This window comes from Lachnoclostridium phytofermentans (assembly GCF_000733755.1).
Classification (GTDB): Bacteria; Bacillota; Clostridia; order Lachnospirales; family Lachnospiraceae; genus Lachnoclostridium; species Lachnoclostridium phytofermentans_A.
In genome coordinates this window covers 173,014-584,958 of record NZ_JPOF01000006.1, presented here as the reverse complement: position 1 = coordinate 584,958, position 411,945 = coordinate 173,014, and the positions used below count along the sequence as shown (strand labels likewise).

Sequence of the window (411,945 nt, the reverse complement as noted above, 5' to 3'; positions counted from 1 at the left end):
AAAAATGCCTAACTTACTTAACTTTATGAGTGCATGTGCATATTATAAGGATATGCCTTATTTTAATAATATACAGGGGATGGATAGAGTACATAAGAGATTATCAGCCAATATTGAGACAGGAGATTTTTCATCGGGAGAATATGATTGGCAGTTAGAAAAAGATTTTGAAAATTTATGTGTGTATGATAATTTAATTAAATTGGATGTAAAAGAATATTACGGTAGAATATATACTCATAAAATTGATTTTCAAGGTTTGGAAGAAAGATATATTTCCAATATGAATTTAGGTGCTACTAATGGATTGATTATGGGAAATTATCTATCTTTATATTTTGCTGAAAGATATTTAGCATGCATTAGTAAAGATATTGAAGTTGAACTAAACAAAGCAAATATTGATTGTGACTATACATATTTTTCGGATGACTTTTACTTTTTCTGTAATGTAAAGGACAATGAGAAAATCATACATATATTTGACAAAGTTTTGGAAAAGTATGAATTAGAAAGAAGTGAAAGAAAAAAAGAAGTTTGGACTTATGAGAGTTTTAATAATCATAATTTAGTGGCGAGATATTGGAAAAAACTTATCGCGCATTGTAATATCAGATTTAAAAGTGACAGAGATGATAATAAACTATATTTTATAAATCAAATAGTATATAGAATGTCAAAATTAGATGATGAGAAAATGAAAAAGGTATTTATCAATAATATTTTTAAAACAAAATATTTTAGAGAACTACCATTGGAAAAATATCAGGTCAAGGAATACGACTATCATCAATTATGTTTCATTATGAAATATTCTCCGGAATCAATGTTATATCTTGCAGATAGATTTTCTATTATGAAGAAATTTGATAATCAAAAAATGCATAAATTTTTTAAGGTTAGATACCATGAATCACTAAGGAGTAGTTTTAATGATGAACAATTGTATTATTTTTACGCAATAAAGTTGTTTGGATTTGAAGATATTATAGGTGGTGAAAAAGAAATGGTACTTAAATCAAATAATCAAATTTTGATTTCATATTATTTAAAAGATAACATTTTTACTAAAGATGATTTGAATTATTTAAAATCTCTTGAAGATGAGAAGTATTGGTTTCAGAATTATCATATGATTATGTATGATATGGATATGCTAGTAGATTTAGAAGATAATATTGAGAAATATCTTATTCCTAAAAAAGTATTGCAAAGCTTATGTAACAAACCCAGTAAGGTTGCTAAAAGAGAATCTTATATGAATTTTTATATGAAAAATTTATCTACTGGAAAGGCTATAATAAGAGATATAGAAGATGTTAAAACTGAAATAATTAATTATTTAGAATTGAAAATAGCGGAAAGCGAAGAAGTATTTGAAGAGGGATAACCCAATATTAGATGACATTCTAATTTAAATAGGGTTATTATTTATGGAAAACTATTTGCTTAAAGAAGTTTTTTCAGTATGAAAAAAATGGATATCAACAAAACAATAATATGTCATATAAACAGAATGAAATAAAAAATCATTAATAATGAAGAAATAAGCTTTTATTTTTGTATAGTATGGAGGAAAATATGCAAGGTGAACGCAATAAAGTTCTAGGTATTTTAGATGTAATGGGTAAGGACAATTTGTTTCAAGAATTTAAGTACTTAAATCAATTTACCCAAAAATGGAAAGAACTGCTTGAAAAGGTTGATGAAAATATTATGTATGCTATGTCTAACGAGGAGGAAAAGGACCAGATATATATTTTTTCGTTACCTATAAAAAACGATATAATGGAATTTGGTTTTTCAATTAAATACATAAAAGATTTTTATAAATTATATCCTAACTATAAAATAAAAATTACTTTTGATAATATTAAAGGCAGATTGTTTAATGCAGAAAATGAATGTTATTACACTCATTTTAATAATTATGATTTGAGTAATACATACGATAATATGGAAGAAATCTTTGTTGTTCCTTTTTCGCAAGCAAATTATAATTTTATGTTAATAGATGGGAATCATAGAGTTAATTGGTTAATTAACCACAATGAAAAACAAATTGATATGCTTTATGTAAATTATATGTTAGCCGCCAAATCATTAGTAACTCCTATCCAGATATGTGCATATTGCCTTATGGAAGATTATAGTAAGATTAGATATAATATAAATAAAGTTGAACACGAAAGACTATATAAGCTAACTAATATTTTTGATAAGAGTAAAACGTTGAACACAATAGGAAAAAAACGGTATAGATAAATTATAATTACATTGTATGTAAAACATGGTATAATATTATGAAAAAATAGCGAGGTGATTGAATGGCTTTTGCATTAGAAAAAGAGATGACACCTAAAATGAAGGATAATGTAAAAGAATTTTTGTTTAAGGCTATTTCTTATCAGGATGATTTTATTATTGCAGAAGAATTACCTGTGTATTATCGCATGATTGATTTAGTAGTTGCAATAATACAAGATGATGAAATATCTAGTTTATTGGATAGTGAGTATGAAAAAGAATTTAAGTATTTAGATAATAATACTTTAGACATTTTAGCATTATTTTCAATATTTGATGAAGTTACTGTAAATAAAGTACAGAAACATATTTTTATGGATAGGGATAAGATAGTTAATTGTTTTGAAGTATTAGAAAAGAAGAATCTAATATTAAAAATTTCTAGAATGAAGTATACAGCTACCAATTGGAGAGAATTAGTACCAAAAGAAATTATTGCTTTAGAATTAAAATTACAAAAATGGCAAGAAGCTTTAGAACAAGCCATTTTTAATAAAAGTTTTTCTGATTATTCATTTGTGGTATTGGATAAAGAGCGAGTTACTAAAAACAATAATATGAAAGAAGAATATAAAAGGAATAATATAGGACTAATATTGTTGGATGAGACAGGAGGATTTGAAATCATAAATATTCCTAAAAAAAATAGAGGTATTCAACCAAATGTTTACTCATATGAAAAAACGAGAATTTTAAAAGATGTTGTGAATGGATACAAATGGAAAAAGATAGGAGGTAGATGTTGAACTCTACCTCTTATCTTTTTACAAATTATGATTTGATAAAAATTCTGAAAAGCTATTGCTCCAAACAGCTAAATGAACTCCAATTTCTGAGAGAGGAGCAGCTTTTAATTTGCTATTGATATAGGTCATTGAAGCTTCCGCATTCTGTATCCAAGCTAGAGTGTATTCTACTCTTTCAGGAAAAGTAAGAGTCAGTACGTGATTACAATAGTTATTTATAACTTCGATACGATGATTGCTTGCAGCTGTTATATTATTTGGACTTTCACGCCATTCTGGTATAGATTGAATTGGTATTTTCTGTTCAAGGGCTTGTTTTAATGATGACGAAAAAGGAGTAAAGTCATTTTCTAAATATCGAAGTAATCGAGTATCCCTAAATTTACTTAAATCTCTGTTAGGGAAAAAATCACATGCAAGTGAATATGAAAAAAAGTGTGGCAAGGCAGGGCCGCCACCAGATTTATCAATATAGTCATTAAATGATAAACGTTTTTCTTTAGTTGTTGTTCCAGATGAAAAACCAGTTGCACCAGCGCCTAGGCATATAAAACCGAAAATATCTGTAAAATTAATAATAAATTCTTTAGAGAGTTTATGCCCTAAGTAGTAGGACATTTCTAAGATGGCTATTGCTAAATTACTATTTTTAATATATGTATCACCACTTGTTCGTTCAATTACTAAATAATAACCAGATAGTTCATCAAGAACAGATAAATTATCAATTACAGTTTGCAGAACGCGATTTTCAGCAAATTTTTGGTTTAAAATAATGTCTTCAGAAAGCGCAATAGTCGCATATAAAGGTAAAGTATAATCATTTTTTAGTTCAATAGCTTTATTAATCCATTGTAATTGTATTGAGAATTCGTCTTCGTAGTTAGTGGCTAATGGTGTTGGAATTATTAAAGCATTGACACCTAAATTTGATTGGAAATCAAAACAAGATTTAATTCGATTGATAATTTGTGGCGCATCTGTAGGAATATTTAATGAAGAAAGAATTGAAGCATCTTCTTTATATTGTTTTTTAAAATCACTAATTTTATATTCACTACTAGAGTAAACAGGGGGAGTATTATTGTACCAAGGGTAAGATGCTAATTTCTTATATGTTTTTTTTCGTTCAGCTATAAAATTATTGTCTGTATTTATGGGAAAATACATTTGTGGGTCAAGTAGAAAAGGGGTAGTAGGAAGTTTTCTACGTAATAGTTCAAACGAATTAATTCCTGACGATAAAATAATTATATTAATGGGGTTTATACTATTTAAGCCCCATTTATAACCACGATTTAACCAAAACATATTCATTCTCCTTTCAAAAGTCTGCATATTTCTTCGTAGTTCATAGGTCTATCAATTGGATTCAACGATGTCATTTGAATAATTGTATTTTTTAAGGCATGTGTTGTTGCTATATTAGGTGGAAAAGGGGGCAACGGTTGTGTAAACATTGCATTCTGATTGAAATTGTATGGATGATATCCTACTAACATTTGATATGCTACAATTCCTAAGGAATAGAAATCTGCCCGTAAGGTTAAATTTTTTCGTCCCTTTAATTGCTCAGGCGCAAAATATCCTCTAGTTCCCATTATTACTCCATAAGCAGTTAATGTAGCGGAATCAAGATGTTTGGCAACTCCTAAATCAATTAAAACATAGCTAGAGTTATTGTTTAAAATATTATCTGGTTTAATATCACAATGAACAACGCGTTGTTTCCAAAGAGATGAAATTGCCGACGAAATATCTAATATAAGCGTGGTTGTTTCAGAATAATTCAAAGTTTGCTTTGTTTCATATATATGATTTAAGTCCTTGCCTATAATAAATGGAGTTTCAGTATAATAGCAATTTTTACCACGTACAAGAACATCGCCATAAGATATACATTTTATTAAATGTGGATTATCTATTTGGGATAATTTTTTTATCTCTAATTCTGTACGCTTTTGCATATGGTCTGAACTATAAACCTTAATGGCAACATCTAAGTCCAATAAATTATTATATGCTTTAAATACGGTTCCTTCTCCGCCAGATTTTATGATTTTGATAGATGTAAGATTAGGAAATGCATCGTACAATTCATTTTCTTGAAGTGGTGGGTCAAAGGGTAATGGCATAAGATACCTCCTTCAATATTTATAGAATATTTAATGTGCTTAATTTTATAACTTCAAACATACCTATTAGGTTTCTGACTCAAATATATCGATACTTAATTAAAAAAATAATTTATGGCGTATCTACTATAACTTTTATTGTAACTAATATAATCTATGAATGCAATTAAAAAATTGAAATAATTGGTAGAAAAGACATACAATATGTAATAAAATGAAAAATTGTATAGGTAATAAATTATATAAATTTTTTCTGAACAACCTGGTATATTTATAAGAAACTAAGTTCTAGTTTGTAACCCCACCCCTTCTCAATAAGGGTAAAGTAAAACGCTGTACCCTAATAGATAGGGATACTCGTCGAAAACTAACGATGCAGTATGGTAGAAAAATAAGCGACCATGTTGTGGAAAATAGTAAAAGGCAAGCTAAAAGGAATGAGACCTGTTCCATACAGAACTCATTCCTTTTAGCTTGCCTAGTGATTATCTGTGTTATACACAAAGGTAAAATCACTTCCTTTTTAGAGTGCCTTGAATAAAAAAAATTACTGCTGGAATAATAAATCTTAAATTTGTTGGGAAAGTGAGAATTAGCGTTTCAAGAATTGCTGCAATTTAACAACTGCAGTAAAACTAACCTTATTTTTATTAATGGTTTTATGTTGTATGTATTAATAGTCTTCTCTTTTTCCGAATTCTGCTGATTCTACCCATTCATCAGGTCTTGAAACTAATTTTACGAGTTCCTCTAATATCACACAGTGCTTATCTTCTTGGTTAATTAAATATTGGAATACTGTCTTTGACTGTTCTTCAGATGCAACAGCATATAAATCTTGATAAAACTTTAAACTTTCTTGCTCTTTTTCTAAAGCCATTCTGTAAGTATCCAACTGTTTTGGAAAGTTCTGTTTACCCGAGGTAAAATCATCCATATTTTTGAAAATTGATTGTACATCAAGAAGAATATTACTGTCCTCTAAAGGCAAGGTGAGTTTATCTGCTTTAGTCATTAAAATATTTGCATGATTTTTTTCTTCTTTTGCGAGCATCGTAAACACAACATTTAAACTATTCTCTTTGTTCAGATCTGCTTGCTCTTTGTAAAACTTCTCTAAATCAAGTTCCATTGAAAGTGCTAATTCTAATAATTCCATAGTAAGCTCTCCTTTTCTTATAAAAATGTGAAATAAGCCATTTGCTTAGTTTAATTATAGCGGTTATGTTGGGGAGTTGCAAGATGATTTGGAAATCGTAAGTTTTAATCAGTAGTAATCACCATTTTACATTTAAACATAACGGAAAAATTCCTTCGAACCATATAGATGAAAAGTATGAGATTTAACCAGATTCTATGCAAATTATAAATCTGATTTGGCGTCCCGAAATCCGTTTGGGGTCATTCTAGTATATTTTTTAAACACTGTGGCTTCCAATCCTAGGTTTCATGGTAAGTACATCGTATATAATATTCTAAATATTAAAACATAAATAAAAATATAAAAGAAAGGTAGCATTGTTATAATAATTGATCTCTCTATATAAAGTTTAGTATACGATTGATTTATAGCTTTCTGAGCAAGATATAAATTCAGAAATTCTCTAAAGAGTAAAATCCCAATGAGAATTATGAATATTAGTAAATCAATTATGAAGATATCGGATAAATTTGTAAATGACATTGTTTTAATTATAATCATTTCGAATAACTCCTTTAAGATCCTAGTAAAAAATGAGAGGACATATCAGGTAAACAGTTATATTTATTATTCCATGAGCCAATGATATACCTACAATAGATTCCTTCCATATAAAGATCCGGCAAAATAATATTGATATAAAAAATGTAGAGATCATATTTAATAATGATTTTGAGGAAATAGCCAGAGCTGTATATAGTAGGCTTGTAAAAAACATCGCTTTATTGTTACCCAGTAATGTATTAGCAACATGGAATAATATCCCTCGAAATAAAAACTCCTCTAACAGGCCTACACAGATTAATAAGGCAATAACCCATATTAAGATTTCTTCCGGTGCTGCTGGTTTATTTTTGATGTCAGGCTGTATAATGTAAAACTGAATAAATCCGAGTGGCAGTCCCAATAGAGCAATGAGCAGTTGTTTGTGTAGTTTGGCAAATCTAAAACCCATTACCGAAGGTTTTATCCCAACAATATTTGCAACGATAACACCTGCTATGAATAATGGTATGCTAACAGCCACAATTCCAAAAACTTCAGGTATACCTGTCAGTGGAAGAGAAACACTAATGATCCTAATCAGTGGGATAAGGGTCAGAGCTGAATAGAGTGGATGGTAGGGCTCTCGATTCTTCATTAGAACTGCTATTAAAAGTGATATTAGTATAGTCAGGTAGAGGATAACACCAATCGATATGCTTACAAAGGTAAAAATAGTCTCGGTTAAAGCGATGAAGAATACAAATAACCAACAAATGAAGTCATTGGCTTTTATAAGCAATTCGAATAAAGCTTTAATATTAAACCCCCCTTTATGTAATAATTTTATATTCATGACAAGGAAAAGTTCGCGAAGCGTGCTTTTTCTTGTTGCAATTATTAATCCAAATGTGGCAATATTTCTACCCAGAGCCTAAGCTGCCTGTAAGGTTTTATATCTTGACCATCCAGGTATAATAAGAATTCAATCTTTACCAAATCTTCCGGTTCTTCTACTTTAAAAAGCACAGTTATTTCCTGTTTTTCCTGATTTTCTATGTCTATTGGTGATATGGTTTGAATGATATTACCATTCATCAATATTTCCATCTTGTATCTCGTTTTCTGTTGTTCATTGTTAATGATGACTGCTTTTACCGTCCCGTTCTCTCCGACTTTAAGTTGTTCAGGGTAGCCTGTCGTTACATCATCCAGGCCTGTAATATAAAATTCTGTAAAGATTTTACCCGTTTTAGGAGAGGATATCATAAATACTGAAGTAAAAATTAACAAAAAACTGGTTATCAGTAATGCTGCGTGTATCACTTTTGTTCCTTTCGTTTTATTTGACCATTTTAGTAAATCAATCGTAAGCGTTAATGTAAAGCGCTTCTCCTCGGGTAAATTATTTCGCCTAAACCAGCCAAGGAATAATAAAAAAATGTCAAAAAATATAAGCGAAAGCATCATCGGCAAAAGTCTGATACCTGATGACAGGTAATTTAGCAGCAGTCCGATTAGGGGAACGATGATGATACTTAATCCTATACTTAAAGCGATACGAGCTGAACCATCAAATTCATCTTTTTCGGGGAACAAGACTGCCATCAGCAAATACCCGGGAAGGAATAGAGCAAAAGGCAACCCGAGAATAATTCTTAGGAAATCACTAAAAAAAACAATTACCAGTAACAAGCCGGTTATTATTACATACTCTTTTTTAAAATTGATCTTCAATCCGGATCACCTCCCTATTTCGCTTCTTTTATTCATGATAAGTGAAGCGATTTATCGTTTCACCTTATTTGTAACCACGTATAGCTCCAGAATCATAAATCATATTACAGCTTTCTAAAGTATCCCATAAAGGTAAATCATTCTTATAGTAATCCATGTTATCTCCAATTGTAGGAGTAAATAAAAACTCACCATTTGTTGAAGTAAACAACTGAAGAGGCCGTTTAACTAATTCAGTACTTCTTATTAATATAATGTCGTTTCCGCTGCTTCTAAGGAATTCCTGTTGCAGCTGATTGACTTCAAGTACATTGACTTTATCCGCGAATTCGGAATTTTCCAAATACCGGCAGGAAATATAATCGGACATAACAATTCCGTCAGTAATTTGGGCTGCAGTGTTTAGTGATTTACACTCTTCCTCGCTTAAGTAAAAGGTATAAAACAGCCTTTTAACAATTGGGTTATCTGAAGCTGTAAAATCGTTGGACACAGCCAGGAAAGCCATAGCAAAAAATAAAATAACAGCGAATAATTTAGTTTTTAGTTTGTAAGAGACAAAGGAAAGGCCTGCTGCACCTGCAATACAGAAAAAAAGAAAAGAATATTCTCCAAATCGACCCAGGTTAAAATTACCAGCTAGTTTGTTTAGGAGCAGTGCCGGTCCTGGCATAGAGACAGGAACAAGCAATAAACTTAGGATTAGAATTATTTTAGCGGAGCCTTTAAGTTCTGGTGAACGCAACCCCCAAAGTACCCCTAATATAATAAACAGAAGCAGTGGGCTATACTGAAGGTAATTAAATAATTCTTGCTGCGGTACAACAACAATTGATTTGGTTAAAACGCCGGTAGGGGCCTTTTGTAGCAAACTTTTAGCAATTGAATTGAAGACATCTGTTCCGCTATATATTAAATAGGTTACTGCTGATACGAAATACAAAAGTATAAAATTCAAATTCACAAAGCGTTCCGATTTGGCAACGCGATAAACGGACTGCAAAATATATAGAAGAACTAATATCAGTAAGATAAAAGGCATAGATGCAGTATGATACATTATGAGGCCTACCAATATAAGTAAGTATAAGGCAGACTTTAAATAGATTTTCTTTTGTGCCATTAACAAGATCAATAGTCCTTCAAGGAAAAAAACTACACTTCTGGGGATGGAGTACATTCCATAGAAAATAACATCGGTATTAAAGCACATAAAAAGAGCAGATAATAACGCAGTTTTTATATTAAAAAATTTTTTAGCAATTAAATAGATAACGATGACCAGACACCCATAAATCAGGCCGTTTGTAATGAACATAACTTGAGCAGGAGTGACCTGCAGGTTCATAATTTGATATATAAATGAACACAAAATATGCCATAAAGGAAAGGCCTGATAGTTTTCAAATGTCTGATCGATATAGCCTTTTTGTAAGAGATTTTCAAGTGCAAAGGAGTGGAAAAGTCCGTCGGTTCTGCCGATAAAAAAATAATATTTTAATGTAACTCCCCAGATAATATTTAAAAAAAGCAAAATAATTTGCATTAAGATTAACTTAATTTGTACGCTGTTAAACACTTCTGAATATAATATCTGTGTTAGAATCATTACGCCCATAACAGCAATCAATAAATAATACCATATTATTCTAACGGGGAAGCTATACAAAATGACAATTGAAATAAAGCAGCATATTAAAAAAACTAGCATGAAAAACTTATTCAAATTATTGCTTACTCTGAGAATAACATTATTCCTGCTTCTAAATCTCAGCCATATGATAGGAGCTGCCAGCATTGGTATAACCATATAAATACCCAATAAAGATAAATTATATTGTTTTAACAATATAGGCACAACAGATCCTAATACTGCAAAAATACTGATTAAGATTATGAGCGTTTTTTGAGTAAAAACATATGGATCAGTACTGTGTTTTGATTTTGACCGGTTCACCCACCATGAACGAATCATTTTTGTTTTTTTAATGTAATCTGTTTTGAATCGGCTTACTATTTTCATAATGGCTGTTTTGAAAAAAGCTTCAGACATAATAAGTGTTAAGACTACGTGAGTGAATAGCCAGGCATAACCGACACCGATGATATGATATCTAGGTATTAAGTAGAAACTGGATCCAATTAAAAGAATAAAACGAATCAGATTAAATTTTATGTTTCTTTCAACCCTCATTTTGATATTCTGCACAGCGATAAACACGATATAGATTACGGCAAATAAACTTGCGATGATTACTAATAATAGTAAATCATAAGCAGCAGTATATTCATTGTTGACAAACGAAAGAATATTTTTACCCCACAAGCTTATAATGACTGTTATTGGAATTAAGAACAGATATGCAGTAGTAATAACTTTCGTAATAATACGTTTCAGCGGTTTACCGTGACTGCCTTCTATAAATAAAGAGGTACTTAGCGCATTAGGCACAATTAAAGAAAAATTACCAATAGCCATTGCCACGTAATATATTGCGGCTTCTTCCTGACCAATTAAATTTAGCACTATTATCGGCAGGAGTAACATCGGGGCTTCCTCTAATAGATTCGAAATATAACTTCCAATTGAAAATTTGAGAGATTTTTTTACAAACGACCTGTCTATATCAAGAATATTTATCTTAACCTCTTTGCGTAATATCCATAAAGAGAAAGCAGCGGAGAGTACATAACAGATACCAAGTGATAAAAAAATCCCGAAATTCTTTGAATACGCCAGGGGAATTAAAAGAAACATCCTAAGTGAAATAAGTATGGTTTGAATAAAATAGTATTGTCCTTTTCGTAGCGCCAGTAACATATTACCTGAAATCAAAGTAATAGAATTACATAAAGCAATTACGATAAAGAGTATTGCATTTGTAAAATTCATGGCAAAGGTCGACTGAAAAAAAATAGATATCAAACTGATCACGGCTGAAGCAACAGTGGTTATTATAAGGCTCGTATTAAACACTTTGTTTTTATCTGCAATCTCAATATATCGAATGATAGAAAGATCAAAGCCAAATCGCGAAAACAGCATAACTAAACCGAGGGAAGAAATTAAAACTGTAGCCATACCAACTTCAGTAACGGAATATAGTTTGGCTGCAATTACCCAGAAAAGAATACCTACTGAAGCATTAAGGATTCTGCTCATAACCAAAAATATTGAATTTCTGTAAAGGTGATCTTTTAAGACTTCAGGTAATTTAATCAAAATTCGAGACATATATTCACTCCCTATGTGCTGACCTTAAGTTTTTCTTTACGAAATTAAAATAGAATGTTTCAGCCGATTTTCCCAATAAATCCTTTTTAGAAATTGTAAAATATAATTCCAGTTGCGGATTGAATTTTGATCTGTAACTGCATAAACTCTGTTTGTTGGCGCCGCATATTTCAAACTTCTCAAACCCCAGCGACTTAGCCTCTTGCATTAACTGCCAAATCATAAATTCATTCGCGTTTTTATATTTACTATCCTGTGATTTAGGTAAACCCATCCATCCTAAATATCTGTTATACGCCTGATTCAAAGTAGACCCAATGAGTTTCTCATTATCATATAAGCAATTTAAGTTTAAGTTTTTAGGATAGGTATTAATAACTTCATTAAGAAAAGCCGGATTCACGGCATGATTTAAGCCTTGCTCATGATACCTTTCTGTTAACATATCCGTTAGAATTGAAGTATCGTCACATCTTTCTAATCGACATTTCAATTCTTCGCCTTTCCGTATATTCTGCCTGCATACAGAAGAAAATCCATCCCAGATATCTTTTAGTTCGGGTTTTAAATCTATTATATAAGTATATTTTTGATCCACCTGATAGTTCAGCCATTGAAAAGTCCTTATATCAAGAAAGCCCGGTACCAGTACAACCGAAAAATAATTGGGAGCTATTTTTTTAATTTTATTATCAATTTCCTGTCCGATTAAATTAAGGTAGGATTCTTTCTTGTCTTGTTTCATACTCTCGAACTTCTTCTCCAAAACCGGACCCAGGTAGGGAATTCCTGTTTGTGGAGGAGGAGAGAATAGGAGCTTTACACCTGCAATTTTTTTGTAAAAAAGGGGGCAAACACATATTAAGTGCTCTCCTTTGCATATCCCCAAGGGTAATAATTCATAGCCTGTATATTTTTCTACTAGTTTAAGGAAATCCCACTTATGATAAAGCAGACCATGGGTACTAGCATCAATAAAGCTATCCCACTGGATCTGATCGGTTATATAACAAATAGCCATTTTCACACCACCATTCATAAATTTCTTCTCCAGACGTCATCCATGCGTCTCTAGAAATACCATACTGTAAAATCTTTTCATATATTTTGGCCCAGTGGTCCCTGAAAGGACAGCTGAAAACATTGTTATGCCAAAGCACAGTTATGACTCCATTGTTTAATTCCACTTTTTCAAGAAGTTGTTTGATAAGTTCCCACGCCTCATCGGGTTTTGTAAAGTCAAACATAGCACTCTCCATCACATGTAAGGGGATTTCATAGATATCCATCCATTGCTGGCGCTGCAAATGATAAGGTCTGAAGGGGTGGCACATCCCATTACGAAATCCCACCATGTTGGTATAGCCATACGTTGTATCATATTTAAAGCCACATTTTTCGAGGATTTCCCATGTACTTGGAATCTGAAATCTTAAGTAATGATTTCTATATCCGATAACTTCTCTTCCTAAAACATTTTCTAACCTTCTTTTCTCTCGTTTGATTGCGTCAATATCATGAAAGGAATAATAGCCTCCATGTAGTCCTACTTCCCAACCGCTATCGACTATCAATTTAACCTCATCTGCAATATCTTCGATGTTATATCGAAACCTTCTAGGATCCCGTTCCGCTGTCATGAAATAGAATGATGATTTGGCGTTATATTTCTTTTCTAGCTCCATAATCTTATGAAAATTTATATAGGGACTCGCTTGATTTCCCTTCTTATTCCAAAATAAGTGTTTTTTTAACGCACTCCAATCCTTTTTTTTGAGACTAGTTAAGCCTGACAAAACCCGATGAGATAAAGGCGGATAGATGTCATCTACATCGTGGGTCAAACAGATGGCGAATTTTTTATTACCTGGATAGCAGATGTGGTATCCCTGTTTCATAAGATGCTCCGAAACAACCGGAGTCATAACCTTTGACAGGTCAGAGCCGATATATTTGGAGTCTGTACCCGGGTGTTCTTTTTCATTCACATACGTCTCCCAAAGCTCCGGATGTTGTTTTAAGCTATTAAATTGATCCATATTTATATTTATTAGTACTCACCACCTTTTAGAATTTGTGATTCTAGACAGAATGTAATAAAAGATTGGGCCTTTTCAATACTTTGGGGATAGTGCTCAACAAACCACACCATAAATAAAGTTACATCGATTTTATCTTGCAAAAGATATTGGCGCTTTTGTTCCCATTCGATTTTAATGTCAGGAATTTGTGCCAATTCAATTGCTTTTTTTAAAGCCTGATTGGAGTCTTTATAGTTAAATATTAAGCCGTATTTATTCTCCAGTTCTTTAAATATACCTAGGTTTTGCTGCCCAATAAAACTATTGCATCTAACAACAGGTATGCCCATTACCGCAGCTTCCGTTGTCATCGAACCAGAATCCGTTACCAGTAGATTAGCTTCCGATATAAGTAAGTGCATTTCTTCTGGTTTAATGTTTAATTTATAGCTTTCCAGATCAGCGGGTAGGGGGGCTTCAGAAGAAATATATACGGTAGAATATTTACTGAGCTCCTGAACTAATCTTCTTTTAAAATCTAAATCAAATCCATCCTTGCCAACGTCATGAAAGGCTTTGGAAATAAAACGTAAAATAGTAACCGGGCCTTTGGTCTGGTTTGTATGGTCTGGCGAAAACCTCTGGGGATGAAGATACGCGAGTTCCTTATAGCCAGGGATATTAATTATTTTCTTGCCTGCTTTTTCAAATCCCGAAAACGCACAAATTGTGTCAGCGAACCACTTGTAGTAGTGGAATGTGAAATTATCACCGTCAAAAATTATACTGGGCTTCCCCAAGAACCAAGCAACATGAGCTGCTCTGACAGAACCGAAGGCTATAAATATATCAGGCTTCATTGCTCTTACGGCTTTGTACATTTTGATATCCATGATTGGTACATTCAAAATCTTTTCAGGCAAGGACTTACCGTAATTGCCCAAACTTGTATATTCAAAATCATAGGCTAGTAGCAAATCAGTAGCGATGTCTTTTTCACTAACGGTAATAAGTACCTGATGACCTTTTTTCTCCATTTCTTTAATAAAGTTTTTAAAAAAATGGACTTGAGAGGGATGACCGATATCAACGACAATTCTCATGGCTCTCTTCCTTACATATAATATTTAACGAAGCAATATGGTACAGATTTTTGAAGGGATTCCTCCCTTATTCCAAGCGTTTCTATAGGTGGCAAAAGCGGATTCCATCAACCAATTTCCTCTTGTTATTTCCATATATGGCTTCTGTACTGCGCCAAAACCTCGAAATACCGATTCAATATTTTCGTACATGGAACCCTCGAAATCAAAACTATGAGATACCTGAGCGGCAAATTTGATTGCTTCCCATAACGCTAAAAAGTGGGCACCGCTCGTATTTAAAGCAGGGTCCGCGCCTCCCATCAGATAGTAGGCTGCCTTTTGGTTATAAACGATATATACGGCTGCATGGATTTGACCAGCCATGTCGACTGCAAAAAACATTTTTCTAGCGTTATTTTTCACGCAGGCCTCATCAATTCGATAAACATGCTCTCTGGAATAAGGAACATTGAGATTTTGTTTTTTGAAAGTAAGCTCATTAAGATCAAGTAGTTTATCCAAACTCAGGTCTGTTACGATCTTTATGTTGTTCTTCAAAGCAAGATTAATCTTTCGCTTCGTGCTATGCCGTATATTCTCCCAGACTCGGTTCAAATCAGATAAATCTTCTATTACATAAGTATAACGAGTTGATTGTTTGAACTGAGCCCAACTAAGAGGCAGCCAATTAGTAAATTCAACGGAAAAACGTTGATAAAACAATGCGTGTTTCGGTAGAAGAGTGGTAAGTTCTGATATTAAACTCATCTCATCGGATAGTATTTCAGCATACTTTATTTTTCGTGAGGGAGCAAACATGATTCCTAATCGTGGCAAAAGAGGAGGTGGCATGATCAGATTTAGTCCTACTATTTTTTTAAAAGTCAGTGGCCAGGCGGCCAAAATCTCATCGTTCCTCTTAATAGATAATATTTGATAATTGTTTTGCGCGATAGCGTCGAGCCACCATGATTTATGAAATAGAGAACCCTGAGGGCTTAAATCTACGAACTTATCATATTGCCTAATCTCGTTATTCATTTTCTTGTCACCTTAACTTTTAAAATGGGAGAGGATATATTTCCTAGTAATCCTCCAGAAGAAGTTTCTCAAAAGCAGCAAAGACACTTTTCTTATATAATTTCCATACTTTATTTTTGATTTTTCTTCACCGTAGCGAGCTGGAATCTGAACGTCCTTTACTTTGGCACCTAGCACATTTAGTTTGGCTAGCAGGTCGTTGCAGTAGCCGTACCTAGGATAGATTTTAGTTAGATCAAGATGGGTGAGCGTTTCTTTATTGATTGCGGTATAACCGTTTTGTGGATCTTGAAGTGTCCAATAACCGGAAGAGATGCGTGTCAGCCTGGTAAGTATTACATTTCCTGATCTTCGCCACCTGCTCATTCCTTTTGTAAGCTCAGATATAGACAACCTGTCTCCCTTACAATAATCGGCGGTTCCTTCAACAAGCGGATCGAGTAATCTAGGTAGCTGTAACGGGTCCATCTGATGATCACCAGCCATAACTGCGACTATATTAATGTCATCCTTTAAAGCCTGCCGATATCCAGTTGCAATGGCTGCGCCAACGCCTTTATTATTTTGATGGTGTATCAGCTTAAGTCGTGAATCTCTAAGATAATCTGAGGCCACATCAAAAGTACGATCAGTTGAACAATCATCTATTACGTAAATCCTATCAACATAATCAGGCATCGTTTGAATTACTTTGTTGATAAGAAGCTCCTCATTATAAGCGGGAACAACAACGCCAATCGATCTACCTCTGTACATAATTAGCCCTCCTGTTTTACACATAACAGCGACTCTTATAAAAAATATGCATTCGCTGTAAACTCATTCTCTCAATTTGTCTGAAATTTTTAAGGTAGCTTTGATTAAACTATTTTTCTTTAGTAGGAGATTTAAGAGCTTTTTTCCGAGGTAGGAGGGGTAATCGATATCTCCGTATTTTAAAATAAGCTTATGATATTTGGGTTTATTTAAAAAACGTATCACCATATCAATGTCTTCGTCACTGAAATTCAAGTAGCTTTCTCGAAGCTTCATGGCACTAGCACTTTCTTCATCCATTTCTTTTTCCCAGAGTTTCTGGTACGACGACATCTTAGCCTCTGTCAGATTATCCTCTCTTAAGGCTTCTATTGCTGTCTGCGCGCAAACAAAAGCTCCGCGGAGGCCCAAGTAGATACCACCGCCAGATACAGGCTTGATCTGGCAGGCAGCATCTCCGACCAACATGGCATTTGCAGAGTATATTTTCGGCATTTTGCCTAATGGAACAATGCCGCTGGTATAACGTATAATTTTCAGATCTTTGAAAATCTGAGGATTTTGATCTACAAGTTCCTGAAAATAATGTTGGAGAGAGTACGCAGGCTGGACAAGTGCATAGCCGGTTCCTAACCTGCAAGTTTTCTCATCCAGGGGTATCATCCAGCCAAACCACCCCGGAGCAAGATTTTGACCCAAAAATATGCTAATTGAATCCGTATCCGCGCATTGCAGCTGGGCGTCGACAGCAAACATCACTGCTTTAAGATTATGACGACTTAGCCCGAGCCATTTGGAAACACTGGAATTAACACCATCAGCGCCAATCAGAAGTTTCGTGCTTATGGTTTTGCTGCTATCTGCTAGCGTAAGTCGAAACCCGCCTTCTATACGCGTGGCTGCTTTTACCTTTACGCCTTTCATAAGTATCGCTCCTGCATCTTCAGCATTTGCGGCTAACTCCTGATCAAATTTAGCGCGGTCGATGGCAAGTGCAAGGTCATGGCTACTTTCAACGCTAAATTGAGCCCCTAGTGGCGAATGTACACGCAAACCTGTCAGATTATTTAACACCGTACTTTTATCCACCCCTGCTAGTTCTACTGCGCGCGGTGAAATAAGACCGGCACATTGCACCGGATAACCGATTTCCTGATGCTCTTCAAGTATTAGAACTTTGAAACCAGATAATGCAATTTGCTTTGCTGTGAAGCATCCCGCTGGACCGGCTCCGACTACAACAACATCCCATTCCATGTTTTTCCTCTTCCCAATTTTATTAAACTAGAAACTGTAGTTTCTAAGTGTGACAATACTTATAACGATTCGGTTCCTCCGAGAAAAAAGCATAAAATATCCTTAAAACATGCGTTTTATGTATGCTTTGTGCGTACATAGGCGTATGAAGATTAATGCGCAGATTCGTTAGAACTGAATATTCTCTAATACTATATATATGAATTTAGATCCGAATTTGGTACTTATCCATCCGCAGCATTTTTAACCCCAAAGTTATGATACTGTAACATGACATCAGATTAAGTTGCAAAGAGCAAGGGATTGATGCGTTGCAATAATATCACCTAGACGGAGCTTTTGCTGGGCTGTTGAATGGCTATCGGAACCTATACTTAGAGGAATATTTTGAACAATTAGTTGATTTAAAAACGCTTGTATCGGCACCTTGTATTTTACATTTACTTCAAAAACCTTCCCGGATAGTTTACCTAAATGGCACAATAGCTTTATTGTCTCTTCCTCAAGAGGTATCTTATATTGTATTAGCTCCGCAGCAGGATGGGCAACAATGTCTACCATATCGTTTCTAAGTAGCCCTTGTATTGTTGACAGCCAATCTTCATATACTTTACTCTTATCGAGAGATTGATCGTGTTTGCTGTAGAATTGATTTGATCCCGAAGGAATTCTGTGGATGGAGCCTAGAATATAGTCTACTTTTTCTCTCCACTTATCGTTAAGATCAAGCTCACCGGCACATGTTAAGGCTTTTGCCTCAAGTCCGGTTACAATTTGAATCACGCCTTCGTATTTTTCCTTTAATCTGTTCGTGGAGTCGATAAAACTAGGCACCCATTCACTTCTACGCCATACATGATCCACAAGTCCAACTCGTTGCAGACCTAAAGCTATTGCCTGTTCAATTAGTTCCTCACAAGTATTGATTCCATCAGAAAATAAACTGTGATTATGCAAATCAGATAGCATTAATAAAAAAACTCCTTCCAGTAGCGAATCATTTTACAGTTCCAACCAACAGATACGCTTGGTACATCTTCCCGAAGCGCAAGCTTTACAGCATAATAAGGAAGGTTAACCCCGGCTCCGGTACAGTGTACAATGCTTCCCTGTATGCGGGGATTTATTTCCAGTATAAGAGGTGTGTTATTCCGGTCCCGCCTTACTTGAATACCGATATTTCCATGTAGTTTTAAACTTTGTACGATTTCGTTGCAGTAATTGATCACATCATCTTCTTTGACAATCTCCCCCTTAATGGTGATTCCGGCACTCATTGCATCGCGCCTGCGGGGAATGGTGTACAGAGTTCTTCCATGGTCTACCAATAGATCGACGCTATACTCATTACCGGGAAGGTATTCCATAAGGATCAATTGGAGGAAAATCTCTGACTCATCAAAAATTGACATAATTTCATCAAAGGTAATATAAGTTGACATCGGCTTCATTTCAAACAAAAGCTTATACCTGCTTATTGTTGGATCAATAATTCTAAAACCTCTACTTCCGTTTGAAACCAGGGGCTTTAAGCAAATCGCCTTATCAGGATAACCCAGTTCATAAGCCGCTTTTACAAATTCTTCTTTTGAATTTACTATGGTGAAATGAGGTACCGAAAGACCTCTCTCTTTCATATAGGATAATAGATTACCTTTGTTGTTTGCTATCTTTAATTGATCAATATCAGATATTGAAACGATGATGCCTTCATTCTTAAATTTATCTTTATTAAGAGAAAGTCTTTCAAGTTCCCTTGTAACCATAGGTAAAATTACATCTACTTTTTCCTCCTTGGTGATTTTAAGCAGAGTGTCAATAAAGTCTGGTGCTTCAGCCATAGGGAGTTTACATCTTGCATCAGCTAATTTAAAACCAACTGCCTCGCTTGAAGCATCAGCACCAATCACGCGAATGGATCGTTCGCCATTGTCTCGAAGGCTTTTTATCACCCCGGGAGCGCCGGGAGCACCGGATCCGGTTATCATGACAGTTACAGGTTCCATAATAATCCTCCATGCTGCCTTTTCAAGGTAGCTCAAAACTCTAAGCGAAATTTATTTCGCTTTGTGAAGAGGCTCTTTTCTTCACACTTCCTCCTTACTCAATTATCCACCGAATAATCTCAAAGGCTTCAGCATACGGTACTCCTATCTGTGTTCCGCGGGTAATTGCTAATGATCTGATGAAGCTTTCATTGGCATACACCCGATTAGACTGAGATTCATAGCACCTCAGAGCCTCTATTTTTTTGTTCAAATGTTCTTCTTTCAAAAAAACAAAGGATTGGGTATGGAAGCTTAGATTGTTCCATGGCAGTTCATAACCTAGGATTGATGTCTGTTTAAAAGCCCGAATACCTTCTAACCCAATGGTACTATGATCCTGATGAATATCATGCTGGGAAGGCATTAATACCAAATCTGGCCTGGTTTCAGTCTTTAGCTTTACCAAATCATCGAGTATTTGCTGTCTGAAGTTTTGAAAAGTCCGAACTCCGTAATGAAATATTATTAAGTTTTCATTTCTGATACCCAAGACGCTTGTTGCATTTTTCACTTCAGTTTCCAGGATGTTTTTAGGAAGATGAGATGGAATAGATAATTCACAGACGGAAAATGCCGCATAAAATACCTCCGCCTGTTCGGCTATCAGCTTTGCAATTGTTCCGCCACATCCAAACTCTCCATCATCTGTATGAGGGGCTAAAATCAAAACTCGTTTTTTCATAATAAACTCTTTCCTTTGGAACCTGACCTAACGAGCTTTAGAACTTTCTTGCCGTAATTGAATAAATAATCCCGCAGTAAAGCTTTGAACCATCCAAGTAGGCCGGTTCCCCATCTTTCCGGATGGCAGTTGAGATATATGCTGCTTACTTTTTCGCTGTTTAGATATCGAATCACATCTATGGTGTTTTTAAAGTTCCTATTATCGATTTCTGCCTTCAATTTATCTTTAAAATTATGATTACCATTCCAATTTCTACCCGTATCCGTCAGATATATGGAAATATCACTGCATGACAGGAATGCTTCTCCAAGTAACCCAAATTCCCTAAAGTCATATAAACTCCAGATATCCCTTCCGTCCCATTTGGTTAACGGATTGCCATGCATGCATACTGTCTTTACAGGAAAAAACTTACGAAAAAGTTCTAATTCCTTTTGAAATAAGGAAATTGCCTTACGGCTGTCACCTCTGGCTTTATCCAATATCTCATAATGGTATCCTATCTCATGACCTAAGCTATAAATTTGCTTCATCACTTTTATATTAAATGTGTTCGGGTATCTAAAGTAATATGTTGACTGAATACCATGCTCATGCTCGAGCTTAGCCATGGCCAAGGCATTTTTAATGCTTCTGTCAACATCATGTCGCAATACGATGCATGGTGATATAGGCACATTCGATAGATAGTTTTGTACAGTAACAACATTATGTGATTGGAGAGCTTTGCAGATTTCGGCATACATGTCAAGAGAAAAATCCCTTATTCTCATAGTGACGTCCTCTGGGTTTCCTCTATTATTTTTCTTAGCTCTGTCGCTACAAAAGTTTGTTGTTCATCAGACATTTCCGGAAACAGTGGGATAGCAAAAGTCTCTTTGGAAGCAGCCTCAACAAATGGTAAGGAAATATCAGAATATAGCTGCTTGTAGGCTTCCTGCTGATGTAGAGGAACGGGATAATAAATACCGCATCCTATTTGCCTACTTTCCAATCCTTTAATAATTTCTGCTCTTTTAGGATGACCTAAAATATAAAGGTGGTAGACGTGTACAGCTTCGCTGTCAGCTTCCGGAAATTTAAACCCTAGACCCTGAAGAAGATTTTTATATCGTTCTGCTTTTGTTCTTCTTGCTTCATTAAAACTGTCAAGGTGTTTTAACTTTACTCGTAAAATCGCAGCCTGAATTTCATCTAGTCTACTGTTATAACCTATCTCACTATTGTAGTATTTTTTGCTGCTTCCATGTGCTCGCAGCATCCGTATACGTCCAGCAAGTTCTTCATTATTGGTGGTGATCATGCCGCCATCGCCGTAACCGCCGAGATTCTTGGTAGGGAAGAAGCTAAAGCAAGCCGCATGACCTAAAGCACCGGTCTTACGCCCCCTATATGACGCTCCTATCGCTTGGCATGCATCCTCGATTACGATTAGATTGTAACGATTGGCAAGTTCCATGATATTATCCATGGGAGCCGGCTGTCCAAAGAGATGCACCGGTATAATTGCTTTGGTACGTTTGGTAATGTTACTCTCAATTTTTTTGTAGTCAATGTTATAGCTCGCTTCATCAATGTCTACGAAAATCGGAATTGCTCCAACTCTGGAAATGGCTTCTGCAGTAGCAAAAAAACTATAGGGACTAGTTATTACCTCATCACCTGGTCCAATACCATAGGCATCTAGGCATAGGACTAGTGCATCCGTTCCATTGGCTACGCTAACAGCAAACTTAGTGCCGCAGTACTGCGCAATCTCTTTTTCAAGTGCCTGCACATTAGGTCCCAATATATAATTGCCGCTAGATAAAACGCTTGTAACCGAGGTATCTATTTCATCCTTCAAAGACAAATACCCGGCCTTTAAATCAATCAAGGGAATCTTCATTTTTCTTCCTCCTTTAGCATTTCTTTTTCCGGCACAGGTCTAAATTCTCGTGCGGGAACACCTTTATAAACCTTTCCTGGTAGTGCATCTTTCGTCATTACAGAACCTGCAGCTATGAAACTTTCCTCACCTATTACAACCCCCGGAAGAAGAATTACGCCGCCGCCCACTCTGGCTCCATTCTGGATGACAGCTCCTTTTATCAATTTGAAACGTTCCTCAGTACGGCCCATAAAATTATCATTCGTAGTAGTAACCATTGGAGCAATAAAGCAATTTTTGCCAATGCTAGTGTAAGCCGTAATATATGATCCGCTTTGAATCTTGGTCCTTTGTCCGATATCAACAGTGTTTTCTACGATGCAACCCGTACCGACTATGACGTAGTCGTCAATAGTACAACGCTCCCTGACGACTGCCGCATCACCGATCAGACAGCAAGACCCAAGAACCGTTCCGGCATACAAAACAGCCCCTGCTCCAATCGTCGTTCCAGATCCTATCTCTAGTGGCGCAAGCGGTTCAGTCATTTTTATAGTACTAGTTTTAGCCGGGCGCGGTTGTCTTCCGATAACCGCATTGGATTCGATATTTACATTGTTCCCGATCTTTGTTCCTGGATATATGGTTACATTGTTGCCAATGGTAACATCAGAGCCTATCGTCACCTCGTCACCGATTACTGAATAAAAGCCAATACTAACATTTTGCATAATTTTTGCGGTTTGACTGACAGAATTCACATGATCACACTCCAATCTGAAGTTATCTTTACTGGCTGGTTTGTTTTAGTGGATTGATAAATTGCTTTTATTAAATATAGTACCTTCATGGCTTCCTCGCCGGAAACAAGAGGCTCCTGATTCCGTGTAATAGCCTTTATAAAATCTTCGATTATTTCTTTATGACCCGTTTGATCTGACTCATTATTCAGCTGATCAGCCTGAATTTTTGCTTCAGCATCTGAAAACCTTGCAAACTTCCATTCCTGGATCTTTGATAAAGACTTGCCACCTATCACGGCTGTACCTTGAGTGCCGAAAATAGAGATACTTTCCTCTAGGTTTTCCGGATACAGAGTTATTGCGGCTTCTATTGTTCCCAACGCGCCGCTTTTAAACTTAAGGGAACAGACGCATACATCCTCGTATTCTATGTTATGCAGCTGAGTAGCACCATAGGCAAATACCTCATCAACAGGTCCAAGCAGCCAGTTTAAGAGATCAATGTTATGAATGGCCTGATTAAACAAAATCCCTCCATCCAGTTCTATAGTCCCCCTCCATGACGCCGAATTAAAATATTCAGGGGACCGATTCCATCTCACCACAGCGCTGGCGTGAGTAATTTTACCAAACCAACCCTCGTTTACGGCTTCACTAAGAGCCCTAACCACAGTTTTTACCCGGTTGGGATGAACAACGCCAAGCTTAACCCCTTTGGATTTGCACAACTCCACCAAGCTTTTACCCTGGCTGGTATCGAGCACAAAAGGTTTTTCCAGTAAGATATGCTTACCGGCATTTGCTGCTTTTTCTCCAATTGCTGCATGCGAACCGCTAGGGGTGCAGATGATAACAGCTTCAAGCTCTGGATCTTTGAGGAATTCATCATAATTTTCATAGGAAGAAACACCATATTTTTCTGAAAATGAAGCCCTACGCTTTTGATCACTGTCGCAAACAGCCACCAGCCTGGCATTTGCGATTTGATCTAACGCATTAACATGCTTCCCAGCAATATGCCCACACCCTACAATACCAAAATTAACCATAAAAACAGCCTCCATTTATTGTTCAGTTAAATCAAAATGATTTTATTTCTTTCCGACATTACATTTTTCGTAGCGTTTCTTGTATCTACAACAATGTTTGATTCTTTAACTACCATCTCGTAATCAATATTAGAGTGATCGGTGATTATTAGTACTAGGTCACTTTTCCTGAGCTCTTCCTTAGATAGCTCTACCCAGTCTGCTTCAATTGCCTTTCCATCCGAACCTGGCATTGACTTAATATAAGGATCATAAAATACCAGTTCAGCTCCCTCTTCTTTTAGCGTCTGCATTATTTTAAGGGCAGGAGACTCTCTGTAGTCGTTTATATCCTTCTTATAAGCAATCCCAAGCACGAATACTATGGAGCCTTTTACCGGTTTTCTGGACTTATTTAAAGCTTTTATAACCTTATCCACCACATAATAATTAACTTGAATGTTAATTTCACCAGCTAATTCGATAAACCGGGTGGAATAATCAAATTGACGTGCTTTCCAACTTAAATAAAAAGGATCTATGGGTATGCAATGCCCACCGACACCCGGACCGGGATAAAAAGTTTGTATACCAAAAGGTTTTGTGGCAGCAGCATCAACTACTTCCCAAACGCTTATATTCATTTTATTGCATAGCATCATTAATTCGTTTACCAGTGCTATATTTACGGCCCGGTAAGTGTTTTCAAAAACCTTTGTCATCTCTGCAACGCTAGCAGAGGATACTGGAACTACATTTACAATGGTCTGGGTATATAAAAGTTGTGCGATCTCCAAACACAGAGGCGTAACTCCTCCAACAACTTTTGTTGTATTTTTTGTTGAATACCTTTTATTCCCTGGATCGACTCTTTCAGGTGAGAATGCAAGAAAAAAATCTTTTCCCACTTTAAGTCCTGTTGATTCCAGCGAAGGAAGTATAAATTCCTGCGTCGTACCTGGAAAAGACGTGCTCTCAAGTATGATCATCTGGCCTATTCGAAGCTTACTACTAATTTCCTTGGTTACACTTTCAATATAAGATAAATCAGGCTCGTGATAGTCATTGAGAGGTGTTGGAACGCAAATAATAATGATATCCTGCTCGGGCAATACAGAGAAGTCATTAACAGCTGACAATGACTTCTTCTCAACTAATTTCCGCAATTCGTCATCGTTAACATCCTGAATGTAGTTCAAACCCGAATTCAGCATACTAACCCTACTGGCATTTTGATCAATGCCCAAAACTTTGAAACCAACTTTAGCCTTCTCAACAGCGAGTGGTAAACCAACGTAACCAAGTCCGATTACACATATTTTGGCTGTTTTATCTTTAATTGCATTTTTTAAATGCTGTTCTAAATTTTACTTGTTATTAATTTTTCATCATCCATTTGGGGATATCCTTTCTTAAGCTTATGTATTTTTATAATTCATTAGTAGAATATGGCGTAATTTGTAAATTGTGACCGTCCAAAGGTAATTATTTGTTCTTCTGTATCGATTGCAGTCATTCATTGAAAGGGAGCCGTATCGATGAGCTTGAAAAGTCATTGTGTAATTGACGTTTCTAAAGGTTAAAGTCTACGCCAGAACGCGTAAGTTCTTTTCTATTTTTATTGTTGAAATATTGTATTCATATTTCTGACCATTTATATCAATATAATTTTTGGGACATAGCATAGATTTTTATTTTATGGAAATAGACACGCCTGATAATCAAGATTATTTAGGGAAAATTGCAATGGAAGAGCGAATGACAATGTGTATACTCACAGATCATAAAAATAACAGCAGCACCATGTTCCGTATCAAACCATAACTTCCATATAACTACAAGTTAGTATTTTTATTGACAAATTATCTTATTCGTGCATATAATATTTTAATTCATATAAAACATATATGAATAGTCTATATTAAACAGGAGGTTATTTTTATGAAAAGTAAATTTAAATCAAAGCAAAAAAATCACAATAAGGATAGTTTCATGTGTTGCTCCTGTTGCTGTTGTTGTAATTCTTAAACCATATAAAATATTAAATTAAGAAGGAGACAAATATGAATATAGATTTTTTAGCATTAGGTGCATTAGGAGCAGCCATTATTTTCATTGGCGCATTAGTATTTTTAAGAAAAAAGAATATAGATTTTGGACTTAGAACCATGATAGCTTTAATTTTTGGATTAGGATTAGGAATAGTCTTTGCAGGTCATACCAGTTATGTGCAGCTTATTGGAGCTGTATATGCAAATATAATATCTGCATTTGTTGTACCACTTTTATTTTTTAGTGTTATTTCTAGTGTTTCACAGTTGGAGAATATACACCAACTAAAAAAGATAGGTGTTAAAAGCATTGGATTACTAACATCAACCACATTGATTGCCTCAACCATAACTATTATAGTTTCATTAGCTATAGGTGTTGGGAAAAATGCATTAATTACGCTTCCAACCGATTATCAAGCGAAGGAAGTGCCAGCAATTACACAGGTAATCACTGATTTATTCCCAAAGAACTTTTTTGCGCAAGCATCGACGAATACAATTGTACCAGTTATATTATTTTCACTACTTATTGGTATAGCTGTAGTTTCGCTTTCCACGAAAGATCCAGAGGGTGTTAAACCTTTTAAAGCTTTTGTTGATTCCGCATCCAAAGTTATTAATACAGTGATAACATTTATTATTGAATTTACCCCTTACGCTGTATTAGCCTTAGTAGCAAATGCAGTTTCTAAGAATGGAGCAGATAAATTATTACCTCTATTGCCGGTATTAGTGATAGCTTATCTTTTGTGCTTTATTCAAACCTTTGGCGTAAATAGTATTCTTATTAGCGTCGTGGCTAAATTAAACCCTATCCATTTTTTTAAACACATTTGGCCTGCACAGGTTGTTGCGTTCACTACCCAAAGCAGTGTGGGTACAATACCAGTGACAGAGAAATGCCTGAGAAATGCTGGTGTATCAGATAGTATTTCTACTTTTGTTGTTCCATTAGGAGCTAATGTTGGAATGCCTGGATGTGCAGGAATTTGGCCTACTTTATTAGCAGTCTTTGCAATACACGGATTAAATATTGAGTATTCCATCGGACAGTATGTCATTCTTATTCTGATAGCAACTTTAATCAGTATTGGTACAGTTGGTGTTCCAGGAACGGCGACGATTACCGCAACTGCAGTATTTGCTGCTGCAGGACTCCCAATTGAAATTATTGTGTTGTTAACACCAATCAGCTCTATTGTAGATATGGCTCGAACCGCAACCAATATAAGTGCAGCAGCTACAAGTGCATTAATTGTTGCAAAAAGTGAAAATGAAATAGATTTAGAAAAATATAATAATTCTTAGTTGTAAAATGAAAAACCGCAATCCTTTGAAAAAGGACTGCGGTTTTTACTCGCTGTTTGGCATTAAGGTTATAAAATCAGTGGCTAAAGCTACTTCCAATTAGAAAGCCAAGTTTTATCATTTGCAATTGCGGATACTACCTCTTCCCCAGAATTGAAATTATCAAAGGTTCCTTTGTTAATTTCGTCGACAGCTTTACTTAGCAGTTTTTCGTAGTAAGCTTCTGGTGTTAGATCGGTTGTGGATTGGATAAAATTCTGTCGGGATTCATAAGAGGCTATTTTTGCATACTCGTCTTTCACTTGGTCTATGAGATTATCACGATTCATATAATTTACTCCTTTTCAAAAAAGTTTTTTACGTTACCAGGTTTGTGGTGACTGCAGGACTGCTTCTTAGTATTTCGTCAACTCTATCTAATGCGCTCTAAACCATGGTAGACTATGATTCGTTTTTCTCAACGAATCTTTTTTTGGTCACTCTACCATAATTATTCCTAAATATTGATAGAGTTATTATTTGCTGGTAAAAGAATATTATTCAGATTTGTATCGAACTTAATGAATCAAGAGATAAAAATTCCTTAGTATATAGGAAATGCTAAGCTTGAATTTAATAGAAACATTGCTGAATGCAAAATGCTAGTTTGATTTATAGAAATATTACTAAATACAAAATTTATAGAGGATGCTCTTTAATCGTCTTAACCAATAGTAGCAATTCAGACTTAAAAATGTTTGACAATATTTAATAATAAGTGTAAAATAATTCCATGTCACAGTAGTGACATGGGAAAATGCGACAACAGTATGTTCAATAAGTTAAACAGGTATTGACAGTAGTAATATGAGGTTACCGTATTTGATTTATTTCAACCGTATTTAGCTTATTTCATAGGAAGGGAATGAATTGACGATTAGCACAAGTGTTCACAGGGAGCAGGAAAGACTGGAGCAAAAAGAAAAAAGAAAGAATGAAATTCTTAATGTTGCAAGGGAACTTTTTATAACAAAAGGACTATCAGAAAATACTATGGATAATATCGCCTCCGAAATAAAAATTACTAGAAGGACCTTGTATCGATATTATAAAACAAAAGAAGAACTGGCTTTTGAGATAGAGATTATGTTGTTTGAAGAACTGTACTATTTTCAAACCAAAATCTATAAAACATTGGTAGGTAACGGTCTGAAAAAGATAGAGCTTTTTTTGAATGAAATTGCAAGTTACGTAGAAGCAAAACCCAGTATAATAAGGTTTTCGGGAGTATTTGATTTTTATTTTACGGGAGAATATCCTTATTTAGAATTAACTAATCGTTTTAAAAATATGATCTCAAGCAATGATTATATTCTGGAGCAGTTGATTAGGGATGGTATAGAGGATGGCTCCATACGACTGGACATCGACCCGGTAATAACTGGATTGACAATAAGTAATGTATTGCTAAGCTTATCACAGAGAGTACTAATTAGAGAAAAACATCTTGATGAAGAGCAGGGTGTAGCTTCAAGAGAAATGATAAGGCATCAGTTTAAACTTTTTATCTATTCATTGGAGAGAAAGTGAGTCATGGTTGAATTATAAAGCAGTTATCCTTAATTTCCTAGAATTTCTACATACATATAAGGCAAGTATCTAATATTAATAGCAGTCATGAGTGAAAGAACATATTAATTTAGAAAGGTTGTCACAATGTGGCATGCAATGGGTGTAAAACATGAAAAGAAAGGTTGATATTAATTTTGACTGGATGTATTCTCCAAACTTTAATGAGTCTTATATTTCCCCAACGTTTGATGTTTCATCCTATGAGGATTCGTTATTTGAAGAAGTAAATCTTCCACATACCAATATAGAAGTACCTTACAATAACTTCGATGAAGGGATGTACCAGTTTGAAAGCTGTTACAGAAAAGAAATATGGATTGACAAATTGGAGCAGGGTGAACAGGTATATGTTAAGTTTAACGGTGTTATGGCATATGCGAAAGTCTATCTGAATGGTATCTATGTAGGAGAACATAAGGGGGGATATACACCTTTTAAAATAGACTTAACCGTTGCTGCCAATCAGGGTGAGAATAACCTATTAACAGTTTATGTGGATTCAAGTGAGAGAAATGATATACCACCATTTGGTTTTGTTGTTGATTACCTGACTTATGGTGGTATCTATCGTGAAGTATCATTGGAGTATTGTAATAATGTAAGATTTGATGCTGTATGTGTTAAAACAAAGGATGTTTTAACAAAAAGGCCATTTCTTGATATTGACTTATATACATATAATAATTCCGAGGACCCGTATGAACTAATTTGTAAGTTTGATTTCATATATCAAAAAGAGTGTATAAAAACATTTAATAAGGTAATTAACATTACGAACCAGAGGAAGGAAAGAATTAATGTAAAAGAGGAAGTTTGTGGAATCAACTTGTGGAGTATTGATGAACCAAACCTATATTATATTAATGTACAGTTAATCAAAGATGAGAGTATTATAGACACACATAATATAAGATTTGGTTTCAGAGAAGCTCAGTTTACAGAAGAAGGTTTTTATCTGAATGGAAAGAAAGTTAAAATTCAAGGCCTGAATCGTCATCAATCCTTTCCTTATGTCGGTTATGCAATGCCAGGAAGTGCCCAATATAAAGATGCAGAAATACTCAAATATGAGTTAGGTGTAAACACGGTGAGATTATCACACTATCCCCAGAGTGATTACTTTTTGGATCGGTGTGATGAACTGGGGCTTCTGGTATTTGATGAGATGCCAGGATGGCAGCATATAGGAGATGAAGCCTGGCAGGATTTAGCTGTAACGCATGTGGAAGAAATGATCCTGAAAGACTTTAATCACCCTAGTGTTATTATCTGGGGAGTGCGAATAAATGAATCTAGTGATCATGATGAATTATATAAAAGAACCAATGCATTAGCAAAAGCTTTAGATGATTCAAGAAGTACGGGTGGTGTTCGCTGCATAACCAAGAGTCATTTGCTGGAGGATGTTTATACATATAATGATTTTATTCATAATGGTGATAACCGGGGACTGCAAAAAAAGAAAAAAGTAACCCGATCGAATAAACCATATCTGATAACTGAATATAACGGACATATGTATCCAACTAAGAAGTTTGATGATGAAGCTCACAGGGTAGAACATGCAATAAGGCATTTGAATGTTTTAGAGGCAATGCATAAGGAGAACAAGATATCTGGGGCTATCGGTTGGTGTATGTTTGATTACAATACCCATAAGGATTTCGGAAGTGGTGACAGAATTTGTTATCATGGTGTCATGGATATGTTTCGAATTCCTAAACATGCTGCCTATGTGTATGCTTCGCAACAAGAGAACAACCCTGTGATGCATGTTGCTAGTCCACTTTGCATAGGTGAGTTTGAAGGGTCGATGTTACATGATGTCTATGTTTTTACAAACTGTGATTATGTAAAACTGTATAAGAATGGCGATTATGTTGGAACATTTTATCCAAGAAAGGATCTATATCCTCATGTAAAACATCCACCGATGATTATTGATGACTTTTTAGGTGATGCCATTAAGGAAAATGAGAGCTTTTCTCCAAGGGATGCTCAGTTAATAAAGAAATTGCTCATGAAAGTTAGTAAATCAAATGGTGTTTTAGGGCTTATGGATACGTTAAAAATGGGATGGATTTTCCTCAAATATAAAATGAATATGCTAGATGCAGAAAATTTGTATACCAAGTACTTAGGTGGTTGGGGAGGAAAGGCTACCGACTATGCATTCGAAGGTTATATTGGTGAAACATGTGTTACAAAAACGAATAGAAGTCAGGTTTTTAAACCTCTTTTAAAAGTAGAAGTGGATAATAAAAATTTAGTAGAGGAGAAAACCTACGACACCACCCGTATCGTATTAAAATTATTAGATGATAATGGTAATGACATTGTCTACGCACATGATTCAGTAATGATTGAAACGAAAGGTCCTATAGAAGTAATTGGTCCTAAAATAATCTCATTGATTGGCGGCTCGGTAGGTTTTTGGATAAAGTCAGTAGGTAGGGCAGGTGAAGGACAGATTATAATCCATTCAGAACGCTTTGGAGTCACCACGGAAACTATTCATGTTACCAAATAAATAATAGAAGCAACGAGGATTTTGCATTTTGAAGTGTAAGCTAGTGTTATACTTATTACTTCTTTAATTCATAACCTCCATTTGCGAATGCCATATGAAAAATAATTTTACGGTTATCTTATTAGGAGGAATTAACCATTGGTTGAACTATATTCGTTTAATATCAACTCAGACTTAGCAAAGGAACAATATAATTATTACAAGAAATTAGTCAGTGCTGATAAGTTATTACAGATAGAGCGTTTTCGCTTTGAAGAGGATAGAAGGCGATCTCTTTATGGTGAAATTATGGTAAGAAGATTAATCCGTGATAAATTTGGGATTGATAATTCTTTAATTGTATTTAAAAGCAATGAATATGGAAAACCATATCTAAACGGATATCCACAAATTCACTTCAATATTAGTCATTCGGGTACCTGGGTAATAGCAGGGATTGGATGTCATGAGCTTGGTGTTGATATTGAACAAATAGGAGAAAATAATGAAGATATCGCAAAAAGGTTCTTTACAGAAAAGGAATACTATAATTTATGTAATAAGTGTGAAAAGGATAGAGCAGAATATTTTTGTGAATTGTGGACGTTAAAAGAAAGCTATATTAAGTGCATTGGGAAAGGATTATCAATACCATTGAATTCTTTTGGTTTTGAAATTGAGAAGAATGAAATATCTTTTTTTCCTTCCAATCATAATTATTACTTTAAAATACACGATTCTCTTTCTGGTTATAAAGTTGCTGTGTGTTCAGAAGAAGAGATTGATAACAGATTGCAGGATTTTTCATTAGATCTTTAGGCTATGAGTTTCCGGATGATTAGTTACTTTATCAGCTAATCATCCAGAGATACATAGTCTTTTTAAATATCTTTGTTGTTACTGCTCCAGATACTTATCAACAAGTGATAATATGGAAGATAAGGTAGGTAATTTTTTGAAATCTAAATATTGATCTTCGAATTCAATATGAAACTCCATTTCTGTTGAGACAATCAATTTTACAAAGGCTACAGAGTCTATACCTATGGTTGTAAGTGGTTCATTCAACATTATATGAAAGGCCTTCGTTCTATTTGGCACAATTTCAGACACAACTTTTCTGAGTCTTGATTCCTGTGTAACTAACGAACCGCTTTGACTAGGATTGTAGCTCATTAGCTCGCTTTCTGATGCTATTTCAAGCTGAAGCAATGCTTTTTTATCTACTTTTCCATTAAAACTTAATGGAACCTTATCAATTTTTATATAGTTAGTTGGTATCATGTAATGTGGTAGAAATTTTTCTAAATATTCGTTCACATCACTATCGAAAGAGGTCGAATCTGAAACTATAAAAGCACATAATATATTATCTTTTACTACTACAACTGCTTCTTTTATCTTGTTATATTTTAGTAAATGGTATTCGATTTCTCCTAATTCGATTCTCTTACCGTTTAGTTTGACTTGACCATCCATTCGTCCTAACACTTCAAGTATCCCGTTAGGGAGCATTCTAGCTAAATCTCCGGTTCTATATAATTTTTCTCCTTTAAGGTACTTGTTAACAATGAACTTTTCATTTGTTAGCTCTGGTCGATTTAAGTAGCCTCTTGCCAGTCCATCCCCAGATATACATAATTCTCCTTCTTCTCCGATAGGACAAAGCTCACCTTGATGATTAAGAATTAGAATTTGAGTATTTTGAATTGGTGCTCCCACAGTAACGATATTGCTTGAGGTTAAATCACCGACAGTCGACCAGACTGTTGTTTCGGTCGGACCATATAGGTTATATATTTTAGCCCTAGTGTGTTCTTTTAGTTTCTCTAATAATGCCTTTGGAAATGGTTCTGCTCCAACCATAATCTCAGTTAAGACAGTTAGAAAATCAATACTTTTTCCATAATTGAACATGAGCTGAAGTCTTGAAGGCGTAATTTGCATCATAGTAACCTGATTTTTTATGATACAATCATTTAGGTATTTTGGATTATTTTTCTGTTCCTCTGTGGCGATTACGATTTTCATACCTTTTGCTAAAGGTAAAAGAATCTCTGGTATTGACATATCAAAGGCAAAAGAAGCAAGTGATAGTATAGTTTTATCTTCCTTATAGTCAATGATAGAGGATAATCCTGAGATAAGATTAATTATAGATTTATGCTCTATCAGGGTGCCCTTTGGTAATCCTGTTGACCCTGAAGTATAGATAACATAGATAAGGCTATGTAGGGTAGTAAGGTTTTCTAGATTATTGCTATCACCTTGATATAATTGATTACGATCAAGATAAAGTGTTTTTCCTTGAAACGAGATGAAATCTTTTAAATGCTCCATGGTCAAAAGAACATTAATATTACAATCGTCAAGCATATAATGAATTCGCTCTATTGGATATTCTGGATCGATTGGAAGATAAGCACCACCAGCCTTTATAATGGCTAATATACCGATAAACATTTCCATAGAACGATTTGCTAGGATACCAACGATATCATTTGGTTTTACAAAATTATCTCGTAACATTCTAGCAAGTTGATTTGATTTCTGGTTCAGTTCCTTATACGACATTGTTTGATCTCCGAAAACCAAAGCAATCTTATCTGGTTTATCTTTTGCATTCTGTTCAAATAATTCAAAGACAGTCTTTTCCGTGTTATAATCCAGTTCCTGAATATTTTGAAGTAAGGAAAGTTCCTTATGAATCATCATATTTTCATTCCTTTCTTTACATAGGGTAACATTAGATACTATCTTCGCTTACACATTCAACAAGTATATACGATATGTGAATATTTGTCAGTAGACATAATGTTAAAAAATTCCTTAATAATTGGAAATAATTTGTATGAAACGCTGAAATTTACAATTCAGAAAATATGAATTTTCGTTGATAAAACCAGTATATATAAGCTGTTAGAGAAAGTTTCGTAGAAAATTTAACAATCAGAAATTACATAATTTGGATTGACTTTTAAAAGATAACGTTATAAAGTGTGAAAATAAATCTTCGTACACACAACTTTCAAAATAAAGCGACAAGGAGGTTTCAAATGTCTATATTGTTAGAAAACAGAAAAATAGATTTAGATCCTATTCATTTTGAGCATAATGATTGTCTAGAAGATCAATTAATTTCTGTAATTGGATGGTTTAGAAAAGATATACCAATCGACCACTTGATTTGGCATCTATGTGAGGTTTGGAATTTTACATTCAAAGAATCAAAAAATCAAAAAACTTCTCTTGGCAGAGCCCTTGTTTCAGATGCATTTACTGAATATGAGGTTTATAAAAAATACTATGGTGTTGCAGTGAATTTACATACCATTGAAACCCTTGATGATTTTATTGAGGTAGCAAAGAAAGAGTTATCAATGGACAGACCTGTTGTCATTATTCAAAAATCTTATTGGATACCTTGGGATCCAAATTTTAAGATAAACAAAGAATATACCCATGCTTACATTGTATTAGATATTGATCTGGAACAAAAAAGAATGATTGCAGCGGATGGTTTATACATGCAGAAAAATGTTTCAATTCCTTTCGAAAATGTAAGAAAAGGTTTTACAGGAGAATATTATACTTTTCATTTAGAGGATAATGCAGTAACGCTAAAAGAAGGATCAGAGACCTGGAGAAATTCTCTTAAACCTATGCTTGAAAAAGTACATGTGGAAAACAATCAAGACAGTATGTTTCATCATATGAATGAATTTGCAGATAGGGTTGAATTATTGAATGAGTTGAGTTTAGAAAACCAAGCAGGTAGTACAGATTTTGTGACTTCTGATTTGTATAATGCATTATCCACTATAATCAATAGTCGTAAAAAGATAGCAAGATTCATGAAATACCTAGAAGGTAGAAACAATATAAAAAGGTTTTCAGACTTTGTTGTTTTGTTTGATCTGGCAGCTACAAAATGGTATGACATACAACATAAATTCTTAAAAGCAAGTTTTTTACCAGACTTTTCTGTGATGAGAAATAGAATCGCAATGAGTATTAGGGAGGTAGCAGAATTAGAAAAAAATATTGCGCTTGACTTACAGAATTTTATCTTACTATATGATCAGAATGTATCCAATCAGAGAGCAATTAGTAATGCTATGAAAGAACCTGAGAAATATAAGAAAATATCTTTGGTCAATTTAGAAAATTGTTTTAATAATAAGGGATTTGGAGAGATTGGGCATGATGGAGCTTCTTTTGCCGCAGGTGGACAGTTTTTCTCTACGAAGCATTTACCAGAGAAAGCTATATGGGATGTGAAAGGAATCAAATTTCATGTACCAAACATTACTAAGATATCTTTAGATAACCTTACTTGTAATGGGCAGATAATTTCTGTGGAAAAGGATCAATATAACTGCTTCATGCTTCTAGGATGTTCGGAACAGAACAGTTTTACTGACGAAGTAGAAATTTATTACAGTGATGGAAGTAATGAAAAAGTAATTATCTCATTATCCGATTGGTATTTACCTCCACAATTTGAAGATTGTATTGCGTGGCAGGGAAATATTGTAGAAAAGGTTGATGGTTCCTCTATTTTATCTACACATCTGTATCAAATCTTTGCAAGCAAGTACAGAATGAATCTGGATAACAAGCACATTATTTCTATAAAACTACCAGAGTGCCTGAATATGCATCTATTTGCAATTTCTTTAGGAATTAGCTAATCAATAAATATGGGGAGTGATATTAAAATGCTAGATTATAGGACATTAAAAGACATATTAGAAAATGAAAAAAACAATGAGAAGAAGGGAATTATTTTCATCAATGAACAACAGGATGAAAAATATGTTACATACAAAGAGGTTTATAACAAATCATTGTCAGTACTAGGTTTTATACAAGACAATGGAGTGAAACCAGGGGATGAATTATTATTACAGATAAAAGAGAATGAATTATTTATTTATACTATATGGGCTTGTATCCTCGGAGGATTTATAGCCGTGCCGGTGCCAGTCGCAGAAAAGGAAGAACATAAGCTAAGAGTTCATAATATCTTCCGAATTTTAAAGAATCCATACATCATTACTTCACAGAATAACATAGGCGATTTACATATGGATTCTGGAAGAAATGAAGTTTATGAATCTAGTTTAGAAAATATGGTTGAACGAAGCATTTTATTGAGTAAAGCATTCGACTACAATACAAAAGCAGGAACAACCACCAATGGAACCCCTTCGGATACTGTTTTTGTCATGTTTTCATCGGGCTCTACTGGTGAACCCAAAGGTGTAATGTTAACAAATGAAACTATATTAACTCAGATACGTACTACGAATCAATACTTTGAAGTAAATGAAGAGGATAAATTCTTAAGTTGGATGCCACTTACACATACTATAGGACTTAACATGTTTCATCTATTACCACTTGCCTCCTCAGTTAGTCACTATATCATTTCAATGAATTTATTTATTGGGAACCCTTGCACATGGTTTGAGTTAGCAAGTAAGCATAGAGCTACTATTCTTTGTTCTCCAAATTTTGGATATAAGCATCTTTTGGATGAATTTTCTGTATCTAAAAAGTATGAATGGGATTTATCTTGTATTAAAGTACTGATGAATGCAGCGGAGCCAATCTCTAAAAATTTATTAGATGATTTTTATACTAAAATGAAGCCGTATGAATTGGATAAAAAGGCAATCAGTCCTTCCTATGGAATGACAGAGACATGTATGAATATGTCTTCCAAAATGGTAGGCAAGGAATACAAATGGTATTCACTAAATCGTACATCGGTAAGTGTAGGCGATGAAATGAAGGAAGTTGATGAAGAAGATCTAAACAGTATGCTTTTTGTAAGTGTGGGTAATGTGGTAGATTGCTGTGAAATTAGAATCTGTGGGGACGATGGTGAGAGATTTAAAGGTGGTATCATCGGGAATATAGAGGTAATAGGAAAATGTGTTACTTCTGGTTATTATAATAACCAACAATGCAGTGAAAAAGCATTTACAAAGGATGGATGGCTTATAACTGGTGATTTGGGATTTGTAAAAGATGGAGAACTAGTAATTACAGGAAGAGCGAAAGATATTATTATATCGAATGGCCAAAATTTTTATGCTTATGATATAGAAAGAGTAGCGCAAGAAATCAATGGAGTAGAAGTTGCCGCAGCATGCAGTGTCTTCGATGAGGTTAGTAAGAAAGAAGCTGTAGTACTATTCCCACAATACCTAGGTGACTTGGAAGGTTTTGTTGGCCTATCAAATAAGATTAAGAAGCATGTTAGTGCAAAAACGGGATTAAAATTAAAATATGTACTGCCATTAGATGAAATACCAAAGACCGGAAGTGGCAAGATACAGAGATTCAAATTGAAAGAAATGTTTTTGAATGGAGAATTTGATAAAGTAAAATCACAGCTAGAACAAATAAGATTAAGTAATGTAGTCGAAAATATTACGATACCTCAAAATGAATTAGAACAAAAATTAGTAGATATTTTCAGTCATGTGTTAGGTGTAGAAACGGTAGGGCTTGATGATGATTTTTTGGAGTATGGAGGTAACTCACTAAATGTTTTATATGTTTTAACCAAGTTAAATGCCGAGGGAATTCATATTAATACAAAATATTTTCTCGAGCATCCAACGATAAGAGAGTTAAGTAAAGTAGCAAAAATCGAGAAGGAAAATGGTAGAGAAGAGGAAGTTATAACAGGTGAATTACCACTATTACCAAACCATGCGCTTCTTGATATTCGTAATCTGTATGGTGATGTCAATCATTGGAATATTGGAATTATGGTGGAAGCAGATCCTATCCCTAGGAAAGAACAGATCGAACATGTAATTGCTTATCTATTAAGTTATCACGATGGATTAAGACTTCGAATCTATAAGGAGGGAATGGAATGGAAACAGCATATGGAAGGGATGCCAAATCAATTACCAATAACTTATTATGATTATTCAGGTATGAAAGAGGATAAGCAAAAAGAAGAAATAGAAAGAACCGCGGAAGAATTGCAGCATGCAACTAGTTTATCTAAGATGCCAGTAAGATTCGCTGTATTTTATATGGGGGAAATGAAACCGACTCGTATACTAACGTTGATACATCATGGGATAGCAGATGGTTATGCCATGTCAATCTTTGGACAAGATATGTGTACTGCCTTTTCTATGGAAATGCGAGGAGAAAAAATATGCTTGCCACAGAAAACGACTTCACTAAAAAGGTGGTCAGAATTCTTAAAAGAGTATGCTCAGACGGATGAGATGCGTAAAGAAATTGATTACTGGACAGTAGCTGCACAAAATGAGGTTAAGAGTATTCCGGTTGACTACCCGGATCAGTTAAATAATAACTTGTTCCGATATGAGCGGGTACTCGGTAAATATTTGTTATCCAAAGAGAAAACAGACATTCTATTTAAGAAAATAATAGGACGTGGGATAGAATTAAATGATATTGTATTAACAGCAATACTTAGGGGACTTGAAAGATGGACTGGTTATAAGAGCTTACTGATTGACTATGTTTTTAATGGAAGATATCCGTTTCATGATTCCATCAATCTGTCAAGAACGGTTGGCTGGATTAATTACTTTGTTCCACTTTACCTAGATCTTTCTGATAAGGAAAATGGAATTCAAGCATTTGACTATGTCAAAGATAAGTTGCACCATATCCCAAACCACGGGTTAGGGTATGGAGGTCTGCGTTATTTATGTGATGATAAAGAAATATTAGAGCAGATGGGTAAAATCCCTTATCCTGAGATTACGTATAACTATTTTAATGCAGAGACAATCTATGATAGTTTTACAGAGAAAAAATGGGGGTACATAAAACCAGCAAAAGAATCTGCTGGGGAGAATGAAGGGGAATATATTAATCGAGGTCGACTTATTGATTTTGTTATTGCAAACAAAGAGGAAGGACTTTTCTGTAAATTGCAATATAGCTGTAACATTCATAAGGAAGAGACAATGAGTAAACTTTTTTATTATGTAAAAGAAGAATTGGAGTGTTTGTTCCAGGAACTACAAAGCGACCTATATAATAAGAAAAAAAGTATGTAATAAAGTCTATCTAGTATACATGTAGAAATTGAGCTAGGCGACCGAGCTTCTTTATGTAAAGGATTATGGAACCGGTCAGTGTATGGGTACTCAATTGCAGTAAAACCGCTGGCTATGAAGAATCCTTTACTTTTCCTTAGAGAAGTAAGGGATTTTTATGTTTACTAGGTAACATATGACCATCGGATATATTAACATAAGCGTTTGAACAATTTATCCCATACAGTAATCAATCAATAAAAGGGTATGACGGAGAAGAGATTAATAGAAAAAATGGATGATAAAATATGTTGTAATTAATTGATAAGGTATTATAATTAGATTAATTAATTTTCAGTTAGATAGGAAAATAGAAAGAAGGATATCGAATGATTGATGAAATTCTAGAGTTTAATAAAACCTTTGTTGAAAATAAAGGTTATGAAAAATATATCACCAATAAATTTCCACAGAAAAAAATCGCAATTGTATCCTGTATGGATACTAGGTTAACAGAATTATTACCAGCCTCCTTAGGACTTAAAAATGGAGATGCAAAAATCATAAAAAATGCAGGTGGAGTTATATCACACCCATTTGGTAGTGTAATGCGAAGCTTATTAATAGCCATATATGAATTAAATGTTAGAGAAATACTAGTGATAGGTCATACGGATTGCGGTGCTAGATATACGGACAGTCAAAAAATGATAAAAATAATGAAAGAACACGGAATAACACAAAATAATATAGATATGATCAAGTATTGCGGAATTGACTTTGATTCATGGCTGGGTGGTTTTGTAGATTTAGATGATTCAATAAAGAAGTCAGTTGAACTGATACGTAATCACCCATTAATCCCAGAGATGGTAATGGTACATGGATTAGTAATCGATTCTGAAACTGGGGAGCTTACTAAAATTGTTTAATCATTAGGGATACATAACCAAGTGTATTGGTATAGTTGCCCGTAACATAGTTGATACCACTTAGTGGGTTTCATAGTAGTCATTAAGTTAACATTAATCAGCCAAGAAAGAAAAGGAATTTGAATGAAACAAATCATACTAATACCGCAAGATGTAGATGATTCAGGAAAAGATTATTTGATAGAAAAAGGATATGAACTACGAATTCTTCATGACAGTTCAATAGAAACTATCTGTAATAATATTAGCGATTGTAGTGGCCTTTTACTTCGTACTGCTCCATGCACAGAAGAGGTTTTTGATGCAGCACCTAATTTAAGAGTAATAGGAAGACACGGGGTTGGCTATGATAATATTGATCTCGCAGCTGCAACAGCTCGTAGGATACAGGTTTGTTATACACCATTGGCAAATGCAAACTCAGTTGCAGAGCATACCATAATGTTATTATTAGCTTGTGCGAAGAATCTTGTTATAAAAGACAAAGAACTACGGCAGGGAAATTATGAAATCAGAAATCTAATGCCAGGAAGAGATGTTTTTGGTAAGACCTTAGGTATTATAGGATTTGGAAGAATTGGAAATAGTGTTGCTAAAAAAGCGGCGTTAGGTTTAGAAATGAATATCCTTGCATATGGACATCGACTGAAGATAGATAATGTTCCAGATTATGTAACAATAATGGAGGAAGTTGACGAGCTTATACGACAATCTGATTTCATTTCGTTACATATTCCATACAGTGAAGAGACGAAAGGTTTCATTGATTCTAAAAAGTTGTCGTTAATGAATCCAGATGCAGTTTTAATCAATACTGCAAGAGGAGGAATCGTAAACGAAGATGATTTGTATCAAGCTCTTAAAGAACATAAGATATTGGGAGCAGGTCTGGATGTTTTTGAGGAGGAACCATTTAAGGAGACGTTATCAAACATATTCCAGTTAGATAATGTAATAGTAACACCTCACAGTGCAGCGTTAACAAAAGAAGCAATGGCGAGAATGAGCTTGGATGCAGCAATTGGTATCGATGAAGTTCTTAGTGGAAGAAAGCTATCGTGGCCGGTGAATCAAATAGATGAAAGAAACCACGGTATTTAGTTATATGTATTCCTGTATTAGCAGGTAATAGGAATATAGATATCAGCTTCACAATAATCTTCCTTGCAGATATGCTGATTAATACATTCAAAATGATACTGTCTGGTTGGTTTCAAGCTTGTTGTGGGAATCCATAGAGTTTCAATCACTTCATAAATTTCGTGTAATAATCTCATCGTAAGTTCTTCTGGTGAGTGAAATCCAACATAGCGAAATACGGCATAATCAGAACGTTCGATGGTTTGACAGGTAAATACGGGATTAGAATCAAATGGTTCGGAAATTTCTATACTAGGCATATAATAATCTGCGGTATTATAGTCGTAATAGGTTACCAATCCATAATATAGATGTTCGTTGACAGCATTTTTAATAAGTGAACGTTGATGATAATAAAAATCCATTGCACTGGAATTCGCCGTTGCAGTATGGTAATTCTCTATATGGTTAATTAAAGTTTTAATACCAGCAAGATGGAATTTTGGCTTAGTGCAAAACCAGGGTGTAATAACAATGCCTTTTGAGATATCATTTAGCAGGCTAGTATCAATTCTAGGTACAATTGTTAATACGCAGTTTTTCTGGCGAAAGGCTGAAGGACTAAGACCGAATAACTGTTTAAAAGCTCGTTCATAACTTTGTTCATATTCAAAATGATACTCATTAGCGATATCAATAATCTTAAGGTTATCGTCTTGTAATTCTTTCAGGCTGCTGGTAAGCTTTCTACCACGTACATAAGAAATGAGAGTGGTACCAGTAATGGTTTTAAATAGTCTATGAAAATGAAACTTTGAAATACATAACTGTTTTGCAATTTCATCTAGAGATAGACTTGTCTTCAAATTATTTTCAATCAGAGTTACGGCATCCTCAATCAGCCTTCGATTAGCAATATTCATAATAGCCTCCCTAAAAAACTAATATAGCAAGAATTGTTCATTCAGTTCTTAAGGATAATGATATACTATTGATAGCAATCTGTCAAAATATAGAAATTATGGAAGGGGTAGATAAATGAAACGGATTTTGAAGACTATTTTTCTATTTGTTATTGTAATCTTTGGTCTGACAGGATGTAAGAATGATTCACAGTCCCCTGAGGAGGAAGTATCTAGTGGAATACTAGATACCATGGAGAATCAAGAGTCAAAAGAGAATCAGGAAACAAAAGAAAAGCAAGAAGCAAAAGAGAATCAGGAAACAAAAGAGAATCAGGAAACAGTAGAAAATCAGCAAACGAAAGACAGTCAAGAAACCAGTCAGGAAACGGAGCAAGAAGCATTTATATTAAAAGAAGGAACTATAGAAACCGTAGCTTATAACTCCAAAGCAATTGCAGAGAACTTGATTGAGGAAAATACGGAAAAAAAGATTTATATATATCTACCTCCGTCTTATCAGGAAAGTGAAAAAGAATATCCAGTAATTTATTTTTTACATGGATTTGGTGAATCAGCTGCTGCATTTGTCAATTATGCAAAAAAAGGACTTAATGTAACCTTTTCTAAAGATTCTTCCAAAGAATTTATTTTGGTAGCAGTGGAAGGAGGAAACTCGGCAGGAGGGTCCTATTTTGTGAATTCACCTATCATAGGTAACTGGGCAGATTATACGACGAAAGAAGTAGTAACTTATATTGATGACAACTACAGAACAATTGCAAAGGCTGAATCCAGAGGAATTTGTGGCTTTTCTATGGGCGGGTTTGGAGCACTAAATCTAGCTTTTCTTTATCCAGATATTTATGGAGCGGTTTATTCAATGTCTCCTGGTGTCATAGCTTTCGGTAAAATAGATGGAGCACTTGACTCATGGAAAAACGATAGTAGATTTTTAAAGGCATATTCCTATGCATTTGCATATAATACAACACCTCCATATGAAGCGATACCACTTAGAGATGGTTCGGAGGCAGACAACAAATTAATAGAGCGGTGGGAATCTGGATTTGGTGATTGGAAGGAAAAATTAGATGCTTATTTGGCATTAGAGAAACCGCTAAGAGCAATTGGATTATGTTATGGAGTGAATGACTATTACAGTTGGATACCAGAAGGGACAAAATATTTATCGGAACTTCTGAAGGAGAAGGATATTGTACATACTCTATTTTCTTTTTCTGGAGGACATAACGTCCCGGGAAATGTAGTGGAAGATCATTTGGTTCCATTTTTCAATGAAGCTTTACTATGGGAATAAAGTAGTGTAAATATAATAAAAGTATAAGAAGTAGTGCAGTTATTTACTTGCACTACTTCTTTGATAGTTCCAGTTAAGGAAAAGTCCTCGTATTCCAGTTTATTCTTAAGTTCAATACAACATCGCTTTCGGTGGCTAAAAGCTAAACCAAGCTTCCTATTTTGTGTTTTTTACAATGTAATGTATATAGCGTATTAACACATAGAAAACGATGCAAACAGCGATGATTTCTTCAACTTTTTCCAAAACGGATAAAAAACGGATGGTATGACCCTGTGATATAAGAAAAGCATTGCTCGATTTTAAAGCGATGGCGGAAATTACGAGTGGAAACGTAAACCCAGAATAGCTAGGATAAAACTTTAACTTTAGTAACTGAGTTAATTTGATGATCGCTAGAAAATATATAACTTGGGATAGTATTAATAAAAACCCTAAAAGAAACATATGTTTCGCTACAAAAGAATTTATGTAACCAGCCAAACACAAGGAACCAGGAGCTGAGAAGATAATAAGGGTTGGCAGTGCTGGTTCTGGAATTTTCTTTACTACCAAAATTCGTTTTCCTACAATAGGAAGTAAAATCAAATAACTAAGAAGAGCAAAATAAAAGGTCCACTGTCCAATCGTAGGATGAAAGGCTTTACCAGTAACGGCAGCTACTGCTATTCCAACATATACAATAAACCAGCTTGGGAATACCTCCATAATATTGAAGTTCTTAACAAACTTTTTTGTAAAGTAAAGGATAAGAATAATATGGAGCACTATGGCAGCAATCCAAATGGAAAACGCTACGCTTTGATGATATGGTTTTACGTAAGTTGCTAGGAGCATGATACCCATAGAATAGGTAGGAAAAACGGAAGCTCCAATTGGTGTGGATAACTCTTTTTTTAAACCTGGAAAATCACAAGCAAACTTTAACGTAACAAAAATAAAGATTATAGCGGACAATGCACCCAATATCGTTCTATAAATATCTCCATAAGATTGGATTAAGTTCCCCAGAGCAGCAAGACTAAGCATAAGTCCTACAATTGGCATAGGAATTTTCTTTAGAAAGTGATTCATGTTCTTCCTCCGGCGTTATTCTTCCACGTTAATTATACCAGCTTCTACAAATTGCGTAGCTACCCACTGCGCAACCTTACCGGTAATAGCGACACAATGTTGCTTTCTCTCAGGAGACTGGAAGTTATCGCCGTTCCATTGACGGGTAATCACACGGCAACATAAAGAGTTGTATTCTTCTTTGATATAGTCATGAAGTGCTTTGGCTATTTCAAGCATTTTTGGATTCATTGGCTCTCCATGAATCCTGCCGTATACCATGCCAAGTGCCATCTCGCCACCGGATACTGCACCGCATAGGCACTGTGCTTTACCAAGTCCGATAGGAAAACCGGAAGCTAATTTTACTACTTCATCTGGATATGGTTTCCCTAATGCATCATTGATTGTTTTAACAACCGCTTCGGAACAAAAAAATTCTCCTTTACTAAAATAATCTTCTGCTGTTTTTCTAATGGTTTCTACATATTGTTCTTGTTTTGTATTCATTTTATTAACCTCTATTCCTTTGTTAGTTAGTCAATTTTACCAGCTTATTTTCTATGCATACGTAATTGATTTTATTGTTTTGTAGATATGACGAAAAAATCAAACTATCGATACTTAAATATTATCAACGTACCTGAATTCTAGCATAGTTATGAGAACCGGTAAAATTCATAATCTTTATGTGATTGATTTATTTATAGAAAAAATCTATAAATAAATTGATTAAAGAGTGCGGGTATGATATATTGGTGGTGTCGATTATTGACTGAAAGCAGGTATATTGTATGGAATTAAAGCAATTAGAAGCATTTGTTAATGTTGTGGAATTGCAAAGTTTTTCTAAGGCAGCACAAAAATTATATCTTACTCAGCCAACCATAAGTTCCCATATTGTTTCCTTGGAAAAGGAGTTTAATACTAAATTTCTGGAACGTACAACTAAAAATGTGCAAACAACAGTAGATGGAGAAAGATTATATGAATATGCCAAAGAAATAATGGCGATCAAGGAAGAGCTCTATCAAGGATTTGGTAAAGAGAGAGAGGAAGAACAAAGAATTCAAATAGCAGGTTCTACTATTCCCTCCCAATACATACTACCTGAGTTGATTCAAGCTTTTCAAAAACAACATGATAAAGTTTGTTTTACAATTAATCAAGGCGACAGTGAACATGTAGTAGGAGAAATCTTAAAGCATAGAGCAGTGATTGGGTTTGTGGGAATAAAAAGTAAGGATGACAGACTACGCTATATACCTTTTTATGAGGATAAATTGGTCTTGGTCACACCGAATGAAAAACATTATCAAGAGTTATTAAACAGAAATTGTTCCTTTGATGATTTGATAAAAGAACCGATCATCTTACGAGAGAATGGATCTGGAACTAAAAAAACCGCTGAAAAATTCTTGGAATCAAAAAAAGTCGATATACAGAAATTAAATGTAGTAGCATATATTAACGATCAGGAAATTATAAAAAAATCTGTGAGTAGAGGCATGGGAATTACTATTATGTCTAAAAAAGCGGCGCAAGATTATGTCGAGGACGGAAAAATACTGATGTATGAGCCAGACGAGGAAGAAGTAACGAGAAAGCTTTATATTGTATATGCAAAACGTAAGAAATTAGATAGACTGGCAAAAAAGTTTATTGAGTTTTGCTGCCAATTTTATGCTTAGAAGTACTCGCTGCAATGACATACATTCTACTTTCAGAAAAATTCACATAATTTTAAGAAGCTAGAATAAGTAAAATTTGAATGTTTTTAAGGATACAAAGCAATATACATCGTATTCATAATTGAATGGTATCAATAAAAATAGATGAATAAAAAAATATCAATTGGAAGTTTTGTGCCATCGTAATCATTGGCACAAACTTTTTATGTACAAATTTCGTGTGCTGAAATGGAGGCAAACTATATGAAATTAATAAAGACAGAAAATGCAGTGGGACATGTACTATGTCACGATATGACTCAAATTATAAAAGGGGTAACTAAGGATGCTATCTTTCGCAAAGGACATGTTGTAACCAAGGAGGATATACCGGTCTTATTATCGATTGGCAAAGATCATCTGTATGTGTGGGAAAAAGAAGAAGGAATGCTTCATGAGAATGAAGGAGCAGAGATACTATGTTCTATCTGTAAAGGGAACCATATTGAAAGAAGCGGTGTAAAAGAAGGCAAAATTGACCTCTACGCAGAGTGTGATGGAATTTTAAAAGTTAATACGGAGCTGTTAAATAAGATTAATTTCTATGGAGAGATGATGATCGCCACCAGACATGGGAATTTCCCAGTGAAACGTGGGGATAAACTTGCAGGTACCAGAATTATTCCTCTTATTATTGAAGAAGAAAAAATGGAGAAGGTTAAAGCAATCGCAGGAGATAAAAAAATCCTTGAAGTGAAGCCTTTCTTACATAAAAAGGTTGGAATCATTACCACTGGAAATGAAGTATTTTATGGAAGAATTAAAGACGAATTTACTCCAGTTATTTTAAATAAATTAAAGGAATATAGTACAGAACTAGTAGAGCACGTAATTTTAAATGATGATCATAAAAAAATAACAGATGCTATCTTAAACTTAATTAATAAGGGAGCAGATTTTGTTATCTGTACCGGCGGAATGAGTGTTGATCCGGATGATAAAACACCCCTAGCTATTAAGAATACCGGAGCGGAAATCATTACTTACGGTGCACCAGTATTACCAGGTGCTATGTTCTTGTTATCTTACTATAAGGGAGATATTCCTGTGATTGGACTACCTGGCTGTGTTATGTATTCCAAACGAACCATTTTTGATTTGATGCTGCCAAGACTGATGTCAGGGGAGAGAATTACCTATGAGGAAATCACAAAATTAGGGCATGGTGGCCTTTGTTTGTCTTGTGATATCTGTACTTTCCCAAATTGTGGATACGGTAAGGGAATGTAGAAATCGAGAAAAGTTATTAAAATAATGTCTTTATTATAAGAGGATAGATAGGAGAATAGAATGGACTTTACTCATTTTGATCAGAATGGTAATGCAGTAATGGTTGATGTAAGTGATAAACAGATCACAGAACGCGAAGCCATTGCCATAGGAAGAATTAAAGTTAGCAAAGATTGCTTCAATGCTGTGAAAGAGGGGACTGCTAAAAAAGGAGATGTTCTTTTGGTAGCTAGAATTGCAGGAATTATGGGAGCAAAAAAGACTTCGGAACTAATTCCATTATGTCACATATTAAATCTCACAAAAGTCTCCATTGATTTTCATATGTTTGAGGATAGCTTTGAGATTGAAGCTGTCTGTACCGTAAAGGTATCAGGAAAAACCGGTGTTGAAATGGAGGCTATGACAGGCGTAAGTGTTGCCTTATTAACGATTTATGATATGTGCAAAGCCATTGATAAAACGATGGAGATTGGCTCCATCTATCTTGCTGAAAAAACGGGAGGGAAAAGTGGATACTTTAACAACCGTAAAGAAAAATAAAGTAATCAGCTAGAAATCTGTGATATTCCACAAAGCTGCCTAGCATTATAAAAGCGCGTGAAAACGTAAGAATAGAGGCTAAAATGATTGACCAATATAAAAGACAAATTGATTACATGAGAATTTCAATTACTGACCGATGTAATTTAAGATGCACCTATTGTATGCCGGTAGATATTGAAAGACTGGAGCATGAATCAATATTAACCTATGAAGAAATCCTTAGGATTTGTCGGAGTGCTTCCGAACTTGGAATCCGTAAAATTAAAATTACGGGTGGCGAACCTTTGGTACGCAAAGATGCCATAAATTTAATAAAAGAGATAAAAGCAACTCCTGGTATCGATTTTGTTACGTTAACAACCAATGGAGTACTTTTGGAAGAACATACCGAAGCGTTAGCGAAAATTCCACTAGATGGAGTCAATGTAAGTCTTGATACATTAAATCCAAATACTTTTAAGAAAATTACCGGAAGGGATGAGTTTGTTACCGTATGGAGTGGCTTGCAGAAGTTAATAAAATCGGGTATTCCAACCAAGATAAATTGTGTTCCTCAAAAGGGTGTAAATGAAGTTGAATTAATGGACATTGCAGAATTAGCAGTTAAATTGCCTGTGGATGTGCGTTTTATAGAAATGATGCCAATTGGTTATGGGAAAGAATATGAGCCAATCAAGGGTGAGGAAATCAAGAGTAGAATTAAGGAAAAGTATCCGAATATAGCCAGTCAAAAAAAGATAAGAGGGTTTGGGCCAGCAGAGTATATAACTTCTGAGGAATGGATGGGAAACATTGGATTTATCAATGCAATCAGTCATAAATTTTGCGCTTCGTGTAATCGGATTCGTTTAACTTCCAGAGGTTTTTTAAAACCATGTTTATGTTATGGTGACGGGATTGATTTAATGACTGCCATGCGAAGTGGTGTTTCTGATATGGAATTAAAGAATTTAATATCAAGGGCAATCGAAAAAAAACCATTAGAACACAATTTTGATAGACAAGAAGACTCTTTTCATCCTGACTCAATTAGTCAGGAACTGAAACGAAACAATATGGAAAAGAGAGAAATGTTTAAAATAGGAGGCTGACACAAATGGGAAAAGTTAGAGCGATTTGCATAAGCGAACGTCGTGGTACACAGAAGCATTGTATAGAAAAAGCAGATTTTACAACAGACTGGGGTATTGTTGGTGATGCCCATGGTGGAAAGTGGCATCGTCAAATCAGTTTATTGTCCTTTGATAGAATTGAAGAATTTCGAAAGAAAGGTGCAGAAATAGATTTTGGAGCTTTTGGTGAGAATCTGGTAGTAGAAGGTTTTGATTTTAGGAATCTTCCAGTAGGAACGAGATTTCAGTGTAATGATGTTGTCCTTGAAATGACCCAGATAGGGAAGGAGTGTCATACACATTGTCAGATTTATCATAAAATGGGTGATTGCATTATGCCACGAGAAGGGGTTTTTGCTAAAGTTATAGTAGAAGGAACGATCTGTGCAGGTGACGAAATGATAATGTTAGAGCCAAGAGAAGACAGACCATTTCAAGCGGCTGTAATTACATTGAGTGACAAAGGATTTAAGGGAGAGAGAGAAGATAAAAGTGGACCGCTTCTTGCATCGATATTGGAAGAACAGGGCTTTGAGGTGGTGGAATCCCTTCTTCTTCCGGATGAACAGTCTCGTATCGAGAAGGAATTAATAAGATTATCCGATGGAAGACAAGTTGATCTGATTTTAACCACAGGCGGAACTGGATTATCCATGAGGGATGTTACTCCAGAAGCTACATTAGCAGTTGCCACAAGAAATGTACCAGGGATTTCAGAAGCTATTCGTGCGTATTCTATGGGGATTACCAAGAGAGCAATGTTAAGTCGTGGTGCTTCTGTTCTACGTAATCGTACTTTAATTATCAACCTACCTGGTAGTCCAAAGGCAGTGAAAGAGAGTATGGATGTTATTTCCTCTGAATTAGGTCATGGACTTAAGATACTAAAAGGCTCTGTATCGGAATGTGCTAGATAGTTGGAGTAATCCATTTATATACTAATGTGTAAGAGAAAAGGGAGAGAACAATGAGAAAAAGAATATTAAGCATGCTATTAGTAATTAGTATGATGATTTTAGCTATGGGATGTGCTAAAAAGTCCGATGGCACCCCAGAGGGACAATATGGTAATACAAATAATACCAATCAATCGGATAATCAAGGAGATATAGGTACGATTGAGATAAATCAGGAACCAGTAACAATTTTGGTAGCAGCTGCTGCTAGTATGCAGCCATCCTTAGAGGAATTAAAGTCTTTATTTCAGGACAAGTATCCATGGATTACGGTAGAGGGAACTTATGATAGTTCGGGGAAGCTTCAAACTCAGATTGAAGAAGGATTAGAGGCAGATGTTTTCCTATCCGCGGCTATGAAACAAATGAATGCCTTAAAAGAGAAAAGTATGGTGGATGAAGAGACAATCATACAGCTATTAGAGAATAAAGTTGTACTTATCGTTCCGAAAAACATGGAATCCAAAGTAACAAGTTTTAATGATATTCTAAATGCAGAAAAAATTGCAATCGGTGATCCAGCCAGCGTACCAGCTGGTCAATATGCAAAGGAAATTCTTGATAACTTAGGAATCTTTGATAAGGTAGAAGAAAAAGCTAGTCTTGGTACGAATGTCACAGAAGTATTAAATTGGGTTGCAGAAGGAAGTGCGGATGCTGGTGTTGTATATGCCACGGATGCAGCAACTACAGATAAAGTAGTTGTGGTAGCAAATGCACCAGAGGGAACATTAAAAAATCCGGTTATTTATCCGATTGGTATTGTCAGTGCTTCACAGAAGAAAGAAGCTGCAAAACTTTATGTTGAATTCCTTCAAAGTGAGGATGCAAAAGAGATATTTAAAAAATATGGATTTTTAGCTAGGTAAGGAGATTAATATGGATTTTTCGCCTATTTTGATTTCTCTTAAAACAGCATCTCTTAGTATTGTAATAACTTTTTTTCTTGGACTAGCCGCCGGAAGAATGGTTTATGCTATGAGAAACGAAAGAATAAAGATTATCATGGATGGAATATTTACGCTTCCTATGGTGTTACCTCCTACCGTAGCAGGATTTTTTCTTCTCTATATGTTTGGTGTGAAACGCCCGATTGGTGAATTCTTACTGAACCAATTTGCTCTTAAAATCACTTTCACCTGGTGGGCTACCGTTTTAGCAGCGGTAATCATCTCCTTTCCATTAATGTATCGATCTGCCAGAGGTGCTTTGGAACAAGTTGATATTAACTTGGTTTATGCTGGCAGAACACTTGGAATGTCAGAATGGAAGATATTTCGTAGAATAATATTACCGAATGCTTTACCAGGAATTCTATCCGGTGCTGTCTTATCTTTTGCAAGAGGACTTGGAGAGTTCGGTGCGACTGCTATGATAGCGGGAAATATTGCGGGAAAAACACGAACGCTACCGATGGCAGTATATTCAGCGGTGGCAGCAGGTGACATGAATCTTGCTTTTCGTTATGTCATAATATTAGTGTTAATATCGTTTCTTATTATTGCATTTATGAATTATTTATCGTTAAATAAGAGTAGAAATAGAAAGAATAATTAGAAAGAAAAAATAGATAGAATGATTAGAATGAAATAATAGAAAGTAGAAATAGAAAGTATAATTAGTATTTTATCTTGAAGATATGAATGAGATTAATAGAAACATCAAATTGTAAAAATGTAACGAGTAAGAGAATTCTGGTTGAAAAGATTATCTTTTCAGCCAGTTATTTATACTTTCCTACATTTTTAATATCAAATAAGGTGCAGATATCCAGATTAAAAGCTAAGTTGTTCCAGACTAAAAGTTAAGTTGAAGGAAAGAACTAATTTTATCAACAACATGAGTTATATACGTTTAAGGCAAGCAGATGGGAGTAAAGATGAGTTTAATTGTTCACATAGAGAAAAAATTAAAAAATTTCACTTTAAAGGTTGATTTTGAAACAAGAGAATCTTGTTTGGGAATTCTCGGAGCTTCTGGTTGCGGTAAAAGTATGACGTTAAAATGTATTGCTGGTATCATTACCCCGGAAAAAGGTTTTATTGAGTTAAATGGAAAAGTTCTATTTGATTCCGATAAGAAGATTAATCTAACCCCGCAACAGAGGAAGGTAGGATATTTGTTTCAAAATTATGCACTATTTCCTAATATGACGGTATACGAGAACATTGGAATAGGAATGAAAGTGCCAAATAAGAAAAAGGATGCCATAATTTTAAGACTGATTGAGAATTTCAAACTTAAGGGACTCGAAGATCAATATCCAAGTAAGCTCTCCGGCGGTCAACAACAAAGAGTAGCACTGGCACGAATGCTTGCTTACAAGCCGGATGTATTATTATTTGATGAACCATTTTCAGCGATGGACAGCTATCTTAAGGAAGAACTACAGATTCAAATGCAGGATTTGTTACAGGAGTACCATGGTGATTCTATTATGGTTACGCACAGCCGAGATGAGGTATACCGTTTTTGCAGGGATACCATAGTACTTGACAAGGGGAAGATAATAGAAGTTGGCGAAACGAAAAAAATTTTTGCATCTCCTAAAAAGGTTCAGACCGCAAGGCTTACCGGATGTAAAAATATATCCAGTGCGGTTAGAGTATCCAAAAATCAAGTAAAGGCTACAGATTGGGGATGTATTCTAACTGTTAATACACAAGTTCCGGAAGGGTTAACCCATATTGGAATAAGAGCACATGATTTTAAACCATGTTATGAGCCGAAAGAACAGTTAAATGTGTTACCTTGCCAGATTCACAAAATTGCGGAAGCTCCTTTCGAGTGGAATGTATTGATGCAAATAGAAGACATTAAGAACGACGATAAAAATGACCTAAAAGAGCCTGTCATCTGGTGGAAAATCAGTAAAAGCCAATTAAGTAGTGGCTTTCATGAAAGTACTCCTACTTTTCTGACAGTAGCACCAGAAGATATTCTATTACTAGAATGATTTGTTATCATTCGCGGAACGGAGGAGAAAAAATGTGTAGGAACATTTATACTGAGATTTTAAATAGTATTCAAAACGGAAAGAAAGTCTGCATGGTTTCTAATATCCTTGGAGAAGAAGGGAAGATTGGAACTGATCTAAGAAAACAATTAGTTTTGGATTCGAATTCTGATTTGTTCATACGAGAATCCTTAGAGGAAGGAATTCCACAATTCTTAAAACAAGGAAACGAGCATTTAATCGCAGAGCCATATTATCCTGAGGAACGTCTTATCATTCTTGGGGGAGGACACATAGCTATTCCTCTTGTAGAGTTTGCAGCAAAAACAGGTTTCCAAGTAATTCTTGTAGATGATAGACTTACCTTTGCAAATACTCAAAGGTTTCCATTGGCAAAACAGGTAATTTGTGATAATTTTGAACATGCAATCAAGGAATTAAAGATTAAAAAATCAGATTATGTTGTAATTATCACGAGAGGTCATCGATATGATAGCACTTGTTTAGAATGCATATGTCAGGGAGAAGAACCAGTTTATGTCGGTATGATAGGATCTAGAAGACGAACTGCCATTGTGAAAGAGATGTTAGAGACCAACGGTTGTAATCGTGACCGATTAGATAGAGTTCACACTCCGATTGGCTTACCAATTGGAGCGATAACTCCAGAGGAAATATCGATTTCTATATTAGCAGAGTTAATTTCTCATAAGCGATTAGGCAGTGTGGATAATAAAAAGAGAAATTGTTCTGATATGGATTATGAAGTGTTACAAGTATTAGCAGAGGAAAGTGATGTTCCAAAAGCAATTATTACAGTTGTTCATACGAAAGGCTCCGTACCAAGGGGAGCTGGTGCAAAAATGATTGTTTACAGAGATGGCATGATTCTTGGAAGCATAGGAGGAGGCTGTAGCGAAGCCGCAGTGATTGGACAGGCAAGAGAATTGATTGGTTCTAGTACTTATAAGTTAGTTGATATTGATTTAACCGGTGATGCAGCGGAAGAAGAAGGTATGGTTTGCGGAGGTATTATGACTGTACTAATTGAAGATTATGTCACAAATAACTACCATAAAGATAATTAGGAGCTAAAGAATGGGGAAAGAAATTGTATTTTGTAAAGGCGGTGGTTGTACCGCTAAATTAGGTCCTGAAGTTTTAAAGCATGTACTTGATAAACTACCAAAGGTAAAAGATCCGAATCTGTTGGTCGGGTTTGAAGGATCCGATGATGCAGCTGTATATCGGATTTCAGATGATTTAGCGATTGTTCAGACGTTAGATTTTTTCCCTCCTATGGTAGAAGATCCTTATGTGTTTGGTCAAATCGCAGCAGCAAATGCGTTAAGTGATATCTATGCCATGGGTGGAGAGGTAAAAACAGCTTTAAATATTGTATGCTTTCCTGAAAAGATGGATTTGAATATTTTAGGTAAGATTTTAACTGGTGGCAATGAAAAAGTAATGGAGGCAGGTGGAATCCTTGCAGGAGGTCATTCGATAGCGGATGCAGATGTTAAATATGGGCTGTCGGTTACTGGCACCATAAATCCTGCTAAAATATTTAAAAATTCAGGCGTGAAACCGAAGGACAAACTTATACTTACAAAGCCACTTGGAGTTGGGATTATAGCGACTGCTAATAGAGTAGGAGAAGCATCTAATGAGGCAATGGAAAAAGCAATAAAATCGATGACCACCTTAAATAAATACGCCTCTGAAATTATTAGAAAATACGAGATTCATGCCTGCACCGATGTAACAGGATTCGGTCTCTTAGGGCATCTACATGAAATGCTTCAAAATGAGTATACTGCTGTTCTCCAAAGTAAATCAGTTCCATATATCAAAGAAGCATATGACTATGCCAATGAATTTCTACTAACAGCAGCTGGTCAAAGAAACCGTAATTTTGTTGAAAACTATATTGATTTTGAAACGGATGATTTTGCTATTCAAGAGATTTTGTTTGATCCTCAGACCTCAGGTGGGCTTCTATTTAGCATTAATCCAGAGGATGCAAGTAAGATACTAAAAGAGCTTGAAAGTTTAGAGATGCCTTGCGCAATCATTGGAGAGATTACGAAATTACAAGAAAAAGAAATTATCATAAAGTAAACATTATTTCAGATATCATTTGACGATATCTGAAGTTTTTAATATAGTGAAAGATAGGAAAAACACTTACAGAAAGGGTGAACATCATGAAAAAAACGATTGATGCCAGAGGAATGCAATGTCCTCTTCCGGTGATAGAAACGAAAAAAGTACTAAAAGACCTTACGGATGGTATGGTTGAAGTATTTGTTGACAATGAGATTGCTGTTCAAAACCTTACAAAAATGGCAAAACAAATGAAGCTTAAGTATCTTTCAGAAAAAATTACACAGGATCACTATATTGTAAGAATAGAATTAGCGCCTAAAGCCCTTGAAGATGTTGATAAAGAAAGTAACGCAAATCAAGAGGCTAAGTTAGCATCTGAAACAGATCAATGTTGCCCGGATATCAGAGAGGAGTCTACGGTTGTTGTATTGCCTTCGGATCATATGGGAGAAGGAAATGAGCAACTTGGCAAAGCCTTAATGAAAGGATTTATCTATGCGCTTACAGAATTAGAAAAGCTTCCAAAGACGATTCTTTTATATAATGGCGGAGCAAAATTATCAGTGGAAGGTTCAGACTCTTTGGAAGATTTAAAACTTCTTGAATCTCAAGGAGTTGAGATATTAACCTGTGGAACCTGTCTAAACTTCTATGAAATATCGGATAAATTATCTGTTGGTTCCGTTACCAATATGTATGCGATTGCGGAAATAATGAGGAAGGCGTCAAAGATAATAAAGCCTTAGTTTAGGTGAGGATGCACCAGAAGGAAGTAAGAGAATGAAAAATATAATTATTGTCCGAGGGGGCGGTGATATTGCAACAGGAACCATTCATAAATTATATCGAAGTGGATTTCCTGTTGTGGTATTAGAGACCCAAAATCCTTCTACGATTCGTAGGAAAGTTGCATTTTCAGAAGCGATGTATGAGAAAGAAACAATCGTTGAGGGAGTAATCTGTAAAAGAGCAGAACATTTTAATCAAATTAATGAAATTTTATCAGAAGGTAAGATTCCAATCATCCAAGATGAGAATTGCGATATTTTACAATATATAAAACCAATGGCGTTGGTGGATGGAATCTTGGCTAAGAAAAATTTAGGTACTAAGAAAGAGATGGCACCAATAACAGTTGCTTTAGGACCGGGATTTAAAGCAGGTGTTGACGTGGATGCCGTAATAGAAACCCAAAGGGGACATGATTTAGGTAGAATTCTTTGGGAAGGGGATGCAGCAAAGAATACGGGAATTCCGGGTATCATAGGTGGATATGGAAAAGAAAGAGTGATTCATAGTCCTGCAACTGGGATGATTAATGCGATAAGTCATATCAGTGATACTGTAACAAAGGGACAAGCGATTGCTTTCATTGGAGAAACTAAGGTAGAAGCTAGTATTGATGGTATCTTAAGGGGTATGATAAAAGATGGATATCCAGTAGTTAAGGGACTAAAAATAGCTGATATTGACCCTAGAATCGAAGAGAAGAAAAATTGTTTCACCATTTCAGACAAAGCCCGTTGCATTGCTGGAAGTGTTTTAGAATCCATCCTGTATTTACGTAGGGTTAAGAACCTTTCATAAGAACGCTGCAAAACTTATTATATGAGGAGAAATGCAATGATATATTTTGATAACGCTGCAACCAGCTTACAAAAACCAGATTCAGTAGCAGATGCGGTTTATGCTGCTATCAAAAGTATGGGGAATTGCGGAAGAGGCTCTCACTCAGCTTCCTTAGAGGCTTCGAGGATTATTTATGCTACCAGAGAGATACTTGCAAAATTATTTCATATAAAGGATGCAAGCCGAATAGCTTTTACTCTAAATGCAACAGAAAGTCTTAATATTGCGATCAAAGGATTATTGCATAAAGGTGATCATGTGATTACAACAGAGTTAGAGCATAATAGTGTTTTGCGGCCTTTATATGAATTAGTATTAGAAGGGGTAGAGTTATCTATTATAAAAAGCGACTTCTCTGGTAATATCAAAATCGAAGATATTAAACAGAGTATAAAGCAGAATACTAAGATGGTGATTTGTGGTCATAGTTCTAATTTGACCGGTAACCTGCTTGACATTCAAAGAATAGGAGAGCTTTGCAAGGAAGCTAATGTATTATTTGTCGTTGATGCTGCACAAACTGCAGGAGTATTCTCAATCGATGTTAAGGAGCAAAAGATCGATGTTCTTTGCTTTACAGGACATAAAGGACTTCTTGGACCACAGGGTACAGGAGGTATTTATGTGCGAGAAGGGCTTGTCATATCTCCGTTAAAAACTGGTGGCAGTGGTTTCTTATCCTATTCAAAAACTCATCCTGACAAAATGCCAGAAAGTTTAGAGGCTGGTACTTTAAATGGACATGGTATTGCTGGGCTATATGCTGGAGTTTCCTATATTCTGGAGAAAGGGATGGAAGAGATAAGAAAGAAAGAGCAGAATTTAATGTGGCAGTTTTATGAAGGAATAAAAGAGATTCCTAATATTAAAGTTTATGGTGACTTTTCTACAAATGAGCGGGCTCCAATTGTCACGTTTAATATTGCAGACTATGATTCAGGAGATGTGAGTGATCAGTTAGCAGAAGAATATGGTATCTATACAAGATCAGGAGGACATTGTGCTCCCTTACTTCATGAGGCACTTGGAACGAAAGAACAAGGGGCGGTTCGTTTTAGTTTTTCTCATTTTAATACCGAAGAAGAAGTTGATGTTGCAGTGAATGCAGTGAAAAAGCTTGCAATGGAGTCATAGGAGGCTAAGGATGAGAAAAAAAGAACTAAGAGCAGTTATTACCTTTCAGAATACTACAAGTGCTATGGCAATGGAGAAAATTTGTAAGGAAAATGGACGAAGAGGCAGATTAATACCAGTTCCCAGGTGTATTACAGCAGGCTGTGGATTAGCCTGGAGCGCGAATCCACAAGCGAGGCTAGAATTGGAACAATTTATGAAAGAAAATGCGATCTGTTATGATCAGATATATGAGATTGAAATCTAATGGCTGGTAGTTTTAATCTTCAAGATTTTCTCATAAGTGAATTAACAAGCACTTCACTATGCCAATAGGATGCCGAGTCAAGATTTGCGGATGATTGTAGAAGGGAGGAATTTTGTGGAATTTTATATGTCAAATGGTTCCGAAGAGCTTATCAATAAAGATAGCATATATAACGCTATTGGTTTAAATCAATCTCAGGGAAAGGTTATTTCTTTTGTGGGAGCAGGCGGTAAAACAACCTCAATTCATCATCTAGCAAACGAATTGGTTTCACTTGGAAAACGAGTAATAATTACTACTACAACTCATATGTTTTTGCCTACTGAGTATGGCGTACTCAAAGAAGACAAAGAGATGCTGTTCGCTATGCGTAACGAAAAAAGTATCGCAGTAGTTGGAAATCCATGTGGGGATGGAAAGATGACAAAAGTATCAGATTCATTTTATGAATGGATGAAGACAGTAACGGATTATATGCTGGTTGAAGCAGATGGGTCTAAGCGCCTTCCGATAAAGGTACCTGACAAGCATGAACCGGTATTACCAAGTGATACAGATCTTGTAATAATTTTAGCAGGATTAACCTGTTTATCTCAGCCAATAATGGAATGCTGCCACCGATGGAAGCTTGCAATGGAGATTTTAAGTTGTAGGCCAACACATAAAGTTAAGCCTTTAGATGTAGCGAAGTTAATTACAGTAGGGTATTGTAATCAGCTCAATATTCCTTTTAAGATACTCTTAAACCAGTGTGATAGTGTGGAAACAAAGAAAGCTGCATTAGAAACCATAAACATATTAAAGGAGTTTAATATAGACGCGAAAGATGTAGTAGCGCTAAATTTTATTAGGTCTCATGCAATGGGTATGGACTAAAACGAAGCGCGACATATTGCTTTTTTGAGTAGCATTTTATATAATAATTAGTGAAATTTTTCATATAGATTGGAGATTACTCAGTAGAATTTGTGCTCAGCAATCACTAACGTAGAATATGTATGAGACAGAGCAGAAATGGGGGAGCTATGCAAAGTGGAAAAATTAAATTAACTGCCACAGACCGAATTATATTAAATTCTTATCGAAGCTTTTTAGATGGGATGGCAGATTATTTAGGTACAGGGTTTGAGTTTGTATTACATAGTCTGGAAGATTACGAAAACTCTGTCATCAAAATTATTAATGGACACCATACAGGGAGAAAGTTAGGGGCACCTATTACAGACTTAGCACTTAATATGCTAAATAAAATTCAAGATGAAAATCTGGATGGTTATATTTCGTACGAATCTAAAAATAAAAAAGGGAATCTTCTATATTCCACTACAATTAGTGTATATGGTGAACATCATCGTATTATCGGATTAATCTGTATTAATTATCATGTAGATACTCCTTTTTCTGAAACATTTCCAGTGTTTAAAATGCTTGATAAGTCTACCAGTGCTATGATAAATGAAAACTTTGCAGTGGATGTAGATGCACTGATCGAGCAAGCTTATACCGAAGTATCTCAACAGGTAATGTCTGATGATAGCATATCGGCTAATTGTAAGAATAAAGAAATCGTTAACCTCTTATATAACCAAGGCATATTCAGAATGAAGGATGCAGTAGTTAAAGTTGCAAAAGTTATGGGTGTTAGTAAGAATACGGTTTATATGCATTTAAGAGGAATGAAGGAACATATGAAATAGATAGTAACTAAGAGATAAATTAAGATGATCTCGTCTATTTACAAAGAAATGGATCTAAGTGATTCATTTCTTTTTTTGCGTTTTCGATGCTTTTATTAAATTAATGTAACGTAATAGAGTGAAATAAAATAATAAAAAAATACGATTGACTGAAATAAATTTTAGTGCTATAATTTTCTTGTAGATAAAATGACGAAAAAAGACTTAGAAAAGAGGATGTAATTATGCAAAAAATCAATACAACAAAAGCTCCAGCTGCAATCGGCCCTTATAGCCAAGCCTTAATAGTGAACGGCGTGCTTTATTCTTCAGGCCAAATACCACTAGACCCAGCGACTGGTACTGTAGTAGAGGGTGGTATTAAAGAACAGACTCTTCAAGTTATGAAAAACTTAAAGGCTGTTTTAGAAGCAGCAAATACAACATTTGAAAATGTTTTTAAAACAACTTGCTTTTTAGCTGACATGGGAGATTTTGCAGCATTTAATGAAGTTTATGGTGAATATTTTACTGGTAAGCCAGCGCGTTCTTGTGTAGCTGTTAAGGAACTTCCAAAGGGTGTTTTAGTAGAAGTAGAAGTTATTGCAGTAACAAAGTAATATAATTCGTTTCCTACTTACTAAGAATATGATAGGAATATCGTTAGTAAGTAGGAGGCTACCTAATAGAGGGTAGCGGTTAAATCGTGAAACATAATGGAAGCTGCTATATTTTACATAAGAAAAGAAAATAGGTTCTATGAGCGTAGCAATTCTTATAATGAAGGAAAACAATTCACCTAGCAATTTGTGTCGGAGCACAAAGATACCATCTGAATTATTAGGGCAAAAACGCCAGAATTGAGGTTATGATGTATTTAATAGGAAATGGTAAATTATTTACCAGAGATGCCAAGAATCCATATATAGAACTTGGCGGAATTATAGTTGAAGACAACTTAATCAAAGAAGTAGGTAATTTTACAGACTTAAAAAGCAAATATCCGAATGCAGAAATTATTGATGCAAACAATCAGGTTATTATGCCTGCATTCATTAATGTTCATAATCATATATATTCCTCTTTGGCAAGAGGATTAAGTATAAAAAATCATAATCCTAAGAATTTTTTAGATATATTAGAAGGATTATGGTGGAATTTAGATAATCACTTGACCTTGGAAAATGATAAAGTTAGTGCAAAAGTAACTTATTTAAACTGTATAGAAAACGGCGTAACTACCGTATTTGACCATCATGCAAGTTATAAGAATACGGAAAAGAGTTTAATAGAACTGGCAAAAGTGGCAAAAGAATATAAGCTTCGTACCTGCTTATGTTATGAAGTAAGTGATCGTAACGGGGAAGTAGAGATGAAGAAAGCGGTCAAAGAAAATGTAGACTTCATTCACTATGCAAATAACGACACGACTGACATGATAAAAGGGACGATGGGACTTCATGCAAGTTTTACCCTCAGTGATGATACTCTTCGATATGTGGTGGAGCAAAATCCAGAAGGTGCAGGATATCATGTCCATATCGCAGAAGGTATGGCTGATTTAGAGGACAGTCTATCAAAATATGGTGTTCGTACTGTGGAACGTCTACATGGAATGGGAATTCTTGGTCCTAAGACTGTAGCAGGACATTGTATTTATATTGATGATAAAGAAATGGATTTATTAAAAGCCACGGATACCATGGTCGTTCATAATCCAGAAAGTAATATGGGAAATGCAGTTGGTGCCCCCGATGTCTTAAAGATATTTCATAAAGGTATTCTAATTGGTTTGGGTACGGATGGATACACCAATGACATGCTAGAAAGTTATAAAGTAGCAAATATTTTACAAAAGCATATGCATAAAGATCCAAGTTGCGCTTGGGGGGAAATTCCAACAATGTTATTTGAGCACAATGCCCAGATTGCAAATCGTTTCTTCCAGGTGCCATTAGGAAAAATAAAAGTTGGATATGCGGCAGACATTATATTTGTTGACTATGATCCACTTACACCAATGGATGAAAATAATGTAAACTCTCATATTTTATTTGGCATGAATGGTTCTAACGTAACAACTACCATCTGTAATGGAGAGGTTCTAATGAGAGACCGTAAATTACTTCACATAAACAAAGAAGAAGTAATGGAAGAAAGCAGAAGGCAAGCAGCTGATTTATGGCAAAGGATTAATGCAAACCGTTAAGGAGTTAGAAGGATTGTACCATATCTTCAAACAGATTTGGTATAACAATGAATTAGGCAAGGTCTTATACGTGCTAATTTATAGGTTTGTAGCAGAATGGAGGATTAATATGAGTGATATTATGGTGCAAATACCTTTTCACAAAATAATGGAAAGGGTGATGTTTGAGAAAGAAAACTATAATACGGTATATGGAGTAAGCAATCTATACACACATGATGGGAAGAAAGATCTAAGCTTATTTGAACATAGTTTAGAAAATCCATTTGGACCAGCAGCAGGTCCTCATACACAACTTGCACAAAACTTAATTGCAGCTTATGTAGGAGGAAGCCGTTTCTTTGAATTGAAAACCGTTCAAATCGTAGACGGACATGACCTTCACGTAGAGAAACCTTGTATTCGAGCAGATGATGAATGTTACAATGTGGAATGGTCTACAGAACTTTATGTACCACAGGCATTAGAAGAGTATATCAAAGGCTGGTATGCAATTAAATTAATTGCGAAAGAGTATGGCTTTGGTGACCCTGATAAATTTATCTTTAATATGTCGGTAGGATATAACTTAGAGGGTATTCAATCTAAAAAAATTGATGATTTTATCGAGGGGTTAAAGGATGCTTCTAACACAGAAACTTGGAAGGAATGCGAAAACTGGGCACTAGAGCATGTAGAAGAATTTAAAAACGTTGATGAAGCTTATATTAAATCCATTTCACCACAGATTTGTAATTCCATTACATTATCTACTATGCATGGATGTCCAAGCGATGAAATTGAAGGTATTATTACACATCTATTGACCAACAAAAAAATCAATACTTATTTAAAGTGTAATCCAACTCTTTTGGGTTATGAGTTTGTCAGAAAGACCATGGATGATATGGGATATGATTATATGTCCTTTGATACACATGGATTCGATAGTGATTTACAATTTGAAGATGCTGTAATCTTAATAAGAAAGATGCAGGAGTTAGCGAAAGAAAATGATTTGGTTTTTGGTGTTAAATTATCAAATACCTTCCATGTAAAAATTAATAACAGTGAATTACCTGGTCAAGATATGTACATGTCAGGAAAAGCATTATATCCTCTTACGATCAATGTAGCTGCAAAGCTAGCAAAAGAGTTTGATGGCAAATTACCGATGTCCTTCTCTGGCGGAGCAGATGCGAATAACATAAAAGATATTTTTAGCACTGGTATCTGGCCAATCACAGTCGCAACAATTTTATTAAAGCCAACCGGATATCAGGTCATTAAAAAGCTTGCAACCCTTTTGGATGAATGTGAATTCCCAGCAGATCAGACAGTGAATGTTTCTCTTTTAGAAGAATTAGCTAAAAATTCGATTGAAGATAAAAACTATAGAAAATCGGAAGTAGCACGTAAAAAACCACTTCTTACTTTTGGTGAGAATGTTAATGTCAGAGTGGAGTGTAAGGTTACTTGTGGAAGTTGTGTTAATGTCTGCCCAAATCGTGCCAATACAACGCTAATGGTTGATGGTGTGAAACGTATGCTTCATGTTGATGACTATTGCAATGAATGCGGTAACTGTTATATTTTCTGTCCAGACAAATGTACACCGTATAAGGATAGACTTACCTTATTCGCTGGTAGAAAAGAATTAGAAAATAGTACAAACCAAGGATTTGCTGTAGTAGGAGATAGCTTGGTATATCGAATGGATGGAGAGATAAAAGAATCAGCTTTTAGAGATACTCCGGAGACGATACAAAGTTTTGTAGAAGCACTAAGAGAACAACAGCCGTATTTACTGTAGTTTATGAAAAGTCATAATTGGCAGACTGAGAGAAAAAGAGTGAAAGAAATTTAGTCTTTCATTCACCAAGTTTGTACCATTACAAACTTGAGCCATTAGCTGCTCCTATAAACAGTCGTAGCATGGAGGCTAAATATGAAGATTATAAAGAATGGTAGACTAATAAGCTCTGAAAAGATGCGAAAAGCGGATATTGCAATTCATAATAACAAAATCAGTGAGATTTCTGAGAATATCAGTCCAAAGGATGAGGATGAAGTCTATGACGCCTCAGGTTGCTTTGTTTTCCCAGGATTTATCGATGGTCATACACACTTTGACATGGATACCGGGACTGCACATACCGCAGATGATTTTGTCAGCGGTACAAAAGCAGCAGTGATTGGTGGAACAACCACGATAGTAGATTTTGCCACTCAGGAAAAGGGCCAATCACTAAAGGAAGCTTATGATATCTGGATGAAAAAAGCAAAGGATAAGAGCTCTTGTAATTATCGCTTTCATATGGCGATTACCGATTGGAATGATAGGGTAAAAGAGGAGATAAGTAAGATGCCAGAACTTGGAGTTACTTCCTTTAAGATGTACATGGCATATGATAATTTAATCTCCAACGATGCTGAAATTCTTGCTTGTTTACAAAAGATAAAAGAAATTGATGGTGTTTTAGGGGTCCATTGTGAAAATGGTACGTTAATCAATGAGTTAACGAAAGAAAAGATTGCTGCTGGTGAGACTTCACCTAGTGCTCATCCCGCATCAAGACCCGATTATGTGGAGGCAGAAGCGATTAATCGCTTAGCATATATCAGCACGTTAGCCGGACATCCGGTTAATATTGTTCATCTTAGCTCATTTGCAGGGTTAAATGAAATTAGAAATGCAAGAAAAAGAAATCAGACCATCACAGTAGAAACATGTCCGCAGTATTTATTATTAGACGATCACTATTATGATTTAAATCATTTTGAAGGTGCTAAATATGTGATATCCCCTCCGTTAAGAAAAGTAGAGGATAACAAGGCGTTGATTCAGGCAATTGTAGATAGGGAAATTGATACGATAGCAACCGATCACTGCAGTTTTAATTTTAAGAAGGATAAGGAATTGGGAAAAGAAGATTTTCGGAAAATTCCAAATGGTGCGCCAGGAGTAGAACATAGACCTCAACTGATCTATACCTATTTGGTAGAAGAAGGCTATATCGATGTGATGAGAATGTGTGAACTTATGGCAACAAATCCAGCAAAGCGCTATGGGATGTATCCGGACAAAGGAATATTAGAAGTGGGTTCTGATGCAGATATCGTTATTTTTTCTCCTGATTATGAAGGTGTGATTACATGGAGTAAACAAATACAAAATGTTGATTATACACCATATGAGGGATTTAAAATAAAAGGTCAGGCAAAAACCGTGTTTGTTAATGGCGAATGTGTTGTGCAGGATGGAACTATTGTTAAAGAAAATCAAGGAACCTATGTATTGGGACCAAGATGAGTGTGAAAAGAAATTCTATTTCTGCAAAGTACGCAGACTAAAAATTCCTAAACTTCACACGGGAATGTGCATAAGAATGGAGGTAATTATGTATCAGGTGAAAATTAATGGCTCGATTTATGAAAGCCAGGAAGATAAGAAGCTTTTAGATTTCCTTCGTTATGATTTGGGATTTACATCAGCAAAGGATGGATGTAGTGAAGGTGCTTGCGGTACTTGTACTGTTTTAGTGGATGGTAAGAAAGCGAGAGCTTGTATTTTTACTCTTTCTAAGTTAGTTGGAAAGTCAGTCATCACGGTAGAAGGATTGAGCGAGCGTGAAAAAGAAGTATATGTATATGCTTTTGGAAACACGGGAGCAGTTCAATGTGGATTTTGTATTCCTGGTATGGTAATCTCAGCAAAATCATTACTGGATAATAACCTAGAACCTACAAGAGAAGATGTTAAGAAAGCAATTATGGGTAACATCTGTCGCTGTACCGGTTATGTAAAGATAGAAGATGCTATTTTATTAGCTGCAAAGATGTTCCGTGAAAACTTACCCGTTCCTAAGGATACTGGAAATGGTAAAGTCGGAGAGCATTTTAAGAGAATTGATGCAGAGGAAAAGGTACTTGGTACGGGGGAATACGTAGATGATATTACCATAGAAGGTATGATCTACGCTAAGGCATTACGAAGTAAATATCCAAGAGCAATTGTAAAAGATATTCGTTTAGAAAAAGCATTAGCACATCCGGACTGCGTGAGAATCCTTACTGCAGAAGATGTTCCGTTTAATAAAACAGGTCATATTGTTCCGGATTGGGATGTACTCATCGCCAAGGGTGATACCACCAGATATATTGGTGATGCGATTGTTTTAGTCGCTTCTACTAAAAAAGAAACGTTAGATGAGATTTTAAACCTTGTAGAAGTTGATTACGAAGAATTAACACCTCTAACAAAACCAGAAGAAGCAATGAAAGAAGGGGCACCGAAGTTACATACAAAGGGAAATATTTTAACAAGAGAAAGCATTTCCAGAGGAAATGTAGACGAAGCAATTAAAAATTCCAAATATATTGTAACAAACCATTACTCTGTACCTATGACGGATCATGCTTTCATGGAGCCGGAATGTGCAATCGGTATCCCGGATGGGGAAGGTTTACTAATGTATACTGCTTCTCAATCCGTGTATGATGAGCAACATGAAATTTCCAGAATGTTAAATATCGACCCTTCTCTGGTTCGTTGCCAGACAAAATTAGTAGGTGGCGGATTTGGTGGTAAGGAAGATATGAGTGTTCAGCACCATGCTGCATTAATGGCTTATATTACAAAGAAACCAGTAAAGGTTAAATTTTCAAGACAAGAAAGTTTAAATATCCATACGAAACGTCATGCTATGGAAATCGATATTACTACTGCATGTGATGAAAATGGTATCTTAACTGCAACGAAAGCCACCATTATTTCTGACTGTGGAGCTTATGCAAGTCTTGGTGGCCCAGTATTACAAAGAGCATGTACTCATGCCGGCGGCCCATATAATTATCAGAATCTTCAAGTGACAGGATATTGTGTGTATACCAACAATGTACCAGGCGGAGCTTTCCGAGGATTTGGTGTAACTCAAAGCTGTTTTGCTCAGGAGCAAAACCTGAATGAACTTGCTGAAATGGTTGGTATCTCTCCATGGGAATTCCGTTATAAAAATGCAATTCGTCCTGGAAATGAATTACCGAATGGTCAGATTGCATCGGAAGATACCGCATATGTGGAATGTTTAGAGGCAGTAAAAGAGGCTTTCGAATCTAGTCCATATGCAGGTATTGCAGGATGCATGAAAAACTCAGGAATCGGCGTTGGTCTACCAGACATCGGACGTAGTAATTTAAAAGTGGTAGATGGTAAAGTGCATATCTTAACTTCTGCAGCATGTATTGGTCAGGGAATTGGAAATGTTATGCTAAGTATGGTATGTGAAACCACAGGCTTGGAGCCATCCAGTATTGTATATGAACGTGCAGATACTGCAACAACACCAAACTCAGGAACAACAACTGCATCACGTCAAACCTTATTTGCAGGAGAAGCAACAAGATGTGCTGCCGAAAAACTAAAAGATGCTCTTAAGACAAAGACTTTAGATGAATTAGAAGGCGAAGTTTTTGAGGGCGTCTATAGCGGTGTAACAGACAAGATGGGAGCAGATAAGAAAAACCCAGTCAGCCACGTGGCTTATGGTTATGGTGTTCAAGTCGTTATTATGGATGAGACAAAGAAGGTAACCAAAGTAGTTGCTGCCCATGATGTCGGTCGTGTTGTGAATCCAAAGGCTTGTTCCGGCCAAATTGAAGGTGGAGTTGTGATGGGGCTTGGGTATGGATTAACAGAAGATTTTGTGATGGAAGATGGATATGTGAAAACAAAATACGGTACCCTTGGGTTATTTAGAGCAACGCAAGCACCTGAAATCGAAGTTATTATGGTAGAAAAGAATGATCCGAATGGGCTAGCTTATGGTGCAAAAGGAATTGGGGAAATCTGTACCGTACCGACTGCACCAGCTGCTGCACATGCTGCATATCGTGTAGACGGTAATCGAAGGTTTTCCCTACCAATAACAGGGACAGCATACAGAAAATAAATTTACATTGTCATTTACTAGTTAATAGATTTGCAAAAACAATAAAGTTTACGGGGTAAGGATATGGCAAAAGATAATAGAAAGTTAGGTGCTGGTGAAGTTGTTCCTTTGGCTTTACAGCATGTAGTAGCCATGGTAGTCGGCTGTGTAACGGTTCCAACCATTCTTGGAACGGCTGGAGGGATTGCTAGCGATGATTTGGTTATTATGATGCAAGCTTCACTACTATGTGCGGCGATTGCTATTTTGATTCATGCTTTTGGTAAATTCGGAATTGGTTGTAATCTTCCAGTAATTATTGGTAGTGGGTTTGCATTCATACCTACCCTTACCAGTATTGTTAAGACAGATGGTATGTCTGGTGTATTAGGTGCACAGTTAATAGGGGCTTTGGTTGGTATTGTAGTTGGTCTTGGGTTTAAAAAGATAAGATTTTTATTCCCACCAATTGTTACAGCTTCCGTAGTATTAACCGTGGGGATCTCCCTTTATGGAACTGCTGTTAAGTATATGGCAGGTGGAGAAAATAGTTCCATCTTTGGAACTCCAAAAGCTTGGATTGTAGCACTGATTACCTTGGGTTCCGTATTATTCTTTTCACAGTTTTGTAAGGGTATCTTAAAAGTATCCGCGACTTTGTTAGGTCTTATGATAGGGTATGTAGTAGCTGCGTTTTTTGGAATGGTAGACTTTACAAGGGTTGCAGATGCAGCAGTAGTTTCACTTCCAAAACCGTTCCATTTCGGCCTTAGTTTTTCTGTGGGTGGAATTGTATCTATGATAATTATTTTTGTGATTAATTCTATACAAGATATTGGACAGTTTGAAGCAACTACAGCAGGAGCATTTAACCGAAAAGCAACCGATAAAGAATTATCCGGTGGTATAATTGGAAATAACATCACAAGTGCAATTGGAGCAATCTTAGGTGGTACTCCGAATGCTACTTGCGGACAGAATGTAGGGATTGTAGTAACTACGAGTGTAACGGATCGAATTGTATTTGTTGTGGCAGCTTTGATTATTATGGTAACTGCGTTGATGCCAAAGCTTGCCGAAGTTTTTCTAACAATTCCGCTTCCGGTACTTGGAGGTGCAACTATTACAGTATTCGGAAGTATTGCAATGACAGGTGTTAGAATGTTATCTGGTGCTGGTTTGACTCCAAGGAATTTGTCCATTGCAGGTCTTTCTGTTGCATTGGCTGTAGGTTTATCAAGAACTCCTGGTGCATTTGCTGGTTGTCCTGAAGTGGTTCGTATGATTTTTGGTGGAAGTGAAATCGTTATTGTAGCATTAATTGCTATTGTTTTGAATTTGATTTTGCCAAAGGAAAAACAGTCCTAGTTCACATTCCTTTATCGACTTAAGTAGAGTTTTCACATTCTTAAATCATTGGTTTTGCCATAATACGGCATCCCATATATTTGTGTATTATGTCATTATTTTAAACTGTAATAGGAAAAAACACAGTTATAAAACAAGCGTTAAAACGCTAGAATTGAGGTTAGGTATTATGAAAGAGACATTTAAAAGTGTATTTTATCCAAGAAATAATAATGAAAAATCAAACATTGAGTTTTTAAATTACGAGGAAGCAAGCAAAGCTCATGCATTTCATGCTAGCTTTCCAGTATATAGCGAAACTCCTTTAGTAGAGTTAAAGAACTTAGCAAAAGAAATTGGCGTGAAAGATATCCATGTAAAAGATGAGTCCTTCCGTTTCGGTCTAAATGCATTTAAAGTATTAGGTGGTTCTTATGCGATTGGACGCTTAATTGCAGATAAAATCGGAGAGGATATCAAGAATTTAACAGCAACTAAAATGGTATCAAAAGAAGTAAAAGAGAAAACTGGAGATATGGTTTTTGTTACAGCTACGGATGGTAACCATGGACGTGGTGTAGCTTGGACAGCAAATCAGCTAAACCAAAAATCAGTAGTTTATATGCCAAAGGGCTCTGCAATTGAAAGATTAAATAACATCTTAGCAGAGGGTTCCGATGCTTCCATTACTGATATGAATTACGATGAAGCAGTACGTCTTGCAGATAAGAATGCGAAAGAAAAAGGCTGGATTGTAATTCAGGATACTGCATGGGAAGGCTATGAGGATATTCCTACATGGATTATGCAAGGTTACATGACACTTGGGTATGAGATTGTAAAGCAATTAGAAGAAACAAAAGCAGAAGCTCCAACCCATATCTTCTTACAGGCAGGAGTTGGATCCTTAGCAGGTGCTATCTGTGGATTCTTTGCTAATTACTATAAAGGAAATCAGCCTAAGATTGTAATTGTTGAGCCAAACAAAGCAGACTGTATTTATCGCACTGCGGAGGCAAACGATGGAAAACTTCACTTTGTAACAGGTGACTTAAATACAATTATGGCAGGTTTAGCTTGTGGAGAGCCAAATAGCATTGGATGGAATGTATTAAGAGATTATGCAGATGCATTTATTTCTTGTCCAGATTATGTTGCAGCAGATGGTATGCGTGTTATGGCTAGTCCACTTGATAGTGATAAAAAGGTGGTATCTGGAGAAAGTGGAGCTGCTACCCTTGGATGTGCTTACAACATCTTAACTGATGATTCTCTTGTAGATTTAAAGGGTAAATTAGGTCTTAACGAGGATTCAAGATTATTATTCATCTCAACAGAAGGTGATACAGACAAAGAAAATTATCGTAATGTGGTATGGAATGGGAAAGACTCACGTTACGACGGAGAATAACATAAGCAGTTATCATTCGTAGGACGAGTGATTATGCACAGGATAATGTGAAGTAAAAAAGATTTCACATTTCTCATTTAAGTTGTATACAATCTGAAAACAGCTTGTATACACACGGGTACAAGAAAGGAGATAGCACAATGCTTAACGGAAACAGAGAACAAGAATTAATTAAATTAACACAGAAAATGATACAGGCAAAAAGCTATTCAGGAGAAGAAAAACAAGCTGCCCAGACAATAGGGGAGTTCTGTAAGGCAAATGGTTTTGATGATGTTACTTATGATAGATATGGTAACGTAATTGGAGTAATCAAGGGAAATCGTCCAGGACCAAAGGTTTTATTTGATGGACATATTGATACAGTACCTGTATCGGATGAAAGCAAGTGGACGCAGAAGCCATTTGCTGGTGAAATTGTAGACGGTAAGTTATATGGCCGTGGTACCTCTGATATGAAGGGTGCAGTATCTGCATTTACCGCAGCTGCAAAATACTTTGCAGAGGATACGAAGCGTGATTTTGCCGGTGAAATCCTAATTGCTGGTGTTGTTCATGAAGAGTGTTTTGAAGGTGTAGCAGCGCGCGAAATCTCCAAAAACTTTAAGCCAGATTATGTAATCATTGGGGAAGCAAGTCAGTTAAATGTTAAAATCGGTCAACGTGGTCGAGGGGAAATCGTAGTAGAAACCTTTGGTAAACCAGCTCACTCTGCAAATCCTGAGAAGGGAATTAATGCTGTTTATAAGATGAGCAAGGTAATTAATGCAATTAGAGACTTAGTTCCAACAGAGCACCCTGTATTAGGAAAGGGTATCTTAGAGTTAACTGATATCAAGTCTGCACCATATCCTGGAGCTTCTGTTGTTCCTGAATATTGCCGTGCAACTTATGATCGCCGTTTATTAGTTGGTGAGACAAAGGAATCTGTAATTGCTCCAATTAGAGAGTTATTAGAGAAATTAATGGCAGAAGACCCTGAATTAAAAGCGAAGGTTTCCTATGCGGTAGGCGAAGAAATGTGCTATACCGGAAACAAAATCGAAGGAGAAAGATTCTTCCCTGGCTGGTTATATGATAAAGACGAACCATGGGTTCAAGCTGTTGTAGGGGAACTTAATAATGCAGGATTTAACCCAGAGATTACACAGTATAATTTCTGTACCAATGGTTCTCATTATGCAGGAGAAGCAGGCATTAAGACATTAGGTATTGGACCTTCTCGTGAGAATTTAGCTCATACGGTAGATGAATATATTGAAGTAGAGCAACTTACTAAGGTCTGTGAATGTTACTACGGTGTAATGAAAGCGTTATTAGTATAACTATAGCAATATTAATTTAAAATCATTTGATATTCTTCTGATTGATTTTGAGGTTATATAAACAATGGAAGGCGCGTTTTGTGAACTTTTCATTGTCATTAATATTTGCTTTTCATAGCAGACAATGTTTGATATGTAAATCAATACCATACCACATCTGCAAGCAGATGTGGTTTTGACATAAGTGTAAGAGTATACAGATTGGAGTGCTGCAATTAGGTACTATCGAGCATGCTCAAGAAGAAAGAATCTAATAACATAGCATCTAATAACTTAGCATATTGAATGCGCTTGCTGATTTGATACTGTCTTAAATAGTAAGTTTGAAAAGATTTCAAACTTAACTGTAACTCTTTTGAAAGGAAGTGTGACTTATAAAAACTTTAATTAAAAATGCTACAATTGTTGATGGAAGCGGAGAGCCAGCCTATCAGGCTGACCTATTAATTCAAGAGGAAAGAATAGAAAAAATAGGACAGATTAGTGACACAGGTGTTGATAAGGTAATTGATGCCAAAGGTCTTATAGTTGCACCTGGTTTTATCGATACTCATTCCCACAGTGATTTGGATGTTTTATTGCGTCCTCAGGTAATGCCAAAGGTAATGCAGGGTATTACGACAGAAGTTTTAGGTCAGGATGGTGTTTCTATGGCACCTCTTCCTTTGGAATATATCTCAGATTGGCGTAAAAATATCGCTGGGCTGGATGGAGTTAGTGATGAAATTGATTGGACTTATCAAACAACCGATAATTATTTAAAGATGATTGAAAAGGTTGGTCCTGGTATTAATGAATGCTATCTGGTTCCGCATGGTAATATCCGTATGGAGGCCATGGGACTTGGCAATCGTCAGCCAACAGATGAAGAAATTGAGAAGATGAAAGAGATTACCCGTAGAGAAATGGAAGCAGGAGCTTTTGGTTTATCTACAGGATTAATCTATATTCCTTGTGCATATTCAGAAAGCAAAGAAATCATTGAAATGTGTAAGGTGGTTGCTGAGTTTGATGGTGTATTTGTTATTCATCAGCGAAGCGAAGCAGACACGATTGTTGATTCTATGAATGAAGTAATTGAAATAGGCAGAAAATCAGGAGTTAGAGTTCACTGGTCTCACTTTAAAGTTGCTGGTAAGAAAAACTGGGATAAAATCGATACAGTACTTTCTCAATTAGAACAAGCAAAAGCAGAAGGTATCAGGGTAAGCTTTGATCAGTATCCTTATGTTGCCGGCAGTACGATGATGGGAGCAATTCTTCCACCTTGGGTTCATGATGGCGGAACGAATAAAGTAATCGAACGATTAAGAGATCCAGAAATGCGTAAGAAGATGCGCTATGACATGGAGCATGGAATTCATGGCTGGGATAACTTTGTTGACTTTGCTGGATTTGAAAATATTTATGTAACCAGTGTAGTGACAGAGAAAAACAAAGATGCTGTTGGCTTAAGTATTACTCAGCTAGCAGAGCTTCGAAATCTAGATCCATTTACCGCTGCCTTTGACCTTCTAATGGAGGAAGAAAATGCAGTTGGTATGGTAGACTTCTATGGAGTAGAAGACCATGTGAAATTATTTATGGCTCGTCCTGAGATGAATGCTTGTACGGATGGCTTATTAGCTCCTGGAAAACCGCATCCAAGACTTTATGGAAGCTTCCCAAGAATTCTTGGAAAGTATGTACGTGAAGAGAAGATAATGACAATCGAAGAAGCAGTGAAGAAGTTGACGTCTAAGGCTGCGGAGGCTATGAGCATTAAGAATAGAGGACTGTTAAAAGAAGGTTACTTTGCAGATATCACAATATTTGATCCTAACACAATTGAAGACAAAGGTACCTTTGTTGAACCAATCCAATATCCAGCAGGTATTGAATATGTTATTGTAAATGGTAAGGTTGTGGTGGAACATGGGAAACATACCGGGGTTTTAAATGGTAGGGTAATTAGAAACAAGAGATAAACATAGGAGAAAATATATAAGAATAAACATATAAGAAGAAAGCCAGACGGTTAGATATTCATAACTGTCTGGCTTTCTTGGCAATTTGTTTAGCTACGAGCTCATAATTAATGCACCTAGTATCACCCCATAAAGTGTTGAATTCAACGGCTTTGAAGTAATAGGGCAAGAGCCGGAAGCACACCCTACCTTTTTATAATAAAGATGTCCTAAAAATCCTCCAACAACTGCTCCAAGTAATATTTTTATAACCGCCATAGATACCTCCAATTTAAAAAGTCATGCTGTTTTTACTTTTTGGTTTCTGAGTTCCTTTATAATTGCAGTTCCAGCTTTAGCTCCATCGTATACCGCTTTGGATATTTGTAATAATCCACCAGTACAATCACCTGCTGCATAGAGTCCAGGAATATTCGTGGACATGTTCTCATCGACTAAGATTCTATTATTTTCTGTAGCAGCACCAATTTTTTTCGCTAGATCGGTACTACCAGCTACTCCAACTGCAACAAATAACCCAGATACAGATAAGTTACTTCCATCTTGAAAGAAAACGGATTCTAGTACTTCGTCTCCATCAAGTGCTTCAATAGGAGTTGTAATTACCTTAATGGTTTCTGGAATAACAATGTTTGGTGTTTTGCCGTTGGTAAGAATAGTAACTGAATTTGAAGTTTGTAATAATTCTAAGGCTTCATGAAGTGCATATTCTCCATCACCTAGCACTGCAACATCCTTTCCTCTATAAAAGAAAGCATCACAGACGGCACAGTAACTAACACCGCGGCCTTCTAATTCTTTCAATCTCTTAATCTTAGGAGTATTACGGGAAGTTCCAGTAGCGATAACAACACTTGTAGCAGAGTAATCCTCATTCTTTGTTTTCACCACAAATTGATCTGTAAAATTAAGTCCCAATACTTCATCAGAGATAAAGTGTACTCCAAGTCTTTTTGCTCCTTCTACCCCTTCTTGTACTAAATATTTACCAGAAATAGGTTGACTAAAGCCATAATAGTTTTCTATCTCAGATGCTTTTCCTAATGCACCGAAATCTTTTCCGATAACCGTTGTTTCTATTCCTGCTCTAATTGTATATAAAGCGGTAGAAATACCTGCTGGACCGTTTCCGATGATAATTACATTTGCCATAACTATGACCACCCTTCTTTTGTTATTTCCTATTATGATGAGTGATTATAACAGAGTCATTGTGCGTACTTCTGTGACAAAATCACAAATGATGATTTATGACTGGAAAAGTTTGTGTAACACGCTTTTATTTATGGAAGGGTTTATCATCCACTTAAATTTTGAATGAATGAAATTACTTTTTTAGATTGAGAAAATGAAGGAACGAAGATTTTTTGCATAAAAAATTATTGTCAAATAGTATACTATTCTTGTAAAATGTTATTACTATAAATTGATAACATGAGGAGGTTACTTTTTGGAGTTAAACAAAGTAGATGAGAAAGACATTGGTCGTATCAGAAAACTAGGCTTATTATCTGTACTACCTATAGTATTTTTAATCGTAGGAATTATCTACGGTATTTATAATGGAAGTTTTCACTCGGTTATTAACGGATTTATCAATATTGTACTTACGCCAACCATCTTAGTTACAGATTTTATTGAGGTTGGTGGGATTGAAGCAGCATTTATTAATGTTGGTTTAGTGGGTCTCTTAAATATCTATATTATGCACCATTATCGACTTAAGTTGAATGGTATTTTAATTGCAGCATTCTTTACGGTTATCGGCTTTTCCTTCTTTGGTAAAAATCTATATAATATTATTCCAATTTATTTAGGTGGTTATTTTTATACTATATACAAGAAAATATCTTTTAAGGATATTATCATTGCGTTAATGTTTGGCACTGCATTAGCACCGCTGGTCAGTGAAATTAGTTTTTCTGGTTTGCTACGACCATTTTGGGCTATTGTTGTTGCAGTATGCGTTGGTATTTTTATTGGATTTATCCTGGTACCTCTATCCTCACATATGCTAAAATTTCATGATGGATATAATTTATATAATATTGGTTTTACTTCTGGAATAGTAGGTACCGTGTTAACAAGTGTACTGAGAAGCTTTGGTATCACGGTTGAACCAGTGAATATTATCTCGGAAAAAAATCATCCGGTTATTATCATAATATTACTATGCTTATTTCTTGGCTTTTTCTTTACTGGTATTTATATCAATCGTCGTGCTATAATGGACTTTGGAAAAATACTACAATATAAGGGAAGACTGATCACTGATTTTACACACCTGGTAGGTTTTGGAGTAACGTTTCTAAATATGGCGTTACTTGGATTTTTAAGCCTGTTTTATGTAATGCTGATTGGGGGTGTCGTAAATGGTCCGGTCTTAGCAGGAATTTTCACAGTAGTTGGATTTGGTGCATTTGGTAAGCATATCAAGAATTGTCTACCAGTTATGCTTGGTGTTATAGTAACGGCTTTATTCTTTGGAAATGACCTATCAACAACAGGCATCATTATATCAGTTTTATTTTCAACTACACTAGCACCAATCGCTGGTACATACGGACCAGTCATTGGATTCCTAGCAGGTGCTCTCCATATGGCTGTCGTGACTAATGTAGGAGTGATACATGGAGGTGTGAACCTATATAACAATGGATTCTCAGGTGGATTAGTTGCAGGAGTTATGATTCCAATACTAGATGCTTTTCATAAGGAGAGAAATAGATGAGACACGAGGCAAAAAAAATAGCTCAGATTGTGAGTGAAATACTAACTTTGTTCCTATTAAACGGTGCAGAGAACATTGATATAAAAGTAAATACGAAGGTTTCCCCAAATGAGCAGAATACAGAAATTATCATAATACAATATGAGTGTGAATATGAAGAAGAATTTATTCAAAAAATGAAATATAACTTAAATACTCAGCGTCAATATGAAATTGAAGGTTATTATTGGCAATTAGTTGGAGAGGACGACTCGGGTGATGAGCTTCATTTGGTTGGAGCTATGGTGGATAAAGCAAATGTTACGAAAATAGGAAAAGAGTTGCATATTCAACTCTTTAGAAAAGCGTAGCATGGAGGCTAATTATGCAAGGATATAATTGTATTATGATATTTCGTCAAAACGGTGATTTACTGTTTTGCAAGAGAAAAAAAGAACCTTATCTAGGACTCTACAATCTTGTGGGCGGTAAAATTGAAGAAGGAGAAGATGGATTTGACTCTGCATATCGTGAGTTATATGAAGAAACCGGGATTTCTCAGGATAATGTCAATCTTCATCATATGATGGATTTTACTTACTATAATCAGGATTGTTATGTTGAGGTATATGTTGGATATTTGGAAGGTGAGGTTCTTTTACAAGAGGAAGATCATCCTTTGGTATGGTTTGATATGACGGAGGATTTCTTTGATCGCAGTAAATTTGCTGGAGAGGGAAATATCGGACATATGGTGGAACAGGTTAGACAATACGGCATTGGTGAATCTAAAATTTATTGAACTAGCGGCGAATGATTTTAAATGTAATATGGATGAGATTATAGATACTATTTGTCTAGCATTCTCCGCTAATTTCATCTTTCAAGGAGGATATACTATGATACCAAAAATCCCGATGCTTGATGAGACAGGATTGATTATGCAGATGGTAGTGCCAAAGATCAAATAAAACTATAAAGCATAATAAAGTGAGGGTATTCATGGTACAAATTTTTCGATGTAATAGCGAAGAAAAGGATTTTATTAATCTAGCAAAAAGGTTAGATGAAGATTTGGAAAAAGGAAATGGAGATAAACAAAGTTTCTATCAGAAATTCAATAAGATATTAAACATTGATACTGTTATCTTATTAAAAGACGGAGAAGTGGCAGTAGGATGTGGCTGTTTCAAAGAATATGATGAAATCTCCGTTGAAATAAAACGAATGTATCTTTTGCCTGCGTATCGAGGAAAAGGATATGCGAAAATGTTATTAGGAGAACTCAAGAATTATGGGCAATATGCTAATGTTGAGACTAGTGTATGTTTTGAGAAGCTTTTATAAATATTAATGCAAGTCTTGCAATTTACTTTAAAACAACAATTATGGAGATTGGTTTGGTTATCGTTTCTAGATTTTAATATTAAGAATTTCAACTAAGGTTTTACTAACTTTTTTTGATAATGCAAAACTTATAAAAAAACGACTAGATGAGAATAATGATATGAAATTACTTAATCAAATATATTAGGAGAACTTAAATTGGAGGAAGAAAATCTACAAATTAAAATACTAGATACTATTGTTTTTTCAAAGCAGCCAAAAGAATTCTTAGAAAGAGCTAAAGCATATCAGGAAATTATATGTATCATTGTGCGATTAAGGAGATTGTCACTAAAGTTGAAATATTAAATGTAGAATTAAAAACGAAATCGAACCGTAGTCCTATTGAAATAATTAAATCTAGAATAAAAGATTCAGAGAGTATCATAGGAAAGTTAATAAGAAAAGGATTCGAAGTGAATTTAGATTCTATGATAGAACTGGAAGATATTGCTGGTGTGCGTATCATTTGTTCCTTTTTAGATGATATTTACGAAGTTGCAAATATGATTATGAAACAGGATGATATTACAGTGGTTAGGGTAAAGGACTATATTAAAGAACCAAAAGAAAGTGGATATCGGAGTCTACATATTATAATTGAGATTCCGGTCTTTTTCTCAGATAAAAAGCAACCATTGAAAGTTGAAGTTCAAATACGGACAATCGCCATGGATTTTTGGGCAAGTTTAGAGCATCAATTAAGATATAAGAGAAATTATGGAAATGAGAATGCTTTAGAGGATAGTTTAAGGGAATGCGCAGATGTGATTTCAGATACTGATCGAAAAATGCAAGAAATTAAAAGAAAAATAGATGAAATATGATATATCTGTTTTGACTTACCATTGCATTATATTGAGGAGTGTTGGAACATAAGCACGATTAACGAAAAATATTTATGAAAAGAAGAAAAATAAGTTTGTCTTTATTTGATGAAGGAAAGCTGATAGAAATATATGCTTTCCTAAGACTGTAGAAAAGAAACTTTATAAATATAGCAATGAATAAACAACCATATATATTCATTGCTATATTTTTATACCGATTTATGACATACTCTATTAAAATTGAAATTGTAACAAAGATTATTTATATAGTATGGTGTAGGAAAGGATAGCAATAATTGGTATTGCAATGAATGACGGGTCAACTTTGTTGGAAATACAACAGAACATTTTTAATTTTTGTTATATAACTATAACAGACATAAAAATTCTGATTTATTGAAATTCTATGTTAGGAGTGACCTTTTTCTAGAATTTTATTATGTCTTATAGGATATGTTTGCTATTATAAAAAAAAGAAATAGTTATTAAATAATCACAATAAGAGGATATACAAAAAATTAGAAGTTATATGTAAGAATGAAATTATAAAATGGATAGTCAAGGAAGTAGTTCATCATAGAAAAGAGGAATATTGGTGAACGCTATCATTTTGAATATTTTAATCTAGGATTGAATTTCAGTTAGTAAACGAGATAAAAGTTATATTATTATAAAATACCAAAACCAAGGATTCAATCAAATTAGGGATGTAAAGAAAGGAGCGTACTATGAGTGCATTTTTAGGACCTATCCACTATTGGTTATATCATAAAATTATGCTTCAAGAAAAAATCGTGGAGGAAATACTTTCACTAAATGAGGAGGAAGGATTTGTTCAAGGGCTTGATGACTCAACTGTAATTCATTGCGGAATCATAGAGAATCAACCATTGGAAAATATGATTGATTCAGGCAATATCCATGGATGGTTACAAGAAAAAGTCGATATCGTAGAAAATAGATTAAGCTATGTGGTAACTGCAATAACAAAAGAGTATGACGATAGAATGGAACAAATTTTAGAACGAGTTTATCAGTTAGGTGTAGATGTCATAGAATCGTTAGATCAGAAAGAGCAATGGACAAGTGCGGAGCAAATCTATAAATCACTAAATGATTTGCTACTTGATGGTATGCCTTGTGATCGTGTAAATATGGTTGTTTCTACTTCATCTGATGAAGTGATATATAAAAGAACAAGATGTATTCATGAAACTTATTGGTTGGAACAGGGTGGTTTCGTGTTGAATTATTACGAAATTCGTACAGAATTCGTAAAAGGTTTACTAGCAAATACAGCATTTGAATATGTTGCAGATGAGGAAGGAAATTATCATATCAGGAGGAAATAAGTGATGTTTGGAGTAGATATTTTAGTAAAAGAACATGAAAATATCAAAAGAATGGCAAAAGTAATGAGAGCTGCAAGCTTACAAGTTCTTAGCGGAGGAGAATTAATAACAAAAGATTTTTATCAAATGCTTGAATTTGTTCGTAATTATGCAGATAAGCATCATCATAAAAAAGAAGAAGATATTCTGTTTGACTATATGAAAAAAGAGCTTGGTAAGTTAGCACAGAATCTAATCACCAATGGAATGTTAGTGGAACATGATTTGGGAAGACTTCATATGAGAGAACTTGAAGCTGCATTACAATCGTATGATGTTAAGAATAATGAAGATGCAAAGCTAGACATTGTAGTGAATGCAACTGCCTATACTTATCTAATCAATCGTCATATTGAAAAGGAAAACGAAGTAGTTTTTACTTTTGGTGAGAAGAATCTGACAGAAGAAAGTAGAACTATAGTTGATCAAAGAACAAAAGAAATGGAAGATAGTGCAACGAAAGAGGGATTGCAAGAAAAGTATTTAAAGATTTTAGATGAATTAGAAAAGAAGTACAAGGTAAGCTAATTGCTATCTTCTTGGCGGATGAAGATAACAAGTGTAAGTTTACGCGGATTCTTTATCCTTTTATAAAGTATCTTTGGTAAGTAAAAGTAGCAGGTAAAGTTCGACTTCTAATAGGTAACGTACATTATTAGAAAGAGGTTATAATTAAATATAAATTGTATTAATAATGGGCAGATAGACAAATGGATTATTGTTAGATAAATCCAATTGTGTTACAATGATTGAAAAGTTTAGGAATCTATTCTTAAATTCATATTCAAACTAGAGTTTGAGTACTATCATGTTTTGTAACGAGCCATGTTGTGAATACAGGTATCTAAAGTCACATCAGATTGGTGTGACTTTTATGGTTTTATAAAGTTAAAATGGGAGGTATTATGAAGGAAGGCATAGTTATCATAACTGGTGCAAATTCAGGTATAGGGAAAGCGGCAGCAATAAAATTCGCAAAAGAAGGATTTACGGTAGTTATGGCTTGCCGTAATCTTGATAGAAGCAGTGTAGTTCAACAGGAAATCATCGAGTCAACTAACAATAATTCAATCGATTTATTTCCACTGGATGTGTCTTCTTTTCAATCCATCAGTGAATTTTGTAGAGAGATTCAATCGAAATATGGAAAACTGGATATTTTAATACATAATGCTGGATATTTTATGCATGGTGAAAAGGATTATCAATTAAGTAAGGATGGTATCGAGCTTTCTTTTGCTACGAATGTATTTGGACCATTTCTTATGACGAAGTTGTTAGCAAACCTACTGAAAAAATCGGAGGATGGTAGAGTACTCACTGCATGCAGTACAAATATCAGGCATTTTTTTAATCCAAAGAGAAAGATAGATTATGATAATTTATTAGGAGAATTCAAGGATAGTCTTCCTTATAATAGCTATAAGATGTATGGAGATTCCAAAATGGCATTGTTATTAGTGACAAATCAGTTGGCAGAATATTATAAAAATGATGGAATAAAAATGAATGCAGTCCAAATTCCTGCAATTAAAATGTCAAAAGAAACAATTAAGAATTTTAAGTCTTTATGGAAAGTTGCCGCAAGGATTCAAAATGCGTTCAGCTCCACCACTGAGTCTATGGCAGATATCTATTATCGCATCTGTGCATCTCATGATTACAAAGATATTACCGGAAAATTAATTGATGACAAAGGACAAATAGTACAAGCCTCGCATTATTCAAAGCGATTAACACAGGAAATAAAGCAACTGTTAGATAAGAAAGTTTATCCAAGCTACGCAGCAGATCAAAAAAATGTAGAACTTATGTGGAACTTAGCAAATCAATTGACAAGACCTTGGATTTCAACGTAGACAGGTTAATGGAAAGATGAGGTGTTTGGGGAATTAAGCCATACAAACATTGAATGAAAAATAATAATAAAATATAAACGAGGTTAAAAGGTGGAATTAATAGTAATTGAACAAGAATTCACAGTATGTAAAATTGATGACGTTAACAAAATTAATTTCTCGGATGAGTATTGTTTTCTTGGAAAAACAAAAGAGGAAATATCTTTAGTATGTAGCACTTCTTATGCACCGACAGAAGTAATAGAACGTAGTGATGGATGGAGAGCATTTCGTATTCACGGCATATTGGATTTTTCCTTAATAGGTATATTATCTAAAATTACTACGATTTTAGCAGAAAATCATATAGGAGTCTTTGCCGTGTCTACTTATAATACAGATTACATATTGACAAAAACGGTTGATTTTGAGAAAGCATTGGATGCGCTTGAACAGCAAGGATATCGTATCAATAGAAGATAAAGAAAATCGTAAGTAAAACTTGTTTCATAAATTTTACAATAAATATTCTTTTTTATCCATAACAAAATTTTCTTTACAGTGATTGCTACTGTGCTATAATGGAAAGAAAACCTTTTGGTGATTAAAAGTCATAGGGTATGAGATTATGAGTGAATAAAGAGGTCAAAATTGCGAGAATTAAAAAGTGTTGAAGAAAAAATATTAGATAGAACATTATATTTAATCGGCAAGGACGGTTCCTGTAATATATCGATAAGAGCTATTGCAAAGGAAGCAAATGTCAATGTAAGTGCCATAAATTATTATTTCCGTACAAAGGAGGAAATGCTAAGGCAGGCAAAAGAACTATATATTGTAAATACACAATCGATTACTGCAATTCTTTCGGAAGAGTTAGAGGAGGAAGAAAAGCTGATAACTGCATGCAATGAAGTTATGGAATATATTATTCGATATCCAGGTATCACTGTGTTGTTAAAAGATGCCAAAGAGAAAGAAGATGATACGTCACAGAAGATATTAAAGGTTTCAGACGAGATGTCTCATGGTATCAATCAACTGTTAAGCAAGGTTTTAAAAGAAGATAATCTGAATCATTATAAGCGAATGATATTCTGGTCGGCTATTAATTATCCTGTTGAGAACAATGGGATAAATCAATTTAGTACTTCAATAATAGAGGACAGAGAAGACAGAATTTCTTATATCAAGCATTTATTGTGGATGTTAAAGGATAAAAAATAGTAATCTTTCCAGTGGGTTATACTCTTGTAGTAACTAAAAAGCGTATGCTCTGGCGAAGAGACAACTGTAAAGGTAGGAGTAGGATGAGTATGGAGATGAGAATTACACAGGAAATTAACGCACAGGATGAAAATGCTATTTACCAAGGATTATTCCAATATAATCTTTCTAAAATTGAAAGTAAAGCACCAAAGGATTTGGGAATATATTTGTATAACGAAGCAGAACAAATAACCGCAGGGTTAATAGGCAATACGCGTGGCAATTGGCTTTCCGTAAAATATCTTTGGGTAAGTGAAGAACTGCGGGGACAGGGTATTGGAAAACAAATTTTATTAAAGGCAGAAGAAACAGCGAAAGAACGTGGATGTAAGTATGTGTTTTTAGATACGTTTAGTTTTCAAGCACCAGAGTTTTATAAGAAGTTTGGGTACTGTGAAGTGTTTGTACTAGAAAACTATCCAATAACCGGAAAGAGACATTATTTTACAAAAGAACTATGAGGTATGTCATGAACGAAGACTCTTTATGTGGTCGTTTTCTTTGACAAACGCGCAGTTGTGAATCTTGATGGAACATTAGCGTAAGAAGGTAAGTGTATATGTAAGGATTATAGTATTTACTGCCTTACTAATCAATAAATATAAAAAGATCTGTGTTTAGTATAATACCTCAACACAGATCTTTTTATATACTTCGCATACTTGAGTAAATAAACTCACCATTTCATTCTTTTACATACATGATGTTATGTAATATAAAAAAGATAATCCTGTTAAAAATAAAACAAATTGTTTTAAACATATTGATTTAATTTTAACAAAGAGATATAATGCAGATATCATCATAGTAAAGTTATCTTAAGTTGTGGCATTCGATGACGTTTAGAACTCTCTCAGAGAAAAAATAAGTTGGAGGATAGGAATATGGCTTACGAAAAATTATTCAGCCCAATTAAAATTAGAGGATTGGAGCTAAAGAACCGAATTATGTTTCCTGCAATGGGAACGAAGATGCCTACAGAAGATAAATTTGTGAATCAACAAATAATCGATTATCAAGTTGCTAGAGTTAAGGGAGGTTGCGGATTAAACTTTACTGAAGTATGCTCCGTGTATCGGTTAGCTGCTCCAAAAAAATTCTTAGCAATTAGTGAAGATAAATATATTCCTGGATTAAAAAAATTGACCGATGCAATCCATGAAGCAGGTGGAAAAGCAGGTGTACAGTTGTGGCTTGGAGGTTTGGCTGTGAGAAGTGATCCTGATCAAATGCTTATCATACCAAGTCCGATTTCTGTACCTGGTACAGAGTATAGCTTGCCTGGAGCGAGTCTTGAGACGATAAGGGAGGCTGTGGAAGCCTTTGGCGATGCTGCGAAAAGGGCAGTTTCTGCAGGATTTGATACGATTGAATTCCATGCAGGGCATAATTATACCCCTCACTCATTTCTTAGCCCATATTTTAATAAGAGAACAGACGAATATGGAGGAAGTCTACCTAATCGTGCAAGATTCTTAATTGAATGTATCGAAGCAATTCGAAAGAATATTCCTGAGGATATGCCTTTATTTATGAGAATCGACGCTCACGATGATTATCTAGAGGGCGGACTTACGATGGAGGAAGTCATTGAGTTTTGTAAGATGGCGAAGGTTGCTGGAGTTGATGTACTGGATGTTTCCAGAGGTAATTTCTCAAGCGCAGCGATTAAATATGAGGTTCCACCGATTGACTTACCAAGAGGATTTAATGTTGAAAATGCAGCAAGAATTCGAAGAGAAACGGGCATGATCACAGTGGCAGTCGGTAGAATTAATGATCCGTTACAGGCAGAGACAATATTATCAGAGGATAAAGCGGATATGGTAGTAATAGGACGTGCTCAATTAGCAGATCCTGAATTTTGTAATAAGGCAAAGGACGGCAAGGAAAGTAGTATTGTGCGCTGTGTAGGTTGTAATCAAGGATGTTATGATGGATTTGTATCAACAGAGATGCCATTTATCACCTGCTTAAGAAATCCAGCCCTTGGAAGAGAGGCGGAATATCAACTTACCTTAACAACGAATCCAAAAAAGGTATTAATAATTGGCGGTGGTATCGCAGGACTTGAAGCTGCTCTTCAGCTAAAAAGACGTGGCCATCAACCTATTCTATGTGAAGCATCCGATTCTCTTGGAGGACAATTTGCATTGGCAGGAGAAGCTCCAAGAAAAGAAGAGATGAAACTAGCAGCACTTGCGATGGGAGAACAAGTGAAACAAGAAGGTGTTGAAGTAAGACTAAATACAATTGTTACTACAGAACTGATTCACCAAATACAGCCAGAGGAAGTGATTATAGCAGTAGGCTCTGAACCAATCGAACTAAACATTCCAGGAGCGAAACTTTCGAATGTCATGAATTCTCATGAAGTATTAGCTGGTAAAAAAGAGGTGTCTGGTAGAGTTGTTGTAATCGGTGGTGGACTTGTTGGCTTAGAGGTTGCTGAATATATCCATGAGATGACAGAACATATTATCGTGGTAGAGATGCTAGATAAGGTAGCGAAGGATCTTGGACAGTTACGAAATATTTGCGTAATGGAAAGCCTTTATGCTGCCGGTGTAGAAACATTAACGGATACAAAGTGTATTGAAATTAAAGAAAATGCAGTAGTTGTGGAAAGAATGGGGAATCTGGAAGAAATTCCTTGTGAATATGTTATCTTAGCGATAGGTGCAAAGTCACGTAAATTTGATAATATTATCACATACTGTAAGGAGAATAAGATACCAGCTCATGTTATTGGTGATGCGGTTCGTGCGAGAAGGGCTTTGAATGCAGTTGTTGAGGCAAATGAAGTAGCGAGAGCAATTTAAGATAATAGCAAAAGGCAAACTGATATTCCGTTTTTTAATGGGTGATCAGTTTGCCTTTTATGTTAGCTTTTCACAGTCGGTAAACTGCTTAGATTATTGTTTTCTGTGCCATCAGGTAAGGATTTCAGATATTCGGTATCTTTACGGTGTGCCACACCAACTCCACGGATTTCACCCGCTTTCGCAAGCGAAACGCCTTCTTCCTTTGATATGATTGCACCATCTGATAGTTGATACCCTGTGATTGTTCCGCTTTCTTTTACTAACCCTGTAATATGCTTTGCATTTTCTTTTGGTTGTGGGATATCATCTAATACTGCCATAGCAAGAGAGGAGCCATCGATTTTATTATTTTCCATCATTGACCTCAATTCTGCGCTGCATTTATCGGATTTTCAGTTTATAGTTGCAGCGCTGACATAAACCTTTTGAGAGAAGATTAATCTATCACCCTAATTTTTTCACGATAATGTAAGATTAGTATTGCTACAGTGATAGGAATTAATTCATAAAGATACGATATGGAAGAGAAACTATGCTCTTACACTTTGACAAAGCTATCTTCCCATGCTAGAATATCAAAGGATTTGTTATGCATTATAATAAGAAAGTATTCAGTAATAATATGGAGTTATTTCTATTCATTTAGAGATTTTAGCAATTGTGATAAGAAAAGATCTTGTTAGTATGCTTAAATTAAAAATCAATTAGGCAGTGGAAAGTGGAAATCAATTGGCGCATGAAAAGAAGGAAAAAATTGGATTATGAAAAGTAGAAAATTTGCTAATGATAAGTACAAATTTAAATAGGCAATAATTTGATGCTCCAATCAAAACAGGATTTTTTATCCGATTAGATATCTGATTGATTATATTTGATTTAAGATATTTTATATGAAATTAAATTAAGGGAGGATATACGTGTTAACAATTAACCAGTATGTAAAAGCAGAGAGTTTACAGCAAGCCTATGAATTAAACCAAAAGAAAAATAACGTGATTCTGGGCGGTATGCTTTGGCTTAAGATGCAAAAGAAAAGTGTAGGCACAGCCATTGATTTATCGGACTTAGGGTTAGATAAAATAGAAGAGACAGAGGATAGCTACCTGTTAGGTGCAATGGTGACACTTCGTTCCTTGGAGTTACATAAAGGGCTCAATTCTATGACAAATAACGCAGTAGCGGAAAGTTTAAAACATATTGTAGGAATTCAATTTCGAAATCTTGCAACTGTCGGTGGAAGCATCTTTGGACGATATGGTTTTTCTGATGTACTTACGTTACTAATGGCTTTGAATGCACAGGTGGAATTATATCAAAAGGGTATTGTTTCTATTGAGGAATTCTCAAAAATGCCATATGATAACGATCTTTTAGTACGTGTAATAATCAAAAAACAAGAGATGAAAGTGGCGTACCTTTCACAGAGAAATACAAAAACGGACTTTCCTGTCTTGACCTGTGCGATAAGCAATATGGAAGGAACATATCGATGCGTCATTGGTGCTAGACCAAAGCGCGCAGTCTGTCTGTATGATAATAATGATATATTAAAGGATGGAATCACACCAGAGAGTGCAGAAAAGTTTGGTGAATATATTAAAAGTCAGATTATAACTGGAAGTAATATGCGAGCAAGTGAGGAATATCGTAAGGTACTTTCTGGTGTACTAACGAAGCGAGCGTTATTAAAGTTAAAGGATTGTGAGGTAACGTCTTATGCAGATTAAGTTATGGATTAATGGTAAAATGGTGACGGAAGACGTTGCAGCAGATACATTATTAATAGATTTTTTACGTGCTCATGGTTGCCTTAGTGTGAAAAGAGGCTGTGAGACATCAAATTGCGGTTTGTGTACAGTTTTTGTGGAAGACAAGCCAGTGCTATCTTGCAGTATGCTAGTGGCAAGAGTGAATGGTAAGAAAGTAACGACATTAGAAGGGTTACAAGAAGAAGCAGAAGATTTTGGAGCATTTATTGCAGATCAAGGAGCAGAACAATGTGGATTTTGTAATCCTGGATTTATCATGAATGCAATTGCGATGTTTCGTGAAAATCCAGATCCTTCCGATGAGGAAATTAAACAGTATCTAGCAGGAAATCTATGTCGATGTTCAGGATATGAAGGACAACTTCGTGGAATTAAAGCATACCTTAGTTTTAAGAAAGAAAATGGAGGTGTGTGCTAATGGCAGATTTTAAAGTTGTAAATAAACCAATTCGTAAAAAAGATGCTATGGCATTGGTTACTGGAAAACCTGTCTATACGGATGACGTAACCCCAACTGATTGTTTAGTTGTTAAAGTACTGCATAGCCCTTATGCCCATGCAATGATTAAAGAAATTGATGTTGAGTTAGCAAAAAAAGTACCTGGGATTGAAGCTATATTTACTTATAAGGATGTACCTGGGAAGCGTTTTACAATGGCTGGTCAGACGTATCCAGAACCAAGCCCATACGACCGCTTAATTTTAGACCAAAGACTTCGTTATGTTGGTGATGGAGTAGCTATTGTAGCCGGAGAAACTGAAAAAGCGGTGGACAAGGCACTAAAGCTGATTAAAGTAAACTATGAAGTTCTTGAACCTGTTCTGGACTTTAGAACAGCAAAAGATAATAAAGTATTAGTTCATCCAGAAGAAAACTGGGAAGCACTATGTCCAGTTGGTGCAGATAATAAGAGAAATTTGTGTGCAACCGACACTAGTGAATATGGCGATGTTGATCGTGTGATGGCAGAGTGTGATGTCATTGTGGAAAATACCTATCATACCAAAGCGAATCAACAAGCAATGATGGAAACATTTAGAACCTATACTACGCTTGATCCGTATGGCAGATTGCATGTGATTGGCTCTACTCAGATTATCTTTCACGTGAGACGTATTTTAGCAAATGCATTAGATATTCCAAAATCAAAAATTAGGGTAACAAAGCCTAGAATCGGTGGTGGCTTTGGTGCAAAGCAAACTTGTGTAACGGAAATTTTTCCTGCTTTTGTTACATGGAAAACAGGTAAGGCTGCAAAACTAATCTATACTAGAGAAGAGAGTCAAATTGCGTCCACCCCAAGACATGAGATGGAAATCAAAGTACGTGTTGGAGCAATGAAAGATGGTACCATCCGTGCAATGGATGTCTATACCTTATCAAATACTGGAGCATATGGAGAGCATGGACCAACTACCGTAGGACTTTCTGGGCAAAAATCAATTTCCTTATATAACAATAATTTAGAGGCTTATCGTTTTGGATATGATGTCGTATATACGAATGTCCAATCCGCTGGTGCTTACCGTGGATATGGTGCTACACAAGGAATCTTTGCGATGGAATCAGCAATCAATGAGTTAGCTTCGAAACTTAGCATGGACCCTGTAAAAATCCGTGAGAAGAACATGGTAAAAGAAGGTCAGATTATGCCTTCTTATCATGATGAGCCAAATAGTTCCTGTGCCTTAGATCGTTGTATGACCCGTGCGAAAGAGATGTTTGATTGGGATAACAAGCCTTTGGCAGTTGACTTAGGGAATGGAAAGATTAGAAGTATTGGTGTAGCTATGGCAATGCAAAGCTCAGGAATATCAGGAGTCGATGTAGGCTCAGCCACAATCAAGTTAAATGATGAAGGATTTTATGCACTTTCCATAGCTGCAGCTGATATGGGAACTGGCTGTGATACCATCTTAGCTCAGATGGCAGCAGAATGTCTGGAATGTGATATCGATGATATCATCGTATATGGAGCTGACTCCGATAGTTCTCCATACGATTCTGGTTCCTATGCATCTAGTACTACTTATGTGACAGGAAAAGCAGTCGAGAGAGCTTGTCTTCAATTAAAGGAAAAGATGTGTAAGATTGGAGCAGAGATGTTGTCTTGTTCTGTTGAAGATTTGGTATTTCAGGGGAAGAAGATTAGTAAGGCTGATGGCAGCGAAGAAATCACATTAATGGACATCGCTACGAAGTCTATGTGTGGTAATACGGAAGCTACACAGGTAACTGCTTCTCATTCTTCTACGGTATCACCTCCTCCATTTATGGTTGGTATGGTTGAGATTGAGGTAGATAAAGAGACTGGAGCCGTAGAACTTTTAGATTATGTAGCGGTTGTTGATTGTGGTACTGTAATTAATACTAATTTAGCACGTGTTCAAACAGAAGGTGGTTTGGCACAAGGCATCGGAATGGCATTGTATGAGGATGTGACCTATAATTCTGTAGGTAAGATTTATGAAAATTCTTTTATGCAATATAAGATTCCTACACGCCTTGATGTAGGAAAGATGAGAGTAGAATTTGAAAGTAGCTATGAGCGTACTGGCCCTTTTGGAGCAAAATCAATTGGAGAAATCGTTATCAATACTCCTTCCCCTGCAATTGCGCATGCAATTTATAATGCAACAGGAGTATGGCATCGCGAATTACCAATAACTCCTGAGAAAGTTGTGATGGGGATTCTTAAAGGTTAAAAGATGAGTAATCTAAGCGATTATTTAAGTTCACTCAAGGGGAAAAGGGGGACAATATGAAAACTAGACTTATATTACTGGCGGCTGGAAACAGCCGTCGTTTTGGAAGTAATAAACTATTATATTTTATTGATGAAAAGCCGATGTTTATGTATGGGTTACAGGTCATGAAGGAATTGCTTTTAGAGGATTTAGATAGGGAGCTCTATGTTGTTACCCGTTTTGAACCGATAATAGAAGCAGTGGAAGAAATGAAAGCTGACCCATTTTTACATAATAGAACCCATCTTGTACTTTCGCCAGAAAGTGCACTTGGAATCTCGTATACGATACGGGCTGGTCTGGTTGATGGAGAGATACAACCGGATTACTATCTGTTCATGGTTGCAGATCAACCCTTTATAAAGACAGAGACCGTGGAACGACTGATAAAGGAAACATTGAACCAAAGGAAAATAGCCGGATGTGTTACCTGGGAAGGGGTGCCTGGAAATCCGGTGATTTTCTCGAAGCAACTAAAAAAAGAGTTATCAGAATTGCAAGAAGATCAAGGTGGGAAAAGAGTACTAAAGAAGTACATGAATGAGATTTGCAAAATATCAGCGTCATGTGAAGAAGAATTGATAGATAAGGATACTAAAGATTAATTCGATAAGGATATCAAGGATTAATTCGGTAATAAGGATTAGTTTGATAAAGATACTAAAGATTAAATCGATATGGATACCGAAGATTAATTCAATAAGGATACCAAGAACGATTCTATATGGATGAATTGCAAGGAGGTTGGAAAGAAGATAGAACAGTAAATATATCAATGATTAGGGGAAGAGATCATTAATAAACTATAGGTGTATTCGGGTAAGAAACCTTTGAAACATGAAAAAGTTCATAATTGTACTGAATAATGTTTCGTGAACATGATAGCTAAAATCACAGGAGATTTATATGACCATTGAAAAGAAAGAAGCAAGAAGTACGAAGAGTAAGAGAAGTATAAAATCAAAACTTATTTTAATGATCGCCCCGCTAGTTGTTCTAGCAATTGGTACACTACTAATGATTATCTATACAAGTTCGAAAAAAATTATCGTGGATTATGCAAACCAACTAGTAGAGTCATCAACTAGGTCAAATGCAAATGAGTTAGAAACTTGGTCACAAGAAATAATATCCTCATTAAATCAGGTTCAGAATACTCTGAATAATATTGAGCTTGACAATAATACTTTGATGAAGTATTTAAAAACAACAATGAACCAGAATGAAAGCTTTGCGAATGGAGTTTATGTTGGTACAGATAAACAAGAACTTATAGTTCCATTCGATTTTCAAATGCCAGATGGTTATATTATTGCTGACAGGGATTGGTTCATAGAAGGGTTAAATAATGAACAATTCCGATACGGAACCGCATACTTAGATGCGGATACTGGGGAATATGTAGTAAGTGCTTCCGTGAAACTTAAGTCAGCGAATGGTGTGAACAAAGTTGCTGCAGCAGATATATCATTAAAAGGTATATCCCAAATAATCAGTTCTAAAAAGATAATGGAAACAGGAAAGCTTTTTATTGTTGATACAACGAGTAGTAAGATTCTTGCAATCAATGATGAAGCACTAATTAATACTGATTTTAATGTTAGTAATGCTGACAAGTTGATAGCAGATATGGCGAAGGGGATCAGTCTGGATATTGATAAAGTTAGTGAGCTAACATTGGAAGGGAGAAAATATTCGGTTAATGTTCAATCGATAAAAAATACTCCTTGGAAAGTAATCGGATACGTACCTCATACAGAAATCTTACAATCCTTAAATGATCTTCAAATTATTGCAATGATTCTATTTTTAGTTTCTATGATTGTTTTAGTCATCTTAGTGGAACGAGTAATTCATTATATTATACGACCAGTGAAAATGTTAAATAGCTCCATTGAGAAAATCACAGCGGGCGATTTTTCTGTCGATGTAAAAACTAAGGGAAATGATGAAATTGCCATGATGTGCAATAATATGCAAAGATTTATTGAAACGATGAGAGATACGATTAAAGAAGTAACCAGTATGTCAAGCAGTATAGAAGAACAGTCTGATAAGAGCAATAAAATTGCGGAAGTGTTATATGAATCTGCACAGACACAATCTAGTGCGATGCTAGAATTAAATCAAACAGTTGATGAGTTAGCCAAAGCAGTAACCGATGTTGCTGAGAATACAACTTCCCTTTCTATCGTAGTTTCGGAAACAGGACAAAAAGGCAAAGAAGCAAGTATAAAGATGAAGGATACTGTTATCATATCAGAAAAGGGAAAAGAAGATATGCAACAGATTGATACTGCTATGAAAGGTGTTGATTTTAATGTATCTGAGCTTAAAGAAGCAGTGGAGCAAGTAAATGAGTCCAGTGAAAAAATCAATGATATTGTTAAACTAATCGCTGATATCGCAACCCAAACCAACCTATTATCGTTAAATGCAGCGATAGAGGCGGCAAGAGCAGGAGAAGCTGGAAGAGGCTTTTCTGTTGTTGCTGAAGAAATTAGAAAACTTGCTGAAACAAGTGAGAGCTCTGTGAAAAGTATTGCAGAATTAAATCATAAGATTCAAAAACTCATATCCAATACGATAGATAAAACACAAGAGAGTACGGAAAGTATAAAAGAAAGTATTGATCTAATCCAGACTGCGAATGATACTTTTCAAAATATCTATGTAACAATCAATGAGACAAGTTATATCGTTCAAGATATGATAGAGAATGTAAATCGTGTTGATGATGTGGCTTCTTCGGTAGCAGCAATAACGCAAGAGCAATCCGCCGCCGCAGAAGAGATACTGGCGACATCGGAAAACCTATCAAGCCATGCTACGAAAGTAACAGAGCACAGTTTTACGGTAGAACAAGATGCATCCGCACTTGCGCAAACTGCTGAAAATCTAAATAATCAAATGAAATTCTTTAAGTTATAGTATCTTTGATGGAAACTAAACAATGTTTCAAGTTGGAAAAAAGTAATATTTTCAAGTAGTAAAATAAGTAATGTTTCCAAGCTGAAAATCAAGTGAAATTTTCATATTGAAAAGTAAGTAATATTTTCATCTTATAAGTAAGTGAAGTTTTAACATAATAAGATAAGAAAAAGCTCCTGCTGTAAGTTTTAAACTTCAGCAGAAGCTTTTTTAGTTTATAGATTGTCTTTAATGATGAGATTGAAATTAATAATTCTTTGTTTGTCTTTAATGGACTTTATCTATGTTGTAAACATCATCTTAAACTCAGTAGGAGTGCAGTTCTTAACAATCTTAAACATTCGAATAAATGAAGAAAGGCTGCTAAAACCACATTGTAAAGCAATTTCTGTAATAGTAAAATCATCATTCATCAAAAGGTTTTCTGCATATGCGATTCTCTTATTATTAAGATAGCGATAAAATGATACATTGGTAAATTGCTTAAATAATCGGCTGAAGTGGTATTTGCTAAAGCCAGAAAGATTTGAGATCTCATCAAGAGTTAAGTCTTCACCACAATGCTCATTTATGTAATTACAAATAAATAAAAATCGTTCTGTATATTCACGTTGTTTTGAATTTTTATGATGAAAGCAGTGAACATTTGGAGAATAATTTCGTCCTATAATAACAAATATTTCGAGTAATTTGGAATAGATGAATGCCTCACTAAGAGTCACTTCATCAAAATATTCTTCTTTGATGGAAAGTAATAATTGATGTATTCTAACATGCGCAGATGGGGACTCCTCGGCTGTTATAAAAAGGGCTGGAGCAATGAAAGATAAAGTAGTTTCTAATTCCCTCATCCCATAAAGCAGTGTAACATCTGCTTGAAAGATAAGGCGCTCCCCAATTGGTGGTGCTTCCATGCTGTGTACTACTCCTGGATTTATGATAAGAATGTCACCTTCTCTTAGACAAAATTCTGTTTTTGAACAGGCTACACGGTAATCACCTTTTGTTGGCATAATGATTTCAAGTGGTATATGCCAATGATTCGGGTAATTTTCGCATTCGTCATTTACATAGAGGCGTAATTTTGTATTAGTTTTAAAGTTTACGGTCTCTTTCATTCCATGTAATGTTTCTATCATGAACTTACCTATCCTCTCTTTTTAGAATTGAGTATTGCTAATACAACCATATATTTACAAATTAGATTATAACAAGTTTTAGATATATTACAATCGCAGAAGAGAAAAAGAATCGATATAAGATTAAAACTAAATGATAGCAAGATTTCGTAGTTAAAAAGCAATTTTTCGGATGAAAGAAACAACTCAATTTGTTATAGTAAAATCACAAAAAGACATACATAACATAGCAATAATTATACAATATTTCCAAAAAGAGATGATTCTAGGAGGTAGGATATCTATGATTAAGAGGAAAATAACAGCACTAGTTCTTATTGCAGTAATGTCATTTAGTTTACTAACAGGATGTGGAAAAAAATCTTCCGATACTTCCACAGACAATACAGATGGTGTAGTTGAGATTAAGTGGATGTTTTGGGATGATTTAACAGCCACTGAAGACTTAATGTCAAAAGGATACGCAGAAGTAATTGAACGTTTTAATGAGCAATATGCTGGAAGATATCACTGTACACCGATTACTACAAATCTAGAAGAATATGATACAAAATTAAATGCATTAGTTGCTGCTAATAATTGTCCAGATGTATTTATTTGTAATCCGGGGCCAAATCTAACTCAGTATGTGGAAAGCGGGACAGCGAAAGATCTAACCGACATTTTAAAGAAAAAGGAATCGAAATGGTACGATTCCTTTACAGAAGGCATCTTCGAGAGAATGACATACGATGGAAAAATTTATGCAGTTCCAACAAACTTTGCAGCAGCTTTGGTTTTTTATAATACTGAAATATTTGAAAAAGCAGGGGCTACGATTCCGACAACATTTACGGAGTGGATTGCTACTTGCGAAAAGATTCAAGGCGCTGGATACACACCAATTTCTTGTTCCGCTGGGACCGCATGGTGCTTATCAATGATTGCAGGCTACCTTTGTGATAGAGCGGGTGGTCCAGATAACTTAATTGGAGTAAATGCGGGAACTGTAGATTGGACGAGTGAGTCTTTTCTTAATGCTGGTGAAAAGTTAGTAGAGTTATCAAAGTATTTTCAAAAAACAGCAGCAGGAGATTCGAACGATCAGGCAACCGCAAGTTTTTATAATGGCGAAGCTGCTATGTTAGTTCAGGGATCTTGGGCAATTGGTCAGATTAATGGTAATAATCCAGAGATGGAGCCAAAGTGTGGAGTGTTTTCTTTCCCAGCAATCGAAGGTGGGGCTGATCCTAATCGTATGATTGTTAAAACGGATAATCTGGTTATGAGCTCAAAAACAAAATATGAAGACGCTTGTATCGCACTGATGAAATGCTTTACAGATGAAACGGCACAGAAGTATACTGCCGAAGTTGGAGGGAAAATTCCAATTATTAAGGTCGACTATGACAAAGAAAAAGCACCGGCACAACTTAGTTATGTTATGGATATCTTAACAAAATCTACCGGTACCCTTGGCTTTTATAATGAATCTTTAGCTTCTGTAGAGGCAGGGGATACCTTTGATAATTCTATGGTTGACCTATTCCTTGGAAGTATTTCGGTTAAGGAAGCATTCCAGAATGTTCAGGAGTTCTATCAAGAGCATGTATGGAAAAAGTAAGATAATAGTAAGACTGGGCTGTCGCAGTTGCGACAGCCCAACTTGGTAAAAATTTAAGGCAGTCTTTTTATCAGATTAGGGGGTAATTGTTTGGATAAAATCTTTCGAAATAAATTGGCTATCATCTTATTTATATCACCTGCATTACTTTTGTTTACAGCAATCCTATTGATCCCAATATGTCAAACTTTCTATTATTCTCTTTGTGATTGGAATGCGCTAACCTCTCCTAAGTTTGTTGCTTTTGATAATTTTAAACGGCTTTTTATCAAGGATAAAATTATGAGGACAGCTCTAAAAAATTCTCTATTTTTTATGCTTTTTTCTGCAATAACGCAGCAGATATTAGGACTTATCCTTGCTGGAATCTTAACCAATATTAAGAGAGGTAGAAATCTGTTTAAGAATATTTACTATCTACCAGCAGTACTGTCGTCCGCTGCACTTGGGTTGTTATGGTCTTTTCTTTTTAATCCGAAGATGGGGATAAATCAAATTCTTGCTTTTTTGGGCGTAGAAGGACCGCTTTGGCTTATGGACACAAAAGGATTTATTGTTTTACCAATGTGGGTGATTGCTTTTGTTGCCTTATGGCAGTATACAGGTACTACAATGATGCTTTACATGGCTCAGATTTCTGGAGTATCGAAATCACTCTATGAAGCTTCTTACATAGATGGTGCTAGCAAATTTAAAAGCTTCTTTACGATTACCTTACCTTTAATTAAACCAATGATAGCAACAACTCTTTCTCTTAACTGTATTGGTTCGCTAAAGTTTTTTGATTTAGTTTATAATATGACGCAAGGTGGGCCAAATCATCGAACAGACGTCTTAGCAACTCACTTATATAATGAGGGATTTCAATATTTTAAATATGGTTATGCCAATGCGATTGGAGTAGTTCTTTTATTGATGTGTTTTCTTATAACAGTTGTAATTAACCGTAGTATAAAAATAAAGAATTATGAGATGTAGGAGGTGCATGATGAAACGGTTAAAATTTAGTAATATCATCATTTATCTATTTCTATCCGTCTATGCACTTTTGTATGTTCTACCATTTTTATGGATGATTTCGGTATCTCTCAAAACTAATGCAGAGGTTTTTATCAATCCGTTTCAATTACCCAAAGTATTTCAATGGAACAACTATTATGTTGCATGGAATAGTGGGAAATTAGGCATAGCTACGTTAAATTCGATTATAGTATGTGTGATAACATTGCTTGCAAGTATGTTAATTGGTTCTATGGCTTCCTTTGCGATTGCTAGAATGAGATGGAAACTATCAAAACCGGCGATGGCATATTTTCTTACTGGCATGATGATACCAGTTCATTGTGTTTTAATACCGTTATTTATTCAGTTTTCAAAGCTGAATTTAACGAATCAATTATTGGGCTTAATTTTACCGTATATTACGTTTTCTTTACCGATAACAATATTTATCATGACTAACTTTTTTAGAGGATTGTCATCTGAATTGTTTGAAGCAGCTTGTATAGACGGCTGTTCAATCTATCGTTGTTTCTTTCATATTGCATTGCCACTAGCAAAAACCGGACTATTTGTAACTGGATTAATGACTTTTGTGAACAACTGGAATGAACTCTTAATGGCTATGGTATTTATATCAGACGTTCAGAAAAAGACTCTGCCAGTAACTTTAACCTATTTCGTTGGGCCATATGCTACCAATTATGTTCAGATGTTTGCAGCGATTGTTATTGCAATAGCACCGTCCATTCTAATCTATTGTTGTTTTAGTAATCAAATTGTAGATGGACTGACACAAGGAGCAATTAAAGGGTAAATCTACTATCCTTTTATTTCTTCAATATAAGATGGTTTGTAGAAAAATTTTCTATCTGTAATGTCAAGTAAGATTCCTTTTTTATCGTCTAAGCGAAATATCACCACTTCATTTGAATATTGATTACAAACCATCAAGCCAGAATCGTCGTTTGTCAAAGCAATATGCCTCGGCCAATTACCACCACAGGGCACCTCTTGGATTTTAGTAAGTAGTCCACTCGCGCCGACTTCGTATACTGTGATGGTATTGGCTCCTCTATTGGCGGCGTATAAAAATCTTCCATCTTTAGAAATATCTAAGGAAGAACCATAACTTTCTTTTGGATAATTTTCCTCCAGCGTACTTATATTCTGGATAACTGTTAGTTTTGGGGAATTTTCAGCCTTTTCATATAAAAATACATAAATCTCATTGGAATACTCTGTAATTAGATATAGAAAATTTAGAAGAGGATGAAATTTTAAGTGCCTTGGTCCAATCCCTTTTGGAAGTTGTATAAATTCGCAGTAAGGATTGGGTATCAGAGTACCGTCTAAAGACTCAAAAATATAAATTCTATCCAGTGCAATATTACTTACGAATACACTGGTTCCTGACGGCTCTAGCACACAGCAATGTGCCCTTGTGATGTCTTTCTCCTCTTCTGGCTTCAATTTTATAAAACTAACTATATTACTGAAATGATAGTCTTTCACTTTCACTGCTGCAATGTGTCCTGTCATATAAAAGGAACAGTATAATACTTGGGACTTAGGCTGATATGTAATGTGGCATAAGCCACCTCCCTCTAACATTATTTCATCTCTTAATACATAGCCTGTATCTGTTTTCTCATAACATACGATAGATGCGTCCTTGCTTGCTTCTCTAATTCCAAAACACATATCGTGATAGGTACATAAAAAAGAGGGCGAATCTATACAGTCATTCCACAGTAACTCCTCAAACTTTAATCCGGCTGATAATGTAAATAGACCAATGGATGTACCGTTTGTTTCATCTGGCCCATACCCAGAAATTATAATTTCTCTATCCTTTTCTTTCATTTTAGCTCCAGTCTGTAAGCTCTTAGCAATCTCTTGCTAAGGATATACTTAACGAAATACGATTAACTTTGGAATTTTCTATCTATTCTTGTATCCCTATTTTAATCCCGATTCTTCATTATAGCAATAAAATAGTGGGATACACATGCCGACCTACGGATTGCGAAGATAATGATTCTAATAAACTATTGTTGTGTTGACGAGTTTTCTCTTGTGTTGTAGTATTTAGATAAGATTATGATATTTTTTAAGGAGGTGATATCATTATGAGTACAAGGATTCGATTGAGAAATAGTCTCGACCAAGTTTTATCCCATGCAGAGTAAGCGATAAGTCTTTTCTGTATGGGATAAAAAGAAATATCTGCGAAGCTCTGCACTTTATGAATAAAAAAGGGAGTCTTAGATTGCTCTCTAAATCTATTGATAAGGAGCGGATATTTTGAAATACATAAATGCAGCAGAAGTATTACCAGATCGTCTCTTAAATGAAATTCAAAGATATGTGAATGGTGAAGTCTTGTATATACCCAGTGTAAAGAAAGAGATTAAGTGGGGAGATAAGAATGGTACAAGACAATTCTTTCAGAATAGAAACAAGATGATAAAACAAAAGTTTCTGATTGGAGATACCATCGAACAATTAGCAGAAGAGTTTGGGTTGGCATATGAGACAGTAAGAAAAATAGTTTATAGATAACAATAAGTGGCTTATTATAACAGTTTTCCTATAGAAAACGAGAACAACCTAGATGGTCTTTGATAGTGAAGTTCCTTTGATATTTATCGAAAAGGAGCAATTTTATGACCACCAAGTTGCTTTCGTTTTTTTTACTATAAAGTACCGAATTATAAAACCAATTACAATAAAATGTAGAATTAGAATTTCTCTTAAGAAAGAGAAATATAGAATTGTGAATATCCAAAATTCAAGATTTTTAAGTTGGTAGCCCCCATAAAAAAGTAATTAGCTTCTCATACTTAATTAGATTACAGTAAGCTTTGGTGGAGAATGATTATAGAAAAGGTCGGAATACTCAAATGCTTGAAGAGGAACTATAATGAAATTAACTAGAAATTTTAAGACTTGGTAAATTTTAAAGGGGATTTTATATTATTTTAGGGAGGATCATTATGGCTATTAATTTTCGAAATTATACGAATCAAGCTGGTATTACAAAAGACTATTATTTGGTGAGAGATTTTTTAATAAAACTGGGATATTGCGAGTATACCTATGTAAGATGGGATTGGATGGCTACCCATGGTTATCTTGATAAATCTGCGCTTGCTAACATAGGAATATGGATGGAAAATAACGAAATTGTAGGAGTAGCAACCTTTGATTGTTCCTTAGGTAAGGGCTTCTGCTTAACATTACCAGATTATGCTTATTTAAAGAAAGAGATGTTATTATACTCTGAGGGGAAGCTTTCAAAGCAAGGAAGCTTTGAAATTGTTATTCAAGATAAGGATATAGTATTTCAAGAAATTGCATCGAAATTTAATTATGTGGCAACAGAAAACAGAGAACTCGATTCAATATTCTACCTTGATCAAACTCCTACAGACTATCAGCTTCCGGAAGGTTTTCATATTACCACCATGCAGGAGACTTTTGACATAAAACAATATGGAAGTGTTTTATGGAAAGGTTTTAATCATGAGAGAGATGGGGAAGGTGAATTTAAGTTCACGAAAGAAATGGAACAACAAGGAAAAGAAGAGATGTTACGACCTAATGTGGAACTGGATCTGAAGGTAGCAGTGGTAGCACCAAATGGTAACTTTGTTTCCTATTGTGGTATGTGGTTTGATAAAGAAGCAAGATATGCCGTAATCGAACCTGTAGCAACCGATCCGGAATATCGTAGGATGGGGTTAGGCAAGGCTGCGGTACTCGAAGGAATTCGACGGGTTGGAGAAAAGGGTGCAAAGATTGCGCTGGTTGGTTCCTCTCAACAGTTCTATTATAGTATTGGTTTACGTCCTTATTCCTCCTCTACAATATGGAGAAAAAAGAGGTAAGTTAAGTAATGAAGAAAAGAGGAATTTAAATAGTCTATTTATTAAACTGTTAACTGAATTCATTTCTTTACAGAAATTATTATAGGTAAAAATAGTACATTTATGTTAAAATAGTTGGTATAGAAATGAATTATGATTGGAGCGAGAAGTAGATGAATGAAATTGATCAATATATTCTAAAGTATTCAGAGGAGTTACAGCTTAAATTACAAGAAATAAGAAATATTATTAGAGAGGCAGCACCAGAAGCTACAGAGAAGATAAGCTGGCAGATGCCTACCTTTTATTTGAACGGAAACTTAGTGCATTTTGCTATGCATAAAACTCATATTGGATTTTATCCTGGTCCTAGTGGCGTCGAATCTTTTAAAGATAAGCTTGGTGAATATAAAAATTCCAAGGGTGCGATTCAATTTCCTCTATGTAAACCATTACCAAAGGAACTTATTACGGATATAGTGAAATTCAGAGTGGCAGAAAACAAAAACAAATAGAAGTTCCAAAATGATAAGATGAATGGCATATGTTTCTCAAGGGAGCTTTCAGTAGACTGTCATTAATATTTATAATCTTCTATTACTTTCATCAAAACGAGGTAAAGATATCTTAATTGAGCAGAGCGTAATTGCTCTGCTTAATTAAGAATAAATATCAACTATAATTTGTTACAGTGCCTAATTCAGAAAGATAGGATTCTTCATATAGTAACTTTATGGTAAATCATTTAGAATAGTGCTATACTAAATCAACGAATTTAATTAAATTGTAATGAGGTGGATTATGCTTCGATTAATAAAGGTACAAGATTTAGGGGATTGTTTAGACGTAATACACAAGAGTTTTATCACTATTGCAGAAGAATTTGGTTTAACACCAGAAAACTGTGCGACCAATGGAGCATTTATGCCATTATCAAGGTTGAATGATGATTATCAAAAAGGTGAACTAATGTATGGCTTTTATGAGGGAAATACCTTGGTTGCGTTTATGCAGCTTAATAAAGTAAATGACAGTACATATGAACTCAGAAAGCTAAGCGTTCTTCCAGAATATCGACACAAAGGTATTGGTAAGGGGGATGTTAGAATTTGCTCGTAATAAAGTTTTAGAGATAGGTGGAGAGAAGATTACTATAACTATTATTGAAGAGAATATAGGAGTGAAAAAATGGTATTTTCACTAAAAAATGGAGTTCGTATCATTTAATAACTCGTCAAAATATGGTTGAATTTACCTATCTTTTATAATAAAATGTAAATATTATGCATAACATAAGGAGCAAATTAATGAATAAAAGAAAGAAAGATAAATTTTTATTAATAGCATTTATTATTACATTTATAATTTGTTTAGTTTCTATAATTTATAAATCTAAATATGCAGATAGCATATTATTAATATTTGCAACCATTTGTTTTATTGTTTCCACTAATTCATTAATAAATATATTTAGAAATAAATCGTAGGGTGAATTTCAGTTTAGTGCATCAAAAAACCTACCAACCTTCTATTGATAGTTGATAGGCGTATACTTATTTCTTATTAAATTTATTCAATATTTAATACGCTATTTATAAGATTATTAAGTAAAACAACTTCTGAGTATGTTTATTAAGTAGAATGTAATGATTTTACTGTTCATCCTGTATTTTTGCGCAGACTTCACATCTACCTAATTCGTCCAATGGCAATGGATTTAGTATCTTTGTTAATTCATTATATATAGCTCTTTTTTCTGAGTGGGCATCGGAAGTTCTGTCATAAAAATTCGCTTCTAAAATTACTGGACTGTAACCTTGGCGTCCACAAATATTGCATACATTAATATATTTTTTAGACGAGGAATTCCATTTGTCAAGATATAATGAGTTCCCTCGCTTATTTAGTTTACTATATGACATGCTATCAACAATCAATATTCAGTTTTCAATGATAATTTATCCGTTAAGTTAGATAGATTTAGATTTAATAGTTGTATCACTATTGCTGAACTTTACTATGATTTATAATACCATTGCACCAGATATATATAAAAGCGGAAGTTAATCGATTTAATTATCGTTTACGTATGTAACTTTACCGTTTATAATAGATAAATGGTATGACCGAAATACATTACAATTCAGGAGGAAACATTCTAAATGAGAATAGGTAAAATAGTAAAAATAGCAGGTATTGTACTTGCATTGATTATCCTTGTGATATTAGGATATGTTGCTTATGTATTCCTAACTTATCACAGAATTGATGATAATCAAAAGTTAGACATTCGTACAAAGGGAGAGGTTATCAAACAGGAAGTATCTCTTAATACAGAATATTCTGTACTTACTTACAATATAGGTTTTGGTGCGTATTCTTCTGACTACAGCTTCTTTATGGATGGAGGAAAGTACTCCAGAGCATACAATAAACAAGCAGTTATGGATAACATGAATGGTAGTTTAGAGATAATAAAGAGTCAAGATGCAGACTTTGTATTCTTACAGGAAGTAGATCTATCTGCTACGAGAAGTTATGGTGTGAATGAAAATGAGATGATTCTTGATGAATTAAACAACTATTCTTCAGCATTTGCAATAAACTACGATTCTGCTTATTTAATGTATCCAATCTTAGAACCTCATGGAAAGTCAAAAGCAGGGATAAGTACAATCGCTAAGTATCCGATAATTGATTCCGTAAGGCGTAGTTTACCGATTGATACCTCCGTTTATAAATTGATTGATTTGGATCGATGCTATACAAAGTCAAGAATTAAGGTAGAGGATGGAAAATATTTATGTCTTTATAATGTGCATCTTTCTGCATATACAAAGGATGAGAGTATCGTGGAAAATCAGATTAAGATGTTAAGTGATGACATAAAGAGTGATTATGAGGCAGGTAATTATATTATCTGCGGAGGCGATTTTAATCAAGATTTGTTAGGGGACTCTCCATCTATCTTTAAAACTCCTGAGTTAGAAGAAAATTGGGCAAAACCATTTCCATCAAATCTACTACCATCTGGTATAACAGTTGCTTATGATCAGTTAAGTGATGAAATGAGAGGGGCACTAATACCATCGTGCCGTAATGCGGATGCACCGTATAACAAAGAAACTTCTTTTGTTACGATGGTGGATGGATTTCTAATCTCTGATAATGTGAAGCTTATGAGTATAGAAACCATTGATCATAATTTCTTATATTCTGATCATAACCCAGTAAAGATGAAATTTCAGTTGATATCAAAATAATGCAGTACTAGATTCGTGATAAGGTTTGATTTGAGAGTAATATTTTATAGGCTGTTTTTGGTAAGAACATTGTTATATAACATCCAGAAAAAAATTCACATGAAGTATAACATAAAAATTCACATGAAGAATAACATTATTCTTGCAGGAAAAAGTTTAATGTGCTAAACTAACTTAAATTATTTGGAAAGGATAGGATAATATGGTAATAGGATTTCAAAACAGCTTAAGACGTAGATTCAGACGTAGGCTCTTGTAACAAAGCGTAACACGCATAGTTACAAGAAAGGTACGTCTTGTTTCTATGCGGTCCTGTCCTATTAGACTTATCCTCAGAACCGTAATAGATTTGCTTTGACTGGCAAACTCTTATGGTTCTTTTTTTTATTCTATTTAGGTGGTTTTTCAATTGTATTCGATGATGGAGGTATTGTTATGAAAGGTATATTAAGTGAGTTAATTTATGAAAGTAGCCTGGAAAAATTCAAAGAGATCACAAAAGAAGAGATTAAGAATCTGCTAGAGACTCCTGCTAATCCGATGTTTGGTGATTATTCCTTGCCATGTTTTTATCTTGCAAAAGTATATAAGATGGCACCTAAGTCAATAGCAGAAGATATAGAAGCTGCTGTTAAAAGCAAAGACACGGAAGGACTTTTAACCGATATAAAAGTAGTGAATGGATTTTTGAACTTTTATCTAAATTCCGAGGTACATCTGAAAAAGCTTATTTTCGATGGAAGGAAAGAGGATTTTGGTTGTAAAAAGATTGGAGATGGACGAATTGTTTGTATTGACTATTCTTCACCGAATATCGCTAAGAACTTTCATGTGGGCCATCTTCGTACAACTTTAATTGGTAATTCATTATATCGTATCTTTTCAAATCTTGGGTATCAAGTAATCAGAATTAATCATCTTGGAGATTGGGGAACACAATTTGGTAAGCTCATTGTTGCCTATCGAAAATGGAGCACAAAAGAAGAGGTAGAAGAAAAGGGGATTGAGGAATTACTACGAATATATATTAAGTTTAATCAAGAATCGGAACAACATCCTGAACTAAAAGAGGAAGCACGTTCTTGGTTCGTAAAGATGGAACAGGGAGAAGCAGAAGCAATCTCTATATGGAAATGGTTTAAAGAAATTAGTATGTTAGAGTTTGAACGTATCTACCGAATGTTGGGAATATCATTTGATTATTATACTGGTGAAAGTTTCTATATGGATAAAGTTCCAGATTTAGTTCAAGAACTAAAAGAGAAACACTTATTAAAACAAAGCGACGGAGCACAGATTGTTGAATTAGATCATTTTGGGATGGCACCGTGCATGATATTAAAGAAGGATGGTGGTTCCATATATCACTCTAGGGATATTGCAGCAGTACTTTATCGAAAGAAGCAATACCATTTTGATAAGTGCATTTATGTCACTGGGCTGGAGCAGAAATTGCACTTTGAACAAATATTTCAAGTAATTCAACTTATGGGTTATGAATGGCATCAGGATCTTATTCATGTACCATATGGACTGGTTCGCTTACAGGGAGTTAAATTATCTTCACGTACAGGAACTATAGTTTATGCAGAGGAACTATTAGCGGAAGCAATTAGAAGAGCATATGAATTAATACAGCAAAAAAATCCGGGGCTAGAAAAAAAAGAAGAAGTAGCAAATCAAATCGGAATTGGTGCAATTATCTTTCATGATTTATTTCATCAGCGTATCAAAGACGTGGATTTTTCTTGGGATGAGGTATTAAGCTTTGAAGGTACTACAGGTCCTTACGTGCAATATACTTATGCAAGAGCAAAGAGTATTTTGAAAAAAGCAGAGAATAAATTTAAGAAAGATAAGGTAGACGTATCCTTGTTAAAAGAGGATGCCACCTATTCTTTGATAAAAATATTATCGGAGTACAAAGAAGTTATTTATGAAGCTGCAAATCGCTATGAACCTTCTGTGATAGCTCGTTATACGATTTCATTATCCACTGTGTTTAATAAGTTTTATCAGGAATGTAATATTTTAAATGCAGAAGAAAGATTAAAGAATGCACGTCTATTTGTTGTAGACCTTACGTGTGAAATCATCAAAGATGCGATGGGGTTGTTAGGAATAGAATGTCCAGAAGAAATGTAGGGGTAATATTTAATTTGTAACAGGACTACCATTTTATATCTAACTTTGCTAAAATAAGTAAACGGTAAAATGAAAAATGGTAAGAAGGCGAAATACATCCACTCAAGAAAGGAAGAATTATGCAGTTTGGTATGCCAACATTAATAGAACAGGACAGTTTAGAAGATGCCGCAATTTTATGTGAACAGCTTGGGTTACAGTTTATCGAATTAAATATGAATTTTCCAAATTATCAGATTGAGAGCTTAGAGAAGATTGATTGTTTTCTTGATATTATGAAGCGGTATGGTATATATTACACCATTCATTTAGAGGAGAACCTTAATGTGAGTGATTTTAATGCTTCAGTCACAAAGGCGTATTGCGATACCGTAAGAAGAACAATAGCTGTTGCGAAAAAACTTCATGCTCCCGTTATCAATATGCATCTTCATCCTGGTATTTATATTACGCTTCCTCAAAGAAAAGTTTATTTGTATGATCAATATCAAGATATCTACCTAAAGCATATAGAGTACTTTCGTATGATGTGCGAAGAGGAAATTGGGAGTGATAATATTGTAATTTCAGTTGAAAATACGGATGGATATTTGTCATTTCAAAAAAGGGGAATTGAGATTTTGTTACAAAGTAAAGTATTTTCCTTAACTTTAGATATCGGACATTCTCACTGTGCCAATGAGGTTGATGAGAAGTTCATTATGAATATGGGAGATCGATTAAAACATTTTCATATCCATGATGCAAAAGATAATAAAAATCATCTAACATTAGGGACTGGAGAGATTAATTTGACGAAATGGATTACCTATGCAAAAGAAACACATAGCCGTTGTGTTTTAGAAACGAAAACCGTAGCAGCCCTTACTCAATCCGTTCATTGGCTAAAGGAGAATGCAAGGGATCTTTTATCCGATTCGTTACCTCAATGATATACTATTTTGTTATATTATATAAGAATACGTGCATGCTATCATAATAGTGATCTTATGTAAACAGTCATTTTATGAAGTAGAAACAGAAAGTGGGAGTTTTATAATATGTTTATTGGAACAGTAAAAATTACATTGTATGCGTCTTGGGTGCATTCTTTAAAAGAAAAAAGAATGATTGTTAAAAGCATATGTGCGAAATTGAGAAATCAATTTAATATTTCTGTCGTTGAGCTGGAGGAACAAGATGTGCATCAAACCATAGTTATTGCGGTAGCATGTGTAACTAGCTCTGCTTCTTTAGCAGATAGTGTTATTGAAAATGTAATCCAATTTATTGAAGACAATACTGAGGCGGAGCTTACTGGAGTAGAAAAAGAATTAAGGTAGAAGATTAGTAATAAATAATTTAGCACTAGAAGCAATGAAATAACGTAAAACAGCATGAGAAATGCGACCAGCAATGTGGTCGCACAGTCCTTTAAATTTTATTGATAATTCAGAAATTAAAACAATTGTTTTGTAAATTCTTTTTTATAAACACTGGGAGATTTTCCACAGTGTTTTTTAAATTGTTTGGAAAAGGTAAATGCATCGGTATAGCCGAGACGTTCCCCTATTTCTGCAATAGGAAGTTCACTAAGTAACATTGTTTTCGCAGCATTCATCCGCTGCTGATTACGATAAACCATTGGTGAAACACCCACTTCTTTTTTAAAATTCTTACGAAAATTTTCGTATCCGATACATAGGATGTCCGCAATGTCATGTTCTGTATAATTCACATGTAAGTTACTACTTAATAGATCTTTTGCTTTTGAAATTATTCTTTTTTGCCTCGTTGTGATTTGTGTATTGGAGAGAAGGTTCAGAATACAATTTTGCATTCGTTGTGAGATTGAAAATAGCATAGGATTCTCAGCATGTTTTAAAAGGTTTATCAATTCGTCAAATTCATTTTGAGAAGATTCTGAAATGTTACAGTCAAGAACAGGAAAATTTGGATCTAACAAACCCATGGAAATTAAAGCATAGTAGGTGCTTGAGCCAAAACTTAGAAAGTATTCTTTCCATTGAATATTAGGATTAACAGTAATGGTATGCCTGACTCCTGGTAAGCGTTGAACTAATTTCCCTGGTGCTAATTTGTATTTTCGACCAAATTCGTCGCTGTATTCTCCTTTCCCTTTTAAGACAACAAAACAACTATAGTAGAGGTTTTTTACCTCAATTTGCGAATTGTTTGATGGATTTGTAATGTACCCGCATGCGATGATTCCATCTTTTTCAGTATTACCTAAGTATTTGCAAACACAATTACTAATACTGGACATTGAGCACCTTCCCGATTTTTCATTTTTTAATTCTACATTAACGAAATAATTTCGTGCCAAAAAGGACATCCTTTCTACCAATTATAACCTATTATTTCCATAATGTATAGTGTAAAATTATAAGTGGATATTTTGTTTATTCAATATACAAATAACAGTGACTGAGTGGGTTTACAACACAAAAAACTGTTATAGGACAGGAGAAAGAAGAGAATGAAGGTAGAAAAAGTTACAAGTAAGCTGTATTTTATTCAAAGGATTAGTATTCTGATAGGTGTGATCCTTCTATTCATTCCTGCAATCAATCCATCACGGATTAGTGGATTGATTGGTAAAAACTTATCTATTTTCACCAGCGGATTTTTTTACTCACGATTAACTCAGAATTTTGGGCGGGCTTTTAGTAAAGGGTGGGTTGGAACAATGACTACCCAAATCTTATTTATTTCCAGCATGATAGTTTGTATTGGATTTATAATTTGTGCAGCGGGAGGATGCTTATCACCGGGTTGCCTTAAAATGAAAAGGCACGGTAACATACTTAGCATTATTGGTACAATTACGGCTTTGATAGGCGCTTATGGAATTCGGTGGGCGCAGATTGATATCAAAGGTACTTCAAATCCAGATAAGGTTCAGCCAATGGAAAGCAATTCTTTACTTATTTTTGCTGTACTTGCTATTCTTATTTTGTTGACCTCAATACTCTTATTCATTTTATTACCCAAACCAGATAAGAATGAAAAGTATGAAATGGAAACCAAGTATAAGTTATTTCTATTAATATTACCATTTCTAATTCTTTGCTTTGTTTTCTCATATCTACCGTTATTTGGTTGGCGCTACGCTTTCTTTGATTACAAAGCGGGTGACAACATATCCATGGATAATTTTGTTGGTTTTAAGTGGTTTACATATTTATTTGAAAATAAAGCGACCAGAGCAGATATCGTAAGAGTTTTGAAAAATACTCTGGCAATGAGCGGGTTAGGCCTTGCAACTAGCTGGTGTGCTATGGCTTTTGCTATATTTTTATGCGAGATTAAAAATCTTCGGATCAGAAGATTTATTCAAACTATAACAACTATTCCTAATTTTATCAGCTGGGTATTAGTGTTCGCAGTTGCTTTTGCAATCTTCTCCACAGACGGGTTTCTAAGTTCTATCCTAATCCAAATGGGTGTTATTGATAATGGTGTGAATTACTTAATGAGTAATAATCATATGTGGTTAAAGATGTTAGCCTGGGGAATGTGGAAGGGACTTGGATGGAGTGCAATTATATATGTCGCCGCGATTTCTGGTATAGATCAGCAACTCTACGAGGCAGCTACTGTAGATGGTGCAGGCAGATTTCAGCGGATGTGGCACATTACGGTACCTTCTTTATTACCAACTTTCTTGGTACTGCTTGTTATGGCGGTTGCAGGTATCTTAAGCAATGGTATGGATCAATATTTGGTATTCGAGAATTCATACAATACCGATACCGTTATGGTACTAGATCTATATGTATATAAATTAGGTATTAATAATGGAAAGATTCCACTCGCTACTGTTGTTGGTATGGCAAAATCCATAATTAGTATTATTCTGTTATTCGGCGCTAATAAAGTATCAAAGATGATTCGTGGTAACAGCATTATATAGGAGGTAGCATGGGACGACAAACAAAGAAAGAAAAGTTAGAAAAAAAATTAGAGATGAATTATGAGAAGAAGCATAAAAGAAGATTTAAGATGACCTGGAAGGATTTGATTTTTGAAATCATAAATCACAGTTTCTTTTTCATATTTACTTTAGCGTGTATTTTTCCTTTTTACTATATCTTTATTAATACAGTTAGCGATAATGATCTGGTTCGTAAAGGTGCGATTAATTTTATTCCACAGGGCTTTCATATTAAAAACTATTTAGCACTTGCGAATGTGAATGATCTGATTACTTCCTTAACGGTTACGGTATCAAGAACATTAATCGGTACAGTATTAATGGTTGCAGTGTCTGGTTTTGTTGGCTATCTGGTTACTAAAAAAGAGATGTGGGGAAGAAAAATTTGGTATCGTTTTATTGTTGTTACGATGTATTTTAATGCAGGTCTGATTCCTTGGTATATCAATATGTCGATGCTAGGATTAACAGATAACTTCTTAGCTTATATCATTCCGGGGATTGTAGCTCCTTATAACATTATTTTGGTTAAGACATACATAGAATCAATACCAGCGGAACTTGAGGAAAGTGCACAGATCGACGGAGCAAGCTATATGAAAGTATTTCGAACAATTATTTGGCCTCTTAGCAAACCTATCCTTGCAACGATAGCCATCTTTGGTGCAGTTGGTAACTGGAATTCCTTCACAGATTCTCTTATCTTAATGCCAAATGCTCCACAGCTTCACACCTTACAGCATAAATTATATTCCTACTTAAATGCTGCTACAAACCTTAAGGGCGTTATGAGTTCTGGTGGAAGCTCGGTTTCAGGTTCTGCTTTAAATAATATATTGAATGCAAAAACAATCAAGTATACCATTTCTATGGTGACTATAATACCTATTCTTTTGGTTTATCCCTTTATGCAGAGGTACTTTGAAAAAGGTATTATGTTAGGTGCTGTAAAAGGATAAGATTTGTATTTCACGTCACTACGATGTGATAATTTATGATGTTAGCATCTCAAAAGTGATTCATTAGGATTGTTTTGGGGTGTAGATATAACATAAATAAGGAGGAATTAAGATGAAACTGAAGAAGATTTTAGCGTTAACACTTGCGTCTGCCATGACCTTTTCCTTGATTGGTTGTGGATCAAAAACGACATCAAACGAAAGTGTTACAGACACTCCAACAGCAACAGAAGCACCAAAGAGTACGGATGCTCCGAAAGCTTCCGCTACACCTACACCAGAATTAGCAGAAGCAGCTGATTTGGCAGACATTATACCACAAGAAACTCTTACATTGAATGTGTATTCACAGCTTGCAAACTATGAGGGCATCCAAATTGGATGGTTTGCAGATGTAATGCTTGAAAAATTCAATGTAAAACTCAACATTATTAACGAAGGAGATGGCGTATTTTCCACTCGTATGGAATCCGGAGATTTAGGAGATCTTGTTGTATTCGGTAATGATGGTGACCAATACAAACAAGCAGTGGAAAAAGGAATGTTGTTTGATTGGGAAGACGAAGATCTTGTAAAAAATTATGGTCCGACTATTTTTAAGAATATGAGTGCTGCACTAGAAAAAAACAGGAAAATCTCGAATGATAATGTGTACGGTATTGGCTATAACGTAGCATTAAATGGCGGTAGCTTTGGTGATTTCGATTATCATCCTGATATCCGTTGGGATTTATATCAACAGATTGGTAGTCCTGCAATCAATACCTTAGAGGACTATGTTGATGTATTAAAGAAAATGAAAGAAGTATGTCCAACCTCAGATTCTGGAAAAGAAACCTACGGTGTATCCTTATTTAATGATTGGGATGGCAATATGGTTATGTTTGTAAAGGCTACTGCAACAAACTTCTTTGGTGTTGACGAATTCCATTTTGGTTTCTATAATGCGGATGATGGATCCTTCCAGGACTGTTTGGCAGACAATGGTTATTATTTAAGATCCTTAAAGTTCTATAATAGCTTATTCCAAAACGGTTTACTTGATCCGGACTCCATGACCCAAGGGTATGCTGGATGTAATGAAGATTATCAAGATGGTGGTGCATTCTTCTGTATCTTTAGCTGGATGGCAGCTCCACAGTATAACACGGATGAACACATGGCAGCGGGAAAGAAGATGCTTCCAGTTGCAGCAAAAGATCAGGACACCTTAGTTTATGGTCTTAATACCAATGGTGGTAACCGTATCTGGTCAATTGGTGCTAACACAAAGTATCCAGAGCTATGTATGGCGATTACTAACTGGTTATGTACAGCAGAAGGATATTTAACTTCGGAATACGGACCAAAGGATCTTTGTTGGGAGTACTTACCGGATGGATCCGTTGATTTAACAGAGTTTGGTTTACAGTGTATCATGAACTACCAAGTTAACATGCCAGAACCTTACACAGGATACTGGATTGATGGTCGTCAGCAAATTAATAATACTACATGGGATAAGAATACAGAAATCTTAGGTGGTGTAAATGGTCAGACTTACAACTATTTATATTGGCCACGTTACTTAAATCTTCCTGTATCCGAAGTTGATCAGAGCTGGAGAGATGCTACTCAGACTGATAGTTTTAAAGAATACTTATCTCAATTTGATTATTCCGTTGCAAAGGCTCATACCTATTCTGATAGTGTAAGAAGCGAAGAACTTGATACTACATGGAATCAAGTAAAAGAATGTATCAAGAATGGTTCTTGGAAAGCTATTTACGCGAAGACAGATGCTGAATTTGATGAAATTGTTGCTCAGATGAAAACAGATGCTAACAATTATGGTTACCAACAGTGTGTAGAATGGAGTGCAAATGAAGCTACTCTTCGCCATGCTGCAGAAAATTAATTAAAGATAACACAAGAAAAAGAACGCTCACGATCTTTTCCTTGTCATGAATAAAGCGGCTGTTGCACTTATATGTAGCAGCCACTTTTTGAAGGGAGAATACGATGCAATTATTTCAAGTGGATAGTCCATTGTATAAATTCTTACAACGTTTTTTAGATGTATTAATCTTAAATTTTTGGTTGATTGTTTGCTGTATTCCTATTATTACAGCAGGGGCATCGATTACTGCCGCCTACAGTGTAGCATTAAAGATGGCAAAAGAAGAAGAAGGATATATCACAAAATCATTCTTTAAGGCATTCAAGGAAAACTGGAAGCAAGGGACTGTTTTATGGGTAATTACTATAATATGTAGTTACATCATATATCTTGATTTTGAAGTGTATCGTTCCTATGAAGATGGACCAGTAATACTATTAATAATTGGAATTTTAGCTTGTATTGCATTTTTTAGTTCTATGATTTATGTTTATCCACAAGCAGCTAAGTACGAAAATACGGTGAAACAGTATATCAAAAATTCACAGCAAATTACCATACGATATTTTGGGAAAACAATGCTTCTAGTTGTTGTCGTTGCAGTTGAATTATTATTAGCTATTTTTAATTCGGTTACCATATTCTTTGCTATATTAATTGGCCCGGCAGTAATTATCTATACGATAAGTGGAATTTGTATTAAAATTTTTGATGAAATTGAATTAGAAACGAAAGATGCTAAATGACGAAAACGAGAAGATGCTAAATGATGAAAACGGGAATACGTAAAATGACGAAAATGGAAGACACATTACAAATGAATAGGAAAAGAGGAATAATTTATGGTGAAAGCAGTATTTTTTGATTTGTTTTTTACATTAATTGTACCAAACTATCTAAATGAAAATAATGAATATGATGTTCTCAAACTTACAAAAGTAGAATGGGAAAGCTATGCAGAAAACGACGAACTCTATAAAGAGCGAGCATTAGGCATTGTAAATGATGAGGTTATCATAATAAAAAAGATTATAGAAATGATGCCATATGATGCAACAAGTGAGCAGATAGAAGAGATTGTATATCGGCGTAGCGATAGAATAAAAAGAGCTTTATTAACTGTAAAAGAAGAAATAATTGAGACAATCAGATCTCTAAAGGAGAAGGGGATTAAGATATGTCTTATCAGTAATTCAGATTGTATGGACTGTAAGTTTTGGAATCAATCCCCCTTATCGGAGCTTTTTGACTCTGCCGTGTTTTCTTGTAATGTTGGTATGTTAAAGCCAAATAGTGGAATTTATGAGTTTGCTATGAATAGTATCGGAGTAAAACCGGAAGATAGTCTATTTGTTGGGGATGGAGGTTTTGAGGAACTATTCGGAGCAAAACATGTTGGTATGAAAACAGTATTCACTGAATATTTAGATAAAAAAGATAACAAAAGAAGAAAAGTGTTAATGGAAGAAGCAGATTATTACATAGATAGATTTAGGGGATTATTAGAGATAGTTTAACTCAATGGAATTTACGTACCTTCAAATTTTCTTTCATTATTTAAGAATATAGTAGGCTTTCTCATAGTATGATGATGAGAACTAAATCAAGAACTAAATCATGAACTAAATCAAGAACTAAATCAAGAACTAAATCAAGAACTAATCCAAGACCTAACTCAAGAAATAAACTAATTACTTAACTTTGTACGGGAATAAAAAAGAAGATTTCAATATTATGAAATCTTCTTTTTTAGAGGGAGTAAATATAGGTACCGAATAAATAAGTCAATTTATTTTTTTCTACTCCATTATCTAATCAACAATATCTTGATTCAAAACGAGTATCAACATACTGCATTATTATACTGCTTCATTTGATTGCTGAGATGGAAAAACTACAGTTAAAAGCATTTTAAAGGCTTCTTTTGCATAAACAGAGTGCGGTTTTTTGGCAGGCATAATTAGAGTCTCACCAGCATTTACAGAATATACAGTACCATCGACGGTAAATTGACCAATACCCTCAAGGACAGTTACCATAGCGTCGCCAGAAGAGTCATGGGTACTAATTTCTTCGTCTTTGTCAAAGCCAAATAATGTTATACTAATCGCAGAATTTTGAGCAAGAGTCTTACTAACAATTTGACCTGGCTGGATTGATACCTCATCGGTAAGTTTACTTATTTTTTCGTGTGGAAAATTCTTTATATAAACACTCATGCTATGTTCCTCCCTTACTTTGTTTCAATTGCTCCGACTGGACAATTATCTGCTGCTTCTAATACATCTGCTTCTAAATCTTTTGAAACATCTTCAGTAATTGCTTTCGCAAGACCTTCCTCTGTCATATGGAATATGCTAGGGCAACTATTTGCGCAAAGGCCACAACCGATACAATTTTCTTTCACATAAGTTATCATAATAATTTCTCCTTCCTATGGTTCCCTTTTCTGTTCTTATTATAAATAATTAAAAATAAAATTTCGGTTGGAAAAACAACGAATAGCGGCAAACTCAACTAAATATCTAAGAAGAAGTATATCAAGAATGAATCTTTTCATTATATAGAGTATAAACAAATGAAGTCTTCCTATTTTAAAGTATAGTACTAAGTCCTATTGTTTCTTTGAATATATAAGGATATCATAGAAAGTAGTAATATACTATCTGATGAAAAGATCAACTAATGGAAACATCAGTTAAAAGAAGGGAAATTTATAGTGAACCATATTGGAAGCATAATAAAAGAATATCGTGATATGTTAGGAATGAATCGTACAGAATTAGCGAATAATATTTGTACAGAGAAATATATTTATCTTATTGAAAAAGGAGAAAGAACCCCATCTGCAGATATGATTAATATGATTGGTGAACGTCTGGGGATCGATTTATTTGAATATTATAAGTATTTAGGTTGTTATAATCCAATACTTGTGCGAGATGCGATTCTGCACTTTAATGAGTGTCGAAGGAAAGGTGACTTTTATGAAATTGAAAAGATCACAAAAACGATTAGCCAGTTTGAAGATTTTAAATTAATACCATGGATATATGAGATTGAGTTAAATCGAATTTCGTGTAATATATTTAATCGAAGAAATTACAATGTGGCTATTGATGAAATGAATATAAATTTGAAAAAAATGGACAGTAAATACATAAATAGTTATTATGCAGCAAATCTTAATACGTTACTATCTATCTGCTATCAGCTAACAAATAATTATGGACATGCTCAAATAGCGATTTCTAATGCAGAGGATATTTTACAAAACAAACAAGGGATAGATAAATACAAGCAAATTAATACGCTAGTTAAAGTTAGTTCTATGACCTTAACTTACATTTTCGGAGATTTTGATTTAGTTATTAAAAAAGGGAAAGCGCTGCTGCAATATCTCCATTCATTTAGCTCTTATTTGAGTATTTATTATGCTTACTTTTATATAGCTTTTTCCTACTATAAGCTTGAGAATGTCGAAGAAGCAAGTATTTATTATAAAAAGGGAATTAATTGTTTATTGGTTGAAGAGAAACAATTGGATGTTTATTATTTATATGAAAAGGATGTTTTTAAAGAATTATTCCACCAAAGCAATATGAACCAATGTACAGTAAAGGAATTTATGGAGAAGTATCATTTAATGAAATAGAGTAATTGATAAAAAAATTAAAACGAGGTGGTTGTCATCATGAAAATTAAAACAACTCACATGCGTCTTGAATGTAGCCACACTTGCCCAATTTGAGGGGTAAGCTAACACATAAATTTACATAAAGAAAATAACATATATCTTTATGACAGTTTTATTGAATATTCAAGATGTATCGACACTTATTCATGTGCGAAGTCTGAGTGATTTAGTTATAAATCTCCATTCATAAATTGTTAGAACATAGGAAAGAAAAAATAAAACAGTTAAATTACATCATTTGGAACAATTGTTCCATTTATTTCTTCCATATTTCGCTATATGATGTATGAAACATCATATATGTTACAAGTAATGACAAATAATGATTTAGAGAAGAAAGTGGTATAAGGCGTCAGTTTCATGGGATATTTATACATATTTTAGTTTGTCTTAAAGAATAATAGAGAGGCAGAAAAAGAACGAAAGACAAACTTTGTAATAACTGAAAATAATATATTTTGATTTTTATCAATGTTGTCATCATTATCGAAACACTCCTTTCTGTGATATATGGTTGATTTGTTTAGGCAATATCGCAATACCATAAATTGAGAAAGGTTATTTTTAGTTAAAGTATCCTATTATTTTTTTACTGACCGTGATTTACACTGAATGGAGGTTATATATGACTAAGTTTAAACATGCAAAGCGGAAGCTTAGCTTGTTGTTTGTTTTCATGCTGGTTGTTAATATGATTAGTAGTAATATACTAGGAAATACCAGCTCAATTAAAGCGGCAAGTTTACCAGAAGAGTTTTGGTTAACATCTGTTGCTATGGAGAAAGATGGAGCTGTGATTCCGTGGGATCAGCCGATAGAGATTGCTGAGAACACCAGAATCTCTCTTTTTCTTGCTTGGGAGATTGCTAACGGTGCTCCTATAGCGGATGGTGTCCAGAAAACAGTTCAAATACCTGATATTTTCATACCAGTGGGAGGAACTGCTGGATCTATGATGATGATGATTGAGGGTAATAAAGAAGAAATTGGAACTTATTTGATTGATAGTAATAATCTTCTCACTCTTACCTTTAATGATATGTTAAAAACAGGCGGAGATTATGAAGAGGATCGAAAAGGTGATTTAATCCTTGATTTTAACATAGATGTAACTAAGTTCTCCGATGATGCATCTAAATTGATTGATTTTGGTTATGAGGCATTACGAATACCAATTACTGTGAAAAGTCCGAGCTCTCAGGGAAGCTACATTACCAAGAGTGAGACACATGAACTAGAGAATCCTTCTTATATTGACTGGACAGTTGATATCAATACAAAGTTAGATGTAATACCAGATGCTTTAATATCTGATCAGATACCGAATGGGCTATCCTTGCTAACAGATAGTATCATGGTAAAGAAACTAAAGGTCTCTTATAATGGAACAGTAACTGGCATCGGAGAGGATGTGACAGCTTCTGTAAAAGCTGCAACCGGTTCTGCAATTACTACAACTGATTTTACATTGGACATTGGAGAAATCAGAGAAGCATATCGAATCTCTTATCGAACTAATATCACAGAGTATGGAAAATCAGGTTATACCAATAATGCAGTATTAAAAAATGGAGCAACGGTACTTGGAACTGATTCTAAAACAATCCCTTCTTTAACTAGGGGATCTTTGCTCGAAAAATCAGGGAATGCAGTTAAGTATGACGGAACGAATTCGAAAAAAATTGAATGGACAATTGATATAAATAAAGCTGAAATGAAGCTTACGAATGCACAGCTTGATGATCCTCAAGCTACAGCGACTAATCAAACAATCAAAAATAGCACCATAAAGGTATGGGAGCTAAATAAGATTGGAGGAACTTGGAGTAAAGGCAGCGATGTAACGAATAGCATTAAAGTGCTTAATGGAAAAGATGCCAGTGATGATTTAACATTCCCTGTTCAGTTGGGTGATGTTAATAAGAAGGCATATCGGATAACATTCGATGCAGACATTGATTATCCCTCTGACTATACGCCTAAGATTACTTGTACTAATGAGGCAACATTGACAGCGGATGATGGGATAACAGAAAAAGCGAATGATACAGTGGAAGTAACCAGAGGTGCTCTTCTTACAAAGGAGTCAACGGGAGAGACCATTAACTATGGAACAAAGGCAATTTCATGGAGATTGGTAGCAAACCAAGGGAAACATACGATTACGAATGCTACATTACATGATAATCTGCCAGTTGGTTTAACCTTAGAGCGTAATAGTATTAATATTACTATAGGTGGGGTTAAGAAAAACTTATCTGATTTCATTGTAAATCCTAACAGTGGAGATATCATTGGCGCAGCGGTAAATGAAGACCTAACAATAAACTTTGGTACTATCAGTGAGCCGGTTATTATTGAATATGTCACTGCGATTAATGATCCTGAATTATTTGGAAGTAAATTTAACAATGAGGCATGGCTTACTGGTGGCGGAATTGGTACTGGAAGTGGACCAGGAAGCAGCTATTTAGAGGTTATAAGTAAAGATACTACTCCAACTATTAAGAATTATTTTACGAAGCAGAAAGCAGGTAGTTTATCAGTAACTGAAGATGTGGATGGAGAGAAATATGATGGTTTGAATTATGCTACTAAGACTATGAGCTGGAAGCTTAAAATCGAACCAATTAAGGAAGGTATCACAGAGTTAGAGATTATTGATACCTTCCCGAACAAGGGGCAGTATTTTTTAAAGAACTCTTTAAAATTTATAGCGAAGGATGGAACACTATTAAAGCTTGGAATTGATTATACGATTAGTGATCTTGATGGTGCGGATGTAAGTTATCAGAAAGGATTCAAATTAGTATTAAATTCGGGAGTTACTCTTAAGAATCAGGAATATTATATTTATTATAAAACGAGTTTTAATAAAGATTTATATCCTACCATTGAGAAAAATACTTCTTCGGTAAATAACGGAAGTGCTGTTTACAATAATAAAGCGAGCTTTACATATAAACCAGAGGGTAAAACGGATAGAACATCCCCAGTAGAGTCTACGCATTCGTATGATGTGAATTATGTCACCCACAACCAAGGTGACAAAACAAGTACCCAATATAGTCTTCAGGATAGAGAAATTACATGGGAGATACTTGCCAACCATCAAGGAAGAACAATAAACGGAAGTGAGCTTGTAGTTACAGATAAATTCTCGGAAGGTCAGGTTCTTGATGAAGACTCTCTACAGGTAATCCAATATGAGGTAAAACCTGACGGAACTCGTACCGATGTTAAAACTCTAAATAAAGGAACAGACTATACGTTTGCAAAAGATACTGATGAACTTGGATTTACTGTAAAGATTGGAACAGCTAATAAAGATATGCCTCATCGAATTCAGTATAAAACCAACATAGTCGGATTATCCAAACAAAAATACACCAATACTGCTACTATTGAAGGACTTCCTTATAGTGCAGAGGTAAATAATAATTATTATAATAAGTTCCTTAGCAAGACCACAGTGGATGGTAGTATTACGAACGCTTATCAAGATGATGAAATTCTCTGGAAAGTAGTTCTTAATGAAAGCCTTTCTGAAGTTAAGAATGCTAAGTATGTGGATAAGATTAGCGGTGGCCATGAATATCTTACTGGAAGTCTTAAGGTATATGAGATTAATCGAAGCAATAATGGCGCAGGTACAAAGATAACACCCGCCCTTGTGGAAGGTCCAACGACTTATTCCTTGGTTCATGCTAGAGATCTTGCCACTGGTGAATGGACACTAATCCTAACCTTTCATCAAGATATCCATAAACAATATCAGATTGAATATTCAACTGTTGTAACTAAGGCTACAGGAAGTATTACGAATACAGCTGAATTCAATGGAAGTGAAGTTTCTTCTTCGGACTCGGGTGCTCATGAGACAAAAACGTTTAGTATATCACAATCTTCCTCGGCGACAGGTACTGGTAGCAGTCCTAGGGGAAGTTTAAGAATAGAAAAGGTTGATTTAGCTACAGGGAATCTCATTACCAATGCATCGGCAAAATTTGAATTATATTACTTACTGAATGGGAATCCATTTGTTGTTGGTGAGTCAGAAAAAGATACTGTCAATGGAGTTTTACTCTACAATTCTGTACCAATTAATAAAGATTACTACCTAAGAGAGATCGATGCTCCAACAGGATATCTTATCGGTGACACTACCCAACCAATTAAAATTGATAAAGGTAGTATAACGAGAGGTCAGCCTTTAACTCTACAAGTTAAGAATGAGAAGCTAGAAAAAGAATTAAGAATCACTAAGGTAGATTTGAATAATACAGCAACAAAGCTTTCAGGTGCCGTATTTAAATTATTTAAAATAACATCTACAGTCCCCCTTGTAAGAACACAGGTGGGAGGAAATTACACTACGGATGGTAGTGGTGTTGTAACGATTAGTGGATTAGTTGACGGAGACTATGAACTAGAGGAAGTCACAGCTCCATCAAATTATCAACTACCTGGGAATCGTATCACCAAGATAACAATCGATAAAGATAAGGACTACGAAGATCTTGTAAAGGATAACATAGTAAACTATACCATTACTAACGAGAAGCAGTTAGCACTTCATATTACCAAGGTGGATTATGAGGATAGCAACAAAGGCTTAGTAGGTACAGAGTTTACATTATATCGAACTGATGTTATTCCGGAAGTACAAATCGGTGGAACCTATACCACAGGTTTCGATGGGAAACTACAAATTACAGGATTAAGTAGTGGAACTTACCGATTAGTTGAAACAAAAGCTTCCTTGGGATATCAACTACCAGATAACCCAACTACTGTTATTGCTGTTGATGCAGCGCATGATCTTTCTTCTGATGGTGTGAAGGATTACGCAGTTACTGTAGATAACATTACGAATAAGAAACTTAAATCTGTTCTTGTTAAAAAAGTAAGTGCTGAGGATCCTACCCTTGGACTAGAAGGTGCAGAGTTTAAACTTTATGATGCTTTTAATAATCAAATTGGAGGAACCTATAGAACTGATGCTTTAGGTGAATTTACGATTGAAGATTTGGAAGTTGGAGTTTACAAACTTATTGAGACAAAAGCTCCAGCAGGCTATTTTCTTCCAGATTTAAGCCTAAGGGTAACTCCGATTATCATTACTCATAATACAGACTACGACTATATTCTTCCGGGAATCACGAATCAAATGCTTCGATCGATAAAAATAGTAAAAATCGATGAAGAGAGCCTGATTCCTTTGGAAGGAGCAAAGTTTGATGTTTATAAAGATGGGTCTAAAATCGGAACTTTAACTACTGATGTAAATGGTGAGGTAGAGATAGATGGTCTGTTGTTAGGTGATTATACATTTGTTGAAACCACTCCGCCGACAAACTATCAGATGCCAGCAAATCCTAACACCATAGTGAGTCTTAAACAAGGTGCTGCAACTACTGTAACAGAGACTATTACTAATAATAAGTACAGAACCGTTGAAATTACAAAGGTAGATGCCAATGACAATGGAATCTTCCTTGAAAATGTCGGTTTCGAGCTTTATGACTCCAATGGACAGTTTGTAGGAAAAGGAGATACAGACCAATCCGGAAAGCTTACCTTTGACAACTTGGTATTTGGGACCTATACCCTGAAAGAAGTTAAATCCCCTACAGGATATCAAGGAATCAATAAACCGATTGAGTTTGTATTGGATAGAACTTCTCCTCTTGTATACGAATTGACAGTTGAAAATAATAAGATCAGTGTAACACCACAACCACCGTTTCCTATTGATCCAGGTACATCAACGCCAACTCCTACACCAACGCCGGAGCCAACCAAACCTGCAACGCCAACACCGACACCGGAGCCAACCAAACCAGTAAAACCAACACCTACTCCTAAGCCAGAAAAGCCAGTAAGTCCAACACCGACACCAAAGCCTGAAACAGATGAGAAGGTAACCACACCGAAGGAAGAGCCAAAAGAAGGCAAGGTGCCAGTAACCGATAAAGAAAAGCCTGAGGTTTCTGAGAAACCAAAGCATGGTACAGTAACTGTGGATGAGGGTGGTAACTGGACTTATACTCCTGATAAGGGATATACTGGTAAGGATGAGTTTGTCATAAAGGTTAGTGATGATGATGGAAAGGAAGAGGATTTCTTCTTTGAAGTTGACGTCGAAGAGGTACCTTTGGGTAATATAGATGTAGATAAAGAGAAGGATAATGATATTAAGGAAATTCCGAAAACTGGTGAAACTGGTATTCCAATTGAGCTGTTATTTGGTTCTTTAATGATCATAGTGGGGGTTGTTATAAGAAAAAAAACTAAGTAGTGATGAACGTTAAGACTATTTGTAGGAGACAACTTAATCTTATAATTACGATTCTAACAAAGTAATCAGTAGTAAAACAAGGGAAAGTACGTGAAGTGTGCTTTTTCTTGTTTTACTTTTAGAAATCGCTAATTAACAGGTAGAAAGACCTATATTTTAATATTGATGAACATTATAGAATGAAATTAGTAAACTACGCTAACTAAAGTTGGAGCTTTCCAACGATAATAGCAAACCTAGTGAAAACTAGCGACGCAAAGCTATAGGGTCTTCCTTAGATATTCTAAGATGGCAGCCAGTTACCGAAAGGAGAGTCTTATGATCTCAAAGAGGATTTTTAAAACATTATTTTTATTGCTGTTTTTGTTTTCTTCTTTATTATTTAGCATTGATAAAGTTCAAGCAAATACCATAGTTGAATTAGATGAAAGCCATTTATCAGATGGCTATGTATCAACGAATCTAGAGGAGACGAAGAATTCCGCATATGTAATTGTTATTAGCAAGGATAAAGAGTCATACAATTATTCTGTTGTTGACGGTGGAAAATATCCTTTCATTTTAGGAAATGGAACATATCGAATTATGATAGGTGAAAAAGTGAAGGGGAATAAATATCTTAGTATCTTGCAAAAAGATATTAAAGTCGATATGAAAGATGAAACTTCCGCATATCTTCAGTCGAATAAAGCAATCGATTGGGAAAATGAAGACAGTAGAATACTTAAAAAAGCAAAAGAGTTAACCAAAAATTCTAAAACAAATTTGGAAAAAGCAAAAGCCATTCATAGTTATATTACAAAAAATTATACTTATGATAATAAAAAAGCAGTTAGGGTATCTAAGGATTATGTTCCTAACTTAAAAGATTTTTATAAAATCCAAAAAGGCATTTGTTTTGACTATGCTACATTAACAGCAGTAATGCTTCGCAGTGTAGGTGTTCCAACGAAATTAGTAAAAGGATATGATTCAAACAACCCTAACATTTATCATGCTTGGAATCAATTTTATGATGAATCTACAGAACAATGGGTTACTATAGATACTACGTATGATGCTACAGTTAAGGCATCAGGAAAAAAGATTAAATTTAAAAAAAGTGTTGAAGATTATATAGTAGAAAAAGCTTATTAATTGAAAAAACATATGGATAGAAAAAACATATAAATAAAAAAAATAGTTAATAAAAAAGGAATATTAATAAAAAAGCATATTAATAGAAAAACATATTAATAGAATGAGTATATTAATAGAAAAAGTATAAGTAAAGATTAAGAATAAGAATAAATGGCTCTGTATCAAATTTGGAATAAGATTTTTATTAATCTACCGAGTTCTTGATACAGGGCTATTTTTGGCTCTCTATTAGGCTATTCACCATGCTAAGCAATTATCAAATCAGAAAAGAAAATTTGTTTATACCCATTCTTTCACTATTTTAATTTTTTAGCTATGTTATAATTTCATTAAGTTAGATGCGCACTAGCGGTAGTTACTTTAGATAATCAGAAAAGCTAGAAAGATTAATTAGTTCCGATTAGGAGATGTTGCCGGATTCTGAATATGTTAAGCGTAATACTATTAATGTTTTATTTACCAGTTTGTGTAGGAATCGTATTCCTAGGCTTGACCAATATTTTAAGAGAAAGCAAAGAGCAGTATAGAAATGAGAGGTGGATATGAAAAAGAGTCAATTACTAAAAGAAAGATTGCCAGAAACTATTAATATGACACCGGAAGGATATTTAGCTGACGATTTATCAATCGAAGATTTTCAAAGAATCCATAAGGAGTTTTTTCGAAAAATATTTGAAATTGGTTCAGTGGATGTAACAGATTTTTGTGGGTATGGAGAATTTACAGAAGATGCCCAGTTACCATATGTAACATGCAAAGAGTTCTTAGTTGATACTTTTTCAAATGAACAGGAAGGTTATTGGTACCATTGGAAAGATATGTTTCAAACTACATTATTAGAGGAAGAAGTATTTAATCGCTATTATGAAAAAATGATGGAGTGTATATCTTTTTGCGAAGGAAAACGCTTTTTATTCTACAACAATACTTTCTTTTGCAATATGGTAACAGACGGTGAAACTGTGACTGGATTTCCAGATTGGAGTAGAGCTGGAGTCGGAGATTTTTTACTTGATTTTGCTATCATGGATTTGAATAAGCCATATCTTCTAATCCCAGAGTTGTTGTTTCAGTACTGTAAGGAGGAAGGAATTAAGATACCTGACTTTAAAGGACGTTATCTTTGTATGGCATATTATAAGGCACTAGCGACTTTACTATGGCATGCTTCCATCGATGATGAAGAATCCTGTAATTCAATCGTAAAGTACCTAAATGAACTGGAAGAGCGTATGAATAGAATATCTTAAGAGGGCAAAGATGAGATACGAAAATGCGAAAAATATATTACCAATAGAGTTACTGAAGGAAGTACAAAAATATGCGGAAGGTAAGATATTATATGTACCATCAGGAGATGAAAAAAAGGAATGGGGAGAAGTTACTGGATATCGAATGCGGCTACAAAAAAGAAATCAGATGATTTGTAATAAATATAAGAATGGTATAACAGTAACTGAACTGTCTGAGGAATATTATCTATCGATTGATTCCATCAAAAAAATAATATATTCAAAGAAAAAGGGTGATGACTGCGAATATGCTGCAACCGTTGCATCTGCACTAGCTTACGATAATGCTGGTATGATGGAAGAATGGGTTCATACATTCCTACAATTTTCATGTGGTAATTGTGTTGTTTCGGAGCAATTATTAAGGGAACAAGGAATTCTGAATGGTCTTGTGAAACTTCCATTGAGATTGATTCGTGTAGAATCATCTAATTACTTTTTGGAAGAAGTAAAAGAGGGAATAAAGGGAGTAGAGAAGGAATCAGAAGAAATTCAAAAAGAAGTGACACAAAAAGAAGAGACACAAATAGAAGAAATTCAAATAGAAGAAATTCAAAAAGAAGATACACTAACAGATGGGAGACAAAAGAAAGCTGAAAAGATAGAAAAAGAACTACAATGTACATATGACAATACACCACCTTTACTCCTTCTTTTTGAAAAAGGAATGTTTATTCTTTTAGAAAAAGAAGACGTGTTTCATAACTTGAAACGATTCCATACAAATGCTTGGCCAGTTTACATTTGGACGAAAAAGGGCGCAGATTATGAATTGTTTATGAAACATTATGGAACCGTGCTACGCTCCATACAAGAAGGTTGCAATACAAAGCATTAATAAATATTTATAGAATTGTGCTTTACCTTTTTCAATATAGTAGAATTCATAATAATAATAATATAGGAACATACAATAACTAGAGGAATTTCCACCCTCTTTTATTACTGAATGTTCCTTTTATAGTTCAAGTAGTAGTCTTGTTAAGTGATGGGGAGAAGACTATATATTAAATTGGCTACGATATAATTCTGCATAGAAACCATTCATATCCAACAATTCTCGATGCGTTCCTTGCTCAAAGATTTGCCCTTCTTTTAATACGATGATTTGATCCGCGTGAAGTATAGTTTTTTATCGATGGACAATTACAATGAGATCTTTCCTTACTTAAAAGTCTTCGATTTGTCCTTTTCTAAACCATGATGATTGAGATTAAATCTAATGTGATGTCAAAGGACAGGAAAATAGTCGTGATACCCTTGATGGGGGAACTTATTATAAGGCAATGCCTAGTAAAAAGTAAGATTACCAAAAAACGGTTCCTTCACTTGTATTAGCTTTACATTGGCAACAATTCTCAGTCGTTCCACATACAGAAGTTTCGCTTGGTGTACACTCTGGAATTCGGGCAAGAGTTACATTATCTTCACAACGGTTGCGAAGCTCAGGTAATGGATTAGGAGCTGTTTGGAAACGATAATCTTTTCCCTTACAATCAATACGTGCATCGATAACATTATGGCTTGGTACACAACAAACGTCATGATTCATAATATCTTGATACTCAAAGAATGGAGCGCAAGGGGACAGGCTTCCCAAAGGTACGATACTAGAGCAACTCTGAGTATTTCCTGTGGTGGTTGCAATGATCTTACGAACATAATCGATATTAGGACGTAAGCAAAGTATTTGAGGGAAGGTTCCGCAAGGAATAACTTGTTGCCAATCTTTCCTTTCGTATTGGTAAAGGAGATCTTTTGCCTTATGCAAATGTGAAATCTCCTGACATAGGCATTCCTCCCAGATACCGCGAATGCACGGATCACATTCTGTTAGGAGACAGGAATAATAGAGATAGCATTCGGTATATTCATGAAGTAATAAGTCTTCCAGCCAGGTTGAAGTGGTATCTTTCAAACTTTCATATTGGCTGACATGTTCTTCTTCTATTAAACCAATTTCCTGATAAAGTCTGCGACCCAGATCGGATTTATCATAAAGAGGCGCAACATTCATGTAGTAATTCATCGTTTGTTGTTCTGCTGCTGTAATAATATTAATATTTAATTTGGTCAGAATATCAGATTTTTTGTTATTAACATATGGGAAGATGCTATCAACTGGATGTCGATGCTCTGAAATGGTTGGTCTTGCTGGCATTATCTCAGTATAACCGCCGACTAATTTTTCCGGGCATATTCCATATTCCAAATCTAATAGATTAGAGTAACGAAAGAGGTGATCAAAATCCTCCAGTAATGCAAAATTGAGAGCATTTCTTACCGTACAGTTTGGCTCCTGTTTGGCTAAGACAGAGGTAAGGTCTACAGCCAATTGCTCGTAAGTGATCGTATGCTCTAAGATGCTTTCATTCTTTGGTTTTAAACAGCTTATCCTTTTTTGCTGTTGTTGTTCGATACGTCGAAGGATAGCTAATTCTCTTCTTAAATCATTATCAGGGCAGTGTCTTGAAAAGTTTCTGGAAAACCATTGCGCTTCAAATTCTGTACCATTCATTAAAACGATACGGCATTTGGTATAAGCATCTGTTTCTTCTTTATTGTACGAACACGGGTAAATAACACTCCAATCCATAAAGGTTTTTTCTATCGGTACAGGCTTTTCATCAAATGGATTAAAATTATGCATAACATTCCCAAGATTTTTATGATCCTTATTACTATATGATACATAGATTTATTCGTGACATTCTAACTGTAGGAACTTTAATAAATTAGGAAGTATTTTATTCTATTCAGAAAAGATAATTTAGTTGTGGTGGCAGTTTATCACTGAATGGAAACAAATTTACGATTGCTGTTGATTTTATTCAATGTTACAATATTGGTGAAAACATAAGAGGAGGAGAGAACAACGAAGTTATGAGAATAATTATATCACCAGCAAAAAAGATGGTGGAAAATATAGAAGCTTTACCGGTACAAGGAGAACCTAGTTTCATCAAGCAAACGAATGATTTATTAGCTTATTTAAAAAGTTTAGGTTATGAAGAAGCAAAAGAGTTATGGAATTGCAACGATCAAATAGCTACCTTAAATTACGAGAGAATCTCAAATATGGATTTAGTAACAAAACTAACTCCTGCAATTCTATCTTATCAGGGAATACAATATCAGTATATGGCACCAGAGGTATTAGAAAAAGACCATTTGGAGTATATACAGGAACATTTATTTATCTTATCAGGATTTTATGGTATACTAAAACCATTAGACGGGGTGACTGCTTATCGTTTGGAAATGCAGTCCAAAGTAAGATTATCTGATAAAAAGGATTTATATGATTTTTGGGGAAGTTTATTGTATGATAAGATTAGTAAAGAGACTGATTTGATCTTAAATTTAGCATCAAAAGAATACAGCAAATGTATTGAGCGTTATGTTTCGAAAGATGTGAAATTAGTAACTTGTGTATTTGGAGAGCGAAAGGGAGACAAAGTAATAGAGAAAGGAACTTACGCTAAGATGGCTAGGGGAGAGATGGTTCGTTATATGGCAGAAAATAAGATAACTACGATAGATGATGTTATAAAATTTAATCGATTAGATTTTTCATATGATAAAAACCTATCAACAGAGACCAAATTAGTATTTGTGAAAGGAGATTCTAATGTTAGAATTAGGAAGTAAAGCACCAGAATTTACATTAAATAATCAAGATGGAGTAGAGGTATCTCTTAAGGATTTTAAGGGTAAGAAAGTAATCCTTTACTTTTATCCTAAGGATAATACCCCAGGCTGTACATCGCAAGCCTGGGGTTTTGCAACGTTGTATCCGGATTTTGTGGAAAAGGATGCTGTTATATTAGGGGTTAGTAAGGATACGGTACAATCCCATAAAAAATTTGCGGAGAAATATAATCTTCCATTTCAACTATTATCGGATACCGCACTTGAAGTTATCAAAGCCTATGATGTTTGGCAGGAGAAGAATATGTACGGTAAGAAGACAATGGGCGTAGTTAGAACAACATATCTAATTAATGAGGATGGAATAATAATTGGAGCTTCTACAAAGGTAAATGCTGCAAAAAATCCGGAAGATACTCTTAAATTAGTATAGTTAAAAAATTCTATCTTTCTTTATTGAAAGAAAGACATAATAATGTCAAAATGTATCCTGCTTATTCATAGGATTAATTCATAAGATTTAAGAATAGAAAAAACCACAAGGAATTCAGATAATGAATTCCTTGTGGTTTTTTACTTGAATGATTAAGTTTATAGAATTTATTATTTTTAGATTTTTGAAAAAGAAACCATCATAGCTTAAAAGCTCATAGATTAGTTTGCTATAGTACTAAAGTTGGAGCAGCGTAAATTCGAGTAGCTAATTCCTGATCTAACATATAGAGGCTCTTTGAGTCGTCACCGTAAAGTTCCATTTTTCGAATCAAATCGGTAGCGTTCTTCTCTTCTTCCCCTTGTTCCTTGATAAACCAATCAAGAAACTGCATTGTACGGAAATCTTTCACTGAGAATGCAGCATCATAGATGAGATGGATGGATTCTGTTACATATTGTTCATGCTCTAAGCTTGCTTTTAATGGTTCCATAGCACTAGCGTACTCTTTTACTGGAGAATCAATCGTTTGAAGTGTCACCTTTAAGTTATTATTTTGCATATATTGCATAAAAAGCATTGCGTGGTCTCTTTCTTCTTGAGCTTGAACTTTGAACCAATTTGCAAAACCGTCTAGCCCTTGCTCTGTATAGTAATTTGACATGTCTAAGTATAAATAAGCAGAATAAAATTCTTTTTTCACTTGATCATTCAATAAGTTGCTAACTTTTTTATTTTCCATATGATTACCTCCTTTTCATTGGTATTCTTATTATATCATTTTGGCAAAATTAAACAAGATGTATTTCTCATAAATTCAGGTAGCTTATTTATATCTGTTTCCTATTGAAATACATTTAGATGAAACATTTATTGGTAACATAGAATAAAAGACCACATCATATGCTGATATAAAAGGGTTAGAGGACTAGTTATGGAGAATAAATTTTATAGTGAAAAATATATGGATTTAATCATCCCTAACATTTTGTTGGATGAATATGATACTACTGGGGCTGCAATTAATGTAAATATAAGGCATAGTATTCTTCATGTACCTGTAGACGAAATTGATTTTTGTAGTTTTAATGGATTTAGTTACTCCTATTTTCCAACCTGCTATACGCTTGATTCTACGATAAGTTTAGAAAAATTAGGAGTAAAAAAGGTTCAGAGTAATCCTAATCTAGGGCTTTATGGTGCAGGTGTATTGGTAGCAGTAATTGATACTGGAATCAACTATCTACATAAGGCTTTTTTACATAAAGATAATACGACGAAGGTATATTCTATCTGGGATCAGACTATATTTAACGAAGATGAACCAGTGAATGAGCAATTTCCGTATGGTACATTTTATTCAAAAGAGAATATCAATAATGCACTAGAACAGGAAAATCCTCTCGAAGTTGTACCAAGCACAGATGATAATGGTCATGGAACAGCGATTGCCGGAATTGCGATTGGCAGTGAGGACAAAGAAAATAATTTCCAAGGGGTAGCACCTTTATCTGAGCTAATTGTCGTGAAACTTAAGCAAGCAAAAAGTGTTGTAAAAAAATTCTTTTCAGTCTCGGAAGAAGCTATATGCTATCAAAAATCTGATCTTATGATGGGAATTAAGTATGTATTGTCAATTGCTAATAGGTTAAATCGTCCACTAGTACTCTGCATTGCACTAGGATCAAGTCAAGGTGGAGACGATGGGTTAGGACCGCTTAGTTATTACTTGAATGATATTAGTAGATCGCCTCACTTCTGCGTTGTAGTAAGTGCTGGTAATGAAGGAAATCTAAAAAGGCATTTTTTAGGTATTATAAAGAAAGAAGATAAGTTTAAGGAATTTGAATTAAAAGTTGGCGAGAGAGATAAAAGTATATGTATGGAAATCTGGATGCATCCAATCCAGCGCCTATCCATTGAAATAACTTCTCCTACTGGAGAAAAGGTGAGTAATGTGTCACCAGGAATACGACAGTTAAAAAAATATAACTTCATTTTTGGAGCAACGAAGGTGTGCATTAATAATATATCAACAGAATCGGAATCTGGAGATCAATTAATATTAATTCGATTTGAGAATACACAAAGTGGATTGTGGATGATTCGATTAAATAATATTGATGAAACTGGTTCAGATTTTAATGCGTGGCTACCTTCTGGAGATTTAATTTCTAAGGAAACATTTTTTGTACAATCAGATTCTTATTTGACAATTACTGCACCAGGGAGTGCATATGCACCTATAACAATTACTGCTTACGACACTTTAGAAGGTGGAATAGCGACATTTTCTAGTAAAGGTTATACGAGAAAGGATGTTATTAAACCTGACTTAGCTGCTCCTGGGACCTTTATTACGTGTCCTTCTAATAAAGAAGGGTATGTTACTGTTTCAGGAACTGGTGCAGCGGCTGCTTTATCTACTGGAGTAGTTGCGCTGATGCTAGAATGGGCTATCTTAAAAGGAAATTATACTGACATGTCGGGGAGTGAAATTAAAACATTTCTAATACGTGGAGCAAGAAGAGACTTGTATATGGATAACCCGAATAGAACATGGGGATATGGACAGATTGATTTATATGGAGCATTTGAAAAGTTAACTATCTAAAGGTGGACTTTATGGCGAATAAATTTGTTAGTGAAGACTATATGGATATCATCATACCTAATCGACTAGTAGACTCATTAGAAAGCGGAACCAGTGTAACTTATGTTAACCCAAAACACTCAATAGCGAATATTCCGCGTGATAGGATTGATTTTTGCAATCTTGGAGTATTTAATTACTCAAATTTTCCTTCTATATTTACATTGCAGTCAAGTATAGCGTTAGAACAAATCGGCGTTACGAAGATTCAAACAAATCCTAATTTTTCTTTATATGGGACGGGAACTCTAATCGGGATTATTGATTGTGGAATAAATTATCAACATCCTGCTTTTTTGTATAATGATAAGAGTACTAGAATTTATACGATTTGGGATCAGACAATAACAGATGAAAATGCTCCGGTGAATGAGACATTTCCTTATGGAACAGTCTATTCTAGGGAAGATATAAATCGTGCACTGCTACAACCAAACCCATTAGATGTGGTACCTACCAATGACGAAATTGGCCATGGGACAGCAATTGCAGGCATAGCTGCAGGTAGTATTGACAAGAGTAGTAATTTTACAGGAGCAGCACCCTTGTCTGAATTAGTGGTTGTTAAATTAAAACAGGCAAAAATTATTATGAAGAAATTTTTTTCGATCCCCGAGGATGCAATTTGTTATCAAGAATCAGATGTTATGCTAGGAGTTAAATTTATAGAGTCTATTGTAAGAGAACTAAAACGTCCTATCGTCCTTTGTATTGCCCTTGGTACAAGTCAAGGAGCTCATGATGGCTTAGGTTCACTTAGTACATATTTAGGAAATATTACAGGTCTACCACAAACCTGTGTAGTTGTATGTGCTGGAAATGAGGGGAATGCGCAAAGACATTATTCGGATAATATTAGGTCAGAAGATACCTATAAAGAATTTGAAATTGTCGTTGGAGAAAATGATAAAAAATTTTTTATTGAAATTTGGTTAGAACCAATTCAGCGTATCTCACTTGAGATTACTTCACCATCAGGAGAAAAGATTAGTACTACGAATCCAGCGATAAGGCAATCTAGAAGATATACCTTTGTACTTAGCCCTACCGTGATTTGTATCAATAATATTGCTACGGTTTCAGAATCTGGTACCCAATTAGTATGGCTACGATTTGATAATGCCCAAAGTGGGCTTTGGAAATTTCGCTATAATAATATAGATAATACAAGTTCGGTGATAAATGCATGGCTTCCAGCAGGAGATATCATCTCAGATAACACGTATTTTTTACAAGCAGACCCCGAAACAACAATAACTTCGCCAGGGAATGCAGTCGCACCAATTACGATAACATCCTATAACACTTTGGAAGGAGGTATCTCTTATTTCTCTGGAATAGGCTTTACTAGAAAAGGTGAAGTGAAACCTGATTTAGCAGCTCCAGGGACTGATTTAAAGGCTCCATCGAATACAACTGGTTATGTAGTTGCTTCTGGAACAGGGGCTGCTACAGCTCTTACAAGTGGGGCAGTAGCGCTGCTTCTTGAGTGGGCAATAGTACGTGGAAATTACACATACATTACAGGTAGGGAAGTAAAAACTTTATTAATTCGTGGCGCAAGGCGAGAACCATATGAAGAGTATCCAAATAGATATTGGGGATATGGTAAGGTTGATCTTTATGGGGTATTTGAAAAGCTTATCATATAAGAGTTAGAAACGAGAAAGAAATCTCATAGATGCTAATTTTGTATCATACTTTATTATAAATACCTTAGAAGGTTTGAATATGGATAACGTATTTATAAGCGAAAATTATTTTGATTTGCTAGTACCTAATTATAGATTACAAGATGTGGATCAAAATATAACAATTACAAAAGTAAACAACAGATATTCTATCATTCACATACCTTATGAAAGAGTTAACAAATGTGATTATAATGGGATTAGTTATTCTTATATACCAGCGTGTTATACATTAGAATCCACATATGTACTAGAAGAAACAGGCGTAAATAGAGTTCAAAAAAATCCTAATTTAGCTCTTATGGGTACTGGAGTTTTAATTGGTATTATTGATAGTGGTATTAATTATCTTCATCCTGCGTTTTTATATAATGATAACACTTCAAGAATTGCTAATTTATGGGATCAAACAATAAATAGCGATGATCCTCAAGAAATCAATCCAGAATTTCCTTATGGAACATTTTTTACAAGAGAGGAAATTAATAATGCTTTACGGCAACCGTACCCATTAGAAGTAGTACCTACGGATGATGTGTATGGTCATGGAACTGCAATTGCAGGGATTGCAGGTGGAAGTGCAGTCAAAGCAAGTAACTTTTCGGGTGTAGCTCCTTTGGCGGAATTTGTTGTCGTAAAATTAAAAGAAGCAAAAAATATAGTGAAAGACTTCTTATCCATTTCTGAGGATAAATTATGTTATCAAGAATCCGACATTATGATGGGTGTAAAATACGCTGATTCTGTGGCGAAACAATTAAAACGTCCATTAGCCATATGCATTGCATTAGGTTCCAATCAAGGAGGTCATGATGGATTAGGAGCACTAAGTGTCTATCTGAATGATCTTTCCGAATTACCAAGAACCTGCGTAACGATTGGTGCTGGTAATGAGGGTAATGTTCGAAGACATCACTCTGGAATGGTCAGAAGTGGAGATGAATATACAGAATTTGAATTAAATGTCGGAGTAAATGACAAAAAATTCTTTTTAGAAATATGGGCACAACCTATTTTGAGAGTTTCACTTAATATCATATCTCCATCTGGTGAAAGAATAGAGAATTTAACACCAGGATTTAGCCAGGCAAGCAGGCACACTTTTGTATTTGGACCGACTATTTTATGTGTTAATAACGTTACCACTGTTCCAGAATCTGGCGATCAGCTGATTTGGCTTAGATTTGAGAATGCTCAAAATGGACTTTGGAAATTCCGAATTTATAACATTGATAATATAAATGCAGAGTATAACGCATGGTTACCATCAGGAAGCTTAATATCAAAGGATACCTATTTTATACAGTCTGATTCATTTACAACAATAACTTCACCAGGCAATGGAGTTGCACCAATTACGATAAGTTCTTATGATACTCTAGCAGGTGGCATTTCTGTTTTTTCAAGTAAAGGTTATACTAGAACGAATGAAATTAAACCCGATTTGGCTGCTCCTGGTACAGAGCTAACAGCGCCTGGCAAAAAGAATGGATTTGTAAATACTTCAGGAACGGGAGCCGCCGCTGCTGTAACTACAGGTATCGTAGCACTTTTACTTGATTGGGCAATAACGAGAGGATATTATACAGGAATCACAGGAGTAGAAATTAAGACCTTTTTAATTAGAGGAGCAAAAAGAGATTTATTTATAGAATATCCAAATAGAAGTTGGGGATTTGGTAAGGTTGATTTGTATGGGGTATTTGAAAAGTTAATCATATAAAATACTATGTTATTTGATTCTTAATGAATTGGTTTATCGTAAGTTTAGAGACATACACATTTCATCAGAAATTATAACGAATCTAGTATAAAAAAGAGCAAGGGGAATATTACAGATTTAAGTGGAACAGAACATTGCTATTGTTTTATTAAGATATGTAACATAGAACAAGATCTAAATACATATTTTATATAAAGTTAGTGCGTAGGAAAAATGTATGGTAAATGAATTAATCAGTGAAGAATATTTTGACTTAATTGTTCCCAATATATTAATAGAGAATATCGATAATAGTATAACGAAAACTACGATTAACGCTCGCTATTCTATCATTAATATCCCAAGAGGGAGAATAAACCCTTGTGAGTTATATGACTTAAACTACTCGTATTTACCAGCATGTTACTCTCTTGAATCAACAGTAGCATTAGAAGTAACAGGAGTAAAGAGAATTCAGAATAATCCTAACTTTGAACTATTTGGTGCTGGTGTGTTAATCGGAATTATAGATAGTGGTATCAACTACCTACACCCTGCGTTTCGATATGCTGATAATTCTTCGAAAATTCAAGCTATCTGGGATCAGACACTGAATGAGGAGAGTACATCGGGAGATAGTCCAGACTTCCCATATGGTACTATCTATACCAAAGAAGAGATCAATCTCGCGTTAACACAGTCATCCCCCCTTGAAATAATACCATCCGATGATGAAATCGGTCATGGTACTATGATTGCTGGAATAGTAGCTGGAAGTATTGATGAAGAGAATGATTTTTCGGGCGTAGCACCTTTATCAGAACTAGTAGTTGTAAAATTAAAACAGGCTAAGAATATTGTCAAAGAGTTTTTTTCAATATCTACGGATAAATTATGTTATCAAGAATCTGATATTATGATGGGGATTAAGTTTGTAACGGAGGTAGGGCAACAATTGAAAAGGCCAATTGTAATATGTATTGCCTTAGGTACAAACCAAGGAGGGCATGATGGTGTTGGACCATTAAGTAACTATTTGGCTACTGTAACAGCCCTACCAAGGACCTGTTCGATAATATCGGCTGGAAACGAAGGAAATTCTAGAAGACATTTCACAGATGCGATAAAAGATAGTGATGAATTTAAAGAATTTGATTTGATTGTTGGAGAAACTGATAAAAATTTTTTTATTGAAATCTGGCTTCAACCAATTCAGAGAATATCACTTGAGATTGTCTCACCAACGGGTGAAAAGATTTCCAACCTAGTTCCAGGCATCAGGCAGTTACGAGAACATAGTTTCATATTCGGTCCAACGATTGTATGTGTGAATAATATTATATCAGAAGCAGAATCAGGGGATCAATTAATCTGGATTAGATTTCAAAATACACAAAGTGGATTATGGCGATTCCGTTACTTTAATATGGATCGAACTCATTCTGAGCTAAATGCTTGGCTTCCTGCTGGAGATATTATTTCAGACGAAACATATTTCTTGAAATCAAGTCCTTATACAACGATTACATCACCAGGAAATTCGGTCAATCCTATTACAATTGCTTCCTACAATACAGAGGATGGTGGGATTTCCATATTCTCTAGTAAGGGATATACGAGAAGGTATGATATAAAACCAGATTTTGTGGCACCTGGTTCTAATATAACGGCACCCTCCAATACCAATGGCTATGTTGCTATGACAGGAACAGGAGCAGCAGCTGCGATTACAACAGGTATTGCTGCCTTATTATTTGAATGGGCAGTGATCAGAGGGTATTTAACGACATTAAGTGGTATTGAAGTTAAGGCATTATTAATACGAGGTGCTTATCGGGATCCAAATTTAGAGTATCCAAACCGAACATGGGGTTATGGAAAGGTAGATTTGTATGGAGTTTTTGAGAAACTAGTGATATAGAGGATGAGAATTCTCAATGGATGAAAAGATTATTATTGATATAAAATAGCGAATTTCTTACTTAAATGCATATCCCTATCGACTTTGGTTAAACTAACGGTGACACTAGGTTATTACATTTTAAGATGAAAAAGGCGGTGTGGTATGAAAACGAAGGTTGGCAAGGTATTAAAAAATGCAACAGAAGATGTTGTAAAAGCTGGAGGCGTGGCTGCTAAAAACAGTGGTGAATTTATTGGCAAGACAGGAGAAAAAATAGGAATATCCAAAGAAAAATGTGAGCGCATAGAAAATGCCGCTGATTCCTTTGGCAAGGATGTCTATTATAACAGCCGCATTGCCGGTAAGAAGGTTGAGAAGTTTACGAACAATGTCGTTGATAAAACAAAGAAATTATACGATTCCATTACAGATAAGGTTGATTAGATAGTTTGGTATAAATAAAAACCTAAATAGATGTTAGCAAGAAAACCAAATCTTTGTTATTAGATACTATTTCATCTAAAAGCAAAGATTTGTTTTTTTCGGGCTCTGTGTCAAATATTGGGGCGGGTTCCGTTGAAACCCGCTACTTTACTAGATTCAGAGCTATTTTCATGAATCAAAACTATTATTTTTGCTACTTCTCATAGGATTATATTGGCTTATAAAAATGGTATTTTTAGTAATAAAGAATTCTATTTGAATCCACGAAGAGTTATATGCTATAATGTGCCTTATAAAAGTTGAGACTAGTACAAACTATGGTAAAGTACAAATAAGTATTAATTTAACAACTTTTAAATCTGTATAGTGAGGAGAATTAATTATGAAAATTGGTGCACTTGAGGCGGGCGGTACAAAGATGGTATGTGCTATTGGAGATGAAAATGGCAATATAATGGAGCGTGTTAGTATTCCAACGGAAACCCCTGAAGTAACAATGCCTAAAATTATAGAGTTTTTTAAAGCAGCTAAGGTGGAAGCAATAGGTGTTGGATGTTTTGGTCCAGTCGATCTAAATAAAACATCTGATCAGTATGGTTATATTACCTCCACGCCAAAGTTATCGTGGAGATATTATAATATTTTAGGTGTTTTGAAACAGGAACTAAACGTACCAGTTGGATTTGATACCGACGTAAATGCAGCTGCATTAGGTGAAGCTACATATGGAATTACAAAAGGATTAGACGTAAGTCTATATATAACGATAGGAACAGGAGTAGGGGTAGGAGTCTATATCAATGGACAATTACTTCATGGAATGTTACACCCAGAAGCTGGACATATTCTCGTCGAAAGACAAGAAGAGGATACTTTTGAAGGATGTTGTCCTTATCATAAAAATTGCTTAGAAGGATTAGCAGCTGGACCAGCCATTGGGAAACGTTATGGAAAGAGTGCAGTTGAGTTAAGCGATTGTGAAGAGGTATGGAGATTAGAAGCTAATTATATTGCACAAGCACTGTATAACTATACCTGTATGCTTTCACCAAACAAGATAGTGTTAGGCGGAGGTGTAATGCATCAGACACAGCTTTATCCACTCATTTGGGAAGAATATAAAAAGATAATGAATGGTTACATTGATACCAAGGAAGTAAGAGATATCGAGAATTATATCGTTGCTCCAACCTTAAACGATAACCAAGGAATCTTAGGGTGCCTTGAATTGGCAAAGAGAGAATTGCTATTATTATCATAAATGGGGAAGGAGAAAGGTTGATAGCAAATACTATATAATTTTGATTTTTAATAAAAGCCGATAAGGTGTATTAAAATGAAAAGGATTTGACATGGATGAATTACTATTAACAGCACTTATCGTTGACGATGAGAAAATGATTCGTAATGGTCTATTTAAGTGGGATAAATGGGGAGAACTTGGTATTGAAGTGATAGCAACTGCCAGTAATGGAAGAGAAGCTTTTGAAATAATCAAAGAATACCAACCAGATATTGTGATTACAGACATCCGTATGCCAGAATGTGATGGACTAAAGCTTATTGAGCAAACGGTTGAGGCAGGATATAACATAACATATCTAATCATTAGTGGATATGATGACTTTACTTATGCTAAGAAAGCAATGAAATTCGGGGTCAGTTCTTATTTGTTAAAGCCAGTAAAAAGAGACGAGCTTTATGAAGAACTAAGTGGCCATTGCAGAAAGATTTTACAAGATAAAAAAGAAGCAAAGTCAAAAAGTGTGGAAATACGCAGATTAAAGCAAAGTACAAAGGCAATGGAGCAACACTTTTTCCAATCCTTAATACAAAATCAGTGGAATTCAGATAGAGAAGTGGAAGAAGAACTACATCGTTCCAATTTAGATATCACCTTTTGCGGTAATTTCATGACCTTGGTGTTTGCTTATGATACAAACAAGATAGAGGATTCTCAAAAATTTTTAAAAGAAGACTTGTATTTATTTAAATTTTCAGCATGCAACATTATTCATGAGTTACTTGGAAATATAGAGCATCATATATTTATGGATGCGAATGACTTTGTTGTTGTACTTTTGAAAAATTTAGAGAAAAGTAAGAAAGAGAATAGGTCATTAGAAGAACTGTGTTCAAGAATGATTCAAGTAATAGAAAAATTTAGTAAGGTACCAATGTCGGTTGGGATTGGAGATGAAGTAGAGACTGTAAAGCAGATTGCAAACTCCTATCGCACTGCTCTCGAGTATCTAGCTTATCGAATGTATGGAATGAAACTTCGTATTTTTGATAAAAAATTTAAGGAAGTAAAACAACCACCGCAGATTTTTTTAAACAATAATAACAATGCAGAGTTAATCGAAGCGATTTACTTATCAAAGACTAATGATATCATTCATTGCACAGAGAAGTACTTAAACACTATCTTTTACACAGAATATCCACCACCAAATTTTGTGCGGGGGATGTGTATTTATCTGATGATAAATGTTCAAAAAAGTTTAGCAAATTATTTGGATGAATCGGAAAGTTTATTTTACGAAGAAGATTATGTGATAATAAATAAAATCGTTCCATTCGTGGATATCAAAGAATGGATGATACGTATTTTTTTAAAATATAGTGATTATTTTAAAAATCGGACTACAACCTCCAAAGATGAGATAATTGAACAGGTAAAGACTTATATCCATGCTCATATCTATGATAAAATTTCGGCAGAAGATGTAGCAAATCATGTACACTTAAGTGAAAAATATCTTTCCAATTATTTCAAAGAGAAAACAAACGAGAATTTCAAACAGTATATTATAGATCTAAAGATGGCTGAAGCAAAAGATTTATTAAGACAAGGAAAATTATCGATTCAAGAGATTGCACATAAGATTGGTTATACGGATTACCGAGGCTTTAACCGAATATTCAAGAAAAACGTAGGACAAACACCATCCGATTACCTTAAATTATTGGTGAATAGGAAAGAAGTTTAGGTTAGGTGTTATAGATCAGAATTGAGGTAGGGATGATATCGAATATCCGAAAAAACATCAGTAATATAAAATTACGCTCGAAGATACTAATTGGTATGATTACGATTTCTACTTTTTGCCTTATGTTTATCAGTGTTTTTTGCTATCAATATTTTGCAAAGATTCAGGAAAAACAAGTAATGGATAATGTCCATTATACCATTACTACAGGAAGTCTTAATCTTTCTGATGAGATGAATCAGATAGTTTTTGAAGCACTGCGACTTATTTCAACTCCCAGGGTACAGAAAATAATCACCTCCTTCACGGAAGAGAGTGATAGAAAAAATTATGCGAAGCAGTTTCAGGAGGTTCAGGGATTATTCGTAGATTATCAAAGAACCAGTGACTATATTGATACGGTTTGTATGTTTGGTAGCAATGGTGAGTATTACGGAATTAGTGATTATGGATGGAATTTTAACGAAGAAAAATTACTAGAGTTAATACCTAGCGGTGCGAGGGGGATTGTATTACTTCCAGAACAACGAAATGATATCACAAAGATAAACATGACGATACCGGTAGTTTTTCCTCTTAATAAAATAGAATCAGGAGAAATACCTGTGATTCGAGAAAATGTGAAAGAGGCAGTAGGAAGACTAGTAGTTTTTCTGAACACGAATAAAATTTTGAATGATATCAATGCTTATAATCAGCTTGGTAAATCAAACTTCTATCTCAGTACTACGGATGGAAGTCCACTTACGGAATCAAGATTTGATATTGCGTATGAGAAGGAGTTTAAACAAAGGATTGAAGAAGTTGTAACTGAAAGTCAATATAATGTCAAATCAAAAGACGATACTTATAAGGTAATGGTTCAAGATGTGGATGCCTGTGGAATCAAATTAATCAGTATTACATCTTTAACGGAGATTCTAAAGGAATTCCAAAGCATTAAGAGCTTTATATTAATGGTATGGTTAATTAGTATGATATTGGCTATTTTATTTTCTTTCTTTGTCTCTGATTTTATTACAAGAAAGATGAGAAGATTGATTATCGATGTACAAAAGATTGAGTATGGAACCTATGAGGTGCAAGAAATCACAGTTAATGATGAAGTTAGTAAACTTAGAGAATCCATAAATTCGATGTATATCACGATAAAAGAACAAATGCTACAGATAAAAAAAGAAGCAGAAGAGAAGAATGCAGCTGAAATTCAAGCGCTATCAGAACAAGTCAATCCTCACTTTTTATACAATACTTTAGATTGTATTAAGTGGGAGATTATCGCAGGAGATAAAGATAATTCCACGAAGATGATTGAATGCCTAAGTGATTACTTAAGAATTGGTTTAAGTCAAGGCAGACAGATTATTACAGTCAAAGAAGAGATTTCCCATGTTGTTAACTATATGTATATTATGAATTTAAGATCCAGTGATACTGTTGAATTTAGCACTGAGGTTGAAGAGGGATTACATAGTACAAGTATATTAAAATTGATACTTCAGCCTTTGGTTGAAAATTCACTGAAACATGGGTTTGGTAAATTCGATTTTCTACCACTTGGATTTTTGCCTAAGATCATTGTTAGATTTTATGTGGAAGGAAAAAGGTTAATCATTGAAGTAGAGGATAATGGGAAAGGAATTGATATCACTAAAGCGATGGCGTCTAAAAATCGTACGATGATAGCAGGAGAAAAACATGTTGGTATTTACAATGTTTATCGAAGGTTAAGTACTTGTTATGGGGAAGATGTTGAGCTTTCCTTTCATAGCATGCCATTTTATAAGAATATCGTTCGTATTTCGATACCGTATGAAACAGCGGATATGCAAAGGCAATAGGAGTTTGATTTATTTTAAGAGAGCAAATGATAATAAGAGATAGAAATTGGTTACTATGACATGGAAAAAAGCCATGTCATATTTTTTTAGTAAGAACTATAATAAAATCATCAAGAAAATAAAGGAGAAGAAAGTATGACGAAGAAACACTTTTTAAAACGAATGGGTGCGTTTGCTCTTGTCGGTTTAATGACATTTTCTCTTGTGGGGTGTAGTTCTAAGGATAATGCAGGAGATAAAACAGGGGGGGATGATGGACAATCCTCAAGTTCAAAGAAAACGAAAGTAGTTGTATGGTCAAAAAACAGTCATGATTTAGAGTATATGACTGAAAAGGTAGAAGAGTTTAATAAAAACAATACCGATAATATTGAAATTGAATATACGGTTCAATCTTCTTCCGAGTATCAAAACCTACTTGTAATGTCAGCAACCTCTGGCCAAGCACCGGACATCTTTGCAAATGACGTTGTTAACTTAAATGAATATGCAAAGTCAGGAATTATACAACCATTAAATTCTTTTATTACAGAAGAATTTGCAAAAGTGACAGAAGCATATGAACACAAATATGAAGGATTAAATTCAATAGGGGAAGATATTTACTGGGTGCCAGGTGGTATGAGAAGTGGTTCCAGATTAATCTACAATGTTGAGTTATTTGATAAAGCAGGAGTAACTCCTCCTACGACCTTAGCAGAAACAATTGAAGTAGCAAAGAAAATTACTGAGGTTGGTGATGGTGTTGCTTACGGCACCATCTTCCCAGGACTTAGCAGTCCATTTGAACGTTGGATTGAACGTAGTGCAGAATTAAGTGGTGTTACACCATACGATTATGCAAATGGAAAATATGATTTTACAGGATTTAAGCCTTTTATAGAAGCGGTAAGACAGATGTTTGAAGATGGAAGTGTATTACCAGGTTCTGCGTCGATGCAGATTGACCCTTCCCGTACTCAGTTTGCTACTGGTAATGTGGGATTCTATGGAAATGCTTCACAGGAAGCAGGTGTTTTAACAGAACAATTCCCTGCAGAGTGTGAATGGGCAGTTGCTCCTCTTCCTACTTTAGATGGCGAGATTAAAGGTTCTTTAACTTGTAGTCCAAATACCGGATGGTTTATGTCAGGAAAAACAAAGAATGCAGAAGCTGCTTGGAAAGTAATCGAATATTTCCAAAGTGAGGAATTCTTAAAAGGTTATATTGAACAAGGATATACCTTACCTATCTCAGGTTACATGGATGCCATTGTAGATAAAACAAAAATGGGAAGATTATCTGATTTTGCACTGGAAGAATATGAAGCTGTTTATCCGGTTGCTCCAGTAGTTTCTCCAGCTGGTGAAGCTTACCGTGTCGCATTATGGAATGCTTGTTTACCAGATGGTCCAGATATTGATAAGACAATCGAAGACTTGAATAAGACTTATAACGAAGCATTAGATAAAGACATATCTTTAGGAAAAACAAAGAGACTCGTAGTAGAAAATTATGATCCATTAAATCCAAACAGTGGAACAGTAAAATACTTAGATAAATAATAGGAAATCTGTAGTGTTGCAGATATTGAGTGGAAAAGTCTCATAAGTTCTCATCTTGGAATCTATGAGGCTTTTCTTATCGAAAAATGATGGAAAATAATATTACAAATCGTAAATATCAATATGCAACACTGTTAAGAAGGAGGATTTTATGCTGAATAAGAAACGAACAAAATCCAAAGGAAGTAATTTAGTAACTTGGTTGATGCTATCTCCGGCAATCTTTTTGTTAGTAGTAGTTTCTATTTACCCTTTCTTGTGGGTATTTCAATACATTATGTACGACTATAACGGATTTTCCAAGTATTTTGTGGGATTCGATAATATAAAAAGAGTTTTTTCGGATACGTTATTTTGGCAAAGTGTGATACACACATTTGAGTATGCATTTCTTAAATTAATCTTTGTTATGCCATTATCCTTAGTAACAGCAGTGATATTAAGTAGAAAGCTAAGAGGAAGTAGCTTATTTCGTGGAATTTTCTTCTTACCAACTATCATTAGTTCCGCTGTTTATTGTTTGATCTTCTATTTTATCTTTGCTGCTTATAATGGTGTATTAAATAGTATGTTACACACAGTTGGTTTTATCGATAAACCGATTGATTGGCTAGGAGCTCCGTCCACTGCGATGATGGCAGTCGTTATTGTTGCAATCTGGGGTGGATTTGGTAACTATATGATTTTATTCTCTTCTGGTTTAACCAGTATTTCAGAAGACGTATATGAAAGTTCAAAAATCGATGGTGCGAATGGTGTTCAGACCTTCTTTAAGATTACACTACCATTACTTGGACCAGTGTTAAAAGTTGTTTTAATGCTAGCTATTACAACAGCGCTTAAGGATTACCAGTCCATTATGGTATTAACTGGTGGTGGTCCAAACAATAGAACACAAGTAATGTTCTCCTATATCTATAACCTTTGTTTTGGAAATGGAACTTCGGAGTTACAGATTGGATACGGTGCAGTTCTTAGTGTCGTTGCCGCAATTATTGTTGGTATCGTGACTTTAATTTATTTAAAAATCAGTAAAAAACTCGACGATATTAATTAGGAGGAACAAGTTATGGCAGCAGAAGGAAGTCGTGTTGTTAAATCAAAAAGTTATTACATTTCGAGAACAGTGCTTTACACATTCTTAGTGATATTAGCAGTAATTACACTGTTCCCAATTATCTATGTTGTTCTAGGATCCTTTAAAGAAAACAAGGAACTGGTAGCTGGTGGTATTAATATATTACCAAAGAAGTTCATCATCGATAATTTTGTGCAAGCTTGGAATAAGGCAAATTTTGCTCAATACACCTTAAACAGTATGATTATAAGTACCTCTGTTATGGGACTTATGCTTATTATCTCAACGATGGCAGGTTATGTATTTGCTAGAAGAAATTTCTTTTTAAAGGAATTCCTATATGGTGTAATGATCATATTTATGTTTATTAATGTAGGTAGTATTTCCTTAAGACCTTTATTTGAATTATCTGTTAAGTTAGGAATTAACTCTTCGTTATTTCCAGTAATCATTATTGCTGCTGGTACCGGTCAAGCAACATATATCTTTTTAGTTCGTGGCTATATGAGTTCAGTACCTAAGGAATTAGATGAAGCAGCAACGATTGATGGATGTACCTTTTTTCAGATTTATTACAAAATTATGTTACCAGTATTAAAACCTGTTATGGCATCTATCGCATTGCTATCTTTCCGTGGTGCATGGAATGAATATATCTTACCATTAGTGTTTACGATGACGAATGAAAAGTTAAGACCATTAACTGTAGGAGTGGTATCTCTTCGTAATGCAGGGGACGGTGCGGCAGCATGGAATGTTATGTTTGCTGGTTCCACGATCGCAATCGTGCCTATCTTAATTGTTTATATACTAGCGAGTAAGCACTTTATGGGTGGTTTAACAGCTGGAGCGGTAAAGGGTTAAAGACGCATAGAAGTGGAGGTAATTATGGAGACATTAAGATTAAACCAAGCTGGATTTGTCACTCATTTTCTTGTTTCAGGCCCTGTTCTTAGTGATGTACAGGCAATGGATGAAAAAGGGAGTAATAAAGATCAATTAGCGTTAGAAAGTGAATTACGTTCGAAAATTATAACGAACAAAGATTCACTTAGTTCAGAAAAAGTATTGCTTGGGAAATTGAGTGAAATAGGTACACCATGGGAATATTATTATTCCCACGATAATTACTTTATCGATAAAAGCACCTTCTATCCACTCCTTAAAAAGGTAGAAATGCTTGCTTTTACCTGTCTTTTTGTGGAGGAAGAATGCACAATTGATGCCGTATTATGGTCTTTTGGAGCCTTTGAAGTATTTGTGAATGGAGAAAAACAAGCAAAGAACTTAAGACCGGTATACAAACCGATCAATCGATGTGATTTTCCACTTTATTTAAAAAGCGGTAGAAATGAGATCATCATACGCTTTCAAAATCTAGGGGTACGTGATACCAGAAATATTATTGGACTCCAATTGCAAAATGCAAATCATGTGTGGGTTTTGTTATCAGAGGAAGAGAAGGTAAAACCTTTATTAGAAGCGCAAGAGTTCTTAGATGGCTGCATACTAAAGAAGGGTTTCCTTCAATTACCGAAGCTTTCTATGAAGAGAACTTCCAAAGATTGCGCGGAATCGAATACATCGTTAGTTTCACCGAAAGTTACCTTAAGATATGATAATGGAAGCCCAGATTTTTTTGCGCAAAGTACTCGTTATGAAAACCTAGATATTACAGGAGAAACGGATATTAAGATAAAGGAATCCATAAGCAATTTTACGGTAAGTGTGGAACTAGAGGATACAAAGCTTAGTCGTAAGTTTGAACTTGTTGAAAGAATTCTTCCTAACTATGTGGACCAAGATGTTAATGGGAAAGAGTATGTAATTCGTGAAATCAGCAAGGTAGGTGCCATACCTAGAGGAAGTGTGGATCGTTTCTCCATGTATAATTTATTAGCGCGCCGTGCGAGGAATGAAGTTCAGATTAACGAAGAAGAGGAAATCTTAAATGATTTAAAACATATGGAAAATCGAAGAGATTGTTCTGATTTTGTATTCGCTGCTTACATGCGGTTCTACCGTCTTTATGAAGTTTCAGAAGCGATTAAGAAACGTACCAAAGAAGTTGTGTTAAATTATCGTTACTGGATGAATGAAGAAGGTACGGATGTATGTGCTTTTGGAGTGAAAATCACTCTTTATTGTTTTATATCAGTGCCTTTATGGCTGGAGAGCTGTATCCAGAGGATTATTTTGTAAGAGCTAAATGTACAGGACTAGAACTTAGAGAGAAAGCAAGCGTTAAGATAAATGATTGGTTAGATGATGTTTTGGAATATGGATTCGAAGAATTCCAAAGTGGAGGTTATACCCCTATCACCTTCGCAGGAGTATTAAACTTATATGATTTCTATGAAGGTGAGCTAAAAGAAAAATCTCGCAAGGTTCTTGATAAAATCATGATATATCTCGCTATGCATACCTTCAAAGGTTCTGTTATTTCGCCTCAAGGAAGAGTGTATCGAGAAGTTCTCTACCCATGCAGGCAAAGCGTACAAAATATGTTGTTTATGGTTAATGAAAAAACTCCGTATTTTTTCAGTGAATGGCTTAGTGTGATGGCAACAAGCTCTTATACCTTCTCGAAAGATTTAGTGGATATTATGGAGAAAGAGCAAGATGTAAGTTATCGAATGGGAAATGCGACGATTCAGCTTTATAAAACAGAAGATTATATCGTAACTTCAGTTGCTTCAGAGAAAATGTCCGAAGATCAAATTGTTTGGAAGAATGTACGAGAAAATGTAGGAATTGACCATAATTCTCATGAATACTGCAAATCATTAAATGAGTGCTTTCATGGAACAACACGTTTTGAGCCTGGAGTATATGGATACCAACAACATATGAATTATATTGGTATCGACAATGATACCGTTGTCTTTATCAATCATCCGGGTGGAACTTGCGATGCAACAACAATGAGGCCGGGTTATTGGTTTGGAAATGGTATCATGCCAGCAATCTCTCAGAAGAAAAATCAGATTGCTATGATTTATCAGATTCCAAAAGAATATCCAATCGCATTTACTCATGTATATTTTCCAACACCAAAATTCGAAGAATTTGAGATAGAAGATTCTTGGTTATTTGGGAAAAAGGGAAATTCGTATGTTGGTATTTGGACGAGTGGAACCTTTGTACCGCATAATGATCAATTATTTGATTGTGAATTCCGAGTGTATGAAGAGAAAGTTGCATATTTGTTAATCGCTGGGGATAAGAAGGAATATAAAGAGCTTCCAGAGTTTATTGCCGGATGTAAAAGTCTTATACCAAGTTATGATAAAGGTAGGAGTCAGCTGAAAACCAAAGAGGGAATTCAACAACAATATGTAGCATGTGAAAATAAAACACAATATGTAAGGTAAAGTACATGTTACTTCATAAATGGTTAAATTAGAAACGTAAGAGAAAGTCTAAAAAAATTTGAAAAAGAGAGGAAATTATAAATGTACAATATATTAGAATATGGCGCTGTCGGTGATGGTATAACAAATGATGCAGCAGCGATACAATCAGCGATTGATACTTGTCATAACAAGGGTGGAGGAAGGGTATTTGTTCCTGCAGGTTATGTATTCAAAACTGGATCTATTGTTTTAAAATCTAATGTAGAACTTCACTTAGAGAGTGGTGCAATGTTAAAGGCTAGTGAGAATATGGAGGACTATTCTTCCGTGCCTGGAGTTGTTAGAGCAAAAGCTGATCCATCGGTTCCTTCCTATATCAATTGCGAATATAATGGAAAACCATATCATTATTTCATTTATGCAAAGGATGGAGAACATATCAGTATCACTGGACTTGGTAAAATAGATGGTACAGAAGAGATGTATTACGGTACCGTAGGGCAATATCACATTGAAGGAATCGTATATCCAAGAGTACCGATGATTTTGGTAGAGAACATTAAGCACTTAACAATCAGAGATGTTACGTTACAGCGAAGCGGATTTTGGACTGTTCATATGGCAGGCTGTGAAGATGTTCTTATTGATTGCATTCGTATCTTAAATAACCTAAAGATGGCAAATGCAGATGGTATTGATCCAGATCACTGTAAAAATGTTCGAATTCTAAATTCACATTTAGAGTGTGCAGATGATTGTATCGTACTGAAGAATACAAATGGATTCTCAGAATATGGAGCATGTGAAAACATATTGATTTCAGGTTGTACTTTAATCTCTACAAGTTCTGCAATTAAATTTGGTACAGAAAGTGAAGCAGATTTTAAAAACGTGATTATTGATAACTGCAACATCAGCAGAAGTAACCGAGGATTGTGCATTCAGCTTAGAGACTGTGGAAATGTTAGCAATATTCAATTCTCAAATATTAACATAGAAACCAGAAGATTCTCCAAAGAATGGTGGGGAAGAGCAGAAGCTATCTATGTGACTGCAATTGATCGGAAAGAAGGAGTAAAAGCTGGACATATCAAAAATGTTCGATTCCAAAACATCAACTGTACAGGAGAAGGCGGAGTCTTTATCCATGGTAGTAACGATAATATTATCGAAGATTTAAGTTTCGAGAATGTATCTGTAACATTAGATAAAACATCAAAGTGGGATGTCGACAGTTTTGATTTACGCCCATGCCAAGGAGAAGGAATCATAAAAAGAAAAATAAGTGGTTTCTATTGTGATTACGCAAAAAATGTAGCTTTAAAAAATGTAAACATAACATGTAATGATAATATGAAGCAATATGTTGCTCAAAAAGTTGAGCTTCATAATGTAGAAGATATCCAGTTTTAATAGTAAAAAAGGAGTTCATTTATCTTTTTTTTATCATCCAATTGATAGTTCTGCTGTATTTATAGTATAAAAAAAGTTTTAGTTAGGGTAAAATCTAATTGAAACTTTTTTTATGTTTATCAGGTCTAATGATATGTAGCTATAAATCTGAAAGGATAAGGAACAGACATATGTCGGGAAAAGAAACAAGAGAGGAACAATGTGTTCAAGAATTGTTGATTTCAAATTATAAAAAGTATTACCGGGTTGCTTATAGCTATTGTTTTGATCCCAATGATGCCATGGATATCGTTCAGGAGAGTGCATATAAAGCAATAAAATATAGCAATTCGTTAAAACAAATAGAGTATGCAGATACATGGATATGCAAAATTGTTATCAATACTGCAATACAGATGAGAAAGAAAAAAAAGAATATAACCTATGAACTTGACGAATCTATCTCATATGAGGAAAATTTTGAGCAAGTTCTAATGAAGGATTTGGTCTCAAGTTTAGAAGAACCAGAAAGAAGTATTGTAATGATGCGTTTTTTTGAAGACTATAAACTAGAAGATATCAGCAGAGTACTTGAAATGAATTTAAGTACGGTTAAGTCAAAATTATACCGTGGACTTCGCAAACTTAAAAAAGCATTGGAAAATAAAGAAGAAGGAGTAGTTTGAATGAATAATAATGGAACTCCCCTTGAGGAAGAGTTATCAAGATTAGAGGAACATCATCATTTGCTGGCATTAAAAAAGGCGTATCAGCAGTTAGAGATTCCTTTGGATGCAGTTGATAAGTTAAGAGAAACCATTCACGAAGTAAACATGAGAAAAAAAAGGAAGGCTTGGTTACAAGGTAGTCTCACGATTATTGCAGCGGCGTGTCTTTGCATTTTAGTTCTGGTAAACAGTAGTTCAACAATTGCACAAGCTATGAGTAGAATACCGGGATTAGGAGGTTTATTTGAAGCCGTTACTTTTCGTCATTATGAAAATGTAACCGACGATTACTATGCAAAAGTAGACATACCAAAGATTGTTTATTATGGCATGGATGAATCGGAAACTGTGATGGAGCTAAATAAGGAAATTACAGGTTATGTAGAAAAATTAATATCGGAATTTGAAGCAGATATTAATGAGTATGGGAACATTCATCAAGGTATGGATGTTACGTATCATGTCATATTAAATGATGATCAATGGTTTTCACTTCGTATTGATGTATTTGAAACAGCAGCTTCTGGTAGTCAGAGCACTGTTTTTTACCATATTGATAAGTTAACCGGAGAGGTGATACAACTAAAAGATTTATTCATAGAGTCAAGTGATTATGCTAGTGTTATTAGTGAAGAAGTAAAACGGCAGATGAAAGAAGATACCAAAGAAGGAACAGTGGTGTATCTTTATGAAGATATGAAAGACTTAGATGATTTTAAAATAAGTGAAACACAAAGCTTTTATATGAATGATAAACATGAAATCGTGATCCATTACAATGATTATGAAATTGCTCCAGGATCGGAAGGAAGCATAGAATTTGTTATACCGAATGAAGTGGTGAAAGATATTTTGAAATAACAAGTAAAAATTTACTTAGGTAATAAATCCTCCATAAACAATAGATAACGATTCTATAATAAAAGACTAGTATGTTAAAGTATGAAAAAACATAGTCCAAAAAAGTTATGAAAAACTAGTAGAAGGCAGCAAATGAAGTATAAAGTTACTTTATTTGCTGCCTTTTTATTAATGACAAGGAAAAGTACGAGAAGTGTGATTTTTCTTGTTCGTGAATAGAAAAAAGTATGCGAAGTAAGTTTTTTATGCCCTCCGATGTAGTAAATAATCTGAAATAGAAAATGGTAAAAATACCCAATACATGATATAATCAAAACTAGTGAAATCCTAATTTAGAATTTACTGAAAGTTAATGCTTAATTACCAATGTCGATATCAATCTTTTGTATATCAAGTTTAAATTCAATAACGATGGAGATGAGTATAATAAATTCAAGGAAACTACCTAGAATACGATTTATTGTTTGCGTTTTGGCAGTATTATTTATGCTTGCTATCGCTGTTACCACCATGCTTGTTTTTAAAAATCAAATCGAGGATGTGGTTCGTCAAATGGATGACCTTTCGGATAAGGAATATGATTCCTATTATGTAATGATCGTCGGGGATCAATCTTCTTCCTTTTGGAAGTCGGTGTACCAAAGTGCTAAGGCTGTAGGAGAAGAGGAAGATTCTTTGGTCGAATTTTTGGGGGATGAGTTAGCAAGTTCTTTTACCAAGGAAGAACTGATGCAGATAGCAATCGCTTCTAAAGTGGATGGTATCTTTTTGGAAGCAGATGAGAGTGAAGATTTGACAAGTCTAATCAATGAGGCATCAGTGCAAGGGATACCAGTGATTACAGTTTTGGGAGATAATACTGCGAGTAATCGGCTAAGTTATGTTGGTGTTAATAATTATAACCTTGGGAAGATGTATGGCAAGTTGGTATTAAAGCTAGCAAAGGATGAGGAATGTGAGGTTCTTGTTTTAATGTCAAATAATACAGAGGATTTAGGGCAAAACATACTCTATACCAGTATTTACGAAACACTGGAAACAGTTAGAGAATCGAACAGTAAGATTCACATGAGTTCGATTAAAATTGAGGAAGAAAGTGCATTTGCAGCGGAAGAAACGATACGTGATATCTTTGTTACAGAAGGGAGTCTTCCGGATATCCTTATTTGCCTGAATGAATTAAATACGACTTGTGCTTATCAGGCGGTTGTTGATTATAACAAAGTAGGGAAGATAAATATCTTAGGATACTATGATTCTGATACCATTTTAAACGCAGTGGAAAGGAATGTTATCTATTCTACGATTAAGGTGAATACAGAACAAATTGGTCGTTATTGCATTGAGGCAATGAAAGAATATCAGATGACTGGACATGCGAATGAATATTATACCGTAGATACTGCATATATCACCCTGGATAATTTGAAGGGTTTTATCAAAGGAGGGGGAGATGAGAAGGAAGAATGAGCTTGGCAGTATTTCGTTACAGGTGAAGTTAATGTTTGCATTTGCAGCCACAATAATTCTGATTTTCGGTATGAATGCTTTTATGTATGTAAACATTAATTACTTCATTAAACGATTGGATTCCATCTATGTTAGTAATATTAATCTTAATGGGCTGGAAGAGGAACTAATGAATGTACAATCCAGCATGACGATGTTTTTAAATACCAAAACATCGGATGCAATGCAGGAATACTATAAACATGAGCAAAATTATGGGAATGCGATTAAATCGCTGGAGGAAGAAAAATCTTCCGATAGGTTAAAGCTAATGGAGCGGAATATCAAAAGGATGTCAGAGCATTATCTAACCTTAACGAATCAGACGGTGGAAGCAAAGAGAGGTCGTAATGTGGAAAAATATAAGGTTCGCTATGAAAATGCAACGGCGTTATATTCTTATATTAGTACTTATATCTATAGTTTAAACAATGGATTATTTAAAAATAACTCGGCAAATTATCTGGCCTTATCAAATTCGATACGGTCGCTCGAGCGTTTAAGTACCTTCCTGATTATGTCCATTGCTTCTGCAAATATTATTATCATCCTTATTATAACCCAAACAATTACCAGACCTCTTAAAATATTAGCTAAAACAGCGAATCAGGTAGCGGAGGGAAATTTTGATGTAGAAGTTGTTGAAGTAAGCAGCCATGATGAAGTGGGTGTTGTGACAAAAGCCTTCGATCAAATGGTGATTAGCATTCGGGATTATATAACAAAATTAAAGGAGAGTGTTGAAAACGAACGTAATTTAAAGGAGCGGGAATTACGAATGGAATCGCATTTAAAGGATGCTCAGTTAAAATATCTCCAGGCACAGATTAATCCGCATTTTCTGTTTAATACCCTCAATGCTGGTGTACAGCTTGCAATGTTAGAAGGAGCAGAGAAAACCTGTGAGTATGTTCAAAATGTAGCAGAATTTTTACGATACAGCATTAAGAAAAATCATGAAGTAGTTACTCTTAAGGAAGAAATTGAGCTGGTAGACCATTATCTTTATATATTAAACGTACGGTACTGCGGTGCTATCTGCTATGAAAAGCATATTGATGAAAACTACACGAGGATCAAGGTTCCAAGCATGATATTACAGCCAATTGTTGAGAATAGCTTTCAGTATGGAATTCGTGACATAGAGTGCCAGGGGAAGATAGAACTATCGGTCTATTATGAAGAAACAGATATTTGTGTCTGTATCCTAGATAATGGTCTTGGAATGGAGGAAGAACTGGTCGAGCAGATTAATAAGAAAAGAGCGAGGGAGAAGAAGGAGAGTAGGGAGTCGAATGGCATTGGTCTTAATAATGTGATGGAACGATTGTCACTTTATTTTAATAGTGAAAAGGTAGTAACAGTTTCAAGTAAGGGAAAGAACTGCGGTACGGAGGTAAGACTTTATTTACCATTTCACCAGGAGGAGAATCATGTATAAAATAATGCTGGCAGATGATGAGGGGATTGTGATTGAATCATTGCAATACATAATCAAGCAGAATTTTGGCGAGGAATGTGTTGTGGACTATGCAAAGAGTGGAAGAAGTGTGATTGAACGCAGTGAAATTTTCCGACCGGAAATTGTGATTATGGATATCCACATGCCTGGAATTAATGGGATTGATGCAATGAAAGAGATTAAAAAGTTTTTTCCCAGTATCATTTTTATTGTACTGAGTGCTTTTGATAAGTTTGATTATGCAAAGGAAGCGATTAATCTTGGAGTTTTGGAATATTTACATAAGCCTGTTAGCAAAGAGCGTATTGTGGAAGTTTTGCGAAGAGGGATGCAGCAGATTGATATGGAACGGAAAAAACGCAGCAATGATTTAATAATAAGAGAAAAAATGGAAGCGGTTGTACCTATCTTAGAAAATGGATTTATTTATACCCTTTTGCTTCAAGAATTTGTGAGAGAAGATATTGCAAATTTTAAGAACTTACTTGAGATACCTTATGATTATGGTTATATGATGGTACTTGTCTGCGGAGAGGAACAGATCGGTTCTCTTATGACCAATGCAGTAGGAACCAGTGTTAGTATACAAAACCATTACAAAGAAATGAGAGAATATATTAGAGAAGCAATTCAAATTGGCGTTGTGGGACCGGTGATGGCAAATAAAATCGTAGTTTTCGTACCTTTTGTTAGTATGTCGATGTCATATGAGGAAAGGATACAAGTAATTGAACAGTCAAGGGTCTTAATTCGTCAGCTGAAAAGTCATATAGATATTCGGTTTCGTCTCGGGATAGGTTCTGTTTATTATGTATCGGAGGCTGTAAAATCTTATAGTGAGGCATTAAAATCCCTGTTAGATACGACAGGATTAGTTGCCCATGTGGATGATTTACCGTTTGCCTGTAGCTATGAGAAAGATTATCCGATTACGATAGAAAAAGCAATCTTTGAAGCAATACCAAGAGGGGATTTAAACCTTGCCACTGCATCTGCCTATGCCTTCTTTGATTGGATGGTTATGACATATCCGGACTGTATGACAGATATTAAATTAAAGGCACTTGAATTTGTGCTTTGGGCTGAGCATATCGCTTATGAAAATGGAGGGATGACCTACGAATTTCGTTCCAGAAGAGAATATTTACCAACCGTCATTGAAATCGAGCAATACGATGCACTTCGTCTTTGGTTTGTAGAACGAATAGAAAATGCTTGCCGTAATGTGGCGGCGAAGAAAAAAATAACTTCGATCGGTACGGTAGAGAAGGCAAAGTTGTACATAAGGGAACATTACCATAAAGAATTGTCACTAGAGGAAGTATCAAGGCAAGTGAATATCAGTCCCTACTATTTTAGTAAGGTATTTAAAGAAGAGACAGGAATTAATTTCATTGACTATCTTACGGAACTTAGAATGAAAGTTGCAAAACAGCTGCTTCTTGAATCAGAAAAGAGTATGAAGGAAATTGGAATTATGGTTGGATATAGCGATCCGAATTATTTTAGCAGATCATTTAAAAAGAACGTGGGTAAGACACCAACAGAATATAAAGAGGGAGGGGTATCTTGAAAAATTGTGCTGTATTGCTATGCTTTTGCTTTATTCTTATATTCTCAGGTTGTAGTGATGGTTATCGGGTAGAAGAGGATACTGCGAATGAGCAGCCAAGGGAAATTCAGATTGGTATGAGCTTTGATTCCTTTGTTATTGAGCGATGGCAAAGAGACCGCGATGTATTTGTAGCGACTGCCAATGATCTAGGAGCAGAAGTAAATGTTCAGAATGCCAGTGGAGATATGGACGAACAGGTTCGCCAAATTGAATACTTTATTGATAAGCAAATGGATGCCATTGTCATCATCGGAATTGATTCTGAGAAACTTTCTTCTGTTGTAAAAAAGGCGAAGGAGAAAGGGATTAAGGTAATTGCTTACGATAGATTAATAAAAAATGCAGATGTGGATCTCTACATATCGTTTGATAACGAAGCTGTCGGTAAGATGATGGCAACCGCCTTTGTTGAGAATGGGCTAACCAAAGGTAAAGTCCTTATGTTTTGCGGACCAATGACTGATAATAATGTATCTATGATTGATAAAGGATTTCAAAGTGTGATTAAGAAATATAAGATTGAGGTTGTTGACATGCTTCATGCAGATAATTGGAGAGCCGAAGAGACAAGGAAATACGTAAACGAGCATAGCGATGTAGTAAAGGAGGTGGATGCCATTATGTGCGGAAACGATAGTCTGGCAGGTCAAACCATCTATGCTTTGGCAGAGCAGCGCTTAGCGGGTAAAATCATGGTAGTCGGTCAGGATGCGGATCTGGAAGCATGCCAGAGAATTGTAGAGGGAACTCAGTTAATGACCGTTTATAAGCCAGTTGCAAAACTTGCGCAGACAGCAGCTGAGGATACGATTAAGTTAGTACTTGGGAAAGAACTAGAACAAACCACTTTCATGAACGATGGAACCTATGATGTCCCTTATATCGCGCTCGAGACAATCGCGGTAAATGCAAAGAATTTGGAGGAAATAATTATTAACAGCGGATTTCATCAAAAAGAGGATGTATTCTTAAATGTACCGGAGAAAATGCCAAAATAAGTGCTTTTGTATCAAGAATATTTTAAGCTGGAACATTATTAGTACAATAAAATACTATTTCATTTTTACGGATGGTTGCTGTCCATGAAAATATGCTGATATTCACAATCTGGTCCTAGTTTCCCTATGATATAGTGAATATGTGAAGAGAATAATTCTTTGAACTTACCAGAGGCTATACAGAATGTATATTGGTAAGTGTGAAGGATTTACTATCTTTACATGCTTTTATAACATTATAATATGGGAGGATCAAGGATGAAAAGAAAATTGTTTTGTATGGTGTTGTGCATTATAATGGTAACTTCACTTGTTACTGGATGCGGTAAAACGAAATCAACCTCTGGTAAAGGTTCTGACAAACTAATCGGTGTTGCCATGCCTACAAAGGATCTGCAGCGTTGGAATCAAGATGGTTCCAATATGGAGAAGCAGTTAAAGGAAGCTGGTTATGAAGTTGATTTACAATATGCGAATAATGACATTCAGACACAGGTATCGCAAGTGGAGAACATGATATCAAACGGTTGTAAGTTATTAGTCATAGCTTCCATCGACGGAGATTCCTTAGGAACTGTCCTTGCTCAGGCTAAGAAGGAAGGCATCTCTGTTATCGCTTACGATCGTTTAATTATGAATTCTGATGCAGTTTCTTATTATGCTACCTTTGATAATTATATGGTTGGAACGAAGCAAGGAGAATACATAAAAGAAAAATTAGGTCTTGAATCTGCAAAAGGACCATTCAATCTTGAGATTTTTACTGGTGATCCTGGGGATAATAACGCAAGATTCTTCTATGGCGGCGCTATAGATGTGTTAAAACCATATGTTGATAGTGGTGTTCTTGTTGTAAAATCTGGTTCTGTTGATTTTGAAAAAGTTGCAACTGCAAACTGGTCTACAGAGACTGCACAAGGCAGGATGGATGCAATTATTGCTTCTTACTATGCAGATGGAACAAAGATTGATGCGGTTCTTTGTTCCAACGATTCAACAGCACTTGGTGTAACGAATGCGTTATCAGCCTCCTATACTGGAGAATGGCCTATCGTTACTGGTCAGGACTGTGATATTGCTAACGTTAAGAATATGATTGCAGGAAAACAATCCATGTCAATCTTTAAGGATACTCGTACTTTAGCATCACAGGTTGTTAAGATGGTAGATGCAATTATGAAAGGCGGAGAAGCACCTGTTAATGATACAAAGAGTTATGACAATGGGAAAGGGATTATTCCATCCTATTTATGTGAGCCAGTATTCGCAGATGCCACCAACTATAAGGAATTATTAATTGACTCCGGTTATTATACAGAGGATCAGTTAAAATAAAGGCTAGATAAGTTTTACTGTTAAGAGAGCAAGAGAAATATCGCTATAAAATTTCTTCTCATGATTTTTGAAACGGTTGGAGATAAGCTGATAAGGGAAGATGCTTATCTCCAACCGTTTCTTTTAAAAATGATTATTCCTTGGCAACGAATGAAAACATATTTATTTAATACTTACTTTTATGCTCTTATAGGAAATTATTGAAAGGAGGGGGAGCTTGGAAAACATAATATTAGAGATGAGGAACATTACCAAAACATTTCCCGGTGTTAAAGCATTAGACAATGTTAACTTAAAAGTAATGGAAGGAGAAATACATGCACTTGTAGGTGAAAATGGTGCTGGAAAATCCACTTTAATGAATGTTCTTAGTGGTATCTACCCTTATGGAACATATGAGGGAGAGATTATCTATAAGGATGAGTTATGTAAGTTTTCAAAAATAAAGGATAGTGAAGAAAAGGGAATCATTATAATACATCAGGAGCTGGCTCTTGTGCCTTATATGAGCATAGCAGAGAATATGTTTTTAGGAAATGAACGCGGTAAACCATACGCAATAAATTGGAACGATACTTATGGATATGCAGATGAATTATTAAAAATGGTTGGGCTAAAGGAGTCTTCAAGAACTTTAATTAAAGATATTGGAATCGGGAAACAGCAATTAGTGGAAATTGCGAAAGCAATTGCAAAGAAAGCAAAATTATTAATCTTAGATGAACCAACCTCGTCCTTAAATGAATCCGAATCAAAGAGTTTGCTTGATTTATTATTAGCTTTTAAAAAAGAGGGAGTAACATCAATTCTTATCTCTCATAAGTTGAATGAGATTTCCTATGTTGCAGATAAGATAACAATACTTAGGGATGGAGCAACCATCGAGACACTGAAGAAATCAGTGGATGATATTTCAGAGGAGCGCATTATTAAAGGCATGGTAGGTCGTGACATGAAGGTACGTTTCCCAAAACGTGAAGTACTTATTTCCAAGGAATATGTGCTTGAAGTTAAGGACTTTACCGTACATCATGCGATGACACCAGAGCATAAAGTGGTAGATCAAGTCAGTTTTACTGTGAAAAAGGGTGAGGTAGTTGGAATTGCAGGCCTTATGGGTGCCGGAAGAACAGAACTTGCTATGGGACTATTTGGAAAGTCATATGGAAGAAATATATCAGGAAAAGTGATGATTAACGGAAAAGAAGTAACACTTCGTAGGGTAAGAGATGCAATTGAGAACAAGCTTGCTTATGTAACAGAAGATAGAAAAGGGAATGGACTAATTTTAAGTAAATCAATATCCATGAACACAACACTGCCAAGCCTTAAGAAAGTCAGCTTCAAAGGAATCATTGATAAAGACAAAGAATATGAGGTAGCCAACAATTATAAAGAAAAGCTAAAAACAAAATGTACTTCGGTTTGGCAAAATGTCGGTAATTTAAGTGGTGGTAATCAACAAAAGGTGCTACTTGCAAAATGGATGTTTACAAATCCAGATATCTTAATTCTTGATGAACCGACAAGAGGAATTGACGTTGGTGCAAAGTATGAAATCTATTGTATTATCAATGAATTAGTTGCTGAAGGTAAATCTGTAATATTAATATCCTCTGAGCTACCAGAAGTTCTTGGCATGTGCGACCGAATCTATGTTATGTGTGATGGTAGGATCGTTGGAGAACTGGGGAAAGAAGAAGCAACTTCTGAGACGATTATGTCAATGATTCTAAATGCTAGTAATAAAGGAGCGTGAGCAATGGATAAATCAAAAGTAATAAATGGTGCTAAAAAATATACAATGATTATTGCTTTAGTATTGGTTACGATGTTCTTTTTCATAAAAACCGGAGGTAAAATCCTCTGGCCTCAAAATGTAAGTAACCTGATTTCTCAGAATGCCTATGTATTTATCCTAGCTTCCGGTATGTTGTTTTGTATCTTAACAGGCGGGAATATTGATTTATCGATTGGTTCTGTAGTCTGTTTTGTGGGATCAATTGGTGCTACGATGATGGAGACAAAAGGATTAAGTTTCATAGTATCAATTATCATTATGATTAGTTTCGGCCTATTAATTGGGGCATGGCAGGGATTTTGGATTGCGTATATAAGAATCCCTCCATTTATAGTAACCTTAGCGGGTATGCTGATTTTTCGAGGGTTATCGAATGTGGTATTACAGGGACTAACGGTACCACTTACGAATCAGACCTACATAAAGTTATTTGGTGGTGGTGCAGATTGTTACGTACCGGATATTTTTGGAGTGGAGGGTTTTAACTTAACCTGTATGCTATTTGGTATTCTTGCATGTATTATTTATATATTGTTACAATGCAAAAGTCGTATGGACAAAACGAGAAAGGGCTATGAGACTGAAAACTTATCTACAATGTTAATCAAAGTAATCGTGATCTGCTTCGCAATCTTAGCATTTACCTTCCGTCTCTCTCAAAATAGAGGTATTCCAACCGCATTAATTTGGGTATTAATTGTAGTTCTTGTGTATGGTTATATTTCATCGAAAACTACCGTGGGGCGACACTTTTATGCTGTTGGTGGGAATGAAAAGGCAACGAAGCTCTCCGGAATTAATACGAATCGTGTTTATTTTCTTGCCTATTTAAATATGGGATTTTTATCCGCAATTGCTGGTATGTTAACTATCGCTAGATTGACCTCGGCTCAACCAACCTATGGAGCCAATTATGAAATGGATGCGATAGGTGCCTGCTTTATTGGAGGGGCAAGTGCTTATGGTGGTATTGGTACGATTCCCGGGGTAATTGTTGGTGCGGTATTAATGGGTGTAATAAATCTAGGCATGAGTATCATGAGCGTAGATGCAAACTATCAAAAGGTTGTAAAAGGCTTAGTACTTCTTGCTGCAGTTATTTTCGATGTGGTATCTAAGCGAGGAGAGAGAAAAGTATAGCTCATTTAAAAGTTATCCTTAACCTGGTATGAAACAAAAAAATATGGTAAAGATTTGAACGAAGAGTCTAATATACTAGACTCTTTGTTTTTCTGCTTATGATAAGGAAAAGCCCTCGAAACGTGCATTTTCTTGTTATTATGCAGAAGAACCTTTACTGTATTTATAAAGTGTTGAAGGAGTAAAAATAATATGACTAATTTTATGATAACTTACTTAGAAAATATCATACCGGTGCCATTTATACTTAATATCGAAGGGGAAGAACAAAAGATAGGAATGGAAGAGCCAAAATTTACAGTATATATTAAAAAGATGCTCAGTAAAAAGGAGTTACTGACAAGTACCACCCTCGCTCTCGGTGAGGCTTATATGCGCGGAGAAATTGAGGTAGATAAGGATTTATATGAGGTTCTTAGTTTATTTATGGGACAGATGGGAAAATTCAATAGGGATTATAGTGCTCTGAAAAAACTATTCCATACCTCAAGCAGTAAAAAACATCAGGCACTGGAAGTGCAGTCTCATTACGACCTTGGAAATGATTTTTACAGCTTATGGCTGGATGAGACACTAAGTTATTCCTGTGCATATTTTAAAGAAGAAACGGATTCACTATACGAAGCTCAAGTTCATAAAGTTGATCACATCTTACAAAAACTTCATTTAAAAGAAGGAATGTCTTTACTTGATATTGGTTGTGGCTGGGGATTTTTAATTTTAACCGCAGCAAAGAACTATGGAGTGAAATCAACGGGTATTACGTTGAGTAAAGAGCAGTATTTAAAATGTCAAGAACGTATCAAGGAAGAAGGGTTAATCGATTCCGTTACTGTAAAACTTATGGATTATAGGGATCTAATTAATTCTGATATAAAGTTTGATCGCATCGTTAGTGTTGGTATGTTAGAACATGTGGGTAGGGATCAATATGACTTGTTTTTAAAAAACGTGGATAGTGTTTTAAATACTGGTGGCTTATTTCTACTCCACTATATTAGTGGACTTAGAGAAAACCCTGGTGATGCATGGATAAGAAAATACATTTTTCCAGGTGGAGTCATCCCAAGTCTTAGAGAAGTGATTCAACTTCTTCCTAACTATAATTTTTACACATTGGATGTGGAAAGTTTAAGAAGGCATTATAATAAAACGTTACTATGCTGGAGACAGAATTTCCATAATCACCTTCCAGAGATTGAAGAGAAAATGGGGAAAGAGTTTTCAAGAATGTGGGAATTGTATCTCTCCTCTTGTGCTTCCACCTTTTATAATGGAATTATTGATCTGCACCAAGTCCTAATGTCGAAAGGAATCAATAATGACATTCCAATGCTTAGAACAGTGTAAGGATTGACTATAGAGCTAACTTATGCTATTGTTTTTAACGTTAGGAAAAGGCTTTGCCTAAGGATGAGAGGAGCAACAATGAGTTCAAATAGTAATATACCCCAGATGAAGGAGAACTTAACGAAACTGGTAAATGAGAAAAAAGAAATTACACTTTCAGAGTGTCTTTCCTATAGTACTCGCGATGAATTGGTACAAATTGCAGTAACCAATGGTTATCCAATGAAAAAAAGCTTACGGAAACAAGAAATGATTGATGTTTTGGTAAGTGAAATTACTCAAGCGTTTACTACCATGCTAGATGGCATGATTATGGAACAGTTCGAGTCCATCATTATTGCATTACAGTTACACCAGTCTAAGATCTTACCTCCGGATAATTTATACTATTTAACAAATCGTGGTTTTATTTATTGGACGGCTTCTGGTAGTAAAAGTGAGGAAGCACCAACTTTGTTATTTCCAAGTGAGTTAATACAATTAGCGCTTACTCAGTTTACGGAAGAGGGAATGGCTAAAGTAACTGAGCGTGAAACTATATATCTAATGCTTCAAGCGATGTGTAATCTTTATGGAACATTTCCTGTTAAGCTAATACATGAGCTTTACCAAAAATATAATGATAATAAGAAGATAAATGATATCGTACTGGCGAAGGTACTGGAACCTTCCTTAGATCGTTTTCAGGAATTTTATCAGATTGGTGACCATATAGTACCTGATTTTTTAATAGAGGAAGAAGCATATCAATCTATATTAAATCAGTCAGAGGGTATGGAGTATTACATTCCGACTTTTTCGGAACTTCTTTATTATGCTAGCCATGAGGTAGATGAGGAATGTGATCAATACAAAGCAGTCTATTCGTTTTTCCAAACAAAGATCAAGGATAGTACTACACTTGATAAGTTAATGAAAGGTTTGGGATGTCTTTGTGTACAAGATGCTACGCCTAGCTATATGATGAGTGAGGTAAATAATGCAGGTGTTATTTTTGAGGATATTGAGGAAGCAAATCAATTATTATGCTTATTGACTGATCTATCAAATCATACAATAAAGTGGGTTTATAAGGGTAATACTCCGGTTTCGGTTGGTAAATTAAATGCTTACCCTAACTCTATTGTTGGGAAAAATATACCGATTATAAAGAGTGAGCCAAAGGTATATCCTAATGATCCGTGTCCTTGTGGGAGCGGTAGAAAATACAAGAAATGCTGTGCAAGAGTGTAAAAAGATAAAGAATGCTAATAAGAGGAGTACCGAAAGAGGAAGAAACCATCTTTCGGTACTTTTTCTATATTATGAAAGTTAAGCGAAGTTAAATATGTATAGTTAAACTCTTACCTATTTTATGTTATTTATAAGCGACAATAAAACTAAAGTCCACATATACCAATTCATGGATAATAATACTAAAAAAAGGAAGGTAAGTCAATAGTAATTATTTGATATAATACACAATTAATGAAAATATATCTGAATTATATGAATTGTGAAGTTTGACAAAGGATTAGTTACAATAGATGGAATCCACTGTCAATTCTTAGTTACAAATGTCAACGGATGGGGAGTCTATTTTGATACATTTTGATGATTGAACATCGTCCGTGCACGATACAAAATTGATTACATAGTATATTATGAATAAAACTTAGGATGTTTGTTTGAAGGAAAATAAACGTTCAAACACAAGATTTGTACTTGTTTGATTGGTTCAAACTCTTGAGATGCGCAGAAAAAATTGTAGAAATGAAGTTAAAAGTGTATGACAACACTTTCACTCAGTAAGTTTGTGTCAATGCAAAATCCACAAACTTGGGATGCGCAAAAGGCATCGTAGAAATGAGGTTAACTATGACAGGAAAACAAAAACACTATTTTGCCTGTGGAAATACTGCCAGAGGCTTTCAAAACTTTTTTGAATCTAATCTAGTTGATTTGAAAAAAGTCTATATATTAAAAGGTGGCCCTGGTACTGGAAAATCCACTTTGATGAAACGTATAGGAAAGCAATATTTAGACAAAGGATATGAGATTGAATATATCCATTGTTCTTCTGATCCGGATTCACTTGATGGAATGATTATTCGTTCCTTATCTTTTGGAATTGTTGATGGAACAGCCCCACATGTCATAGAGCCAGTCATTCCTGGAGCTGTAGAGGAATATGTAAATTTAGGAATTGCTTGGGATACCCATCTTCTGAAAAGGGCGACACGTAATATAAAAGATATAAAGGAACAGATTTCAGAGTGTTATATCAATGCATATACGAAATTTAATAAAGCTCTAGAGATACATGATGATTGGGAGAAAATATATATTCAAAATATGGATTTTAAAAAGGCAGAAGAGATAGGAGATTACCTATTAGAACAAATTTTCTCTTCTGTGGACTTCAAGGAGAAGGGTAGAATCTATCATCGATTTTTTGGTGGTTCCACTCCATATGGGGCGATGGACTATGTAGAAAATATAACAGATGGGTTAACTACCAGATATTTTATTAAGGGGCGACCAGGTTCAGGAAAATCCACATTATTAAAAAAACTTCTTAAAAAAGCTGAGGAGTTAGGGATTGCAACAGAAGTATATCACTGTGGATTTGACCCAAATAGTTTAGATATGCTACTATTTCCTGAACTTAGTTTATGTATCTTTGATAGTACTGCACCACATGAGTATTATCCAGAAGATGATCAGGACTTTATTATCGATATGTATGAAGAATGCATTAATCCAGAGACTGAGGAAGCGAATGCAGAAATCATAGAAGACATTAAGAAGAGGTATAAAGCAACCATTGAGGAAGGAATCTCTTATTTGTCCAAAGCAAAAGCGCTGCATGATGAGTTAGAGCAATATTATGTTCGTGCGACAGACTATGAGATAGTGGATGTCATTATTGGAGATTTAATTGAGAAAATAGAAGATCATTTGGATTAAAGTTATAAAAGGCTGTTGCATTTATCAAACCACTCATTGTGAATTTAGCAGGAGGTGGCTTACATACTTTGTAACAGTCTTTTTTTCTGTTGAAATATAGTAAAAAGTTATTTATGATAGCTTATAGAGAAGGGGTGATTGATTGAAATCAGTAATAGGTGCGAAAATCCGAATGGAACGCCTTAAACTAAATTATTCACAAGAAGGACTATGTAAGGGAATCTGTACGGTTTCTTATTTATCGAAGATTGAACAAGGGCAAGTAGAAGCAGGAGAAAATATAATTCAGTTACTGTTTCAAAAGCTTCATATTAGCTTTCATATGGAGAAGGAGTTTTTAAAAGAAGCTGGTAAGTTGATTGATAACTTATATGAGGAGTTTTATTCTTTTGGAGATCTGACTCACTTACAAAAGGAATTGAAACTGAAGAAGAGGGAGTATTTAAACAGTCCGTATTTACTTGATGCTTTGCTATTTCTAGGGATGGAATCGAATCAAGAAGGAGAGGAATTAGCTCAATATATTCCATGTATGAAACAAAAGCAATATGAGGTTTATCTTTGTATGCAGTGTATGAAAGGAATTGATAAATCGCAGGAATTATTGTGCCTTAATCCAAATGCATATTACATGACGCAGTTAGGGATTCTTCGCTGTCAGAAAGGTCAATACGTAGAAGCGTTAGAGTTATTATTAAAAGGATACGAGCTTTGTTCCAAAGAAGGTTATGTTACTGGAATGTTATATGCGCAGAATTTCCTAGGTAATAGTTATGCAGGGTTAAATAAATATGAACTTATGCTTCGTAGTTACAAAGTAGCAGTTCAAATTGCAAAAGCATTGAAGGAAGACGAATTTATTAGTCAAATAAATTATAATATAGGGTCTTCTTTGTTAGAATGGAATCAGGTACAGCAAGCGAAAGAGTACCTAGATCAGTGTGAACAGAAGAGTATCTTGTACTACCAAAAGTATACCATATGTCTTGAAAAATTAGGAGAACATGAGCTGGCGGCAAAAACACTGCAAGACGGATATCGCTTATTTCAAGATGCGAATGAGGTGAAAGAGGAATCAGAAGAAGCATTACTTGCTTTTAAAAAGATGTATGAGGTAGTGGAGTATCGTTTATCTCATAAAGGATATCTAAATGAGGAAGAATATGAAGAGATACTATTTGATTGTATTACTTACTTAAAAGAGGTTATGCCAGTTGGCTATGCAAAGTTTCATATTCCGTATTATATTGAAGTATTAGAAAAGAAACGCAGGTATAAGGAAATTTATAAGATTTTAAAGGAGTTTTCCTGATAAATTGTAAATCTTGTGATTAAGGCGGATATTTGAGTATAGATTTTCTCAAATATACCGTCTTTTTATTATGTAAAATATTCAGTATACTTAAGCTAATGATTTTAATTGCAATTATAAATTAGTTTTCATCAAAAACTGATATCCATTTTTTCGATAAAAAGATTAGTCAGTTGTTAAAAGAATAAGAAATTATATGAAAACATAAGAAAGTGAGTGTTATATGAATACTAGGAGATCTACCCTATGGACACCAAATTTTACAATAATTACATTAGGTACTATTATTAGCGCTATGGGTGGCGTGGCAGTTAATTTTTCTTTTTCCTTTGTTGTTTTCGATAATAGCCAAAGTACGTTATTAGCAGGAATATTCTCTGCGATTTCAATGATACCAGGGATTCTATTGCCAATCTTAATTTCACCTTATTTAGATCACTTTAAGAGGAAACCGATTATTGTTGGAATAGATGCATTGAATGCTTTCTTGTATTTTGCATTTGGTGTGTTTTTATTATTTAGTAAATTCAATTTTGTAACCTATATGTTATTTTCCTTGGTAACGGGATGTACAGGAACAATTTATCAGTTAGCTTATACAAGTTTCTATCCAAACCTAATACCGGAAGGGTATGCTCAGAAGGGATATACGGTATCCAGTATGATTTATCCTACCGTGATGGTAGTGATGACCCCAGTTGCAAGCATTTTATACTCGAATTTTGGAATGGGCTTCGTTTGCATGATTGAAGGTGTTTTATTACTAGTTGCTTCCCTTATGGAAGCAAAGATTAAAGTGGAAGAAAAGGTTTCTCATGCAGGTCATTTTTCATTGAAAGAATACTGGATTGATTTATTGGAAGGAGTTCGTTATCTTAAAAAGGAAAAAGGGTTACAACGAATCTATACGTATATGCCAATCACACAAGGAATTAGCCAAGGTAACAGTAGCTTAATCATCGCATATTTTAGGACAACACCTTCACTTGGAGTTACACTTTATTCTTTTTTTACGATAGCAGAATTCATTGGAAGAACGTTAGGAGGCTTAGTTCATTATCACGTGGAGATAAAAGCGCAGAAAAGATTTCGATTTGCTTTTCTTGTTTATCAACTGTATAGCTTTATGGATATGATTTTATTATGGATAGGATATCCATTTATGTTATTGAATCGCTCTATCTGTGGGTTCCTTGGAATTAATAGTGCTACTTTGCGAGAGAGCAGTGTACAAAACTACATACCGGATGATAAGAGAGCAAAATTAAATGCAGTTTTTCAAGCGACATTCTCTCTTTCTGGAATGCTATTTAGTGTTATGATTGGCGGGTTAGGAGAAATTGTTAGTTATCGAATGGCGATAGTTATTACCGCATTCATTAATATGCTGTTATGTTATTTCATTATGTATCGAGGGAGAGAAAAGGTAAAAGAAATATACAATCATAATTATTAATTAAAATAGAATGTAATAATGTAATACCTTTTTAGAAACTAAATCTATTCGAATAATGTTGCAAGTTTTGCTTATACTTTGACAATAAGAGTTATTTTATAGAAGGTTAAGGAGGCAACATGAGAAGAAAGAAATGTTCTTGTTTTGATATTGCAGCATTTATAACGATTACGACAGCAACAGCCTATTATACAAAGAAATGTTTTGATAAAAAAAGAAAAAAACATATGAAGCAATTTTTTAATCAAAAGGATAAGGTAGATACAGACCGGGATGTTTATTTTATAGGAGGTGGTCTAGGGTCCTTAGCTGGTGCAGCGTATCTGATTAGAGATTGTAGGATGAGTGGAGAACGTATTCATATCATAGAAGCTCTTCCTGTACTTGGAGGAAGTAATGATGGAGCAGGAGATGACCACGCTGGTTTTGTTTGTCGTGGGGGACGTATGCTAAATGAAGAAACTTACGAGAACTTCTGGGAGCTGTTTCAAAGTATACCTTCTCTTGAGATGCCAGGAAGAAGTGTAACAGAGGAGATATTAAATTTTGATCATTTGCATCCAACCCATGCTATGGCAAGATTAATCAATAAAGATGGAAAAATTCTAGATGTTCGTAGTATGGGGTTTCATAGAAAAGATCGACTTCTATTAGGAAAGCTAATGCTTATGCCAGAATCAAAACTTGATGATATGACGATTGAAGGATGGTTTAAGGAAAGTAAACATTTCTTTACTACAAATTTCTGGTACATGTGGCAAACAACTTTTGCCTTTCAGAAGTGGTCAAGTTTGTTAGAGTTCAAGCGTTATATGGAACGAATGATATTTGAATTCTCAAGAATAGAAACACTGGAAGGTGTTACAAGAACAAGATATAACCAATATGAGTCTGTAATTTTGCCAATAAAGTCCTATCTTGAAAAGAGAGGAGTTGATTTTAGTATCAATGCTGTTGTCGAAGATATCGATTTTGCAGATGGGGAAAAGATAACAGCAACTAAAATTCATACCCGTAGAGATGGAATAAAAGAAGAAATTTCACTAAAAACAAAAGATCTGTGTATTTTAACAAACGGTTGCATGACCGATAATGCGACTTTGGGAGGACTTCATACACCACCAAAAGTAGATTTTTCTGCACCACTTTCTGGAAAACTGTGGTCTCGTATAGCGAATAAAAAACCTGGACTTGGTAACCCAGAACCTTTCTTTGACCACCCATATGATACAAATTGGGAAAGCTTTACTGTAACACTAAAAGGAAATATACTATTAAGAAAAATTGAACAGTTCTCCGGGAATATACCTGGAAGCGGAGCTCTTATGACAATGAAAGATTCTAGTTGGTTAATGAGTATCGTAGTTGCTGCGCAACCTCATTTTAAAAGTCAGCCGATGGATACCACGATCTTTTGGGGCTATGGCTTGTATACTGATCGTATTGGTGATTATGTGAAGAAGCCTATGAGAGAATGTACTGGAGAAGAAATCTTGATTGAGTTGCTGCATCACCTACATTTTGAAACAGAAGAAAAACGTATTCTAAAGGATGTTATTAATGTGATACCTTGTATGATGCCATATATTGATGCACAGTTCCAACCAAGAAAAATGAAGGACAGACCTTATGTAGTTCCAAAGAACTCTACCAATTTTGCTATGGTAAGTCAGTTTGTTGAGATTCCAGAGGATATGGTTTTTACGGAAGAGTATTCTGTTCGTGCAGCTCGTATTGCAGTATATACGTTAATGAAATACAAAGAAAAGAAAATTTGCCCTGTCACACCATATAAAAAACAACCTAAGGTATTATGGAAAGCATTAAGGACTGCTTATCGGAAGTAAGAAACAAGAAAAAGTACGCTTCGCGAACTTTTTCTTGTTATGAATAAAAGCTCCTTCCTACCGTAATTAGTTTTATTTAACTAAGAACGGAAAGAAGGAGCATATTAATTATGATTTCTGCATTGGTTAAGTGTTTTTATATTCTTTGATTTATGTTATCCTCTAAGAATTTATCCCTTGTAATTTCGTATTTTTACATCTAGCATCTAAGTGCTTACTAAACACTTTTAGAAACACAGTAGTTGTGATAATGGCACTAATCGTATCACAAAGTGGTTCCGCATAGAATACACTTTTTGCGGTAAATAAAGAAGGTAATAGTAGTGTATATACTACGAAGGAACTTTTACGAAACAAGGATAAGGCAAGAGCAGTCTTGGTACGACCTAAAGCGGTGAGCCCATCTACTAATGCGTATTGAAAAGAAAGTGGAATAATGCCTAATGTAAATACTTTGATACCCCAAACTGAAGTCTGTGATAAGGAAGTATCGGTAGTGAAAATTTTTACAAAGTACTGCGGAATACTGCGGGAAACTAGAAACATTATGGAAGTAAAAACGATACATAGTGTTAATATCAATCGTTCTGCTTGCTTAATACGATCCGCACGGGCAGCACCGTAATTATAGGAGATAATGGCTTGAGTTCCACCAGTGATTCCTATCATTGGGCCAGTGATTAATAACATATAGCTTTGAACAATGGTTGCAGCAGATATTAATAGATCTCCTTCGCTTTTGCCGCCATAATACTGTAATACAGCATTCATGATAATGATGATAATGCTATCTGTTGCTAATATGATAAATGGAGATAAGCCAATAGAAATAATCTTCTTAACGATAGCCATGGAATATCCACCAAAGGTAATGCGAATTGGTACCTGCTTACGAAATAAAAAAGTTAACGCAAAAAGGCAAGAAAACAACTGTGCAATTACAGTAGCAATCGCAGCACCAGCAACTCCCATATGAAGAACAAAGACGAATACGGAATCTAAAATAATATTGCTAATTGCACCAATTAAAACAGTTGTCATACTGACCATCGAATAACCTTGACAGGTGATAAAATAATTTAAACCGATACTTAGTAAGGCAAAAAAGGTACCAATCGTATAGATTGTCATATAAGTATTAGCGTAAGGAAATGTAATATCACTAGCTCCAAACTGATAGAGTAGAAAATCCTTTGAAAGTAAAAAAATAAAAGTTAGAGCACCAGATACAATAAGTAACATCAAAAAGCTGTTCGATAAAATTTGCTCGGCTTCTTTCTTTTTTTGTTCTCCCATTTTCATCGCCATTAGGATAGAACCACCTAATCCAACTAAAGTACCAAAGGAGGAGAGTAAGGTCACGATTGGGCCACATACCCCAACACCCGCTAACGCAATGTCTCCTATTTCCGGGATATTCCCTATATACATACGGTCAATAATACTGTAGAGTACATTGACTAACTGGGCAATCATCGTAGGGATTGCTAATTTGTAAACTAAGGAAGATATCTTATCTTTCCCCAAATCATTTGTTTTTTTCATAGCGAAGTTTCTCCCTTTATTTGTCGGTCATGGATGCGAAAACGTAGCACTACTATATCGCACCAATGTAATATAGTAACACAAAATAAAAGATTATCAAGTAGGAAATTAAAAAATATCTGGGGGTATCGATATCCTCATAAATCTAAAGTAAAGCGTAGATATAACACGCTAAATTCGTTGTTTCAATTAATAAATAGATTTAAATAAGAAATAAGAATATTATTGTTAATGCTATTTTTAATCAACGAACTAAATAAATGCTTAGATAGTTAGAAAAAGACATATAGTATAAAAAAGATTGTTGATTTTGGAGGAATTCATGATAAAAAAATACTCCCCAAAGACTATGATGTATCTAATCCTATTCTTACTAATGATCTCTATAGGGTTTCATCTGTATGATCATAGCAGCTATGGGAAAATTGCGGTAAGTGCAGAAGAGGTGGATCGTTATAAAGTACATACCGAATTATTGTTACAAGCAGTAGAAGAGTTAGGGGTATGCACTCCTGATGCCGCAGTAGAAGTGTTTATTAAGAGTATTAAAAATAGAAATGGAGCTATGCTCTATACTGTTTTAAGTGACTCCCTAAAAAAGAACTATCTTTCCAAGCTTGAAGAGAATACTCCATACTGGGTTACTGGAGTTTCTAGCCCTTGGGTATCACAAGTTGATATTGTCAAAAAGACAGAGAAAAAAGAAGGGCGCTATGAATATGAATTACTAGTAAAAACAGTAACGTCAGCAGGATCAGATCGAGAATATAAGGGAGAACTTACCGTACAACGAGATGGTGATTTTTATAAAATCTATCGTATATTATTTGAAAAAGACTTTGGTATATACACAGGTTTTTATTAACTATTCAAAATAATATAAAATAACCTAAAAATGTATAAAAAATAGCATCCTCTAGTTGTGAACTTTCTGATTTCGTTGTACAATAGGAAGGTAGCCTTATAAACTGAATTGTATAAGGTTATTACAGTAAGGAGGACTAGTATATGATAGCTGGAATAGTGGCAGAAGCGAACAAAGCAATTCGATGTGGGGATTACATGGCAGCAGTTCGTTTGTTAGAGACTCAGGATGAGGCAAATCCATATGTGTTATCAACCTTAGGAAAAGCATTTTTCTTTCTTGGAAGATTTGAAGAATCTTATAAAATATATCATCGCCTCTTCTGCGAAGACATAGTAAAACGGGAAGAAGCAGAGGTACCATTTGATGAATATGATCCAGATGGAAGAGAGATGATGGTAACATTAGAAAATCTCGGAATCCCGCAGATGACGGAGAGGCTACCAAAAGCAGTGAGCTTTTTATATCCGCAAAGCGAGGAAAATCCAAAAGAAATTTATGAAGAAAGTAAAAATCTACAAATATTGATGGATGAATGCGCTTTAAAAGCTAAGGATGACGAGAAACTTGCAATGAAGCTTATTCTAGATAAAATTGATGTCTTACTTAATTCAAAAGATCAGAGAGAAGTAGCACTTGGGTGGTTCTATCATGGAGAATTAAATTTCCGTCGTAAGGATTATATGGAAGCTTATAAATGTTATTTAAAAGCAGCCACTACCGAAGTTCATAAGGCTCTCTATTATGGTTATGCTGGAAATATGTTAATGAAGTTACGTGAGCAGAATCCGAATCTTCTTGGTATCGCTTCAATTTTAACAAATCGTGCGTTAGAGCTTGACTTTAATAATGCAAAATGGCATTATAACCAAGGTCTTATCTTGATGGGGTTATCAAAAGTATTTGGTACTGGTGGAAGTGGACATCAAGCATTTTTAAAGGCAGCAAAAAAAGAGTTTGCTTTTGCATATCAGGCATGTCGTATCGAACAATTGAAATTACGAGATGAAATAGAAACCATCTATAATGATGTTAGACAATTAATATATTAAGGAAAATGAGGTGTTGATACGATTTTGTAGCAACACCTTTTTTAACAAGTCTAATATAACAAGCCTATCATTGTTGTAGTAATTTTAATACATAAGTTTGCTGTATAATAATAGAGCGGGAAAGGCCTCCTGCTCTATTATTTTTGTAAAGCTCATCGACATTAACTACAAAAATCGGAACTTTTACTATCATTTAAAATGAATTGACATATTATACTATAAGTAACATTTTCAAGAAGAGGTGCTAACATGCCCCTCTTAGAAATAAACCAACAATCTCCCATTTTTGAAGAAAACTAGGCATGAACCATTCCTTTCCGCACATATATATAGAATAGGTTATGTTAAAGGAAAGAAAAAAGGACAACTTCTTCTCCTTACCTTGGAGGTGCTATGAGAGAGATCATAATATTGATCATAACATTGTTGCTTGCCATCTTAGCATACATTTGTTTAAAACGTAAAAATAATTACAGCAGTCAGTATTCTCGGTTTCAGAATAGAAATGGGGCGAAAATGAAAAATAATTCTTGGTTTCAAAAAATATGGGAGGGGAAGAAAGAAGTACCAGAAGTAAATAGATCGTTGATTAATGATAGACTAACAAAAGATACAGATAGTATTAAAAAAAATAGTCTAACAAAAGATAGACTAACAAAAGATATCGATAGCATTATAAAAGATAGGCTAATAAGAGATGTAGATAGCACTAAAAAAGATGTAGATCGAGTTATGAGAGAATATTCGGGGAGCAATGGTGCAAGGAAAGAGAATCAACTCATTATGAAACAAAAGCTTGTAGAAGATTATATGGAAGTATATCAAAAATGTGAAGAATATAAACAAGAAGAAAACTATGACAAATTACTGATTAGTATCGTACCTTCCATCCAAAGATTTTTAGGGTTATGTCATTATGTTTTGAATAAAAAAGACTTACTACCTCTTGTTCCTGAGTTAATAATATTATTAAAAGAAACATTTGCATGTAAAATAAAAGAAGCTGGTTTCTTGCTAAATTCCTCTGGTAGATTTGTTCTTTCTTCTATTGATTTTGAAATGGAGCGTTCCAGATTACTTCAGTTAAGTCAAGACGACATAAAAGAAAGACTAAAGAAGAAAAAAGCAGAAATAGCAACCATACATCGATATAATGAGATGAAGAAAATCTGTAAAGAATCAGCTCCATGGCTCTATCAATTACAGATAATCTTTGAGCAGATTATGGAACAAGAGGAAGTATTGGAATCTTATGAGGAGCTTATGGATATAAGCGAGATGATAGAGCAAATCTTTGATCAAAATGGATTTCAATTTTTATACTATGAAGAATTAGAGGAAGAATCTAAAATAGCAAAGAGTTTTCGCAACTTGAATGATTGTACTTATTCATATCCTGCTTTATGCAAAAATATGGAACGAATCGGATATCAAATTTATCTCAATCTAACTGGTTGTAATAAGGAAATATAACTCATAATAGTCAGCTAGGGTTTCTAGCATGATTAGCAATTTACATTTGATTACAATTTAATGCGATTAGCAACAATAGATTTTGAATTAGCATTCTTCATTTGTTTCATCATTTTCTATAAATAAATATTAGGTGATATAAAAATGGTGGGGAATCAAAAGAAGCATTCACCACCATTTATTGAGAATAAATCACTATTAAGGTCTTTTATTGTACAAGCCTTTAAAACATAAATAGTGGCATAAACTCTGCTTTACGTTAGATATAATTTTATTTCTCTTTACATAAGCTAATGCGAAAGAGTAGGATAAACTGTCTTAACTTATCAATCAAATCATAGTTTCCATCTCGCTTTGCCCAATCTGCACTATAGCCACGGAGGAGCACCATTAACATACGTGTAGTTTCTTTAGGAGATTGAATGAGATGGAATTGCTTCTTTTCTTCGCCACGAATTAAAATTTGCTCTAATACCTGAAAAATTCCACGCTGCTCATCCAGATAATTGTGGGAATCATTTTTTAAGGGAGCTACACTAATACACCGACAGGTTTCAATGCCATTTTTAATAACATAAATTCCATATTGTTCGCAAAAAGTAACTATGTTACTCGTTTCATCCTCAGTAAATTTACTAGTTACTTCATGTAAAAAATAATCATCGATATCGGCAAATAGCGCACAAACTAAGTCGCCTTTTTGAGGAAAATAATGATAAAAGGTTCCTGTCGATATGGAGAGTTTTTGACAGAGTCCACGTACTGTTATATTTTCATATCCTTCTGCATTAATTAAGTCGGTAATTTGAGCAAATAATTCTTGTTTTCTTAAATCAAATTTTTTCTGAGGGTTCATGATCATCCAACTTTTCCTTTTCTTTTATTTTGACAAGAGACAGCCTGCTGAATCATTATATTGTGCAAATAAATGTATCTATCCTTAGTTCTTAGTTCGAGAACAATACTACACTGATAATTGCTATACACAGTATTCTTTGAAACTGTAATAGTATAATAATAACATTTTTTTGTCAAAATGCAAGAAGAGAGGAGCGGTGGAAGACTTGTAATTACATCTTCTTTCGCTCCTCTAAGAGTTAAGTTATTGAGGGGTTTTATTATTTTTGGAAATTAGCTGCATTGGTACCAGCGATACGTCCGAAAACAACAGTATCAGTTAATGCATTACCACCAAGACGATTGCTTCCGTGGATACCACCAGTTACTTCGCCAGCTGCGTACAATCCTGGAATTACTTTACCGTCTTTATCAAGTACTTCTGTGTTTTCATTAATTTGTACGCCACCCATTGTATGATGAACGGTTGGGACACGAACCGCTGCATAATAAGGAGGGTTATTAATTCCGTTATTTACTTTATCAGTATCTGTAAATAAAGCACGACCGAATACGTCGGATTGACCTTCTAAATCACCGCCAAGACAATAGCGATTATATTCCTTTACAGTGGAAACTAAGTTTTCTGCAGGAACTCCCATCAGACCAGCAAGTTCTTCCAAGGTATCCGCTTTTAAAGCACGACCAGATGCTACGAGATCCGCAATACTTTCGCCAAAGTTATTTAATTCTTTTCCTTCTGGATAAGTATCACTATCCATTACGATGTACATTGTAGTATCTTTTTGATCAAATAAACCTAGGGTCATTTCATCGCGACGGCCAGCTTCGTTTACAAAACGATTACCATCTAAGTTAACGAAGATACGGCTTTCAACAGCATGTTCAATATTGCCAGATAGGCTTCCTGTTTCAGGATCACCAAGAGGAAGTAACTGAATGTTTCCCATCTGAACTAAATTAGCTCCAATTTTTTCAGCCATTAGAATACCATCACCAGTGATGCCGCTTGTGTTAGTGCTTGGAATGGATTCATCTAAGGAAGGCCATTTATTTAGGATTTCATTTGCTTCTTGGCGCATCTCAACATTTTGACCAAAGCCGCCAGTTGCTAATATAACGCCATTATTTGCCTTAACAACAACTTTATTTCCAGTCTTACCAGTACAGATAACACCAGTAATTACATTGTCTTCCATGATTAGTTCTTCTGCAGTTGTGTTATATACCATAGATATTCCGGTATTATTGTCAAGGAAGTTCTGATATGTCTTAAAGAATCCAGTTCCTTCCGGTTCTACTGGTTTATGAGCTCGTGGCCACATGCCACCTGTAACAGTAAAGGTACCTTCATGGAATTCCATACCAAGACTTTTAAGCCATTCGACACCATCCCATGCATTTTCGATTAGGGTTTGAACTAAAACAGGATCACCTTCCTGGTCGCCCCCATTAAAGGTTTGCTCATAGTGAAGAGCAGTACTATCATTATTTGCTATTGCAGTTTCACTACCTTCATCTACAGCGTTCAGTGCTCCACCGGAAAGGATTGTGTTTCCACCCATCTTACTTGTCTTTTCTATTACAATAACGCTTTTTCCTGCTTGTTTCGCAGTTACTGCAGCAGCCATACCAGCTCCACCAGCACCAATTACAACGACATCAGCAGAAAGTTCTTGATCTTCTTCTTTCTCTACTACCTTTTTTATTGCAAGCAATGTGTTGATGTCTGCATCAGATAGTCCGGCTTGCTTTAAGTTTTCCACAACACCTTCGATAATTGCGTTGCTTGTTAAAGTGGCACCAGATACTACATCGACACCAAGGCCTTGTGTTTCCATGATTTCGGCAGGAATGGATTGAACTGCTGGTTCACCAATACCTGGAGTTTCAGTATGTTCAATCTGAATATCTGTAATTGCATTCTCAGATACAGTCACAGTTACGGTCATCTCATGCATACCAGTTACTTTAGCAGAGTATGTACCTGGGGTATAGGTAATGGTTCCATCGGAAACCGATCCCTCTGTTGGGGTTGGTGTTGGGGCAGTAGAAGCATCTCCTTGATTTTTCTTAGAGCATCCAGCAAGCGAGGAAGCTGTTAACATTGCAACCAAACCAAAGGTTATCATTGTCTTTGTTGACTTTTGTAAAAATTTTTTTCTCATAAATCCTCCAGTAATTTAAATCCTAATAAAAGTGATAAAGTTAAAAAGTAATAAATGGAAATTAATTAATAGAAAGTAAAAATAAAAGGTAAAAAATAAAAGTAAAAAATAAAAAGTAATAAATAAAGGTAATAAATAATAAATAATAAAATTAGTATTTAAAGTAGAACGTGTTTTAGAACATGTAATAGAACATGGTATGTTAAATATATAACACAATAAAACATAGAAATCAACCTTAAATTTGAAAAATTACAAAATATTAGTGAAAAATATAGGACTAAAGGAAAAATGACAAATATAAAATACCTTTATATGGAACTTATTAAGTATTATTTCTTATTTATTTGTATAAATTTTGACTATGTTTTACTTTAGACAGATTCAGCTTAGTAAATGAAATCAAAATACTTAAATTTAATTAGAATATAGTGTAGTATTGACTTTAATAATATTAAAGTATAAACTTAATATAATTAAAGGAGGGATAGAATGGCAATTGAAGTAGTTCCTGAATGGATGGAAAACTTAGAAGACGAAGATATAGCATTTATAAAAAAATTTATACTCGCTTCTGGTTCGTTAAAAGAGATAGCCAATCAATACAGTGTCACCTACCCGACCGTGAGGTTAAGGCTGGATAAGTTAATTCAAAAAATTAAGATTAGTGAAGATACTACGAATGATCCGTATGTTGCCCTGATAAAACGTCTTGCAGTAAACGATAAGATTGATTTTGATACCGCGAAGATTTTGATATCTGAATACAGAAAATTTGGGAAGGAGAATTCAAATGGCTGATTAGGTACTATGCTCTTATCGATGTTACCAGCGCTTATACTTATGAATATCCCAACTATTATTTTTATAGCAATTTATATTGCATGCAGAGAACAGTATAAAAAGAGCGATGAGCTAAAAAAGATGAATATCCAAGACTTAGAGTGAGAAAAAACGAAGGAAATCCCATCATAGAAATCTTACATCTAAGATTTCTATGATGGGATTTTGTATAATAAATTGAATAAAAATAAAGTAAGAGAGGTAAGGGTGATTTTATGAAAGTAACTGCAAAAGAGGTATTTAACATACCTAATATTTTGTGCTATGTTCGTTTTCTATTGATTCCATGCTTTGTAGTTAGTTATCTAAGAGCAGAGAATTCGAGAGATTATTATATAGCGGCATCCTTTTTATTGATTGCGGGCATAACCGATCTTTTGGATGGTTATATTGCAAGAAAATTTAATCAGGTGACAGAGCTTGGAAAAGCGATTGATCCCATAGCGGATAAACTTACGCAAACAGCTATTCTATTATGTACGATGTTTCGAGTAAAAGGCATGTTTTTACTAGTGATATTATTTGCTGTAAAAGAATGTACGATGGGAATCTGTGGATTCCTTCTGCTAAAAAGAAACAAAAAGCTTGATGGCGCTATGTGGTTTGGTAAGGTTTCCACCGCAGTATTTTATGTTACCATGCTGATTTTAATTGCATTTCCAACCATGAAGGTTGTTTGGGTTAATTTGTTGATGATAATTACAGGGGCTTTTCTTGCGTTATCGTTTCTACTCTATATTCCGGTATATGCTAGGATGTTTCGTGAGAGTTGATAAGAATAAAGATAGGGATAGGGATCCAAGTGTAATAAAGTACTGGATTTCTATCCTTTTTCTACAAATGCCTTTTCTATTTTTATTTGTATCTCAGTAACATAATCCTCCGATTTTTTTGTAGTTAAGCTATCTAAAATACAATACTCATAGGAAGGGGAGGCTATTTGATAGCCTTCCTTTTTAATATAATCTAAAAGGAATTGATAGGTTTCTGTGATATTTTTATATGGTCCTTGGTGATAGCATCTTGCATAAAGTCCTTTTGTTTTTTTATGGTAGCTGCCATGTTCCGGTTCGATTTGAAGCGGAAGAAATGCATACTGAAAGCAGATAAAATTACCAGATAACAAATTATCTTTGGAAACCATATCGCCAATTTGATAATAATATGGATAATTAAGATAATTCGCTTTGGTTAGCAAACTTTTTAAGGCTATATCAACTTCTATCAGTCCATTTGGAGCAGATACGGGTTCGATTGCTAAATATTGAGTTTTATCTAATGTAAAAATTTGAACATGCTCACTAACGCGGTCAAATTCTTCCAATGTTCTTAATTTATATTCCAACCTTTTTTCGATTAAGGAGAGTTGTTTTATTTTACGTTTAATTTCCTGCTGTTGATTTTTTAATAAAGCCACTGCATTATTACTATTACGATGGCTCATAAATTCTTTGATTTCCTTTAAGGATAACCCGATTTCCTTCAGTATTAAGATACTGTCTAATACTTCAATTTGATCAGCTGTGTAATAACGGTAGCCATTATTTGAGTCGATTATTTTTGGTTTAAACACATCCTCCTTATCATAATAGATTAGTGCTTGTTTGGATAATCCGCTTAATTTAGCGATTTCACCGACAGTAAACTTCGTATTCATGAAAAATAAATACCTCCATTTTATACCAAAAAGTATCTTTGTTTTTAAGAAAAAAGTATCTCTATTTTTTTCTTGACAATATAGTTACTATATCCTTTATAGTATATCATGTCAAGAAAATCATATGTATGGATTTCTTATATCTTGTAGATAAGTATACGTGGAGGTTAGTGTAAAAATTAAAATATTTCACACACGAATTTGTGCTGTCGCTCAAATTCGCAGGATTGCGACAGAATGGAGATTATAATGAAGAAAGTTAAAATAAGCAAGGATACAATCAAGCACTATAGTATCCTTTTATTAGGCGTTGCTATACTAGCATTTGGTTTATTTAATGTACACAGCCAAAGTAATATAACAGAGGGCGGTGTACTCGGAATGGTATTACTACTAAAACACTGGACAGGAATTTCACCAGGAATAACAGGAATATGTCTGGATTCCTTATGTTATTTTATTGGATATAAGCTGTTAGGCAAGGAATTTTTAAAGAACGCATTAGTTGCAAGCGTAGGATTTTCCTTCTTTTATAACATTTTTGAACATATTGGATTTGTAATCCCCGATTTAAGCGGTATGCCATTACTTGCAGCTATTGTAGGTGGATTATTTGTCGGTATTGGTGTAGGTCTTGTTGTTCGAATGGGCGGAGCTTCTGGCGGTGATGATGCACTTGCGCTAATCATTGCAAAACTTTCTGGATGTAATATTTCGAAAGCATATTTTGCAACTGATTTTGTAGTTTTATTACTGTCTTTGACCTATATACCAGTACAAAAAATCTTTTACTCTTTTATCACTGTGACATTATCCTCCTTTATTATTGGACGTATTCATAAAGAAAAGGAGGAAGTTGCTACCTGTTAAGTCTTAAAGTAGAACATATCAGAGCATAGCGGTAGTTGTATTAATTTCGAATTACTTTGTAGGAATTCGAAGAATAGCTACACAATACTTTGGCATTTGATAGATAAATTCTTCTGAAGCGATGATGGATGCATCCACTGGAGCAATTAATTTCGGATTAACCACTGTATTCATATCGGTTAAGGATTCTGAGGATAGTGTAGTAACAAAGGCCTTCGTTTCCTTTAATTCCGGTATACGGATGGTGATATCAATTGATTTGTCTGAAGTATTTACTAGCTTTAGAATTATATCTTGGTTTTCATCGATTCCACAAACTTGATAAAATGATTCGTTAGTAAGTTTACTTTGATTTCCTGTTAGAGTGGAAGGAATCACTTGTTTGGCTACATTGGTTGAGAAGAGCTGCTGTACATAGTAGTTCACGGATTTCCACACAACACCACTCTTAAACCAGATAAGATCAGGAGTCCATTGATAAGATATACTATTGCCAAACAGTGGTGCATAGGAAGCTAGCTTCACAATATCACCATTGCGTTCGATACCGGTCATAAATGCTGCTTCCGCTAAGGCAGCTTCAAGGTTATTTGATTTCGCTGCATATTCTCCAAGGAATACTGGGACGCTATTTCGGTCATAAGAATCATAACGCTTGGTATTACTTAAAAACCAAGAAGGTGCCATGTAATAATGTTCATCTACTAAGCCTGCATACTCAGTACCATATAATTTGATTTTCTTCCATGCATAGGTATCGGAAGCAACTGGTCCATTTGCGACAATTAATTGAATGTCTTTGTATAGCTCTGGTTTTTCAAGGGCTGCTTTTTCAAATGCCTTGACGAATTGTTCATATCGTTCGAAATAAATGGTACCCCATTGCTCATTTCCTATTCCGATATAGTTAAGAGGAAATGGCTCTTTATGTCCCATGGCGATACGAATTGCTCCCCATGTAGTAGTCTCATCTCCTTTACAAAACTCCACCAAATCCAGAGCATCTTGTATGTACTGATAAAATTCTTCGCTATCAATCGGTAAGGCATCTGCTGGGGTTCCAACTTTTCTGGCCCCTTGAATAAGACAGGAGAGTCCAGCGTTTACGATAGGTACCGGTTCACTTCCAAGGTCTTCACAAAGAAGGAAATATTCATAGAAACCAAGTCCATAAGTCATATAGTAAGGGTGATTGGAAGAAGAGTTTTGATCTCCCCATAAGTTTTCTGATAGAGGTCTGGTTGCGACATCACCGTATGTAACAGAACCGTTGATCTCAAATGGTATCCCATTTCCAATAGAATTCTTCCAGTTGTAGGAATTTTCTAAAGTTTCCCCTTCCACCACACAACCACCGGGGAAACGAAGAAAAGCAGGGGATAGCTCCTCTAAAGCTAAGCTTAAGTCTTTTCGAAGCCCATTCTTTCTGCCTTTGTAAGTATCTTGTGGAAATAAGGATAACATATCGGCATCCATTTGGCCTTTACCAAAGACAACGTATAGTGAAACCCCAAAAGAAGAGGGAGCGCTTGCTAAAGCGGTTAATGTCACCTCATATTTACGAAATTCTTTTGTAATTTCAGGAATGGAGGCACTTGCATAGAGATTGCCAGATTCATCTATTAAAAGTATCTGTAAGGAAGAAATCCCCTCTTTCGAACGAAAGTATCCACTAAACTCATAATTGGCTCCTTCTTCAATCGTCATACCATCTAAAAAACCAGAGTTTTTGATTGATAACTCAGATTCTGTGGTATTTCTAATACTTAGATAATGGGTATTGTTCTGATTTAAATAAGAGTGGTCTAGGCTACCGTCTGTTACGCGATACTCCAAATCCTGATCCGCACTCCAACCGTGAAGATTTTCTCCTTTTGCCATGGAACCGTATTCGAAAGAACGGTTTTTCACCATTTCTGTATAAAGTCCTCCATCCACTGCATAATTAATATCTTCTAAAAATAATCCATATAATAACTCGCTAATATCATAGCCAGTCATAGAATCAATCGTTAAGAGATAATCAGTTATAAATTCTTTTGACTGTGTCGCTTGCATGGTTACAGTTGGTGTAGGTACTTCGGTAATTAGTGGATTACTTGTATGGTCAGTTTTCTTACAAGCAAATAATAATGGAACCGTGAGAGTAAGAGCAAGGAAACTAAGTAATGTTCTCTTTTTCATGAAGAAACCTCCTATATGTTGTATCTAAACATTCATTAAATTATTGAATATTTTATAATATACTGAAATAAAATGCAATGGATATATTGACTATTATTGTGAAAAAGGTATAATGTGCCTATAAGAAAAGAAGGAAAACTATACAATATGCAGAAGAATGTGTGCGGAAAGGAGTGTGTAAATGCGTGATAATAGAGGTTTTTCAGAGAAGTATGAGGAGATAAAGGAAGTAGTGTTCCATCTATTATTTCTACTTGTATGCTTTGCTTATTGCATGTTGTTGTCTTTCGTTGTAACATTTGTCTTCCATGCAGTGTTTTCTATAACATTCAATCAAATATTTATTATTTCACTTATTATTTCAATAGTAGCAACTCTATATCGGATTTATCGTAAGAAAAAAGTAGGAAGGTAACGTGAAAATCTAGACATACGAATTTGTGCTGCCACCTAAATTCGCAAGATAAGACAGAATGGAGATTTAATAATATTATATGTGACATACGTGAGAATGGAGGAGAAGATTTATGAGAAAGAAAAGTCTTATGGTTGTTACATGTTGTGCTGCTTTACTACTAATCACAGCGTGTAGTACCAAAGCACCGGACGATCCTTTAGCGACAACGAAGCCGAACGTGACGGAAGCCGTAACTGATACAGTGACACCGGTGCCAACAAAAGAAGAGAAGAAGGAAGACGAATCCCTGCTTACAAAAGAGGAAGAGGAAAAGCGTAAGGAGGAAGAAGAGAAGCGCATGGAAGAGGAAAAAAGCAAGGAGGAAGAAACGTTGTTTCAAACCATGATAGCAAGCGTGCCATTAAAAGCAGTTACAAGCATACAACATACTTTCACGAATGCTTCTGTGCACGACCCTTCGATTCTAAAGGTTGACGATACCTATTACATATTTGGTTCTCATTTGGCAGTAGCAAAATCAAATGATTTAATGAACTGGGAAATGGTAGACAGTGGAGTTTCAAAGACAAATAAGATAATACCAGATGCAATGAGTGAGATGGAGGAAGCATTTACTTGGGCAAAAACCAATACATTTTGGGCACCCGATGTCATACAATTAGCGGATGGTAGGTTTTATATGTATTACTGTAATTGTGAAGGAAGTTCCCCACTTTCTGCTCTTGGTGTTGCTGTTTCAGATAATATTGAGGGACCGTATAAGGATCTAGGGATCATCCTAAAGTCTGGAATGACTTCAGAACCTAGTGAAAATGGGGATAAATACGACGCCAGGGTATATCCCAATGTCGTAGACCCTTGTGTTTTCTTTGATAAAGAGGGTCGTTTATGGATGATGTATGGTTCTTATTCTGGTGGTATCTATATCCTTGAACTAAATTCTTCGACTGGTTTTCCATTAGAGAGTGGCTATGGTAAAAAGCTATTGGGTGCAAATCATCTTAGAATTGAAGGAGCTTTTGTCGAGTACTCCAAAGAAACAGATTACTACTATATGTTTCTTTCCTATGGCGGTTTATCTTCGGATGGTGGATATAATATTCGTGTGTGCCGCTCGGAAAATCCAGATGGTCCGTATCTTGATTATGCTGGTAATGATATGGTTTTATGTCGAGGCTCCAGTGGAAGTTTCTTTGATGATCGCGCAGCAGAAAAGTATGGTACTAAATTAATGGGAAATTGGAGATTTCAATCCATTGATGGAGAAGAATCGAAAAAAGATATTGGATATGTTTCACCAGGTCATAATTCAACGATTTATGAGGAAGAAACCGGAAAGTATTTTCTTATTTTTCATACAAGATTCGAAGGTGGCGGAGAGCGTCATCAAGTTCGAACACATCAGATGTTTTTGAATGAAGATGGATGGTTTGTTGTTGCACCATATCGATATACGGGAGAGACAATTGGAACCTATACGAAAGACGAAGTAGTAGGTGCCTATAAGATCATTAATCACCAACATGATATCTCAAATGAGGTAAGGACATCAGAAAATATCATATTAAAAGATGACCAAACAATTGTTGGCGCTTATCATGGAACATGGGAATTACAGGGTGACAATACTTGTATCTTAACGATTGATGGGGTTTCTTATCTTGGTGTTTTCTTAAAGCAGTGGGATGAAAATAATAAAAAGGATGTTATGACCTTTTCGGTATTATCACAAGAGGGAGTTGCCTTATGGGGAAGCGGTTATGAGGCAAAATAAGCTTTAGAAAATTAAAAATTAATTCTCCTCTTGTAGCAATCAAACTAGTTATTTGTTTGATTGCTACAAGAGGAGAATATCATACTTCATCGAGGATATTTATTCATGACAAGGAAAAGTGCGCGCAGCGTGCTTTTTCTTGTTTATGTTATATATTATCGTACCTACGTTTGATTATTACTGAAGAAAAATGTAGAATCCATGTGTCGTAAGAATGCATCATTTTGATAACTTACTCACATGGATAATAGTTATAAGAATAAATAAAGGATAACTTTTTATTAAGATTCTTTATTCACCTGCTCATTATTTTCCACATAGAAGGTTTTGACGCGGATTGCCTGATTATGATCTCCGAATTCTTCTCCAAAGAGTGTAAATCCACCACAGTTCGCAGTTTCTTTTGGAACTTCAAAACGAAGAGTAATTGTACTTGTATAATCAATAGCGAGATCTTCTATGGTCACTTCTGAAATCTGATTACTACCATCAATATAGGTTCCTTCGGAATTAATGATAAGTGTTTTTAATAACCCATACTGATTTAAAAGCTCTGGCCACCATTGAGGAGTAACGTAACCTTTTCGGTCTCCATAATCACCTGGGCTAACCCACATACCAAGAGGTTTCCCATTGATGGAAAAGTAAATATCGGAAGGATAATCATCGTTGTATTCTGGGTACTCAGAGCAGATTTCAAAAGAAATCTGTAACTCAGTTAAAGTCTGACCCGCTATCAGATGATTTGGGATGTTGTATTCAATAAATCCGCTACCAAACCAGAGAATACCTGCGTTAAAGCGGTCCGGAAAGTTAAAGTACCTTGGATCATCCAAAGCACCAATAATATAGTTTCCAGTAGAAATCCCACAAGTTGGAGCAATCTTATAATTGGTATAATAACCAACACGGATATCATCTTGATAAAACTTTCGAACTTCTTTTGCTGGCATAAGGTCAATCATTAACCGGTCATGCATTGGTTGAATGATTTTCATATTACCACGTTTTCCAGCCTTCGTTTTTACCTTGACAAGTCCTGCACTTTCTAATTTGCTAACATGCATTGAAATTGCACTATTGGTTAATTTCAATGCCTCAGCCAAATCATTCATACTTAACTCATCATCTTCATTAATCATTTCCATTATCTTTAGTCTCATTGGTGTACTAAGAGCTTTAAAGACTTCTTCTGCTTCCTCTAAAGATTTAAAGTATAACATAGAGGGTAACCTCCCGTTCTATCTATTTTTTCTTTTTTATTCTAGTACCGAATCCACAAGCAGATTTGGTATGCAATAGGTGTTGATGTAACTGATTTAAAAAAGGGATCAAACTATCATACAAGTAAAAACATACAAGTTAAAATTTTACTTTCGAATTTATTATAGGTTTGAATATACAAAAAGTCAATATATTAGTGTTATGAGTGAAATATATAGTGAAATTGATGAAAAAACAAGATAGATACAACTTGACGATTGGTAAAAATGGTAGTATGTTATATATAAGTTAATTAATAAATAAAGTATTTCAGTAAATAATGAAATACAAACAAAAACAAGTATTAATAGGTTAAGTACATAGTGAAACATTTAAATTTTATAAGAGTTTCTTAAGTTTTAATAGGAAATAGGATCAAAGGTACCAGAGTTAATACAAGTTAAGAACAGAAAGGATGGAATTAATCATGAAACTTTATATGAATCCGAATCGAATCGTAGGGCATATTAACCCTGAAATATATGGGCATTTTTCAGAACATTTGGGAAGATGTATCTATGAAGGTTTATTTGTTGGTAAAGACTCACCTATTCCAAATACGAATGGAATGAGAAACGATGTTGTTGAAGCATTAAAAGATATGAAAATACCAGTTCTTCGTTGGCCAGGAGGATGCTTTGCTGATGAGTATCATTGGAGGGATGGAATAGGACCAAAGGAAGATAGAAAGAAATTGATTAATACCCACTGGGGTGGCGTTGTAGAGGATAACAGTTTTGGCAGTGATGAGTTTATGGAGTTGTGCAGACAGCTTGGCTGCAAGACTTATATTAACGGTAATCTTGGCAGTGGAACTGTTCAAGAAATGTCAGAATGGATAGAATATTTAACCTATGATGGAGTTTCTCCAATGGCAGAGCTTCGTGCAAAGAATGGGCATAAAGAACCTTATTCCGTAGATTATTTTGCCGTTGGCAATGAAAACTGGGGTTGTGGTGGCAATATGACTCCAGAATATTACGGAAACTTATATCGCAGATATCAGACCTATGTTCGTAATTATAATCCGGAAAAACCAATTTATAAAATTGCTTGCGGACCAAACGTTGATGATTACGAATGGATGAGAGAGGTGTTACATACAACCCACCGGCATGCTCCAGACTTCTTACATGGTTTTATGGATGGTATCTCTCTTCATTATTATACCATACCGGGTGGATGGGAGAATAAACAAAGTGCTACCGTATTTGATGAAAAAGGATGGTATGAGACATTAAACCGTGCACTCTTTATCGAAACCTTAATTAAGCGACATGGCGAAATCTTACGTCAATATGATGAAAGCGGAAAGATTGGTTTCATTGTAGATGAGTGGGGAACCTGGTTTGCTTGCGAACCTTTAACCAACCCAGGATTTTTATATCAGCAAAATACGATGAGAGATGCTTTGGTTGCTGGTATCAGCTTAAATATATTCAATAAACACTGTAACCTAGTGAAGATGGCAAACATTGCGCAGCTTGTTAACGTATTACAATCGGTTATTTTAACAGAAGGTGAGAAGATGCTTCTTACACCTACCTATCATGTATTCCATATGTACCAAAAACATCAAGATAGTGATTTGATTGATAGTTACTTAGATACAAAGGAAATTGGATTAGAGGAGAAATTTATGGTACCAAATCTTTCGGAATCTGTATCCATTGATAAGGATGGAAAACTACAACTGACATTAAACAACTTATCCTTAGATGAATCTTATCAGGTAGACGGTATGATATCAGAAAAGAAAGCAGTTGCAGTGAACGGAACAATTCTAACAAATGAGATGGATGCCTATAATACTTTTTCACAGCCAGACAAAGTGAAAACACAAAGGTTTGAAGCAGTGAAATTGACAGAGAAAGGAATAACTCTTACCATTCCACCTTGCAGTGTTGTACATCTTGAGATAGAACTAGAACAATAGGAAGCGTATCTATCAATTAGAGGAGGTTAACTATGAATCGCCGGTACAAAGCAATTCTTTTGTTTCTTGGTACAATATGCACGATTTCAATGGTTACACTAAGTGGTTGTAGCAAGGGAAATAAAGACGCTATTCCTACGGAGGCATTTACTTATACATCTGATCGGTATATTAGTGAAATGATTAGTCATAACTATACGAATGTCAGTAAAACGTTTACAGCTTCGGATTATCTTGGGGAAGAAATTGAGATTCCAATTGATAAAACATATCAAGAAAGTGATAACGAGAAACTTACCTCAGATAACTACAACTATAAAAATCAAGTATTAAATATGAAAATCGGAGACACCGCAACGATAGCAGTGGAAGTTCCAGAAACAGCAACCTATCTGCTTCGATTTGATTATCTTTCCTATGATGAATCGATTCTTCCAATCGTATTATCGATGAAGATAAATGGAGAATATCCATACTATGAATCCAGAAGACTTGTATTTGAAACAACCTGGGTCTCAGACGAAGAAAAGTCATATGACCGTTATGGGAAAGAGATTGTATCAATTCCTAACAAATTGATACAGTGGGAAACAAAGTATTTTATGGATGCTAGTTATCGTCATTCCGAACCCTTAAAACTTGAACTTACAAAGGGAATAAATGAAATATCGCTAGAAGTATCCGAAGGTAGTTTACTTCTTGGTAATTTATACTTAGAACCAAGGAGTGAGTTACCACAGTACATAAAGAGTGAACCTGCAAAGGGAAAAGAACTGATTATTATGCAGGGAGAAGATTTTACCTACCGTAATGATTCGTCAATTCGAGCAGTTGCAGAATTTGATGCAGATGTCTCCCCTTACAACGTAAAAGAAACAATCTTAAATACCATAGACAGTGATTCCTTTAAAGATGCTGGTCAAAAAGTAACCTATGAATTTGAGGTAGAGACCGAAGGTTATTATTATCTGGGGCTTAACTATCGGCAGTCGGATAAATCAGATTTTCCAGTCTTTGTGGATGTAGCAATTGACGGAATAGTTCCGAATACCGCGTTTAAAGCTTATCCGCTTTCCTATGGAAATGGCTTTCAGACAGAAACATTAACGGATCAGGAGAATACGAAACTCAGTGTTTACCTAACAAAAGGAACACATTCCATCGCTTACACGATTAATATTGATAATATTCGTCATGTTCTTGAGTCTGTGGATTGTATTATGAGTGAAATCAATGATCTGTCATTAGAGGTAACAAAAGTTGCCGGAACCAACAAGGATAAATACCGTGATCTAAAACTAACACGTTATATACCGGATGTGGAAGAACGGCTTTATCAGTGGGCTGATAGCTTGGATGCTCTTCACGATAGCTGCTTAAGGTATAACGAAGAGGTGAGTAAAATCGCAGCATTTTCCTCCATTAAAGTCGCATCCAAACAAATAAGAAGTCTTGCAAAAGAACCAGACGAACTAATTTACCGAGTTGCAGAGTTATCTTCCAGTATTAACTCTATTAATACTCAACTTGCTAATTTAATTGATTCCCTGAATAAAAATCGTTTGGCAATTGATCGAATCTATCTATACCAAGAGGATGCCAAGTTGCCAAAATCTTATGGGTTTTTTAGTAAAGCAGCAAAGAGTATCAAGCGATTTAGTTACTCGTTTTTTAATCAATCTTATTCTGTGAGTAATGTAAATCCTAACCATCTGCAAGTTTGGGTGAACCGACCAAGACAGTATGTTGAGATTATGCAAAAGATGATTGATGAAAAATTCACCCCTCTTACCGGTATTAAGGTGGATTTATCTATTATGCCAGATCAAAACAAACTGGTATTAGCGAATGCTTCTGGAGATGCACCGGATATAGCTACAGGAATTAATTACGCCATTCCTTTCGAACTTGGAATTCGTGGTGCGATTAAAGACTTAACAGAGTTTTCTGATTTTAAAGAAGTTGCTTCGCGCTTTTCACCGGGGATATTGCTTCCGCTAACGATAGAAGATGGAATCTATGCACTTCCTGAGACCATGAACTTCTGGGTGCTCTTTTATCGAAATGATGTGTTTGAAAAACTTTCGTTAACTGTACCGAATACGATGGAAGAAGTTATGGATATGTTACCAGAGCTTCAAATTCGTGGACTTAACTTCTACTATCCAACTGCAGGAATGCTGGTCATGAGAAACTATCATGGAACGACCCCATTGTTATTCCAAAATGGTGCATCTATGTACACTGAGTATGCTGGTAAAAACGCATTAAACAGCGAAGAAGCTATGAAAGGTTTTACTACCTTAACAGAGCTATTTACACTATATAACTGTCCGATTGATATCCCTAATTTCTATCAGCATTTTAGAAACGGTGATTTACCGATCGGTATTGCAGATTACAATGTCTACAACTTATTAGTAAATGCTGCTCCGGAAATTGCAAATGCCTGGAGTATCGCATTAGTCCCTGGTGTGGAAGATGAGAACGGTAATATTCTTCGATATACCGCTGGCGGCGCAGATAGTACCGTAATGTTTCATTCTACCTCGGAAAGAGAAGAAATGTCTTGGGAATTTATGAAATGGTGGTCCTCGACAGAAGTGCAGACAGAATTCGGTCAGACCTTACAAATCTCCTATGGTGATGAGTATATATGGACTTCAGCTAATCTGGAAGCATTCTCGAATCTACCATGGAATACTAAGGATAAGGAAATAATCAAAGAACAATCGCTTTGGATTATGGAAGCACCAAGAGTACTAGGTTCTTATATGATGGAGCGTGAGATAAGCAATGCGTTTAACGATGTTGTCGTAAATGGTAAAAATCTTCGTAGTAGAATTGATGATGCAGTGAAAGTCATTGACCGCGAGACAGAAAGAAAGCTAGAAGAGTTTGGTTACATTAAAGATGGTGTCATCCTGAAGGAATATCAAGTCCCAACAATGAAGAAAGTTTACGAGATTATCGGAAAAACGAATTAACGGGGGAGTAGACGATGAAGCAAAAATCAAGAATCGGAAGGCGGGAGAACAGTAACCGAAGAGCATATGTATTCCTATTCCCTTACCTTCTCTTATTTGGAATATTTATCATAATCCCTGTAGTCATTGCAATCGGGTTATCCTTTACCAATTATAATGCGATCGAGTTTCCGGGATTTGTAGGATTCCTAAATTACATCAACTTAATCACAAATGATGAGATTTTCATGCAGCATGTCTTACCAAATACAGTTGCATATGCAATTATTGTAGGACCTGGTGGATACATACTTTCCTTTTTGCTTGCCTGGGCCCTTGCACAACTTAGCAAATTACCACGAACGATCTTTGCATTGATTCTTTATTCTCCGAGTTTGACTTCTGGTATTGCCATGACGGTACTTTGGAAAGTAATGTTTACCGGAGATCAGACGGGATATATTAACAGTTGGTTAATGAGTCTTGGAGTAATTAATGAGCCTATTATTTGGCTTGTAAATACCAGATATTTACTTCCGATTGTTATCTTTATCGGACTTTGGAGTAGCATGGGTGTAGGATTCCTAGCGATCTTAGCTGGTATTCTAAACTCAGATGAGACATTATATGAGGCAGCAGCCATTGATGGGGTAAAGAATCGTTTTCAAGAGATGATTTATATTACAATTCCTAATATGAAACCACAGATGTTATTTGCTGCGGTTATGTCTATTGTCGGTGCATTCCAAAATGGTACGATAAGTACCCAACTTGCCGGCAATCCGACTCCTAGTTATGCAGCACAGCTTATTGTTAACCATGTCGAAGATTATGGATTTATTCGTTATGAGATGGGATATGCAGCTGCAACTAGCGTAGCGTTACTTGGTATTGTATGGATTTTCTCATCAATATCTAAGAAGATGTTTGCTGAAGATTAAGGAGAAAGGGAGGAATCGTTTTGGCATATAAAGGACATCGAATAAATCCACAAAAATTTGAAAAAAGCCAGATTAAGATTATATTAATTATTTTGCCACTGGTTCTTGTTATGGGACTTCCAATTCTCTATATCATAAACCATGCATTTAAACCGATGGATGAATTGTTTGCTTATCCGCCAAAGTTTTTTGTATCAAGACCGACGTTTGATAATTTTACGAAGCTATTTAAAGCATCAAGGACAGCAGGGATTCCATTGAGTCGTTATGTTTTTAATAGTTCCATAGTTACGATTACGGTTGTATTTTCCTCGATTATATTATCTACTGCAGCTGGATTTGCCTTGTCTAAGTTAAAGTTTAAGGGGAAATTTGCTTTGATGAATATTAATCAAGCAGCATTAATGTTTGTACCCGTGGCGGTGATGATTCCAAGATATATGACGATTAATGTCCTTGGAATAACAGATACATTTTTTGCACATATTTTGCCACTAATTCCATTGCCAGTAGCATTGTTTTTAGTAAAACAGTTTATTGATCAGGTACCGGATTCTTTGATTGAGGCAGCTTATATTGATGGTGCCAGTGAGTGGAAGGTATATCGAAAAATTGTACTTCCGTTAATAAAGCCAGCTATCGCTACTGCTGCAATCTTAGTGTTTCAACAGGTTTGGACGAATATGGAAACCTCGAATTATTATGTCAGCAGTGAGGGGCTTAAGACGTTAACCTTCTATATGAACACTTTAACTACGACCCAAAATACAGTGGCAGGTCAAGGAATGCAGGCAGCAGCTTCCTTAATTATGTTCCTACCTAGCTTAGTATTATTTATCATCCTGCAAAACAGTGTAATGAATACCATGGCACATTCTGGTATCAAATAGTCGAGGGAGGACAGAACATGAAAAGCAGATTCAAAAGAATGCAAGCAATGCTTCTCCTCTTCGTGATCCTTTCACTTGCCTTGACTGGTGATACGGCTGTCAGTGCGGATGCACCGTATAAGACTTATACGATTGATGGCTATGGTTATATGACAGAGACGCAAACGGCATATATGCCGCATCTTACCATAACTAAAGTAGGTGAGGAAGCATTATCAGAACCAAGAGATATGGTAATCAGTGAGGACGGTTTCCTTTATATTGCAGATACCGGTAACAGACGTATTGTTGTATCGGACTTATCTGGTAATTTAAAGAAGGTAATTACAAGTGAAGAGTTTATCTATCCTTGTGGTGTGTTTGTTACCAAAGATAAGAAAATCTATGTAGCAGACCGAGATGCTAAAACGGTATTTGTGTTAAACGAGGATAGTACCATCCTTGCACGTTATCAAAGGCCCGATCATCCGCTTTATGGAGACGGTGTTGATTTTAAACCTTTAAAGCTCGCTGTAACCAACAAAGGAATTATGTTTATTGTCTGTGAAGCGAATACAAATGGTTTAGTCGAGATTTCGCCTGCGGACGGCGGTACCTTCCTAGGATACTTTGGAACAAATTTTACTAAGAGTTCTCTCACACAGATTATTTTGCGAGTGTTTATGACCGATGCACAGCGCGCAAAACAGGTTAGCAACATTCCATCGACTCCAGATAATCTTGCGATTGATACCAAGGGGTTGCTTTACACCGTTACAAGAGGGGAATATTACGATACTTTAAAAAAGTTAAATATCGCTGGAAAGAATCTAATTAGTGCAGATGCTTACGAGGAATATCCGGCTGCGGTAACCACGGGTAATTATGAAAATATCTTCATGGTTTCCTCCCTTGGATATGTCTATGAGTTCAATGAGGATGGAGAGCTACTCTATGTATTTGGCGGTAGTGATGATGGCAGGCAGCGAATTGGCTTATGTAAGAAAGTAGAAGCGATTGGTGTGGATGCTTCCGATAAGATATACATCTTAGATTCTGATCTAAGTCAAATTCAAGTATTTGCACCAACAGAGTTTACTGATTTAATACATAAAGCATTATACCTTTATTCCAAGGGAAGATATACCGAGAGTAAGGAGCCACTCGAAGAAATTCTTAAGATGAATAGTTTGTTTGATTATGCGAATAAAGCAATGGGTCGTGCTTATCTACAAGAAGAAAATTACAGCATGGCGTTACATTATGCAAGACTTGCCAAAGATCATTCCACCTATTCCGACGCTCTATGGGAGACACGTAATATATGGCTTAGAGATAACTTAATTCCTTCTCTTATCATCATCGTTCTTCTTGTTTTATTATGGAAAGGACTTAAGCTACTTGATAAGAAAAAAGGTTGCTTTGATGGAATTCGAAGAATTAAGGTAAGGTTATCTAGAAAAGAGCTACTCGGTCAATTAAAGTATTCCATTTATTTTATGAAACATCCGATTGATGGTTGTTATGGTGTACGAAGAGAAGGAAAAGCCTCACTCTTATGTGCAAATATTTTGCTTGCTTTGTTTATCTTATTTCGAATTATTAATAAGTACTTTTGTGGTTTCCTATTAAAAAATGTTCGCGAAGGTCGCTATGCGCTCGGTTCCGATATTTTGTATGTCGTTGTGTTATTTTTATTGTTCACTGCAAGCAATTATTTGATTTGCACCATTAACGATGGGGAAGGAACATTAAAACAAATCTACTGTAGTTTTACCTATGCATTAACACCATACTTGATATTACAACCGTTTATCTTTTTATTAAGTCAAGTGGTTACTTATAATGAAGCATTTATAGTAGAGTTTGCTGTGTTATTTGAACAAGTCTGGATTGTAATACTATTGTTCTTGGCAATTAAGGAAATCAATAATTACTCGGTAAAGGAAACAGGAAAGGTAATATTCTTAACCTTCTTCGCTGCTTTAATTGCTGCACTAGTTGCCTTTATTCTATATGTATTAGGTTCCCAGGTATTCGACTTTATCATAGCAATTAGCGGAGAGGTGGTGTATCGACTTGGCTTCTAAGAAAAAGAAAATGATAAGCCTTTCTGTATTCGGTGGTTTCCTAATGATAGTTGCAGTGTTTCTTGTCATAAAATCCTTCTCCTCAAAACAATCAATTACGGTAACACTGAGTGATGAGAATACGAGAAGATTTCCTGAGGCTGTGGATACAATGTCACCTGTTATTACATATGATGAGATGATACTGGATCATAAGAAGATAGCAGAGAGTGAACGCTATGAACTTTATCTTTATGAACCAACGCTGTCAATACTACTTCGTGATAAAGAGACTGGAGCTATCTTAGAATCAACAGTTTCAGAGGATTTAGGTAAGAATAATAAACAGTGGAAGGGATTTATGAAATCTGGTCTTGTACTAACTATTATTGATGGTCTCAATGATACCGTACAGGCAGATATGGTGAATAGTACACCAAAGGTTATGGTAAGCTACCATGCGAATGGTTTTCGTGCAGAGCTTGAGTTCCCTCAATATGAGATTTCTCTGCAGATTGTAGTATCTTTGCTAGAGGATCAATTGGTCGTTGAGATACCAGATTCTATGATCACAGAGAGTAATTCAAAATACTCTATTGGAACAATCAGTGTTTATCCGTTTCTGGGCTATAGTTACCTTGATGAGAAGGAAGGATATATGTTTATCCCAGATGGTAATGGAGCATTAATTTATCTGGATAATAAAGAAGGCAGATTTAAGGGTGGATATTCTCAGATGATCTATGGTGAAGATATCGGCTTTAAAGATTCTACGGTAGAGTCTCTTCTTTGGGGCGAATTACAAACCATTAATCCTTCGGAATATATTCTGGCACCAGTGTTTGGTATGGTTCATACAAAAGATCGATTCGGTTACTTAGGGATAGTAGAATCTGGGGAGGAACGCGCTAGTATTGAGGCGTATCCCAATGGTGCAACCGTAGATTATAACCGAATCTATACAAAGTTTTTAAAGCGTAAAATTTATGTACAGCCAACGAGTCAAAGTAATTCGGGTTCTATTACCCAGGTAGAGACAGAGAGAACTCATAGTGATATTAGAGTTTCGTATTGTCTTGTGAGTGAGGAAAATGCGAATTATACAGGGTTAGCAGTTAGATATCGAAACTATCTCTTAGACGAGAAAAAACTTACAAAGAAAGATAATACATATCGAACCAGAGTTGATTTTCTAGGAGCTGATAAGGAGGATGGACTATTTATAAAATCAACAATCAGTATGACTACCGTGGATGATATAAGGCAAATCTTAACGGAATTAAAGGATGCTGGAGTTACGAATATCTTATCGTTCTATAAGGGGTGGCAGTCTGGAGGAATTTTTGATCTGCCGGTTACAGAGTTAAAGGTAGAAAGTTCACTTGGGGGTACAAGAAAGCTTAAAAAACTCGTGAAAGACATGAAAGATAGCGATATTGAACTCTATTTGTATCATGACGCCTTAAGGATTAACCCAGGCGAAAATAATGCGACTTTTAACGTGATAAAGCGTGTAGATAAGCGAGTATTTAAGGAAGAAACCTATATGGAGGTTTATCCTCAGTTCATGTATCAGATTCCGAAGCGCAGTTACTCCTTGCTTCGTGAGTTAGGAGATGATTTTAAAGAAGAAGGCATTTCTGGTATGGCATTATCAGGAGTTACGAATACTATTTATTCCTATAGCTATAGTGGGCATACCTTTTCTAGAAAGGATACGATGGATTCTTACTTACAGACTCTTTGCGAGTTAGAGGGTTCCGTTGATTTATACCTAGAACAACCATTTTCCTATCTATGGAATCAAACCAATGCGTTCTTAACAATGCCAACTGGAACTTCAAGTTATATCTTTATCGATGAAGAGATACCTTTTTTATCGATTGCTTTAAAAGGTGTGATGCCAATGTATTCTGATTACATTAACTTTGAAGCGAATAAGAAGGAATTTTTCTTAAAGCTTGTTGAGATGGGAATCTATCCTTCCTTCTATATAACAAAAAAAGATTCGTCCTACTTACTTTACACGAATTCAAGTGATATCTATAGTTCCCAATATGATATTTATAAAGAAGAGATTATTAGCTATTCCAAAGAATTAAGTCAGGTAAATGAATACACGAAGGACAGTAGTATCATTGGTCATGAAAGACTTGACAATGGGGTTACAATTGTAACTTATGATAATGGAGTTAAGATATACGTTAACTATTCACAGCAGGAAGTAATTGCAGAGGGAGAAACCATTCCAGCAATGTCTTATAAGGTAGGTGAGGCAAAATGAGGAAAGCGCAAAAAGTAAAGAAAGTAAAACTTGGAAAGTTAGCAAAAAGAGAAGCGCGTATGGGATATATCTTCGTTTTACCTTGGATTATTGGAGCGGTGTTATTCCTTATCGTTCCGTTAATCCAATCCTTCCAATATTCCTTGGCGGATATCAAAATTACTCCAAAGGGAATGAAAATTGATTTTGTAGCATTTGAAAACTTTACTCAGATATGGTTGGAGGATGCGGAATATCCATTGGCACTGGGGGGATATTTTTGGGAGACGATATTATCTGTACCAATTATAGTCGTATTCGCTTTATTAATTGCGATGTTTCTCAATCAAAAAATTAGATGTAAAGGGTTATTTCGATTGATTTTTTTTCTACCAGTTATTATTGTTAGCGGTCCAGTTATGAATATGCTCTCCTCCCAAGGAGCAGCGACCATACCATCGATGAATGTTGCAGCGATAAGAAGTGCGTTGGAAGGATTCTTACCGTACTACATTGCTTCTGGATTTTCTGATGTGTTCTCTAATATGATAATGATTTTGTGGTATTCGGGAGTACAGATTTTAATCTTTTTATCTGCACTACAGAAAATTGATAGTTCGCTTTATGAAGCTGCAAAAATTGATGGAGGCTCTGGATGGGAGTGCTTTTGGAAGATTACCTTACCAACCATAAAACCTATGATCTTATTGAATGCTGTCTATACGGTTATCTTCCTATCGAACAATGAGCAGAACAACATTATAAACATTATTCAAAATGCAATGTTTGCTGGTAACAAAGGCTATGGATATGCCTCTGCAATGGCGTGGATGTATGCAATCGTACAGACAATAATCGTAGCAATTGTTGCAGTTCTCTTACTGACAAGAAAAGATGCTTATGACAAGCAGGTGAAGAGAAGAAAGAAGGAATTAAGAAAACAAAATAGAACCTTACGCCGTATCAGAAGAAGAAACAGGCGAAAAGAAAAATCTGTTTCTTCGCTTAGTAAATCAAAAGGAAATGTGGCTTGGCACACAATCAGAAAGAATTCAATGACCTTAGGTAAGAATGGAGGAGAAGAACATGAAAAAGCATAATATCATCTCCATTGAAAATAAACGGCCTCGTGTTAACAAAGATAAACTCCGTAAACTACTACTGGGTACGAAAGAGAAGAAGGGACTGTTAAATCAGCTATTTCTCTATTCTCTACTAATCTGCATTGGTTTTGTTTATCTTTATCCACTTCTCTATATGATTAGTAAGAGTTTTATGTCCCTAGAGGATTTACTAGATACCTCTATTAGCTGGATTCCATCCAAACTAAACTTCGGTAATTATCTGAAAGCTGCACGAAGTATGGATTATCTGAAAACTTTTTTGCAGAGTGTTATCGTAGCAGGAATTCCAACCCTACTTAATGTTATCGTGTGTTCTTTTGTCGGTTATGGTTTTGCTAGATTCGAGTTTAAAGGAAAGAAACTGATGTTAGGGATCTTGATTTTTTCCTTTATCTTACCGCCACAGATAACGATGATGCCAACCTATGTATTATTTAATAATTTAAAGCTGGTTGGAAAGCTTCAATCCTTTCTCATCCCTGCGCTCCTTGGTCAGGGCTTAAATGCACAGATATTCATTTTAATTTTTTATCAGTTTTTTAAACTGGTACCAAAGGTTCTAATAGAGGCAGCGCATATTGATGGTGCAGGATTCTTCCGCTCGTTCTTACGAATATCGGTACCATCCGCAAAACCGGCTTACATTACAGTGTTTTTGTTCTCGTTAGTTTGGTATTGGAATGAGTCCTATTTGACACAGCTTTATGTAAGCGGTGTTTACATAAAAGGAACGTTATCTACACTCATTATTAAACTAAAGCAGTTTGATGTGAATTATAATACCATGCAAACCGTAGAAGGTGTAGCTACAAGCAATAACGAATCAATTCGTATGGCTGCAACCTTACTTAGTATTCTACCAGTGCTTATTATGTATTTTATCATGCAAAGAAGCTTTGTGGAAAGTATCGATCGAACTGGTATTACTGGTGAGTAATCTAGCTTGTGTGATTTGACGAAGGATTTATTAGAATTGTAATTTTAATAAATATGAGTATTTAAGGTTTTGAAGTAGTTGATCAGTAAAAGTAAATAAGTTTAAAGTATTGGTGAAAAGAAGAAGTAAAAAGGGTAAGAGGTAAGTAATCCTATTATTAGAAAGTTATGAGGTTTGAAAAGTAAATAAAAAGAGGAGGTAAGGCTATGAAGAAACTGGTAAGTATGATGTTAGTACTAGCAATGTGTATGACTTTGTTTTCCGGATGCGTATTCGCAGGGAAGGAAGCGGAGGATACAAGCGGAAAGAAGGATAATCAGTCTAGTACAGCCACACCAGGAGGCAACGGAAACGAAGGGACTACACCAACAACAGGAGGAGAGCAAGGCACGGATAGTGCACTGCCACCAATGACGACGGAACCAATCACATTAACGTATTTTAATTTTGACAGTGAGGTTCTTACACAGAAGTTAGCAGAAAAATTCATGGAGAAATATCCTAATATCACAGTAAATGTAGTGTATGTCAATGTGGCAGATGCAAATACAACCCTATTAAACTTAATTGCAGCGAATAATGCACCGGATTGTTTTATGTACTCCGATAGTGATTTCGCATTATCCAATCATTTGTTATATGACATGACAGAACTTTGGGAGGCTGATCCGGAAAATCAAAACGTCCTTCCAACCATCAATGAGCTAAAGATTGGTTATTATGATACGAATCAAAAATGGGGAACACCTATGAAGTTTTTCCCAGGTATCGTCTATGTGGATCGAGGCGTGCTTGAAACGTTAAACATTGATATGCCAAGAATGGACTGGACTTGGGATGAAATGATCAAATTAATTCAAGATTCCACTGATTTGAGCCAAACTCCAGCCTACTATGGATTGGGTGCTTTTAATCGTCTGGATAGTTTATATGGAATCGCTGCTTCTCAGAAAATCAAAGGTGAGTTTGGTTGGGATGGAGAAAGCTTTGATCTTGGTGTTTGGGCTGTAGGTGAGCAGCAGTTTGCTGACCTTAAGTTAAATAACTATGTAGCTCCGAATACAGAAACCGCGAAGATGGAAAAATGGCTTGGTGATTGGGAAGCTTGGGCTGGTGCAAGCGGACGTGTAGCTGTTATGACAGAAGCTTACTGGACTTACATGAATATCTGGGATACCGAAGCTTTTAAGGATCTTGGAATTGATTTCGTACCATATGTTATCCCATCTGTCGAGGAAGTGGATGGCGTACCGAATTCCATCGCAACCCTTGATATGGGTGGTATCTCTGCGGGAACAAAATATCCACGAGAAGCTTATGAACTATTAAAGTTTATGGGTTGGGGTACGGAAGGATGGCAGGCAAAATTAGATATCTACTATGACCAATCGATTACGAATGCCGCAGGTGATCCATTAATCCGTGATTCTATGCCAGCTCCAATTACATTAGACGAATCCGTATGGTCTAGATACAAAGAACTTTATCCAACGGATCAAGAGAGAAAACCATATTGGGATGCCTACTTTGCAAGTTGTATTCGTCCGGTTCCATTTGGATGGATGTCAATTGCAGGATATTGGACGTTCTGTGACGAGTACTTTAACAACTTAGGAATTCATAATTTAGTAGACACAGGTCAAGCAAAAGCATCGGATTATGCAGAAGAGGCTACAAAGATGGCAAATCAATATCACAAAGAAGCGATGAAGGCTTACTTTGGAATCGATTTACCATAAGTAACAAGAGGTATATTAACTCACATCTGGTTTGGCATAAAGGAAGGTTAGATTTGCGATAGCAACAATGGGGGAGAAATAAGAAATCGTAATAAAATATGATTTACTCTGTAACTCCCCGATAACAGAGAACCAAGTGCAGGTTCTTTGAAATAATTCATATTTTATATGGAGGAGCAAAGCTATGAAGAAAAAGTTAGTTATGGCCGGTCTTATGGTAACTGCTTTCGTATTGGGAGCATTAGTAACAAATCCAGTGAAATCGTTGGCAGCACCGACACCAACGAAAGAGTATAATTTTGACGGTGACCTTGGTGGAGCGAAGCCTATGGCTCGTGAAGGTGATAATGAAGAAGGTAGAAATACGGGAGTTCTGCCAACTGAAAATCCGAATGCGAACGTTACCTATGTAGAAGGAAAAAATGGTCAGGCGGTATTTCTAGATGGAACCTTCGGATTAGAACTTGATGCGGTAGCGCCAGGAGAAACTTATTCCGTAGCATTCTGGGTAAATCCAGAGCGATTCTCTAACTTTGGACCAATCTTGCAGACGGGTTCAGACCTATTAAGTGCAAATACCTCGGCAACTTGGTTAAACATTACAAAGACGGATTGGGATGGCGACAGTTGCCCAATCATTTGGTCAAGAAATGAAAAAACAGGAGCTTGGCCTTGGTATTGTACTGCATACTTTACTGCAGGTGGTGGATATCAGATTCCAAAGAAAGAATGGAGCCACATTGTTGTTACTGTAGATGGTAAGACAACAGCTACAGACCCAGCAACAGGAGATGTTGTCGCAGATACAGTAGTAAGCAAATTATACGTAAATGGTCAGTTAATCGGGGAAGGACCAGTAGCTACAGGAACCTTTTCAGGAGATGCAAAAGCCTATCTTGGTATTAATTGTTGGGATATTATCTTTAAAGGTGCATTTGATGATGTAAAAGTCTATGATACGGTATTAACAGCAGCAGATGCAGCAGAACTAGCTGGTGTAGAAGTTCCTCTTACACCAGTAAAGAAATATTCCTTCGAGGATAGTTTAGATGGTGCAAAAGTTTTGGTACGTGAAGGTGATAATGAAGATGGCAGAAATGCAGGCATTTTACCTATCGAAGGAGATAATGCAAAGGCTACTTTTGTAGAAGGAAAGAATGGTAAGGCAATTTCCTTGGATGGAAGTTTTGGTCTATTGTTAGACCAGCCAGCGATAGGAGAAACTTATACGTTAGCGTTCTGGGTAAATCCAGCAAGATTTTCTAACTTTGGACCAATTATTCAACTTGGCTCGGATCTTTTAAGTGCCAATACCTCATCTACTTGGTTAAATATAACAAAGACTGACTGGGATGGTGACAGCTGTCCAATCATCTGGTCAAGAAATGAAATAACAGGGGCATGGCCTTGGTATTGTACCGCATACTTTACAGCAGGTGGTGGATATCAGATTCCTAAGAATGAATGGAGTCATATTGTTGTTACGGTAGATGGTCAGACACCAGCAACCGATCCAGCAACTGGAGATGCAGTACTTGATACCGTAGTAAGTAAGTTATATGTTAATGGTGCTTATGTTGGTGAAGGACCTGTAGCAACTGGAACCTTTGCAGGAGATGCGAAAGCTTATGTTGGTATTAATTGTTGGGATATTATTTTCAAAGGTTTGTTTGATGATATCGAACTATATGATACGGTATTAAGTGATGATCAAATCGCATCCTTAGCAGGAGCTTCTGTTGAAGCAACACCAGAACCTACTGCAACACTAGAGCCAACAGCGACTCCAGCACCTACGGAAACGACAGCTCCGACAGCAAGCATTGCTCCTACCGAAGCAGTAGTTGAAACAAGCGTGGAAGCAGGAAGTGTAAGCCCAGCAGTAATCGTTGTGATTGTTGTTGTAGCAGTAGCAGTGATTGGTGGAGTAGTATTCTTTGTGATAAAGAAGAAAAGTGCAAAATAATCATTCGTAAAGACCATAAGAAAAGCGTTTTATAGAAACAGAGGAATCATATGGAGGTTAGCAGCAGTGGAGAGTTTTTTGACAGAATATAATAAAGCATGGATTACACAACGGGCAGACCCTTATGTCTATCGACATAACGATGGGAAATACTATTTCACCGCTTCCGTTCCTTCCTATGATCGGATTATACTTAGAAGCAGTGATAAATTATCGACACTCAGTACTGCGAAAGAGAAAGTAATCTGGAAGCGACATGAAAAAGGACCGATGAGTGAGCATATATGGGCACCAGAGTTACATTATTTGTTCGGAAAATGGTATATTTACTTTGCTGCTGGTGAGCAGGAGGACAAATGGAAGATTAGACCATATGTACTGGAATGTAGCGGTGAAGATCCAATGGAAGATGAATGGGTTGAACTTGGGAAAATGCAAGCAGCAAAAGAGGATGAATTCTCTTTTCAAGCATTTTCTTTGGACGCTACAGTATTAGAACATCAGGGAAGCTATTACTATCTCTGGGCTGAGAAGGTTGGAGTTGCTAGGATGATTTCAAACTTATATATTGCAAAGTTAGAATCCGCCAACCGATTAAGTACAGTGCAAGTTCTACTTACCACTCCAGACTATGATTGGGAGAGAAAAGGATTTTGGGTAACAGAAGGTCCCGCCGTTTTGAAAAAGAATGGTAATATCTATGTTACGTATTCCGCAAGTGCTACAGATGCTAGTTACTGCATTGGTATGCTTACCGCTAAGGAAGATGCTGATCTTTTGGATCCACAGTCTTGGAAGAAGGAACGGAATCCGGTCTTAGTAACGCAGAAAGAAAAAGGGATTTTTGGCCCTGGTCATAACTCATTTACAAAATCAAGCGATGGAAGAGACATTATGGTATTTCATGCAAGACAGTATGAGCATCTGATTGCAGAACCACTCTATGATCCTAATCGTCATGCAATGCTCTTAGAAGTTGCGTGGGATATCGAGGGAAAACCAGTGTTTGAGTATCAGAGTAAAGAGTTCTGGGAATATGATTAATCTGCAGGGGTTTCAAGTTTTCAGAATAAAATAATCCTGTTCAGATTTTTGTAACCACATGTTTTAATAAAGCTTATAAGCAGTTAATGATGATTTTTTCTCATTAACTGCTTTTTTTCTTGGCGAAAACTAAATAGTATAGTATTATGTCAAAGTTAGTAATAACTAACTACTATTAGTTAAGGAGTACATCATGAGAAAACTGGTAAATTATTTGTGTGTTGTGTTAGGCTTTTTGTTTCTGGCACTTGGAGTAATTGGGATGATTCTACCGATTTTACCATCAACGCCATTCTTTTTATTAGCAACAGTTTTATTTGCAAAGGGATCGACAAGGTTCCATCAATGGTTCTTATCAAGTAAACTTTACAAAAAACATGTAGAACATGTGATCAAGAACAAAGCGATGACCTTACAGTCAAAGATTAAGGTGTTAATTATGTTAGGTTGTTTTTTTATCATCGGTATCATAATCGCTCCCATATGGCATGCCAAGGTGGTAATATTGCTCATTGGTCTTTTTCATCTTTACTATTTTTTCTTTCGTATTAAAACGGTTACGAAGGAAGAGGTTACAGAGTTATAAGGATGAGAAGTTCGCTTTGAAATAAATCATTTAAGCTAATGTGAAGGAATCATAAAGTAGAAACTGAATAAGAAAAGGAAAAGAATATGTTTCACAAACGATTAGTAAAAGAATTTAAAGAAAATAAAAAGTATATCATCGGTATTGTTGCATTACAATGGCTTAGTTTAATTGCCAATGTTATATTTCTTCATGCAACAGCAGGGATAATATCACTCCTGTATAGAAAAGAGGTTACAACAAGATGGGCAATGTTTTATTTCATCACGCTATGCTTTGTACTGATTGCTCGTTCATTATTTAACCATGCTGCAACTACCTTATCTTATCGGGCTTCTTCGAAGGTAAAGATAGGCCTTAGAGATAAGATTTATCGAAAATTACTTAGGCTTGGCGGAAGTTACCGAGAACATATTGCTACATCAGTAGCAGTTCAAATCAGCACCGAAGGTGTGGAACAGCTTGAAATCTACTTTGGGAAATATATGCCACAATTTTTTTATAGTCTTTTGGCACCAATTAGCTTATTCGTAATTGTTGGAAGGATGAGCTTTAAAGTAGCGATTCTATTATTACTTTGCGTCCCAATGATTCCAATCTCGATTATTGCAGTGCAAAAGATAGCCAAGAAGATGCTAAATAAATACTGGGGTGCTTACACAGATCTTGGAGATAGTTTCTTAGAAAATCTACAAGGGTTAACCACGTTAAAAATCTTTCAGGCAGAGAAGTATTATGCTAAGAAGATGGACGAGGAAGCAGAAAAATTTCGTAAAGTTACGATGAGAGTTTTAATTATGCAGCTAAATTCTATTAGTGTAATGGATTTAATTGCATATGGAGGATCTGCTTTTGGTATCTTGTTTGCAATATTTGAATATCAAAAAGGAGTCATTTCACTCTCGGCATGCTTCTTTATTATCATGGTTTCTGCGGAATTCTTTCTGCCATTAAGATTGTTAGGTTCCTTTTTCCATATTGCGATGAATGGAAATGCTGCAGCAAATAAAATTTTTGCCTTATTAGATTTAGAAGAACCTGTCAAAGGAACTGTTGTTTCAGTAACACTGGATTGTATCAAATTACAGAATATAACGTTTGGATATGAAAAGGAACGAACTGTGTTAACTGATATTTCTATGGAGATAAAGAAAGGTCAATTCACCGCTTTAGTTGGGGCTTCCGGTTGTGGGAAGAGTACCATAGCATCCTTACTCATGGGGCAGTTAAAAGGATATGAAGGGGAAATTTTCTTCGGTGATACCAATATAGCAAGGCTAAAGGAAGAAACCTTATATCAAACCGTTACTAGAATCACTCATGATAGCTATTTATTTCAAGGAAGTGTAAGGGAGAACCTTCGATTTGGTAACCCCAAAGCTACAGACAAAGAATTAGAAGAGGCATTGCGTAAGGTTGCATTGTATGACTTTATCTCAAAAAATGGTGGGTTATCGATGGAGCTTAAAGAAAAAGCCAGTAACTTGTCTGGGGGACAACGCCAAAGACTATCGCTTGCACGCGCAATCCTTCATCAAAGCGATGTATATCTCTTTGATGAAGCAACCTCCAATATCGATGCCGAAAGCGAGAATAAGATTATGCAGGTAATCACAGAACTTTCGAAAGTAAAAACAGTGATATTAATTTCTCACCGTTTGGCAAATGTAGTTTCTGCAGATCAGATCTATGTATTAAAAGACGGTAAGATAGTTGAGGAAGGAAATCATAAGAAACTAATAAGACAAATGGGGTATTATTATAATTTATTTGAGAGTCAAAAGATTTTAGAAAGTTCTACATGGGAGGAAGCATATGAATAAGAAAAGATCAGGTGCGTCAGTAATGCTTGGACTTTTAGGTATGATAAAGTCATTATTATTTCCTATGTTTCTTGCGATTCTAATGGGAAGCTTAGGGCATTTGGCAGCCATCTTTATTACAGTATTAGGTGGAGAGGGACTAATCTATGTCTTACAAGGAGAGAATGGAAAAACGTTACCATATATGATTGCTGGGCTGATGATATTTGCAGTATTTCGTGGTATCTTACGGTATGCGGAGCAGGCATGTAATCATTATATTGCATTCCGGCTTCTAGCTAGGATTCGTAGTAAAGTATTTGCTGCTCTTAGCCGCTTGGCTCCAGCAAAGCTTGACCAGACGGAAAAGGGAAATCTAATCTCGATTCTTACGTCCGATGTTGAATTATTGGAAGTATTTTATGCACACACAATTTCACCAATCGCAATAGCAGTGATTACATCAGTTTTCATGAGTTTTTATATTGGAAGAAGTTCCTGGATTCTTGGTGCGCTAGCCATGATGTTCTATCTTATTGTCGGAGTATTAATACCCTATATTAACGGCAGAAGCGGAAGAGAACAAGGGATGATATACCGAGATAATTTTGGTAAATTGAATACGACTGTACTTGATAATCTATATGGGCTAGATGAAATTCTACAGTATCATCAGTCAGAGGAACGATTAAAGCAAATGGCGAAAAAATCAGAGGAACTTGAGAAAATAAGCTTAAGTCTGAAAAAGAAAGAAAATTGGCAGCGTATTGCAACTGATATCACCATATTATCAGCAGGGCTAGCTATGACCTTAGTAAGTAGCTACCTTTATTCTAGAGGAAGGATTGAATTTCGAGATGCAATCCTTGCAATCATTGCAATGATGAGCTCTTTTGGTCCAACTGCGGCATTGTCTGCACTGTCCAATAACTTAAATCAGACATTAGCCAGTGGTGATCGTGTACTTGATTTGTTAGAAGAAGAACCAATTGTAGAAGATATACTAGAAGGGAAGGAATATAGACAAGGAGATATTAGTTTTGATGGTGTTTCCTTCTCTTATCCGGAAAAGGAAAAAGAAATCTTATCAGGATTTTCGAAGGTATTTGAGAAAAATAAGATTTATGGAATCTTCGGAAAAAGTGGCTGTGGAAAATCGACACTGCTTAAATTGATACAGCGTTACTATGAACCTAGCAAAGGCTTGATAAAAATTCAGGATTCTTCGGTCAATAAGATTAAGACAGAGGAATTAAGAAAGCATATCACCTATATGACCCAGGAAACCTTTCTGTTTCAAGATACCATTGAGAATAATATCAAAATAGCAAAATTAAATGCTACCAGAGAGGAAGTTGAGGCAGCAGCAAAGAAAGCCTCTCTTCACGATTTCGTTAGTTCACTTCCGAAAGGTTATGATACACCACTTTCTGAGCTTGGAGATTCTGTTTCCGGTGGAGAGCGTCAAAGAATCGGAATCGCAAGAGCATTTTTACGCGGAAGTAATGTTTTATTGTTAGACGAACCAACCAGTAATCTTGACAGCTTAAATGAAGGAATTATTCTTCGTAGTTTATGGAAGGAGCGTAAGAATAAGAGTATTCTGCTTGTTTCTCATCGTAAGTCAACAATGAGTATGGCGAAAGAAATGATTACTATGGAGTAATTATAAATTATCACGATAGTGATATAACAAAAGATAGTTGAAGCATTATCCTTTCTTATAGAATAAGATGGATTATAGTATATAACAGAAGATGTTCCACTAGATGAAAAAAGTTTCAAAAATAGCCAGTATCCAAGATGGATTCTGGCTATTTTCTACATATCAAGAAGAGTAGGATACATTATAGCCACTCAGCTAAAAAGTGTATCAGAATAAAATACATAGTATGGGTTCATTTGGGAACATTATTTCTTGAATGGTTTTAATTAACTAACTGGTGAACGTTCAAGAAAGGAGCGATTGAGAATGAATCCGTTTGAAGTAACCCCGAGATCTGTTGATTCTGCTTTTAAGAATTGGAGTAGAATCTATTCAAAGCCTTATAATAAACATGAGGTAAGTCCATATACGAAAACCAGAGTAATTTTAATGAATGGCACAGAATTTGAATCTGTTTGGTTTGGTCATCAGACTCAGAGAAATTGTCCGAATAACGACATTCGAAGGGACTTAGCGTTGATAAGAAGAGTAGAACAGCAACAACAGAAAGTTATCGCATCATTAAAACCTATGGATGAGACGATTTTAGAGCATACGATAAGTTATGAACAACTTGCTGTTGATCTTACTGCTGAGTTAGCGAAGAGAGAGCCAGATAAGAATGTGAAAGCTGCTCTTGATTTTGCATTGCTAGAAGACTTTGATCATTTATACCGTTATTCTGATTTGTTAGAGGCCATGGTTGGGGTTAAGTCGGAGGAGTTAGTTGGACATTATGCTGAGATTATGCCAGGTCGTCCTACAATATCCGAACATCGCTATCCATTTGATAATGTGAGGTTTTTTATTAATTGTAAATCAGCTGCACCTATCACAAAGTTAAATGTTGCTATCATTACAGCAGCGGAACAGCAGACGATGAACTATTATATGAATGTGGCTGCTTTATTTGAAAATGATCTTGGAAGACAGTTATATCAAGAGATAGGACTCATTGAGGAACAACATGTTACTCAATATGGTAGTTTATTGGATACCAAGACAACATTCTTAGAACACTTGCTAATGCATGAGTATACAGAATGTTACCTTTATTATTCCTGCTATGAGGATGAAACTGACCTCTATATCAAAGGTATCTGGGAAGAGCATTTTCATCAAGAAGTTGCTCATCTTCATATGGCAGCAGATATGCTAAAGAAATATGAGAAAAAAGATTGGCAAGAAGTAATACCAAACGGAAATTTTCCTCAACTATTAACGTTACACGAAAACAAGGCATATGTACGTGATATTCTTGCAAATACCGTTCAAATTACCTCTAAAAAAGAAGAATATGTTGATGTAGCTTCTTTAAGTAATGATGATGATTTCTTTAAATTCCAGAATGCTGTAAATCAGCCTGTCGAAGAAGTACCAACGCATATAGTGATTCAATCCTATATAGATTCTAAGGGTGAGGATTATCGTTATCAGGATTCGGATCATCCAGTTCCAGCGCTTAGAGATCGCGTAAAGGATAATGTTTCGGTTGGTCGTGAAGCAAATGCGAATGGTTAACTAATAATAAAAACATTGAGAGAAGGCTAATGTTAGATTGGCCTTCTTTTATATTTCTGTTACTCCTAATTCTAGATTTTTGAAATCCAATAGAAGGTTGACTATGACAGTATGTCAACCTTTATAATATATATGGGTTTAACTATAAACTATATGTATAATAGGAGGGATTCAATGCAAAAGAGAGATTTGAAACGATGGATAGCTATGTTCTTAGCTGCGTTAATGTTGCTAACAACAATAGTATCATCGCCGTTAAGTATGGTTGCTAAAGCATCTAGTACTAACATTGTCCTTACAGAAAGTGGAGGATGGTTAGAATCTGCATACGTGAAGTGGACGCCTACGAACGGGGTAGACGGATATGTAGTATATGTTAAAGGTGCTTATGAAGCTGATACTGCTTATGTTAAGTTAGATAATGAATTAATTAGAAAGTATCCAACTTACTATAGGGCTGATGCCGTAGGGCTTGCAGAAGGTATGTATGTTCTTAAAGTTGTCCCTGTTGTATCAGGGATAGAAGAACACGAGAGTGCAGAGGTGACTGATGCTTTAGATGTATCAGCACATACAAGAGAAGGATTTGCATTTTCAGAGTTTTCAACTTACAAAACTGGCTCCGGCGGATATAATGAAGATGGAACAGTGAGAGATGGTGCACAAATTATCTATCTTACCAATGAAAACAAGGATACAGTAACTCTAGATGTAATAACAGGTTCTAAAGCTGAGACTTGTACTGGAATTGTAGACATCTTGTCAAAGAGAGAAAAAGGAAAAGATACAAGACCACTTATCATTCGTCTAATTGGTAAAGTGGAAGCTCCATTTGGAATTAGTGGTTCCTTATTAAATGTAAAGAAGACATATAATGTGACCATAGAAGGCATCGGTGATGATGCAACGGTTTATGGTTGGGGATTTTTAGTTCGTGAAGGTAAAAATATTGAAATTAGAAACTTAGGAGTTATGTGGTTTGGTGATGATGCAATCTCACTAGATACCAAGAATGAGAATGTATGGGTCCATAATAATGATATATTTTATGGAAGACCAGGTAGTGATTCAGATCAAGCTAAGGGTGATGGTTCCATCGATGTAAAAGCTTTTTCTAACTATGTTACGGTTTCCTATAATCATTTTTGGGATTCTGGAAAGTCAAGTTTAGCAGGAATGTCTGATAAAGAGGAGTTTTTTATTACATACCATCACAATTGGTTTGACCATTCCGATTCACGTCATCCACGAATCAGAGTCGGAAGTATACACATATATAATAATTATTTTGATGGGGTATCAAAATACGGAATAGGAGTTACCAATGGAGCTTCTGCATTTTCGGAAAATAATTATTTTAGGAATTGTCGTTATCCAATGCTCTCTTCTGGTCAAGGTAGCGATAAGTTTGACCCTAATACAGGTGCATATACCAATAAAGGAACTTTCTCTGGAGAAAACGGTGGTATCATTAAAGCATTTGGAAATATAATAATCGGTGAAGAACGATTTGTGGATCAATATTCTACACCAGATAGTGGACAAATTGATGCCTATACGGTAGCAAGCAGAGAAGATCAAATCCCTTCTGAAATTGTAACAGTGCAAGGGGTTACAAGTTACAACAACTTTGATACCAATCCAAGTAGAAGATATCCATATTCAGTAGATACTGCAGAAGTAGGAAAAGCTAAGGTTGAAGCTTATGCAGGACGTATCAATGGAGGAGATTTAAAATGGTACTTTAGTGAATCTGAAGATACGAATTACGAAATCATTCCTGAATTACAACAAGCAATCCTTAATTATTCGTCTCAGTTAGTTTCTATTGGTGGGGTTGGAGACAAAGAAGAACCAACCATAGCACCAACGCAACCACCGACAGAACCTACCACAGGACCGTCGGAAGCACCAACAGAACCAACCATAGGACCAACAGTACCACCAACGAGGGAAGATTATTCACATAATTTCACAACACAAGGAATAACCAGTTTTTTCTATTCATTTCCAGGAAAAACGGGTTTATCTAATGCAAAAGGAACCGTTACCTACAAGAATATGGTTCTTACAGATTGTCTAAAGATGGAGACCGGAACACAGATAGTGTTTACTTCACCAGCAGATGGACTTTATACAATGGTATTTAATCCATCGAATGGTAAAGTTAATGCAAAGGTGAATGATATAAAGATTACAGGAAATGAGCAAACAGGTATTTTAGAAATTCCTGTTCTTGCTGGAACAACATATACCATTGATAAAGCGGATACTGCTAATTTATTTTATATGAGCTTATCCTTTGGTGATCAAGAAGTACCGACAGTAACACCGACCATAGCACCAACGGAAGCACCTACACCAACAGAAGTACCGACAGCAACTCCAACCATGGTACCTACAGCTACACCGACACCTCCTGAATCAAATGTAGAGGGAGACATCTTTGTAGCACCATACGCATCAGTAACTGGAGAAGGTACATTTGATGATCCAATGGAGTTTACAGTTGCACTAACCAAAGTAAATGCTGGTAATACAATCTGGATTTTACCAGGAAATTATAAGTATAATGAACCAATAGTTATAGAAAAATGGAACAGTGGAAATGCTGGTGCCTATAAGACCGTAAGAAATTATATTGGTGGCAAGGTTATTCTAGATTTTTCAGATCAGGAGTATTTGACTAGCAATCGTGGTCTCGTACAAGATGCAGACTACTGGAAATGGTATGGAATAGATTTTAAAGGTGCTGGAGATAATGGTATGCTACTTTCTGGAAATCACAACATCATTGAATTGTGCCAGTTTTATGAGAATAGAGATACTGGACTTCAATTAAGTCGTTATGATATTACAGCTGCAACCATAGATCAATGGCCAAGTTATAACTTAATAAAGAATTGTACCTCCTTTAATAACAGCGATGCTTCAGGAGAAAATGCAGATGGCTTCGCAGCAAAATTAACTTGTGGAGAAGGCAATGTATTTGACGGTTGTATGTCTTATAATAACAGTGATGACGGATGGGATTTATATGCTAAGTCAGAAACTGGTCCAATCGGAGTAGTTACTCTTCGAAACTGTATTGCCTTTCGAAATGGTAAATTAACCAATGGATCTGGTAGTGCAAGCGGAGATATGAATGGATTTAAACTTGGTGGTTCGGGAATTGCTACACCACATATAGTTGAAAATTGTATGGCATTCGAAAACGGTGCACATGGTTTTACAGACAACAATAATCCTGCGCCACTTAAATTTAATCATATTACCGCATTTAACAACAGTATTCATAGTGGAAGTAAGAAGGCCAATTTCCAGATCGATCGTGCCAAACAACCAAGTATAAACAATGCGATTGGAATTAGTACAAGTAAAATTGCTTCAGATAATATTAAATCTGCAATAGGTTCAAGGATTGTTTATATGAATAGCGGGAAATATTATGAATATGAAGGAAGTATAGGTGGAGCTTTCGATTCCACAGGAAAAGTTGGAACAGTAATTACACCAGTTGCTACTGATATTTTTGTTAGTATTATTGCGCCTGGTGAAGCTACAGATTTCCATACTGCATGGAGAAACTCAGATGGTTCCGTTAATACTCATGGTTTTCTACAGATCAAAGAGAATAGTAAGTATGCTACATTCTCAACTGAGGGTGGATTTATTGGTGCAGTTTTTGAAGATAAAGTTATTGTAGAACCAACACCAGAACCAACACCAGAGGTAACGCCAGAACCAACGCCAGAGGTAACGCCGGAACCAACACCAGAGGTAACGCCAGAGCCAACACCAGAGGTAACACCGGAACCAACACCAGAGGTAACGCCAGAACCAACACCAGAGGTAACGCCGGATCCAATACCAGAAGTGACACCGAATCCAACACCGAAGCCTTCTGATGATATCAAAGTACCACTACTTGATCAGATTAATGTAAAATCCAAAAACAATATTTATATTGGAGGAACAAAGGATTGGGAATGGGTAGGCTTACATTACCCAAGTACACTAATAGTTGTAAACGAATTTACAAGCTCCAACACTGATTTATCTAAAGGTGAAATGAAGCTTAGTTATAAGTCTGGTAATCCCAAGGTTGCTACAGTAAGTCAAACTGGAAAGATTGTTGGTAATAAAGAAGGAAAAGCTATAATTTATATTACTGCAACTTTGCCAGATGGTACAACAAAGCAATTCCAACAACGAATCACAGTAACTGAGGCTAACCTAACATTTAAGGAGGCAGTATCATCCATGGTGATAGGAGATAGAAAATCTTTTACAGTGGAAGCCAATGGCTATAGGGATGAAGACATTGTATGGATGACTACAAGGCGAGGGATTGCTATCGTCGGAAAAAATTCTGGGAAATTAACTGCTACTGTATCAGCACAATCTTTAGGAGAAGATTACGTCGTTGTTAGTATAATAGATAAAAACGGCAAATTAGTTTCTAAAAAAATGAAGATACAAATTACTAAATAGGTTTAAAACAAAGGAATAAATAAGACAAATAAATAAGACAATTAAATAAGACAAATCAATAATCAGTGTAGTAGTAAAGGGTGAGATTCATAGTGATCTCACCCTTTTATTCATGACAAGGAAAAGTTTGCGAAGCGCGCTTTTTCTTTTTTTAGAAGCGTATTTATAAAATATTTTGTCTTCTAGGATTCATTATGAAATGAAAACTTTACAGAAATTTTGCAACTTACATATAAATGAGATGGCAAAACAATATAAATTATCCAAAATAACGAAAAATTGACATAAAAAAGCATTATGATATAATAATAAATACAAATTAGTATGAAATTACAGATGATATTTTGGAGGAATTACATGAAATATAAGATTAGCGAACTAGCTAAATTGTTAAATGTGTCGACCAATACAGTTAGGAGATATGAGGGGTATGGTCACATTAAATCAGAACGAGATGAAAATAATACATATAGATATTACAATAAAGGTGATCTCACTAGATTAATGACTGTGAGAGCATTAAGGAAATATGGGTTCACGCATACAGATATTATAAAGATGAAAGATTATAGTATTGAAAAATTAATTCAACAATATCATATACAAGATGAATATATGGAAAACGAAATCGCTAATTTAACAAAGCTAAGGCATCGATTAAGGGATGACCTGATTCTTTTGGAAAAAACAAATAGTATATATAAAAATCTTTACATTAGAGATTGTATTGCATATTCCTATGTATTATATCAAAGTGGCGAAAAGTTATTGCTGGAAGAAAATCGTATAAAAAAGATTCATGAATATTTATATTTGGCACCAAAAGTACAGATGATATATATCATTAGAAAAGAAGATATTGAATGCGATGAAATATCTATTCATATGGGATGGGCTATCAAGGTTTCAGATTTAAAGGAGTTTGACATTGTCGAAAATGAATACACAGAACGATATAATACAAGAAAAACTCTCATGAGTTTGGAAAAATTACCTGTAAATATTGATAAAATTAATAAGACCACCCATAAGCAAAGGAAAGATATATTTCAAGAACCGCTTACCTATATGAGAGAACATAATCTTAGAATAGATGGGGATTTATTAGGTGTTAAAATAGCTACTATTGTTGAAAATAATCAAGAATTAGAATATATCTTGTTCAATATTCCAATCGCTAATAATGAGATTGAGTCATAAAAAGTTTGTATTTGGTAATGTATTCTTTCGTAGAGCAATGAAAGGTGGACATAAAGCATGATACAGATAACTTTGCGATACGTTGGATAGCTTACATAAATCAGTAACTGTAATTTTTCGATCTATGTGATCTTCGATGTAATTTAAGTACAACATCATAAGATATCTTCGACATGAACGCATTCTTAAAAGATGGTGAGTATGAAGCGAGCGTTGCAGGCCAGGAAGGTACTATGACAGTGAAAGTTACGATTACAGCTAGTAAGATTGCAAATGTTGAAATCTTAGAGCAGCATGAAAAAGAATCCATCTCAAAAGGTGCCTTAGAAAGCATTCCAAAGGCGATCGTGGATGAAAATTCTGTAAATATAGACGCATACTCTAGTGCAACAATAACTTCCAACATTATTAAAGAAGCAGTTGGCATGCTTAGAGCAGGCATAGAATTAAATAGATTGATAGGTTGTTAGCAAAGATATAGGAAAAGAAGAAGCAGATAAAATGCGTGCGTTTTGTCTGCTTCTTCTTTAATTCATGACAAGAAAAGGTTCGCAAAGAGTACTTTTTCTTGTTTATGGCAAGGAAAGGTTTGTGAAGGAAGTTTTTTCTAGTTGTAAAAATAATTTTTTGAATATTACAATAATGTAAGTTTTGTGTAAGATGAATCGATGGATGATAAAAAACCACCATGCTATAATTTCATTATGAAATGAGAGGTGGATTATATGAAGAAGAAATTTATCTGGATAATAAATTTAATCATACTCTGTATCTTTATATTAGGCCTTACGAAAGTTATGCCAATTATATCAAGTGGATATAAAATGTATCAAAATGCAGTAAAAGAGAATAGCGTGGAAAGCGTTGTTGATAAAATAAAAGAAAAAGAAGGTTATTTTACTCTTGATACAATTCCCAAAGACTATATTGAGGAGTTGCTACAATCAGAGGATAAACGATTTTACTATCATTTTGGATTGGACCCAATAGCCACTACAAGAGCGATGTATAACAATATTAAGGCAGGTTCTTATGTACAAGGGGGTAGCACTATCACCCAACAGCTTGCAAAAAATATGTACTTTTCTTTTGAAAAGAAGTTAGATAGAAAAGTAGCGGAGGTGTTTGTTGCCTTTGAATTAGAGAGAAATTATTCCAAAGATGATATTTTGGAGCTTTATCTTAATGTTATTTATTTTGGAGAAGGTTGCTATGGGGTGAAAGAAGCAGCGAACCATTATTATGGAGTTGAACCTCAGTATTTAAATGAAGAACAGATTGGGGAGCTGGTATTTACGATTAAGAGCCCGAATAATTATAATCCGAATGTTTATGGAGGGGAAGGGGTATAAGAGCTATGTATTAGATAAGGAATGAAGAAGTGGAGATGGAATTATTATAGATAAAAAAGCAGTCTCAGGTGAGGCTGCTTTTTGAGGTGTGCCCGCATGTGCGAGTTCCTAAGAGTGAAAGTCCTACTTTAAAAGAACTTGAGAAAAAAACATAGCTAGTAGAATATTGACTACAAATTATTTGACATGAGCCAAAAGCTTTAAGAAAGTTAGCAGAATTTTAAAATAGAGAATTACGAATGTTTTATGTTAAGAGAGATGAACCGGATTTTCATACAAAAGGGTATATTAACAAGTTAAAAAATTTTTTACTGGAAATAGTACGACTTTTCCTACATCTTGCAATACCAGTAGGATAATTTCCTTATACAGTAATTCCACACTATTATGCAAAAGAATCTGGTACTATAAACGGAGCAATCTGACACCATATCGGAAAAAGTTCTATACCAAGGTGTATCGTCTGAGGATTGTTGAACAGAAGAAATTTTATGTGAATTCTGCAAAATAAGCGGAGGAACTGAAGTGGTTTCATTTGTTGCCTGACGAATATCTTCTGATCGTGAATAATAAACATCAATGATTTTGGTGATCTGATTGATTATAAGATAAGGTAGGATGAGTGTCATAATGAAATTGATAAAAGGAGCATAAGAATTATATAATGACAAAAGCAAAGCGTAGTACCTGTAATACGGAAGACGACTGGAGCTATTTCAGAACTAGCACCTGGGAGTACAGGAAGTACTGCGGCAGTTCAAGGATGAGAAGCAGAAGACTAAGTACAATCAGGAGCTGGCAGTAATTGCGATGAAAGAAAATCTGTCCACGGCAATATATGTGGTTTCAGTAGAAGAGCCTTACTAATTAAAGTGCCGGTTATTTTGAAGTAGTGATAACAGGGCCTACAGCGGCTGATTATGAGAAATATGATTGTGCTGAGGCTGACGCATATTGTTGGAGAAAATCATTTACTGGAATCTGTGTTGAAGATATTGAACGAGAAGATACTGATAATTATATAGTGGTAGGCTCTGAAGTGGGCGTTTATAATAAATTTGAATAAGAATCTGCTTGGGATAATGATCAAGGGATGATTGTGGTTGGAGCTGAAGCGGAAGAAAGAGAAGTAGAGATTTTTATGAAAATTATGGACAAGAATATGAGTTTGACGGTCTGATGGATGAAGCTGAAATGATATTCAAAGCAGCAAGACGAGATGGAATTCATGAGGCAGCAGAACGGATAACATAGGTAACGAAAATGCTCTTTGATTCATATGAGAATAAGCCATTTGAAGAGAAGATTGCGTTGTTTGATTTTAGAATGGATAATACTAATTATAATCTGAGCATTATTACGTTTGTTTGGAGTAATGATGGATATTGAAGAGATGATGAATGATTAGTAGCAGACTTATGAAGAGAAGATTATTCAGAGACAGAGGAGAGGAACGGAAAGGATAGGCAGATTGACAGAGGTAGAGAAAGTTAACTTCCTATGCTTATATGTGGAAACCCAGTATGATGAGTGATGCTAGAACTTGAATTTCACTTTACGTTTATTTTAGGTTTATTAAATTTGTAAAAACCAATAAATCATATTAAACCATATTTAAATAATTAAAAAGTTGTTATTAATAATAGTTTGAGATATAATAATCGATGGAGCTATTATGCATAAGTCCAGGTCATGGAGGAATAAAAATGTCTGAAATCAATGAAAAATGGTCTAGCTTGGAAGAAACAGCAGAGTATCTTGGTGTTACAAAAGATACAATAAGAAGTTGGATCAAAAAATCTGCTATACCTGCTCATAAAGCAGGAAGATTATGGAAATTTAAATTTTCTGAAATTGATGAGTGGGTTAAGAGCGGAAAAAGTGCATTATAATAACAGAAAGAGGATTATTATGAATAACAACATATTTACTTGCTTGGATTTATTTTCAGGAGCAGGAGGCTTATCAAGAGGCTTTTATGACGCTGGGTATAATGTCGTACTAGGCGTTGATTTTGATGAAGCAGCACTAAAAACATTTAAGGAAAATCATGGTTCAGCAGAAGCTATGAAGTTAGATTTGTTTGACCATAAAAATATAGATGTAATCATAGAATTTTTGAATAAGAAAAACATAATACTAGATGTTTTAGTAGGTGGACCACCTTGTCAAGGCTTTTCAATTGCCGGTCCAAGGGATATGAACGACAAAAGAAATAGTCTTTATTTGGCAATGGTAGAATTAGCAGACAGAGTTAAACCACAGGCAGTAGTACTGGAAAATGTTCCAGGAATGTTACAAACTAATGGAGGAATAGGAGCTAAAAGAATTGTTGAAGATTTTGCTAAGATTGGGTATAAAATGACACCTAAACTTTTGTATGCACCAGATTATGGAATTCCTCAAATTCGAAAAAGAGTATTTTTTGTTGGATTAAGAGAATCAGAAGAAAATTTTGAATTTCCAGAGGCTGTTGTAGATAAAAATAATTATGTTACATGTGAAGATGCTATTAGTGATTTACCAGCATTACAAAATTCTGAAGGTGAAATAATATACGGTGATGAGATTCAACAATATGCCACTTTACCAGTCTCAGAATATCAAAAAAGAATGCGTTGTAATTCAAAGAATGTGTATAACCACATAGGAAGCATCCCAATAGAAAAAACAAAAAAAATGATATCGCTAGTCCCAGAAGGAAAAAATTATAAAGCACTTCCAGAAGAATATAGAGGATTATATAAATACCATGAAGCTTTAACAAGATATAGTAGTAAAAAGCCTTCACTTACTATAAACACAGGTCATCGTTCTCATTTTCATTATAAATATAATAGGATACCAACTGTTCGTGAAAGTGCACGACTTCAAAGTTTTTCTGATGATTTTATTTTCTATGGAAATAAATCGCAGCAGTATAAACAAGTGGGAAATGCAGTGCCACCAATGCTAGGACAGGTAGTCGCAACAAAACTAAAAGAATATTTACGAGGTAGATAATATGGCGCAAAAGTATAAGATGATAGATTTGTTTGCTGGATGTGGAGGATTAACAGAAGGATTTATGCAAACAAAGAAATATCGTGAAGTGGCAGCAGTTGAGTGGCTAATACCTCAAGTAAATACCCTTCGTAATCGTATGAAAACCAAATGGGGAGAAATAGATGCTGACCAGCGAATAATGCATTTTGATATTCAACGGGAAGATGAATTATACTCTGGATGGGAAGATGATGAGTTCGGAAAGGGTAAGGGATTAGATTATTTTGTAAATAAAGAAAATGGGATAGATATTATAATTGGTGGTCCACCATGTCAAGCCTATTCCGTAGCGGGTAGAGTAAGAGATGAGAATGGTATGAAGGATGATTATAGAAATTATCTTTTTGAGCATTATTTGAATGTAGTAAATAGATATAGACCTAAACTGTTTGTTTTTGAAAATGTGCCTGGAATATTAAGTGCGGCTCCTGATGGAACACCAATAACTGAATTGATAAAAAAAGGGTTTGACGGTATTGGATATGCAATAGTTGATGATCTCAAGGGAGCACTAGTAAATGCAAGTGATTATGGAGTTCCACAGAACAGAAACAGGGTAGTGATAGTTGGCTTAGATAAAAGAACTTTTGTTGACTGTGATAAAAAATTAGATCATTTCTATAAAGAACTGCTCCCTAAGTATAAAATTAGGAAAAGGAAAACGGTTCGAGAGACTATCGGCGATTTGCCGAAATGTATGCCAATATTTGATGAAGAAAGTCACAAAAAAAGAATATCACATACCACTCCTGAATGTGATATTTCATGGCATTGTCCAAGATATAGTAATTTAAGGGATATGGATACTTTTCGAATTTTGGAGGAAGATATTGAATCAGGATTAAGAGTATATAATAGCAAAAAAATAAGCGAGTTATATGAAAAGAAAGTTGGATCAAAATCGCCAATTCATAGATATCACGTATTGGAGCCTGATGAACCGAGTACGACAATTATTGCTCATTTGTATAAGGATGGAAATAGATTTATTCATTATGATCCAGAGCAGCAGAGAACAATTACGGTTAGAGAAGCAGCTAGATTACAGTCATTTCCTGATGATTTTGAATTCGTTGGAAGTAGAGGGCATGCATATCAGATGATTGGAAATGCTGTGCCACCAGAGCTTGCATATAAAGTAGCGGAGGCAGTTTATGAACTACTAGAGGAGGTATAGAATGTTTCATTATTTATTTACTAATGATTTGAGAATATCTAATTTGGAAACATTTTTACGAGAGGCTGGAAGATGTTTCGCAAATGATTGTGTACCAAGTGCCTCTTACGATAAAAATGCAAACAATAACATGAACACTTTGGGGTTTTATTTTAATCTTACAATAAATAGTAATTGTGCTAAAGAATGCGAAAGTGGCAATATTAGAAGAGTAGTACTAAATTTTATCAAGAAATTTCAGTTTCCAAATCCTAGAACATCCGAATCACTTAATCAAGCAGTTGAGGATGGAATAACAATTGCTCCAATGAGAGTTATATTGCAATTATTATATATACTAAATATGGTTGATCCAACAAATGCCTATCTTACAAATGAAGAAATAGCAGAGTATATTTTCTTTAATGAAAAAATTGCAAAAAAAATTGAGCCAAATATGATTAGCCTAGTGGATGCTATCGTGGAAGATAGAACAAGTGGAAAAATAGTTGAATTTTTGTCAGATGAAGAACTTGAGCAAAAAGGATATTATTGGAAACAATGTAAAAGGCAAGTGCGAGAAATGGTAAAAGTATTGTGTTGGTCTGGTTGTGTTAAAGAAAATGATAATGGTTCAATTGCAATTCACCATGAGAGTTTGACAAGAGATAATGAAGCAGATTTATTTGAAATTTTGACTTATAAGGGAAGATGGATTCCAGATATTAATTTAAGTTTCAATGAGAATAAACGAACATATCAAACATACATGGATATCGATCAGGAGTATTCCTTTAGCACAATTGTTGCTAATGATGAATATCAGAGAGCTGCAAAAATAATTAAAGACCATATCCTTGAAAGTGGATTTACATTTGAAGAAAGTGAAGACGAAATTAAACAATTTTATAATGAGTTTAGATCAAGATTTTCAATAGAAAAACTGATGACAATACCAGATTTTGAATTGCTTACTAAACTTTTTTATTCATCTGACAGTACGAATGACAGCCTATGCTATTGGCTTGAATTCAATCAACAATCTAGATTGTTTGGAGGTGGTATTGCTGGAGGCTCAGCATATAAGTTTGGACTATTCCAACGGAAAGAAGATGGTATCTGGATTAGTGGTAGCCCAACAAAGCCTGAGGAGTTATCGAATGAAAAAGCACTAGAAATAGGAAAGACAATTCGAGATGCTTTAATAAAAGGAGCTGAATTTATTGGAGCTTCATCATTGGACAGCCTTACTGATTACGAAAAATTGGATGAAGTGTTAAACAGAGAGATCGGGAAATATGCCACAATGGGATGGGTACATAAATATTTTTGCCTTCTTTATCCAGACAAGCTTTCTGCATATCACTCTCAAGATTGGCAGAAACATATATTATATGGATTAAAGGTTAAGCCAAGTGAATGTTATTATGGAAAAAGCGGTCAGATTTCAATGATCAGAAGAATAGCAAATCTTGAGTACCGTCATTTCTTTGAAGCTTATTATGATAAATTTGGAGGTCTAAAGAAATTTTGTAGACTTAGCACATCGGATCGCGAATTAAATTATGCACAGGAATGGAGAAAGAATGGTCTAATTGCAATTGGTTGGGATTCAGTAGGTGATCTCAATGAGTTTGTCATTGGAAATGATGTAAATAGAAAGGCTATTAGTGAACGCTTGCAAGGGTTATATTATACAGATAATCCTCAGTTGGCTTCACGAAAAGCTGGAGAATTAGTTACATTTTTTAAAAGTAATCCAGGCACAGTATTCGTTGCAATGGATGGAGATACTCCGGTGGCTTTGGTGGATGGAATTGGACCGTATTATTTTGATGCAGACAAAGCAATGTCACACCGTAAGGTTGGGATATGGCATAACTGTTTTGGCGCAGAAGAAAAAATGCCAAATAAGTCAGCAGGTCATATGACTTCCTGTTATGAGTTAAATGATGATGAAAATTTATTGTATCTGTATGATAAATATTATTATGATCTCACAGACAGAGAGGAAGAAGGGAGTGTCGAAGAAATGGAAGAATTCATCCCACTTGTGTATAACACAAGTCTTAATACAAAATACGAGCGAAATAGAATTGTGTTTGGCGCACCGGGAACAGGTAAGAGTTTTACATTAAAAGAGGATTCCAAAGAACTTTTAGAAGGTACGCAAGGAACTTTAGAACGTGTAACTTTTCATCCGGATTATACATATTCGCAGTTTGTTGGTACATATAAACCGGTCTCGGATGCAAATGGAGATATTCGATATAAGTTTGTTCCGGGACCATTTATGAGGGTATATGTCGATGCCGTGCGAAGTGGGAGAACAGATAATCCACAACCACATTTGTTATTAGTAGAAGAAATAAATCGAGCTAAGGTAGCTGCTGTATTTGGGGATATTTTTCAGCTTTTGGATCGTGACGGAGATGGGGTTAGTGAATACGAAATTCAAACAACAGAAGATATCCGTAAATATTTAGCAGAAGTACTTGGTGGCAATTCAGATAATTATAAGATGATTCAAATTCCGAATAATATGTTTATTTGGGCAACTATGAATAGTGCTGATCAAGGCGTATATCCAATGGATACAGCATTTAAGAGAAGATGGCATTTTCAGTATATTGGTATTGATGATTCGGACGATAAAGTTAAGGACTATATTATTCCGGTTGGATTAGGAGATTCCAGAAAATATATTTATTGGAATCAACTGCGAAAATCCATTAATGAGATTCTTACGGATGAATGTAAGATTAATGAAGATAAGCTTCTGGGACCATTCTTTTTGTCAAAAGATTTGTTGGAAAATGCTTTAAATAATCAAGATTCAGAAAATTTATTCATAAAAGCATTTGAAGGTAAGCTGATTATGTATCTCTTTGAAGATGTTATGAAAATGAAACCTCAGATGATTTTCAAGGGTCATGCAAATAAAAATGGAAAAATGATTTTTTCGGAAATCTGTAGAGCCTTTGAAGAAGATGGCGAAAGGATTTTTGATATAGATTTACCTGAGGCTAAATCAAATAATGCAGAAGAGTAAAGAGGTGATACCACATGGCGAAAGGTTTCTTTCGTGAATTAAAACATTATACATTACATTCGATTTCCAAAGAGCTTGGCGAAAATATTGAAGAAACTAGACGCCTTGTTGGAATATTGAAAAAATATGGTGTAGTTAAAGCAGTTAAAAAATCTAAACCTGAATTTGAAGATTTATCTAATCTTGATATTGTGTTAACAGATGTTACGGAAAATGCAACTGAAGTTGAATATGTTTTTGATTATGTTGGAGTGGTTCTTTTAGAAGGTCATGTATTTAAGTGTTATCCAAAATATATTTTATCAACAAAAGAGCCTATTCATGAATTGAAAAAAGTTCTTCGGGTTATTAAAAAATACAATTCCAATGAACAATTAGTGCATCTTTATAACGGAGAAGATGATAATAAAATTTTCAACCGATTAGCCGTTTCTTTGCATCTATTAGAAGAATATTTTATGTATGGAATATACACAAACCAACATGAAATTATTGAAACTAATGGAGATGGCGAAATACTCTGGAACAGGACAATCGATGAGACTTTTGCGGTGATACAGAATAATAGACCGTATTATGTTGAACTTCAAACGCAGAATGTAGTTGATAACGATATGGATTTTTTTAAACAGCTACATGAGTGTGTGTTAACACAGTGTAGCGCAGAACTAAAAAATACGGGGTTATTGCAGCTTTTCGATATTGCAGGCGTGGAACTTACTGATTGTCCTTTGGTGGATTTTGTTGATGTAGATTATATCTTATACCGATTACAACGTGAGATTCAGGTTCAATATGTTACACGAAAGCAAAATTTATTAAAGACATTATATACATACATTGCAAATGACAAAACGGATCGAGATGACATAAGTTTTAGCTTATATGGAACGAACAATTTTAATTTGGTATGGGAAAAAGTATGCGCGGATAATTTTGGAAGTGTTTTGGACGAGAAAATTCGGAAACTTCCGTTAGGGGTTTCGCCGGAGTATGAATTAAAAAAGAATGACACTTTAAGAAGTATTATAGATAGGCCGGTATGGCATAGGAAAAATCCACTGGTATCTGATAGCAATGTAGATACATTAAGACCGGATCTTATTTGTATATATCCGTGTAACGAGCATATGGATTATTGTTTTGGGATATATGATGCTAAATATTATAGAATAGACTTTGTTCCCCAATCAGCTGGGTGGAAAGTGACTGGTCAGCCAGGTGTAGGAGATATAACAAAACAATATCTATATCAGCTAGCATACGATGATTTTATTACGAAGCAGGGATACAAGTATGTTCAGAACATGTTCTTCTGTCCACAGGAAGAAGCCGAACCAGATTATGGTTACGTAGAAATGAAAATGCTCCATACTTTGGGAGATAAGAACCTTGAAAACATTGCTGTTGTAAAGTTGTCTGCCGATGAAATGTATGATATTTATCTTGCAAATAGAAAAATTGAAAATGTATCAAAATACATTCCTCAAGTTGGACAAAAGAAAGTTTTAAGCCAAAATTTCACAAATAGAATGATGACTTATTTAAAGCGAATAAATCAATTCAGCCGTGTGGCAGAAGAAAAACTTGAAATGAAAGAAGACCGCGGCAAACTTATCTATCCTAAACAGATAAAAAGAGAAATAGGTGCAAAAATTATTTACGATGTGATTTGTCCTGTAGCAATTGAAAACTTTTATGGATTTGATCCATATGAAAAATTTAATGGAATTATGGCTGCTGAGGAAATTGACAACTCTTATTCTAGATGTGATCAGATAGCGGATCTAGCTTTGAAAATAGAAAGTGCAATTAAAGAATTATCAGAGCAAGAGTTAAGAGATGACACTGTTGTAAAAGTGGTTTTGGAAAAATGCTTTAAAGGTATAGGAAGCATTAATTTTATGGCGGAAGGTAATAGCATAGATAAGTTGACAGGTAAGATAATGGAACTAGTTCGTGAAGTGTTCTTGTAAAGTAAAGGAGATTTTGATTGGAAGAAAAAGATATTTTAAAAGACTAATTAAAGATGATACATTATTCAATATGAACTCAAAGGTACTATATTCTTACAAACAATAAGGAGCATATAGGTGCATACATTGAATATCAAGACATTGAAGAAATTGAAAATGTTCAATGACTTCTAGCTGACATTGAAGTTGTAGAAAAATTAAAAAAGAACTACCGTAATCATAACTAAGAAAAAATATTTTATAAGCTCAGTTTGAATCCACCGCCCTCCATTAACAAAAACTAATGCAAGGGCGGTTTTTCCATCTTCCCATCACTCCTCAAATAGTATAAAATAACCTTATCTACATAAGATTGGAGAAGCCAGCATGAGTACCTATTACATAAATAAAAATACAAAGATTGATACCAGTAATTTAGAAAACAACATGCTTACAACACCAGTAAAACTTGCAATCAAACGATTCTATCGTGACATGGAACATACTCTTTGTAATTCCAGTGAACTCGGAATGAATCTCGTTCTATCTACGGAAGAAGGGGAGGCGGAGAGTTTTCAAATCTATGGTGAACTAGATAACTCGATTATGGTAAAGGCATCAGATGCGCTAGGTTTTATCTACGCTCTAAACTACATAAGTGAGAATGCACTTGGTGTAACACCTTTTTGGTTCTGGAACGATCAAGTATTTACGAAGAAATCATCCGCAACTGTATTAACAGATCGAGAAAAAATTACCTCTAAGAAAGCAAAAGTTAAATATCGTGGCTGGTTTATTAACGACGAGGTCTTACTCTCCACATGGAAGGTAGAAGGAAGTCTTTCCTATGCATGGGAGATGGCGATGGAAGCGTTGCTACGCTTGGGCGGTAATATGGTAATACCGGGTACGGATTCCAACTCAAAGACCTATCGTAAACTTGCATCCGATATGGGATTATGGATTACACATCACCATGCAGAACCTTTGGGCGCAGAGATGTTTGCAAGAGCATATCCACATCGAAATCCTTCTTATGATGAGCATCCGGATTTATTTCAAAAGCTTTGGAGAGATGGTATCGAGGGGCAGCTAGAGGATAAGGTTATCTGGAATCTTGGTTTTCGTGGGCAAGGAGATCTTCCCTTCTGGAAAAATGATCCTAAGTATGCGACACCTAAGCAAAGAGGAGAATTAATTAGTTCCTTAATAAAGTTACAATATCAGATGGTTTGTGAAAGAGTTAAGGATCCAGTATGTTGTACAAACCTCTACGGTGAAATTATGGAGTTATATCAAGAGGGTATGTTAGACTTACCGGAAGGTATTATTAAGGTGTGGGCGGATAATGGTTACGGGAAGATGGTCTCAAGAAGACAGGGGAATAACAATCCTAGGGTGTGTTCTTTACCAAGTAAGGATAAGAAGGAGTCGGAAGGCTTTACTCATGGAATCTACTATCATGTTTCCTTCTATGATTTACAAGCTGCAAATCACATGACAATGTTTCCGAATTCTATGGAATTTGTTGGGAACGAGTTAGAGAATGCATTTCACTCGGGTGTAAATGAGTTTCTCATCGTGAATTGTTCTAATATCAAACCACACGTTTATCCACTGGACTGTATTAGTAAGCTTTGGATGGATGGTGTAATCGATGCGAAGGAACATAGAATTCAGTATGTAAATAGATATTATGGTACCCACGTGGAAGAAATTGCAGAGTGCTTTTCGGAATACGCAGAATGTATGGTACCTTTTGGTGAACAGGAGGATGAGCATGCAGGAGAACAGTTCTATAACTATACAGTCAGACAATTTGCGCATCATATAATGAAAGGCGAAATGATTTCAAGTGAAAGGATTTCTAGCGAAAAAATATCGCCTGTAAAAGGGCTACTTTGGTTAAATCTTGGAGATGAGAAGACACTTACAATCTCAAATCAAGTCTCCTGGTTTCAATCTCGAATGCAAGAAGCGAAGAGTAAATTTCAGAGACTATTTGCTAAATGTGAAGCAATAGTAAATGACTTATCATTAATAGGTATTAACAAGAATCAGCCTTCTGAATCAGAGATATCATCAGATGTATCGGAGGATAATGCAATCGAGACATTTAGCAGAGATAACTCAGCAGAAACATTAGTACTGGATAGCATCTGGCTACAAGTAAAGTTTCATTTGTTATGTATAGAGGGTTCTATTTCCTTTTGTGATGGGTTTCATTGTTATGAAAAAGGAGAGCTAAAAGAGGCATTTTTTCACATGGGATTGGCAGCGGAGAAATTTCAAAGTGCAAATGATAATCTTCGAGCAAGAGAGCATGGAAAATGGAACGGGTTTTATGCAAATGACTGTCTTTGCGATGTAAAGCAAACAGCGTATGTGCTTCGGCATGTGATGGGTTATCTAAGAAATCTTGGGGATGGTCCACATTTTTATAAGTGGCAACGTGAAGTTTTGTATAAGGAAGAGGATCGTAGAGTTGTGTTAATTACGAATATGGAAAATCATCTAACAGACGAAGAATTATTTGATTGTATGAAAGATAAGATTGGAAAGAAAAATGGTAGGAACAGAGGGTGTTATACAGAAGGCATTAAACAGTGGGGAATGAATAGAAGATAATAAGCAAAAGATAATAAACAGAAGATAATAAATAGAAGATAATAAACACAGAGATTATTAACCAGAAGTTTATAAAGCCCCTTTAGATGTTTACTAATAAAAACATAAAGGATTAAAAGGCCCAGATAGAAATAATTCTATTTGGGCTCTTTGCATAACGTAAATGTAAATTCTATTTCTACATCGAGATAGTATTCTTATTCTTACTATTTGTAGAAACATCAACGCTATCAAGCAATTCTAAGGCATCACCATCTGTAATTAAAACAAGAACCAAATAAGTAACTATAAAAAATGCTCCGAAGCTACCAAAGGAAAAGTCCCGAAGAAGAGTAGAGTTTTCTTTATGTTGCAGCACATAAGATAAGTTATAAAAAAAGTTCATAATTAAGGAAAAGCTAAGGAAAGCATAAAGATATATGCCGTTGGACACCCATAGATAGATGCATGGAATAAAGGCTACTAAAAGGGCACCGCATGATAATATCATAGCGTTACGTTTTGCGACAACTTTCATATGAAGAACCAATAATACTGTACATAATAATAGAAAGATACCTAATGAAATCAGAAATTCCAGTAGGGATAACTTATGTTCTTCGAGGTATAGATAACATCCGACAGAAACTCCGCTTATCAGATTTGTTAAAACAATACTAACAAAGTAAAAGTTATTATGGCGACCTTTCTTACCCAAAAGATGAAAAAGTGCAGCGATAAATAAACACGAGAGAGCACCAATTAACAGATAAGGAATAGACGAACTTAAGCAGATTGTAAGGAAACAACTTAGGCTAAATAAAAGATAGGAAGCAATTGATAGGATAAACAGTTTCTTTTGATTCTTCATAGTTCTAACCCCTTTTAAAAAATTATTGTTTAGTAAAATCATTTAATATGCTCACTGGTCTTTTCTGTTGGTTTTATTCTTTTTCCACAGTATGGACAATAAACTTCACTTAAAAGAGTCCTATAAAGGAAACGTCCGCAATAAGGACAACAATTATAATAAAGGCCCGCTATTGCATAACCTACTAACAATAGAGGCCCAATGATCATAGCAATGAAACCTAGAGAAATATTCTTTGATATAAGTACATATCCTAGTAATTCAGAAACAAAAACAAGGATAATAAGACTTGGTAGTATTTTACGATACTTCCAATTTGTTTTTAGTTTCTGGTTTTCTTCTTCTAATATTTCATATTCTGGTCTAGGACGTCTTGTTGCGCGTCCGCCACAAGGACATATTGAAGTTGCACTCTTTAAAGAGCGTCCACAAGTTAAGCATACATATTTTGTCTTATTCGTATTATCCTCCATGGTTCTCCTCCAATTATGTTTAACTACAATGATAACAATTGCGGTAAAAGCGTAAACAAACTTACTCCTTAGCTAGAATGGTAAATGTAATAGCCACTTTCTCATTTTTATTATAGATTATTTTGCTTTTCCTATAGTATATCTGTTATAATATGGATAATCAAGGAAAAGATTTACGTAATGCGAATGTATTAGAAATAATTAATTTAAAAATATTAACCCACAAAATTAATATCGAGCTGAATAGGTAGATAACAACAGATGTTCTTAGGAGGATTGTTATAGGTACTGAAAGCCAAAGTCAAAAAAGAACCAACCCATAGGTGAGGAGGAGATAACTATAAGTAACCTACAAAAGTTATATCAGTCAAGAAAAATATATGATTTAGAGGGAACAGAAAAGCTTTTTGTTGCGGCCATAAGAGATAATTTGGCGTTTCATAATCAGCACTGTAAACGCTATGCGCAGATATTAATAAAACAGGGAATAGCGTATGCGGATATTCAATCCATAGAGGACTTACATAGAATACCGCCTCTTCCTACGTTATATTATAAAAAGCAAAAGATAGCTTCCCTACCTTGTAAGAAGATGGTGATAAAAGCAACTTCCTCAGGAACAAGCGGGTCGAAAAGTCAGATCGGATATGATGCAAAAGGGTTATATTTCGGAGCACATATGGTGTATCGAATTGCCAAGTACCATAAGCTCTTATCCTCGAAACCGACGAATTATATCATTCTTGGATATCAGCCAAACAAAGAAAATCAAGCAGTAACAGCAAAGACTGCGCTTGGGGCAACTTATTTAGCACCGGCGAAGGAAAGAGTCTATGCGCTACAATATGTGAATGGTAATTATGAGCTTAATATAAAAGGTATGATGAAAGCGTTAGTTAAGTTTAGTAAACAGTCAAATCCTGTTCGTATCCTAGGCTTTCCTGCTTATGCTCTATTCTTAGCAAATGAATTAGAGAAACGAAAGAGACGAATCATATTACCGAAAGGCTCCAAAGTAATTCTTGGAGGAGGATGGAAACAGTTTTATTCTGAGCGAGTAGAAAAGGATGTCCTTTATCAAAAACTTTTTTTAACGCTTGGTATAGAAGAAGAGAATATTCGTGAGTTTTATGGAGCGGTAGAGCACCCGATGTTATACTGTGACTGTAAAAATCATCATTTTCATGTACCAATCTATAGTCGTGTTATTGTAAGAGATGTTGACACCTTGTTACCTGTGGCAAATGGGAAGGTGGGAATTCTAAATTTTCTTACGCCTTTAATGGAAAGTATGCCTTTAACGAGTGTAATGACAGATGATTTAGGTGTGTTGTATGATGGGGCTGAATGCGGTTGTGGAAATTTAGCACCTTACTTTGAAGTTATTGGCAGAGCTGGGCTTCGTGACATCCATACCTGTACGCAAGGAGCAGAAGAACTGCTAGGAGGTAGGAAAAAATGATACTATATGGTGGTGAATTACTAGAGTCTAGTCAGACAAAACAAGCATTGAAAGACTTATATCCTAAAATTCTCTCAACGCTAAAGCGAGGACTCTTACCTTCTAAAGTAGTAATTATGGCTTGCCATCAGTTGTCAAAGCGTATTATTTCTGGGGATTATCAAGAACTACTGGGAGAGTTTTTAACGGAGGAACAGATTGCAAAGGCTGCGCAAATGTTATCGGCAGAGTGTTTAGTTAGTAAAATTAGAATAGAGCTTGGAGCAGCCGTCGGGGAATGTCTTCCAGAGACATCCCATCAGATCATGCCCTTGGGGGTATTGTTTCATATCGCTGCTGGCAATATGGAGGGGTTGCCTGCTTATAGTGTAATAGAGGGACTTCTAGCAGGGAATATCAATATCGTTAAATTACCTGCAGCTGATTCAGGACTGACCGTTAGGTTATTGCAAGAGTTAATTCGTGTAGAACCAAAGATCAAAGATTATATCTATGTATTTGATACTCCGTCAAGTCATTTAGAAGAGTTAAAAATGATGGCGAAGATGGCAAATGGCATTGTTGTCTGGGGTGGAGATGAAACTATAAAGTCAGTAAGAAACTTAGCTTCTGTTGATACCAGATTGATTGAATGGGGACATAGAAAGAGCTTTACTTATCTAACAAAGGAAGCAATTACAGATCAGGTCTTAATGGAGCTTGCAACTCATATAGTAACTACAAAGCAATTACTTTGCAGTTCTTGTCAGGGAATTTATCTTGATACGGATGTGATAGAGGAATTGGAAAGCTTTTGTGAGCGATTTTTACCAATCCTAGAAAATGCTGTAGCAAAAGAAGAACCTCCTGCAATAGGAACGAGAGCACAGATTTCAATTTTACTGTATCATGAGGAATTAACTGAGACAAAAGGGAAATTATACAGAGGAAAACATTGTAGTTTAAAAGCGTTACCAGATGCAGAACTAACCTCATCCTATACCCATGCAAATATGTGGGTTAGAGGGCTTAAGAGAACTGACATCATAGAGAAATTGCACAAGAACAAAGGGTACTTACAGACAGTTGGTTTGGTTTGTCAGGAGAAAGAATGGAATGAATTATCGAATTATTTTTTCCTGGCAGGAGCGACCAAAGTCACAGTTCCTAAATACATGTCCTATATGGATGTACTTGAAACTCACGATGGAGAATATCCACTAAGAAGGTACGTAAGAATTGTGAATGGAAGAGTTTTATCTTAATCTTCGATATGGGAAAGGATACAAATCACATTTCTTCTCTGTTTAGTGAAGCATAGGAAGCGTACTTTTCCTTATTCAGAATGTTTTAGTAAGGAGGATTTACGATGAGTTCGTTTCAGGATTTACGAATTGTGGACAATTTTTACCAAACGTCAGCATTTTTTCCAATGCCGACCGTTTTAGTAAGTACTTTAGCGGAAGATGGGAAAACATCCATTGGAGCATACTCTCTATGTTTTCCATACTATATCGCTGGAAGAGAGTATTATGCGATGCTCTTAGAGTGTAGGAATTCTTCAAATACAGCTCAAAATATCTTAAGAAATGGGACATGTGCTTTGAATTTTATTGAAGATAGCATAGAAGATTTTAGAGAAGCTGTTAGATTAGGATTCCCAGGTGAAACTGCTACAGAAAAGATGGCAGACTGCAAGTTTTCCCTTGAAGAAGGTCTTACAGGGGAAGGTGAAACCAAACGTCCTCTTGTCATTTCAAAGGCATATCAGGTGTTTGAGTGTACTTGGCTTTCTGATTTAGAAGGCGCAAGGGAAGATTGCAAAAAGGTTGGACAGTTAGAGGGAGTTGATCCTCCTTATCGGAATTTTAATGGGATAACAAGTAAATTTGGAGCGCATTTTATCCTGAGAATTGATAAAATCCTGATGAAGCAAAAACAATATGATGCAATTATTGATGGGGTAAAAGCATCTGCATTTCCAAAAGTTCCGGTAGATTATGGATATCGTGATTCTACGAATTTTTGGTATACAAAGTTTCGCCGTCCGAAGGCAGTAAAGATTCCTGCTGGAAAAGAAGCGGATATAACTTCTGTTATATATGCAGCAAATCGCATGGATGCGGAGATAAAGTTTACTAAAGAAGCGTGTCAGAAGTTAGTAAGAGTACCACGTATATTTTTAAAATCAGCGTTACAAGGTTGTATTGATTGGGCGAAAGAAAATGGTGTGACTTTGATTACAGAAGAGCATATGATGATGATTAGTGATAAGAGATCGAAGGAGAAGAAATAATTAAGGAAATATTATAGATTACTAATGATTTTCTTTAGAAAATTAAACGTATGGGTGCTATCATAACTGTGCACTTTTCCTTTCGTAATTTCATTTCCTAATATCAAGCTAACATGTTTTTAATTTGGCTCTGTCACAACATATGGTTGAAAATGAAATTAAATTAGCAGGGCATAAAATGCTCTGCTAATTTAATTTCTTTATTACGTATTATATCAAGATTGAGAACTTCAATCATTAATAAGTTTTCGTTCTAACACATAGTAAGAATGATATTTTGTTCCATCTCCGCCAATTAGAACGTTATCTGTTGATATAAAACCACAATTTCTTAATGCCTGTATACGTTCAATTGCAGTTGAGATTGCTTTTGTTGCAATTTTATCGCAATAAAAAAGCTCATATGTATCAGAAATGATAAGATTAAGAATATCTTCAATGATAGATTCTTTCTCATAATCACTTGCTAAATCCAAGCGGAGTAATCCCGTATTGGTAAAATAGTCGTTTGCATCTCGATGGAAGAGTTCTATTGTACCAATTGCTTTATTCGTACTTTTATCAATAATACTCCATCTGACAAAATATTTTTCTTGATAGGAGTACAGCCAAAACTCAATCGCTTTCTCCATTTTTTCCATAGTATCATAATAGAAGGTATCTCCGTGACAGTTATCGCTGTTGAAAAAAGGAAGCGATTTTTTATCTGAATAAACCTTAAGTAAACTATCAATATCAGAATTTGATACCATTCTTAATAAAAAATTTTCATTTTCAAATTTGGGTACATTCTCATAAACATTAAGCATATCTTTTTCTCCTTTCATTATCTTTTTCAACGAAATCTCAGTTTACTTTGATTATCCTTGGTATAATGCTGATTCTGATTTGATTTTATCACCATATCTGCAAACGGAGAAGCGGCATAGCCAAAGCTATACCGTTACCCACAAACAATCTATTACAAGTAGTATCATTTCTTTGGTTTTCCTTGAAATCTCTTTTTAATAACGGCACTAACAACCTTATAAACAGGGTGCTCAAAACGTCTTGTAACATTTTTAAGTTGCTTACGGATTTCAATTGTTTGTGGACAGTGAGTTTCACATTTTCCACATTGTACACAAAGCGAAGCATTACTTTTTTTATCTCGCATGGTGGTACACATTATATATTCTTTGAAAGCTTTTTTATAGCTTTCTGCGTAACTTACATTATAACAACGAAAGACACCAGGTATATCGACTCCCTTTGGACAAGGTAAGCAATAGCCGCAACCAGTACAAGGAACTTTGATTTTATCATTCAGTGCTTTCTTTACCTGATCATAAAGGTGCATTTCCTTTTCTCCAAGTTCGCCAACAGAAGAGCTAGAAGCAATTCGAATATTTTCCTTTAACATTTCCATAGAATTCATTCCAGATAATACAACACTGACTTCCGCCTGATTCCATAGCCAACGAAGTGCCCATTCGGCAGGGCTGCGTTTTGGATCTGCTTTTGCAAATAAGTCCAGAGCCTTCTTTGGCAGATTGTTAACAAGGCGACCTCCACGAAGGGGTTCCATAATAATGACAGGGATGTTTTTACTTGCCGCTTTTTTTAGTCCTGCAACACCGGCTTGACTATGTTCATCCATATAATTATACTGTATCTGACAGAAGTCCCATGGATATGCATCAAGTAATTCTTGAAATGCTGTGGTATTTCCATGATAAGAAAACCCAATCCGCTTAATAATACCTGCCTGTTTCTTCGACTCTAGCCAGTCTAGAATCCCTAGTTCTATAAGGCGGTTCCATACATTAACGTCAGGAAGCATATGCATCAAGTAATAATCGATATAATTAGTTTTTAGACGCTTTAACTGTTCATCAAAAAAGCGGTCGATATCGCCAGACTTTTTAATCAGATAATGTGGTAACTTTGTAGCTATCATTACTTTTTCACGACAGTTATGTTTTTGGAATATTGTCCCGAGAGCTTCTTCACTGCCAGAGTAAATATAAGCGGTATCAAAGTAATTAATACCATGTTCAATTGCATATAGTATTTCTCGTTCCGTTTCCTCCATATCGATGGCTTTTCCCTTTTTAGGGAAACGTAAGCAACCAAAGCCTAAGATAGAGAGGGAATCGGTCTGATTTGGATTTCTGTAATTCATAGTGACCTCCCCATTTGGTAAGTATCGTACCTAACTTGGTAACGTATTCTTGCCGATAATTTTAACATAGGAAGGAAGACAGTACAAGCGATTTGAGGAGATCAAAGAAAGGAGAGCCGTAGAGGATTCTAAAAAATTATTTATTAATAATAAAATATTTAAGAATCATGCTTTCCTCCTTGTTACTCTTTAGTAACAAAAGGGTAGGATTAATAAGGCAGCATAAAGAAAACTACGGATAGGAAGTATATGAATATAACTATTTTTAATGAAGGTAGAGATGAAAGAAGAAAACCAGAGGTATTAGAGGTATATCCTAATGGTATAGGCGGAGTTCTTCGAGATATTGTGCTAGAGATGGAGGAGACCAATCTACTTACCATAGGTTGTTTATATGATGAGGAATGTGGTTTGACAGAAGATATTCTAGAAAAGACAGATGTCCTCATCTACTGGTCACATGGGGGAAATCATGAGTTTCCAGATGAGATAGCAAAACGAGTACAAAACCATGTACTTCGTGGGATGGGATTTATAGTACTTCATTCCGCAATTGGTTGTAAAGCTTTCACCTCTTTGATGGGAACCACCTGTACGTTCCGTTATCATCATGATGATAAAGAACATGTGATTTGTTGTAATCCGACTCACCCGATTGCGCAAGGAGTAGATGACAGATTTGTATTAGAAGTAGAAGAAACTTATGGTGAATTTATGGATATTCCAAAGCCAGATGATATCATCTTCATAGGTTGGTTTAGTAGCGGTGAAGTATGTCGTAGCGGATGTACGTTTACTAGAGGAAATGGGAAGATATTTTTCTTCCAACCAGGACATGAAACCAATCCTTCCTTTTACCACCCTCAAGTTAGAAAAATCATTCAGAATGCTTGTCACTGGGCAACACCAACCAGAAAACTACCTAAGGTATCTGAGTATGTCGCACTGTAAATAAAGTGTGAACTATGAAAACTAGTATAAGTAAATTAATAGTGTGAAAAAAGGTATCGTGATTGTCTTTAAACTAATCAAGGTACCTTTTTCAGATTTAAATATTATTTTTTATGAAGTTTAACCATAGGTTTTATTATTTCTTTATTTTGCGACTACACCTATTTTAATTCTGACAAGGAAAAGCTCGAGGAGATTTCCAATCTTATTTAGAATGTGATACAGTATGCTTTCTAAAAGATAGGATCTACAGCATGATGTCTAAATTAAATAGGATCTACAGCATTCTGTCTAAATAAGATATGAGATACAGCATGCCGTCTAATCTCTTTAAAACATCCCAAACATCCAAGACATCCAAGATATCCAAAACACCCAAGATATCCAAAACACCCAAGATATCCAAAACACCCCAAAAAACCAAAACATTATTGCTGATAAACAATTTGTTATGTAAGAATAAAGAAATGGAAACACTTTAATATAAAAATACAAAATTCCAAAACTATAAAAATAAGCCTGCAACACAAGTTGCAAGCTTTTAATATCCTAGTCAGAATTTGCAGTATGTAATTTAATCAAATAAAACTTAAGCAATTTCTGATTTTTAGCTATACTACATTATCTATCTTACCACATCTTAAATTATAAGTCTAGTATTATTTTTTTTTTCTGATAGAATTTTGTACAGAAAGGAAATCAGTGTACAAAATATTCGAAAAACGTTGCGTTTGAGTTGTAGATGGATGAAGAAACAGGGCTGTTACAGTACTATTTTGTACAGCCCCATGCGCAAAACCCGTGCGCAGAATGGAGGAATGATGGAGATAGATTGTTATAGCAGAGAGTATGAAGAGCATCATTTAAAAGAATGTGTGAACGTAATCGAACAAAATATTGAGAAATATGCAAATCAAGAAGCGATTCTTGCTGGTGATATCAAAGAGATGTATGATCATTACCATGATGATAGTCCAGAGATTTATACGGAATTATCGAATACAATGACCATGCATGGAAGTATAAAGAGAGCACTGAATAAAAATCGAAAGGCACTTCAGAAGCCTTATTTTGGTCGAATTGATTATCTGGATCATGAAGATAACAAAAAGAGCTCCTTATATTTAGGAAAACACGGTGTTATGAAAAGTTCTACGGAGATTGAAGTTGTCGACTGGAGAGCTCCGATTTCTAGTGTTTACTACGAAAGTGAGGTTGGTGAATGTAACTATAGAGTACCTGAAGGGGAGTACAGGGACATCACTCTAAATCTGAAGCGAACTTACGAGGTTGAAAAGGATAAGTTATTTGATTTCTATGACTCCGAAGTTGTTGCTAATGATGAGCTATTAACGAAGTATCTAGCAAAGAATAAAGAAGCAGTGTTAGGTGAAATTATTGCAACGATACAAAAGGAACAAAATGATATTATAAGACAATCCCCTTTTCATAATGTTGTTGTACAAGGAGTAGCAGGGAGTGGTAAGACTACGGTTGCGATGCATCGAATTTCCTATATTCTGTATAACTACCAGGAGAAGTTTCGACCAAAGGAGTTTTTTATTATAGGTAGTAACCGAATCTTACTGGATTATATCACAAGTGTATTACCTGACCTGGATGTTTATGGAATTAATCAGATGACGTTAGAACAGTTTTGTCTTCACTTATTAGAAGAAGAGATTATTAATGATAAGTATAAGGTTATATCACATAATCAAAAAAATAAAAAAGAATATAGAAAGTTTGCTGAAAGAAAAGGATCATTATCGTTTCTTAAGGAGTTAGATGCATATTTATGCCAGAGAGAGATTGACATGATTCCAAGAAAAACAGTGGTATATGGAGATGAAGTTCTTTTCTCGGAAGAAGCATTTGATGATTTCATGAAAAACAATAAAAGGTGGTCAACGCATGCGAAAATCACAATGTTAAATGAAAGAGCTCTTAATAAAATAAAGAACTACTTTACTGGTAGAGACTATGAGTATGAAAAAGAAGAAAGAAAAGCAGCTATCAAACAATTTAATAATTATTATGGGCCGAAGAAGTGGAAGTATTCGATTATCACACTCTATCAAGAATTTCTACAGTCGATGCTTTCAATAACCGAAGGAGAGGAACAACTTGGTATACAGGACTGTATCTTAAGCATTTCCAAAAAAGAAGTAGATGTTTATGATTTAGCTGCTCTTTTGTATATTAAGCGACGCATGGTACTCACAGAGGAGTTAGAAGATGCAAAGCATGTTGTAGTGGATGAAGCTCAGGACTATGGCTCTATGGTATTCGGAGTTTTACGATATGTGCTTCCACGCTGTACCTTTACTGTAATGGGTGATGTTTCTCAGAATATTAATTATGATTCTGGTATGAATGATTGGGAAGATTTAAAACAAGAGGTATTTAATAAGGAAAGAGATACCTTTGGTGTATTAGCGAAAAGTTATCGAAATACAATAGAGATCTCTAATTATGCGACCAGTATCTTATCTCATTGCACGTTTCCTACGTATCAAGTAGAGCCGATTATTCGACATGGAGCTACGGTTGCAAAGCATCAAGTAAGTAAGGAATCGGAGCTGGTATCAAGTGCAGTAAACATTATAAAGACTTGGCAGGAAAATGGGTACGATACCATTGCTGTTATCTGTAAGGATAGTGAAAGCACAGAAAAGGTAAGTAGACTACTCGGAAAGCACAGAAAAGTAATGGAAGGTAGCTTAGAAAACGCTGTATTTTCAAAAGGTATCATGGTACTTCCAATACAATTAACCAAAGGTTTGGAGTTCGATACGGTTCTGTTATGGAATCCAGATCAAAACAGCTATGAGAAGAATGATGCGAATGCAAAACTACTTTATGTAGCTGCAACAAGAGCTTTGCATGAGCTAACGATAGTTTATCAAAACAGACTATCGGAATTATTATAAGATAATACTTGAAAGCTTAGCAGTTGGTAAATAAGCTTATTTAAAAGAACAGCGATAGAACTGAGCTTATAATTCTTAAAACTATGATAAGTAAAAAAGGCATAAGGATTTTCTAAAAAGCTGAATGATTCACATTCTAGAAGCATTTAATTTTAGAAGAATTAAGATCCTTATGCTTTTTTACATTGGTTATAGGTTATTTCTCTAGAACCTATCTTAGATTACTTGTAAATAAATAGTAAGACGTAAAAATATTATAAAGAGGGGGTTGAAAAAAATAGTCAATTCTATATACTGAAATTGACTAAATCGGTTAGGAAAAGGGGGGGGGAGTAGTTGAACGAGAAATTTATGGAGCTTCCAGAGGAAAAACAGTTAAAGGTAATCAATGCTGCCATGGAGGTTTTTGCGAAGAATGAATATAAACATGCAGTTACCGATGACATAGCATCGAAGGCAGGAATCTCGAAAGGATTATTGTTTTATTATTTTAAAAATAAGAAGAATTTATATCTTCATGTATTCCATTATACAATGGATGTTATGCGTAAACAGATTTTAGATGAAAAATTTCAGGAAATTGATGATTTCTTTGAATTATTGGAGTATGCATCTTATAAAAAGTGTGCGATAATAGAAAAAAATCCGTATCTAATGGATTTTACTATGAAGTGTATCTTCGGGGATAAAGAGAATGTGTCGCCAGAATTACAGAAAGACATTTCGAAAGAGACGGGTACGATTTATTCCGTGTATTTTAAAAATATCAACTTGAATAAGTTTCGTGAGGATATCTCTCCTGAATATCTGACTAGAATGCTTACTTGGATGTCTGAGGGTTATGTGCTTGAGAAAAAGATGCAAGGTAAGTGTCTTATAATTGAGGATATTATGGCTGATTTTAAGCGATGGTCACAGGTTTTTCGAAAGATTGCATACAAGGAGGAGTATTTAAATGAAAGTAATTGAAGTTGACCATATTACGAAAGACTATGGTAACCAGAAAGGGGTATTTGACGTATCTTTTTTTGTTAATAAAGGGGAAGTTGTCGGGTTTCTCGGACCAAATGGTGCAGGCAAAACGACTACCATACGCCAGCTAATGGGTTTTTTGCATCCTGATGAGGGAAAGGTTTCTATCCTAGGAATGGATTGCTTTGAACAAGCAAGCACGATTCAAAAAAGCTTAGGGTATTTACCTGGAGAAATCACCTTTATGGATGACATGACGGGATTAGAGTTTCTACATTTTATCGCAAAGATGAAGAAAATGAAGGATTTTTCTTATGCAGAGAATCTAATGAGTTATTTTGAACTTGATCCCAAAGGAAAAATTAAAAAAATGTCGAAGGGGATGAAGCAAAAGATAGGTATAGTTTGTGCCTTTATGAATCAACCGGACATTTTAATTCTAGACGAACCTACGAGTGGTTTAGACCCCTTGATGCAAAACAAATTTGTCGATTTAATTTTAGAAGAAAAGAAAAGAGGAGCTACAATTTTAATGTCTTCTCATTTATTTGAAGAGGTTGAAAAGACATGTGATAGAGCAGTTATTATAAAAGAAGGAAAGATTATGGAAGATGCTCAGATTGAAAAATTAAAGCATAATAGAAAGAAGGTATACGAGATAACCTTTGCTTCGAGAGAAATGGCAACACAATTTCTTGAAAATACATCTTATAAGGAAGCTGAAGTTTCCGAAAATGTAATTACGATCAGTATGAGCAGTTCTACAGATCAATTTATAAAATCACTTGCTACATATGAGATTTTAGATCTTAACGTAAAAACTCAATCTTTAGAAGAACTGTTTATGACTTTTTATGGAGGTAAAAACAATGATTAGTAAGACACTATTTTTGCGGGAAACAAAGTCAAATTATAAGATTGTACTAATCTTTCTTGCAGTACTTACGATGTATGGCTCTATGGTTGTTGCGATGTTTGATCCAAAACTTGGAGAAAGTTTACGAGCTATGGCTGAGAGTATGCCACAGATATTTTCTGCCTTTGGTATGACGAGTGTTGCTGACACGTTAATTGACTTTCTTGCAAGTTATTTATATGGTATGATATTTATCTTTTTTCCATTGATATTCATTATACTAGTATCTAATCGTATTATGGCACGATACATTGAGAGAGGTTCTATGGCATATCTTTTAGCTACGCCGACAAAACGCAGCACAGTAGCATTTACGGAAGCCATATTTCTAATCATAGGGTGTTTTATACTGGCGGTTTATGTAACTGTATTATGTATTACTACTAGTGCTATTTTATTTCCTGGGGATCTTGATATAGGTAGATTTATAATTTTAAATATTGGTTTATTTGGCGTTTTTCTATGCTTTAGTGGAATCTGCTATTGTTCTACCTGCCTATTCAGTGATTCTAAGTATCCATATGCTATCGGTGCTTCTTTGTGCGTTGTGTTTGTACTTATAAAAATGATATCACAAGTTTCAGACAAGGCAGATAAATTTAAATATGCAACACCTTTAACATTATTTGATACAAGTGGAATCATTACGGGAGAAACTAGTGCTTATATTGGGATTCTGATTTTATATGGAATTGGAATTATTTTATATGGAATTGGAATACGATATTTTTCAAGAAGAGATCTATCTATATAGACGGAATATGAGTTGTATGTGATTTGTAGGGTACTATCCTAGTTTTTGGATAGTGCTCTATTTTTATTATAATTGATTAACTATCATGCTAAATCTTATCTATGTGTAAGGATCAGTTACTAAAATAATAAGTGCTATTCTGTTAAAACTAATTCATGTCAAAGATGTTTAAAATCATGCGGGAGAGATAAAAGTGAATTGAAATATAAAATAATATAGGTAAAAGGTCTTATAAAGTACAGATTTTTTATGCGATATTCCATTAAATATATAGATTAGCTGAATGGATTTTAAGAGATGGAACAAATAACAAAGAAACAATGGGAATTTGTAGAAAATTAGTGCCAACAACCTTGATATATAACAATATAAATGGTATTATCTAGGTGTAAATAGCAAAAATAACCATAATCAAGTTGCAAAATATAAAAAAATATGGTTTAAAAAAGTATGTAATTGCTACTATATGTAATAAAATAGAAGATCATGATGAAGATAGAAAATAATTCCAGTTGAAATGGCAAGAAATCTGTATTATAGGGAATAAAAGCGCTGAATTTAAAAAAATATATAGTAATTTTTTGTTTTATTTGATACAATATGGTTGTATTTACATAGTTTTCAGGGAGGAGAAGGTATTATGAGTAATAGCTTATTTCGCTCAAAAAAAAGTACTACCGCAAAAGTTCCAGCAGAGCGTGCTAAACTGTTAGAGGAGCTTTCAAAAGTAAGTAATGGTGAAATCAATAAGATTGAGGAAGATGGATTTTTCGATGTGGAATTAGTACAACAAATCAATGCCATGATTAGTAGTCTTAGAAGTAGAGGAAACCACGATGTGCTACGAATGAACGATTCCATGGAAGAGGCAACGAACAACTCGATAATGAAGGAGATGCTCGAAACTGTATTGAGCCAGAGTAATTCAATCGAAGGACTAAGGAACTCAAGTAAGGAACTAGGAGATTCCATTTCGAATATTTCAAATGTAGTGGAAGATATTAAACAGTTTGTAGACGAAGCTGTGGTTACTTCGGTAGATAGTGCACAGAATATGACAAAAAGTATTGAAGTAGTAAACCAGTCAACAGAAGAGATACGAACGATCAATGATATGGTACAGACATTTCAATCTAAAACAATGAAAATCCATGAAATTATTGATTTAGTAAAAAAAGTTGCGCAGCAAAGTAACCTTTTAGCATTAAATGCTTCTATTGAGGCAGCTAGAGCTGGAGAAGCTGGAAAAGGTTTTGCAGTTGTTGCTGGTGAAGTAAAGGTTTTATCTGAAAGTACAACGGAATCTGCAGCTGATATTATGCGTTATGTTAAGGAACTCCAAGTAAATACAGAAGAATTAGTAGCAACGATCCATAAAACGACACAAAAACTCGAGAACGGGAATCAAATTGTAGAACGTTCTGTTAATAGTATTGAGACTTTAAAGAATCAGATGAATACGATTAATGATGAAATTAGCAGTATCTATAATTTTATTCAGAATCAAGAGGAGACGGCGAGTACATTCGTTACTTCCATTGATACACTTTCGGATTCATATGAGGAGATGCAAGGTCAATGTAACAACGCTGGAAAATACTTATTCGAGCTTGTTCGTGGTACAGATAAGATAAGAGGTAGTCTTGTTCGCAATGCAATGGGGTTAACAACGAAAGAATACTTGCGTGTATTTGAAGTTGATCATATGGTATTTACGTGGAGACTTTACAATGCGATTAGTAAGTATGAAACTCTTCAGATTGATAAAATTAATAATCCTAAGGATTGTAAACTTGGTAAATGGTGTAGCAGTCTTAACGATGAAAAGATATTAAATCATCCATCATTTTTACAGGTGAAGAAATACCATGAAGAGCTTCATACAATTGCAGTGAAATGTATACAAGAAATTGATCGACAGAATCGTGCACAGGCAGTTCATTATTACGAAGAAGCGTCTGCTACACTCCAAAAATTATTACACGAGATGGAGAAATTAAAGCAGATTGTATAACAAATATTTAATTATATAGGCTCTGAGTCAAGTTTGGGGTATGCTTAATCATTGCTCCATTACTGGATATAGAGCTATATACAAAAGGTATGAACTACTTCCAGAAATCTGGATAGGTTCATACCTTTTTTCTAAAATATTTGACTTAGTATCCCAAGGTGTTCAAGGAGTATCTTAAAACCTAATAGGATAAGTACACCACCACCAAGACACTCTGCTGCACGCTTATAACGAGCTCCAAAAATATGGCCAAGTCTAACACCAATCATGGATAGAAGGAATGTTACGATGCCAATTAAGCTAACAGCAACCACTAGATTTACATTAAGAAATGCAAAAGTAATACCAACAGCGAGAGCATCAATACTTGTAGCTACTGCAAGAACAATCATTACACGAAATGCAACAGAATCATTGGTACTACATGCTTCATTTTTTAATGCTTCCCTGATCATCTTGATACCTAGAAATACTAAAAGCCCAAAGGAAATCCAGTGATCAATCGAGGTGATATAATCACGAAAGGAGATACCTAAAAAGTATCCGATTACAGGCATTCCAGCCTGAAAGAGTCCAAAATAAGCTCCAGTAATGAATGCTTTTTTTAAGGACATTTTTTTCAATGCGAGTCCTTTACAGACAGAGACAGCAAATGCATCCATGGCAAGACCAATTGCAAGTGTGAATAAAGTGAAAAATGACATAATCTTACTCCTTCTTTTTCATCATCGTATGTTTGGCAATGTTAGAGTAGTCGTGAAAAGGAAGGAAGTCATCCCTTTTACAACAAAAAAGAGACCTATCTGTGGTATTGCCACAGATAAGTCTCGCTATTCAAAGTATAGCCAGATAGAATCTATCATTGTGTTGACTATACTACACAGTTTGTGCTAACTACTCCCTTACCAGTAGTTATATCTTATCGAATGAAAACATAATTGTCAAGTTAAAGATAGGAAAAGCAGCTCTGAGAAGATAGGAAATACAACTCTGAGAGGTAAACTTTATAATGCCTGATTTCATTGTAAACAGCTGATGTGGATAATTTTCAAGAAACAACTCTGTTATATTCACCAATTTTAATTATTAGGGATATGGAAGATCAAAATTAGTGGTATGTATAAATTACGGTGGGTACTGGTAATGACAATAATTTGCTTTTTGGCTGTCTATAAAAATATAAGCCTCTTCGAATTCATCTTTATAATAATAAACGGAACAGTCCTTTCCTACAAAATTTGTTTGCAATTCTACAAACTAGTTTTAGTATAACCGAAATGTAAATAAATGACAATGATAAAATGAACGACTGCACCATTTTTGACATATAAAAGTATAAGAATCTCTATTTCATATTATATTGTCTATTGATATGATAACTATGGAACGAGCTGAAAAATAGTATGTTTTACCCACCCAGATACCGCCACGAAAGGATGTTAAAATTCATGAACGCAATTACGAAAAACAGACAATGTAAAGAAGTATTGTATCAGATGACAGAAAAAGCTTTTGGTAAAGATAAGATATGCTTTGACAGGGAGATTGTAGAATTAGATGGTGGGTTTTGTAACGTTGTATATCTAGTTCCTTTGATAGAGGAAGATGTAATACTTAAGATTGCCCCATCCGATCAAGTTGAGATGATGTCATATGAAGAAAGAATACTAGAGACTGAGGTTGCTGTGATGGGATTAATGGAGAAGTATACAAATGTTCCCACCCCTAAAGTACTCTTTTTTGATGATAGTAAGATGATCTGTAATTCCTCTTACTTTTTCATGTCAAAATCATTAGGTGTGACCTACAATAACTTGAAAAAAGAGCTTTCTGATGATCAAAACAAATCCATCTTACAAGAACTTGGGCGATATAACAAACAGATAAACAGTATAAAAGGCACTTATTTTGGTCTTATTGGGAAAACATCCTCTCGTTTTGCAACATGTAGAGAGTTCATACTTTCCTTATTCGATATGTTAATCAAGGACGGTAAAAGAAAAGGGAGAAATCTAGTACATATTTCTTACGATGACCTTTGGGAACTTCTAACATCCTGTGAGGAGCTATTTGATGAAGTAATCACACCGAGGTTAGTTCACTGGGATTTATGGGATGGAAATATATTTGTTCAAGAGGGTAAAATATCTGGGATCATTGACTTTGAGAGGGCATTTTATGGTGATATCTTAATGGAAGATGCCTTCTCAAGTTTTAGCGAGCCTTCGAAGATTTTTCTAGAGTCCTATGGGAAAGAAGAATTTACAAAAAATGAAAAGATTCGTTGTACGATTTACCGCTTATATCGCTGTATTGTTATGATTGTTGAGTGTGATTATCGTTTGTATGATAGTGATTGGCAGTACAATTGGATGATAGATACTTTAAAAATTGAGCTTGAAAGATTAAAAGCGTTAATAAAATAAAGAGTGAATACAATAAAAGAGCTATTAGATAAAAGAGTAATTCAAGAGAGCAATCTAAAAAGGTTAAATAAAAATAAAGAAAGTAAAGTTAATATTATCTTTGTTTTATATAGATAATAGAGGCTATATACACTAATGAAAGTATTATTATAAAAAAGTTATTGAATTTAATTTCGTTAGGAGTTATCTTATTTATCATTTCTAAAAATAAGGATAAAATTAGTATAGCCAAAAAGATAATACTACATATTTGTACAAAATTTATACTACATGTAAAATAAACTATAATAATTAGTATCATTAATAATATCGAAATCTTTTCAACGAATCTTAGTGATTTGATTTTCTTTTTTATTTTCATATAATCCCCTTTAAAAAAGTAATAAAATAGTCCTTAAAGACTATTTTATTACTTTTGTTAAATAATGTAAAGTTATTATCCCAATAACCCCTATAGTGTATCTGTGTTTAGGAATAAAATAGAATAACCTAACTCTTATATTTTGATAAGCTATTCTACCTATCTATTGTTTTGCTGCATTTAAATGAAACTCTTTTTCATAACTAATATCAGGTGGTTGCGGGTAAGTATAAAGGTCCCCCTTATAGTTACGCATTACTACCTCGTTATCATCGATTGATACGATATATTCCGGATTGACAGGTATTTTACCACCGCCACCGGGTGCATCAATAACAAACTTTGGTATTGCATAACCAGAGATATATCCTTGCAAATGATGAATAATCTCGATACCCGTTTCTACTCTAGTTCTAAAGTGGCCTAACCCCTGGCTTAAATCACACTGATACAAGTAATAAGGACGAATGCGGTTCTTTACTAGGTTTAATAACAAATCTTTCATAATGTCTGTAGAATCGTTAATACCACGAAGCAGAACACTCTGATTTCCAAGAGGTATGCCTGCTTCCACTAACCTAGCACAAGCGTTCATGGAATCTATGGTAATCTCTTTTGGATGGTTAAAATGAGTATTAATCCAAATTGGTTCATAATTATGAAGCATGTTTGTTAATTCCGGGGTAATTCTCATTGGTAAAACAACAGGAACTCTGGTGCCGATTCGTATAATCTCCACATGTTCGATTGACCGAAGTTTTTTAAGTATTCGTTCTAGCTTCTCATTACTCATCGTGAGTGGATCACCGCCTGAGATAAGAACATCTCGAATTTCTTCCTTGCTTTTGATATATTCAATAGCTGTATCCACTTCTTGGTCCGAGATTACCATGTCTTCTTCACCAACCAAACGACGTCTGGTACAGTGTCTACAGTACATGGAACATTGGTGGGTTACCAGAAAAAGTACACGGTCGGGATACCGATGTACAATACCTGGAACTGGGCTTTCGCCTTCTTCATTCAATGGGTCTGCCATTTCACAAGGAAGGATGCGATTTTCTAAGCTACTAGGAACCGCTTGCATACGAATCGGACAATTTTTATCCGCTTGGTCCATTAAGGAAGCATAGTATGGTGTAATCGCCATACGGAATTGACCCAAACAGTCGGATATTTCTTGTTTCTCCTGTTCTGTTAATTCGATTGACTTAGAGAGCTCACTAACCGTTGTAATACGGTTGCGAAACTGCCACCGCCAATCATACCAATCGGAATCCGGAATTAAATTACCATGAAAGATATGTTCGCTCATTTCTTACGCCCCCTCGTTAGATATGAAATGGAAGACCATTCCGTTGGAGTGCGTTTCTAAGAATACTGCGAACTAATGTAACATAGTCCATTCCACAAAACTCAGCCAGCATTGGAAAGTCGCTGTAACCTGGAGCCAAACCAGGAAGAGGATTTATTTCAATGAAATAAGGTTTCCCTTCGGAATTTAATCGAAAATCGACTCTGGAAAAATCGTGGCAATGAAGTACTTTAAATATCTTTTTTGCCATAGTAATCATTTCTTCTTCGATTTTTGGATCAAGGTTTGGTGGGCATTCATAGCGAATTAATTTTTTATAATCTTGTTTCACATTATAGCTATAGATATTAAACTTATTGTTTTTCTTCAGATAAATAATCTCCATAGGGTAAAATACATGAATATCGTCTCCATTACCGAGTACGCCAACGGTAAATTCTCTACCGTCGATGTATTCCTCCACTAGCATATCCTGGCCATAAGCCTTGATATTATTAGATACGAGTGTTTTTAGTTCTTCTTTGTTTGTGGCAATGCAAATATCGGAGATACCTTTACTGGAACCTTCCGCATTTGGTTTTACAATGCACGGAAAAGAAAATTTAGTATTAAGACGATTGTCGTCTTTCGTAAACACTCGGTATTTCGGTGTTCTGATGCGATAGGTGGATAAAACTCGTTTGCAAAGTGCCTTATCAAGTGCAAGGCATAGGGTTGTTTCGTCCGAACCGGTAAATGGAATGTTAAACATATTAAGAACTGCAGGAACCTCAGCTTCTCTGCCTCTTCCTTTCAGCCCTTCTGCAATATTAAACACAATATCCACCGGTGTCTCTTGTAGCCGTTTTGGTAAATTAGTATCTGCCTCCATTAATTCTACGTGGCAATTGTCGCCCTCTAAGGCGTTTTTGATGGCTAGAACCGTATCGATGCTGTCATATTCTGCTTCTGCATCTACGACTTCGGTACGAATCCCCTTCTTTAAGTTATAAGTTATTCCAACCCGTAGTTTGGAATAAGGGTCAGCTTCATCTCCCAAGCTGCCTTTTGCATCATTTTCCATAAATTTCACCGTTCCTTTGATGATTTTTTATCGTTGCTTGGATATCTAATGGATTTTTTGGAACATAGGCCAAAGTATCTTATTAAGCTTAATATTGTTAATCAAACTAGCTCTTTGTAACTAATTAATCATAGCTATCCGTCGCTATTTAATCGAAGGAATTCTATGTACATTAACCAATGTTATTCTTTGTATCTCATCCATAGATATCAAGGAAATTCTACACTTTTTTAGTATGATGTCAATAGATAAATCACAAGCTCATATTAAGATTTTGTTAAGTTTTTAAACCACGTTTTTTTTTGGTTTTACGATTGTATTTTTAGGATAAGTTAATCAATGAAAACACCGATGGTATTGAGCTTATTTTCATGACATATGATAGTAATAATAGTAAGAATATCAATATAGAATATGCTTCAATTTACCAAAAGGAAACACATAATATAAGTATATTCTTATAGAAAAAAAGGAGAGTAGATGAGTAGGTATAAGGTATGTGTATATGCTGTATGTAAGGATGAAGAACAGTTTGTAGATCGCTTTATGGTAAATCTAAAAGAAGCTGACATGGTAATCATAGGGGATACTGGATCCACAGATAATACAGTTCAAAAGTTTAAGGATACCGGTGCTATTGTTTACGAGATGCCAATCAAACCATGGAGATTTGATAAAGCAAGAAATGAGCTACTAAAGTTTATACCAGAGGATGTTGATATCTGTGTGGCACTTGATGTGGATGAGATAATTAATGCCGGCTGGAGAGATGCACTAGAAGATGTATGGCAACCAAGTAGTTGCCTTGGTAGGTACCAATACATCTGGAGTTTTAATCCAGATGGTAGCCCTGCGGTGCAATTTGTACAGCACCGAATCCATGCGAGAAAGAATTACCACTGGATATATCCAACCCATGAGATTTTAGAGTATACAGGAAAAGGCTGCCAAGAAGATGTGTTTATTTCAGGGTTAGTAGTCGAGCATTATCCTGATAAAACGAAGGACCGTAGTTTTAACGTTAGTTTATTAGAGTTAGCAATGCAAGAGTTCCCGGATGATGTTAGAAATCTACATTATCTTGGAAGAGAATATATGTTTGTCAATCGATATGATGATGCGATTGAAACCTTCAAAAAATATTTAGATCATCCGCGCTCTAATTGGAATGAAGAACGAAGTGCAACAATGAGATTTATTGGACGCTGTTATAATGGAAAAGGTGAGTATCTGCAAGCGAAAGCTTGGATGCTAAAAGCGATAGCAGAAATTCCTTATATTCGTGATTCTTATATAGAACTTGCATTTCTTGCATATGGTGAAAAGGATTGGAATACAGTTTACTACGCAGTAACCGATGCACTTAAAATAAAAGATAAGAATATATTGGGTTACCCAAGTGATCCACGTGCCTGGAACTCCGATATTTATGACATTGGGTCCATTGCATGTTTTCATATTGGATTAGTCGATAATGCAATTGAGTTTGCAAAGATAGCATTTCGATTATCACCTGAGGACGCAAGAATTCAAAATAATATAAGTTTTATGGAGAAGGAAAAAGAGCTACAACAAGAAAGAGACTGGGAAGCGGTGAATCAAAGAAAGGAAACAAAGGACATTCAAGAGGTATGAAAATATATAAAAAACATAAAAAATAAAATTAAAGAAATAAAACTAAGAAATAAAATTAGTTTTAGACAGATAGTTAACATCACACCATAGTGAATTAATAGCTATGGTGTGATGCTTTTTGAATTTTGTTTATAGATATTTTTGAATTTTTACATAGTGTTTTTTGCTTTATACTATTCGTAATGTAATACTAAATGATGGAGATTAGTAGTTATAGATTAGCAGCATCTACAGCATCTACAGCATCTACAACATCTACAGCATCTACAGCATCTGCAACATCTTCTATCGCAGTCGCAGTCTCTACGGTCGCAGTCTCGGTCGCAATCTCTGTCGCAGTCTCTACGGCAATCGCAATCGCAGTCTCTATTGCATCTGCAGCATCTATTGCATCCAAAATTAAAAAAGCAGCACATATTATCATTCCTTTCTTTTTATATTTATACTATAAGATATGATTTCCTTTCTGCTTTGTGACAAAATAAGAGCTTTTTTAGCAAAAAAATAAATGTTATGTATTAAGAAAGTACTTATTATCAAATTTACAAGATTTTTGTTCCTTAAGCATATCAAATAAATGTAAAGAACATTTAAATTACGTGACATAAACTTGCCACACAGGGTAAGTTATAATGTTACAAATTTATAGTATGAGGTGACAGGAATGCAAGGAAATCGTTTGTTTGAAATCACATATCTTCTAATGGATAAAAAAAGTATGACAGCAAAAGAGTTGGCAGAGCATTTTGAGGTATCTGTAAGAACCATATACCGAGATATTGATGCGCTTTCCTTAGCCGGAATACCAGTCTATACAACCAAAGGTAAAGGTGGCGGGATTTCATTAATGGAATCTTATGTCCTTAATAAAGCGGTGTTATCCGAAAAGGAACAAGAAAATATTTTAGCATCTCTCCAAGGATTACATGCAATCAGCCGTTCAGAGGAAGCAACACTAAGAAAACTTAGTTCCATCTTCGGAAAGAAAGAAGAGACTTGGATCGAGGTGGATTTTTCAAGATGGGGAAGTAATACGGAAGAGAAGGAAAAGTTCGATTTGATAAAACAAGCAATTCTTGAAAAAAAAGAATTAGAGATTATTTACTATAATTCATCTGGAGAAGAGTCAAAGAGGATAGTTTATCCATTAAGGCTTATATTTAAAGCACAATCCTGGTATTTATATGCATATTGCAAAGAAAAAAAAGATTATCGTGTCTTTAAATTGCGAAGAGTTAAAAATCCTCAGATACATTCAAAAAGATTTGTAATTGAGGTGCCACCGATCGACTTGGATGCAATGATAAATCAAAGTGAAGTAAAAATGGAACAAATCATATTAAAACTGGATCATTCCTTATCCTATCGTGTGTTTGATGAATTTCAACAAGATGAGATAATAGAACTAAATGATGGAAATTATCTAGTGACATTTCAAGCATCCTTATCTTGGGTTTATAATTTTATTTTATCTTTTGAGGATAAAGTTGAAGTTGTTTCACCAAACTCTGTGAGAGAACAGATGATAACAATCTATCGCAATGCATTACTTAAATACGAATAAAAATCTTCTCTTTTGAGATATTAAGTGTGTACGGGAGAATTTTATGAGATTATAAACACTCCGAGGGATGCGCATTCATCCTTTGGGTTCGGCGCGACAAAGTACTGCAAAAAAAAATTCATATCGTACAAAATGTGTGAGGATAGGCGAAAGATAAATAATATTACAGAACAATTAAGATAAAGTTTTATCATAGAAGGATTGGAGCAGAATACATGAATGAAAAAATATATGAATTTGAAGCAATCATAAAGAAAGTGCCTGATATTGATGGAGCTTATATTGAGATTCCGTTTGATGTGAAACAAGAGTTTAAAAAAGGTAGAGTTCCTGTAACTGCTACATTTGATGGTGTTGTTTATGAAGGAAGCTTAGTTAGAATGGGGACTCCTAGTCACATCATAGGAATAAAAAAAATGATAAGAGAGCAAATCAAGAAACAACCAGGAGATATCGTCAAAGTTACCATAAAGGAACGACAGAAACAGGAGAAGTGACATGGATGGAAATGCAGAATTATTAAACTTTGTTTATCAAAATTCTCAAATGGGAATAGAAACATTACATCAAATTATTGGAATTGTTGAGGATAACAAATTTAAGAAACGCTTAGAGTCACAATACAAAGAATATGAAAAGATAAACAAAGCCGCCGAAAAGCTATTGAATTCCAATGGTTACGATGAAAAAGGAATTAGTGCTTTTGATAAGATTAAGACCTACTTCATGATAAATATTCAAACGCTGACCGATAAAAGTACGTCTCATATTGCAGAAATGTTAATTATAGGTAGTAATATGGGTGTAATTGATGCTATTAAGAATCTAAAGAAGTACAAAAATGCGGAACAAGAAATTAATGAACTGATGGATCAATTACTAAAGTTTGAAGAAGATAATATCAAAGAGCTAAAGGAGTATTTATAGGAGGTTTGCTATGGCGAAAGCAGGGATGAAACGACCAGACCCACAAGAACCACATGGAACAGAAAGTAATAAGAAATTACATTTAAAGAAAAATGATCAGCCACCTGTACCAGAAATTCAGGGTAAAGCAAAAGCTGGTCATAAAAAGGCATCTCAAATGCAGGAGAATTCAAAATGAAACAAAGGGAATGGAAAAAGACAAATAAGGATTATAACAAAGAGTCTCGAATATCCAGTAAAAGTTATAAAACTGCCACTTCTCCTAGAACAGAGTCACAAGGAGGAGACAAAGAGCAAGCAGATCGTCTTTTTTGCGAATTGGAACATGAGCTTATCACGAGAGAAAAGCCATCTCTTTATCTCAACACGTTATTATCTAGACCTGAGTTTTATCAGTATCCTTTTTCCATGCTTTCCTCCCTAGAAAAGACAGAACAATCTCCAAAGTATCATCCAGAAGGCAATGTCTGGATTCATACAATGATGGTAGTCGATGTTGCGGCTACTGTAAAAGAAAAGAGTGAAAAACCAACTGCAATTATGTGGGCTGCCTTACTACATGACATTGGAAAACCTGAGACAACCAGGTTTCGTAAAGGAAGAATTACCTCCTATGATCATGATAGAGTTGGAGCTGAACTTGCAGATAAGTTCTTGTCTGAGTTTATTACTGATCGAGAGTTTATAAGATATGTTTGTTCTTTAATACGTTGGCACATGATGATACTATACGTGAATAAGGACCTGCCATTTGGAGATTTAAAAACGATGTTAAGTGAGGTTCGAGGAGAGGATTTGGCTATCCTTGGATGGAGTGATCGTACAGGTAGAACTGGTATCGATGTAAATGCGGAAAGAGAAGCGATAGAGTTATTTTATAAAAAAACAAAAATCTAAGGAAATGTAGCTAATATACTTGAAATAGAAAGGAATTAGAAGGTATAATATGATAGAAGCTAACTTTTTCTATATTTTATTATAACGCATTACTATTGATTTGTAGTAAAATCAAGGGCTGTTGCAACATAATATTTGCCCAATGGAAATCATATGCATTTAGAATAGTGAAAGGAAAGAATATTTTCCTTTATGAGTTATTCATTTTGTTTATGATTTTTCAATATGGCTAATTATGCTGCAACAGTTTTTATGTGTTTATTAATCAAGAGAAGGATTGTAAGAAACAAAAGGAGAAATCATATGAGTTTTTTGAGGGTAAAGCATCGAGGAACGAAACTGGAATATCATCATACACTTTATGCAAGTTATATTGGGTACATAACACAGGCAATTATTAATAATTTTCCACCATTATTGTTTTTGACTTTTCAGAAAGAATTTGAGGTATCTCTGGAACGTATCGCCATGATGGTGTCCATAAACTTTATCATACAAATCATTGTTGATTTTATTGGAGCGAAAACAATAGATAAAATAGGGTATCGTATTTCAGCTATCGTAGCTCATGGTTTCTGTGTCCTCGGCTTAATAAGCCTTGGAACATTACCTAAGCTACTTGAAAACCCTTATCTTGGATTGTTAATCGCAGTGGCATTCAATGCAATAGGTGGCGGAATTATTGAAGTAATCATTAGTCCTATTGTAGAATCATTACCAGGGAAAGAGAAGGATAAAGCAATGAGCTTACTCCATTCCTTTTATTGTTTTGGTCATGTAGGGGTTGTAATTTTCTCTACTTTGTTCTTTCTTTTCGTTGGAATTGGACATTGGTCTATCCTGGCTTATCTGTGGATGTTGGTACCGCTTGGTAACCTTATCTTATTTTCCAAGGTACCACTTTGTACGTTATCGGATCATCACGAGGAGAATATAAGTTTTGATGAGGAGAATGTAAGTTCTGTGGAGAAACATCTGCATAGAGAAGAGAAAAAGATAGAAAAATCGCGAAAAAGTATTTTTATTTCTTCTATGTTTGTGTGGCTTTTTTTACTAATGATATGTTCCGGGGCGGCTGAACAAGCGATGTCTCAATGGGCATCTTATTTTGCAGAAGTAGGACTTAAGGTAAGTAAAACGGTTGGAGACTTGTTAGGACCATGTGCATTTGCCTTATTAATGGGAATTTCTAGAGCATTGTATGGGAAGATGGGAGAGCGAATTAAGTTAGAACGTGCAATGGCACTTTCCAGTGCTCTTTGCATTTTAAGTTATCTAACAGTGATATTCTCACCAATACCATTTCTTTCTTTAATTGCCTGTGCAATCTGCGGATTCTCGGTAGGTATTATGTGGCCAGGAACTTTTAGTCTTGCAGCAAAGCGTTATCGTATGGGTGGAACAGCGATGTTTGCTATTTTAGCATTAGCGGGAGATGTGGGATGTGCCCTGGGGCCTGCCATTGTAGGATTCGTTGCGAATAGGACAACATTCGGTTTAAAAGCAGGTATGATACCAGTTATAATATTTCCAATTATTATGATAGTTGGTGTATCAATGATTCAAAAAATGGGGAAGAAAAAATACTCATAAGAAAAAATACTCATAAGAAAAAAAGAAAAGGAAAGACTATTTATCGAAGAATAAGAACTACAAAGGAAAGGAACTATTGATAACGATGAAGGGTGACATGACTTCCGGAAATCCTGGGAGAACCTTAGTTAAATTTGCGATCCCCATGGTTTTGGGAAATTTATTTCAACAAGCGTATAACTTAGCGGATACAATGATTGTAGGAAAGAAGGTGGGCGCTAATGCTCTGGCGGCAGTTGGAACCTGTTCTTCTATCACATTTTTGTTTATAGCAATTGCGACAGGGGCAGGTATTGGGGCATCTGTTGTAATATCTCAATATTTTGGAGCAGGGAAATTCGGAAAAATGCGCAGTGCGATTCGTACTGTAATGTTAACGATGCTCGCCATTAGTTCTTTTATTACAGTATTAGGATTATTATTACATCGAAGTATTTTACGAGCAATGAATACACCTCCTGAAGTATTTGAAGATGCTGCAATTTACCTAAGCATTTATTTTATGGGAGTTATCTTTTTATTTTTGTTTAATACATTAAATGCGATTTTTAATGCTCTAGGAAATTCGAAAGTGCCATTGTTATTTTTAGCATTCTCTTCAATATTAAATATTGTACTTGATTTAGTATTTGTAATAAATTTCGGGCTAGGTGTTGCAGGAGTAGCTTATGCAACTTTGATAGCTCAAGCGTTATCGGCGGTGTTATCATTTTTAGCACTGCTAATTTATATGAAGAAATTAAAGGTACAAGAAGAATCCAGGTATTTCGATCTTGAAATCTTAAAGACAGTTGCAAATATTGCGGTTCCATCTATAATACAGCAATCTATCGTTTCTATTGGAATTGTCTTAGTACAAGCCCTTGTTAATCGATATGGACCTGACGTTATGGCTGGCTATACAGCAGCTACAAAAATTGATTCTGTTGCAATCATGCCTATGGTTAATATAGGTAGTGCCATGTCAACCTTTACCGCTCAAAATATTGGTGCTAAGAAGCCAGAGCGTGTTGCAAAAGGATTGCGTGGAGCATTATCCATGGTTTGGATTTTTGGTTTATTTATCGCTGGTATATTATATCTTTATGGGGAACAATTTATTGGTTTCTTTATTGAAACTGGTGCTAGCGAAAAGGTAATGGAAGTTGGTATTGAATACCTAAAAGTTGTATCGGTTTTCTATGTCATTATGGGAACTATGAATAATTTTAACGGTGTTCTACGTGGAGCTGGAGATATGAAAGTTTTTATGATTGCAACTCTTTGTAATTTAAGTGTTAGAGTTGTTCTTGCGTATGGTCTTGCTACATTATCAGGTATTGGTTATCATGCGATTTGGTGGTCTATTCCAATCGGTTGGACTGTTGCTCTAATTGTTGCATATGTTCGTTACGCATCTGGACGTTGGAAAAATGTACGAACTGTTTAGATTTTCCTATAAGAATTTATTATACCGATTTTGTTTAAAATAATAGATTTATTCATATTCTTCTTTTTCCTGTAATATGATTAAAAAAAACGGAAATTTATATGGAAATTCATGTAGTAAAACCAGGGGATAACGTATTTGCAATTGCAAATCAATACGGAGTATCGGTACAACGACTTATTTTTGATAACGAGATCTACACACCCGAGAATTTAGTGGTTGGTCAAGCATTATTAATCCTGCATCCCACTAAAATATATCAGGTAAAGCCTGGTGACACGCTCTATTCCATAGCACAGAGTTTTCAAGTTAGTGTCATTAGTTTAATTCGTAACAATCCGTATATTATACAGGAGCAACAATTAAGAGAAGGCCAGGTTTTAGTCATCACTTATGAGGGAGTACGAGATAAAATTATTTCTACGAATGGTTATGTTTATCCTTATGTAAGTTTTCAAGTATTAGAGCAAACTCTTCCATACCTAACAACACTAAGTATCTTCTCGTATGGTTTTACACCGGAAGGGGATTTAGTTCCAGTAGATGACGAAGAAGTATTAGAAATAACAACAAAGTATGGAGTAGGTCCTGTATTAACACTGACACCTTCGGATGCAAATGGAGCTTTTAATAGTGCATTAGTAACTGCTATAACGCAGAATAAGGAAGCTCAAAATCATTTGATTAATGAATTATTAGCTACAGTGAAGGAAAAACAGTATGTAGGCGTTGATGTAGATTTTGAATACGTCAAAGGAGAAGATCGCATCGCTTTTGCAGAATTTGTTGCAGAATTAACAAGAAGAATGAACGCAGAGGACTTCTTTGTTTCTGTAGCATTGGCACCAAAGGTAAGTGAATCTCAGGCTGGTTTATTATATGAAGGCATTGATTATCGCTTGCTTGGGGAGAGTGCAAATAGCGTTCTTTTGATGACATACGAATGGGGCTATACTTATAGTGAACCTATGGCGGTTGCACCAATTAATAAAGTTAGAGAAGTGCTTGATTTTGCAGTGACTCAAATACCAGTCGATAAGATTGATATGGGAATCCCAAACTATGGATATGACTGGACACTTCCTTATGTCAAAGGAGAGTCAAGAGCAAGAGCAATAGGAAATATTGAAGCAGTCCAAATCGCTGCTGCGAACAATGCGGTAATTCAATTTGATGAAGTTGCTCAAACCCCATTTTTTACCTATACTCGTGAAGGCGTAGATCATGAAGTATGGTTTGAGGATGTGAGAAGCATCAAGGCGAAACTAGAACTCGTGAAAGAATATGATTTCCGAGGTGTTGGTTATTGGCAGTTAATGAGATTGTTCCGTCCGAACTGGTTGTTAGTAAATGTGATGTTTGAAATTTTATAAAATAAAAAGATAGAAGATAGGCATTATGAGAATGACATAATGCTTATCTTTTTTTTGACATTATAAGAAAAAGTACGTATGTTTTTTCTAATTAATCTTCTACATATTCGCCATGGATTTTTACTCGTCCGTTATCAGGACATTCCATATCAAATTGTTTTGCTTTACGATTCCCATAATCTAAAGTAGCTCCATTTTGCAAAGCATAAACGAAAGGATAAATACTATTCCATAATTCATGGCATAAAGGTGGACATAAATCTTCCACTAGATAGTGATCACCTTTTTTACAATACCCGCCTCTGCACTTGCTTTCAGTTATCATTAATCTTACTATTCCCATACAATTCCTTCCAATAAATTCGTGTTTTAGTACACTATGATTACTTTTATTGATATTTTAACATGTTTTATTCTATTAGGATAGCTTGTTTCAGATCAAGGTTTCTAAAATCCATTTTGATAATGAGCTTGTATTCAATAAAAAAATAACTAAAATTCACACTTGACGATAGAGAGGTTACGATGTAAATTATTAAATAGTAATTAAGTACTAAAGATATATGAGGTGGGGAATGTTTGATTTTACATTTGATTGGTTTAAAGAGTTAGAAACTGGAGATGAATTAATTGATCAACAGCACAAAGAGTTCTTTCGTATCGGAAGGAATATTGAGCAGTTGATTGTTAGAAAGTGTATCGGAGTTCAAGAGCAGGAGTTATTAGACATTGTGTGTGAACTTAGAGAGTATGTTTCCTACCATTTTTATTCAGAAGAATCCATTATGCGTCAACAAGGTTATTCCGGTTACGTGCATCATGTAAAGGAACATTTAAAATTTAAAAAATACGTCATGGAAATTGATTGTCCAGCTTTAGCAAAAAATCCGTATAAGGAATTAAAGGCTATAAAAGTGATGATTCAGTCGTGGGTATTTAGTCACATGATGGGCGAAGATGTAAAAATGGCTAAAGAAATTCAACATAAAGTGAAGTAATGGCAAGGAGAGGCTTGAGCAAAATTAGTGGAAATAGTATTTTGCAAAGCCTCTTTTTGGCGCTTGGATTACGGTTAAGTGAATATCGTATTAGTGAATAAATAGTATTTATGGACATGTTTGGTTATGTCTGATATAATCGGAGAGAATTTAATGATATAGGTGTAAGGTTTATTAAAAATGAATGATGGAGATAGGTTCACTATATTTTAGATAAGAGATTAAGTGAATTATTGATATAACAAAAGGAAGTAGAAAAAAGAAAGAGAATAAAAGGTAGGCAAAGTTAGAGAAGAAAGAGAAAGAAAATCGAAATGAAATAACATAGATAATTGCTTATACCAAAAAAGAAGGGAAAGAAAACGATGAAAAATCCTCCAAAAATAAATGATGTAGAGAAAAACAGTAGTGTTGCTGGCAAACGAAATAATCTTACAAAAAATAATAGTGTAACGAAGAAACAACATACTAGTAAAGAAGCTAGTCGAAAGACAGACAAGCCTTATATTAAATTAGAGAAACATGGGAATAAGTCGATGAACGCTATAAGTAAACAAGAGTTTTCAGATAAGCAGGAGAGCTCCAAAAAGAACATTGATTCAAAAAAGAATAAATATACTAAGAGTTCGGAGGCTTGTCAGAAAAATAAATTTCAGAGCAAAGGACTTGGAGTTAAGAATAAAGACGTGAATGACACAGCAGAAAAAAGTAAAAAGCCTCGATCAAACAAAAAGAAGATTTATGGGGAGTATGAATGCTCTCACTCTAAAAAGTGTGGAGGTTGCCATTATTTAGACTTACCATACGAAGAACAATTAACAATCAAGCAAAAGCAAGTAGCGAAACTTTTGTCTGATTTTTGCACAGTTCATCCAATCAAAGGAATGGAACATCCTTATCATTATCGAAATAAAGTTCAAGCAGTATTTGGTCGTGATGCGAAGGGAAATATCATTTCTGGTGTCTATAAAGAAGGTACTCATCAGATCATTCCTACTACCGCTTGCTTAATTGAAGATAAAAAAGCGGATGAGATTATAGGAACAATTCGTGGTATGTTAAAATCCTTTAAGATAAAAACCTACGATGAAGATACTGGTTTTGGTTTACTACGTTATGTGCTAGTAAAAAGAGGATTTACAAGTGGTGAAATCATGGTAGTTTTAGTTATCGCATCCCCAATACTACCTTCGAAGAAAAACTTTGTTGCAGCTCTTAGAAAGGCTCATCCAGAGATTACAACAATTGTATTAAATATTAATAATCGTACTGATAGCTTGATATTAGGCGACCGTGAAACTGTTCTTTATGGGAAAGGATATATTGAGGATACATTGTGTGGCAATGTATTCCGTATTTCATCAAAATCCTTCTATCAAGTAAATCCTGTTCAAACAGAAATCTTATATCAATTAGCTATCAAGGCTGCTGGATTAACAGGCAAAGAAAGAGTGATTGATGCTTATTGTGGAATAGGAACGATTGGTTTAGTAGCTAGTAAATATGCAAAAGAAGTACTTGGAGTTGAGGTAAATAAAGAAGCAATCAAGGATGCGATAGCAAATGCAAAGCGTAATGGCATTACAAATGAACATTTCTATAATTCCGATGCAACGGAATTTATGACTGTTATGGCTGAAAAAGGGGAAAAGGCAGATGTAGTTATCATGGATCCCCCTAGAGCTGGAAGCACAGAACAGTTTATTGATGCAGTGGAAAGCATACAGCCAAGTAGAGTTGTTTATATTAGTTGTAATCCAGTTACACTGCAAAGAGATTTAAAGTATTTTGTGAAGAAAGGTTATCAGGTGAAAGAGGCTTGGCCGGTGGATATGTTTCCGTGGACGGGACACGTTGAAACGATAATAATGATGACAAGGGCTTAAAACCCAATAACCATGCGGGTTTGAGCCACTTTTAATCATCGTTTTTCAAGCCTCAAAAAACAGTCTAAATATAGATGACATAGGGTTTAAATCCCGATGTAGAGAAAATTCAATTGTAAATAGAGATAATAGGCAGTGAGCAATTGAAAAACTAACTGCCTATTTTTTACAACTGAGAGAGCATTGAAAATCTTGTCAAGTACTTTATGAAAATTTTATTTTGGCAATCAAATAGTGGATATTGCTGAGTTGTATGGATCTAATAGTGAAGAGCAATCTTTTACCTGTGACATAAAAGTCTGAATTTAAAGATATAAAGTTAAATTAACTGTAGAATTAGTTTCTATCATATATAATAATGCATAATTTATTGGAAATATAATGAAATTTGTTGTATAATTAAGATATATATAAATTGAATTTGAGGAGTTATGTTTTTGGGAGAATTTAGGGAGTTTAACATGCCAGAGGAAGTAGGTAGATGGGTGTCTACAAGCTTTTCTGATACTGCCATACAGCATTTTGATTTGAATAAGCAGCCTCCGCTTAGCCCACTGACCTTATATACTGGTTCTATGTCGGAGAAAATTAACGCTTCACTTCGTAGAGGGGAGTTGAGTAATAGCTTTTCTCACTTTGAAGGGTTGCAATATGATTTGTTTCAAAATACAATTCCTGAGCACATTACTGTTTGGAGATATATTACCTTTCAAGAAATGTTTTTGCTATGGAGGAAGACCGCCTTTGGTAAAATATGCACATCTATTGGAATTAAGAATAAATAACTATGGGTGAGGAAGTTTAAATAGTTTTTTGTAATAGAGAAATAACAAATTACATAAAAGGAAGTTAACAAAATGAGTATAGAAAATAAGGTTAAAAATTTACGCAGTGAAGCACAAACAACACAAGCTGCAAATAAAATTATCGACCAACTCAAAAAATTGGAAAATAGCAATAATGAAGATACTTCCTATCGCTGGATTTGGGAGCTTATTCAGAATGCAAAAGATGTAGTTAACTCCACAGGGAAAGTTGATATTTTCGTTAATTTCGATGAAACTAGAAAAGTAATAGAATTTATGCATAATGGAAAGCTGTTTTTAACAAAAAATATTGTTTTCCTTATTGAACAAGTTTCTACCAAAGAGAGAAATGAGCTTGATAGGAAAGAAAAAAAGATAACCGGAAAGTTTGGAACTGGGTTTTTAACTACGCATTTACTTTCAAAAAAAGTAAATGTAACAGGGTATTTATGTGACGAAGATGAGCCATTGTATCAGTTTAATATTGATATTGATCGCTCAAGCGATAACCAGTTGGAAATCATCAAATCAATCGAAAGAAGTTGTGAGCAACTTAACAAAAATGCAGTAGAAGTTACGAAAGAAATAAATGAAAATAATTTTAATACCTGTTTTACATATGAGTTAAACGCTTTGGGAATTCAAACCGCTAAAGATGGTTTGAATAATCTTGTTGCTTCTATTGCGTATGTTTTCGCTTTTGTTCCGGAGATAAAATCTATAACCATTCAGGCTAACACAACGAAAGGCAACTATAATCAGGTGCTTTCTCGTGGTGATGATCTAACTGTCACGTTGAAAAATGCACAGATTATAACTGTGTGTGATTCAAGAAAAAAGAATCCAAGATATATTTTTACTCTAAAAGACGAAACGTTAACACATTTGTCAATTGCAGTTGAACTTTTAGATGTTGGCGAAAAAGCAACTATTCAACGACCATATGGAAATTTACCCAAACTATTTTGTGATTTTCCTTTACTTGGCACAAGCGACTTTGCTTTTCCGATAGTTATTAACAATCCATATTTTGAACCGACAGAACCTCGTGATGGAATTGAATTGGAGAGTAGAGCCGAAGAAAAACAGTTTATTAAAGATAATAAACTGTCATTAGAAACTGCTGTTGAACTATATAAAGCTGCATTAAGCTTTTTTGTGGAAAACAATTATAAAGGTGTTTATAATATTGTAAAAATAAATGAGCAGCCTCATAAAACTTGGCTGAATGCAGAATGGTTTGATAATAAAATACTTGAACCTATAAAAGAAGAAATTAAATATTTAAATCTAATTACTACAAATACTGGTGATAAAAAACCATTGTTTGAGGGATGGGATGATCCTGTTGTTTTAATTCCTAAAAATCAAGAAAACAGAGAAGAAATGCTTAAACTTTGGTCGTTATCAAATGCTTTGTTTCCACAGTTCCTTCCAAAGCAAGATGAGTTAGAAGCATGGTGCAGTTCGCTTTGGGATGAATGTAAAAACTTGGGTATTGAAAATATAGTGCAAGCAATTCAAAGTTCTGAAAATATATCTTTTTTAGAAAATATATTAAGTGGACAAGATGTATTTGTCTGGTTGAATGAGTTTTACAAATTACTTTTAACAAGCGAAGATGAGAGCTGTAAAAAAACAATAGAACAATCCGAAGTTTTTCTCAACCAAAACGGTAAGTTCTGCTGCCTAAATAAAGTTTCATTTGACAAAGAACTTGATGATACATACAAGGAAGTTTCATTAATATTAGATATAGATGTTAAGGATAAATTACTTCATAAAAGGGTTTCAACAGAGATTTCAAATCATGTTGATATAACAGCATATGGATATTCAGAATTGTTTTCTGAAACTATACGATGCTTACAAAACGAACATCAAAATCGTGAACATTTCTTTCAAAGAATACTATGCATACAAACAAATGAGAGACCGAAACAAGATGACTTTTTGAGCATCGCCAAAGAGTTTTATAACAATACAGCATGGGAGACTGTTGGTTCTAAAAAGTATTTGAAATCCATTTTTGAACAGGCACTAAATTATTGGGTTGTAAAGTTGTGTTCTGATATACAGCAAAGTAAAACGTTGGATGTTTTTGCCGAGGAACACTTTTCAGACAACGTAGACAGTGCGATTTCATTTATAAATCAAGTGGTGTTGTTTTTAGAAAAAAATGATTATATACATTTGGCAGACAAGTATTCCGTTCTTCCAAACCAAAATGGGGTGTTTAAAAGAAGCACTGAACTACAGCTCGATACAGGAGAGATTGACGAAGTGGTAAAAGATGCTTACTGTTTTACAGGAGTAGACCTCAGAATAAAACTGCTTATGAGTAGTATATATTTTCCATTGTCTGAAAACACAGCAACTAATCTTTACCCATTAGCAGAAGCAATAACAAATTATATTGAAAATCACAAGAATAAGCTTGGCGAAGATAATGATCAAGAGAGATTGGTTTTTCAAAATTTCTTTTCATACTTAAAGAGCACGCAGGATAAAACCATCAGAAATGCTTTTAAAACCCTTTACAGCAATTTATATTGGTTTTATAATGACGACATAATTTCTGACAACATGCAAAAGGCTGAGAAGTATGAGCAGTTGCTATCTAAACATGGTGTAAAAAGTTTTCAAGAGCTAGAAGAACTATTAAAACAAGCAAGCAATGTACAATCGGCGGAAACAATTAATATTTCAAGAGAGCAACTTTCTCAGCTTGGAATAAATAATGAGGATGATTTATTCCAAATTTTAAGTATAGTCATGGCGGATGGAGAGTTAACTGATTCCCAATTAGACAAACTTCCAAGTGGGATGTCTATAGATGATGTAGCCAAGAAATTCTTGCATAGTTCAAAAAAGAATAAACTTTCATTTGAGTATTATGAAAAAATAATGAATCGTGCAATACAGCAAGTTTTTTATTATTTAAAAGAAACTGGCTGGTATGAAATTCCAGAAACATTGGATCAATGGAGAGCAACAAGTTATTCAAAGACGGTTTTTTTAGCAAAAAAGAATGGTGTTGATATTCGCATTGTTGTAAGACCAAGTGATGATGATAAAATCATTTTCTATTATGAACAAGAGATTGCTGCAATGGATGATACTGATTATGAGCTTTGGACTGATAATGGTGACGGAAATACACGAATGATTACTTTAGGTGATATTATTAAAACGACTGGAATTTCAGTTATTCCACTCAAAAATCTTAATCCAAAATAGTAGAAAGTGAGGGCTATAATCTTGATACCAAGTGAAGTGTTAAAATTAATAGAAAACAATAATCGTGAAAATATTTATTGTGTTTATCCTGTTGCACCTGATGAAATTATTGGAAAACTAATTTCTGCGCTGTCAAATTGTGTTGGCGGATTGATTATTTTTGGCGTGCAAGATAATGGAAAAAAACTAAGAGTTAAAGGATATAAATTTAATGTAGATATTGATTCAATAAAAGAAAAACTTAGTGACAATGTTAAATTAACATTTTTAGACTTGCCACATAAAACGGAGATATTAAAATATATTAGCATTGAAAAGAGTGAAAATGTAGTCTTTTATAATGGTGCACCTTACAAGATTGATGACAACAAAAACGTGACTGAACTTTATATAAAAAAGGTGTTTCTTTCTTATTCGCACAAAGATACTTGTATCGCTGATTTAGTTGATGAAAGGCTAAACTTTATTGGAAAAGGTAGACTGGTAATTACAAGGGATAAAAGGACATTAGAATATAAAAGTGATATTGAAAAATTTATGCAGACCGTATCGGCTCATGATTATATGATATCTATTATATCTGATAGTTATTTAAAATCCCAAGGATGTATGTACGAAGTGTCAGAATTAATGCGAAACAGAGCGTTTAATGATAAACTATTGACGATTATCTTATCTCAGTCAGATGAAAGTTTTTATTCAACTGATAAAAAACCTGAACAGGTTGAAGCGGATGTGTATTCGCTAAATCGCTTTAAGTATATAAAATATTGGGAAGCTGAAAAAGAGAAAGTAAATAAACTGAATTTAGAAATAACCGATTTAGCTCTTAAGCAAGGATTGGTTGATGAGATTAAACAGATAAATGTCATATCAATGAATGTTGCGGAGTTAATTGAGATTTTCAAGAAAAGCTTAGGAAAAGATTTTACTGAAATCAATCAAAATGCGTTTTCGGATTTGTTATCTATTTTGCTTTCATAGAACGGTTTCAAACAACCAGTTGGAAAATCTTAAGAGTAAACTACTCAACCAACCCTTGAGGCGATAAAATAGATGACATAAAATTATAGTAATATTGCATAAAATGTGCTTAAAAATGATATAATTTATACAATTTTATTGTGAAAAATGACTAAAAATCCGGTCGACTTATTCCCTGTTACGAGGCACGTTGAGACGGTAGTATTGATGTCAAAGTCAGTAAAATAAAAAGCTGATAAGTACAAAAAACAAGTGGATTCTATGTTTAGAGGGGTATGCATGACGATAGTTATCTTAATAGATGAGATTACTTGAGAGGGGAGCGTTCGGAGTGGAAATAGGTAATGTGAGAGAACTTTCTTTCGATGAAATCCGTAGACTTTATAAGGCGTACTTACAGAAACAGAATATATCTAGCACTTCTGTATATATGGCAGACGTCGATGCTTTCTATCTGTGGAGAAAAGGAAATGCAGAACTATTCTGGAATGTAATAACAGATGCGAATTTTGAAGCCGAAGCAAAGAGTGCATTATTAAAAGTATTGCAGGAGCATTCATGTGAAAATGTGAACCTGCTTATTAATGAGTATATGTCACATCTTAGAATGTTCCGTGTGTTTTTGTATACAGACATGAATGCTGAAAACTCTATGGTAAGAGAAGCGAATAAAGCAATTGTAAATCGTTGTAACTGCATAACGGACAAGATAAATAGAATCACAGTCGATTACCATAGAGTTACTAAGATAAAACCGAAACAGCCTATCAGCGAAACTGCAGAATATGTGACGTGGGATTATACGGAACAACTGATAGTTGACAGAGAATCGGAGAGCATTGAGCATATCCAAAACATAGGAACAGGATGCATTGTTTCACGTAAGTATAAAGTTGAGGGCGGTGTGGAAGGTCTTCTCGATGATCTGGATGCAAATTGCCTATTTGATAATATTGTTGGAAATCCACTGGATGTTATTGAAACTCCAAACGAAACAAAGGATTATATAATAACCATAGATTCCATGAGTAATCCGCACCGTGTCATCCAGGGTACTTATGATAAAAATGGACTTCCGGTTGACTGGGCAGAGTTTATGGAAACAGTATTTAGCTTTATGCGGTTTTATGGTTGGGGTGAAATCCTTGACCCATCTGTCTATAATAAAGTAAAACGCCGCAAAAATGAGTATATATATTGCAGCATAACCTTTGATGAGGGATACAAAAGTTACTATTACATAACTAATGACGATAGTATAGAGGTTGGTGACTATGTTTTGGTTCCTGTCGGAAAGGACAACCATACTGCAGTTGTTGAGGTTGTAAATATTGAGTATTTCTCTGAAGAGGATGTACCACTTCCAGTTGAAATAACAAAGCACATTATTCGCAAATATACGGATGATGATTTGGAGTTAAAAGATAGTTAACACTGAAAACAAAGATTATTGCGAAAGAGATTATTCGAATTTCTCATTGTGAAATTAAAGTTTTTGTACATGATTAGAAGTGTAGTTAAGCAAAGCTGGACTACACTTCTAATCGGTTTAATGCAAAATTCATGCCTAACGACAGCATATAAATAACAGGTCATTCATGTCATTACTGAGGAGATGTTGTTCTCCTTAGTAATTATCATGTAGATATCAAACTACTATAACACTCGAATCAATTCCTCTAATTTCTCAGACAAATCCTTAGCAACTTCAAAATTCTTATCTTGTAAAGCCAAGGCTATTTTAGTCTCTATCTCTTTTTTCTTCTGCTCGTTTTCCAAGTAATCTTTATCAAAATGATTTGCATAAATCATCTTTCGAAACTTACGTGTACTCATTTTTCGTATCGCTTGATCTTCGATGATTAATACATAATCCACACAGTTTGCAATCGTATAAAAGTCGTGAGAAACCATAAGAACCGCACCATTATAATTTGCTATGGCGGATTCTAGTGATATTTGAGAATAGGTATCTAGATGACTGGTTGGCTCATCAAGAAGCAATAGATTTGCATTACTAACAGCAATTTTTGCTAATTGAAGTAAATTTTTCTCACCTCCAGATAATTCACTAATTTTTTGACGAAGGACCTCATCTTCAAAACCATAGTCAGCAAGATGTGACTTGATTTCCTCATAGGTTTTAAACCCAACACCCAAGAATTCTTCTAGAATCGTATTCGATTCAGTAAGCATCTCACCTTGTAATTGAGATAAGAAAGCAACTTGGATGCCTTCCTTGATTTTAATAGAATCATGATTATTTTTATAAATATCTCGAAGCAAAGTTGTTTTTCCAGTTCCATTTGGTCCAATCAAAGCTACTTTATCGGTAGATTTTATCTCAAAATTCACATGTTCTAATAAAGTATCATCAAAGGATAAACTATAGTCATCAACTTTTATAGCAATTGTTTCTTCTTCCATAGGTTCTGTAAAAAGATTGATTTGTGGTTGCTTAATTTCAACAAAAGGTTCTTTTATTCTACGTGCTTCCAACCTTTCTAGATGAGAAACTCTCGCATGGAGAGTTCGTCCTCTTGTGGCACAGGTATAATAAGTCGCATCAAATCTCATTTTATCAATAATTTTTTTATTTCTTTCGATTTCTTCTGCTTCGGCAGCAGCTTGTTCTTGTAATTCAATTTTTCTTTGTAGTAAGGCAAAGTTATAATCAATATATCTTCCATTAAACTCTTGTAGTTCTGTGTTTTCTAAATGAATGATTTTGTTAAAGCAATGATTTAAGAGGTATCTATTGTGAGTAATTACTAATAGTATCCCTTTGTGTGAATTCATTAGATCTTTTAGAGCATTCAGTCGCTCAAAGTCTAAGAACACGTCAGGTTCATCCATTATTAATAAATCTGGGTTTACTAGCATTGCTTTTATCACTTGAATTAGTTTGAATTCACCGCCACTAAGCTGTGAAATCATTAAATTTTCATGTCTGTTAAGGTTTGCTAGATTTAGTTTCTTTGTAATGTTACTTTCAAAATTATTACCATCCATTGCATCAAAGGCATCCAGTACATGTTGATACTTCTCTAATAATGCTTCAATTTCTGATGAAGTTTCCATTTCAGCACATAGTAATGTCATTTGATTTTGTTGCTTAATAAATTCTTCCGCAATATACTCAAAGACGGTCATGTCTTTGTTTTGGTCTTGTCCCAAGAACTGACTTACATATCCAATTCTACAACTTGATGATTTTTCTAACTTACCATCAAACAGATACTTTTCTGGGTGCATAATAAGATCAATCAACGTACTTTTTCCAGTGCCATTTGATCCTATAAAGGCACAATGTTGACCGTCTTCTAGTGTAAATGAAATTTTATTATATAGCTCCTTCTGCGGGAACGAGTAGGATAAGTTTTCAACTGATATCATATGATTACCTTTCTTTGTTTTAACAATATGTTCATTCGAATTTTCTTTAGAGTTGTTTTATATTAATAGTTTTCATACTTTATTGTGCCAATTAAGATAATTTTAAGTCCTAAAAATTACACCTTCCTATCGACGATGAAACATCTATTATTTTTTATTTTCCGTTTGATAGAATAACATTATTTAAGGTTAATTTCAATCATTTCCTAGATAAGCTGTACATGATAGCATTAATTGCGACCATTTTAATTAATAATGACAGCCGAAGCAATCCATGATGGATAATTGTGTTTACTGTATTCAAGAAAATGTAACTGTTTTACTAATAATTAGTTACCATATAAAGGAATATGTGATAAAATGTAAGAAGTGTGTACTCATTGAAGTGGAGGAGCTGCCTATTGGGAAAATGAATGATAGAAAAGGTAATAGCATAAATGGAGGTTAAAAATGAAAGAAAAAATTTTGAGAGCTTCTTTTTGGGTAATTGTAGTTGCTATAGGATTTATTATTGTCGATATAATGAAAGGACAGAAAATTGATATCTTTATAACTGTTACCGCTGCTCTGATTATGGGGTTAGTAGATATCATTTTTTCTATGGTCGGTGATATAATAAAAAAGAAAAAATAAACAACGTGCTTATTTATTATAAATGTAACTTTCAATAGTTATTTATAAATTTGAGGGGTGAATTTCATGTATGAACGAATGTTGGACAAATTAAATATTCCAACACTGGAAAATATTCAGGAAACAATCGGAACAGCAGCTATGAAAAAAATTTATCGCTTTGAAACTTACTTAAAGGAGTTATACGATCTAGAGAGAGAGTTAAAATTCCCATTTGGTAAGAATTATGGCTGGGGGTATAAATACAGTCATAAAAACAAACATTTATGTTATCTGTTTTTTGAACAAGGTGGATTCACAATATTCACTCAGATCGGTGACAAACAGGTTCCTGAAATGAAAACGAAGCTTGTTATTTTATCAGACAAGGCAAAAGAAATATGGGATAGTCGTTATCCTTGTGGTGAATATGGGGGGTGGATTAATTTTCGGGTACATAGAGAAGAAGATATCATAGAGGTGTTAGAATTCATTAAAGTAAAGGTAAAACCGATTGTTAAAACAGTGAAATATTAGTTTGGTTAAAGGTGCTAATTAAGTTCTGGCGTAATAGTCTAATTGTGAAACATTATATGAACCAAAGTGCTAGAACATTAATTAGCGCGTGAAGCTACTTTCAATAAGAAAAATTAAAGAATCATTTTAATTTTCATCAGATAGCTAATGAGTTTTCTAAGGCAAACATTCCAAATACTAGAATAAACAAGAGAAAAAGAAAAAAATATAACAAGAGTAAATGGAATTGATAACGAACTGGCGAAATCCGTAAATGCTGACATACTTACGATATAAGTTAATACTACTATCCCAAGAGATAACGCTATACTTGAAAATATGGTAGAGAGTAAGATTTTTTTTCTGTAAAGTAATGCTCCGATCATAAGGCCAAGAAGCCCAGTGGTAAATAGGAGAATCATGGACTCTTGCATACTAACTAGGGTAAGTATGGTTACGGATGCAAAATATACAGTAAATCCAAGTAAAATATTAGATACCGCAGCAATGGCAATCGGTAGCGTGCTAAATGGACTTAAAGCTAATCCTAGTGCAGGCAAAAATACAGGTGCTGATTGGAATAATACAGTGAATGCGGTTAACATGCCACCAATACAGACAAATCTTATAATATTTATTTTTTTCAAATGAAATCTCCCCGATTCTGCAATTAATATTTTGGAATATTGATTCTAAGTAATCGCTTTGTAATAAGGTTGAAGGTATATTTCATAGATATGTCATACAAACACACCTTATAAACATACCTTCAGTAAAAATATAGTTACATAAAATCAAACTAGTATGATAAGGATACTTATCTATTTTTATTATTTGTATTATAATACGAGACCACTAGAATTGGTAAAAATGTTTGTACCCTTCTTTTATTTTATTGTCTAATACACTAATCAATAAGATTTCTCTATAGTCCTATCTTAAAGATTTTAATTATGAAATAATTAAATTTATCAAACCCTAAGTTAGATAGAACAATTACGAAGTAATTTCAAAAATAGTACCTTGATTATAATTAGTGACATTCATAGAACTATAAACTCCTAAATATAACTTGGTTTGATCTAAATTTGTGCCCAAACTAACATAATAAGACGATTGAGAGCCAAAATTATAGTCAGTGTTAATAATACTAAAATCATTCACTTTACAATCTGAGCGAGGGTTGGTATAAGCTAAAACCCCTCTATGTGGAGGCGGAGAATCTTCATTACGTGCTAGATCGATAAACACAATATTACCAGTTAAATCAGATATTTGATTTCCTATATAGGGTTGAACTCCTGTAAGTGCAGTTGCTCCAAACTTATCAGGACGAGAATCTTTGTGATAATAGCAGGTCAAAGGCTGTAGACGTAGGGTGGATGTTTTCACTGCCTCATCGTAATAGGCAATTATTTTCTCATCAAAAGCTGGATTAGTAGAGCAGTTATCTATAATAGAAGTAGGAAATGTACCTTCCCATCCTCGCCAGCCAAGGTTGATAAAGCCTTCGAGGTCAGGTTCAGTTTTCATTACTTCTGCTTGAATAAGTTCAGTAACCGGTACAGATTTGTATTGGTCGAAGGTAAATATCGTCTCTACCAGATCCTGTCCGACATTTCCTACATATTTGATATACTGATCATAAAACTTTTGAAATGAGATTCCTGACATATTGCGGACACCTTTCGCAATTACGGTTAGTACTTCTTGAATTGGTTCAGGTAGTTCGTTAAAACGAGTAGCAATGGTGGTATTATCGAAAAGTGTATTTCTATCTACATCAATTTCGATTATCTTACCGGCGATTTCCCTATCGTCCTGGCTTAAGTTGAATGGATCATAACCGGATCCTCCATCACCAGTAGTTAAAATAAGATTTCCTGTTTCTGGAGAAAAGTTCAAGCTATTAACACCATTATGATTTAAGAATGGTCTCTTTATATTAAGTAATGTACGCCGTTTTTGAGGCTGACCATTCGATAGTAAAGCCCATTCTTCCACAGTATCAATATGATCATATTGAGTTTCTCTATTTAACCATTTTAAATTTAAAGTATCCGGTTTGCACGGATTAGGTTGATATGAACTAGGAAGAGCACCAGGACCTTGTGTCCCCGCTACTGAATAATGAAGATAAAAAAGGCCGTTGTTTTTAAATTCAGGATGGAACGCTAGACCCAACAATCCTCGCTCATCATATCCACCAGTAGAAGCACCTAGCTCAAGTACACGCGACCGAATATCTAAAAAAGTTTCTATCACTCCGTTTCCTAAATAAAAAATCTCGCCTATCTGAGTGGCAAAAAATAATCTTTCCAATGAGCTCCCTGGAAGTACTGTGGTTTTTAAAACAGTGGGTAAATTTATCTTATCCACCATGGGGCGTAAATGAACATTAACTTTTTTCATTAAACTTCTTCCTATTTCCTATTGGTTTCTTTAAAATAATATGAATAAAAAAGTACCATTATACCAACTGGTGGTAAAAGGTTATGCATACCACTGTGTCGAATCGAGAATACGTCCAATCATTGATTTTTCACATACATAACGGAATAGCAAAATCTTTTAATTACGAAAATCCTTAAAATAAAGTGTGAAAGCAAGCCCAAGATCAAAAAGCTTAAGGGCTTTTTATTAGCATTAGATTGAAGAAAGGAATACTTGTTGACAATATACTCCATAAAAGTAATAATAAATTACTATGTTTCTTAGAATGTTAAATGAAATGAAATTTATTAACTGAGATATTTCTATCTATCTACTGGATAACCTATATTTAAATCTTGAGTGATTTATATTTACTTATCATATTTTAGGAGGAAAGCACATGGAAGTTTTTGATGAATATTTAGCTCGTATTGACAATCCACAACATCGCGCTAGAGTGGAAGAAATTTTAGGTTGGGTCATGAGTCGATACACAAATTTGATACCCAAAATTGCATGGAATCAGCCCATGTTTACAGATCACGGAACCTATATTATTGGATTTAGTATATCAAAGCATCACATTGCTGTTGCCCCTGAACGAGTAGTGATAAATCATTTTGCAGATGAAATTGTAGAAGCGGGATATGATTATAGCAAGGAATTGATACGTATACCCTGGGATAGTGAGGTAGAGTATTCTCTGCTTGAGAAAATAATAGAGTTTAATCTGCTGGATAAAGCAGAATGCTCTACTTTTTGGAGAAAGTAGAGCAAACGAGGCCTTTTTTTAAAAGGTAAAGCAAATTGAGCATTCTTGATACCTATGCGGTTTTAGGTTAAAAAATGGTGCAGTGGAATACATCGTTAAAGTTCTAATAAGAAATAAATCAAAAGCTGATGTGACAAAAGATTCGCTTAAAAGTGCTAAATGTGTCTTGTATGGACTATGAAATCCATGCCAAGGCACTTTTTTTGTAGGAATACTACTTTTATATTCATGTTGATATTGAGTCGATTAAGTAACCACTTTTGGTATAAGGAAAAGTTCACAAAAGTAAGTTAGCTCCTTTATATGGTAATAAATCAGCTTATTGAGAAAAATAATCAATAAATTAGAAATCAGACGATTGACTGATATGGTACATTTTGTTAGAATTGTAAATAGAAAACAGTCTATAGTACTATAAATTTCGACATAATCAGATAATGACGGATATCTATCCTTTATTTATTATTTAATTGGAATGTCTATGAAATAAATTTTCTTTTGTTTATGATTACTGTCATATGCCCTAAATACACAAAAAGAGAAGTATTCACTGGAGGACAACTTATGATACAGATTAATGCAAAGAAAAAAGTGATGAAGTTGGTAGAAATAATATTTGATATATCTTATCTCTTTACAGTTCTGATTACTGCAGTGCTACTATATAAGACTGCTGAAATTGGAAGTCTTCGATGGCAATTCGCGCTTATGTCTTTTGTATTAGGAGTGGGAGACTCCTTTCATCTTATTCCAAGAATTTATGCGATGGCAGATAAAAACAATCGTAATCATACGGTTTCTTTAGGTATTGGTAAATTTATCACCTCGATTACAATGACTTTATTTTATCTTTTTTTGTGGGAAATTGGTAAAATACACTATGATATAAAAGTGAATCCCCTCCTACCCTTACTTATCTATGGATCTGCAATACTTCGAGTTGCGTTATGTTTTCTTCCTCAAAATAACTGGACAGATAAAAATCCACCATTAAAATGGGCAATCATTCGAAACATACCATTTTTCATATTAGGTATGACAGTTATGATAATCTATCTGATTGGTGCCTTATTAAATGGAGGAAGTTTATCATTTCTATGGCTTGCGATTCTTATCAGTTTTATTTGTTATACACCAGTAGTTCTATATTCTAGCAAAAATTCTAAAGTTGGTATGCTTATGCTTCCAAAAAGCTGCGCTTATGCAGCTATTGTATTAATGGGATTTTCTATCACTTGAGTATGAAAGCAGCCCAATCACTGTGATTGGCGTGCTGTAATTCATAAAATGCAGAACTTTTGCATGGTAAAACAACACCAAATTGAAGGAGGTATTATGATGTACGATGGCAAGAAATTAACAAATGAAGTAGGTGCACCAATACCAGACAATGAGAATTCTATAACTGCTGGTCCTAGAGGACCCGTTGTTATGCAGGATGTATGGCTATTGGAGAAAATGGCGCATTTTAATCGGGAAGTGATCCCAGAGCGTCGTATGCATGCGAAAGGCTGGGGCGCGTATGGAAATTTAAAAGTAACTGGTGACATCTCTAAGTATACGAAAGCCAAGGTTCTTCAACCTGGTACAAAAACAGATCTTTTCATTCGTTTTTCTACGGTCGCAGGCGAACGTGGTGCTGCAGATGCGGAGCGTGACATTCGTGGCGTTGCAGTAAAATTTTATACAGAAGAAGGTAACTGGGATCTAGTTGGAAACAATACTCCTACTTTTTTTATTCGTGATGTACATAATTTCTCGGATCTTAACCGCGCAGTAAAACGTGATCCAAGAACTGGTATGCGTTCAGCACAAAATAATTGGGATTTCTGGACATTACTGCCTGAGAGTTTCCACCAAAGAACAATTGTGATGTCAGATAGGGGAATACCAGCATCATTCCGTAATATGCACTTTTTCGGAGAGCATACCTTTTCTTTCTATAATGATAAGAATGAACGTGTTTGGTGCAAATTTCACTTCCTAACACAGCAAGGTATTAAAAATCTTACCAATCAAGAAGCATCTGAAGTATGTGGACGAGATCGAGAAAGTCATGGCAGAGATCTTTTTGAGTCAATTGAGCGTGGCGATTATCCAAGATGGACGATGTATGTTCAGATTATGACAGAAGAGCAAGCAAAGAATCATTATGAAAATCCTTTTGATATAACAAAAATTTGGCGTCATAAAGAATTTCCATTGATAGAGGTAGGTGTTCTTGAACTTAACCGTAATCCTGAAAACTATTTTGCAGAAGTAGAACAATCAGCCTTTACACCAGCACATGTTGTTCCGGGAATTGGATTTTCTCCAGATCGATTTTTACAGGGAAGATTGTTTGCTTATGGAGATGCACAAAGATACAGACTTGGTGTCAATCACAATCATATCCCAGTAAACAGGGCAAAATGTGAAGTCAACGAATATCACCGAGATGGTGCAATGCGAGTAGATGGAAACTATGGCAGGATGCCCGCATACTCACCAAATAGTGAAGGATATTGGTCACCTCAGCCAGATGCTGCAGAACCACCGCTTGACCTGGAAGGTGCTATGTATCGATTTGATCCAAAGGACGATCCTTCTGATGATAATTTCCGTGCAGGAGGAGAACTCTATCGCTTAATGACAGAAGATAAACGTAAGCTATTAATAGAAAATACAGCTGCTGATATCGCTTCTGTCACAGACAATGTAAAATATCGTCATGCAGTACACTGTTACTTAGCTGATAAGGAATACGGAGAGAGGATTACGAAAGCTATGGGTCTTGATCTTGAAAGAGTAAAAGAGTTATCCAAACTAGACAACAATGGATTGATTGAGGCAACATTAAATCCATAATCATAATTAGAATTTCATGATAAAAAAGTCGTTCTTTTATAGAGCGGCTTTTTTGTTCATGACAAGTAAAAGTACGCGAAGCGTGCTTTTACTTGTTTGGTGTTAAGAAATCTTTCGAATCGTATTAAGAATATAATAGTTATTCCTACTGAAATCTCGATAAAACTGATAGAAATTATTGACCTTAGTGCTTTAAAGTGATATAGTAATAAACAGCTAATAGCATAGGAGGATATCATTTATGAAAAAGAGATTATTGTCAATACTTGTCGTATCAGCAATGGCAATAGGATTGGCCGCTTGTGGAACAAAAAATACTGCAAGTAATGGAAGTAAAACATACAGAGTGGGGATTTGTCAGTTAGTACAGCATGAAGCGCTTGATGCAGCTACGAAAGGATTCATGGATCAATTAAAAGAAGAATTGGGTGATAGCGTAACGTTTGATGAACAAAATGCTCAAGGAGATCCATATACTTGCCCAACTATTATTAATAGTTTTGTCTCTAGCGATGTGGATTTAATCCTTGCAAATGCAACAGCTGCCTTACAAGCAAGTGCAGCAGGTACAAATAAAATACCTATTCTAGGAACCTCAATTACGGAATATGGTGTTGCTTTAGGAATAGATAATTTCAACGGTACAGTGGGAAATAACATTTCAGGTACTTCGGATCTTGCTCCTTTAGATCAACAAGCACAGATGGTAAAAGAATTATTACCAGATGCAAAAAAAGTTGGATTACTCTATTGTTCTGGGGAACCAAATTCTCAGTACCAAGTTGATACAATGAAAGGATATTTAGAAGAACTAGGTTATGAATGTAAAAACTATGCATTTTCTGATTCCAATGATTTAGCAGCAGTTGCTACTAGTGCAGCAGGCGAATCTGACGTTATCTATGTACCAACCGATAATACGGTGGCATCCAATACCGGAATTATTGATAACATCTGCCGACCAGCGAAAGTACCAGTGATTGCAGGAGAAGAAGGAATTGCAGCGGGCTGTGGTGTAGCAACGTTAAGTATTAGCTACTATGACCTTGGAGTGGAAACTGGTAAGATGGCAGCGAAAGTACTAAAAGGTGAAGATATCTCCAAGATGCCAATTACTTATGTGGAAAATGTTGCAAAGAAATATAACAAAACGATTTGTGATGAACTAGGGATAACAATTCCAGAGGGTTATGAAGAAATCAAAAGATAATTTTACAGAAATGAGTACACAGGATAACAAATAGATCATTGAATCAATTTCATGTTATTACTAAAAGTACGAAAATATCGGAGGATAGAGATAAATGGACATAATGGCATTCATAATGACATTCATCAACGCTCTGCCAGGTAATGTTGCTCAAGGACTTATCTGGGGGATTATGGGGATAGGTGTTTTTATTACATACCGAATATTAGATATTGCTGATTTAACGGTAGATGGTAGTATGTGCACCGGAGGAGCCGTTTGTATAATGATGATGTTAGCTGGTCACAATCCATGGGTTGCATTAATAGCATCCGTTGTAGCAGGCATGCTGACAGGCTTTGTAACAGGGATTTTACATACCCTTCTAGGGATTCCAGCCATATTATCAGGTATCCTGACTCAAATTGCATTATATTCCGTAAACTTAAAAATTATGACGAGGGCAAATCAGTCTATTAGTGTAGATAAATATGATCTACTTGTTTCACTTAGATATGTTAGAGATGTACCACTTCTTCGAAATACGATATTCTTTATTGCAGTGTTGATTATCATATTAATTGCACTTTTATATTGGTTCTTTGGAACAGAACTTGGATGTTCCTTAAGAGCTACAGGGTGTAATGGGAACATGGCACGTGCACAAGGGATTAATACAAATAGAAATAAAGTCCTTGGATTAATGATTTCTAATGGCTTAGTGGCTTTGTCCAGTGCACTTTTAGTACAGTATCAAGGCTTTGCCGATGTTAATATGGGACGTGGTGCCATTGTAATAGGTTTAGCTGCTGTTATCATTGGAGAAGCAATCTTAGGAAAAGTGTTCCGCAATTTTGCACTCCGTCTATTAGCGGTTGCTTTCGGATCTATTATCTATTATTTAGTTTTGCAGTTTGTTATCATGATTGGGGTAGATACAGACTTATTAAAGCTTTTTACCGCAGCAGTGGTAGCCATCTTCCTTTCAATTCCATATTTGAAAAAGACCTATTGGACAAAACCAGTGAGAAGGGGAGGGAAATAGCTTGCTAGAAATACTTGATATCTATAAAACATTTAATCCAGGCACAGTGAACGAAAAGTGTGCCCTCAATGGACTCTCCCTAACGATGGACGATGGGGATTTTGTTACAGTAATTGGTGGAAATGGTGCTGGTAAATCAACTTTACTGAATGCAATTGCTGGAACCTGGCTTGTAGACGAGGGAAAGATTCTTATCGATGGAGTGGATGTAACCAAGTTACCGGAACATAAACGTGCGAAATATTTAGGAAGAGTGTTTCAGGATCCAATGACAGGTACAGCGGCCTCGATGGGAATTGAAGAAAATCTTGCCCTTGCAAAGCGTCGTGGAAAATCTCGTACCTTAAAAGTCGGCATTAGAAAATCCGAACGAGAAGAATACAAAGAATTATTAAAAATACTAGACCTTGGACTTGAAGATCGTCTAACCTCTAAAGTAGGACTACTATCTGGAGGACAAAGGCAAGCATTAACCTTACTTATGGCGACAATGCAGAAGCCAAAACTCCTTCTTCTGGATGAACATACCGCAGCCTTGGATCCAAAAACCGCAGCTAAAGTTTTAGAAACGACTGAGTTGATGGTGAAGCGTAATAATCTAACTACCTTAATGATTACTCATAATATGAAGGATGCCATTCTGCATGGTAACCGCTTGATTATGTTAAAGGATGGAAAAATCATTTTAGATATTAGAGGAGAAGAGAAGAAAAAGCTTACAGTAGAAGATCTTCTTCATAAATTTGAAGAAGCTAGTGGGGAAGAATTTACGAATGATTCCGCTATTTTAGGATAATAAGGAAGCTCTAGAGCAGTAATGTTCTAGAGCTTTTTTTATGTGAGTTTCGGTTCATAGGAAAAGTCTTTGCAAAATTACTATTCAAGTATTAATGCACAGACTTTTTTATAAAAAGTCTGAAAATAAAATACTCAACTTGACAAAAAGCAGAAATATAGTATAATTGATACATTGTAGTATTTACGAAATAATGTGATGCATAAATATGTGTAAAAATAAGACTTAGAACTAAGAATTACATATTTAAAAATCGAAATATAATATCATGATATGATATTTATATTTTATATTTAGTTTTTTTATTTAAACTATAAAAAAAATCTGAATACGTAAACTCGATTAATCATCCAGTATTTATTAAATTTGATATTCATTTAAAAGTCTAAATGGCTTTTGTTATGATAATTACAATATAATATAATTAAGGAGGCTTTTTAGCATGCAAGAAACCGCGATTATGAACATTGAAACGAGGACTAGTACTAGCAAGGGAGCGAATAAGTTATTAAGAAAGAACGGATATTTACCAGGTAATATTTTTGGTAGAGGAGTTGAATCCATTTCAATAGCTGTTAAGAAAGATGAGTTTAAAAAAACATTGAAAGAATACGGAAGAAATGCTGTGTTTAAGCTTGTAGCTCCAAATAAGGAAGCATATACCGTTATGACAAAAGATATCCAGGTTGCTCCAATTTTGAATGAAATAGCTCATTTAGATTTTCAAGTGGTATCACTTTCGGAAGAAACGAAACAGAATGTAGCAATCAGAATTATTGGAGCAGAGTTTCTAGAGTCAAAACGATTACTTCTTAATAGCCATGTGGATACCATCTCTGTAATTGGTTTACCACATGATATTCCTCATGAGATAGATATTGATGTATCTAATATGGAGTCAGGGGATAGCATATTGTTAAAAGACTTAAAACTTCCAGAAGGAATCACTTCTGATAACGACCCAGAACTAAAAATAATTTCAGTAAAAGGAACTCGTAAACAAGAAGTAACTGTAAGTGAGTAATAAGCTTAAAACTGAATATTTTGCTATTACATTTGCATAAAGTGCAGCAAAGTCAATAATACAAAAGAAAATAAAGAAGGGGCTGTGAAAAAAGCACCTAACTAGAAAAGAGGATTTTTAATTCACGTTAGTGAGTTAAAAATCCTCTTTTTGTGGTAAAATTTATCTGCAATGAAAAATCAAACCACAACTTATTCTAAATCAAAACAAGGCATTTTGCCAATGTTTATTTCAGATTTTCTTGATATTTGTGATCCGGTTTTGACATTTGACGAATTCATGGAGGGAATTGACTTAGCTAAGTATCTGAGAAACATACCAGAACATGAAACTGGGCGCATCAGATATAATCCCGTCAACATGCTGAAAACGGTGCTTTTTGGATTTATGACCCAGGGCTACATGTCACTAAGAGAACTGGAAGATAACTGCAGAGTAAATATCAGATTCATGTATTTAATTGATAACGAAAGACCTTCCTACAGGACTTTTTCCTATTTCATCAATGATGTTTTAGGTGACTCCATTGAAGATATTTTCAACGATATCAATAAAAAGATTTTTGAACAGGAAAATGTAGACCTCAACCACCTTTACATAGACGGTTCAAAATTTGAAGCAAATGCGAATAAGTACAGCTGGGTATGGAAAAAAGCTACTGAGAAATCCAGATACCGACTGTTTGAAAAGATAACTGCCCTTTTTCATGAAATCAATACAGACCTTGAATGGTCAGGGCTTAAAATAGAAGCAAACGTAGAGTATGCACCTGAACAGCTACGTGAAATAGCTGATCAGTATGCCAAGGTTTGGAACGTTGATAGATCCGATTTTGTTTATGGAAAGGGACATCGAAAAACCTGTCAGCAGAGGCAGTATGAGAAGCTTTTAGAGTATGCCTCAAAGCTGGAGGAATACATAGAAAAGGTGAATATCTGTGGCCCTGCACGTAACAGTTATTCCAAAACAGATCATTCCGCCACATTTATGAGGATAAAAACGGATTACATGGGAAATGATCAGTTACTTCCGGCATACAATGTACAGGTTGGGGTAGCTGATGAATATATAGCAGTTGTTGACGTTAACCAGTATCGTTCAGACATGGACTGTTTTGTACCACTCATGGAGCAATTCAAAAAGACATATGGATTTTACCCGAAATATCCAACTGCGGATGCCGGATATGGTTCATATAATAACTATATTTACTGTGAACAGCATGGTATGGAAAAATACATGAAATTCACTATGTTCAAGAAGGAAACCGAAGATAAAAAATACCATAATGATCCGTTCAGAGCTGTCAATTTCAGATTTAATTCGGAAGGATACATGATATGTCCAAATGAAAAGAGATTTATTTTTTCTCACCGAAGAGCAGTACGTGGAAATGAATACGGACGTCAGGAAGAAATCTATGTCTGCGAAGACTGCAGCAACTGTCCATATACAGCTCAATGCAAGAAAACAGAGAATAATCGTACTATAAGAATCAATCAAGAACTGACAGCGATGCATCAGGAAGTGATTGAAAATCTTGAAAGTATACATGGTGCACTTTTAAGAATGAATCGATCCATTCAAGCAGAAGGAACATTTGGAATCATGAAAAATGATCGAAACTATAAAAGAATTGTCAGAAGAGGAATCAATTCTGTACGATTAGAGATTTTTTTAGTTTCTATCGGACAAAATCTATATAAATATCATAATAAAAAGATGCGACTTCAAAAATCAGCATAAAATCCAAAATGCTGATTCTATGGGGTAGGGGGATTTATGCTCTTTTTTAGAGTGTTGATTTAGATTAAAAACAACTAGAGACGTCGGTTAAACCGACGTCTCTGTGTTAGGGGCTTTTTTCACAGCCCCTTCTTTATTTTTATTCAGGACAAGGAAATGTTCGCGAAGCGTTCTTTTTCTTGTTAATAAGTGCGACAGCTTACTGAAGCAACTTATTTCACAATAGGAGTATAAGATGATTAGTTAATTTCCGTTCCTAACATAAAGAGGAATGTGACGTAGGCTAACTTGTTGGAATGTGACGTAGGCTCTCTACAGTTGACATAGGACAATGAAAGAACTATAGTATTCAGTGTAAGTAAAGAAATCTGTTGCCAAATTCGTATTAATTAATGATGATGCATAAATAGATGGTAACAAGATGATTCTATTATTAATTAAGGAGAAAATAACTGCTATGTCAGAAGAAAATCAAGAGATTATAGATAAATACACGAAAGTTTGCATTTGTAAAGCAATCAGTAAAAGTACCATGAAAAAGATAATCAAAGAAGGCGCTGATACCTTGGAAAAAGTTCAGAAAGCAACTTCAGCAGGGAGCGGTAGTTGCGGCGGAAGGCGATGTACACCTAAAATTTTGTCATTGATAGAAGAGTGCAAACAGGAAATGAAGGATGAAATATAGGTTGAAATTTTAGGTTAAATTGTAAAAAGTAAAAATTGAAAAGTGAAATTTAAAAGTGTGAAGTTAAAAAGTAAAAGTTGAAAAGTTTGTAGTTTAATAGTGAAAGATAGAATAGGAAGGTAAAAATTGAAAGTTATATATTGAAAGTTAAATTTGAAAGGAAGAAATTATGAATTGGAGCTATAAGGAAAACCAGATTTTTAGTTTAGACAATAATGGTGAGGTAATCTCCAAAGTTGATTTTACCAAGGTGGATGAAAACACTATTGATATTGAGCATGTCTATGTAAGTCCTGAATACAGAGGACAAGGAGTGGCGGATAAGACTATGCTAGCAGTTGTTGATTACCTAAGAGAAAAGAAACTAAAAGCAACAGCTTCCTGCTCTTATGCAAATAGCTGGTTTAGAAAAAATGAAGAATTATATAAAGATATCATTGCCATTGAGATGAGAACTCAGGCAGCAGCTTGTAAAATTAATAGTGAGCATTAATCTTATTGCAAAAATAGGAGTATAGAATACTTTATACAAGAAATCCAATTTATCTTTGATTTTGTAAGCTCTTTGCATACAATTTCGACATAAAAAGACACTATTCAACACAGAATAGCATACTATATTCTAGATAATTATGATTTTATATTATAGAAGAGAGGTGTTATTTTATGACGAGTGATCCAAAGCGAGATTTACAAAATCAAAAGGGTGATCCACAAAAGACATACGTAAATCCGTCAGACCCTAATAGTATTCCGCCATTTGTTGATGAATTACCAATACCGGAAAAAGCAGAACCAGTGTGCAAATGCAACGAATCTAACAGTGAAGAAATAATGTATAACATTATAATGTGTGGAACTAAGCACAGCTTTCACAGGGACTTTCCGTTAACGAGGGTTTGGGGATATAATGGAACTTATCCTGGTCCAACAATAGAAGTTCAAAAAGATATACGAATAAAAGTAAAATGGGAAAATAAATTACCATTAAGGCACTTACTCCCGGTAGATCATACACTCCATGGGACAGTAGACACTCCGGATGTAAGAACAGTAGTACACTTGCACGGAGCTAATGTAGAAGCAGATAGTGATGGACATCCAGAAGCGTGGTTTTCGAGAGATAATATGTTTGTTGGTCAAAAATATACCAAAGAAGTATATGAGTATACAAATCATCAGTCAGGTGGAACGTTATGGTATCATGATCATGCAATTGGAGTGACCCGTTTAAACGTTTATTCTGGATTAGCCGGATTTTATCTCATACGTGATTTTCTAGAGAGAAGACTTAATTTACCAGAAGAACCTTATGAAATTCCGATTATGATTCAAGATAAACAGTTCAATGCGGATGGCTCATTGTTTTATCCAGACAATGCAACACCTCCTGTTCCAAATCCAGTTCCATCTACACCTTCCTTTTTCTTTGGAAATACCATTGTTGTAAATGGTAAGATATGGCCGTATTTAGAGGTAGAACCTCGTAAATACAGATTTAGAATATTAAATGCGTCCAATGTCCGTGGCTATGACTTAAGTTTAAGTAATGGAGAGGTATTTCATCAGATTGGTACTGAATTAGGTCTATTACACGAATCGGTGGAACTAAATTCATTTGTCATAGAACCTGCGGAAAGGATTGATTTAATAATTGATTTCACGCATTATTACGGAAAGGAAATACTGCTTAAAAATAACGTGCAGGGGCCTCCTGGTCCTGGTTTGGACACCATAATGAAATTTAAAGTATGTAAAGAATTAAAATGTCCTGATACTAGTACGATACCACACGAATTAACACCTATGCATAAGATTGAGCCTGAATTAGCGATAAGAGAAAGAACATTAAACTTAGTAGAGAGAACAGATAATTTCGAAAGAGCGCTACATTTACTAAATGATAGATCGTGGAGCGACCCAGCGACAGAAAAGCCTCAATTTGATAGTATTGAAATATGGCATCTTGTAAATCATTTTAATTTTCCACATCCAATTCACCTTCATTTAGTGCACTTTGAGATATTAGGAAGAAAACCATTTACTGACAATGATTTCGATGAACAGGGAAACTATAAGTTTAATTTAGAAGATTTAACCCCACCTCTGGCTTATGAGAATGGTCCAAAGGATGTGGTTAGAACAGATCCTGGGCAGGTAACCACCATTATTATGCATTTTAAAGAACACTCCGGGGATTATGTATGGCATTGTCATATACTTGAGCATGAAGATAATGATATGATGAGGCCACTTGTTGTAGAAAGGAACTAAAGTGGTATTTGGCGAAGTTGTTGTTATAAGAGTAATTATTGGGGAAAAAGAGTTCCTAATTTATTATTACTGAATTAGAAAAGTTGAAGACTAGCGTCTATATAAAAGCATTAACTAGGAGATTATCATAGGTAATGCTTTTTTAGTGCGCCAAGAAAAGGAATAATAGGTGAAAGTACCTACCATGCCCAAGTAGCGAATAAGGTAAGTTGAGAATATTTACTACCTAAATGAAAGAGCTCACGTATCGAGAATATTTATTGTCAAAAATTTTTACTACCTATAAAATATAGCTCTGTGATTCTAGAGGAATGGAGATGTAACAAGAGTTTCTGTAACAATATTTATTTTTTAATATAGATAAGAAAGAACCAGATTTAAAGAGAAATGATAAAAATAGCATAATATAAAGATAATCTACAACAAAAAATGACAAAAATAGCATGATATAAAGATAAGGCACATTAAAAAAACAAAATATAACAAATATAGAAAAATAAGGTATACTAAAAAATGTTTATTTGCTATAATAATTAAGAAATATTTAAGAAATGACATAAATAGGGGGGAATAGTTGTATGGAAAAGGTAAAATCGGTTGGTTCAGTTTTATTAACAGTAGGAATAATTTCATATCTATTATCATTGGTGAATTTGGAATTTAAAGCTTTGAGTATTTTAGGTGAATATAAGCTTTATGCAGAAATTGCCAGTGTCGTTATAGGTCTGATACTTATCTTATTTGCAAAGATTATGAATAAGAATGATGATGAAAAACAGGAATAAACAGTCATGAATAAAAATCAAAGCCTTTGTATCACTGCTGTTAAAGCAATCGTGCAGAGGCTTTGACTTTATAAGTGGTATAGGGTAGTATAGAGGTATCATGAAGTTTTCATTAAATAGTAATAGTATGAATACTAGGATAGAAATATATATACGGAAGATAGGAGGAATTCTATGTCTAGAGTAAGACCAATTGAATTAGTTGTTGATGGACCACGTAACCATTGGGTAGGGGATGGATTTCAGGTTAGTAATTACTTTCCATCAGGTAAAAACTTACTTGAGAGATTTACACCATTTATATTAATGGATTATAATGCACCAGTGGAATTTCCACCAAGTGATATACCAAGGGGTGTGGGCCCACATCCGCACAGAGGCTTTGAAACTGTAACATTTGCCTTTGAAGGTGCTGTGGAGCATCATGATAATAAAGGAAATCATGGTATCATATATCCAGGAGATGTACAGTGGATGACTGCTGGAGCTGGAATAATGCATAAGGAATATCATGAAAAGGAGTTTAGTAAAACGGGCGGAGTTTTCCATATGATTCAATTATGGGTAAACCTACCTCTGAAAGACAAAATGACTGCTCCAAGGTACCAAGCAATAACCCATGACGATATGGGGAAAGCATTGCTACCCGATGAACAAGGAAAGGTTACAGTAGTAGCCGGAATGTTCAATAAAACAAAGGGCCCGGCAAAAACATTTTCCCCAATGAATATTTATATTATTGATCTTATTAATAATAGTAAGGTTACATTAGAGGAACCAGGTAACTTTAACATGGGAATACTGATTCTTGATGGAGAGATAAAAGTAAATGGCGAATCTAGGAAGACTAAGGATTTTGTTCTCTTTAAAAATGAAGATGGGGTTGTAAATATTGAGGCAGAAAGCGAAAATGCTAAGATATTTGTTTTGAGTGGTGAACCAATCAATGAACCAATTGCCGTAGGGGGACCATTTGTAATGAACACGGTAGAAGAATTAGGACAAGCAAACGAGGACTTCAACTTTGGAAAGTTTGGAACTTTTGATTTTTAATAGTTTTCCTTTTAGTCGCAAGCTCTGTCTTAAGAAAAATGACGGTATACATGATAAAAATCCAAAGGAAAAAACTATCTTTTATTAGATGATGATTTTCTTTGGATTTTTTTGTATTTTCAGATAATATAATATCGAATCATCTATTTGCAGTGATTTTATATATTAGTTATAATGTATAGTTGTGTTTTACTGTTAGAACTTAATTTGATAAAAAACACATTCAATTATAAATAAATAGTGTTTTATTTGTAGTAATTTTGATTGACAATCTATAAATTTAAAGATAAAATAGACTCAATACACAACCAAAATATTACAATTAGGAGGTGAGACGAATGGGGGATAAGAATCCCAAAAAAGCTCCAAAAAAGAAAGGTTCTACTCAAACAAAGACAACAGCATCAGCATCAACAGTAGCTTCGACAAAGAAAAAATAATATGAAACAACGATTCCCTCTGATAGTTAAGAGGGAATTTTTGTGTTGGTAGGAAAAATCATCTTCACTAAGGAGGTATTATATATCCTTAAGTTTAATATGAAATCGGATCATTAAAACACCAATGATGTCTGCTAAAGCCCAACCGATTGGGATAGACCACCAAATACCTACAATACCAATGAAAGAAATTGAAGAGAGAAGGTAAGCTAATAAAACTCTAGTACCAAGGCTTACAATGGTTAGTATTATGGAGACTCCTGGTTTCCCAAGTCCTCGAAACAAACCATAGAACATAAATAAGTATCCGATTAAGCAATAGAATCCAGCTACGATGAAAAGGTATTGAATCCCTATTTTTAATATTTCAGTTTCTTCTTTCTTAATAAATATGTGCATTAATGGTTTAGCAAAAAGTAATATGAAGACTGAAATTATAACACAATAAATAGTAATTATCTTAACAGCAGAACGTATTCCAGAACGAATACGTTCTTGTTTTTTTGCACCCATATTTTGTGCAATAAAGGTTGAAAATGCGTTACCAAAATCCTGTACTGGCATGTAAGCAAAACTTTCTATTTTAACTACTGCTGTAAAAGCAGCCATAGCGGAGACACCGAAACTATTTACCAATCCCTGTATCATTAGAATACCGAAATTCATAATGGAGTACTGTATACTAGAGAGTATGGAATAATTTGAAATCATGGAAACAATATTTTTATTTAGGTATAGATGTTTACGTTTCAGACGAATCTGAGGTACAAGAAACATAGAAAAAATAGCGATACCAATTGCGGAAAAACCTTGTGCAATAATCGTGGCATAGGCAGCCCCTGCTATACCCATATTAAGAGGGACAACAAATATAATATCCAATACGATATTTATAACAGCAGATAGAATTAGAAATACAAGTGGTATGATAGAATTTCCCATACTTCGCATGATAGCACTGAAGTAATTATAAATAAAAGTAAAACTAATTCCATAAAAGATAATCTGCAAATAAATCTTTGAATCGTTAAGAACTTTAGTTGGAATATTGATAAAGTTTAATATATCGTCAATAAATAGGATGGAGCATAAGTTTATAACAATTGTTATTATTCCGATAAAAATAAAGGAGGTAAAAAAGCTGTTTTTTAATTTCTCTAATTCATTGGCACCAAAAAATAATGAGAACACTGCACCGCTACCCATACAAAATCCGACGATGATTGAGGTAAGTAAAACCATAACTGAAAAGGAACTACCTACTGCAGCAAGTGCGTTGGAACCAATAAATTTACCAACAATTATTGTATCAGCAACATTATATAGTTGTTGAAATATGTTACCGATAATCATGGGGATCGCGAAATTTAACATTGCTTTGGTTTCATTCCCATGAAGAAGATCTTTTGTAAGTTTCATGTTTATATATTATTCCTTTCCGTTATTAATATTAGTGATATAAGCAAGATATTAGTTTATTTCAGGTTTCGATATGTAATCTATAACTTACGATATGTAATGTATAAAGAGTACCATTAGAACCTAAATTTGTCAATGTTAGGGAAGGAAAAGAAGGCTTTCAATGTGAGTGAAGGAAAGAAGGCTTTCAATGTGAGTGAAGGAAAGAAGGCTTTCTTGTCATTATAACTAAAAAATGTTATGATAAAAGGACGATATTGCTAAAAAAAGGGGTTTGTTTATGTATTTAAAAGGATTGGATGAAGTTGATAGAACAATAATTACATTACTTACTAAAAATGCTAGAATGAGTTATGTAGATATTGGTGAGGCTGTTGGTCTTTCTAGAGTTGCTGTAAAAGCGAGGATTTCTGCTTTAGAAGAGAGAGGTATCATTGAAGAATACACTACGATAATTAATCCTCAAAAAATAAGTAGTGCTGTATCATCTTATTATGAGATTGAGTTGGAACCTAGGTATTATCAAGAAGTGATAGATATATTAGATAATAATGATACAGTAACACAAATCTATCAAGTCTCAGGAAAACACAAACTTCATGTGCATGCAGTAGCTGAGGATAATGATGGAATGGAAGCATTTTTAAATAATGTTATGTATAAATTACCGGGAGTTTTATCTTTAGACTGTAATATAATTCTCTCAAGAATTAAAGATATTAAAGGGCTGCGACTGTAAAATGTGGTCTATCGATGAAGTTGAGAACTACCGATGTGATTGATTTAGAAATCATAAAAAGAGTTATTGGCTAAGGAAGGTAGAGGAAATATGGTACATTTAGTTTATTGTGATAATGTAGGTAAAAAGGGAGAGAAAGTGTTAACTTAATGACATCTGATAATGAAATGAAAACCACCAGTCGTTATTCTAGACTGGTGGTTAAAATTATTGATTCTTTTCGTAGGATTCAGCAATCGCTTTGGTTTGATGAACAGTTCCCCATGGATGATGTGGAGGAGAATAGATGGTATAGAGTTTTATTGATTGGGTTCCTGTATTGGTTAGATTATGCCAAGTCCCAGCAGGAACAAAAATAGCATAATCTTCGAAAACTGGTTGCTGTATATATAGATTGTCTTTTCTGTCTCCCATTTGTAATAATCCATGACCTGATTCAATTCGTAGGAATTGATCAACTTCTGGGTGGATCTCTAAGCCGATATCCTCCCCGACTGGAATATCCATTAAAGTAAGCTGCAGATGATTTCCTGTCCACAAAGCAGTGCGAAAGGTGTCGTTATTTAGTGTGGCTTTATTTATATCAATAAAAAAGGGAGAAGGACCAAAATCTGTTCTTGTCATGGATGTACGATTGTTAGAAGGTCCATTCCCATTACTGATAGGAGTATTAACGAAACGGTTATAATAATCAAACATTTTGCTACCTAAATGATAAAATTTTATGATATTATATGAGGAACACCTATCAAATGTTAATAAAAAATGAAAAGGTTTATTTCAATACTAGAAATTCCTTGAAAACTACTTATTTCAAGTTGAAATTATAATTAAACATTTATTGAGATTGCTATTTTACAAGAAATTAAGGATGTCGATGTTACAATAGGAAAACTTATAATAGATAGCAGCTATTATTTAAAATATGAGAAAAAAACACTTACAAGTAGGAGGTATAAGATGAAGATGAATGGTTTTACTCAAAATATACATGGTAATAATTTCTATGTTATTAATAATTCTTTGAAAAGATTAATGAAATCAGTGTTTCATCTCTTAATAGTAACGATATTCCTCATTCCGCCATTACCTATCCAGGCGTCAGAACGTATTTCAGAGGATAGCACTACTGATAGAAATACAATGAAAACAGTAAACCCAAAAAGCGGAGAACTCCATGCATTCTATCCATCCAATGCAGTTTTTTCTGATCAGATGAAAAAGTACATAGATGAGTTAGACTCTATAAGTTTTGCATGGAGCAGAATAGATGCGAAAGATTCTGCTAGTTTAAATACTGTAAAAGGTAAGAACGGCAATTTTGGTTTCTATTATCCGAAGGATTATCTTAAACCGTTAGAATACGCAAAGAGTCAGGGAAAATCAATTCAGTTAAATGTGTATATGGATGGTGCTGATGCTACTAAATTGCTACCTTATGCGAAGGAACAGCAAGCTATGATTCAAAGTATCGTAAGTACTATGGAGACAAATATTACTGAAGGGATAGGTCTTACATATGATGGTGTGGTAATTGATTTTGAAGGTCTTCGAGATACTGATAATCACAATGTACCTATTCTCTATGATGGGAATCAAATCAGCACTTATTATTCACAATTTTTAAAAGAGCTAAAGGAACAGCTTGATTTAATTGATAAAAAGTTGTATGTCGCAGTAAATCCATTATTGTACTTCGATGGATATAATTATGCAGACATACTTCATATCGCAGACCGAGTGATCCTTATGGCTCATGACTATGAGCCAACTAAAAAACTGCAAAAGAATCAGATAGAGCAGTATACAGGATATAACGCTTTAGAACCTATCAGTAGCTTGGCACCCATACAGATGGTAAGAAAAGCTTTAAATGATATAAAGAGTGCAGCCTCTGATTCCTCACAACTTTCCAAGGTATGGTTACAGATTACATTTGACGCTGCCCAATGGCAGTTTGATGCAAAGAGTGCAAAAAACTGGGAGGAACTATCAGATACAACCTTAAGTAGGGCTGGTAGGCTTACTCCATTGTATCAATCGATTAAGGCTCGTGTTGATAATAATGATGGTTATGGAGAAAATATCACCTATGGTTATAATAATGAGCTACAAAGCCCATATATTCAGTATTACAATTCCTCTGATCGCTCCTGGAATGTGATCCTATATGAGGATAGTACTAGTATCAATGCTAAGATTGAATTAGCCAAAGATTATCAACTTGGAGGTATTTCCCTTTGGAGTTTAGCAAATATACCAGATTATAACGACAAAACTGGGAAGAAGTTTCATCTTAATGGTTGGAGCACAATCATTTCAAAGATGAATTCTTATGATACATTGTCACCAGACAGCAATAAATATATTAGTTTTACGGATGCTACAGTAGAACAGGCTGTTAGAGAAAAACTTGGAAAAGATACAGGAAATATAACAGTGAAAGAGCTTTTAAGTATCTACCGTTTGAAACTACCACAGGGGGTAAAAAGCTTAAAGGATATATCTAAACTTACTAACCTCGAGTATCTGGATGCAGGGCAGTTAAAGTTAAAGGATATAACAGCCATAGGGAATCTGACTAAACTTCGGGTACTATACCTACAGCGTAATTCCATATCCGATATCAGTGCTCTTAAAAAATTAAGCAAGCTAGAGGTACTATCTCTGAATGGAAATCAGATAGTATCTATCACTCCATTGTCTACCTTAACAAATTTACATGAACTATATATACGTGAGAATAAGATAAGCAATATAGAAGCATTGAATAAACTTACAAAATTGGAACTATTAGAAGGTGGGAAAAATAGTATTCAGAATATTGAAAATCTGAAAAACTTGAAAAACCTTAAGTCTTTGTCATTGGACGATAACCAAATCAATAATATTACTGGGTTAAAGGCTTTGACTAATTTGAAGAATCTAGATTTATCAAATAATAAAATCACAACGATAAATGCATTACAAAATATAAGCGGATTGGAGACTTTATATCTACAAAGAAATAATATCAGTAATATTAGCGCATTATCTGCTTTGAAAAAACTCAGAGTATTATCAATGAATGGTAATGAAATTGCTGATTTAAACCCCTTAGCAAAGCTTACTCTACTTGAAAAACTTTACTTAAAAGATAATAAAATCAAAAATATAGCATCTTTAAAGGGGTTGGTTAAACTTAATGAGCTATATCTGAAGGGAAACAGTATTTCCAATTACGGTCCTGTTAACACAGTATATTCTAAAAATCAGTTTCTCTGTGATTTTAAGATTAATAAAGGGGATTAGATGTTCCAGGTTGTAAAAATTAAGGAAAAGGAAACGGAAACGGAAAAGGAAAAGGAGTAGTCGATTTATTCCTATATTTTTTTCATCTTGCCAATAGAGAGAATTAATGGTGTAGTAAAACACTCCAAAGAGTTGATATTTTAGACTAAAGAAAGCGCAATCGAAAATCGATTGCGCTTTCTTTATCTAAGGATAGATATTTGATTTTCTACCTTTAGGAATACTTGATTTTAATATTATATGTATACAATGAAAGAGTATTGAAACAATATATCTTATATTCAAAGTTGCAATTTACAATTAAATACAAAATTATTATGAAAATAGCACAAATAATAAGCAATAAAAAAGTTATATTAAACAAATTGGTTAAACGTTTTAACATTTTAATTGACAAGTTTATTAAAAAATGATATTTTATATTTACAGATTGATAAAACGTTTTATCAAAAACACTAAATTAGATTATCTATGAAAGAGAAGGAGAAAGATATGGTCGAAATTATTATTTCAATTGCAGCAATTATACTGCTTACCGTGCTTATTGTAAAAAAATACAATACAACAATTGCCTTATTGTTTTGCGGTATTATATTATTAGCTGCGGCAGTAATTTTAGGACATCCTGTATTGGATACGGAAGCTTCGACAGGATTTGTACTACTTGATATTTTCAAAAATATTGAAACAGCTTTCTTAAGTCAATTAGGAAACATTGGTTTAACACTTATGACTTTAATGGGATACTCAACCTATATGACCTACATAGGTGCAAACGATAAAACTGTTCAGGTCATGTTAAAACCACTTGGAAAGATTAAATCAAAATATATTTTAGTACCAATTATCTTTATACTTGGTAACTTATTATCTTTAGTAGTTCCAAGTGCATCAAGCTTAGGTGTATTATTAATGGCTACACTTTTCCCAATCCTAACTAGAGTAGGTATGAGTCCACTGACAGCAGCAGGTATCATAGCAACTACGGCAACCATTATGCCAACTCCTCTTGGAGCGGATAACGTAATTGCTGCTGAAACATTCGGAATGACTATTCTTGATTATGTTGGAAAGCATGCAGCTATTTCGATCCCTTCCATACTTCTTATGGCAATTGCTCATTATGTATGGCAAAAATATTGTGATAAGAAAGATGAAGCAAAAGGAACCTCATTTAAAACAGAATTAAAAGGGTTACGTGAAGACTTACCTCCAATGTTGTATGCGTTATTACCAGTATTACCATTGATCTTAGTAATTGTTATAAATCTAGGATTTCCTTCTCTAGAAGTTGGGCTAGTAACCATAACATTTATCAGTTTAATTGTTACAATTATCTGTGAAGCGTTTCGAAGAAAAAACATTGCTAAAGTTACTCAGGATGTTCAGGAGTTCTTTAAAGGTATGGGTACAGGTTTAGCATCTGTTGTATCCATTATGGTTGCAGCAACTGTTTTCGTTAATGGTTTAAAAGCATTGGGTATTGTTGACATGTTAATGGAATCTGCAAATGGTCTTAAGGGAGCAGGAATCATTATGATGTTAGCGTTTAGTGGTATTACCTTTATTATCGGCTTAATAAGCGGTAATGGTTTATCGGTATTCTATGCTACTGTAGGTCTAATTCCAAGTGTAGCAGCTGCAGCTGGTGTATCACCAGCGATGATAGCATTGCCAATGCAGATGATTGCTAACTTAGTTCGTTCTATTTCTCCAGTCGCTGCTGTTATTGTAATTGTCGCATCTTCAACAGGAGCAACACCGGTTCAGTTAGTAAAGAGAACAAGTGTACCAGTTGTTATAGGTATCATAAGCTGTTTAGTTTTATCGTTCGTATTATTATTTTAAGCTAGTGGCAATGAGGTAGAGCTGGTAACGTAAGCGGATTGCGAATATCCACTTTGACGTAAAAATGAGCGCTGAAAAGCGCTCATTTTTAACAAAAGTATCGTGTGCTGAGAAACTGACATATGTCACTTAATAATGCATGAAACGGGTGATGGGATGAAATTAGAAATTGTTGATAATGCATTAACACCAGAAATATATATTGATGTCAGAAAGCAAGTAAACTTTAAGTACTATGAGTACGAAGATGTTAAAATTGCTCTAAAGAACACACTTTATTCCGTAGTCATTTTCGACGAGGGAAAACCAATAGGGATATCAAGGATTGTCGGTGATGGTAGAATTGTTTTTTTTATTAAAGATGTTGTAGTCATTCCAGAATACCAAAAGCTAAAGATTGGCTCCTTGTTAATGAGAAGGTTAGAGCAATACATCAAAGAAACAGCATGTGACGGAGCATATATTGGGCTAATGTCAACTCCAGGGCAAACTGAATTTTATAAAAAATTTGGATTTATCGAAAGACCGACAGCAGAATTTGGACCAGGTATGGTAAAATATCATTATAAATGATTTTAAAGGATTGAAAAAATAAATTTATCTAACATTATAAACGAGGAAAGAAATCAAGGAAAGAAGTAAGAAAAGAAGTAAGTAGGTTTTAAACGAGAAGAGGTGACCAAATATGAAAAAACTAATTGTATTAGGCAGTCTTAATATGGATATTTCTATACAAAGTGATTATATGCCTAGAAGCGGTGAAACTATTAATGGATATGGTTTCCTTATGAACTCAGGCGGTAAAGGTGGGAACCAAGCGGTTGCAGCTGCTAAGCTTGGCGTAGAAGTAAAGATGATTGCAAAAGTTGGAAATGATATTTTTGGAAAGCAACTAATAGACGACTTGAAATCTTATGGAGTAGATGTTTCTAATGTTGAAATGTCAGAAGAGGTATCTTCTGGCGTCGCTATGATAACAAGATGTAACAATGATAATCGGATTATCTTAAGTAATGGTGCAAATCATACACTCGACATCGAAACCATAAAAGAAAAGTTAAAAAAGATTGCTAATCCAGGAGACATATTCTTAACTCAATTAGAGAATGATTTCGAAGTTGTAAAAGATTCAATTAAATTCGCAAAGGAGCTTGGACTTTATACCATTTTAAATCCTGCACCTGCAAGAATTATTGACGATAGTTTTTATAAGTATTTAGATTTAGTGATTGTAAATCAAAGTGAATGTGAACTATTAACCGGGATTTATCCTGAGGGTGAAAAAGCTTATCAAATCGCGCTTCAGATATTTAAGGATAAGGGAGTAAAAGCAATCATAACTCTTGGTACAGATGGAAGTATCACAAATTATTCTGGTGGTTATGAGTACATTTCTTCAAGAAAAGTAACAGCAGTGGATACAACAGCAGCAGGAGATTCTTATATAGGAGCGCTTTGTCGTTATATGATTTATGAGAAAGATTTTTTAGAAGGTTTAAAGTTTGCTTCTGATGTAGCAGCTTTAACAGTAACAAAAAAAGGAGCTCAAATCTCTATCCCTAATTTTAATGAAGTAAAAGAATATTTTAAGGAGGATCGAAATTATGAATAAAAGACCGATAATAATAGATACAGATCCAGGAATTGATGATGCTTTAGCAATTGCGATAGCGCTATATTCAGAAGAATTAGATGTGAAATTAATTACTACAGTTGCTGGTAATGTAGGAATAGACAAAACAACCTATAATGCGTTACGCTTATTAAAATTCTTTGATAAAGAAAACATACCTGTTGCAGTTGGAGCTGACAAGCCACTGATTAGACCATACGAAGACGCCAGTTCTGTTCATGGAAAGAGTGGTATGGAAGGCTATGAATTTGAAGATCCTACAGTGGCACCAATTACCGAAAATGCTGTGAATGCTATGCGAAAAGTTATCATGGAAAGTAAAGAGGCTATTACGATTGTTGCGATTGGACCATTGACTAACATTGCACTATTATTAAAAGTTTATCCAGAAGTAAAAGAAAACATAAAAGAAGTTGTTATGATGGGTGGAAGTGCAAGCCGTGGTAACAAAGGGGTTATGTCAGAATATAATGTAGGTGTTGATCCAGAAGCTGCTTATATTCTTTTCCACAGTGGCTTGGATATCACGATGGTAGGTTTGGATGTCGGAATGAAAGCCTTGGTATTACCAGAAGATAGTGAAGCAATTAAATCAATGAATAAAACTGGAGATATGGCTTATTGCTTGTTTAAAAAGTATCGTGGTGGTAGTTTTAACACAGGACTGAAAATGTATGATAGTACTGCAATCGCTTACCTGCTTGCACCAGAAATTTATGAGGTTGTGGATACTTATATTGATGTTGAGCTTGCTGGAACAATGACTGCAGGATGTACCTTAGTTGATCTAAGAGGTTATTTAAAACAACCGAATAATGCTAAAGTTTGTATCGACATTGATGCGGATAAATTCCGTGAATGGTTCAAAGAATCTATCCGTAAGTGTATTTAGCCTTATCAGGGAGGGCACCCGCTTTTACTCAAAAGCTAAAACTATATCATGCTTCATACTGTCAAGAGGTTGAAAATAATGTAAGATAGTTTTAAAAGAAACACCTTTATTTTCCTATCTTGACTGGTATGTGTGCAAAGCACGCAGATGGGAGTTAACTTCATATGAATAACTTTATCATGTATAGTATTGCATTAATGTCAGTTATTATTGTAATTGTTATGCTAATTAAAAAGATGGATATTAAGATAACCATGTTTGCAATGGGCGTTGTACTAATGTACATTGCAATGTTTATGGGAAATACAATTGGTGGTGATAGCTTTAAATCATCAGGATTGACACTCTTAGATCCATTACTGGTAATAATTAATGAATTTAAATCTTCACTTAATTCGGCTGGTTTTATTATTATGATTTTAGGTGGCTATACCGCATATATGTCATCCATTGGTGCAAATGAAGTTACGGTTCATACCCTAACAAAGCCTATCAATAAGATAAAATCGGTGTATATTTTAGTTCCTGTAGTTTTTTTAATCGGTAATTTGCTCTCCTTAGTGATACCAAGTGCATCTAATTTAGCAATTATATTACTAGCAACACTATATCCAGTACTTCGGCAAGCAGGAATGACACCGCTTACTACCGCAGCAGTAATTGCAACAACAGCTACGGTAATGCCAACTCCTTTAGGAGGAGACAATGTAGCGATTGCCACTGAACTTGCGAAATATCCTGAATTCGCAGGATTAACAGTATCGGATTATGTTTTGAAATATCATGCAATTGTATCAATACCTACTTTAATAATTATGGCAGTAGTACATTTCTTCTGGCAAAAGCTTTTGGATAAAAGGACTGCAAACCAGAAAGAAAATGAAGTGAAAATTGATTCAGTAGAAGAAGTCAAGGGTGGCATACTATTTCGTACCGTATATACCATATTACCAGTATTCCCTATTCTATTATTAATCGCTATCTATTTATTCGATATGTTTGCTGGAGTTACCGTGAATGTAAGTGTAGAGCTTGCTGTAGTGGTTTCTTTTGTAATTGCTATCCTCTGTGAAGCGATACGTAATAAAAGTACCTCAGAAGCCCTTCAAAAAACAGAATCATTCTTTAAGGGCATGGGGAATTCCATGTCAATCGTTGCATTGTTAGTGGCTGCTACAGTTTATGTTTCGGGTCTTAAATCTATCGGCCTGATATCAACATTACAAACCACAATGCTTGAGATTCAAGGCTCGGGTCTAGGATTTATTCTACCATTAATACTTGTTGGACTAACAATCTTGATTGTTTTATTAAGTGGAAGTGGAACTGCGCTTTTCTATGCGTTAGTACCTCTCATGATGCCATTAGCTACAGCCGCTGGTATCAATGCATTGGCTGTGACAATTCCAATGGCATTGGCTGGAAACATCATAAGGGCAGTCTCTCCTGTAGCAGCAGTAGTTATAATTGTTGCTGGGACAGTTAAGATTAGTCCATTAGATTTAGTAAAGCGAACTTCAATCCCAATGATTTCCGGTGTTATCAGTATGTTTATCTTATCTATGATTTTATTCTTATAGAATAGACTTTTCTGATGCTCGTGTGTTAGTATATATTGTAAAGGATTCTTTGTCTGGAGGTTGCAGAAATGAAAGTTACAATTAAAGATATAGCACGAGAAGCGGGAGTTAGTGTTGCGGCAGTTTCTTTAGTGTTAAATCAAAAGGAGTGTAGAATTGCTGGAGATACGAAAAAAAGAATAATAGAAGTAGCGCATAAATATAATTATACGGTTAATCAACAGGCAAGAAGTTTGGTTACTAAGAAATCCAATGTAGTGGGATTAATCATTCCTGATATAGAAAACATCTTCTTTTCATCATTATCCAAAAGAATAGAGGAATATTGCCGGAAAAAAGGGTATGCAATCATGATTGTGAATTCTGATGAGAACCCAGAGGAAGATATTGAACTATTGCATCTACTTGTTTCCAGAGGTGTAGATGGAATTCTTTATACACCAAGTATCGGTACTAAGGATGATTATGAGAAGATTAAAGATTATTTAAAAACAATACCTATCCCCTATGTCATGGTTGACCGTTATTTAGATGATATTGAATGCAATAAAGTCTATATTGACAATATCAATGGCTCCATGCAGGCAATCTCCATGTTAGTAAAAAGTGGACATACCAAGATTGGTTGTATCGGATATGCGGTGTCAAAAGATTCAACGAACTCTCGTGTTACAGGATATATTGAGGCTATGAAACAATTCAATTTGCCAGTAGATGAAAAGTATATTTATGATGGTCAATATAAAGTAATTGGTGGATATAATGCAGGAAAAGAGATTGTGAACACTGATTTAACAGCTGTATATAGCTGCAATGACATGATGACACTTGGTTTCTTGAAATATTTGAGTGAATGTGGAAAAAAAGTTCCGGAGGATTATTCGATCGTAAGTTATGATAATACACTACATAATTTTGTCGTAACTCCAAAGATCACAACGATAGATCAGGATTTAGGAAAACTTGCAAGAAATTCTTGTAGATTACTATTTAAAAATATTAATAATGAAACCAAAGAACCAGAAGTTATTTGTCTTTATCCTCAATTACTTATCAATGATAGTGTTAAAAATATAAGTTAGTAAAAAATATTAGTTAGTTAAAAATATAAGTTAGTTTTAAATAATCTATTGAGGTTGTTTTAATCACTCGAATAGACGAAATTTGAATCAGAAATGAAAAAGGATTGGGAACTGTGTGTGCCAGGTACCCAATCCTTTTTGGATGTCTTTCTGACTCCCATCTGTTTTATTTTATTTTGTGAAAAATAATACGATGAAATTGTCAAATAGCAAACTTACTGGTATCATATAAATGGTAGAAGCGACAGACAAGCTAAGTGACTGTAGTTTTTAAGAATAGATCAAAAATGAAGGATTTGAAATAGATGATGAATAAATTGGTTATTGGAATATTAGCACATGTGGATGCGGGTAAGACGACGCTATCGGAGAGTATACTTTATACGAGCGGCAAAATTGGAAAACTGGGTAGAGTAGACAACAAAGACGCATACTTAGATACCTATGAGTTAGAAAAAGCAAGAGGAATCACTATATTTTCAAAACAAGCTTTATTGGAAATAGGAGAGACTCAGATTACTCTGTTAGATACACCTGGGCATGTGGATTTTTCTGCAGAAATGGAGAGGACACTTCAGGTGCTTGACTATGCTATTTTAGTAATAAGTGGAGCGGATGGAGTTCAAGGGCATACCAAAACATTATGGAGGTTACTAGATAAATATCAAATACCAGTCTTTCTCTTTGTGAATAAGATGGATCAAAATGGGACGGATAAAGATAAGCTTATCATGGAGCTAAAAAAGCAATTAGAAGATGGATGCATTGAATTTGGACAAGATAAAACAGAGGAGTTTTATGATCAAATCGCTATGTGTGACGAGACTATGATGGAGTACTATTTAGAAAATGGGTTCCTAGAAGAAAAGCAGATAAAACAAGCGGTGAAAGAACGTAAAGTATTTCCTTGTTTCTTTGGATCAGCGTTAAAATTAGATGGTATTGAAGAATTTCTTAACGGGTTTCTCACATATACAATACCACCATGTTATCAAGAGGAGTTCGGGGCAAAAGTTTTCAAGATAACAAGAGATGATCAGGGAAACCGATTGACACACATGAAGCTTACAGGTGGAAAACTGAAGGTAAAAGATACCTTAACTAATGGACTTTGGGAAGAAAAGGTGAATCAGATTCGAGTCTATTCTGGACAAAAATATGAAGCTGTAAGTGAGTTAGAAGCAGGTAGTGTATGTACAGTGACAGGATTAAGTCAAACTAAGCCTGGAGAAGGATTAGGCATTGAAAGAATTTCTGATACTCCTTTATTAGAACCCGTATTGTTCTATCAGATTATACTACCTCAGGGATGTGACCCAAGAATGATGTTACCAAAACTTCGCCAAATTGAAGAGGAAGAACCAGAGCTTCATATTGTCTGGGATGAACAGTTACAAGAAATCCAGGCGCAGATTATGGGAGAGGTACAGATAGAAATCCTTCAGAGTATGATTCAGGAACGTTTTGGTGTAGAAGTATCCTTTGATGCTGGAAGAATCGTATATAAAGAAACAATTGATAATGTAGTAGAAGGGGTAGGACATTTTGAGCCATTGAGACATTATGCGGAGGTTCACCTGTTACTAGAGCCGGGAGAACCAGGAAGCGGTTTAGAGTTTGGGATAGATTGCAGTGAGGACGACTTGGGAAAAAGTTGGCAAAGACTCATAGTAACTCATCTAGAAGAAAAAGCTCATAGAGGAGTTCTTACAGGCTCTGCAATAACTGATATGAAAATCACGTTGATTTCAGGAAGGGCACACAATAAACATACCGAAGGTGGAGATTTTAGAGAAGCTACCTACCGCGCAGTACGACAAGGGTTAAAGGAAGCAAAATCAATACTATTAGAACCTTATTATACCTTTCAGTTGGAATTACCTGAAAAAATGGTAGGAAGAGCTATGACAGATATTGAAAAAATGTATGGTACCTGTGAAATTTCACAGACCAATGGTGATATCGCGATTCTTTCTGGGAGCGCTCCTGTCATTACGATGAGAAATTATCAAAAAGAGGTAATTGCATATACGAAAGGCCATGGAAAACTGTTTTGCAGCTTGAAAGGATATTTTCCCTGCCATAATACAGAGGAGGTTATAGAAAGTATCGGATATGATTCGGAAAGAGATATTGAAAACCCAACTGGCTCTGTATTTTGCGCGCATGGAGCAGGTTTTTTAGTGGATTGGGATGAAGTTAAGAATTATATGCATGTAGAAGGATATCGAAAGAAAAACGAAGATAGTTCGGTAAAAGTACCTGACTCTAAGGTCTCATACACAGAAGAACGCCTTATTAGTGTAGATGAGATTGATCAAATTATCAATAGTACCTTCTATTCTAATCAAGGAAAGAAATCAGCCTGGAAAAGAAACAAAACGGCACGGGAAAGTTACTATGAACCTACTACCTATGTGACTAAGCCAAAGGAAAATAAGGAAGAGTATCTTCTTGTGGATGGATATAATATTATTTATGCATGGCCCGAACTAAAAGAACATGCCGAAGAAAATATGGATGGAGCAAGAATGAAATTACTTGAGACCTTAAGTAATTATCAGGGGATTCGAAGATGTCAGATCATTGTTGTATTTGATGCTTATCGAGTAGAAGGACATCAAGAGGAAGTGATTGATTATCATAATATTCACCTAGTATACACTAGAGAGGCACAAACAGCAGATCAGTATATCGAAAAGTTTGCTCATGACAATCAGAGAAAATATAATATTACAGTTGCAACCTCAGATGGTTTGCAGCAGATAATTATAAGAGGAGCAGGATGTTCTTTGTTGTCAGCGAGAGATTTAAAGGATGAAATTAATAGAGCGAATGAGAAAATGAAACAGGAGTTTTTGGAAACACAGGGAAGAGACCGTAATTATCTTTTGGATTCGCTTTCACAGGATATCAAACAGAAGATGGAAGAGCTAATGAAAGAAGAGGATCACATATAAACATATTTGAGACATAGTTCCATATCGCAGAATATGGAACTATCAAGACAGTTCCTTCAGCAGTTATTGAGCAAATTGATCTCGCCCAAAGAAAGCTATACTATTTCTGCATTTGTTTAATTTCATTGTCTGCTCGAAAACGATGCACACTATGGTAGAAGTTCGATAATAGTCCCAGACATATTGAATCTTTTTTTGAAAGTCATTTCTTTTAGATTTACTTTCATAAAAGTTACGATACCTCATTTATTATATCATTCGTTTGCTACATGCAATAAATTCACCAAATCATAGGAAATGACAAGTTTAGATGAATCGGAGAATGATATCGCTTTTTAAAGAAAATAACTTTTTATATCTCTTGACATTTATCCTTTTATTTTTTATCATACACATAACGGTGTTATGAATAGAAACGGCGTTACGTATTTATGGAGGGATACGATATGGCAAGAGAAGAGCAAAAGATGCGCAGTGAGATGATACGACAGACGATTCTTGATACAGCTCTAGAGATAGGAATCCAAGAGGGATTCGAGGCAGTATCAATTAGAAAGATTATTCAAAAGATGAAATATTCTACTGGTGTGGTATATCATCACTTCAAAGATAAGCAAGAAATAATAGATGCCATCGAAGAAGCGGAGACAGGATGGCTTCGTTCACAAATTTTAGAATTATTGGATGAAAAAAAAGATGTTATTAGCAATATGCGGACTGTATTTCATAGAATTCTTATGTTGGCTTATGAGGAGCCTGAAAAATACAATCTAATCGTTCTTCATAAATACAGCAGACGAAAATCTGATAAGCCAGAATGGATATCACTCATCAGCCAAAATTTAAAAGAAGGAATGGACGCAGGCTTAATAAAGCCAATGGATTTTGAAAAAGCAGCATTTTCTATCTGGAGCTCGTTTCTTGGATTTAACCTTATGATTTCTAGACTCACTGAACTAACATTAGAACAGGCAGAAGAGTTATTTAAAGTTCAATTTGATATAATTACAGGAGGGATTCTAAATAATGAATAACGTAAAAATTGTATATGCAACAAAAACTAGACATTCAAAGAAGATAGCGTTAGCACTTGCGAAAGCATTGAATGTTCAAGCAGAAAATGTAGCAAGTAAACCCATTCTTGGAAAAGTAGACTTGCTTTTTATTATTGGCGGTATCTATGGAGGGACTAGCCTACCTAGTCTTTTAGAATTTGTGAATAGTCTTGAGAGAGAAGATATAAAAAGGGTAGTATTCCTTACCTCTAGTGTAAAGAAAATACAAGGTCAGGATGCAGTTAGAAAGATCTTAGAGGAAAAGGAAATTCTAGTTGAGGATGAGCTACATTGCCAAGGTAGCTTCTTATTTATGAAATTTGGTCACCCAAATGAAAAGGATATAAAAGAAATCGTAGAGTCTTCAATGAAGCTAGTGAAAAGATAAAGAGATGGGAAAGTATCATAAATACTAGTGGTAGATGAAAGGGGATATATGGTTACTATAATAGCAGATGAAGGAAAGAATTGTATCGGAATAGAACTTTATCAAGGTTTTCTTTCAAAAGAGATTCCAGCAGAATATATATCGCTAGACAATGTGGAAATAAAACCATGTGTTAGTTGTGGTGGTTGTACCTATAAAACTTATGGTAAATGTACAGTAAGAGATGACGGAGACTGGATTTATCCTAAAGTTATACGCTCAGATGTGCTAATATTTGTTACACCAATTACATTTGGGAGTTATTCTTTTAAGGTGAAACGTGTTTATGATAAAATTTCGTTGATTATGGACCGTCATTATTTTGTAGAAAATAAAGAGTTAGTGAAAGGTGGTAAGCTTGGTAGTAGGTTTAAGTTCTTCACCATTGGTAATATGGAAAATTGTAGGAAGGAAGAATTAGAAGCATTTCAAAAACTCTTTCATGAAAATCTTGTGATTACCAGAGGGATTGGAAAGTGCTATATTGCAGACAAATCGTTAAGTGAAGAAATGAGGAATCAGATCATCGAGGAGGTTAAGAAAGTATGAAAAATATATTGCTACTCAACGTAAGTCCTCGTCAGAATGGAACGAGTTATGTATTGCTATCGATGTGTCAAGATTATCTATTAAAAAAGGGACATCTTTGTGAAATAATTCACCTATATCCAAATTTAAATAATCTTATAAAATTAAGAGAGGCTGTGGATAAAGCAGATACCTTGGTACTATGTGGTCCTTGTTATATTAATACATACCCTGCCGATACAATTGCGCTATTAGAGGAGTTATCATTACATAGAGAAATCTTGCATCGTCAAAGTTTATATGGAATCATTCAAGGTGGAATGCCATATCCCCATACTCATGAGAGCGGTTTGTCCTTATTAGAAATGTTCTGTAAGAAATGTAATGTTTCTTATAAAGGTGGATTTGTAATGGGATTGGGTGCAATCTTAAATGGACAGCCTATTACAAAACTTCCAAACTCAAAAAAGATGATTCGTCAGCTTCAAATCTTTTTTGATTATATCGATAGGGACGAAGAAGCGCCAAGTAAGGTTTACCAAGTAGCTCAAATTAAAGTACCAAGTTTTATCTATCGAATTATGGCGGTTACGATGAATCGGAAAATTGATAAAGATCTAAAAAGCCATGGAATCGATATTAAGCAAAAAAGTCCATATTTGATATCGAAATAAGTTAGAAGGAGATAGGTAACATAAATCACAACTGATCTACCATTATATGTAATAATAGTAGATAAATGACTAAAACTCTTAAAAGATTGCTATATATTTAACAAAGTACTATAATACCTTTTATGACAGATTATTAGGAGGCTTAATATGAAAGGTTATGGTATGCTTTCCATCAATCATGCAGGTTGGATGGAAAAAGAAAGACCTTCTTGTGGAGCACTGGATGCAATTGTACAGCCGATTGTAGTAGCACCTTGCTCGTCGGATACACATGTACTTCACGGAGGTTCAGGAGAAAAAACAAATTTAATCTTAGGTCATGAGGCAGTTGGTAAGGTAGTTGAAGTGGGAAGTTTGGTAAAAAACTTCAAGGTTGGCGATACCGTCGTCGTACCTTGCACTACACCGAACTGGCTTGCTTTGGGAGTTCAAGGCGAATATAATGCACATGATGAAGGCCTTATGAAGAGTTTTAAGTTTTTAGGACAAAAAGATGGTACATTTGCAGAATATTTTCATGTGAATCAAGCAGATGCAAACCTTGTGATACTCCCTAAAAATATTGCGCCTGAAGCGGCAGTTATGACAGTTGATATGATGTCAACAGGATTTCACGGAGTAGAAAATGCGAATGTTAGCTTTGGCGACACCGTTGTTGTAATCGGTATTGGTCCAGTTGGTTTAATGGCAATTGCTGGTACAAAGCTTCGTGGTGCTGGTAGGATTATCGCAATCGGAACCCGCCCTAACTGTGTTAAGGTTGCCAAAGAATATGGAGCAACTGATATTATCAGTTATAAAGATGGGGATATTGTTAAGCAAGTGATGGAATTAACAAAGACTGGAGCAGATTCCGTTATTATCGCAGGTGGTAATGCAGATAGCTTCCGCCAAGCAGTCGAGATGACAAAGCCAGGTGGATATATCTCTAATGTCAATTTCTTTGATATAAAAGATGTCTTGGCTATGCCTGCTTATTCATGGGGGCTAGGTATGGCGAACAAAACAATTCGGGGCGGATTCTGTCCAGGAGGAGCTGTACGTATCCAAAAAATGCTTCAGATGATAGAATACAATAGAATAGATACTACTAAATTAATAACTCATCGTTTTACAGGGTTAGAAAAAATTGAAGATGCTTTCCATCTGATGGATACAAAACCGCAAGATTTAATCAAACCAGTTGTGTTTATAGATTAGTAATGTGAACATAACAGAAGAGTATTAACTTAAGTTAGAGGCACTGGATTATCAGTGCCTTTTTTCATTATTCCTGCCTAGAGATTTTTTCGCCTAATTACTTCTAATACAGCGAATACTATTATCTCTTATTCCTGATATAGCAATTGATTTTCTTAATACCACAGTCGGTAACTAGATTTTACCCTGTATGTCTAAAGAAAGTAAAAGCAGATTTAAGTAATATCAAATTAAAAGAAAGATTCATATGTCCTCGTTAACCAATAAATTAGTATCTAATAGGAATAACTTATAAATCTCTGTTTCTATTATGATAGAATTAACTGAATAAGTTTAAATAAAGTGATAGAATCCTTATAAATAATTATATCAATAATCTTGAAAACAAAAATCTTGATTTCAAGATATCTTGACAACAAGATTTATTTGAGTTATAATTATCTTGAATTCAAGATAATATGATAAAAATAATATTTACTGAAAGTATCGCAGAGGTGGTCAAGTGACTGATGTTAATTTGAAATTAGTGATTGCAACAGCAAGATGTTATAATACTGTTTTTTCTAGAATTGAAAAAAACGTTCAAGAATATGGATTAAATATTAGCGAATTTGGAGTATTGGAGATGTTACTTCATAAAGGGGAGCAACCAGTGCAAAAAATTGCAGAGAAGATCTTAGTAACTAGTGGAACCATTACTTATGTTTTGGATAAGCTTCAAAAGAAAGAGCTAATTTGTCGTAAAAAATGTGATAAGGATAAAAGAATTTTCTATATTAGCTTAACACAAAAAGGAGAAGAGTTAATCACTGGAGCATTTGCAAAACACAAAAAGTTCTTGGATGATTTATTTTGTAGTCTTGATGATAATATAAAGAATGATATTGTTTCTAATATGTTCACCTTAGTTGACACCTTAGATGATCAGGTACCTTAAAAATCAAATAAAAACTTAACTATTAATTGTAGCAATGAATATTATGACAAGTCACTATAATAGTAGATAGTGACATGAAAGGAGATCTCTTATGATAAGAAAAATAGATATGAAAACAATGGGTAAAAGTAACCTTGGATGGCTTAACAGCATTTTTCACTTTTCGTTTGCAGAATATTTTAATCCTACCAACATAAATTTTGGCGTTCTACGTGTGATCAATGATGATTTGATCGAGCCACAGGAAGGATTTGATACACATCCACACAAAGATATGGAAATTATATCATATGTGATCGACGGTGAATTAACACACGCTGATAGCATGGGAAATAAACGTACCTTAAAACGTGGCCACGTGCAATATATGAGTGCTGGTACTGGGGTGTTTCATAGCGAGCATAATTATGGTAATGAAACTCTAAGATTACTTCAGATTTGGATTTTCCCAGATAAAAAAGGTCATACACCGAATTATGGAGATTATTTGTTTGACTGGGATTTAAGAAAGGATAATTGGCTGAAATTAGTTTCTGGAAAGAATGGAGATGCACCAATTAAAATAAATCAGGATGTTAATATCTATGCCTTAGAGCTTGAAAAAGGTATGGAAGACCAGTTTAGAGTTGAGAAGGGAAGACAAGCTTATTTCGTACAGATTGAAGGAGATTCTAACATCAATGAGGAGCATCTTAATGCAAGAGATGCGTTGGAAATCAAAGAAGAAACTGTTTTGATAAAAGCAAATGAGAAATCCCACTATCTTGTTATTGAAATGAAGAAGGATGGAATCTAAATCTAAAGATAACGTTTGAAAAGCACATGGTAACCATGGTAATACCCTGGTTACCATGTGCTTTATTCATGACAAGGAAAAGTTTGCGAAGCGTACTTTTTCTTGTTTACGATAACTTAAATACAAACCCTCTAAAAAGCTTTCAGTAGTAACTGTACTACAATAGTTATTCTTAATTATTTAGCTACATTAGTTATTCTTTATTGGCTTCACCCAGAGTTCCATTTTTGTTGTGTTCACATCATGATTAGCATATCTTTCTGCGGAAAATGCTTCTGTAGTAATATTATGTTTCGGTAGCCAAATTCCATAAAGGTATTGCAGTGCTTTGTAAAGTGCATCCATCACTAGTCCTTCAAAATTCTCTGCTTCAAAGGAGCAAATAATGTATTCACCAGAAGGAAGCTCCCAGGTTGTAAGTTCTTCTGAATTAACTAATGCTGTTGACTGTGCTCCAGCAAAATAGTAAAAATAACCTTCTTCCTCGCAGGTATAAGAAACACCTAGTTCGTCACCATCTGGAATCAAATCAGTGATACTGTTTTTTGTATTATGGAAATTATCCCAAAGGTTAATAAGCGGGTCTTCCCCAGAATCTACTCCGAGACCTTCCATAAATTTAACTGGTACTTTCGCTTGATAGCCTGAAAAATATTCGTTTGTGTTTAGATGTTTCCTACTTATCTCTAGTACAATACCATCAGTGATCAAAGGAACATTTTCGTCAATTAATGTGTAATTAAGAAGTAGTTGTGGTTTCGTCATTCGATTGAATATGATTGGTGACTTACGATAATTTTCTGGTGTGATACCAAAGGTATCTTTAAATGTACGAGTAAACTGCTCATGAGAAGTAAAACCTAAGTCCAGTGCGATGTCTAGGATACGCTTGTCTAATTGTAATAAGTGCTCGGTTGCTTTTGCCATTCGACGTAATTTGATATATTCTATGACAGGTTTCTTTACCAATCGCTTAAATAGGCGTTGATAGTAAAAGGGTGATAAAGCAGCTATCTTGGATAGGCTCCCGATATCAAGCTCCTCTGAAAGATGTTGCTCAATATAATCTATTGTTTTTTGTATCTGTTCCCATGCGTGCATAATGATTAGTACCTCCTTCTGAAAAATGATAACATATCTACTTTAACGTAGGCTTGATTAGAAATGCTCTTTTTACTGTAATAAGAAAATACAATTATGCAAAATCATTCTATTTACTCTTTAGTATCAGAATCCTTTTGGTGATCAACGGTATATAAAGGGCAAAAATTTCAGCAATAATTAGTTGCATAATATAACCGGAGACATCAAACATTTTATTGATGGTACCTATTCCAAAGGCAATTCCTATAAAAAAGTTAGTTGTCATGAGAAAAATGAGAATAATGGTTAAATTATTCCATAGGAAGCTTTCTTTTTTCTTAAGTAGTATAAAATATATTAAGAAAAATAAGATAATAGCGAAAGTAGCGATAATAGATATGACTGCATAAGTATCAAACTTATCCATTGCCCAGTTCATGAAATCAGAATCAAATTCTCTTATCTTAGCTCTTTTGTGGAGTCTGGTAATGAAAATCGGTCGCATAAGAAACATTCCGGCGATACCTAGGAATGCAAGAATAGTGGATAAGATGATATGACATAGATTCATCCATTTACTTTTACCAAAACTTATTATGCAATTACCTAGTACATAAAGTAGGATGATGATTGCAACTGGTGATATTGATATTGATAGTCCCATAAGTACCTCACAAAGTTTAATGTAATATAATACCATAAATAATACCATAAAATAACAGTGGACTTCAATCTATTTATGTAAATTAAGAATGTTTACAAAGATAATTAATATAATAAAAAGGAACATACTTTAAAGGCATAGGTGGCATGAAGTTTCAATTAGAGAATCTAAAAAAGATTGATTACAAAAGAATTATCAGGATAAATTACAAAAAAGCAATTGCATTCGTAATCTTTTTTGCTTTTTGTTACTGTTTAGGGAATGTAACTGCACGTGGAGTAGAACATTTTAGGTCAACTATGGCTGTTTCTGAGCAAATAGATAGTTGGGGCCTAGGTTTCGGACAAGAAGGAACACAACCAAGGGGCAATGTATCAGCAGAGCAACTAAAGGAGTATGATGCTTACTTCATTGGAGATAATACTGATAAAGTAATATATTTAACATTTGATTGCGGATTTGAAAATGGTAACACTGGTAAAATACTAGATGCCCTGAAAAAGCATAATGTTACTGCTACTTTCTTCGTAGTTGGACATTTTCTAGAAACCTGTCCTGATCTTGTAAAACGTATGGTGGAAGAAGGACACACAGTAGGAAATCATACCTATCATCACTATGATATGTCTAAGATCTCAAGTTTGGATAGTTTTCAAAAAGAAGTAGATGATGTAGCTACTTTATTTGAGCAAATAACCGGGAAAAAACTAACGAAATATTATCGACCACCACAAGGGAAATTTAACACTGGGAATTTAAAGATGGCGAAAGAATTAGGTTATAAGACTTTTTTTTGGAGTCTTGCTTATGTTGATTGGAATCAAAATAGTCAACCAACCAAAGAACAAGCATTTAATAAATTATTAAAGAGAGTACATAATGGAGCAATTGTCCTACTTCATAATACATCTAATACAAATGGCGAGATATTAGATGAATTATTAACAAAATGGGAAGAGATGGGATATAAATTTAAACCATTATCCGAATTATCAGATGTTCAATGATTCAAATATCTTCATCAAGTATGTTAAACAATATAAGTTTTAAGAGCGAGCAAAAGTCAGATGGTTCGGGCGGTGTTCGTTTCCTTTTTTATCAGTTCATCCAGTGGGATAAATCCGATGCCGTCATACTTGATGTGGATCTGCTGCTTGCGCTTGTCACTGGACTTGTTCAGGGCATCCACATAGATGTCTTGCACAAGTTTCTCTCAGTGCATAAGGGTCAGGTTCCTAGATGTCCACATACTTGTATGCTAGATAGAAAAAGACCGCCTACATTTTCAGTAGACGGTCTGCTTGATTGGTATGCAATTTTCAGACTTGACGGCGGTGAATTATTGATAAATTGTTTACTGCAGTCAAGTTCGCATGGATAGCTTCGAAGCAGAGCAAGGGGGGGCAGCCCCTTTTTGCTAAAGGATTTTTTGTATGATTTTTATTACTTATTTCATCATTTCAACGCCTTCATTTGTAGGGTAAAATTGAAGCGCATCCTGAATTGTCATAAATGCTCCAGCATCATTCCACCCGTATGTCATCCGTTTTTCCTTTGCAGTCATAGCAGGATATTGAAGCCATCTTTGCTGATGTGTGTAGTTTACCCAACTGCTAATGAGAAAGCCATCCTGAATCTCCACGATAGGGTAAGCAACATAACCACGGTAATTTTCTCCCTTTTTTGGCATAGAGAAGGTAGCAAAGATATCGGTGTTTATCTGCTCACCCCAGAAGATGCTGTTAGAGATAAATGTCTGATTGCCAAGCGAATAGTAGGGAGCAGCGAATACTACACCATCTCTGTCATATAGTACACGACCAGATACTTCACCGTCAGATGCCCATCCCTCTGAAATATCTCGATATACAGGCCAAAGTTGAATCGACTCCGTACCGTAAAAACCAGGATCAATAGTCCAGAGAAAATGATGGAAGATTATCCATCTTTCTCGTTCCCCAGGGATTTGTACTCCAACACCGGTGATACGCAACTCTTTTACATCGTAGACGGTCTCTTGTCTGATATAGCGGTTTTTTCCGCTGCCACGCTCCGTAGTTACCGTTCTGCCGTCATTTACCGGCTTGTCTGTGACATGAACAACAATCTGTAAAGCACCAGCACAAGCTGAGATATCCTCGGAACTAAGATCGTTTAAGACATATTCGGGGAAGCCAAGCTCTATAAGATGAGCCTTGATATCTTCTACTTCATTATGTTCTGACGCATCTACTGTGCTCCAATCCATAGAATAACTACCGCCGAAGTAGTAACCACAAACGCAACCGATGATTAACACTGAAACAAGAGCAAGTACAATACATTTGTCAGTTACCTTTATAGAGTCATTTTGGATGGAATATCCTGCTTCATCAAGTTCTTTTGAACGTTTGTAGATACTGCGGATAATAAAGATATATCCGATGATCATTGCTCCAGCAATTACAAGTCCGTTATATCGAACAACAGCCAAAATGCACATAAGTACATACCAGATCATCAGTGCTACGGCACCACCTGTCTGAGGAGTTAGGTTTACTTTTTGTTGAACGACTCTTAGTCCAAGCCAGAAACAAAAGAACTCAATAAGCAAAAGTGACAGGTTAGCTATAATTAATACTGATGTAATTGATGGAGAAAAAATGGATCTTTGGATGATGGTGGTATTTAGAATCAGCATTGGGAAAAAGTATGCTGCTCGAATCACTGTTATGATGAAACAATTCTTAAACCACTTGTTTTCATGCCGTAGGGTACGGAATCCTAACATTGACAACACCATTCCGATAGCAGGAAGAATGTAATTTAAGCCCCAGAAGTTCAGCGTGATTGCACTAAGTGTCATACCAATGAGTATGCGATTCATTGCTTTTTTCCATGGTGTTACTTCTGCAACTACATCTTTAGGTGGCAAATCCGAAACGCTACTTTCAAGTATGGACTCAAAATCCTTTTCATTCGTGGTTTTCCATTCGTGATCATTCATGTACTTCACCTCCTTATACTTTGCGAAGTTGCTTTTTATTAGTCAAACAAGACGGAATTTCGATTCTTTCTATTATGTCATCTGGCTATATCATCAAAATCATTACATTTTAGCCATTTCACTTCACTAACACCATACTCTTGCTTAAGCCAGGTCTCCCCATCAGTATTATGTGCTGAATGATTCTCAAAAATATCTATGCAAATAAGTTCCTCATTCTCAATCCCTAATATGTAAATCAATTCACTTGGTCTTGATACTATTTGAAAAATCAACTCTTTTTCGTTATCACTGTTCACATCTGTTAAAGTAAACAATTTTTCAGCATTTTCAAACTCAGTCTCGTATTCATTTTCATCAAAAAAACTCAACTCCTGATTATAACCTTCCATGCCTTGCGTATAAGGATTTTGCACTTTGATCTCGTGTCGCAAAAACTTGCAATATAACGGATTGATATCCAAATCAGTAAGATTGTTTTGTTCTTTCTCTTTTGTTACAGGTTTCTCTATGTCTTTTTCATCAGTGGTTTTGTCTACGCCTGAGTCGATTTTATCCGGTAGGTTTGCCTCAGTCTTTGAGGACATTTCTTTTGCTTTGTCTTTCACAAAATATTTAGCACAGCCAGAAAATAATACGATGCTAGTCAGTAGAAGCATTGGTAAGAGTATCGTTTTGGTTTTCATCAATAACCCCATTCTTTTAAAATTAATTGTCTTTATAAATGAAAAGATGATTTCTCAATCTAGGAAAGACCTTATTTTATTTACATAATTTAACTTGCTAATTAGATTTTAGCACATTGTATCTAAATCAACAACTTATTTTCTTCTTACTTTATTTCTTCTCATTCCTGTTCGATATTACAGTATGTTGAATCAATATCCAACAAAAGTCAGATGGTGATTTTATGGGAAAGCAGATGTTGTCAGGGCTATAGCATGGACTTGAACATGATAAAGGCATGGATTTTCTTTGAAGAAATCTAAAATTCCAAGAAATATTAAACAAAGCGAAAGAAAGTTGATGTTATCTATGTCGATATGATATAAAATAAGATAAATCAGTACTTTAGTAAGTATAGGAATGATAAATGATTCAATATCTAAGGAGTATGAAAATGAGTATTCATAACGAGAAAGAAACCTATGATTGCCCTGTTGAGGCACTTGCTAATCTATTAGGTAAAAAGTGGATAGCGACCATAATCTGTACAATAGATCATGAGAAGAAGCGTTTTGGTGAGTTAGAAAAAGAGTTAGAAGGTTGTACGAGAAAGATGCTTACTCAACAACTAGAATTACTTATGAATCAAGAAATTGTGCGAAATCAAAAAGAAATCAATGGTAATAGTATCGAATCTCACTATTATCTTAGTGAAAAAGGACTAACATTATTACCTTTAGTGGAAGAGATGATTGCATGGGGAAGTAATAATCTAAAGTGTGATAAATCGGGACGTTACTAAAAAGTGCCCTATTGCTTGAACTCCTACGGTTTGATAAGCTATAGATATAAACTTTCGTATGAGAAAAGTTAATAGGAGGTAATGTGGAACAGATTAATTTTATCATTGTATTTTTAGAAGGCGTATTGTCCTTCTTATCACCTTGTGTCATTCCTATTTTGCCAATTTACTTAGCTATTTTATCAAATAGCCGGAATGATAAAAACATAAATCATCAAAAAAAACGTAATAAAAGAGTGCTATTAACAAATACTCTCTTATTTGTTTTTGGAATTTCTACTACATTCTTTCTCTTAGGGACAGGAATAGGGATATTTCGGACCTTTTTGACGGAATATAAACGATATCTCCTAATTGGTGGAGGCATCTTTATTATTCTTATGGGGCTATTTTATGTGGGTGACATTAAGATTCCTTTTTTACAAAAAGAAAAGAGGATACAACTGAAAACAAAGCAGATGAATCCGATCATAGCATATTTATTAGGTCTTACCTTTAGTTTTGGATGGACTCCTTGTATTGGGCCAATGCTTGCTTCTGTTCTTGTTTTGGCGTCAACAAACCGTAATGTTTTAACAGGAAATCTTCTGATCGGTGTTTATACGTTAGGCTTTATTATTCCTTTTCTTATTGTGGCGGCATTCTCTGATAACATGCTTAAATTACTGGATAAAGTAAAGTTAAAATCAGCTAAATTAAAAACATTTGGAGGATATATTATTTTATTAATGGGACTTCTTGTCTTAATTAACGGGATTACTACACCTAAATTTATCAGACCTGCGTATGCACAAGGATCAAATTCGACTGGAGAATCTGGAGTTATAATGGCACCAGATTTTACATTAGTTGATCAGTATGGAACTATTCATACCCTGAGTGATTATAAAGGAAAAACTGTATTTCTTAATTTTTGGGCTACATGGTGCCCACCTTGTAAAAGAGAAATGCCTCATATTGAAGATATCTATAAGGAATATGGAAGTAATGAGGAGGATGTAATCATCTTAGGTGTTGCTTTCCCAAATGAAGGTGGAGAAAAGTCAAAGCAAGGAATCATCGAATTTTTAGAAGACAAGAATTATACTTTCCCAGTTGTTTTTGATGAATCATCGAATTTATCCTATTACAATAATATTTCCGTATACCCTACAACCTTTATTATCAATCCGGAAGGAGGTATCGAAGGATATCTGCAAGGCGCTATGAGAAAAGATGATATGAGGAGCATAATAGATCGGGTAAAAGATAAAAGTGAAAGATAAAAGTTAAGATAAAGTCACATAGAAATGATAAGAATCACGACGTAACCCCCCAAAATATGGAGGTAACCTGGCAAAGAGAGTTTATTCTTTTGCAATAGCAAACGGTTACGATTGAGCAATTCCTATAGAATAAGGATTCGTAATATTGGTCAAGATAACTAGCATAGTGAATTTACTAACTGAAAATTGGAGGTTAATGAATGATTCAAAATATTGGAAAAGTTACGTTGTATGTGAATAATCAAGAAGAAGCGAAAAAATTCTGGACAGAAAAGATGAATTTTGTCGTACGGTTAGAACAACCAATGGGACCAGAGATGAAATGGCTTGAAGTAGGACCAGCAAATGATTCCTTTACGACATTCGTCTTATATGAAAAAAAACTAATGGAGATGCAGAATCCAGATACGAATGTTGGACATCCATCGATCCTTTTAAGTACGGATGATATACAAAAGACTTATCAGGAATTAGTAGACAAAGAGGTGAAGGTTAGTGAGATTTTGACCATGCCTTATGGAAGTATGTTTCATTTTTATGATATGGACGATAATATGTTTTTAGTAAGAGAAGATAGATAATTCTGATCACGAGTTCTTATTAAGGAGTATCCTATAAATAGTAAGAGACAGGTAGAGAAATATTAATCACGAGCTCTTATTAAGTATATCTTAGAACTAGTAAGAGACAAGTAGAGAAATATTATGGGTATCAACAGAAAACTCCAAGTAGGAAATTAATTTCCGACTTGGAGTTTTTTGTTGATACCCGTTTTCATGTATCATAAATTAATTTAGATGTTGTTTTATTAATGTGGTATTTTAGGCCTTACTCACTCGTATTGATTATATGATATTGTTTAAACGAAGAGTCCTTTGTGGTATTTTTATTACTCTGATCTAAGTGCAGTTACAGGATCTTTCTTAGCTGCCTTCTTAGATGGGATCAAGCCCGCTATTAAGGTCAAAATCATACTTATCACTACAAGTACTACCGCATAGCCCCATGGTAAGACTGCAATTGTAGAGATACCAGATAAAGCAGCAATAATTGCGTTAATCGGTATTAATAGTAGGAGAGAGATACCAATACCAAGTAAACCGGAAGTAAATCCGATAATTAAAGTTTCCGCATTAAAAATACTAGAAATATTTCGCTTTGAAGCACCAATACTACGTAAAATACCAATTTCTTTCGTTCTCTCAAGAACAGAAATATAGGTGATGATACCAATCATAATGGAGGAAACGACAAGTGAAATTGCTACAAAACCAATTAGTACATAACTGATCATATCGATGATAGTAGTGATGGAAGACATCATAAGTCCTACAATATCAGTATAGTTTATGGTCATTTCTTCATGGCCAGCATCTTTTTGCATTGTATTATAATCTTCAATAATATCAGCAATCGCATCTTTAGATTCAAAGTTCGTTGGATAGAGGTTAATTCTGGATGGTTTGTCAAGATTCACAATTCCTAACTGGGCTATGTTGCTATCATAGGAAGCTTCTTTCCCTGCGGCAGAACGTATTTGTTCACCGAAGGTAGCAATGATTTCTTCCTCTGTCATGGTAGTGCTAAGCTCATAAAATTGTTGTTGTTCCTCCATGGATAGTGTTTTTACGAAATCCGTGATTTCTTCCATTGTCATGGTATCCATATAGCCATCCATGTCAAAAGGCATATTCGTAAAAATATTAGTTTCTGCATCCGCAAGCTGAGCTTTTGCTATATCACTGTTATTAATATTGTTAATAATATATTCTGTTAAAGAAGAGGTATAACCGATTGCACCGTTAATCGAAGTAGCACTTGCTTCTGGATTCGGACGCAGGATACCAACAACTTTAAGTTCCAAAGAATCCTCCACTAATTTGGTCATAAATGCATTATCCTCACGCATATCCTTCCAAAGACCGGCTTCCTTGTTATATTCATAATAGTCTGTATTTAAAACTAATTTAAAAGAAGTTTTTAAAATCTCATCATAAGTAAAAGACGCCTGTTCAGGTTCTTTCACATCTTCTCCTTTTGCTAATGCCTTCTGAATGTTTTTATATTCTTCCTGATCCATTAAGCCAATAGAGTAGAGAGACAAATCGCTGATTTCGTTGTTTTCATCAACAACAAGTACTACTTCATTATATGCACCTTCTGCTGGAAAACGTCCTGCAAGAACATCGTACTGAGATTGTAAAAGTTCTTGATTTCCTAACATTTCTTCAAATACATTGGAAGACATCATCCCCATACCTGGAGCACTCATACCACTCATACCACTCATACCGCCCATTCCAGGATTTCTTAATAATTCACTTGGATTTAACTGCAGGATACCATCTGTTGTATCTGAACTATAGATTTGTAAATCCAAATCATACCCGTATTGAATTGTAGATACATAATCAAGTATCTTAGATTCTCCACTTTCAATATATTCCTTAAATGTGCCTAGGTCATTTGCTTTGGTTTCTTCACTTAAGGTGGAAAACATACCGGTAACAATATTATTCGAGTAAATCTTATCAAGCTCATGTTCGACCCCATTCGAGGTATTTTGTTCCATCATCGCAGTCATCATCGATGTCATATCGATACTTTCTCTTTCGATACTGATTGGATAAGTTGATAGAGTATCTTTTTGTACCGTTTCTATATAAGCATTAATACCACTAGAAAGAGCTAAGATAAGAGCGATACCAATAATACCAATACTTCCTGCAAAGGAAGTGAGGATAGTTCTAGCTTTTTTGGTCTTCAGGTTATTAAGACTTAGTGATAGTGCCGTTAGGAAAGACATCGAAGTTTTACCCATCGTTTTGTGCTCTGGCTTAGCAACTTCCTGTTCATTTTCCTGATAAGGATCAGAATCATCTGTAATCTTACCGTCACGAAGCTTCACAATACGTGTCGCATAATTCTCTGCGAGTTCAGGATTATGGGTAACCATGATAACAAGCCGATCCTTAGCGATTTCTTTTAATAAATCCATTACAAGGATACTTGTTTCTGTATCAAGCGCACCGGTTGGCTCGTCAGCAAGAAGAATCTCCGGATTATTGACAAGAGCTCTAGCAATCGCAACACGCTGCATCTGTCCACCTGAGAGTTGGTTTGGTTTCTTATGGACTTGATTACCAAGACCTACCTTTTCTAATGCTTCTTTGGAGAGTCTTTTCCGTTCCTTTTTAGTGATTCCAGAGATAGTAAGAGCCAATTCTACATTGGATAAGATGGATTGGTGAGGGATTAAGTTATAACTTTGAAAAACAAAACCTATGGTATGATTTCTATAGGAATCCCAATCGCGGTCCTTATATTTTTTGGTTGAGATACCATTAATGATCAGATCTCCGCTATCGTAACGATCTAGACCACCGATGATATTAAGTAAGGTCGTTTTACCTGATCCACTTGGACCTAGTATTGCAACAAACTCATTATCCCGAAGAGTTAAGCTAACATCATCGAGAGCTGATTGCACTAGATACTTCGTGGAATATTTCTTTGATATGTTCTTTATTTGTAGCATAATGTGTTGTCTACCTTTCTGTTTATTGTGGGGAAGCCATTACTGACGTATTATATATTAGAAAGAGAAACTGAAAATAAACTATACCGTATTAATTTGATTATTTAAGATTTTTCTTTCATGATTAATATATCTTAAATAAATAGGTTAATCAACATCTAAGATAAGGTGATATGTCATGGACAGAATAATTGTTGTTTTAGAAGAGAGATGGTTAGTAGTAAGAAAACTTAACGACAACAGAAACAAGTTGACTGATGGAGGTGAGATTGTCCTTGACGGTAACAATAGTAAGTATCAAGGACGTTTGTATGCAACACTTAAAACTCGAGTATTAACAGAAGAAAAAACAGGTAACACAATGAACACCAGAGAGTTCGTTTTTGATAGTGTCGATGGTATCGCTATTTTGCGGCTACAGTTCCTGCAACAGAGGATGAAGATAGTTTTATTACTTCAGGTACAGATGAAGGTATCAGCGACGGACATTCAGGATACAGCTACGGTGATGAGGAAGATAGTATCACACTGGAAGGGACGATTTACGGAGCAATAGGCAATGCTGATAATACCTTCTATATCAATCCTGTTTTCCAGAGTGCTGATGGCAGTGTATATGCAACTGCAGGAAATGGTTATATGATGAATGGTGTGCAAGGAGAAGGGGTTGTTTACTCAACAACTCTTGACGAAACTACAACAGATACTGGAAACGGAAAAAGCAAATCAAGAAGTATCTCAATAAAAATATCACTGTCTATGATGTTTGCTCCAGAAAAAATTTCGATCATTCAAATGAATCAGGATAGCGCCATAATATCGCGGAATGAGTACGCTTCTGATGAGATTCCGGAAACCCTTACCATGGAAATGGATACGGCATACCTTATTGTTGAAACCTATAAATATGACTTTGAAGGTAATTTGGTTGTCACGCGTTCCTTGTATGATAGAGATAAGGAAACTATAGATACCTTTTATTGCAGGGACGATGGTATCTGTATTAAAAAGTGGGCGCAGATAAATTGGAATAACAACGAGATTAACAACCATTAATCCTCATATTCTATCTATAATACAGATGAGCAATATTGAACACGCTTAAGAGCAGCAGAAGGTAATTTGGCTGCTCTTTTTTACTTGCTATTAATAACTAAGTTAACTATGGAATTACTATTGAAAGCATAAGTATTACATACTTTTGTTAATTTTGGGAAAGTAGTACAGTCGTTTACTAATTAAATTGAAATCTAATTTTAACTTAACATGAAAATTTGTTTATTTTAGGTTTATCTTCCATGATATAATAGAGTTAATATAACATGTTATCTAGAACAAGAGATGTGCATTTACACACTGTTGACCTATAATCGTAGATATTCTGAACTCCGATAACCGGAGTTATCCGAAGTTACTTTTTACTTTTTATAAGGTGTGCTGTATGCATCGATAATACGATTATTGGGATAATTCTTAGTTCCGATAGTGTGAATGAAAGAATTTCTCAATAGATGATGTTATTTTATTTCTCAAGGAGGAACGATTCTATGTTTCAAATATTGGTCGTAGAAGATGATAAAAATACTTCCAGGTTAATGAAAGCAGTACTAATGCATGCTGGATATGAAGTTTTTTGTGCAGACAATGGAATTGATGCATTGGAATTAATGGATAAACAACATATTGACTTAATAATTCTTGACATAATGATGCCAAAGATGGACGGTTATGAATTTACGAAACAATTGAGAAATGTCAATGATAATACGCCAATTCTCATGGTAACAGCCAAACAATTATCGGAAGATAAATGCAAAGGATTTCTAGCAGGAACAGATGACTATATGGTGAAGCCTGTCAATGAAGATGAAATGCTGCTTCGCATCAAAGCCTTACTTCGTCGTGCTAAGATAGTGAATGAACACAAGCTTCATATTGGCAAAGTAACGCTAGATTATGATGCACTGACTGTTTCCAAGGATGGGGAAAGTCAAACTCTTCCGCAAAAAGAGTTTTATTTGCTCTATAAGCTGTTATCTTACCCGGATAGAATCTTTACTCGAATACAATTGATGGATGAGATATGGGGGATGGAGTCTGAAACCGTTGATACAACGGTAAATGTGCATATAAATCGGTTGAGAAAGCGATTTGAAGGCTACTCGGAATTTGATATTATAGCAATTAGAGGAATCGGGTATAAGGCGGTGAAAAATTGTGATTAATTCCAATAAGAAATGTGGAAGGTTTCGACTGGCGTTACTGTTTGCTTTTATCATATTTATCATTATGCTAGTAACAGTAACTTTATTGTTTGGTATATTTATTGTGTTAAGTCATTACAAGATGTTTGAGTCGATGTCAGCAAGAGCACCTTTAACACCAATCTTTTTGTTTGCAGTAGTAAGTGTGATAATTGGTACTATTATATCAATTATCTTTAGTAGAATACCTCTATCTCCGATTCGAGAAATTATATCTGCAGCAGATCGATTAGCAGAAGGTGACTTTAGTGTGAGAGTAAAGTTAAAAGGACCACAGGAGTTTCAAAAATTGAATACAAGTTTTAATCATATGGCGGAAGAATTAGAAAGCATAGAAATATTACGTTCGGATTTTATCAATAATTTCTCGCATGAATTTAAAACCCCTATTGTATCGATGCGGGGATTTGCAAAGATGCTTAAGTACAATGACCTAACCAAGGAAGAAACGGATGAGTATCTAGATATTATTATTAGTGAATCGGATCGTCTTGCAGAGCTTGCTACGAATGTACTAAATCTATCTAAAATAGAAAATCAGACAATAGTTACAGACAAGACTCGTTTCAATGTCAGTGAACAGATAAGGCGAGTAGTCGTATTGCTTGAAAAAAGATGGATGGAAAAAAATCTTGAGATAGCCTTTGACTGTGAAGAAATATTTCTTTATGGAAATGAAGAACTTCTAAAGCAAGTCTGGATTAATTTAATTGATAATGCAATCAAGTTCTCTGCTCTGAATTCAATCATAGATATTCAAATAATCCAAAATCAAGAATATGTGGTTATCACAATTTCGGATCAAGGAACCGGAATGAGTGATGATACGAAAAATCGTATTTTTGATAAATTTTATCAAGGTGATACTTCTCATGCAACAAAAGGAAATGGGCTTGGATTAACGATTGCTAAGAAAATTGTGGAACTTCACGACGGAAAGATACAGATAATAAAATCAGATCAAAGTGGTACTAGCTTTGAAGTAAACTTACATTCAGACTAAAGATAAGTTCACTGGGTTTTTGTTATTTTGTTTCGCATTTTTTTATCGCTTCCTTGATGTAATCTTAACTTTGATTATATTGTGAAGTGTCGCTAGCTTATCGAGTATAGATGGATTACTGATCATGAAAAAAAATCAAAGGAGCTTGACCGGGATATACGAGGGGGACTATTGTTTAATGAATTCCTCACATGTAGAAAAAGTATAAGTATGTTACGATAGGAAATCGAGTAGGAAGTAGCAGATAGTTTCAGCTATTTTCTACTCGATTTTTTTTTGTAGATCACAAAGCAGTAACATAGCAATAATTAACATTGATATATTAAAAATAATGTGCCATCAAACGATTTACCCATTCCGGAACTTTTGCATCTTCTCTGCAATCATACATTGGATAATACGGTTTTAGTTTGAAACATAGCCAATTGGCTCTAAAGTTATTTGCATAGATATATAGTATGGCAGATTGTTCTAATAATTATATTATTACATTATATTCCAACTATCAATGCTTATTTTGCAAGTATTCGTGAGTAAATAAGATAGAACGGTTTATCGGATAAAGATAATTTTGAGCAGTCATTGAAATTACATCGTTATTAGAGTGTTTGCATCAGTGTCTTTTGAAATCAAACAATTAATATAAATAGTATATTGACAAACTAACGACTGTTAGTTATTATGATACTAACAAGCGTTAGCCAAGGAGGAATATGAATGATTGAGTTATTTTTTGGAAATGTTCCAGCAGTAATTTCAACGATTGTGGTAATCGGAATATGGTCCTATATCATAATAACGATACAAAAAAGAAAACAAATTACTAATTGGAGAAGTCGCATAGCTTTCTTAACTCTATGTGGTCTTATACTATGTATCTTTGTAGCAACAAGAGACAGGTATGATTTATCAGTAGTAGCAATGACGGAGACGGAGATAACAGGAGGTATATTTGCAGCGGATAGTATACAGTCCTATCTATGCTGCATCGGAGGAGGAGTCATAGCATACAGCTTTGTGTCAGCGATACTTATCCGTAATCAAAAATACAGGGAGATTATGTTCTTTCTTTTGTCTTTAACAGTGATACTAAAGACTATCATTATTGAAGCTTCAAGAGTTATCATGATTCTATCTTAATAATTTTTAGCAATATTAATTATAAACAAACAGCGAATAGAAGGATATTGAAGTTTCACAAGAGTTATGATTTATGAAATATAAACTACATAAAAATACTCTATTGTTTCATGCGAGTAATAGTAAAATTGGAGGTTTCTATGACTACAAAGGAATTGATACTAAGTAAGTCGTTACAGCTTTTTTCAAAGAGAGGTTATGAAGGGGTGTCTATGCGTGATATAGCGGCAGAAGTTGGGATTAAAGCAGCATCTATTTATAATCATTTTTCTAGTAAAGAAGAGATATTCAACCATTTATTGAAGGAAATGGAATTACGGTATCATCAGGCAGTGAGTGCAATCGGAGTTCCAAAAGGGAGTGCGAAAGAAGCTGCAAATGGTTATGTTGATATTACGGAAGAACACTTACAAGAGATTGCAAAAGGCTTATTCTTATATTTTTTGAAAGACGAATTTGCAGCACCATTTCGGCGTATGGTAACAGCCGAACAATACCGCAATTCGGTCGCAGGTGATACTTTTCAAACGATGTATGTTAGTAATGCATTAAATTTTCAATCTGCCCTTTTTGGAGTTCTTATTGCTCAAGGTGTATTTATGGAAAGTAACCCTGAGACAGTAGCACTACATTTTTATGCACCAATTTTCTTGTTATTGTCGAAATATGATAAAAAACCGGAAAAAGAGGAAGAAGCAATAGAAGCTCTTAGAAATCATGTTAGCCAATTTTCTAGGTTATATTCTCGGGGGTAAGCTTATGAAGTTAGTGGTTTTACACGGACAACAGCATCATGGTAGTACCTGGAACACTACACAGCTATTATTGAAGGAACTTGTAACCAATCAAGATTCGTTAAGTGAATTTTATGTAAATGATATTCCATATTGTATTGGATGTTATACTTGTATTTTAAAGGAGGAGGAAAATTGCCCTCACCGTAAAGTGACCAAAGAAATCATTCACTCCATAGAACAAGCTGACGTAATTATCATAGATTCGCCTAATTACTGCATGGGAATGACAGGGCAATTAAAAACATTCTTTGATCATATGGCTTATCGATGGTTTAGCCATAGGCCATTAGGGAATATGCAGCACAAAATTGGTATTGCAATAGCTACGACAGCTGGAATGGGGGCGAAAAGCGCAACAAAACAAATAAAAAAGCAATTATTTTGGTGGGGAATTCCAAGAATATTTTGTATCAATGCAGTGGTAGCAGCTGCAAATTGGAACGATGTTAAGCCAAAAACAAAAGATAAATTATTACTTAAAACAAAGAAGATAGCAAAAAAAATCAAAAGAAAACATGGTCATGTGAAACGAGGAATTCGACAGAAAATAATTTTTAAACTAATGGGGAACATGCAAAGAGCTGGTCTTGGTACACCGAAAGATGCTTCCTATTGGAAGGAACAGGGTTGGATATAAGTAAACTATTCAGAAGATATAGGGCTGTTGAATAAGAAAGAGACCAATGTTTTGAGAATACATGCACTTATTAAAGACGATAAAAGTTATCAATTGAGATGATAAAGATATATTGAAAAAATTAGGTATTGCGATCACCATTTCTCTTTAAGTAATAATTTCAACATAAAGTTACTCCTCCTTAAGTTAGACATTTTTTTTATTTCAAATGTCTAATTTAAGGAGGAGCATATTGATTATTATACAGTAATTATATCTCATAAATAATAGTGATAGTACATTATTATAGCCTGTGACTTCCTATCGTAATGAAACAAGGATTGTTAATTATTCATATTTCACTGACAAATCACTTCTCTATAGTTATGGAACAATTAGACCAAGAGCAGAAATTGTTTGATAGCCGCCTATTATATTTTTACACTGAAATCCATGCTGTTTTAAAATTCGTTCTGCTACATAAGCCCTTACGCCAACCGCACAGTAAATCCAATATTCTTTGTTCTTATCTAATTCACTTAGTCTATCTCTTAACTCATTCACATTGATGTGTACAGAGCCATCCACTTTACCATCATTTCGTTCACCCTTGGTACGAACATCGAGTACAACAATATTCGGATTGTTTTTGATTTTTTGCAGTTCCCTTGGGTGAACTAATTCTGTTTTTTTCGAAAGAACATTTTCAGCTACATATCCTGCGAAGTTAACAGGGTCTTTCGCAGAACCATAAGGTGGAGCATAGCAAAGCTCTAAGTCCACTAAGTCATGGATGGTACCACCCATCCTTAATAGAGTAGCGATCACGTCAATTCTTTTATCCACACCATTTGTTCCAATTCCCTGAGCACCAAGAATTGCTCCTTTCGAATTGAAGATAAGCTTTAGCGTGATAGGTTCTGCACCTGGGTAATACACTGCGTGATGATTCGGATGAATAATGAGAGTTTGGTGTTCGATTCCTTGCAAGGACAATTGACGCTCTGTGTTTCCTGTTGCTGCTAAGGTTAAATCGAATACTTTGATAACGGTTGACCCTTGGGTATCTTTATATATGGAAGGAATATTACAGATGTTATCTGCGATAATTCGTCCATGCTTATTGGCTGGTCCAGCAAGAGGTACCGCAGTTTCTTGCTTGGTTACAAAATCCGTTACCAAAACAGCATCACCACCAGCATAGATATTAGGGATATTTGTCTGCATATGCTCATTTGTAATGATATGACCACGTTTGCCAAGAGTAATACCAGAATCCTTTAAGAAATCTGTATCAGGTACCACTCCAATTGCAGAAATTAAGATATTTCCTTCTACATAATTACCGCCCTCAAGCTCTAAAGAGACGCCAGTCGCAGTCTCATGTAGAGCAACAGCTTTCTCTGATAAAAGTAAATTCACCCCTTTTTGTCGCATCTCATTTTCTGCTAGAATTACCATATCATCGTCAAATGGCGCAAGGATATGAGGAAGGGCTTGTACCAAAGTTACTTCAATATTTTTTTCTACTAAATTCTCAGCCATCTCTACACCAATATATCCACCGCCTATGATAATAGCTTTTTGAACATCATGAAGAGCTGTTTTGATTCGATCCGTATCATACATATTACGAAGAGTAAAAACCTTATTTGATTTGACCCCATTGAAATTGAAATCAATCGGTTTGGCTCCTGGTGCTATGATAAGATAATCATAAGTCTCCTCATAAGTTCCTTTCTCAACGGATTGAACTGTAACGCTGTTTTTTGATGGATTAATCTTTGTTACTTCACTATGAATTCGGACATCAATATGAAATCGATCCTTCATAAGTTTTGGTGTTGCCATTAATAATTCATCTCTATCTGTTATCACATCGCCAATATAATAAGGCAAACCACAGTTTGCAAAAGAAATATATTCTCCTCGTTCAATAATGACGATTTCCATTGTTTCGTCTAATCTTCGAAGTCTAGCAGCTGCAGATGCGCCGGTTGCCACTCCTCCAATAATTACTACCTTTTTCATGTTGCATTCCTCCTATTGAATCCCTATCGTACTATTCCATATGGCCATCCCATAATGCCACCAAGGTTATAAACATTAGTATAACCTTTTGTGGTTAGTATTTGACAAGCTCTGGCACTTCTTGCACCACTCTGACAATATACATAGATGGTAGCATTTTTATCTTTCGCTATGGTGCCAATCGTTTTCTCAACAACAGATAACGATATATTTTTAGCTCCTTTGATATGACCAGATTGAAACTCATAATTTTCTCTTACATCTATCAACATAATATTTTTATCATTCTTTAAATTATTAGCAGCTTCTTCATACTTTATTTTTTTAATAGAGGAATTTCCTCCAAATGTGCTTAAAATGTTATCTAAAAATCCCATAAATAGTCCTCCTTACATTTTTTATCTATATTGATATCATTGTTATTTTCGTATGTTATTGCATTACAAGATTTGTTCTTGTGTCGTTTTATGTTTTTAGTATAAGACTTTTAAACTAATTTTACAGTGACTAGATTACATAAAGATTATTTTTGTTATTAGATTAACGTCTGGTTCTTTCTTTTTCATAAACTAGAAGCAGTTGCACAATTATATATTTTTTTGTATAGTTAAGTTAATTTAAAGAGTTATTAAAAGTGTGTTATCTGTTATATCTCTGGAAGATAAGTAGAATGGGAAATCATTTAATGATAGAAAAATTAAGAGAACTAAGAAGGATAAGTAATATGCGAATTGGACAATTAAAGAGCGATCTGCTACAATACGATGAAATAGTACCCTTGAATTTCTCTATTGAATTAGAAGGGATCAGTGCATTATGTCTGGCATTTACAAGGGTAAAAGATACTATTTCTTTATGGTTGTTAACAAAAAATGAAGAGGAAGAAAATCGTAAGTTATTAGAACAAAAGCGACGTAGGCTGCACAAGAAAGAAATGTTAGGCAAATTAAAACGAAGAGAACAGATATTAACGAATGATGTTGAAAGGGATGCTTTATTACATATTAAATGCATTCATACAGACCATAAAGATTATTTCGTTACCTGTAGTTCCTCTACCCCTTGTAATCAAAATGAGAGTGAAATCATCCAATTTATTACATTGTTAATGAAGGAAAAAGTCACTTTTTCTGGTTGGGATGATGTGGAACTGAATCACTTAATTATTACGAAAGTTGACTTGAAAGGTAACTTTAAAAGAATCCCAAAGGGTCTAAAAGAACAAGGAATAGAACTAGAATTTCAACCTTATTTTATAAAACACCCAGTGAAAAAGAGAATTACCCTTAAGGCTGGTAAGCAAAATCGTAAGATTACATATAAATTAAAAGACGGTACTATACAAACAGCCTATATCTTAGATCTCTTTTTCTATGATATCTGGAAGGAGGAAGAGAAACGATTTGAAGACCCAAAATATCAAAAATATTTCACTATGGAACAGCTTGAAGAAATGAAGTCTTCTTTTTATAAAGCATTGGAAGAGAATTATCCCAAAGGCACGCTGATTCCTGTAATTGAATATGAGAGTCTGGATGGGGTCCAACTTGATTTTTATAGTAAGGAGGAGTTAGAGGAGATTATTATTCCAAGAAGTGGTTCTTGCAGTAGTATGATGTTTTTATTTAAAGCAGAGAAAAAAGAAGGACTCCATGGAATGAATAGAAAGCAAAAATCGTTAGGTGGTATCAGAGATATTCCGACTATTATGGAAGTAGAATTATTAGAAATTCAGTGTAGACAAGAGAGAGAAAGTATTAAATTTAGTTTTGAACAATAACCTACAAGGGAAGGAAGCTTTGCAGGAATACCTGTTAATCATAAAAAGATATAGAGGAATAACAAAAATCAAGGGTTTCTTAATATGATTCAATATATCTTAAACAATAGGGGGAATGACAATGACATATTTTACTGCTGATTTGCATCTGGGGTATAAGAAAATATTAAAATTTCGAAAACAGTTCCCTGATATACAAAGGATGGACTCTTATCTAATTACAAGGTGGAATCAAAAAGTGAAAGAGGAGGATATCGTATATATTCTAGGAGATTTGACTCATAAATCGATCGATTCTGATAAAACCATTGAGTATCTTAATAAGCTTAAGGGACAAAAGTACCTTATCCCAGGGAATCATGACCTACACCTACTTAAGGATGTAGATCTTAAAAATTGTTTTGAATCCGTTGACCTAATGAAGATGTTAAAAATGAATAACAAAATCCTAACCTTATGTCACTTTCCTTTATTAGAATGGACGGACTCACACCGAAATGTAGGGGAAGGGAAAAGTCTTCTTTTATATGGGCACATACATGATTCTAAGACAGAGGGAGTCTATGAGTTTTTAGCTAGAAATTATCCTTATGCTCTTAATGTTGGGGTTGATATCAATCATTTTGAGCCAGTAACATTGGAAGAATGTAGAAGGAATAACGCATTCTTTTTTGATAGATGACCCTTTCGTCTAAGCTGATTTTATAGCGTATATGAAAGATAGAAGTAATTTATAGGTAGGGTAGTAATCTTTTCATGGCAATATGCTGACGATAAGCTGTACGATAATCGATAAATTGAGAAAGAAGCGATGATGGAAAATAACACCATAATAAGAAAGTTATTCTACAGAAATGAGGGTACTATGATAAAATTAACAGATAATGCAAAGAGAGAGATCTGTGAGAAATTATCCATTGATGACGCTGCCTTAATCTTTCTAGGTGGTGGAAGAGAAGATTCAGATGGTACTGTTTTTACATATGAAGAGGATTCTAAGAAAAAAGTACTAAAAATTCTAGCATTTCCAGAAACTGAAAAATTACGCAGCATATGTTATGGATTATTGTGAAGGTAAGAATCCTGAAAGTGCTGAACTAACAGATGAGTTAGTTTATCATCGGGGAAAGCTGACAGGAAAATCTCATACAATTACTAAGTCATTTCAAGAAAAGATTGAGGATTCTAACCTTGGATTTGAGCAGGAAATAGATTTTTTTACGAACTGGTGCAAGGATACTGAGATAAAAGTTGCTTGGAACCAGATGAATCAGACCTTAAAAAGTTTCAGTCGTTGCATAGATGACTATGGATTTATTCATAATGATAACCATCAACATCGTAGAATGTTATTATTTACTTGCATGCAAGACTGGTTGAATACAGAACCTGAACTAAAGAAAAACTTTAAAGAAACTATTTTAAATCCTCCTATGATTCATTAATAGATGATGTAGCTTTATTCCAGTTATCTTTAACCTAAACTATTCGCATTGACATTGTTAGATTGGTATTGAATGATTTGAAATAAATAAAGTATAATGTTCATAAGCAATGAAATACTTTCGTGTTTTTGTTTGTTCTGGTAACTACATTCTACACAAAAAAGGTAGTACTTTTTATTTGAAAAAGTACTATGACCTTGTTAACTTTAAGGTTAAGAAAAATGAGTGCTGAATGCGTAGATATGGTTATTAGATGAAGAAGTCAAGAATAATAGCGAAACTGTGAACCATATAATGAACAGGAATTAAAGAAAAGAGATCTTTAAGTCCAATAATGATTAAGATTTAAAGTAGATTTTATTATATTTGTATAGATCAAGGAGTTTTAATATATGAAGTTTTATTTCGCACCAATGGAGGGTGTGACTGGATATATTTATCGAAATATTCATCATTCTTACTTTCCTAATGTGGACAAGTATTTTACCCCATTTATAGTAGCAAATCAAAGTGTAAGTTTTAAAACAAGAGAATTACAGGATATTAAACCGGAACATAACCAAGGGATGAATGTAGTCCCTCAAATATTAACGAACAATGCACATGATTTTATACAGACTTCAAAAAAGATAAAGGAGTTTGGATACGATGAGATTAATTTAAATCTTGGCTGCCCGTCTGGAACCGTGGTGGCAAAAGGCAAAGGTTCTGGATTTTTAGCTAGGAAAGAAGAATTAAATCGTTTTTTAGAAGAGGTATTTAATGCAAATGTCACAAAGATCTCGATAAAGACAAGAATTGGACTAGATAATCCGGATGAGTTTCAGGATCTGATGTTAATCTTTAATCAATATCCATTGGAAGAGTTAATTATACATCCAAGAATTCAAAAGGATTTTTATAAGAATACACCGAATCTAACCGTATTTTCGGAAGGATTAAGTACAAGCAAACATGAGGTTTGCTATAATGGCGATATTTTTACTGTGAATGATTATAAAAACTTTATCGTCAAATATCCACAGGTGAATGCAATCATGCTTGGAAGAGGAATTATCGCAAACCCAGCTCTGATACAAGAAATTACATCAGGTGTGGGTTTAGATAAACGTGTCTTAAAAGAGTTTCATGAACGCTTAGTAATAGAATATAAACGTATTTTGTCTGGTGACCGTGATGTATTATTTAAGATGAAAGAAGTATGGCATTACTGGGCATACATGTTTACCGATGATGAGAAGTATAGAAAAAAGATTAGAAAAGCGGAGCGATTTTCGGATTATGAAAGAGCGGTCGAAAACTTATTTTTCGAACAAGAGATAAAAAAAGGGGCAGGTTATCTTTCTTAAGGTCTATAATTTTAAGATGGATTAAGAAGTTTTTACTAAGCTGTCTTTCAATAGACATAATGATTCTATGCAGCATATGTTAAATAGAAGGATAAGGATAAGGATTACAGTTATGGATTTTAATGAAGATTTTTGTTACCGTGAAAAGGACCTATATAATACAAAAGAGTTTGAGGAATGTGATTATTCAATACCAAGGGAAGAACAGATGCGTAGGAATAATCAAGAAGGTGGATTAGTGGCTATCTACGGGACGATTGTTCATATTGACACCGTATACTCAGAACAAAAAAAAGATTGTATTGAGTATTATGATCTTTCCATACAGACAGAAAATAATAATGAGGTTCATTTTATTCTCAGTGCAAATACGTATTTTGTGGATTGTTTTTATGATGAAGTTGGAGCAAAAGTGGTTGGTTTTTATGATCCTATGCAGCCGATGCCTTTAATTTATCCTCCTCGCTATCAAATCAGAGTGATTGCTCTAGAGTTACCTGGACGATTCGTAAAAGCTGATTTTTTTGACTGCTTTTTAGTAAGTCAAGATAATCAATTACAACTTGAGGTTACGAATAATACGTATATTATAAATGAGGATCGAGGTACACCTTATTGTGGTAATATATCGAATAAATATATGATTGTTTTATTCAGTAGAACGACGAGGAGTATTCCTGCTATAACACAGCCTAATGTAATAATTGTTCTTCGTTAACAGAAAACAGAGGAAATAGGGGTTATGAAATATTTCATTATTATAGAAGAAAATATCCTATGTAGATAAAAAAGGAGGATTACCATGGATAGTGAACGTTTTATAAAGACCTATTCACAAGGATTTTCTAACGTGAGCCAAATTTGGGTGGATCGAGAAACCGGAGTGAATTATCTTTTTCATTGTTATGGAAACGCTGGTGGATTAACTGTTTTGTTAGATAACGAAGGTAAGCCTGTGATAACACCTATTAATAAATATAACGATGGATTCTTGAAATAATTATAAAGAGATAATTAAGATTCGAAAGGTTGCAACCTAATAATGAGTCTGAGTTATCTCTTTTATTATTTCTATAGTTTGAACTAAGAGGTTATCTCCATCTCGTATCTATAGTTTAAACAAAGATGCTATATTCTTCTTTCATCTATAGTTTAAACAAAGAAGCTATAGATGAGAGATGGAGATAGCTATGATATATTACATAAGTAGAAATATTTATTAACAATATCTTAGCTATTCTCTCTTTTATAACTATCCTATTAAATAAATTTAACAAAATTATTAAAAGAAGCTTTTCACATTGGAATAAATATGGTAGAATAATATTGTCAAATTATGAAATACATTGTATAATTAGAAAAACTAGATAAAAGTTAATAAATTTGTCATAATTACGACACATTTACGTAGTACAATTGTAATAGTAGTTTTAAAAAGCACAAAATTGAATGTTAACGAAATTTCAATAATAAGAATACTAGATTGGATAAGGCTTTATAAAGTCGGGAAAGGAACAGAACTCATGTTACCATTTATGAGAAAAAATAAGTTAAGAATTGCTATTGTAGGCGCTGTAGTTGGTTTAGGAGCAGCAGTAGCTACTCCGAATAGTTCAGCAATGAATAATGCGCAGGAGGTTAATGCAAGAGCACTTGTTGCACAACAACTTAGTTTCACTGATATAACACCTGGTTTAATAAATGTAAATCCAAGAAGTCTTGAGAATGAGATTGGTACATTTTCATTAGATAATCCGGGCGAAGAAGATAATTCTTCATTAAATACAGAGAATACTAATAAGACTCAAAATCAAGAGAACTCAAAGAGTCAAGAGAATGAAGATAATTCGTTAGAAGAAAACTCAGACGATATTCAAGGGGAATCTGATCAAGCAGATATTGCTTTATCTAACGAAAATAATACTTCAGATATTTTATCCTCTGCGGAAGGAGCAAATGAGGATACTACGGTGATGTCCGTAGAGGAACCTCTTGATACTCTTGAAAAAGAAGAGGAGCCTATTGTTGATGAAGAACCAGCTCCTAAGTTTTATACGATTGGTGTGAGACATAGCACAGTAATGACAATTCAGCAAAGATTAATGGATCTTGGCTTTATGGAGGATGCGGAACCAACTGATTATTATGGCTCTATTACTGCCGATGCAGTAACGATGTTTCAGAGACAATCTGATTTAAAACAAGATGGCATCTTAGGACCAGAAACCTATGAGATGTTATTATCGGATAGCGCGAAACATTATGCTGCTAAATTAGGTATGGATGGTGCTGATATTAAGCGTATCCAACAACGTCTTTATGAAATGGGATATCTTGCTTCTGCTGATATGGTAACAGGGCATTTTGGCGATGTAACAGAAAGCGCTGTAAAGAAAATGCAGGAAAACAACGGTCTTGCCTCAGATGGTAAAGTTGGTGAGATGACGGTGGACTTGCTCTATAGTGAAGAAGCGAAACCAAACCTTATCGCTTATGGAGAACAGTCAGATATCGTATTAGCTGCACAGAAGAGATTAAAAGAACTAGGTTATCTTACAACGACTCCAGATGGTAAGTATGGTAATGATACATCAATAGCAGTAAAACAGTTCCAGTCAAGAAATGACCTTGTAGTGGACGGTTTCTTAGGACCTTCAACGAGAGAAGTATTAAACAGCTCTAGTGCAGTTCCAAACGGCTTAATGCTTGGTGATAGTGGTGAAGCAGTTAAGCGTGTTCAAGAATTATTAAATAAATATGGATATATTTCTTCTGACAACATGACCGGATATTTTGGTGAAGTTACAGAAGATGCGGTAAAGAGTTTTCAGAAGAACAATGGTTTATCTGCTGATGGTAATGTTGGCGTTATGACCATGACAAAGTTAACAAGTTCAGATGTTGTGAAAGCAGGATCTACTTCCAGCGGAAGTAATAATTCTGGTAATTCCAATAGCAACAGCGGATCTTCTAACTCCAATAATTCAGGAAATTCTTCATCCAACAACTCAAATAACAGTTCATCCAATAACAATTCTTCAAACAGTAATTCCAATAGCGGAACAGTTAGTGGAAGTGTGAGTGAATTAATTCGAGTTGCGAAATCTAAGGTCGGATCTCCATATGTTCTTGGAGCAAAGGGACCGAATGCATTTGATTGCTCCGGATTTATTTATTGGTGTTTAAATCAGGTTGGTGTTAAACAAAGTTATATTACATCAAGTGGTTGGAGAAATGTTGGTAAATATAAGAAAATTACAAGTTTATCGAATGTACAAGCTGGTGATATCATTGTTGTTAGAGGACATGTTGGTATTGCGGCAGGCAATGGTAAGGTAATCGATGCTTCTTCCTCAAGTGGAAAAATTGTTTATCGTGATATTACTTCTTGGTGGAGTAATCGTTTTATCGTAGCATGGCGTATCTTTGATTAATTGATTAGGATTTAAGAAGCAGCAAAGAGAGAAAATTATCAAATTTCTCTCTTTGCTGTTTTTTATTGTTGCTTGATAAATTTCATAATCTATTAGTACTCCCATATACTATAAAGAGCTAGTACGAAAGTAAGTTGGAGGTAATTATGAATTTAGAGAAGCAAATATTAGAGTTTTTAAATAATAGCCTAAACTGGTACCTCTCTACTACGCCATGTCTTGTTCTAGAGAATACAGAAAGAATTAATTCAAATGAATTAGTAATATTTGAAGTAGAAAATGTAAGCGAATCTACAGATGCCGAACGAATGAGAGCCATAGAGAATATATTAAATTCGTTACCAATTAATGAAACGAATTTTTTTTACATCATATATGGATTTCAAGGAGTAATAAGATTCTTTTACGGAATAGCTCCCAATCTAGAATGTCAATTAGATGAAGGCTTCATTAGAAGAAATGTTGATTTCAGTGCTGAAGTTTTATACACCTCATTAACTGGAAATTTTGAAGATAGTGAAATAGTTCAAATTAATCAGGAGGCGATTTCAGACCTTCTTCAAGAAATTGATAGTTTTAGATTCAATGCAATGGTAGAGGGAACGCCTGGTGTACTTACTACAACAAACTTAAATTTAGGGATTGACCGGATATCTACCATCATGAGAGAGGATGATTTTGTATATCTGGTAATAGGGCAACCTTTTACCTTACAAGAAATTGCTTGTTTTATTGATCAAATAGAAGAAGTTGATAATCTATTATCTCTGATAACGGAAGAAATCATTACGAAACAATGTTCCGATACTAATGCTAATTCTTGTTCTAATAATCTTACGAGTGCTGCTTTGAATATAGATACTTTCTCAAAAACCAGGCAAACACAAACAGGAATACCGATTATTGGTGAGAAAAACGAGGGTGAAGAAATCATCGAAGAAAATGATGAGTTAGAAGAAATCGTTGACTCCCAAATTATTAAGTTAGATGGTACTGTGAAGTCGAAAACTACACAAGGTGTGATTAGTAATGTATTAAGTAATACCAATACTCTAACGAAGACAGACTCCACAATCATCAGGGATGTTTTCGGAAATATGAGTGCTAGAGAATGGAGAACTTATATTCAGACGGTATTATACCCAAGACTGAATTATGCATTAGGAAGCTCATTGTATCTTTATAGTTCTGTTTTAAAGACAAATAAGAAAGCTGTTTTAAATAAACTAGAGTCGATTACTCAATCAATTTATTCTGGAAGTAGCGGAAATAATGTCCCAATAAAGTTTACTTGTATTAATGAAAATGAGATCGCATTAAACGCTTTTCAAAATTTTCAGTTTTTAAATTATGTTCAAATTCAAAACTGTCATTGTAAAACTTTTTCCTGTGAGGAGATGAAAGCACGTAAGGTTTTTTCTCAGGTATTATCTTGTGAAATAGCGTTTGGTGGAAATTTAGTTTCAAGTAGAGAATTAGGGATAATGGTATCTTTACCGAATAATCTTACATCGATAAATCCCTCCTCGGAGTATTTATTAAATGATTATTGTGTGGATAGCAATGGCTTCAAAGCTCATGCTGTAATTATAGGAAATTATGTAAAAAATGGAGAAATTATAACATCGCAAAAAATAGTACTTACGAAGAAATTATTAACCCATAATATATTCCTATCTAGTACCGATCAAGAGTTAATAAATAGAATATTATATCGCATTCTGGAAGAGAGCAGCTTTTCTTATCTAGTCATAAATACAAAGAGTAACGAGCAACTGAATCATATGTTTGAAAATTCTCGGATTTATGATGGACATGATAATGAAACTGGAATCTTTCCTATTAATTTATTTCAGTTTTATGAAGATGAACAGATCCAAACGCAAGTGGATTTTTTAAAACTCTGTTTTCAAACGGTATTACCATTATCAGACGCTTTATTAGGTATCGTGGAACGAGGGTGTTATGAGTGTTATGCAGATTACGGTTGGGATATTGATACAAGTCAAAATTCATGGTTTGGAGAGAATACATTTACAAATACAGTGAATGCATTTCCAATGTTAAGTGACTTAATTGATAAAGTAAAAATATTGATTCGTAATGAAATATCAGATAACAGTATAAGAGATGAATGTAATATGGAGCTAAGATCAAAACTTGAGGTATTATTATTAGGGAAGAAAGCGAGCATCTTCAACGTTCATCAAAGTATTGATTTTTTTACTATACTAAAGCAAAAATCGATACTTAACCTTATGTCTTTATCGAACCTAAAGGAGAGAGAATATTATCTTGCCTTACTTATTCAAAAATTATATCAAAGTACAAAAAAAAGGAAAGAGGGGGAGAAAGAATTTCATTTTATTACTGCTTGGAATAGTCTACATGAATTATTTCCTAAACAAAACCCACTATCTTATAAACGCTTGGAACTTTTTGACCGTTACATAGAACAAGCCACCGAAGTCGGACTTAGTTATTATTTATTCGATTCAACACCAAGTAAAATAGATCACGATATTCTAAAGCAAATTTCAACAGTATTAAGTGGACGCCAAGTAAAACTGGAAGACTTAAAGAGTATAGACGATTGTATAAGGTTAACTGAGGATCAGAGAGAAGCATTGTTTGAGTTAGAAAAAAATCATGTTCTATTTTCTTTTGATGACACTTCTTTTGTTTATGAATGCGAATGCTTTTAGTAATTCATTGATTTCAAACTTCTTTTTTATTAGTATCATAGTTTGATTCATAGGTATAATCCGGAAGAATTATAAGTTTAAAAATTATGCATTTTAGTTATAATTCTTCCTAATAATTTGATTAAATTGTGCATAAATACCAATTTATGTAATATTATTTCGTCATGTTGAATATTGTAAATACTTACATATCCATTTATGATTAAGATACTAATATTTTGTACGTAAATAAGATCACCTAAGGAATTAAAGTGATAACATAGGAGTGCTATATGTAATCACTTACATTCTTACTTTTTTATACACGAAAGGAGGTCAGGGGTTTCATTCCTAGTTGTACCATTTGAATTATGTGTTAATCCGTGTTTTTTAAAGACAGAAAGAAATGATTAGCTCATCTATTGTGAAAGATATATGAGATGAAAAATTTTCTTTCTAAGTGTGAGAATCAAAAGGTTACTTTCTTCTAATTATGGGATGGCGCGAAGCGCAAAATGGAGGTAAATATGAAATTAGGGAAGATTAGCAAACGAGTCGCATTTGTTGTTACTTTAGCCATGATGTTCGGATTATTATTACCTATGATGAAATCTGAAGAGACCTTAGCAGCAACGACAACAACACATGAATTAAATGTTTCAACTTCGATGACAGTAGGTAAATACACATCTGATATTACTGTAAATGGATTTACATTTATAGCAGGAGGATCTACATGGGAAGTAGATAGTTCTAATAAGTCTTATGGCAGTGTATCCTACACCCAGAGAGTAAAATCCGGTGGTAAGGGTACTATTAGTAAGAGAGCCATTTCTTTTACTGCATCTGGAGCTGGTCAATTAACTGTTTATGCGATGAGTTCTGGAAGTAGTTCTAGAAGAGTAACTCTATATGGGAACGGAAAAGATTTAGAAAGTTACACAGCAGTACAGGATAACATAACAGCTATGACATTTACAATTCCTAATTCAGGCACCTATGTTATTTATCCACCAGATGATGGGATTAGCTATTACTATTTTAAGGTAGTTAAGACAGACTCGGCGCAGACTCCAACCCCAACACCTACAATAACACCATTAACTCCAACACCTACCACGGTACCATCAACCCCTACACCTACAGTAAAACCTACTCAAACACCAGTACCAACAGTAACTACTGCACCTACTCCAACACCTTCCACATCGGATGTAGTTTATGTTTCTAACAGTGGTTTAGCAAGTGCAAGTGGTACTTATTCCAATCCAAAGTCCTTAGAAGCAGCGATTAGTTCAGCGAAAGCTGGTCAAACCATTTATATGTTATCAGGAACCTATACATATAACACACAAATTACGATTCCAGTTGGTATTAATGGTACCTCTAGTGCAAGAATCAAATTAATGCCATACAATAATGGAAGCGTAACGCTTAATTTCTCCTCTCAACCTTATGGTGATACTGCAACTAATGCACGAGGTATTCAGCTTGATGCAAATTATTGGCATATTTACGGTATCCGTGTTTATGGATCTGCTGATAATGGTATCTTTGTAAGTGGAAAAAATAACATTGTAGAAATGTGCGTTTTAGAAGCTAATCGCGACTCTGGCTTACAAATCAGTAGACGTACTTCAAGTTTGTCAAGCATGTCTGATTGGCCTGCAAATAATCTCATCAAAAACTGCACGTCCTTTAACAATTTTGATACTGCCACTGGTGAAAATGCTGACGGATTTGCTGCAAAATTAACTTGTGGTGAAGGGAATGTATTTGATGGGTGTATCGCTTATAATAACGTAGATGATGGATGGGATTTATATACGAAGACAGATACCGGAAAGATTGGTAGTGTAACCTTAAGAAACTGTGTTGCATTCCGTAATGGTGCAACAAGTACAGGAGCCTTTACCGCTAATAGTGATGGAAATGGATTTAAACTTGGTGGAACTAGTATAGCAGTAGCTCATTACGTAGAAAACTGCATTGCATTTGAGAATAAAAATCATGGCTTCACTGATAATTCAAACCCTGGTCCTATTACATTAAAGAATTGTACTTCCTTTAATAATAGTTTAGCTGATGGAAATAAATCCAACTTTGATTTTGCTAGAGCAGACTCATCCAACAATTATTTTACCAATATTATTACCTTCAGTACAAAATCTGTTTCAAGTGATAAGTATAAGGGAACTGCTACAAATTGTAGCTTTTACAATAGTTCTAAGTACTATCTGATCACTTCGACTACAAGTGTTAATTCAAGAAGTGGAAGTTATGGAACATTAAATACAACAGGTGTTAAGACTTCGGACTTTGTGTCCTTATCAGCACCAACTAGTAGTACAAATTTACACCAGACATTGAGAAATTCCGACGGTTCCGTCAACTTAGGTAGTTTCTTAAAGTTAAGTAGTTCTTCTGCATATAAGACAATGGGAGCGAATCTTGGAAATTAAAGAATAGCTTTGGCATCGGATGAAACCAAGATACAAAATATTAGGCGAATCGATCTATGTTAACCTATGAATATACTTTGGGAATTTTATACTTTGGGATTATAATACTTTTACAAATTATTTCAATAATAGATTATTAACATTATGAAGAAAAAACTGGTTTAAGAAAAGTTAAGTTATTTAGAAATTGATAGGATGTTTTATTTTTAAGAACAGTTGGATCTTATTAATTTAAACTAACAAAAAATCTATCATTAGAAGTTAATTATTGTATAAAGAAGAAACTGAATTCTCCTACGTGAGGCTCTTTAGTCTCTAGGGTTCAGTTTCTTCTTTTTGATTGCATGTACTTAATTTTGTTAATCAGTTTTTGATTGCATGTACTTAATTTAGTTAATCAGTTTTTGTTGTTTTTAATAAAATAAGTTTACTTTTTAAGTTTGTATTCGGATAGATAATAAGACAATAAAGTTTTGATAACCCTTAACTGATAACTCATCAATAATCACTTCTTCAAAGAAATAATTATCAAGCATTAGCTTATTTTCTTTTGCATAATGTAAGATACGTTTATAAGTCTCATCAATGGTATCATATCCTTGCGTGTGATATGCGGTTAGATAAGTACCTGCTTTCTTTTCAAATATATTAGCACCAGGAGGAGATGATTTTATCGTAGTATAATAATAATGATAGGAAAAACAGTCACCTAATTCTGCATTTTTCCGATCTAATATTTGTCCAACTGCATATGGAGAAGTAATCCCAAAGGTATTACAGTATTTCATATGATTACTAAAAGATTCAGAAAAACTACGATCATCGGAGGAGGGTAATGCGGTAGTGACTAATAGCAATTCTTCTGGATAATTCTTATGCGTAAGAGCAGTGATATCTGCTTTATAAAAGTCTTTTGTCACCTTGATCTTATTTGAAATTAGTTGTTTCATGGCTAAAAGGTGTTCTAATTGTTGGTCGATATCTTCCTGCTGCTTTTCTAATAATGTGATAAACCGTTCAGGAGTTCTAGTATCAAGATATACTTTAATCTCTTTTAAGGACATCCCCAATTCTTTTAAGGATGTAATGACATAAAATGTTTCAACTTGGAAAATATGATAGTAGCGGTAGTCATTCTCCTTTTTAATCTCGGGGGAGAAGATACCAATGGAATCATAATGAAACAAGGTATGTTTTGTAACTCCAACCAAAGCTGCAAACTCTCCGGTGGTTAAATAATTTGACAAATTAATTTTCATTCGTTTTACCTCTTGACTATCGGGTTACCCTATACTTTATTATACCCAGTGGTGTATCGCAATTCAAGCATTAGATTGATTATTATTGTTAAGCAATATTAATTGGGTTGTTATAAGAAACTATATATAAACTTTTACAGATGATATTGGAGGAAACTATGGAAAATAATTTATCAAAAGAATTTCATTTTGGATCATTACTCAAATTTGCCCTACCTAGTATGATTATGATGGTGTTTATGTCATTGTATACTATGGTGGATGGTATCTTTGTTTCTAGATTTGTTGGTACGCAGGCACTTTCTGCAGTTAATATTGTCTATCCGATTTATAATGTAATCATTGCAATCGGGATTATGTTAGCAACCGGTGGTAGTGCGGTTATTGCAAAAAAGCTTGGTGAAAAGAAAGAAAAAGAAGCGAAAGAGAATTTTAGTTTAATTATATTGGTTGGAGCAATCATTGGGGTTTTGATCTTAATCATCGGATTATTATTTTTAAAACCCTTACTTTATATGCTTGGCTCAAATGAAAACTTATTCCCTTATTGTTATTCTTATGCTAAGGTTTTATTATTCTTTGCTCCTTTTGGTATTTTACAGTTGTTATTTCAGTACTTTTTTGTAACAGCTGGAAAACCAAGTTTAGGTCTTTCGGTTACCATTGTTGGTGGTTTAGCCAATATGATTCTTGACTATGTATTTATCGTACCTTTGGAGATGGGGATTTTAGGGGCAGCATTGGCAACTGGTATCGGTATTGCAATTCCTGCAATTTTCGGCTTAATTTACTTTACGGTAAACCGAAAAGGAACGCTTACGATAGTAAAACCAAAGTATGATGGTAAGGTATTACTACACAGTTGTTTTAATGGATCATCTGAAATGGTAAGTAACATAGCAATCGCAATTGTTACATTCCTTTATAATATTATTATGATGCATTTCTTTGGGGAAGATGGTGTAGCTGCAATCACTATTTTACTTTATTCACAATTTTTATTAAATGCAATATTTTTAGGTTACTCTATGGGTGTAGCTCCAGTATTTAGCTACAATTATGGAAGTGAAAATAAAAAGGTGATTAAAAGAATATTTCGATATTCATTATGGTTTGTCACCTTAACATCAATAGTTTCTTGTTTTCTTGCAATAACTTTAGCTCCCTATATTATAGCTATATTTGCAAAAAGAGGTAGTAGTGTCTATCAAATTGCGATGGATGGTTCCTTATTGTTTAATTTAAACTATTTATTTGCAGGTATTAATATCTTTGTTAGTTCCCTATTTACTGCATTTTCTAACGGTAAAATATCTGCCATTCTATCTTTTTTAAGGACTTTTGTTTTTATTGTATCCGGCTTGATTTCATTACCGATGATATTTGGAGTTTCTGGAGTATGGTTTGCGTTAACCGTCGCTGAAGCATTAACGATTGTTGTTAGTATCTTATTTCTAATTAGATATCGAAAAAAATATCATTATGGAGCTTAGGCTTGCTGCATTATTCTCCAAAGAAATAATGAGTTAATGAAGTTACTTGATAAAATTATTTAATATTACGATTCAGACACTATAACTTTGCACTTTACTTTAACACCATCCTCTTGACAATACACATAGGCAGTACCTTTTTTATGTGAATAAATTTTCCCTTCGTTGCTTACTGTAACAACATTGGAGTTACTTGTAGTAAAAATCGGAGTATTTCCAGAAGAAACAGTCGCATAGAGAGTTTTACTTTCTCCTTTTTTCATAAAAATTTCTGTCTGACTTAATGTTATTTCTGGTTGCTTTACTGTTATGATACAAGTAGTGGATACACCATCTACTGTAGCAGTGATTGTTGCAGTTCCATTTTTCATAGCAGTAATTGTGCCAGAAGAATCTACGATAGCAACACTCTTTTTATTTGTTTTGTAGGTTGGGAGAATGTGGGAAGAAACAGATGCGGTTAAAGTGTAGCTTTGGTTACGAAATAACTTTATACTAGAACGGTCTAGTTTAATCGTTGGTTTTTTTACAGTTAAAGTACAGAGCGATTTTGAACCATTTGCACTGACAGTAATCGTTGTCGTCCCTGGCTTTATTGCAGTAATAAAACCTGTTTCATCAATAACTGCAACAGATTTTTTACTGCTTTTATATGTAACAAAAGATCCATCTGAAGTTGTTGCACTCAATTGATAAGTCTCTCGATTTTCAAGGGAGACTTTTTGTGCGTTTAGAGTTATGATTGTCTCTTTCACAGTGATTATACAGGTGGTGCGTTCTTTTCCGACAGTAACTGTGATCGTGGCGGTACCAGGTTTTTTGGCAATCACTTTTCCGAAAGCATTGACTGTTGCAACCTTAGAATTACTACTTTTAAATTGTGGCATGTCTAGTGTGAATGAGAGTGGAATCAATTGATAATCCTCACCAATATTTAAGGAAATGTCTTGGTCAAGGACTATGACATAGGAAGCAGCAGATATTTTCTTTTGATGGAGTGGAGTTGTACATAGGAAAATTAAGATAAAAGATAAGAAAAATAATTTGATATTGTTTTTTGTCATAGATATCCTCCATAAGATAAGGAGAATAATGCAAGTTAGAAATGCAAACCTAAAGCTAGCTTATCATAGAACAATAAAAATGTCAAATTATGTTATATGATTTGGCTTTTACTATATTTAAATCGGAATGGACTGGGAATAAAGAAAAGAATCATGAAAAAATCACGTTGAAGATGATTGATGCAAAGTAAGAATGTTATGAACTGGGGAAATGTGAATTATCATATTCATTATGCGACTCGCATAAAATATATAATAGTGAAGTATGGGATGAGATGTAGATGCCGGAGGTCCGTAGGAGTATGAAAGAATGGGAAGAACAACGTAAGGTGTATAATCCGCAGGATGCTTCAAACGACAAGAAGTCAAAGAATCATTATTTTCTCGCATCTACGGATTATTTGAATTTTAGCAAGGATGGATTAGGAGAAGTAAGAATCTGTAATCCAAGCGTTTCCAAGAAAGACATGATATTGGATAAGCTTAGTTACATAAATTATAGCTACGCAATTATAGGGGTAGATGCTTATATTTTTGCAAAGCTAGAAGGTGAACTCTTGACTCACGAGATTCAAATTGAAAGTCCCTTATCGTTTGAAAAACAGATTAGTTTATGTGAAATTACATTTGGTAGAAATCTAACTTTATTGGATGGATTGCTCTTATATCAGTATATTATACCGAAGCATCAGACTGTTTATGAAGAATTAGGGAAGCCACTTGTCTTAACTCCCGGAACTGAATGGGTATACCAATTTCGTATACTGAATCAGGTAACAGATGCTTGTATTCGTATGGGAGTTCGTTGGTGGGAAAGGTGAGGTCATGGAAGATAATATATATGATAAGAATTCTTCTTATGGAGAGTATGGAGAGAATCAAGATGATTTAATCATACAATGGATGGAGGAATTTGGTACCAAAGAAATGGAAGCAAAAATGCCTCTTAATCAACAGGCATATCAATATGATTACATAGGGACTTCAAAAATTATTTCCTTTTTACGAGAAGGAGCAGGAGCTATTATTTTAGCTAATCCAGAAGATTCCAATACCAAACTATGTGTAGAGAAGATAATCTATCATAATTATTCAGACGCAATTCTTAGTGTTGAAGTATTCCATAATGTTGAAGTGCCAGTGGATGCTTCTCAAAGCAATCAATATGCACCAAAAGATTTAAGTAATTATCCTCAGGAACCTTTTGGCAAACTGCTTTCTCATGAAAATTTGGCTTATCATAAAGATTATTGTTTTTTGTCCTCAACAATTAATTCCTATCAGTCCATGGATGATCCTTTTCTAAAGGGGATGGTACTAACTCCTGGTACGAATCTTGCTTATGTTTTTCATATTGTAAATCAACAACCACAAACCGTAATCTCTGTCACATTCCATTGGACAGAGATTACATAACATGATGGTAAATAGTACAGATTGACACTTATATCAGTTTTCTATAAAATAAGCAAGGTAAATAAGTTCATTAGAGTTCAGGCTGTGATAGGATAGAGACAGTTTGAACTCTTTTCTTCCTAAGTGGAGGTTTGTATGAAAAAAACAAAATGGTTAGCGTATCTCACCTTCGCAGTAACCATCGTATATGTGATATGGCGTATCTTCTTTACCCTTCCATTCTCCTATGGATTTCTACCATTGTTTTTTGGATGTCTATTATTAATATCTGAATTGATTGGTTTTTTAGAAACTTATCAAATCTATGTTGGATATTATGTTGAACCAGAAAGACCTAGTATGAAAGAAGATGATTATCCAGATGTCGATGTTTTTATCGCTACTTATAATGAGCCAGCAGATTTATTGCGAAAGACGATTCATGGATGTTTATCTATGGATTATCCTGATAAAAATAAGGTTCATATTTACATCTGTGATGATGGAAGCAGAGAAGAGATAGAATCTCTTGCAAAACATATGAAAGTAGGTTATCTAAAAAGAGAAGAACATAAACATGCAAAGGCAGGTAACTACAATCACGCATTGGAATATACATCTTCTCCGTTAGTCGCTACATTTGATGCGGACATGATTCCAATGAGTGATTTTTTGATTTCCTTAGTTCCGTATTTTTTTCTACCTTTTTATGAAAAAGTGGATGGGGTATGGAGAAAAAAAGATCAGGTTAGTGAAGAAGAAATAAACGAGCAAAAAGTTGGCTTTGTTCAGAGTCCTCAAAGCTTTTATAATGCAGATTTGTTTCAATATAATCTTTATTCTGAAGGAAAGGTACCGAATGAACAGAACTTTTTCTTTCGCCAGGTACAATTAACAAGAAATGCAAATAACACAGCAATTTATGGTGGTTCCAACACTATCTTATCAAGACAAGCCTTATTAGAGGTTGGAGGATTTTACACTGAGTCAATCACAGAGGATTTAGCGACAGGATTATTGATTCAAAGTAAAGGATATCGTTGTTATGCAATCTCAGAGGTTCATGCAAATGGATTATCACCAACAGAAATAGATAGTTTATGTAAGCAGCGAGAGAGATGGGCAAGGGGTTGCATTCAAACCTTTCGGAGATTAAAAGTTCATAAATTAAAAGGATTGACTAGGAAACAAAAGAGAAGTTATTTCTATTCGGTGCTTTATTGGTATTCTCCATTAAGAAGAGGTATGTTTATCTTAGCACCAATCTTATATACTGTATTTCATATCCGAATCTTAGACAGTGGTTTCCTAGAACTAGTGATATTTTGGCTCCCGCAGCTACTTTTATATAACGGTTTATTAAAAAAAATGAATGGAGAGATCCGTACTTCAAGATTAAGTAATCTCTATGATACGATAATGTTCCCATATTTAATTCCGACAGTAATTCTTGAGACATTTGGTATCAGTAATAATGTATTTCATGTTACGAACAAAGATAGAAAGAATGTAGCGAGTGATTCACAAAAACGCTTTACTAGAAGGTATTTTATTATCTTTCTCTTTCTATTGGGTTTGACTATGGTTGGAGTGATTCGTTGCTTGAAAAATATAATCTTTTTGGGGCAGATTGGTTATCTTATCCTTCTTTTCTGGTTGATTGTAAATGGGTATTATGTATTAATGTCTATTTATTTCATGCTTGGTAGAAAAGTAAACCGAGAAAGCGAGCGAATTCAGATAAGAGAGAAGATAACAATTAAAACCAAGGATCAGGAGATTGATGGAATGAGTTTGGATATCTCCGAGAGTGGCTGTGCTGTTCTATGTGATTTTCCATATAATATCTCTCCAAGTGATATTCATACTTTGATTATTTCATATGGTGGGCAGAATTGCTATCTAAAAGCTAAAGTAGTTCATGTAAAAAAAGAAAAGGAAGGTTATCGCTTTGCATTTTCCTTTGAAGACGTATCAGAAGAAAACTTATATTCTCTTTACACCCTTTTATATGACCGAATACCTCCAATGCCTACAACGGTAAGTAAGAAGAGCAGTTTCTTTGAAGATTTACAAAGTAATATCAATCATAGAAAAAGAAAAGAAATCTATTCCAATCGTAAGTTACCAAGAATCTCTATGAATGAGGATTTTCTAACTACTACAGGTAATATTCTTAAGGTTACTAGTTTTAACTATGAGTATTTGGTTATAACAAATCCCAATATAGAAGTAAGGGATGATCTAGTAATCTTTCATAAAAGTTATCCAGAGTTATTGTTTCAGATAGAATTTATACGTAGTTATTCGAAGGGGCATGAGGAATCACACTTGTTTTACATCTTAAATAATAAAGACTTAGGAAAGTCACCAAAACTACATCTGTTGATAAAATCGTTGTATGAAAATCAAATCATAGAAAGCGAGAGAATAATCTCAATACAGAAAAAGAAAGAAGAATATTTCCAAGAGATTGATTTTATCTAAAATAGTGTATGAAAAGAGTAGGAACAGAAATACTAATATGAGAAATTATGAGGTGGATTTTAATGCTATTTTCCAGTGTGATTTTTCTATTTTATTTCTTTCCTATCGTTTTAATATTGTATTATCTGCTAAGTTTTAGTCGACTAGCTCAAAATATGTTATTATTTTTTGCTAGTCTATTTTTTTATGCATGGGGAGAGCTTCGATATATCCTTTTATTATTAGCTTCCATTCTTGCAAATACCTTATTTGGATATCTCGTCGAGATATTTAGAAAGAAAGAGGAAGAGGACAAGAATAGTGATTATAAGAAATGGAAACAGATTACTCTTGTCTTTATGTGTTTATTTAATCTTAGTTTCTTATTTTATTATAAGTACTTTACTTTTGTTTTAAAGAATATCTCGCAGTTTTGGGATACTGATCTAGTCATTCCTCAGATTATATTACCACTTGGTATATCATTCTTTACTTTTCAAGCAATCTCCTATGTGGTAGATGTAGCAAGGGGCGATGCGCCAGCTCAAAAGAATCCTTTTTATGTTGGATTATATATTGCATTCTTTCCACAGCTAATTGCAGGTCCCATTGTACGTTATAATTCAATTGCAGAACAAATCAAAAGTAGAAGAAGTACATGGGACAAATTAAGTGTAGGATGCTGTCGTTTTGTAATAGGCCTTGCGAAAAAGACTCTAATTGCGAATCAGATGGCTATTGTAGCAGATCATATCTATCGATTAAATAATGCGACCGAGGTATCAGTAGCCTTAGCATGGATTGGCTCCATTGCATATACATTACAGATTTACTTCGATTTTTCTGCATATTCTGATATGGCAATTGGTTTAGGACTTATGTTCGGATTTAAATTCGAAGAAAATTTTAATTATCCCTATATCTCAAAGTCAGTTACTGAGTTTTGGAGAAGATGGCATATTTCACTTACTACTTGGTTTAAAGATTATGTTTACTTTCCACTGGGTGGCTCCAGAGTGGAAAATAAAGATATTATGATTCGTAATATGCTTGTTGTATGGGTTTTAACAGGGGTATGGCATGGTGCGGAATGGACATTTTGGATGTGGGGCTTATTGAATTTCGCAGTCATATTCTTAGAACGTCTATTTGAAGTAGATAAAAAGAGTCATAATATTTTTCTTCGAAGAGTCTTTACGTTATTTTTAGTTAATTTAGGATGGGTATTATTTCGATCCGAGAACTTGTTATTAGCAGGGAACTATATTAGCAATATGTTTGGATTAAATCAAAACCAGTTATATTCTGCAGAAGCTGGTGTATTTCTAAGAGAATACTGGATTTATTTTATCGTTGCAATTCTTTTTTCTACCCCAATTGCGAGAAATATGAATCAACACTTGTTCTACCATCCATCCAAGGTTATAACGAAACTAGTTAGTATGTGTTATCCTTTCGTCTTGCTAATTATTTTCTTTGTATGTGTATCGTTTTTAGTAAAAGGAAGCTATAATCCATTCATTTACTTTAATTTTTAAAATTATAAGGAAACGTGTTCTATATAGATATCATGTGATAGATAGCAAGGAAGCTGTTGTTTAAGCCTCATTTAGTTCCTTGATATATAAGTTAAAGTATTAGCAAGTCAATGTGAAGAGGAAATAATGAAATGCGTTTAAAAGGCGCAGGAAATGAGGTTAGAATGAAAACGTATTTTATGAAAAAACGAATTGCTTGCGTTTTATTTTTGGTAATTCTAATTCTCTTTTCTATCCTCAACTTTTCTTTAAATTATGACAATATTAAAAGCCAGGTGGAAAAGACGAACATCACAAACACATTGTCGAAGGAATATAGAGGAGTAATAGAGACTGCTTTAGATGAAAATATCTTATCTAAATATTCGTTCATTGAAGCTTATGGTAGTATACAACTTTTGCTGGGTAAATATGAGGTAGATAACTTTAGTATCGTGAAGGATCATGAAGGAGTATTATATAATACTTACTTTGGAACAGGTGTTTCTTATGAAATAAATAGTATTGTAGATACGATTGACAAAATTCGCAATATTGCAAGTAACTCTGGAGCAGAATTTTTGGTTGTGTCCCCACCTGATAAATTTCTTAATGGAGTTTCCCATTATAGAAAGGGATATCCATATAATTATACGAATGAGAATATTGATTATTTTGAGGAACTATTAAGGAAAAAAGGAATCTTTTTTGTGGAATTACGTTCCGTATTCGAGAAAAGTAATTCAAAATTAGAGGATATATTTTATATGACAGACCATCATTGGACAACACAGGCTTCTTTTGTTGTTTTTCAACAATTGGTCTGGCAGATGGAAAAGCACTATAATATTTCACTTGATAAGAATCGATTTTTTACAGATCGAACGAATTATAGTCATTTATTGTATCAAAATATTTTTTTAGGGTCTCAGGGGAGAAAAACAGGGGTAACTTACAGTGGATTAGATGATTTTATCTTAATTTATCCTAATTTTTCAACTCTCTTTACCTTTACGATCCCATCTTATGATTATTATGCTACAGGTCTGATGGAAGATGTGATTATTGATACCTCACAGATAAAAAAAGAAATGACTATATATGAGAAAGACTACTATGGTATATATCAAAAAGGAGTTGCATATCCATATGGGAAAATCAGTAATGTACTAAATGTGGATGGACCAAAAGTGTTAGCAATCCGAGATTCCTTTTCTTGTGTGCCTTTAACTTTTTTTGCATCGGTATGTAAGGAAATGGACTTGATTTATCCTTATGAATTTGATGGAAATATTACCGAGTTAATAGAGCAGGGCGAGTATGATTACGTTATGGTTTTTGCTTACCCAGGTAACATGACAAATGCATTTTACAACTTTCGATTTCACTAAGCGTTTACTTTACAAGTAAGCGCTTTTTGTGTAAACTTATTAATTAATAAAACTAAAGATAAAGTGCGTGAATCAATCTACGCAGTCATGGAGGTTGATATGAAAGTATTAATTCTTTCTTGTAATACCGGAGAAGGGCATAATGCAGCGGGGCGTGCTTTAGAAGAGTATCTAAAGGATTCTGGTGTAGAAGTAGAAATGATGGATTTTATGAAGCTATCCAGTGAAAGAACCTCTCGTATTGTAGGAGGAGCTTATATCTCTATAGCAAAATTAACACCACACTTCTTTGGATTTATCTATCAGCTAGGAATGAAGATAAGTAGTAATCGTCATAAATCTCCTGTCTATTATGCAAATGCATTGATGGCAAGACATTTAAATGAGTACTTAAAGAAACATCCTGTTGATATTTTAGTAATGCCTCATCTATACCCTGCAGAAACGATCACTTATATGAAAAATAAGAAGATGCTTCAGTGTAAAACTTTAGCCATTGCAACAGATTATGCTTGCATCCCTTTCTGGGAGGAAACTAATTGTGATGCTTATGTGATTCCTCATGAGGATTTACTAGAAGAGTTTTCTTTGCGTGGAATCAAAAAAGAAAAGCTATATCCATTCGGGATACCGGTAAAAAAAGCTTTTTGTAGCATCAAGAATGAAAAGAAATTCTCTGTCGCTAATATCACACAGATTAATAACTCTAAAACTGCAAAAGAACGACTAAAACTCCCAAGCAACCGATCCTTATTTTTAGTAATGGGTGGAAGCATGGGATTTGGTAAGATTCAGTTATTTACGTATGAATTAAATAGAAGTTGTAAGCATGGAGAACAGATTGTTGTTATCTGTGGCAATAATTATAAATTGTTTCGAATATTGAAACGTTGCTTCCGTGATAATAAGAATATACACATTATTGGTTTTACGAATAAGGTAGCTTTGTATATGGAAGCAGCAGATGTTGTTTATACAAAACCAGGAGGATTAACTTCCACGGAGGTTATTGTTAAGAATAAGCCTCTTGTGCATACTGCCCCGATACCAGGCTGTGAAACGAGTAATATGGAGTTTTTCGCTAGTAAGGGGATGGCTCTATCTGCTCATTCCTTAAAATCTCAAATTAGTCTAGGTCAGTTATTAATAAAACAGGAGTCAAGAAGGATAGGAATGTTAAAGGCACAACAAAAACATTCCAAACCAAATGCTTGCGAGGATATTTATAATCTCATGAAAAAATTATGTGGAGAGGATGCAAATGAAATTTCTCATATGTAGTTTGTTTGGATACCTTAGTGGTAGTATATTATTTGCTTACTGGATTCCAAAGGTTCTAAAACGTATTGATGTTCGAGAACTAGGAGAGGATGGTAATCCTGGTACTGCGAATGCTTTTTTATATGGCGGAGTTTTATGTGGGGGCCTAGTCTTACTTTGTGAACTATTGAAAGGAATGCTACCTGTTTATCTCAGTTCTAAAGTTCTGGATATTACAAACAATGGATTTTCCTTTGTCATGGCAGCACCTGTAATAGGTCATGCCTATTCCTTATTCCATAAGGGAAAAGGAGGTAAGGCAATCGCTGTTTCCTTTGGCGTTCTTCTAGGGATTATTCCAGAAGTAAGACCATTGTTTTTGTTGATTTTCTTTTATTTGTTATTCTCTGTAATTATTGTTATACGTCCACATTTGCATCGGTCAGTAGTAACCTTTTTATGCTTTTTCTTTTATTGTTATCGATTATTAGAAGTCAAGTCAATCATTACTGGATGTTTTTTCATAGCGTTCCTTGTCATCTTAAAACATTTAAAGGCCTATCATGGGGAAGCGCTTGAAGTATTTATTCTTCATAGGAAAATCTTTGGGCGGTTGCAAAAGGATGAGGTTTCTAATCAGTTATAAATAGGTTTCATAATTATGTGTGGTAGTAATAATCTTACAGCTTAGTATGGTAAATAAAACAAAATATGATATAATATGAGGGACAATAAAGAATTAGTATCCGAAGAAACTTTCTTTATTTGTTCCTTTTTTATAATACCGTTCAAACGATAGTAGATCTGAACAGGAAAAACAAGCATTTTTCAAGATTTAAGGGAGGTAAGATCAATGGAAATCTATGATATTACACAGGAATTGTTCTCTTGTCGTGTATTTCCGGGCGATGTGGCCCCTAGTTTTGAAAGAACAATGGAAACAAAACGAGGAGATGTTTGTAATTTAACAGTATTTCGCATGTGTGCACATAATGGAACACATATTGACGCTCCTTATCACTTTATCGATGGTGGGAAAACTGTGGATCAAATTGATTTATCACGTATGATAGGGGAGTGTACCGTAGTGCAGCATAAAGGTGTACTTACTAGTGAGGATGTACAACGAATTATGTTAAGAGGGAAGGATAGAATACTATTAAAAGGAAATGTAGTAGTATCTTATGAAGCAGCTAGGGAATTCAATCATTTTGGAGTACTGTTAGTTGGAAATGAATCACAGACAGTAGGTCCAGAGGATGCTCCAATGCAGGTTCATCTTGAACTTTTATCAAATGAGGTCGTATTATTGGAAGGAATAAATTTATCGAATGTTCCGGAGGGAGATTACTTTCTTTTTGCTGCGCCACTAAACTTAGGTGGAGCAGATGGTGCACCTTGCCGTGCAGTTTTAATACGTTCGTAGAAAGGATACGAGAATATGTACGAGATGAAACCAGAGTATATGACGGGTATTGCCTTAATTGATGAGGAACATAAAAAACTTTTTGAATTGGCTGATCAACTGTATGAAATATTGAATAATGAATTTATTCCGGATAAATATGATTACATAGTTGAAGTTATTGATGGATTAAAAGAATATGCTAAGAAACACTTTAAAGATGAAGAGGATTACATGGTGAGTATTAATTACAAGCGGTTATTCTCTCAAAAAATTGAGCATCAGGAATTTTTAGGAAAAATGGAAGGGTTTGATTTAGAAGCAATCGATGAGGATCAAAAGCAATCCTGTTTAGAGCTACTTAATTATGTTAGTGATTGGCTTGTAAATCATATACTTGGTAGTGATATCTTAATTGGAAAGTAGGAAGAAGCGTATGAACAAGCAGATAAAACTTGATAAAGATATGCTTTATTCAAGAGAACGAGGCTATGGCTTTATTACGGAAACCATACGAGATTTAGATAAAACGCTTAAGATACCAGAGTTAAATAGCGGGTTTGATATCTTATACTGGTATATGGACCACGAAATCTCCAGAATAATGGAGGATGAAGATGGTTGTTATGTGGAAGGAGTATTATCCCATGGCTCCACTACTTCAGTATCAGTTCCTTTATTTTTTAAGCTAGATGTAGAAAGCGAAGGAAATTATCTGATTACATTAAAATTAAAGGCAGGAAAAGAAGGAGTGAAGTCGCTCACTTTGTTTGGTGGGAGGAGGCACTTATGTTTTCATGATAGAAATCTTGAAAGTAAAGAAGAGCTTACCTATTCCTTCCTTGTTAATGTGAGTGATATTATTCCAAGAGACTATACGAAGCCTTGGATGGATCGAAGTGTGGATTTTACTTTGATTGGCGATGGAATACGTATTTCTCAGGTACAAATTCAAAGCGTAGAATCTAAAACTATTTTTCTTGCAGGAGATTCTACCGTTACCGATCAACCAAGTGGATATCCATATGAACCTTATGCTTGCTATTGTGGATGGGGACAGTCTTTGTCTGCCTATTTGTCCACAGAGGTAGCTGTATCAAATCATGCTCATTCTGGTTTAACAACAGAGAGTTTTAAAAGCGAAGGGCATTACGATATCTTAACTCGTCTAGCAAAGCCTGGTGATATTGTACTGTTTCAATTTGGTCACAATGATCAGAAACTAGAGCATCTAAAAGCAGAGGAAGGTTATCGCAATAATCTGATTTGCTACATGAAAGAGTGCAAAAAAGCTGGGTTATTCCCTGTCCTTGTAACTCCATTATCACGTAATACTTGGAGGGAGGATGGGACTGATTATGTAGATTTACTTGTGGACTATGATAAAGCGTGTAAAAGAATTGGGGACGAGTATCATATTCCTGTCATCGATTTACATAAGCGAAGCAAGGACTTCATCTTAGAACATGGACTTGAGAAGTCAAAACGCTATTTCTATCCAGGGGATTATACACACAGCAATGATTTTGGTGGATATTTATTTGCTTCTTTTGTAGCAGATGAAATGAAAAAGATTCCTGAACTTTCGAAATATCTTACAGATAAGCCGAAAGCCTTAATACCAGAAGATACTCTTGTTCTACCACAAAAGCCTATGAATGCAGTTTACGATACTCCACCTGAGCATGCAGCAGGATATCAGATTCCTTTTTCCGGAGTATATGCGAAATCTCCTGCGGATGTAACGAAGGAGTTGGAGTTTTTATGTGGGTTTTCTAAAATGTAGTAATAATCATAGATTGACTTATAATTAATAGAGAACATGTTATTATATGATAAAAGTGAGGCAATTAACTGCCTCACTTTTTGCTTTGTTAGTACTCTTTATTCTGAGTTTTTGAAGATATGTTTTTCGTAGTATTGGATGTTGTTATACTTTGTGCGTCTTTCTCAGTTTTCTCTGTTACCACACCTTTACTAGGGCTATATGGTACTTTATCTTTTTGAAAATTATGGTTTGGATTATTAGTCATCTCGTAACTCCTTTCTAGACTTGTTATTTTTAAAACCATATAAATTGGGGTCTTAATAAGTATTTTTCAAAAGGTGGTATCTTATACAATTTTAATAGAGCAATATATGAATTTTATAAGTGGGGTAAACCTCGAGATTTAGTTAACTAACAGGCAAAGGAGGCGATAGGAATAAAACCAATTTTAGATGCGTGTTGCGGTAGTCGAATGTTTTGGTTTGATAAGCGAAATGAAAATGTAGTTTTCATGGATAACCGGACATTGAAGATACACTATGCGACGGTAGGAAACTTGAAGTTAAGCCAGATATTATTGCAGACTTTCGGAATATGCCTTTTAAAGATAATACATTTCAATTAGTAGTATATGATCCTCCACACTTAATCAACGCAGGTGAAAGTTCATGGTTGGCCAAGAAGTACGGAAAGCTTAACTCCGATACATGGAGACAGGATTTAAAACAAGGGTTCAACGAATGTATGAGAGTATTAGAAGATAAAGGAAAGACATTTGATAAGTTTGTAAGCCAGCTTAAGAATCTAGGTTATGATGTAGAGTTTAATGAGCTAACAGCATGTGATTATGGTGCTCCAACAAAGAGAAAAAGGTTCTTTATGATTACTAGGTGTGATAGCAAACCAATTGTTTGGCCAGAGCCAACACATGGGGAACGAAATAGCAAGGCTGTACTAAATGGTTTATTAAAACCGTATGTTCCAGCTTATGAATGTATAGACTTTTCACTTCCTTGTCCTAGCATATTTGATACATCCGAAGAAATCAAAGAAAAATACGGATTAAGAGCAGTAAGACCGTTAGCAGACAAGACAATGAAAAGAATAGCAATGTATCAAATCATCACCTCCTTACTTGGATTATACCAAACATAGGAAGAAATCATCAATAGCTATTTGTATAAATAAGGCGAAACGCAATGTAAATTTTGTAAATTAAACTATTAAGTTGTAATACACAGGATAAAAAAAGATAATGGCGAACATTGGAAATTGAATATTGATAGTTGGAAGGATATGTAGTATTCTTTTACTAAAGACAGTAATATTAAGGAGAAGTCATGTTTGAGATAATAGAAAACAAAAAGTTATTGAGCGGTTTGCTATTGATTGCTGTTATTGGTGATTTTGTAGTTCCATATGTACTTGCATTATTTTATAGAGATTATAAGCATACCACAATGGTTATGAGTTCGTTAGGAAATCCAAAGAGTCCTGTGCGCGGAATCTATAATATTTGGCTGGTAATCTTGGGTGTGTTACTGATTATTTCATGTAATCTTATTAAACTAAGATATTATTCTGTATCAAAAGGTTATTCTGTTGCTACTATCATTTTGATATTAACTTTTGCGATAGGTGCAGGTATAATATCTGGTATTTTCAGCGTTAACGAGAGCAAGGAAGTTGTTACTATGGCTTCAAAAGTGCATGGAGCTTTTTCGGCTATGGGTTTTATGTTTTTATTGTTTGTATCGCTACTTTTGGCTATTTTATCTATAAAAAATGGTGATAAAATAATCGATATATTCTTTATTGTTTGTTTCGTTCTCGCATTAATATTCTTTGTTTTATTTGTTTTGGCAGATAAACCTGAATTCCAAGATACAATAATAGCATATGAAGGAATATGGCAAAGACTAACTCTGCTTTTTATGTATGTTCCATTAGGGTTCATCGCTATAACAGAATTATTTAGTACGAAACTTGCTAATAGTTGTCAATAGTTTTTTGAAAAATGTTTTACATAAAAAAGGGTAACTTTAATAAAGGTCATGAAAATTCATGATGAAAAAAGAGGAAATTTATTTATATACTTCCATTACTCTAGCGTAGTAAATATGTAAAAATTTATTTACACCTGCCATTTTGCAACTGTTTTATGCTTACCTTCTGATTCTTTTTTTAGAATAAATTGGTATACTGCATCATCTTCAGGTTTATGTACTTTTAGGGAGTGCATGATTTCTTAAGTATGAAGAGCCACGCTTAGAGATATGTCGGTTTGTTCCTTCAAACTGTCCTGATTGATAGGGAGGAGCATCGTTACCAGCATAAGCATTAAGCGCTTTGGCACTAGTAAAACGACGGATATCCCCTATTTCAGCGATTAAGAGAGGAGCTAAACGATCACCAACCCCATGCATAGCTCTAACTACAGGATACTCTGGTAGTGTATATGCAATAGACTGCATTTGACGCATTAATAAGTCGGAAGAAGTACTAGCTTGTTTTAGCATTAAAAGGCATTGAGAAAGAGCGAGGGATGGGTGGTATCCTGATTGCGAGTAGTAATGGAATTAGCAGCTGTTTCGTATTGGGTAACTTAATATTTAGTTATTTTGTACATTTAAAATTGAATATTGATAGTTGATAGTAGCATAGGTATAAATTGGTAGACATAATTTTTTCGTGGTGATATCATATGATTATTGGTTTGCTGTTAACTACTTGCATCCAACAACATTTTCGATATTCCTGACAGTTTGAAAGTAGTTTCTGAATCATCAGATGCTGAAATTGATTCGAATGATGAAACAGACAATAAGTTGGAAGCCATCGAGCAATCACTTAAAGCTCCATTTTCCGAGGTAATAAAATATAAAAACTATATTTCTGGAAATGCATGATTTGCTACGCACCAAGGAGTAAAAGGTCTGCAATTTCCAAGGGTTGCTGTTGTTATTGATGACAGGGAGGCAGAAACATTTAGAATATATCAAAAAAGGAGGAAACATTTTGATTCTAAAAAGTGACAAACAATTTAATATGTTTCCCTCCCATGTGGGATTGAGAAAATATATTCTATATTACAACATCGTATTTCCGTCTAAGGATATGTTTACAGAGAATTATATGCTTATGCCTAACGCTTGCGGAACATTGTCGCTTGCTTTCGATGGAAATACAATCATTGCCGAACTATGGGGCGCATCCCTCACGCCTATTTTGTTAGGTGCAGAGCCAAATAGTTATCACATGCTGCTGCTTATCCAGCTTTCGCCCTATGGATTGTATCAAATCACACACCAAAGCCAGACGGAGTTTGCAGACAAACGCCTTTCGCTTGCAGACATTGACAACGAGTTGTTCCATTCGTTACATTATGTTTTTGCATCATCAAAAACTGTAACCGACTTAGTAAATGCTTGCGAGAAAATTTTATACAAACGTATGGAAAAACCTGTTGTATCGGATGCTTTGTTGTTGGCAACCAAAGCGATTTCTGATAATCATGGACAATTACAAGTGAAAGAGATTGCCAGACAATCCTGTTATAGTGAACGGCAGTTAAACCGATTGTTCCGCACACAAATTGGAATGAATGTTAAGGACTTTGCACGCTTAACCCGCTTTAATTATGTATTAAAGCACATTCAAAAATCGCCCTGCTTTTTTGCGGCATTGTCACAACAAGCCGGATATTTTGACCAAGCCCATTTTGATAAAGATTTCAAGGCTATCAGTGGTGTTTCACCCCAAGATTATCTGAAAACAATGTCGGATTTTTACTATGACGGCACAGAGATATACGATACAATATCCTCAAAGGAGGATTGAAAAATGAAATATCAAGGTTGTCTTTTGGCGGTTAAGGATATAGCCGCATCCAAATACTTTTATGAAAAGGTACTTCATCAAAATGCGGTCATGGACATTGGTGTACATGTGACTTTTGAGGGCTTTTCGCTGCAACAAGGATATGCTGATCTCGTTGGCTTGGCAGATGATAGTACGAAAGAGCAGTCACATAACTTTCAAGTCTATTTTGAAGTAGAAGATTTGGACAAGGTGTATGCCGAAATGAATAGCATATCCAGTTTGCAATGGGTACATGATATTAAAGAATACCCGTGGGGGCAGCGTGACATTCGGGTATATGACCCCGACAAGCACATTGTCGAAATTGCAGAGGATATGACCACAGTTATCAAACGCTTTTTTAATCAAGGCATGTCGGCAGAAGAAGTGGCTACACGCACAATGTTTCCTCTTGAAGTTGTAAAAGAGTATGCGTTGGGCTTTGGTATGTAATACATGGCGGCTTTGGTAAATCAAAGCAGCTATTTTACTCTAAACAAAGGAGGAACGCTATGAACTGGGAGCCGTGGACAGGCTGTTATAAAATAAGCGATGGTTGCACTAATTGCTATTTTTATGGGCCACATGCGAAACGCTATGGTCAAAGCACGATACAAAAAACAGATAAGTTCGATTGGCCCATAAGAAAAAACGCAAAGGGCGAGTACAATATCAAAGGCAATAAAATTCTTGCAACCTGTTTTGCGACTGACTTTTTCCTGCCAGAAGCAGACGAGTGGCGTAAAGACATTTGGGCTATCATCAAGGAAAGAACAGATATTGATTTCTTGATTTTAACAAAGCGGATTGACCGTTTTCTCGTATCACTCCCATCCGATTGGGGTGCAGGCTATGACAATGTGAATATTGGCTGCACTGTCGAGAATCAAGAAATTGCTAATTACAGACTTCCACTCTTTTTATCTTATCCGATAAAGCGGCGGTTTATTGCTTGTGCACCACTTTTAGAAACGATAGATTTGACACCGTATCTTCATGGAGTAGACCATGTTACTGTTGGTGGTGAAACAGGGCGAGAAGCCCGTGTATGTGACTATGATTGGGTGCTTAATATTCGTGAACAATGTGTAAAAGCAGATGTAACATTTTGGTTTAAAAATACAGGCTCACTTTTTAAACATGATGGCATGGTGGAAAAAATAAATCCATTTAAACAAACCAGTGTAGCAAAAGCGCTTGGTATTGATATTTCAGATGGAAAAAGATTGTTCTGATAAAATAACCCATTTGGCTTTCCGTCACAACTGCAAATAAAAAAACCTTTGTACTATTCGCCTTTAACAAGTTTTAAATTACCTATTGGTAAATATACAGCGGAATTTTTATTTTATTATCCGAATGAAGATGATGAGATTGATAATGACACCATCGAAGTGGATTTTGAAATTGTGCCTAAATCTATAAGTTAATGATTTGTAACCTACTTTAGATGTTTATGGTGCATTCAAAGACGAAAAATCATAAAACGAAAGAGATAATATAATAGTTACATCAGTAAATTATTATTTCATGAAGTAAGAGTTCTTTGAAAAAAGAATATTGATAAGTAATAAGATAAATAGTATTACAAAGACAAGTCAGATTTGAAAAGGAGTGAAACAGAACGAGCAAATATAACCCTTTATGGGAATATGTGCAGAAGAACGGTGATCAGTCTTTCCAATTAACCTTTGATGAAATACAGAATATCGCAGGACTACCGATAGACCATTCTTTTTTGAAGTATAAAAAGGAATTAACAGATTACGGTTATCATGTTGGAAAAATATCTATGAAAGAACAGACAGTCATTTTCAATAAGATTGATTGACAAATTTCTGCTTATAGTGAGATAAATAACATTGAACACATATATTCAAACTACTAACTATTATTGAGTTGGTAGTTTTTTTAATTCGATAAACTAAAAGTTACCGAGGGAAATCAGAATTTAATAGTACATTGATAACTTAATATTGATAATTGGTAAAATAAGTAGTATTCTCTTTGTAATGGGAGGAGTATATAGTGAATGATACAAAAAATAAAAAACCAATAGTAGTAATCTTTTTAATTATAACATTCGTATTAAGCAGTATTTGTTATTACATAAGAATAAGAGGTGGCGATGCGGCTGCGGGGATGACATCTATACTTATGTGGTGTCCTGCTATAGCAGCATTTATTATTCATAGGATATTTTATTACAAGCAAAAGGTTTTGGGATGGAATAAATGTAAGATACGATATATTTTGATGGGTGTATTTTTACCAATAATCTATTTAGGAGTTTCATATGGATTATACTGGATTGTTAATCCATCATCCTTTACTGGTGAAATTTATACAAGCTCCATAGGAAATCTTCTATTACTAATTATGTCTTCAATATTTACCGCTACAGGTGAAGAAATTGGATGGAGAGGATTCTTATTGCCGAGATTAGCTGATATGTGGAATGTAAAGGCTGCTATTTTGGTAAGCGGACTTATATGGGCGGTATGGCATTTTCCACTTATGATAGCTGGTTTGTATCAATCAGGGACAACTATCTGGTACCAGCTTCCAATGTTTACCGTTGAAATTATTGCTATGACTGCCATAATGGCTTTTTTAAGATTAAAATCACAAAGTGTATGGCCGGCTATCTTACTTCATGCAAGTCATAATTACTTTGATCAGGTTATATGTGGACCATTAACTAGTGCAGATAAACAAGCATATTTTGTTGGAGAGACAGGATTCATAACAGCTGTCATGATAATTGTTATGGGTATTATAATAAAAAGAAAGATGATGTACCGGCAATCATTGCATAGATTATGAGCATAAACCAAAGTAATTAAATTAAATATGTATCTCTTGGCTACCAACTATCAATATTTAGTTTAGTTGGTAGTTTTTTATTGAGTTAAACTGATATTAAGCTGAATAAATCAGCAGAAAGAGAGAATTTATTTGAATAGTGTTAAATTACGTGAGTGTACAAAAGCAGGTCAAATTTTACTTTATGATGGAGAAACAGTAGGCTTGCAATATGTTCTGAAAAAGATTTTCAACGGTGAAAAATTGCCAACTATTAAATTGTGCAGCAATCAAGAACAGTTAGATGATGCTACAGGAAGCTTTAAAAGCAGTGTATCAAGATACACAGGCCGGAATTGAAAAAAGCTATCTGCTAGGAAAACTTGATACAGTACTTGTTGATATAGATATTGAGAAGAAAGATATTAGGCAAGTAGATAAAGATGCTTAAGAATTTGAAATAGTACAGTAAACTAGATGTACATGGGTAACTTAATATTTAGTTATTTTGTACATTGAAAATTTAATATTGATAGTTGATAGTATCATCATAGAGCAAAAGCAAAGACGTTCTATTAGGTATACTCTTTTCTCTTATCTAAAGTATGAAAAACGTTTTGTATCCATAAAATAATGGACTTTATTAAAAAAGAAAAACTGCGATACTGCTAAATAAAGGAGATATCGCAAGATTATATGAGGAGGTTAGAAAATGTATGAAAGATTGTCAAATAAAAATGAAAAGCCCACAATGGAAGAATTTTTAGCGTATATCGGAGAAGGGAAAGAATTGTTTGATAACGTCGATGCTTTTTTGTTAAACGATATAAATTCAGTAAAGATGATAAAATTTGATGCTCATAGTAGATGTTGGAAGATAAGTTATCATGTAAAAAGTAAATATATTTGTGATATTATTACGGAAAAAGATACTTTTACTATAGTAACACGATTATCCGATGAAAGCATTAGAAATGTCTATGATGGTTTATTACCATACGCTAAAGAATGTATTGATAACAGCCCTTATCGCCATAAAGGTTGGATAGAATACCGAGTTTTAAGCGCTATTCATTTAGATGATATCAAAACGATGTTGCAGATTAGAGCGAACTATAAGCAGTAAAGGTACATATTATGAATACAGCACAAAGTTTACTTAGTCCACAATATTTCTCTTGTTAAGTTTATGAGCTATGCAAAATAAGCCTATCACTTCGTAATCTTTCTCAATAGCGTATTAATTATGTTTAATAAGAAATAGGTATACGCCTATCAACTATCATTATATGGTTGGTAGGTTTTTTGCTGCACTAAACTAGAATTATAATGACCTCAAAAAGTGTGCTAAGATTTTTTCTTGCGGTGTTCGTCGCAAAGTAAGCCAATACACATGCCTAATACAAGACAAATAAAAATATTATGAAATAAAAGACCAAATGTTAAACCTAAGCTAGTACCAATAGCTAAACCGTTAGAACCATCAGATTCTCTCTTACATTTATTATTACGCATAGAATTCTCCTTTTGTTTGATATAGGAATATTTTACATTAAATGAGTAGTTTAGTAAATAGCTTAATAGACATATACACATTGACAACTACATATCGATTAGTAGATAATAACCTCATAGGGGGTGCCAAGAATGAAATATGTGATAGCACAATGGACATATTATGATGATTTATTAGAGTGTCCAGATGAAATTGCAGATAATATTGTGAAATATCAACAAAAATTTGATATTTGGATAAATAGTCTTGAGGATAAAGAATGGTTGGAAGATTATACATTAGGAGACTATTTACCACTAACAATAGAACTATTTATTAAATGGATTAATCATACAAACAAGAATAAAGAAAATGTAAGATTGGTAAATAGTACTTATGATCGAATAAAAGAAGATTACATTAAGATATGGTGGTAACATTATTTTTTCGGGAGAGAATTATGGGGTTAAATTATTATTTAGTGTAGTAGGTGTACATTGAAAACAGAATATTGATAGTTGGTAAAATATGTAGTATTCTTTTGATAAGGATTATTTATATTTGATGAAGGAGGCTTTCTTATGCAAAACAGACTTGAAGAGTTGCGCAAAATGCTTGATCGTATTGTGATAGGTAATGAGCCTGATAAAATCTGCATGTATGCTTCTCATATGTATGGAGTTTCGAAGTTTTGTACATTGTTGGCAGAAAAGAGAAATCTGAACGCTGAACTTGCAACTACATGCGGGATGCTGCATGATATAGGATATATGGCAGGTGGAAGTAGTGACAACCATGCAATAGAAGGGGCAAAACGAGCAGAAACACTATTAAAAGAAATGAAAGCATATAATGATAATGAAATTAAAATAATTACCAACGCAATAGCAAATCATAGCGATAAACGCAGTATTCATGATGAATATGATGAATTGTTAAAAGATGCAGATGTAATGGATCATTGCTTCTACAATAATGATTTTTCAATTGCAGAATGGGAATTTGATAGGTATAATAATCTACTTATAGAATTTGGGATTAACTTAATAAAATGAGCATTATCCGAAGAGAATAAATTGAATATGACTTTATGGCTACCAGCTATCATTATTTAGTTGGTAGTTTTTTAGTACGCTAAACTAGAAGTTACCGAGGTAACTTAATATTTAGTTCATTAGGTACATTGAAAACTTAATATTGATAGTTGATAGCGTTATTGGAATAAAAAGGTGGATGCAATCTTTTTGTGGTGGTATAATATGATTATTGATTCGCAGTAGTTTAATATCAATAAAAACATGTCCTATGTTTTGTCTACATACTTGAACTTAAATTTTGATTATGTTGTCCTTTCTTCTGTGAGGATGATATACCAAACAACACGTGAGTCTATATTGAAAAATATTACAGCCAAGGATTACATGATAATTGGATTCACAATGACCTGCTCCAAAAAAACGCTTGTTAAACGACATGAAAAACGTGGCGATAATAATGAGGTATCCTTTGAATGGCTAAGGTTAGAACACTATCCAAACGATTATGTTATCAATACTGATAACAAGTCAGTTACACAAATGCTTATCATAGTAGACGTACCTTATTTACATATAAATACTATTTCCCAGCAAATACTGAATCTTTAGTATCTTCTGTTGTAGATTAAAATGGCTTATACAAGAACAATTGGTTTACAAAACCTGAGTATATTTCTAAGGTAATGAGTGAGGTAGAAAAAATAGGCAAGTATTTTAAGGATAAAATACCAATACTATTAGGTGAATAGTATTAGTATAATCTGAACTTAGGATACATCACAATCTTTCTCAATAGCGTATTAAATATTGAATAAATTTAATGAGAAAAGTATCGCCTATCAACTATCAATATAAGCTTAGTAGGTTTTTTGTTGCACTAAACTAGAATTAAAATGGTGCCGCTCATACGGCACCATTAAACGAAGCTGATTATGTATGGATTAGTACTTGATAACAATATGATTAGTTAATGATTTATTGCCAAGACCCACCCCAACCTCTAACATATGCATTTGTACTATAGGAAATAATTTCAATGTAATAGGAATTATCTTCAGAAATAGCAGGGATTTTAATATAAAATGAACTAGAATTACTTTCATTATAATATGTTATGCTACTTGCGTTTCCATCAATAATCATTATCTGATAATCTGTTAAATATTGAAGATTTACGTAAAAGTGAAAATCCTTACCTGCAGGTATTTGCCAATTTTGAAATGTATAAGCATCATTCAAGCCGGCATAATGATTAGTTTGAGATAAGTTTAATGGGTCAGGCCTATATTCAAAAACTCGAGAATTATCAGTGATAGTCACATAGGTTAAACTTGAATTAGCTGCATATGTAGTAATTGGAGTTGTTAGTGGTGCAAGAAATAAAGCTGTAGCAAATACAAAAGCTATAAAACGTTTAATTATTTTTTTCATAGTATGGCTCCTTTCTTAAAAACTCAACTTTAGGTAATAGAATATACTAAGCAACTCATATCCGGATTTAATATTTAAAGTTACTTAATGTACTATAAGATTACATTAAATTACAATATATGTAAATTAGTAAAAAATCACAAATATAAATATATATTTCAGTAATTATAACTATTAAGTACATGTAAAGTGAAAATATAAGTATAAAAAATAATGTTTACGAAAATAAGGAGAGGAAATATTGAAAGACTTGAATAGTATAACAACCGAAATGATGGAACATACCTACGATAGCATATGTCGGCATCCAAGAGTAACAAGAAATTTATAAATGAAAGCGAGGATTACATGAAGGAATATGAAGATATTTAAGGGCTATGAGAAACCAGAATCAACAAATTTCGCAGGTAGAGAATTTGTGTTACCACCAGGAGAGTATACATTAACAACATACTATGAAGAGGATTTGTCTGGTGAAAAAAAGCACGAACTTATTTCAACAGAATATATCAAAGTATAAGCTAAAAATAATTGGGAAAGTATGCATGAATCAAAGACTACAAAAAACTTTATATTAGAAGCAAACTTGAATAAAAATATTTTTGAGGTAGATGAGTTCATACGTCTTTGGTCTAGTATGACATATTGTGGTGAAGAGGATAGTATTGTATTTCCTTATATGTCATTTTACCCTTTAGAGATATATATTTACAACGATAAACATGAAGAGCTTAAGTTAGATTATTCTAATTATTTTAATTTAGATGAAGGTAAAGAGCTTACGAATACTAGACCATTGTACTATGCGCCTTTGACTAGTTTTTAATTACCTGTTGGTATATATACAGCGGAATTCTTATTTTATTATACGAATGAAAATGGTGAGATTTACAAATGAACTCCAGTATGGCAGATTTTTATATGATACCTAAAGGAGTTGTTGATAAAAAAACCTAAAATTAACCCTACTATTTATTTCTAGTTGGTAAAGTATTTGGTAGATTCAGTATATAAATATTTCATTGAGATACATAAAGTTAGTATTATGTCGCTGATGCGTTATAATAAATAATTACAGAAAGGAGAGTTGTAAATGATGAAGAAAAATACTAAGCATAATGTGTATTTATGGGGGGATAACGTTTATTAACTCCTCATAATAAAATGGAGGATAAATTGAGAATTTTAAATTTTGAGCTAAACCATGTAAAAGAAGCAAGGGAAATTGCTATTGCAAACTATAACGAAGAGCGAGAGTGTGTACAGATACTGCCTTGTATTGATATTTTTCCTGATTTGGAACAGTTTGCAAGTAATGAACTAGGTGTTGCTGCATTTGATGGATCCAGGATGGTAGGTTTTTTATGTTCCTATAAGCCATGGGATAATGCATTTGGTTCAATGGCTAAGGGAATATTTTCACCCATTCATGCACATGGAGCAATTAAAGAAAACAGAGGTATGATTTACAAACAAATGTATCAGGCAGCTGCAGAAAAATGGGTAAAGAATAAAATTGCATATCATGCAGTCGCATTATATGCACATGATTATGAGTCAATAAACGCATTTTTTACATATGGGTTTGGACTTCGCTGTATCGAGGCAATTCGTCCAATGGAACTCTTAGAACATCCTGTATGTGGAGACATTACTTTTGGTGAACTAGCAAAAACAGAAGTAATACAGGTTAGAGAAATGCGCCGGATGTTATCTGAGCACATGAGTAGTAGTCCATGTTTTATGTATACTTCACTGAAAGATTTCGAACAGAGCTTGATACATGAAGAAGGACGTAATTCAAGGTTATTTGTTGCAAGGGATAAAGAAAAGCTAATCGCATTTGTAGAAATAACCAATGGAGGAGAAAATTTTGTAACTGAGGTTGATGGCATGCTTAATATTTGCGGTGCATACTGTCTTCCTGAATATCGTGGAAAGAATATCTATCATAGTCTACTTAATTATACGTCTTTGCTGTTAGAATCGGAGGGATATAAACTTTTAGGAGTTGAATTTGAGGGGTTTAACCCGACAGCAAAAGGATTCTGGACAAAGTATTTTACTGCATATACTAATAGTGTGGTTCGAAGAATCGACGAATGTGCATTCCATGACTGATAGAGAAATCGAATAGAGATTTTCTCACAAGTATATGTATCAATATAACGATAAATAGGTGTGATACGAGACTACCAACGATCAATTTGTTGGTAGTTATGTTTATTTGTAGTAACTGAGTAGTAAGCAACAACCCAAAAAAGCAGCACATTGACAATGCCATATCGATTAGTTAATATGGTGTTATTGACGTGTAAGAAAGTAGCACATCTTGAAGATGATAGAGAAACAACTATGCTACTAGACTACGATATTGAAATGATCCCATAAGTTAGATATATTTTGTTAGCAACTAATGGAGTTGTCAAGGTTTTGTAAACAAAAAGTTAAGTGTATTTTATGAATTTTATTCTTCAAAGTATTGATAGCTAGTAGTAAATACTGTATTCTGTAACTATGTTATTCAGAATTTTTAAGAAAAAATATGAAAAGCACTATGAAGGGGTTAATATATAAATGAATAAATTATTATTAAAATCTGTTACTCTGTTACCTGATCCTTTAATCACTAAGTTTGTTAGGTTTTATGTTAATTTACAAATGAAAAGGCATGTTAAACTAGAGGTAAAAGGTCTTGAGAATTTAAATTGTAATTTTAAAAGGCCTTATTTATTCGTCTGCAATCATTTAAGCAATTCTGATGGTTTAATTTTGAACAAAGTACTGGAAAAAGAGAATGTTATCTTTGTGGCAGGGAAAAAATTAGAATCGAATTCTCTTACAAATTTAGGATTTAAAACCGTCAGATCAATATCAATATTACCAAATTCACCGGATAAAGATGCAATTAAAAAGGTCATTAGTGCTGTAAAGGAAGGTAATAACATATTAATTTTTCCCGAAGGGACCAGGAGCAGAACAGCAAAGATGCTGGAAGGGAAAAAAGGAATTTTACTCTTTGCAAAGCTCACCAATGCCCCAATAGTACCAATAGGTATTTGGGGTTCGGAAAAATTCATGCCTATAAAGGAAGATATGGGTAAAGAGGCATTTTATGATGCTGATATCAATATTAACATAGGTCAAGTTTTCAATCTGCCTAAAAAATCTGATGAGGAAACCAAAGGAGACTGGGAAGCAAATTGTTTAAACCATATTATGGTGAGTATTGCTGAACTTTTGCCAAAAGAATACAGAGGATTTTATGAGGACAAAAGCAATCAAAAATATGACAACAACCCTAATATCTAGATAACACAATTAGGAGGAGAAAATGATACTCTATTTCACAGGAACTGGTAACAGCGCTTATGTAGCTCATACTATTGCGAAAGAAACAGGTGATAGCGTCCTATCATTAAATGAGAGAATTAAGAATGGTTCTATGGAAGGAATTTCATCCGAGCAGCCTCTGGTGGTTGTAGTTCCTACATACGCTTGGCGTATCCCTCGAGTGGTAAGTGACTTATTGACTCAGATACATTTTAATGGGAATAAAAAAGCTTATTTTGTGCTAACATGTGGTGATGGTATCGGAGCAGCAGAAAAATATGTGAAAAAGCTATGTAAAGAAAAGGAATTAGAATTTATGGGTTGTGCTCCAGTTGTGATGCCAGAAAACTACATTGCAATGTATGCAGCACCTCCCAAAGAAGAGGCATTAAAGATTATAAGTAAATCAGAGCCAACGATTGAAGATATTACTAAAAAAATAAAGGAAAGAGTTTCTTTATCAAACCAGAGAATTACGTTTGGTGGTAGATTATTAAGTGGAATTATCAATAGCTTTTTTTATACATTCTTTGTGAAAGCCAAAGGGTTTTATGTGACAGATTCTTGCACAAGCTGTGGCTACTGTGTTCGTGCATGCCCTCTCAACAATATCAGGTTGGAGGATAGAAAACCGGTGTGGGGAAAAGAGTGTACTCATTGTATGGCATGTATCTGTGGATGTCCGACTAAGGCGATTGAATATGGTAAAAATAGCAAAGAAAAAGTACGGTATCAATGCCCAGAATATCCTATGAAATAACACTCATAGAAAATAAAGTCAAAATAAGTAGATTTGAAATGATTATGATTATTTTTTTAGAAAGGTTTCGTATGTAGTATAGAAAAAGCTGAATTCATAGACTAGAAGTAAAAAAAGCTGAATTCATAGACTAGAAGTAAAAAAAGCTAAATTCATAAAGTCATAAGGGCTGATTATTAGCAAGAAAGCACAGATATTAACATAGTGCTAGCATTTCTTAATAATCAGCCTCTTTTTCATTTAACTTAATTGTGAAGCTTCGATGATAGTAATAGAGGTATTTCCTGTACGAAATTGATCCATCTGATCAAAAGGTACGTTATTTACATGACAGAGTAAACATTTAATAACAGCACCATGACTAACGATTGCTATATCTTTCGATTCATTTTTTAGAATGGATTGAACAGCAGCAAGAGAGCGGGAGAGCACGTCTTCATAAGATTCTCCATCCGGCGTTTTTTTTGTGTTTCGTTCTGAATACCACGAGTTATAGATCTCGCTATCCTCTTCTTTTACTTCTTTCCAAGTAAATCCTTCCCAACGACCAAGATTCATTTCTTCAAGACCATGAGTGATTTCATATTCAACATCAATAGCTTTACTTAATAGTTTCGCTGTTTTCTTTGCACGCTTTTGAGGGCTAGTATAGATTTTATGAATTGGATAACCAAGTGCTTTGATTTTTTCTCCAAGTGCGATGGCCTGTGAAACACCATTTTCGTTTAACTCTATATCATTGCTTCCTTGTATTTTATTTTCTACATTCCAATCAGTTTCACCATGTCGTATGAAATAAATTTTCATAGGCATCTCCTTTTTCAACATTATCTGACCTTTTATTCAGTGTAGCATAATATGATAAAGTTTTCATTAGTATTTCTTCCGAAAAATACGATACTTCCTTCGGTGTTTCTTGTCGCATTCAGATAAGATATGTGATACAATGTATCAAAAAAAGCCTAATCTATTAAAATATTTAATTAATAGAAGAAAACATGATTTACGATTTATTATAGAGGAAGAGGATTTGCTATGAAGATAAGAAAAGCGATTCTAAAAGATTTAGATTTTATTATGCAAATAATAGAGGACGCGAAAGAGTTTCTAAAAGAACAGGGAATCGATCAGTGGCAGAATGGATCACCAAATAGTGAAATTATATTAGAGGATATTAAAAATGAACAAGGTTATGTGTTCTATGGGGGGCATGAGATAATTGCTTATATGGCACTTTGTTATGGAGAAGATGCTAGTTATCATACAGTCTATGATGGAGAATGGCTTTATCCAAATGCTATCTATGGAACCATACACCGCACAGCAATCTCATCAAGTTACCGTGGAAGAGGGATTGCAAATCTTTTGTTTCAAGCAGCAGAAGATTATTGTAGGAAAGAGAGACTGGATAGCATAAGAATAGACACTCATCCTGATAATGAGTTGATGAAACATTTAATACTAAGAGAAGGGTATCAACCTTGTGGATATATTTTACTACAACAGGATGGTACAAAACGATTAGTTTTTGAAAAAATAATAAATAAAATTGAAACTGACCGCAAAATGTCAAGGGAGATTATTTATGACAATTAGACATTTTAAAATATTTATTGCGGTTGTTGAATGTGGAAAGATGAGGCGGGCAGCTGAAAAACTCTATATTTCTCAACCAGCAGTAAGTCAAGCTATTCAAGAGTTAGAGGAACATTACCAAGTAAAATTGTTTGAACGGCTATCTCAGAAGCTACTCATTACAGAAATGGGAGAATTATTGTTAGTATATGCAAGACAGGCTGTTGAGTTATTTGAAAATACAGAACAGGTAATGAAGAATGCTGGTGAAGTATCAAGGATACGGCTAGGAACGAGTGTTTCTGTTGGAACAAGTCTTTTAAATGACTTATTGGATCAATATGAAGAAAACTATGGCACCTTAGATACCAGTGTCATTATTCATAATACTCAAACGATTGAGGGGCTAATTCGTAGTTGCCGACTTGATCTCGGTATAGTAGAAGGTTTTGTAATTGATAAAGATATGAGACAGATTCCAATCTGTGAGGATGAGTTAGTCTTAGTTGCCGGCCGTCCTCATCCGTTATACCAGAAGGAGAAAATAACATTTGAAGAATTAAAAAATGAAATATTAATTTCAAGAGAAGAAGCAAGCGTTAACCGAAATCAGTATGAACAGCTTCTACTCGAGAGGAATATTTCAATGCAAAAAAAATGGACTTGTACCAACAGTGAAGCAATCAAAAATGCTGTGGAACATGGTCGAGGCCTTGCTATCTTATCGCGAATGATCATAAATGCAGAAGTAGAGGAAGGGATACTAAAAGTTCTGCAATTAGAAGATATCCATGTGCGTAGGCAAATCCACCTAATATATCATAAAGATAAATTTCTTTCAAAGCCACTGAAACAATTTATTACTATCTGTTCCAATATGAAGCTTGTTTAAAAAATAGCATATAATATGGTACCAATCACACCGCTACCAAAAATTATTGCGATTGCATTCACCTTAAATTTTCGAAGAAGGAATAAGCCACCTACAAATAAAAGAGCTTCGATTATTCTAAAATTAGATAGTGCAAAATTGCTGTGGTCAGATCCAAATAATCCTAACATTAAGATAGAAATACCTGCTGAAGCAATTAAAGCGACAACAGCTGGACGAAGGGCAGACAAGATCGTCTGGACTCCAGAAAAATTTCTATATTTATAATAGAAATAAGCCAGTGCTAGACAGATACAAAAGGATGGTAAGACGACACCTAAAGTACAAATGATGGAGCCAGGCACTCCTGCTAGACGTGTTCCAACAAAGGTTGCTGAATTAATGGAGATTGGTCCAGGAGTCATCTCTGCAATAGTGATTAAGTCTGTGAATTCTGCTAAAGTCATCAATTTATGAATCTCTACGATCTGTTGTTGAATTAATGGAATGGCAGCATAACCGCCACCAACACTGAATAAACCTACTTGAATAAAGCTTAAAAATAATTTGAAAATCATACGGTTTCTCCTTTTTTCTTCATCTGAATGATTAAGTCGATAACACCAATAGCAACACAGGATAGTATTATTACCATGGCACTAACCTTTAGGAAACAAGTGAGAACAAAGGCAATTGCCATTAATCCGATATATAAATAGCGTTTTGTTTTACAAACATTTTTTGCAAGATTAATAACTACATCGAAAATAACTGCTGCAACACCAGCTCTCATAACCTGTAATGCAGTTGCAATCACTGTATTTTCTCTGAATTGTTTATAAAAAACAGCAATTACAGAAATGATAACCATTGGTGGGATTGCAGTACCAAGAACTGCGACAAGGGAACCAAGAATCCCCTTCATTCGATAACCAAGAATAACAGAAGCGTTGATAGGAATTGGCCCAGGAGAAGATTGTGCGATTGCAGTAATGTCTAGCATCTCATCTTCAGTAAGCCAACCAAGTTCTTCAACGAATTTCTTTTTCATGAGGGATACAATGACAAATCCGCCCCCAAATGTGAATGCACTAAGGCAAAAGGTTGCTTTAAATAACTGCCAGAGTACATGTTTGTGTTGTGGCTCAGAAGAAGGTACCACTTGTTTTGTAACATTTTGTTCCATGAATATTACCTCTCTTATTGATAGTATAAAAGTCTTGCTCCAAATAAATAACTAAGGTTATTTTTGCAACTATTCGACTTTTTTAAACATGTGTTTATGATAACGGATAAAAGTAGATCTGTAAAATATGTACTTTTTATCAAACTGATAAGTATTTACTTATTAAGAAGGAGATATATAGCATGTAAAAGTCCAAAACGCTATGTAATGATTTTACAATGATTCGTGGACAGTTTATAAAGGATAGAAACAAGGTTATTTTAGTGGGTAAGCAGTTAGGTTACTAAGGTTTCTATAAGTTGGATTTTATTAAAAAACTTATCATTAATTCTTTGCTAATATGGTTTATAGAAATCGTTACGATTACTATGGATCATAGGCAAGTGGAAAGGAGTTTCCAATGATACTTAGTGTTAGCAGAAGAACGGATATTCCGAATTATTATATGGAATGGTTTCTTGAGCGTTTAAAATCTGGGGTAGTTTGTGTGAAAAATCCCTGGAATCCACATCAAGTAAGTAAAATTCCATTAAGAAAAGAAGACATTGATTGTATTGTATTTTGGACCAAAAACCCACAAGGTTTGATAAAATATTTAGATAAATTACAGGACTATATGTTCTATGTTCAATATACTTTGACAAGCTACGGGAAGGATATAGAACCTTGTTTACCGGATAAGCGTAAAGTCCTGATACCACAATTTCTTTACTTAGCAGAAAAGCTTGGAAAAGAACGAATGGTATGGCGTTACGATCCGATCATGATAAATCATCGTTATACGGTAGAATATCATAGGAAGGCTTTTGAACAAATTGCTATCGCTCTTGAGGGGGCAACGAATCGAGTGGTTATTAGTTTTTTAGATTTATATCGTAAGATGAAGAACCGTGAGAATAAGGAAGTACCATTTCGTGAAGTTACAAAAGATGAAATATATACATTATGTGCTGAATTTGTGCAGATTGCAAAAAGGTATAATATGTCTGTTATGACGTGTTCAGAAGAAATTTCTTTAGATCACCTTGGAATTTTACATGGTTGTTGTATTGATAAGGCGATGATGGAAGAACTTGTAGGGTATGAGTTAAAGACGTTAAAAGATATCAATCAAAGAACAAACTGTGGTTGTATTCAAAGTATTGATATTGGTAGTTATGATACATGTCCTAATGGCTGTGTATATTGTTATGCTACAGAGACAAAAGATCAAGTGGAGTATCATCGTAACCACTATGATATTTATTCAGAGCTATTATGTGATACAGTTTCAGTTACTGATAAAGTAACCTTACGTAAGGTTGCAACGCTTAAGAAATAGATAGAAACAAAAGCAATATCTTAAGATATAGAAGGTTATTCTCATAGGAATTAAAAATATAAGCAATTAAAATAAAAAGTTTAACTTTGTTCCTATTTTGATTGTTATTCTACATGATTCATGTTATTCTATGCTTAAAACATCACATTCACAAAAATAGAAGTTTTTTCGTTCGTTGGCTTGAGTTACTATAGTGTGTATGGGGGTACTCTTAATGAATAACTTGATGGTAATGTCAAAATTCCTGCTTGGCAAATTACGAAGGGTTTATTTTATGGCTTTGCCAGAGAATAAGCAGGACTTAAAGAGAAGTAGGATGTGGTATACACTTGGAGATTCTGCAAATCAAACAATTGCACAACTCGCTGGTGGTACTTTTATTGTAACTTTGATGTCTTATGTTGGTATTTCCGATGCTAATATAGGTATTCTAACATCACTTGCAAGTTTGGCAGCAGTATTTCAGCTGATGATGATGCGGTTTGTAAACAAACTGCCCAAATATAAATTTTATGTTTGCTTTACAGTCTTACAAAAACTAGCCTTTTCACTCATCTATTTTGTTCCCTTATTTACGCTTAGTGGGAGGGCTAAGATGATCTGGGTTGTTGCAGGGTATTTTTATGCGCAGATATGTACTCAGATAGGAACACCAGCAAATCAAGACTGGATAGCAAGCCTTGTACCGAGCAGGTTACGCGGGCGATATTTTGCGATTAAAGATTCCGTGGCAGTGTTTGTAACAGTAAGCGTGATGTTAATTGCAGGTATTGTTCTTGACCATTATAAAAAAAGTCATTTAACGATAGGGTTTGTATTGATTGGTATTATGATTGCAATATTAGTAATAGTAAATTTTGTTGCATTTAGCTTTATGAAAGAGCCAAGGTTATCCTATACGAATGAAGATGGTTTTGAAATGCATGGTACACTAGCAAAACGTGCAAAATCAGTACATAAAAATGATTCTCATGATAGTATGAAGTCAGAACTTAAATCAGCGTTCGGAAATAGATTCTTTCGTAAAGCTTTGGGTCTAAATTGTTTATGGATGACTTCTTTTTACATAGCAGCACCGTTTAACTCTAGTTACCAGATCAAAGAATTGGCACTCCCGTATACTTTTATTATGATAATAGGGTTTTGCTCAAATCTTTTTCGTATTTACATATCACCTAAAGTCGGACGGCTTGCAGATCGGTTTGGTATGGCAAAAGTATTTAAGTACTCCTTGTTAGGATTACTACTGAATTACCTTTTGACTGCATGTTCGCTCCCTAGTAATGCTTATATTATGATACCAGCGGCAGCATTTTTCTCAGCTTGTGGTTGGTCATTTATCGGGATTGGTTTATTTGGAATACAGCTTGAATTTTTAGATGAAAAAAGAAGGATGATTCAACTTAGCCTGTTGTCCTCTATTTCCGGTGTTTATGGTTTTCTGATCTCTTATCTCGGTGGCAAATTATTAGATTATTTTCAGAAAAATCCACTAGTTATATTTCAAAAGGAATTATATGCGCAACAGATTTTAAATACCTTAGGTGTCGTATTATTACTGGTAACTTTTACTTATACAAAACTTGTGATACAAGGGAAATCACCGAAAAAACAGGTAAGATAATGAATGTAAATTCAAAAAGGTATGAAATCATATTTCTTAAAAAAGTGATTTCATACCTTTTATATTTGATGCTGAAGTGAGTTCTTCCTTAATGGCATATTCAAATAGTTTATTGAATTTCTACGACAAACTTAACATTACCATCCATTTCCTCTGATAGCTTTGTAAAGCACTTATAATTCTCACCTTGCTCAATTAAAGTATCTAATTTCCCTTGGATTAATGATAGTGTATCATTGTATTTATCATATAATTCTTTGATTCCTTCTTCGTAGAATTGGTTCATTCCATCGGATACCTTCTTTCCACCAAGAGCTAAGTCACGAACAGCATCACTCATTAGTTTTGAGGAATCTGTTAATTTCTTTGCTCCATTTGTTATGGAAGAAGTAGCACCTTCTAATTTTGTTACACCAGTATATAACTGATCAACTCCTGATTTCAATGCTTTAGAACCAGCATCTAACGAAGTGAAACCTTCCCCTAATGCTTTGCTACCAGCAGTAAGTTTTGACAAACCACTTTGTAATTGTTCATGCGCAGTATCGGTTGAAATACAACCTTGATACAAAGTTTCAGCTCCTTGAGAGATTTGTGTGATGGCACTTTCTAATTTTTCAAGATAACCACTTAAGGTCTGACCGCTTAGTTTTAGTCCTTCCGCAATTTGTCGTTGTGCAGCTGTATTTTTTTCAAGAGCAGAGATAATGCTAGTGTCCGCATTTGCGGCTTTTAACGTAACAAGGATCTTTTCATTATTTTCAACGGTTTGCATTAATTGTGATAATACATCATTTTCTTTCGCCTTACCGTCAACAATACCAGTGACTAATTGTTGTAAGGAAGAAAGACTTTCTTTCATAGATTTGCTTCCTGTAACCAAATCTTTAAATTGATTGGTTAAGGAGGTGATACCAGTGTTTGCTTGATCTAATCCTGCATCTAAGGAGGTAGCACCGTTTAATAGTGAATTAACACCTTCTACAAGGGTAGAAGATTTAGAATGTAACTCTTTTACTCCATTCATAACTTTAGCTACACCATCCGTATATTCTTTCGTCCCATTCAATAATGTAGTTACTCCTGAAAAATATTCTTCTGACTTTCCTTGAAACTCTGTTAATGAGCTTGAAAGGGTACCTGTGCCGTCTTTTAATTCCTCACAAGATTGATATAAGGTATCCATTGATTCGGATAGTTCAGTCATATTTAAATCTTTATCTAGTTCGATATTAGAAAGGATTCCAGTAGTTATGACATTAAGAAACATGACAGGATCATAATTTGTTACATCGCAGTTAATCTCAATTTCCTCTGGTAATTCAATACTTTCTAATTTGAGAGTATCCTGTACACCGCATAAAGCTACACCAACTATTATATATTTATCTCCATCGGATATCACCTTAGCATTCTTAGCAGTGACGTTTGTTATCATATCAGTACTTGCTGTCATAGCAGAAAGTATTGAAAATGGTACTTGTTCTTTTCCTTTAAACTGAAGCCTTATCGTTAGTGCACCGCTTTTTCCAACCACATCCTCCGCACTAAATTCTTCTCCATCGAGAATATAGGTAAGCTTCATATCAAAGGGTAATTCTTTTGTCGTAGATCCCTGGTAATAAATATCATTGCCATTAGCAGCCCAAGAAATGGATCCATCCGCATTGGTTGTAAATGTTTCATCCCCTTTGATATTTGTAATATTCTCTAGATCTGATTGATCTAACAAAGTAGAGTCATTGTTAAAATTCTTTAGCCAATCACTTACGATTACTTGGGAAACTTCACCGCTTGCATTCATCTTTACATAAACTACTTCTTCTTTTTCTGTTTTATCGCTTTTTCCACTATCGTTTAAACTTTTAGTAACAGAGGCTTTGTTGGCCATAGTTAAATTATTAGTGACATCTTTTAGTTGGGAAGCAGCAAGAGCCGTACCTTCTTTTCCTGAAAACGTTGTGCCTACATAGCAGATACCTCCGATCATGGCAGTGCAGAGTACACAAACGGTAACTTTATTCATAATACGTTTCATAGTCATTCCTCCTTTAATTTGCTTTTTTATTTAAACCAAAGCCAATACTTGTTTTACATATGATACGATCAAAGAGCATAAACATGGAAGGCAGAATAAAGATAACCACCACCATACTAATTATGGCTCCTCGTGCCATTAAACTGCATAGCGAACTTATCATATCGATATTGGAATAGAGTCCAACACCGAAGGTAGCAGCAAAAAAGCTTAATGCACTTACAAAAACAGATTTGATAGAAGTGCGATGTGCAATCGTGATGGATTCTACTTTGCTGTTTCCGTTATTACGTTCCTTTCGATATCTTGTTGTCATTAATATTGCATAATCAACGGTAGCACCGAGCTGGATGGTACCGATAACGATCGAGGCAACGAATGGAAGTTCGGTTCCTGTATAATATGGAATACCCATGTTAATAAAAATTGCTAATTCTATCACGCTAACAAGGATAATTGGTAATGAGATTGATTTAAATAATATTAAAATAATAAGGAATATAATAACAATAGAGAGAATACTTACAGTTTTAAAATCGGTATCTGCGATTGTAATTAAGTCCTTGGTTAATGGGGCTTCTCCCACTACTAAGGAATCCTTACTATAGTTCTTAACGATTTGATTAATCTGTTCAATTTGATTATTTACTTCATCGGTAGCAACCTTATAGCTAGAAGTTACAATCTCAACTTGATAATCTTTATTTCGAACTGCAGAAATAAGTTGATCTGGTATCATAGAGATTGGAAGCGCAGGTCCGATGAGGTTATCAATACCGAGTGTCCATTCAATACCATCGATTGAGTTTATTTCAGACATTAGTTGATCTACCGACTTTTGTGACAAGTCACTCTTTAAGAGAAGCATAATTGTGGTATCCATATTGTAATTTTCTTTTAATTTGTCATTTGCAATTACACTCTTTAAATCTTTTGGTAAGGATTCATCAAGATTATAATATACTTTTGTATGGTTATTACCGTATATTGCAGGAATCATCAAAACGACAAATGCTATTACAAATATAAGATAGTGCTTTGTAACAAAAGTGGATAATCTCCTTAAATCTGGCAAGAAATTTCTGTGTTTGGTCTTTTCAATCCACTTATCACAGAGAAGAATCATGGATGGGAGTATTGTGATACAGGCAATCACACCAAAAACAACACCTTTTGCCATAACCAAACCGATATCTTTTCCTAATGTAAAACTCATAAAGCAAAGTGCAATAAACCCGGCTACTGTTGTAATTGAACTTCCAACCACAGAGGAGAAGGTATTTGATATTGCATGCGACATCGCCCTGTCTTTATCACCTGGGTAACGTAATTTATTCTCTTCGTAGCTATGAAGTAAGAAGATGGAATAATCCATAGTTACTCCTAGTTGAAGAACTGCACTTAATGCTTTGGTGATATAAGAGATTTCTCCAAAGATGATGTTACTACCAAGATTATAAACAATTGCCATACCAATACTTAGTAAGAATAAAAATGGCACTAAAAAATATTCCATACTAATACATAAAACAAGGAGTGATAAAGCGACAGCAATCAATACATAGATTGGAGTTTCTTGATTAGAGAGGTCTCTGGTATCGGTTACAAGAGCTGACATGCCACTGATAAATACTTGTTCACCAGCAACTTTTCTAATTTGACCAATGGCATCCATGGTACTGTCAGCTGAAGTAGTGCCATCATAGAGTACAACCATCATGGTAGAGTTCTCTGAGTTAAATGCATCCTTTATTTTATGTGGAAGCATTGAGATGGGAACATCAATAGAGAAGACATCATCATACCACAGCACATCTTTGACGTGATCTACCTCCTTCATTTTCTCTTTTAACGTAACCACATCTTTACTGGGCATATTTTCAACGATTACCATAGAAAAAGCCCCTATGCCAAAATCTTCAACTAAGATATCTTGGCCAATCATAGTCTCTGTGTCCTTTGGTAAGTATGTAAGTACATCATAGTTAATTCTTGTGCACGCCATACCGATAAAGGACGGGATTAGTAGTAGTATACCAAGCAACAAAATTAATTTTTTGTGCTTGGTAACGAACTTACCAAATCTTATCATGTTTTCATCCTCCATTCTTTAAAAAATGACTAATGGTCATTTACTAAGGATAATTTATAACACAAAAATGACCACTGGTCAATATTGATGTTTGAATTTAATGAAATCTTAATGAAAGCCAAGCAGTTCTTGCTATTGATGTTTCAAATATTCTGTGCTAGTATAAAGATGATTTGTCGAAAGGAAGTACTTTCGATACGAAATCCCCATGGATAAGAAAGGGGCTGAAGGCTGATGGGAAGAATAATGGAAAATAAGCAAGCAAAACGAAATTCGATCTTTCATTCTTCGTTTGATTTATTCCGAACCAAGGGTTTTTTTCAGACATCAATCTCGGATATTGTTACAAAGGCTGGAGTAGCTAAGGGTACCTTCTATTTATATTTTAAGGACAAGTATGATTTACGAGATAAGCTAATTGCATATAAAGCAGGATCACTGTTTCATGCAGCTGAACTTAAGTTAAAGGAAACAGAGATTAAGGATTTTTCAGAGCGTTTAATATTTATTGCAGATCAAATTATTGATCGACTGGCAAAAGAACCAGAGTTTCTAAAATTTATCTCTAAAAATTTGAGTTGGGGTGTTTTTAAAACTGCTTTATTAAAAGGTCATGATACTGCTGAGACTGATTTTTATGATACATTTTTGCATATGGTAGAGGAGAGTCCATATGAATTTAAGAATCCTGAAATAATGCTGTTTATGATTATAGAATTAGTTGGCTCTAGTTGTTATAGCTGTATTCTTGAAAATGAACCTTTACCAATGAAAGAGTATAAACCATATCTTTACGATGTGATTCGAGGAATTATCCAAATGCAAATCGTAAGGGAAAAAAATTAGTATTTGGAAATATGAATAGAGAAAATATTATTTATTCTAAAAAAAGATAATCTTTTATTAAAAAGAAGATAGGCTTTGTAATAGTCCGAACAGAAAAAGTCGGGCTATTACAAAGCCTTTTATCTTGTAATTATAGATATTAATCGTTATTTGTGAAACAATAAAAATAAAAAAATGTGAGTATTAAGTTTATAAAATATAAGAAATTTTAAGTTTCTAACAGAATTTGTTCATAGTATTTTAGAACAAAATTTGTTATCATATCCAATGTTAGGTTATTTTAGATATGAAATTACCTAAGAAATAGGAAATAGAAATACTGGGGAAACCAAATGACAAATGAGATCAAGTTACAAAATTATAGTATTACAGAGCAAGAGGCGCATTTTTATAATGATGTGAAATATGTTACAGTAAGTTTAGAGCGAGAGCGTAATCAAGTATTAGAAAAGTTTCAATCCGATATCTTAACTCTTGATGTGGTAAGCATGCGAGAACGCTTTCAAAAGGAATATCAAGAGATGTTTTATTCTATAAAAAATAAGCTACATAATCAGATGCTACAGTATCATGCTATCGACTTGTTACAATTCATTAAGCAAATACTCGTTCAATTAGAAAATGGTTATCAACAGTTAATTAAGATGGAAGAGGTATCAAGAAATATCCAAGAACGGTATCAGCTGTCTTTTTATACAATAAGAAATCTAATTGACTTTTTAGTTCTCTCTATGCAAATTGAGAAAGATACAAAACCTACTGCAGCTTGGTTTGTGGAAGCAAATTACGAAGCAGTGATAGAAATGATTGATTTGACGCAAACCAAGGTTGAGGACTATAAAAAGGCAGAAAAACGTCTTGGAAAGGTATGGAAAGATGAGATATTCCAAGAAGAAAACATGCCTTTAGTTGAGCGTTTTCATTCTGTAAATAAGGGAGGTTTTCGTTACTTTCATAGTTTTTATTGGAAGCAAAAGAAGTACTTCCGTTCTTTATTTAAAGAAGATTTAGAGCTCTTAAATGAGCAAGAATATGAAGTTTTATATCAAAATCTTTTGATATATCACGAATGCAAAACATGGTTAGATAAAGATTTAAAAAAAATTGATAGTCTATTAGGTGAAAATTATCAAAAAGAAGAGACTGCCTTTCATAAATTGAGAAAAGAATATGATTCCATCTATCGTTTTCTACATCTGTTATCGATAGAGCTTCCGATGAACTGCATTAAGGAGCTCTTAAAAGAGGATGGTATTAGGAAACTAAAAGAATTAATCGGAACATGGATAAATGAAGAGGATAAAGAGAGGCTATATGAATTAGAAAACATTCCTTTAGCAGATACCAATAAGATAATGGATCTGTCGTTACCAGAAGGTACCAACTTACTATATCGTTTAATGGAAAACTGTCAGCGATTTACGAAAGATATAGAACGAATGCTATCCTTAGCTTATAAAAAAGGAGAAGGATTAACGATTGCTGAAGTAAGAAAATATCTTCTATTAATGGAAAGAATCAAACAAAAAGAAGAATGGCTTTTGGCGAATCAAGATAGGATAGAAGAGGTATTTGGTGGGCACTATCGAAAATATTCCACTGACTGGGAAGAAGTAAAACAATATCTGCTTGCTTCTAAACAACCAAAAAATTATGGATTTTCATTCTATATCGAAGCTATAAATCCATTCATCGAAGTAGAACCTGAGTTAACTAATGAATACGTATGGAAAATTTGTGAAACTGTTCTTCTAGCAGAACATCCAATCAAAGAGGAAATCTTCCAAAAAAGAGTGGTAAAGCTGTTAGGGCAAAAAAGAATCACTACAAAATTAAAGGATAGTATGAAGTCCTACTTAGAGAATAACCTTATAGTTGGGTTTGTTCTAAAAGAGGGTGTATTACAAAAGGAGGATAGTACAGACTATAATCTTCGAATCAATTTACCTGAGAACGGAAGAAGAGAAATCGAAGGGATTCCGGAATGTGAGTTATGTTCAGGAATAGTATCTATTATACGTGTAGAAAAAGAAATTACGTTGGATGAGATTAGTAAAATAATTGCGGAGCAATTAGGATATCCAAGGCGCACAAAAACATTCCATAATGCAATTGAGGGAATTGTAAAAAGGTTAAAGCAAGAAAATAAGATAGTTCGCCATAGTGGTGGATGGCGAATTTGTGAATAAATCATTTCGTTTATAGAAATTGTTCCTACTATACTTTACATAATTTTGGTATGATTGGGTGAAATTATGTATGTAGTAGGTACGAATTTCTGAAATAGAATCTAGGGGCCATTTTGCCAAGCTTGTCAATGGGTGGAAGTAATTCGTAAGACAAATGAAAGCGAGGTTGTTTTTATATGAATGGATTAAACTTCTCACCTAGAATACAAGCTTTTCTCTATAGTATGATTTCTGGAATATTAACTGCATATGCATTTTTAGATAAAAGAGCTTGGTTTTTATGTTTTTTTTCTTTAATACCGTTCTTTCTTATATTCTTTCAAAACAATAAGACGGAACTAAAAAAGATATTACCAATTGCAATCTTTTCTTATTCCATCTTTTATTATGGTCCGGTGTTGTATTGGCTTTTTTATTTAACTCCTGTCATGCCTTTGTCTGGGATTTTAGCAGTTTTATTGCTTGGTTTAGCAATCATTTTAATTGTGTTACAAAATGGACTTGGATTATATATTTCTTTGCTTTCTTTTAGGCGTATACGAACTGGCACGGCATGGGATATTGTAATAATTTCATGCCTTTATGTACTAGCGGAATGGCTGCAAGAATTCCTCGGTATAGTGCCATTTCCATGGGCAAGATTATCACTTTCCGTAACCCCTTGGTCATTATTTCTACAATCGGCTTCCTTGTTCGGTGGTCTGTTTATTTCCTTCTTGCTATTATTGATTAATGGTGGAATTGCATTTGGGATTGTGAAAGCAGGTAGTCGTTATTTTGGGATTTTACCATTAAAAACGGAGAGAATTCGATGGAAAAAGGAAGCTCTTATTAATTTAACTGCTTATATTTTTATTGGCGTATCCTTGATCGGAAATATTGTGTTTGGAACTTTTAGGGTAAATAAAAGATTGGATGGTGAAAATTCTGAAGCAATCGAGGTCTTATTAGTACAAGGAAACCATTCTGGATTAGATAAATGGCAGACAACGACAGTTCAGATTTTTGCAGATTATATGGATTTAACAGATGATAATGTTACACCGAATACAAAACTTGTATTTTGGCCAGAGACAGCAGTACCTTTTTATCTAGAAGAAGTTAAAGAGGAACAAAGTGAGTTAATGGCATTATGTGAAAAGCACAATATCAGTATTATTCTTGGTGCTTTTGACCGTGAGGTAGTGGATGGTGAAACAAACAGTTATAATGCAATGTATGTAGTAACAAAAGATGGAATATCAGAAAAGCCATATTATAAGCAGAAACTAGTTCCTTTTGGAGAATATCTACCATTTTCCAAGATATTTCGAAAAATCTCACCTGACTTTACATCCATGTTAATGGAGCAGCTATCAGAAACCCCAGGAACAGAATCTTTTCCAGTAGCAACAGAGTACGGAGAGGTAGGTGGAATCATATGCTATGAATCCATATTTCCTAAGATATCAAGAGAAAGTGTTAAGAATGGAGCGGAGTTACTTGCTGTGATAAGCAATGATTCTTGGTTTGGATATTCTGCTGCACTTTATCAGCACCATTCTCAGTCTATCTTACGTGCAGTGGAAAATGGCAGGTATGTTGTTCGTGCAAGCAATACAGGGCTAACTTCAATTATAAATGAAAAGGGACAGGTCATGGAGAGAGCAGATGCTTTAGTAGGTACAACATTACGTGGTAATGTCAGGTTCTTTGACCATAAAACTGTCTATACTAGAATTGGAGATGTTATTGTAATTCCCGGTGTATGCCTGATATTTGCTGCCATTATAAAGAGAAGATTTCATCGTTTTTAATCGTGGTTGAACTATAGTTAATGGAAGCTATCAAATTATTATAAAAGAAAATAGATTTTTTTAAAGTAAAAAAAAATGCCCTTTTGGTAAAGAATGATATGTTTGTAAATAGCTCTCTTTGCCAAAGGGTATTTTAAATAGTTACGACTCTCTAATTATGATATTTTCCCTTTATAAATTTGCTTTCTAAAGCTTTTTGTACACATTCTTTCATATCTTTTTAAAATAAAAAGATACAATGTACCATATGAGATAAAATTTGTAAGAATTGACATAAAATGCTAAATTTCATATAATGGAGCTATGGAAAGATTATTTTGGAGGAGAAAGTACAATGTGGATGTATTATGCTAGTGCAGGTATTCTAGTAAGTTTGTTAATATTATGCGTGATTTTATTTATTGTAAATAAATCAAAGAAAAAGGCAATGAATACGGTGAATCTAAAACTTCCAATGAATCAAGGAGAAGTAAGAGCTTTTGGAGTACGCGAAGAGTATCTTATAACAGTATTAGACCGGTATCAATATCTAGTTCGACACGGTGAGATTGTTGGTGTAAGAGATATGACCAAACCAGATTCTTTTAAAGAATATATGGGAGGACAATAGAATGCTTAATGTAGGCAGCTTTACGAAAAAAGAATCTGTATTGGAATTATCGAATACGATGGATTCTATCTATCGAAGTTATCAAAAAGAGATAGAGCAGTTAACTATGGATGATGAAACAAAAAAGAAAGAATATCAGCAGTTATTATTAGCGGTGGATAATATTAGAACCGCTTATTTGATTCCTTACATAAATCAGTTGTATCTGGAGTTAGAAGAGTATGGAAGCCCAAGTAAAAGGCCAAATTACATTACTTTTTTAACAGATCAATCCATAGAGAAAGAATGGATGGATACCGAGATTAAGCGTACCTATCTTCTTGCAAGAAAACGTTTAACAAAAGAACAGACAGACCCGAAAGATTTGGTTACAAAATTTTTATATGAATGGACAAAGAATAAGAAAAAAATAGATGTTGGTAACCAAGATATAAAGAATCTACGAGATAGGATAGCTTTAAGAAAACAAGAATATCGAAATGAAATAAATAAAACATCAGAGATGATTTCGAAGCTAAATCTTTATCTTAATGTACTAATTTTTATAAAGGATAGTATCAAGGAAATTGTTTTGCCTGAGATGGAGGGAGTTCATGCCTTCTTGGTCGCAAAGAATATGGCGGCTCAGATTTCGGTTAGACAATATCCAGGAACAATTACTTTAGAATCTATTCTGAAGTTAGCGAATACACCATATGAAAAGCATTATTTTTTTATTAAACAAGTGTTTCTATTTTATTCGAACGTCATTGAGTTAATGGAACATTCTATCAATGTTGATTTCTCTACTAAAAAATGTATTACACCAAAGGACTTGTCTTGGTTATTAGGAAAAAAAGACATGATAGAAAAGTCTGTCAAAGAGATGAGTCAGAATATATTTTATATTCAAAAGTAGGGATTAGGGTAAAATAGCCAAATATTTAATCTTGCAATGTGAATTAAAATTAGATACACTATACATAATCACTAAAATATTTGTGAGAAGGAGATATTATTTGTTAATTTACATAGGAAAAATAACATTTCGGAGGATGAGATGAAACGAATTCCGATCGTAATTCAGTTAATTTTTATCTTGTTATTATTGTTCTTAATACCAACAGTAATGACAGGATATTACAGTAATGTTCAAATGATGAAATATTCAGAAGAAGAGATTGCGACCTCTGCTATGGCTCAGATTGATACAAGCAGCTCTTATAGTGAAGCGATGCTAATGAATATTGTAAAGAACATATTACAGATGGTAGGCACGAATGAGTTTAATGGATTAAAAAACCTAACTTCATATGAAGTATTAAACTCAGAATATAGTAAAGTTAATGTTGCTGTAGGTATATTGGATCAGATGCGTGAAATTCAAAATAACAATCGAATAGTTAGTTCTATTTACTTTTGTCTGGATGGTGCAGATTATGTGATTTCTACAAATCGAGGGATTGTAAAGAATCAAGCATATGAGGATATAGCTTGGATGGATGAGTTAGAACTAAAGGGACTAGGTTCTGCAGGAATTTGGTATGCAAGAACGTATAATACAGCAACCCTTTCCGAACTAGCAAATGGAAAAACTTCTGGAGAAATGAGGAATGTAATTTCTTATATCTATCGACTTAACAAATTAACAACATCAACAAAAGGTACCATTGTTGTAAATGTAGATGCACAACGCCTAAATGAATTGCTACTTTCAAGTTTATATTCCAAAGAAGCACAAGGAATTATGGTAATGACAGATGGTACGATTATATCGCATAAGGAGAGCTCTAAATTCCTTAAAAAGTTTGGAGAGATTGAATATGTGAAAGAGTCGTTAGCAAGTGGCATCACTACTGGCTACCAATATCAGAAAGATGGAGAGAGGGCAATCTTATTAACTTATCAAAAGTCACCGCAATTTCAGTGGATTTATGTGAATACCTATAATATGGATACACTGATGAGTAAAGCACAAGGCATACGTAGTGGCTATACTGTATTTATCTTAATTATCATTGCTCTTGGAACAATTGTAGTGGTTGTATTAGCAAGAGGATTCTCAAAGCCAATGAGAAAGTTGGTTCAAAACGTAAAACAGCTTAATGGGATGGAAGAACTTGGGGTGAAAAATGAACTTTCTTACTTAAGTGGTGCAATTGAGAAGATACAGGAGCAGGAAAGTGAATTGCATCATCTTTTAAAGGAAAAGGAATTGGAAGCTAGAAACTTACTTTTACATAATCTTCTGACTGGAGAGATAACAAATCAAAAACAAATGGAAGAGCTTGAAAAGATATTCCCGTACAATCATTATATGGTTGCAATAATCTCAATCGATAACACAAAGCTATATTTAGAGACAACTGGTAAAGATAAGCGTGGTATTCAGCGCTTTACTTTACAAGATAAGATAAAGAAGGCTTTTTCAGAAGGTTATCATGTAGAGTCCATGAGAAATGGAGCAGGTATGATGGCTATCATTATTAATATGAAGAGTTATGATTATGTAAAAGTATCAAGAGAGTTATTTAATATATTAACAGGGATTCGACAAGAAGCACAGCATGTCTTTGAATATACGGTCTCAATAGGTGTTTCTACTGTACACAATGGATATGAGCTTATTAATGAATGTCATGTGGAAGCATTAGAAGCAATCAAACGAAGAATTATTGTTGGCCGAAATCAAATTATCTTCTGGAATCCGCAAAAGAAAGAGAATAATAAGTATTCCTATTCCTATAACGGAGAAAAAAAGATAATTAACTACCTTTCAGTGGGAGATGCAGATAGTGCCAAAGCAGAACTTTCCGGAATATTTGATGATATTAAGCATAAGGAAGATATCTCTTACGAAAATTTATTGTTGATATTAAACCAATTAACAGGTGCTACAGTAAAATTTATGATGGAACACAATATGAATACTAGTAAGGTTTTTGGAAATAACACAAATCTATACCAGACCATTGGTGGAATGGATACTCTAGAAGACATTGAAGTGTATTTAGGTAAGGTTTTTATTTCAATCACAGACTACTTAATGAGCTTCCATGAAGATACTTCAGAAAAAAGCTCAGAACAGATTATAAAGTATTTGAGAAAACACTATAAAGAGGAAATCGTATTTGAAGAGCTTGCAACTCAAATTGGAATTAGTTATTCGTATATGAGAAAAATGATACGAGAGGAAACTGGGAACAGTTTGATGGACAATGTGAACCTTTTACGTATTGATGAGGCAAAACGTTTGTTACTACACTCGGATTTAAGCCTTACACAGATAGCAACAGAAGTCGGATATCATAATGTACAGAGCTTGAATCGTTTCTTTAAGAAGTATGAAGGAGTATCTCCGAGTGACTTTAAGAATAATATAAAATAATTCAAAAGTTTCATTTGTGCAAAATATCCATAAAACCAAGCTGTCAAAATGGTTTTATGGATATTTTTTTTGATTTCACCTATCAGATTTGATACTCAAAAGACATGATTTGGTAATTTGGACATACTGATTTCTAGATAAAATATTGTATCATATTTCTCAATGACGCATGAAACCCTATTAAAACAAGGGTTTTTAAAAAAATCAAAAATCATATGCAGTGTCAAAAGTGATTATTTACAAAGTTTTAGATCCAGTTTATAGTGTGAGTATGCTAAATGAAAAAACGCACAAAACTACAAACAGAAGGAGATGGTATTTGTGAAATTTGCCAAGGCAAATAAGAGAAGCAACAGCGTGGTTCCTTTACAAATGAGGAAGAGGGGCATTTTTCATTACATAAAGAAAGATTGGCAACTATATGTATTGTTATTAGTACCATTAGCATTTGCCTTAATCTTTAAATACGGTTCTTATTTTGGGTTAACCATAGCATTTAAAGATTATAAGATATTAAAAGGTTTTAATGGTAGTGAATGGGTAGGATTCGATATATTCCGTAAAGTTTTTTCCATGAGAAACTTTGGAACCGCTGTTCGGAATACGTTATTACTTAATGTATTAACCTTGTTATTCGGATTTCCAATGCCAATAATTTTAGCTCTTTTATTAAATGAAGTCAAGAATAAATACTTTAAGAAAGTAACGCAAACCTTAATTTATTTACCTCATTTTCTTTCCTTTATTATTATTGGTGCAATGGCTTACCAGATTTTTGGTCAGGCAAGTGGTGTGGTTAATAACATTATTGAGTCTCTGGGTGGAAGCAGAATACCGTTTTTACAAGAGAATACTCATTGGTTAGTATCTTACGTTATGATTAATGTTTGGCAGACAATGGGATGGGGAACGATTATTTACTTGGCTGCGATAACTAGTGTAAATCCTGAATTATATGAAGCTGCTACCGTAGATGGAGCAGGTCGCTGGGGAAGAATCAGACATGTTACACTTCCATGTATTAGAAGTACGATTGTCACCCTTCTTATTATGAACTTAGGTAAGATTATGGCTGGCTCTTTTGAAAATGTATATGCACTTATGAATGTAGCTACTCCAGAATATACAACAACAATTCCAATCCTAGTTTACCGCATGGGCTTATCCAATGGTAAGTACAGTGAGGCAACAGCAATCGGTTTATTCCAGTCAATAATTGGTTTAGCACTTGTTCTTATATCGGATCGAATTGCAAAGAAACTTGGCGAAGATGGCTTGTTATAAGGAGGAGAGCAGATGGAAGCAAAATTACAAACAAAGAAATTAGACAAGAAGATAGTAAAACATAAGATAACTGACGGGATTGCATCATTTTTTATCCACTTAGTATTATTAATTACTGCATTAACTTGTGTATTACCTTTTATCCATGTTTTTGCAAAATCAGTCAGCAATGAAGCTTATGTCATTGCCAATAAAGTATTATTATTACCAAAAGATTTTACCATAACAGCATATCAGAAAGTTTTTGCGGATACTAGCATATTACGATCCTTTTATGTATCTGTAGTAGTAACTATTCTATTTACGATACTTGGTATTTTAATTACTTTATGTGCAGCGTATCCATTATCGAGAAAAGGATTAAAAGGACGTTCCTTTTTTACTTTCTTATTTATGTTTACCATGTACTTTTCCGCAGGTATTATACCGGAATACTTATTAATGAATAACTTAGGGCTTCTAGATACTTGGGCTGTATTAATTTTACCTTTAGCATTTAGCCCATATAACTTCTTAATTATGAAGACATCTCTACAAAGTACGATACCTGACAGTTTAATTGAATCGGCACATCTGGATGGTGCATCACAATTTCAGATCCTTCGAAAAATTGTGGTACCATTATCAAAACCGATACTTGCAACCTTATCTTTATTTTATGCTGTAGGTCGTTGGAATGCTTATTCCGATGCATTGTTCTATATAAAGCAGAATGTATCTTTAAGACCGCTACAGTTAAAGATGTACTATTTAGTGGTATCAGCAACAGAGTCATTACAAGCAGCATCGGAAGGTGCAGCACAGGTTACAAATCCAGAAGTTTTAAAAGCAGCATGTATAATGTTTGCAACAATTCCAATCATCTGCGTATATCCATTCGTTCAGAAGTTCTTTGTTCAAGGTACCATGATTGGATCAGTAAAAGGTTGATAGTTTTCCGGGGGTACCGGATGCTATAGAAATGTATTAAAAAAAAGGGAGGTACTATTATGAGAAAATCAATGAAAAAAGCAGCAGCTCTTGTTTTAACACTTGCTATGTCGACCGCATTATTAGCGGGCTGCGGTAGCAAAGACAAATCCGTTGATACCAAGAAAGACCCTACGACAGCACCGACACAGGCAGCTGAAAATAACCAGGGGACTACAGATCCTACCAAAGCTCCAGAAGGTGCTTTTAAGGATTACTCCAATGGATTTGAAAAAAATGTAACCATTCAAATCCCTGTTTATGACAGAGCTTTCGAAGGTTGGAATCCAACGAACAACTATTACACTCAGTGGGTTCAAAAAGAATTTGGTGATAAGTATAATATCACAGTTGAATTTGTTGCCATCGGTAGATCAACTGAGGTAACTGACTTTACACAGATGTTAGCTGCTGGTACTGCACCAGATATCATTTTCCACTATGATATGCCACAAGCAATCGCTTACTATGATGAAGGTGCAATGCAGGAATTAAACTACGACGAAATTGCTAACTATGCTCCTACATACTATAAAAACCTAGGTTCTACAATTGATTCCTATGGTACGATCAATGGTGAAAAGGTATTCTTCTTTGCATCAAGACCAACTGCTTACAACTGGGTTACATTAATCAGACAAGACTGGATTGATAAAGTTGGTAAGACTATGCCTACTAACTTAACAGAACTAAATGAATTATTTGCTGCTTGGAGAGATGCAGGACTTGGTAATGGTGGCGGAACTTTAGTACAGAACAACTTTACCTATGATTATTTCTTCCGTTCCTGGCCAATCGATACAGATGAAAGAGCTTTATATTCTGATCTTTCTATCGCTGCATTACCATGGGAACCAACACATCAGTTTTTAAAGAACTTAAATTATCAGTATAATAACAATTTAATTGATAAAGAGTTTTATTTAAATACGGATGATGCTTCTACAAAAGCGGATTTTGTATCTGGTAACAGCGGTGTATATAGTTTCTATATCTCAAGTTCTACTGATGTTACAACCTCATTATTAGCGAATAATCCAGATGCTAAGCTTGCATTACTTCCAATGGCAGCTAACGTTCCAGAAGGTGGTGTTCCACAGCAACGTGGTTACTGGCCATTTGGTATGATTATGGGTATCAACTCTGCTACTCCAGAAGAGGAGAGAGTCGCTGTATGGATGTACCTTGAGTGGTTAAGTCAGCCAGATAACTTATTCTTCTTCCAGAATGGTGTAGAAGGTGAGAACTATACTTTAGATGCAGCTGGTTTAGCTGTTAAGAATTTAGAATATACAGGAGAATCTAAACTTTCTAATAATAACAACAAGGATTACTGGTGTTTAGTAGTTGAAAGTGCACAGTATGCAGATGAAGAATTAAATTACAAAGCGAATATTGCAAACTGGGCTCCAGCAGGATTTGAATACCTCATTGAAGATGCATATAAGGATTATGTTGCTAACTTAGAGTACATGACTCCAGATGCAATTTTCTTAGATACGATCCAATCTGTTGCAGAATACAAATCTGATTTAAATGATCTTTGGAAAGAATTATATGTAAAATGTGCGATGGCTCCTGAAGCAGAATTCGAAGCTGTATATCAAAAAGCTTGTGAAGATTACTTAGCTGCCGGATACCAGACAATTCTTGATGAGAAACAAGCAGCAATCTCAGCTGGAGGATATAACTAGGGCTTAATCTAGAAACTTACACAAGATATGATTTTGAGACAATCCGATAAAAATTGACGATAAAGCGATTAAAAAACGTCAGAAGAGATAATTAGTAGCAAATGATAAGAGAAAATGTTAGAAACACAAGAAAAATAGTATAGTAATAAAAAAGTAGAAAGTTATGTAAAACTTAAAACAGAAAAGTTACTTATGAAGAGTACAAAGGATAAAAGTAACTAGTTCATACTACCAAGTAACCCTCCTGTTTTTCAGGGGGGTTATGTGGTATCATAAAATCAATACTAAGGGAGACATTATGTTCAAAATTGAGTATGACAAAGAAAATTTATTACAGGTGATTGACAGCGTTGTGAAAAAAACTATGACTATGGATATGACATGGGATTGGCCTTGCGGAGTTGCTTATTATGGTATTAGTGAGGCTTATCGCGTTACAAAGAAGGAAGAATATATTAATCTATTAAAACAATGGGCAGATGAATACATTGCTCTTGGGCTACCTAATTGGACAGTAAATACATGTGCTATGGGGCACTGCATGATAACATTATATGAAGCAACCGAGGATGAAACATATTGGGACATCGTTATGAGCAAAGTAGACTATATTCGTAATAAGGCACTTCGTTTTGGAGATCATGTTCTTCAACATACCGTATCAGTAAATAATGATTTTCCAGAACAAGCATGGGCGGATACTTTATTTATGGCAGCATTTTTCTTATTGAGAGTAGGAGTAAAACTTAAGGATGAGGATATGATTGCTGATGCTCTAAATCAGTATTACTGGCATATTAAATATCTTCAAGAGCCAAGTACAAGCCTTTGGTACCATGGCTATAACAATATAAATAAAGATCATATGTCTGGATTTTATTGGGGACGTGCTAATGCCTGGGCAGCTTATACTATGTCTCAAGTTGGTAAAATACTTCCTGAACCATACTTATATCCTATTTTTATGGAAATTGATTGTGCTCTTAGAGACCAACTAGCAGCCTTAAAGCTTCTACAGACCAAGAATGGTTTATGGAGAACAATCCTTGATGATGAAGAATCTTACGAAGAAGTATCTGCTAGCTGTGGAATTGCAGCAGCAATGGTTACAAATCATAATCCGCTTCACACAAAATATATTCAGAAATCTTTGGATGGTATTCTAAAGAATATATCAGAAGATGGTAGAGTACTAAATGTATCTGGTGGTACAGCAGTAATGAAAGATCGAGAAGGTTATCGTAATGTACCAAAGACTTGGATGCAAGGATGGGGGCAAGGATTGGCACTTGCGTTCCTTTCAGCAATTGTAGAAGATAGTACGAAATAAAAAGAATTTTACACATCTTCTTCATAGCAAGGAAAAGTTAGCGAAACCTTGTTTACGGAGGTAACTCATCTGTTGGCAGGTTTGGTAAGCAATAGGTGTTTATGAAAAATAAGTTGTTTAGACAGGGCTATCGTAATACATTCTTATCGTTGATTACGGTAGCCCTATATTGCATAGATAAGGAGAAAAAAAGTGAATCAGCATAATGAGATTACAAAAGGTGGATTTACATTACCTGGAGAAGCAGGATACGAGGATTTGACATTAGAGCTTGCAAAAAGATGGGGAGCAGATGTAATTCGTGATAGTGATGGAACAGTTTTATCAGATGACATCTTAAATGCAGGTTATGGAATCTATTCCACTATTTGTCTGATTCGAGACCATAATGCTTGGGCAAAAGTGAATATGGACAAATTACAACAAACTTTTCTTGTCACAAGTCCAGTGGTAGCTAATTCAGATACTTTAATAATAGATTTAATGGAAGGCTTTTTTAAAGAGCAGTTCTTAGTAAATGATAGCAAAGAATCATTGATGTATTGGCAAGTGCATGATAGAACGACAGATACTCTTATAGATAATGAAAAGTGGAGTTACCAACCGCAAAATCAATCAGTAGTCATAACAGGTATCTGTCCATGGCATAAATATACGGTTAGTTTTATGGCCTATCGTATATGGGAAGAAATCTCAATGTATAACCATACGACAAACAACTGGAATAAAGAACACTTGATGCAAATTGATCCAATGCATAAAGAAACAAGGGAGTACTTACTTACTTGGATGGATCATTGGTGTAAACAACACGAACAGACGACAGTTGTTAGATTTACCTCGATGTTTTACAATTTTGTCTGGATGTGGGGAAGTAATGAAAAAAATCGCTACCTTTTCTCCGATTGGGCATCCTATGATTTTACAGTGAGTCCGCTTGCTCTTAATTTGTTTAAAGAAACATATGGATATGCGCTTACTGCAGAAGATTTTATTCATCAAGGTAAGTTCCATGTTACTCATATGCCAGCAGATCAGCATAAGCTTGACTGGATGGAATTTATTAATAACTTTGTCGTGGATTTTGGTAAACAATTGATTGATGTGGTACATAACTATGGAAAATTAGCTTATGTATTCTATGATGATAGTTGGGTAGGAGTTGAGCCTTATCATAAAAATTTTGAAAAGTTTGGTTTTGATGGCATAATAAAATGTGTGTTCTCGGGATTTGAAGTAAGACTTTGTGCAGGAGTTAAGGTAAATACGCATGAATTAAGACTCCATCCATATCTATTCCCAGTTGGACTCGGAGGAGCTCCTACCTTTATGGATGGTGGGAATCCAACACTTGATGCAAAGAATTACTGGATTAGTGTAAGAAGAGCATTGCTTAGGGAACCAATCGAACGTATCGGTCTCGGAGGTTACCTTCATTTAGTCGAGGATTTCCCAGACTTTACAGACTATATCGAAAAGATTGCAAATGAATTTCGAAGAATCAGACAACTTCATACGGTTGGAAAGCCGATGGTACTTAAGCCACGAGTTGCCGTACTTCATAGCTGGGGTTCTTTACGTTCATGGACTCTATCTGGACATTTTCATGAAACGTATATGCATGATTTAATCCATATCAATGAAAGTTTATCAGGACTACCAGTGGACGTTAAGTTTATTAACTTTGAAGACGTGAAACAGGGTGCCCTAGAGGATGTCGATGTTGTAATTAACGCCGGAACTTTGAATACTGCTTGGAGTGGTGGAAAAGCTTGGGAGGATCCGGAAGTTATTGAACGAATCACAAGATTTGTTTATGAAGGGAAAGCATTTATTGGTGTAAATGAGCCAAGTGCTGTTAATGGTTATGATACACTATTTCGATTGGCACATGTACTTGGTGTTGATATGGATTTAGGCGACCGTGTTTCTCATGGCCGTTATACCTTTTTACCAGAACCGATGGAAGAATTAGAGTTTATCGATCATGGACCAAAAGAAAAGAAAAATATCTATCTCACCGATGGATTAGCAAAAGTATTGAAAGAAGAGAATGGTTTGCCAGTTATGACTTCTTATGAGTTTGGAAAAGGACTTGGTATCTATCTTACTTCTTATGAACACTCGATTAAGAATGCTAGAACTCTGCTCAACATTATCTTATATGCAGCAGGCGAATCCTTCCTACAAGAAGGGATTACCGATAATGTGAATACAGAGAGTGCTTATTATGAGGAAGATAAAATTTTAGTTATGATTAATAATAGCGATACCTTGCAAAAGGCATCCGTAACAATTAAAGGGGTAACCTATACAAAGGATATACCTGCTTTTGATACTGTAATACTATCATTAGAGTAAACTCTTTAAAATGTTTATAGAATACTTTAATGTGTAAGTGAATATTCACTCTATTATAGTAAATATGATAAATATATAGAAATTTGCTATGGACAAAAGGAAGAATAAGGATTAAAATAAATATAGACTTAACAATAACAATCTACGGAATACATTAACTTATTCTCTTTCCGAATAATGTAAGAGGTTAATAGATATTCTATCAAAAATAGCGATATAGTTTGATGATATTTAATATACCTCTTAATTTCACCAATGGGAGAGTGAACTGCTATCTTCTTATTCTAATATGTAGGAACCAATTCAGCAAAAAATATATATTGTTGAATGCTGTCAGTAAACCAGTGGTACAAGCAAAAAAGTACTATAGATTTGCGTTGACAAAATATGGTATTTATAATATAACAATTATAAATACTTTAGATAACAAATAATGGTTGATTACATAGGAAATTCCAATCAGAATTAGGAATGATAGAAGTTATGCCAATATGTATCTGGAGGTGAAGTTATGGGTAAGGATAGTGGTAAAGCAACAGGACCTGTAGGAAAAGCAATTGCAGGAAAGAACGATAAGAATAAGGCAGGTGCAAGCACCAGCAAAACAGCTACTAAGGCTACAAACAAGTCAGGAAAGCGCTAAGAATGAGATAAGCACCTCTAATCTATGACGGATGGGGTTTCTCATCTGTCATAGATTGAGCTTCAACATAGAGAGAAAGCTAAGGGTTGGTAGCTAACTGTTACTATATATACAAGAAAAAGCACGCTTCGCAAACTTTTCCTTGTCATGATAAGAAAAAGCAAGTTTTACGAACTTTTCTTTCTCATGAATAAAAAAGTATGCTTTACGTGTTTTTATCTGTCAAGAATAAAGGAGAAACAATTTGATAAAGGTAGCATGTTTTGACACCAAATCCTATGATAAGGAATGGTTTGATCTTAAAAATAACGGTGAGTTTCAAATTAAATATTATGAAAATAAATTAAACGCAGATACTGCAAAGCTAGCTCATGGTTGTCAAGCAGTAATCGCTTTTGTTAATGATTCGATTGACAAAGAAACGATTGAGGATTTATATCAACTTGGTGTTAAAGTAATTGCAATGCGTTGTGCAGGATATAACAATATTGACTTTAAAGAAGCTTATAATAAGGTAGCAGTAGTGCGTGTACCAGGATATTCGCCACATGCTGTTGCTGAGCATGCTGTGGCATTATTATTATGTTTAAATCGAAAAATCCATCGCGCCTATATTAGAACAAGAGATTATAACTTTAGTTTAAAAGGGCTAATTGGATTTGATCTTTATAAAAAAACGATAGGAGTTATAGGTACAGGGAAGATAGGACAAGTATTTATAGATATTTGCAAAGGTTTTGGTATGCGAGTATTGGCTTATGACTTGTACCCGGATTATAGCAAAGAAATAGAGTATGTTAGTCTAGAGACACTTTTAAGTGAAAGTGATATAATATCTTTACATTGTCCATTGACGGAAGAAACAAAACATATGATCAATGCAGATAGCTTGAAATTAATGAAGCATGGAGCTATCATTATAAATACATCAAGAGGAGCATTGATAGATAGTGAAGCATTATTAACTGCTCTGAAGGAAGAGAGAGTTGGTGGTGCTGGTCTTGATGTTTATGAAGAAGAATCCGATATATTCTTTGAAGATAATTCTAATTCCATACCAAAGGATGATGTATTATCATTATTGGTTGGTCTGCCAAATGTTATCATAACTTCTCATCAAGGTTTCTTAACCAATGAGGCGTTAAGCAATATTGCTGAGACTACAATTGAGAATCTTAGCGCTTATTTTCATAATGAGCCTTTGATAAATGAAATATGTTACTTTTGCCTACCAGGTGGAGCTAATCCAAACTGCAGAAGGCAAAAAGAAGGACGATGTTTTTAGAGAGGAGAATACGTATGAGTAAAGAGCAGAAATTTTTTAAGTGTGAACATTGTGGAAACATTATTGGAATGATTGAGGAATCTGGAGTTCCCGTAGTATGTTGTGGTTCAGAGATGACAGAGTTAGTTGCCAACACATCCGATGGTGCCCATGAAAAGCACGTACCAGTTGTAGAAGTGAAGGATAATTTAGTTTATGTAAGTGTTGGTAGTGTAGCTCATCCTATGGTTGAGGAACATTACATAATGTGGGTTTATTTAAGAACTAACCAAGGTGGACAGAGAAAGAGCTTAACACCAGGTAGTGAACCTAAGGTTGTCTTTGCATTAACAGAAGGCGAAGAAGCAATCGAAGTATTTGAATACTGTAACTTACATGGCTTATGGAAAACCGTTCTATAATTTTATAATAAGAGTAAGAGAATATATTAGCTATGCTAAGTAGAAGAGTAAACGAAGAAATTTAAATATAAGACGGGGATACCAATTAGCATTGTCACTAAGAGGTATCCCCTGTTTTGTAAGAAAAAGCATACAAGAATCAATGGTCTTTAAATTGGCTCTTTGTCAAGTGTTGGGGTATGATTGGACTCAATCATGCCCCATTACTGGATTTAGAGCTGTTTTTATGTAGAGGTTCTAGAAATTCTATTTTTGGGCATGACAAATAAACCTTCGTGCCAGTCTGTTTTTATGGCTCTTTGTCAAGTGTTGGGGTATGATTGGACTCAATCATGCCCCATTACTGGATTTAGAGCTGTTTTTATGTAGAGGTTCTAGAAATTCTATTTTTGGGCATGACAAATAAACCTTCGTGCCAGTCTGTTTTTATTTAGTTACAAGAGTGTAAAATACGGGTACGAAAACGTTCAAAGTTATGGATACCATATGAGGTACGTTTAAGAACCTTAATCTTGTTATTAAAGCCCTCTGTGGAACCGTTTGTAATTCCGTACTTAAAAGCATTTAATATTTCATTTGACCAATACCGATATGTTGCAGCGCACTTTTCAAACTCTTTAATACCTGAACTTTCAGCATTGCGGATCCATTCATAGAACTCTGTTCTTTGGATTGAGTACTTTGTATTCTGACAAATATCATAAAACCATTCTTTTAGCATATGTGCTTTTCTTAAATCATCATTATAAAGTAACATAATGTCACATGCTTTTTTATCCCTATTTTCTAGTTGTTTATACCTTGCTAAAATTAGTTTATGACTGCGTTTATAGTATTTTCTCATCGTTGCAGTCATGCTTTTTTGTAGTCTTTTACGTACATTTTCGATGGCCCATGTAACTTGACGAACAAAGTGATATTTATCGATTATGACTTGAGCGTTAGGGAAAAAGCTATGAGCCAAATCAACATAAGGTTGCCACATATCACATACAAAATACTTTACGCGGTACCGCTCACTTCGGTTTATTTCTTTAAAATAAGAGGCTAAATGCGCTTGTGAACGATTTGGGAGGATATCCATTATAGAACGTTGCTTTGGATTTACTAGAATACATTGATATTTTCCAGTTTCAGCATTCCCCTTAAATTCATCAATTGAAATGGCTTCTTTTAAAGAAGGACAAGTATAATGAATAGTATCAAGAATTCGCGCCACAGTTGTAGCTGAGACATTCGCTCGACGGGCTACGGTTTTTAAAGTCACGCTTTGTCTAAGTTCATTTACGATGTATTTAGTAAGTCGAGTAGTACGTTGTTGGTAATGTGCTAAAAAATCGTATTTTTCACTGAATCTTTTACCACATGCACAGCGATAACGTCTTTTTCTAAGTATTAGATAGCAGTCCTTCATCTGAAATGGTAGATCCCTAATAGTCTGTTGCCTGTAATCATGAACCTTATTTGTCTTAGCACCACAGGAAGGGCAAGTGTGAGTTTTTGCCTTAGTTTCAATAAATATTTTTACAAAAGAATCCGCATGAATGATATTTTTTATTTTTACCTCTTTTAAATCTAGTAATTTATTGATACAATAATTATGCATTATTGCAACCTCCTGGTGATTGTTTTGGTAGACTGGCACTGGGAGGCTTTTTTATTATTATAAAATAAAATGTTGGAGTAGTGAATTAATTTATTCACATACCCCAACATTTATTATAGAGCCGTTTTTATTTAGTTACAAGAGTGTAAAATACGGGTACGAAAACGTTCAAAGTTATGGATACCATATGAGGTACGTTTAAGAACCTTAATCTTGTTATTAAAGCCCTCTGTGGAACCGTTTGTAATTCCGTACTTAAAAGCATTTAATATTTCATTTGACCAATACCGATATGTTGCAGCGCACTTTTCAAACTCTTTAATACCTGAACTTTCAGCATTGCGGATCCATTCATAGAACTCTGTTCTTTGGATTGAGTACTTTGTATTCTGACAAATATCATAAAACCATTCTTTTAGCATATGTGCTTTTCTTAAATCATCATTATAAAGTAACATAATGTCACATGCTTTTTTATCCCTATTTTCTAGTTGTTTATACCTTGCTAAAATTAGTTTATGACTGCGTTTATAGTATTTTCTCATCGTTGCAGTCATGCTTTTTTGTAGTCTTTTACGTACATTTTCGATGGCCCATGTAACTTGACGAACAAAGTGATATTTATCGATTATGACTTGAGCGTTAGGGAAAAAGCTATGAGCCAAATCAACATAAGGTTGCCACATATCACATACAAAATACTTTACGCGGTACCGCTCACTTCGGTTTATTTCTTTAAAATAAGAGGCTAAATGCGCTTGTGAACGATTTGGGAGGATATCCATTATAGAACGTTGCTTTGGATTTACTAGAATACATTGATATTTTCCAGTTTCAGCATTCCCCTTAAATTCATCAATTGAAATGGCTTCTTTTAAAGAAGGACAAGTATAATGAATAGTATCAAGAATTCGCGCCACAGTTGTAGCTGAGACATTCGCTCGACGGGCTACGGTTTTTAAAGTCACGCTTTGTCTAAGTTCATTTACGATGTATTTAGTAAGTCGAGTAGTACGTTGTTGGTAATGTGCTAAAAAATCGTATTTTTCACTGAATCTTTTACCACATGCACAGCGATAACGTCTTTTTCTAAGTATTAGATAGCAGTCCTTCATCTGAAATGGTAGATCCCTAATAGTCTGTTGCCTGTAATCATGAACCTTATTTGTCTTAGCACCACAGGAAGGGCAAGTGTGAGTTTTTGCCTTAGTTTCAATAAATATTTTTACAAAAGAATCCGCATGAATGATATTTTTTATTTTTACCTCTTTTAAATCTAGTAATTTATTGATACAATAATTATGCATTATTGCAACCTCCTGGTGATTGTTTTGGTAGACTGGCACTGGGAGGCTTTTTTATTATTATAAAATAAAATGTTGGAGTAGTGAATTAATTTATTCACATACCCCAACATTTATTATAGAGCCTTTAAATTTAAGTTATTGTATTGATAGCAATATTTATTTTTTTAGAAACTTCCTTTTAAAAAAATTACTTATTTTTTGAGTCAAACGCAAGCTATCTTCTTTTTTATCTGGTATTCTCTGAAGAATAAGAACGATACCAGCGATAATTAGCATAACAATTAATATACTAAACATACCTTTCCACATGAAATCCAAGGTTGTAAACACATTTTCTAAATTCATGTACATACTCCTTTCGAAATACCTTAATTCTTTAATGTAACAGAAGGTTTAAGATAATACCACCAGCAAGAACGGAGCCAATCTGACCTGCAACATTTGCTCCAACTGCATGCATTAACAAGTGATTGGATGGATCTTCTTTGATTCCCATCTTTTGGATAACACGTGCAGACATAGGGAAGGCTGAGATTCCAGCACCACCGACCATTGGATTTATCTTATTCTTTAAGAATAGGTTAAGGAATTTCGCAAATAATACACCACCAATCGTGTCAAATACGAAAGCAAACAAACCAAGTCCCATGATTAAGGCAGTATTAATAGTTACGAATTCTTCTGCTCTCATACTAAATGAAATTGTAATACCAAGCAATAAAGTAATTAAGTTCGCAAGAACGTTCTGGGCAGTATCAGATAATGTGTTTAACACTCCGCATTCTCTTAACAGATTACCGAACATTAAGAAACCTACGAGAGAAACTGACATTGGAGCAACTAAACCTGCTATCACAGTAACGATAATAGGAAATAGAATTCGAGCGCGTTTTGAAATAGAAGCAGGATTGTAAGGCATACGAATCATACGTTCCTTCTTCGTTGTAACTAACTTTATAGCGATTGGTTGAACAATTGGAACTAAAGCCATGTAGGAATAGGCGGCTACGGCTATGGCTCCTATGTACCTAGATTTTAAAACCTGAGAAACTAAAATTGAAGTAGGACCATCGGCTGCTCCAATGATACCAATAGATGCAGCGTCATTTAGATCGAATCCGAGAATCGCAGCTAATGTCATCGTTAAGAAGATACCAAACTGTGCGGCACCACCAAAAAGAAACATTTTTGGATTCGATAATAGAGGGCCAAAATCAATCATTGCTCCAATACCGATAAAAAGTAAAATTGGAAGTACTTCGGAGGCCTCAATGCCTACGTGAAACAACCATTCAATAATACCGTTTACGTTCCCAATACCTTCATAGGTTTGGTTGAGAACACCGGATAATGGGAGATTTACTAGGATTGCGCCAAATCCCATCGGTAATAAGAGTGCTGGTTCATAGTTTTTGCAAATTGCTAGATAGATTAGAATACCACCAATGAGATACATCACAGCTTGTTCCCCAGTAATGGCGGTTATTCCGGATAGTAAAAAGTCCATAACATCCTCCACTTTCTCCTTATTTTTGTGTCGTAGAAACGCTAAATGTTCGGCGATTCTTTACAACACTTTAATTATATAGTTCATAGGACAGAGAATCAAGAAAAATCTGCTAAGATAATGTTAAGAAAGAAGAAATAGAAAGAGATATAGAAATAGAAAAAGAAAGAGATATAGAAATAGAAAAAGAAAGAGAAATAGAATAATGAATATGAAAAGATGTTGTAAAGAATGTGTTAAAAAACGTCTTATTGTATTGTTGTTCTGTTGTACGAATGGTAATATGTGTTTGAAATTAAACAAAGGGGGAAAAGTACATGACCGTTTCGTTATCTGAATTTTTGGAACAGATTACGAGTAATCCAGCGCTACTTATCACTGTAGTATTAACATTAGGAGTGGTATTAGTTAATGGTTGGACTGATGCACCGAATGCAATAGCTACCTGTGTATCAACAAGATCGCTTTCACCAAAAAAAGCGATTATAATGGCAGCAGTGTTTAACTTTTTGGGTGTGTTTGTAATGACTATGGTGAATAAAGCTGTTGCTGAAACTATATATAACATGGTAGATTTCAGAGGAAACTCAGGGGATGCATTAATTGCACTTTGTGCAGCATTGTTTGCTATAGTGATCTGGGCATCAGCAGCATCGTACTTCGGTATACCAACGAGTGAGAGTCATGCGTTAATTGCAGGAATCTCTGGAGCAGCGATAGCTTTACAAGGTGGCTTTGGCGGTATCAATGGTAATGAGTGGATAAAAGTTCTTTATGGACTTGTGATATCAACTGTTATGGGATTAAGCCTTGGTTATTTAACAACAAAAACAATTGAACTTCTCTGTAGAAGAGCAGATCGTAGAAAGGCAGATGAGGTATTTAAAAAGGGGCAGATTTTAGGCGGAGCAGCAATGGCTTTTATGCACGGTGCTCAAGATGGCCAAAAATTCATGGGTGTCTTTATGCTTGGAATGTTCTTAGCAAATGGACAATCTGATGTGACTTCTTTTGCAATTCCTATTTGGTTAATGGTATTATGTTCCTTCGTTATGGCGCTTGGAACCTCAATTGGTGGATATCGTATTATAAAGACAGTTGGTATGGGAATGGTGAAACTTGAAAAATATCAAGGGTTTGCAGCGGATGTTGCAGCTGCATTATGCTTATTAGTTTCGTCTGTCGCAGGAATCCCTGTTAGTACAACTCATACGAAAACAACTGCAATTATGGGTGTTGGAGCGTCCAAACGTATGTCTGCCGTTAACTGGGGAGTTGTAAAGGAAATGGTAATGGCTTGGGTACTAACTTTTCCAGGCTGTGGTTTGGTAGGGTTCCTAATGGCACATCTTTTTATGAAAATTTTCTAATAACAAAAGGAGAGATTACATGGCTAACAGTAAAAGATACAACTATTTTGAAGGATTTATCGATCATGCCTCTTATTGTTCAAAGGCAGCGGAATTACTATATGAGACTTTGGGAAATTTTGAAAATGTAGATCTAGATTTAAGAGTAAAAGAAATGCATGAAATTGAGCATGCAGCTGATTTGCAGAAGCATGGTATGACCAAATATCTTTTAAAAGATTTCTTACCACCAATTGAACGCGAGGATATTGTAAGTTTATCTCAAAAGATAGATAATGTTACCGATGCGGTTGAGGATGTTTTAATAAAGTTGCATATTTATAATATAAAACATATTATACCAGAAATTTTACCATTCGCTTCTTTAGTTAGAAGATGTTGTGAAACTACAAGTGCTACTTTAGTTCAATTCCAAAACTTTAAGAAATCTACTAAACTTCAGGATGCAATTATAGAACTAAATCGCCTTGAGGAAGAGGGAGATGCATTATATGCAAAACTTGTAAGAGATCTGCATATGAATTGCAAAGACCCAATTGAGCTGTTTTCTTGGACACGTATTTTAGATCGTTTCGAGACTTGCTGCGATGCCTGTGAAGACGTTGCAGATGACATTGAAAGTATAGTATTAAAAAATTCATAATTAATTTTACTTTATGAGGTAGAAAATGAAACTGTTAAAAAGGGTAAGCCCTGGAAGACTAATATCCTTGGGGTTTGCAAGTGTGATTTTGATTGGGGCAATTCTTTTGTGGCTACCGATTTCTGCAAAAGATGGAGTAGATGTTAGGTTTATTGATGCTTTATTTACTTCAACAAGCGCGGTTTGTGTGACTGGATTAATCGCTATAGATACGGCAGATACGTTTAATACATTTGGTTGTACCGTAGTAGGTCTCCTAATTCAGATTGGAGGATTAGGGGTTACAAGTGTAGGTGTTGCTATCTTATTATTTGCAGGTAAGAAGGTTGGTATTAAGGGAAGAGTACTCATGAGAGAATCAATGAATTTAAATTCTCTTAAGGGAATTATGCAACTAGTGAAAGCAGTATTATTTACTACTTTATGTTTTGAGGTGGTGGGAACGATATTAAGTTTTATCGTTTTTGTGAAAGATTATCCACCATTACGTGCGTTTGGAATTAGTTTGTTCCACTCGGTTGCTAGTTTTAATAATGCAGGATTTGATGTTTTAGGAAACTTTCAAAATCTCTTAAACTATAGTGATAACGTATTACTAACATTAACAACTGCAGGTCTTATTATTTTTGGTGGTATTGGTTTTATTGTTACTAAAGAGCTTGTAGAAAAACGCTCGATTCGAAAATTAAGTTTGCATTCTAAAGTAGTTCTTCTTATGACAGGTATTTTATTAACAGCAGGTACCATATTATTATATCTGACTGAAGATATTACTTGGCTTGGTGCATTTTTTATGAGTACTTCAGCTAGAACTGCAGGATTTAGCACATTTAATGTTGGTAATTTTAAAAATGCAGGTTTGTTTATCTTAATAATTCTTATGTTTATTGGTGCTTCCCCTGGTTCGACTGGTGGTGGTATTAAGACAACAACCTTTTTTACAATAGTTAAAAGTTTGCTTAGTACAGCAAAAAATAAACATTGTACAGCATTTAAACGTAGGGTTCCTAGCGATGTGATTGCAAAATCTTTCGGACTATTCTTACTTGCAATTGGTGTTGTATGTTTTAACACCTTGCTAATAAGTGTAATTGAACCCAATTTTAGTTTTATACAAAACTTATTCGAAGTAACGAGTGCATTTGGTACCGTAGGATTGTCAACGGGAATTACACCAGATCTGAAAGATTTATCAAAAGTTATTATAATAATAACTATGTTTATCGGAAGACTTGGACCGATGACAATAGCAACGCTTTGGTCACATAAGGAAAAACCAAGTATAAGTTATTCTGAAGAAAGTTTTATTATAGGATAATTTTATTATCCATTCAATAACATCGTAAGTAAGATAAGGATAAAGAAAATGAAAATGGCAGATTTGACAGACAGGCTGCTGTCAGGGAGAAATATGAAAAGTAATCGTTCACCAATTGAATTTGGTATCATTGGGTTAGGTAGATTTGGCTATGCCTTGGCTGAGACTTTAGCAAGTGCAGGAAAAGAAGTAATGGTAATCGACAATAATGAAGATACTATTAAGCAGATTCGTGGTATCGTACAGGAAGCTTTTGTTGCAGGTACCTTGACATCTGAAGTACTGGAAGAGACGGGAATTCAAAATTGTGCTACCGTAATTGTATGTATTGGTGAAAAAATTGACACCAGTATATTAACCACACTTCATGTAATTAACATGGGTGTTCCACGTGTCATTGCTAAAGCAATCAGTGTGGACCAAGGTAAGGTACTTGAGAGGTTAGGGGCTGAAGTTATCTATCCAGAGAGAGATATGGCAATACGGCTCGCGAATCGGTTGCTTTATTCCAAGGCATTAGATTTCATCGAACTAGATGGAGATATCACAGTAGCAGAGATAAAAGTAACCAGTAAACTAAAAGGCAAAACAATCGCCGATACCAACATACGTAAAAACTTCAGCATAAATATTATCGCATTAGAACATAATAATGTAACTACGATTGAGGTATCGCCAGAGACTATTTTACAAGAAGAAGATGCCTTAGTAGTGATCGGAAGAAAGGATCAAATCGCTAGGTTTGAGGCATTTATTGCACAATAAAAGCTACATATAATGCATTTTTTTCCGATATTGGATTGGTGTCATCTGATGTAATGATTTAAATAAACGACAAAAATATCCCAAATCAGTATAACCACTTCTGATTGCAATCTCGTTGATTGGTAGTTCTGTATTTTTTAGCAGGTATTCAGAAAATTCAGTTCGTAACTTACTAAGATAGGAGATTGCAGTTAGTCCGGTTACTGATGTAAATATTTGATTCATTTGATTTCTGTTTCGTCCAAATTTTTTACATAATAGTTCTAACGATATTTTTTCTGTT

General features: G+C 34.6%; 343 protein-coding genes, 1 pseudogene and 1 riboswitch (1 of these 345 only partly in view). Of the genes and pseudogenes, 265 read left to right on the top strand and 79 right to left on the bottom strand.

What is annotated here, in order from left to right:
- The 3 genes from CC92_RS22835 to CC92_RS0115935 all read left to right on the top strand — a co-directional run.
- On the top strand, positions 1 to 1,390 hold a 1,390-nt coding region (locus CC92_RS22835; RefSeq protein WP_031420460.1), incomplete at its 5' end, for a hypothetical protein.
- Between the two features lie 191 nt (positions 1,391 to 1,581).
- Complete coding sequence (locus tag CC92_RS0115940) at positions 1,582 to 2,265, top strand: hypothetical protein (RefSeq protein WP_029505252.1); 684 nt, start codon at positions 1,582 to 1,584, stop codon at positions 2,263 to 2,265.
- 62 nt (positions 2,266 to 2,327) lie between these two features.
- Positions 2,328 to 3,053, top strand: a complete 726-nt coding sequence (locus CC92_RS0115935) for a hypothetical protein (protein WP_029505253.1) — start codon at positions 2,328 to 2,330, stop codon at positions 3,051 to 3,053.
- Between the two features lie 18 nt (positions 3,054 to 3,071).
- On the opposite strand, the gene CC92_RS0115930 is transcribed toward CC92_RS0115935, so the two are convergent.
- The 20 genes from CC92_RS0115930 to CC92_RS21130 form a co-directional block, all read right to left on the bottom strand.
- Complete coding sequence (locus CC92_RS0115930) at positions 3,072 to 4,364, bottom strand: hypothetical protein (protein ID WP_029505254.1); 1,293 nt, start codon at positions 4,362 to 4,364, stop codon at positions 3,072 to 3,074.
- Between the two features lie 2 nt (positions 4,365 to 4,366).
- Complete coding sequence (locus CC92_RS0115925) at positions 4,367 to 5,188, bottom strand: serine/threonine-protein kinase (RefSeq protein ID WP_029505255.1); 822 nt, start codon at positions 5,186 to 5,188, stop codon at positions 4,367 to 4,369.
- A 673-nt stretch (positions 5,189 to 5,861) separates the two neighbouring features.
- On the bottom strand, positions 5,862 to 6,347 hold the full coding sequence (locus tag CC92_RS0115920) for a ferritin-like domain-containing protein (RefSeq protein ID WP_029505256.1): 486 nt from the start codon (positions 6,345 to 6,347) through the stop codon (positions 5,862 to 5,864).
- Positions 6,348 to 6,912: 565 nt separating this feature from the next.
- A complete protein-coding gene (locus tag CC92_RS0115910; RefSeq protein ID WP_162175530.1) occupies positions 6,913 to 7,530 on the bottom strand; it encodes a CPBP family intramembrane glutamic endopeptidase in 618 nt (205 codons plus the stop codon).
- 242 nt (positions 7,531 to 7,772) lie between these two features.
- Positions 7,773 to 8,609 carry a DUF1616 domain-containing protein gene (locus CC92_RS0115905; RefSeq protein ID WP_029505259.1) on the bottom strand — a complete coding sequence of 279 codons (837 nt, stop codon included), beginning with the start codon at positions 8,607 to 8,609 and terminating at the stop codon, positions 7,773 to 7,775.
- Positions 8,610 to 8,673: 64 nt separating this feature from the next.
- Entirely contained in the window at positions 8,674 to 11,844 is a 3,171-nt protein-coding gene (locus CC92_RS21835) for a hypothetical protein (protein WP_051650990.1), read from the bottom strand.
- 4 nt (positions 11,845 to 11,848) lie between these two features.
- Positions 11,849 to 12,883, bottom strand: a complete 1,035-nt coding sequence (locus CC92_RS0115895; protein ID WP_051650991.1) for a GNAT family N-acetyltransferase — start codon at positions 12,881 to 12,883, stop codon at positions 11,849 to 11,851.
- Positions 12,825 to 13,832, bottom strand: coding sequence for a polysaccharide deacetylase family protein (locus CC92_RS0115890; RefSeq protein WP_197035806.1), 1,008 nt, complete (start codon positions 13,830 to 13,832; stop codon positions 12,825 to 12,827). Before CC92_RS0115890 ends, CC92_RS0115895 begins: the two co-directional genes overlap by 59 nt.
- Before the next feature lie 62 nt (positions 13,833 to 13,894).
- Positions 13,895 to 14,968 carry a DUF354 domain-containing protein gene (locus CC92_RS0115885; RefSeq protein ID WP_029505263.1) on the bottom strand — a complete coding sequence of 358 codons (1,074 nt, stop codon included), beginning with the start codon at positions 14,966 to 14,968 and terminating at the stop codon, positions 13,895 to 13,897.
- 24 nt (positions 14,969 to 14,992) lie between these two features.
- Entirely contained in the window at positions 14,993 to 15,991 is a 999-nt protein-coding gene (locus tag CC92_RS0115880; RefSeq protein WP_051650992.1) for a GNAT family N-acetyltransferase, read from the bottom strand.
- A 12-nt stretch (positions 15,992 to 16,003) separates the two neighbouring features.
- The gene (locus CC92_RS0115875; protein WP_051650993.1) at positions 16,004 to 16,747 is read right to left on the bottom strand and encodes a glycosyltransferase family 2 protein; all 744 of its coding nucleotides are present in this window, start codon (positions 16,745 to 16,747) and stop codon (positions 16,004 to 16,006) included.
- Between the two features lie 63 nt (positions 16,748 to 16,810).
- On the bottom strand, positions 16,811 to 18,004 hold the full coding sequence (locus tag CC92_RS0115870) for an NAD(P)/FAD-dependent oxidoreductase (RefSeq protein WP_051650994.1): 1,194 nt from the start codon (positions 18,002 to 18,004) through the stop codon (positions 16,811 to 16,813).
- A 276-nt stretch (positions 18,005 to 18,280) separates the two neighbouring features.
- Positions 18,281 to 18,973, bottom strand: coding sequence for a PHP domain-containing protein (locus tag CC92_RS0115865; RefSeq protein WP_029505267.1), 693 nt, complete (start codon positions 18,971 to 18,973; stop codon positions 18,281 to 18,283).
- Positions 18,973 to 20,010: an ATP-grasp domain-containing protein gene (locus CC92_RS0115860; RefSeq protein ID WP_029505268.1), complete on the bottom strand. Its 1,038-nt coding sequence runs from the start codon at positions 20,008 to 20,010 to the stop codon at positions 18,973 to 18,975. Before CC92_RS0115860 ends, CC92_RS0115865 begins: the two co-directional genes overlap by 1 nt.
- A 94-nt stretch (positions 20,011 to 20,104) precedes the next feature.
- Complete coding sequence (locus CC92_RS0115855) at positions 20,105 to 20,734, bottom strand: PIG-L deacetylase family protein (protein WP_029505269.1); 630 nt, start codon at positions 20,732 to 20,734, stop codon at positions 20,105 to 20,107.
- Positions 20,731 to 21,510 carry a hypothetical protein gene (locus tag CC92_RS0115850; RefSeq protein ID WP_034218534.1) on the bottom strand — a complete coding sequence of 260 codons (780 nt, stop codon included), beginning with the start codon at positions 21,508 to 21,510 and terminating at the stop codon, positions 20,731 to 20,733. Before CC92_RS0115850 ends, CC92_RS0115855 begins: the two co-directional genes overlap by 4 nt.
- Positions 21,507 to 22,625 (bottom strand): DegT/DnrJ/EryC1/StrS family aminotransferase, encoded by a 1,119-nt coding sequence (locus CC92_RS0115845; RefSeq protein ID WP_029505271.1) that lies wholly within the window; start codon positions 22,623 to 22,625, stop codon positions 21,507 to 21,509. The genes CC92_RS0115850 and CC92_RS0115845 overlap by 4 nt, the downstream gene beginning before the upstream one ends.
- On the bottom strand, positions 22,622 to 23,368 hold the full coding sequence (locus tag CC92_RS0115840; protein ID WP_034218532.1) for an acyltransferase: 747 nt from the start codon (positions 23,366 to 23,368) through the stop codon (positions 22,622 to 22,624). The genes CC92_RS0115845 and CC92_RS0115840 overlap by 4 nt, the downstream gene beginning before the upstream one ends.
- A complete protein-coding gene (locus tag CC92_RS0115835) occupies positions 23,365 to 24,399 on the bottom strand; it encodes a Gfo/Idh/MocA family protein (protein WP_029505273.1) in 1,035 nt (344 codons plus the stop codon). Before CC92_RS0115835 ends, CC92_RS0115840 begins: the two co-directional genes overlap by 4 nt.
- A 26-nt stretch (positions 24,400 to 24,425) precedes the next feature.
- Complete coding sequence (locus CC92_RS21130; protein ID WP_330372785.1) at positions 24,426 to 25,688, bottom strand: nucleotide sugar dehydrogenase; 1,263 nt, start codon at positions 25,686 to 25,688, stop codon at positions 24,426 to 24,428.
- 753 nt (positions 25,689 to 26,441) lie between these two features.
- On the opposite strand from CC92_RS21130, the gene CC92_RS0115825 reads away from it, so the two are divergent.
- The gene (locus CC92_RS0115825) at positions 26,442 to 27,740 is read left to right on the top strand and encodes a dicarboxylate/amino acid:cation symporter (protein WP_029505274.1); all 1,299 of its coding nucleotides are present in this window, start codon (positions 26,442 to 26,444) and stop codon (positions 27,738 to 27,740) included.
- An 89-nt stretch (positions 27,741 to 27,829) separates the two neighbouring features.
- Here the strand turns inward: CC92_RS0115825 and CC92_RS0115820 are convergent, their stop codons facing one another.
- A complete protein-coding gene (locus CC92_RS0115820; protein WP_029505275.1) occupies positions 27,830 to 28,069 on the bottom strand; it encodes a hypothetical protein in 240 nt (79 codons plus the stop codon).
- 580 nt (positions 28,070 to 28,649) lie between these two features.
- On the opposite strand from CC92_RS0115820, the gene CC92_RS0115815 reads away from it, so the two are divergent.
- The 3 genes from CC92_RS0115815 to CC92_RS21125 all read left to right on the top strand — a co-directional run bounded on the left by CC92_RS0115815 (position 28,650) and on the right by CC92_RS21125 (position 32,679).
- Positions 28,650 to 29,309, top strand: coding sequence for a TetR/AcrR family transcriptional regulator (locus tag CC92_RS0115815; protein WP_029505276.1), 660 nt, complete (start codon positions 28,650 to 28,652; stop codon positions 29,307 to 29,309).
- Between the two features lie 151 nt (positions 29,310 to 29,460).
- Entirely contained in the window at positions 29,461 to 31,881 is a 2,421-nt protein-coding gene (locus CC92_RS0115810; protein ID WP_029505277.1) for a glycoside hydrolase family 2 protein, read from the top strand.
- 138 nt (positions 31,882 to 32,019) lie between these two features.
- Entirely contained in the window at positions 32,020 to 32,679 is a 660-nt protein-coding gene (locus CC92_RS21125; protein WP_029505448.1) for a 4'-phosphopantetheinyl transferase family protein, read from the top strand.
- 78 nt (positions 32,680 to 32,757) lie between these two features.
- Here the strand turns inward: CC92_RS21125 and CC92_RS0115800 are convergent, their stop codons facing one another.
- A complete protein-coding gene (locus tag CC92_RS0115800) occupies positions 32,758 to 34,575 on the bottom strand; it encodes an amino acid adenylation domain-containing protein (protein ID WP_029505279.1) in 1,818 nt (605 codons plus the stop codon).
- A gap of 341 nt (positions 34,576 to 34,916) precedes the next feature.
- Here CC92_RS0115800 and CC92_RS0115795 point away from each other — a divergent pair, with 341 nt between their 5' ends.
- The 4 genes from CC92_RS0115795 to CC92_RS0115780 all read left to right on the top strand — a co-directional run bounded on the left by CC92_RS0115795 (position 34,917) and on the right by CC92_RS0115780 (position 41,944).
- On the top strand, positions 34,917 to 36,554 hold the full coding sequence (locus tag CC92_RS0115795) for a hypothetical protein (RefSeq protein ID WP_029505280.1): 1,638 nt from the start codon (positions 34,917 to 34,919) through the stop codon (positions 36,552 to 36,554).
- A gap of 27 nt (positions 36,555 to 36,581) precedes the next feature.
- The gene (locus CC92_RS0115790; RefSeq protein WP_029505281.1) at positions 36,582 to 39,932 is read left to right on the top strand and encodes an AMP-binding protein; all 3,351 of its coding nucleotides are present in this window, start codon (positions 36,582 to 36,584) and stop codon (positions 39,930 to 39,932) included.
- Positions 39,933 to 40,300: 368 nt separating this feature from the next.
- A complete protein-coding gene (locus tag CC92_RS0115785; RefSeq protein WP_029505282.1) occupies positions 40,301 to 40,843 on the top strand; it encodes a beta-class carbonic anhydrase in 543 nt (180 codons plus the stop codon).
- A 123-nt stretch (positions 40,844 to 40,966) separates the two neighbouring features.
- The gene (locus CC92_RS0115780; protein ID WP_029505283.1) at positions 40,967 to 41,944 is read left to right on the top strand and encodes a hydroxyacid dehydrogenase; all 978 of its coding nucleotides are present in this window, start codon (positions 40,967 to 40,969) and stop codon (positions 41,942 to 41,944) included.
- Between the two features lie 17 nt (positions 41,945 to 41,961).
- Here CC92_RS0115780 and CC92_RS0115775 read toward each other — a convergent pair whose 3' ends face one another.
- Positions 41,962 to 42,846 carry an AraC family transcriptional regulator gene (locus CC92_RS0115775; protein ID WP_029505284.1) on the bottom strand — a complete coding sequence of 295 codons (885 nt, stop codon included), beginning with the start codon at positions 42,844 to 42,846 and terminating at the stop codon, positions 41,962 to 41,964.
- A 115-nt stretch (positions 42,847 to 42,961) separates the two neighbouring features.
- Between CC92_RS0115775 and CC92_RS21830 the strand changes: the two genes are divergently transcribed.
- Positions 42,962 to 44,146, top strand: coding sequence for an alpha/beta hydrolase (locus CC92_RS21830; RefSeq protein WP_051650996.1), 1,185 nt, complete (start codon positions 42,962 to 42,964; stop codon positions 44,144 to 44,146).
- Between the two features lie 156 nt (positions 44,147 to 44,302).
- Here CC92_RS21830 and CC92_RS0115765 read toward each other — a convergent pair whose 3' ends face one another.
- Both CC92_RS0115765 and CC92_RS0115760 read right to left on the bottom strand, forming a co-directional pair.
- On the bottom strand, positions 44,303 to 45,220 hold the full coding sequence (locus CC92_RS0115765) for a TDT family transporter (RefSeq protein ID WP_029505286.1): 918 nt from the start codon (positions 45,218 to 45,220) through the stop codon (positions 44,303 to 44,305).
- A gap of 15 nt (positions 45,221 to 45,235) precedes the next feature.
- Entirely contained in the window at positions 45,236 to 45,709 is a 474-nt protein-coding gene (locus tag CC92_RS0115760) for a C-GCAxxG-C-C family protein (RefSeq protein WP_029505287.1), read from the bottom strand.
- A gap of 284 nt (positions 45,710 to 45,993) precedes the next feature.
- Here CC92_RS0115760 and CC92_RS0115755 point away from each other — a divergent pair, with 284 nt between their 5' ends.
- The 25 genes from CC92_RS0115755 to CC92_RS0115635 all read left to right on the top strand — a co-directional run bounded on the left by CC92_RS0115755 (position 45,994) and on the right by CC92_RS0115635 (position 74,692).
- On the top strand, positions 45,994 to 46,890 hold the full coding sequence (locus tag CC92_RS0115755; protein WP_029505288.1) for a selenium metabolism-associated LysR family transcriptional regulator: 897 nt from the start codon (positions 45,994 to 45,996) through the stop codon (positions 46,888 to 46,890).
- Positions 46,891 to 47,133: 243 nt separating this feature from the next.
- Complete coding sequence (locus tag CC92_RS0115750; RefSeq protein WP_029505289.1) at positions 47,134 to 48,159, top strand: molybdopterin-binding protein; 1,026 nt, start codon at positions 47,134 to 47,136, stop codon at positions 48,157 to 48,159.
- Positions 48,160 to 48,219: 60 nt separating this feature from the next.
- A complete protein-coding gene (moaC, locus tag CC92_RS0115745; RefSeq protein WP_029505290.1) occupies positions 48,220 to 48,702 on the top strand; it encodes a cyclic pyranopterin monophosphate synthase MoaC in 483 nt (160 codons plus the stop codon).
- An 83-nt stretch (positions 48,703 to 48,785) separates the two neighbouring features.
- Complete coding sequence (gene moaA / locus CC92_RS0115740) at positions 48,786 to 49,796, top strand: GTP 3',8-cyclase MoaA (protein ID WP_029505291.1); 1,011 nt, start codon at positions 48,786 to 48,788, stop codon at positions 49,794 to 49,796.
- Positions 49,797 to 49,801: 5 nt separating this feature from the next.
- Positions 49,802 to 50,734, top strand: a complete 933-nt coding sequence (locus CC92_RS0115735; protein ID WP_029505292.1) for an MOSC domain-containing protein — start codon at positions 49,802 to 49,804, stop codon at positions 50,732 to 50,734.
- A 50-nt stretch (positions 50,735 to 50,784) separates the two neighbouring features.
- Complete coding sequence (gene modA, locus CC92_RS0115730) at positions 50,785 to 51,642, top strand: molybdate ABC transporter substrate-binding protein (protein WP_029505293.1); 858 nt, start codon at positions 50,785 to 50,787, stop codon at positions 51,640 to 51,642.
- Positions 51,643 to 51,652: 10 nt separating this feature from the next.
- Positions 51,653 to 52,330, top strand: coding sequence for a molybdate ABC transporter permease subunit (modB, locus tag CC92_RS0115725; protein ID WP_029505294.1), 678 nt, complete (start codon positions 51,653 to 51,655; stop codon positions 52,328 to 52,330).
- Positions 52,331 to 52,652: 322 nt separating this feature from the next.
- Positions 52,653 to 53,729, top strand: a complete 1,077-nt coding sequence (locus CC92_RS0115720; protein WP_029505295.1) for a sulfate/molybdate ABC transporter ATP-binding protein — start codon at positions 52,653 to 52,655, stop codon at positions 53,727 to 53,729.
- Between the two features lie 32 nt (positions 53,730 to 53,761).
- Positions 53,762 to 54,817: an XdhC family protein gene (locus CC92_RS0115715; RefSeq protein WP_029505296.1), complete on the top strand. Its 1,056-nt coding sequence runs from the start codon at positions 53,762 to 53,764 to the stop codon at positions 54,815 to 54,817.
- Positions 54,818 to 54,827: 10 nt separating this feature from the next.
- Positions 54,828 to 55,850 (top strand): selenide, water dikinase SelD, encoded by a 1,023-nt coding sequence (gene selD, locus CC92_RS0115710; RefSeq protein ID WP_029505297.1) that lies wholly within the window; start codon positions 54,828 to 54,830, stop codon positions 55,848 to 55,850.
- An 86-nt stretch (positions 55,851 to 55,936) separates the two neighbouring features.
- Positions 55,937 to 56,584, top strand: coding sequence for a sulfurtransferase-like selenium metabolism protein YedF (gene yedF, locus CC92_RS0115705; RefSeq protein WP_029505298.1), 648 nt, complete (start codon positions 55,937 to 55,939; stop codon positions 56,582 to 56,584).
- Between the two features lie 34 nt (positions 56,585 to 56,618).
- Entirely contained in the window at positions 56,619 to 57,425 is an 807-nt protein-coding gene (gene yqeB / locus CC92_RS23085) for a selenium-dependent molybdenum cofactor biosynthesis protein YqeB (RefSeq protein WP_029505299.1), read from the top strand.
- A gap of 36 nt (positions 57,426 to 57,461) precedes the next feature.
- The gene (locus tag CC92_RS23080; RefSeq protein WP_029505300.1) at positions 57,462 to 58,601 is read left to right on the top strand and encodes an aminotransferase class V-fold PLP-dependent enzyme; all 1,140 of its coding nucleotides are present in this window, start codon (positions 57,462 to 57,464) and stop codon (positions 58,599 to 58,601) included.
- Positions 58,602 to 58,611: 10 nt separating this feature from the next.
- Positions 58,612 to 58,848 carry a DUF3343 domain-containing protein gene (locus tag CC92_RS0115690; RefSeq protein ID WP_029505301.1) on the top strand — a complete coding sequence of 79 codons (237 nt, stop codon included), beginning with the start codon at positions 58,612 to 58,614 and terminating at the stop codon, positions 58,846 to 58,848.
- Between the two features lie 114 nt (positions 58,849 to 58,962).
- Positions 58,963 to 59,724: a selenium cofactor biosynthesis protein YqeC gene (gene yqeC, locus CC92_RS21825; protein ID WP_051650997.1), complete on the top strand. Its 762-nt coding sequence runs from the start codon at positions 58,963 to 58,965 to the stop codon at positions 59,722 to 59,724.
- A gap of 149 nt (positions 59,725 to 59,873) precedes the next feature.
- Positions 59,874 to 60,545, top strand: coding sequence for a helix-turn-helix transcriptional regulator (locus CC92_RS0115680; protein ID WP_029505303.1), 672 nt, complete (start codon positions 59,874 to 59,876; stop codon positions 60,543 to 60,545).
- A gap of 224 nt (positions 60,546 to 60,769) precedes the next feature.
- A complete protein-coding gene (locus CC92_RS0115675; protein ID WP_029505304.1) occupies positions 60,770 to 61,144 on the top strand; it encodes a RidA family protein in 375 nt (124 codons plus the stop codon).
- A gap of 251 nt (positions 61,145 to 61,395) precedes the next feature.
- A complete protein-coding gene (gene ssnA, locus CC92_RS0115670) occupies positions 61,396 to 62,733 on the top strand; it encodes a putative aminohydrolase SsnA (protein ID WP_029505305.1) in 1,338 nt (445 codons plus the stop codon).
- Positions 62,734 to 62,842: 109 nt separating this feature from the next.
- Entirely contained in the window at positions 62,843 to 64,525 is a 1,683-nt protein-coding gene (locus CC92_RS0115665) for a selenate reductase (RefSeq protein ID WP_029505306.1), read from the top strand.
- A gap of 135 nt (positions 64,526 to 64,660) precedes the next feature.
- On the top strand, positions 64,661 to 66,025 hold the full coding sequence (gene hydA / locus CC92_RS0115660; protein ID WP_029505307.1) for a dihydropyrimidinase: 1,365 nt from the start codon (positions 64,661 to 64,663) through the stop codon (positions 66,023 to 66,025).
- 88 nt (positions 66,026 to 66,113) lie between these two features.
- On the top strand, positions 66,114 to 68,663 hold the full coding sequence (xdh, locus tag CC92_RS0115655; protein ID WP_029505308.1) for a selenium-dependent xanthine dehydrogenase: 2,550 nt from the start codon (positions 66,114 to 66,116) through the stop codon (positions 68,661 to 68,663).
- A 63-nt stretch (positions 68,664 to 68,726) separates the two neighbouring features.
- The gene (locus CC92_RS0115650) at positions 68,727 to 70,010 is read left to right on the top strand and encodes a uracil-xanthine permease family protein (RefSeq protein ID WP_029505309.1); all 1,284 of its coding nucleotides are present in this window, start codon (positions 68,727 to 68,729) and stop codon (positions 70,008 to 70,010) included.
- A gap of 169 nt (positions 70,011 to 70,179) precedes the next feature.
- Positions 70,180 to 71,400, top strand: coding sequence for a diaminopropionate ammonia-lyase (gene dpaL / locus CC92_RS0115645; protein ID WP_029505310.1), 1,221 nt, complete (start codon positions 70,180 to 70,182; stop codon positions 71,398 to 71,400).
- 140 nt (positions 71,401 to 71,540) lie between these two features.
- Positions 71,541 to 72,725: a YgeY family selenium metabolism-linked hydrolase gene (locus tag CC92_RS0115640; protein WP_029505311.1), complete on the top strand. Its 1,185-nt coding sequence runs from the start codon at positions 71,541 to 71,543 to the stop codon at positions 72,723 to 72,725.
- A 374-nt stretch (positions 72,726 to 73,099) separates the two neighbouring features.
- The gene (locus tag CC92_RS0115635; protein WP_029505312.1) at positions 73,100 to 74,692 is read left to right on the top strand and encodes an N-acyl-D-amino-acid deacylase family protein; all 1,593 of its coding nucleotides are present in this window, start codon (positions 73,100 to 73,102) and stop codon (positions 74,690 to 74,692) included.
- A 93-nt stretch (positions 74,693 to 74,785) separates the two neighbouring features.
- Here the strand turns inward: CC92_RS0115635 and CC92_RS22620 are convergent, their stop codons facing one another.
- Together CC92_RS22620 and CC92_RS0115625 are read right to left on the bottom strand one after the other, a co-directional pair.
- Positions 74,786 to 74,950: a DUF6132 family protein gene (locus CC92_RS22620; protein ID WP_155998535.1), complete on the bottom strand. Its 165-nt coding sequence runs from the start codon at positions 74,948 to 74,950 to the stop codon at positions 74,786 to 74,788.
- A gap of 21 nt (positions 74,951 to 74,971) precedes the next feature.
- Positions 74,972 to 75,844, bottom strand: a complete 873-nt coding sequence (locus tag CC92_RS0115625) for an NAD(P)/FAD-dependent oxidoreductase (protein ID WP_029505314.1) — start codon at positions 75,842 to 75,844, stop codon at positions 74,972 to 74,974.
- Between the two features lie 298 nt (positions 75,845 to 76,142).
- On the opposite strand from CC92_RS0115625, the gene CC92_RS0115620 reads away from it, so the two are divergent.
- The 12 genes from CC92_RS0115620 to CC92_RS0115560 all read left to right on the top strand — a co-directional run bounded on the left by CC92_RS0115620 (position 76,143) and on the right by CC92_RS0115560 (position 86,938).
- The gene (locus tag CC92_RS0115620; protein ID WP_029505315.1) at positions 76,143 to 77,423 is read left to right on the top strand and encodes a DUF1576 domain-containing protein; all 1,281 of its coding nucleotides are present in this window, start codon (positions 76,143 to 76,145) and stop codon (positions 77,421 to 77,423) included.
- The gene (locus CC92_RS21115) at positions 77,420 to 77,773 is read left to right on the top strand and encodes a hypothetical protein (RefSeq protein ID WP_034218527.1); all 354 of its coding nucleotides are present in this window, start codon (positions 77,420 to 77,422) and stop codon (positions 77,771 to 77,773) included. Before CC92_RS0115620 ends, CC92_RS21115 begins: the two co-directional genes overlap by 4 nt.
- Positions 77,774 to 77,787: 14 nt before the next feature.
- Positions 77,788 to 78,204 (top strand): NUDIX hydrolase, encoded by a 417-nt coding sequence (locus CC92_RS0115610; RefSeq protein ID WP_029505317.1) that lies wholly within the window; start codon positions 77,788 to 77,790, stop codon positions 78,202 to 78,204.
- 200 nt (positions 78,205 to 78,404) lie between these two features.
- The gene (locus CC92_RS0115600) at positions 78,405 to 78,749 is read left to right on the top strand and encodes a GNAT family N-acetyltransferase (RefSeq protein ID WP_051650998.1); all 345 of its coding nucleotides are present in this window, start codon (positions 78,405 to 78,407) and stop codon (positions 78,747 to 78,749) included.
- 299 nt (positions 78,750 to 79,048) lie between these two features.
- A complete protein-coding gene (locus tag CC92_RS21110; RefSeq protein WP_155998532.1) occupies positions 79,049 to 79,615 on the top strand; it encodes a GTP pyrophosphokinase in 567 nt (188 codons plus the stop codon).
- A gap of 731 nt (positions 79,616 to 80,346) precedes the next feature.
- On the top strand, positions 80,347 to 80,970 hold the full coding sequence (locus tag CC92_RS0115590; protein ID WP_029505320.1) for a hypothetical protein: 624 nt from the start codon (positions 80,347 to 80,349) through the stop codon (positions 80,968 to 80,970).
- Between the two features lie 3 nt (positions 80,971 to 80,973).
- Positions 80,974 to 81,537, top strand: coding sequence for a hemerythrin domain-containing protein (locus CC92_RS0115585; protein WP_029505321.1), 564 nt, complete (start codon positions 80,974 to 80,976; stop codon positions 81,535 to 81,537).
- A gap of 377 nt (positions 81,538 to 81,914) precedes the next feature.
- The gene (locus CC92_RS0115580) at positions 81,915 to 82,868 is read left to right on the top strand and encodes an SDR family NAD(P)-dependent oxidoreductase (RefSeq protein ID WP_029505322.1); all 954 of its coding nucleotides are present in this window, start codon (positions 81,915 to 81,917) and stop codon (positions 82,866 to 82,868) included.
- Between the two features lie 90 nt (positions 82,869 to 82,958).
- Positions 82,959 to 83,330, top strand: coding sequence for an ACT domain-containing protein (locus tag CC92_RS0115575; protein WP_029505323.1), 372 nt, complete (start codon positions 82,959 to 82,961; stop codon positions 83,328 to 83,330).
- A 168-nt stretch (positions 83,331 to 83,498) separates the two neighbouring features.
- Positions 83,499 to 84,074: a TetR/AcrR family transcriptional regulator gene (locus CC92_RS0115570; RefSeq protein WP_029505324.1), complete on the top strand. Its 576-nt coding sequence runs from the start codon at positions 83,499 to 83,501 to the stop codon at positions 84,072 to 84,074.
- 89 nt (positions 84,075 to 84,163) lie between these two features.
- Positions 84,164 to 84,577, top strand: coding sequence for a GNAT family N-acetyltransferase (locus CC92_RS0115565; protein WP_029505325.1), 414 nt, complete (start codon positions 84,164 to 84,166; stop codon positions 84,575 to 84,577).
- A 423-nt stretch (positions 84,578 to 85,000) separates the two neighbouring features.
- Positions 85,001 to 86,938, top strand: coding sequence for an FAD-dependent oxidoreductase (locus tag CC92_RS0115560; RefSeq protein WP_029505326.1), 1,938 nt, complete (start codon positions 85,001 to 85,003; stop codon positions 86,936 to 86,938).
- 62 nt (positions 86,939 to 87,000) lie between these two features.
- Here the strand turns inward: CC92_RS0115560 and CC92_RS0115555 are convergent, their stop codons facing one another.
- Positions 87,001 to 87,297: a DUF3892 domain-containing protein gene (locus tag CC92_RS0115555; RefSeq protein ID WP_029505327.1), complete on the bottom strand. Its 297-nt coding sequence runs from the start codon at positions 87,295 to 87,297 to the stop codon at positions 87,001 to 87,003.
- Positions 87,298 to 87,858: 561 nt separating this feature from the next.
- Here CC92_RS0115555 and CC92_RS0115550 point away from each other — a divergent pair.
- From CC92_RS0115550 to CC92_RS0115530, 5 genes are all read left to right on the top strand, one after another.
- Positions 87,859 to 88,668, top strand: a complete 810-nt coding sequence (locus CC92_RS0115550; protein WP_029505328.1) for an FAD binding domain-containing protein — start codon at positions 87,859 to 87,861, stop codon at positions 88,666 to 88,668.
- Complete coding sequence (locus tag CC92_RS0115545; protein ID WP_029505329.1) at positions 88,658 to 89,128, top strand: (2Fe-2S)-binding protein; 471 nt, start codon at positions 88,658 to 88,660, stop codon at positions 89,126 to 89,128. The genes CC92_RS0115550 and CC92_RS0115545 overlap by 11 nt, the downstream gene beginning before the upstream one ends.
- Positions 89,128 to 91,416: a xanthine dehydrogenase family protein molybdopterin-binding subunit gene (locus tag CC92_RS0115540; RefSeq protein WP_029505331.1), complete on the top strand. Its 2,289-nt coding sequence runs from the start codon at positions 89,128 to 89,130 to the stop codon at positions 91,414 to 91,416. The genes CC92_RS0115545 and CC92_RS0115540 overlap by 1 nt, the downstream gene beginning before the upstream one ends.
- Before the next feature lie 56 nt (positions 91,417 to 91,472).
- Positions 91,473 to 92,063, top strand: coding sequence for a nucleotidyltransferase family protein (locus tag CC92_RS0115535; RefSeq protein WP_029505446.1), 591 nt, complete (start codon positions 91,473 to 91,475; stop codon positions 92,061 to 92,063).
- Positions 92,064 to 92,364: 301 nt separating this feature from the next.
- On the top strand, positions 92,365 to 94,389 hold the full coding sequence (locus tag CC92_RS0115530) for a methyl-accepting chemotaxis protein (protein ID WP_029505333.1): 2,025 nt from the start codon (positions 92,365 to 92,367) through the stop codon (positions 94,387 to 94,389).
- A gap of 281 nt (positions 94,390 to 94,670) precedes the next feature.
- Here CC92_RS0115530 and CC92_RS0115525 read toward each other — a convergent pair whose 3' ends face one another.
- On the bottom strand, positions 94,671 to 95,528 hold the full coding sequence (locus CC92_RS0115525; RefSeq protein WP_029505334.1) for an AraC family transcriptional regulator: 858 nt from the start codon (positions 95,526 to 95,528) through the stop codon (positions 94,671 to 94,673).
- Between the two features lie 283 nt (positions 95,529 to 95,811).
- Here CC92_RS0115525 and CC92_RS0115520 point away from each other — a divergent pair, with 283 nt between their 5' ends.
- From CC92_RS0115520 to CC92_RS0115510, 3 genes are all read left to right on the top strand, one after another.
- Positions 95,812 to 97,131, top strand: coding sequence for an ABC transporter substrate-binding protein (locus CC92_RS0115520; RefSeq protein ID WP_029505335.1), 1,320 nt, complete (start codon positions 95,812 to 95,814; stop codon positions 97,129 to 97,131).
- Positions 97,132 to 97,221: 90 nt separating this feature from the next.
- Complete coding sequence (locus CC92_RS0115515) at positions 97,222 to 98,109, top strand: carbohydrate ABC transporter permease (protein WP_029505336.1); 888 nt, start codon at positions 97,222 to 97,224, stop codon at positions 98,107 to 98,109.
- Between the two features lie 10 nt (positions 98,110 to 98,119).
- The gene (locus tag CC92_RS0115510; RefSeq protein WP_029505337.1) at positions 98,120 to 98,947 is read left to right on the top strand and encodes a carbohydrate ABC transporter permease; all 828 of its coding nucleotides are present in this window, start codon (positions 98,120 to 98,122) and stop codon (positions 98,945 to 98,947) included.
- A 5-nt stretch (positions 98,948 to 98,952) separates the two neighbouring features.
- On the opposite strand, the gene CC92_RS21820 is transcribed toward CC92_RS0115510, so the two are convergent.
- Entirely contained in the window at positions 98,953 to 99,996 is a 1,044-nt protein-coding gene (locus CC92_RS21820) for a lactonase family protein (protein ID WP_051650999.1), read from the bottom strand.
- 441 nt (positions 99,997 to 100,437) lie between these two features.
- On the opposite strand from CC92_RS21820, the gene CC92_RS0115500 reads away from it, so the two are divergent.
- The 8 genes from CC92_RS0115500 to CC92_RS0115455 all read left to right on the top strand — a co-directional run bounded on the left by CC92_RS0115500 (position 100,438) and on the right by CC92_RS0115455 (position 108,732).
- Positions 100,438 to 100,695, top strand: coding sequence for a CD3324 family protein (locus tag CC92_RS0115500; protein WP_029505339.1), 258 nt, complete (start codon positions 100,438 to 100,440; stop codon positions 100,693 to 100,695).
- Positions 100,696 to 101,129: 434 nt separating this feature from the next.
- Positions 101,130 to 102,023, top strand: coding sequence for a GNAT family N-acetyltransferase (locus tag CC92_RS0115490; RefSeq protein WP_029505341.1), 894 nt, complete (start codon positions 101,130 to 101,132; stop codon positions 102,021 to 102,023).
- A 152-nt stretch (positions 102,024 to 102,175) separates the two neighbouring features.
- Entirely contained in the window at positions 102,176 to 102,517 is a 342-nt protein-coding gene (locus tag CC92_RS0115485; RefSeq protein WP_029505342.1) for an iron chaperone, read from the top strand.
- Between the two features lie 286 nt (positions 102,518 to 102,803).
- A complete protein-coding gene (locus CC92_RS21105; RefSeq protein WP_051651000.1) occupies positions 102,804 to 103,121 on the top strand; it encodes a GNAT family N-acetyltransferase in 318 nt (105 codons plus the stop codon).
- A 1,043-nt stretch (positions 103,122 to 104,164) separates the two neighbouring features.
- Complete coding sequence (locus CC92_RS0115470) at positions 104,165 to 105,265, top strand: endonuclease/exonuclease/phosphatase family protein (protein ID WP_029505344.1); 1,101 nt, start codon at positions 104,165 to 104,167, stop codon at positions 105,263 to 105,265.
- A 435-nt stretch (positions 105,266 to 105,700) separates the two neighbouring features.
- Positions 105,701 to 107,410: an arginine--tRNA ligase gene (gene argS / locus CC92_RS0115465; RefSeq protein ID WP_029505345.1), complete on the top strand. Its 1,710-nt coding sequence runs from the start codon at positions 105,701 to 105,703 to the stop codon at positions 107,408 to 107,410.
- Between the two features lie 119 nt (positions 107,411 to 107,529).
- Positions 107,530 to 108,342: a sugar phosphate isomerase/epimerase family protein gene (locus tag CC92_RS0115460; RefSeq protein WP_029505445.1), complete on the top strand. Its 813-nt coding sequence runs from the start codon at positions 107,530 to 107,532 to the stop codon at positions 108,340 to 108,342.
- Between the two features lie 108 nt (positions 108,343 to 108,450).
- A complete protein-coding gene (locus CC92_RS0115455; RefSeq protein WP_029505347.1) occupies positions 108,451 to 108,732 on the top strand; it encodes a DUF503 domain-containing protein in 282 nt (93 codons plus the stop codon).
- Between the two features lie 116 nt (positions 108,733 to 108,848).
- Here the strand turns inward: CC92_RS0115455 and CC92_RS0115450 are convergent, their stop codons facing one another.
- Complete coding sequence (locus CC92_RS0115450; RefSeq protein WP_029505348.1) at positions 108,849 to 109,676, bottom strand: helix-turn-helix domain-containing protein; 828 nt, start codon at positions 109,674 to 109,676, stop codon at positions 108,849 to 108,851.
- A gap of 213 nt (positions 109,677 to 109,889) precedes the next feature.
- Between CC92_RS0115450 and CC92_RS23405 the strand changes: the two genes are divergently transcribed.
- The 5 genes from CC92_RS23405 to CC92_RS0115425 all read left to right on the top strand — a co-directional run bounded on the left by CC92_RS23405 (position 109,890) and on the right by CC92_RS0115425 (position 115,702).
- On the top strand, positions 109,890 to 111,326 hold the full coding sequence (locus tag CC92_RS23405; protein ID WP_029505349.1) for an ABC transporter permease subunit: 1,437 nt from the start codon (positions 109,890 to 109,892) through the stop codon (positions 111,324 to 111,326).
- A gap of 8 nt (positions 111,327 to 111,334) precedes the next feature.
- Positions 111,335 to 112,306 carry a carbohydrate ABC transporter permease gene (locus tag CC92_RS0115440; RefSeq protein ID WP_242841405.1) on the top strand — a complete coding sequence of 324 codons (972 nt, stop codon included), beginning with the start codon at positions 111,335 to 111,337 and terminating at the stop codon, positions 112,304 to 112,306.
- A 112-nt stretch (positions 112,307 to 112,418) separates the two neighbouring features.
- On the top strand, positions 112,419 to 114,203 hold the full coding sequence (locus CC92_RS0115435; RefSeq protein WP_029505351.1) for an extracellular solute-binding protein: 1,785 nt from the start codon (positions 112,419 to 112,421) through the stop codon (positions 114,201 to 114,203).
- Positions 114,204 to 114,307: 104 nt separating this feature from the next.
- Positions 114,308 to 114,931 carry a YesL family protein gene (locus CC92_RS0115430; protein WP_029505352.1) on the top strand — a complete coding sequence of 208 codons (624 nt, stop codon included), beginning with the start codon at positions 114,308 to 114,310 and terminating at the stop codon, positions 114,929 to 114,931.
- Between the two features lie 96 nt (positions 114,932 to 115,027).
- Positions 115,028 to 115,702 (top strand): HAD family hydrolase, encoded by a 675-nt coding sequence (locus CC92_RS0115425; RefSeq protein ID WP_029505353.1) that lies wholly within the window; start codon positions 115,028 to 115,030, stop codon positions 115,700 to 115,702.
- Between the two features lie 342 nt (positions 115,703 to 116,044).
- Here the strand turns inward: CC92_RS0115425 and CC92_RS0115420 are convergent, their stop codons facing one another.
- On the bottom strand, positions 116,045 to 116,404 hold the full coding sequence (locus CC92_RS0115420) for a cupin domain-containing protein (protein ID WP_029505354.1): 360 nt from the start codon (positions 116,402 to 116,404) through the stop codon (positions 116,045 to 116,047).
- Positions 116,405 to 116,418: 14 nt separating this feature from the next.
- Positions 116,419 to 116,604 (bottom strand): ferredoxin, encoded by a 186-nt coding sequence (locus CC92_RS0115415; RefSeq protein WP_029505355.1) that lies wholly within the window; start codon positions 116,602 to 116,604, stop codon positions 116,419 to 116,421.
- 300 nt (positions 116,605 to 116,904) lie between these two features.
- Here CC92_RS0115415 and CC92_RS0115410 point away from each other — a divergent pair, with 300 nt between their 5' ends.
- The 5 genes from CC92_RS0115410 (at position 116,905) to CC92_RS23070 (ending at position 127,453) form a co-directional block, all read left to right on the top strand.
- Entirely contained in the window at positions 116,905 to 117,840 is a 936-nt protein-coding gene (locus CC92_RS0115410; RefSeq protein WP_029505356.1) for a helix-turn-helix domain-containing protein, read from the top strand.
- 667 nt (positions 117,841 to 118,507) lie between these two features.
- The gene (locus CC92_RS0115405; RefSeq protein WP_029505357.1) at positions 118,508 to 124,183 is read left to right on the top strand and encodes a SpaA isopeptide-forming pilin-related protein; all 5,676 of its coding nucleotides are present in this window, start codon (positions 118,508 to 118,510) and stop codon (positions 124,181 to 124,183) included.
- 219 nt (positions 124,184 to 124,402) lie between these two features.
- A riboswitch (cyclic di-GMP riboswitch) is annotated at positions 124,403 to 124,490 on the top strand.
- An 11-nt stretch (positions 124,491 to 124,501) separates the two neighbouring features.
- Complete coding sequence (locus tag CC92_RS21095; protein WP_051669046.1) at positions 124,502 to 125,320, top strand: transglutaminase-like domain-containing protein; 819 nt, start codon at positions 124,502 to 124,504, stop codon at positions 125,318 to 125,320.
- Positions 125,321 to 125,865: 545 nt separating this feature from the next.
- On the top strand, positions 125,866 to 126,573 hold the full coding sequence (locus CC92_RS0115395; RefSeq protein WP_029505189.1) for a hypothetical protein: 708 nt from the start codon (positions 125,866 to 125,868) through the stop codon (positions 126,571 to 126,573).
- A 10-nt stretch (positions 126,574 to 126,583) separates the two neighbouring features.
- The gene (locus CC92_RS23070; RefSeq protein ID WP_242841377.1) at positions 126,584 to 127,453 is read left to right on the top strand and encodes a CD3324 family protein; all 870 of its coding nucleotides are present in this window, start codon (positions 126,584 to 126,586) and stop codon (positions 127,451 to 127,453) included.
- Between the two features lie 468 nt (positions 127,454 to 127,921).
- On the opposite strand, the gene CC92_RS0115385 is transcribed toward CC92_RS23070, so the two are convergent.
- Positions 127,922 to 129,265: a hypothetical protein gene (locus CC92_RS0115385; protein WP_034218524.1), complete on the bottom strand. Its 1,344-nt coding sequence runs from the start codon at positions 129,263 to 129,265 to the stop codon at positions 127,922 to 127,924.
- A 233-nt stretch (positions 129,266 to 129,498) separates the two neighbouring features.
- Here CC92_RS0115385 and yaaA point away from each other — a divergent pair, with 233 nt between their 5' ends.
- Positions 129,499 to 130,266 (top strand): peroxide stress protein YaaA, encoded by a 768-nt coding sequence (gene yaaA / locus CC92_RS0115380; RefSeq protein WP_029505186.1) that lies wholly within the window; start codon positions 129,499 to 129,501, stop codon positions 130,264 to 130,266.
- The gene (locus tag CC92_RS0115375; RefSeq protein WP_029505185.1) at positions 130,247 to 130,699 is read left to right on the top strand and encodes a peroxiredoxin; all 453 of its coding nucleotides are present in this window, start codon (positions 130,247 to 130,249) and stop codon (positions 130,697 to 130,699) included. Before yaaA ends, CC92_RS0115375 begins: the two co-directional genes overlap by 20 nt.
- Positions 130,700 to 130,928: 229 nt before the next feature.
- Here CC92_RS0115375 and CC92_RS0115370 read toward each other — a convergent pair whose 3' ends face one another.
- Positions 130,929 to 131,441 (bottom strand): ferritin, encoded by a 513-nt coding sequence (locus CC92_RS0115370; RefSeq protein ID WP_029505184.1) that lies wholly within the window; start codon positions 131,439 to 131,441, stop codon positions 130,929 to 130,931.
- A gap of 192 nt (positions 131,442 to 131,633) precedes the next feature.
- On the opposite strand from CC92_RS0115370, the gene CC92_RS0115365 reads away from it, so the two are divergent.
- The 29 genes from CC92_RS0115365 (at position 131,634) to CC92_RS0115215 (ending at position 171,660) form a co-directional block, all read left to right on the top strand.
- The gene (locus CC92_RS0115365) at positions 131,634 to 133,313 is read left to right on the top strand and encodes a S8 family peptidase (RefSeq protein ID WP_029505183.1); all 1,680 of its coding nucleotides are present in this window, start codon (positions 131,634 to 131,636) and stop codon (positions 133,311 to 133,313) included.
- 11 nt (positions 133,314 to 133,324) lie between these two features.
- Positions 133,325 to 135,004 (top strand): S8 family peptidase, encoded by a 1,680-nt coding sequence (locus CC92_RS0115360; protein ID WP_051650939.1) that lies wholly within the window; start codon positions 133,325 to 133,327, stop codon positions 135,002 to 135,004.
- Between the two features lie 79 nt (positions 135,005 to 135,083).
- Positions 135,084 to 136,766, top strand: a complete 1,683-nt coding sequence (locus CC92_RS0115355) for a S8 family peptidase (RefSeq protein ID WP_029505181.1) — start codon at positions 135,084 to 135,086, stop codon at positions 136,764 to 136,766.
- A 217-nt stretch (positions 136,767 to 136,983) separates the two neighbouring features.
- A complete protein-coding gene (locus CC92_RS0115350) occupies positions 136,984 to 138,666 on the top strand; it encodes a S8 family peptidase (RefSeq protein WP_029505180.1) in 1,683 nt (560 codons plus the stop codon).
- Between the two features lie 144 nt (positions 138,667 to 138,810).
- Positions 138,811 to 139,092 (top strand): hypothetical protein, encoded by a 282-nt coding sequence (locus CC92_RS0115345; RefSeq protein ID WP_029505179.1) that lies wholly within the window; start codon positions 138,811 to 138,813, stop codon positions 139,090 to 139,092.
- A 382-nt stretch (positions 139,093 to 139,474) separates the two neighbouring features.
- Positions 139,475 to 140,353 (top strand): ROK family protein, encoded by an 879-nt coding sequence (locus CC92_RS0115340; RefSeq protein ID WP_029505178.1) that lies wholly within the window; start codon positions 139,475 to 139,477, stop codon positions 140,351 to 140,353.
- A 91-nt stretch (positions 140,354 to 140,444) separates the two neighbouring features.
- Positions 140,445 to 142,085 (top strand): response regulator, encoded by a 1,641-nt coding sequence (locus CC92_RS0115335; RefSeq protein ID WP_029505177.1) that lies wholly within the window; start codon positions 140,445 to 140,447, stop codon positions 142,083 to 142,085.
- 32 nt (positions 142,086 to 142,117) lie between these two features.
- Complete coding sequence (locus CC92_RS0115330; RefSeq protein WP_029505176.1) at positions 142,118 to 143,926, top strand: sensor histidine kinase; 1,809 nt, start codon at positions 142,118 to 142,120, stop codon at positions 143,924 to 143,926.
- A gap of 135 nt (positions 143,927 to 144,061) precedes the next feature.
- Positions 144,062 to 145,471 carry an ABC transporter substrate-binding protein gene (locus tag CC92_RS0115320; RefSeq protein ID WP_029505175.1) on the top strand — a complete coding sequence of 470 codons (1,410 nt, stop codon included), beginning with the start codon at positions 144,062 to 144,064 and terminating at the stop codon, positions 145,469 to 145,471.
- Positions 145,472 to 145,622: 151 nt separating this feature from the next.
- On the top strand, positions 145,623 to 146,528 hold the full coding sequence (locus tag CC92_RS0115315) for a carbohydrate ABC transporter permease (RefSeq protein WP_029505174.1): 906 nt from the start codon (positions 145,623 to 145,625) through the stop codon (positions 146,526 to 146,528).
- 12 nt (positions 146,529 to 146,540) lie between these two features.
- Positions 146,541 to 147,413: a carbohydrate ABC transporter permease gene (locus CC92_RS0115310; protein ID WP_029505173.1), complete on the top strand. Its 873-nt coding sequence runs from the start codon at positions 146,541 to 146,543 to the stop codon at positions 147,411 to 147,413.
- 24 nt (positions 147,414 to 147,437) lie between these two features.
- A complete protein-coding gene (locus CC92_RS0115305) occupies positions 147,438 to 148,751 on the top strand; it encodes a hypothetical protein (protein WP_029505172.1) in 1,314 nt (437 codons plus the stop codon).
- On the top strand, positions 148,715 to 149,923 hold the full coding sequence (locus CC92_RS0115300; RefSeq protein WP_162175529.1) for a hypothetical protein: 1,209 nt from the start codon (positions 148,715 to 148,717) through the stop codon (positions 149,921 to 149,923). The genes CC92_RS0115305 and CC92_RS0115300 overlap by 37 nt, the downstream gene beginning before the upstream one ends.
- Positions 149,924 to 150,004: 81 nt before the next feature.
- Positions 150,005 to 151,318, top strand: a complete 1,314-nt coding sequence (locus CC92_RS0115295; RefSeq protein ID WP_034218523.1) for a glycoside hydrolase family 28 protein — start codon at positions 150,005 to 150,007, stop codon at positions 151,316 to 151,318.
- Positions 151,319 to 151,488: 170 nt separating this feature from the next.
- On the top strand, positions 151,489 to 151,983 hold the full coding sequence (locus CC92_RS0115290) for an RNA polymerase sigma factor (RefSeq protein WP_029505169.1): 495 nt from the start codon (positions 151,489 to 151,491) through the stop codon (positions 151,981 to 151,983).
- Complete coding sequence (locus CC92_RS0115285) at positions 151,984 to 152,886, top strand: anti-sigma-V factor rsiV (RefSeq protein ID WP_029505168.1); 903 nt, start codon at positions 151,984 to 151,986, stop codon at positions 152,884 to 152,886.
- 417 nt (positions 152,887 to 153,303) lie between these two features.
- A complete protein-coding gene (locus CC92_RS0115275; protein WP_162175528.1) occupies positions 153,304 to 154,356 on the top strand; it encodes a substrate-binding domain-containing protein in 1,053 nt (350 codons plus the stop codon).
- Positions 154,340 to 155,836: a sensor histidine kinase gene (locus CC92_RS0115270; RefSeq protein WP_029505166.1), complete on the top strand. Its 1,497-nt coding sequence runs from the start codon at positions 154,340 to 154,342 to the stop codon at positions 155,834 to 155,836. The genes CC92_RS0115275 and CC92_RS0115270 overlap by 17 nt, the downstream gene beginning before the upstream one ends.
- Entirely contained in the window at positions 155,829 to 157,430 is a 1,602-nt protein-coding gene (locus tag CC92_RS0115265; protein WP_029505165.1) for a response regulator transcription factor, read from the top strand. Before CC92_RS0115270 ends, CC92_RS0115265 begins: the two co-directional genes overlap by 8 nt.
- Positions 157,427 to 158,470 (top strand): substrate-binding domain-containing protein, encoded by a 1,044-nt coding sequence (locus CC92_RS0115260; protein WP_029505164.1) that lies wholly within the window; start codon positions 157,427 to 157,429, stop codon positions 158,468 to 158,470. Before CC92_RS0115265 ends, CC92_RS0115260 begins: the two co-directional genes overlap by 4 nt.
- A gap of 258 nt (positions 158,471 to 158,728) precedes the next feature.
- Positions 158,729 to 159,805: a multiple monosaccharide ABC transporter substrate-binding protein gene (gene chvE / locus CC92_RS0115255; protein WP_029505163.1), complete on the top strand. Its 1,077-nt coding sequence runs from the start codon at positions 158,729 to 158,731 to the stop codon at positions 159,803 to 159,805.
- A 217-nt stretch (positions 159,806 to 160,022) separates the two neighbouring features.
- Positions 160,023 to 161,564 (top strand): multiple monosaccharide ABC transporter ATP-binding protein, encoded by a 1,542-nt coding sequence (mmsA, locus tag CC92_RS0115250; RefSeq protein WP_155998522.1) that lies wholly within the window; start codon positions 160,023 to 160,025, stop codon positions 161,562 to 161,564.
- A gap of 3 nt (positions 161,565 to 161,567) precedes the next feature.
- Complete coding sequence (gene mmsB / locus CC92_RS0115245) at positions 161,568 to 162,746, top strand: multiple monosaccharide ABC transporter permease (RefSeq protein ID WP_029505161.1); 1,179 nt, start codon at positions 161,568 to 161,570, stop codon at positions 162,744 to 162,746.
- A gap of 192 nt (positions 162,747 to 162,938) precedes the next feature.
- Positions 162,939 to 164,096: an SAM-dependent methyltransferase gene (locus tag CC92_RS0115240; protein ID WP_029505160.1), complete on the top strand. Its 1,158-nt coding sequence runs from the start codon at positions 162,939 to 162,941 to the stop codon at positions 164,094 to 164,096.
- 78 nt (positions 164,097 to 164,174) lie between these two features.
- Entirely contained in the window at positions 164,175 to 165,329 is a 1,155-nt protein-coding gene (locus CC92_RS0115235) for a YecA family protein (protein ID WP_029505159.1), read from the top strand.
- Positions 165,330 to 165,953: 624 nt separating this feature from the next.
- Positions 165,954 to 167,045 (top strand): PRK06851 family protein, encoded by a 1,092-nt coding sequence (locus CC92_RS0115230; RefSeq protein ID WP_029505158.1) that lies wholly within the window; start codon positions 165,954 to 165,956, stop codon positions 167,043 to 167,045.
- A 142-nt stretch (positions 167,046 to 167,187) separates the two neighbouring features.
- Positions 167,188 to 168,357: a helix-turn-helix domain-containing protein gene (locus CC92_RS0115225; protein ID WP_029505157.1), complete on the top strand. Its 1,170-nt coding sequence runs from the start codon at positions 167,188 to 167,190 to the stop codon at positions 168,355 to 168,357.
- A 223-nt stretch (positions 168,358 to 168,580) separates the two neighbouring features.
- On the top strand, positions 168,581 to 169,813 hold the full coding sequence (locus tag CC92_RS0115220) for an MFS transporter (protein ID WP_029505156.1): 1,233 nt from the start codon (positions 168,581 to 168,583) through the stop codon (positions 169,811 to 169,813).
- A 119-nt stretch (positions 169,814 to 169,932) separates the two neighbouring features.
- Complete coding sequence (locus tag CC92_RS0115215; RefSeq protein WP_029505155.1) at positions 169,933 to 171,660, top strand: oleate hydratase; 1,728 nt, start codon at positions 169,933 to 169,935, stop codon at positions 171,658 to 171,660.
- 162 nt (positions 171,661 to 171,822) lie between these two features.
- Here the strand turns inward: CC92_RS0115215 and CC92_RS0115210 are convergent, their stop codons facing one another.
- Complete coding sequence (locus CC92_RS0115210) at positions 171,823 to 173,205, bottom strand: MATE family efflux transporter (RefSeq protein ID WP_029505154.1); 1,383 nt, start codon at positions 173,203 to 173,205, stop codon at positions 171,823 to 171,825.
- Positions 173,206 to 173,527: 322 nt separating this feature from the next.
- Between CC92_RS0115210 and CC92_RS0115205 the strand changes: the two genes are divergently transcribed.
- The 3 genes from CC92_RS0115205 (at position 173,528) to CC92_RS0115195 (ending at position 176,595) form a co-directional block, all read left to right on the top strand.
- Entirely contained in the window at positions 173,528 to 174,070 is a 543-nt protein-coding gene (locus CC92_RS0115205) for a hypothetical protein (RefSeq protein WP_029505153.1), read from the top strand.
- Positions 174,071 to 174,213: 143 nt separating this feature from the next.
- Positions 174,214 to 175,122 (top strand): hypothetical protein, encoded by a 909-nt coding sequence (locus tag CC92_RS0115200; RefSeq protein WP_029505152.1) that lies wholly within the window; start codon positions 174,214 to 174,216, stop codon positions 175,120 to 175,122.
- 393 nt (positions 175,123 to 175,515) lie between these two features.
- The gene (locus tag CC92_RS0115195; protein WP_029505151.1) at positions 175,516 to 176,595 is read left to right on the top strand and encodes a hypothetical protein; all 1,080 of its coding nucleotides are present in this window, start codon (positions 175,516 to 175,518) and stop codon (positions 176,593 to 176,595) included.
- Between the two features lie 271 nt (positions 176,596 to 176,866).
- On the opposite strand, the gene CC92_RS0115190 is transcribed toward CC92_RS0115195, so the two are convergent.
- Entirely contained in the window at positions 176,867 to 177,451 is a 585-nt protein-coding gene (locus CC92_RS0115190; protein ID WP_162175527.1) for a TetR/AcrR family transcriptional regulator, read from the bottom strand.
- A gap of 262 nt (positions 177,452 to 177,713) precedes the next feature.
- A complete protein-coding gene (locus tag CC92_RS0115185; protein ID WP_242841376.1) occupies positions 177,714 to 179,621 on the bottom strand; it encodes a flavocytochrome c in 1,908 nt (635 codons plus the stop codon).
- A 492-nt stretch (positions 179,622 to 180,113) separates the two neighbouring features.
- Between CC92_RS0115185 and CC92_RS0115180 the strand changes: the two genes are divergently transcribed.
- Both CC92_RS0115180 and CC92_RS0115170 read left to right on the top strand, forming a co-directional pair.
- On the top strand, positions 180,114 to 180,422 hold the full coding sequence (locus tag CC92_RS0115180) for a DUF2089 family protein (protein ID WP_029505148.1): 309 nt from the start codon (positions 180,114 to 180,116) through the stop codon (positions 180,420 to 180,422).
- Positions 180,423 to 180,679: 257 nt separating this feature from the next.
- A complete protein-coding gene (locus tag CC92_RS0115170; RefSeq protein WP_029505147.1) occupies positions 180,680 to 181,237 on the top strand; it encodes a CDP-alcohol phosphatidyltransferase family protein in 558 nt (185 codons plus the stop codon).
- 50 nt (positions 181,238 to 181,287) lie between these two features.
- Here CC92_RS0115170 and CC92_RS0115165 read toward each other — a convergent pair whose 3' ends face one another.
- Positions 181,288 to 182,121: a MerR family transcriptional regulator gene (locus tag CC92_RS0115165; protein ID WP_029505146.1), complete on the bottom strand. Its 834-nt coding sequence runs from the start codon at positions 182,119 to 182,121 to the stop codon at positions 181,288 to 181,290.
- A gap of 249 nt (positions 182,122 to 182,370) precedes the next feature.
- Between CC92_RS0115165 and CC92_RS0115160 the strand changes: the two genes are divergently transcribed.
- Complete coding sequence (locus CC92_RS0115160) at positions 182,371 to 182,991, top strand: YitT family protein (protein WP_081841968.1); 621 nt, start codon at positions 182,371 to 182,373, stop codon at positions 182,989 to 182,991.
- 51 nt (positions 182,992 to 183,042) lie between these two features.
- Here the strand turns inward: CC92_RS0115160 and CC92_RS0115155 are convergent, their stop codons facing one another.
- Positions 183,043 to 185,175: an alpha-L-arabinofuranosidase C-terminal domain-containing protein gene (locus CC92_RS0115155; protein WP_051650938.1), complete on the bottom strand. Its 2,133-nt coding sequence runs from the start codon at positions 185,173 to 185,175 to the stop codon at positions 183,043 to 183,045.
- A 181-nt stretch (positions 185,176 to 185,356) separates the two neighbouring features.
- Between CC92_RS0115155 and CC92_RS0115150 the strand changes: the two genes are divergently transcribed.
- Positions 185,357 to 185,590 carry a hypothetical protein gene (locus CC92_RS0115150; RefSeq protein WP_029505143.1) on the top strand — a complete coding sequence of 78 codons (234 nt, stop codon included), beginning with the start codon at positions 185,357 to 185,359 and terminating at the stop codon, positions 185,588 to 185,590.
- A 112-nt stretch (positions 185,591 to 185,702) separates the two neighbouring features.
- Entirely contained in the window at positions 185,703 to 187,367 is a 1,665-nt protein-coding gene (locus CC92_RS0115145) for a glycoside hydrolase family 43 protein (protein ID WP_197035805.1), read from the top strand.
- Between the two features lie 281 nt (positions 187,368 to 187,648).
- On the opposite strand, the gene CC92_RS0115140 is transcribed toward CC92_RS0115145, so the two are convergent.
- On the bottom strand, positions 187,649 to 188,590 hold the full coding sequence (locus tag CC92_RS0115140; RefSeq protein WP_029505141.1) for an ArsR/SmtB family transcription factor: 942 nt from the start codon (positions 188,588 to 188,590) through the stop codon (positions 187,649 to 187,651).
- Between the two features lie 464 nt (positions 188,591 to 189,054).
- Between CC92_RS0115140 and CC92_RS0115135 the strand changes: the two genes are divergently transcribed.
- The 25 genes from CC92_RS0115135 (at position 189,055) to CC92_RS0114995 (ending at position 230,980) form a co-directional block, all read left to right on the top strand.
- Positions 189,055 to 190,566, top strand: a complete 1,512-nt coding sequence (locus tag CC92_RS0115135) for an alpha-L-arabinofuranosidase C-terminal domain-containing protein (RefSeq protein WP_029505140.1) — start codon at positions 189,055 to 189,057, stop codon at positions 190,564 to 190,566.
- A gap of 32 nt (positions 190,567 to 190,598) precedes the next feature.
- Positions 190,599 to 193,553 (top strand): extracellular solute-binding protein, encoded by a 2,955-nt coding sequence (locus CC92_RS0115130; protein ID WP_051650937.1) that lies wholly within the window; start codon positions 190,599 to 190,601, stop codon positions 193,551 to 193,553.
- Between the two features lie 14 nt (positions 193,554 to 193,567).
- Complete coding sequence (locus CC92_RS0115125; RefSeq protein ID WP_029505138.1) at positions 193,568 to 194,473, top strand: carbohydrate ABC transporter permease; 906 nt, start codon at positions 193,568 to 193,570, stop codon at positions 194,471 to 194,473.
- A 20-nt stretch (positions 194,474 to 194,493) separates the two neighbouring features.
- Positions 194,494 to 195,363, top strand: a complete 870-nt coding sequence (locus tag CC92_RS0115120; protein WP_029505137.1) for a carbohydrate ABC transporter permease — start codon at positions 194,494 to 194,496, stop codon at positions 195,361 to 195,363.
- Positions 195,364 to 195,380: 17 nt separating this feature from the next.
- Positions 195,381 to 197,432: a YIP1 family protein gene (locus tag CC92_RS0115115; RefSeq protein ID WP_029505136.1), complete on the top strand. Its 2,052-nt coding sequence runs from the start codon at positions 195,381 to 195,383 to the stop codon at positions 197,430 to 197,432.
- The gene (locus CC92_RS0115110) at positions 197,422 to 199,695 is read left to right on the top strand and encodes a DUF5696 domain-containing protein (RefSeq protein ID WP_051650936.1); all 2,274 of its coding nucleotides are present in this window, start codon (positions 197,422 to 197,424) and stop codon (positions 199,693 to 199,695) included. Before CC92_RS0115115 ends, CC92_RS0115110 begins: the two co-directional genes overlap by 11 nt.
- Positions 199,692 to 200,774, top strand: a complete 1,083-nt coding sequence (locus CC92_RS0115105) for a carbohydrate ABC transporter permease (protein WP_051650935.1) — start codon at positions 199,692 to 199,694, stop codon at positions 200,772 to 200,774. Before CC92_RS0115110 ends, CC92_RS0115105 begins: the two co-directional genes overlap by 4 nt.
- Positions 200,761 to 201,735 carry a carbohydrate ABC transporter permease gene (locus tag CC92_RS0115100; protein ID WP_029505133.1) on the top strand — a complete coding sequence of 325 codons (975 nt, stop codon included), beginning with the start codon at positions 200,761 to 200,763 and terminating at the stop codon, positions 201,733 to 201,735. The genes CC92_RS0115105 and CC92_RS0115100 overlap by 14 nt, the downstream gene beginning before the upstream one ends.
- 206 nt (positions 201,736 to 201,941) lie before the next feature.
- Positions 201,942 to 203,474 (top strand): ABC transporter substrate-binding protein, encoded by a 1,533-nt coding sequence (locus tag CC92_RS0115095; protein WP_029505132.1) that lies wholly within the window; start codon positions 201,942 to 201,944, stop codon positions 203,472 to 203,474.
- A gap of 184 nt (positions 203,475 to 203,658) precedes the next feature.
- Positions 203,659 to 205,440, top strand: a complete 1,782-nt coding sequence (locus CC92_RS0115090; RefSeq protein WP_029505131.1) for a LamG domain-containing protein — start codon at positions 203,659 to 203,661, stop codon at positions 205,438 to 205,440.
- A 78-nt stretch (positions 205,441 to 205,518) separates the two neighbouring features.
- Positions 205,519 to 206,484 (top strand): family 43 glycosylhydrolase, encoded by a 966-nt coding sequence (locus CC92_RS0115085; protein ID WP_242841375.1) that lies wholly within the window; start codon positions 205,519 to 205,521, stop codon positions 206,482 to 206,484.
- Between the two features lie 193 nt (positions 206,485 to 206,677).
- Positions 206,678 to 207,070, top strand: a complete 393-nt coding sequence (locus tag CC92_RS0115080) for a YbaN family protein (RefSeq protein WP_029505129.1) — start codon at positions 206,678 to 206,680, stop codon at positions 207,068 to 207,070.
- An 86-nt stretch (positions 207,071 to 207,156) separates the two neighbouring features.
- Entirely contained in the window at positions 207,157 to 208,893 is a 1,737-nt protein-coding gene (locus CC92_RS0115075) for an ABC transporter ATP-binding protein/permease (RefSeq protein ID WP_029505128.1), read from the top strand.
- Entirely contained in the window at positions 208,886 to 210,538 is a 1,653-nt protein-coding gene (locus CC92_RS0115070; protein WP_029505127.1) for an amino acid ABC transporter ATP-binding/permease protein, read from the top strand. The genes CC92_RS0115075 and CC92_RS0115070 overlap by 8 nt, the downstream gene beginning before the upstream one ends.
- A gap of 306 nt (positions 210,539 to 210,844) precedes the next feature.
- Positions 210,845 to 212,098, top strand: coding sequence for a hypothetical protein (locus tag CC92_RS0115065; protein WP_029505126.1), 1,254 nt, complete (start codon positions 210,845 to 210,847; stop codon positions 212,096 to 212,098).
- A 174-nt stretch (positions 212,099 to 212,272) separates the two neighbouring features.
- Positions 212,273 to 216,592 carry a right-handed parallel beta-helix repeat-containing protein gene (locus tag CC92_RS22610; RefSeq protein WP_155998519.1) on the top strand — a complete coding sequence of 1,440 codons (4,320 nt, stop codon included), beginning with the start codon at positions 212,273 to 212,275 and terminating at the stop codon, positions 216,590 to 216,592.
- Positions 216,593 to 216,949: 357 nt separating this feature from the next.
- A complete protein-coding gene (locus tag CC92_RS0115055) occupies positions 216,950 to 217,792 on the top strand; it encodes a MerR family transcriptional regulator (protein ID WP_029505124.1) in 843 nt (280 codons plus the stop codon).
- A gap of 173 nt (positions 217,793 to 217,965) precedes the next feature.
- Complete coding sequence (locus CC92_RS0115050) at positions 217,966 to 218,262, top strand: FMN-binding protein (RefSeq protein WP_051650934.1); 297 nt, start codon at positions 217,966 to 217,968, stop codon at positions 218,260 to 218,262.
- A gap of 255 nt (positions 218,263 to 218,517) precedes the next feature.
- Entirely contained in the window at positions 218,518 to 219,144 is a 627-nt protein-coding gene (locus CC92_RS0115045) for a biosynthetic peptidoglycan transglycosylase (protein WP_029505122.1), read from the top strand.
- Between the two features lie 1,706 nt (positions 219,145 to 220,850).
- Positions 220,851 to 221,036, top strand: a complete 186-nt coding sequence (locus tag CC92_RS0115020; protein WP_029505121.1) for a helix-turn-helix domain-containing protein — start codon at positions 220,851 to 220,853, stop codon at positions 221,034 to 221,036.
- Positions 221,037 to 221,055: 19 nt separating this feature from the next.
- On the top strand, positions 221,056 to 222,147 hold the full coding sequence (locus CC92_RS0115015) for a DNA cytosine methyltransferase (RefSeq protein ID WP_029505120.1): 1,092 nt from the start codon (positions 221,056 to 221,058) through the stop codon (positions 222,145 to 222,147).
- A gap of 1 nt (position 222,148) precedes the next feature.
- Complete coding sequence (locus CC92_RS0115010; RefSeq protein WP_029505119.1) at positions 222,149 to 223,366, top strand: DNA cytosine methyltransferase; 1,218 nt, start codon at positions 222,149 to 222,151, stop codon at positions 223,364 to 223,366.
- A 1-nt stretch (position 223,367) separates the two neighbouring features.
- Positions 223,368 to 226,397 (top strand): AAA family ATPase, encoded by a 3,030-nt coding sequence (locus CC92_RS21815; protein ID WP_051650933.1) that lies wholly within the window; start codon positions 223,368 to 223,370, stop codon positions 226,395 to 226,397.
- A gap of 14 nt (positions 226,398 to 226,411) precedes the next feature.
- Complete coding sequence (locus tag CC92_RS0115000) at positions 226,412 to 228,373, top strand: LlaJI family restriction endonuclease (RefSeq protein WP_051650932.1); 1,962 nt, start codon at positions 226,412 to 226,414, stop codon at positions 228,371 to 228,373.
- 366 nt (positions 228,374 to 228,739) lie between these two features.
- Positions 228,740 to 230,980 (top strand): glycosyl hydrolase 115 family protein, encoded by a 2,241-nt coding sequence (locus tag CC92_RS0114995; protein ID WP_051650931.1) that lies wholly within the window; start codon positions 228,740 to 228,742, stop codon positions 230,978 to 230,980.
- Between the two features lie 178 nt (positions 230,981 to 231,158).
- Here CC92_RS0114995 and CC92_RS0114990 read toward each other — a convergent pair whose 3' ends face one another.
- Together CC92_RS0114990 and CC92_RS0114985 are read right to left on the bottom strand one after the other, a co-directional pair.
- Complete coding sequence (locus CC92_RS0114990; protein WP_029505115.1) at positions 231,159 to 231,830, bottom strand: hypothetical protein; 672 nt, start codon at positions 231,828 to 231,830, stop codon at positions 231,159 to 231,161.
- Between the two features lie 38 nt (positions 231,831 to 231,868).
- On the bottom strand, positions 231,869 to 232,303 hold the full coding sequence (locus tag CC92_RS0114985) for a hypothetical protein (RefSeq protein ID WP_029505114.1): 435 nt from the start codon (positions 232,301 to 232,303) through the stop codon (positions 231,869 to 231,871).
- Between the two features lie 319 nt (positions 232,304 to 232,622).
- Here CC92_RS0114985 and CC92_RS0114980 point away from each other — a divergent pair, with 319 nt between their 5' ends.
- The 3 genes from CC92_RS0114980 to CC92_RS0114970 all read left to right on the top strand — a co-directional run bounded on the left by CC92_RS0114980 (position 232,623) and on the right by CC92_RS0114970 (position 236,040).
- Entirely contained in the window at positions 232,623 to 233,765 is a 1,143-nt protein-coding gene (locus CC92_RS0114980) for an acyl-protein synthetase (RefSeq protein WP_051650930.1), read from the top strand.
- The gene (locus CC92_RS0114975) at positions 233,762 to 235,009 is read left to right on the top strand and encodes an acyl-CoA reductase (RefSeq protein WP_029505112.1); all 1,248 of its coding nucleotides are present in this window, start codon (positions 233,762 to 233,764) and stop codon (positions 235,007 to 235,009) included. The genes CC92_RS0114980 and CC92_RS0114975 overlap by 4 nt, the downstream gene beginning before the upstream one ends.
- A gap of 104 nt (positions 235,010 to 235,113) precedes the next feature.
- Positions 235,114 to 236,040: a hypothetical protein gene (locus CC92_RS0114970; RefSeq protein WP_029505111.1), complete on the top strand. Its 927-nt coding sequence runs from the start codon at positions 235,114 to 235,116 to the stop codon at positions 236,038 to 236,040.
- A 230-nt stretch (positions 236,041 to 236,270) separates the two neighbouring features.
- Here CC92_RS0114970 and CC92_RS0114965 read toward each other — a convergent pair whose 3' ends face one another.
- Positions 236,271 to 236,849 carry a GNAT family N-acetyltransferase gene (locus CC92_RS0114965; RefSeq protein WP_029505110.1) on the bottom strand — a complete coding sequence of 193 codons (579 nt, stop codon included), beginning with the start codon at positions 236,847 to 236,849 and terminating at the stop codon, positions 236,271 to 236,273.
- 164 nt (positions 236,850 to 237,013) lie between these two features.
- A complete protein-coding gene (locus CC92_RS0114960) occupies positions 237,014 to 238,204 on the bottom strand; it encodes an aldo/keto reductase (RefSeq protein ID WP_029505109.1) in 1,191 nt (396 codons plus the stop codon).
- A 249-nt stretch (positions 238,205 to 238,453) separates the two neighbouring features.
- Between CC92_RS0114960 and CC92_RS0114955 the strand changes: the two genes are divergently transcribed.
- The 6 genes from CC92_RS0114955 to CC92_RS0114930 all read left to right on the top strand — a co-directional run bounded on the left by CC92_RS0114955 (position 238,454) and on the right by CC92_RS0114930 (position 246,744).
- Positions 238,454 to 239,155: a ThuA domain-containing protein gene (locus tag CC92_RS0114955; RefSeq protein ID WP_029505108.1), complete on the top strand. Its 702-nt coding sequence runs from the start codon at positions 238,454 to 238,456 to the stop codon at positions 239,153 to 239,155.
- Between the two features lie 821 nt (positions 239,156 to 239,976).
- Positions 239,977 to 242,088, top strand: coding sequence for a HelD family protein (locus CC92_RS0114950; protein ID WP_051650929.1), 2,112 nt, complete (start codon positions 239,977 to 239,979; stop codon positions 242,086 to 242,088).
- 336 nt (positions 242,089 to 242,424) lie between these two features.
- Complete coding sequence (locus tag CC92_RS0114945; protein WP_029505106.1) at positions 242,425 to 243,057, top strand: TetR/AcrR family transcriptional regulator; 633 nt, start codon at positions 242,425 to 242,427, stop codon at positions 243,055 to 243,057.
- A complete protein-coding gene (locus CC92_RS0114940) occupies positions 243,044 to 243,937 on the top strand; it encodes an ABC transporter ATP-binding protein (protein ID WP_029505105.1) in 894 nt (297 codons plus the stop codon). The genes CC92_RS0114945 and CC92_RS0114940 overlap by 14 nt, the downstream gene beginning before the upstream one ends.
- Complete coding sequence (locus tag CC92_RS0114935) at positions 243,930 to 244,730, top strand: ABC transporter permease subunit (RefSeq protein ID WP_029505104.1); 801 nt, start codon at positions 243,930 to 243,932, stop codon at positions 244,728 to 244,730. The genes CC92_RS0114940 and CC92_RS0114935 overlap by 8 nt, the downstream gene beginning before the upstream one ends.
- Before the next feature lie 640 nt (positions 244,731 to 245,370).
- Positions 245,371 to 246,744 (top strand): methyl-accepting chemotaxis protein, encoded by a 1,374-nt coding sequence (locus tag CC92_RS0114930; RefSeq protein WP_051650928.1) that lies wholly within the window; start codon positions 245,371 to 245,373, stop codon positions 246,742 to 246,744.
- A gap of 131 nt (positions 246,745 to 246,875) precedes the next feature.
- On the opposite strand, the gene CC92_RS0114925 is transcribed toward CC92_RS0114930, so the two are convergent.
- On the bottom strand, positions 246,876 to 247,448 hold the full coding sequence (locus CC92_RS0114925; RefSeq protein ID WP_029505102.1) for a manganese efflux pump MntP family protein: 573 nt from the start codon (positions 247,446 to 247,448) through the stop codon (positions 246,876 to 246,878).
- A gap of 744 nt (positions 247,449 to 248,192) precedes the next feature.
- Here CC92_RS0114925 and CC92_RS0114920 point away from each other — a divergent pair.
- A complete protein-coding gene (locus tag CC92_RS0114920; RefSeq protein WP_029505101.1) occupies positions 248,193 to 249,170 on the top strand; it encodes a phosphotransferase family protein in 978 nt (325 codons plus the stop codon).
- 524 nt (positions 249,171 to 249,694) lie between these two features.
- On the opposite strand, the gene ablA is transcribed toward CC92_RS0114920, so the two are convergent.
- Entirely contained in the window at positions 249,695 to 250,846 is a 1,152-nt protein-coding gene (ablA, locus tag CC92_RS0114910; RefSeq protein WP_051650927.1) for a lysine 2,3-aminomutase, read from the bottom strand.
- 16 nt (positions 250,847 to 250,862) lie between these two features.
- Entirely contained in the window at positions 250,863 to 251,909 is a 1,047-nt protein-coding gene (locus tag CC92_RS0114905) for a D-alanine--D-alanine ligase family protein (protein WP_029505098.1), read from the bottom strand.
- A 480-nt stretch (positions 251,910 to 252,389) separates the two neighbouring features.
- On the opposite strand from CC92_RS0114905, the gene CC92_RS0114900 reads away from it, so the two are divergent.
- Positions 252,390 to 253,544: a tetratricopeptide repeat-containing glycosyltransferase gene (locus tag CC92_RS0114900; protein WP_051650926.1), complete on the top strand. Its 1,155-nt coding sequence runs from the start codon at positions 252,390 to 252,392 to the stop codon at positions 253,542 to 253,544.
- Between the two features lie 211 nt (positions 253,545 to 253,755).
- Here the strand turns inward: CC92_RS0114900 and CC92_RS0114895 are convergent, their stop codons facing one another.
- Positions 253,756 to 253,968: a hypothetical protein gene (locus CC92_RS0114895; protein WP_029505096.1), complete on the bottom strand. Its 213-nt coding sequence runs from the start codon at positions 253,966 to 253,968 to the stop codon at positions 253,756 to 253,758.
- 240 nt (positions 253,969 to 254,208) lie between these two features.
- Here CC92_RS0114895 and CC92_RS0114890 point away from each other — a divergent pair, with 240 nt between their 5' ends.
- The 8 genes from CC92_RS0114890 to CC92_RS0114855 all read left to right on the top strand — a co-directional run bounded on the left by CC92_RS0114890 (position 254,209) and on the right by CC92_RS0114855 (position 261,327).
- On the top strand, positions 254,209 to 255,108 hold the full coding sequence (locus CC92_RS0114890) for a helix-turn-helix transcriptional regulator (protein WP_029505095.1): 900 nt from the start codon (positions 254,209 to 254,211) through the stop codon (positions 255,106 to 255,108).
- 215 nt (positions 255,109 to 255,323) lie between these two features.
- Complete coding sequence (locus CC92_RS0114885; protein ID WP_029505094.1) at positions 255,324 to 255,605, top strand: DUF1905 domain-containing protein; 282 nt, start codon at positions 255,324 to 255,326, stop codon at positions 255,603 to 255,605.
- 1 nt (position 255,606) lies between these two features.
- The gene (locus tag CC92_RS0114880; protein WP_029505093.1) at positions 255,607 to 256,035 is read left to right on the top strand and encodes a hypothetical protein; all 429 of its coding nucleotides are present in this window, start codon (positions 255,607 to 255,609) and stop codon (positions 256,033 to 256,035) included.
- A 10-nt stretch (positions 256,036 to 256,045) separates the two neighbouring features.
- Positions 256,046 to 256,213 carry a hypothetical protein gene (locus tag CC92_RS22820; protein ID WP_197035804.1) on the top strand — a complete coding sequence of 56 codons (168 nt, stop codon included), beginning with the start codon at positions 256,046 to 256,048 and terminating at the stop codon, positions 256,211 to 256,213.
- Positions 256,210 to 256,932: an HDIG domain-containing metalloprotein gene (locus CC92_RS0114870; RefSeq protein WP_081841964.1), complete on the top strand. Its 723-nt coding sequence runs from the start codon at positions 256,210 to 256,212 to the stop codon at positions 256,930 to 256,932. The genes CC92_RS22820 and CC92_RS0114870 overlap by 4 nt, the downstream gene beginning before the upstream one ends.
- Positions 256,933 to 257,235: 303 nt before the next feature.
- Positions 257,236 to 258,525 carry an MFS transporter gene (locus CC92_RS0114865; protein WP_051650925.1) on the top strand — a complete coding sequence of 430 codons (1,290 nt, stop codon included), beginning with the start codon at positions 257,236 to 257,238 and terminating at the stop codon, positions 258,523 to 258,525.
- A gap of 85 nt (positions 258,526 to 258,610) precedes the next feature.
- Positions 258,611 to 259,954, top strand: a complete 1,344-nt coding sequence (locus CC92_RS0114860; RefSeq protein WP_029505090.1) for an MATE family efflux transporter — start codon at positions 258,611 to 258,613, stop codon at positions 259,952 to 259,954.
- 101 nt (positions 259,955 to 260,055) lie between these two features.
- Entirely contained in the window at positions 260,056 to 261,327 is a 1,272-nt protein-coding gene (locus CC92_RS0114855; protein WP_029505089.1) for a glycosyl hydrolase family 18 protein, read from the top strand.
- A gap of 91 nt (positions 261,328 to 261,418) precedes the next feature.
- Here CC92_RS0114855 and CC92_RS0114850 read toward each other — a convergent pair whose 3' ends face one another.
- Positions 261,419 to 261,670: a TIGR04076 family protein gene (locus CC92_RS0114850; protein WP_029505088.1), complete on the bottom strand. Its 252-nt coding sequence runs from the start codon at positions 261,668 to 261,670 to the stop codon at positions 261,419 to 261,421.
- Positions 261,671 to 261,902: 232 nt separating this feature from the next.
- Here CC92_RS0114850 and CC92_RS0114845 point away from each other — a divergent pair, with 232 nt between their 5' ends.
- The 6 genes from CC92_RS0114845 (at position 261,903) to CC92_RS21805 (ending at position 270,673) form a co-directional block, all read left to right on the top strand.
- Positions 261,903 to 262,325 (top strand): bacteriohemerythrin, encoded by a 423-nt coding sequence (locus CC92_RS0114845; RefSeq protein WP_029505087.1) that lies wholly within the window; start codon positions 261,903 to 261,905, stop codon positions 262,323 to 262,325.
- A 365-nt stretch (positions 262,326 to 262,690) separates the two neighbouring features.
- The gene (rlmD, locus tag CC92_RS0114840; protein WP_029505086.1) at positions 262,691 to 264,211 is read left to right on the top strand and encodes a 23S rRNA (uracil(1939)-C(5))-methyltransferase RlmD; all 1,521 of its coding nucleotides are present in this window, start codon (positions 262,691 to 262,693) and stop codon (positions 264,209 to 264,211) included.
- 437 nt (positions 264,212 to 264,648) lie between these two features.
- Positions 264,649 to 264,996, top strand: a complete 348-nt coding sequence (locus CC92_RS0114835) for a hypothetical protein (RefSeq protein WP_155998513.1) — start codon at positions 264,649 to 264,651, stop codon at positions 264,994 to 264,996.
- Between the two features lie 72 nt (positions 264,997 to 265,068).
- Positions 265,069 to 268,257 carry a sacsin N-terminal ATP-binding-like domain-containing protein gene (locus CC92_RS22815; RefSeq protein WP_029505084.1) on the top strand — a complete coding sequence of 1,063 codons (3,189 nt, stop codon included), beginning with the start codon at positions 265,069 to 265,071 and terminating at the stop codon, positions 268,255 to 268,257.
- Positions 268,258 to 268,278: 21 nt separating this feature from the next.
- On the top strand, positions 268,279 to 269,241 hold the full coding sequence (locus CC92_RS0114825; RefSeq protein ID WP_029505083.1) for a TIR domain-containing protein: 963 nt from the start codon (positions 268,279 to 268,281) through the stop codon (positions 269,239 to 269,241).
- A 331-nt stretch (positions 269,242 to 269,572) separates the two neighbouring features.
- Positions 269,573 to 270,673, top strand: coding sequence for a hypothetical protein (locus CC92_RS21805; RefSeq protein ID WP_155998507.1), 1,101 nt, complete (start codon positions 269,573 to 269,575; stop codon positions 270,671 to 270,673).
- A gap of 224 nt (positions 270,674 to 270,897) precedes the next feature.
- On the opposite strand, the gene CC92_RS0114815 is transcribed toward CC92_RS21805, so the two are convergent.
- Positions 270,898 to 272,637, bottom strand: coding sequence for an ABC-F family ATP-binding cassette domain-containing protein (locus tag CC92_RS0114815; protein ID WP_029505081.1), 1,740 nt, complete (start codon positions 272,635 to 272,637; stop codon positions 270,898 to 270,900).
- Positions 272,638 to 273,087: 450 nt separating this feature from the next.
- Here CC92_RS0114815 and CC92_RS0114805 point away from each other — a divergent pair, with 450 nt between their 5' ends.
- On the top strand, positions 273,088 to 273,270 hold the full coding sequence (locus CC92_RS0114805; RefSeq protein WP_029505080.1) for a hypothetical protein: 183 nt from the start codon (positions 273,088 to 273,090) through the stop codon (positions 273,268 to 273,270).
- A 66-nt stretch (positions 273,271 to 273,336) separates the two neighbouring features.
- Positions 273,337 to 273,786, top strand: coding sequence for a DUF3788 family protein (locus tag CC92_RS0114800; protein WP_029505079.1), 450 nt, complete (start codon positions 273,337 to 273,339; stop codon positions 273,784 to 273,786).
- Between the two features lie 113 nt (positions 273,787 to 273,899).
- Here the strand turns inward: CC92_RS0114800 and CC92_RS22230 are convergent, their stop codons facing one another.
- On the bottom strand, positions 273,900 to 274,412 hold the full coding sequence (locus CC92_RS22230) for a hypothetical protein (protein ID WP_081841963.1): 513 nt from the start codon (positions 274,410 to 274,412) through the stop codon (positions 273,900 to 273,902).
- Between the two features lie 349 nt (positions 274,413 to 274,761).
- Entirely contained in the window at positions 274,762 to 276,177 is a 1,416-nt protein-coding gene (locus CC92_RS0114790) for a PQQ-dependent sugar dehydrogenase (protein WP_029505077.1), read from the bottom strand.
- A gap of 421 nt (positions 276,178 to 276,598) precedes the next feature.
- On the opposite strand from CC92_RS0114790, the gene CC92_RS0114785 reads away from it, so the two are divergent.
- The 13 genes from CC92_RS0114785 (at position 276,599) to CC92_RS0114725 (ending at position 290,414) form a co-directional block, all read left to right on the top strand.
- Entirely contained in the window at positions 276,599 to 276,970 is a 372-nt protein-coding gene (locus CC92_RS0114785; protein ID WP_029505076.1) for an iron chaperone, read from the top strand.
- A gap of 564 nt (positions 276,971 to 277,534) precedes the next feature.
- Positions 277,535 to 278,209, top strand: a complete 675-nt coding sequence (locus CC92_RS0114780; RefSeq protein WP_081841962.1) for a hypothetical protein — start codon at positions 277,535 to 277,537, stop codon at positions 278,207 to 278,209.
- Between the two features lie 96 nt (positions 278,210 to 278,305).
- The gene (locus CC92_RS0114775) at positions 278,306 to 279,817 is read left to right on the top strand and encodes a catalase (RefSeq protein WP_330372767.1); all 1,512 of its coding nucleotides are present in this window, start codon (positions 278,306 to 278,308) and stop codon (positions 279,815 to 279,817) included.
- Positions 279,818 to 280,058: 241 nt separating this feature from the next.
- Positions 280,059 to 281,027, top strand: a complete 969-nt coding sequence (locus CC92_RS0114770) for an ABC transporter substrate-binding protein (protein WP_029505073.1) — start codon at positions 280,059 to 280,061, stop codon at positions 281,025 to 281,027.
- 94 nt (positions 281,028 to 281,121) lie between these two features.
- The gene (locus tag CC92_RS0114765; RefSeq protein WP_029505072.1) at positions 281,122 to 282,051 is read left to right on the top strand and encodes an ABC transporter permease; all 930 of its coding nucleotides are present in this window, start codon (positions 281,122 to 281,124) and stop codon (positions 282,049 to 282,051) included.
- A gap of 1 nt (position 282,052) precedes the next feature.
- Positions 282,053 to 282,847, top strand: a complete 795-nt coding sequence (locus tag CC92_RS0114760; RefSeq protein WP_029505071.1) for an ABC transporter ATP-binding protein — start codon at positions 282,053 to 282,055, stop codon at positions 282,845 to 282,847.
- A gap of 442 nt (positions 282,848 to 283,289) precedes the next feature.
- Positions 283,290 to 283,871: a 50S ribosomal protein L25 gene (locus tag CC92_RS0114755; protein ID WP_029505070.1), complete on the top strand. Its 582-nt coding sequence runs from the start codon at positions 283,290 to 283,292 to the stop codon at positions 283,869 to 283,871.
- A 171-nt stretch (positions 283,872 to 284,042) separates the two neighbouring features.
- Entirely contained in the window at positions 284,043 to 285,617 is a 1,575-nt protein-coding gene (locus CC92_RS0114750) for an IS1182 family transposase (RefSeq protein ID WP_029501606.1), read from the top strand.
- A gap of 421 nt (positions 285,618 to 286,038) precedes the next feature.
- The gene (locus CC92_RS0114745) at positions 286,039 to 286,302 is read left to right on the top strand and encodes a (2Fe-2S)-binding protein (protein ID WP_242841373.1); all 264 of its coding nucleotides are present in this window, start codon (positions 286,039 to 286,041) and stop codon (positions 286,300 to 286,302) included.
- A 169-nt stretch (positions 286,303 to 286,471) separates the two neighbouring features.
- Positions 286,472 to 286,795 carry a GNAT family N-acetyltransferase gene (locus CC92_RS0114740; RefSeq protein WP_029505068.1) on the top strand — a complete coding sequence of 108 codons (324 nt, stop codon included), beginning with the start codon at positions 286,472 to 286,474 and terminating at the stop codon, positions 286,793 to 286,795.
- Between the two features lie 173 nt (positions 286,796 to 286,968).
- Positions 286,969 to 288,576 (top strand): multicopper oxidase family protein, encoded by a 1,608-nt coding sequence (locus CC92_RS0114735; RefSeq protein ID WP_051650923.1) that lies wholly within the window; start codon positions 286,969 to 286,971, stop codon positions 288,574 to 288,576.
- Between the two features lie 578 nt (positions 288,577 to 289,154).
- Positions 289,155 to 289,361: a hypothetical protein gene (locus tag CC92_RS0114730; RefSeq protein WP_029505066.1), complete on the top strand. Its 207-nt coding sequence runs from the start codon at positions 289,155 to 289,157 to the stop codon at positions 289,359 to 289,361.
- Between the two features lie 174 nt (positions 289,362 to 289,535).
- Positions 289,536 to 290,414, top strand: a complete 879-nt coding sequence (locus CC92_RS0114725) for a pirin family protein (RefSeq protein WP_029505065.1) — start codon at positions 289,536 to 289,538, stop codon at positions 290,412 to 290,414.
- 518 nt (positions 290,415 to 290,932) lie between these two features.
- Here CC92_RS0114725 and CC92_RS0114715 read toward each other — a convergent pair.
- Complete coding sequence (locus tag CC92_RS0114715; RefSeq protein ID WP_029505064.1) at positions 290,933 to 292,273, bottom strand: MATE family efflux transporter; 1,341 nt, start codon at positions 292,271 to 292,273, stop codon at positions 290,933 to 290,935.
- A gap of 280 nt (positions 292,274 to 292,553) precedes the next feature.
- Between CC92_RS0114715 and CC92_RS0114710 the strand changes: the two genes are divergently transcribed.
- Positions 292,554 to 293,012 (top strand): Lrp/AsnC family transcriptional regulator, encoded by a 459-nt coding sequence (locus tag CC92_RS0114710; RefSeq protein ID WP_029505063.1) that lies wholly within the window; start codon positions 292,554 to 292,556, stop codon positions 293,010 to 293,012.
- 207 nt (positions 293,013 to 293,219) lie between these two features.
- On the opposite strand, the gene CC92_RS0114705 is transcribed toward CC92_RS0114710, so the two are convergent.
- Positions 293,220 to 293,636 carry a cupin domain-containing protein gene (locus CC92_RS0114705; RefSeq protein WP_334290912.1) on the bottom strand — a complete coding sequence of 139 codons (417 nt, stop codon included), beginning with the start codon at positions 293,634 to 293,636 and terminating at the stop codon, positions 293,220 to 293,222.
- A 336-nt stretch (positions 293,637 to 293,972) separates the two neighbouring features.
- Between CC92_RS0114705 and CC92_RS0114700 the strand changes: the two genes are divergently transcribed.
- The 15 genes from CC92_RS0114700 (at position 293,973) to CC92_RS0114630 (ending at position 311,915) form a co-directional block, all read left to right on the top strand.
- The gene (locus CC92_RS0114700) at positions 293,973 to 296,303 is read left to right on the top strand and encodes a leucine-rich repeat domain-containing protein (protein WP_051650922.1); all 2,331 of its coding nucleotides are present in this window, start codon (positions 293,973 to 293,975) and stop codon (positions 296,301 to 296,303) included.
- A 492-nt stretch (positions 296,304 to 296,795) separates the two neighbouring features.
- A complete protein-coding gene (dcuC, locus tag CC92_RS0114695) occupies positions 296,796 to 298,151 on the top strand; it encodes a C4-dicarboxylate transporter DcuC (RefSeq protein ID WP_029505060.1) in 1,356 nt (451 codons plus the stop codon).
- A gap of 156 nt (positions 298,152 to 298,307) precedes the next feature.
- The gene (locus CC92_RS0114690; protein ID WP_029505059.1) at positions 298,308 to 298,724 is read left to right on the top strand and encodes a GNAT family N-acetyltransferase; all 417 of its coding nucleotides are present in this window, start codon (positions 298,308 to 298,310) and stop codon (positions 298,722 to 298,724) included.
- Between the two features lie 112 nt (positions 298,725 to 298,836).
- Positions 298,837 to 299,763: a ribokinase gene (gene rbsK, locus CC92_RS0114685; RefSeq protein WP_029505058.1), complete on the top strand. Its 927-nt coding sequence runs from the start codon at positions 298,837 to 298,839 to the stop codon at positions 299,761 to 299,763.
- Positions 299,756 to 300,676 carry a ribonucleoside hydrolase RihC gene (gene rihC / locus CC92_RS0114680; protein WP_029505057.1) on the top strand — a complete coding sequence of 307 codons (921 nt, stop codon included), beginning with the start codon at positions 299,756 to 299,758 and terminating at the stop codon, positions 300,674 to 300,676. The genes rbsK and rihC overlap by 8 nt, the downstream gene beginning before the upstream one ends.
- Positions 300,677 to 300,840: 164 nt before the next feature.
- On the top strand, positions 300,841 to 302,256 hold the full coding sequence (gene dcuC / locus CC92_RS0114675; RefSeq protein ID WP_029505056.1) for a C4-dicarboxylate transporter DcuC: 1,416 nt from the start codon (positions 300,841 to 300,843) through the stop codon (positions 302,254 to 302,256).
- Between the two features lie 68 nt (positions 302,257 to 302,324).
- On the top strand, positions 302,325 to 303,338 hold the full coding sequence (locus CC92_RS0114670) for a LacI family DNA-binding transcriptional regulator (protein WP_029505055.1): 1,014 nt from the start codon (positions 302,325 to 302,327) through the stop codon (positions 303,336 to 303,338).
- 308 nt (positions 303,339 to 303,646) lie between these two features.
- Positions 303,647 to 306,298, top strand: a complete 2,652-nt coding sequence (locus CC92_RS0114665; protein WP_029505054.1) for an NYN domain-containing protein — start codon at positions 303,647 to 303,649, stop codon at positions 306,296 to 306,298.
- Between the two features lie 446 nt (positions 306,299 to 306,744).
- A complete protein-coding gene (locus CC92_RS0114660; RefSeq protein ID WP_029505053.1) occupies positions 306,745 to 307,332 on the top strand; it encodes a TetR/AcrR family transcriptional regulator in 588 nt (195 codons plus the stop codon).
- On the top strand, positions 307,325 to 307,741 hold the full coding sequence (locus CC92_RS0114655; RefSeq protein WP_029505052.1) for a flavodoxin domain-containing protein: 417 nt from the start codon (positions 307,325 to 307,327) through the stop codon (positions 307,739 to 307,741). The genes CC92_RS0114660 and CC92_RS0114655 overlap by 8 nt, the downstream gene beginning before the upstream one ends.
- A 48-nt stretch (positions 307,742 to 307,789) precedes the next feature.
- Positions 307,790 to 308,329: a flavodoxin family protein gene (locus tag CC92_RS0114650; protein WP_029505051.1), complete on the top strand. Its 540-nt coding sequence runs from the start codon at positions 307,790 to 307,792 to the stop codon at positions 308,327 to 308,329.
- Positions 308,326 to 308,982, top strand: coding sequence for a hypothetical protein (locus CC92_RS0114645; protein ID WP_029505050.1), 657 nt, complete (start codon positions 308,326 to 308,328; stop codon positions 308,980 to 308,982). The genes CC92_RS0114650 and CC92_RS0114645 overlap by 4 nt, the downstream gene beginning before the upstream one ends.
- Positions 308,983 to 309,129: 147 nt before the next feature.
- Complete coding sequence (locus tag CC92_RS0114640) at positions 309,130 to 310,182, top strand: NAD(P)-dependent alcohol dehydrogenase (protein WP_029505049.1); 1,053 nt, start codon at positions 309,130 to 309,132, stop codon at positions 310,180 to 310,182.
- A 502-nt stretch (positions 310,183 to 310,684) separates the two neighbouring features.
- Positions 310,685 to 311,119 carry a MarR family winged helix-turn-helix transcriptional regulator gene (locus tag CC92_RS0114635; RefSeq protein WP_029505048.1) on the top strand — a complete coding sequence of 145 codons (435 nt, stop codon included), beginning with the start codon at positions 310,685 to 310,687 and terminating at the stop codon, positions 311,117 to 311,119.
- A 91-nt stretch (positions 311,120 to 311,210) separates the two neighbouring features.
- Entirely contained in the window at positions 311,211 to 311,915 is a 705-nt protein-coding gene (locus tag CC92_RS0114630) for a pirin family protein (RefSeq protein WP_029505047.1), read from the top strand.
- Between the two features lie 189 nt (positions 311,916 to 312,104).
- Here CC92_RS0114630 and CC92_RS0114625 read toward each other — a convergent pair whose 3' ends face one another.
- Both CC92_RS0114625 and CC92_RS0114620 read right to left on the bottom strand, forming a co-directional pair.
- The gene (locus tag CC92_RS0114625; RefSeq protein ID WP_029505046.1) at positions 312,105 to 313,016 is read right to left on the bottom strand and encodes an AraC family transcriptional regulator; all 912 of its coding nucleotides are present in this window, start codon (positions 313,014 to 313,016) and stop codon (positions 312,105 to 312,107) included.
- Between the two features lie 109 nt (positions 313,017 to 313,125).
- On the bottom strand, positions 313,126 to 313,662 hold the full coding sequence (locus tag CC92_RS0114620; RefSeq protein WP_029505045.1) for a hypothetical protein: 537 nt from the start codon (positions 313,660 to 313,662) through the stop codon (positions 313,126 to 313,128).
- A 146-nt stretch (positions 313,663 to 313,808) separates the two neighbouring features.
- Here CC92_RS0114620 and CC92_RS0114615 point away from each other — a divergent pair, with 146 nt between their 5' ends.
- Positions 313,809 to 314,669 (top strand): polysaccharide deacetylase family protein, encoded by an 861-nt coding sequence (locus tag CC92_RS0114615; protein ID WP_051650921.1) that lies wholly within the window; start codon positions 313,809 to 313,811, stop codon positions 314,667 to 314,669.
- Positions 314,670 to 314,725: 56 nt separating this feature from the next.
- Here the strand turns inward: CC92_RS0114615 and CC92_RS23655 are convergent, their stop codons facing one another.
- The 3 genes from CC92_RS23655 to CC92_RS0114600 all read right to left on the bottom strand — a co-directional run bounded on the left by CC92_RS23655 (position 314,726) and on the right by CC92_RS0114600 (position 317,334).
- A complete protein-coding gene (locus tag CC92_RS23655) occupies positions 314,726 to 314,866 on the bottom strand; it encodes a hypothetical protein (RefSeq protein ID WP_420323176.1) in 141 nt (46 codons plus the stop codon).
- 243 nt (positions 314,867 to 315,109) lie between these two features.
- Positions 315,110 to 316,648, bottom strand: a complete 1,539-nt coding sequence (locus CC92_RS0114605; protein ID WP_029505042.1) for a hypothetical protein — start codon at positions 316,646 to 316,648, stop codon at positions 315,110 to 315,112.
- A 77-nt stretch (positions 316,649 to 316,725) separates the two neighbouring features.
- Positions 316,726 to 317,334, bottom strand: coding sequence for a hypothetical protein (locus CC92_RS0114600; protein WP_029505041.1), 609 nt, complete (start codon positions 317,332 to 317,334; stop codon positions 316,726 to 316,728).
- A gap of 434 nt (positions 317,335 to 317,768) precedes the next feature.
- Between CC92_RS0114600 and CC92_RS0114595 the strand changes: the two genes are divergently transcribed.
- From CC92_RS0114595 to CC92_RS0114585, 3 genes are all read left to right on the top strand, one after another.
- Positions 317,769 to 318,116: a winged helix-turn-helix transcriptional regulator gene (locus CC92_RS0114595; protein ID WP_034218509.1), complete on the top strand. Its 348-nt coding sequence runs from the start codon at positions 317,769 to 317,771 to the stop codon at positions 318,114 to 318,116.
- 83 nt (positions 318,117 to 318,199) lie between these two features.
- Positions 318,200 to 319,381 carry a cytochrome c biogenesis protein/redoxin gene (locus tag CC92_RS0114590; protein WP_029505039.1) on the top strand — a complete coding sequence of 394 codons (1,182 nt, stop codon included), beginning with the start codon at positions 318,200 to 318,202 and terminating at the stop codon, positions 319,379 to 319,381.
- Between the two features lie 200 nt (positions 319,382 to 319,581).
- A complete protein-coding gene (locus CC92_RS0114585) occupies positions 319,582 to 319,962 on the top strand; it encodes a VOC family protein (RefSeq protein WP_029505038.1) in 381 nt (126 codons plus the stop codon).
- Between the two features lie 308 nt (positions 319,963 to 320,270).
- On the opposite strand, the gene CC92_RS0114580 is transcribed toward CC92_RS0114585, so the two are convergent.
- Complete coding sequence (locus CC92_RS0114580; RefSeq protein WP_029505037.1) at positions 320,271 to 322,919, bottom strand: ATP-binding cassette domain-containing protein; 2,649 nt, start codon at positions 322,917 to 322,919, stop codon at positions 320,271 to 320,273.
- A 178-nt stretch (positions 322,920 to 323,097) separates the two neighbouring features.
- On the opposite strand from CC92_RS0114580, the gene CC92_RS21800 reads away from it, so the two are divergent.
- The 7 genes from CC92_RS21800 (at position 323,098) to CC92_RS0114550 (ending at position 328,760) form a co-directional block, all read left to right on the top strand.
- Positions 323,098 to 323,475 carry a hypothetical protein gene (locus CC92_RS21800; protein WP_051650920.1) on the top strand — a complete coding sequence of 126 codons (378 nt, stop codon included), beginning with the start codon at positions 323,098 to 323,100 and terminating at the stop codon, positions 323,473 to 323,475.
- 83 nt (positions 323,476 to 323,558) lie between these two features.
- Positions 323,559 to 323,975 (top strand): hypothetical protein, encoded by a 417-nt coding sequence (locus tag CC92_RS21795; protein WP_051650919.1) that lies wholly within the window; start codon positions 323,559 to 323,561, stop codon positions 323,973 to 323,975.
- Between the two features lie 491 nt (positions 323,976 to 324,466).
- On the top strand, positions 324,467 to 325,144 hold the full coding sequence (locus CC92_RS0114570; protein ID WP_029505036.1) for a response regulator transcription factor: 678 nt from the start codon (positions 324,467 to 324,469) through the stop codon (positions 325,142 to 325,144).
- Entirely contained in the window at positions 325,140 to 326,186 is a 1,047-nt protein-coding gene (locus CC92_RS0114565; RefSeq protein ID WP_029505035.1) for an ATP-binding protein, read from the top strand. The genes CC92_RS0114570 and CC92_RS0114565 overlap by 5 nt, the downstream gene beginning before the upstream one ends.
- A 717-nt stretch (positions 326,187 to 326,903) precedes the next feature.
- Entirely contained in the window at positions 326,904 to 327,326 is a 423-nt protein-coding gene (locus CC92_RS0114560; protein WP_029505034.1) for a hypothetical protein, read from the top strand.
- Between the two features lie 140 nt (positions 327,327 to 327,466).
- Positions 327,467 to 328,081 carry a TetR/AcrR family transcriptional regulator gene (locus CC92_RS0114555; protein WP_029505033.1) on the top strand — a complete coding sequence of 205 codons (615 nt, stop codon included), beginning with the start codon at positions 327,467 to 327,469 and terminating at the stop codon, positions 328,079 to 328,081.
- 4 nt (positions 328,082 to 328,085) lie between these two features.
- The gene (locus CC92_RS0114550; protein ID WP_029505032.1) at positions 328,086 to 328,760 is read left to right on the top strand and encodes a flavodoxin family protein; all 675 of its coding nucleotides are present in this window, start codon (positions 328,086 to 328,088) and stop codon (positions 328,758 to 328,760) included.
- Between the two features lie 363 nt (positions 328,761 to 329,123).
- On the opposite strand, the gene CC92_RS0114545 is transcribed toward CC92_RS0114550, so the two are convergent.
- Positions 329,124 to 330,770 (bottom strand): FAD-dependent oxidoreductase, encoded by a 1,647-nt coding sequence (locus tag CC92_RS0114545; protein ID WP_029505031.1) that lies wholly within the window; start codon positions 330,768 to 330,770, stop codon positions 329,124 to 329,126.
- A gap of 23 nt (positions 330,771 to 330,793) precedes the next feature.
- On the bottom strand, positions 330,794 to 331,147 hold the full coding sequence (locus CC92_RS0114540) for a rhodanese-like domain-containing protein (protein ID WP_051650918.1): 354 nt from the start codon (positions 331,145 to 331,147) through the stop codon (positions 330,794 to 330,796).
- Between the two features lie 293 nt (positions 331,148 to 331,440).
- Here CC92_RS0114540 and CC92_RS0114535 point away from each other — a divergent pair, with 293 nt between their 5' ends.
- The 10 genes from CC92_RS0114535 (at position 331,441) to CC92_RS22810 (ending at position 343,924) form a co-directional block, all read left to right on the top strand.
- Positions 331,441 to 332,550, top strand: a complete 1,110-nt coding sequence (locus CC92_RS0114535; protein WP_029505029.1) for a hypothetical protein — start codon at positions 331,441 to 331,443, stop codon at positions 332,548 to 332,550.
- A 121-nt stretch (positions 332,551 to 332,671) separates the two neighbouring features.
- Positions 332,672 to 333,232 carry a metallophosphoesterase gene (locus CC92_RS0114530; RefSeq protein ID WP_051650917.1) on the top strand — a complete coding sequence of 187 codons (561 nt, stop codon included), beginning with the start codon at positions 332,672 to 332,674 and terminating at the stop codon, positions 333,230 to 333,232.
- Positions 333,233 to 333,415: 183 nt separating this feature from the next.
- The gene (locus tag CC92_RS0114525) at positions 333,416 to 333,622 is read left to right on the top strand and encodes a hypothetical protein (protein ID WP_155998504.1); all 207 of its coding nucleotides are present in this window, start codon (positions 333,416 to 333,418) and stop codon (positions 333,620 to 333,622) included.
- Positions 333,609 to 333,995, top strand: a complete 387-nt coding sequence (locus CC92_RS0114520; protein WP_029505026.1) for a hypothetical protein — start codon at positions 333,609 to 333,611, stop codon at positions 333,993 to 333,995. Before CC92_RS0114525 ends, CC92_RS0114520 begins: the two co-directional genes overlap by 14 nt.
- 392 nt (positions 333,996 to 334,387) lie before the next feature.
- Entirely contained in the window at positions 334,388 to 335,344 is a 957-nt protein-coding gene (locus CC92_RS0114515) for a tRNA dihydrouridine synthase (protein WP_029505025.1), read from the top strand.
- Positions 335,345 to 335,456: 112 nt separating this feature from the next.
- Positions 335,457 to 336,062, top strand: a complete 606-nt coding sequence (locus tag CC92_RS21075) for a hypothetical protein (protein WP_051650916.1) — start codon at positions 335,457 to 335,459, stop codon at positions 336,060 to 336,062.
- 84 nt (positions 336,063 to 336,146) lie between these two features.
- Positions 336,147 to 336,344, top strand: a complete 198-nt coding sequence (locus tag CC92_RS0114505) for a DUF6440 family protein (protein WP_029505023.1) — start codon at positions 336,147 to 336,149, stop codon at positions 336,342 to 336,344.
- A 523-nt stretch (positions 336,345 to 336,867) separates the two neighbouring features.
- Positions 336,868 to 338,778, top strand: a complete 1,911-nt coding sequence (locus tag CC92_RS0114500; RefSeq protein ID WP_242841371.1) for a peptidoglycan-binding protein — start codon at positions 336,868 to 336,870, stop codon at positions 338,776 to 338,778.
- A gap of 146 nt (positions 338,779 to 338,924) precedes the next feature.
- The gene (locus CC92_RS0114495) at positions 338,925 to 341,483 is read left to right on the top strand and encodes a hypothetical protein (protein ID WP_029505021.1); all 2,559 of its coding nucleotides are present in this window, start codon (positions 338,925 to 338,927) and stop codon (positions 341,481 to 341,483) included.
- A 506-nt stretch (positions 341,484 to 341,989) separates the two neighbouring features.
- Complete coding sequence (locus CC92_RS22810) at positions 341,990 to 343,924, top strand: right-handed parallel beta-helix repeat-containing protein (protein ID WP_197035803.1); 1,935 nt, start codon at positions 341,990 to 341,992, stop codon at positions 343,922 to 343,924.
- A 434-nt stretch (positions 343,925 to 344,358) separates the two neighbouring features.
- Here the strand turns inward: CC92_RS22810 and CC92_RS0114485 are convergent, their stop codons facing one another.
- A complete protein-coding gene (locus tag CC92_RS0114485; protein WP_029505019.1) occupies positions 344,359 to 345,183 on the bottom strand; it encodes a MerR family transcriptional regulator in 825 nt (274 codons plus the stop codon).
- A gap of 158 nt (positions 345,184 to 345,341) precedes the next feature.
- Between CC92_RS0114485 and CC92_RS0114480 the strand changes: the two genes are divergently transcribed.
- Positions 345,342 to 346,676: an MATE family efflux transporter gene (locus CC92_RS0114480; RefSeq protein ID WP_029505018.1), complete on the top strand. Its 1,335-nt coding sequence runs from the start codon at positions 345,342 to 345,344 to the stop codon at positions 346,674 to 346,676.
- Positions 346,677 to 346,741: 65 nt separating this feature from the next.
- Here CC92_RS0114480 and CC92_RS0114475 read toward each other — a convergent pair whose 3' ends face one another.
- On the bottom strand, positions 346,742 to 347,740 hold the full coding sequence (locus tag CC92_RS0114475) for an Ig-like domain-containing protein (protein WP_051650915.1): 999 nt from the start codon (positions 347,738 to 347,740) through the stop codon (positions 346,742 to 346,744).
- Between the two features lie 302 nt (positions 347,741 to 348,042).
- Here CC92_RS0114475 and CC92_RS0114470 point away from each other — a divergent pair, with 302 nt between their 5' ends.
- From CC92_RS0114470 to CC92_RS21790, 10 genes are all read left to right on the top strand, one after another.
- Entirely contained in the window at positions 348,043 to 348,561 is a 519-nt protein-coding gene (locus CC92_RS0114470) for a hypothetical protein (RefSeq protein WP_029505016.1), read from the top strand.
- A 4-nt stretch (positions 348,562 to 348,565) separates the two neighbouring features.
- Positions 348,566 to 349,156: a hypothetical protein gene (locus CC92_RS0114465; RefSeq protein ID WP_029505015.1), complete on the top strand. Its 591-nt coding sequence runs from the start codon at positions 348,566 to 348,568 to the stop codon at positions 349,154 to 349,156.
- 135 nt (positions 349,157 to 349,291) lie between these two features.
- A complete protein-coding gene (locus CC92_RS0114460) occupies positions 349,292 to 351,622 on the top strand; it encodes a glycosyltransferase family 2 protein (protein ID WP_029505014.1) in 2,331 nt (776 codons plus the stop codon).
- A 62-nt stretch (positions 351,623 to 351,684) separates the two neighbouring features.
- Entirely contained in the window at positions 351,685 to 353,139 is a 1,455-nt protein-coding gene (locus CC92_RS0114455) for an MBOAT family O-acyltransferase (protein ID WP_029505013.1), read from the top strand.
- Positions 353,140 to 353,303: 164 nt separating this feature from the next.
- Positions 353,304 to 354,509: an alginate O-acetyltransferase AlgX-related protein gene (locus CC92_RS0114450; RefSeq protein WP_162175526.1), complete on the top strand. Its 1,206-nt coding sequence runs from the start codon at positions 353,304 to 353,306 to the stop codon at positions 354,507 to 354,509.
- Between the two features lie 99 nt (positions 354,510 to 354,608).
- Entirely contained in the window at positions 354,609 to 355,790 is a 1,182-nt protein-coding gene (locus CC92_RS0114445) for an MGDG synthase family glycosyltransferase (RefSeq protein WP_029505011.1), read from the top strand.
- Positions 355,771 to 356,415, top strand: a complete 645-nt coding sequence (locus tag CC92_RS0114440; protein ID WP_029505010.1) for a glycerol-3-phosphate acyltransferase — start codon at positions 355,771 to 355,773, stop codon at positions 356,413 to 356,415. Before CC92_RS0114445 ends, CC92_RS0114440 begins: the two co-directional genes overlap by 20 nt.
- Before the next feature lie 207 nt (positions 356,416 to 356,622).
- Positions 356,623 to 357,195 (top strand): cyclase family protein, encoded by a 573-nt coding sequence (locus tag CC92_RS0114435; protein ID WP_029505009.1) that lies wholly within the window; start codon positions 356,623 to 356,625, stop codon positions 357,193 to 357,195.
- 15 nt (positions 357,196 to 357,210) lie between these two features.
- Positions 357,211 to 357,600, top strand: a complete 390-nt coding sequence (locus CC92_RS0114430; protein WP_029505008.1) for a bacteriohemerythrin — start codon at positions 357,211 to 357,213, stop codon at positions 357,598 to 357,600.
- A gap of 10 nt (positions 357,601 to 357,610) precedes the next feature.
- A complete protein-coding gene (locus CC92_RS21790) occupies positions 357,611 to 358,960 on the top strand; it encodes a rhamnogalacturonan acetylesterase (RefSeq protein WP_051650914.1) in 1,350 nt (449 codons plus the stop codon).
- Between the two features lie 88 nt (positions 358,961 to 359,048).
- On the opposite strand, the gene CC92_RS22605 is transcribed toward CC92_RS21790, so the two are convergent.
- A complete protein-coding gene (locus tag CC92_RS22605) occupies positions 359,049 to 359,207 on the bottom strand; it encodes a hypothetical protein (RefSeq protein WP_155998501.1) in 159 nt (52 codons plus the stop codon).
- 329 nt (positions 359,208 to 359,536) lie between these two features.
- Between CC92_RS22605 and CC92_RS21785 the strand changes: the two genes are divergently transcribed.
- Entirely contained in the window at positions 359,537 to 360,097 is a 561-nt protein-coding gene (locus tag CC92_RS21785; RefSeq protein ID WP_051650913.1) for a DNA cytosine methyltransferase, read from the top strand.
- Positions 360,098 to 360,282: 185 nt separating this feature from the next.
- Positions 360,283 to 360,948, top strand: coding sequence for a DUF998 domain-containing protein (locus CC92_RS0114410; protein WP_051650912.1), 666 nt, complete (start codon positions 360,283 to 360,285; stop codon positions 360,946 to 360,948).
- 78 nt (positions 360,949 to 361,026) lie between these two features.
- On the opposite strand, the pseudogene CC92_RS23650 reads toward CC92_RS0114410, so the two are convergent.
- Positions 361,027 to 361,416, bottom strand: a pseudogene (locus tag CC92_RS23650) (transposase); the annotation flags it as partial.
- A 544-nt stretch (positions 361,417 to 361,960) separates the two neighbouring features.
- Here CC92_RS23650 and CC92_RS0114400 point away from each other — a divergent pair.
- The 7 genes from CC92_RS0114400 (at position 361,961) to CC92_RS0114370 (ending at position 366,734) form a co-directional block, all read left to right on the top strand.
- A complete protein-coding gene (locus CC92_RS0114400) occupies positions 361,961 to 362,782 on the top strand; it encodes a helix-turn-helix domain-containing protein (RefSeq protein WP_029505005.1) in 822 nt (273 codons plus the stop codon).
- A 3-nt stretch (positions 362,783 to 362,785) separates the two neighbouring features.
- A complete protein-coding gene (locus CC92_RS0114395) occupies positions 362,786 to 363,256 on the top strand; it encodes a VOC family protein (RefSeq protein WP_029505004.1) in 471 nt (156 codons plus the stop codon).
- Between the two features lie 59 nt (positions 363,257 to 363,315).
- Entirely contained in the window at positions 363,316 to 364,038 is a 723-nt protein-coding gene (locus CC92_RS0114390) for a DUF5131 family protein (RefSeq protein WP_029505003.1), read from the top strand.
- 419 nt (positions 364,039 to 364,457) lie between these two features.
- Positions 364,458 to 364,634, top strand: coding sequence for a hypothetical protein (locus CC92_RS22805; protein ID WP_197035802.1), 177 nt, complete (start codon positions 364,458 to 364,460; stop codon positions 364,632 to 364,634).
- Positions 364,635 to 364,831: 197 nt separating this feature from the next.
- Entirely contained in the window at positions 364,832 to 365,629 is a 798-nt protein-coding gene (locus tag CC92_RS21060; RefSeq protein WP_051650910.1) for a CPBP family intramembrane glutamic endopeptidase, read from the top strand.
- 283 nt (positions 365,630 to 365,912) lie between these two features.
- Positions 365,913 to 366,059, top strand: coding sequence for a hypothetical protein (locus CC92_RS22600; RefSeq protein ID WP_155998497.1), 147 nt, complete (start codon positions 365,913 to 365,915; stop codon positions 366,057 to 366,059).
- 261 nt (positions 366,060 to 366,320) lie between these two features.
- The gene (locus tag CC92_RS0114370) at positions 366,321 to 366,734 is read left to right on the top strand and encodes a DUF3788 family protein (RefSeq protein WP_029505001.1); all 414 of its coding nucleotides are present in this window, start codon (positions 366,321 to 366,323) and stop codon (positions 366,732 to 366,734) included.
- Between the two features lie 221 nt (positions 366,735 to 366,955).
- On the opposite strand, the gene CC92_RS22595 is transcribed toward CC92_RS0114370, so the two are convergent.
- Positions 366,956 to 367,123, bottom strand: coding sequence for a hypothetical protein (locus CC92_RS22595; RefSeq protein WP_155998494.1), 168 nt, complete (start codon positions 367,121 to 367,123; stop codon positions 366,956 to 366,958).
- Between the two features lie 132 nt (positions 367,124 to 367,255).
- Here CC92_RS22595 and CC92_RS0114360 point away from each other — a divergent pair, with 132 nt between their 5' ends.
- Together CC92_RS0114360 and CC92_RS0114355 are read left to right on the top strand one after the other, a co-directional pair.
- On the top strand, positions 367,256 to 367,540 hold the full coding sequence (locus CC92_RS0114360; RefSeq protein ID WP_029505000.1) for a hypothetical protein: 285 nt from the start codon (positions 367,256 to 367,258) through the stop codon (positions 367,538 to 367,540).
- Between the two features lie 144 nt (positions 367,541 to 367,684).
- Entirely contained in the window at positions 367,685 to 368,158 is a 474-nt protein-coding gene (locus CC92_RS0114355; RefSeq protein ID WP_031420426.1) for an HD domain-containing protein, read from the top strand.
- 957 nt (positions 368,159 to 369,115) lie between these two features.
- On the opposite strand, the gene CC92_RS0114345 is transcribed toward CC92_RS0114355, so the two are convergent.
- The gene (locus CC92_RS0114345; RefSeq protein WP_029504997.1) at positions 369,116 to 369,571 is read right to left on the bottom strand and encodes a hypothetical protein; all 456 of its coding nucleotides are present in this window, start codon (positions 369,569 to 369,571) and stop codon (positions 369,116 to 369,118) included.
- A gap of 358 nt (positions 369,572 to 369,929) precedes the next feature.
- On the opposite strand from CC92_RS0114345, the gene CC92_RS22590 reads away from it, so the two are divergent.
- The 5 genes from CC92_RS22590 to CC92_RS0114320 all read left to right on the top strand — a co-directional run bounded on the left by CC92_RS22590 (position 369,930) and on the right by CC92_RS0114320 (position 373,664).
- Positions 369,930 to 370,091, top strand: coding sequence for a hypothetical protein (locus tag CC92_RS22590; protein ID WP_155998491.1), 162 nt, complete (start codon positions 369,930 to 369,932; stop codon positions 370,089 to 370,091).
- A gap of 21 nt (positions 370,092 to 370,112) precedes the next feature.
- Positions 370,113 to 370,397 (top strand): hypothetical protein, encoded by a 285-nt coding sequence (locus CC92_RS0114335; RefSeq protein WP_029504996.1) that lies wholly within the window; start codon positions 370,113 to 370,115, stop codon positions 370,395 to 370,397.
- Positions 370,398 to 370,747: 350 nt separating this feature from the next.
- A complete protein-coding gene (locus tag CC92_RS0114330) occupies positions 370,748 to 371,692 on the top strand; it encodes a GNAT family N-acetyltransferase (RefSeq protein ID WP_029504995.1) in 945 nt (314 codons plus the stop codon).
- Between the two features lie 456 nt (positions 371,693 to 372,148).
- Entirely contained in the window at positions 372,149 to 372,883 is a 735-nt protein-coding gene (locus tag CC92_RS0114325; RefSeq protein ID WP_029504994.1) for a lysophospholipid acyltransferase family protein, read from the top strand.
- Positions 372,884 to 372,905: 22 nt separating this feature from the next.
- The gene (locus tag CC92_RS0114320) at positions 372,906 to 373,664 is read left to right on the top strand and encodes an EFR1 family ferrodoxin (RefSeq protein ID WP_029504993.1); all 759 of its coding nucleotides are present in this window, start codon (positions 372,906 to 372,908) and stop codon (positions 373,662 to 373,664) included.
- A 240-nt stretch (positions 373,665 to 373,904) separates the two neighbouring features.
- Here the strand turns inward: CC92_RS0114320 and CC92_RS0114315 are convergent, their stop codons facing one another.
- Positions 373,905 to 374,471 carry a histidine phosphatase family protein gene (locus tag CC92_RS0114315; RefSeq protein ID WP_029504992.1) on the bottom strand — a complete coding sequence of 189 codons (567 nt, stop codon included), beginning with the start codon at positions 374,469 to 374,471 and terminating at the stop codon, positions 373,905 to 373,907.
- A 228-nt stretch (positions 374,472 to 374,699) separates the two neighbouring features.
- On the opposite strand from CC92_RS0114315, the gene CC92_RS0114310 reads away from it, so the two are divergent.
- Positions 374,700 to 375,260 carry a GNAT family N-acetyltransferase gene (locus CC92_RS0114310; protein ID WP_051650909.1) on the top strand — a complete coding sequence of 187 codons (561 nt, stop codon included), beginning with the start codon at positions 374,700 to 374,702 and terminating at the stop codon, positions 375,258 to 375,260.
- A complete protein-coding gene (locus tag CC92_RS0114305; RefSeq protein ID WP_029504990.1) occupies positions 375,250 to 376,131 on the top strand; it encodes a LysR family transcriptional regulator in 882 nt (293 codons plus the stop codon). Before CC92_RS0114310 ends, CC92_RS0114305 begins: the two co-directional genes overlap by 11 nt.
- Here CC92_RS0114305 and CC92_RS0114300 read toward each other — a convergent pair.
- Together CC92_RS0114300 and CC92_RS0114295 are read right to left on the bottom strand one after the other, a co-directional pair.
- Complete coding sequence (locus CC92_RS0114300) at positions 376,128 to 376,688, bottom strand: chromate transporter (RefSeq protein WP_029504989.1); 561 nt, start codon at positions 376,686 to 376,688, stop codon at positions 376,128 to 376,130. The genes CC92_RS0114305 and CC92_RS0114300 overlap by 4 nt on opposite strands.
- Positions 376,685 to 377,296 carry a chromate transporter gene (locus tag CC92_RS0114295; protein ID WP_051650908.1) on the bottom strand — a complete coding sequence of 204 codons (612 nt, stop codon included), beginning with the start codon at positions 377,294 to 377,296 and terminating at the stop codon, positions 376,685 to 376,687. Before CC92_RS0114295 ends, CC92_RS0114300 begins: the two co-directional genes overlap by 4 nt.
- A 400-nt stretch (positions 377,297 to 377,696) precedes the next feature.
- Between CC92_RS0114295 and CC92_RS0114290 the strand changes: the two genes are divergently transcribed.
- Complete coding sequence (locus CC92_RS0114290; RefSeq protein ID WP_029504987.1) at positions 377,697 to 378,617, top strand: DUF1848 domain-containing protein; 921 nt, start codon at positions 377,697 to 377,699, stop codon at positions 378,615 to 378,617.
- 214 nt (positions 378,618 to 378,831) lie between these two features.
- Positions 378,832 to 380,241, top strand: coding sequence for an MFS transporter (locus CC92_RS0114285; RefSeq protein ID WP_029504986.1), 1,410 nt, complete (start codon positions 378,832 to 378,834; stop codon positions 380,239 to 380,241).
- A gap of 109 nt (positions 380,242 to 380,350) precedes the next feature.
- On the opposite strand, the gene CC92_RS0114280 is transcribed toward CC92_RS0114285, so the two are convergent.
- Both CC92_RS0114280 and CC92_RS0114275 read right to left on the bottom strand, forming a co-directional pair.
- Entirely contained in the window at positions 380,351 to 382,279 is a 1,929-nt protein-coding gene (locus tag CC92_RS0114280; protein WP_029504985.1) for a hypothetical protein, read from the bottom strand.
- A 13-nt stretch (positions 382,280 to 382,292) separates the two neighbouring features.
- A complete protein-coding gene (locus tag CC92_RS0114275; RefSeq protein ID WP_029504984.1) occupies positions 382,293 to 384,371 on the bottom strand; it encodes an efflux RND transporter permease subunit in 2,079 nt (692 codons plus the stop codon).
- Positions 384,372 to 384,617: 246 nt separating this feature from the next.
- On the opposite strand from CC92_RS0114275, the gene CC92_RS0114270 reads away from it, so the two are divergent.
- The 14 genes from CC92_RS0114270 to CC92_RS0114205 all read left to right on the top strand — a co-directional run bounded on the left by CC92_RS0114270 (position 384,618) and on the right by CC92_RS0114205 (position 403,146).
- Positions 384,618 to 385,217, top strand: coding sequence for a TetR/AcrR family transcriptional regulator (locus CC92_RS0114270; RefSeq protein ID WP_308545702.1), 600 nt, complete (start codon positions 384,618 to 384,620; stop codon positions 385,215 to 385,217).
- A 332-nt stretch (positions 385,218 to 385,549) separates the two neighbouring features.
- Complete coding sequence (locus CC92_RS0114265) at positions 385,550 to 387,406, top strand: hypothetical protein (protein ID WP_029504982.1); 1,857 nt, start codon at positions 385,550 to 385,552, stop codon at positions 387,404 to 387,406.
- 176 nt (positions 387,407 to 387,582) lie between these two features.
- Positions 387,583 to 389,202, top strand: coding sequence for an apolipoprotein N-acyltransferase (lnt, locus tag CC92_RS0114260; protein ID WP_029504981.1), 1,620 nt, complete (start codon positions 387,583 to 387,585; stop codon positions 389,200 to 389,202).
- Between the two features lie 334 nt (positions 389,203 to 389,536).
- On the top strand, positions 389,537 to 389,812 hold the full coding sequence (locus CC92_RS0114255) for a hypothetical protein (protein ID WP_029504980.1): 276 nt from the start codon (positions 389,537 to 389,539) through the stop codon (positions 389,810 to 389,812).
- 1 nt (position 389,813) lies between these two features.
- Complete coding sequence (locus CC92_RS0114250; RefSeq protein ID WP_029504979.1) at positions 389,814 to 390,710, top strand: hypothetical protein; 897 nt, start codon at positions 389,814 to 389,816, stop codon at positions 390,708 to 390,710.
- 141 nt (positions 390,711 to 390,851) lie between these two features.
- A complete protein-coding gene (locus tag CC92_RS0114245; RefSeq protein ID WP_029504978.1) occupies positions 390,852 to 393,179 on the top strand; it encodes an AraC family transcriptional regulator in 2,328 nt (775 codons plus the stop codon).
- A 321-nt stretch (positions 393,180 to 393,500) separates the two neighbouring features.
- Positions 393,501 to 394,463 (top strand): ABC transporter permease, encoded by a 963-nt coding sequence (locus CC92_RS0114240; RefSeq protein ID WP_029504977.1) that lies wholly within the window; start codon positions 393,501 to 393,503, stop codon positions 394,461 to 394,463.
- A 12-nt stretch (positions 394,464 to 394,475) separates the two neighbouring features.
- A complete protein-coding gene (locus CC92_RS0114235) occupies positions 394,476 to 395,393 on the top strand; it encodes a carbohydrate ABC transporter permease (protein ID WP_081841958.1) in 918 nt (305 codons plus the stop codon).
- A gap of 59 nt (positions 395,394 to 395,452) precedes the next feature.
- On the top strand, positions 395,453 to 397,126 hold the full coding sequence (locus CC92_RS0114230) for an extracellular solute-binding protein (RefSeq protein ID WP_029504975.1): 1,674 nt from the start codon (positions 395,453 to 395,455) through the stop codon (positions 397,124 to 397,126).
- Between the two features lie 298 nt (positions 397,127 to 397,424).
- The gene (locus tag CC92_RS0114225) at positions 397,425 to 398,456 is read left to right on the top strand and encodes a glycoside hydrolase family 88/105 protein (RefSeq protein ID WP_029504974.1); all 1,032 of its coding nucleotides are present in this window, start codon (positions 397,425 to 397,427) and stop codon (positions 398,454 to 398,456) included.
- 192 nt (positions 398,457 to 398,648) lie between these two features.
- Positions 398,649 to 400,817, top strand: a complete 2,169-nt coding sequence (gene gnpA, locus CC92_RS0114220) for a 1,3-beta-galactosyl-N-acetylhexosamine phosphorylase (RefSeq protein WP_029504973.1) — start codon at positions 398,649 to 398,651, stop codon at positions 400,815 to 400,817.
- 511 nt (positions 400,818 to 401,328) lie between these two features.
- On the top strand, positions 401,329 to 401,460 hold the full coding sequence (locus tag CC92_RS23240; protein ID WP_278245250.1) for a hypothetical protein: 132 nt from the start codon (positions 401,329 to 401,331) through the stop codon (positions 401,458 to 401,460).
- A 244-nt stretch (positions 401,461 to 401,704) separates the two neighbouring features.
- Positions 401,705 to 402,745: a 2-hydroxyacid dehydrogenase gene (locus CC92_RS0114210; protein WP_029504972.1), complete on the top strand. Its 1,041-nt coding sequence runs from the start codon at positions 401,705 to 401,707 to the stop codon at positions 402,743 to 402,745.
- 14 nt (positions 402,746 to 402,759) lie between these two features.
- Positions 402,760 to 403,146 carry a desulfoferrodoxin family protein gene (locus tag CC92_RS0114205; protein ID WP_029504971.1) on the top strand — a complete coding sequence of 129 codons (387 nt, stop codon included), beginning with the start codon at positions 402,760 to 402,762 and terminating at the stop codon, positions 403,144 to 403,146.
- Positions 403,147 to 403,576: 430 nt separating this feature from the next.
- Here the strand turns inward: CC92_RS0114205 and CC92_RS0114200 are convergent, their stop codons facing one another.
- From CC92_RS0114200 to CC92_RS0114185, 4 genes are all read right to left on the bottom strand, one after another.
- Positions 403,577 to 404,752: an ISL3 family transposase gene (locus CC92_RS0114200; RefSeq protein WP_029502023.1), complete on the bottom strand. Its 1,176-nt coding sequence runs from the start codon at positions 404,750 to 404,752 to the stop codon at positions 403,577 to 403,579.
- A gap of 131 nt (positions 404,753 to 404,883) precedes the next feature.
- Positions 404,884 to 406,059: an ISL3 family transposase gene (locus CC92_RS0114195; protein WP_029502023.1), complete on the bottom strand. Its 1,176-nt coding sequence runs from the start codon at positions 406,057 to 406,059 to the stop codon at positions 404,884 to 404,886.
- Positions 406,060 to 406,215: 156 nt separating this feature from the next.
- Complete coding sequence (locus CC92_RS0114190) at positions 406,216 to 406,404, bottom strand: hypothetical protein (RefSeq protein WP_029504970.1); 189 nt, start codon at positions 406,402 to 406,404, stop codon at positions 406,216 to 406,218.
- Positions 406,405 to 406,435: 31 nt separating this feature from the next.
- Entirely contained in the window at positions 406,436 to 407,566 is a 1,131-nt protein-coding gene (locus CC92_RS0114185) for a sodium ion-translocating decarboxylase subunit beta (protein ID WP_029504969.1), read from the bottom strand.
- Between the two features lie 317 nt (positions 407,567 to 407,883).
- Between CC92_RS0114185 and CC92_RS0114180 the strand changes: the two genes are divergently transcribed.
- The 4 genes from CC92_RS0114180 (at position 407,884) to CC92_RS0114165 (ending at position 411,662) form a co-directional block, all read left to right on the top strand.
- The gene (locus CC92_RS0114180; RefSeq protein ID WP_029504968.1) at positions 407,884 to 408,936 is read left to right on the top strand and encodes an inorganic phosphate transporter; all 1,053 of its coding nucleotides are present in this window, start codon (positions 407,884 to 407,886) and stop codon (positions 408,934 to 408,936) included.
- 19 nt (positions 408,937 to 408,955) lie between these two features.
- Positions 408,956 to 409,579 (top strand): DUF47 domain-containing protein, encoded by a 624-nt coding sequence (locus CC92_RS0114175; RefSeq protein WP_029504967.1) that lies wholly within the window; start codon positions 408,956 to 408,958, stop codon positions 409,577 to 409,579.
- Between the two features lie 25 nt (positions 409,580 to 409,604).
- The gene (locus tag CC92_RS0114170) at positions 409,605 to 410,897 is read left to right on the top strand and encodes a TrkH family potassium uptake protein (RefSeq protein ID WP_029504966.1); all 1,293 of its coding nucleotides are present in this window, start codon (positions 409,605 to 409,607) and stop codon (positions 410,895 to 410,897) included.
- A 93-nt stretch (positions 410,898 to 410,990) separates the two neighbouring features.
- Positions 410,991 to 411,662 (top strand): potassium channel family protein, encoded by a 672-nt coding sequence (locus CC92_RS0114165; protein ID WP_029504965.1) that lies wholly within the window; start codon positions 410,991 to 410,993, stop codon positions 411,660 to 411,662.
- A 3-nt stretch (positions 411,663 to 411,665) separates the two neighbouring features.
- Here CC92_RS0114165 and CC92_RS0114160 read toward each other — a convergent pair whose 3' ends face one another.
- Positions 411,666 to 411,945 carry the end of an AraC family transcriptional regulator gene (locus CC92_RS0114160; protein WP_029504964.1) on the bottom strand. The gene runs 638 nt beyond the window's last position, so the window shows 280 of its 918 coding nt (coding positions 639-918); the start codon falls outside the window, past its right edge; the stop codon is at positions 411,666 to 411,668.

Excerpts from the sequence above, each read along its gene's own strand:
- CC92_RS0115940 (WP_029505252.1), top strand. The coding sequence starts at position 1,582 with ATGCAAGGTGAACGCAATAAAGTTCTAGGTATTTTAGATGTAATGGGT.
- CC92_RS0115935 (WP_029505253.1), top strand. The coding sequence starts at position 2,328 with ATGGCTTTTGCATTAGAAAAAGAGATGACACCTAAAATGAAGGATAAT.
- CC92_RS0115930 (WP_029505254.1), bottom strand. The coding sequence starts at position 4,364 with ATGTTTTGGTTAAATCGTGGTTATAAATGGGGCTTAAATAGTATAAAC.
- CC92_RS0115925 (WP_029505255.1), bottom strand. The coding sequence starts at position 5,188 with ATGCCATTACCCTTTGACCCACCACTTCAAGAAAATGAATTGTACGAT.
- CC92_RS0115920 (WP_029505256.1), bottom strand. The coding sequence starts at position 6,347 with ATGGAATTATTAGAATTAGCACTTTCAATGGAACTTGATTTAGAGAAG.
- CC92_RS0115910 (WP_162175530.1), bottom strand. The coding sequence starts at position 7,530 with ATGAAGAATCGAGAGCCCTACCATCCACTCTATTCAGCTCTGACCCTT.
- CC92_RS21835 (WP_051650990.1), bottom strand. The coding sequence starts at position 11,844 with ATGTCTCGAATTTTGATTAAATTACCTGAAGTCTTAAAAGATCACCTT.
- CC92_RS0115895 (WP_051650991.1), bottom strand. The coding sequence starts at position 12,883 with ATGAATGGTGGTGTGAAAATGGCTATTTGTTATATAACCGATCAGATC.
- CC92_RS0115885 (WP_029505263.1), bottom strand. The coding sequence starts at position 14,968 with ATGAGAATTGTCGTTGATATCGGTCATCCCTCTCAAGTCCATTTTTTT.
- CC92_RS0115880 (WP_051650992.1), bottom strand. The coding sequence starts at position 15,991 with ATGAATAACGAGATTAGGCAATATGATAAGTTCGTAGATTTAAGCCCT.
- CC92_RS0115875 (WP_051650993.1), bottom strand. The coding sequence starts at position 16,747 with ATGTACAGAGGTAGATCGATTGGCGTTGTTGTTCCCGCTTATAATGAG.
- CC92_RS0115870 (WP_051650994.1), bottom strand. The coding sequence starts at position 18,004 with ATGGAATGGGATGTTGTTGTAGTCGGAGCCGGTCCAGCGGGATGCTTC.
- CC92_RS0115865 (WP_029505267.1), bottom strand. The coding sequence starts at position 18,973 with ATGCTATCTGATTTGCATAATCACAGTTTATTTTCTGATGGAATCAAT.
- CC92_RS0115860 (WP_029505268.1), bottom strand. The coding sequence starts at position 20,010 with ATGGAACCTGTAACTGTCATGATAACCGGATCCGGTGCTCCCGGCGCT.
- CC92_RS0115855 (WP_029505269.1), bottom strand. The coding sequence starts at position 20,734 with ATGAAAAAACGAGTTTTGATTTTAGCCCCTCATACAGATGATGGAGAG.
- CC92_RS0115850 (WP_034218534.1), bottom strand. The coding sequence starts at position 21,510 with ATGAGAATAAGGGATTTTTCTCTTGACATGTATGCCGAAATCTGCAAA.
- CC92_RS0115845 (WP_029505271.1), bottom strand. The coding sequence starts at position 22,625 with ATGAAGATTCCCTTGATTGATTTAAAGGCCGGGTATTTGTCTTTGAAG.
- CC92_RS0115835 (WP_029505273.1), bottom strand. The coding sequence starts at position 24,399 with ATGGTTAATTTTGGTATTGTAGGGTGTGGGCATATTGCTGGGAAGCAT.
- CC92_RS0115825 (WP_029505274.1), top strand. The coding sequence starts at position 26,442 with ATGAATATAGATTTTTTAGCATTAGGTGCATTAGGAGCAGCCATTATT.
- CC92_RS0115820 (WP_029505275.1), bottom strand. The coding sequence starts at position 28,069 with ATGAATCGTGATAATCTCATAGACCAAGTGAAAGACGAGTATGCAAAA.
- CC92_RS0115810 (WP_029505277.1), top strand. The coding sequence starts at position 29,461 with ATGAAAAGAAAGGTTGATATTAATTTTGACTGGATGTATTCTCCAAAC.
- CC92_RS0115800 (WP_029505279.1), bottom strand. The coding sequence starts at position 34,575 with ATGATGATTCATAAGGAACTTTCCTTACTTCAAAATATTCAGGAACTG.
- CC92_RS0115795 (WP_029505280.1), top strand. The coding sequence starts at position 34,917 with ATGTCTATATTGTTAGAAAACAGAAAAATAGATTTAGATCCTATTCAT.
- CC92_RS0115790 (WP_029505281.1), top strand. The coding sequence starts at position 36,582 with ATGCTAGATTATAGGACATTAAAAGACATATTAGAAAATGAAAAAAAC.
- CC92_RS0115785 (WP_029505282.1), top strand. The coding sequence starts at position 40,301 with ATGATTGATGAAATTCTAGAGTTTAATAAAACCTTTGTTGAAAATAAA.
- CC92_RS0115780 (WP_029505283.1), top strand. The coding sequence starts at position 40,967 with ATGAAACAAATCATACTAATACCGCAAGATGTAGATGATTCAGGAAAA.
- CC92_RS0115775 (WP_029505284.1), bottom strand. The coding sequence starts at position 42,846 with ATGAATATTGCTAATCGAAGGCTGATTGAGGATGCCGTAACTCTGATT.
- CC92_RS21830 (WP_051650996.1), top strand. The coding sequence starts at position 42,962 with ATGAAACGGATTTTGAAGACTATTTTTCTATTTGTTATTGTAATCTTT.
- CC92_RS0115765 (WP_029505286.1), bottom strand. The coding sequence starts at position 45,220 with ATGAATCACTTTCTAAAGAAAATTCCTATGCCAATTGTAGGACTTATG.
- CC92_RS0115760 (WP_029505287.1), bottom strand. The coding sequence starts at position 45,709 with ATGAATACAAAACAAGAACAATATGTAGAAACCATTAGAAAAACAGCA.
- CC92_RS0115755 (WP_029505288.1), top strand. The coding sequence starts at position 45,994 with ATGGAATTAAAGCAATTAGAAGCATTTGTTAATGTTGTGGAATTGCAA.
- CC92_RS0115750 (WP_029505289.1), top strand. The coding sequence starts at position 47,134 with ATGAAATTAATAAAGACAGAAAATGCAGTGGGACATGTACTATGTCAC.
- moaC (WP_029505290.1), top strand. The coding sequence starts at position 48,220 with ATGGACTTTACTCATTTTGATCAGAATGGTAATGCAGTAATGGTTGAT.
- moaA (WP_029505291.1), top strand. The coding sequence starts at position 48,786 with ATGATTGACCAATATAAAAGACAAATTGATTACATGAGAATTTCAATT.
- CC92_RS0115735 (WP_029505292.1), top strand. The coding sequence starts at position 49,802 with ATGGGAAAAGTTAGAGCGATTTGCATAAGCGAACGTCGTGGTACACAG.
- modA (WP_029505293.1), top strand. The coding sequence starts at position 50,785 with ATGAGAAAAAGAATATTAAGCATGCTATTAGTAATTAGTATGATGATT.
- modB (WP_029505294.1), top strand. The coding sequence starts at position 51,653 with ATGGATTTTTCGCCTATTTTGATTTCTCTTAAAACAGCATCTCTTAGT.
- CC92_RS0115720 (WP_029505295.1), top strand. The coding sequence starts at position 52,653 with ATGAGTTTAATTGTTCACATAGAGAAAAAATTAAAAAATTTCACTTTA.
- CC92_RS0115715 (WP_029505296.1), top strand. The coding sequence starts at position 53,762 with ATGTGTAGGAACATTTATACTGAGATTTTAAATAGTATTCAAAACGGA.
- selD (WP_029505297.1), top strand. The coding sequence starts at position 54,828 with ATGGGGAAAGAAATTGTATTTTGTAAAGGCGGTGGTTGTACCGCTAAA.
- yedF (WP_029505298.1), top strand. The coding sequence starts at position 55,937 with ATGAAAAAAACGATTGATGCCAGAGGAATGCAATGTCCTCTTCCGGTG.
- yqeB (WP_029505299.1), top strand. The coding sequence starts at position 56,619 with ATGAAAAATATAATTATTGTCCGAGGGGGCGGTGATATTGCAACAGGA.
- CC92_RS23080 (WP_029505300.1), top strand. The coding sequence starts at position 57,462 with ATGATATATTTTGATAACGCTGCAACCAGCTTACAAAAACCAGATTCA.
- CC92_RS0115690 (WP_029505301.1), top strand. The coding sequence starts at position 58,612 with ATGAGAAAAAAAGAACTAAGAGCAGTTATTACCTTTCAGAATACTACA.
- CC92_RS0115680 (WP_029505303.1), top strand. The coding sequence starts at position 59,874 with ATGCAAAGTGGAAAAATTAAATTAACTGCCACAGACCGAATTATATTA.
- CC92_RS0115675 (WP_029505304.1), top strand. The coding sequence starts at position 60,770 with ATGCAAAAAATCAATACAACAAAAGCTCCAGCTGCAATCGGCCCTTAT.
- ssnA (WP_029505305.1), top strand. The coding sequence starts at position 61,396 with ATGTATTTAATAGGAAATGGTAAATTATTTACCAGAGATGCCAAGAAT.
- CC92_RS0115665 (WP_029505306.1), top strand. The coding sequence starts at position 62,843 with ATGAGTGATATTATGGTGCAAATACCTTTTCACAAAATAATGGAAAGG.
- hydA (WP_029505307.1), top strand. The coding sequence starts at position 64,661 with ATGAAGATTATAAAGAATGGTAGACTAATAAGCTCTGAAAAGATGCGA.
- xdh (WP_029505308.1), top strand. The coding sequence starts at position 66,114 with ATGTATCAGGTGAAAATTAATGGCTCGATTTATGAAAGCCAGGAAGAT.
- CC92_RS0115650 (WP_029505309.1), top strand. The coding sequence starts at position 68,727 with ATGGCAAAAGATAATAGAAAGTTAGGTGCTGGTGAAGTTGTTCCTTTG.
- dpaL (WP_029505310.1), top strand. The coding sequence starts at position 70,180 with ATGAAAGAGACATTTAAAAGTGTATTTTATCCAAGAAATAATAATGAA.
- CC92_RS0115640 (WP_029505311.1), top strand. The coding sequence starts at position 71,541 with ATGCTTAACGGAAACAGAGAACAAGAATTAATTAAATTAACACAGAAA.
- CC92_RS22620 (WP_155998535.1), bottom strand. The coding sequence starts at position 74,950 with ATGGCGGTTATAAAAATATTACTTGGAGCAGTTGTTGGAGGATTTTTA.
- CC92_RS0115625 (WP_029505314.1), bottom strand. The coding sequence starts at position 75,844 with ATGGCAAATGTAATTATCATCGGAAACGGTCCAGCAGGTATTTCTACC.
- CC92_RS21115 (WP_034218527.1), top strand. The coding sequence starts at position 77,420 with ATGAGACACGAGGCAAAAAAAATAGCTCAGATTGTGAGTGAAATACTA.
- CC92_RS0115610 (WP_029505317.1), top strand. The coding sequence starts at position 77,788 with ATGCAAGGATATAATTGTATTATGATATTTCGTCAAAACGGTGATTTA.
- CC92_RS0115600 (WP_051650998.1), top strand. The coding sequence starts at position 78,405 with ATGGTACAAATTTTTCGATGTAATAGCGAAGAAAAGGATTTTATTAAT.
- CC92_RS21110 (WP_155998532.1), top strand. The coding sequence starts at position 79,049 with ATGTATCATTGTGCGATTAAGGAGATTGTCACTAAAGTTGAAATATTA.
- CC92_RS0115590 (WP_029505320.1), top strand. The coding sequence starts at position 80,347 with ATGAGTGCATTTTTAGGACCTATCCACTATTGGTTATATCATAAAATT.
- CC92_RS0115585 (WP_029505321.1), top strand. The coding sequence starts at position 80,974 with ATGTTTGGAGTAGATATTTTAGTAAAAGAACATGAAAATATCAAAAGA.
- CC92_RS0115580 (WP_029505322.1), top strand. The coding sequence starts at position 81,915 with ATGAAGGAAGGCATAGTTATCATAACTGGTGCAAATTCAGGTATAGGG.
- CC92_RS0115565 (WP_029505325.1), top strand. The coding sequence starts at position 84,164 with ATGGAGATGAGAATTACACAGGAAATTAACGCACAGGATGAAAATGCT.
- CC92_RS0115560 (WP_029505326.1), top strand. The coding sequence starts at position 85,001 with ATGGCTTACGAAAAATTATTCAGCCCAATTAAAATTAGAGGATTGGAG.
- CC92_RS0115555 (WP_029505327.1), bottom strand. The coding sequence starts at position 87,297 with ATGGAAAATAATAAAATCGATGGCTCCTCTCTTGCTATGGCAGTATTA.
- CC92_RS0115545 (WP_029505329.1), top strand. The coding sequence starts at position 88,658 with ATGCAGATTAAGTTATGGATTAATGGTAAAATGGTGACGGAAGACGTT.
- CC92_RS0115540 (WP_029505331.1), top strand. The coding sequence starts at position 89,128 with ATGGCAGATTTTAAAGTTGTAAATAAACCAATTCGTAAAAAAGATGCT.
- CC92_RS0115535 (WP_029505446.1), top strand. The coding sequence starts at position 91,473 with ATGAAAACTAGACTTATATTACTGGCGGCTGGAAACAGCCGTCGTTTT.
- CC92_RS0115530 (WP_029505333.1), top strand. The coding sequence starts at position 92,365 with ATGACCATTGAAAAGAAAGAAGCAAGAAGTACGAAGAGTAAGAGAAGT.
- CC92_RS0115525 (WP_029505334.1), bottom strand. The coding sequence starts at position 95,528 with ATGATAGAAACATTACATGGAATGAAAGAGACCGTAAACTTTAAAACT.
- CC92_RS0115520 (WP_029505335.1), top strand. The coding sequence starts at position 95,812 with ATGATTAAGAGGAAAATAACAGCACTAGTTCTTATTGCAGTAATGTCA.
- CC92_RS0115510 (WP_029505337.1), top strand. The coding sequence starts at position 98,120 with ATGAAACGGTTAAAATTTAGTAATATCATCATTTATCTATTTCTATCC.
- CC92_RS21820 (WP_051650999.1), bottom strand. The coding sequence starts at position 99,996 with ATGAAAGAAAAGGATAGAGAAATTATAATTTCTGGGTATGGGCCAGAT.
- CC92_RS0115490 (WP_029505341.1), top strand. The coding sequence starts at position 101,130 with ATGGCTATTAATTTTCGAAATTATACGAATCAAGCTGGTATTACAAAA.
- CC92_RS0115485 (WP_029505342.1), top strand. The coding sequence starts at position 102,176 with ATGAATGAAATTGATCAATATATTCTAAAGTATTCAGAGGAGTTACAG.
- CC92_RS21105 (WP_051651000.1), top strand. The coding sequence starts at position 102,804 with ATGCTTCGATTAATAAAGGTACAAGATTTAGGGGATTGTTTAGACGTA.
- CC92_RS0115470 (WP_029505344.1), top strand. The coding sequence starts at position 104,165 with ATGAGAATAGGTAAAATAGTAAAAATAGCAGGTATTGTACTTGCATTG.
- argS (WP_029505345.1), top strand. The coding sequence starts at position 105,701 with ATGAAAGGTATATTAAGTGAGTTAATTTATGAAAGTAGCCTGGAAAAA.
- CC92_RS0115460 (WP_029505445.1), top strand. The coding sequence starts at position 107,530 with ATGCAGTTTGGTATGCCAACATTAATAGAACAGGACAGTTTAGAAGAT.
- CC92_RS0115455 (WP_029505347.1), top strand. The coding sequence starts at position 108,451 with ATGTTTATTGGAACAGTAAAAATTACATTGTATGCGTCTTGGGTGCAT.
- CC92_RS0115450 (WP_029505348.1), bottom strand. The coding sequence starts at position 109,676 with ATGTCCAGTATTAGTAATTGTGTTTGCAAATACTTAGGTAATACTGAA.
- CC92_RS23405 (WP_029505349.1), top strand. The coding sequence starts at position 109,890 with ATGAAGGTAGAAAAAGTTACAAGTAAGCTGTATTTTATTCAAAGGATT.
- CC92_RS0115440 (WP_242841405.1), top strand. The coding sequence starts at position 111,335 with ATGGGACGACAAACAAAGAAAGAAAAGTTAGAAAAAAAATTAGAGATG.
- CC92_RS0115435 (WP_029505351.1), top strand. The coding sequence starts at position 112,419 with ATGAAACTGAAGAAGATTTTAGCGTTAACACTTGCGTCTGCCATGACC.
- CC92_RS0115430 (WP_029505352.1), top strand. The coding sequence starts at position 114,308 with ATGCAATTATTTCAAGTGGATAGTCCATTGTATAAATTCTTACAACGT.
- CC92_RS0115425 (WP_029505353.1), top strand. The coding sequence starts at position 115,028 with ATGGTGAAAGCAGTATTTTTTGATTTGTTTTTTACATTAATTGTACCA.
- CC92_RS0115420 (WP_029505354.1), bottom strand. The coding sequence starts at position 116,404 with ATGAGTGTTTATATAAAGAATTTTCCACACGAAAAAATAAGTAAACTT.
- CC92_RS0115415 (WP_029505355.1), bottom strand. The coding sequence starts at position 116,604 with ATGATAACTTATGTGAAAGAAAATTGTATCGGTTGTGGCCTTTGCGCA.
- CC92_RS0115405 (WP_029505357.1), top strand. The coding sequence starts at position 118,508 with ATGACTAAGTTTAAACATGCAAAGCGGAAGCTTAGCTTGTTGTTTGTT.
- CC92_RS21095 (WP_051669046.1), top strand. The coding sequence starts at position 124,502 with ATGATCTCAAAGAGGATTTTTAAAACATTATTTTTATTGCTGTTTTTG.
- CC92_RS0115395 (WP_029505189.1), top strand. The coding sequence starts at position 125,866 with ATGAAAAAGAGTCAATTACTAAAAGAAAGATTGCCAGAAACTATTAAT.
- CC92_RS23070 (WP_242841377.1), top strand. The coding sequence starts at position 126,584 with ATGAGATACGAAAATGCGAAAAATATATTACCAATAGAGTTACTGAAG.
- CC92_RS0115385 (WP_034218524.1), bottom strand. The coding sequence starts at position 129,265 with ATGCATAATTTTAATCCATTTGATGAAAAGCCTGTACCGATAGAAAAA.
- yaaA (WP_029505186.1), top strand. The coding sequence starts at position 129,499 with ATGAGAATAATTATATCACCAGCAAAAAAGATGGTGGAAAATATAGAA.
- CC92_RS0115375 (WP_029505185.1), top strand. The coding sequence starts at position 130,247 with ATGTTAGAATTAGGAAGTAAAGCACCAGAATTTACATTAAATAATCAA.
- CC92_RS0115370 (WP_029505184.1), bottom strand. The coding sequence starts at position 131,441 with ATGGAAAATAAAAAAGTTAGCAACTTATTGAATGATCAAGTGAAAAAA.
- CC92_RS0115365 (WP_029505183.1), top strand. The coding sequence starts at position 131,634 with ATGGAGAATAAATTTTATAGTGAAAAATATATGGATTTAATCATCCCT.
- CC92_RS0115360 (WP_051650939.1), top strand. The coding sequence starts at position 133,325 with ATGGCGAATAAATTTGTTAGTGAAGACTATATGGATATCATCATACCT.
- CC92_RS0115355 (WP_029505181.1), top strand. The coding sequence starts at position 135,084 with ATGGATAACGTATTTATAAGCGAAAATTATTTTGATTTGCTAGTACCT.
- CC92_RS0115350 (WP_029505180.1), top strand. The coding sequence starts at position 136,984 with ATGGTAAATGAATTAATCAGTGAAGAATATTTTGACTTAATTGTTCCC.
- CC92_RS0115345 (WP_029505179.1), top strand. The coding sequence starts at position 138,811 with ATGAAAACGAAGGTTGGCAAGGTATTAAAAAATGCAACAGAAGATGTT.
- CC92_RS0115340 (WP_029505178.1), top strand. The coding sequence starts at position 139,475 with ATGAAAATTGGTGCACTTGAGGCGGGCGGTACAAAGATGGTATGTGCT.
- CC92_RS0115335 (WP_029505177.1), top strand. The coding sequence starts at position 140,445 with ATGGATGAATTACTATTAACAGCACTTATCGTTGACGATGAGAAAATG.
- CC92_RS0115330 (WP_029505176.1), top strand. The coding sequence starts at position 142,118 with ATGATATCGAATATCCGAAAAAACATCAGTAATATAAAATTACGCTCG.
- CC92_RS0115320 (WP_029505175.1), top strand. The coding sequence starts at position 144,062 with ATGACGAAGAAACACTTTTTAAAACGAATGGGTGCGTTTGCTCTTGTC.
- CC92_RS0115315 (WP_029505174.1), top strand. The coding sequence starts at position 145,623 with ATGCTGAATAAGAAACGAACAAAATCCAAAGGAAGTAATTTAGTAACT.
- CC92_RS0115310 (WP_029505173.1), top strand. The coding sequence starts at position 146,541 with ATGGCAGCAGAAGGAAGTCGTGTTGTTAAATCAAAAAGTTATTACATT.
- CC92_RS0115305 (WP_029505172.1), top strand. The coding sequence starts at position 147,438 with ATGGAGACATTAAGATTAAACCAAGCTGGATTTGTCACTCATTTTCTT.
- CC92_RS0115300 (WP_162175529.1), top strand. The coding sequence starts at position 148,715 with ATGGCTGGAGAGCTGTATCCAGAGGATTATTTTGTAAGAGCTAAATGT.
- CC92_RS0115295 (WP_034218523.1), top strand. The coding sequence starts at position 150,005 with ATGTACAATATATTAGAATATGGCGCTGTCGGTGATGGTATAACAAAT.
- CC92_RS0115290 (WP_029505169.1), top strand. The coding sequence starts at position 151,489 with ATGTCGGGAAAAGAAACAAGAGAGGAACAATGTGTTCAAGAATTGTTG.
- CC92_RS0115285 (WP_029505168.1), top strand. The coding sequence starts at position 151,984 with ATGAATAATAATGGAACTCCCCTTGAGGAAGAGTTATCAAGATTAGAG.
- CC92_RS0115275 (WP_162175528.1), top strand. The coding sequence starts at position 153,304 with ATGAGTATAATAAATTCAAGGAAACTACCTAGAATACGATTTATTGTT.
- CC92_RS0115270 (WP_029505166.1), top strand. The coding sequence starts at position 154,340 with ATGAGAAGGAAGAATGAGCTTGGCAGTATTTCGTTACAGGTGAAGTTA.
- CC92_RS0115265 (WP_029505165.1), top strand. The coding sequence starts at position 155,829 with ATGTATAAAATAATGCTGGCAGATGATGAGGGGATTGTGATTGAATCA.
- chvE (WP_029505163.1), top strand. The coding sequence starts at position 158,729 with ATGAAAAGAAAATTGTTTTGTATGGTGTTGTGCATTATAATGGTAACT.
- mmsB (WP_029505161.1), top strand. The coding sequence starts at position 161,568 with ATGGATAAATCAAAAGTAATAAATGGTGCTAAAAAATATACAATGATT.
- CC92_RS0115240 (WP_029505160.1), top strand. The coding sequence starts at position 162,939 with ATGACTAATTTTATGATAACTTACTTAGAAAATATCATACCGGTGCCA.
- CC92_RS0115235 (WP_029505159.1), top strand. The coding sequence starts at position 164,175 with ATGAGTTCAAATAGTAATATACCCCAGATGAAGGAGAACTTAACGAAA.
- CC92_RS0115230 (WP_029505158.1), top strand. The coding sequence starts at position 165,954 with ATGACAGGAAAACAAAAACACTATTTTGCCTGTGGAAATACTGCCAGA.
- CC92_RS0115220 (WP_029505156.1), top strand. The coding sequence starts at position 168,581 with ATGAATACTAGGAGATCTACCCTATGGACACCAAATTTTACAATAATT.
- CC92_RS0115215 (WP_029505155.1), top strand. The coding sequence starts at position 169,933 with ATGAGAAGAAAGAAATGTTCTTGTTTTGATATTGCAGCATTTATAACG.
- CC92_RS0115210 (WP_029505154.1), bottom strand. The coding sequence starts at position 173,205 with ATGAAAAAAACAAATGATTTGGGGAAAGATAAGATATCTTCCTTAGTT.
- CC92_RS0115205 (WP_029505153.1), top strand. The coding sequence starts at position 173,528 with ATGATAAAAAAATACTCCCCAAAGACTATGATGTATCTAATCCTATTC.
- CC92_RS0115200 (WP_029505152.1), top strand. The coding sequence starts at position 174,214 with ATGATAGCTGGAATAGTGGCAGAAGCGAACAAAGCAATTCGATGTGGG.
- CC92_RS0115195 (WP_029505151.1), top strand. The coding sequence starts at position 175,516 with ATGAGAGAGATCATAATATTGATCATAACATTGTTGCTTGCCATCTTA.
- CC92_RS0115190 (WP_162175527.1), bottom strand. The coding sequence starts at position 177,451 with ATGAACCCTCAGAAAAAATTTGATTTAAGAAAACAAGAATTATTTGCT.
- CC92_RS0115185 (WP_242841376.1), bottom strand. The coding sequence starts at position 179,621 with ATGAGAAAAAAATTTTTACAAAAGTCAACAAAGACAATGATAACCTTT.
- CC92_RS0115180 (WP_029505148.1), top strand. The coding sequence starts at position 180,114 with ATGGCAATTGAAGTAGTTCCTGAATGGATGGAAAACTTAGAAGACGAA.
- CC92_RS0115170 (WP_029505147.1), top strand. The coding sequence starts at position 180,680 with ATGAAAGTAACTGCAAAAGAGGTATTTAACATACCTAATATTTTGTGC.
- CC92_RS0115165 (WP_029505146.1), bottom strand. The coding sequence starts at position 182,121 with ATGAATACGAAGTTTACTGTCGGTGAAATCGCTAAATTAAGCGGATTA.
- CC92_RS0115160 (WP_081841968.1), top strand. The coding sequence starts at position 182,371 with ATGAAGAAAGTTAAAATAAGCAAGGATACAATCAAGCACTATAGTATC.
- CC92_RS0115155 (WP_051650938.1), bottom strand. The coding sequence starts at position 185,175 with ATGAAAAAGAGAACATTACTTAGTTTCCTTGCTCTTACTCTCACGGTT.
- CC92_RS0115150 (WP_029505143.1), top strand. The coding sequence starts at position 185,357 with ATGCGTGATAATAGAGGTTTTTCAGAGAAGTATGAGGAGATAAAGGAA.
- CC92_RS0115145 (WP_197035805.1), top strand. The coding sequence starts at position 185,703 with ATGAGAAAGAAAAGTCTTATGGTTGTTACATGTTGTGCTGCTTTACTA.
- CC92_RS0115140 (WP_029505141.1), bottom strand. The coding sequence starts at position 188,590 with ATGTTATACTTTAAATCTTTAGAGGAAGCAGAAGAAGTCTTTAAAGCT.
- CC92_RS0115130 (WP_051650937.1), top strand. The coding sequence starts at position 190,599 with ATGAATCGCCGGTACAAAGCAATTCTTTTGTTTCTTGGTACAATATGC.
- CC92_RS0115125 (WP_029505138.1), top strand. The coding sequence starts at position 193,568 with ATGAAGCAAAAATCAAGAATCGGAAGGCGGGAGAACAGTAACCGAAGA.
- CC92_RS0115115 (WP_029505136.1), top strand. The coding sequence starts at position 195,381 with ATGAAAAGCAGATTCAAAAGAATGCAAGCAATGCTTCTCCTCTTCGTG.
- CC92_RS0115105 (WP_051650935.1), top strand. The coding sequence starts at position 199,692 with ATGAGGAAAGCGCAAAAAGTAAAGAAAGTAAAACTTGGAAAGTTAGCA.
- CC92_RS0115100 (WP_029505133.1), top strand. The coding sequence starts at position 200,761 with ATGAAAAAGCATAATATCATCTCCATTGAAAATAAACGGCCTCGTGTT.
- CC92_RS0115095 (WP_029505132.1), top strand. The coding sequence starts at position 201,942 with ATGAAGAAACTGGTAAGTATGATGTTAGTACTAGCAATGTGTATGACT.
- CC92_RS0115090 (WP_029505131.1), top strand. The coding sequence starts at position 203,659 with ATGAAGAAAAAGTTAGTTATGGCCGGTCTTATGGTAACTGCTTTCGTA.
- CC92_RS0115080 (WP_029505129.1), top strand. The coding sequence starts at position 206,678 with ATGAGAAAACTGGTAAATTATTTGTGTGTTGTGTTAGGCTTTTTGTTT.
- CC92_RS0115075 (WP_029505128.1), top strand. The coding sequence starts at position 207,157 with ATGTTTCACAAACGATTAGTAAAAGAATTTAAAGAAAATAAAAAGTAT.
- CC92_RS0115070 (WP_029505127.1), top strand. The coding sequence starts at position 208,886 with ATGAATAAGAAAAGATCAGGTGCGTCAGTAATGCTTGGACTTTTAGGT.
- CC92_RS0115065 (WP_029505126.1), top strand. The coding sequence starts at position 210,845 with ATGAATCCGTTTGAAGTAACCCCGAGATCTGTTGATTCTGCTTTTAAG.
- CC92_RS22610 (WP_155998519.1), top strand. The coding sequence starts at position 212,273 with ATGCAAAAGAGAGATTTGAAACGATGGATAGCTATGTTCTTAGCTGCG.
- CC92_RS0115055 (WP_029505124.1), top strand. The coding sequence starts at position 216,950 with ATGAAATATAAGATTAGCGAACTAGCTAAATTGTTAAATGTGTCGACC.
- CC92_RS0115050 (WP_051650934.1), top strand. The coding sequence starts at position 217,966 with ATGAACGCATTCTTAAAAGATGGTGAGTATGAAGCGAGCGTTGCAGGC.
- CC92_RS0115045 (WP_029505122.1), top strand. The coding sequence starts at position 218,518 with ATGAAGAAGAAATTTATCTGGATAATAAATTTAATCATACTCTGTATC.
- CC92_RS0115020 (WP_029505121.1), top strand. The coding sequence starts at position 220,851 with ATGTCTGAAATCAATGAAAAATGGTCTAGCTTGGAAGAAACAGCAGAG.
- CC92_RS0115015 (WP_029505120.1), top strand. The coding sequence starts at position 221,056 with ATGAATAACAACATATTTACTTGCTTGGATTTATTTTCAGGAGCAGGA.
- CC92_RS0115010 (WP_029505119.1), top strand. The coding sequence starts at position 222,149 with ATGGCGCAAAAGTATAAGATGATAGATTTGTTTGCTGGATGTGGAGGA.
- CC92_RS21815 (WP_051650933.1), top strand. The coding sequence starts at position 223,368 with ATGTTTCATTATTTATTTACTAATGATTTGAGAATATCTAATTTGGAA.
- CC92_RS0115000 (WP_051650932.1), top strand. The coding sequence starts at position 226,412 with ATGGCGAAAGGTTTCTTTCGTGAATTAAAACATTATACATTACATTCG.
- CC92_RS0114995 (WP_051650931.1), top strand. The coding sequence starts at position 228,740 with ATGAGTACCTATTACATAAATAAAAATACAAAGATTGATACCAGTAAT.
- CC92_RS0114990 (WP_029505115.1), bottom strand. The coding sequence starts at position 231,830 with ATGAAGAATCAAAAGAAACTGTTTATCCTATCAATTGCTTCCTATCTT.
- CC92_RS0114985 (WP_029505114.1), bottom strand. The coding sequence starts at position 232,303 with ATGGAGGATAATACGAATAAGACAAAATATGTATGCTTAACTTGTGGA.
- CC92_RS0114975 (WP_029505112.1), top strand. The coding sequence starts at position 233,762 with ATGATACTATATGGTGGTGAATTACTAGAGTCTAGTCAGACAAAACAA.
- CC92_RS0114970 (WP_029505111.1), top strand. The coding sequence starts at position 235,114 with ATGAGTTCGTTTCAGGATTTACGAATTGTGGACAATTTTTACCAAACG.
- CC92_RS0114965 (WP_029505110.1), bottom strand. The coding sequence starts at position 236,849 with ATGCTTAATGTTTATGAGAATGTACCCAAATTTGAAAATGAAAATTTT.
- CC92_RS0114960 (WP_029505109.1), bottom strand. The coding sequence starts at position 238,204 with ATGAATTACAGAAATCCAAATCAGACCGATTCCCTCTCTATCTTAGGC.
- CC92_RS0114955 (WP_029505108.1), top strand. The coding sequence starts at position 238,454 with ATGAATATAACTATTTTTAATGAAGGTAGAGATGAAAGAAGAAAACCA.
- CC92_RS0114950 (WP_051650929.1), top strand. The coding sequence starts at position 239,977 with ATGGAGATAGATTGTTATAGCAGAGAGTATGAAGAGCATCATTTAAAA.
- CC92_RS0114940 (WP_029505105.1), top strand. The coding sequence starts at position 243,044 with ATGAAAGTAATTGAAGTTGACCATATTACGAAAGACTATGGTAACCAG.
- CC92_RS0114935 (WP_029505104.1), top strand. The coding sequence starts at position 243,930 with ATGATTAGTAAGACACTATTTTTGCGGGAAACAAAGTCAAATTATAAG.
- CC92_RS0114930 (WP_051650928.1), top strand. The coding sequence starts at position 245,371 with ATGAGTAATAGCTTATTTCGCTCAAAAAAAAGTACTACCGCAAAAGTT.
- CC92_RS0114925 (WP_029505102.1), bottom strand. The coding sequence starts at position 247,448 with ATGTCATTTTTCACTTTATTCACACTTGCAATTGGTCTTGCCATGGAT.
- CC92_RS0114920 (WP_029505101.1), top strand. The coding sequence starts at position 248,193 with ATGAACGCAATTACGAAAAACAGACAATGTAAAGAAGTATTGTATCAG.
- ablA (WP_051650927.1), bottom strand. The coding sequence starts at position 250,846 with ATGAGCGAACATATCTTTCATGGTAATTTAATTCCGGATTCCGATTGG.
- CC92_RS0114905 (WP_029505098.1), bottom strand. The coding sequence starts at position 251,909 with ATGGAAAATGATGCAAAAGGCAGCTTGGGAGATGAAGCTGACCCTTAT.
- CC92_RS0114900 (WP_051650926.1), top strand. The coding sequence starts at position 252,390 with ATGAGTAGGTATAAGGTATGTGTATATGCTGTATGTAAGGATGAAGAA.
- CC92_RS0114895 (WP_029505096.1), bottom strand. The coding sequence starts at position 253,968 with ATGATAATATGTGCTGCTTTTTTAATTTTGGATGCAATAGATGCTGCA.
- CC92_RS0114890 (WP_029505095.1), top strand. The coding sequence starts at position 254,209 with ATGCAAGGAAATCGTTTGTTTGAAATCACATATCTTCTAATGGATAAA.
- CC92_RS0114885 (WP_029505094.1), top strand. The coding sequence starts at position 255,324 with ATGAATGAAAAAATATATGAATTTGAAGCAATCATAAAGAAAGTGCCT.
- CC92_RS0114880 (WP_029505093.1), top strand. The coding sequence starts at position 255,607 with ATGGATGGAAATGCAGAATTATTAAACTTTGTTTATCAAAATTCTCAA.
- CC92_RS22820 (WP_197035804.1), top strand. The coding sequence starts at position 256,046 with ATGGCGAAAGCAGGGATGAAACGACCAGACCCACAAGAACCACATGGA.
- CC92_RS0114870 (WP_081841964.1), top strand. The coding sequence starts at position 256,210 with ATGAAACAAAGGGAATGGAAAAAGACAAATAAGGATTATAACAAAGAG.
- CC92_RS0114865 (WP_051650925.1), top strand. The coding sequence starts at position 257,236 with ATGAGTTTTTTGAGGGTAAAGCATCGAGGAACGAAACTGGAATATCAT.
- CC92_RS0114860 (WP_029505090.1), top strand. The coding sequence starts at position 258,611 with ATGAAGGGTGACATGACTTCCGGAAATCCTGGGAGAACCTTAGTTAAA.
- CC92_RS0114855 (WP_029505089.1), top strand. The coding sequence starts at position 260,056 with ATGGAAATTCATGTAGTAAAACCAGGGGATAACGTATTTGCAATTGCA.
- CC92_RS0114850 (WP_029505088.1), bottom strand. The coding sequence starts at position 261,670 with ATGGGAATAGTAAGATTAATGATAACTGAAAGCAAGTGCAGAGGCGGG.
- CC92_RS0114845 (WP_029505087.1), top strand. The coding sequence starts at position 261,903 with ATGTTTGATTTTACATTTGATTGGTTTAAAGAGTTAGAAACTGGAGAT.
- rlmD (WP_029505086.1), top strand. The coding sequence starts at position 262,691 with ATGAAAAATCCTCCAAAAATAAATGATGTAGAGAAAAACAGTAGTGTT.
- CC92_RS22815 (WP_029505084.1), top strand. The coding sequence starts at position 265,069 with ATGAGTATAGAAAATAAGGTTAAAAATTTACGCAGTGAAGCACAAACA.
- CC92_RS0114815 (WP_029505081.1), bottom strand. The coding sequence starts at position 272,637 with ATGATATCAGTTGAAAACTTATCCTACTCGTTCCCGCAGAAGGAGCTA.
- CC92_RS0114805 (WP_029505080.1), top strand. The coding sequence starts at position 273,088 with ATGAAAGAAAAAATTTTGAGAGCTTCTTTTTGGGTAATTGTAGTTGCT.
- CC92_RS0114800 (WP_029505079.1), top strand. The coding sequence starts at position 273,337 with ATGTATGAACGAATGTTGGACAAATTAAATATTCCAACACTGGAAAAT.
- CC92_RS0114790 (WP_029505077.1), bottom strand. The coding sequence starts at position 276,177 with ATGAAAAAAGTTAATGTTCATTTACGCCCCATGGTGGATAAGATAAAT.
- CC92_RS0114785 (WP_029505076.1), top strand. The coding sequence starts at position 276,599 with ATGGAAGTTTTTGATGAATATTTAGCTCGTATTGACAATCCACAACAT.
- CC92_RS0114780 (WP_081841962.1), top strand. The coding sequence starts at position 277,535 with ATGATACAGATTAATGCAAAGAAAAAAGTGATGAAGTTGGTAGAAATA.
- CC92_RS0114775 (WP_330372767.1), top strand. The coding sequence starts at position 278,306 with ATGATGTACGATGGCAAGAAATTAACAAATGAAGTAGGTGCACCAATA.
- CC92_RS0114770 (WP_029505073.1), top strand. The coding sequence starts at position 280,059 with ATGAAAAAGAGATTATTGTCAATACTTGTCGTATCAGCAATGGCAATA.
- CC92_RS0114765 (WP_029505072.1), top strand. The coding sequence starts at position 281,122 with ATGGACATAATGGCATTCATAATGACATTCATCAACGCTCTGCCAGGT.
- CC92_RS0114755 (WP_029505070.1), top strand. The coding sequence starts at position 283,290 with ATGCAAGAAACCGCGATTATGAACATTGAAACGAGGACTAGTACTAGC.
- CC92_RS0114750 (WP_029501606.1), top strand. The coding sequence starts at position 284,043 with ATGAAAAATCAAACCACAACTTATTCTAAATCAAAACAAGGCATTTTG.
- CC92_RS0114745 (WP_242841373.1), top strand. The coding sequence starts at position 286,039 with ATGATTCTATTATTAATTAAGGAGAAAATAACTGCTATGTCAGAAGAA.
- CC92_RS0114740 (WP_029505068.1), top strand. The coding sequence starts at position 286,472 with ATGAATTGGAGCTATAAGGAAAACCAGATTTTTAGTTTAGACAATAAT.
- CC92_RS0114735 (WP_051650923.1), top strand. The coding sequence starts at position 286,969 with ATGACGAGTGATCCAAAGCGAGATTTACAAAATCAAAAGGGTGATCCA.
- CC92_RS0114730 (WP_029505066.1), top strand. The coding sequence starts at position 289,155 with ATGGAAAAGGTAAAATCGGTTGGTTCAGTTTTATTAACAGTAGGAATA.
- CC92_RS0114725 (WP_029505065.1), top strand. The coding sequence starts at position 289,536 with ATGTCTAGAGTAAGACCAATTGAATTAGTTGTTGATGGACCACGTAAC.
- CC92_RS0114715 (WP_029505064.1), bottom strand. The coding sequence starts at position 292,273 with ATGAAACTTACAAAAGATCTTCTTCATGGGAATGAAACCAAAGCAATG.
- CC92_RS0114710 (WP_029505063.1), top strand. The coding sequence starts at position 292,554 with ATGTATTTAAAAGGATTGGATGAAGTTGATAGAACAATAATTACATTA.
- CC92_RS0114705 (WP_334290912.1), bottom strand. The coding sequence starts at position 293,636 with ATGACAAGAACAGATTTTGGTCCTTCTCCCTTTTTTATTGATATAAAT.
- CC92_RS0114700 (WP_051650922.1), top strand. The coding sequence starts at position 293,973 with ATGAAGATGAATGGTTTTACTCAAAATATACATGGTAATAATTTCTAT.
- dcuC (WP_029505060.1), top strand. The coding sequence starts at position 296,796 with ATGGTCGAAATTATTATTTCAATTGCAGCAATTATACTGCTTACCGTG.
- CC92_RS0114690 (WP_029505059.1), top strand. The coding sequence starts at position 298,308 with ATGAAATTAGAAATTGTTGATAATGCATTAACACCAGAAATATATATT.
- rbsK (WP_029505058.1), top strand. The coding sequence starts at position 298,837 with ATGAAAAAACTAATTGTATTAGGCAGTCTTAATATGGATATTTCTATA.
- rihC (WP_029505057.1), top strand. The coding sequence starts at position 299,756 with ATGAATAAAAGACCGATAATAATAGATACAGATCCAGGAATTGATGAT.
- dcuC (WP_029505056.1), top strand. The coding sequence starts at position 300,841 with ATGAATAACTTTATCATGTATAGTATTGCATTAATGTCAGTTATTATT.
- CC92_RS0114670 (WP_029505055.1), top strand. The coding sequence starts at position 302,325 with ATGAAAGTTACAATTAAAGATATAGCACGAGAAGCGGGAGTTAGTGTT.
- CC92_RS0114665 (WP_029505054.1), top strand. The coding sequence starts at position 303,647 with ATGAATAAATTGGTTATTGGAATATTAGCACATGTGGATGCGGGTAAG.
- CC92_RS0114660 (WP_029505053.1), top strand. The coding sequence starts at position 306,745 with ATGGCAAGAGAAGAGCAAAAGATGCGCAGTGAGATGATACGACAGACG.
- CC92_RS0114655 (WP_029505052.1), top strand. The coding sequence starts at position 307,325 with ATGAATAACGTAAAAATTGTATATGCAACAAAAACTAGACATTCAAAG.
- CC92_RS0114650 (WP_029505051.1), top strand. The coding sequence starts at position 307,790 with ATGGTTACTATAATAGCAGATGAAGGAAAGAATTGTATCGGAATAGAA.
- CC92_RS0114645 (WP_029505050.1), top strand. The coding sequence starts at position 308,326 with ATGAAAAATATATTGCTACTCAACGTAAGTCCTCGTCAGAATGGAACG.
- CC92_RS0114640 (WP_029505049.1), top strand. The coding sequence starts at position 309,130 with ATGAAAGGTTATGGTATGCTTTCCATCAATCATGCAGGTTGGATGGAA.
- CC92_RS0114630 (WP_029505047.1), top strand. The coding sequence starts at position 311,211 with ATGATAAGAAAAATAGATATGAAAACAATGGGTAAAAGTAACCTTGGA.
- CC92_RS0114625 (WP_029505046.1), bottom strand. The coding sequence starts at position 313,016 with ATGCACGCATGGGAACAGATACAAAAAACAATAGATTATATTGAGCAA.
- CC92_RS0114620 (WP_029505045.1), bottom strand. The coding sequence starts at position 313,662 with ATGGGACTATCAATATCAATATCACCAGTTGCAATCATCATCCTACTT.
- CC92_RS0114615 (WP_051650921.1), top strand. The coding sequence starts at position 313,809 with ATGAAGTTTCAATTAGAGAATCTAAAAAAGATTGATTACAAAAGAATT.
- CC92_RS0114605 (WP_029505042.1), bottom strand. The coding sequence starts at position 316,648 with ATGAATGATCACGAATGGAAAACCACGAATGAAAAGGATTTTGAGTCC.
- CC92_RS0114600 (WP_029505041.1), bottom strand. The coding sequence starts at position 317,334 with ATGAAAACCAAAACGATACTCTTACCAATGCTTCTACTGACTAGCATC.
- CC92_RS0114595 (WP_034218509.1), top strand. The coding sequence starts at position 317,769 with ATGAGTATTCATAACGAGAAAGAAACCTATGATTGCCCTGTTGAGGCA.
- CC92_RS0114585 (WP_029505038.1), top strand. The coding sequence starts at position 319,582 with ATGATTCAAAATATTGGAAAAGTTACGTTGTATGTGAATAATCAAGAA.
- CC92_RS0114580 (WP_029505037.1), bottom strand. The coding sequence starts at position 322,919 with ATGCTACAAATAAAGAACATATCAAAGAAATATTCCACGAAGTATCTA.
- CC92_RS21800 (WP_051650920.1), top strand. The coding sequence starts at position 323,098 with ATGGACAGAATAATTGTTGTTTTAGAAGAGAGATGGTTAGTAGTAAGA.
- CC92_RS21795 (WP_051650919.1), top strand. The coding sequence starts at position 323,559 with ATGATGAATGGTGTGCAAGGAGAAGGGGTTGTTTACTCAACAACTCTT.
- CC92_RS0114570 (WP_029505036.1), top strand. The coding sequence starts at position 324,467 with ATGTTTCAAATATTGGTCGTAGAAGATGATAAAAATACTTCCAGGTTA.
- CC92_RS0114560 (WP_029505034.1), top strand. The coding sequence starts at position 326,904 with ATGATTGAGTTATTTTTTGGAAATGTTCCAGCAGTAATTTCAACGATT.
- CC92_RS0114555 (WP_029505033.1), top strand. The coding sequence starts at position 327,467 with ATGACTACAAAGGAATTGATACTAAGTAAGTCGTTACAGCTTTTTTCA.
- CC92_RS0114550 (WP_029505032.1), top strand. The coding sequence starts at position 328,086 with ATGAAGTTAGTGGTTTTACACGGACAACAGCATCATGGTAGTACCTGG.
- CC92_RS0114545 (WP_029505031.1), bottom strand. The coding sequence starts at position 330,770 with ATGAAAAAGGTAGTAATTATTGGAGGAGTGGCAACCGGCGCATCTGCA.
- CC92_RS0114540 (WP_051650918.1), bottom strand. The coding sequence starts at position 331,147 with ATGGGATTTTTAGATAACATTTTAAGCACATTTGGAGGAAATTCCTCT.
- CC92_RS0114535 (WP_029505029.1), top strand. The coding sequence starts at position 331,441 with ATGGGAAATCATTTAATGATAGAAAAATTAAGAGAACTAAGAAGGATA.
- CC92_RS0114530 (WP_051650917.1), top strand. The coding sequence starts at position 332,672 with ATGACATATTTTACTGCTGATTTGCATCTGGGGTATAAGAAAATATTA.
- CC92_RS0114525 (WP_155998504.1), top strand. The coding sequence starts at position 333,416 with ATGATAAAATTAACAGATAATGCAAAGAGAGAGATCTGTGAGAAATTA.
- CC92_RS0114520 (WP_029505026.1), top strand. The coding sequence starts at position 333,609 with ATGGATTATTGTGAAGGTAAGAATCCTGAAAGTGCTGAACTAACAGAT.
- CC92_RS0114515 (WP_029505025.1), top strand. The coding sequence starts at position 334,388 with ATGAAGTTTTATTTCGCACCAATGGAGGGTGTGACTGGATATATTTAT.
- CC92_RS21075 (WP_051650916.1), top strand. The coding sequence starts at position 335,457 with ATGGATTTTAATGAAGATTTTTGTTACCGTGAAAAGGACCTATATAAT.
- CC92_RS0114505 (WP_029505023.1), top strand. The coding sequence starts at position 336,147 with ATGGATAGTGAACGTTTTATAAAGACCTATTCACAAGGATTTTCTAAC.
- CC92_RS0114500 (WP_242841371.1), top strand. The coding sequence starts at position 336,868 with ATGTTACCATTTATGAGAAAAAATAAGTTAAGAATTGCTATTGTAGGC.
- CC92_RS0114495 (WP_029505021.1), top strand. The coding sequence starts at position 338,925 with ATGAATTTAGAGAAGCAAATATTAGAGTTTTTAAATAATAGCCTAAAC.
- CC92_RS22810 (WP_197035803.1), top strand. The coding sequence starts at position 341,990 with ATGAAATTAGGGAAGATTAGCAAACGAGTCGCATTTGTTGTTACTTTA.
- CC92_RS0114485 (WP_029505019.1), bottom strand. The coding sequence starts at position 345,183 with ATGAAAATTAATTTGTCAAATTATTTAACCACCGGAGAGTTTGCAGCT.
- CC92_RS0114480 (WP_029505018.1), top strand. The coding sequence starts at position 345,342 with ATGGAAAATAATTTATCAAAAGAATTTCATTTTGGATCATTACTCAAA.
- CC92_RS0114475 (WP_051650915.1), bottom strand. The coding sequence starts at position 347,740 with ATGACAAAAAACAATATCAAATTATTTTTCTTATCTTTTATCTTAATT.
- CC92_RS0114470 (WP_029505016.1), top strand. The coding sequence starts at position 348,043 with ATGAAAGAATGGGAAGAACAACGTAAGGTGTATAATCCGCAGGATGCT.
- CC92_RS0114465 (WP_029505015.1), top strand. The coding sequence starts at position 348,566 with ATGGAAGATAATATATATGATAAGAATTCTTCTTATGGAGAGTATGGA.
- CC92_RS0114460 (WP_029505014.1), top strand. The coding sequence starts at position 349,292 with ATGAAAAAAACAAAATGGTTAGCGTATCTCACCTTCGCAGTAACCATC.
- CC92_RS0114455 (WP_029505013.1), top strand. The coding sequence starts at position 351,685 with ATGCTATTTTCCAGTGTGATTTTTCTATTTTATTTCTTTCCTATCGTT.
- CC92_RS0114450 (WP_162175526.1), top strand. The coding sequence starts at position 353,304 with ATGAAAACGTATTTTATGAAAAAACGAATTGCTTGCGTTTTATTTTTG.
- CC92_RS0114445 (WP_029505011.1), top strand. The coding sequence starts at position 354,609 with ATGAAAGTATTAATTCTTTCTTGTAATACCGGAGAAGGGCATAATGCA.
- CC92_RS0114440 (WP_029505010.1), top strand. The coding sequence starts at position 355,771 with ATGAAATTTCTCATATGTAGTTTGTTTGGATACCTTAGTGGTAGTATA.
- CC92_RS0114435 (WP_029505009.1), top strand. The coding sequence starts at position 356,623 with ATGGAAATCTATGATATTACACAGGAATTGTTCTCTTGTCGTGTATTT.
- CC92_RS0114430 (WP_029505008.1), top strand. The coding sequence starts at position 357,211 with ATGTACGAGATGAAACCAGAGTATATGACGGGTATTGCCTTAATTGAT.
- CC92_RS21790 (WP_051650914.1), top strand. The coding sequence starts at position 357,611 with ATGAACAAGCAGATAAAACTTGATAAAGATATGCTTTATTCAAGAGAA.
- CC92_RS22605 (WP_155998501.1), bottom strand. The coding sequence starts at position 359,207 with ATGACTAATAATCCAAACCATAATTTTCAAAAAGATAAAGTACCATAT.
- CC92_RS21785 (WP_051650913.1), top strand. The coding sequence starts at position 359,537 with ATGCCTTTTAAAGATAATACATTTCAATTAGTAGTATATGATCCTCCA.
- CC92_RS0114410 (WP_051650912.1), top strand. The coding sequence starts at position 360,283 with ATGTTTGAGATAATAGAAAACAAAAAGTTATTGAGCGGTTTGCTATTG.
- CC92_RS0114395 (WP_029505004.1), top strand. The coding sequence starts at position 362,786 with ATGAAATATCAAGGTTGTCTTTTGGCGGTTAAGGATATAGCCGCATCC.
- CC92_RS0114390 (WP_029505003.1), top strand. The coding sequence starts at position 363,316 with ATGAACTGGGAGCCGTGGACAGGCTGTTATAAAATAAGCGATGGTTGC.
- CC92_RS22600 (WP_155998497.1), top strand. The coding sequence starts at position 365,913 with ATGATGCTACAGGAAGCTTTAAAAGCAGTGTATCAAGATACACAGGCC.
- CC92_RS0114370 (WP_029505001.1), top strand. The coding sequence starts at position 366,321 with ATGTATGAAAGATTGTCAAATAAAAATGAAAAGCCCACAATGGAAGAA.
- CC92_RS22595 (WP_155998494.1), bottom strand. The coding sequence starts at position 367,123 with ATGCGTAATAATAAATGTAAGAGAGAATCTGATGGTTCTAACGGTTTA.
- CC92_RS0114360 (WP_029505000.1), top strand. The coding sequence starts at position 367,256 with ATGAAATATGTGATAGCACAATGGACATATTATGATGATTTATTAGAG.
- CC92_RS0114355 (WP_031420426.1), top strand. The coding sequence starts at position 367,685 with ATGCAAAACAGACTTGAAGAGTTGCGCAAAATGCTTGATCGTATTGTG.
- CC92_RS0114345 (WP_029504997.1), bottom strand. The coding sequence starts at position 369,571 with ATGAAAAAAATAATTAAACGTTTTATAGCTTTTGTATTTGCTACAGCT.
- CC92_RS22590 (WP_155998491.1), top strand. The coding sequence starts at position 369,930 with ATGAAGATATTTAAGGGCTATGAGAAACCAGAATCAACAAATTTCGCA.
- CC92_RS0114335 (WP_029504996.1), top strand. The coding sequence starts at position 370,113 with ATGCATGAATCAAAGACTACAAAAAACTTTATATTAGAAGCAAACTTG.
- CC92_RS0114325 (WP_029504994.1), top strand. The coding sequence starts at position 372,149 with ATGAATAAATTATTATTAAAATCTGTTACTCTGTTACCTGATCCTTTA.
- CC92_RS0114320 (WP_029504993.1), top strand. The coding sequence starts at position 372,906 with ATGATACTCTATTTCACAGGAACTGGTAACAGCGCTTATGTAGCTCAT.
- CC92_RS0114315 (WP_029504992.1), bottom strand. The coding sequence starts at position 374,471 with ATGAAAATTTATTTCATACGACATGGTGAAACTGATTGGAATGTAGAA.
- CC92_RS0114310 (WP_051650909.1), top strand. The coding sequence starts at position 374,700 with ATGAAGATAAGAAAAGCGATTCTAAAAGATTTAGATTTTATTATGCAA.
- CC92_RS0114305 (WP_029504990.1), top strand. The coding sequence starts at position 375,250 with ATGACAATTAGACATTTTAAAATATTTATTGCGGTTGTTGAATGTGGA.
- CC92_RS0114300 (WP_029504989.1), bottom strand. The coding sequence starts at position 376,688 with ATGATTTTCAAATTATTTTTAAGCTTTATTCAAGTAGGTTTATTCAGT.
- CC92_RS0114295 (WP_051650908.1), bottom strand. The coding sequence starts at position 377,296 with ATGGAACAAAATGTTACAAAACAAGTGGTACCTTCTTCTGAGCCACAA.
- CC92_RS0114290 (WP_029504987.1), top strand. The coding sequence starts at position 377,697 with ATGATACTTAGTGTTAGCAGAAGAACGGATATTCCGAATTATTATATG.
- CC92_RS0114285 (WP_029504986.1), top strand. The coding sequence starts at position 378,832 with ATGAATAACTTGATGGTAATGTCAAAATTCCTGCTTGGCAAATTACGA.
- CC92_RS0114280 (WP_029504985.1), bottom strand. The coding sequence starts at position 382,279 with ATGAAACGTATTATGAATAAAGTTACCGTTTGTGTACTCTGCACTGCC.
- CC92_RS0114275 (WP_029504984.1), bottom strand. The coding sequence starts at position 384,371 with ATGATAAGATTTGGTAAGTTCGTTACCAAGCACAAAAAATTAATTTTG.
- CC92_RS0114270 (WP_308545702.1), top strand. The coding sequence starts at position 384,618 with ATGGAAAATAAGCAAGCAAAACGAAATTCGATCTTTCATTCTTCGTTT.
- CC92_RS0114265 (WP_029504982.1), top strand. The coding sequence starts at position 385,550 with ATGACAAATGAGATCAAGTTACAAAATTATAGTATTACAGAGCAAGAG.
- lnt (WP_029504981.1), top strand. The coding sequence starts at position 387,583 with ATGAATGGATTAAACTTCTCACCTAGAATACAAGCTTTTCTCTATAGT.
- CC92_RS0114255 (WP_029504980.1), top strand. The coding sequence starts at position 389,537 with ATGTGGATGTATTATGCTAGTGCAGGTATTCTAGTAAGTTTGTTAATA.
- CC92_RS0114250 (WP_029504979.1), top strand. The coding sequence starts at position 389,814 with ATGCTTAATGTAGGCAGCTTTACGAAAAAAGAATCTGTATTGGAATTA.
- CC92_RS0114245 (WP_029504978.1), top strand. The coding sequence starts at position 390,852 with ATGAAACGAATTCCGATCGTAATTCAGTTAATTTTTATCTTGTTATTA.
- CC92_RS0114235 (WP_081841958.1), top strand. The coding sequence starts at position 394,476 with ATGGAAGCAAAATTACAAACAAAGAAATTAGACAAGAAGATAGTAAAA.
- CC92_RS0114230 (WP_029504975.1), top strand. The coding sequence starts at position 395,453 with ATGAGAAAATCAATGAAAAAAGCAGCAGCTCTTGTTTTAACACTTGCT.
- CC92_RS0114225 (WP_029504974.1), top strand. The coding sequence starts at position 397,425 with ATGTTCAAAATTGAGTATGACAAAGAAAATTTATTACAGGTGATTGAC.
- CC92_RS23240 (WP_278245250.1), top strand. The coding sequence starts at position 401,329 with ATGGGTAAGGATAGTGGTAAAGCAACAGGACCTGTAGGAAAAGCAATT.
- CC92_RS0114205 (WP_029504971.1), top strand. The coding sequence starts at position 402,760 with ATGAGTAAAGAGCAGAAATTTTTTAAGTGTGAACATTGTGGAAACATT.
- CC92_RS0114200 (WP_029502023.1), bottom strand. The coding sequence starts at position 404,752 with ATGCATAATTATTGTATCAATAAATTACTAGATTTAAAAGAGGTAAAA.
- CC92_RS0114195 (WP_029502023.1), bottom strand. The coding sequence starts at position 406,059 with ATGCATAATTATTGTATCAATAAATTACTAGATTTAAAAGAGGTAAAA.
- CC92_RS0114190 (WP_029504970.1), bottom strand. The coding sequence starts at position 406,404 with ATGAATTTAGAAAATGTGTTTACAACCTTGGATTTCATGTGGAAAGGT.
- CC92_RS0114185 (WP_029504969.1), bottom strand. The coding sequence starts at position 407,566 with ATGGACTTTTTACTATCCGGAATAACCGCCATTACTGGGGAACAAGCT.
- CC92_RS0114180 (WP_029504968.1), top strand. The coding sequence starts at position 407,884 with ATGACCGTTTCGTTATCTGAATTTTTGGAACAGATTACGAGTAATCCA.
- CC92_RS0114175 (WP_029504967.1), top strand. The coding sequence starts at position 408,956 with ATGGCTAACAGTAAAAGATACAACTATTTTGAAGGATTTATCGATCAT.
- CC92_RS0114170 (WP_029504966.1), top strand. The coding sequence starts at position 409,605 with ATGAAACTGTTAAAAAGGGTAAGCCCTGGAAGACTAATATCCTTGGGG.
- CC92_RS0114165 (WP_029504965.1), top strand. The coding sequence starts at position 410,991 with ATGAAAAGTAATCGTTCACCAATTGAATTTGGTATCATTGGGTTAGGT.